Origin of the sequence: Streptomyces daghestanicus, from assembly GCF_020521275.1 — a bacterium.
Taxonomy (GTDB): Bacteria; Actinomycetota; Actinomycetes; order Streptomycetales; family Streptomycetaceae; genus Streptomyces; species Streptomyces griseoviridis.
Genome location: NZ_BNDX01000016.1, coordinates 230,686 through 692,058 on the forward strand (window position 1 = coordinate 230,686; position 461,373 = coordinate 692,058).

Annotated in this window: 380 protein-coding genes, 11 tRNA genes, 1 other RNA gene, 8 pseudogenes and 1 riboswitch (2 of these 401 cut by a window edge); of the genes and pseudogenes, 235 read left to right on the forward strand and 165 right to left on the reverse strand. The window is 73.2% G+C overall.

All coding sequences use genetic code 11. From position 1 onward, the window contains the following. A protein-coding gene (locus tag Sdagh_RS27820) for an FHA domain-containing protein (RefSeq protein WP_190078461.1) crosses the window boundary here: on the reverse strand, positions 1-3,655 show its 5' portion. Its footprint begins 143 nt before the window's first position; 3,655 of the gene's 3,798 nt are visible here — the first part of the coding sequence; it begins with the start codon at positions 3,653-3,655; its stop codon lies off the left edge, out of view. A gap of 444 nt (positions 3,656-4,099) precedes the next feature. Here Sdagh_RS27820 and Sdagh_RS27825 point away from each other — a divergent pair, with 444 nt between their 5' ends. From Sdagh_RS27825 to Sdagh_RS27840, 4 genes are all read left to right on the forward strand, one after another. Continuing rightward, positions 4,100-5,770: a serine/threonine-protein kinase gene (locus Sdagh_RS27825; protein WP_189423306.1), complete on the forward strand. Its 1,671-nt coding sequence runs from the start codon at positions 4,100-4,102 to the stop codon at positions 5,768-5,770. Positions 5,771-5,902: 132 nt separating this feature from the next. Beyond that, a complete protein-coding gene (locus tag Sdagh_RS27830) occupies positions 5,903-7,195 on the forward strand; it encodes a serine/threonine-protein kinase (RefSeq protein ID WP_190078438.1) in 1,293 nt (430 codons plus the stop codon). A 58-nt stretch (positions 7,196-7,253) separates the two neighbouring features. Then, the gene (gene prfB, locus Sdagh_RS27835) at positions 7,254-8,360 is read left to right on the forward strand and encodes a peptide chain release factor 2 (RefSeq protein ID WP_189423312.1); all 1,107 of its coding nucleotides are present in this window, start codon (positions 7,254-7,256) and stop codon (positions 8,358-8,360) included. Positions 8,361-8,743: 383 nt separating this feature from the next. Further along, positions 8,744-9,493, forward strand: coding sequence for a hypothetical protein (locus Sdagh_RS27840; RefSeq protein WP_308288769.1), 750 nt, complete (start codon positions 8,744-8,746; stop codon positions 9,491-9,493). Positions 9,494-9,595: 102 nt separating this feature from the next. Here Sdagh_RS27840 and Sdagh_RS27845 read toward each other — a convergent pair whose 3' ends face one another. Next, a complete protein-coding gene (locus Sdagh_RS27845; RefSeq protein WP_189423317.1) occupies positions 9,596-9,796 on the reverse strand; it encodes a hypothetical protein in 201 nt (66 codons plus the stop codon). Between the two features lie 224 nt (positions 9,797-10,020). On the opposite strand from Sdagh_RS27845, the gene ftsE reads away from it, so the two are divergent. The 5 genes from ftsE (at position 10,021) to ssrA (ending at position 14,051) form a co-directional block, all read left to right on the forward strand. Further along, positions 10,021-10,710 carry a cell division ATP-binding protein FtsE gene (ftsE, locus tag Sdagh_RS27850; protein ID WP_189423319.1) on the forward strand — a complete coding sequence of 230 codons (690 nt, stop codon included), beginning with the start codon at positions 10,021-10,023 and terminating at the stop codon, positions 10,708-10,710. Between the two features lie 46 nt (positions 10,711-10,756). After that, positions 10,757-11,674, forward strand: a complete 918-nt coding sequence (gene ftsX / locus Sdagh_RS27855) for a permease-like cell division protein FtsX (protein WP_190078631.1) — start codon at positions 10,757-10,759, stop codon at positions 11,672-11,674. A gap of 68 nt (positions 11,675-11,742) precedes the next feature. Further along, entirely contained in the window at positions 11,743-12,921 is a 1,179-nt protein-coding gene (locus Sdagh_RS27860; protein WP_189423323.1) for a S41 family peptidase, read from the forward strand. An 88-nt stretch (positions 12,922-13,009) separates the two neighbouring features. Then, positions 13,010-13,549, forward strand: a complete 540-nt coding sequence (gene smpB, locus Sdagh_RS27865; RefSeq protein WP_226536017.1) for an SsrA-binding protein SmpB — start codon at positions 13,010-13,012, stop codon at positions 13,547-13,549. Positions 13,550-13,651: 102 nt separating this feature from the next. After that, positions 13,652-14,051: a transfer-messenger RNA gene (gene ssrA / locus Sdagh_RS27870) on the forward strand. A 151-nt stretch (positions 14,052-14,202) separates the two neighbouring features. On the opposite strand, the gene Sdagh_RS27875 is transcribed toward ssrA, so the two are convergent. After that, positions 14,203-15,174, reverse strand: a complete 972-nt coding sequence (locus Sdagh_RS27875) for a LacI family DNA-binding transcriptional regulator (RefSeq protein WP_190078630.1) — start codon at positions 15,172-15,174, stop codon at positions 14,203-14,205. Positions 15,175-15,298: 124 nt separating this feature from the next. Beyond that, complete coding sequence (locus tag Sdagh_RS27880; RefSeq protein WP_190078629.1) at positions 15,299-16,606, reverse strand: MFS transporter; 1,308 nt, start codon at positions 16,604-16,606, stop codon at positions 15,299-15,301. An 83-nt stretch (positions 16,607-16,689) separates the two neighbouring features. On the opposite strand from Sdagh_RS27880, the gene Sdagh_RS27885 reads away from it, so the two are divergent. The 14 genes from Sdagh_RS27885 (at position 16,690) to Sdagh_RS27950 (ending at position 35,339) form a co-directional block, all read left to right on the forward strand. After that, entirely contained in the window at positions 16,690-17,655 is a 966-nt protein-coding gene (locus Sdagh_RS27885; RefSeq protein ID WP_189423328.1) for a LysR family transcriptional regulator, read from the forward strand. Positions 17,656-18,468: 813 nt separating this feature from the next. Further along, a complete protein-coding gene (locus tag Sdagh_RS27890) occupies positions 18,469-19,404 on the forward strand; it encodes a hypothetical protein (protein WP_190078628.1) in 936 nt (311 codons plus the stop codon). Continuing rightward, entirely contained in the window at positions 19,404-21,602 is a 2,199-nt protein-coding gene (locus Sdagh_RS27895) for a bifunctional polysaccharide deacetylase/glycosyltransferase family 2 protein (RefSeq protein ID WP_190012026.1), read from the forward strand. Before Sdagh_RS27890 ends, Sdagh_RS27895 begins: the two co-directional genes overlap by 1 nt. Further along, positions 21,599-22,843 carry an acyltransferase family protein gene (locus tag Sdagh_RS27900; protein ID WP_190078627.1) on the forward strand — a complete coding sequence of 415 codons (1,245 nt, stop codon included), beginning with the start codon at positions 21,599-21,601 and terminating at the stop codon, positions 22,841-22,843. Before Sdagh_RS27895 ends, Sdagh_RS27900 begins: the two co-directional genes overlap by 4 nt. Before the next feature lie 297 nt (positions 22,844-23,140). Continuing rightward, the gene (locus Sdagh_RS27905) at positions 23,141-24,496 is read left to right on the forward strand and encodes a nitrate/nitrite transporter (protein ID WP_190012028.1); all 1,356 of its coding nucleotides are present in this window, start codon (positions 23,141-23,143) and stop codon (positions 24,494-24,496) included. 98 nt (positions 24,497-24,594) lie between these two features. Then, a complete protein-coding gene (locus tag Sdagh_RS27910) occupies positions 24,595-25,746 on the forward strand; it encodes a uroporphyrinogen-III synthase (RefSeq protein ID WP_190078626.1) in 1,152 nt (383 codons plus the stop codon). 236 nt (positions 25,747-25,982) lie between these two features. Next, on the forward strand, positions 25,983-27,119 hold the full coding sequence (gene efeO / locus Sdagh_RS27915) for an iron uptake system protein EfeO (RefSeq protein ID WP_189423343.1): 1,137 nt from the start codon (positions 25,983-25,985) through the stop codon (positions 27,117-27,119). A 22-nt stretch (positions 27,120-27,141) separates the two neighbouring features. Further along, complete coding sequence (efeB, locus tag Sdagh_RS27920; RefSeq protein ID WP_190078625.1) at positions 27,142-28,467, forward strand: iron uptake transporter deferrochelatase/peroxidase subunit; 1,326 nt, start codon at positions 27,142-27,144, stop codon at positions 28,465-28,467. A 4-nt stretch (positions 28,468-28,471) separates the two neighbouring features. Continuing rightward, positions 28,472-29,323 (forward strand): iron uptake transporter permease EfeU, encoded by an 852-nt coding sequence (efeU, locus tag Sdagh_RS27925; protein WP_189423349.1) that lies wholly within the window; start codon positions 28,472-28,474, stop codon positions 29,321-29,323. Positions 29,324-29,413: 90 nt separating this feature from the next. Continuing rightward, positions 29,414-29,992 carry a CGNR zinc finger domain-containing protein gene (locus Sdagh_RS27930; RefSeq protein WP_190078624.1) on the forward strand — a complete coding sequence of 193 codons (579 nt, stop codon included), beginning with the start codon at positions 29,414-29,416 and terminating at the stop codon, positions 29,990-29,992. Positions 29,993-30,046: 54 nt separating this feature from the next. Further along, the gene (locus Sdagh_RS27935; RefSeq protein WP_308288770.1) at positions 30,047-30,508 is read left to right on the forward strand and encodes a hypothetical protein; all 462 of its coding nucleotides are present in this window, start codon (positions 30,047-30,049) and stop codon (positions 30,506-30,508) included. A 59-nt stretch (positions 30,509-30,567) separates the two neighbouring features. Then, positions 30,568-32,940 carry a HelD family protein gene (locus Sdagh_RS27940; RefSeq protein WP_226535898.1) on the forward strand — a complete coding sequence of 791 codons (2,373 nt, stop codon included), beginning with the start codon at positions 30,568-30,570 and terminating at the stop codon, positions 32,938-32,940. A 358-nt stretch (positions 32,941-33,298) separates the two neighbouring features. Further along, complete coding sequence (locus Sdagh_RS27945) at positions 33,299-34,714, forward strand: NAD-dependent malic enzyme (RefSeq protein ID WP_226535899.1); 1,416 nt, start codon at positions 33,299-33,301, stop codon at positions 34,712-34,714. A 343-nt stretch (positions 34,715-35,057) separates the two neighbouring features. Continuing rightward, positions 35,058-35,339 (forward strand): HU family DNA-binding protein, encoded by a 282-nt coding sequence (locus Sdagh_RS27950; RefSeq protein WP_003990598.1) that lies wholly within the window; start codon positions 35,058-35,060, stop codon positions 35,337-35,339. A 148-nt stretch (positions 35,340-35,487) separates the two neighbouring features. Here Sdagh_RS27950 and murA read toward each other — a convergent pair whose 3' ends face one another. After that, complete coding sequence (gene murA, locus Sdagh_RS27955) at positions 35,488-36,834, reverse strand: UDP-N-acetylglucosamine 1-carboxyvinyltransferase (RefSeq protein ID WP_189419966.1); 1,347 nt, start codon at positions 36,832-36,834, stop codon at positions 35,488-35,490. 275 nt (positions 36,835-37,109) lie between these two features. Between murA and Sdagh_RS27960 the strand changes: the two genes are divergently transcribed. The 11 genes from Sdagh_RS27960 to Sdagh_RS28010 all read left to right on the forward strand — a co-directional run bounded on the left by Sdagh_RS27960 (position 37,110) and on the right by Sdagh_RS28010 (position 49,900). Continuing rightward, a complete protein-coding gene (locus tag Sdagh_RS27960) occupies positions 37,110-37,679 on the forward strand; it encodes a YqgE/AlgH family protein (RefSeq protein WP_189419967.1) in 570 nt (189 codons plus the stop codon). A 30-nt stretch (positions 37,680-37,709) separates the two neighbouring features. Beyond that, entirely contained in the window at positions 37,710-37,994 is a 285-nt protein-coding gene (locus Sdagh_RS27965; RefSeq protein WP_189419969.1) for a DUF3039 domain-containing protein, read from the forward strand. A 202-nt stretch (positions 37,995-38,196) separates the two neighbouring features. Beyond that, the gene (locus Sdagh_RS27970; RefSeq protein ID WP_189419972.1) at positions 38,197-39,471 is read left to right on the forward strand and encodes an extracellular solute-binding protein; all 1,275 of its coding nucleotides are present in this window, start codon (positions 38,197-38,199) and stop codon (positions 39,469-39,471) included. Continuing rightward, a complete protein-coding gene (locus tag Sdagh_RS27975; protein ID WP_370594892.1) occupies positions 39,468-40,415 on the forward strand; it encodes a carbohydrate ABC transporter permease in 948 nt (315 codons plus the stop codon). The genes Sdagh_RS27970 and Sdagh_RS27975 overlap by 4 nt, the downstream gene beginning before the upstream one ends. Beyond that, positions 40,412-41,236, forward strand: coding sequence for a carbohydrate ABC transporter permease (locus Sdagh_RS27980; protein WP_189419974.1), 825 nt, complete (start codon positions 40,412-40,414; stop codon positions 41,234-41,236). The genes Sdagh_RS27975 and Sdagh_RS27980 overlap by 4 nt, the downstream gene beginning before the upstream one ends. Position 41,237: 1 nt before the next feature. After that, positions 41,238-42,860 (forward strand): beta-N-acetylhexosaminidase, encoded by a 1,623-nt coding sequence (locus Sdagh_RS27985; protein ID WP_190077275.1) that lies wholly within the window; start codon positions 41,238-41,240, stop codon positions 42,858-42,860. 289 nt (positions 42,861-43,149) lie between these two features. Next, complete coding sequence (locus Sdagh_RS27990) at positions 43,150-44,043, forward strand: FAD binding domain-containing protein (protein WP_189419979.1); 894 nt, start codon at positions 43,150-43,152, stop codon at positions 44,041-44,043. Beyond that, positions 44,040-46,388, forward strand: coding sequence for a 2Fe-2S iron-sulfur cluster-binding protein (locus Sdagh_RS36545; protein WP_190077276.1), 2,349 nt, complete (start codon positions 44,040-44,042; stop codon positions 46,386-46,388). Before Sdagh_RS27990 ends, Sdagh_RS36545 begins: the two co-directional genes overlap by 4 nt. Then, positions 46,385-48,694, forward strand: a complete 2,310-nt coding sequence (locus tag Sdagh_RS28000; protein WP_189419983.1) for a xanthine dehydrogenase family protein molybdopterin-binding subunit — start codon at positions 46,385-46,387, stop codon at positions 48,692-48,694. Before Sdagh_RS36545 ends, Sdagh_RS28000 begins: the two co-directional genes overlap by 4 nt. 170 nt (positions 48,695-48,864) lie before the next feature. Beyond that, positions 48,865-49,530, forward strand: a complete 666-nt coding sequence (locus Sdagh_RS28005) for an SUKH-4 family immunity protein (protein ID WP_190077277.1) — start codon at positions 48,865-48,867, stop codon at positions 49,528-49,530. Positions 49,531-49,678: 148 nt separating this feature from the next. After that, positions 49,679-49,900, forward strand: coding sequence for a hypothetical protein (locus Sdagh_RS28010; protein ID WP_190077278.1), 222 nt, complete (start codon positions 49,679-49,681; stop codon positions 49,898-49,900). A gap of 38 nt (positions 49,901-49,938) precedes the next feature. Here Sdagh_RS28010 and Sdagh_RS28015 read toward each other — a convergent pair. After that, positions 49,939-50,013, reverse strand: a tRNA-Cys gene (locus Sdagh_RS28015). Positions 50,014-50,210: 197 nt separating this feature from the next. Between Sdagh_RS28015 and Sdagh_RS28020 the strand changes: the two genes are divergently transcribed. The 4 genes from Sdagh_RS28020 to Sdagh_RS28035 all read left to right on the forward strand — a co-directional run bounded on the left by Sdagh_RS28020 (position 50,211) and on the right by Sdagh_RS28035 (position 55,471). Next, positions 50,211-51,668 (forward strand): MFS transporter, encoded by a 1,458-nt coding sequence (locus tag Sdagh_RS28020; RefSeq protein WP_189419989.1) that lies wholly within the window; start codon positions 50,211-50,213, stop codon positions 51,666-51,668. Positions 51,669-51,850: 182 nt separating this feature from the next. Beyond that, entirely contained in the window at positions 51,851-53,647 is a 1,797-nt protein-coding gene (locus tag Sdagh_RS28025) for a DEAD/DEAH box helicase (protein WP_189419991.1), read from the forward strand. 328 nt (positions 53,648-53,975) lie between these two features. Further along, positions 53,976-54,617 carry an IclR family transcriptional regulator gene (locus Sdagh_RS28030; protein WP_189419993.1) on the forward strand — a complete coding sequence of 214 codons (642 nt, stop codon included), beginning with the start codon at positions 53,976-53,978 and terminating at the stop codon, positions 54,615-54,617. A 74-nt stretch (positions 54,618-54,691) separates the two neighbouring features. After that, positions 54,692-55,471: a S16 family serine protease gene (locus Sdagh_RS28035; protein WP_189420389.1), complete on the forward strand. Its 780-nt coding sequence runs from the start codon at positions 54,692-54,694 to the stop codon at positions 55,469-55,471. Positions 55,472-55,477: 6 nt separating this feature from the next. Here Sdagh_RS28035 and Sdagh_RS28040 read toward each other — a convergent pair whose 3' ends face one another. Genes Sdagh_RS28040 through Sdagh_RS28060 form a run of 5 tightly spaced genes read right to left on the reverse strand, consistent with a single transcriptional unit; the run spans position 55,478 to position 59,700 of the window. Beyond that, complete coding sequence (locus tag Sdagh_RS28040) at positions 55,478-56,437, reverse strand: glycine betaine ABC transporter substrate-binding protein (protein ID WP_190007451.1); 960 nt, start codon at positions 56,435-56,437, stop codon at positions 55,478-55,480. Further along, positions 56,434-57,294 carry an ABC transporter permease gene (locus Sdagh_RS28045; protein ID WP_190077279.1) on the reverse strand — a complete coding sequence of 287 codons (861 nt, stop codon included), beginning with the start codon at positions 57,292-57,294 and terminating at the stop codon, positions 56,434-56,436. Before Sdagh_RS28045 ends, Sdagh_RS28040 begins: the two co-directional genes overlap by 4 nt. Further along, positions 57,294-58,550, reverse strand: coding sequence for a betaine/proline/choline family ABC transporter ATP-binding protein (locus tag Sdagh_RS28050; RefSeq protein ID WP_189419999.1), 1,257 nt, complete (start codon positions 58,548-58,550; stop codon positions 57,294-57,296). Before Sdagh_RS28050 ends, Sdagh_RS28045 begins: the two co-directional genes overlap by 1 nt. Continuing rightward, positions 58,543-59,190, reverse strand: a complete 648-nt coding sequence (locus Sdagh_RS28055; RefSeq protein WP_189420002.1) for an ABC transporter permease — start codon at positions 59,188-59,190, stop codon at positions 58,543-58,545. Before Sdagh_RS28055 ends, Sdagh_RS28050 begins: the two co-directional genes overlap by 8 nt. 27 nt (positions 59,191-59,217) lie before the next feature. Further along, positions 59,218-59,700: an Lrp/AsnC family transcriptional regulator gene (locus tag Sdagh_RS28060; protein WP_189420003.1), complete on the reverse strand. Its 483-nt coding sequence runs from the start codon at positions 59,698-59,700 to the stop codon at positions 59,218-59,220. A 123-nt stretch (positions 59,701-59,823) separates the two neighbouring features. Here Sdagh_RS28060 and hppD point away from each other — a divergent pair, with 123 nt between their 5' ends. Then, complete coding sequence (gene hppD / locus Sdagh_RS28065) at positions 59,824-60,969, forward strand: 4-hydroxyphenylpyruvate dioxygenase (protein ID WP_189420005.1); 1,146 nt, start codon at positions 59,824-59,826, stop codon at positions 60,967-60,969. Positions 60,970-61,053: 84 nt separating this feature from the next. Here hppD and Sdagh_RS28070 read toward each other — a convergent pair whose 3' ends face one another. Continuing rightward, positions 61,054-62,463 carry a tetratricopeptide repeat protein gene (locus tag Sdagh_RS28070; protein ID WP_190077280.1) on the reverse strand — a complete coding sequence of 470 codons (1,410 nt, stop codon included), beginning with the start codon at positions 62,461-62,463 and terminating at the stop codon, positions 61,054-61,056. 98 nt (positions 62,464-62,561) lie between these two features. Here Sdagh_RS28070 and Sdagh_RS28075 point away from each other — a divergent pair, with 98 nt between their 5' ends. Beyond that, positions 62,562-63,971: an FAD-binding oxidoreductase gene (locus Sdagh_RS28075; protein WP_190077281.1), complete on the forward strand. Its 1,410-nt coding sequence runs from the start codon at positions 62,562-62,564 to the stop codon at positions 63,969-63,971. 20 nt (positions 63,972-63,991) lie between these two features. Here the strand turns inward: Sdagh_RS28075 and Sdagh_RS28080 are convergent, their stop codons facing one another. Beyond that, positions 63,992-64,405 carry an SsgA family sporulation/cell division regulator gene (locus Sdagh_RS28080; protein ID WP_189420011.1) on the reverse strand — a complete coding sequence of 138 codons (414 nt, stop codon included), beginning with the start codon at positions 64,403-64,405 and terminating at the stop codon, positions 63,992-63,994. A 249-nt stretch (positions 64,406-64,654) separates the two neighbouring features. On the opposite strand from Sdagh_RS28080, the gene Sdagh_RS28085 reads away from it, so the two are divergent. Beyond that, positions 64,655-66,109, forward strand: coding sequence for an RDD family protein (locus Sdagh_RS28085; RefSeq protein WP_190077282.1), 1,455 nt, complete (start codon positions 64,655-64,657; stop codon positions 66,107-66,109). A gap of 202 nt (positions 66,110-66,311) precedes the next feature. Then, positions 66,312-67,013, forward strand: a complete 702-nt coding sequence (locus Sdagh_RS28090) for an RDD family protein (RefSeq protein WP_189420015.1) — start codon at positions 66,312-66,314, stop codon at positions 67,011-67,013. An 85-nt stretch (positions 67,014-67,098) separates the two neighbouring features. On the opposite strand, the gene Sdagh_RS28095 is transcribed toward Sdagh_RS28090, so the two are convergent. Further along, on the reverse strand, positions 67,099-67,392 hold the full coding sequence (locus tag Sdagh_RS28095) for a hypothetical protein (protein WP_226535904.1): 294 nt from the start codon (positions 67,390-67,392) through the stop codon (positions 67,099-67,101). 395 nt (positions 67,393-67,787) lie between these two features. Here Sdagh_RS28095 and Sdagh_RS28100 point away from each other — a divergent pair, with 395 nt between their 5' ends. Next, positions 67,788-70,133, forward strand: a complete 2,346-nt coding sequence (locus Sdagh_RS28100) for an immune inhibitor A domain-containing protein (protein ID WP_190077284.1) — start codon at positions 67,788-67,790, stop codon at positions 70,131-70,133. 122 nt (positions 70,134-70,255) lie between these two features. After that, a complete protein-coding gene (locus Sdagh_RS28105) occupies positions 70,256-70,600 on the forward strand; it encodes a hypothetical protein (RefSeq protein WP_189420020.1) in 345 nt (114 codons plus the stop codon). Between the two features lie 12 nt (positions 70,601-70,612). Here the strand turns inward: Sdagh_RS28105 and Sdagh_RS28110 are convergent, their stop codons facing one another. Both Sdagh_RS28110 and Sdagh_RS28115 read right to left on the reverse strand, forming a co-directional pair. After that, complete coding sequence (locus tag Sdagh_RS28110) at positions 70,613-71,200, reverse strand: nicotinamidase (RefSeq protein ID WP_189420022.1); 588 nt, start codon at positions 71,198-71,200, stop codon at positions 70,613-70,615. A 79-nt stretch (positions 71,201-71,279) separates the two neighbouring features. Next, a complete protein-coding gene (locus Sdagh_RS28115; protein WP_189420024.1) occupies positions 71,280-72,626 on the reverse strand; it encodes a nicotinate phosphoribosyltransferase in 1,347 nt (448 codons plus the stop codon). Between the two features lie 128 nt (positions 72,627-72,754). Here Sdagh_RS28115 and clpS point away from each other — a divergent pair, with 128 nt between their 5' ends. The 7 genes from clpS to Sdagh_RS28145 all read left to right on the forward strand — a co-directional run bounded on the left by clpS (position 72,755) and on the right by Sdagh_RS28145 (position 77,479). Further along, positions 72,755-73,072: an ATP-dependent Clp protease adapter ClpS gene (gene clpS, locus Sdagh_RS28120; RefSeq protein ID WP_189420026.1), complete on the forward strand. Its 318-nt coding sequence runs from the start codon at positions 72,755-72,757 to the stop codon at positions 73,070-73,072. A gap of 13 nt (positions 73,073-73,085) precedes the next feature. Further along, entirely contained in the window at positions 73,086-73,694 is a 609-nt protein-coding gene (locus Sdagh_RS28125) for a DUF2017 domain-containing protein (RefSeq protein WP_190007464.1), read from the forward strand. A gap of 349 nt (positions 73,695-74,043) precedes the next feature. Then, positions 74,044-75,486 carry an amino acid permease gene (locus tag Sdagh_RS28130; RefSeq protein WP_190077285.1) on the forward strand — a complete coding sequence of 481 codons (1,443 nt, stop codon included), beginning with the start codon at positions 74,044-74,046 and terminating at the stop codon, positions 75,484-75,486. Positions 75,487-75,566: 80 nt separating this feature from the next. Continuing rightward, complete coding sequence (locus Sdagh_RS28135; protein ID WP_189420032.1) at positions 75,567-75,992, forward strand: M67 family metallopeptidase; 426 nt, start codon at positions 75,567-75,569, stop codon at positions 75,990-75,992. 62 nt (positions 75,993-76,054) lie between these two features. Continuing rightward, entirely contained in the window at positions 76,055-76,150 is a 96-nt protein-coding gene (locus Sdagh_RS37080) for a putative leader peptide (protein WP_360019411.1), read from the forward strand. A gap of 94 nt (positions 76,151-76,244) precedes the next feature. Continuing rightward, on the forward strand, positions 76,245-76,523 hold the full coding sequence (locus tag Sdagh_RS28140) for a MoaD/ThiS family protein (protein WP_190007468.1): 279 nt from the start codon (positions 76,245-76,247) through the stop codon (positions 76,521-76,523). A gap of 5 nt (positions 76,524-76,528) precedes the next feature. Beyond that, a complete protein-coding gene (locus Sdagh_RS28145) occupies positions 76,529-77,479 on the forward strand; it encodes a PLP-dependent cysteine synthase family protein (RefSeq protein ID WP_189420049.1) in 951 nt (316 codons plus the stop codon). A gap of 1 nt (position 77,480) precedes the next feature. Here the strand turns inward: Sdagh_RS28145 and Sdagh_RS28150 are convergent, their stop codons facing one another. Then, positions 77,481-77,897, reverse strand: a complete 417-nt coding sequence (locus tag Sdagh_RS28150; protein ID WP_190077286.1) for a type II toxin-antitoxin system PemK/MazF family toxin — start codon at positions 77,895-77,897, stop codon at positions 77,481-77,483. Positions 77,898-78,103: 206 nt separating this feature from the next. Here Sdagh_RS28150 and Sdagh_RS28155 point away from each other — a divergent pair, with 206 nt between their 5' ends. Then, entirely contained in the window at positions 78,104-78,856 is a 753-nt protein-coding gene (locus tag Sdagh_RS28155; protein ID WP_189420053.1) for an MBL fold metallo-hydrolase, read from the forward strand. 69 nt (positions 78,857-78,925) lie between these two features. Here the strand turns inward: Sdagh_RS28155 and Sdagh_RS28160 are convergent, their stop codons facing one another. Next, on the reverse strand, positions 78,926-80,191 hold the full coding sequence (locus tag Sdagh_RS28160) for a PTS transporter subunit EIIC (protein ID WP_189420055.1): 1,266 nt from the start codon (positions 80,189-80,191) through the stop codon (positions 78,926-78,928). Between the two features lie 161 nt (positions 80,192-80,352). After that, positions 80,353-81,648 carry a PTS transporter subunit EIIC gene (locus Sdagh_RS28165; RefSeq protein ID WP_189420057.1) on the reverse strand — a complete coding sequence of 432 codons (1,296 nt, stop codon included), beginning with the start codon at positions 81,646-81,648 and terminating at the stop codon, positions 80,353-80,355. A gap of 182 nt (positions 81,649-81,830) precedes the next feature. On the opposite strand from Sdagh_RS28165, the gene Sdagh_RS28170 reads away from it, so the two are divergent. From Sdagh_RS28170 to rdgB, 4 genes are all read left to right on the forward strand, one after another. Next, positions 81,831-82,064, forward strand: coding sequence for a PTS sugar transporter subunit IIB (locus tag Sdagh_RS28170; protein WP_189420059.1), 234 nt, complete (start codon positions 81,831-81,833; stop codon positions 82,062-82,064). Between the two features lie 77 nt (positions 82,065-82,141). Next, positions 82,142-82,879: a ribonuclease PH gene (rph, locus tag Sdagh_RS28175; protein WP_189420061.1), complete on the forward strand. Its 738-nt coding sequence runs from the start codon at positions 82,142-82,144 to the stop codon at positions 82,877-82,879. Between the two features lie 153 nt (positions 82,880-83,032). Beyond that, a complete protein-coding gene (locus tag Sdagh_RS28180) occupies positions 83,033-83,437 on the forward strand; it encodes a hypothetical protein (RefSeq protein ID WP_189420063.1) in 405 nt (134 codons plus the stop codon). A gap of 44 nt (positions 83,438-83,481) precedes the next feature. Continuing rightward, positions 83,482-84,084 carry an RdgB/HAM1 family non-canonical purine NTP pyrophosphatase gene (rdgB, locus tag Sdagh_RS28185; RefSeq protein ID WP_189420074.1) on the forward strand — a complete coding sequence of 201 codons (603 nt, stop codon included), beginning with the start codon at positions 83,482-83,484 and terminating at the stop codon, positions 84,082-84,084. Positions 84,085-84,139: 55 nt separating this feature from the next. Here rdgB and Sdagh_RS28190 read toward each other — a convergent pair. Together Sdagh_RS28190 and bcp are read right to left on the reverse strand one after the other, a co-directional pair. Beyond that, a tRNA-Leu gene (locus Sdagh_RS28190) sits at positions 84,140-84,223 on the reverse strand. 75 nt (positions 84,224-84,298) lie between these two features. After that, positions 84,299-84,766 carry a thioredoxin-dependent thiol peroxidase gene (gene bcp, locus Sdagh_RS28195; protein ID WP_189420077.1) on the reverse strand — a complete coding sequence of 156 codons (468 nt, stop codon included), beginning with the start codon at positions 84,764-84,766 and terminating at the stop codon, positions 84,299-84,301. A 94-nt stretch (positions 84,767-84,860) separates the two neighbouring features. On the opposite strand from bcp, the gene Sdagh_RS28200 reads away from it, so the two are divergent. The 3 genes from Sdagh_RS28200 to Sdagh_RS28210 all read left to right on the forward strand — a co-directional run bounded on the left by Sdagh_RS28200 (position 84,861) and on the right by Sdagh_RS28210 (position 86,110). Then, positions 84,861-85,190 (forward strand): DUF3618 domain-containing protein, encoded by a 330-nt coding sequence (locus tag Sdagh_RS28200; RefSeq protein WP_189420079.1) that lies wholly within the window; start codon positions 84,861-84,863, stop codon positions 85,188-85,190. A 24-nt stretch (positions 85,191-85,214) separates the two neighbouring features. Continuing rightward, positions 85,215-85,571: a GroES family chaperonin gene (locus tag Sdagh_RS28205; RefSeq protein ID WP_502362245.1), complete on the forward strand. Its 357-nt coding sequence runs from the start codon at positions 85,215-85,217 to the stop codon at positions 85,569-85,571. Between the two features lie 118 nt (positions 85,572-85,689). After that, positions 85,690-85,759: riboswitch (guanidine-III (ykkC-III) riboswitch) on the forward strand. Between the two features lie 30 nt (positions 85,760-85,789). Then, positions 85,790-86,110 carry a DMT family transporter gene (locus Sdagh_RS28210; RefSeq protein WP_189420081.1) on the forward strand — a complete coding sequence of 107 codons (321 nt, stop codon included), beginning with the start codon at positions 85,790-85,792 and terminating at the stop codon, positions 86,108-86,110. A gap of 10 nt (positions 86,111-86,120) precedes the next feature. Here Sdagh_RS28210 and Sdagh_RS28215 read toward each other — a convergent pair whose 3' ends face one another. Further along, entirely contained in the window at positions 86,121-88,505 is a 2,385-nt protein-coding gene (locus tag Sdagh_RS28215) for a transglycosylase domain-containing protein (protein WP_189420083.1), read from the reverse strand. Between the two features lie 213 nt (positions 88,506-88,718). Here Sdagh_RS28215 and Sdagh_RS28220 point away from each other — a divergent pair, with 213 nt between their 5' ends. The 4 genes from Sdagh_RS28220 to Sdagh_RS28235 all read left to right on the forward strand — a co-directional run bounded on the left by Sdagh_RS28220 (position 88,719) and on the right by Sdagh_RS28235 (position 92,288). After that, a complete protein-coding gene (locus tag Sdagh_RS28220; protein ID WP_226535906.1) occupies positions 88,719-89,519 on the forward strand; it encodes an ABC transporter permease in 801 nt (266 codons plus the stop codon). Continuing rightward, positions 89,512-90,417 carry an ABC transporter permease gene (locus Sdagh_RS28225; RefSeq protein ID WP_372478478.1) on the forward strand — a complete coding sequence of 302 codons (906 nt, stop codon included), beginning with the start codon at positions 89,512-89,514 and terminating at the stop codon, positions 90,415-90,417. The genes Sdagh_RS28220 and Sdagh_RS28225 overlap by 8 nt, the downstream gene beginning before the upstream one ends. Beyond that, positions 90,414-91,406, forward strand: a complete 993-nt coding sequence (locus Sdagh_RS28230) for an ABC transporter ATP-binding protein (protein ID WP_370594889.1) — start codon at positions 90,414-90,416, stop codon at positions 91,404-91,406. Before Sdagh_RS28225 ends, Sdagh_RS28230 begins: the two co-directional genes overlap by 4 nt. A 63-nt stretch (positions 91,407-91,469) precedes the next feature. Then, positions 91,470-92,288 carry a DUF1707 SHOCT-like domain-containing protein gene (locus Sdagh_RS28235; RefSeq protein WP_190077287.1) on the forward strand — a complete coding sequence of 273 codons (819 nt, stop codon included), beginning with the start codon at positions 91,470-91,472 and terminating at the stop codon, positions 92,286-92,288. A gap of 35 nt (positions 92,289-92,323) precedes the next feature. On the opposite strand, the gene Sdagh_RS28240 is transcribed toward Sdagh_RS28235, so the two are convergent. Further along, a complete protein-coding gene (locus tag Sdagh_RS28240; RefSeq protein WP_190077288.1) occupies positions 92,324-93,766 on the reverse strand; it encodes an SGNH/GDSL hydrolase family protein in 1,443 nt (480 codons plus the stop codon). 193 nt (positions 93,767-93,959) lie between these two features. Here Sdagh_RS28240 and Sdagh_RS28245 point away from each other — a divergent pair, with 193 nt between their 5' ends. Continuing rightward, positions 93,960-95,351 carry a DUF445 domain-containing protein gene (locus Sdagh_RS28245; protein WP_190008228.1) on the forward strand — a complete coding sequence of 464 codons (1,392 nt, stop codon included), beginning with the start codon at positions 93,960-93,962 and terminating at the stop codon, positions 95,349-95,351. Positions 95,352-95,427: 76 nt separating this feature from the next. Further along, the gene (locus Sdagh_RS28250) at positions 95,428-96,957 is read left to right on the forward strand and encodes an MFS transporter (protein ID WP_190007479.1); all 1,530 of its coding nucleotides are present in this window, start codon (positions 95,428-95,430) and stop codon (positions 96,955-96,957) included. 85 nt (positions 96,958-97,042) lie between these two features. Here Sdagh_RS28250 and Sdagh_RS28255 read toward each other — a convergent pair whose 3' ends face one another. Continuing rightward, entirely contained in the window at positions 97,043-97,345 is a 303-nt protein-coding gene (locus tag Sdagh_RS28255; protein WP_190007481.1) for a hypothetical protein, read from the reverse strand. Between the two features lie 189 nt (positions 97,346-97,534). Between Sdagh_RS28255 and Sdagh_RS28260 the strand changes: the two genes are divergently transcribed. The 6 genes from Sdagh_RS28260 to Sdagh_RS28285 all read left to right on the forward strand — a co-directional run bounded on the left by Sdagh_RS28260 (position 97,535) and on the right by Sdagh_RS28285 (position 103,016). Next, positions 97,535-97,960: an Hsp20/alpha crystallin family protein gene (locus Sdagh_RS28260; RefSeq protein WP_189420096.1), complete on the forward strand. Its 426-nt coding sequence runs from the start codon at positions 97,535-97,537 to the stop codon at positions 97,958-97,960. A gap of 588 nt (positions 97,961-98,548) precedes the next feature. Further along, entirely contained in the window at positions 98,549-98,998 is a 450-nt protein-coding gene (locus Sdagh_RS28265) for a DUF2267 domain-containing protein (protein WP_190077347.1), read from the forward strand. Between the two features lie 301 nt (positions 98,999-99,299). Next, on the forward strand, positions 99,300-100,991 hold the full coding sequence (locus tag Sdagh_RS28270) for a glycosyltransferase family A protein (RefSeq protein ID WP_190077289.1): 1,692 nt from the start codon (positions 99,300-99,302) through the stop codon (positions 100,989-100,991). 46 nt (positions 100,992-101,037) lie between these two features. After that, positions 101,038-101,940, forward strand: coding sequence for an alpha/beta fold hydrolase (locus Sdagh_RS28275; RefSeq protein WP_189420100.1), 903 nt, complete (start codon positions 101,038-101,040; stop codon positions 101,938-101,940). A 103-nt stretch (positions 101,941-102,043) separates the two neighbouring features. Continuing rightward, positions 102,044-102,553: a carboxymuconolactone decarboxylase family protein gene (locus Sdagh_RS28280; protein ID WP_190077290.1), complete on the forward strand. Its 510-nt coding sequence runs from the start codon at positions 102,044-102,046 to the stop codon at positions 102,551-102,553. An 88-nt stretch (positions 102,554-102,641) separates the two neighbouring features. Next, positions 102,642-103,016 (forward strand): DUF4259 domain-containing protein, encoded by a 375-nt coding sequence (locus Sdagh_RS28285; protein WP_189420104.1) that lies wholly within the window; start codon positions 102,642-102,644, stop codon positions 103,014-103,016. 62 nt (positions 103,017-103,078) lie between these two features. Here the strand turns inward: Sdagh_RS28285 and Sdagh_RS28290 are convergent, their stop codons facing one another. The 3 genes from Sdagh_RS28290 to Sdagh_RS28300 form a co-directional block, all read right to left on the reverse strand. Further along, positions 103,079-103,246 (reverse strand): hypothetical protein, encoded by a 168-nt coding sequence (locus Sdagh_RS28290; protein WP_190007489.1) that lies wholly within the window; start codon positions 103,244-103,246, stop codon positions 103,079-103,081. Positions 103,247-103,374: 128 nt separating this feature from the next. After that, a complete protein-coding gene (locus tag Sdagh_RS28295; RefSeq protein ID WP_226535917.1) occupies positions 103,375-103,608 on the reverse strand; it encodes a DUF397 domain-containing protein in 234 nt (77 codons plus the stop codon). Further along, positions 103,605-104,453, reverse strand: a complete 849-nt coding sequence (locus tag Sdagh_RS28300; protein ID WP_190007491.1) for a helix-turn-helix domain-containing protein — start codon at positions 104,451-104,453, stop codon at positions 103,605-103,607. Before Sdagh_RS28300 ends, Sdagh_RS28295 begins: the two co-directional genes overlap by 4 nt. A 154-nt stretch (positions 104,454-104,607) precedes the next feature. On the opposite strand from Sdagh_RS28300, the gene Sdagh_RS28305 reads away from it, so the two are divergent. Further along, positions 104,608-105,264 carry an ATP-binding protein gene (locus Sdagh_RS28305; RefSeq protein WP_226535919.1) on the forward strand — a complete coding sequence of 219 codons (657 nt, stop codon included), beginning with the start codon at positions 104,608-104,610 and terminating at the stop codon, positions 105,262-105,264. A gap of 15 nt (positions 105,265-105,279) precedes the next feature. Here Sdagh_RS28305 and drmB read toward each other — a convergent pair whose 3' ends face one another. The 4 genes from drmB to Sdagh_RS28325 are packed head-to-tail and all read right to left on the reverse strand — an operon-like array spanning position 105,280 to position 117,024. Beyond that, positions 105,280-107,154: an MrfA Zn-binding domain-containing protein gene (drmB, locus tag Sdagh_RS28310; protein WP_190077291.1), complete on the reverse strand. Its 1,875-nt coding sequence runs from the start codon at positions 107,152-107,154 to the stop codon at positions 105,280-105,282. Then, the gene (locus Sdagh_RS28315) at positions 107,151-110,396 is read right to left on the reverse strand and encodes a helicase-related protein (protein WP_190077292.1); all 3,246 of its coding nucleotides are present in this window, start codon (positions 110,394-110,396) and stop codon (positions 107,151-107,153) included. The genes drmB and Sdagh_RS28315 overlap by 4 nt, the downstream gene beginning before the upstream one ends. Next, positions 110,393-112,297 carry a UvrD-helicase domain-containing protein gene (locus tag Sdagh_RS28320; RefSeq protein WP_190077293.1) on the reverse strand — a complete coding sequence of 635 codons (1,905 nt, stop codon included), beginning with the start codon at positions 112,295-112,297 and terminating at the stop codon, positions 110,393-110,395. The genes Sdagh_RS28315 and Sdagh_RS28320 overlap by 4 nt, the downstream gene beginning before the upstream one ends. Continuing rightward, positions 112,294-117,024, reverse strand: coding sequence for a DEAD/DEAH box helicase (locus tag Sdagh_RS28325; protein WP_190007500.1), 4,731 nt, complete (start codon positions 117,022-117,024; stop codon positions 112,294-112,296). Before Sdagh_RS28325 ends, Sdagh_RS28320 begins: the two co-directional genes overlap by 4 nt. A 771-nt stretch (positions 117,025-117,795) precedes the next feature. Here Sdagh_RS28325 and Sdagh_RS28330 point away from each other — a divergent pair. Genes Sdagh_RS28330 through Sdagh_RS28340 form a run of 3 tightly spaced genes read left to right on the forward strand, consistent with a single transcriptional unit; the run spans position 117,796 to position 121,814 of the window. Continuing rightward, positions 117,796-119,943, forward strand: coding sequence for a helix-turn-helix transcriptional regulator (locus tag Sdagh_RS28330; protein WP_190077294.1), 2,148 nt, complete (start codon positions 117,796-117,798; stop codon positions 119,941-119,943). A gap of 3 nt (positions 119,944-119,946) precedes the next feature. Beyond that, positions 119,947-120,942 carry a hypothetical protein gene (locus Sdagh_RS28335; protein WP_190007504.1) on the forward strand — a complete coding sequence of 332 codons (996 nt, stop codon included), beginning with the start codon at positions 119,947-119,949 and terminating at the stop codon, positions 120,940-120,942. Then, positions 120,939-121,814, forward strand: coding sequence for a DUF6339 family protein (locus Sdagh_RS28340; RefSeq protein ID WP_190007505.1), 876 nt, complete (start codon positions 120,939-120,941; stop codon positions 121,812-121,814). Before Sdagh_RS28335 ends, Sdagh_RS28340 begins: the two co-directional genes overlap by 4 nt. Before the next feature lie 8 nt (positions 121,815-121,822). Here Sdagh_RS28340 and Sdagh_RS28345 read toward each other — a convergent pair whose 3' ends face one another. The 4 genes from Sdagh_RS28345 to Sdagh_RS28360 all read right to left on the reverse strand — a co-directional run bounded on the left by Sdagh_RS28345 (position 121,823) and on the right by Sdagh_RS28360 (position 125,961). Next, positions 121,823-123,352 carry a DNA cytosine methyltransferase gene (locus Sdagh_RS28345; RefSeq protein WP_190077295.1) on the reverse strand — a complete coding sequence of 510 codons (1,530 nt, stop codon included), beginning with the start codon at positions 123,350-123,352 and terminating at the stop codon, positions 121,823-121,825. 45 nt (positions 123,353-123,397) lie between these two features. Next, complete coding sequence (locus Sdagh_RS28350; RefSeq protein WP_190007509.1) at positions 123,398-124,384, reverse strand: DNA cytosine methyltransferase; 987 nt, start codon at positions 124,382-124,384, stop codon at positions 123,398-123,400. Positions 124,385-124,404: 20 nt separating this feature from the next. Next, positions 124,405-124,827 (reverse strand): very short patch repair endonuclease, encoded by a 423-nt coding sequence (locus tag Sdagh_RS28355; RefSeq protein WP_190008236.1) that lies wholly within the window; start codon positions 124,825-124,827, stop codon positions 124,405-124,407. A gap of 114 nt (positions 124,828-124,941) precedes the next feature. Further along, entirely contained in the window at positions 124,942-125,961 is a 1,020-nt protein-coding gene (locus tag Sdagh_RS28360; protein WP_190077296.1) for an SEC-C domain-containing protein, read from the reverse strand. Positions 125,962-126,080: 119 nt separating this feature from the next. On the opposite strand from Sdagh_RS28360, the gene Sdagh_RS28365 reads away from it, so the two are divergent. The 3 genes from Sdagh_RS28365 (at position 126,081) to Sdagh_RS28375 (ending at position 128,257) form a co-directional block, all read left to right on the forward strand. Next, positions 126,081-126,398: a DUF6412 domain-containing protein gene (locus Sdagh_RS28365; protein WP_190007514.1), complete on the forward strand. Its 318-nt coding sequence runs from the start codon at positions 126,081-126,083 to the stop codon at positions 126,396-126,398. A 153-nt stretch (positions 126,399-126,551) separates the two neighbouring features. Then, a complete protein-coding gene (locus Sdagh_RS28370) occupies positions 126,552-127,247 on the forward strand; it encodes a YidC/Oxa1 family membrane protein insertase (protein WP_189420121.1) in 696 nt (231 codons plus the stop codon). 152 nt (positions 127,248-127,399) lie between these two features. Beyond that, positions 127,400-128,257, forward strand: coding sequence for a fumarylacetoacetate hydrolase family protein (locus tag Sdagh_RS28375; protein ID WP_190007516.1), 858 nt, complete (start codon positions 127,400-127,402; stop codon positions 128,255-128,257). A gap of 20 nt (positions 128,258-128,277) precedes the next feature. On the opposite strand, the gene Sdagh_RS28380 is transcribed toward Sdagh_RS28375, so the two are convergent. From Sdagh_RS28380 to Sdagh_RS28390, 3 genes are all read right to left on the reverse strand, one after another. Beyond that, positions 128,278-129,156 carry an LLM class F420-dependent oxidoreductase gene (locus tag Sdagh_RS28380; protein ID WP_190007517.1) on the reverse strand — a complete coding sequence of 293 codons (879 nt, stop codon included), beginning with the start codon at positions 129,154-129,156 and terminating at the stop codon, positions 128,278-128,280. Between the two features lie 85 nt (positions 129,157-129,241). After that, positions 129,242-129,715 carry a heme-degrading domain-containing protein gene (locus Sdagh_RS28385; protein ID WP_189420128.1) on the reverse strand — a complete coding sequence of 158 codons (474 nt, stop codon included), beginning with the start codon at positions 129,713-129,715 and terminating at the stop codon, positions 129,242-129,244. Further along, positions 129,712-130,791: a Gfo/Idh/MocA family oxidoreductase gene (locus Sdagh_RS28390; RefSeq protein ID WP_190077297.1), complete on the reverse strand. Its 1,080-nt coding sequence runs from the start codon at positions 130,789-130,791 to the stop codon at positions 129,712-129,714. The genes Sdagh_RS28385 and Sdagh_RS28390 overlap by 4 nt, the downstream gene beginning before the upstream one ends. A gap of 47 nt (positions 130,792-130,838) precedes the next feature. Here Sdagh_RS28390 and Sdagh_RS28395 point away from each other — a divergent pair, with 47 nt between their 5' ends. The 3 genes from Sdagh_RS28395 to Sdagh_RS28405 all read left to right on the forward strand — a co-directional run bounded on the left by Sdagh_RS28395 (position 130,839) and on the right by Sdagh_RS28405 (position 133,758). Beyond that, the gene (locus tag Sdagh_RS28395) at positions 130,839-132,146 is read left to right on the forward strand and encodes an ROK family transcriptional regulator (protein WP_190077298.1); all 1,308 of its coding nucleotides are present in this window, start codon (positions 130,839-130,841) and stop codon (positions 132,144-132,146) included. A gap of 176 nt (positions 132,147-132,322) precedes the next feature. After that, on the forward strand, positions 132,323-133,138 hold the full coding sequence (locus Sdagh_RS28400; RefSeq protein ID WP_190077299.1) for a hypothetical protein: 816 nt from the start codon (positions 132,323-132,325) through the stop codon (positions 133,136-133,138). A gap of 185 nt (positions 133,139-133,323) precedes the next feature. After that, on the forward strand, positions 133,324-133,758 hold the full coding sequence (locus Sdagh_RS28405; protein ID WP_190077300.1) for a type 2 periplasmic-binding domain-containing protein: 435 nt from the start codon (positions 133,324-133,326) through the stop codon (positions 133,756-133,758). Positions 133,759-133,776: 18 nt separating this feature from the next. Here Sdagh_RS28405 and Sdagh_RS28410 read toward each other — a convergent pair whose 3' ends face one another. Next, positions 133,777-134,556: an HAD-IIA family hydrolase gene (locus Sdagh_RS28410; RefSeq protein WP_189420139.1), complete on the reverse strand. Its 780-nt coding sequence runs from the start codon at positions 134,554-134,556 to the stop codon at positions 133,777-133,779. A 202-nt stretch (positions 134,557-134,758) separates the two neighbouring features. Here Sdagh_RS28410 and Sdagh_RS28415 point away from each other — a divergent pair, with 202 nt between their 5' ends. Beyond that, positions 134,759-135,346 (forward strand): hypothetical protein, encoded by a 588-nt coding sequence (locus Sdagh_RS28415; protein WP_189420141.1) that lies wholly within the window; start codon positions 134,759-134,761, stop codon positions 135,344-135,346. Positions 135,347-135,348: 2 nt separating this feature from the next. Then, positions 135,349-136,026, forward strand: coding sequence for a class F sortase (locus Sdagh_RS28420; RefSeq protein ID WP_189420143.1), 678 nt, complete (start codon positions 135,349-135,351; stop codon positions 136,024-136,026). Between the two features lie 93 nt (positions 136,027-136,119). On the opposite strand, the gene Sdagh_RS28425 is transcribed toward Sdagh_RS28420, so the two are convergent. Beyond that, positions 136,120-138,228: a hypothetical protein gene (locus tag Sdagh_RS28425; RefSeq protein ID WP_226535920.1), complete on the reverse strand. Its 2,109-nt coding sequence runs from the start codon at positions 138,226-138,228 to the stop codon at positions 136,120-136,122. 225 nt (positions 138,229-138,453) lie between these two features. Here Sdagh_RS28425 and Sdagh_RS28430 point away from each other — a divergent pair, with 225 nt between their 5' ends. Further along, positions 138,454-139,470 carry a glycoside hydrolase family 6 protein gene (locus Sdagh_RS28430; RefSeq protein WP_189420145.1) on the forward strand — a complete coding sequence of 339 codons (1,017 nt, stop codon included), beginning with the start codon at positions 138,454-138,456 and terminating at the stop codon, positions 139,468-139,470. Between the two features lie 111 nt (positions 139,471-139,581). Here the strand turns inward: Sdagh_RS28430 and glxA are convergent, their stop codons facing one another. The 3 genes from glxA to Sdagh_RS28445 form a co-directional block, all read right to left on the reverse strand. After that, positions 139,582-141,519, reverse strand: a complete 1,938-nt coding sequence (glxA, locus tag Sdagh_RS28435) for a radical copper oxidase GlxA (RefSeq protein WP_189420148.1) — start codon at positions 141,517-141,519, stop codon at positions 139,582-139,584. After that, on the reverse strand, positions 141,516-143,537 hold the full coding sequence (locus Sdagh_RS28440) for a glycosyltransferase family 2 protein (protein WP_189420150.1): 2,022 nt from the start codon (positions 143,535-143,537) through the stop codon (positions 141,516-141,518). Before Sdagh_RS28440 ends, glxA begins: the two co-directional genes overlap by 4 nt. 244 nt (positions 143,538-143,781) lie before the next feature. Then, positions 143,782-143,855, reverse strand: a tRNA-Lys gene (locus Sdagh_RS28445). 175 nt (positions 143,856-144,030) lie between these two features. Here Sdagh_RS28445 and Sdagh_RS28450 point away from each other — a divergent pair. The 3 genes from Sdagh_RS28450 (at position 144,031) to Sdagh_RS28460 (ending at position 147,098) form a co-directional block, all read left to right on the forward strand. Then, positions 144,031-145,041, forward strand: a complete 1,011-nt coding sequence (locus Sdagh_RS28450; protein ID WP_189420152.1) for a peptidoglycan-binding protein — start codon at positions 144,031-144,033, stop codon at positions 145,039-145,041. Positions 145,042-145,264: 223 nt separating this feature from the next. Further along, entirely contained in the window at positions 145,265-146,413 is a 1,149-nt protein-coding gene (locus Sdagh_RS28455; protein WP_189420155.1) for an SPFH domain-containing protein, read from the forward strand. 76 nt (positions 146,414-146,489) lie between these two features. Beyond that, positions 146,490-147,098 (forward strand): lytic polysaccharide monooxygenase auxiliary activity family 9 protein, encoded by a 609-nt coding sequence (locus Sdagh_RS28460; protein WP_190077302.1) that lies wholly within the window; start codon positions 146,490-146,492, stop codon positions 147,096-147,098. A 47-nt stretch (positions 147,099-147,145) separates the two neighbouring features. Here Sdagh_RS28460 and Sdagh_RS28465 read toward each other — a convergent pair. From Sdagh_RS28465 to Sdagh_RS28495, 7 genes are all read right to left on the reverse strand, one after another. Continuing rightward, positions 147,146-147,219: transfer RNA gene (locus Sdagh_RS28465), tRNA-Lys, on the reverse strand. Positions 147,220-147,315: 96 nt separating this feature from the next. Beyond that, positions 147,316-148,074 carry an IclR family transcriptional regulator domain-containing protein gene (locus Sdagh_RS28470; RefSeq protein WP_190007532.1) on the reverse strand — a complete coding sequence of 253 codons (759 nt, stop codon included), beginning with the start codon at positions 148,072-148,074 and terminating at the stop codon, positions 147,316-147,318. A gap of 130 nt (positions 148,075-148,204) precedes the next feature. Further along, a complete protein-coding gene (ehuA, locus tag Sdagh_RS28475; RefSeq protein ID WP_189420162.1) occupies positions 148,205-148,990 on the reverse strand; it encodes an ectoine/hydroxyectoine ABC transporter ATP-binding protein EhuA in 786 nt (261 codons plus the stop codon). Beyond that, positions 148,980-149,630: an ectoine/hydroxyectoine ABC transporter permease subunit EhuD gene (ehuD, locus tag Sdagh_RS28480; RefSeq protein ID WP_190077303.1), complete on the reverse strand. Its 651-nt coding sequence runs from the start codon at positions 149,628-149,630 to the stop codon at positions 148,980-148,982. The genes ehuA and ehuD overlap by 11 nt, the downstream gene beginning before the upstream one ends. Then, positions 149,627-150,331, reverse strand: a complete 705-nt coding sequence (ehuC, locus tag Sdagh_RS28485; protein ID WP_190077304.1) for an ectoine/hydroxyectoine ABC transporter permease subunit EhuC — start codon at positions 150,329-150,331, stop codon at positions 149,627-149,629. Before ehuC ends, ehuD begins: the two co-directional genes overlap by 4 nt. After that, the gene (gene ehuB / locus Sdagh_RS28490) at positions 150,328-151,257 is read right to left on the reverse strand and encodes an ectoine/hydroxyectoine ABC transporter substrate-binding protein EhuB (RefSeq protein WP_189420168.1); all 930 of its coding nucleotides are present in this window, start codon (positions 151,255-151,257) and stop codon (positions 150,328-150,330) included. The genes ehuC and ehuB overlap by 4 nt, the downstream gene beginning before the upstream one ends. A 287-nt stretch (positions 151,258-151,544) precedes the next feature. Beyond that, positions 151,545-152,033 (reverse strand): DUF8453 domain-containing protein, encoded by a 489-nt coding sequence (locus Sdagh_RS28495; RefSeq protein ID WP_189420170.1) that lies wholly within the window; start codon positions 152,031-152,033, stop codon positions 151,545-151,547. 415 nt (positions 152,034-152,448) lie between these two features. Here Sdagh_RS28495 and Sdagh_RS28500 point away from each other — a divergent pair, with 415 nt between their 5' ends. Both Sdagh_RS28500 and Sdagh_RS28505 read left to right on the forward strand, forming a co-directional pair. Further along, complete coding sequence (locus tag Sdagh_RS28500; protein ID WP_189420172.1) at positions 152,449-153,180, forward strand: maleate cis-trans isomerase family protein; 732 nt, start codon at positions 152,449-152,451, stop codon at positions 153,178-153,180. A 280-nt stretch (positions 153,181-153,460) separates the two neighbouring features. Beyond that, entirely contained in the window at positions 153,461-155,821 is a 2,361-nt protein-coding gene (locus tag Sdagh_RS28505; RefSeq protein WP_190077305.1) for an ATP-binding protein, read from the forward strand. 10 nt (positions 155,822-155,831) lie between these two features. On the opposite strand, the gene Sdagh_RS28510 is transcribed toward Sdagh_RS28505, so the two are convergent. The 4 genes from Sdagh_RS28510 to Sdagh_RS28525 form a co-directional block, all read right to left on the reverse strand. Then, positions 155,832-156,275, reverse strand: coding sequence for a response regulator (locus tag Sdagh_RS28510; RefSeq protein WP_189420185.1), 444 nt, complete (start codon positions 156,273-156,275; stop codon positions 155,832-155,834). Then, positions 156,272-158,044: a PP2C family protein-serine/threonine phosphatase gene (locus Sdagh_RS28515; protein ID WP_226535922.1), complete on the reverse strand. Its 1,773-nt coding sequence runs from the start codon at positions 158,042-158,044 to the stop codon at positions 156,272-156,274. The genes Sdagh_RS28510 and Sdagh_RS28515 overlap by 4 nt, the downstream gene beginning before the upstream one ends. Before the next feature lie 316 nt (positions 158,045-158,360). After that, a complete protein-coding gene (locus Sdagh_RS28520) occupies positions 158,361-158,579 on the reverse strand; it encodes a hypothetical protein (protein WP_189420189.1) in 219 nt (72 codons plus the stop codon). 394 nt (positions 158,580-158,973) lie between these two features. Continuing rightward, complete coding sequence (locus tag Sdagh_RS28525) at positions 158,974-159,387, reverse strand: ATP-binding protein (protein WP_189420191.1); 414 nt, start codon at positions 159,385-159,387, stop codon at positions 158,974-158,976. Between the two features lie 203 nt (positions 159,388-159,590). Here Sdagh_RS28525 and Sdagh_RS28530 point away from each other — a divergent pair, with 203 nt between their 5' ends. Then, positions 159,591-160,442 carry a helix-turn-helix domain-containing protein gene (locus tag Sdagh_RS28530; RefSeq protein ID WP_189420193.1) on the forward strand — a complete coding sequence of 284 codons (852 nt, stop codon included), beginning with the start codon at positions 159,591-159,593 and terminating at the stop codon, positions 160,440-160,442. Positions 160,443-160,450: 8 nt separating this feature from the next. After that, positions 160,451-160,645, forward strand: a complete 195-nt coding sequence (locus Sdagh_RS28535; protein WP_189420196.1) for a DUF397 domain-containing protein — start codon at positions 160,451-160,453, stop codon at positions 160,643-160,645. Here Sdagh_RS28535 and Sdagh_RS28540 read toward each other — a convergent pair. Next, positions 160,623-161,897: a cation:proton antiporter domain-containing protein gene (locus Sdagh_RS28540; RefSeq protein ID WP_190077306.1), complete on the reverse strand. Its 1,275-nt coding sequence runs from the start codon at positions 161,895-161,897 to the stop codon at positions 160,623-160,625. The genes Sdagh_RS28535 and Sdagh_RS28540 overlap by 23 nt on opposite strands. A 373-nt stretch (positions 161,898-162,270) precedes the next feature. On the opposite strand from Sdagh_RS28540, the gene Sdagh_RS28545 reads away from it, so the two are divergent. Continuing rightward, entirely contained in the window at positions 162,271-163,371 is a 1,101-nt protein-coding gene (locus tag Sdagh_RS28545) for an LLM class flavin-dependent oxidoreductase (RefSeq protein WP_189420199.1), read from the forward strand. On the opposite strand, the gene Sdagh_RS28550 is transcribed toward Sdagh_RS28545, so the two are convergent. Next, complete coding sequence (locus tag Sdagh_RS28550; RefSeq protein ID WP_190077307.1) at positions 163,347-165,194, reverse strand: putative bifunctional diguanylate cyclase/phosphodiesterase; 1,848 nt, start codon at positions 165,192-165,194, stop codon at positions 163,347-163,349. The genes Sdagh_RS28545 and Sdagh_RS28550 overlap by 25 nt on opposite strands. 321 nt (positions 165,195-165,515) lie before the next feature. Here Sdagh_RS28550 and Sdagh_RS28555 point away from each other — a divergent pair, with 321 nt between their 5' ends. Next, positions 165,516-166,865: a M6 family metalloprotease domain-containing protein gene (locus Sdagh_RS28555; protein WP_189420201.1), complete on the forward strand. Its 1,350-nt coding sequence runs from the start codon at positions 165,516-165,518 to the stop codon at positions 166,863-166,865. Between the two features lie 119 nt (positions 166,866-166,984). Here the strand turns inward: Sdagh_RS28555 and Sdagh_RS28560 are convergent. The 7 genes from Sdagh_RS28560 to Sdagh_RS28590 form a co-directional block, all read right to left on the reverse strand. Then, positions 166,985-167,058, reverse strand: a tRNA-Lys gene (locus tag Sdagh_RS28560). Beyond that, entirely contained in the window at positions 167,049-167,630 is a 582-nt protein-coding gene (locus tag Sdagh_RS28565; RefSeq protein WP_189420202.1) for a bifunctional DNA primase/polymerase, read from the reverse strand. The genes Sdagh_RS28560 and Sdagh_RS28565 overlap by 10 nt, the downstream gene beginning before the upstream one ends. Positions 167,631-167,760: 130 nt before the next feature. After that, a complete protein-coding gene (locus tag Sdagh_RS28570) occupies positions 167,761-168,129 on the reverse strand; it encodes a DUF8844 domain-containing protein (RefSeq protein ID WP_189420203.1) in 369 nt (122 codons plus the stop codon). A 525-nt stretch (positions 168,130-168,654) separates the two neighbouring features. Continuing rightward, positions 168,655-170,019 (reverse strand): AAA family ATPase, encoded by a 1,365-nt coding sequence (locus Sdagh_RS28575; protein ID WP_190077309.1) that lies wholly within the window; start codon positions 170,017-170,019, stop codon positions 168,655-168,657. Continuing rightward, a complete protein-coding gene (locus Sdagh_RS28580) occupies positions 170,016-171,611 on the reverse strand; it encodes a hypothetical protein (RefSeq protein WP_189420205.1) in 1,596 nt (531 codons plus the stop codon). Before Sdagh_RS28580 ends, Sdagh_RS28575 begins: the two co-directional genes overlap by 4 nt. Continuing rightward, on the reverse strand, positions 171,602-172,813 hold the full coding sequence (locus Sdagh_RS28585; RefSeq protein WP_372478479.1) for a hypothetical protein: 1,212 nt from the start codon (positions 172,811-172,813) through the stop codon (positions 171,602-171,604). The genes Sdagh_RS28580 and Sdagh_RS28585 overlap by 10 nt, the downstream gene beginning before the upstream one ends. Continuing rightward, complete coding sequence (locus Sdagh_RS28590) at positions 172,710-173,684, reverse strand: phosphatase PAP2 family protein (RefSeq protein ID WP_190077310.1); 975 nt, start codon at positions 173,682-173,684, stop codon at positions 172,710-172,712. The genes Sdagh_RS28585 and Sdagh_RS28590 overlap by 104 nt, the downstream gene beginning before the upstream one ends. A 209-nt stretch (positions 173,685-173,893) precedes the next feature. On the opposite strand from Sdagh_RS28590, the gene Sdagh_RS28595 reads away from it, so the two are divergent. Next, entirely contained in the window at positions 173,894-174,490 is a 597-nt protein-coding gene (locus Sdagh_RS28595; RefSeq protein WP_189420209.1) for a histidine phosphatase family protein, read from the forward strand. Positions 174,491-174,517: 27 nt separating this feature from the next. Here Sdagh_RS28595 and Sdagh_RS28600 read toward each other — a convergent pair whose 3' ends face one another. Further along, positions 174,518-175,981 (reverse strand): NsdA family TPR-like regulatory protein, encoded by a 1,464-nt coding sequence (locus Sdagh_RS28600; protein ID WP_190007559.1) that lies wholly within the window; start codon positions 175,979-175,981, stop codon positions 174,518-174,520. A 282-nt stretch (positions 175,982-176,263) separates the two neighbouring features. Here Sdagh_RS28600 and Sdagh_RS28605 point away from each other — a divergent pair, with 282 nt between their 5' ends. After that, on the forward strand, positions 176,264-176,662 hold the full coding sequence (locus Sdagh_RS28605; RefSeq protein ID WP_190077311.1) for a hypothetical protein: 399 nt from the start codon (positions 176,264-176,266) through the stop codon (positions 176,660-176,662). A 230-nt stretch (positions 176,663-176,892) separates the two neighbouring features. After that, complete coding sequence (locus tag Sdagh_RS28610; RefSeq protein ID WP_190007563.1) at positions 176,893-177,762, forward strand: spermidine synthase; 870 nt, start codon at positions 176,893-176,895, stop codon at positions 177,760-177,762. A 25-nt stretch (positions 177,763-177,787) separates the two neighbouring features. Here Sdagh_RS28610 and Sdagh_RS28615 read toward each other — a convergent pair whose 3' ends face one another. Next, positions 177,788-178,342: a hypothetical protein gene (locus Sdagh_RS28615; protein WP_190077312.1), complete on the reverse strand. Its 555-nt coding sequence runs from the start codon at positions 178,340-178,342 to the stop codon at positions 177,788-177,790. A gap of 97 nt (positions 178,343-178,439) precedes the next feature. Here Sdagh_RS28615 and Sdagh_RS28620 point away from each other — a divergent pair, with 97 nt between their 5' ends. From Sdagh_RS28620 to Sdagh_RS28655, 8 genes are all read left to right on the forward strand, one after another. Next, entirely contained in the window at positions 178,440-179,144 is a 705-nt protein-coding gene (locus tag Sdagh_RS28620) for a response regulator transcription factor (RefSeq protein ID WP_189420220.1), read from the forward strand. Then, complete coding sequence (locus tag Sdagh_RS28625; protein WP_190077313.1) at positions 179,141-180,553, forward strand: sensor histidine kinase; 1,413 nt, start codon at positions 179,141-179,143, stop codon at positions 180,551-180,553. Before Sdagh_RS28620 ends, Sdagh_RS28625 begins: the two co-directional genes overlap by 4 nt. A 141-nt stretch (positions 180,554-180,694) precedes the next feature. Beyond that, positions 180,695-182,143, forward strand: coding sequence for a glycoside hydrolase family 18 protein (locus Sdagh_RS28630; protein WP_190077314.1), 1,449 nt, complete (start codon positions 180,695-180,697; stop codon positions 182,141-182,143). Positions 182,144-182,438: 295 nt separating this feature from the next. Then, entirely contained in the window at positions 182,439-183,587 is a 1,149-nt protein-coding gene (locus tag Sdagh_RS28635; RefSeq protein WP_189420226.1) for a radical SAM protein, read from the forward strand. A 119-nt stretch (positions 183,588-183,706) separates the two neighbouring features. Further along, on the forward strand, positions 183,707-185,272 hold the full coding sequence (locus Sdagh_RS28640) for a flavin-containing monooxygenase (RefSeq protein WP_190077315.1): 1,566 nt from the start codon (positions 183,707-183,709) through the stop codon (positions 185,270-185,272). Further along, positions 185,269-186,618, forward strand: a complete 1,350-nt coding sequence (locus tag Sdagh_RS28645) for a sugar efflux transporter (protein WP_190077316.1) — start codon at positions 185,269-185,271, stop codon at positions 186,616-186,618. Before Sdagh_RS28640 ends, Sdagh_RS28645 begins: the two co-directional genes overlap by 4 nt. A 67-nt stretch (positions 186,619-186,685) precedes the next feature. After that, positions 186,686-188,515 carry a PIG-L family deacetylase gene (locus Sdagh_RS28650; protein ID WP_190077317.1) on the forward strand — a complete coding sequence of 610 codons (1,830 nt, stop codon included), beginning with the start codon at positions 186,686-186,688 and terminating at the stop codon, positions 188,513-188,515. A gap of 8 nt (positions 188,516-188,523) precedes the next feature. Beyond that, on the forward strand, positions 188,524-191,160 hold the full coding sequence (locus Sdagh_RS28655; protein WP_226535924.1) for a glycoside hydrolase family 3 protein: 2,637 nt from the start codon (positions 188,524-188,526) through the stop codon (positions 191,158-191,160). Positions 191,161-191,229: 69 nt separating this feature from the next. On the opposite strand, the gene Sdagh_RS28660 is transcribed toward Sdagh_RS28655, so the two are convergent. From Sdagh_RS28660 to Sdagh_RS28700, 8 genes are all read right to left on the reverse strand, one after another. Beyond that, positions 191,230-192,183, reverse strand: a complete 954-nt coding sequence (locus Sdagh_RS28660) for an aldo/keto reductase (protein WP_189420235.1) — start codon at positions 192,181-192,183, stop codon at positions 191,230-191,232. 173 nt (positions 192,184-192,356) lie between these two features. Further along, positions 192,357-193,517, reverse strand: a complete 1,161-nt coding sequence (locus Sdagh_RS28665) for an endonuclease/exonuclease/phosphatase family protein (RefSeq protein ID WP_189420237.1) — start codon at positions 193,515-193,517, stop codon at positions 192,357-192,359. Continuing rightward, a complete protein-coding gene (locus Sdagh_RS28675; RefSeq protein WP_189420239.1) occupies positions 193,514-194,572 on the reverse strand; it encodes a glycosyltransferase family 2 protein in 1,059 nt (352 codons plus the stop codon). The genes Sdagh_RS28665 and Sdagh_RS28675 overlap by 4 nt, the downstream gene beginning before the upstream one ends. A 21-nt stretch (positions 194,573-194,593) precedes the next feature. Next, positions 194,594-195,535 (reverse strand): UbiA prenyltransferase family protein, encoded by a 942-nt coding sequence (locus Sdagh_RS28680; RefSeq protein WP_226535926.1) that lies wholly within the window; start codon positions 195,533-195,535, stop codon positions 194,594-194,596. 13 nt (positions 195,536-195,548) lie between these two features. Further along, positions 195,549-196,592, reverse strand: a complete 1,044-nt coding sequence (locus Sdagh_RS28685; RefSeq protein WP_189420241.1) for an NAD-dependent epimerase/dehydratase family protein — start codon at positions 196,590-196,592, stop codon at positions 195,549-195,551. Beyond that, complete coding sequence (locus tag Sdagh_RS28690) at positions 196,586-198,013, reverse strand: aspartate aminotransferase family protein (RefSeq protein ID WP_189420243.1); 1,428 nt, start codon at positions 198,011-198,013, stop codon at positions 196,586-196,588. Before Sdagh_RS28690 ends, Sdagh_RS28685 begins: the two co-directional genes overlap by 7 nt. Then, a complete protein-coding gene (locus Sdagh_RS28695; RefSeq protein WP_190077318.1) occupies positions 198,010-198,957 on the reverse strand; it encodes a lysylphosphatidylglycerol synthase domain-containing protein in 948 nt (315 codons plus the stop codon). The genes Sdagh_RS28690 and Sdagh_RS28695 overlap by 4 nt, the downstream gene beginning before the upstream one ends. Continuing rightward, the gene (locus tag Sdagh_RS28700) at positions 198,957-200,171 is read right to left on the reverse strand and encodes a glycosyltransferase (RefSeq protein WP_504967640.1); all 1,215 of its coding nucleotides are present in this window, start codon (positions 200,169-200,171) and stop codon (positions 198,957-198,959) included. Before Sdagh_RS28700 ends, Sdagh_RS28695 begins: the two co-directional genes overlap by 1 nt. Positions 200,172-200,471: 300 nt before the next feature. Between Sdagh_RS28700 and Sdagh_RS28705 the strand changes: the two genes are divergently transcribed. Beyond that, positions 200,472-201,560, forward strand: coding sequence for a sensor histidine kinase (locus tag Sdagh_RS28705; RefSeq protein WP_189420250.1), 1,089 nt, complete (start codon positions 200,472-200,474; stop codon positions 201,558-201,560). Further along, positions 201,557-202,267 carry a response regulator gene (locus tag Sdagh_RS28710; RefSeq protein WP_226535928.1) on the forward strand — a complete coding sequence of 237 codons (711 nt, stop codon included), beginning with the start codon at positions 201,557-201,559 and terminating at the stop codon, positions 202,265-202,267. The genes Sdagh_RS28705 and Sdagh_RS28710 overlap by 4 nt, the downstream gene beginning before the upstream one ends. Positions 202,268-202,337: 70 nt before the next feature. Here Sdagh_RS28710 and Sdagh_RS28715 read toward each other — a convergent pair whose 3' ends face one another. The 4 genes from Sdagh_RS28715 to Sdagh_RS28730 all read right to left on the reverse strand — a co-directional run bounded on the left by Sdagh_RS28715 (position 202,338) and on the right by Sdagh_RS28730 (position 207,224). Then, positions 202,338-203,774: a GH1 family beta-glucosidase gene (locus Sdagh_RS28715; protein ID WP_190007583.1), complete on the reverse strand. Its 1,437-nt coding sequence runs from the start codon at positions 203,772-203,774 to the stop codon at positions 202,338-202,340. A gap of 187 nt (positions 203,775-203,961) precedes the next feature. Beyond that, a complete protein-coding gene (locus Sdagh_RS28720) occupies positions 203,962-204,873 on the reverse strand; it encodes a carbohydrate ABC transporter permease (protein ID WP_189420254.1) in 912 nt (303 codons plus the stop codon). 12 nt (positions 204,874-204,885) lie between these two features. Next, a complete protein-coding gene (locus Sdagh_RS28725; RefSeq protein WP_189420413.1) occupies positions 204,886-205,893 on the reverse strand; it encodes a carbohydrate ABC transporter permease in 1,008 nt (335 codons plus the stop codon). A gap of 5 nt (positions 205,894-205,898) precedes the next feature. Then, a complete protein-coding gene (locus Sdagh_RS28730; RefSeq protein WP_190077319.1) occupies positions 205,899-207,224 on the reverse strand; it encodes an ABC transporter substrate-binding protein in 1,326 nt (441 codons plus the stop codon). Between the two features lie 648 nt (positions 207,225-207,872). On the opposite strand from Sdagh_RS28730, the gene Sdagh_RS28735 reads away from it, so the two are divergent. Beyond that, complete coding sequence (locus tag Sdagh_RS28735) at positions 207,873-208,928, forward strand: LacI family DNA-binding transcriptional regulator (protein ID WP_189420257.1); 1,056 nt, start codon at positions 207,873-207,875, stop codon at positions 208,926-208,928. A gap of 49 nt (positions 208,929-208,977) precedes the next feature. Here the strand turns inward: Sdagh_RS28735 and Sdagh_RS28740 are convergent, their stop codons facing one another. The 3 genes from Sdagh_RS28740 to Sdagh_RS28750 all read right to left on the reverse strand — a co-directional run bounded on the left by Sdagh_RS28740 (position 208,978) and on the right by Sdagh_RS28750 (position 213,547). Next, positions 208,978-210,258, reverse strand: a complete 1,281-nt coding sequence (locus tag Sdagh_RS28740) for an RICIN domain-containing protein (RefSeq protein ID WP_190077320.1) — start codon at positions 210,256-210,258, stop codon at positions 208,978-208,980. A gap of 36 nt (positions 210,259-210,294) precedes the next feature. Continuing rightward, positions 210,295-212,598, reverse strand: coding sequence for a hypothetical protein (locus tag Sdagh_RS28745; protein WP_190077321.1), 2,304 nt, complete (start codon positions 212,596-212,598; stop codon positions 210,295-210,297). A gap of 316 nt (positions 212,599-212,914) precedes the next feature. Further along, a complete protein-coding gene (locus Sdagh_RS28750) occupies positions 212,915-213,547 on the reverse strand; it encodes a hypothetical protein (protein ID WP_190077322.1) in 633 nt (210 codons plus the stop codon). Positions 213,548-213,672: 125 nt separating this feature from the next. Here Sdagh_RS28750 and Sdagh_RS28755 point away from each other — a divergent pair, with 125 nt between their 5' ends. After that, a complete protein-coding gene (locus tag Sdagh_RS28755; protein ID WP_190077323.1) occupies positions 213,673-214,791 on the forward strand; it encodes a helix-turn-helix domain-containing protein in 1,119 nt (372 codons plus the stop codon). Positions 214,792-214,803: 12 nt separating this feature from the next. Further along, a complete protein-coding gene (locus Sdagh_RS28760) occupies positions 214,804-215,385 on the forward strand; it encodes an HD domain-containing protein (protein ID WP_189420262.1) in 582 nt (193 codons plus the stop codon). A gap of 224 nt (positions 215,386-215,609) precedes the next feature. Here the strand turns inward: Sdagh_RS28760 and Sdagh_RS28765 are convergent. The 3 genes from Sdagh_RS28765 to Sdagh_RS28775 form a co-directional block, all read right to left on the reverse strand. Next, positions 215,610-215,682: transfer RNA gene (locus tag Sdagh_RS28765), tRNA-His, on the reverse strand. A gap of 129 nt (positions 215,683-215,811) precedes the next feature. Further along, on the reverse strand, positions 215,812-216,414 hold the full coding sequence (gene orn / locus Sdagh_RS28770; protein ID WP_189420263.1) for an oligoribonuclease: 603 nt from the start codon (positions 216,412-216,414) through the stop codon (positions 215,812-215,814). A gap of 82 nt (positions 216,415-216,496) precedes the next feature. After that, positions 216,497-217,750 (reverse strand): helix-turn-helix domain-containing protein, encoded by a 1,254-nt coding sequence (locus tag Sdagh_RS28775; RefSeq protein ID WP_190077324.1) that lies wholly within the window; start codon positions 217,748-217,750, stop codon positions 216,497-216,499. A gap of 852 nt (positions 217,751-218,602) precedes the next feature. Here Sdagh_RS28775 and Sdagh_RS28780 point away from each other — a divergent pair. Next, the gene (locus tag Sdagh_RS28780) at positions 218,603-219,130 is read left to right on the forward strand and encodes a universal stress protein (RefSeq protein ID WP_189420267.1); all 528 of its coding nucleotides are present in this window, start codon (positions 218,603-218,605) and stop codon (positions 219,128-219,130) included. Positions 219,131-219,194: 64 nt separating this feature from the next. On the opposite strand, the gene glmS is transcribed toward Sdagh_RS28780, so the two are convergent. After that, the gene (glmS, locus tag Sdagh_RS28785) at positions 219,195-221,012 is read right to left on the reverse strand and encodes a glutamine--fructose-6-phosphate transaminase (isomerizing) (RefSeq protein ID WP_190007598.1); all 1,818 of its coding nucleotides are present in this window, start codon (positions 221,010-221,012) and stop codon (positions 219,195-219,197) included. 14 nt (positions 221,013-221,026) lie between these two features. Then, the gene (locus tag Sdagh_RS28790) at positions 221,027-221,284 is read right to left on the reverse strand and encodes a hypothetical protein (protein ID WP_189420271.1); all 258 of its coding nucleotides are present in this window, start codon (positions 221,282-221,284) and stop codon (positions 221,027-221,029) included. Between the two features lie 165 nt (positions 221,285-221,449). Between Sdagh_RS28790 and Sdagh_RS28795 the strand changes: the two genes are divergently transcribed. Continuing rightward, positions 221,450-223,012, forward strand: coding sequence for a purple acid phosphatase family protein (locus Sdagh_RS28795; RefSeq protein ID WP_189420273.1), 1,563 nt, complete (start codon positions 221,450-221,452; stop codon positions 223,010-223,012). Positions 223,013-223,127: 115 nt separating this feature from the next. Here the strand turns inward: Sdagh_RS28795 and Sdagh_RS28800 are convergent, their stop codons facing one another. From Sdagh_RS28800 to Sdagh_RS28820, 5 genes are all read right to left on the reverse strand, one after another. After that, a complete protein-coding gene (locus tag Sdagh_RS28800; protein ID WP_189420275.1) occupies positions 223,128-224,168 on the reverse strand; it encodes an ABC transporter substrate-binding protein in 1,041 nt (346 codons plus the stop codon). Between the two features lie 106 nt (positions 224,169-224,274). Further along, positions 224,275-225,435 carry an acyl-CoA dehydrogenase family protein gene (locus Sdagh_RS28805; RefSeq protein ID WP_189420415.1) on the reverse strand — a complete coding sequence of 387 codons (1,161 nt, stop codon included), beginning with the start codon at positions 225,433-225,435 and terminating at the stop codon, positions 224,275-224,277. A 5-nt stretch (positions 225,436-225,440) separates the two neighbouring features. Beyond that, positions 225,441-226,382 carry a hydroxymethylglutaryl-CoA lyase gene (locus Sdagh_RS28810; protein ID WP_190077325.1) on the reverse strand — a complete coding sequence of 314 codons (942 nt, stop codon included), beginning with the start codon at positions 226,380-226,382 and terminating at the stop codon, positions 225,441-225,443. Beyond that, complete coding sequence (locus Sdagh_RS28815) at positions 226,379-228,292, reverse strand: acetyl/propionyl/methylcrotonyl-CoA carboxylase subunit alpha (RefSeq protein ID WP_190077326.1); 1,914 nt, start codon at positions 228,290-228,292, stop codon at positions 226,379-226,381. The genes Sdagh_RS28810 and Sdagh_RS28815 overlap by 4 nt, the downstream gene beginning before the upstream one ends. A 14-nt stretch (positions 228,293-228,306) precedes the next feature. Beyond that, the gene (locus Sdagh_RS28820; protein WP_189420281.1) at positions 228,307-229,926 is read right to left on the reverse strand and encodes a carboxyl transferase domain-containing protein; all 1,620 of its coding nucleotides are present in this window, start codon (positions 229,924-229,926) and stop codon (positions 228,307-228,309) included. Between the two features lie 82 nt (positions 229,927-230,008). Between Sdagh_RS28820 and Sdagh_RS28825 the strand changes: the two genes are divergently transcribed. The 4 genes from Sdagh_RS28825 to Sdagh_RS28840 all read left to right on the forward strand — a co-directional run bounded on the left by Sdagh_RS28825 (position 230,009) and on the right by Sdagh_RS28840 (position 233,922). Beyond that, on the forward strand, positions 230,009-230,590 hold the full coding sequence (locus Sdagh_RS28825; RefSeq protein ID WP_189420284.1) for an SACE_7040 family transcriptional regulator: 582 nt from the start codon (positions 230,009-230,011) through the stop codon (positions 230,588-230,590). A gap of 309 nt (positions 230,591-230,899) precedes the next feature. Next, on the forward strand, positions 230,900-232,057 hold the full coding sequence (locus Sdagh_RS28830) for an acyl-CoA dehydrogenase family protein (protein WP_189420285.1): 1,158 nt from the start codon (positions 230,900-230,902) through the stop codon (positions 232,055-232,057). Between the two features lie 12 nt (positions 232,058-232,069). Further along, on the forward strand, positions 232,070-232,942 hold the full coding sequence (locus tag Sdagh_RS28835; protein WP_189420287.1) for an acyl-CoA thioesterase: 873 nt from the start codon (positions 232,070-232,072) through the stop codon (positions 232,940-232,942). 5 nt (positions 232,943-232,947) lie between these two features. Next, positions 232,948-233,922, forward strand: coding sequence for a cation diffusion facilitator family transporter (locus tag Sdagh_RS28840; protein WP_189420289.1), 975 nt, complete (start codon positions 232,948-232,950; stop codon positions 233,920-233,922). A 39-nt stretch (positions 233,923-233,961) separates the two neighbouring features. Here the strand turns inward: Sdagh_RS28840 and Sdagh_RS28845 are convergent, their stop codons facing one another. Both Sdagh_RS28845 and Sdagh_RS28850 read right to left on the reverse strand, forming a co-directional pair. Beyond that, a complete protein-coding gene (locus Sdagh_RS28845; protein ID WP_189420291.1) occupies positions 233,962-234,750 on the reverse strand; it encodes a phosphatase in 789 nt (262 codons plus the stop codon). Between the two features lie 62 nt (positions 234,751-234,812). Beyond that, the gene (locus Sdagh_RS28850; protein WP_190077327.1) at positions 234,813-236,504 is read right to left on the reverse strand and encodes a PucR family transcriptional regulator; all 1,692 of its coding nucleotides are present in this window, start codon (positions 236,502-236,504) and stop codon (positions 234,813-234,815) included. A gap of 70 nt (positions 236,505-236,574) precedes the next feature. Between Sdagh_RS28850 and speB the strand changes: the two genes are divergently transcribed. Beyond that, positions 236,575-237,543, forward strand: coding sequence for an agmatinase (speB, locus tag Sdagh_RS28855; RefSeq protein ID WP_189420296.1), 969 nt, complete (start codon positions 236,575-236,577; stop codon positions 237,541-237,543). Next, positions 237,540-239,093 (forward strand): thiamine pyrophosphate-binding protein, encoded by a 1,554-nt coding sequence (locus Sdagh_RS28860; protein ID WP_190077328.1) that lies wholly within the window; start codon positions 237,540-237,542, stop codon positions 239,091-239,093. Before speB ends, Sdagh_RS28860 begins: the two co-directional genes overlap by 4 nt. Before the next feature lie 16 nt (positions 239,094-239,109). Here Sdagh_RS28860 and Sdagh_RS28865 read toward each other — a convergent pair whose 3' ends face one another. The 4 genes from Sdagh_RS28865 to Sdagh_RS28880 form a co-directional block, all read right to left on the reverse strand. After that, a complete protein-coding gene (locus tag Sdagh_RS28865; RefSeq protein ID WP_189420300.1) occupies positions 239,110-239,919 on the reverse strand; it encodes an endonuclease I family protein in 810 nt (269 codons plus the stop codon). A gap of 155 nt (positions 239,920-240,074) precedes the next feature. Further along, entirely contained in the window at positions 240,075-242,231 is a 2,157-nt protein-coding gene (locus tag Sdagh_RS28870; RefSeq protein ID WP_190077329.1) for an ArnT family glycosyltransferase, read from the reverse strand. 105 nt (positions 242,232-242,336) lie between these two features. Continuing rightward, complete coding sequence (locus tag Sdagh_RS28875) at positions 242,337-243,833, reverse strand: sensor histidine kinase (RefSeq protein ID WP_190077330.1); 1,497 nt, start codon at positions 243,831-243,833, stop codon at positions 242,337-242,339. Further along, on the reverse strand, positions 243,820-244,500 hold the full coding sequence (locus Sdagh_RS28880; protein ID WP_190077331.1) for a response regulator transcription factor: 681 nt from the start codon (positions 244,498-244,500) through the stop codon (positions 243,820-243,822). The genes Sdagh_RS28875 and Sdagh_RS28880 overlap by 14 nt, the downstream gene beginning before the upstream one ends. Positions 244,501-244,628: 128 nt before the next feature. Here Sdagh_RS28880 and Sdagh_RS28885 point away from each other — a divergent pair, with 128 nt between their 5' ends. Continuing rightward, a complete protein-coding gene (locus Sdagh_RS28885) occupies positions 244,629-246,140 on the forward strand; it encodes a glycosyltransferase family 39 protein (protein ID WP_190077332.1) in 1,512 nt (503 codons plus the stop codon). Between the two features lie 118 nt (positions 246,141-246,258). Here Sdagh_RS28885 and Sdagh_RS28890 read toward each other — a convergent pair whose 3' ends face one another. Next, on the reverse strand, positions 246,259-246,903 hold the full coding sequence (locus Sdagh_RS28890; RefSeq protein ID WP_190007620.1) for a dihydrofolate reductase family protein: 645 nt from the start codon (positions 246,901-246,903) through the stop codon (positions 246,259-246,261). Between the two features lie 292 nt (positions 246,904-247,195). Here Sdagh_RS28890 and Sdagh_RS28895 point away from each other — a divergent pair, with 292 nt between their 5' ends. The 4 genes from Sdagh_RS28895 (at position 247,196) to Sdagh_RS28910 (ending at position 254,000) form a co-directional block, all read left to right on the forward strand. Further along, complete coding sequence (locus Sdagh_RS28895; RefSeq protein WP_190077333.1) at positions 247,196-248,245, forward strand: esterase-like activity of phytase family protein; 1,050 nt, start codon at positions 247,196-247,198, stop codon at positions 248,243-248,245. Positions 248,246-248,366: 121 nt separating this feature from the next. Continuing rightward, the gene (locus Sdagh_RS28900; RefSeq protein ID WP_189420314.1) at positions 248,367-252,086 is read left to right on the forward strand and encodes an ABC transporter ATP-binding protein; all 3,720 of its coding nucleotides are present in this window, start codon (positions 248,367-248,369) and stop codon (positions 252,084-252,086) included. Positions 252,087-252,123: 37 nt separating this feature from the next. After that, positions 252,124-252,522, forward strand: a complete 399-nt coding sequence (locus Sdagh_RS28905) for a hypothetical protein (RefSeq protein ID WP_190077334.1) — start codon at positions 252,124-252,126, stop codon at positions 252,520-252,522. A gap of 53 nt (positions 252,523-252,575) precedes the next feature. Then, a complete protein-coding gene (locus Sdagh_RS28910; protein WP_189420319.1) occupies positions 252,576-254,000 on the forward strand; it encodes a S28 family serine protease in 1,425 nt (474 codons plus the stop codon). A gap of 78 nt (positions 254,001-254,078) precedes the next feature. On the opposite strand, the gene Sdagh_RS28915 is transcribed toward Sdagh_RS28910, so the two are convergent. The 3 genes from Sdagh_RS28915 to Sdagh_RS28925 form a co-directional block, all read right to left on the reverse strand. Then, the gene (locus Sdagh_RS28915; protein WP_189420321.1) at positions 254,079-254,693 is read right to left on the reverse strand and encodes a hypothetical protein; all 615 of its coding nucleotides are present in this window, start codon (positions 254,691-254,693) and stop codon (positions 254,079-254,081) included. A 147-nt stretch (positions 254,694-254,840) separates the two neighbouring features. Then, a complete protein-coding gene (locus tag Sdagh_RS28920; RefSeq protein ID WP_190077335.1) occupies positions 254,841-256,682 on the reverse strand; it encodes a glycoside hydrolase family 3 protein in 1,842 nt (613 codons plus the stop codon). A gap of 109 nt (positions 256,683-256,791) precedes the next feature. Continuing rightward, positions 256,792-257,709, reverse strand: coding sequence for a LysR family transcriptional regulator (locus Sdagh_RS28925; RefSeq protein WP_189420325.1), 918 nt, complete (start codon positions 257,707-257,709; stop codon positions 256,792-256,794). 99 nt (positions 257,710-257,808) lie between these two features. Here Sdagh_RS28925 and Sdagh_RS28930 point away from each other — a divergent pair, with 99 nt between their 5' ends. Further along, positions 257,809-258,762, forward strand: a complete 954-nt coding sequence (locus Sdagh_RS28930) for an EamA family transporter (protein ID WP_226535929.1) — start codon at positions 257,809-257,811, stop codon at positions 258,760-258,762. Between the two features lie 340 nt (positions 258,763-259,102). After that, a complete protein-coding gene (locus Sdagh_RS37085) occupies positions 259,103-260,269 on the forward strand; it encodes a DUF2637 domain-containing protein (protein WP_372478480.1) in 1,167 nt (388 codons plus the stop codon). Between the two features lie 9 nt (positions 260,270-260,278). Here the strand turns inward: Sdagh_RS37085 and Sdagh_RS28940 are convergent, their stop codons facing one another. Further along, on the reverse strand, positions 260,279-261,079 hold the full coding sequence (locus Sdagh_RS28940) for a sugar phosphate isomerase/epimerase family protein (RefSeq protein WP_189420329.1): 801 nt from the start codon (positions 261,077-261,079) through the stop codon (positions 260,279-260,281). 1,131 nt (positions 261,080-262,210) lie between these two features. After that, positions 262,211-263,257 (reverse strand): LacI family DNA-binding transcriptional regulator, encoded by a 1,047-nt coding sequence (locus Sdagh_RS28945; RefSeq protein WP_189420330.1) that lies wholly within the window; start codon positions 263,255-263,257, stop codon positions 262,211-262,213. 205 nt (positions 263,258-263,462) lie between these two features. On the opposite strand from Sdagh_RS28945, the gene Sdagh_RS28950 reads away from it, so the two are divergent. The 3 genes from Sdagh_RS28950 to Sdagh_RS28960 are packed head-to-tail and all read left to right on the forward strand — an operon-like array spanning position 263,463 to position 266,604. Beyond that, entirely contained in the window at positions 263,463-264,614 is a 1,152-nt protein-coding gene (locus Sdagh_RS28950) for a Gfo/Idh/MocA family protein (protein WP_190077337.1), read from the forward strand. Next, positions 264,611-265,774 (forward strand): dihydrodipicolinate synthase family protein, encoded by a 1,164-nt coding sequence (locus tag Sdagh_RS28955; RefSeq protein WP_190007638.1) that lies wholly within the window; start codon positions 264,611-264,613, stop codon positions 265,772-265,774. The genes Sdagh_RS28950 and Sdagh_RS28955 overlap by 4 nt, the downstream gene beginning before the upstream one ends. Positions 265,775-265,806: 32 nt before the next feature. Next, positions 265,807-266,604, forward strand: coding sequence for a sugar phosphate isomerase/epimerase family protein (locus Sdagh_RS28960; protein ID WP_190077350.1), 798 nt, complete (start codon positions 265,807-265,809; stop codon positions 266,602-266,604). Between the two features lie 201 nt (positions 266,605-266,805). On the opposite strand, the gene rbsD is transcribed toward Sdagh_RS28960, so the two are convergent. From rbsD to Sdagh_RS28990, 6 genes are all read right to left on the reverse strand, one after another. Then, the gene (rbsD, locus tag Sdagh_RS28965; RefSeq protein ID WP_189420343.1) at positions 266,806-267,192 is read right to left on the reverse strand and encodes a D-ribose pyranase; all 387 of its coding nucleotides are present in this window, start codon (positions 267,190-267,192) and stop codon (positions 266,806-266,808) included. Further along, positions 267,189-268,091 (reverse strand): ribokinase, encoded by a 903-nt coding sequence (locus Sdagh_RS28970; protein WP_189420345.1) that lies wholly within the window; start codon positions 268,089-268,091, stop codon positions 267,189-267,191. Before Sdagh_RS28970 ends, rbsD begins: the two co-directional genes overlap by 4 nt. Before the next feature lie 55 nt (positions 268,092-268,146). Beyond that, on the reverse strand, positions 268,147-270,087 hold the full coding sequence (locus tag Sdagh_RS28975; protein WP_189420347.1) for an ABC transporter permease/substrate-binding protein: 1,941 nt from the start codon (positions 270,085-270,087) through the stop codon (positions 268,147-268,149). Then, positions 270,077-271,612, reverse strand: a complete 1,536-nt coding sequence (locus Sdagh_RS28980; protein ID WP_189420349.1) for a sugar ABC transporter ATP-binding protein — start codon at positions 271,610-271,612, stop codon at positions 270,077-270,079. The genes Sdagh_RS28975 and Sdagh_RS28980 overlap by 11 nt, the downstream gene beginning before the upstream one ends. After that, on the reverse strand, positions 271,609-272,661 hold the full coding sequence (locus Sdagh_RS28985; RefSeq protein WP_190077338.1) for a LacI family DNA-binding transcriptional regulator: 1,053 nt from the start codon (positions 272,659-272,661) through the stop codon (positions 271,609-271,611). The genes Sdagh_RS28980 and Sdagh_RS28985 overlap by 4 nt, the downstream gene beginning before the upstream one ends. A 136-nt stretch (positions 272,662-272,797) precedes the next feature. Continuing rightward, on the reverse strand, positions 272,798-273,547 hold the full coding sequence (locus Sdagh_RS28990) for an SDR family NAD(P)-dependent oxidoreductase (protein WP_189420353.1): 750 nt from the start codon (positions 273,545-273,547) through the stop codon (positions 272,798-272,800). 104 nt (positions 273,548-273,651) lie between these two features. On the opposite strand from Sdagh_RS28990, the gene Sdagh_RS28995 reads away from it, so the two are divergent. Next, entirely contained in the window at positions 273,652-274,275 is a 624-nt protein-coding gene (locus tag Sdagh_RS28995) for a TetR/AcrR family transcriptional regulator (protein WP_189420355.1), read from the forward strand. A 234-nt stretch (positions 274,276-274,509) separates the two neighbouring features. On the opposite strand, the gene Sdagh_RS29000 is transcribed toward Sdagh_RS28995, so the two are convergent. Then, positions 274,510-274,695, reverse strand: a complete 186-nt coding sequence (locus tag Sdagh_RS29000; protein ID WP_226535931.1) for a hypothetical protein — start codon at positions 274,693-274,695, stop codon at positions 274,510-274,512. A gap of 223 nt (positions 274,696-274,918) precedes the next feature. On the opposite strand from Sdagh_RS29000, the gene Sdagh_RS29005 reads away from it, so the two are divergent. Continuing rightward, positions 274,919-275,344, forward strand: a complete 426-nt coding sequence (locus Sdagh_RS29005; RefSeq protein ID WP_190077339.1) for a VOC family protein — start codon at positions 274,919-274,921, stop codon at positions 275,342-275,344. An 8-nt stretch (positions 275,345-275,352) separates the two neighbouring features. On the opposite strand, the pseudogene Sdagh_RS29010 reads toward Sdagh_RS29005, so the two are convergent. Then, positions 275,353-276,043, reverse strand: a pseudogene (locus Sdagh_RS29010) (NADPH-dependent F420 reductase). A 74-nt stretch (positions 276,044-276,117) separates the two neighbouring features. Between Sdagh_RS29010 and Sdagh_RS29015 the strand changes: the two are divergent. Both Sdagh_RS29015 and Sdagh_RS29020 read left to right on the forward strand, forming a co-directional pair. Then, complete coding sequence (locus Sdagh_RS29015; RefSeq protein ID WP_226535933.1) at positions 276,118-276,489, forward strand: winged helix-turn-helix transcriptional regulator; 372 nt, start codon at positions 276,118-276,120, stop codon at positions 276,487-276,489. Between the two features lie 47 nt (positions 276,490-276,536). Beyond that, positions 276,537-277,700 (forward strand): pentapeptide repeat-containing protein, encoded by a 1,164-nt coding sequence (locus tag Sdagh_RS29020; RefSeq protein WP_190077340.1) that lies wholly within the window; start codon positions 276,537-276,539, stop codon positions 277,698-277,700. Here Sdagh_RS29020 and Sdagh_RS29025 read toward each other — a convergent pair. Further along, a complete protein-coding gene (locus Sdagh_RS29025) occupies positions 277,681-278,118 on the reverse strand; it encodes an ATP-binding protein (protein WP_190077341.1) in 438 nt (145 codons plus the stop codon). The two genes, Sdagh_RS29020 and Sdagh_RS29025, sit on opposite strands and share 20 nt — an antisense overlap. Before the next feature lie 257 nt (positions 278,119-278,375). Between Sdagh_RS29025 and Sdagh_RS29030 the strand changes: the two genes are divergently transcribed. Together Sdagh_RS29030 and Sdagh_RS29035 are read left to right on the forward strand one after the other, a co-directional pair. Continuing rightward, positions 278,376-279,194, forward strand: a complete 819-nt coding sequence (locus Sdagh_RS29030) for a helix-turn-helix domain-containing protein (RefSeq protein ID WP_190007642.1) — start codon at positions 278,376-278,378, stop codon at positions 279,192-279,194. Between the two features lie 8 nt (positions 279,195-279,202). Further along, complete coding sequence (locus tag Sdagh_RS29035; RefSeq protein ID WP_190077342.1) at positions 279,203-279,403, forward strand: DUF397 domain-containing protein; 201 nt, start codon at positions 279,203-279,205, stop codon at positions 279,401-279,403. On the opposite strand, the gene sigJ is transcribed toward Sdagh_RS29035, so the two are convergent. Next, positions 279,380-280,273 (reverse strand): RNA polymerase sigma factor SigJ, encoded by an 894-nt coding sequence (sigJ, locus tag Sdagh_RS29040; RefSeq protein WP_190077343.1) that lies wholly within the window; start codon positions 280,271-280,273, stop codon positions 279,380-279,382. The two genes, Sdagh_RS29035 and sigJ, sit on opposite strands and share 24 nt — an antisense overlap. A gap of 107 nt (positions 280,274-280,380) precedes the next feature. On the opposite strand from sigJ, the gene Sdagh_RS29045 reads away from it, so the two are divergent. Beyond that, on the forward strand, positions 280,381-280,749 hold the full coding sequence (locus tag Sdagh_RS29045) for a hypothetical protein (RefSeq protein WP_190077344.1): 369 nt from the start codon (positions 280,381-280,383) through the stop codon (positions 280,747-280,749). 6 nt (positions 280,750-280,755) lie between these two features. Here the strand turns inward: Sdagh_RS29045 and Sdagh_RS29050 are convergent, their stop codons facing one another. After that, entirely contained in the window at positions 280,756-281,445 is a 690-nt protein-coding gene (locus Sdagh_RS29050; protein WP_190077345.1) for a hypothetical protein, read from the reverse strand. A gap of 281 nt (positions 281,446-281,726) precedes the next feature. Here Sdagh_RS29050 and recD2 point away from each other — a divergent pair, with 281 nt between their 5' ends. Beyond that, the gene (recD2, locus tag Sdagh_RS29055; protein WP_190077346.1) at positions 281,727-283,997 is read left to right on the forward strand and encodes an SF1B family DNA helicase RecD2; all 2,271 of its coding nucleotides are present in this window, start codon (positions 281,727-281,729) and stop codon (positions 283,995-283,997) included. A 217-nt stretch (positions 283,998-284,214) separates the two neighbouring features. Next, positions 284,215-285,504 (forward strand): citrate synthase, encoded by a 1,290-nt coding sequence (locus Sdagh_RS29060; RefSeq protein WP_190007647.1) that lies wholly within the window; start codon positions 284,215-284,217, stop codon positions 285,502-285,504. A gap of 597 nt (positions 285,505-286,101) precedes the next feature. On the opposite strand, the gene Sdagh_RS29065 is transcribed toward Sdagh_RS29060, so the two are convergent. Beyond that, positions 286,102-288,384, reverse strand: coding sequence for a heavy metal translocating P-type ATPase (locus Sdagh_RS29065; protein ID WP_226535935.1), 2,283 nt, complete (start codon positions 288,382-288,384; stop codon positions 286,102-286,104). A gap of 43 nt (positions 288,385-288,427) precedes the next feature. Next, a complete protein-coding gene (locus Sdagh_RS29070; protein WP_189412424.1) occupies positions 288,428-288,667 on the reverse strand; it encodes a heavy-metal-associated domain-containing protein in 240 nt (79 codons plus the stop codon). 203 nt (positions 288,668-288,870) lie between these two features. Between Sdagh_RS29070 and Sdagh_RS29075 the strand changes: the two are divergent. Further along, positions 288,871-289,310, forward strand: a pseudogene (locus Sdagh_RS29075) (VOC family protein). Between the two features lie 15 nt (positions 289,311-289,325). On the opposite strand, the gene Sdagh_RS29080 reads toward Sdagh_RS29075, so the two are convergent. Then, complete coding sequence (locus tag Sdagh_RS29080) at positions 289,326-289,544, reverse strand: helix-turn-helix transcriptional regulator (protein ID WP_189412426.1); 219 nt, start codon at positions 289,542-289,544, stop codon at positions 289,326-289,328. Positions 289,545-289,785: 241 nt separating this feature from the next. Here Sdagh_RS29080 and iolC point away from each other — a divergent pair, with 241 nt between their 5' ends. From iolC to Sdagh_RS29105, 5 genes are all read left to right on the forward strand, one after another. Beyond that, a complete protein-coding gene (gene iolC, locus Sdagh_RS29085; RefSeq protein ID WP_190077204.1) occupies positions 289,786-290,736 on the forward strand; it encodes a 5-dehydro-2-deoxygluconokinase in 951 nt (316 codons plus the stop codon). Positions 290,737-291,546: 810 nt separating this feature from the next. Then, positions 291,547-293,049 (forward strand): CoA-acylating methylmalonate-semialdehyde dehydrogenase, encoded by a 1,503-nt coding sequence (gene mmsA, locus Sdagh_RS29090; protein ID WP_189412436.1) that lies wholly within the window; start codon positions 291,547-291,549, stop codon positions 293,047-293,049. Between the two features lie 305 nt (positions 293,050-293,354). After that, positions 293,355-294,764, forward strand: a complete 1,410-nt coding sequence (locus tag Sdagh_RS29095) for an APC family permease (protein WP_189412438.1) — start codon at positions 293,355-293,357, stop codon at positions 294,762-294,764. A 178-nt stretch (positions 294,765-294,942) separates the two neighbouring features. Further along, positions 294,943-297,579, forward strand: coding sequence for an alpha/beta fold hydrolase (locus tag Sdagh_RS29100; RefSeq protein ID WP_189412446.1), 2,637 nt, complete (start codon positions 294,943-294,945; stop codon positions 297,577-297,579). A gap of 3 nt (positions 297,580-297,582) precedes the next feature. Next, positions 297,583-298,467 carry an ABC transporter permease gene (locus Sdagh_RS29105; RefSeq protein WP_189412448.1) on the forward strand — a complete coding sequence of 295 codons (885 nt, stop codon included), beginning with the start codon at positions 297,583-297,585 and terminating at the stop codon, positions 298,465-298,467. A 15-nt stretch (positions 298,468-298,482) separates the two neighbouring features. Here Sdagh_RS29105 and Sdagh_RS29110 read toward each other — a convergent pair whose 3' ends face one another. Beyond that, entirely contained in the window at positions 298,483-299,217 is a 735-nt protein-coding gene (locus Sdagh_RS29110) for an SDR family oxidoreductase (protein WP_190077205.1), read from the reverse strand. 128 nt (positions 299,218-299,345) lie between these two features. On the opposite strand from Sdagh_RS29110, the gene Sdagh_RS29115 reads away from it, so the two are divergent. Both Sdagh_RS29115 and Sdagh_RS29120 read left to right on the forward strand, forming a co-directional pair. After that, complete coding sequence (locus tag Sdagh_RS29115; protein WP_226535938.1) at positions 299,346-299,963, forward strand: TetR-like C-terminal domain-containing protein; 618 nt, start codon at positions 299,346-299,348, stop codon at positions 299,961-299,963. Between the two features lie 101 nt (positions 299,964-300,064). Further along, complete coding sequence (locus tag Sdagh_RS29120; RefSeq protein ID WP_190077206.1) at positions 300,065-301,990, forward strand: AMP-dependent synthetase/ligase; 1,926 nt, start codon at positions 300,065-300,067, stop codon at positions 301,988-301,990. Positions 301,991-302,054: 64 nt separating this feature from the next. Here the strand turns inward: Sdagh_RS29120 and Sdagh_RS29125 are convergent, their stop codons facing one another. Next, positions 302,055-302,447 carry a rodlin gene (locus tag Sdagh_RS29125; protein ID WP_189412454.1) on the reverse strand — a complete coding sequence of 131 codons (393 nt, stop codon included), beginning with the start codon at positions 302,445-302,447 and terminating at the stop codon, positions 302,055-302,057. Between the two features lie 249 nt (positions 302,448-302,696). Between Sdagh_RS29125 and rdlA the strand changes: the two genes are divergently transcribed. From rdlA to Sdagh_RS36770, 3 genes are all read left to right on the forward strand, one after another. Further along, the gene (gene rdlA, locus Sdagh_RS29130; RefSeq protein WP_189412456.1) at positions 302,697-303,092 is read left to right on the forward strand and encodes a rodlin RdlA; all 396 of its coding nucleotides are present in this window, start codon (positions 302,697-302,699) and stop codon (positions 303,090-303,092) included. A 289-nt stretch (positions 303,093-303,381) separates the two neighbouring features. Beyond that, on the forward strand, positions 303,382-303,609 hold the full coding sequence (chpD, locus tag Sdagh_RS29135; protein WP_189413756.1) for a chaplin ChpD: 228 nt from the start codon (positions 303,382-303,384) through the stop codon (positions 303,607-303,609). A 133-nt stretch (positions 303,610-303,742) separates the two neighbouring features. Beyond that, positions 303,743-304,522: a chaplin gene (locus Sdagh_RS36770; RefSeq protein ID WP_190077267.1), complete on the forward strand. Its 780-nt coding sequence runs from the start codon at positions 303,743-303,745 to the stop codon at positions 304,520-304,522. Between the two features lie 37 nt (positions 304,523-304,559). Here the strand turns inward: Sdagh_RS36770 and Sdagh_RS29145 are convergent, their stop codons facing one another. Next, on the reverse strand, positions 304,560-305,888 hold the full coding sequence (locus Sdagh_RS29145; RefSeq protein WP_226535940.1) for a carboxylate--amine ligase: 1,329 nt from the start codon (positions 305,886-305,888) through the stop codon (positions 304,560-304,562). 143 nt (positions 305,889-306,031) lie between these two features. Between Sdagh_RS29145 and Sdagh_RS29150 the strand changes: the two genes are divergently transcribed. Further along, positions 306,032-307,366, forward strand: a complete 1,335-nt coding sequence (locus Sdagh_RS29150) for a glycoside hydrolase family 26 protein (RefSeq protein ID WP_190077207.1) — start codon at positions 306,032-306,034, stop codon at positions 307,364-307,366. Positions 307,367-307,382: 16 nt separating this feature from the next. Here Sdagh_RS29150 and Sdagh_RS29155 read toward each other — a convergent pair whose 3' ends face one another. The 8 genes and pseudogenes from Sdagh_RS29155 to Sdagh_RS29190 all read right to left on the reverse strand — a co-directional run. Then, the gene (locus Sdagh_RS29155; protein WP_190077208.1) at positions 307,383-308,486 is read right to left on the reverse strand and encodes a GNAT family N-acetyltransferase; all 1,104 of its coding nucleotides are present in this window, start codon (positions 308,484-308,486) and stop codon (positions 307,383-307,385) included. Beyond that, positions 308,483-309,190 (reverse strand): YveK family protein, encoded by a 708-nt coding sequence (locus Sdagh_RS29160; RefSeq protein ID WP_189412463.1) that lies wholly within the window; start codon positions 309,188-309,190, stop codon positions 308,483-308,485. Before Sdagh_RS29160 ends, Sdagh_RS29155 begins: the two co-directional genes overlap by 4 nt. After that, positions 309,187-310,350: a glycosyltransferase gene (locus Sdagh_RS29165; protein WP_370594962.1), complete on the reverse strand. Its 1,164-nt coding sequence runs from the start codon at positions 310,348-310,350 to the stop codon at positions 309,187-309,189. The genes Sdagh_RS29160 and Sdagh_RS29165 overlap by 4 nt, the downstream gene beginning before the upstream one ends. A 13-nt stretch (positions 310,351-310,363) precedes the next feature. Next, complete coding sequence (locus Sdagh_RS29170) at positions 310,364-311,053, reverse strand: polysaccharide deacetylase family protein (RefSeq protein WP_190008251.1); 690 nt, start codon at positions 311,051-311,053, stop codon at positions 310,364-310,366. A 49-nt stretch (positions 311,054-311,102) separates the two neighbouring features. Further along, positions 311,103-312,773, reverse strand: a complete 1,671-nt coding sequence (locus Sdagh_RS29175) for a lipid II flippase MurJ (RefSeq protein ID WP_190077209.1) — start codon at positions 312,771-312,773, stop codon at positions 311,103-311,105. Continuing rightward, on the reverse strand, positions 312,770-314,101 hold the full coding sequence (locus tag Sdagh_RS29180) for an O-antigen ligase family protein (RefSeq protein WP_226535942.1): 1,332 nt from the start codon (positions 314,099-314,101) through the stop codon (positions 312,770-312,772). The genes Sdagh_RS29175 and Sdagh_RS29180 overlap by 4 nt, the downstream gene beginning before the upstream one ends. 4 nt (positions 314,102-314,105) lie before the next feature. Next, the gene (locus Sdagh_RS29185) at positions 314,106-315,554 is read right to left on the reverse strand and encodes an exopolysaccharide biosynthesis polyprenyl glycosylphosphotransferase (RefSeq protein ID WP_190077210.1); all 1,449 of its coding nucleotides are present in this window, start codon (positions 315,552-315,554) and stop codon (positions 314,106-314,108) included. Positions 315,555-315,832: 278 nt separating this feature from the next. Then, positions 315,833-317,050, reverse strand: a pseudogene (locus Sdagh_RS29190) (glycosyltransferase); the annotation flags it as partial. 253 nt (positions 317,051-317,303) lie between these two features. On the opposite strand from Sdagh_RS29190, the gene chpG reads away from it, so the two are divergent. The 5 genes from chpG (at position 317,304) to Sdagh_RS29220 (ending at position 320,809) form a co-directional block, all read left to right on the forward strand. Beyond that, a complete protein-coding gene (chpG, locus tag Sdagh_RS29195; protein WP_189412473.1) occupies positions 317,304-317,543 on the forward strand; it encodes a chaplin ChpG in 240 nt (79 codons plus the stop codon). Positions 317,544-317,825: 282 nt separating this feature from the next. Further along, on the forward strand, positions 317,826-318,467 hold the full coding sequence (locus tag Sdagh_RS29200) for a hypothetical protein (RefSeq protein WP_189412475.1): 642 nt from the start codon (positions 317,826-317,828) through the stop codon (positions 318,465-318,467). A gap of 195 nt (positions 318,468-318,662) precedes the next feature. Then, a complete protein-coding gene (locus Sdagh_RS29205; RefSeq protein WP_189412477.1) occupies positions 318,663-318,965 on the forward strand; it encodes a hypothetical protein in 303 nt (100 codons plus the stop codon). Positions 318,966-319,488: 523 nt separating this feature from the next. After that, positions 319,489-319,959, forward strand: coding sequence for a tyrosinase family oxidase copper chaperone (locus Sdagh_RS29215; protein WP_189412479.1), 471 nt, complete (start codon positions 319,489-319,491; stop codon positions 319,957-319,959). Next, entirely contained in the window at positions 319,943-320,809 is an 867-nt protein-coding gene (locus tag Sdagh_RS29220) for a tyrosinase family protein (protein WP_189412481.1), read from the forward strand. Before Sdagh_RS29215 ends, Sdagh_RS29220 begins: the two co-directional genes overlap by 17 nt. Positions 320,810-320,876: 67 nt before the next feature. Here the strand turns inward: Sdagh_RS29220 and Sdagh_RS29225 are convergent, their stop codons facing one another. Beyond that, positions 320,877-321,149, reverse strand: coding sequence for a chaplin (locus Sdagh_RS29225; RefSeq protein ID WP_189412483.1), 273 nt, complete (start codon positions 321,147-321,149; stop codon positions 320,877-320,879). A gap of 170 nt (positions 321,150-321,319) precedes the next feature. Between Sdagh_RS29225 and Sdagh_RS29230 the strand changes: the two genes are divergently transcribed. Then, positions 321,320-321,922 carry a DUF2087 domain-containing protein gene (locus tag Sdagh_RS29230; protein WP_189412485.1) on the forward strand — a complete coding sequence of 201 codons (603 nt, stop codon included), beginning with the start codon at positions 321,320-321,322 and terminating at the stop codon, positions 321,920-321,922. A 36-nt stretch (positions 321,923-321,958) separates the two neighbouring features. On the opposite strand, the gene Sdagh_RS29235 is transcribed toward Sdagh_RS29230, so the two are convergent. Continuing rightward, positions 321,959-322,918, reverse strand: coding sequence for a D-2-hydroxyacid dehydrogenase family protein (locus tag Sdagh_RS29235; RefSeq protein WP_189412487.1), 960 nt, complete (start codon positions 322,916-322,918; stop codon positions 321,959-321,961). A 437-nt stretch (positions 322,919-323,355) separates the two neighbouring features. Here Sdagh_RS29235 and Sdagh_RS29240 point away from each other — a divergent pair. Both Sdagh_RS29240 and Sdagh_RS29245 read left to right on the forward strand, forming a co-directional pair. Beyond that, a pseudogene (locus tag Sdagh_RS29240) lies at positions 323,356-323,699 on the forward strand (VOC family protein); the annotation flags it as partial. Positions 323,700-324,654: 955 nt separating this feature from the next. Then, positions 324,655-325,029, forward strand: coding sequence for an alpha/beta fold hydrolase (locus Sdagh_RS29245; RefSeq protein ID WP_226535944.1), 375 nt, complete (start codon positions 324,655-324,657; stop codon positions 325,027-325,029). Between the two features lie 1,381 nt (positions 325,030-326,410). On the opposite strand, the gene Sdagh_RS29250 is transcribed toward Sdagh_RS29245, so the two are convergent. Continuing rightward, on the reverse strand, positions 326,411-326,878 hold the full coding sequence (locus tag Sdagh_RS29250; protein ID WP_189412493.1) for a hypothetical protein: 468 nt from the start codon (positions 326,876-326,878) through the stop codon (positions 326,411-326,413). Between the two features lie 230 nt (positions 326,879-327,108). On the opposite strand from Sdagh_RS29250, the gene Sdagh_RS29255 reads away from it, so the two are divergent. Continuing rightward, positions 327,109-327,888 (forward strand): NAD(P)H-dependent oxidoreductase, encoded by a 780-nt coding sequence (locus Sdagh_RS29255; protein ID WP_189412494.1) that lies wholly within the window; start codon positions 327,109-327,111, stop codon positions 327,886-327,888. Positions 327,889-328,304: 416 nt separating this feature from the next. Here Sdagh_RS29255 and Sdagh_RS29260 read toward each other — a convergent pair whose 3' ends face one another. After that, entirely contained in the window at positions 328,305-328,556 is a 252-nt protein-coding gene (locus tag Sdagh_RS29260) for a hypothetical protein (protein WP_189412496.1), read from the reverse strand. Between the two features lie 388 nt (positions 328,557-328,944). Between Sdagh_RS29260 and Sdagh_RS29265 the strand changes: the two are divergent. Together Sdagh_RS29265 and Sdagh_RS29270 are read left to right on the forward strand one after the other, a co-directional pair. Further along, positions 328,945-329,562 (forward strand): annotated as a pseudogene (locus tag Sdagh_RS29265) (HNH endonuclease family protein). Between the two features lie 69 nt (positions 329,563-329,631). Next, positions 329,632-329,877: pseudogene (locus tag Sdagh_RS29270) on the forward strand (haloacid dehalogenase); the annotation flags it as partial. Between the two features lie 27 nt (positions 329,878-329,904). Here Sdagh_RS29270 and Sdagh_RS29275 read toward each other — a convergent pair. Further along, positions 329,905-329,980 (reverse strand) — tRNA-Arg (locus Sdagh_RS29275). 323 nt (positions 329,981-330,303) lie between these two features. Here Sdagh_RS29275 and Sdagh_RS29280 point away from each other — a divergent pair. From Sdagh_RS29280 to Sdagh_RS29310, 7 genes are all read left to right on the forward strand, one after another. After that, complete coding sequence (locus Sdagh_RS29280) at positions 330,304-331,911, forward strand: dynamin family protein (protein ID WP_190077212.1); 1,608 nt, start codon at positions 330,304-330,306, stop codon at positions 331,909-331,911. A gap of 3 nt (positions 331,912-331,914) precedes the next feature. Continuing rightward, positions 331,915-334,005, forward strand: a complete 2,091-nt coding sequence (locus tag Sdagh_RS29285; protein WP_190077213.1) for a YfjP family GTPase — start codon at positions 331,915-331,917, stop codon at positions 334,003-334,005. Positions 334,006-334,178: 173 nt separating this feature from the next. Then, a complete protein-coding gene (locus tag Sdagh_RS29290; RefSeq protein ID WP_190008255.1) occupies positions 334,179-334,646 on the forward strand; it encodes a single-stranded DNA-binding protein in 468 nt (155 codons plus the stop codon). A gap of 293 nt (positions 334,647-334,939) precedes the next feature. After that, positions 334,940-336,385, forward strand: a complete 1,446-nt coding sequence (locus tag Sdagh_RS29295; RefSeq protein WP_190077214.1) for a Cys-Gln thioester bond-forming surface protein — start codon at positions 334,940-334,942, stop codon at positions 336,383-336,385. Between the two features lie 412 nt (positions 336,386-336,797). Then, positions 336,798-337,481 carry an ATP synthase subunit B family protein gene (locus Sdagh_RS29300; RefSeq protein ID WP_190077215.1) on the forward strand — a complete coding sequence of 228 codons (684 nt, stop codon included), beginning with the start codon at positions 336,798-336,800 and terminating at the stop codon, positions 337,479-337,481. Between the two features lie 64 nt (positions 337,482-337,545). Then, complete coding sequence (locus Sdagh_RS29305; protein WP_226535946.1) at positions 337,546-337,911, forward strand: phage holin family protein; 366 nt, start codon at positions 337,546-337,548, stop codon at positions 337,909-337,911. Then, a complete protein-coding gene (locus tag Sdagh_RS29310) occupies positions 337,887-338,591 on the forward strand; it encodes a DUF3618 domain-containing protein (RefSeq protein ID WP_189412530.1) in 705 nt (234 codons plus the stop codon). Before Sdagh_RS29305 ends, Sdagh_RS29310 begins: the two co-directional genes overlap by 25 nt. A 325-nt stretch (positions 338,592-338,916) precedes the next feature. Here the strand turns inward: Sdagh_RS29310 and Sdagh_RS29315 are convergent, their stop codons facing one another. Further along, on the reverse strand, positions 338,917-340,524 hold the full coding sequence (locus Sdagh_RS29315) for an alpha/beta hydrolase (protein ID WP_190007710.1): 1,608 nt from the start codon (positions 340,522-340,524) through the stop codon (positions 338,917-338,919). Positions 340,525-340,862: 338 nt separating this feature from the next. Here Sdagh_RS29315 and ettA point away from each other — a divergent pair, with 338 nt between their 5' ends. Genes ettA through Sdagh_RS29330 form a run of 3 tightly spaced genes read left to right on the forward strand, consistent with a single transcriptional unit; the run spans position 340,863 to position 343,633 of the window. Further along, positions 340,863-342,527 (forward strand): energy-dependent translational throttle protein EttA, encoded by a 1,665-nt coding sequence (gene ettA, locus Sdagh_RS29320; RefSeq protein ID WP_189412548.1) that lies wholly within the window; start codon positions 340,863-340,865, stop codon positions 342,525-342,527. Between the two features lie 6 nt (positions 342,528-342,533). Beyond that, positions 342,534-342,959 carry an acyl-CoA thioesterase gene (locus Sdagh_RS29325; protein ID WP_189412550.1) on the forward strand — a complete coding sequence of 142 codons (426 nt, stop codon included), beginning with the start codon at positions 342,534-342,536 and terminating at the stop codon, positions 342,957-342,959. Beyond that, on the forward strand, positions 342,956-343,633 hold the full coding sequence (locus Sdagh_RS29330; RefSeq protein WP_189412552.1) for a DUF8010 domain-containing protein: 678 nt from the start codon (positions 342,956-342,958) through the stop codon (positions 343,631-343,633). Before Sdagh_RS29325 ends, Sdagh_RS29330 begins: the two co-directional genes overlap by 4 nt. On the opposite strand, the gene Sdagh_RS29335 is transcribed toward Sdagh_RS29330, so the two are convergent. Beyond that, positions 343,617-344,021, reverse strand: coding sequence for a globin (locus Sdagh_RS29335; RefSeq protein WP_189412554.1), 405 nt, complete (start codon positions 344,019-344,021; stop codon positions 343,617-343,619). The genes Sdagh_RS29330 and Sdagh_RS29335 overlap by 17 nt on opposite strands. Before the next feature lie 83 nt (positions 344,022-344,104). Here Sdagh_RS29335 and Sdagh_RS29340 point away from each other — a divergent pair, with 83 nt between their 5' ends. Continuing rightward, a complete protein-coding gene (locus tag Sdagh_RS29340; RefSeq protein WP_190077216.1) occupies positions 344,105-345,100 on the forward strand; it encodes a methyltransferase domain-containing protein in 996 nt (331 codons plus the stop codon). A gap of 29 nt (positions 345,101-345,129) precedes the next feature. On the opposite strand, the gene Sdagh_RS29345 is transcribed toward Sdagh_RS29340, so the two are convergent. From Sdagh_RS29345 to Sdagh_RS29380, 8 genes are all read right to left on the reverse strand, one after another. Continuing rightward, on the reverse strand, positions 345,130-346,533 hold the full coding sequence (locus Sdagh_RS29345) for an FHA domain-containing protein (RefSeq protein WP_190077217.1): 1,404 nt from the start codon (positions 346,531-346,533) through the stop codon (positions 345,130-345,132). Positions 346,534-346,605: 72 nt separating this feature from the next. Continuing rightward, positions 346,606-347,961, reverse strand: a complete 1,356-nt coding sequence (locus tag Sdagh_RS29350; protein WP_190077218.1) for a vWA domain-containing protein — start codon at positions 347,959-347,961, stop codon at positions 346,606-346,608. 130 nt (positions 347,962-348,091) lie between these two features. Continuing rightward, complete coding sequence (locus Sdagh_RS29355; RefSeq protein ID WP_189412562.1) at positions 348,092-349,501, reverse strand: PP2C family protein-serine/threonine phosphatase; 1,410 nt, start codon at positions 349,499-349,501, stop codon at positions 348,092-348,094. Between the two features lie 3 nt (positions 349,502-349,504). Further along, positions 349,505-352,237 carry a serine/threonine-protein kinase gene (locus Sdagh_RS29360; RefSeq protein WP_226535948.1) on the reverse strand — a complete coding sequence of 911 codons (2,733 nt, stop codon included), beginning with the start codon at positions 352,235-352,237 and terminating at the stop codon, positions 349,505-349,507. Positions 352,238-352,286: 49 nt separating this feature from the next. After that, entirely contained in the window at positions 352,287-353,597 is a 1,311-nt protein-coding gene (locus tag Sdagh_RS29365; protein WP_190077220.1) for a hypothetical protein, read from the reverse strand. 73 nt (positions 353,598-353,670) lie between these two features. Next, entirely contained in the window at positions 353,671-354,729 is a 1,059-nt protein-coding gene (locus Sdagh_RS29370; RefSeq protein WP_190077221.1) for a glutamate ABC transporter substrate-binding protein, read from the reverse strand. Between the two features lie 35 nt (positions 354,730-354,764). Next, positions 354,765-356,285, reverse strand: a complete 1,521-nt coding sequence (locus Sdagh_RS29375) for a GlnX family signal transduction membrane protein (RefSeq protein WP_226535950.1) — start codon at positions 356,283-356,285, stop codon at positions 354,765-354,767. Positions 356,286-356,443: 158 nt separating this feature from the next. Then, on the reverse strand, positions 356,444-357,574 hold the full coding sequence (locus Sdagh_RS29380) for a mechanosensitive ion channel family protein (RefSeq protein WP_226536042.1): 1,131 nt from the start codon (positions 357,572-357,574) through the stop codon (positions 356,444-356,446). A gap of 392 nt (positions 357,575-357,966) precedes the next feature. On the opposite strand from Sdagh_RS29380, the gene Sdagh_RS29385 reads away from it, so the two are divergent. Continuing rightward, positions 357,967-358,503, forward strand: coding sequence for an HNH endonuclease (locus tag Sdagh_RS29385; protein ID WP_189412569.1), 537 nt, complete (start codon positions 357,967-357,969; stop codon positions 358,501-358,503). Positions 358,504-358,735: 232 nt separating this feature from the next. On the opposite strand, the pseudogene Sdagh_RS36560 reads toward Sdagh_RS29385, so the two are convergent. Beyond that, positions 358,736-358,834: pseudogene (locus tag Sdagh_RS36560) on the reverse strand (Uma2 family endonuclease); the annotation flags it as partial. Positions 358,835-359,366: 532 nt separating this feature from the next. Between Sdagh_RS36560 and Sdagh_RS29395 the strand changes: the two are divergent. From Sdagh_RS29395 to Sdagh_RS29405, 3 genes are all read left to right on the forward strand, one after another. Continuing rightward, positions 359,367-359,633 (forward strand): hypothetical protein, encoded by a 267-nt coding sequence (locus Sdagh_RS29395; RefSeq protein WP_189412576.1) that lies wholly within the window; start codon positions 359,367-359,369, stop codon positions 359,631-359,633. Then, the gene (malQ, locus tag Sdagh_RS29400) at positions 359,634-361,736 is read left to right on the forward strand and encodes a 4-alpha-glucanotransferase (protein WP_190077223.1); all 2,103 of its coding nucleotides are present in this window, start codon (positions 359,634-359,636) and stop codon (positions 361,734-361,736) included. It begins immediately after the preceding gene. 71 nt (positions 361,737-361,807) lie between these two features. Next, a complete protein-coding gene (locus Sdagh_RS29405; RefSeq protein WP_189412580.1) occupies positions 361,808-362,098 on the forward strand; it encodes a hypothetical protein in 291 nt (96 codons plus the stop codon). Positions 362,099-362,212: 114 nt separating this feature from the next. On the opposite strand, the gene Sdagh_RS29410 is transcribed toward Sdagh_RS29405, so the two are convergent. Then, positions 362,213-362,800 carry a TetR/AcrR family transcriptional regulator gene (locus Sdagh_RS29410; protein WP_189412582.1) on the reverse strand — a complete coding sequence of 196 codons (588 nt, stop codon included), beginning with the start codon at positions 362,798-362,800 and terminating at the stop codon, positions 362,213-362,215. 173 nt (positions 362,801-362,973) lie between these two features. On the opposite strand from Sdagh_RS29410, the gene Sdagh_RS29415 reads away from it, so the two are divergent. Then, the gene (locus Sdagh_RS29415) at positions 362,974-364,455 is read left to right on the forward strand and encodes an FAD-dependent monooxygenase (RefSeq protein ID WP_372478481.1); all 1,482 of its coding nucleotides are present in this window, start codon (positions 362,974-362,976) and stop codon (positions 364,453-364,455) included. A gap of 68 nt (positions 364,456-364,523) precedes the next feature. On the opposite strand, the gene pepN (Sdagh_RS29420) is transcribed toward Sdagh_RS29415, so the two are convergent. After that, a complete protein-coding gene (pepN, locus tag Sdagh_RS29420; RefSeq protein WP_189412584.1) occupies positions 364,524-367,094 on the reverse strand; it encodes an aminopeptidase N in 2,571 nt (856 codons plus the stop codon). A 112-nt stretch (positions 367,095-367,206) separates the two neighbouring features. Between pepN (Sdagh_RS29420) and Sdagh_RS29425 the strand changes: the two genes are divergently transcribed. Then, on the forward strand, positions 367,207-367,695 hold the full coding sequence (locus Sdagh_RS29425) for a DUF1203 domain-containing protein (protein WP_190007734.1): 489 nt from the start codon (positions 367,207-367,209) through the stop codon (positions 367,693-367,695). Here Sdagh_RS29425 and Sdagh_RS29430 read toward each other — a convergent pair. Beyond that, entirely contained in the window at positions 367,685-368,701 is a 1,017-nt protein-coding gene (locus Sdagh_RS29430; RefSeq protein ID WP_189412596.1) for an aspartate-semialdehyde dehydrogenase, read from the reverse strand. The two genes, Sdagh_RS29425 and Sdagh_RS29430, sit on opposite strands and share 11 nt — an antisense overlap. 355 nt (positions 368,702-369,056) lie before the next feature. Here Sdagh_RS29430 and Sdagh_RS29435 point away from each other — a divergent pair, with 355 nt between their 5' ends. Both Sdagh_RS29435 and Sdagh_RS29440 read left to right on the forward strand, forming a co-directional pair. Continuing rightward, positions 369,057-369,587, forward strand: a complete 531-nt coding sequence (locus Sdagh_RS29435; RefSeq protein WP_189412598.1) for an RNA polymerase sigma factor — start codon at positions 369,057-369,059, stop codon at positions 369,585-369,587. A 1-nt stretch (position 369,588) separates the two neighbouring features. Next, entirely contained in the window at positions 369,589-370,266 is a 678-nt protein-coding gene (locus Sdagh_RS29440; RefSeq protein ID WP_190077224.1) for a hypothetical protein, read from the forward strand. A 54-nt stretch (positions 370,267-370,320) separates the two neighbouring features. Here Sdagh_RS29440 and Sdagh_RS29445 read toward each other — a convergent pair whose 3' ends face one another. Beyond that, positions 370,321-373,635, reverse strand: a complete 3,315-nt coding sequence (locus Sdagh_RS29445) for a S8 family serine peptidase (RefSeq protein WP_190077225.1) — start codon at positions 373,633-373,635, stop codon at positions 370,321-370,323. Positions 373,636-373,913: 278 nt separating this feature from the next. Between Sdagh_RS29445 and Sdagh_RS29450 the strand changes: the two genes are divergently transcribed. From Sdagh_RS29450 to Sdagh_RS29465, 4 genes are all read left to right on the forward strand, one after another. After that, positions 373,914-374,411 (forward strand): NUDIX hydrolase, encoded by a 498-nt coding sequence (locus Sdagh_RS29450; RefSeq protein WP_189412604.1) that lies wholly within the window; start codon positions 373,914-373,916, stop codon positions 374,409-374,411. Between the two features lie 207 nt (positions 374,412-374,618). After that, positions 374,619-376,382, forward strand: coding sequence for a TIGR03767 family metallophosphoesterase (locus Sdagh_RS29455; RefSeq protein WP_190077226.1), 1,764 nt, complete (start codon positions 374,619-374,621; stop codon positions 376,380-376,382). A gap of 114 nt (positions 376,383-376,496) precedes the next feature. Beyond that, positions 376,497-378,638 (forward strand): hypothetical protein, encoded by a 2,142-nt coding sequence (locus Sdagh_RS29460; RefSeq protein ID WP_190077227.1) that lies wholly within the window; start codon positions 376,497-376,499, stop codon positions 378,636-378,638. Positions 378,639-378,642: 4 nt separating this feature from the next. Then, positions 378,643-380,268, forward strand: a complete 1,626-nt coding sequence (locus Sdagh_RS29465) for a type 1 periplasmic-binding domain-containing protein (protein ID WP_190007744.1) — start codon at positions 378,643-378,645, stop codon at positions 380,266-380,268. Here Sdagh_RS29465 and Sdagh_RS29470 read toward each other — a convergent pair whose 3' ends face one another. After that, positions 380,269-380,472: a DUF397 domain-containing protein gene (locus tag Sdagh_RS29470; RefSeq protein WP_190077228.1), complete on the reverse strand. Its 204-nt coding sequence runs from the start codon at positions 380,470-380,472 to the stop codon at positions 380,269-380,271. Between the two features lie 3 nt (positions 380,473-380,475). Next, positions 380,476-381,357 carry a helix-turn-helix domain-containing protein gene (locus Sdagh_RS29475; protein WP_189412615.1) on the reverse strand — a complete coding sequence of 294 codons (882 nt, stop codon included), beginning with the start codon at positions 381,355-381,357 and terminating at the stop codon, positions 380,476-380,478. 203 nt (positions 381,358-381,560) lie between these two features. On the opposite strand from Sdagh_RS29475, the gene Sdagh_RS29480 reads away from it, so the two are divergent. Beyond that, entirely contained in the window at positions 381,561-381,983 is a 423-nt protein-coding gene (locus tag Sdagh_RS29480; protein ID WP_190077229.1) for an ATP-binding protein, read from the forward strand. 15 nt (positions 381,984-381,998) lie between these two features. On the opposite strand, the gene Sdagh_RS29485 is transcribed toward Sdagh_RS29480, so the two are convergent. The 5 genes from Sdagh_RS29485 to pepN (Sdagh_RS29505) form a co-directional block, all read right to left on the reverse strand. Next, entirely contained in the window at positions 381,999-384,320 is a 2,322-nt protein-coding gene (locus tag Sdagh_RS29485) for a lanthionine synthetase LanC family protein (protein WP_189412618.1), read from the reverse strand. Further along, a complete protein-coding gene (locus tag Sdagh_RS29490; protein ID WP_190077230.1) occupies positions 384,317-385,264 on the reverse strand; it encodes a hypothetical protein in 948 nt (315 codons plus the stop codon). The genes Sdagh_RS29485 and Sdagh_RS29490 overlap by 4 nt, the downstream gene beginning before the upstream one ends. Positions 385,265-385,777: 513 nt before the next feature. After that, positions 385,778-386,107, reverse strand: coding sequence for a streptolysin S family bacteriocin (locus Sdagh_RS29495; protein ID WP_189412622.1), 330 nt, complete (start codon positions 386,105-386,107; stop codon positions 385,778-385,780). Between the two features lie 293 nt (positions 386,108-386,400). Further along, on the reverse strand, positions 386,401-387,441 hold the full coding sequence (locus tag Sdagh_RS29500; RefSeq protein ID WP_189412624.1) for a hypothetical protein: 1,041 nt from the start codon (positions 387,439-387,441) through the stop codon (positions 386,401-386,403). 193 nt (positions 387,442-387,634) lie between these two features. Continuing rightward, positions 387,635-390,214, reverse strand: a complete 2,580-nt coding sequence (pepN, locus tag Sdagh_RS29505) for an aminopeptidase N (RefSeq protein ID WP_190077231.1) — start codon at positions 390,212-390,214, stop codon at positions 387,635-387,637. A 159-nt stretch (positions 390,215-390,373) separates the two neighbouring features. On the opposite strand from pepN (Sdagh_RS29505), the gene Sdagh_RS29510 reads away from it, so the two are divergent. Further along, entirely contained in the window at positions 390,374-391,012 is a 639-nt protein-coding gene (locus Sdagh_RS29510) for a mycothiol-dependent nitroreductase Rv2466c family protein (protein ID WP_189412640.1), read from the forward strand. 233 nt (positions 391,013-391,245) lie between these two features. On the opposite strand, the gene Sdagh_RS29515 is transcribed toward Sdagh_RS29510, so the two are convergent. The 3 genes from Sdagh_RS29515 to Sdagh_RS29525 form a co-directional block, all read right to left on the reverse strand. After that, the gene (locus Sdagh_RS29515) at positions 391,246-392,214 is read right to left on the reverse strand and encodes an NAD(P)-dependent oxidoreductase (protein WP_189412642.1); all 969 of its coding nucleotides are present in this window, start codon (positions 392,212-392,214) and stop codon (positions 391,246-391,248) included. A gap of 179 nt (positions 392,215-392,393) precedes the next feature. Next, a complete protein-coding gene (locus Sdagh_RS29520; RefSeq protein WP_189412644.1) occupies positions 392,394-393,041 on the reverse strand; it encodes a superoxide dismutase in 648 nt (215 codons plus the stop codon). 141 nt (positions 393,042-393,182) lie between these two features. Continuing rightward, complete coding sequence (locus tag Sdagh_RS29525) at positions 393,183-394,559, reverse strand: amino acid permease (RefSeq protein WP_189412646.1); 1,377 nt, start codon at positions 394,557-394,559, stop codon at positions 393,183-393,185. A 342-nt stretch (positions 394,560-394,901) separates the two neighbouring features. Between Sdagh_RS29525 and Sdagh_RS29530 the strand changes: the two genes are divergently transcribed. Continuing rightward, a complete protein-coding gene (locus Sdagh_RS29530) occupies positions 394,902-395,483 on the forward strand; it encodes a biotin transporter BioY (protein ID WP_189412647.1) in 582 nt (193 codons plus the stop codon). Between the two features lie 81 nt (positions 395,484-395,564). Here Sdagh_RS29530 and Sdagh_RS29535 read toward each other — a convergent pair whose 3' ends face one another. After that, positions 395,565-396,980 (reverse strand): amino acid permease, encoded by a 1,416-nt coding sequence (locus Sdagh_RS29535; RefSeq protein WP_189412648.1) that lies wholly within the window; start codon positions 396,978-396,980, stop codon positions 395,565-395,567. Positions 396,981-397,134: 154 nt separating this feature from the next. Between Sdagh_RS29535 and Sdagh_RS29540 the strand changes: the two genes are divergently transcribed. Together Sdagh_RS29540 and Sdagh_RS29545 are read left to right on the forward strand one after the other, a co-directional pair. Next, on the forward strand, positions 397,135-397,620 hold the full coding sequence (locus tag Sdagh_RS29540) for a ribose-5-phosphate isomerase (protein WP_189412649.1): 486 nt from the start codon (positions 397,135-397,137) through the stop codon (positions 397,618-397,620). Between the two features lie 71 nt (positions 397,621-397,691). Next, complete coding sequence (locus tag Sdagh_RS29545; protein WP_189412650.1) at positions 397,692-398,501, forward strand: Fpg/Nei family DNA glycosylase; 810 nt, start codon at positions 397,692-397,694, stop codon at positions 398,499-398,501. 22 nt (positions 398,502-398,523) lie between these two features. On the opposite strand, the gene Sdagh_RS29550 is transcribed toward Sdagh_RS29545, so the two are convergent. Next, complete coding sequence (locus tag Sdagh_RS29550) at positions 398,524-399,795, reverse strand: GNAT family N-acetyltransferase (RefSeq protein ID WP_189412652.1); 1,272 nt, start codon at positions 399,793-399,795, stop codon at positions 398,524-398,526. A 163-nt stretch (positions 399,796-399,958) separates the two neighbouring features. Here Sdagh_RS29550 and Sdagh_RS29555 point away from each other — a divergent pair, with 163 nt between their 5' ends. Together Sdagh_RS29555 and Sdagh_RS29560 are read left to right on the forward strand one after the other, a co-directional pair. Further along, on the forward strand, positions 399,959-401,149 hold the full coding sequence (locus tag Sdagh_RS29555; RefSeq protein WP_189412654.1) for a PP2C family protein-serine/threonine phosphatase: 1,191 nt from the start codon (positions 399,959-399,961) through the stop codon (positions 401,147-401,149). Between the two features lie 26 nt (positions 401,150-401,175). Then, positions 401,176-401,643 (forward strand): HD domain-containing protein, encoded by a 468-nt coding sequence (locus tag Sdagh_RS29560; RefSeq protein WP_190007760.1) that lies wholly within the window; start codon positions 401,176-401,178, stop codon positions 401,641-401,643. Positions 401,644-401,676: 33 nt separating this feature from the next. Here Sdagh_RS29560 and Sdagh_RS29565 read toward each other — a convergent pair whose 3' ends face one another. Then, positions 401,677-402,867 (reverse strand): acyltransferase family protein, encoded by a 1,191-nt coding sequence (locus Sdagh_RS29565; protein WP_189412659.1) that lies wholly within the window; start codon positions 402,865-402,867, stop codon positions 401,677-401,679. Positions 402,868-403,365: 498 nt separating this feature from the next. Between Sdagh_RS29565 and Sdagh_RS29570 the strand changes: the two genes are divergently transcribed. Further along, complete coding sequence (locus tag Sdagh_RS29570; RefSeq protein ID WP_189412661.1) at positions 403,366-403,560, forward strand: hypothetical protein; 195 nt, start codon at positions 403,366-403,368, stop codon at positions 403,558-403,560. A gap of 46 nt (positions 403,561-403,606) precedes the next feature. Here the strand turns inward: Sdagh_RS29570 and Sdagh_RS29575 are convergent. Continuing rightward, positions 403,607-403,680 (reverse strand) — tRNA-Gly (locus Sdagh_RS29575). Between the two features lie 163 nt (positions 403,681-403,843). Between Sdagh_RS29575 and Sdagh_RS29580 the strand changes: the two genes are divergently transcribed. The 5 genes from Sdagh_RS29580 to clpX all read left to right on the forward strand — a co-directional run bounded on the left by Sdagh_RS29580 (position 403,844) and on the right by clpX (position 408,664). Continuing rightward, positions 403,844-403,920, forward strand: a tRNA-Pro gene (locus Sdagh_RS29580). 216 nt (positions 403,921-404,136) lie between these two features. After that, positions 404,137-405,513: a trigger factor gene (gene tig, locus Sdagh_RS29585; protein WP_189412663.1), complete on the forward strand. Its 1,377-nt coding sequence runs from the start codon at positions 404,137-404,139 to the stop codon at positions 405,511-405,513. A gap of 332 nt (positions 405,514-405,845) precedes the next feature. Next, positions 405,846-406,451 carry an ATP-dependent Clp protease proteolytic subunit gene (locus Sdagh_RS29590; protein ID WP_051858342.1) on the forward strand — a complete coding sequence of 202 codons (606 nt, stop codon included), beginning with the start codon at positions 405,846-405,848 and terminating at the stop codon, positions 406,449-406,451. Between the two features lie 50 nt (positions 406,452-406,501). Then, entirely contained in the window at positions 406,502-407,182 is a 681-nt protein-coding gene (locus Sdagh_RS29595; protein WP_308288771.1) for an ATP-dependent Clp protease proteolytic subunit, read from the forward strand. 195 nt (positions 407,183-407,377) lie between these two features. Next, a complete protein-coding gene (clpX, locus tag Sdagh_RS29600; protein WP_189412665.1) occupies positions 407,378-408,664 on the forward strand; it encodes an ATP-dependent Clp protease ATP-binding subunit ClpX in 1,287 nt (428 codons plus the stop codon). Between the two features lie 78 nt (positions 408,665-408,742). Here the strand turns inward: clpX and Sdagh_RS29605 are convergent, their stop codons facing one another. Then, the gene (locus Sdagh_RS29605) at positions 408,743-409,858 is read right to left on the reverse strand and encodes a hypothetical protein (RefSeq protein WP_190077232.1); all 1,116 of its coding nucleotides are present in this window, start codon (positions 409,856-409,858) and stop codon (positions 408,743-408,745) included. Positions 409,859-409,994: 136 nt separating this feature from the next. Between Sdagh_RS29605 and Sdagh_RS29610 the strand changes: the two genes are divergently transcribed. The 26 genes from Sdagh_RS29610 to Sdagh_RS29735 all read left to right on the forward strand — a co-directional run bounded on the left by Sdagh_RS29610 (position 409,995) and on the right by Sdagh_RS29735 (position 447,114). Continuing rightward, positions 409,995-412,619 (forward strand): valine--tRNA ligase, encoded by a 2,625-nt coding sequence (locus tag Sdagh_RS29610; protein ID WP_189412674.1) that lies wholly within the window; start codon positions 409,995-409,997, stop codon positions 412,617-412,619. A 162-nt stretch (positions 412,620-412,781) separates the two neighbouring features. Further along, positions 412,782-414,296, forward strand: coding sequence for a bifunctional tetrahydrofolate synthase/dihydrofolate synthase (folC, locus tag Sdagh_RS29615; RefSeq protein WP_190007769.1), 1,515 nt, complete (start codon positions 412,782-412,784; stop codon positions 414,294-414,296). 6 nt (positions 414,297-414,302) lie between these two features. Further along, complete coding sequence (locus Sdagh_RS29620; protein ID WP_189412678.1) at positions 414,303-414,644, forward strand: DUF4233 domain-containing protein; 342 nt, start codon at positions 414,303-414,305, stop codon at positions 414,642-414,644. A gap of 105 nt (positions 414,645-414,749) precedes the next feature. Continuing rightward, positions 414,750-415,163: a nucleoside-diphosphate kinase gene (ndk, locus tag Sdagh_RS29625; RefSeq protein WP_189412680.1), complete on the forward strand. Its 414-nt coding sequence runs from the start codon at positions 414,750-414,752 to the stop codon at positions 415,161-415,163. 298 nt (positions 415,164-415,461) lie between these two features. Continuing rightward, the gene (locus Sdagh_RS29630; protein WP_030569938.1) at positions 415,462-416,481 is read left to right on the forward strand and encodes a rod shape-determining protein; all 1,020 of its coding nucleotides are present in this window, start codon (positions 415,462-415,464) and stop codon (positions 416,479-416,481) included. 159 nt (positions 416,482-416,640) lie between these two features. Further along, on the forward strand, positions 416,641-417,588 hold the full coding sequence (mreC, locus tag Sdagh_RS29635; RefSeq protein WP_189412682.1) for a rod shape-determining protein MreC: 948 nt from the start codon (positions 416,641-416,643) through the stop codon (positions 417,586-417,588). Between the two features lie 15 nt (positions 417,589-417,603). After that, entirely contained in the window at positions 417,604-418,275 is a 672-nt protein-coding gene (gene mreD, locus Sdagh_RS29640; RefSeq protein WP_189412685.1) for a rod shape-determining protein MreD, read from the forward strand. Positions 418,276-418,390: 115 nt separating this feature from the next. Next, positions 418,391-420,658: a penicillin-binding protein 2 gene (gene mrdA / locus Sdagh_RS29645; RefSeq protein WP_189412687.1), complete on the forward strand. Its 2,268-nt coding sequence runs from the start codon at positions 418,391-418,393 to the stop codon at positions 420,656-420,658. Beyond that, positions 420,655-421,854 (forward strand): rod shape-determining protein RodA, encoded by a 1,200-nt coding sequence (gene rodA / locus Sdagh_RS29650; protein ID WP_190077233.1) that lies wholly within the window; start codon positions 420,655-420,657, stop codon positions 421,852-421,854. Before mrdA ends, rodA begins: the two co-directional genes overlap by 4 nt. A gap of 130 nt (positions 421,855-421,984) precedes the next feature. Continuing rightward, entirely contained in the window at positions 421,985-423,490 is a 1,506-nt protein-coding gene (locus Sdagh_RS29655) for a CYTH and CHAD domain-containing protein (RefSeq protein WP_189412691.1), read from the forward strand. Positions 423,491-423,579: 89 nt separating this feature from the next. Continuing rightward, the gene (locus Sdagh_RS29660; RefSeq protein ID WP_190077234.1) at positions 423,580-425,547 is read left to right on the forward strand and encodes a TIGR03960 family B12-binding radical SAM protein; all 1,968 of its coding nucleotides are present in this window, start codon (positions 423,580-423,582) and stop codon (positions 425,545-425,547) included. Positions 425,548-425,630: 83 nt separating this feature from the next. Further along, positions 425,631-426,695, forward strand: coding sequence for a hypothetical protein (locus tag Sdagh_RS29665; RefSeq protein WP_226535953.1), 1,065 nt, complete (start codon positions 425,631-425,633; stop codon positions 426,693-426,695). A gap of 48 nt (positions 426,696-426,743) precedes the next feature. Next, positions 426,744-427,520, forward strand: coding sequence for a TIGR03936 family radical SAM-associated protein (locus Sdagh_RS29670; protein WP_189412693.1), 777 nt, complete (start codon positions 426,744-426,746; stop codon positions 427,518-427,520). Between the two features lie 277 nt (positions 427,521-427,797). Continuing rightward, positions 427,798-432,012: an Rne/Rng family ribonuclease gene (locus tag Sdagh_RS29675; RefSeq protein ID WP_190077235.1), complete on the forward strand. Its 4,215-nt coding sequence runs from the start codon at positions 427,798-427,800 to the stop codon at positions 432,010-432,012. A 237-nt stretch (positions 432,013-432,249) separates the two neighbouring features. After that, the gene (locus Sdagh_RS29680) at positions 432,250-433,317 is read left to right on the forward strand and encodes a glucose-1-phosphate thymidylyltransferase (RefSeq protein WP_190077236.1); all 1,068 of its coding nucleotides are present in this window, start codon (positions 432,250-432,252) and stop codon (positions 433,315-433,317) included. Beyond that, entirely contained in the window at positions 433,314-434,300 is a 987-nt protein-coding gene (rfbB, locus tag Sdagh_RS29685) for a dTDP-glucose 4,6-dehydratase (protein WP_190007781.1), read from the forward strand. The genes Sdagh_RS29680 and rfbB overlap by 4 nt, the downstream gene beginning before the upstream one ends. Before the next feature lie 77 nt (positions 434,301-434,377). Further along, the gene (gene rfbD, locus Sdagh_RS29690; RefSeq protein ID WP_189412700.1) at positions 434,378-435,289 is read left to right on the forward strand and encodes a dTDP-4-dehydrorhamnose reductase; all 912 of its coding nucleotides are present in this window, start codon (positions 434,378-434,380) and stop codon (positions 435,287-435,289) included. Then, positions 435,286-437,283 carry a glycosyltransferase family 2 protein gene (locus Sdagh_RS29695; RefSeq protein ID WP_190077237.1) on the forward strand — a complete coding sequence of 666 codons (1,998 nt, stop codon included), beginning with the start codon at positions 435,286-435,288 and terminating at the stop codon, positions 437,281-437,283. Before rfbD ends, Sdagh_RS29695 begins: the two co-directional genes overlap by 4 nt. A 10-nt stretch (positions 437,284-437,293) precedes the next feature. Then, complete coding sequence (gene rfbC / locus Sdagh_RS29700) at positions 437,294-437,887, forward strand: dTDP-4-dehydrorhamnose 3,5-epimerase (protein ID WP_190077238.1); 594 nt, start codon at positions 437,294-437,296, stop codon at positions 437,885-437,887. A gap of 192 nt (positions 437,888-438,079) precedes the next feature. After that, entirely contained in the window at positions 438,080-438,400 is a 321-nt protein-coding gene (gene rplU / locus Sdagh_RS29705; RefSeq protein WP_004931419.1) for a 50S ribosomal protein L21, read from the forward strand. 14 nt (positions 438,401-438,414) lie between these two features. Further along, the gene (gene rpmA, locus Sdagh_RS29710) at positions 438,415-438,669 is read left to right on the forward strand and encodes a 50S ribosomal protein L27 (protein ID WP_003976205.1); all 255 of its coding nucleotides are present in this window, start codon (positions 438,415-438,417) and stop codon (positions 438,667-438,669) included. A gap of 104 nt (positions 438,670-438,773) precedes the next feature. Further along, positions 438,774-440,210, forward strand: coding sequence for a GTPase ObgE (gene obgE / locus Sdagh_RS29715; protein WP_189412707.1), 1,437 nt, complete (start codon positions 438,774-438,776; stop codon positions 440,208-440,210). A gap of 296 nt (positions 440,211-440,506) precedes the next feature. After that, positions 440,507-442,084: an alkaline phosphatase D family protein gene (locus Sdagh_RS29720; RefSeq protein WP_226535955.1), complete on the forward strand. Its 1,578-nt coding sequence runs from the start codon at positions 440,507-440,509 to the stop codon at positions 442,082-442,084. 385 nt (positions 442,085-442,469) lie between these two features. After that, complete coding sequence (locus Sdagh_RS29725; RefSeq protein ID WP_226535957.1) at positions 442,470-443,132, forward strand: hypothetical protein; 663 nt, start codon at positions 442,470-442,472, stop codon at positions 443,130-443,132. A gap of 244 nt (positions 443,133-443,376) precedes the next feature. Further along, entirely contained in the window at positions 443,377-444,873 is a 1,497-nt protein-coding gene (locus Sdagh_RS29730) for a bifunctional cytidylyltransferase/SDR family oxidoreductase (RefSeq protein ID WP_189412709.1), read from the forward strand. Between the two features lie 165 nt (positions 444,874-445,038). Further along, complete coding sequence (locus Sdagh_RS29735) at positions 445,039-447,114, forward strand: CDP-glycerol glycerophosphotransferase family protein (protein WP_190077272.1); 2,076 nt, start codon at positions 445,039-445,041, stop codon at positions 447,112-447,114. Between the two features lie 76 nt (positions 447,115-447,190). Here Sdagh_RS29735 and Sdagh_RS29740 read toward each other — a convergent pair whose 3' ends face one another. Next, positions 447,191-449,296 (reverse strand): hypothetical protein, encoded by a 2,106-nt coding sequence (locus Sdagh_RS29740; protein ID WP_372478482.1) that lies wholly within the window; start codon positions 449,294-449,296, stop codon positions 447,191-447,193. Between the two features lie 222 nt (positions 449,297-449,518). Here Sdagh_RS29740 and proB point away from each other — a divergent pair, with 222 nt between their 5' ends. The 5 genes from proB to Sdagh_RS29765 all read left to right on the forward strand — a co-directional run bounded on the left by proB (position 449,519) and on the right by Sdagh_RS29765 (position 454,651). Then, positions 449,519-450,649 (forward strand): glutamate 5-kinase, encoded by a 1,131-nt coding sequence (gene proB, locus Sdagh_RS29745; RefSeq protein ID WP_189412710.1) that lies wholly within the window; start codon positions 449,519-449,521, stop codon positions 450,647-450,649. 178 nt (positions 450,650-450,827) lie between these two features. Next, positions 450,828-451,295, forward strand: coding sequence for a DUF8830 family protein (locus Sdagh_RS29750; protein ID WP_189412712.1), 468 nt, complete (start codon positions 450,828-450,830; stop codon positions 451,293-451,295). A 185-nt stretch (positions 451,296-451,480) separates the two neighbouring features. Next, positions 451,481-452,767 (forward strand): glutamate-5-semialdehyde dehydrogenase, encoded by a 1,287-nt coding sequence (locus Sdagh_RS29755; RefSeq protein WP_190077239.1) that lies wholly within the window; start codon positions 451,481-451,483, stop codon positions 452,765-452,767. A 152-nt stretch (positions 452,768-452,919) separates the two neighbouring features. Next, positions 452,920-453,492, forward strand: coding sequence for an SCO2584 family spore wall biosynthesis protein (locus Sdagh_RS29760; RefSeq protein ID WP_443732407.1), 573 nt, complete (start codon positions 452,920-452,922; stop codon positions 453,490-453,492). An 88-nt stretch (positions 453,493-453,580) separates the two neighbouring features. After that, positions 453,581-454,651, forward strand: coding sequence for an SCO2583 family membrane protein (locus tag Sdagh_RS29765; RefSeq protein WP_190007793.1), 1,071 nt, complete (start codon positions 453,581-453,583; stop codon positions 454,649-454,651). 57 nt (positions 454,652-454,708) lie between these two features. Here Sdagh_RS29765 and Sdagh_RS29770 read toward each other — a convergent pair whose 3' ends face one another. Continuing rightward, complete coding sequence (locus Sdagh_RS29770) at positions 454,709-455,845, reverse strand: M48 family metallopeptidase (protein WP_189412720.1); 1,137 nt, start codon at positions 455,843-455,845, stop codon at positions 454,709-454,711. A 126-nt stretch (positions 455,846-455,971) separates the two neighbouring features. On the opposite strand from Sdagh_RS29770, the gene Sdagh_RS29775 reads away from it, so the two are divergent. From Sdagh_RS29775 to Sdagh_RS29815, 9 genes are all read left to right on the forward strand, one after another. Then, positions 455,972-456,133 carry a hypothetical protein gene (locus Sdagh_RS29775; protein ID WP_189412722.1) on the forward strand — a complete coding sequence of 54 codons (162 nt, stop codon included), beginning with the start codon at positions 455,972-455,974 and terminating at the stop codon, positions 456,131-456,133. A 129-nt stretch (positions 456,134-456,262) separates the two neighbouring features. Then, complete coding sequence (locus Sdagh_RS29780; RefSeq protein WP_189412724.1) at positions 456,263-456,427, forward strand: hypothetical protein; 165 nt, start codon at positions 456,263-456,265, stop codon at positions 456,425-456,427. Between the two features lie 82 nt (positions 456,428-456,509). Further along, positions 456,510-457,190: a nicotinate-nucleotide adenylyltransferase gene (nadD, locus tag Sdagh_RS29785; protein WP_190077241.1), complete on the forward strand. Its 681-nt coding sequence runs from the start codon at positions 456,510-456,512 to the stop codon at positions 457,188-457,190. A 16-nt stretch (positions 457,191-457,206) separates the two neighbouring features. Beyond that, on the forward strand, positions 457,207-458,979 hold the full coding sequence (locus Sdagh_RS29790) for a LytR C-terminal domain-containing protein (RefSeq protein ID WP_190077242.1): 1,773 nt from the start codon (positions 457,207-457,209) through the stop codon (positions 458,977-458,979). Between the two features lie 79 nt (positions 458,980-459,058). Continuing rightward, the gene (gene rsfS / locus Sdagh_RS29795) at positions 459,059-459,502 is read left to right on the forward strand and encodes a ribosome silencing factor (RefSeq protein WP_189412737.1); all 444 of its coding nucleotides are present in this window, start codon (positions 459,059-459,061) and stop codon (positions 459,500-459,502) included. After that, positions 459,502-460,173, forward strand: coding sequence for a histidine phosphatase family protein (locus Sdagh_RS29800; RefSeq protein ID WP_189412738.1), 672 nt, complete (start codon positions 459,502-459,504; stop codon positions 460,171-460,173). Before rsfS ends, Sdagh_RS29800 begins: the two co-directional genes overlap by 1 nt. A gap of 88 nt (positions 460,174-460,261) precedes the next feature. After that, positions 460,262-460,334, forward strand: a tRNA-Ala gene (locus Sdagh_RS29805). Positions 460,335-460,623: 289 nt separating this feature from the next. Further along, the gene (locus tag Sdagh_RS29810; protein ID WP_053750770.1) at positions 460,624-460,857 is read left to right on the forward strand and encodes a hypothetical protein; all 234 of its coding nucleotides are present in this window, start codon (positions 460,624-460,626) and stop codon (positions 460,855-460,857) included. Between the two features lie 165 nt (positions 460,858-461,022). Next, positions 461,023-461,095, forward strand: a tRNA-Ala gene (locus Sdagh_RS29815). A gap of 77 nt (positions 461,096-461,172) precedes the next feature. Here Sdagh_RS29815 and Sdagh_RS29820 read toward each other — a convergent pair. Then, positions 461,173-461,373, reverse strand: a pseudogene (locus Sdagh_RS29820) (ferredoxin); its annotated part runs 922 nt beyond the window's last position; the annotation flags it as partial.

The following is a 461,373-nucleotide window of genomic DNA, read 5'->3' on the forward strand; positions in this document are numbered from 1 at the left end:
CCAGGGGGACGACCGTCGGGCGCAGCGTCGCCGTGCGCGGGATGCGGCCGGTGACCCGGCCGCCCTGGAAGGTGACCGTACGGCCGTCCGGGCCGGTCAGCCGGCCGCGCCCGGGGGCCGGTTCGTCCGGGCCGGGGACGGGCGGGTCGAGGGTGACGCGCAGCTCCGCCCGGCGGGCCGGCTCCGTCTGGGCCGTACGGCTGTCCGGGCCGGTGGCGGCCACCAGGTGCACGCCGAGCCGCTCCCCGTCGCGGGCGACGGCCTCCAGGGCCCGCATCACCGACCCGGCGGCGGGCCGGCCCGGCGACCCCAGCGGCGGCGTGACCAGCGCGTCCAGGTCGTCGACGACCACGACCAGCCGGGGCAGCGGCGGCGCCGCCTCCGCCTGCCGCCGGGCCGCTCCCGGCCGCAGCCGGATCGTCGCGGTGGGCGGCGTGTCCAGATCGGCGGCGCCCGCGCCCGGCGTCCCCCGGGACCCGGCCGTGCGCTGGGCGACCATCCGGCCCGACACCTCGCGCCCGGTGTGCCACTCGGCGAAGTCGGACCGGCCGAGCAGCTCGGCCCGCCGCTTCAGCTCGGCGCTGAGCGCCTGGGCGAACTCCCGCATCCGCAGCGGGTCGTTGGCGGTCAGGTGGGTGGTCACGTGCGGCACGTCCGTGCAGACCCCCAGGCCGTCGCCGGGGCCGCCGTCCGCGCCCCGGCCCGCGCTGTCCCGGCCGTCCACCAGCACGATGCCCAGGCGGTCGGGGCGCTCGGCCGAGGCCAGCGACGCGACCAGCGCCCGCAGCAGCTCCGTACGGCCGCTGCCCGGCGGGCCCTCGACCAGCAGGTGCGGGCCCTCGGCGACGAGGTCCACGCCGACCGGGCCGCGCGGCCCGGCGCCGAGCACGCCGTGCGCCCGGCCGCCGAGGGCCCCGGCGTCGTCGGCGGCGTCGGCCCAGCGGGCCATCAGGGACGCCGGGGTGGCGCGGGCCAGGCCCAGCTCGTCCAGGAGGCGGGCCGCCTGCGGCAGCGGCGCCGACACGCGCGCGTGCCGCTCCCCGGAGCAGCCCTCCGGGCGCAGCGGGGCCAGCGCCCGCGCGAACCGCTCCGCCCAGAAGAGGGAGACGGCGTCCACGGTGGCCAGTGTGCCGTGGCCGACCGGACCGGCCGGGGCCGCGCCCGCCGGCGCCACCCGCAGCAGCCGCAGGGCCGTCGCCACGTCCCCGCTGAGCAGCGCGACCGCGCCGCAGTGCCGGAACACCGGCGACGCCGCGCAGGCCGCCTCGTACGTCCGGGTCACCGGTGAGGCCGGGGAGGCGGCGGAAGTCTCGGCCAGGCACACCACGTGGATGCCGGCCCGCGGGCCCTCCAGGGCCAGCCGCGCCAGGTCGGCGCGCGCGTCGGCGCCGGGGACGTCGCCGTCCACGACGACCACGGTGTACGGGCCGGGGGAGCCGGCCGAGGACTCCTCGGTGTCACCGGCGCCGTCCGGGCGGGCCCAGGAGGGCCGGGGGCCGGGGGGTGCCACCGGGCGGACGCCGGTCCTGGCCTCCGCCAGGTGGTCCTCCAGGCGGCGCAGCAGTTCCTGGGCGCGGGCGGTGGCCTGGTCGTGGTCGTGGGCGAGCAGCAGCCGGCAGTCCTGGCCGTGGCCCGGCCGCAGATGGGGCAGCCAGCCCAGCCAGGACCACTCCGCGGTCCGCTCGGGCAGCGGCCGGGCAGGGTCCGCGCTGATCAGGACGATCTCCAGCGCGTCGGGCGAGTGCAGCGCGGCGAGCTGGGCCAGCACCGCGCGGGCCAGTCCGGCCAGCCGCTCGCGCGGACCGGCGAGGCCGAGCGCCCCCGCCTCGCGCAGCCCGGCGGTCACCGGGACCGCGGGCAGCGGGGCGGTGCCGCCCGGGGCCACCCGGTCGGCCGTGCCGAGCCGCACCGTGAGCGCCTCCGGGTGTCCCGGCGCGCGCTCCCACAGCCGGGGGCCGGGACCCAGCGCCGTCAGCAGCAGCGCGGCGGGGTCCGGCCAGGTCTCCGGCGCGGGGGCGGGCCGGCCGGGCGCCGGCGCGGCGGAGAGGTCCGCGGCCGGCGTGTCGTACGGCGTCCCCGCGGGGGCCGGCTGCTCGCCGCGCCCGCCGGTCAGCCGCCGCGCCCAGGCCGTGAGCCCGCCCCGCCGCCGCACACCCTGCGGTACGTCGGTGCCGCGCAGCGGCGTCCCCTTGCGTCCGCCGCCGCCCCGGCCCTGTGGATGTCCGCTGCCGTCCGGAGCGGCGTCGGGGAGGTCCGACCGGCCGCCGTGGGTGGGGCCGGCCCCGCCGCCCGCCGCTCCGGTGTGCGGGGGAGCGGCCGGGTGCGGCGCCGGGGCGTCGGCGGGGTGTCGCTCGATCCGCGGGGCACCGCCCTGCTCCGGCACGGCCCGCCCGGCGGCGCGCGGCGCCGGGCGGGCCTCCGGCGTCCGACGGGCGGCGGGCTCCGGGTGCCGGCCGTCACCGGGGGCCGCCGCGCGGTGACCGTGCCCGGGGGGCCGCGGCGCGCCGCCCGCTCCTTCCGCCGGCCCGTCGGCGTCGCGCCGGGAGGAACCCTCCCGGACCGGGGAGCCGTCCCGCCCGGAGGTGCCGTCGCGGAACGAGGTGCCGTCCCGCAGGGAGGTGCCCTCGCGCCGGGGGGAGCCGTCCCGCGCGGGTGAGCCGTCCCGCACCGCGAGGCCGTCCCGCACCTCGGCGTCGGGCACGCGCGCGTGTGCCGTACGGCCGTGCTCCTCCCCGGCCGTGTCACCCGCCCGCCCCGGCCCCGTGGCGCCGGCCTCCGGTGAGGAGCCGCGGGCCCCCGGCACGAAGGCGCCGCCGCCCGACGCGGAGGCCGCGTGTGCGGAGACCGCGCGCGGCGAGGCGGGGCCACCCGGGCCGGCCCCGGTGTCACCCGACGCGGCCCCGGTGCCCTCCGGCCCGCCCCCGGCCCCCGCCGCTCCCCGCAGCCCGTACGCCTCGCCGTACCCCGTGGTCGTCCCGGCGGCCGGGCGCATCGGCACCCGTACACACCCCTCGCCGTCCGGGGTCGTCTCCACCCGGGCCGCCGCGCCCCGCGCCGGCACCAGCCGCAGGGCCGACTCGCCGATCCGCAGCAGCGCCCCCGCCGGGAACCGCACCGGGCGCTCGCCCACGGGCGTGCCGTCCAGCGTGGTGCCGTTGGTGGAGCCGAGGTCGGCCACCGAGACGCGGCCGTCGGCCGCGACGGTCACCGCGCAGTGCGCCCGGGAGACGTCCGGGTCGTCGAGGGCGACGTCGGCGTCGGCGGCGCGGCCGATGTGGATCTGCCCGCCGTGCAGCAGGTGGACGCCGCCCGCGTCGGGGCCCGCGACGACGTGGAGCAGGGTCGGGGCGTCGGCGGACTCCGGATGCGGCTCCGGATCGCCGGGAGCGCCGACGCACAGCACCGCCCCGTCGACCAGCGGGGGCTCGCCCAGGGTGCAGCGCTGGGCGTCGAGGCGCCGCTCGCCCGCGTACAGCACCACCGAACCGGAGCCCGTGGCGTCGGCGCCCGGGACCGCCGAGGCGAGCGCCGGCGCGACCGTGGCGAGGGCGGTGCCGGCGGGTGCCGTGACCAGCACGTCACGGCGGACGGGGAGGCCGGGCGCCGCGGGGGAGGTCGGTCCCAGCGGGTCTACGACGGTCAGCCGGATCTGCATCGCCGTCAGCGGTCCCTTCTGCGCGGGCGCCCGCGCAGAAGGGGACGAAGCCGCCCCGCGGTCCCCCACCGCGGACTTCCCCCGCCGCCGCACGCGCACGTCGGCCAGTACTGCACGCATCCTCGCACCTGCCACTGACAGCGCGCCCGCCTTCGACCGTCAAATGATCTTGATTGGTCGGCTCTGCCCTCAAAAATGCCTGACGAGTGCCCTCAAGGTGATCGTTCGAAGCCCTCCTGGGATCGGTCCCGTCCGGGTCCGGCAACCAGGAGACCGCCTCGCGCGTCTTTCCCCCGAACACGTGCCGGAAGCGGAGCGCGGCCACGGCCGGGCGGGCGGGGCACGGGGACGCACGGCGGGAGCGCGGCCGGACGACAGCCCGGTGCCGTACTCCTCGGCACTACAGTGGGTCGGAACAGCCAGCAAGCGACAGGGAGCCATCACGTGCGGCCGGTAGGCAGCAAGTACCTCCTGGAGGAGCCGCTCGGACGCGGTGCCACCGGCACCGTCTGGCGAGCCCGTCAGAGGGAGACCGCGGGCGCCGAGGCGGCCGTGCCCGGACAGCCCGGCGAGACCGTCGCGATCAAGGTCCTCAAGGAGGAGCTGGCGAGCGACCCCGACATCGTGATGCGCTTCCTGCGGGAGCGCTCCGTCCTGCTCCGGCTCACCCACCCGAACATCGTCCGGGTCCGCGACCTGGTCGTCGAGGGCGAGCTGCTGGCGCTGGTCATGGACCTCGTCGACGGCCCCGACCTGCACCGCTACCTGCGCGAGAACGGCCCCTTCAGCCCGGTCGCCGCCGCCCTGCTGACCGCCCAGATCGCCGACGCGCTCGCCGCCAGCCACGCCGACGGCGTCGTCCACCGCGACCTCAAGCCGGCCAACGTGCTGCTCAGGCAGACCGGCGGCGAGATGCACCCGATGCTCACCGACTTCGGCATCGCCCGCCTCGCCGACTCGCCCGGCCTCACCCGCACCCACGAGTTCGTCGGCACGCCCGCGTACGTCGCGCCGGAGTCCGCCGAGGGCCGCCCGCAGACCTCCGCCGTCGACATCTACGGCGCGGGCATCCTGCTGTACGAGCTGGTCACCGGCCGCCCGCCGTTCGCCGGCGGCTCCGCGCTGGAAGTCCTGCACCAGCACCTCAGCGCCGAGCCCCGCCGCCCGTCGACCGTCCCCGACCCGCTCTGGACGGTCATCGAGCGCTGCCTGCGCAAGAACCCCGACGAGCGCCCCAGCGCCGAGAACCTCGCCCGCGCCCTGCGCGTCGTCGCCGAGGGCATCGGCGTGCACGCGAACTCCGCGCAGATCGGCGCCGCCGAGGGCGTCGGCGCGCTGCTCGCCCCCGACCCGGCGCCCGCGCCCGTCCCCGACACCCCCGGCGCCGCCGACCCGACCCAGGTCCTCCCGCAGGGCCAGGCCGGCGCCTACGACCCCAACGCCGCGACCAGCGTCCTGCCGCACACCGGCACCCCGGCCGGCGCCGCCGACCCCACCGCCGTGCTCCCGCACACCGGCGGCCCGGCCGGCGCGCCCGATCCGACGGCCGTCATGCCGCCGGTTCCCCCGGGGGAGCCCGGCCAGGGAGCCGGACCGGACGACCCGCACCCCTGGCAGAGCCAGCTCCGCGCCGCCCGCGACCGCAACGAGCAGACGCAGGTGCAGTACCTCGACCCGAACGAGGACCCGCTGCGCCGCCGCCCCCAGCGCCAGGTCGCCCGCCCCCAGGAGCCGCCCCGCCGGCAGCGGCCCCCGCAGGGCCACGCGGGGCAGCAGCCCCGGCAACCGCAGCAGCAGCCCCGGTACGCCACCCCGCAGCCGCCGCCCCCGCCGCAGCGGTACGCCCCGCCGCCGGCGCCCGAGCCGCAGCCGCCCCGGCGCGAGCCCCGGCCGCCCCGGCAGCGCAGCGCCAACCCGGTGCGCATCCCCGGTCTCGGCTGCCTCAAGGGCTGCCTGGTCACGATCGTCGTCCTGTTCGTGGCCGGCTGGCTGGTCTGGGAGCTGAGCCCGCTCCAGGAGTGGATCGGCACGGGCAAGGGTTACTGGGACCAGCTCACCACCTGGATCGGCGACGCCACCGACTGGGTCCAGGACCTCGGCGGCGGCTCCGCCTGACCCGTCGCCCGCCCCGCCGGACGGCGGGGCGGGCGATTTGTCGACTTCCCGTGGGTGATTTCCGCCTCGGAGGTGAAGGCCGGCTCCCCGGACGCGTAGCTTTGTCGGCAACACGCGTCGGTAGGAGCAGTCTTGGCACGGAAGATCGGCAGCCGGTACACCGCCCACCAGATCCTCGGTCGGGGCAGCGCCGGCACGGTGTGGCTGGGCGAGGGCCCCGAGGGACCCGTCGCGATCAAGCTGCTGCGCGAGGACCTCGCCTCCGACCAGGAGCTGGTGGGCCGCTTCGTCCAGGAGCGCACCGCCCTGCTCGGCCTGGAGCACCCGCACATCGTCACCGTCCGCGACCTGGTGGTCGACGGCAACGACCTCGCCCTCGTCATGGACCTGGTCCGCGGCACCGACCTGCGCACCCGCCTGGACCGGGAGCGGCGGCTGCCGCCCGAGGCGGCGGTGGCGATCACCGCCGACGTCGCCGACGGACTGGCCGCCGCGCACGCCGCCGGGGTCGTCCACCGCGACGTCAAACCGGAGAACATCCTCCTCGACATGCGGGGCCCGCTCGGCCCCGGCGGCTCGCACCGCGCGCTGCTCACCGACTTCGGTGTGGCCAAGCTCATCGACACCCCGCGCCGCACCCGCGCCACGAAGATCATCGGCACCCCGGACTACCTCGCCCCGGAGATCGTCGAGGGCCTGCCGCCGCGCGCCTCGGTCGACATCTACGCCCTCGCCACCGTCCTGTACGAGCTGCTGGCCGGGTTCACCCCGTTCGGCGGCGGCCACCCCGGTGCCGTACTGCGCCGCCATGTCACCGAGACCGTCGTCCCGCTGCCCGGCATCCCGGACGAGCTGTGGCAGCTCCTCGTGCAGTGCCTGGCCAAGGCACCGGCCTCCCGGCTGCGTGCCTCCGAGCTGGGCGCCCGGCTGCGCGAGCTGCTGCCGCTGCTGGCCGGGATGCCGCCGCTCGACGTGGACGAGTCCGGCGGGGACCATCCCGATGACGAGAGCGCCGAAACCGCCGACGCCGCTTCCGGGGACGCCGCCGACCGCGGCGGCCGGGAGCCGTCCGCCGGGCCCGCCCGGGACGGGGCGGCGGGCCGGCGGCGCGGCGCGGTCCCGCTGGTGCCGGGGGCCAGGCCCACCGGCTCCCACCGCGACACCCACACCTCCATGCGCGTCCCCGCCCCCGACGAGCTGGCCGGTCCCGCCCACGGCACCGCCCGCGCCCCCCGCGCCAGCGGCGCGCCCCGCCCCGGCTCGGCCCGCAACCGGGCCACCGCCCGGCGCCGCCGGATCGCGGTCGGCGCCGGCGCGGTCGCGCTGCTGGCGGCGATCGGCGTCGGTACCTGGCTGGCCACGGACGGTGACGACACCGGCATGGGCCCCCAGGACACGCGGAACTCGGCGCCGGACACCCCCTGAGGCCGCCGCCCGCACGGTCCGGCGTGGGTCGCCCGGCGGAGCCGTTACGCTGGAGGGCGTGGCAGTCGTCGATGTATCCGAAGAGCTCAAGTCCCTCTCCTCGACCATGGAGTCGATCGAGGCCGTTCTGGACCTCGACAAGCTGAGGGCAGACATCGCCGTGCTCGAGGAGCAGGCGGCCGCGCCCTCCCTGTGGGACGACCCCGAGGCGGCGCAGAAGATCACCAGCAAGCTCTCCCACCTCCAGGCCGAGGTGCGGAAGGCGGAGGCGCTGCGCGGCCGGATCGACGACCTCGCCGTGCTCTTCGAGATGGCCGAGGAGGAGGACGACCCGGACACCCGCGCCGAGGCCGAGTCCGAGCTGACGGCCGTGAAGAAGGCGCTGGACGAGATGGAGGTCCGCACCCTCCTGTCCGGTGAGTACGACTCCCGGGAGGCGCTGGTCAACATCCGCGCCGAGGCCGGTGGCGTGGACGCCGCCGACTTCGCCGAGAAGCTTCAGCGGATGTACCTGCGCTGGGCAGAGCAGCGCGGCTACAAGACGGAGATCTACGAGACGTCGTACGCGGAGGAGGCCGGCATCAAGTCGACCACCTTCGCCGTGCAGGTGCCGTACGCCTACGGCACGCTCTCCGTCGAGCAGGGCACGCACCGGCTGGTCCGCATCTCGCCCTTCGACAACCAGGGGCGCCGGCAGACCTCCTTCGCGGGCGTCGAGGTGCTGCCCGTGGTCGAGCAGACCGACCACATCGAGATCGACGAGTCCGAGCTGCGGGTGGACGTCTACCGGTCCTCCGGACCCGGCGGCCAGGGCGTCAACACCACGGACTCCGCGGTGCGCCTCACCCACCTCCCCACCGGCATCGTCGTCTCCTGCCAGAACGAGCGGTCGCAGATCCAGAACAAGGCGACCGCGATGAACGTCCTCCAGGCCAAGCTGCTGGAGCGGCGCCGCCAGGAGGAGCAGGCCAAGATGGACGCGCTCAAGGGCGACGGCGGCAACTCCTGGGGCAACCAGATGCGTTCGTACGTCCTGCACCCGTACCAGATGGTCAAGGACCTGCGCACCGAGTACGAGGTGGGCAACCCGGAGGCCGTGTTCAACGGCGAGATCCAGGGCTTCCTGGAGGCCGGGATTCGCTGGCGCAAGCAGCAGGAGAAGTAGCCGCAGCGCATTCACGCCGCTTTGTCGACAAGGCAACTGACGCTTTCACGGCGTCAGTTGCCTTTTCCCTGTGGGTGATGTCCGGGTTTTACATCACACTCACAGTCTTTGTATCCGGCATACGCCCCGTACCTGGACATCGCGTACGCAATGGCCTTGACGTTGCCTTTAAAAATGGGAAAGGTGATGCGCGGCATGCGTGTTTCCGGGGCGCATGTGAACCGGGGGAACTTCACAGTGCAGCTACCTCCGTCGATCACGGCCCCGAACGCCGCCACCTTGACGATTCAGCTACTGGGGGTAGCAAACATATGACCAAGAAGACACGGGTTCGTGTCGCGCGCATCGCAGCCGGCGCAGTGATCGCCGCGGGTGCTTCTCTGATGGTGGCGGGTGTCGCTTCGGCTGGCACCGAGCCTAACCCCGGCTGCACGGTCGGCGTCGACCCGCTCTGCCCCGATCCAGGTGACGGTGGCGGCACGGGTGGTGACACCGGTGGCGGCACGGGTGGTGACACGGGCGGCGGCACGGGTGGTGACACGGGCGGCGGCACGGGTGGTGACACCGGTGGCGGCACGGGTGGTGACACCGGTGGCGGCACGGGTGGTGACACGGGCGGCGGCACGGGTGGTGACACGGGCGGCGGCACGGGTGGTGACACCGGTGGCGGCACGGGTGGTGACACGGGCGGCGGCACGGGTGGTGACACGGGCGGCGGCACGGGTGGTGACACCGGTGGCGGCACGGGTGGTGACACCGGTGGGGGCACGGGCGGCGGCACGGGTGGTGACACCGGGCAGCCGGGTGGCGGCAACACCACTAACCCGGTTGAGCCCAGCGAGAACCCGACCGGCGGCACCGGCGACAGCGGCCACACCGGTGGCGGCAACAACGCCAACCCCGACGGCGGCAGCAACAACAACGCCCCGCAGAACCAGGGCACCTCCGCGCTGACCGACACCGGCACGGACACCGCCGCCCGGACCTCGGCGCAGGGCAACGGCGACGAGCTCGCCGAGACCGGTGCCGCCGAGACCACCTTCCTGGTCATCGGCGCCGCCACCATGATCGCCGGTGGCGTCGGCTTCCGCGTGCTGCCGCGCCTGATGGCCGGCCGGGGCGCCGCTGCCTGAGTGTGACCGTTCGCGTACGGGACGCCGTACGCGCACCGCATGACGGCCGAGGGGCCCGGAGCGTACGTACGGCGCTCCGGGCCCCTCGGCCGTCTGTCGTCTCTAGGCGGTCTGGTGGGCCAGCAGGGCCACCGCCGCGATCAGCACCGCCAGCAGCGCGACGAGCGCCGCGGGGCTCAGGCCGTTCAGCCCGCCGAAGAAGCTGTCCTGCTGCATCCGCTCGCGGTTCGCCCGGCACACCGGGCACCGGCCCTCGCTCACGGGCGCCGCGCAGTTCGCGCACACCAGCCGGTCGTACGTCATGCGCTCGCCCTCCTCGCACCGGTCTCCATGGGAACAACGCCCGCGCGACCGCGAACGTTCCCCTTCCACTGTGCCAGGTTCCGCGCGTCGCTGCGCGCGCTCCCGGGGAGGCCGGCGCGGGACATACCGCGCAACCCTGACGCAACCCCGACCGGTGCCTGCGGTCCCCTACCCACTTCGCGTATGGTCACGCTCATCTACCCCCGGCGACCCGTGGTGCATCCGTGATCCGACTCGACAACGTCACCAAGACCTACCCCAAGCAGAACCGCCCCGCCCTCAGAGATGTCTCCCTGGAGATCGAGAAGGGCGAGTTCGTGTTCCTCGTGGGGTCCTCAGGCTCCGGAAAGTCCACCTTCCTGCGGCTGGTCCTCCGCGAGGAGCGGGCCAGCCACGGACAGGTGCACGTGCTCGGCAAGGACCTCGCCCGGCTGTCCAACTGGAAGGTGCCGCACATGCGCCGCCAGCTCGGCACGGTCTTCCAGGACTTCCGCCTGCTCCCGAACAAGACGGTCGGCGAGAACGTGGCCTTCGCCCAGGAGGTCATCGGCAAGTCCCGCGGCGAGATCCGCAAGTCCGTGCCCCAGGTACTGGACCTCGTCGGGCTCGGCGGCAAGGAGGACCGCATGCCGGGCGAGCTGTCCGGTGGTGAGCAGCAGCGCGTCGCCATCGCGCGGGCCTTCGTCAACCGGCCCAAGCTGCTCATCGCCGACGAGCCCACGGGCAACCTCGACCCGCAGACCTCCGTCGGCATCATGAAGCTGCTCGACCGGATCAACCGGACGGGCACCACCGTGATCATGGCGACGCACGACCAGAACATCGTGGACCAGATGCGCAAGCGCGTCATCGAGCTGGAGAAGGGCCGCCTCGTCCGCGACCAGGCACGCGGTGTCTACGGCTACCAGCACTGAGACACGCCGCTCGCCCGGTATCCACGGAAAGGCTTAACCAGACGCCATGCGCGCCCAGTTCGTCCTCTCGGAGATCGGTGTCGGTCTCCGCCGCAACCTGACGATGACCTTCGCGGTCATCGTCTCCGTCGCCCTCTCCCTGGCCCTGTTCGGCGGTTCGCTGCTGATGGGCGACCAGGTCAACACCATGAAGGGCTACTGGTACGACAAGGTCAACGTCTCGGTCTTCCTCTGCAACAAGAGCGACGCCGAGTCCGACCCCAACTGCGCCAAGGGCGCGGTCACCGAGGACCAGAAGAAGCAGATCCTCGCCGACCTCGACGAGATGTCGGTCGTCCAGGACGTGACGTACGAGTCGCAGGACGAGGCGTACAAGCACTACAAGGAGCAGTTCGGCGACTCGCCGCTGGCCGCGTCCCTGACGCCGGACCAGATGCAGGAGTCGTACCGCATCAAGCTCAAGGACCCGGAGAAGTACCAGGTCATCGCGACCGCCTTCGACGGGCGGGACGGCGTGCAGTCGGTGCAGGACCAGAAGGGCATCCTGGACAACCTCTTCGAGCTGCTGAACCTGATGAACCGGGCCGCGCTCGGTGTGATGGTGCTGATGCTGGTCGTGGCGCTGCTGCTGATCGTCAACACGGTGCGCGTGTCCGCCTTCAGCCGCCGCCGGGAGACCGGCATCATGCGGCTCGTCGGCGCCTCCGGCTTCTACATCCAGGCGCCGTTCATCATGGAGGCAGCCGTCGCGGGCCTCATCGGCGGTGGCCTCGCGTGCGTCTTCCTCGTCGTCGGCCGGTACTTCACGATCGACCACGGCATGGCCCTGTCCGACAAGCTGACCCTCATCAACTTCGTGGGCTGGGACGCCGTCCTGACCAAGCTGCCGCTGATCCTCGCCGCCAGTGTCCTGATGCCCGCGCTGGCCGCGTTCTTCGCGCTGCGCAAGTACCTGAAGGTGTGACACACGCCAAGAGGGCCGTACGGGCAAGCCGCCCTGCGGCCCTCTCGCCGTGTCCTACACTCACCCGCATGTCAGGTCGTGACCTGTTCTGTCAGCCCCGCCGCTTCCGCCACGGGGCCGCCCTGACGTTGGTGTTCGCCGGTGTCCTGGCGGCCGGCGCGGCCACCGGCACGCTCCCCGAGGCCGACCGGAACACGGCCTCCGACGCCGCCCGCGCCGCCGCGCCCGCCACCGGCCGGGCCGGCCGCGAGGTGGCCCGCGCCGCGGCCGAGGCGATGGCCGACGGAAAGTCCCCCGTGGAGGCCGCCGAACGCGCGGTCAGCCGCAGCGGCGACCGCTGGGCCGCCGTCTACTCCGAGGACGAGTACGCCGACCTGGAGGACGCCCTCGACGGCCGGTACACCGGCATCGGGCTCTCCGCCCGGCGCGAGCGCGGCGGCGCCATCGAGGTGACGAAGGTGCGCTCCGGCTCGCCCGCCGCCGAGGCCGGCATCCGCGCGGGCGACCGGCTGCGCAGCGTCGACGGCGAGCGGGTCGACGGGCGGCCCGTCACCGAGGTCGTCGCCCTGCTGCGCGGCGACGCCACCGACGCGCCCGCCGGCACCACCGTCCGGCTGGGCCTGGAACGCGGCACGCACGCGTGGAGCGAGACGGTGCGCCGGGCCCGGCTGTCCACCCAGCCGGTGACCGTCCGCCGGCTCGCCGACGGCGCCGACGTCGTCAAGGTCACCTCCTTCACCAAGGGCGTCGGCGACCAGGTCCGCGCCGCCGTCCGCGACACGCCGTCCGCCGCCGGTGTCGTCCTCGACCTGCGCGGCAACTCCGGCGGACTGGTCACCGAGGCGGTCATCGCCGCCTCGGCCTTCCTCGACGGCGGCCTGGTCGCCACGTACGACGTCGACGGCGAGCAGCGCGCCCTGCAAGCGGACCGGGGCGGGGACACCACCACGCCCCTGGTCGCGCTCGTCGACGGCGGCACCATGAGCGCGGCCGAACTGCTCACCGGGGCGCTCCAGGACCGCGGCCGGGCGGTCGTCGTCGGCTCCCGCACCTTCGGCAAGGGCTCGGTCCAGATGCCGAGCCGGCTGCCCGGCGGCTCGGTGGCCGAGCTGACCGTCGGCCACTACCGCACGCCCTCGGGCCGGGGCGTCGACGGGACTGGCATCACCCCGGACCTGGAGATCGACCCGGACCGGCCGGCGGCCGTGGAGCGGGCCGCGGCGGTCCTCGACGGCCTGGGACGCTGACCGCCGCCCGCGCGGCCGGCGCGCGCGGTAATCGGCTTCCCCCCGACCCCTGTCGTAGTGCGAAAATGGCGGGACTATGAGCAAGGGAATGTACGTACCGAAGGAGTCCCAGCCCAAGCAGGGCGGCGGGGGCGGCAGGGCCCGGGACGGCGAGAAGGGCGGCAAACGGAAGATCGTCGCCCAGAACAAGAAGGCCCGGCACGACTACGCGATCATCGACACCTACGAGGCCGGCATGGTGCTCACCGGCACCGAGGTCAAGTCGCTGCGCGAGGGGCGGACCTCGCTGACCGACGGGTTCGTCCAGATCGACGGGGGCGAGGCGTGGCTGTACAACGCGCACATCCCCGAGTACCACCAGGGCAGCTGGACCAACCACTCCGCGCGCCGCAAGCGCAAGCTGCTCCTGCACCGGGAGGAGATCGACAAGCTGGCGTCGAAGTCCCAGGAGACCGGGCACACCATCGTGCCGCTCGCCCTGTACTTCAAGGACGGCCGGGCCAAGGCGGAGATCGCCCTCGCCCGCGGCAAGAAGGAGTACGACAAGCGTCAGACCCTGCGCGAGAAGCAGGACCGGCGGGAGGCGGAGCGGACCATCTCGGCGATCAAGCGCCGGGAGCGCGGCTGACCTCGGCGGGGCGCCGGGAATGGGCTGGCACGGTCGTGCGTTGGTCACGTACGATGGCACTCGCACCCCTTGCAGGTGCGACGTGGATTGAAAAATCAACATGGGGATGATCGGTTTCGACAGCGGCTGTCGAAGCAGGGGAAGCGTGTCGAGGAAGCGGCCATGATCTCGTAAACCACAGGCCGAAAAAAATAATCGCCAACACCAAGCGCGATTCCTCCCAGCAGGCCTTCGCCCTCGCTGCCTGATCTCAGGTAGCGAAGCGAGCCTCCTACTAAGGGAGTGTCAGCCCGGGGCTGTTCCCGACCCGGATCCTGGCATCAGCTAGGGGACTAAACCTTGATCCCGGTCACGGGGTGAAAAGGGAAACCACACAGTGACTGGGCCCGTCGGCGACTTGTTCGCGTGATCGCCGGGGCCGAGAAAAGCGAAGCGAACTGCACACGGAGAAGCCCTGGTTCCGCACCGTTGGACGCGGGTTCGATTCCCGCCATCTCCACGAAGACGACAGGCGACGTGGCCCGCGACAGCGCGGGCCACGTCGCCTTCGTCATGTCCGCGCGGCTCGCCGCGCGAGGCGGGGGCTCCGCCATCCGCACCCCCTTGCCCCCTGTGGGCCGAAGCCCCCGTCGCGTGAGCGGCGGGGGCTTCCGTCATGCCCGGGGTGCCGTGGTCGCACGATCGGTCAGGCGGGGCGGCAGCAGGGTCACGCCGGGCGCGGCGGTGCCCGCGAGGGCCCGTACGGCCAGGTCCACGGCCCGGGTGCCCAGCTCCGCGGCGGGGACCGTGACCGAGGTGACCGGGGTGCGGGGCGTCAGCGCCACGTCGTCCGCGCAGATCGCGACGACCGACAGCTCCTGCGGCACCCGGCGGCCGAGGCGGGCGAGGGCGTCGAGCAGGGGGAGCAGCAGCGGCTCGTTGTGGACGACGACCGCGGTCGGCGCGGGGCTCAGCCGCAGCAGCCGCCCGGCCGTCTCCAGGGCGGCGTCCGGGCCGGTCGGATGGCCGCTCGGGTGCACGGACGAGAGCAGCCCCGCGCGGTCGGCGGCGGCCGTGAAGCCACGCAGCACGCGGTGGGCCGCGGCGCCGTGCCGGGCGTACTCCTCCGGCGGGGCGCCGACCAGCGCCACCACCCGGTGCCCCAGCTCCGCCAGCCGGGCGACGCACCGCTCGGCGGCCACCCGGAAGTCGAGGTCCACGCAGGTCAGCCCCGCCGGCTCGGCGGGCACGCCGATCAGCACGGACGGCCGGTCGCGCAGCGACGGCAGCCGGGGGTCGCGCAGCCGCACGTCCATCACGATCAGCGCGTCCGCCACCCGGCGCAGGGCCCGCTCGCCGTCCTCCCCGGTGATCAGGAGGACGTCGCGTTCGTGCGCCCGGGCGGCGGTGACCACCGCCATCGCACAGCACAGCTCCGGCGGCGGACGCAGGCCCGTGCGCAGGGGCAGCAGCAGGCCCAGCACCCCGGTCGGGCCGCCGGTGTGCGGCCGGTATCCCAGTTCGCGGACGGCCGCCTCCACCCGGCGCCGGGTCTCGGCGGAGATCGGCCGCTTGCCGCTCAGGGCGTACGAGACGGTGCTGGGGGAGACCCCGGCCCGCCGGGCCACGTCGGTGATCCTGGCCATCAGGCTGCTGCCGGCATGGTCGGTGCCTCCGGGGCGAGGGGCGGGAAGGCGTACGGAGGGGCGGGACGGTCGAAGCGCTTCGACGGGCTGTGACGGAGGAACGTAGACCCGGCGGGCGGGGCCGTCAATGGGTCGCGCGCGCCGGACGGGACGCGCGGGGCCGGCCCGTCGCCGCCCCGGCCAGCAGCAGCGCCACCGCCGCCGCCGTGACCGGGACCCCGTACCCGGCCGCGGGGGAGAGGTGCTCCGCCACCCAGCCGCCCGTCGCGCTGCCGCAGGCGATGCCGCCGAGCAGGCCGGTCACCGCCAGGGTCATGCCCTCGTTGAGGCGGCCCTCGGGGGTGCGCTCCTGGACCAGCGTCATCGTGGTGACCATCGTCGGGGCGGTCGCCGTCCCGGCCAGCAGCAGCGCCCCCGCGAGCAGCGGCAGCGAACCGGTGCCGGCCGCCGCGAGCAGCGGCAGGGACATCAGGGCGGTCATCGCCGCCACGCACCAGGGCAGCCGGGACCGGGCGGACCCGGACAGCCGCAGCGTCCCGAAGAGCAGGCCGGCCGCGCACGAGCCGCCCGCCTGGAGCGCCAGCACCGCGCCGGCCGCCGGACGGTGCCCCTGCGCGTCCGCGAACGCGATCGTGACCACCTCCATCGAGCCGAACACCGCACCCGTCGCCAGGCACACCGCGAGCAGCGGGGGGATGCCGGGGGCGCGCAGCGGGGCCTTCCCGGCGGACGCGCCGGGCCGGGCGGGCGGCTCGGTGGCGCGCTGGGCGGTGAACAGCAGGATGCCGCCCAGCAGCAGCGCCGCCGCGACGAGCGTGCCCGCCTCCGGGAAGAACGACGTGCACAGGAAGGCCGCCAGCACCGGGCCGAGCATGTAGCACAGCTCGTCGGCGGCTTGCTCGAAGGAGTTGGCGGTGTGCAGGGCGGCGGGGTCGCCGCGCAGCAGGTGGTTCCAGCGGGCACGGGCCATGCCGCCGGTGTTGGGAGTGGTGGCGGTGGCGGCCTGCGCGGCGAACAGCGCCCAGCCGGGGGCGCCCTGGCGGACGCAGAGCACCAGTGCGAGGGAGCCGAGGACGGCGATCACGGTGGCGGGCACGGCCACCCGGGCCTGCCCGTGCCGGTCGACGAGCCGGGCGATCAGCGGGGCGACCACCGTGGACACGGCCAGCCCGGCCGCGACGACCGCGCCGGCCAGGGCGTACGACCCCCGGGTCCCGGCGATCATCACGACCGCGCTCACGCTGAACATGCCCTGCGGCAGGCGCGCGACGAGGTTGCCCGCCGTGAACGCCCGCGCACCGGGCACGGAGAGCAGCCGGCGGTACGGCCCCCGCGGGCGCTCCCGGGCGCGGGGGCGGAAGTCGGCGGCGACGAGGCTGTCGGCGGTGACGGTCATGGTGACGGGCGGGCGGGTCGGAGTGCGAGGCGGCATGGCGGCACCGTCCCCCGGAGCGGGCGGCGGGGTCCAACACCTGCCGGGCCCCGATTCACGCACCCCCGTTGTAAATTGCCCGGATGCCCGTGCCGAGCCACCTCGACCCCCGTCTCCTGCGCGCCTTCGTCACCGTCGCCGAGGAACTCCACTTCACCCGCGCCGCGGCCCGGCTCTACGTCGCCCAGCAGGCGCTCAGCCGGGACGTGCGCCGCCTCGAACGGGAGCTGGGCGCCGAGCTGTTCGTCCGCTCCACCCGGCAGGTGACGCTGACCGCCGACGGCGAGCGGCTGCTGCCGTACGCGCGGCGCGTCCTCCAGGCGCAGGACGAGCTGCTCGCCGCCTTCGGGCAGGCCCGCCCCCTGCTGGTCGACCTCAACTCCCCGGGCCTCGGCACCGGACGGCGGGTGCTGCACCGGGCCCGTGGCCTCGCCCCCGAGCTGGAGCTGATGGCCCGTTACGAGAGCGGGCTGACCTGGGCGGCGGCGGAGATCCTCGCCGGGCGGCTGGACGTCTCCTTCGGCCGGTACGCCGGGCTGGCGCCGGCGCTGCGCGCGGGGCTGGAGCAGCAGCCCGTCCGCTACGAGCCCATGGCGCTGGTGCTGCCCGAGGACCACCCGCTGGCGCCGCTGCCCGAGGTGCCGTTGGACGCGCTCGCGGGCGAGACCGTGTACGCCGGTGCGGGCAACCCCCGGACGCCGGAGTGGACCGACCTCGCCCGCCGGCTGTTCGCGGGGCGCGGCATCGAGGTGGCGCCGCCCGCGCCGCTGGCGGTGGGCGAGGAGGAATTCGAACGTCTGATGGCCAAGACCCGGAACCCGGTCCTCGTCGTGGTGGGGTTTCCGGCCATGCCCGCGACGGTGGTGCGTCCCCTGGTCGATCCGGTGCCCCTGTCGCCGGTCTCCCTGGTGTGGCGGAAAGGGCTGGTGCACCCGGGACTGCGGGCGCTGCGCCGGGCCGCGGGCCTCGTCGCGGCGGAGGAAGGGTGGCTGCGTCGGCCGGTGAGGGGATGGATTCCGGACAGTGACGCGGAGGTGATGGCGTCCTAACAAATGGGCACCAGGCCGACACGCCGTCTCCCTGTGCGCTACATTCGTCGCCTGAGCACTGTGTGGTAACGGGGGCGCTCGAACCTGGTGAGGGCCATGTTCGCCCGACAGGTGCTCGGAGTCGAAGCGCACCCGTACCTGCTCGTTGGGGGGAAGTGCACGCGCGTGGAGAACTGGCAGAAAGACGCCCAACCGAAGTGGCCCGAGGCCGCGTCGGGGACGGGGGCGTCCGGGGAAGGCCGGGATGCCGGGAGCCCGGGAAGCGCGAGCTCCTGGTTCGTGAGAGGCCCGGCCGGCGCCGGTGACGGCCGCACGGGTTCCGGTTCCGGAGCCGGTGGTGCGGGCGCGACGGAGGTCCTGCCGTCGGTGTCCGGTGCCGATGTGACCGAGGTGCTGTCGTCCCTGCCCGACACGGACGCGGGCGCCACCGCCGTCATACCTCCGGCGCCGGACGCGGGCGCCACGGCTGTGCTGCCTCCGGTCTCCGACGCCGGGGCCACGGCCGTCATGTCCCCGGTACCCGGCGTGGATGCCACGGCTGTCATATCTCCGGTGTCCGGCGTGGACGCCACGGGTGTCATATCTCCGGTGTCCGATGCGGATGCCACGGGTGTCATATCTCCGGGGCGCGGTGCCGGCGTCACGGGCGTACTGCCCGGCGCACCCGCATCCGCCCCCATATCCGCACCCGCACCCGCATCCGCCCCCATATCCGCACCCGCATCCGCATCCGCCCCCATATCCGCACCCGCACCGGCATCCGCCCCCGCACGCGGCCCCGTTCCCGCCCCCGCGACCGGCGGATGGCCCAAGATGCCGCGTCCGACCGCCACCAGCGGCGCCATCGCCGGCACCGCCGCCACCGACCGTTTCACCAAGGTCCCCGGCCGCCCGGCCGCCACCCCGGCCACCGCCACCCCGGCCACCGCCGCCACGGACGTCCGGCCGGCCACCCCCGCGGCCTCCGTCCGCGACCCCTGGCGGGAACCCGGCGGCGCGGACGGCCAGGAGCACGACCCGCACGAGGTGACCGTCCAGCTCGACGCCGTACAACTCGGTGACGGGGCGCTGCTGCGGAAGGCGGCGGGCGGGACCTTGTCCGCCGACCCCGCCGACCGGCCGGTCTTCGTCGACGAGTCGGGCCGGCGCATCCGCCTGTACCGCCGGATAGGCATAGCCGTCGGCCTCGCTTGCGCCGTCTACGCCGTCGTCATGGTCGTGACCCTCCTGTCGGGCAACTCCGACGCCCCCTGGCTGCCCGTACCGGGCGAGAAGGCGGGCAAGCCCGCCGGCCAGGTCGACACCACCCCGCTGCCCACCGGAGCGGCGAGCCCGTCCGCCACCGGCGGCACCGCACCACGGCCCACGCCCCCCGCCACCGGTGTGGCGGAGCAGCTCCCGGACACCGGCGCCGGCACGACCGGCACCGCCCCCGCGACCGAGGGGCCGGCGACCCCGGCCGACCCGGCGCCCACCGTCACCGAGTCCGCGCCCGCCCAGAGCGGCGGCGCGAGCGCGCCCGGCCCGGCCGAGACCACCGGGGACGAGGTCACCGCCTCCCCGGACCCGACCGCGACCGACGGCGGTACGGCCGACCCGACCGAGTCCGCGCCCGGCGGCGGCGACAGCGCCGGCACCGGCGTCGACCCCGGCAACCTGGCCCAGGCCCCGGGCACCCCCACCCCCCTCGCGGCGGGCGCGCCCGCCGGCCCCGCCTCCGACTCACCGCTCGTGGAGTACACCCTCTGATGGCCCCCCGCACCCGTCGTCACGGAGCCGCACCCGGAGCCCGTGGCGGCTCCCGGCGGCGCCGTCTGCCGCTGCGCCTGCTCCTGCCGGTGCTCGTCCTCGTCGCCCTGATGGCGATGCTCATGCTCCGCGGCTACGTGCACAGCGAGATCCTCGCCGACCACCGCGTCCAGCCGCCCGCCGCCACCGACCAGGTGCCGCAGAAGATCCTGGAGGGCGGCCCGGTCATCGACACCCGGGCCGGCCGGACCGAGTCGATGAGCGTGCCCGACCACAAGCTGGTCCTCACCTTCGACGACGGCCCCGACCCGGTCTGGACCCCGAAAGTCCTGGACGTGCTCAAGGAGCACCACGCGCACGCCGTCTTCTTCGTCACCGGCACCATGGCGTCCCGCTACCCGGACCTGGTCCAGCGGATGGTCGACGAGGGCCACGAGGTGGGCCTGCACACCTTCAACCACCCCGACCTCTCCTACCAGTCGACGTCCCGCATCGACTGGGAGCTGTCGCAGAACCAGCTCGCCCTGACCGGCGCGGCCGGCATCCGCACCTCGCTCTTCCGGCCGCCGTACTCCTCCTTCGCCGACGCCATGGACAACAAGTCCTGGCCGGTCACCGAGTACATCGGCTCCCGCGGCTACCTCACCGTCGTCAACAACACCGACAGCGAGGACTGGAAGAGGCCCGGCGCCGACGAGATCATCCGCCGGGCCACCCCGCACGGCGGCAAGGGCGCGATCGTGCTGATGCACGACTCCGGCGGCGACCGCCACCAGACGGTCCAGGCGCTGGACCGGTTCCTGCCCGGACTCCAGGAGCAGGGCTACGAGTTCGACAACCTCTCCGAGGCGCTCGACCTGCCGAGCGCGCACTCCGAGGTCACCGGGGCCGGCCTGTGGAAGGCCAAGGCGTGGGTCTTCCTCGTCCAGGCGTCGGAGAAGGTCACGGACGCCCTCGTCGTCGGCCTCGCGGTCATCGGCACGCTGGTCATCGGCCGGTTCGCCCTGATGCTCCTGCTGTCGTTCGCGCACGCCCGCAAGGTGCGCCGCCGTAACTTCGCCTGGGGACCGCCGGTCACCCGGCCGGTGTCGGTGCTGGTGCCGGCGTACAACGAGGCCAAGTGCATCGAGAACACCGTCCGTTCGCTGATGGCGAGCGACCACCCGGTCGAGATCATCGTCGTCGACGACGGTTCCACCGACGGCACCGCGCGCATCGTCGAGGCGATGGGCCTGCCAGGCGTCCGCGTCATCCGCCAGCTCAACGCGGGCAAGCCCGCCGCCCTCAACCGGGGCCTGGCCAACGCGAGCCACGACATCGTCGTGATGATGGACGGCGACACGGTCTTCGAACCGTCCACCGTCCGCGAACTCGTCCAGCCCTTCGGCGACCCGAAGGTCGGCGCGGTGGCCGGCAACGCCAAGGTCGGCAACAAGGACAGCCTCATCGGCGCCTGGCAGCACATCGAGTACGTGATGGGCTTCAACCTCGACCGGCGCATGTACGACGTGCTGGGCTGCATGCCGACCATCCCGGGCGCGGTCGGCGCGTTCCGCCGCTCCGCGCTGGCCCGGATCGGCGGCATGAGCGACGACACCCTCGCCGAGGACACCGACGTCACGATGGCGCTGCACCGCGACGGCTGGAAGGTCGTCTACGCGGAGGACGCCCGCGCCTGGACCGAGGCGCCCGAGACCGTCCAGCAGCTCTGGTCCCAGCGCTACCGCTGGTCCTACGGCACGATGCAGGCCATCTGGAAGCACCGCCGCGCGGTCGTCGACCGGGGCCCCTCGGGCCGCTTCGGCCGCGTCGGCCTGCCCTTCGTCTCCCTGTTCATGGTCGTGGCCCCGCTGCTCGCCCCGCTGATCGACATCTTCCTGCTCTACGGCATCGTCTTCGGCCCGACCGAGAAGACGATCGGCGCGTGGCTGGGCGTGCTGGTGCTGCAGGCGGTCTGCGCGGCGTACGCCTTCCGCCTGGACCGCGAACGCATGACCCACCTGATCTCGCTGCCCCTCCAGCAGATCCTCTACCGCCAGCTCATGTACGTCGTGCTCCTCCAGTCCTGGATCACCGCCCTCACCGGCGGGCGTCTGCGCTGGCAGAAACTGCGGCGGACGGGGGCCGTGGAGGCGCCCGGTGGGATACCGACGCAGCGGCAGCGCGTCATGAACGAGCAGCAGGAGCCCGTCCGATGAGCACCGTCCCGCCGCCGTCGGACGCGCTGTCCTCCCCGCCTCCCGGCACCGACGACACGACCCCGCCCGCGCCCCCGGTGACGGCCGAGCCGCGCAAGCCGGTCCGCGACCGCTACTTCGACCTGCTGCGCGCGATCGCCCTCTTCCGGGTCGTCCTCTACCACCTGATGGGCTGGGCCTGGCTCCCGGTGGTGTTCCCCTCCATGGGCGTGATGTTCGCGCTCGCGGGCAACCTGATGGCCCGCTCGCTCAAGCGCCCGGCGGTCCAGGTCGTCCGCAGCCGCACGCGCCGCCTGCTGCCCCCGCTGTGGCTGCTCGGCGCCGTCGGGGTCACGGGCATGGTGGCCCAGGGCTGGGGGCCGGACTCGGAGGGGCACCCGGGCTGGTGGTGGTTCCACCTCCTGTACTGGATCGTGCCGCTCAGCGACCCGCCGTTCGCCGAGGGCCTGCCCGGCGTGCACCACATCCTCGGCGAGGACTGGGCCGCCGAACTCGGCGGTCCCCTCTGGTACATCCGCGCCTACCTCTGGTACGTCCTCCTCTCCCCGTTCCTCCTCAAGGCCCTCAAGGCGCTCCCCTGGCCGACGATCCTGTCGCCCGTCGCCCTGGCCGCCGCTTTGGAGTTCGGCTGGCTGCACATCCCCGTCGCGCGGATCGACTCGGCCGTCACCGACTTCAGCACCTTCGGGGCCTGCTGGATCCTCGGCATGGCCCACCAGCAGGGCGTCCTCAGGCGACTCCCGCGCTATGCCGTGCCGTCGCTGGCCCCGTTCGTCGCCGCGTTCGGCCTGTGGTACGCCCTCACGCACGGCTTCGAGGAGGGCCACGACCTCGACGACATCCCGTTCGCGCAGTCCCTGTGGTCCCTGGCCACGGTCGCGCTGCTGCTGCACATCAGCCCCTCGTGGACCGAGTGGCCGCGCCGGCTGCGGCGCTGGGACCGGCTCGTCACCCTGCTCAACTCCCGGGCCGTGACGATCTACCTGTGGCACAACCTCTGCATCCTCGTCGCCGCCACCGTGTGGGACGACCTGTGGAGCATCGACACCCTCGCCGATCACGAGGCATGGCTCCTGGAGAGTCCCTGGCCCGTCCTCGCCCTCGCCTGGGCCCTCATCGCGGTCTGCATCGTGGCGTTCGGGTGGGCGGAGGACCTGGCCGCGAAGCGGAAGCCGCGGCTGTGGCCGGACGGGTCGGTCGCGGCGCGGGGCGGAACCGGGGGCCGGCGGCGCCAGGGCTGACGGGTGCGGGGCCGGCCCCCGGGCGGGGCGGGCCCCGGTGCGCCTGCCGGTGGCGGCACGGGTCTTCCAGCGGCTGCTGGGACGGATCACTTCCGTGCCGGAGCCGGACAGAGCGGTCCGGGTGCGCGGGGAAGCCGCCGTGGTCCGAGGTGGGGGGAGCGGGAGACGCGGCGACCTCTCACCCCGCCCGCCCCCGGGGTGAGAGCAACGTTCCTTACCGGTCACCCACAGCCACAACCCCGAAACGCGGCCTCCCTACCTTCGGACATCCGAAGCCCGGAGGAGCGTGGAGGCGTCATGGCAGCAGGAGGTCGCTGGATCGAGCACTGGGATCCCGAGGACGAGACGTTCTGGAAGGAGGGCGGGGAGCGGACGGCCAACCGGAACCTGTTCTTCTCCGTGCTCTCCGAGCACATCGGCTTCTCGGTGTGGACCCTGTGGTCCGTGCTCGTGCTCTTCATGGGCCCCGAGTACGGGCTCACCCCCGCCGACAAGTTCCTGCTGACGTCGGTGGTGACCCTGGTCGGGGCCGTCGTGCGGGTGCCGTACACCTTCGCCGTCGCCCTCTTCGGCGGGCGGAACTGGACGATCATCTCCGCCAGCCTGCTGCTCGTGCCGACCACCGCCGCGTTCGTGGTGATGGAACCGGGGACGTCGTTCTCCACGTTCCTGCTGGTCGGGCTGCTGGCCGGCATCGGCGGCGGCAACTTCGCCTCCTCCATGACCAACATCAACGCCTTCTTCCCGCTGCGGAAGAAGGGCTGGGCGCTCGGCATGAACGCCGGCGGCGGCAACATCGGCGTACCGGTCATCCAGCTCGTCGCGCTCGCCATCATCGGGGCGAGCGGCGGGCCGCGGGTGCTGCTCGGCATCTACATCCCGCTCATCGTCGTCGCCGCCGTCCTCTCCGCGCTGTTCATGGACAACATCGCCTCCGTGAAGAACGACACCGGCGCCGCCAAGGACGCCGCCCGCGACGGACACACCTGGATCATGGCCTTCCTGTACGTGGGGACCTTCGGATCGTTCATCGGGTACTCGTTCGCCTTCGGGCAGGTGCTGCAGAACGGGTTCGGGCGGACACCGCTGGAGGCCGCGTACGTCACCTTCATCGGACCGCTGCTCGGCTCCCTCATCCGGCCCGTGGGCGGGAAGCTCGCCGACCGGTACGGCGGCGCGCGGATCACGCTCTGGAACTACGTCGCGATGGGCGCCGCCACCGCCGTGCTGATCGCCGCGAGCATGCGGGAGTCGCTGGGGCTGTTCGTCACCGCGTTCGTCGTGCTGTTCGTGCTCAGCGGGCTCGGCAACGGGTCGACGTTCAAGATGATCCCCGGCATCTTCCAGGCCAAGGCCGAGGCCAAGGGGCTGACGGGCGAGGCCGCGGCCTCCTACGGGCGGCGGCTGTCCGGTGCCTCGATGGGGCTGATCGGCGCGGTCGGCGCCCTCGGCGGCGTCGGGATCAACCTCGCCTTCCGGCAGTCCTTCCTCTCCTACGGCTCCGGCACCGGCGCCTTCGTCGCCTTCCTCGTCTTCTACGCCGCCTGCTTCCTGCTGACCTGGGCGGTATACCTTCGGCGTACGGCCGCGCCGGCCGCCGGACCGGCGGCCCCCACCGAGGAGAAGGCGCAGCTCAGCTACGCCAAGGTGTGACGTAACACCGGCGACATACAGCCGAACCGAGCCTGTCACGCGCCGTTGACAGGCTCGGTCGCCACGATGGGCGCAAGTGATCCGAGCGGGACGAGGCCATGGACGACGTACAGCAGCGAACCGACGACCACGGACCCCTGGCAGGCTTCACCGTCGGCGTGACCGCCGCCCGCCGGGCCGACGAACTGGGGGCCCTGCTCACCCGGCGCGGAGCTGCGGTGCTGCACGCCCCGGCGCTCAGGATCGTGCCGCTCGCCGACGACAGCGAACTGCTGGCGGCGACGGAACAGCTGATCGACCAGGCGCCGGACGTCGTGGTGGCCACGACCGCCATCGGGTTCCGGGGCTGGATCGAGGCCGCCGAGGGATGGGGGCTCGGCGAGGCCCTGCTGAAGCGGCTGCGCACGGTGGAACTGCTGGCCCGCGGCCCCAAGGTCAAGGGCTCGGTGCGGGCCGCCGGGCTGACGGAGGAGTGGTCGCCGTCGTCGGAGTCCATGGCGGAGGTGCTCGACCGGCTCCTGGAGGAGGGCGTCGACGGGCGCCGGATCGCCGTCCAGTTGCACGGGGAGCCGCTGCCGGGGTTCGTGGAGTCGCTGCGGGCCGGGGGCGCCGAGGTGGTCGGGGTGCCGGTGTACCGGTGGATGCCGCCGGAGGACATCGGGCCCGTGGACCGGCTCCTGGACGCCGCCGTCTCCCGCGGCCTGGACGCCGTCACCTTCACCAGCGCGCCCGCCGCCGCGTCCCTGCTCTCCCGCGCCGACGAGCGCGGGCTGCTGCCCGAACTGCTCACCGCCTTCGGCCACGACGTGGTCCCGGCCTGCGTCGGCCCGGTCACCGCCCTGCCGTTGCAGGCCCGCGGCGTCGACACCGTGCAGCCGGAGCGGTTCCGGCTCGGCCCCCTCGTCCAGCTGCTCTGCCGGGAACTTCCCGCGCGCGCCCGGTCGTTGCCGGTCGCCGGGCACCTGGTGGAGATCCGCGGGCACGCCGTGCTGGTGGACGGCGAGCTGAAACCCGTACCGCCCGCCGGGATGTCCCTGCTGCGGACGCTCGCGCGCCGTCCCGGCTGGGTGGTGCCCCGCGCCGAACTGCTGCGCGCGCTGCCCGGCACCGGCCGCGACGAGCACGCCGTGGAGACCGCCATGGCCCGGCTGCGCACCGCCCTGGGCACGCCGAAGCTGATCCAGACCGTCGTCAAGCGGGGCTACCGGCTCGCCCTGGAACCGGCTGCCGGGACCAAGTACGACGCCTGAGGGCAGGGGCCTGCCACACGCGTCCCCCCGGCGGCTTGAGGCTGCCTTGACCCCGCCTTGAAGGCGATTTTCCGCCGTCGATATCAAGCCGTTGCGGGGGCCGCAATCTGAGAGGTGCGTCACGGCTCAGGGGGGTATGACCGAGGTGAAGCTCGGTTAAGTTAGGGCAGCCTCACCAAGCCGGACGCCGCGCGTCGTGGGGCGATCCCCGTGTGCCCCGCTGCCCAGGAGCCCTGATGCGCGCTGCCCGACTCCCCGCCGTCCTCGCCGCCGCCACCGCGCTGGCCTCGGCCGCCGTCACCGGCTGCACCGCCAAGAGCGACGCGAAGGGCGACGACGCGATCCAGGTCACCGCCGCCGACGCCACCTGCACCACCTCCACCGCGTCCGTCCCGGCCGGCCAGGTCACCCTGAAGATCCGGAACAAGGGGACCAAGGCCACCGAGGTCGAGATCCTCTTCCCGGACGACCGGATCGTCTCGGAGAAGGAGAACATCGGCCCGGGCACCTCGTACACGCTGACCGCCGAGGTCAAGGCCGGTTCGTACGAGATCGCCTGCCGCCCCGGGATGAAGGGCCACGGCGTACGGCAGAAGCTGACCGTCACCGGCGGGAAGGCCGCCGCGCGCGACCCCGAGCTGGACAAGGCCGTCGCCGCCTACCGCGACTACGCGCAGGAGCAGGCCGACGACACCCTCGTGAAGGCCGGGACCTTCGTGAAGGCGGTCCGGGCGGGCGACCTGGCCGCGGCGAAGCGGGCGTACGCCCCCTCCCGGATCGGCTGGGAGCGCACCGAGCCGGTCGCCGAGTCCTTCGGCGACATCGACCCCAAGGTCGACACCCGCGCCGACGGCCTGGAGGAGGGCCAGGAGTGGACCGGCTGGCACCGGCTGGAGAAGGCGCTCTGGCAGGGCGGGAAGATCGGCGCGGCCGAGAAGACCCTCGCCGGCCGGCTGGAGACCGATCTGAAGGACTGGCAGAAGCGGGTCGGCACCGCGCAGATCACCCCCACCTCCATGGCCAACGGCGCCAAGGAACTCCTCGACGAGGTCGCCACCGGCAAGGTCACCGGCGAGGAGGACCGCTACGCGCACACCGACCTGGTCGACTTCAAGGCCAACGTCGAGGGCGCGCAGAAGGCGTACGAGCTGCTGAAGCCGGTCGCCGCGAAGAAGGACGCCGCGCTGACCGGCGAACTGGACCGGCAGTTCACGGCGCTGAACACGCTGCTCGACACGTACCGGACGGACCCGGACGGGTACGAGTTCACCTCGTACGACAAGGTCGGCACCGCCGGCCGCAAGAAGCTGTCGGACGCGGTCAACGCGCTCGCCGAACCGCTGTCCCGGCTCGCCGCCACCGTGGTGAAGTGACGGAGCGGAGGCGACGACGATCATGACGCGGAGCACGGCCGGGCAGGAGCCCGGGCAGTCCGGGGAGTCCGGGGAGTCCGGGGAGTCCGGGGAGCCGGGGGCGTCCGAGCGGTCCGAGCGGCTCAGGAGCGCGCCCGGGCGGCGCGCGCTGCTCGGCTGGGGCGGCGCCGGGCTGGTCCTCGGCGCCGCCGCGGCCGGCGGCGCGGTGGCCGTGGCCCGTGCCGGTGACGACGACCCGGCCGGCACCGGCGGCGCCGTCCCCTTCCACGGCCCCCACCAGGCGGGCATCGCCACCCCGGTCCAGGACCGGCTGCACTTCGCCGCGTTCGACGTGACCACTGACGACCGGGCCGCGTTCGTCCGGTTGCTCAAGGACTGGACGGCGGCGGCGCGGCGGATGACGGCCGGGCGGGCCGTCGGGGAGGGCGCCTACGGCGGCCTGGCCGAGGCACCCCCGGACGACACCGGCGAGGCACTCGGCCTCCCGCCCTCCCGGCTCACCCTGACCCTGGGCTTCGGACCCTCCCTCTTCGACCGGTTCGGCCTCGCCGGCCGGCGGCCCGCGGCCCTGGTCGACCTGCCCCGCTTCCCCGGCGACAACCTGGAGGAGTCCCGCACGGGCGGCGACCTGTGCGTCCAGGCCTGCGCCGACGACCCGCAGGTCGCCGTGCACGCGATCCGCAACCTGGCCCGCATCGGCTTCGGCAAGGTCGCCGTCCGCTGGTCCCAGCTCGGCTTCGGCAAGACCTCGTCGACGACGCCCGGCGCGCAGACCCCGCGCAACCTCTTCGGGTTCAAGGACGGCACCCGGAACATCGCGGGCACCGAGACGGACCGGCTGGAGAAGTACGTCTGGGCCGGCGCGGGCGACGAGCGCTGGATGACCGGCGGCTCGTACCTGGTCGCCCGGCGCATCCGGATGAACATCGAGGTCTGGGACCGTACGCCGCTGCGGGAGCAGGAGGACGTCTTCGGCCGGGACAAGGGCGAGGGCGCGCCGGCCGGCCGGGCGAAGGAGCATGACGCGCCGTTCCTGAAGGCGATGAAGCCCGACGCGCACGTCCGGCTCGCGCACCCCGACTCCAACGGCGGCGTCACCATCCTGCGCCGGGGCTACTCCTTCACCGACGGCACGGACGGCCTCGGCCGGCTGGACGCCGGTCTGTTCTTCCTGGCCTACCAGCGCGATCCGCGAACCGGGTTCATTCCGCTGCAACGCCGGCTCGCGGCGTCGGACGCGCTCAACGAGTACATCCAGCACGTGGGTTCCGCGGTCTTCGCGATCCCGCCCGGCGTTCGTGACGCGAGCGACTGGTGGGGGCGGACGCTGTTCTCCGAGGAGGCGTAGATCGGTGTTCTCCAATTACCTGATCGGACTGCGCGAGGGGCTGGAGGCCAGCCTCGTCGTCTGCATCCTGATCGCCTACCTGGTCAAGACCGGCCGCCGGGACGCCCTGCGGCCGGTCTGGACGGGCATCGGCATCGCGATCGCCCTCGCGCTCGGCTTCGGCTGCGTCCTGGAGTTCGGGTCGCAGGAGCTGACGTTCCAGGCGCAGGAAGCGCTCGGCGGCTCCCTGTCGATCGTCGCCGTGGTCCTGGTGACGTGGATGGTCTTCTGGATGCGGCGTACCGCCCGCCATCTGAGGACCGAACTGCACGGCCGGCTCGACGCGGCCCTGGCGATGGGCACCGGGGCGCTGGTCGCCACCGCGCTCCTCGCGGTGGGCCGGGAAGGGCTGGAGACCGCGCTGTTCGTGTGGGCGTCGGTGCACGCGGCCGGCGACGGCACCCCGCGCCCGCTGATCGGCGTCGCCCTCGGCCTGGCCACCGCCGTCCTGCTGGGCTGGCTGTTCTACCGCGGCGCGCTGCGGATCGACCTCGCCAGGTTCTTCACCTGGACCGGCGGCATGCTGGTGGTCGTCGCGGCCGGTGTGCTCGCGTACGGCGTCCACGACCTCCAGGAGGCCGACCTGCTGCCCGGCCTGACCAGCCTCGCCTTCGACATCAGCGGCACGGTGCCGCCGGACAGCTGGTACGGCACCCTGCTCAAGGGCGTGTTCAACTTCCAGCCCGACCCCACGGTCCTCCAGGCCGCCGTGTGGCTGCTGTACCTGCTCCCGGCCCTCGCGCTGTTCCTGGCCCCGGCGGGGTTCGCGGCCGGCCGGGGTGAGGCCGGGACGGAACCGGCCCCGCCCGCGTCATAGCGGCCGGTACGAGGGGTTCCGGCGGCCCCGGCGGGCGGGCACTGTGGGAGGACGGTCCCCCGCAGTCGTAGAGCAGGCGGTGACAGGAACATGGCACGCTTCGCCACCGGACGGCCCTGCCTGGACCTCCTCGCCACCGCCCACCCCGCCGAACGCCTCGATTCCGTCGAGGCCCTGCGCGCCTGGATCACCGGTTCCGGGCTGGTGCCGCCGGGCACCCCCCTCGACCACGCCGACACCGGCTGGCTCGCCGGGTTCCGGGAACTGCGGGCGCACACGGGGCGGCTGGTGCGGGACCGGCTCTCCGCCGGGACGGGTCCGCCCGCCGCGGCCGTGGCCGGCGCCCTCGACCGCGTCAACGACCTCGCCCGCGACGCGCCTCCGGCGCCCCGGGTGGTCGTCGGCGAGGAGGGGCTGCTCGTACGGGAGCTGGCGGGGCCGCCGGCGTGCTCCGCGCTGCTGGGGGCTCTCGCCCGGGACGCGGTGGAGCTGCTCACCGATCCCGTCGCCCGTGGCTGTCTGCGGCAGTGCGAGGGGGATCACTGCACCGTCGTCTACCTCGACACCTCCCGTGGCCGGCGGCGGCGGTGGTGCTCCAGCGAGGTCTGCGGCAATCGGGAGCGGGTCGCTCGCCACCGGCGGCGGGTCGCTGCGGTGGCCCGGGCGTGACGGGTTTCGGTCGCCGAGCGCCGCGCCCGCAGGAAGCGCCGCAACCTCTACCTGGTGGGCACCGCCGCCGCGCTGATCGTCGGCGGCCCGTTCGCCGCCGTGGCCACCACCGGCGGCGGTGACGACGGCCGGACCACCGAGGCGCGGGGCTCCGGCACCGCCCGGGAGGCCTTCGGCGGCCTGACCGACCGGGTCAGCGCCACCGACCCCGGCACCCAGGTCAGCGCGACCGTCGCCCTGGAGGAGAAGGCCTGGGGGACGCGCGCGGTCCTGGAGCTGAAGAACGTCAAGGGTCCCGAGAAGCGCGCGCTGATCGCCGTGGGCAAGAACGGCGAGCGCGAGACGCTCACCTCCTGGTCGGTCCCCGCACGGGGCTGCGGCATCCCGGACGCCACCACCGCCAAAGCCAGGGAACCGCTGTACGTCGACGGCGGCGCCGCCCTCACGCCGAACCAGATCGACCACTTCGAGGTCATGACCTTCGACGGGAAGCGTCTGGTGGAGACCGACGCGTAGCTTCACGCGCCCCCTTCGCGTACGGTTGACGGCTGCCCAGCACGTCAGAAGGGGGCCCGGTGGCCGCACAGGCGCAACAGGATTCGGCCGTCGACTCGGACCGGGACGCCGTACGCGACGCACCCGTACGCGACGATTCCGTACGCGACGAACCCGTGAGCGACGCACCCGTACGCGACGATTCCGTACGCGACCGAGAGATCAGCCGGGAGCAGGCACACCTGGACCGGGTGTACCGCCGACTGGAGGAGAAGATCCACGAGGCGGAGTTCCTCATGGACGACGCGGCCCGGCGCGGCCAGGTGGGCACGCCCGGCGCGCTGGCCGAGCGCGACGCCCAGGTCTTCCGGGCGGGGGTCCACCTCAACCGGCTGAACAGCGAGTTCGAGGACTTCCTCTTCGGCCGGATCGACCTGCTGCGGGGGAAGGACGGCAAGAGGGGCCCGGACGGCGCGTACACCGCCGTGGAGCCCGCCGAGGGGGCCGTACGGCCGGACAGCACCGCGGACATCGCCGAGACCCTGCACATCGGCCGGATCGGCGTCCTGGACGCCGAGTACGCCCCGCTGGTCATCGACTGGCGGGCGCCCGCCGCCGCGCCGTTCTACCGGTCCACGCCGGTCGACCCCGGGCGGGTCGTGCGCCGGCGCGTGATCCGCTCCAAGGGGCGGCGCGTCCTCGGCGTCGAGGACGACCTGATGCGCCCCGAGATCACCGCGTACCTCGACGGCGAGGAGCTGCCCGTCATCGGCGACGGCGCCCTGATGGCCGCCCTCGGCCAGGCCCGCACCCACTCCATGCGGGACATCGTCGCCTCCATCCAGGCCGAGCAGGACCTGGTCATCCGCGCCCCCGCCGCCTCCGTCGCCCAGGTCGAGGGCGGCCCCGGCACCGGCAAGACCGCCGTCGCCCTGCACCGGGCGGCGTACCTGCTCTACCAGGACCGGCGCCGCTACTCCGGCGGCATCCTGATCGTCTCCCCGACCCCGCTGCTCGTGGCGTACACCGAGGGCGTCCTGCCCTCCCTCGGCGAGGAGGGCCAGGTGGCGATCCGCGCCATCGGCTCCCTGGTCGACGAGGCCGAGGCGACGCTCTACGACACCCCCTCGACCGCCCGCGCCAAGGGCTCGGCCCGGATGCTGAAGGTGCTGCGCCGGGCCGCGCGCGGTGCCCTGGAGCACCCCGGCGCTCCGGCCCGGCTCCGCGTCGTCGCCTTCGGCCGGCGTCTCGAACTGGAGGCCGAGGAACTGGCGGAGATCCGCCGCAACGTCCTCACCGGCACCGCCCCGGTCAACCTGCTGCGCCCGCGCGCCCGCAAGCTGCTCCTGGACGCCCTGTGGGCGAAGTCCGGCGGCGCCACCCGGCACACCGACCCGGAGCTGGCCGCCGAGCTGCGCTCCTCCTTCGACGAGGACGTCACCTCCGAGGACCCGTTCGTCGCCTTCCTGGACGCCTGGTGGCCCGAGCTGACCCCGCGCTCGGTGCTCGCCGCGATGGCCGACGAGAAGCGGCTGGGCCGCTGGTCGCGCCGGGTGCTCAACCCCGGCGAGGTGCGCCGGGTGGCCCGCTCGCTGAGACGGGACGGGTACTCCGTCCACGACATCGCCCTGCTCGACGAACTGCACGCGGTGCTCGGCGCCCCGGCCCGGCCCCGCAAGCGCCGGGAACTGGACCCGCTGGACCAGCTCACCGGCCTGGAGGAGCTGATGCCGCAGCGCGAGGAGACCCGCCGCGAGCGCGCCGAGCGGCTGGCCCAGGAGCGGGTGGAGTACGCGCACGTCATCGTGGACGAGGCGCAGGACCTCACGCCGATGCAGTGGCGGATGGTCGGCCGCCGCGGCCGGCACGCCACCTGGACGGTGGTCGGCGACCCGGCCCAGTCCTCCTGGTCGGACCCGGACGAGGCGGCGGCGGCCCGCGACGAGGCCCTGGGCTCCCGCCCGCGCCGCCGCTTCGAGCTGACCGTGAACTACCGCAACCCGGCCGAGATCGCCGATCTGGCGGCCAGGGTCCTGGCCCTCGCCATGCCCGGCGCCGCCGCGCCGCGGGCGGTCCGCTCCACGGGCGTCGAGCCGCGCTTCGCCGTCGTCCGGGACACCCTGGCCGCCACCGTCCGCGAGGAGGCGGCGCGGCTGCTGGAGCGGGTCGACGGCACGGTCGGCGTCGTCGTCGCCATGGACCGGCGCGAGGAGGCCCGCCGCTGGCTCGCCGGGCTGGGGGACCGGGTGGTGGCGCTGGGCAGCCTGGAGGCCAAGGGCCTGGAGTACGACGCGACGGTGGTGGTCTCGCCCGCTGAGATCGCCGACGAGTCCCCGGCCGGGCTGCGGGTCCTCTACGTCGCCCTGACCCGGGCCACCCAGCAGCTCACGGTGGTCTCGGGGGAGCGGGACGAGCCGGACGCGGCCGGGGTGCCGGACCTGCTGCGCGACTGACCCCGACGGCACGGGAGCGGGGCCCGCACCGTCCGGTGCGGGCCCCGCTCTCCTGTGACGTAGGTGACACCGACCCGCCATGCTCGCCTCGCGGCAAGTGGTCGCTCGTAGCGACGATGGTTGGGCCCGGGGGCTTGGATCGGGCCGGTGCCATGTCCAAGGTAACAAACGATCCCCGCAAGACAATTCCCGTCCCGGGGTTCTCTTCCCCCGAGTTCTCAGTTCTCGTATGGTGGAAGTCATTTTCCGCTTTGTCGTCGCGGTCGGGGGCGGCTACCACGTACTCAGGGGTAGGTGCGACCATCGGACGGCACAACGGCACAACCAAGCGACACGGTAAAAGCAGAGGAAGTCGGCCATGGCTACGGCGCCCAGCGTCTCCTACTCGATGACCATCAGGCTGGAGGTGCCCGCGAGCGGAACCGCCGTCTCGCAGCTCACCACCGCCGTGGAGTCCTCCGGAGGCTCGGTGACCGGCCTCGACGTCACGGCGTCGGGCCACGACAAGCTCCGGATCGACGTCACCATCGCCGCCGGCTCCACCTCCCACGCCGACGAGATCGTGCAGGAACTGCGCGGCATCGAGGGCGTCACGCTCGGCAAGGTCTCCGACCGTACGTTCCTGATGCACCTCGGCGGCAAGATCGAGATGCAGTCCAAGCACCCCATCCGCAACCGTGACGACCTCTCCATGATCTACACCCCGGGCGTCGCCCGCGTGTGCATGGCGATCGCGGAGAACCCCGAGGACGCCCGCCGCCTGACCATCAAGCGCAACTCCGTCGCGGTCGTGACGGACGGCTCGGCGGTGCTGGGCCTGGGCAACATCGGCCCGAAGGCCGCGCTCCCCGTCATGGAGGGCAAGGCGGCCCTGTTCAAGCGGTTCGCCGGGATCGACGCCTGGCCGATCTGCCTGGACACCCAGGACACCGACGCGATCGTGGAGATCGTCAAGGCGATCGCCCCGGGCTTCGCCGGCATCAACCTGGAGGACATCTCCGCGCCCCGCTGCTTCGAGATCGAGGCCCGGCTGCGCGAGGCCCTGGACATCCCCGTCTTCCACGACGACCAGCACGGCACCGCCATCGTCGTCCTCGCCGCCCTCACCAACGCCCTGCGCGTGGTCGACAAGGGCATCGAGAGCGTGCGGGTGGTCATGTCCGGCGCGGGCGCGGCCGGTACGGCGATCCTGAAGCTGCTGCTGGCCGCCGGGGTGAAGAACGCCGTCGTCGCCGACATCCACGGTGTGGTCCACGCCGGCCGCGAGGACCTCGTCGACGCCGCCCCCGGGTCGGCGCTGCGCTGGATCGCGGACAACACCAACCCCGAGGGCCTCACCGGCACCCTCAAGGAGGCCGTGCGCGGCGCCGACGTCTTCATCGGCGTCTCCGCCCCGAACGTGCTGGACGGCGACGACGTGGCCGCCATGGCGGACGGCGCGATCGTCTTCGCCCTCGCCAACCCCGACCCCGAGGTCGACCCCGCCGTCGCCCGCCGGACGGCCGCCGTGGTCGCCACCGGCCGCAGCGACTTCCCGAACCAGATCAACAACGTGCTGGTCTTCCCGGGCGTCTTCCGCGGCCTGCTGGACGCCCAGTCCCGCACCGTCAACACCGAGATGATGCTCGCCGCCGCGCAGGCCCTGGCGGGCGTCGTCACCGAGGACGAGCTGAACCCCAACTACATCGTGCCCTCGGTCTTCAACGACAAGGTCGCCGGCGCCGTCGCCGGCGCGGTGCGCGACGCGGCGAAGGCGGCGGGCGTCACCGTCTGACCGGCGCCGCGGGGCGCCGGCTGTGAGGATCACCACGGACCGCGGGGTCCTCACCCGGCGCGTCGCGCGCCCGGCGCCGCGCGACGGCCCCCTAAGGTGGGCGGCCGGGCCCCGGCCGTCTCTACGTGTGACTCCCAAGGGCGTTCTCACGACTCCTGCGGGTGCCGGATTGGCTTTACCGCCGCAGGTAGAGGCAGGATGCCTCCCTGGGCGCGTGGGTCCGGCACCGGACCCGGGTCCGGGGACTGTCCGAGGACCCTGGCAGCATCGGCTTCGCTGTGCCCAACATGCGGCCTGGCCGCGTGGCACGCCTCAACGGCAAGAAAGACACGGGAGTAACAACATGAACCGCAGTGAGCTGGTGGCCGCGCTGGCCGACCGCGCCGAGGTGACCCGCAAGGACGCCGACGCCGTGCTGGCCGCGTTCGCCGACGTCGTCGGCGACATCGTCTCCAAGGGCGACGAGAAGGTCACCATCCCCGGCTTCCTGACCTTCGAGCGCACCCACCGTGCCGCTCGCACCGCCCGCAACCCGCAGACCGGCGAGCCGATCCAGATCCCGGCCGGCTACAGCGTGAAGGTCTCCGCGGGCTCGAAGCTCAAGGAAGCCGCCAAGGGCAAGTGAGCGTTCACGTGTGAGCGCCGCGGGGATCTGCGGGCCCGTCGTGGCTGGTCGCGCAGTTCCCCGCGCCCCTTTCGGGGCGCCGTACGCAACGCCGATGGGGCGGTCACCCGGACTCGGGTGACCGCCCCATCGGCGTTGCGGCGGGGGTCTAGCCGAGTGCCTTGCCCGGCAGTTCCACCTTCGCGCCCAGTTCCACGAGCTTCTCCATGAAGTTCTCGTAGCCGCGGTTGATCAGGTCGATGCCGTGCACCCGGGAGGTGCCCTGGGCGGCCAGCGCCGCGATCAGGTACGAGAAGCCGCCGCGCAGGTCGGGGATGACCAGGTCGGCGCCCTCCAGCTCGGTGGGCCCGGAGACGACGGCCGAGTGCAGGAAGTTGCGCTGGCCGAAGCGGCAGTCGGAGCCGCCCAGGCACTCGCGGTAGAGCTGGATGTGGGCGCCCATCTGGTTCAGCGCCGAGGTGAAGCCGAGCCGGGACTCGTAGACCGTCTCGTGGACGATGGACAGGCCCGTGGCCTGGGTGAGCGCCACCACCAGCGGCTGCTGCCAGTCGGTCTGGAAGCCGGGGTGCACGTCCGTCTCCAGGGCGATGGACTTGAGCCGGCCGCCCGGGTGCCAGAAGCGGATGCCCTCGTCGTCGATCTCGAAGGCGCCGCCCACCTTGCGGTAGGTGTTCAGGAACGTCATCATCGACCGCTGCTGGGCGCCGCGGACGTAGATGTTCCCCTGGGTCGCCAGCGCCGCCGACGCCCAGGAGGCGGCCTCCAGGCGGTCGGACAGGGCGTGGTGGTTGTAGCCGCCGAGCCGGTCCACGCCCGTGACGCGGATGGTCCGGTCGGTGTCCATGGCGATGATCGCGCCCATCTTCTGCAGGACGCAGATGAGGTCCTCGATCTCGGGCTCCACGGCCGCGTTGGACAGCTCCGTGACGCCCTCCGCGAGCACCGCCGTCAGCAGCACCTGCTCGGTCGCGCCGACCGACGGGTACGGCAGCCGGATCTTGGTGCCGCGCAGCCGCTGCGGGGCCTCCAGGTACTGTCCGTCGGCGCGCTTCTCGATGGTCGCGCCGAACTGCCGCAGCACGTCGAAGTGGAAGTCGATGGGCCGGCCGCCGATGTCGCAGCCGCCCAGGCCGGGGATGAAGGCGTGCCCGAGGCGGTGCAGCAGCGGGCCGCAGAAGAGGATCGGGATGCGGCTCGACCCCGCGTGGGCGTCGATGTCGGCGACGTTGGCGCTCTCCACGTGCGTGGGGTCGAGCACCAGTTCGCCCGGCTCGTCGCCCGGACGGACCGTCACCCCGTGCAGTTGCAGCAGTCCGCGTACGACCCGCACGTCGCGGATGTCCGGAACATTGCGCAGCCGGCTCGGCGCGCTGCCGAGGAGTGCGGCCACCATGGCCTTCGGTACGAGGTTCTTCGCACCGCGGACACGGATCTCGCCCTCCAGCGGGGTTCCGCCGTGGACAAGCAGTACGTCATCAGCGCCGTTGACGGTCATGAATCTCGCGTTCCGTGGAGTGGGGCAGGGGCCAGAAGGGAAAGGGTAATCGTCTCGCGGGCCGCGGCCGTAAGCCCGGCACCGCACAGCCGTTTCATGGTTCTGTCACAACACGAACGGTCCCTTGTCGGGCACGCACGGTAACCGCCGCGGGCACGCGCGGTCACCGCCGCGGGCGCGTACCGGGGCGTACCGGGGCGTCCCGGGGGTCGCGTTCACTCCGGTGCCTCCGGCCGCCTCCCCATCGCGGGGCGGGATGCGGGATCATGTCAGGCATGACCGAGGTGTCCTCGCTCACAGGGCGGCTGCTCGTGGCCACTCCCGCCCTGGCGGACCCGAACTTCGAGCGTGCGGTGGTGCTGCTCCTCGACCACGACGAGGAGGGCTCCCTCGGTGTCGTCCTGAACCGCCCGACCCCGGTCGGGGTGGGCGACATCCTGGACGGCTGGGCGGAGCTGGCCGGCGACCCCGGCGTCGTCTTCCAGGGCGGCCCGGTCTCCCTGGACTCGGCGCTCGGCGTGGCCGTCGTCCCCGGTGACGGCGACGGCGGCGCCCCGCTGGGCTGGCGCCGGGTGCACGGCGCGATCGGCCTGGTCGACCTGGAGGCGCCGCCGGAGCTGCTCGCGCCGGCCGTGGGCAGCCTGCGGATCTTCGCCGGGTACGCCGGCTGGGGACCGGGCCAGCTGGAGGACGAACTCGCCGAGGGCGCCTGGTACGTGGTGGAGTCCGAGCCCGGTGACGTCTCCTCGCCGCTGCCCGGCCGGCTCTGGCGGGAGGTGCTGCGCCGCCAGCGCAGCGAGCTGGCGATGGTGGCGACCTACCCGGACGACCCGTCGCTCAACTGAAGCGGGTGCGCTTCAGTACCCTTGGCGGTTATGAGCACTCTTGAGCCCGAGCGCGGGACTGGTACGGGGACCCTCGTCGAGCCGACACCGCAGGTGTCCCACGGTGACGGCGACCACGAGCGCTTCGCCCACTACGTCCAGAAGGACAAGATCATGGCGAGCGCGCTCGACGGCACGCCCGTCGTGGCGCTGTGCGGCAAGGTCTGGGTGCCGGGCCGCGACCCGAAGAAGTACCCGGTGTGCCCCATGTGCAAGGAGATCTACGAGTCCATGAGCGGCGGCGGCGACGAGGGCAAGGGCGACGGCAAGAAGTAGCCCGCCCGGGTCCCCCGGCTCACCCGGCTTTTCCGCAGGCCCCCGGAGCGCGTGCCGACGCGCTCCGGGGGCCTGCGCGTTGCCGCGGAAATGGTTCAGACCTCTTGTGGACACGTTCCTGTAGTCCTTAGCCTCCATGGTGTTGTGCAGAGCGAAATCGCCATTGCGTATGTTGCAACGCCTGCTTGCGGAGGACCGCTGTATGAAGCTCCCCGTCCGACTTGCCCTGCTGCTCACCGCCCTCACCGCCACCGCCGTCTCCGCCTGCGCGCCCCAGACGTCCGGCGGCTCGCCCTCCGGCGCGGACGAGACCTCCGGCACCCTGCGGGTCTGGCTCTTCCAGGAGGTCGGCAACCAGCCGAAGGAACAGGTCGTCGACGCCGTCCTGGCCGGCTTCGAGAAGGACCACGAGGGCACCGACGTCACCGTCGAGTACATCCCCGTCGAGACCCGCGCGCAGCGCGTCAAGGCCGCCTTCAACGACCCCGCCTCGGCACCCGACGTCATCGAGTACGGCAACACCGACACCGCCGGCTATGTCGCGGACGGCGGACTGGCGGACGTCACCGCCGAGTTCGGCGCCTGGAGCGAGGCGAAGGACACCGACCCGACCGCCCGCCGGTCGGTCACCGTCGACGGCAAGGTTTACGGAGCGCCCTTCTTCGTCGGTGTGCGCGCCCTGTACTACCGCACCGACCTGTTCCGGAGACTGGGCCTGGAACCGCCCCGCTCGCTCGCGGAACTGACCACCGCCGCACGTGAGATCCGGGCCGCCGAGCCCGGCCTGTACGGACTCGCTGTCGGCGGCGCCTACACCTACGGCGCGCTGCCCTTCCTGTGGGCCCACGGCGGTGACGTGACCGACCTGGACAGCGCCGCGTCCCGCGCCGGCGTCGAGGCGTACACCGGTCTCTTCGGCGACGACAACTGCCCCGCCGCGAAGTGCGCCGGGATGGGCGGCAACGACACGGTGACCGCGTTCGCCGCCGGCAAGGCGGGCATGGCCATCGGCGGCGACTTCAGCCACCAGGCCGTCGAGGCGGGCAAGGTGAAGGGGAAGTACGCCGTCGTCCCGCTGCCCGGGGTCAGGCCCGGCTCGGTCGCACCGGCCTTCGCGGGCGGCAACAACATCGGGGTGCTGAAGTCCACCTCCCACCGGACCCTCGCCGTCGACCTGATGAAGCGGCTCGCCTCCAAGGAGACGCAAGGCAAGCTGTTCGAGGCGATGGGATTCCTGCCGACCTTCGAGGACGTACGGGACGACGCGGCGGCGAAGGAGCCGTTCGTGCGGCCGTTCGTGAAGACGCTGGAGGCGGGGACGGAGTTCGTGCCGGTCTCACCGGGGTGGGCCGCCGTCGATTCCGGCGCGGTGCTGCCGACGATGTACCAGCGGGTCGTGAGCGGCCGCGAGACGGTCGCCGCCGCGACCGGGGACGCCGCCCGCGAGGTGGACGAGGCGCTGGGCGACGCCCGGTGACGGTGGCCTCCCGGACGCCGGCGGGCCGCGCCGCCCCGCGCCCGCGGCCGGCCGCGACCCCGCGCCGCACAGGGCGGGCCGGCACCCCCTGGATCTATCTCGCCCCCGCGCTCGTCGTCCTCGGCGGCCTGCTCGTCTACCCCGTCTACCAGCTCGGGCTGATCTCCTTCCTGGAGTACACGCAGGCCCAGGTCAGCGGCGGGCAGCCGACCTCCTTCCGGGGGCTCGGGAACTACGCCGAGCTGTTCGGGGACCCCGAGTTCTGGCGGGTGCTGCTCGCCACCGTCCTCTTCGCCGCCGCCTGCGTGGTGTCGACCCTGGCCGTCGGCTGCGCGCTCGCCGTCCTGCTGACCCGGGTCCGGGCCGTGCCGCGCCTGGTGCTGATGCTGGCCGCGCTCGGGGCGTGGGCGACGCCCGCGGTGACCGGGTCCACGGTGTGGCTGCTGCTGTTCGACCCCGACTTCGGCCCGGTCAACCGGGTCCTCGGTCTCGGCGACCACTCCTGGACGTACGGGCGGTACAGCGCCTTCGCGCTGGTCCTGCTCGAAGTGGTCTGGTGCTCCTTCCCGTTCGTCATGGTCACCGTCTACGCCGGTATCCGCGCCGTCCCCGCGGAGGTGCTGGAGGCCGCCGCCCTGGACGGCGCCTCCCAGTGGCGGATCTGGCGGTCGGTGCTCGCGCCGATGCTCCGCCCGATCCTGGTCGTCGTCACCGTCCAGTCGGTCATCTGGGACTTCAAGGTCTTCACGCAGATCTACGTCATGACCAACGGCGGCGGCATCGCCGGCCAGAACCTCGTCCTCAACGTCTACGCCTACCAGAAGGCGTTCGCGTCCTCGCAGTACGGCCTCGGCTCCGCGATCGGCGTCGTGATGCTGCTGATCCTGCTCGCCGTGACCCTCGGGTACCTGCGGCTGCTGCGCCGGCAAGGGGAGGAACTGTGAGGCGTCCGTGGAGATTCGCGGCGGAGGCGAGCGCGCTGCTGATCGCGGCGGTGGTCGCGTTCCCGCTGTACTGGATGGTGCTGAGCGCTTTCCGGCCGGCCGGGGAGATCGAGTCGGACACGCCCCGGCCCTGGACCCTGGCGCCGTCCCTCGACTCCTTCCGGCGGGTCTTCGGGCAGCAGGAATTCGGCCGCTACTTCCTCAACAGCCTTCTCGTCGCCGGGGTCGTCGTGGTCGCCTCCGCGCTGATCGCGTTTCTCGCGGCGACCGCCGTGACGCGATTCCGGTTCCGTTTCCGCACCACCCTGCTGATCATGTTCCTGGTGGCCCAGATGGTGCCCGTGGAAGCGCTCACCATCCCCTTGTTCTTCCTCATGCGCGACCTCGGCCAGTTGAACACACTGGGGTCGCTGATCCTGCCCCACATCGCGTTCTCGCTGCCGTTCGCGATCTGGATGCTGCGCGGTTTCGTGAAAGCCGTACCGGAGGCCCTGGAGGAGGCCGCCTACCTGGACGGGGCGAGCCGGTCGCGATTCCTCTGGCAGGTCCTTTTCCCGCTCGTCTTCCCCGGCCTCGTGGCCACCAGCGTCTTTTCCTTCATCTCCACCTGGAACGACTTCCTGTTCGCCAAGTCGTTCCTCATCAGCGACACCTCGCAGTCGACCCTGCCGATGGCGCTGCTGGTCTTCTACAACCCGGACGACCCCGACTGGGGCGGCGTCATGGCCGCGTCCACGGTGATGACGATCCCGGTGCTGGTCTTCTTCGTACTCGTGCAACGACGACTCGTCTCCGGCCTGGGCGGAGCGGTGAAGGACTGATATGACCATGAGCACCGACCTCGTACCGGCCCCCCGGGAACTGCGCACGGGCCCGGCCGGACCGGTCCGCCTCGGTCCCGGGACCCGGCTGGCGGCCGGCCCCGGCACCGAGGGCGTGGCCCGCCGGCTGCGGGAGACGCTCGGCGCGGCGACCGGGCTGCCGCTGGCGGACGGTGACGGCCCCGAGCGGATCGAGCTGGCCGTCGACCCGGGACTGCCGGCCGAGGGGTACCGGCTGGCCACCGGGGAACGGCACGTGCGGATCGGGGGCGGCAGCCCCGCCGGCGTCTTCTGGGGCACGCAGACCCTGCGCCAGCTCCTCGGCCCCGACGCCTTCCGCCGCGCGCCCGTACGGCCCGACCGGGTCTGGGAACTGCCCCGCGTCACCGTCGAGGACGCCCCCCGTTTCCGCTGGCGGGGCCTGATGCTGGACGTCGCCCGGCACTTCCTGCCCAAGGACGGCGTCCTGCGTTATCTCGACCTGATGGCCGCCCACAAACTCAACGTCTTCCACTTCCATCTGACGGACGATCAGGGATGGCGGATCGAGATCGAGCGCTACCCGGAGCTGACCGCGACCGGCGCCTGGCGCCCCCGCACCAAATGGGGCCATCGCGCCTCACCGCTCTGGGACGACAAGCCGCACGGCGGTTTCTACACCCAGGACGACATCCGCGAGATCGTCGCCTACGCCGCCGAACGGCACATCACCGTCGTCCCCGAAATCGACGTGCCCGGACACTCCCAGGCGGCCATCGCCGCCTATCCGGAACTCGGCAACACCGACGTCGTCGACACCTCCGCACTCGGCGTCTGGGACACCTGGGGCATCTCCCCGAACGTCCTCGCGCCCACCGAACACACCCTGCGCTTCTACGAAGGCGTCTTCGAGGAACTCCTCGCCCTCTTCCCCGGCGAGTTCATTCACGTCGGCGGCGACGAATGCCCCAAGGACCAATGGCGCCGCTCGGCCGTCGCCAAGGCCCGCACGGAGGACCTGAAACTGCCGAACGAGGACGCGCTGCAGTCCTGGTTCATCGGGCACTTCGCGTCCTGGCTCGCCGCGCGCGGACGCCGGCTCATCGGCTGGGACGAGATCCTGGAGGGCGGCCTCACGCCGGGCGCCGCGGTCTCCTCCTGGCGCGGCTACCAGGGCGGCGTCGCCGCCGCGCGCGCCGGGCACGACGTCGTCATGTGCCCCGAGCAGTACGTGTACCTGGACCACCGGCAGGACGGCGGCGCCGACGAGCCGGTGCCCATCGGGTACGTGCGCACCCTGGAGGACGTCTACCGGTTCGAGCCCGTCCCGGCGGAGCTGACCGAGGAGGAGGCCGGACGGGTCCTCGGCACCCAGGCCAACGTCTGGACCGAGGTGATGGAGAGCCCGGCCCGCGTCGACTACCAGACCTTCCCGAGGCTCGCCGCCTTCGCCGAGGTCGCCTGGAGCCCCCTGCCCGCCCCGGCCCGGCGGGACTTCGCGGCCTTCGAGCGCCGGATGACCGGCCACTACCGGCGCCTCGACGCCCTCGGCGTCTCCTACCGGCCGCCCGCCGGACCCCGGCCGTGGCAGCGTCGCCCCGGCGTTCTCGGCCGCCCCCTCGACGGCCCGCCCCCGAACAGGTGACGGACGAAGGGGGAGGAGAACTCACGTAACCCCACCTTCTCCCCCTTCTCCCCCTTCTTCGTCTTCGGTCTCTTTTTCACCGGAGAGTTGCATTTCCCGCACAACGGTGATCGGTGGCGATGCCGTGCCGAACCCGCCCATCTCCCCGGTGAGGTGGGCGAACACCCCTTAGCGGACCCGCGCGTCCGGGTGCTGCGATGATGTGCCAGAGTTGCCACGTCCGCCCTGTCAGCACGTACGGTACGGCGCACGGGCGGGACCAGTGGGACAGCGGGAAGGGGCAGCCGGTTTGAGCACGCACGCACCGCAGGCGGCGCAGGCCGTCACGCTGCCCACAACACTGGACGAGGCCGTGACCGCCCTCGCCGAGCGGCCCGCCGCCGTGCCGGTCGCCGGCGGCACCGACCTCATGGCCGCCGTCAACTCCGGCCAGCTCAGGCCCGCCGCGCTGGTCGGCCTCGGCCGCATCAGCGAGATCCGCGGCTGGCAGTACCAGGACGGCCACGCGCTGCTCGGCGCCGGACTCACCCACGCCCGCATGGGCCGCCCGGACTTCGCCGCGCTCATCCCGGCGCTGGCCGCCGCCGCGCGCGCCGCCGGCCCGCCGCAGATCCGCAACGCGGGCACCCTGGGCGGCAACGTCGCCTCGGCCGCCCCCACCGGCGACGCGCTGCCCGTGCTGGCCGCGCTGGAGGCGACCCTGATCATCGCGGGCCAGGGCGGCGCCCGCCGCGAGATCCCGGTCTCCCACCTGCTGGCCGGGGTGGAGATGCTCCGCGCCGGCGAACTCATCGGCTACGTCCGCGTCCCGCTGCTGCACGCCCCGCAGGTCTTCCTCAAGGCCACCGGGCGCACCGGCCCGGGGCGCGCGGTCGCCTCCGTGGCGCTGGTCCTGGACCCGGCCCGGCGGGGGGTGCGGTGCGCGGTCGGCGCCATAGCGCCGATGCCGCTGCGCCCGCTGGAGGCCGAACACTGGGTGGCCCAGCTCATCGACTGGGACAACAACCGGGCGATCGTCCCGGAGGCGCTGGCCGCCTTCGGCGAGTACGTCGCCGCGGCCTGCATCCCGGACCCCGCCCCCGCCGAGGACGGGTCCGTGCCGCAGCTTCCGCCCGCCGTACTGCATCTGCGGCGCACCGTCGCCGCGCTGGCCCGACGAGCACTGGGGAGGGCGCTGTCGTGACCGACGACCAGCAGCGAGAGGGCACCGAGGGCACCCCCCGGGGCGGCGGCCGCTGGGACCCGCTGCCCCAGGGCGACTACGACGACGGCGCCACCGCCTTCGTCCAGCTCCCCGAGGGCGGCATCGACGCCCTCCTGGACGCCGCCGGCAGCCCCCTCGCCGCCCCCGGCCACGGCTTCGTGCCGCCGCAGATAACGGTCGCCCCCGCCACGGGCACCGACCCCGCGGCCACCGGCACCTGGGCCGTCCCGCACACCCCCGCGCACGGCACGCAGTGGCAGGCGCCGGGGACCGGGCAGACGGCGTACGGCGACGCCCCGCAGGACCCCTACGGGGCGGCCGGACAGCACGGGAGCGGCGCGGAGTACGGCGCGGAGCGCACGGAGTACGCGGGCCACGGGGAGTACCCGGAGTACGCGGAGCCGGAGTACGAGGGGCACGCGGGGCACGCGCACGACCCGTACGCCGGACAGGCCCCGTACGCCGGGCACGGGCAGCAGCCCTACGCCGGGCACCAGCAGCAGCACGCCGGGCCGGACGACCGGTTCGCCTACCACCCGGACGCCACCGGCCACTGGGACTTCGGCGACGCCGCGCCCCCGCAGGAGGCGGCGCCCGGACCCGGCCACGACGTGACCGGACAGTGGTCCATCCCGGTCGCCGGGGGCGAACTGCCGGACGAGTCGGGCGAGTTCACCACGTCGTCCCTGGTCGAGCAGTGGGGCGGCACGCCGCCGGCCACCCTGCCGGGCGGCGCGCCCGCCCCCTGGGCGACGCAGGCGGCGGGACAGCCGTGGGGCGAGCAGGCGGAGCGGCTCGAACACCCGGGCGCCGACGAGAGTCAGGGCATGGAGCCGGCCCAGGGCGGCGGCAGGGAGCCCTTCCCGGACGTACGGCCGTATCTGGACCCGGCGGGCGGGGCGACGGCCGACGGGACGGTGACCGGCGGGGTGACGGCCGACCCGGCCGCCGATGCGGTGCACGCGGCTCAGGCGGCCGTGCACGCGGCGCAGGTGGCGCACGAGGCACAGGTGGCCCATGAGGCCCGAGAGGCTTACGAAGCCCATGAGGCTCAGGTGGTCCAGGCGGCCCACGAGGCTCGGGTGGTCCAAGCGGCCCATGAGGCGCGGATGGTCCATGAGGCTCATGAGGCTCAGGCGGTCCAGGAGGGCTTCGAGAGCGCCGCCGAGGCTCCCGAGGCTCCCGAGGCGCCCGCCCCGTCCGCCGAGGCCATCGAGACCGCAGAGACCGCCGAGACCGCCGAGACCGCAGAGACCGTCGAGACCGGGAGCGTGCCGGAGGCCACCGAGGAACCGGCGGCGACCGCCGAGGCGTCGGAGCCGGAGCCGGAGCCGACCTCCGGACCGGAGCCGGCGCGGGCGCCCGAGGCCGAGGACGTGACCGGCGACGCGGCGGAATCCGGGACCGAGGCCGCGACCGAGGGTGAGGCTGCGGGCGCCCCTGCCCCTGCCCCCGCCCCCGCCCCCGAGCCTGAGCCCGATCGCGCGCCGGACCCGGCGCCGGACACCGAGCCCGGCCCGGACCCCGAGCCCGCCGCCCAAGGCCCCGCTCCCGAGGACGGCGCCCTGGAGGAGCCCGAGGCGGACCAGGCCGCCGACCCCGGGACCCCGGGGACCCCCGAGGAGCCCGCCGCGTCCCCGGCGGCCACGGCCCCGGAGACCCCCGCGGGCGGCCCCGCCGGCCCCCACGAGGAGCACCCCCTCGCCTCGTACGCGCTGCGCGTCAACGGCACCGACCGGCCCGTCAGCGACGCCTGGATCGGTGAGTCGCTGCTCTACGTGCTGCGTGAGCGGCTCGGCCTCGCGGGCGCCAAGGACGGCTGCTCGCAGGGCGAGTGCGGGGCGTGCAACGTGCAGGTCGACGGCCGGCTCGTCGCCTCCTGCCTGGTCCCGGCCGTGACCGCGGCGGGCAGCGAGGTCCGTACCGTCGAGGGCCTGGCCACCGACGGGCAGCCCTCCGACGTCCAGCGGGCGCTGGCCCGGTGCGGCGCGGTGCAGTGCGGTTTCTGCGTGCCCGGCATGGCGATGACCGTGCACGACCTGCTGGAGGGCAACCCGGCGCCGACCGAGCTGGAGACCCGGCAGGCGCTCTGCGGCAACCTGTGCCGCTGCTCCGGCTACCGGGGCGTCCTGCGCGCCGTCGAGGAGGTCGTCGCCGAGCGCGAGGCGCACGCCGACGCCGAGGCGGACGCGGCGCCCGTGGCCACCGGCGCGGAGGGTGACACGCCCCGCATCCCGCACCAGGCGGCCCCGCCCCCGGAGGACACCTCCTCCTACGACCCCTCCCACGATCCCTCCCACGGCCAGGACGGAGGCCACGCGTGAGCAACGAGGCAGCGACCGCCCCGGCCGCGGGCACCGCGCCGGCGCCCCCCGCCCCCGAACCGATCCCGCACGGCCTCGGCGCCTCCCTCCCGCCGGCCGACGCCCGCGCCAAGACCGAGGGCACCTTCCCCTACGCCGCCGACCTGTGGGCCGAGGGCCTGCTCTGGGCGGCCGTCCTGCGCTCCCCGCACCCGCACGCCCGCATCGTCTCCGTGGACACCACGCACGCCCGGGAGATGCCCGGCGTACGGGCGGTCGTCACGCACGAGGACGTGCCCGGCACCGCGCTGCACGGCCGGGGCAGAGCCGACCGGCCGGTCTTCGCCTCCGAGGTCGTGCGCCACCACGGCGAGCCCATCGCCGCCGTCGCCGCCGACCACCCGGACACCGCGCGGATGGCCGCGGCGGCCGTCATCGTCGAGTACGAGGTGCTGGACCCGGTCACCGACCCCGAGCAGGCGTTCGAGGCGGAGCCGCTGCACCCCGACGGCAACCTGATCCGGCACATCCCGCTGCGCCACGGCGACCCGGAGGCGGTCGGCGAGATCGTCGCCGAGGGCCTGTACCGCATCGGCCGCCAGGACCCGGCGCCCATCGGCGCGGAGGCCGGTCTGGCCGTGCCCCGCCCGGACGGCGGCGTCGAGCTGTACCTGGCCTCCACCGACCCGCACACCGACCGCGACACGGCCGCCGCCGCCTTCGGGCTCGCCCCCGAGCAGGTGAAGATCGTGGTCACCGGGGTGCCCGGCGCCACCGCCGACCGCGAGGACCAGGGCTTCCAGCTCCCGCTCGGCCTGCTGGCGCTGAAGACCGGCTGCCCGGTGAAGCTGACCGCCACGCGCGAGGAGTCCTTCCTCGGCCACGCCCACCGCCACCCCACGCTGCTGCGCTACCGCCACCACGCCGACGCCGAGGGCCGCCTGGTGAAGGTCGAGGCGCAGATCCTGCTCGACGCGGGCGCGTACGCCGACACCTCCTCCGAGGCCCTGGCCGCCGCCGTCGCCTTCGCCTGCGGCCCGTACGTCGTGCCGAACGCCTTCATCGAGGGCTGGGCGGTGCGCACCAACAACCCGCCGTCCGGACATGTGCGCGGCGAGGGCGCGATGCAGGTCTGCGCCGCGTACGAGGCGCAGATGGACAAGATCGCGAAGAAGCTGGGCCTGGACCCGGCCGAGGTGCGGATGCGCAACGTCCTGGCCACCGGCGACGTCCTGCCGACCGGCCAGACGGTCACCTGCCCGGCCCCCGTCGCCGAACTGCTGCAGGCCGTGCGCGACTTCCCCCTGCCCGCCCTGCCCAAGGACACCCCCGAGGACGAGTGGCTGCTGCCCGGCGGCCCCGAGGGCGCGGGCGAACCGGGCGCGGTGCGCCGGGGCGTGGGCTACGGCATCGGCATGGTGCACATGCTCGGCGCCGAGGGCGCGGACGAGGTGTCGACGGCGACGGTGAAGGTCCAGGACGGCGTGGCGACGGTGCTGTGCGCCGCCGTGGAGACCGGCCAGGGCTTCACGACCCTCGCCCGGCAGATCGTGCAGGAGACCCTCGGCATCGACGAGGTGCGCGTGGCGCCCGTCGACACCGACCAGCCGCCGGCCGGCGCGGGCTGCCGGGGCCGGCACACCTGGGTGTCGGGCGGCGCGGTGGAGCGGGCCGCGAAGATGGTCCGCACCCAGCTCCTCCAGCCGCTCGCCCACCAGTTCGGCATGTCGACCGAGCTGCTCCAGATCGCCGACGGCAAGATCACCTCGTACGACGGTGTCCTGTCGACCACGGTCACCGAGGCGCTGGACGGCAAGGAACTGTGGGCCACCGCCCAGTGCCGCCCGCACCCCACCGAGCCGCTGGACGAGTCCGGGCAGGGCGACGCCTTCGTCGGCATGGCGTTCTGTGCGATCCGCGCGGTGGTCGACGTCGACATCGAACTCGGCTCGGTACGGGTCGTGGAGCTGGCGGTCGCGCAGGACGTGGGCCGGGTCCTCAACCCCGCCCAGCTCGCCACCCGGATCGAGGCAGGCGTCACCCAGGGCGTGGGCATCGCGCTGACGGAGAACCTCCGCACGCCGCGCGGCCTGATCCGCCACCCCGACCTCACCGGGTACGCCCTCCCCACCTCCCTGGACACCCCCGACATCCGCATCGTCAAGCTCGTCGAGGAACGGGACGTGGTCGCGCCGTTCGGCGCCAAGGCGGTCAGCGCGGTGCCGGTGGTGGCGTCCCCGGCGGCGGTCGCCTCGGCGGTGCGCGCGGCGACGGGCCGCTCGGTCAACCGCCTGCCGATCCGCCCGCAGGCGGCCGTGGTCACCTGAGTTTCTCCGCGCCGGCGGGGCAACGCGCGGGGCGCGCGGTGCGTCCTCAGAGACGTACGAGTGCCGCGCACCCGGGCGTTGTCAGTGGTGGCGCGTAGTGTGCGAAGCGATGGGAACGGCGCCGCCGGGCCCGTCCACGGGCACGCACGACTCTCGGGGGAGACACGACCATGCAGGTGACGACTGTGACGACTGTGACGACGAGCGCACCGACGGAAGCCGCCTGCCGCCCGGCTCCGTCCCTCCTCACCCTGGTCCGCGCCGCGACCTCGGTGGACGACCCGTCCTGGACCCGTGCCGCGGTCCGGCGCGCGCCGGCGGGCCCCGAGACGCCGCTGCTGTGGCGGACGTCGACGCTGATCGGCTGCCTCGCCCTGGCCACGGGCCGCCGCACGGTGCCCGCGCCGGACCTGCCGTACCGCTTCCTGGACCGGGAGTTCGGCCGCGGCCGGGTGACCCGCTTCGAGGACGTGGACATCCCGCCGTGCCTCACCCACGAGCCCACCCGCCGCTTCCTGCGCGAGACGGGCCTGCCGGACCGGGCGTTCCCCTTCCACCGGGACCGCGACGAGGACATCCCCCTGCCCACCCTGGCCGAGTTCCACGAGGCAGGCCCCGCCCTCCCCGCCGAGGCGTCCCGCCACGTCCGCCTCGGCCGGCTGGCCGACGGCGGCACGGTGACGGTGGACGGCACGACGGGCGCGGTCCTCACCTGGCGGGAACCGACCGCCACCTTCCACCCCCTCGCCCCGGACCTCCCGGCGTTCACCCTGGCTCTCTGGGCCCGCCACCGGGCGACCCGCCTGGAGACGACGGCGACGGAGGAGCGCGCGTGACCCTGTCGACGGCAGGCGGCCGGACCGACGCGTCCCCCTCCTGTCCCCTGTCGGGCCAGGCGAGGACGCGTCCCCCTTTCACCACCCGCCGTCATCGTGAAGTGAGCCGACGCGTCAGGCGGTTGGCTTCGGCGACCGGGGGACGGAGATGGTGACGCTGGGTGTGTTCTTCGGGCTGCTCCTGTGCGTGATCGCGGCCATCGTCTGGAAGGTGGGCCGGCGCGGAAGCGGGCCCACGGAGAACATCGAGGGGCTCCGCATCGAGCAGGAGCGGCGCTCGGCGGCCGACAGCGCCCGGCACTCCTTCAACGCGATCGCCCAGCACGACACGCTGCCCACGAGGGGCGACAGCCACCGCGACAAGCGGTGAGGCGAGACCCCCGCCCGCATCCCACCCGGTCCGGGTCCTGGAGGCCGTGGCGGGAATCGAACCCGCGTAACTCGCTTTGCAGGCGAGTCCCTCAACCACTCGGGCACACGGCCGTGTGCGTCGTTCCGATACGACCGTAGGGGCGGGTGCCGGGCGGGCTCAAGGGCGGGGCGGGGGCCGCAACGGGACTGCCATACGCCGTTCATGAACGGGACGTTCCCGCCGCGGGGCGGTCGTACGACCAAGGTCCCGGCCGGGGCCCGTCTCGGGACAGGGGCCAACCCCGGGTTGGCGCCTTACCCTGACGGTCATGACCGTCTCCGAACCGCGCGACACCGGTGTCGCCGCCGTCCCGCCCGCCGCACCGCCGGGCAAGCCCGAGACCGTGCTCAGCCGGGCCCACCGGGCCCTGAGCATCGGCATCGTCTCCGTCATCGTGCTGATCGCCTTCGAGGCGACCGCGGTGGGGACGGCCATGCCCGTGGCGGCGCGGGAGCTGGACGGGGTGTCGCTGTACGCCTTCGCGTTCTCGGGGTACTTCACGACCAGCCTGTTCGGGATGGTGCTCTCCGGTCAGTGGTCCGACCGGCGCGGCCCGCTGGCGCCGCTGACCTGGGGGATCGGCAGCTTCGCGGCGGGTCTGCTGGTGTCGGGGACGGCCGGGACGATGTGGCTGTTCATCCTGGGGCGGGCCGTCCAGGGGTTCGGCGGCGGACTGGTGATCGTCGCCCTGTACGTCGTCGTCGGCCGCGCCTACCCGGAGCGGCTCCGCCCGGCGATCATGGCGGGGTTCGCCGCCGGGTGGATCGTGCCGTCCATCGTCGGCCCGCTGGCCTCGGGCGCGGTGACCGAGCACCTCGGGTGGCGCTGGGTCTTCGTCGGCATCCCGGTCCTGGTGGTGCTGCCGCTGGCGCTCGCCCTGCCGCAGATCCGCGACCGCGCGTCCGGCCCGGTGCGCGGCCCCGGCGCCCCCGGGGAGCCGGCCTCCTTCGACCGCCGCCGCATCCGCCTCGCCCTCGCCATCTCGCTCGGCGCCGGACTCCTCCAGTACGCCGCCCAGGACCTGCGCTGGACATCGCTCCTCCCCGGCGCCGCGGGCGCCGCCCTGCTCGTCCCGGCCGTCCTCGGACTGCTCCCGCGCGGCACCTGCCGGGCGGCCCGCGGCCTGCCCTCCGTCGTCCTGCTGCGCGGCGTCGCCGCGGGCTCCTTCATCGCCGCGGAGTCCTTCGTCCCGCTGATGCTGGTCACCCAGCGCGGGCTCAGCCCGACGCTCGCCGGGTTCTCGCTGGCGGCGGGCGGGCTGACCTGGGCCGGCGGCTCCTGGGTGCAGTCCCGGGCGCGGCTGGAACCGTACCGGGAGCGTCTGATGACCCTCGGCATGGTCCTGGTCGCCGCGGCCGTCGCCACCGCGCCCAGCGTCCTCATCGACGCCGTACCCGCCTGGACGGTCGCCGTCGCCTGGGCCTTCGGCTGCTTCGGCATGGGCCTGGTGATCTCCTCCACCAGCGTCCTCCTGCTCAAGCTCTCCGCCCCCGAGGAGGCCGGCACCAACTCCGCCGCCCTCCAGATCTCCGACGGCCTCTGCAACGTCCTGCTGCTGGCGGCCGGCGGGGCGGCCTTCGCCGCGCTCGGCGGCGGCACGGTCACGCACACGGCGACCGGGACGACCGGTTCGCACCCGGCGGCCTTCGCGGCGGTCTTCCTGCCGATGGCCGCGGTGGCCCTGCTCGGCGCCTGGGTGGCGACCCGCCTGCGGGACCCCCGCTGACCAGCGGCGCCACCGCCCGGCACCCGGGACCGGGACCGCGCCGGAACGGCCCGCACGGCCACTGTGACGTCGGTCCCACCGGAGCCGGCCCCGGCCTGGTCCCGGCGTCGCGGGGTCCCGGGCGCCGGTAGGGTGGCCCGGTTGTCATACGTGGCCGAGCCGACCGACCCCCTTCGGAGACCGTGACTACCACCGCCAGTTCCAGCTCGTCGCACCACCTGTCGCCGGCCTTCCCCGGCCGTGCCCCCTGGGGCACCGCCGGCAAGCTGCGCGCCTGGCAGCAGGGGGCGATGGAGAAGTACATCCAGGAACAGCCCCGCGATTTCCTGGCGGTCGCCACCCCCGGCGCCGGCAAGACGACCTTCGCGCTCACCCTGGCGTCCTGGCTGCTGCACCACCACGTCGTGCAGCAGGTCACCGTCGTCGCGCCGACCGAGCACCTGAAGAAGCAGTGGGCGGAGGCGGCGGCCCGGATAGGGATCAAGCTCGACCCCGAGTACAGCGCGGGCCCGCTCGGCAAGGACTACCAGGGCGTCGCCGTGACCTACGCGGGCGTCGGCGTCCGGCCCATGCTGCACCGCAACCGCGTCGAGCAGCGCAAGACCCTCGTCATCCTCGACGAGATCCACCACGCCGGCGACTCCAAGTCGTGGGGCGAGGCGTGCCTGGAGGCGTTCGAACCGGCGACCCGGCGGCTGGCGCTGACCGGTACGCCGTTCCGGTCGGACACCAACCCCATCCCCTTCGTCACGTACGAGGAGGGGAACGACGGCATCCGGCGGTCCGCCGCCGACTACACCTACGGGTACGGCTCCGCGCTCGCCGACGGCGTCGTGCGTCCCGTCATCTTCCTCAACTACAGCGGCACCATGCGCTGGCGCACCAAGGCCGGCGACGAGATCGCGGCCCGGCTCGGCGAGCCGATGACCAAGGACGCGATCAGCCAGGCCTGGCGCACCGCCCTCGACCCGCGCGGCGAGTGGATGCCGTCCGTGCTGCGCGCCGCCGACCAGCGGCTGACCGAAGTACGCAAGGCCATCCCGGACGCGGGCGCCCTCGTCATCGCCGCCGACCAGGACTCCGCCCGCGCCTACGCCAAGCTGATCCGGGAGATCACCGGCTGCAAGGCCACCCTCGTGCTCTCCGACGACGCCGGCGCGTCCAAGAACATCGACACCTTCAGCAACAGCGACGACCGGTGGATGGTCGCCGTCCGCATGGTGTCCGAGGGCGTCGACGTGCCGCGCCTCGCGGTCGGGGTGTACGCCACCACCATCTCCACTCCACTGTTCTTCGCGCAGGCCGTCGGGCGTTTCGTGCGGTCCAGGCGGCGCGGCGAGACCGCGTCCGTGTTCCTGCCGACCGTGCCGGACCTGCTCTCCTTCGCGGGCGAGATGGAGCGCGAACGCGACCACGTCCTCGACAGGCCCAAGAAGGCGGGCGAGGAGGACCCCTACGCCGAGTCCGAGAAGGAGATGGACGAGGCGAACAAGGAGCAGGACGAGGACACCGGCGAGCAGGAGCAGTTCTCCTTCGAGGCGCTGGAGTCCGACGCCGTCTTCGACCGGGTGATGTACAACGGCGCCGAGTTCGGCATGCAGGCCCACCCCGGCAGCGAGGAGGAGCAGGACTACCTCGGCATCCCCGGACTCCTCGAACCCGACCAGGTGCAGCTCCTCCTCCAGAAGCGGCAGGCCCGGCAGATCGCGCACAGCCGCAAGAAGCCCGACGAGGAGGCGGACCTCCTCGAACTGCCCGCCGAGCGGCGCCCGGTGGTCTCCCACAAGGAGATGATGGAGCTGCGCAAGAAGCTCAACACCATGGTCGGCGCGTACGTCCACCAGAGCGGCAAACCGCACGGCGTCATCCACACCGAACTGCGCCGGGTCTGCGGCGGCCCGCCGAGCGCCGAGGCCAGCGCGGGACAGCTCCGCCAGCGCATCGCCAAGGTCCAGGAGTGGGCGACCCGGATGAAGTGACCCGCGGCGGCCCGCGGATCGGCCCGAGGACCCGCGCGGCCGTGTCCGGCCGTGTGCGGTACGTATACGGACAAACACAGGTAGTCCATACCGGCCGGTGACCGGATTCTGGACGGAACCTTCCGCTGAGCGGACCGGCTCGCTACTGTCACGCTATGCACACGCCCCGTGGCAGCGCCGCCGCGGAGCGCAGCCGTGAAGCGACTCGGGCCCGGACACGCCGGGCCGCCGGCCGATCGGCGGCCTCTGACGCGCGTCGCCGACGGGACTCGGCGGCGCTGACGCCGCGGAGGAGGCCGCGGACCTCACCACAAAAGGAGTGGGCGTCGTGACCGCGGAGACCTCTCAGACGCTCGACAGGGGACTGCGTGTCCTCAAGCTGCTCGCCGAAACGGACCACGGGCTGACCGTCACCGAGCTGTCCCTCCGGCTGGGCGTGAACCGTACCGTCGTGTACCGGTTGCTGGCCACACTGGAACAGCACGCCCTCGTCCGCCGCGACCTGGGCGGCCGGGCCCGGGTCGGGCTCGGCGTGCTGGGCCTCGGCCGCCAGGTGCACCCCCTGGTGCGGGAGGCCGCGATGCCGGCGCTGCGCTCGCTGGCCGAGGACATCGGGGCCACCGCCCACCTGACGCTGGTGGACGGCGCGGAGGCGCTGGCCGTGGCCGTCGTGGAGCCGACCTGGACCGACTACCACGTCGCCTACCGGGCCGGCTTCCGGCACCCGCTGGACCGGGGCGCCGCCGGCAAGGCGATCCTCGCCGCCCGGCAGCAGCCGGCCACCGAGCCCGGCTACACCCTGACCGAGGGCGAGCTGGAGACCGGGGCGTGCGGGGCGGCGGCGCCGCTGGTCGGGGTCTCGGGCGTCGAGGGCAGCGTCGGCGTGGTGATGCTCTCCGACGTGATACCGGAGCGGGTCGGCCCGCGGGTCATGGACGCGGCCCGGGAGGTCGCGGAGGCCCTGCGCTGAGCCCGCGGTGGCCCCGCTTCGGCACCCGTGCCGGGTGCCGCGGCCCGCCGCGTTAGATTGACCCCGTGCTCTCCGTGCTCTCCCGCCTCACCCGCCCCCGGGCCCTGGCCGTCTGCGCCGTGCCCGTCGTGGCGCTGTTCGCCGCCGCCGTCCTCGCGCCGCTGCCGTTCTCCGTGGCGCAGCCCGGCATGACGGCGGACGTGCTCGGCGAGAACCGCGGCACCCCGGTGATCACCGTCTCCGGCGCCCCCGTGCACCGGACGACCGGGCAGCTCCGGATGACGACCATCGAGGCGACCGGCCCGGACACCGGCGTCTCGCTCGGTGACGTGATCGACAACTGGTTCGCCACCGACCGGGCGGTCATGCCCCGCGACGCCGTCTACCCCAGCGGGGACGACGAGCGGGAGATCGAGCAGTACAACGCGGAGCAGATGAAGGAGTCCCAGAACTCCGCCACCGCCGCGGCCCTGGACTACCTGGACCTCGACCCCGACGACGTCGACGTGAAGCTGGAGCTGGCCGATGTCGGCGGGCCCAGCGCCGGCCTGCTGTTCTCCCTCGGCATCGTCGACAAGCTGGACGGCGGCGACCTCACCGGCGGCCGGACCGTCGCCGGCACCGGCACCATCACCGCCGGCGGCGAGGTCGGCGCCGTCGGCGGCGTACCGCTGAAGACGAAGGCCGCCCGGCGGGACGGCGCGACCGTCTTCCTGGTGCCCGAGGACGAGTGCGCGGACGCGCGGGCCGAACTGCCGAAGGGGCTGCGGCTGATCCCGGTGACGACGCTCAAGGGCGCGGTCGCCGCCCTGCGCGACCTGACCGCCGGCAAGGGCGGCGTGCCCTCCTGCTGAGCGGCCTCACCCTTCCGTCACGAAGCCCTTCGCCACCATCCAGTCCAGCGCCACCTGGTGCGGGTCCTCCCCGTCGACGTCGACCCTGGCGTTCAGTTCCCGCGCCACGTCGTCGGTCAGCGCCCGGGTCACCGGGTCCAGTACGCCGGCGATGGCCGGCCACTTCCGCATCGTCTCGGTGCGGACCATGGGCGCCGCGTTGTAGTTGGGGAAGAACCGCTTGTCGTCCTCCATCACCACCAGGTTCATCGACGTGATCCGCCCGTCGGTGGTGAACACCTCGCCGTAGGTGCAGGCGCCCACGGCGGTCTGGGTGTAGATGATCCCGGTGTCCATCTGCGTGATGTTCCGGGCCGGCAGGCTCATCCCGTACGTCTTCTCCAGCCCCGGCAGCCCGTCCGCCCGGTTGGCGAACTCGCCCTCCACGCACAGCGTCACCGCACCGGGGTCCCGCTTCGCGAGCGCGGCGACCTGGGACATCGTCCGCGTCCGGTACTTCTTGAAGTGCGCCTGGTTCATCGCCAGCGCGTACGTGTTGTTCATCGGGGCGGGCGGCAGCCAGGTCAGGCCCTTCTTCGCGTCGGCCGCCTTCACCGCCTCCCACTGCCGCTCCGGGTCCGGGACCGGCCTGCTGTTGCCGAGGTACGTGATCCAGGCGGTGCCGGTGTACTCGTAGGTGGCGTCGGCGTCGCCGTTCTCCACGGCCGCGCGGGTGCCGACCGAGCCCTGGATGCCGGTGCGGTCCAGCACCTCGGCGCCGGCCGCCTCGAAGGCGATGCCCATGATCGCGCCGAGGATCAGCTGCTCGGTGAACTCCTTCGACACGACGGTGAGGTCGGCGCCCTCCAGGGGCCGGCCCCGGCCGATGGTGCCCGGCCCGACGTCGTCCACCATGGGGGAGCCGCTGGTCAGCCCGCAGCCGGTGAGCAGCACGCCGGCGAGCGCCAGGCACAGGGGCCGTCTCATCCGCCCGCCTCCAGTCCCCGCGGCCGCAGCAGCAGCTCCGCCAGCGAGGCCAGCCAGTCCACCAGCAGGGCGAGGGCGACGGTGAGCACCGAGCCCAGCACCAGTACCGGCATCCGCTGGCTGGTGATGCCCGTGGTGATCAGCACGCCCAGGCCGCCGCCCCCGCCGAAGGTCGCCAGGGTGGCCGTACCGACGTTGAGGACGAGGGCGGTGCGCACCCCGGCCAGGATCAGCGGGACGGCGAGGGGGAGTTCGACGCGGGTGAGCACGCCGAACGGGGACATGCCGATGCCGCGCGCCGCCTCCAGCAGGGTGGGGTCGTTGGCCTTCAGGCCGGCGATGGTGTTCGACAGCACCGGCAGGATCGCGTAGACGATGATGCCGATCAGCGCGGACCGGCGGCCGATGCCGAGCCAGATCACCAGCAGCGCCAGCAGTCCGATCGCCGGGGTGGCCTGGCCCATGTTGGCGAAGGCGAGGGCGAGGGGGGTGGCCCGGCGGAATATCCGGCGGGTGAGCAGCACCCCCAGCGGGATGGCGATGACCAGCACGAAGAAGGTGGAGATCACCGTGAGCTGCACGTGCTGCCACAGCGCCTTGGTGACCTGCCCGCCGGCCAGCGCGTTCTCGCTCAGCGCGTCCAGCTCGGCCTGCTGGAACCACAGCCAGGTCGCCAGCAGCACACCGGCCAGCACCACGGGCAGGAAGGTCAGCTTCCGCCAGCCGATCCGGCGCCGGGTGGCGGCCGGGGACGGCGGGGGAGCGACGGTGGCGGTCTCCGTCGCGTCGTCGTCCGTGACCGGGTCCGGGTCCGGGGGAGCGCCGCCCGGCTGCGGGAAGCGGGAGGAAGGGGACATCACGCCGGCGCCTCCCCGGTGGGCCGCCCGAAGCCCTCCTGCTCGGAGTGGGTGCGCTCGGCCCGCTGCTCCTCCAGGTCGTGCTGGTGTTCCAGCGCGTCCAGCCGGTCCGCCTCCAGCAGCTCGTGAACGGAGTTCATCAGCGTCTCCATGTCGACGACGCCCTCGTACTGGCCGCGCCGCCCGGTGACCGCGACCCGGCCCGCGTTGTCGGTGAGCACCGCCTCCAGCGCGTCCCGCAGCGTGGCGTCCCGGGTCACCGTGTCGTGCACCAGCGCCCCGGCGCGGGCGAGCGAGCCCTTGGCCCGCATCAGGTCGCCGCGGCGCAGCCACTTGTAGGGGCGGCGCCGCTTGTCCAGCAGCAGGATCTCGTTGCTGCCGCTGTCCCGCAGCCGGTCGAAGATGTGCTGGAGCGGGTCGTCGATGGTGACCGTCGGGTAGTCGGTGATGCCGACGTCCCGGACCCGGGTGAGGTTGAGCCGCTTCAGCGCCGCCCCGGCGCCGACGAAACCCGAGACGAAGTCGTCGGCCGGGTTGGTGAGGATCGCCTCCGGGGTGTCGAACTGGGCGATGTGCGACTGCTCCCGCAGCACCGCGATCCGGTCGCCCACCTTGATCGCCTCGTCGAAGTCGTGGGTGACGAAGACGATCGTCTTGTGCAGCTCGTGCTGGAGCCGGATCAGCTCGTCCTGGAGGTGGTCCCGGGTGATCGGGTCGACCGCGCCGAACGGCTCGTCCATCAGCAGCACCGGCGGATCGGCGGCCAGCGCCCGCGCCACGCCGACCCGCTGCTGCTGGCCGCCGGAGAGCTGGCGTGGATAGCGGCCGTGGAACTCGCCCGGGTCCAGGCCCACCAGGTCGAGCATCTCCTCCACCCGGCCCCTGATCCGCGCCTTGGACCAGCCGATCATCCTGGGCACCAGGGCGATGTTCTGCGCGACCGTCATGTGCGGGAACAGGCCGGAGGACTGGATGGCGTACCCGACCTTGCGGCGCAGCTTGACCGGGTCGATGTCGGTGACGTCCTCACCGCCGATCCGGATGCGCCCGCCGGTCGGCTCGATCAGCCGGTTGATCATCTTGAGCGTGGTGGACTTCCCGCACCCCGAGGGGCCGACGAAGACGACCGTCTCGCCCGCCCCGATCTCCATGGACACGTTGTCCACGGCCGGCTGCGGACTGCCCGGATAGCGCTTGCTGAGGCTCTCCAGCTCGATGGTGGCACCCGTGGCGGCGGCCGGGGCTGTCTCAGGCACGGATCCCCCTGGAAATGGTCAGCCGTCCGAGCAGGACGTACGCGGCGTCGAACAGCAGCGCGAGAACGATGATGCCGAGCGTGCCCGCGAGGACCTGGTTCAGCGCGTTCTTGCTGCCCAGCGAGGCGATCCCGCGGAAGATCTCGTTGCCGAGCCCCGGCCCGGAGGCGTAGGCGGCGATGGCGGCGATGCCCATCAGCATCTGGGTGGAGACCCGGATGCCGGTCAGGATCGGCGGCCAGGCCAGCGGCAGCTCCACCCGCAGCAGCCGCGTCACGCGGGACATGCCGATCCCCTTGGCCGCGTCCACCAGCGCCGGGTCGACGCCGCGCAGCCCGACGATCGCGTTGCGCACGATCGGCAGCAGCCCGTACAGGGTCAGCGCGGTCACCGTCGGCGGCACCCCGAGTCCGACGACCGGGATGAGCAGACCGATCATCGCCAGGGACGGAATGGTCAGGATGGTCGAGGTCGTCAAGGTGGCCAGGTTCCCGGCCCACTCGCTGCGGTAGGTGACCACACCGATCAGCACGCCCAGGACGGTCGCCACGACCATGCACTGGAACACGGCGCTGGCGTGCTGCCCGGCGTCCGCGAGCAACTGCTGGTGGCGGCTGGTCAGGAACTCCCAGAAGTTCACGTCCGCTCACCCCCGTCGCCAGGTCGGTCACCGGTCCCGGGCCGCCTGTTCCACCAGCGGGATGATCCGCAGCGGTACGGGATTCTCCATGACGATCGCCGTGGCGGCCCGGACGATGCCATCAAAACCGACGACGCGGTCGATCACCCGCTGGAGGTCGGCGTTGGAGCGGGCCACCAGCCGGCACAGCATGTCCCCGGTGCCGGTGGTGGTGTGCAGCTCCAGCACCTCCGGCACGGACGCCAAGTGCCGCCGCACCTGAGGGCCTTGGCCCTGCCGGATCTCCAGCGTGGCGAAGGCGGTGACGGGGTAGCCGAGCGCCGCCGGGTCCACCTCGGGGCCGAAACCGCGGATGACTCCGTTCGACTGAAGCCGCTCCAGCCGCGCCTGCGCCGTGCCCCGCGCGACCCCCAGCCGCCGGGACATCTCCAGCACCCCGATCCGCGGCTCCCGCGCCAGCAGCACGATGATCCGCCCGTCCAGCCCGTCGATCCCCGACCCCGCGCCCATCCCGGCCCCCTCGGCTGGTCATCCTGTACAGATCGCCCGGCGTATCCCGTGCGCCACTGGGCAGGATGCCCAGCCGAAACGCGAACTATTGCGCACCTTGCGGGCCAGGGGGACCCTGCGGCTATGACGCAGACCACACACCACGTTCCCGACACCGCCCGGCAGGCCGACCCCTTCCCGGTCAAGGGAATGGACGCGGTCGTGTTCGCCGTGGGCAACGCCAAGCAGGCCGCGCACTACTACTCCACCGCCTTCGGCATGCGCCTGGTCGCCTACTCCGGACCGGAGAACGGCAACCGCGAGACCGCCGCGTACGTCCTGGAGAACGGCTCCGCCCGCTTCGTGTTCACCTCGGTCATCAAGCCGTCCACCGACCACGGCCGCTTCCTCGCCGCGCACGTGGCCGAGCACGGCGACGGCGTGGTCGACCTCGCCATCGAGGTCCCCGACGCCCGCGCCGCCCACGCCTACGCCGTCGAGCACGGCGCCCGCTCGCTCGCCGAGCCGTACGAGGTCGAGGACGAGCACGGCACGGTCGTCCTCGCCGCGATCGCCACCTACGGCGAGACCCGCCACACCCTGGTCGAACGCACCGGCTACGACGGTCCCTACCTCCCGGGCTACGTCGCCGCCGACCCGATCGTCGAGCCCCCCGCCCAGCGCACCTTCCAGGCCATCGACCACTGCGTCGGCAACGTCGAGCTGGGCCGCATGAACGAGTGGGTCGGCTTCTACCACCAGGTCATGGGCTTCACGAACATGAAGGAGTTCGTCGGCGACGACATCGCCACCGAGTACAGCGCCCTGATGTCCAAGGTGGTCGCCGACGGCACCCTCAAGGTCAAGTTCCCGATCAACGAGCCCGCCGTCGCCAAGAAGAAGTCCCAGATCGACGAGTACCTGGAGTTCTACGGCGGCGCCGGCGTCCAGCACATCGCGCTCAACACCAACGACATCGTCCGCACCGTGCGCACCATGAAGGCGAACGGCGTCCAGTTCCTCGACACCCCGGACTCCTACTACGACACCCTCGGCGAGTGGGCCGGCGAGACCCGCGTCCCCGTCGACGTGCTCCGGGAGCTGAAGATCCTGGTCGACCGCGACGAGGACGGCTACCTGCTCCAGATCTTCACCAAGCCGGTCCAGGACCGCCCGACCGTCTTCTTCGAGATCATCGAACGCCACGGCTCGATGGGCTTCGGCAAGGGCAACTTCAAGGCGCTCTTCGAGGCCATCGAGCGGGAGCAGGAGAAGCGCGGGAACCTCTGAAACACCGCTGACGGGCAGCACCCCCGGGGACGCGGGGGACCTGCGCGACCAGCACGACGCGGCGGCAGACCACCGACCACCGCGCTACCGCGGGGGCGGGCCCTCCACCGAGGGCTCGCCCAGCTCCGCCAGGGTCTCCCGCGCCCGCGGCGCGTCCAGGGGCGAGAACCACGGATTGATCCGCAGCGCCTCCTGGAGATGCCGCCGCGCGGCCCCGTACCGCCCCAGCTCCCGCTCGATCATCCCCCGGTGGTACACGTACGCCGCGCTGCGCACTCCGCCCCCGCGCTCCCCGTCGGTCGCCCGGACCGCGTACCCCAGTGCCTCCCGTGCCCGCCCGGCCCGGTGCAGCGCCCACCCCAGCGCGTCCGCCACGGCCGTGGCCGGCTGCCGCCGCCACTCGGCGCGCAGCCTCCGCACCGCCGCCGCCGCGTCCCCGTGCTCCGCCTCGAACCGCCCCAGCACCAGCTCCTCGTCCGCCCCGCCGGCCGCCGCCACCCGCACCCGCTCGCGCAGCAGGCCGTACGGGACCCGCGCGGCCCGTCCCAGCCCCAGCGACTCGTACAGCTCGCCCAGCTCCAGCGCGTCCTCGGGACGCGGCTGCCGCTCCAGCGCCGCCTGGTACGCCGTGAGCGCCTCCGACGTACGTCCCAGCGCCGCCAGCGCACGCCCCTGCCCGGCCTGCGCCGCCCGCTGGTCGGGGTCGGTGCGCAGCGCCTCCTGGAAGTACCGCAGCGCCTCCTCGCGCTCCCCGCGCTCGAAGGCCAGCCGCCCCGCCTGCTCCAGGTACGCCGCCCGCTCGGCCGGCGCGGTCGCCGTCGCCACCGCGTCCGTGATCTGCGCCACCGCGTCCTCCCGCCAGCCCCGGTCCCGGTACACCGCCGCCTTGCGCGCCCGCACCGCCGCCGTCCCCGGCCGCAGCTCCACCAGCCGCTCCAGCGCCCGGCCCACCGCCTCGTGGTCGCCGAGCCCGGTGTACGCGTCGACCAGCACCGCCTGCGTGGTCCACCGCCCCGGCGCCAGCCGCCGCGCCCGCTCGCCCCACCGCGCAGCCCCGGCGAAGTCCCGGCGGGCCACCGCCAACGCCGCGAGGCCCTCCAGGGCCGCCGGGGACTCCGCCAGCCGCAGGGCGGTGCGCAGCGCCCTCTCGGCCTGCGGGAAGCGCGCCGGGTCGGCCGTCCGCCGGCCCTGTTCGACGTAGGCGGCCCCGAGCACCGCCCAGCTCCGCGCGTCCAGCGGGCGGGCCCGCACCCGCGCCTCCCGGTCGCCGATCAGCACCGCCAGATCGGGCAGCGCGGCCGGCACCCCGGCGGCCACCGCGTCGTGCGCCAGTGCCGCGGGACCCGGCGCGGGCGCCGCCGGGCCGCGCGCCCACAGCTCCCCGGGGCTCCCGGGCAGCAGCGCCAGGACACCGCCGAGGACGGCACACCCCGCCGCCGAGGCGACCAGCCACCGCCGCCACCCGACCGGACGCCGCTGAAGTCGGATCGTCATACCGCTCACTGTGCGCCCGTACGCCCTGCCACCCCGGCAGCCCAACGGCGGTGCCGACGGGGTTCACACCGATGGCCCCCGGTGCCACCCTGAGGATCATGAGCCGTATCGAAGCGCCCCGCGACGACGCCACCGCGGCGACCGGCGACCTCGCCGGCCGGCTGCTCGGCGCGCTGCCCGCCGACGCCGTCCTCACCGACCCCGACGTCACGGCCTCCTACGCCCACGACATGGCGAGCTTCTGCCCGGCCGGCACCCCGGCCGTCGTGGTGCTGCCGCGCACCGTCGAGGAGGTCCAGCACGTGCTGCGCGTCGCCACCGAGCTGCGCGTGCCCGTCGTCCCGCAGGGCGCCCGCACCGGCCTGTCCGGCGGCGCCAACGCCCACGACGGCTGGATCGTGCTCTCCCTCACCAGGATGGACCGCATCCTGGAGATCAGCCCGGTCGACCGCGTCGCCGTCGTCGAACCCGGCGTCGTCAACGCCACGCTCTCCCGCGCGGTGCGGGAGCACGGCCTGTACTACCCGCCGGACCCCTCCAGCTGGGAGACGTGCACCATCGGCGGCAACATCGGCACCGCGTCCGGCGGCCTGTGCTGCGTCAAGTACGGGGTGACCGCCGAGTACGTCCTCGGCCTCGACGTCGTCCTCGCCGACGGCCGCCTGATGTCGACCGGCCGGCGCACCGCCAAGGGCGTCGCCGGGTACGACCTCACCCGCCTCTTCGTCGGCTCCGAGGGCTCCCTCGGCATCGTCGTCCGCGCGGTGCTGGGCCTGCGTCCCGCGCCGCCCTCGCAGCTCGTGCTGGCCGCCGAGTTCCCCTCGGCCCGCGCCGCCTGCGACGCCGTCTGCGCGATCATGGCCGGCGGCCACGTCCCGTCCCTGCTGGAGCTGATGGACCGTACGACCGTCAGGGCGGTCAACGACCTGGCCCGCATGGGGCTGCCGGAGACCACCGAGGCGCTGTTGCTCGCCGCCTTCGACACCCCCGACCCGGCCGCCGACCTCGCCGCCGTCGGAGCGCTGTGCGAGGCCGCCGGGGCGACCCGGGTGGTCCCCGCCGACGACCCCGCCGAGTCCGAACTGCTCCTCCAGGCCCGCCGGCTCTCCCTCACCGCGCTCGAAGCGGTCAAGGGCACCACGATGATCGACGACGTGTGCGTGCCCCGCTCCCGGCTCGCCGACCTCCTCGACGGCGTCGAGCGCGTCGCGGAGCGGCACCGCCTGACCATCGGCGTCTGCGCCCACGCCGGTGACGGCAACACCCACCCCACGGTCTGCTTCGACGCCGCCGACCCCGACGAGTCCCGGCGGGCCCGCGCCTCCTTCGACGAGATCATGGCCCTCGGCCTGGAACTCGGCGGCACCATCACCGGCGAACACGGCGTCGGCGTCCTGAAGAAGGACTGGCTCGCCCGCGAACTCGGCCCGGTGGGGCTGGAGATGCAGCGGGCGGTCAAGCAGACCTTCGACCCGCTCGGCATCCTCAACCCCGGCAAGCTGTTCTGACTCGCCCGCCCGCGCCGGCCTCACTGGGCGAGCAGCCCGGACAGCCCCTCGTCCAGGCCGAGCTGGTCGCCCTCGCTCCCCGGCGGGCAGGCCCGCAGGGTCCGCTCCAGCCAGGCCGACACCTGCGCGGCCGGCGCCTCCAGCAGGGCCTCGCCGTCCGGGCTGCTCAGCCCCATCAGCACCACGGCACGCCCCTCCGACCTCGCCGGCCACACCCGCACGTCCCCGTGCCCGCACGGCCGGAACACCCCCTCCACGAGCAACTCCCGGGCGAAGGCCCAGTGCACGGGGTGGGCGGAGTCGATGTGGAAGCAGACGTGGACGGCGTAGGGGTCGGCGGTGCGGTAGGTGAGCCGGGCGGCGACCGGGATGCTGTACTCGGGCGCCAGGACGAGCCTCAGTTCCAGCTCCCGTTCGACGACGGTGTGACGCATCGGTGCGTGTCCTCTCTCTCGCAAGGGGCCGCGGGGCCACGGCCCGTACCGTCGGAAGAGCGGCCGGCGGCACGGGCATTACGCGGGTTCGCGGAAATTTCTCGCGAGACGGTGGCACGGGGGGTGAAGTCCGTGTGCGGGGTCGCCCGTAAAGGGGCGGGTCCGGCGGGAGAGCCGGGTGCGGAGTGCGCCCGTCTGATAGATGTGGACACCTCCATCACTCCACCGAGCAGATACGGGACGACGGACATGAGCGCCCCAACCCCGGCCCCCGGCGACGACAGGCCCCGCGAAGGGTATTACCCGGACCCGTCCATTCCTGGATATGTCCGGTACTGGAACGGTGCCGCCTGGGTGCCGGGCACCAGCCGCCCGGCGCCCGTGGACGGCGAACCGCTCGCCCCGCCGTCCGGCGCGGACCGGGCCGCCCCCTCGGTGGAGGAGACCGGCCCGCACTTCTTCGACGAGGACCCGGCCGGACCCGAGCCCGCTCCCGTGGCGTCCACCCGGACCCCGCACGGCAGCCGCCCCGAGCCCGCCTCGGGCTGGGGCGCCGACCCCGCCCGCCAGACGGGCCTGCCCGCCGGCCAGGGCGCACCCGCCTGGCCCGCGCCCCAGGGCGCCGACCCCCGGGTGCCCCGGCCGGCCGCCCCCGCCGAGGCGCCGGCCGACGCCGCGGCGGAGGCGGAGTCCGACGGTACGGTCCTCTTCCGGCGCCCGGGGCCGGGGGACGGGCCGAGTCCCGTGGCGCCCGCGTCGGGCGACGACGACCCCGGCACGATGAAGTTCCGGGCGGTCGCCCCGCGCCCGGCGACCCCGCGCCCCGCCCCGGCCGCCCCCCGCGAGATCCCCGGCGCGCCCGCCCCCGCCCCGGCCGCCCCCCGCGAGATCCCCCGCGAGATCCCCGGCGCGCCCGCCCCCGCCCCGCAGCCCCCCGCCGCCCCGGGCCCGGCCCCCGCCCCCTCCGGCCCCCAGCTCACCCCCGGCGCCCTGCCCCCGCGGACCCCGGGCCCGGCCCCCGTCCCGGCCGCACCCCCGGCCCGGACGGTCCCCGCCCCCGCCCCGCAACCGCCCCTCACCACCGGCCCCGGCGGCGGGCAGTCCTCCTGGGCGCAGCAGGTGCACCACCTCGCGAGTGGCGGGGGCGAGTCGCAGCAGCCGGTCGCCCCCTGGCGCCCGCCCGTCGACGACGTCTTCCAGGCCGCCGCCCGGCGGCAGGCCGCGGCCCGCCCCGCCGGGCTCGGCAAGCGGCTGGCCGCCCGGCTCCTGGACACCCTCGTGCTGGCCGCCGTCACCGCGGTCCCGGCCGTCCCGCTCGGCATGAAGGCCGCCGACCACATCAGCGCCAAGATCGACGAGGCGAGGCTCTCCGGCGAGACGGTCACCGTCTGGCTGCTCGACGGCACGACCTCCGTCTACCTGGGCGTCGTCCTGGCCGTCCTGCTCCTGTTCGGCGTCGTCTACGAGGCGCTGCCCACCGCCAAGTGGGGCCGCACCCTCGGCAAGAAGCTGTGCGGTCTGGAGGTGCGGGACATCGAGGCGCACGAGCCGCCGACGTTCGGCGCGTCCCTGCGCCGCTGGCTGGTCTACAGCGTGCCGGGCCTGCTGGCCATCGGGGTGGTCGGCGTCCTGTGGTGCCTGTTCGACCGTCCGTGGCACCAGTGCTGGCACGACAAGGCGGCCCGCACGTTCGTCGCGGGCTGACCGCCTCCGTCGTTCCGTACGTCCGCCGCGGGGCCGGCTGTCTCCGCCGTTCCGTAGGTCCGCGGTCGCGGGCCGGCCGTCTCCGTCGATCCCTGCGTCCGTCGCGGGCGGGCCGTCTCCGTCGGGCGGCGCAGGGGATTTCCGTACTCCGGACGGCCGCTCGCCGGATGCGTCGCCGGGGCGTTCACGGTCGACTCGGGCCATGAGCAGTGAACCGCCCCCCGGCCCCGGCCGGCAGCCGCCGGAAGACGACCCGTTCAGGAAGCAGCCCCCGCCCTCCGGAACGGGTCCGGGCGCGGGCGGCGCCGGCTCCCCCTACGACACCCCGCCTCCCTACGGCGGTGACCGGCCCCCGCCCCCCGGGGGCGGCGGCCCCTACGGCGGTGGCGGCGGGCCGTACGGCGGTGACCCCTACGGCGGCCACGGGGGCGGCCCGCCCACCGACCCCGTGGCCGGGATGCCGCCGCTCGCCGACAGCGCCCGGCGCACGCTGGCCCGCATCATCGACATGATCCTCGTCGGTCTCGTGGTCTGGCTGCTCAGCTGGGCGTTCCACGTCCAGGAGTACGAGGTGGACGGCGACCAGGTCAACGTCGGCAAGTCGTTCTGGCAGTCGCTGATCGCCGCCGTGCTCTACATCGCGTACGACACCTTCATGATCAGCCGCACCGGGCAGACGCTCGGCAAGAAGTGGCTCGGGATGCGGGTGGCTGACCTGAGCGACGGGTCGACGCCCGCCCCGCAGACCGCGCTGGTGCGCGCGGTGGTGCTGTGGGTCCCGTTCGCGTTCTGCTGCGCCTGCGTGTGGACGATCATCTGCGGCGGCTGGAGCTTCTTCGACCGGCCCTACAAGCAGGGCCTGCACGACAAGGCGGCCAAGACGGTGGTGGTCAGCACGAGTTGACCCGGACCTGATCCACAGGTCCGGGTCAACGGGCCGACGGCCGACGGGACAACCGCCAAGGGGGCATCGGGTCCGCGCGGCCGGCTCAGGCCGCGTGCCGGCGTACCTCGTCGGCGCGGCCGGAGGCGCCGGCGCCCACGGACACCGGTGCCGGCCCGGCACCAGCGCCGGTGGACGGCCGGTGGACGGCGACGGTGCGCGGCCTGCCCGCCGGCACGGTCATCGCCACCAGCAGCCCGAGGGCGAGCGCCACGACGGCGACGACGGCGATCCACCCGGCGGAGGTCGTCCGCGACAGCAGCAGCATGGCGAAGGCCGAGAGGATCACGGTGAGGGAACCGTAGGCGAGCTGTGCGACAGTCGGACGGGGCATGGCCATCGTGTCCTCGGAAGGGGGGAGTGATCTCGGGGGGTGAGACGGGCTGTCGGCCTGGCTTTCCGCCGACTCCCAGGCGTTCCGCCAAGCGACTCTAATCGGTCGCATGCCCGAGTGGAACGAGGAGTAAGCGTGGCCTGACCCATGGTGTCCCCGGGGTCGCAGCACGGGGGGCGCACGGAGTCATGCCACGCACGGACTGGACGCTCGCATGCGCCCGTTGAATATGACGGCGGATGTCGGCCGTGTTGCCGCCATGTGTCCGTTACCCGGACGTCGGCTCCGCATAACGCTCTTGATCTGTTCAAGTCAAGGTCTGTCTTTTCTCGCGAACGTCTAGTCGAATGTCGTCACTTGACTACGCGCGTTGATCTCACGTGCTCAGGGGAGGACAACAAGTGACCAGCAGACCCTGGACGTTCCGGGTGGCGGCGACCGCCGTGGCACTCGCCGCCGCGACCGCCACCGCGGCGCTGCCCGCCTCCGCGACGACCGGGGCGGACCCGTCCGCCCGGCCCGTCACCGTCGACCGGCACGACCCGCAGCCCGAGAACCAGCGGGAACACGACCTCGACGGCCCCCTGAGCAAGACCCAGGAGGCCCAGCGCCAGGAGGCCCTCAACCAGGTGCTCTCCGGCAAGGCCACCGCCAAGGAGCGCGACGGTTCCAAGGTCGTCGGCCTCAAGGGCAGGAAGGGCGACACCAAGTACGTCGAGCTGGGCCGGGAGAAGACCGACAAGATCTTCACCATCCTGGTCGAGTTCGGCGACCAGGTCGACAGCCGCTACGGCGGCACCCCCGGCCCGCTGCACAACCAGATCGCCGAGCCGGACCGCTCCGTGGACAACAGCACGGACTGGCTGGCCGACTACGACCAGCAGCACTACCAGGACCTCTACTTCGGCACCGGCAAGGGAACCGAGTCGCTGAAGAAGTACTACGAGAAGCAGTCCTCGGGCCGCTACTCGGTGGACGGCGAGGTCACCGACTGGGTCAAGGTCCCCTACAACGAGGCCCGTTACGGCTCCAACGACTGCGACACCTGCGCCTGGAACGCGGTCGAGGACGGTGTCACCGCCTGGGTCGCCGACCAGGAGGCGGCCGGCCGCTCCCTCGCCGACATCAAGGCGGACCTGGCCGAGTACGACCAGTGGGACCGCTACGACCACGACGGCGACGGCGACTTCAACGAAGCCGACGGCTACATCGACCACTTCCAGCTCGTGCACGCCGGAGAGGACGAGTCGGCCGGCGGCGGCGCGCAGGGCGAGGACGCCATCTGGGCCCACCGCTGGTACGCCTTCGGCACCGACGCCGGCGCGACCGGCCCGGCCGGCAACAAGCTCGGCGGCACCCAGGTCGGCGACACCGGCATCTGGGTCGGCGACTACACCATCCAGCCGGAGAACGGCGGACTCGGTGTCTTCGCCCACGAGTACGGCCACGACCTCGGCCTGCCGGACGAGTACGACACCGACGGCGGCGAGAACTCCACCGGCTTCTGGACGCTGATGTCCTCCGGCTCCTGGCTCGGCCGGGGCGAGGACGCCATCGGCGACCTGCCCGGCGACATGAACGCCTGGGACAAGCTCCAGCTCGGCTGGCTCGACTACACCACCGCCGCGGCCGGGACCAGGTCCAGGCACAAGCTGGGCGTCGCCGAGTACAACACCGAGAACGACCAGGCGCTGATCGTCACCCTCCCCGACAAGGAGGTCACCACCGAGGTCGCCCCGCCCGCCGAGGGCGCCACCCAGTGGTGGAGCGGCAGCGGCGACGACCTGAAGAACACCCTGCGCCGCACGGTCGACCTCACCGGAAAGACCTCCGCCGCGCTGACCCTCGACGGCTGGTGGGACATCGAGTCCGGCTACGACTACCTCTACACCGAGGTTTCCACCGACGGCGGCGCCGCCTGGACGCCCCTGGACGGCACCGCGGACGGTCAGCCGATCCCGCGCGACGCCAGTGACAAACCCGCCCTCACCGGCTCGGTCGACGCCCACCGGACGCTGACGTACCCGCTGGACGCCTACGCGGGCCAGAGGATCGACATCCGCTTCCGCTACCAGACCGACGGCGGCGTCGCCCAGAAGGGCTTCACCGCGGACGAGATCACCGTGACGGCCGACGGCGCCGCGCTCTTCTCCGACAACGCCGAGACCGCGGACGCGGCCTGGACCGCCGCCGGCTTCTCCCGCGTCGGCGCCTCCTTCACCAAGGAGTACGCGCAGTACTACATCGCGGAGAACCGCCAGTACGTCTCCTACGACACGACGCTGAGGACCGGCCCGTACAACTTCGGCTTCTCCACCACCCGCCCCGACTGGGTCGAGCACTTCCCGTACCAGAACGGTCTGCTGATCTGGAAGTGGGACACCTCCCAGGCGGACAACAACACCAGCGCCCACCCGGGCACCGGCCTGATCCTCCCGGTCGACTCCCACCCGACGGCCACGAAGTGGTCCGACGGCACCCTGATGCGCAACCGCTTCCAGGCGTACGACTCGCCGTTCAGCACCTACCGCACCGACGGCATCACCCTGCACAAGGCGGACGTCGCCGTCCGCATCCCGTCCTCGCCGGGCGTCCCCGTCTTCAACGATCACACCGGTGACTACTACGACGAGACCAACCCGGCCGGGGGTGTCGAGATAACTGACACCAACACCAAGATCAAGATCACCAAGGAGGCCAAGGACGGCTCGACCATCGAGCTGGAGGTCGGCCCCGCGGTGAAGTAGACCGCTAAAGCCCAGGTCAGAGCGTGATCGGCGGTGACCCCCTGGCGGGGCACCGCCGATCCGTGTTTAGGTGCGGGGTGTGGTTCTCTTATTGACACCGGCTGACACGGGGGTATGACCGCATGGCCGCAGGAGGCTTCAGCAAACTGCCGAACGGCACCGTGGTGGTGGCGCTGAACCTGCCCAGCCCCGCCGCCGCCGGACCCGCCGCCGTCCGCGTCCTGGTCCACGCCCGCAACCGGGCGCGCGCCCTGACCCGGCTGCGCAACCTCGGTCTGCGCGCGGTCTACCTGCGGGGCAACGCCGCACCGCCCACCCCGGACGAGATCACCGCCGTCCTGCACCACCCGGACGGCCTGCTGTGGCGCACCGCCCCGACCGGCACCGCCGCCCCCGGACCCGAGCGGGCCCAGGAGCTGTGGCACCCGATCCGGGCGCTGCTCGGCCGCCCCGCCGCCCAGACCTGACCGGGCGGCGGCTCACCGCACGACGGGCTTCCCGGTCAGCTCCACGCCCGCCGCCCGCAGCTCCTCCAGGGCCCGCTCGGTGGTCGCGGCGGCCACCCCGGCGGTCAGGCCGAGCAGCACCTGCGTACGGAACCCCTCCCGTACGGCGTCCAGCGCGGTGGCCCGGACGCAGTGGTCGGTGGCGATGCCGACCACGTCGACCTCGTCGATCCGCCGCTGCCGCAGCCAGTCGGCGAGCGGGACGCCGTTCTCGTCGGCGCCCTCGAAGCCGCTGTAGGCCGCCGCGTACGCCCCCTTGTCGAAGACGGCGTCGACCGCGCCGGAGGCGACGGCGGGGGCGAAGTTCGGGTGGAAGCCCACGCCCTCCGTGCCGGCGACGCAGTGCGCCGGCCAGGAGTGCTCGTAGTCGGGGTGGTCGGCGAAGTGACCGCCGGGCGCGATGTGGTGGTCGCGGGTGGCGACGACGTGGCGGTAGCCGGCCGGCGCCTGCCCGATCAGCTCGGTGACGGCGGCGGCCACGTCGGCGCCGCCGGAGACGGCGAGACTGCCTCCCTCGCAGAAGTCGTTCTGCACGTCTACGACGATCAGGGCGCGGCGCATGGTCGGTGTCCTTCGGCTGTCGGAACTGCGGTGACTGGGGTGGGGCCGGGGCCCGCCGGGGTGTCGCTGCGCACTCGCTCTAGCTACCCGAGCCCTCGGGCGCGTACTCCGTCGGAATGACGGGTTCCCCCCGGGAGAGCTGGGTCGCGGACAGCGGCAGGTTGGCGCGGGCCGCCGCGTGCCGGTCGCGGGCCGCCTCCAGCGGCTCCCGGGCGACGACCGCACCGCCCTTGACCAGCTCGACCAGGAGCTGCCGGCCGGCCAGCGCGGCGGGCACCGGACCGGTGCCGACCACCTCCGCCTCGGCGTGCCCGTCGGCGTCCAGGCGCCGCGCGGCCCACTTCCGTCCGCCCATCGACGTCTTCCCGCCGCTGGACTTCTTCGCCACCGGCTTCAGCGGGGCCTTCGGGTCGTCGGACTCGGCCCGGGCGACCAGCTTGTAGACCATGGACGCGGTCGGGTGCCCGGAACCGGTCACCAGCTGGGTGCCGACCCCGTAGGCGTCCACCGGCGCCGCCGCCAGCGAGGCGATGGCGTACTCGTCGAGGTCCGAGGTCACGACGATCCGGGTGCCCGTCGCGCCCATCTCGTCGAGCTGCTGGCGCACCCGGTGCGCGACCAGCAGCAGGTCACCGGAGTCGATGCGGACCGCGCCCAGCTCCGGGCCGGCGACCTCCACCGCCGTACGGACCGCCTCGGCGACGTCGTACGTGTCCACCAGCAGGGTTGTGCCCGACCCGAGGGCGTCCACCTGGGCGCGGAAGGCGTCCCGCTCGGTGTCGTGCAGCAGGGTGAAGGCGTGCGCCGAGGTGCCGACGGTCGGGATGCCGTAGCGGAAACCGGCGGCCAGGTCGGAGGTGGTGGCGAACCCGCCGACGTAGGCGGCGCGGGCGGCGGCGACGGCGGCCAGCTCGTGGGTGCGGCGGGCGCCCATCTCGATCAGCGGCCGGTCCCCGGCCGCGGAGGCCATCCGGGAGGCGGCGGCGGCGATCGCCGAGTCGTGGTTGAGGATGGACAGGATCACCGTCTCCAGCAGCACGCACTCGGCGAAGCTGCCCTCCACCCGCATGATCGGCGAGCCCGGGAAGTACACCTCGCCCTCCGGGTAGCCCCAGATGTCGCCGCTGAAGCGGTAGTCCGCCAGCCAGGCGAGGGTCTCCTCGTCGACGATGTCCCGCTCGCGCAGGAAGTCGAGGACGCCGGCGTCGAAGCGGAAGTTCTCGACGGCGTCGAGGACCCGCCCGGTTCCGGCCACCACGCCGTACCGCCGCCCGTCGGGCAGCCGCCGGGTGAAGACCTCGAACACGCTGCGCCGTCCGGCCGTGCCCGCCGCCAGGGCGGCCCGCAGCATCGTCAGCTCGTACTGGTCCGTGAAGAGCGCCGTCGAGGGAACGTCGACCGGCAGCCCGAGGTCCGCTGTGTTCATGACGGGAATCGTACCCCCATTTCGTCAGTCTGACGATTTTGATCCGCGTCACAGGGCGCGGCGCGGGCCGCGGTGTGGACCACGGCCGCCGGACCCCGTTTGTGCGACCGCCCCCTCGCGGTGGCAGCATGGGTGATGTGACGTCACCCGCTCCCGTAGAGACCGAACGCACCGAGCCGGCGGAGGAAGCCTTCGCCGTGCCCGAGCCCGACGTCCCCTGGGTCACCCTCGTCCACAACGACCCGGTCAACCTCATGAGCTACGTGACCTACGTCTTCCAGACGTACTTCGGCTACTCCAAGGAGAAGGCCACCAAGCTCATGCTCGACGTCCACCACAAGGGCCGGGCGGTCGTCTCCAGCGGCAGTCGCGAGGAGATGGAACGCGATGTGCAGGCCATGCACGGCTACGGTCTGTGGGCCACCCTCCAGCAGGACCGGAAGTAGCTGAAACGCCTCGATGCCAGGACAATTCGAACCGCTCCCCGGCGGCGGCGCGGCCGTCGCCCTCGACGACGTCGAGATCTCCATCATCCGGTCGCTGGCCGTGCAGCTCCTGGAGCTGATCGGCCCCGGTCCGGGCGAGGACGCGTCCGGTGACCCGCTCGCCGACCTCTTCGCCGAGGGCCCCAGCGAGCCCCCCTCCGACCCGGTGCTCAAGCGCCTCTTCCCGGACGCCTACACCGACCCCGGGGGCACCCCGGAGGCCGCCGAGGCGGAGGAGCGGCGGGCGCACTCGGCCGAGTTCCGCCGGTTCACCGAGAACGACCTGCGGGCCGGCAAGCGGGAGAACGCGCTGGCGGTGGTGCGCTCCCTGGACGCCCTCGCCTCCGCCTCCGCCGGGGAGGGCGGCGCGGTCCTGAAGCTGGCGCCGGACGAGTCCCGGCAGTGGCTCGGCACCCTCAACGACCTGCGGCTGGCCCTCGGCTCCCGGCTGGACATCGCCGCCGAGGACGACACCGACCTGCTCTACCGCCTCCCCGACCAGGACCCGCGCAAGCCGATGGTGATGGCGTACCTGTGGCTGGGCGGGCTCCAGGAGACCCTGGTGTCGACGCTGATGCCCTGACGCCCTGACGCCACCCGTTCACGGTTCGCTCAGCGGGGCCTCAATTCCGGATAACGATCGCGTCACCATGGCGCCCTGCTGTGCACCTTTCGGCACCCTTTTGTTCACTTCTGTCCGTGAAGTGTGCCACAGTGCGCCTCTGTGATCTCCGCCGCGACCGTGGTAAATCTTCACGACCGCCCGGGGGACACCACCCGCATGTCCGCCGGGTGCGCCACCGAGCCGGCGGACCGCCGGCCAGGCACGAGCGGGACGTGAGGCCCGCTCAGCTCCAGTATCCGGGGGGATCGCGATCCGGTCCGCGGCCGACGAGAGGCCCGGGTCGGTTATGGAGAAAGGCGCACCACACATGACCTCAGCGCAGGTCGACACGGACAAGGCCCCCGAGGAGGGCTACCAGCGAGGACTCGGCAGCCGCCAGGTCCAGATGATCGCGATCGGCGGCGCGATCGGCGTCGGACTCTTCCTGGGCGCCGGGGCGAACATCGCCAAGGCGGGTCCCAGTCTCATCCTGATGTACGCCCTCGCGGGCCTGATCATCTTCTTCATCATGCGCGCCCTGGGCGAGCTGCTGCTCTACCGGCCGGTCTCGGGCTCCTTCGCCGAGTACTCGCGCGAGTTCCTCGGCCCCTTCTTCGGCTACTTCACCGGCTGGACGTACTGGCTGATGTGGGTGGTCACCGGCATGGCGGAGCTGACCGCCGCGGCGATCTACATCAACTACTGGTTCCCGGGCATCCCGCAATGGGTGACGGCCCTGGTCTTCCTGATCGTGCTGTTCGTCGCCAACCTGATCTCGGTGAAGCTGTTCGGCGAGATCGAGTTCTGGTTCTCGATGGTCAAGGTCACCGCCATCATCGGCATGATCGTCATCGGTCTCGGCGTGCTCACCTTCGGCTTCAGCCAGGCAGGTGACACCGCCGCCGTCTCCAACCTCTGGGAGTTCGACGGCTTCTTCCCCAAGGGCATCGGCTCCTCCCTGATGACCCTCCAGGGCGTGATGTTCGCCTACCTCGCCGTCGAGCTGGTCGGCGTCACCGCCGGCGAGTCCGAGAACCCGGAGAAGACCCTCCCCAAGGCGATCAACACCCTGCCCTGGCGGATCGCCCTGTTCTACGTCGGCGCCCTCACCGTCATCCTCTGCGTGGTGAAGTGGACCGAGTTCGCGCCCGGCGTGAGCCCCTTCGTCGCCGCGTTCGCGAAGATCGGCATCCCGGCCGGCGCCGGCATCGTCAACTTCGTCGTGCTCACCGCGGCCCTGTCCTCCTGCAACTCCGGCATGTACTCCACCGGCCGGATGCTGCGCACCCTCGCGGACAACGGCGAGGCCCCCGGCTTCTTCAGCCGCCTCTCCGCCACCAGGACCCCGGCGCTCGGCATCAGCGTCTCCGTGGTCTTCATGGGCATCGGCGTCGTCCTGAACTACGTCGTCCCGGAGAAGGCCTTCGGCTACGTCACCTCGGTGGCCACCGCCGCCGGCATCTGGACCTGGCTGATGATCCTGATCAGCCACGTCGTGTACCGCCGCAAGGTCGTCGCGGGCCGCCTGCCCGCCTCCTCCTTCCCGGCGCCGGGCGGCTCGGTCTGCTCGTACGTCGCCATCGCCTTCCTGCTCTTCGTCACCGGCCTGATCGCCTACGACGCCGACGCCCGCGTCTGCCTGTACGTGATGGCCGGCTGGGCCGTCGCCCTCGGCATCGGCTGGGCGGTCCTCAAGAGCCGGAACCCGCAGGTCACCCGGCGTGGCGACGGCGAGCGGGGCGGCGAGCCGGAGTTCGAGAAGGTCGGCTGACCACCCGCCCCTGTCCAGCATTCGGGCCGTTCCGTACCACCCATCGGTACGGGACGGCCCGTCTGCTTATCCTGCTTCCCATGCTGACCATCACCCAGGCCCTGTACGACCAGATCGTGGCCCACGCCCGCGAGGACCACCCCGACGAGGCGTGCGGCGTGCTCGCCGGCCCCGTGGGCCAGGGCCGCCCCGAGCGGTTCATCCCCATGCTGAACGCGGCCCGCTCGCCCACCTTCTACGAGTTCGACTCCCAGGACCTGCTCAAGCTCTACCGCGAGATGGACGACCGCGACGAGGAGCCGGTGGTGATCTACCACTCCCACACGGCCACCGAGGCATACCCCTCGCGCACCGACATCTCCTACGCCAACGAGCCCGGCGCCCACTACGTCCTCGTCTCCACGGCCGACACCGACGGCGCCGGCGACTTCCAGTTCCGCTCCTTCCGCATCGTCGAAGGCGAGGTCACGGAGGAGGAGGTACGGGTGGTCTCGCACTACGGATGAACATCGTCCGAAGGGTGAGATCACCTTCCAGAACCCGGACCGGGAATCGATACGATGACCGCATGGTTTCTCACGACGTGAGCACGAGGACGCCGGGCGCACTGCTCGTGGCGCGGCTGCACGTCGACCTGTGCAGGCTCGCCAGCGCCATCTGTTGACGTGACCCCTGCCGCCGTACGGCCGTGAGCCGCGGCGTGCGCCACCAGCGCGCCCGTACCACCCCACGACACCTTCCGACAGGAGCCCTGAGCCATGGCCATCGAGGTCCGCATCCCCACCATCCTCCGCACCTACACCGACGGCCAGAAGGCGGTGGAAGGCACCGGGGAGACCCTCGCCGACCTGTTCGCCGACCTCGACACCCGGCACGCGGGCATCCGGGCCCGGATCGTCGACGACGGCAAGCTGCGCCGCTTCGTCAACGTCTACCTCAACGACGAGGACGTCCGCTTCCTCGACGGCATCGACACCAAGCTCACCGACGGCGACAACGTCACGATCCTGCCGGCCGTCGCCGGCGGCATGGCCTGATCTCCATGCGCTACGACTCCCCGCTGGCCGCGGTGGGCAACACCCCCCTGGTGCGCCTGCCGCGGCTGTCGCCCGCCGCCGACGTCTCGGTCTGGGCCAAGCTGGAGGACCGCAACCCCACCGGCTCGGTCAAGGACCGCCCCGCCCTGCACATGATCGAGCAGGCGGAGAAGGACGGCCGGCTCACCCCGGGCTGCACCATCCTGGAGCCGACCAGCGGCAACACCGGCATCTCGCTCGCCATGGCGGCCAAGCTCAAGGGCTACCGCATGGTCTGCGTCATGCCGGAGAACACCTCGCAGGAACGCCGGGACCTGCTCGGCATGTGGGGCGCGGAGATCATCCCCTCCCCGGCCGCCGGCGGCTCCAACACCGCCGTACGGGTCGCCAAGGAACTCGCCGCCGAGCACCCCGACTGGGTCATGCTCTACCAGTACGGCAACCCCGACAACGCCGGCGCCCACTACGCGACGACCGGCCCGGAGATCCTCGCCGACCTCCCCACGATCACCCACTTCGTCGCCGGCCTCGGCACCACCGGCACCCTCATGGGCGTCGGCCGCTACCTGCGCGAGCACAAGCCCGACGTGCGGATCGTCGCCGCCGAGCCCCGTTACGACGACCTCGTCTACGGCCTGCGCAACCTCGACGAGGGATTCGTCCCCGAGCTGTACGACGCCTCGGTCCTCACCACCCGCTACTCCGTGGGCTCCGCCGACGCCGTCACCCGCACCCGCGAACTCCTCGCCCAGGAGGGCATCTTCGCGGGCGTCTCCACCGGCGCCGCCCTGCACGCCGCGCTCGGCGTCGCCGCCAAGGCGCACAAGGCCGGCGAGAGCGCGGACGTCGTCTTCGTCGTCGCCGACGGCGGCTGGAAGTACCTCTCGACCGGCGTCTACACCGCGGCCACCACCGAAGAGGCCATCGAGACCCTCCACGGCCAGCTCTGGGCGTGAGCTACCTGCCCAGGTGACGGACCTGGTCCCACAGGGCCGGGTCCACCACCCCCACCCGCCGCCGGAAGTCGCCGACCCGGACCTTGCGCAGCTCGTCCGTCTCCAGGAAGCTCGCCCGGCCCCGCGCGTCCCCCACCGCGCCCGGCGGCAGCGCGATCACCCCGCCGTGCCCCTCCCGGTGCCGGGTGGTGATCTTCGCGACGACCGCGCGCCGCCCCCGCACCGACAGCACCAGACACGGCCGGTCCTTCGCGCCGCGGTGCTCCTCGTAGGGCACGTTCGCCCACCAGATCTCCGCCGGCCGCGGCCGGACGCGCGCGCCCGGCGGCCGGTGTCCCCGCCCCCAGCCGTCGACGAGGGCCGCGACGAGCCCCAGCAGGGCCACCGCCGCGATCACAAGCCACCAGGACGTGTTCATACCGGCCGACGTTACCGGCGCGCGCGACATCTGCGCGCCCCCTCGGCGGCCCCGGCCGCCCCCTCTTCCAGCCGAACCGGTGACACCACAGGTGAGTTCGCCCACAACGGCCCCTGGCGGAGGAGCGACCGCAGGTTTTGCGCCTTACGCTCGACAAACCGCACGACCCCCGTCTCTCCACACCCGCCAGCGGAGGTTTCTGCTCCATGAAGCTCACCGTCGTCGGCTGCTCGGGGTCGTTCCCGTCCGCGGAATCGGCCTGTTCGAGCTACCTCGTCGAGGCCGACGGCTTCCGGCTGCTCCTCGACATGGGCAACGGCGCCCTGGGCGAGCTGCAGCGCCACTGCGGTCTCTACGACCTCGACGCGATCTTCCTCAGCCATCTGCACGCCGACCACTGCATCGACATGTGCGCCTACTTCGTGGCGCGCTACTACCGGCACGACGGCGGCCGCTGCGACCCCCTCCCGGTCTACGGACCCGAGGGCACCGAGCACCGGCTCACCACCGCCTACGCCGACACCCCCTCCGCCTCCTCCATGAGCGAGGTCTTCGACTTCCACACGGTCAAGCCGTCCACCTTCGAGGTCGGCCCCTTCACCGTGCACACCGAGCGCGTCGCCCACCCCGTGGAGGCGTACGCCGTCCGCGTCGAGCACGGCGGCCGCTCCCTGACGTACTCCGGGGACACGGGCGTCACCCCCGTACTGGACGAACTCGCCCGCGGAACCGACCTGTTCCTGTGCGAGGCCGCGTTCACCCACGGCAAGGAGGACATCCCCGACCTCCACCTCAACGGCCGCCAGGCCGGCGAGAGCGCCGCCCGCGCCGGCGCCCGCCGCCTGGTCCTCACCCACATCCCCCCGTGGACCGACCCCCGCCTCAACCTCGCCGACGCCCGCACCGTCTACGGCGGCCCGTCGGAGGTGGCGGTGCCGGGGGCGACGTACGAGATCTGACGCAGACAGCGGCGGGCCCCGAGCCGTTCCCGGCCGGGGCCCGCCGCTGTCACGGGTGCGGACCGCGGACTACTTGGCCTCCGCCTTCCGCAGCTCCGCCAGTTCCTCGTCCGACTCCCGGCCGGGCGTCGGCAGGTTGAACTTCGTGATCGCGAACCGGAAGACCACGTAGTAGACGGCCGCGAAGCACAGTCCCACGAGCACCAGGCCCCACGGGTTGTGGGCGATGCCCAGGTTCAGGGCGAAGTCCACCGCGCCCGCCGAGAAGCCGAAGCCGTCCTTCATCCCCAGCGCCCAGGTCAGCGCCATCGAGACACCGGTGAGCACCGCGTGGATCGCGTACAGCACCGGCGCGATGAACATGAACGTGAACTCGATGGGCTCGGTCACGCCGGTGACGAACGAGGTCAGGGCCAGCGAGAACATCATGCCGCCGACGACCTTGCGCCGCTCGGGACGCGCGCAGTGGACGATCGCCAGGCAGGCCGCGGGCAGCGCGAACATCATGATCGGGAAGAAACCGGTCATGAACTGGCCCGCGGTCGGGTCGCCGGCCAGGAAGCGGCCGATGTCGCCGCTCTTGCCCTCGTACTCGCCCGCCTGGAACCAGGGGAAGGAGTTCAGCAGGTGGTGCATGCCGATCGGGATCAGCGCCCGGTTGGCGACACCGAAGATGCCCGCGCCGACGGCACCCGAGCCGACCAGCCACTCACCGAAGTTGTGCAGACCCGTGCCGAGCACCGGCCAGATGTAACCGAAGACGATGCCCAGCAGCAGACCGGCGAAGGCGGAGAGGATCGGCACCAGCCGGCGACCGCCGAAGAAGCCGGCCCAGTCGGGCAGCTTCGTCCGGTAGAACCGCTGGTACAGCAGGGCCACCACGATGCCCATGACCACGCCCCCGAGGACCTTGGCGTCCACCGGGGCGTCCACCATGACGACCTTGCCGTCCACGGCCGTAGCGACCTTCGGCAGGTTCTTGTCGGTGAACGTGCCCAGCACGTTCTTGAAGACGAGGTAGCCCACGACCGCCGCGAGCGCCGTCGAGCCGTCCGACTTCTTCGCGAAGCCGATCGCGATGCCCACGGCGAACAGCAGCGCCATGTTGTCGAGGATGGCGTTGCCGCCGGCCGTCATGAACCCGGCTATCTTCGTCAGGAACCCGGGGAACTCGGGACGGCCCAGCATGTCGTTGTTGCCGAGGCGTACCAGCAGCGCGGCGGCGGGCAGCACCGCGACCGGGAGCATCAGGCTGCGGCCGATGCGCTGCAGCACAGCCATCACGCCGGCGCCCCTCTTCTTCTCGGCCGCCGGCGCGGCACTGGGCGTGGTCACAGCTTCCTCCATAGGGCAGGGCGCGCCGCCCTGTCGTAAGGAAGGAAGGGGAGGACGGCGTCGTCGCAGGTCTACACCACTCAGTGGTGTAGACCTGTTGTAGCACGATGAAGGCAGCGTAAGGAACCCACGATTCCGCTTCGTGACGCCCGTCGCCCCGGCTATCCCTTGGTGACGTCCTCCACCTCGTCCTCCGGCTCCCGCCCCGGCGTCTTCAGGTCGAACTTCGTGATCGCGAACCGGAAGAGAACGTAGTAGACGACCGCGAAGGCCAGCCCGATCGGAATGATCAGCCACGGCCTCGTCGCCAGATTCCAGTTGATGACGTAGTCGATCAGCCCCGCGGAGAAGCTGAAGCCGTCCTTCACCCCCAGCGCCCACGTCACCGCCATCGACACCCCCGTCAGCACCGCGTGCGCCGCGTACAGCAGCGGCGCGATGAAGAGGAACGAGTACTCCAGCGGCTCGGTGATCCCCGTGACGAACGACGTCAGCGCCACCGACAGCATCAGCCCGCCCACCTCCTTGCGGCGGTGCGGCTTCGCGCAGTGCGTGATGGCCAGCGCCGCGGCCGGCAGCGCGAACATCATGATCGGGAAGAACCCCGTCGTGAACTGCCCCGCGTCCGGGTCCCCCGCCAGGAACATGTTGATGTCACCGTGCACCACCGTCCCGTCCGGCTTCGTGTAACTGCCGAACTGGAACCACATCGGCACGTTCAGGAACTGGTGCAGCCCGATCACCAGCAGCGCCCGGTTCGCCAGCCCGAACACCCCCGCGCCCCACGCCCCGATCCCGGTCAGCCAGTCGCTGAAGCTCTCCAGCGCGTCCCCGATCGGCGGCCACACCCACAGGCACAGCGCCGCGAACACGATCGCCGCGAACGCCATGATGATCGGCACCAGCCGCCGCCCGTTGAAGAACCCCAGCCAGTCCACCAGCCGCGTCCGGTGGAACCGCTGCCAGAAGTACGCCGCCGCCAGCCCCACCACGATCCCGCCGAACACCCCGGGATTCTGGTAGGTGAAGGACGTGACCGTCCCCGAACCGTCCGTCAGCTCGCAGCCGATCTGCGGAACCGCCTTCGACCCCTGCGGACAGTCCTCCGGGAACTGCCGCAGCACGTTGTAGTAGACGAGGAACCCCGCCACCGCCGCCAGCGCCGTCGACCCGTCCGCCTTCTTCGCCATCCCGATGGCCACACCCACGCAGAACAGCAGCGGCAGCCCCAGCGAACCGTCCAGCAGCGCGCCGCCCGCGCCCGACATCACCTTGGAGACGTTCGTCCAGCCCAGGCCGTCGGCCCCGAACACGTCCGGCTGCCCCAGCCGGTTGAGGATGCCCGCGGCCGGCAGCACCGCGATCGGCAGCTGAAGACTGCGCCCCATCTTCTGCAAGCCCTGGAACAGCGCATTCCAGCGGGCGCGTACGGGACTGACCGCGGCGTCGGCACTCATCCGGTCTGGCCTCCTTGGCCGGGGAGGGCGGTTTGGCGGCCGTCTGTACGGTGGTGTAGACCAGTTGGCGGACGGTTCCGCTGTCGTGACGCCATCATTCGGTACGTACCGCATGAACGCTCGCGAAGATGGGCCGACTGTGGGTTACTGCGACAAAGCGGTTCGGATCAGGGAGAAGGAACATGGCCACCAAGGCTGAGAAGATCGTCGCCGGGCTCGGCGGCATCGACAACATCGACGAGATCGAAGGCTGCATCACCCGCCTCCGCACCGAGGTCAACGACCCCTCCCTCGTCGACGAAGCCGCCCTCAAGGCCGCCGGCGCCCACGGTGTCGTGAAGATGGGCAGCGCCATCCAGGTCGTCATCGGCACCGACGCCGACCCGATCGCCGCGGAGATCGAAGACATGATGTGAGTCCCGCGCCCACGCGCGCCAGGGGGTCCTTCCCGCCCCGGGAAGGACCCCCTCCGCATGCCGATAGGCTCACCGGCATGTCACGCATCGACGGCCGCACCCCCGAACAGCTCCGCCCGGTCACCATCGAACGCGGCTGGAGCAAGCACGCCGAGGGCTCCGTCCTCGTCTCCTTCGGCGACACCAAGGTCCTGTGCACCGCATCCGTCACCGAAGGCGTCCCGCGCTGGCGCAAGGGCAGCGGCGAAGGGTGGGTCACCGCCGAGTACGCCATGCTGCCCCGTGCCACCAACACCCGCGGCGACCGCGAGTCCGTCAAGGGCCGCATCGGCGGACGCACCCACGAGATCAGCCGCCTCATCGGCCGCTCGCTGCGCGCGGTCATCGACTTCAAGGCCCTCGGCGAGACCACCGTCGTCCTCGACTGCGACGTCCTCCAGGCCGACGGCGGCACCCGCACCGCCGCCATCACCGGCGCCTACGTCGCCCTGGCCGACGCCATCACCTGGGGTCAGGCCAACAAGCTCATCCGCCCCAGCCGCAAGCCCCTCGTGGGCACCGTCTCCGCCGTCTCCGTCGGCATCGTCGCCGGCACCCCCATGCTCGACCTCCGCTACGAGGAGGACGTCCGCGCCGACACCGACATGAACGTCGTCTGCACCGGCGACGGCCGCTTCGTCGAGGTCCAGGGCACCGCCGAGGCCGAACCCTTCGCCCGTGAGGAACTCGACACCCTCCTCGACCTCGCCACCACCGGCTGCGCCGAACTCACCCGCATCCAGCGCGCGGCGCTTGATACGGTCCTCGAAAGGTAAAGACCGGGGAAAGAACGGCGGTCCCGGAGAGCAACTGGACCGCCCGCCCCCGCGTCTTGGGAAGTACGGGCGTACGGCCTCACCGCCGTACGCCCGGCGCAGCACCGAAACAGGGGGGCCGCACGGCCCTGTCCGAAGGGGAGGACCGTACCCATGGCCGCGACCCGACGCCGAAGTCGTCGCACCGCCCTCGCCGCAGCCGCCGTCGCGGCCGTCGCGCTGACCACCGGCCTGACCACCGGCTGCGACGCCGTGGACAAGGCACTGGACTGCGTCCGGACCGCCGACGCCATCGCCGACAGCGTCACCGAGCTCCAGCAGGCCGTGGAAGCCGCGGGCGACGACCCGACACAGCTCCAGGAGTCCCTCGACGCCATCGAGAAGAACCTCGACGACATCGGCGACAAGACCGACGACGCCGACGTCAACCAGGCCGTCGACGACCTCGGCGCGGCCGTCGACAACGTCCGCACCGCCGTGCGGGACGGTGACGCGACCCCCGACATCAGCCCCGTCACCGACGCCGCCGGCGAACTGACGAAGGTCTGCACACCGTAGGGGCGCCGCGCGGGGCGAGAGGCGGGTCCCGGAATACTGACCCCATGACCCGCCTGATCCTCGCCACCCGCAACGCCGGGAAGATCACCGAACTCCGCGCCATCCTCGCCGAGGCCGGCCTGCCCCACGACCTGGTCGGCGCCGACGCCTACCCCGACGTCCCGGACGTGGTCGAAACGGGTGTCACCTTCGCGGAGAACGCCCTGCTCAAGGCCCACGCCCTGGCCCGGGCCACCGGCCTGCCCGCCGTCGCCGACGACTCCGGCCTCTGCGTCGACGTCATGAACGGCGCGCCCGGCATCTTCTCCGCCCGCTGGTCCGGCCGCCACGGCGACGACCGGGCCAACCTCGACCTGCTCCTCGCCCAGCTCTCCGACATCGCCGACGAACACCGCGGCGCGTACTTCGCCTGCGCCGCCGCCCTCGCCCTCCCCGACGGCACGGAACGCGTCGTGGAGGGCAAGCTGATGGGCGTCCTGCGCCGCGAACCCGCCGGCACGGGCGGCTTCGGCTACGACCCGGTCCTCCAGCCCGAGGGCGAGACCCGTACCTGCGCGGAACTGACCCCTGACGAGAAGAACGCCATCAGCCACCGGGGCAAGGCGTTCCGCGAACTGGTGCCGGTGGTGCGGGAGCTGCTGGGCTGAGTACGCGCACAAAGACGGCCTGCGAATCAACCTTCGATTCGCAGGCCGTAGCCCGTGCGGCGGAAGGGATTCGAACCCTCAAGCCCGATCAAGGGCCACAGATCCTAAGTCTGCTGCGTCGCCATTGCGCCACCGCCGCCAGTGCCTGTCATGGTACCGGGAGCAGGGTGCCTGCCCGGTGCCCCCTCGCGTCGGCGGGCGGTCACGAGACGGCTCAGATGCCCAGGTCCTTGATGATCTTGGCTACGTGGCCCGTCGCCTTGACGTTGTACAGGGCGCGTTCGACCTTGCCCTCCTCGTCCACGACGACCGTGGAGCGGATGACGCCGACGACCGTCTTGCCGTAGAGCTTCTTCTCGCCGTACGCGCCGTACGCCTCCAGGACGGACTTGTCCGGGTCGGCGAGGAGGGTGACCTTCAGGGATTCCGTCTCGCGGAACCTGGCCAGCTTCTCGGGCTTGTCGGGGGAGATGCCGATGACGTCGTACCCGGCGCCGGCCAGCAGGTCGAGGTTGTCGGTGAAGTCGCAGGCCTGCTTCGTGCAGCCGGGGGTAAGGGCAGCGGGGTAGAAGTAGACGATGACCTTGCGGCCCTTGTGGTCGGCCAGGGACACCTCGGTGCCGTCGGCGTCCTGGAGGGTGAAGGCGGGGGCCACGTCCCCGGGCTGGAGTCGCTCGCTCATCGGAACAGCGTAACCGGGGGTCCTGACAGTGCGGCGAGGCCCGGAGCTGACAGACTGTCCGGAACAGCAACAGCATCACATCGGAGGCCGTACGGTGGCGGACACGTCGGACACGAGAACCCCGGCGCAGATCGAGGCGGACATCAAGCGCCGCCGCGAGGTGCTGGCCGAGACGCTCGACGAGATCGGGGTGCGGGTGCACCCGAAAACGATCATGGGAGACGCGAAGGCCAAGGTCGCGTCGGAGATCGATCACACGCTCGGACGCGCGTACGTCGGCGTCAACCGTGCCGTGAGCGAGGTGAAGGGCCGCTTCGTGGACGAGCAGGGCTCGCCCCGGCTGGAGCGGATCGTCCCGGCCGCGCTCGTGGTCGTCGGAGTGGTGGGGCTGGTCGTCCTCGGGACCCGGCGGCGCGGGCGCTGAGGCGGAGCAGGTAGGTTCGGGGCCGTGAGCGCCAAGAGAAACGACCACAGCAACCAGGACGACAAGCTGCCCATCCGCATGCTGCACGACCGAGTGCTCGTGCGGCAGGACACCAGCGAGGGCGAGCGGCGTTCCGGGGGCGGCATCCTGATCCCCGCCACGGCGGCGGTCGGCAAGCGGCTGGCCTGGGCCGAGGTCGTCGCGGTCGGGCAGAACGTGCGGACCGTGGAGCCCGGTGACCGGGTCCTGTTCGACCCGGAGGACCGGGCCGAGGTCGAGGTGCGGGGCGTGGGGTACGTGCTGATGCGCGAGCGTGATCTGCACGCCGTGGCGGCGGACCGGTTCGAGGGGTCGGAGGACTCCACGGGCCTGTATCTCTGAGACGCCTGTGTCTCCGAGACGCCTGTATCTCTGAGACGCCTGTGTCTCCGAGACGCCCGTATCTCTGAGGGGCCGTCGTACGGCGAAGGGGCTGGTGGCCCTTGTCACCAGCCCCTTCGCCGTCCCCTTTGCTAGCGTGGAGACCCCGACGAGACGCGCCGTACCGGGTCACGCAAAGACGACGCACCACCGTTCAGTTCGCTTTCGGAGGTGCCGTCATGGCCTGGGTCCTGCTGATCGTCGCCGGTCTGCTGGAGGTCGGCTGGTCGATCGGGATGAAGTTCACCGACGGGTTCACCCGTCTCGTCCCGTCCCTGTTCACGGGCGCGGGGATCGTCGCCAGCATGCTGCTGCTGTCGTACGCGTCGCGGACGCTGCCGATCGGTACGGCCTACGGCGTGTGGGTCGGGATCGGCGCGGCCGGCGCGGCGGTGCTCGGCATGGTGGTGCTGGGTGAGCCGGCGACCGCCGCCCGGATCTTCTTCGTCTGTCTGCTGCTGGTGGCCGTGGTCGGTCTGAAGGCCACCTCCGGTCACTGACCGGCGGGCCTCATGGCCCGGTGCTGGAGGCGTCCGGGAACGGCCAGGTCACACCGCCGTCGTCGTCCTCGTCCCCGGTGCCGTCCCCCGGGTCGGTGCCGCCGCCGTCGGGCGGGGTGACGCCCCCGCCGGTCCCCGTGTCGCCGCCGCCGGCGCCGTCGTCGCCGGGGTCGGTCCCGGTGCCGGCCGAGCTGTCGCCGGGGATGCCGGTGTCGCCGGTGCCGGGCGGGGTGGCGCCCTGGGTGGTGCCGGGGGTCCGGTCGCCGCCGGTCTCCGGGGCGCCGGGGGTGGCGGGGGCGTCGCCGGTGGGGGAGCCGGTGGCCGACGGGTCGCCGGCGGGGGCCTCGCTCTCGGCGGCACCGCGCTGGAGGCGCAGGTCGAAGGTGCCGACCGGTTCGCCTTCGAGGGCCTGACGCGTGTACTGGCCCCAGATCTCGGCGGGCGCGCCGCCGCCGTTGATGCGGGCGAGGCCGGTGGCGCCGTAGAGCGGCATGTGGGCGGCGGTCTCGGGGTCCTGGCCCATCACGGCGACCACGGTGGCCAGCTCGGGGGTGTACCCGGCGAACCAGGCGGCGGTGTCCTCCTCGGCGGTGCCGGTCTTGCCGGCGGCGGGGCGGCCCGCGGCCTGGGCGGCGGTGGCGGTGCCCTTCTCGACCACACTGCGCAGCACGGAGGTGGTGGTGTCGGCGGCCTGCCGGCTGATCGCCTGCGTCTCCTTGCGCTCGGGCAGCTCGACCTCGTGGTCGCCGTCCTTCACGACCTTCTCGATCAGCGTGTACGTGCCGTGCCTGCCGTGGTTGGCGAGGGTGGCGTACGCCTCGGCCATGTCCAGGACGCTGGCCTGGGCGACACCGAGGGCGATGGACGGGCTCTCGACGAGGTCGGGGGTGTCGGCGGGCAGCCCCAGGTCGACGGCGGTCTCCTTGACCTTGTCGGAGCCGACGTCGACGGCCATCTGCGCGTACACGGCGTTGACGGACTTGTCGGTGGCCTCGCGGACGGTGATCTGCCCGTAGGAGTGCTGGTCCTCGTTCTCGGGGGCGTAGTGGCCACCGTCCCAGCCCTGCACGGGGCGCTTGTTGGTGCCGTCGTAGAGGGTGTTGGGGGTGATGGCGCGCCCGCCCTGGGTGAGGGAGCCGTTCTCGACGGCGGAGGCGAGGACGAACGGCTTGAAGGTGGAGCCGACCTGGAAGTCCCGGCGGGTGGCGTTGGGGGTGTACTGCTTGACGTAGTCGATGCCGTTGTACATCGCCACGACCTTGCCGGTCCTCGGGTCGACGGAGGCGCCGCCGGCCCGGACGTAGGTGTCGACCTTGCGGTTCTTCCTGTCGAGCCGGGACATCAGCTTGTCGTCGACGGCCTCGACGAAGGCGTCCTGCTTGTCCTTCTCCAGGGTGGTGGTGATGCGGTAGCCGCCCCGGTCGAGTTCCTCCTCGCCGACGAGGCCGTGGCCGGTGAGGTACTCGTTGACGATGCCGACGATGTAGCCGCGCTGTCCGGACATGCCGGTGGAGGTGGTGGTCTCCTTCGGCATGGGGAAGGTCTGCCCGGCCCGTTCGGAGGCGGGGAGCCAGCCCTTGTCGACCATGCCGTTCAGGACGTAGTTCCAGCGGGCCTCGGCGGCGCCCTTGTTCTCGGGGTGGGCGACGACGTCGTACTCGCTGGGCGCGTTGAGGAGCGAGGCGAGGTAGGCGCCCTGGGCGGCGGTGAGGTCGGTGGCGTCGATGCCGTAGTACGCCTGGGCGGCGGCCTGGATGCCGTAGGCGCCGCGGCCGAAGAAGCTGGTGTTGAGGTAGCCCTCCAGGATCTCGGCCTTGGACTTCTCCCGGTCGAGCTTGATGGAGATGAAGAACTCCTTCAGCTTGCGGGTGACGGTCTGCTCCTGGGCCAGGTAGTAGTTCTTGACGTACTGCTGGGTGATGGTGGAGCCGGACTGCTTGCCCTTGCCGGTGGCGGTGTTCCAGGCGGCGCGGATCATGGCCTGCGGGTCGATGGCGGACTCGGTGTAGAAGTCGCGGTCCTCGGCGGCGAGGACGGCGTGCTGGGCCTCCTCGGAGATGCCGGAGAGGTCGACGTTCTCCCGGTTGACCTTGCCGTCGCGGGCGAGGACGCTGCCGTCGGCGTACAGGTAGACGTTGCTCTGCTTGGTCGCCAGCGCGTTGGCCGCCGGGATCTTGACCAGCGAGTAGCCGAGGAAGAACCCGCCGACCAGCAGCACGGCGGCGACCAGGAGGGTGCCGAGCGTGAGGCGCCAGGTCGGGACCAGCCGGCGCCAGCCGGTGCGCCTCTGGCGCTTCGGGCGCTTGTCCTCGCCGTCGGGTGCGGCGTTGATGGACCGGCTGCTGCGGGCGGCCCAGCCCGGGGCCGGCTGGTTCGGCTGCGGCTCGTCGCTCATGGTGTGCGTAAGGCTCCTGTGGTGCAGTGCGTCGTACGTCGTGCCCGTACGTCTTCGGCGCGGTTCGCGCGGTTCGGGTGCGCCCCGAGAAGAAGACTGTCGCATCCGCCGTTCAGTTCCCTCCGCACCGGCCTGCGGAAAACCCGTGGCATGCCTCCATCGGCCGGTACTAGTGTCCTGCGCTTCGGTGCCGGGCGGCGGAGGGGGTGGGGTGTGGGCGCGGGGCGGCTGTACGCGGCGGTCGTCGCGGGCGGGTTCCGGCGGTACGCGACGTACCGGGCGGCCACCGCGGCCGGGGTGTTCACCAACACGGTGTTCGGGCTGATCCTGGTGTACACGTACCTGGCGCTGTGGGCCGAGCGGCCGTCGCTGGGCGGCTACGACCAGGCGCAGGCCGTCACCTACGTGTGGGTGGGGCAGGCGCTGCTGTCGACGCTGGCCATCGGGGGCGGGGGCGCCGAGACCGAGCTGATGGAACGCATTCGTACGGGCGACATCGCCATCGACCTGTACCGGCCGGCCGACCTCCAGCTGTGGTGGCTGGCGGCGGATCTGGGGCGGGCGCTGTTCCAGGCGGTGGGGCGGGGCGTGGTGCCGTTCGCGTTCGGGTGCGTGTTCTTCCCGGTGAGCCTGCCCGGGGACGTGGGCACCTGGCTGGCGTTCCTGGTGGCGCTGGGACTGGCGATGGTGGTCGGCTTCGGCATCCGGTTCCTGGTGGCGCTGTCGGCGTTCTGGCTGCTCGACGGGGTGGGAGTGACGCATCTGGCGCTGCTGGTCGGCATGTTCTGCTCGGGGATGATCCTGCCGCTGAACGTCTTCCCGGGTGCCCTCGGCGAGGTGGTGCGGCTGCTGCCGTGGTCCGCGCTGCTCCAGGCCCCGGCGGACGTGCTGCTGGGGGAGGCCGATCCGGCGGGGGTCTTCGTCTTCCAGGCGGGCTGGGCGGTGGTGCTGCTGGCGGCGGGGCGGCTGGTGCAGGCGGCGGCGACGCGACGGGTGGTGGTGCAGGGTGGCTGAGGGCGGGGCCGGGGCCGGGGCGCGGGCCGCGGGGGAGCGGGGTGCGGCGGCCCCGGCGGGCGAGGCGTTCCCGGCGGGCGGCGGGGACGGCCGGGTGCGGGCGGGGCTGCGGACGTACGGGCTGATCGCCGGGATGTGGATCAGGTCGACGATGGCCTACCGGGCGTCCTTCGCGATGACGGTGGGCGCGAGTTTCGCGGTGACCGGGCTGGACTTCGTCGCGATCTGGCTGATGTTCTCCCGGGTGGACGCGCTGGGCGGCTGGTCGCTGCCCGAGATCGCGTTCCTCTACGGGCTGTGCGGGGTCTCCTTCGGGCTGGCCGACCTGGCGATCGGGTCGATGGAGCGGCTGGGGCGCCGGGTGCGGGACGGCACCCTGGACACCCTGCTGGTGCGCCCGGCGCCGGTGCTGGCGCAGCTGGCCGCCGACCGGTTCGCGCTGCGCCGGGTGGGCCGGGTGGCGCAGGGCGGGCTGGTGCTCGGCTACGCGCTGGCGGCGCTGGACGTCGGCTGGACGCCGCTGAAGGTGCTGCTGATGCCGGTGACGGTGGTGAGCGGCGCGGCGATCTTCGCCGCGGTGTTCGTGGCGGGGGCGGCGTTCCAGTTCGTGGCGCAGGACGCGTCGGAGGTGCAGAACGCGTTCACCTACGGCGGGGCGACGCTGTTGCAGTACCCGCCGGTGGTGTTCGGGCAGGAGATGGTCCGCGGGGTGACGTTCGTGCTGCCGCTGGCCTTCGTCAACTGGGTGCCCGCGTCGTACGTGCTGGACCGGCCGTACCCGCTGGACCTGCCCGGCTGGACGGCGTTCGCGGCACCGCCGGTGGCGGCGGGGTGCTGCGCGCTGGCGGGGCTGGCGTGGCGGGCGGGCCTGCGTTCCTACCGGAGTACGGGGAGTTGAGGGGAGTGGACAGCGGCGTGGACGACGAGGGCTTCATCCGGCTGGACGGCGTCGAGAAGGTCTTCGACGTACGGAAGCGGACCGGGTTCCTGCGGCGGGAGCGGCGCGAGGTGCGGGCCGTGGACGGGCTGTCGTTCACCGTGGCGCGCGGCGAGATGGTGGGGTACATCGGCCCGAACGGCGCCGGCAAGTCGACCACCGTCAAGATGCTCACCGGCATCCTCACGCCCAGCGGCGGGACGCTGCGGGTGGCGGGCATCGACCCGGCCCGCGAGCGGACCCGGCTGGCCCGCCGGATCGGCGTCGTCTTCGGGCAGCGCACGACGCTCTGGTGGGACCTGCCGCTGATCGACTCCTACCGGCTGGCGCACCGCATGTACCGCATCCCCGACGCCCGTTACCGGGAGAACCTCGACCGCTGCGTCGCACTCCTCGACCTGGGCGCCCTGCTCGACGTGCCGGTGCGGCAGCTCTCCCTGGGGCAGCGGATGCGCGGCGACATCGCGGCGGCGCTGCTGCACGACCCGGAGGTGCTCTACCTCGACGAGCCGACCATCGGCCTGGACGTGGTGTCGAAGGCGAGGGTACGCGGCTTCCTGCGGGACCTGAACGCGGAGCGCGGCACCACGGTCCTGCTCACCACGCACGACCTGACGGACATCGAGCAGCTCTGCTCCCGGGTGATGGTGATCGACCACGGACGCCTGATGTACGACGGTCCGCTCGCCGGGCTGCACGAGGCGGGCGAGTCCGAGCGGACCCTGGTGGTGGACCTGGAGCGGGAGCTGCCGCCGATCGACGCGCCCGCCCCGGCCCGGGTGGTCCGGGTGGAGGGGCCCCGGCAGTGGCTGGCCTTCCCGGCGTCGGCGTCGGCGGCGGACCTGGTCGCGCGGGTCGCCGCGGCCTACCCGCTGGTCGACCTGTCGGTGCGGGAGCCGGACATCGAGGCGGTGATCGGCCGGATGTACGCGGAGCGGGCGGGCGCGTGAGCCGCGCCGGCCGGGCCCCGCGGGGCGTAGTGCCGGGCGCGCCGGAATCGTAGGCTGTCGTCCGTGACCGACGACACCCCGGACCTCCGCGCCTCCGACGCCGACCGCGACCGGGTCGCCGAGGTCCTGCGGGACGCCCTCGCCGAGGGGCGGCTGGACATGGCCGAGTTCGAGGAGCGGCTGGACGCGGCCTACGCGGCCCGCACCTACGGCGAACTGGCGCCGCTCATCAGGGACCTGCCGGCCGGGGCGGCGGCGACCGAGGTGCCGACGGCCGGGGCGCCGGCCGGGACGGGGGGCCGGGCGGGGCGGATCACCGGCGGCGAGGGCTCCTCCGCGTGGGCCGTGGCCGTGCTCTCCGGGTTCCAGCGCAAGGGGCGCTGGCGGGTGCCGAAGCGGTTCAACTGCTTCGTGTTCTGCGGCGGCGGGGAGATCGACCTGCGCGAGGCGGACTTCGCCGGCCGGGAGGTCGTCGTCAACTGCGTGGCGATCATGGGCGGGGTGAACGTGGTCGTGCCGCCCGGCGTCGAGGTGCACGTCCGCGGCCTCGGCGTGATGGGCGGCTTCGACCAGGGCGAGGAGGGCGTGCCGGGCGACCCGGGCGCCCCGCGCGTGATCGTGACCGGGTTCGCCTTCTGGGGCGGGGTCGGGGTGGAGCGCAAGGTGACCCGGGCGGAGCGGCGGCGACTCAAGGAGGAGCGGCGCCGGGAGCGGCTGGAGCGCGGGGAGGCGCGCAGGGGACTGGACGCCTCGGCGCGCGACGACGTGCGGGACGTCCACCGGTGGATGCCGGACGGCCACCGCGCGATGCCGGACGGCCACCGGGACGGTCGCGGTGACCACGGCGACCGCCAAGAGCGCCGCCCGCGCGGGGAGGACTGAGCGCGCGGCGGGGAGCCCGAGCGTGCCGCCGGGGCTCAGAGCCGGGCCGGTGCCGCCCCCTTCAGGTCGTCCAGGTCGACGGCCTGTGCCATCCGCGCGTACCCCTGGTCACTGGGGTGCAGATGGTCCCCGCAGTCGTAGTCGGCGCGCAGCCGGCGCGGGTCGTACGGGTCGCGCAGCGCCTTGTCGAGGTCGGCGACCGCGTCGAAGACCCGGCCGGCGCGGATCTCCGCGTTGATCCGCTGCCGTACCGCCTCGCGGGCGTCGCTGTAGCCGCGGTGGCCGCCGAACGGCATCAGGGTCGCGCCGGTCACCTTCAGGCCGCGGGCGTGCGCGCGGGCGACGAGGGCGCGCAGCCCGTCCAGGATCGCGTCGGGGTCGGCGAGGGCGGAGGAGCGCAGGATGTCGTTGACACCGAGGTCGATCACGACGGCCCGGACATTGGTGCGGCCGAGGACGTCCCGGTCGAACCGGTCCAGGCCGCTGGGGTTGTCGGCGGGACCGCCCCGGCCGCCGGCCTGTCCGCCGGTCAGCACCCGGTTGCCGCTGATCCCCTGGTTGACGACGCTGTAGCGCGGCACGTCCCGGCCCTGCTCGACCGCCGTGCGCAGCCGCGCCGCCAGGACGTCGGTCCAGCGCCGGTTGGTGTCGGGCGTGGAGGTGGCGCCGTCGGTGATCGAGTCGCCGAGGACCACGACGGTCCCCTCGGCCTCGTTGCTGAACAGGTCCAGCGCGCTCAGGTAACGCCAGTAGGGGGTCGGGGTGTAGCCGGCGCCGGTGGTGTCCTCGGTACGGTCCCCGGTGGCCAGGTAGCTGGTCTGCCGGGCGTGCGGGTGGTAGGTGACCGGCCCGGAGGGGCTGGGGGAGTACGTGGTGACCAGGACGTCGGACCCGTAGGGGACCCGGAGCCGTACGGCGTCGCTCAGCACCTGGCCGCCGGCCGGGACGACGACCCGGGCCGCACCGGAGAAGGTGAGCCGGCGCAGGGTGCCGTCGGCGACCGCGGCGCCGCCGCCGCTGTCGGCCAGGGCGAGGGTGGCGTGCGTGATGGTCAGCGGGGTGGTGCCGTAGAGGTTGGAGAGGGTGACGCGGGCACTCGTGCCGCCGACGCCGGCGTGCACGACGTTGCGGACCGAGCGGCCGGCCAGGCCCTTGGCGGCGGTGCCCGGTTCGGCGGCGGCCGGGGAGGCGGACCAGGCGCCGACCCAGGCGCCGGTGGAGGCGGGCGCGGCGGCGCCGGGCGGGGCCTGCCCGGCCGGCCCGGACGCACGGCCACGGGTGCCGTCGTCGGCCGCGACACCGACGTATATGGCGACGGACAGGGCGACGACCGCCGCGAGGACGGCGGCGAGCAGCGCGCGCTGCCGGCCGGGCCGCGGCTCGGACCGCTGGGTGGGTGGGATGGGGGGTACCGGTGGTACCGGGGGTACCGGGGGTACACGGGTCGCCCCCGCGCCCGCGTCATGACCGTGGGTCATGTCGTGCTGGTCTCCTCGGGAGATGGGAGCCCGAGGCTCCGATCTGACGATCCCATGATGCGTCATGGGCTGGGGGACGCGAGCGGGCCCCGCCCGTGCTCCCCCTCCGGACAGACGCCGGGAACTTGTGTTCCGTTCCAGGAGTCGGTCAGGAAGGGACAATGTGTGAGGGATCACCGGACGGGTGGAGCGGATGGTACGGACGAGAAATGACAGCCCCGGCGATACGGGAGGTGCCGGTGGGCAGCAGGCCCCGCCCGGCGCCACGGCGAACGGCGCGGCGGCGGCGGTGAACCGCACGGCGGCGACGGTGAACCGCGCGATGAACACCTTCAGCCCCGCCGACGAGGAGAAGCGGCGCGGCGTGCGCCGCATGAAGCTCACCGCCACCGGCCTGCTGCTCCTCGTCGCCCTGGTCTACGTCCTCGCCGAGCTGGCCGCCCACCACGGCGCCGGCGCCTGGGCGGGCTATGTCTCCGCCGCCGCCGAGGCCGGCATGGTCGGCGCGCTCGCCGACTGGTTCGCGGTGACCGCCCTCTTCCGCCACCCCCTGGGCCTGCCCATCCCGCACACCGCGATCATCCCGAAGAAGAAGGACCAGCTCGGCGTCTCGCTGGGCGAGTTCGTCGGGGAGAACTTCCTCTCCGAGGACGTCGTACGGCAACGGCTGCGGGCCGTCGGCATCGGTTCCCGGCTCGGCGCCTGGCTCGCCGTCCCCGAGCACGCCGACCGGGTGACGGCCGAGCTGTCCGCCGCGCTGCGCGGCGCGCTGACCGTGCTGCGGGACTCCGACGTCCAGGCCGTGGTGGGGGAGGCGATCACCCGCCGGGCCGGCGCCCAGGAGATCGCGCCCGGCGTCGGCAAGATGCTGGAGCGGATCGTCACCGACGGCGGCCACCGCCGGGCCGTCGACCTGGTCGTCACCCGCGCCCACGACTGGCTGGTGCTGCACGCCGACTCGGTGATGGACGCGGTGCAGGGCGGGGCGCCCGGCTGGACGCCCCGGTTCGTCGACAAGCGGGTCGGCGAGCGCGTCTACAAGGAGCTGCTGCGCTTCGTCACCGAGATGCGGGACATGCCCGCCCACCCCGCGCGCGGCGCCCTGGACCGGTTCCTGGCCGACTTCGCCGCCGACCTCCAGTCCGACACCGAGACCCGGGCCCGGGTGGAGCGGCTGAAGACGGAGGTGCTGGGCCGCGGCGAGGTCCAGGACCTGATCGCGTCCGCCTGGACGGCCGTACGGTCCATGATCGTCTCGGCGGCCGAGGACGAGCGCAGCGAACTGCGCCTCAGGGTCCGCGCCTCGCTGCTGTCGCTGGGTGCCCGGATGGCCTCCGACACCAAGGTGCAGGGCAAGGTCGACCAGTGGCTGGAGGGCGCGGCCGTCTACGTCGTGACCACCTACCGGCGTGAGATCACCTCGCTGATCACGGACACCGTGGCGAGCTGGGACCCCGAGCACACCACGAAGAAGATCGAGGCCAACATCGGCCGCGACCTCCAGTTCATCCGGATCAACGGCACGGTGGTCGGCTCGCTCGCCGGGCTGCTGATCTACACGGTCTCCCGCATGCTGGGGGCGTAGCGTCCCTCGCGGCGGCGGGCGTGTTCCCTCCGGTGCCGGGCAGACGGGGGGACGTCGCTCGACGGAGAGGGAGCCCATGACAGCAGATTCGTCGCCGGCCCCGGTGCCCGCCGCCACCGGAACCGTCACCACGGCCGTGCCCGCCCGCCTGGACCGGCTGCCCTGGTCACGCTGGCACTGGATGATCGTGATCGGCCTCGGCACCGTCTGGATCCTGGACGGCCTGGAAGTCACCATCGTCGGCAACGTGGCCGGCCGCATCGCCGAGGACGGCAGCGGCCTGGACATCAGCGCCGCGCAGGTCACCGGTCTGGCCGCCGCCCTGTACGTGGCGGGCGCCTGCGCCGGTGCCCTGTTCTTCGGCTGGCTGACCGACCGCCACGGCCGCAAGAAGCTCTTCATGGCGACCCTGGTGGTCTACCTCGCGGCGACCGCGCTGACCGCCCTGTCCTTCGAGTCCTGGTGGTTCTTCCTCTTCCGGTTCCTCACCGGATTCGGCATCGGCGGCGAGTACGCGGCGATCAACTCCGCGATCGACGAGCTGATCCCGTCGAAGTTCCGCGGCCGGGTCGACCTCATCATCAACGGCAGCTACTGGCTCGGCGCGATCGGCGGCTCGCTGCTGTCCATCGTCATGCTGAACACCGACATCTTCCCCATGGAGTGGGGCTGGCGGCTCAGCTTCGCCCTCGGCGTCGTCCTGGGCCTGGTGATCCTGCTGGTCAGGCGGCACGTCCCGGAGAGCCCGCGCTGGCAGTTCATCCACGGGTACGGCGATGAGGCCGAGGGCCTGGTCTCCTCCGTCGAGCGGGAGATCGAGCGGGAGAAGGGCGGGAAGCTGCCGCCGCCGGCCGGTGAGATCACCATCCACCAGCGCAAGAGCATCGGCTTCGGCCTGATCGCGAAGACCGTCTTCGGCAAGTACCCGCGCCGCGCGGTCCTGGGCCTCTCCCTCTTCATCGGGCAGGCGTTCCTCTACAACGCCATCACCTTCGGCTTCGGCACGATCCTCATCACGTTCTTCGACGTGCCGACCGGCCACACCGGCTACTACTTCGCCGTCATCGCCGCGGGCAACTTCCTCGGCCCGCTGCTCCTCGGCAAGCTGTTCGACACGGTCGGCCGGCGGATCATGATCTCGTCGACGTACCTGCTGTCGGGTGTGCTGCTGTTCGGCACGGCCTGGCTCTTCGACCGGGGTTCGCTGACGGCGACGACGATGACGGCGTGCTGGTGCGTGGTCCTCTTCTTCGCCTCGGCCGGCGCGTCCAGCGCGTACCTGACCGTCTCCGAGGTCTTCCCGATGGAGACCCGCGCGATGGCCATCGCCTTCTTCTACGCCCTCGGCACCGCCGCGGGCGGCATCAGCGGCCCGCTGCTCTTCGCCGACCTCACGGAGTCCGGCGTGGTCGGCGACACGGTGTTCGCCTTCCAGATCGGCGCCGGGCTGATGTGCGCGGCGGGCATCGTCGCGGCGTTCCTCGCGGTCAAGGCGGAGCGGCGCTCGCTGGAGGACATCGCGGAGCCGCTGTCGGCGGCGGGGGCGGGGACGTCGGGCGGGGCGCCCGGCGGGACGCCGAAGACGCCGGGGGCGGCTCCGGCGTAGGGCGTGCGGAGGGCCGGCCCGGCGCGGAGCGCCACAGAGCCGGTCCCCGGTGGGTGGAGCCGGTCCCCGGTGAGCGGGGGCCGGCTCAGCCGCGTCGGTCGGCGACCGCCCAGGACGCCAGCGCGACCGCGCCCGCGACCCCGAGGACGGACGGCCAGGCGCCGACCTTCCTGGCCAGCGGGTGCGACCCGGCGAACGCCGCGACGTACGCCGCGCCGAGCGCCCCCGCGGCCTTCCCGCCGGCCCGCCGCCGCCACTGCGCCGCCGCGACCGTGCCGGCGGCGGCCAGCACCACGCCGCCGAGCTGCCGCTTCCTGGTCCAGCGGGCCACGCCGTACCCGCCGACGAGCCCGCCGGCGGCCACCAGCGCGCTGGGAACCTTCGCCATCGTTGCCTCCTGGGGCAGTAGCCGTGCGTTCGGTGTGCGTCCTGTGGCTGTATCTGTCCTGCCGAGGCTAGTCCCCACCTGCGGCCTTCCCCTTACCTGAGCCCAGGCTTGTCAACTTTCCTCCGGCGAGCTATATAAGAAGGCGTACCGAGGGCATCGCACAGACCCTGTGGAGAGGAGAGACCTGTGATGCTCATGCGCACCGACCCCTTCCGCGAGTTCGACCGGCTCGCCCAGCAGGTCTTCGGCACCAGCACCGCCCGCCCGTCGGCCATGCCGATGGACGCCTACCGGTCCGGGGACGACTTCGTCGTCCACTTCGACCTCCCCGGCATCGACCCCGAGACGATCGAGCTGGACGTGGAGCGCAACGTCCTCAACGTCCGGGCCGAGCGCAGGTCCCCCGCCCCCGAGGGCGCCGAGACCGTCGTCGCCGAGCGCCCGACCGGCACGTTCACCCGGCAGCTCTTCCTCGGCGACACCCTCGACACGGACCGCATCGACGCCTCGTACGACGCGGGTGTCCTCACCCTGCGCATCCCGGTCGCCGAGCAGGCCAAGCCGCGTCGCATCCAGATCACCGGCGGCGGCGACCGCAAGCAGATCCGCGGCTGAGCGGTCCGCCGCAGCGTCCCGCGGGTGCCGGGTGCCGGGTGCCGGGTGCCGGGTGCCGGGTGCCGGGTGCCGGGTGACGGGTGACGGGGGCGGGGTGTGGGGTTGCCGGGTTCCGGGGTCCGCTCCGGTGGCGGGCACCGGGCGCCACCACCGGTCACCGGTACCGGGTGCCGACGCCCGGTGCCACACACCCGCACCGGCGCCCGCCCCGCCCCGCCCTCGCCCCGCCCCCGCACCGGCCCCCGCCCGTTCCGGCCCGCACACCGGCACCCCATTTCCCGGCGCCGCGTGTCAACCGGCACCGGGTGTCAAGCACCGAATACCGGGTATCGGGACCCGGAATCCGAACCCGGATACCGAACGCCAGGCACCGGACCGCGGGACGCGCCCCTCGCCGCCCGTACCCGTCCGAAACGGAGGAGCAGCCCACAGATGACCGTGACGACGATGCCGAGCACGACCGCGACCCCGCGCCCGGCGGCGACCACGACCCCCAAGGCCACCGCGACCGCGGCCCCCAAGGCCACCGCGACCGGGACCCCCACCGCGACCGCGGCCCCGAAGGCGACCACGGCCGCGACCCCCAAGGTGACCGCCCCCCGGACCCCCGCCCCGGCCGAGGCCCCCGCGGGGACCCGCCCCGCCTGGGCCGCCCTGGTCGAGGAGGTCCGCGAGGCCGGCCGCTACCCCACCCGCGCGGAGGCCGAACGCGTCACCCGCATCGTCCTCTCCGCCCTCGGCGGCCACGTCATCGGCGACGAACGCGTCGATCTGGCCCAGGCCCTGCCGGAAGAGGCCGCCCGGGTGGTCGCCTCGCAGATCCCGGCCACCCGTCCGCTGACCGCCGCCGAGTTCGTCGACTCGGTCGCCGCCCGTATCGAGGGCGCGACCCCGGCGACCGCCCGCTGGGACGTCAGCTCCGTGCTCAGCGTCCTGCCGTCCCTGGTCGGCGACGACCTGATCACCCGCGTCCTGGACCGCCTCCCCTCCGGCTACGCCCTCCTCTTCGGCCGCGCCGACCTGACCCCGGCCGCCTGAGCCACCCCGCACCCCGCCCCTCCCGTACGGGACCCCGTACGTCTCCCGTACGGGACCGACCCCCGCGCGGGCCCCGCCTCCCCGTACGGGACCCCCGTACATCCCGCAGGGCACCCCCGTACACCGACGGCATCCCCCTCCCCTCGTCCGTCTGCCGCCCACCGGCAGGGCGTCCGAAAACCGGCCACCGTCACCCCGTCGTTCGCCGAAGCGCTGGCGGTGGCCGCCGCCCCGGGGCGATGCTGGGCCCGGCGCCCGCCCGTCGCCGGGCGGCGGGCGAAGCCGCCGAGGGGGACGTACCGTGACCGAGGTCAGCATCGTGGTGCCCGTCTACAACGCCGGCCCCTACATCGAACGCTGCGCCCCCTCACTCCTCGGCCAGACCCTCGGCCGCGACGCCTACGAGATCGTCTACGTCGACGACGGCTCCACCGACGACTCGCCCGCCCGCCTCGACGCCCTGGCGGCCCGCCACCCCGGCCACGTACGCGTCGTCCACCAGGAGAACTCCGGCTGGCCCGGCAAGCCCCGCAACGTCGGCGTCCGCCTCGCCCGCGGCGCGTACGTGCAGTTCGTCGACCAGGACGACGAACTCGCCCCGGACGCCCTCGAACGCCTCCACCGCCTCGCCGTCCGCAACGGCTCCGACATCGTCCTCGGCCGGGTCACCGGCACGATGGCCGGCCCCAGCAACGTCTTCAAACGCACCGTCGAGCGCTGCACGGCCGCCGACGCGCCGCTCTTCGAGAGCCTGACCCCGCACAAGATGTTCCGCCGCGCGTTCCTGCTGGAGCACGGCATCGAGTTCCCCGAGGGCCGGGTCCGCCTGGAGGACCAGGTCTTCATGGCCCGCGCCTACGTCCGCGCCGGCACCGTCTCCATCCTCGGCGGACGCCCCTGCTACCTCTGGAACCGCCGCGAGGACGGCGGCAACACCAGTTCCCGCCCCACACCCCCGGAGACGTACTACGGCCATCTGCGCACCGTCGTCGAGGAGATCAGGGCGGGCACCGAGCCGGGCCCCCTCCAGGACCACCTCCTGCGCCGCTCCTACCGCGTCGAACTCCTCCGCCCGGTCACCGAACCCCGCGTCCTGCAACGCACCGGACCCGCCCTGGAGCGCTACTTCACCACCGTCCGCGACCTGGCCCGGACCGCCTACCCGCCGGGCGTCCGCGACGGCTTCCCGGCCCTCACCCGCCTGCGCGCCACCCTCCTGGAGGAGGGCCGCCTCGACTCCCTGGTCGAACTCGCCCGCCGCACCCGCCACATCCGGCCGCACGTCACCCTGGACGCCGTCCGCCGCGACCGCTCCGGCCGGCTGCTCCTCACCACCACGACCACCCTCCTGCGCCCCGACGGCGAGCCCCTCACCCTCCACGAACGCTACGGCCGCCTCCTCCTCGACCCCGACCTCCTCACCGGCATCGAGGGCGCCGAACACTGGGACGTCCCCCACCCCCTCGCGTACGCCACCGGCGAACTCCTCGTCCACGACCGCGCCCACGACCGCTGGTGGTTCCCCGACGCCGACCTCACCGCCGGCCTCCGCGCCCTGGGCCCCGGCCGCCACCAGGTCGTCGTCTCCGGTACGACGGCCATCGACCCGGCGACCCTCGCCGACGGCGACCCCGTCCCGCCGGGCACCCACCTGGTCTGGGCCTCGGCCCAGCTCCTCGGCATCGGCCGCCGGGCCCGCCTCCCCGCCGGGTCCCGCCCCCGCCCGCCCGCCGTCCGCACCGGCACCCCGCCCCGCCTGGTCCTGGCCACCCGCACGGCACCCCACGACCAACTGGCCCTCACCGCCGGCGCCCCGCACCGCACCTCCCTCCCCGACCACCTCCTGCTGCGCACCACCGCCTCCCCCCGGGCCCGCCGCACGGCCCGCACCGTCCTGGACCGCCTGCCGCCCCCCGTACGGGCCCGCGCACTGCCATTGGCCCGCCGGATCACCCGAACGAGTGCATCACCTGGTACACAACGCACCCCTTGATCGTTGGGACCTCCGGCGAACCCGCGTACGACGACAAGGAGAACGCATGCACGCGCAGGAGACCGACCTGGGCACGCACGAGGAACGCGACGGGCGGGCAGGTGAGGGCGCGCCCCGCACGGCCGTGGTGGACGGCGCCCGCGTGGCCTACTGGCAGGCGGGACCGCCCGATGGCGAACCGATCCTGCTGCTGCACGGCTACCCGGCCAACCACCTCTGCTGGCGTCACCAGATCCCGGCCCTCGCCCGCACCCACCGGGTCATCGCCCCCGACCTCCTCGGCTGGGGCGCCTCCGACCACCCCTTCCACCTGTCCTTCGACTACGACACGGAGGTCGCCCGCGTCGGCCGCCTCCTGGACGCCCTCGGCATCGACTCGGTCAACCTCTTCGGCCACGACTACGGCGGATTCCTCGCGCTCGGCTTCACCCAGACCCACCCCGGCCGGGTCCGCCGCCTGGCCCTCCTCAACAGCCGGGCGCACGCCTCCTTCACCACCCCCTGGTACACCGTCTTCACCCTCCTCACCCTGACCGGCCGCGCCCCCGCCCTGCGCGTCGCCGCCCGCCGGCTCCCCTTCACGGCCCTGCACCGCAGCGCCTTCAAGCCCCTGCTGCGGGACGGCCACCTGGACGAGGCGACGCTGGCCAGCTACACCGACTGGATGAGGACGACGGAGGGCAGCCACCGGCTCCTGCACTTCTTCTCCCACTACCGCACGGCCCCCCGCCCCGAACTCCGCCACCGCGCGGCCGGCATCACCTGTCCGACCGCGATCGTCTGGGGCCGCCAGGACACCTACCTCAGCCCCCGGATCGCCACGGACCTCGCCGCCCGCATCCCCACCGCCGAGCTGACCATGCTCGACGACGCGGGCCACTGGCTCCTGGACTCCCATCCCGACACCACGACGGCGGCCCTGTCCCATCTCCTCACCCGCCCGACGTGACCCGGGCCACACCCGCCCCCGTCACACTCCCGTCCGCCCCTCCGTCATGTCTGCGTACGGACCGACGGCGCACGCCGCGCCACCCAGCAGACCGGAGCCAGCCATGACCACGACGACCGAGACCACGACGACGCCTCACCCGGAAGCCCGCCTGAACCTCTTCGCGAACCCCCTCACCCGGAAGTTCTTCGGCCACCTCACCACGGCGGTCCGGGCTCTGGGCGACTCCACCCTCCCCGCCGCCACCGCCGAGCTGGTCAAGATCCGCGCCAGCCAGATCAACGGCTGCGGCATGTGCCTCGACATGCACACCAAGGAAGCCATGGCGGCCGGCGAGACCCCGCTCCGCCTCAACCTGGTCGCCACCTGGCGCGAGGCCACGGTCTTCACGGAAGCCGAGCGCGCGGCCCTCGCCCTCACCGAGGAGGGCACCCGCCTCGCCGACGCGTCCCCCGGCGTGACCGACACGACCTGGTCCAGGGCGGCCGAGCACTACGACGAGGACGAACTGGCGGCCCTGATCACCCTGATAGCGGTGATCAACATGTACAACCGCTTCAACGTCATCGTCCGCCAGCCGGCGGGCGGCTACGAACCGGGCATGTTCGGCTGACCGGCAGTGGCCGCCCCGTCCCGCACCGGGCGGCCACTGTCAGTCCCCCTTGCTTTGATGGGCCCACCGACACGGCGGAGGGGACTTCATGGGCACCTGGGGCAGCGGCAACTTCGAGAGCGACACGGCACTGGACCACCTGTCACTGGTCACCGACCGGCTCGTCACCGACATCACCGACGCGATGACCGGCGACCCCGTCGCTCTCGAACCCGACGAGTACTGGGGCGTCGCCGTCCCCTGCAATGTGGAACTCCTCCACACCCTCGCCCAGGCAGGCCGCACCACGGGCCTCCCGGCCCCGGAGACGATCGAGTCCTGGAAGCGGACCTTCATGGCCATCTGGGAACGCGCCATCGACGAACTGGAACCCTCCCCGGCCCACAAGGAGCAACGCCGCGCGGTCCTCCACCGCACCTTCGACGACCTGACGGAGGACGCCCGCCGGGAAGCGGCCCACTGAGACCGGCGTCCACCCGGACGCCGAAGGGCCGCGTCGCGACGGGGGAGCGCGACGCGGCCCGATCAGGGCCGTTTCGAACGCCGCACCTCGTCCTTGACGGCGCGGATCGCCCGTACGGCCTTGATCATCTTGGCCGACAGTCCCGGGACCTGATCGGCGAGGTAACCGAGGACGGTCACACCTCCCGCGATCGAGCCGACAGCGACTGCCGCCCAGCCGGCAACTTCCATGAACCCCTCCGAGAGCACCAACGATGGGAGCGGCCCGAGAGCTCTCACTCTCCGGCTCCCCCGAGGGCCCCGCGTCGATCAATGGGGTCAGGAGGATGTTGCAGGCCTATCCACCATAGCCACGGACCTCATCGGGAGGGAGAGGTTTCGCGCAGCCCGTCACCGCGCACCGCACGCACGAAGACCCCCCAGGCCGACGCCCCCACCCCTGTCACCAACGCGTCACCGACCTTGGTGTCCCGCAGGAGCACCCGGTCACCGGCGTACGCGCATTCCACGCACTCCCCACCCGCGCCGTTGCTGTACGACGACCTGACCCACCGCGCCGGCGCCACGGCACCGTCCACACCTTCGTTCCTCACCGCGCGTACTCCTTCACGACGTTCTTGACGAACTCGGTCGTTCGTCGGGGACTCAGAGCCGCTGCCCTCAACTCGTCGAAGGCGCGCGTGTACTCCCGCACATGCGGCTCGCCCTCCAAGTACATCGCATCGGTGATGCCGTCCCGGTACACGATGTCGGGGTCCTCGGGGTCGGGAAAGCCGAGCATGGTGAACGGACCCGTGGTCGGGCAGGTACCGGCGTCGAAGGGGAGCACCTGCATGGTCACACCGGGCCGCTCCGCGACCTCCAGTACGTGCTCCAACTGCTCTCGCATCACCTGTCGGTCGCCCATGATCCGGCGCACCACGGCCTCGCTCATCACGAACCAGGAATCCGGCCCGTCGGCGCCCGTGAGCATGGCCTGCCGCTCCAGCCGCACGCGTACGGCACGGTCGATGTTCTCGGGGGACATGTACGACCCGCAGGTGTGCAGTTCACGCGCGTACGCCTCGGTCTGCATGAGTCCCGGCACCACTTCACACTGGTATTGGCGGATGGTCGAGGCGTCCTGCTCCAGACCGATGTAGATGGAGAACCATTCCGGCACCCCCGACCCGTGCACCTGCCACCAGCCACGCGTCTTCGCCTGCCGAGCCAGCGACTTGAGGAACTCACGCAACTCGTCGCTCGTGCCGTAGAACCGGCACAACGCGTCGATGTCGGAGGGCTGCACCCGCCCGCTGCCGGTCTCCATGCGGTTGACCTTCGAACCGCTCCAGTCGAGCGCGGCTCCGACCTGTGCGCAGGTCAACCCGTTCTTCTCCCTGAGCTTCTTCAGCTCGATGGAGAGACGACGACGGCGTGCCGTCGGTGATCCGGCCATCGGAACTCCCTTGTGCGGTAAGGGTCCCAGTCTCCGACTCCCGCCCGGTGATCTCCAGTCACTCGATGGTGGGAATCCCCCGGTGCACATTGCATCACGGGATTGGCTCACGTCATTCTGGCGAGGACGGACCGGCTAGCGACGGAGGTCGCACGTGATTCCCAGTACATGCGTGGTGCGGATGCCGTGGATCGTGGATTTCCTGGCCACGGAGAAGGAGGTGCGAGTCCTACGACGCGGGGTGCGGGCGCAGCTCGATCGCTGGGGCCTGCCGCACCTGGCGGACGACGCACAGCTCTGCGTGAGCGAACTGGTGGCCAACGTCATCGGTCACGTCGGCCCGGGAACGCCGACGACCCTGATCCTGCTGCCGGACGACGAGTTCCTGCGCATCGAGGTCCACGACCCGGATCCCCGCGCACTTCCCACGCTCATGACGGCGGACGCGGAGTCGGAATCGGGCCGCGGCCTGGCCCTCGTCACAGCCGTCACCGACCGTTGGGGCGTGCACCTCCTCGCCGGGAGCAAGGTGACGTGGTGCGAGCTGGTCAAGGCGCCCGACCCCACGGTGACGGACCGGGACCGACCCCCGTCCCCGTGGTCGGCGAGGGCCGAGGCGGTCATCGACCTCTACCGCCCGACACCCCGGCACCCCGTCGGCCGACTGGGCGCCGCCCACGCGGAGGAGACGGCGATCTCGGTCATCACCGACCTCCTCCACTGGCTCCGCGCTCACGGACGCGACGCGGACGACGTGCTGGACCGCGCTCTGATGCGCTTCGAGAGCCGGGCGCCCGGCGCCGGCGGGTGACGCCGCATGCGTGTCTCAGCGGGCGAGAACGGATGCGAAGTAGCCGATGCCGGGGTCGTCAGGCGTCCCCACCAGCAGCGCGCGGTCCAACAGAATGTTGCTGTGTTCACAGCTCGTCTCGGGGAGCATCACGCAGGCGTGGCAGGCGGCGAGGTTCGTGCCGGCGGTGCCGCCGGACCCCTCGGTCTCCATGCAGAGGGGGTCGGAGGAGCACCACTCGGCGCGCCGGACGGCCGAACGCACCGCGCGGTCCAGAACCTTCGGTTCCCCCTGCGCGACCAGACCACCGAGACTCCCCGCGGAGTCGCTGGTCGCCGTGTAGACGAGCACTCCCGCCATGTTGTCGGCGGCATACAGCCGCTCGCGCAAGGAAGCGGCCGGGTAGCCCGCATCCAGGCTCCACTCGTTGATCAGGACGTGGGCCAAGGTGTGCAGCAGCACCATGCGAGGGGTGGCCGGGGAGGGCACGGCGCGACTGGGATCGTCGGCCCGTTCCTCCAGAAGCCGTTGGTGAGCGGTGAGTATCCGCTCGGCGCGGGCCGCCACCGCCGGCGCCTTCTCCCAGGCACCCAGCCTTTCTTCATCCAGCCGGAGGAAGACTCCCTCGCCACGGACCTCCATGGCGGGGAGCCAGCGCAAAGTGTGTTCGGAGAGCGGCATCTCTTTCGCGTCGGTCGTCACCTCGGCGTCGACGAGCCGGGTGAACGCCTTCAGGGCGCGAACCTCGCGGAGCTTCTTGACCAGCATCGGGCCGGTGATTCCGAGCGGACCGAGCACACTCTGGTCACTCAGCGGGGTTTCGCAGACGAACTGCTCGTCGCGGGAGTGCTCACTCTTGTCGTTCCCGGAGCGCAGTCGCTCGTACTCCTTGTTGCGCAGGGCGCGGTAACGGTGGTCGAAGGTGGGAGCCTTGTCGCCTTCGGCGTCTTCCTGCTGTTCCGCGGCGAGCAGCTCCATGACCTCGTCCAGGGAGACGGGCCAGTTTCCTTCATCGAAGATGGCGTCCAGATAATCCGAGACGCGTGCGCGGTCGTTCTCACGCTTCCTGAGCTTCTCCCAGTGACCGGCGAGCGGATCGGCGCGCCCATTGCTCCACGGGGGGATGGAGAGCGCGGATTTCAGTACCGGCTGCCAGACCGAGGAGGAACCGCGCTGCAGCGTACGCAAGGGGAGCCCGCACTCCTGCTGTGGAGCGGAGGTACCCACCCACGGACGGTGTCCTCGACACCTCAGACCCAGTTCCCTGAGCGCGTTCCTGCGGAAGGAACCCTCCATCGAAACCTCCGGCACCCGACCACAGGTGCAGGAGACGAGGACCGAGCGGAGCGAGGACGTACGCCCGGACGTGCGCAGCCTGAGCCTCCCCCCGCATGCGCCGAGCGTCGGCGAGTCGCGATCGCTCGAGCGGTGCACCCATTGCCGGTACGGGAACTCGCCGAGGTGCCCGGCCTCACAGGCGACGACGAAACGGGAGGGTACGAGGTCCACCTCGCACGTGCCGCAGACACTGCGACCGGCGGGCGGGTTGAAGTCACGGTGGGACTGCAGCTCCATGCATTCGGGGCAGGAGTGCGTCAGAGGGAAGCGACGGACCCGCATGCCGTCCTTGCTGGTGTCGTCGGACGCCGGCGGCAGTCGGAACCAGTCGACGCCGAGCAACCGGGCCAGACGACGCTCGTAGATCCGTGGGGACTCGTCCTCGCTCCAGCTCCGGTCGGCCTCGTCCAAGCCGGAGACGATGAACGACTCGTGGTCGACGGCCACGAGCGATCCGACGCCGTACGTGGTGATGGCCTGGGCGCGGCGGACCGTACCGCGGCGCGGCAGGTTGTGGGCGGGTGCGGTGCCGTTCGCTCCGGTCCGACGACGGCGGGCGGGGGGTGGAGTCATCGGTTTCCCTCCATGAACAGGGCGGACTCGGCGTCGACGTCACGCAGGCTCCACAGCGTGGGCCACGCCTCGGCGGCCTCGGCCTCGTCGTCGTACGCCTTCAGGAGTGAGGGGGTGCGGTTGCCCCGTTCGGGCTCGAAGAGCAGACCGTTGTGGATGTCGGCCTCGTCGAGCCACCACTCGACGAACTCGTCGAAATCGGCGGACACGGCGTCGGCCTCCTCGGGAGTGACCGCACGGACACGGTCCAACAGCAGGTCCTTGACAGTCCCCCGGAGCGTGTCCTCGTACGACGCGACCTTGCCCGCGTCCTCGTTGTTCCGCGCGGCCGGGATCAGGATGCGCGCGAGGGCGACGACCACCGCGTGCAGGCCCCGCTCGCGGGCACGGGCCGAGAACGGTGTCACGGACGTCGACTCGACCTCGCGGTAGAGGGCCGAGTGGAAGTGCTGGAAGTTCTCGTAATGGGAGCGGTCCCTGGCCCTTCCCGAATTGAGCATGACCGCCACCAGACCGGGGTGCGCGCGACCGACCCGGCTGGTCGCCTGGATGTACTCGGCGGTCGTCTGTGGTTGTCCCATCACGGCCATCAGGCCGAGGCGGTCCACGTCCACACCCACCGCGATCATGTTGGTGGCGAGGAGAACGTCCACGGTGTCCTCGTCGGGGAGCCGCTTCTCGATGCCCTTGAGCCGGGTCGGGATCTCGCTCGCGTCGATGCGACTGGTCAGTTCCGAGTAGTTGGCCACCGAACGGACTGCGACACCCTCGCGCTCCGCGAGCAGCTCCAGGTAGGCCACCACATCGTCGTGCACCTGGAGTTCGGCGGCGGAGAGCAGCCGCAGGCTGTTGAAGTAACCGACCAGACTCCAGTACGCGTCCCGCACCTCGTCCTTGGTCTGCGCCTGCTTGGCCCGGTGCAGCAACGTGGCGTACGTCCGGATCAACAGGGTGGACTGGCTGGTGCCGGGGGCGAACAGACCGACGTAGCGACGGCTCGCCTTCTCCTCCGGTGGGGTCTCCACAGCGAACCACGAGTCGCGCGCGTCCAGCCCGGCGGGCGGGAACTGGCGCACCTCGCGGGCGAAGAGGTGACGGCCCTGGTCGGCGGCGCGTCGGATGGTCGCGGTCGAGGCGATCACCTTGGGACGGCCGGCCAGTGCGTCCACGGCTGTCTCGTAGAGACCGGTGAGCGTCCCCAACGGGCCGGAGATCAGGTGCAGCTCGTCCTGGACGATCAGCTCCGGAGGCGGAGTGCCGTCGTTCGGGTCGTCGCGGTTGAAGAGGGTGGAGGTAGCCGGACGCCACGGCATCGAGGCGAATTTGTCGACGGTGGCGATCACCAGTGTCGGTCGCGCGGCGTACACCGCCTCGTCGATCAGATGGACGGGAAGACCGTCTGCGAAGTCGCAGTCCGGACCGGGGCAGCGGACGTACATCCGCTTGGTGTCCTCGTCGGCTTCATAGTTCCGGGCATCGAGGCGGGTCCCGCACCAGGGGCAGGCGTGCAGCTGCACCGGGTTCTCGGTGGCGAGCCGCTTGTCCAGGTTTGCACGTAGTTCTTCGAGCTTCTCGCCCGCTTCGGCCAGGGTATTGGGAGTGGCCGAGCGCCCGACCCACATGCCGACGGAGAACTCTTCGGCGCCCAGCTCGGGCGTCCCGCGTCGCAAATGCTCCATGGCACACAGCAGGATCGCCGCGCGCTCGAACTGCTGGAGGGTGAGCAGTCGCAGTGTGTAACGCATCAAAACCGTCACGCCGCCGCCGTCAGAGCCCTTGCGGATACGACGAAGGAAGGACGTGAGCGCGATCAGCCCGAGGTACGCCTCGGTCTTGCCGCCACCGGTGGGGAACCAGAGCAGGTCGGAGATCCTCCGGTCACCGTGCTCGGGGTCGTCGATACCGGCCGTGCACAGCAGCACGAAGGCGATCTGGAAGGGACGCCAACGGCCCGCGGCGGGGTCGGGGACTCCGACACGTCCCCCCTTCACCCAGGCGCTGCGCGCGCGTTGATCGGCCATGGCACGGTTGGCGAGCCGGAACGCCCTCATCAGATCCGGCTTGGTCCGCAGCAGTGTGATGCCCTCACGGATCCGTCCGAGAGCCTCACGACACGCTTCCACCTGGTCCCGCGCCGGCTGCTCGTGCTGGGTGCCCGCCAGAGCGTCCGATTCGGTCGACTTGCGGTCGATCCAGAGTTCGTACCCGGCGGCGAGTCCTTCCAGCACGGCCAGGACCTCGGCGTCGGGCCGCTCGGCCAGTGCCAGCATCGACAGCGACGAACTGTCGATCTCCGGGTTGGAATCGCTGAGCAGTACCTCCATGCTGGGCACGAACTCGCTGCGGACCTCGGTGACGGCGGCCTTCTCCGTGTCGGTCACGCCTATCGGCGAAGGAGTCCAGTCCCAGACGGCGGCGCACCCGTGTCCGACCGCGAAGGTGGGGGCGTGGCGGTGCAGCAGCCGGCTGGTGGCGATCTCCGGATCGTGGGCGGCGGACGGCGCGGGGCGTTCGACGAAGGCCGTGGAGCCGTCGGCGGCCCGGACCGTCAGACCGCACTGGAACAGGGAGAAGGCGTCCTGCAGGTCCCACTCGCCGACCTTCTGGGTGTTGATCAGCGTGACGGTGACCGTGACCGTCCCGGTGGTCGGATCGGGGCGCCGCACGATGACGTGCAACGCGACCTTTCCGGCGAGGAGATCGATCGGCTTCTTCGGCGCGGGCTCGGTCACGGAAACGGGCAGGTCGGGAAGGTCCAGTTCCCTGCGCTGCCAGTGCTCCCGCTGGTCCGCGGTGGTCCGGGCCTCGGCGCGGCGCGCCTCTACCGGGTTGCCCTCGGCGTCGGTGGGTTCGTAGACCGCCGCGCGTGCCGAGACCACGATCGTGTCGCTTATGGCCGGGTCGACGGCGAAGGTCAGTCCCATGGACGAGGGACGTCTGCCCCCCGAGACGCCGGTCTCCTGAGGGACGCCGGCCTCCTCGATGTCCTCGTGGGCGAGAACCGGCGGCATGTCCAGGCCGTCCTGTTCTGCCGCGTTCTCCACCTGCCGTTCCTTCGAGGCGCGTGGGTAGAGCACACCGGTCAGGTAGCGATCGATCGGCGCGTCCTGCGTCAGGACCTCGTCCCGGTCGTCAGGCGCGGCCTCCTCGGCGGGACCGAAGAGTTCACGACGGAGGCCCACGAGGATCTCCTCGTCCCGCACCCGATAGTGCTCGGAGTGTCGGCCTGCTCGCTGCGTCATGCGCACTGCTCCTCATCGTTCACGGCCCTGCGGTAGCGCCCGATGCCGGTGATCCGTGGGGCGATCCAGACCCCGCGCTCGCCCAGGCCGGCGTTGGCGCCGGCGGCGGCGCTGCCCGTCACGGTCTCCAGAGTGTCGATCCGCAGACCGTGGATCTCATCAGGCCACCGAGGGTCCCAGGTGCGGTTCACCTTCTGTACTCGGAAAAGGTCGTCGCGGAATCGTTGCGACGCTTCACCGATCTCCCGCCCGTCGTGCAGCAGGGCGTACGGCGGGCTCTGCGTCTCGCCCATAGGCAGGTCGTGGCGTCGACGCAGGACCACCTCGTGGCCGGGGCGGACCCGAGCGAGGAGGTACGCCTGAGTGGCGCCGGCTTCACCCTCGGGACCAGGTGGGTCGTCCTGGCACACGTCACCTGCCTCGGCGACGATCCCGAGTCTGTCGTAGGACCGCCACGACCCGATGTAGCGGCGACCGTCGCGCCGGCGTCCGGCCCTCCTGAACAGGGGCAGTTCCGGAGAGGGCACGTGGTACAGGTCGTGGCGGACCCGTGTCATCGCCACGTACAGCGCCCGCGCCTCCGCGGGGAGATCGAGTTCGTCTTCGTATCGCTTGTGAAGTTCGGCAACGGTGGGCGGGGTCAGGACGATCACCCGGTCGAACTCCAGGCCCTTGGCCCGGTGCACGGTCGACACGACGATCCGGGAGTCCTCCGGGTCGGCGGCCTCGTCGGGGAACCTGCCGTCGGCGACCGTGCGCCGCAACCGGTCCAGATCGATCACACCGTGTCCCGGGCCGCGCGCGACCCGGCGCAGCACCGTCCACAGGGCGTCCACGTTCGGTTCGTGCGGCAGAGGTATGCGAGTGAGAAGGGAGCGGAACCGTTCCTCGGTGAGGCCGGTCGCCTCGGTGCCGCGTAGCAGTTCGGCCACCCAGTACGGCACCGGACGCTCCTCGAGCGGACGTCGCAGCCGGTGCTCGATGCCGTGCGCGTGCAAAAGGTCCGAGACGACGAGCGCCTGCTGGTTGTCACGGGTGAGGATCGCGCATGTGTCCGCCACGTCCCGCAGTCCGGCCAGGGTGAACTCGTCGCCCAGGTCGCCCATCGCGTTCGCCGGTTCCAAAAGGAGGTCGCGCAGTTCGTCATAGAGCGTTCCCGCCTCGTCCGGATCGGCGAGGTGCTGCAGGCGGGGCCCGTGCGCCAGTGCTACCCGGGCCTCCTTCGTCGCGGCCCGGAAATTCTCGGTGAGACACAGTTCCACCAGGTCGTCCGGGAACGAGCAGCGCAACCAGTCGAAGAACCTGCCGGTCTCGTCGGCTCGCTCGCTGGGGTCGGCGATCTGGAAGCCGTAGACAGACTGAGCGGCGTCCCCGACGACGGTGAAGCCACAGGTCTCCTGGTACCGATCGAGCAGCGTCTCCACCAACTCCCGACGCCGGCCCAACAGGTCCTGCACCTCGTCGATCACGACATGCGCGGGCGGGACCGCATCTCCGACCTCGAGCGCTCCCTTCTCGATCGCACGGGTGGCGGCGGCGATCCGCTCGTCGAAGCCGACCGCGCCCCACTCACCGTCCGGATACGCCTGGCGAAGGACCTCGTAGGCCCAGGCGTCGAAGGTCCGGGCCCGCACCCGGCGCGCGCGTTCCCCCTCGCGCGAGATTCGGTCACGCAGCTCGCGTGCAGCGGCCCGGGAGAACGTGAGCACCAGGATCTCTGCGGCCTCCAGCGCCTCCTCAGGGTCCTCGTGCCCGCACAGCGCGTCGAGGCGACGCACCAGTGTGTGTGTCTTGCCCGCCCCGGCCCCCGCGGTGACCAGGACGCGTGCGTCCCAGGGCTGCTCGACCACGGCCCGCTGCTCCTCGGTGAGCGAGGGACTGTCGAGGTAGGCGTCGGTCACTTTCTGCTCCAGAGATGCTCGAACTGGGTGAAGGCGAGGCGGGTGTCGAAGTTGGCGATGTTGTCGTCGACGTTGAGGATCAGGCAGGTGGGCTTGCCTCCGTTCTTCGGGCCGCGCAGGCCACGCCCGATCATCTGCTGGTACACGTTGGTGCTGTAGACCGGGCGGGCCACTACCACGACACGGGTGGCGGGAGCGTCGAATCCCTGCGTCAGGACACCGTAGTTGGTGAGAACACGGATACGTCCTGTGCGGAAGTCCTCGATCCGTCGGCGACGGTCCTGGGCACTGGTGGTCGAGTCCACGGAGGTGGCCGGGACACCGCGGTCGTTGAGCATCGCTGCCAGGTACTTGGCGTGATCGACGGAGGTGGCGAACAGCAGCGTCGGCCAGTCCTCCGGGAGACCTGCGACCTCGTCGACGATGCGGCGGCTGCGCGCGTGGTCGTCGGCGAGGCGCTGTTCCGCGGCGCGGGAGAGCATCGCCATGCGTTCGGCGTGCGTCCTCTCGTCCCGGGTCAGTTCGATCCGGCCGCCTGTGAGGGTGCGGTGCTCCACCTGCGCGAGCATCCCCCACTCCTGGAGGTCCCGATACGGATCGCCGGACGGGAATACACCCTCATCGAGCCGTCGGTTGCCGAAACGGGCGACCAGGCGACGTGTTTCGTCCTCGTTGGTGTTTCGGAACGGGGTGGCGGTCAGGCCGAGCAGGTGCCGACCGGTCTCGTACTGGGTGAGCCCCAGGTGGCTCAGGATCTCGGTGTACCGCTTGGAGATGGCGGTGTGTGCCTCGTCCACGATCACCAGTGTGGCCTGGCGCAACCAGGCGTACTGGTCGGTACCGAGACACCGCTCCAACTTGGCGTCCGTGGCGACCACCAGGTGAGGATTCTCGACGACGTTCCCCACTTCGTGACTGCTCCACAACCGGCTGATGGTGAGCGGCCGCTCGGCGCCGACCTTGTTCCATACGAACTTCCAGCTCTGCACCGCCTGTTCGCACAGTTCCTCGGTCTGGGCGATCCACAGCAGCGGGCCCCCGAGATCACCGACGCGCTTCACCCAGCGGATCACGGCCTCGGAAGTCACCCGTGTCTTGCCCGCGCCGGTGGGGAGCGACAGCATGGCGCGCTGTGGGGCCAGCCGGTCGAGAAGGGTGGTGACGTTGCGGACCAGGTCCTCCTGGTAGTCGTGCAGCCGCGGGAAGTCACGAGGTCCGTCGATCGTCTCGAAGACCGGGGGCGCCGGGGTCCTGGAGCCGGCGAAGGCCACCGGCAACCTCAGGTCCGACACGAAGGCCACGGCAGCTGATGAACCACCGTACGAAACAGGCGCGTTGGGGAACCGGGCCTGGATGTCGCGAGTGTGATGCTGGAGGATGCCGTCACCGTGCGCATTGAAGGCCATCTGCGCGATCCGGCGTCCAGGGGGCTCCTCACCGCCGGTCTCCTGCAATTCGGCTTCCATCAGTCCGTCGGGCAGCCCGGCTCGCAGGGCCTCCGCACCGATCAGCAGCTCGATCTTGGAGACGACGTCATCGGCGTCACGAACGGCCTCCAGCGCGGCCTTGGTCCGGCTGTCCCGGGCCATGCGGTCCTGGTGTTCCAGGACCGCACGGCAACCGGCCGCGCCGAGGCCGAGCCCGAGTTCTCGGTCGATCAATCGCAGCATCGGCTCGGCGTCCAGAGGGACACGCACCTTGATCGTGCCGTCCTGACGCACCGCGTCGAGCGGCCGGAGTTTCACTCCGTTCGGGGTCCGGGTCACCTCTTCCAGCTCGGTGCACCGCAGTACGGCGGTGTTCCGGTTGCTGCTGTTCAGCCGCTGGCGCAGGGCGGGGAACAGCTCCGTGAGCGGGACCGGGTCACCGTCCGAGACCTCGCGGGTCTCCTTCGTGATGGCGTCGGCGTAGCGTTTCATGCCCCACTTCTCGACCATCAGGTCGGCGTCCTCGGGGGTCGTCACCAGGAGAGCGGGAACCTGCTCCGCGCGCAGCGCACGGTATTCGGTCGTGCCGACCGCGACGGTGATCTCCTCATCGGGACGGGTGTCCCAGGTGTTGCCGACACGGCAGCGGGTCAGTGAGTCCTCGGGGAACGCCGCTCCGAATCGGGTCAGCATCACGTACGTGTTGCCGACGAAGGTGTCGTCCTCGCTGCGAGTCACTTCGAGGAGAAGCGCCTCCCAGCGCTCCGCCGGTACGTCCTCGATCGTGGTGGGGAGGCGCAGCTTGCGCGCCTTCTCCGGCGAGATGTCAGCGACCGCCAACACATCCCGGTAGGCCGCGAGCTGGGGGCCGACGGCCTCGACGAGCGGCTTGACGCCTTGCGAGGTGGAGACCGTCCCGTGCTTCCTGAGCATCCAGCGGATCGGCGACATGACAGCCCGGCGTGTACCGGCCTGGGCTCCGATCTGTCTCGTCCAGTTGTCCACCACCGCCTCCTCCGGCAGCGCCTTCAGGAAGGCGGCCCGGGACTCCTCCGACAGGGCGGGATAGAAGTGCAGCGGACCGCCGATCGGAGAGCCCTCGATCTTCAGCCGGTTGAGGCCGGGGCGTGGGGTGCCGGGAGCAAGAGTACGCAGGTACGCGGCGTGGACGGCTTCCCGGTATTCCTCGAACCAGTCCTCGCCCTCGGGACGTGTGGAGGTGGACGGCCGTTCGCGCAGGCCGATGTCCCGGAAGAACGCGAGGTCGTCGGAGTGGAAGGTCGTGTCCACGGCGATGCACGGATCGCGGCGGGGGTCGACGACGACACCCGGCAGCATGCAGTCGCGGACCGGGCGGAACGTGCCGTCCGCCGTCCGGACGCGCAGCGTCTCACGGGCATCCGGCACGTGCTGAAGCACGGTATGGGTCAGACGGCGGCCACCGGCCTGGCGGAAAAGGTCCCAGAAGCGCTCCCACTCGGCGTCCGTGTATCCCGCGAACCCTCGGTCGAGGACACTGACGAACCGACCTTCGGCGTCCGCCTCGCGGATGCCGAGGAGGTTGAGGGCGGAAGCGAGACCGGGATCGCGGGCGATCTCGTCGACCACGTACCTCAGGGACTCGCGCAGTCCGTCCTCGTCCGAGCGCCGGTACACCTGACCGGGCACCGGTGCCACGAGACCGTGCTCCTCGGTGAGGACGATCTTCGCCTTCCGGGCTTCGTCGACGTACGAGGACCCGGCCTCGACCATGTCGGCGAGAATGCGGATCGCCGTCGCCGAAGCCTCGGCGGTACCCGACTCGACCAGGGCCTCCAGCCAGGTACGGACATCGGACCGCCGGTGCTCGGCCGCCCCGAGGATGTGCTCGACCTTGCCGGCGCGCAAGGTGTCGACCTCGGCGTTCGGATGCAACCAGTTCGACGGCCGGCCGGGGGACTCGTGCCACATCCGCAGCCAGCCGACGCTCCGCTCCTTGTCGAGGCGTGGAGGGACACGCAACTCGGTCGGGACCCGCAGTATTCCCTCCTGATCGGGCAGTGACGGACGGACCGCCGTCCGCTTCCAGACCTCCTCGGTGAGGCACGCGTCGGCCCAACTGATCGCCTCCTTCACACGGCCCGGCAGCAACGGCAGGTAGGCGGCGGGGTCCTCGGCGGGAGCCAGGCGGGGAAGGGAGTCGACCACGAGCGTCGCCGAGACTCTGATCATCTCCTCGTTGAAAGCGGAGGAGTCGAGCAGGTTCTGCCGGTCCTCGTTGGTCTTCCAGGCACCGTTGAGGATGCCGCTCAGGGACATCTCGTACTTGGTCGGGAAGAAGGACCAGAAACGTCCTCGCCCTCGCGCCTGGGGGCTCACCCAGAGGCCGCTCTTCGCGTCCTTCTCCAGAGCCGGCACCGCCCAGGCGAGGTCGAGACTCAACCGGTCGTGCAGTTCACCGGCGTCGGCGCGTGCAGCCGGACCTGGTTCGTGTGTGGTGGAGAAGACCCGCCACCGAGCGCTCACGGTCGTGCGCCCCGTCCGCTCCTCGGTCACCGTGTGCAGGTCTCCGGACTGCTCGGCGGTCAACACGCGCAGGACGGGCGGTTGGGTTCGGCGGTCCTCGAGCACGACCTTCGCCACGTGCGGTGACAGGAGCTGGAACCCGAGCGGGAATTCTTCGCGGGTCGATCCACTGGTGGTCCGTCCGCCGTGCATGTCCAACGCCAACCTGCCGGCCGCTTCCCGGAGCAACGGCAGGCGGACGACGGTGGTGGCCCACCTCAGCAGTTCGTCGAGAACGGGGTCCTCGGCACGCTCGGCCGCCTCGTCCAGTGGACGGGCCATGCGGAGCACCGGCGCCTCGAACGCCTCACCCAGACGCTCCCGCACGCCGGGGACCGACCGGATCTGTTCCATGGCCCATTCGCGATCGAAACCAAAGGAGCCCGAGCGGCTGAAGAACTGGGGAGCATCCGTGACGACCAGAACCGATTTGACGCCTACTCCGAAACGGCCGATCTGCCCGCCCCGTTTGCGCGACATACTCATCCGAAGAATGGTTTCCGCCCCCTCGGGGGTGACCGGGGTGCCTTCGTTCGCGCAGTACAGATGAGTTTTGGTGAGAACGACCTGAACAGAACCGCCGGGCTCTGCGGCGATCTCGTCGGCCGCGTTCTGTACAAGTTCGAAGAGCTGGCGATCCCCGTATCCGCCCTGGGTGATCCGACGTTCGCCGTTGGCATGTTCCGGAATGAGACCCGGGTCGACCTCGTAAGTCTGCAGGACGCGTGAGGACTGTTCGAGAACGGTCGTGATCACCTGTGGATCGGGAGCGGACACTTCTTCCTCACTTCTCGTACGGATCGGCTGTCTGGAGAGCGGGGGAGCAGAGAGACGCAGACTGCGGCAAGAGGAGTTGACCTGGTGGTGAGAGAGAGTCTGAAGCGTCGCCTCAGGTGGAGGAGCCCTCGCTGTGGGGCGGATCGGTATAGCCGGGGTAACCCCGGAAGTACTCCTGAGCTTCATCGACCGTCAGGCCGTACGAAGTGAGAATCTGCTTCTTCTCCATGTCGGAATCAGCCGTGTGAAGAGCACCGTAGAGGGTGTTGAGTTCCCGCTCCGAGTACGGGGGGAAATGGTACGAGGATTGTGTCTCCCCGGGAGGGTCTTCCATGAGTGTGTCGATGCCTCCGGTTCCTGTTGAGGTTCCCCGTACCACGAACTCGTCCGGGGTGCGGAAATGGAAAAGGGTATAAGGCACCCCTTTTCACGCGGCAGTTCCGAGTGAAGCGGTCGAGTCCGCCAACGGCAACCCTAGGGCAATCACTCGTTCGTGTCATCCCCAATTCGACCACGGAGTAATGGAGTTGACGGTTCCACTTACCTGTTCGTTCGCTATTGCAACTAGGTGGATGCTCGGCGATCGGGGTCGCGAGTGGGTGAGTCGGTTGGTATCTGGCGAAACGGACAACAGGTGGTGGTCGGAGGGTGGGTTGCCGAGTCAAGTTGCAGTTGACGCTTGCTCATGTGTCAAATTAACCTGTCCGAGGCCAGGAACACAACGACGAACAGCGAAGAGCGGGAGGCCCGATGGAGGCCGGTGAGGAGTTCGGGCCCTGGTTGGCCCGTCAGCTCAAGATCGCGGGCAAGACGCAGGCGGAGCTGGCGGAGGAACTGGGGCTCACCCGAGCCGCTGTCTCAGCATGGATCACCAGGCGCTCCGTTCCGCGTCCGACCGTCATGGTCGAGATCGCCAAGGCGCTCGGCACGGATCTGGGAACCGTCCACACGCGCACCACCGACACCCAGGCGGGTCTCCCGGTCACCTGGTACCACCGACCCGGTTACCGGGACGGTGGACGCGATGGCGGCAACGCCGCTGCCTTCGCCTTCGACGCGGACGTCCAGGTGCTCGCGCGGGAGACGTGCCAGAACAGCCTCGACGAGCGGCTCGTCGAGAACGGGCGTCCGGTCCGCGTGCGGTACACGATCCATGAACTGACCGGCGAGAAACTGGAAGCGTTCCGCGCCGCCGTTCTCTGGGACGAACTACAGCCCCATTACCTTGCCGTCTCGGAGTCCGCGGCGGACCAGAAGGTCGGTCGGGTCGTGGACGCCGGTGTACGCGACATGTTCGAGAAGGGGCGCCTGATCCTTCTCCGTGTCGACGACTACAACGCCTCCGGCCTCACGGGGGACGATTACGACGACGGCAAGTTCGCGGCCGTCGTCCGCCGGCAGTTGGAGAGCCTCAAGTCGGGCAGTGGTGCCGGCGGTTCGTACGGACTCGGTAAGGCGACGTTGTGGGCGACCAGCGCGCTGGGCATGGTGCTGATCAACTCGACGCTCTCCGTTCCGCACGAGGGGCGCACGGAGCGTCGTGTCATCGGGCGGCTGGAACTGCCCTGGCGTGTCGTCGACGGTGATCAGTTCGCGGGCCCCGCTTGGTTGGGACGCCCGGATCCGGAGAAGCCCAACGCGGAAGTGGTCCGCTCCTGGTGGGCGGACGAGGAGACGGTCGACAGGCTTCACCTCACCCGGGACAGCGACGAGCCGGGTACGTCCTTTCTGATCGTCGGTGCGCACGACGTGGCGAGCCTGGCCCCCGAGAAGGCCGACGCCGCAGCGGACGAGGACGGCGACGGCAGCGTCGACGACGGCACCCGTGACATCAAGGTCATGCACAAACGGCTCGTCGAGGCGTTGGGCCGGGACTTCTGGGCGGCCATGACCGGAGGCGGCAGCAAGCTCCCACTGCTGGAGACCTCGGTCCGGACACTCCGCAACGGAGAGGTCGTCGTCGAGGAGGAGACGGTCGACCCCGGCGACAAGCAGCCGTCGCGTACTCGGGCGCTTCGGGCGTTCTTCGAAGGAACGACCGTCGACCGGCTCACCCAGGCCGGTCAAGTGGCACTGCGCACGGTCCCTCTCCGTCTGCCGCTGAGCGGCGGGCGGAGAGGGACGCTCGGGACACACCAAGGCGTGCTCCTCGTCACGGACGCGGAGGACAAGGACGGCGCTCCGAACCAGGTGCACTCGTTGCGCGGCAACCGGATGACCATCAGGAAGGCGGGCGTCAGCGGCCTGCCACTGGGCGTCAACCAGTTCCAGGCCGTGCTCCTGGTGGGTCACGCCGCCGGGGATTCGGCGCCGTTCGCGGAAGAGGCGGAGGAGTTCCTGCGCGCCGCCGAACCCCCGGAGCACGACCGCTGGGGACAGACCGAGGAACTGACCCTCCGGTGGTCACACAGCGCGCACCACCGGATCACCAGGTTGACCACCGAGGTCAATGCCGCGGTGAAGGATCTCGTGGTGCGGCCGAAGAGTGCCGGTTCCCAGGAGAGCGCCAAGGTGCGAAAGAAACTCACCGTGCAACGCAAAGCCGCTCCTGCCAAGCGAGCCGCCGGACCGACCCTGCCGGAACTGGACGGGTTGGAGGCCGAGATCGGAGCCGACGGCGAGTGGAAGATCACCGCTGAGGTGAAGCTGCCGAGGGCCGAGGAGCTACCCGTCATGAGCCCGGTGGTGCTGTTGGACGTCCGGTCCGGCAGCCGACCGAGGCTGGACTGGGCTGAGCTGAGCGCCGTGGAAGGGTGCGAGATCGAGAACGGAACGCTTCGCTTCACGCCGCGTGCCCGCCGAGCTGTCTTCCAGGGCTCCACCGACGTCACCAGTCATCCGGTCCGGAGCGAGTACACGCGACTCGTTCTCGAACTCCGTGCCGGCACGGGGGAGTGAGGCATGAAGTTCTACCCGTACAAGCGACTCAACCGCGCCATCGTCCTGCGGGTGACCTCGGCGTCCCTCAAGCTGCCTGACGGCACACGCGATCATCTGGACACCTCGGCCTACTCCGTTCCGCAACGGACCGTGGCTCTGGGCGTCGCACAGCATGAGGACTGGGTCTCGGCCAGGATCGGGCTGTCGGCCACGTTGCCTCCTGGCGCCACCGACCCCGACGCCCCATGGGACGACCTGCGCGTGCTCGCGGTGCTCACGGACGGAGACACCAATCTCCGGACGACCGTGGATCTGCGGCAGGACGCCCCGGACAGCAAGGAGTGGTCCGGCCAGATCGAAGTGCTCCGCGACGACCACGCCGGACGGGCCGCTCTCGCGGCGTACGCCGTGGCCACGATCGACGGTGTCCCGGGCCGATCGGTCACCGAGACGGACACGGACTGGACCGTCGACGTGCTCGCTGAGGAGCCGCTCGGTGGTCTCCGTCTCGACGTCAAGCAGGCCAGCTTCTCCAAGAGCGCACGGGAGTGGTTGCGTTCCTATGCCGACGCGCCATGGGTGATCGACGCTTCCGGCCGACTGCCCCTGGTGATGATCAACACCGATGTCGAGGGCTTCTCCGACCTTTTGGACGGCAGCAGCGGAGGCATCGAGAACAGGGTCCAAGAACTGCTGTTGTCCCAGATGGCCACGGACGTGTGGACAGCGGTGTTCCACAGTGCCGTGGGTGACCTGGAGGCGGAACCGGACGGTTCACCCGTCTTCCCCACCGACTGGAGGGGAGAGGTGTTGCGGGAGATGTTGCCGGATGTGCTGCCCGGATTCCGCGTCGAGGAAGCGCTTCATCAGGTTCATCGTCGGCGCACGGATGACGCCGGGTGGGTGGAGCTGCAGACCCGAGTCCACTACGCCGCCGTGCGACGCGCCGGCGCGAGCAAGGCGGTCGCCAACGCACTGCGCGCGTTGCAGCAGATGAACCGGGAGGACAGCGCGTGATCGAGAAGCCCTATCACATCCCAGCGAGGCTCGGCCTGCTTTCCGCCGCCGCCGCCGATCCCTTCCTCACCGAGGACCTCCTCAAAGGAGTGCGGGGACACGGCGGCGTCGACCTGGCCAAGGTCGTCGAGCCTCTGCCGGAGGACGACGCCCGATGGGAGGTGGAGCCCCTCAGGGACCTCGTGGATGATGCGATGTTCCAGTTCAAGGGGAGCCGGACGGACGCCGACGGATGGCTGGCGCCCCGGCTGCACGCGACACTGCGCCTCACACGACGGGAGGCCGCGGACAAGAGGCTCTGGAATCACTTCGCGTTGGCGGTGGCACCGGACTATGTGGCCTGGAGGCACCCTCCGACCGCCTCGCAGGGGAAGGTTCCCCGCATCAACACCGCCCGTTTCAAGGGTGCTCCCGACCGTCAGTGTTTCTCCCGTCTGTGGTGGGCGGCGGAGATGTTCCGTAACGGCGCGGACTATCGGCCCGTGGTGACGGCCTGCTCCAACCAGGACCTCATCCACAACGCGCTGCGTCTTGACCTGGTCGACCACCGGCCCACGGCGTTGGCGTTGGTGCGCGTTCTGGAGCGAGGGGTCGCCAGTACGGGCCGGGAAATCAATGGGCTCATGACGGCGATCAACACCGCGGGCGCCACCCTGGTCTACGACGCGTTGGCCGAGGACGTGCCCCGGGACCCCGGGGCGCTCCGGCGCTGGATCGCCGAGGCTGAGACCGCGCCTCCGGTGCCGCGGCACGACCTGCCCACGGGACCTGACGAGGAGCCCGTCCCCGAGGAGTCGTTGCTTGTCCTCACCGACTACCTCGCCAAGCTCTTCGAGACGGCACCGGTCCGGGGACGAACCGTCGAAGCATGACCGGAGGGTCATCGGCCGGTGAGCGGATGACCCTCCCACTGTCCGTGTTCGCGTACCTCCACCGGCTCGCCGGGCTCCCATGCCTCCAGGTCCGCGACGGCCTGCTCCAGCCTGGCGCGGGCCTCTTCGCGGGTCAGTTCCGGTTCGAGGACGTGCCTCAGGACATGCAGGGCCAGTCGGGGCGGTACCGCGTTGCCGATCTGCTGCGACTGGTCCTTGCCTCTCCAGGGATAGGCCACGGGGAACGTCTGGAGTACTCCGGCCTCGGCGAGGGTGAAGCGATCGAACTTGTCGGGGAGGTCCGTGTCCGTGCCTTTGTGGACCAGGCGGTTCCGGGAAACCTTCCCGGTGACTGTCGCGGCCGGCGCGTCGTGGTCGCGCCGGCCACGCGCGCCGGGGTCACCGCCGGTTCCGTAGTTGGAGACGACGGTGAAAGCAGGCCGGTCCGGGAGATCAGGCGCGATGCTCCGCGCCTTCTTGAGGGCCGACTCCATGGACACCCAGGCTTCCTTCGGGTCGGAATTCTCCTCCTCAGGGTCCCAGGGGAGCGTATCTCTGGGCGTCGTCGAGACCCTGGTGCTCACGGTCCGCTGTCGGTAACGCTCATGAGTCTCGACCACCTCGGGAATGTCGGTGCCGCCGAGTCGGGCCATCAGTACCGCGCGTTTGCGGGTCTGCGGAACCCCGAACGCTTCGGTGAACATCAGCTGCGTCCTCGTCCGGTAGCCGAGAACGGCGAGTACTTCGGTGTACTTCTCCCATACCGGCATCACGGCGGGCACCTGCTCCAGGATGACGGCCTCGTAGGGCTCCAGCCCTGGGCGTCGGCTCCGCTCGATCACCCACCACAGCGGCTGGAGGACCAACCCGGTCCGCTCGTCCCCCAACGCCTCCAATCGGGCTTTCAGCCCGTTGAGTACGGTCCCCAAGGCGTTGTACGTCTCGACCAAGGGCGCGAGGCCCGCATCCTCGGGGGGGAGGTCCCTTGAGGCTCTGAGCGTTTTCAGTATCTGCTTGATCTTCTCGGGAGGACTGCCCTGCTGTTGCAGGCTCTTCTTGATCGTCCTGCGTTCGGCGGCGCGAAGGGCTTCCACCCTGCCCTTCTCGACCTTGACCTCTTCCGCTTGGGCAGCTTTCTCCGCCAGTTCTTCGGAGATCTCGCGCCAGGTGCGGTGGATGTCCTCCCACTCCGCTCCGTCACTGCTCACTGCAGTGCGCAGACGCTCGATGTATCCCAGTACGTCATCCAGGGCTCTGCGGCCGGCACCGTGCCCGGCCACGGTGAAAGTCTGGCAAGGAGGCCCGCCCGTCAATACTTGGGCGCGGGGGAAGTGCGCAGCGTCGAACTCCCTCACGTCGCCGCGGAAGGTGTCCATTCCCGCAGCGGCGCGGGTGGCGCACGCGTCCTCGTCCCACTCGATGCCGGTGATCCGGTACCCCAGGACATCGGCTGCCACATCCAGCCCCCCGGGCCCCGCAAAAAGATCAAGGATACGGATATCCGCAGGTGAGGGGGTTGCGTTCTTGACGTGGCTCATGTGCCTGAAGTGTAGCCGGCGATCTGACGTGCCACGGTCGGCTTGTCACGGTCGGGCGGGCGATCGGAGCGCGGCGCCGATCGCCTCGCCGAGTGCCCTGCCCACCGGCGGAGGGGTCGCGTGGCCGATCTGCCGGTACCGCGCCGTCTTCAGGCCAGTGATCCGCCACTCCGGCGGGAACGACTGGAGTACGGCCGCCTGGTCCACCGTGATCTTCAGCATCTCGGTGACATCGGCCGAGCGGGGCCACTTGTAGTCCGGCCCAGGGACTTCATCGGCGAACACGTTGCCGTTCACGCCCATGCGGGCGAAAGCCTTCTTGGTACCTGTCGGACCGACGTCCGGCCCGCCCCGGTTGTCCGAGCCGCCGACGAGGGTCGGTGCGACGGCTTGAGCCTGGTCGGCCCAGTCGTCGGCCTCCGACCAGCCACGCGCACGCATCGAGCGGCGCAGTGCCCTCCCGAGCGACACGTGCTCGCTCACCGTCGGCGCGGGCGGGACGAAGGCGTCGAACCAAGGCTTCTTGATCGCCACGAGGATGCCCTGCGCCCGGTCCTGTGGGACCCCGAAGTCGGCCGCGTTCATCACGAACCAACGGAGCCTGTAGCCGAGGTGGACGAGTTCGTCCTCGACGAACGACCGGACCTCCGCGTACACAGGCGATTCCACGAGGGCGGGGAGATTTTCGATGAGCAGAGCGCGAGGCTGGATACCGTGAGCGAGGTACACCGCAGCCTTGAGCAGTCGCAGTTCCGGCTCGCTGTCCATCCGTGCCACCGCGGCCGATGATTTGACGCGAGGCAGTCCGGCGGACAGCAGATCGGCGTCGAGCGTTTCCGGATGCTCTGTGGGCACGAAGTCGATCAGGTCCTCGCACAGGACGTTCCAGTGCGGCCGGTTGGCCAGCAACGTCTGGCAAGCCTGGGGCTTGTTGTCGAGCAGCAGGGACGGGGAGAACCCGGCACTCTCCAAACCCGAAGCCAAGCCACCCGCCCCCGCGCAGACGTCCACGAAAACCAATCGGTCAGTCATTGACCCCCCTCTTTTTCATGTCATGCGCGATCCGACGGTCGCGCACTCCCCCCGCGGCGCCCCCTGCGCCGCTTCTCCTCGTCCACCGCTGCCCGGACCGCTGCCGCCACTTCTTCAGGTGGGAGGTGCTCCCAGAACCGCAGCACCTTCCAACCCGCTGCGATCAGATGCTCCGTGGTCTCGCGGTCCCGGGCCATGTTCCGGTCCAGCTTCTGACGCCACCAGTCGGCGTTCGCCTTCGGTTGTGTGGCGTGCTCGGGACAGCCGTGCCAGAAGCAGCCGTCGATCAGAACCGCCACCTTGGCTCCGGGAAACGCCACGTCGAGTCGCCGTCGAGGCATGCCGGGGACGGGGTACTCGATCCGATAGCGCAACCCCGCCGCGTGCAACAGCTTGCGCACGGCCAGCTCCACACCGGTGTCCTTGCTCGCCTGCCTGCTCATGCGGGCGGAGACACCGGGAGAGGAGGGCGTCACGCTGTTCATGGCTGGAGCCTCGCGTACTCAGGTGGACTCGATCGATGATCGTCTCTGCGATGGAATCTACCGCTTCGAGCCTCAGATGTTCGAGGTCCCGTGACACTCCCCATAAACCCGCCCCGACCCGCACCAACAAGCCGCCCCCCGCTCCGGCGGCCAGGAAACGGCCCTTCCCCGTGCCCCCAGTGTCGTCGCGTACTGCGGCAGGAGGGAGGGGTCTTCCGGGGGCGTGTTCTCGGACGCGGCGAAGGCCTCGTAGGAGGGGACCGTGCCGCGGACGATGCCGAGGTTGCGCGTGCCGGAGGACTCCAGTTCGCGCAGGGCCTCCTCTATCGAGGTCAGGTGCTCCTCGTAGGAGGGGTACTCCGCGGCCAGGGCCGGGTACGCGGTGAGGAGTTCGGTCAGTTCCTCGGCGGGCCAGTGCAGCATGGCGACCGGGAAGGGGCGGGAGAGGGCCTCGCGGTAGGCGCCCAGTTCGGCGCGGAGGCGGGAGATCTCGGCCGCCAGCTCGGCCGGGTTGTCGGAGCCCAGGGACCAGACGCGCTTGGGGTCGTGGAGTTCGTCCAGGGTGACCGGCATCGAGTGCAGGGTGTCGGCGCGGGTGTCCCAGTCGTCGTGGGGGAGGCCCAGCATGCGGCGGACGCGGTGGCGGCCGTAGAGGACGGGGTGGGTGGCGTACGGGGGTTCCTGTCCGGCCGGCAGGAGGAGGCGGGCGGCCTCCGTGAACGTCTCGTGGGCCGCTTCCAGCTCGTCGTGGGCCTCCAGGGACTCCGCGACGATGATCCAGGGCGCCGGGTCCCGCGGGGACGCCGCTCGGACGCCGTCGATGATGGCCCTGGCCTCCGCCTCGTGGCCGTACTCCCAGAGGTTGGACGCCTTCAGGGCGCGGACCAGGGAGGGGTTCTCCAGGGCGCCGGGGGAGGAGAGGAGGCGGTCGTAGAGGGCCGTCGCGGCGGGGCGCTCACCGGCCAGTTCCAGGTGGGCTGCGGCCCGCAGCAGCAGGGCCTCGGCGTCCTCGGGGTACAGGCCGGCGGTCCGCTCCAGGCGTGCCGCTTCGGCGGTGTGGTCGACGTTCTCGGCAGGCGTGTCGGGGCGCATGGGGGACACCGTACTGCCGCCCTGTGACAAAAGGTGAGGAGATCCTTCTCGCGGAGGACCCGGGCGGGCGGGCGGGTCGTGTAGAAGTGAGGGGTCGGCGGGAGTACGGGAGGGGCGTCGTGCGGAGCGGGAGCAGCGGTGGGGGCGGCGGGTGGCCGCGGGCCCTCGTCGTGCTGCTCGTCGTCCTCCTGGTGCAGGCCGCCCTGTTCGCCTCCGCCGACGCCGGCGGGCTCTCCGTCGTGGTGGCGGGCGCCGCGCTCGCCGTCTGCCTCCTCGTCGCCGCGCGGTGCGCGCCCGCCGTGCCGCCCACCCGGGTCCGTACGGCCCTCCGCGACCGTGAACGGCGTACGGCCTTCCTGCCGCAGCGCGATCCCGACGCCGCGGGCCGCCGGCGGCCCCGAGCGCCCGGACGGGCCCTCCCGGCGTCCGTCGCGTAGGCACTTCGCCCCCTCCTGTTCGCACCGCGCTCGTTCGAGCGGGACGAGAACAGCCGAGGTGCGTCCGTTCACCTTCCCGTGCCCACCGCCCGGTCCGCCGGTCCCGCCGTTCACCTCACCCGGTACGCCGAGACCCCCGGAGGGCTCCTTCTCATGTCCGTCTTCGCCGGCCTGGTCCACGACCTCGCCGATCTGCTCCGGCCGTTGTTCGGCGCGGGCGCCGCTGCCGCCGCCGTCGTCCTGTTCACCGCGCTCGTACGGCTCCTGCTGCACCCGCTGTCCCGGGCCGCCGCCCGCGGACAGAAGGCGCGGGCCGCGCTGCGGCCGAGGATCGACGAACTGCGCCGCCGGCACGCCCGCGACCCCGAGAAGCTCCGGCGGGCCGTGCTCGCGCTGCACACCGAGGCCAAGGTGTCGCCGCTGTCGGGAATCCTGCCGAGCCTGGCGCAGGTGCCCGCGTTCTTCCTGCTGTACCGCCTCTTCACCGACGGCTCGGACGACGGGCTGATGAGCCACCGGCTGTTCGCCGCGCCGCTGGGCGGGACCTGGGGCGACGCGCTCGGCAGCGGCGGGCCGCTGGGCGGGGCGGGGCTCGTGTACGCCGGGCTGTTCGCCGTCGTCGGCGTCGTGGCCGCGGCCGGGTACCGGCTCACCCGGCGGGCCATGGCCGATCAGCCGGCCGCCCTGCCGGACGGGGCGCCGGGGGCCGTCGCCGCGCTCGGCAGGGTCACGCCGTTCCTCTCCTTCTTCACCCTCGTCACCGTGGCCGTCGTCCCGCTGGCCGCCGCGCTCTACGTCGTCACCAGCACGGCCTGGGGCGTGGCCGAGCGGGCCGTGCTGTACCGGTGAACCGGTTAACCGGTGAACCGGCGCCAGGGTGTGGACAGGGTCTTGCGGAGCGGAACGCGAGCTTGGAGGATCGACCAGTCCTCCGATGGGTGGGTCCCGCCGCAACCGGGCCCGTCCCGCCGGCGGACGCCCGCGAGTGAGGGAGACGGAACATGAAGCTGCTGCGAGTCGGTACGGCCGGGGCGGAGCGGCCCGCGCTGCTCGACGCCGACGGCACCCTGCGCGACCTGTCGGGCCTGGTGCCGGACATCGACGGCTCGCTGCTCGCCGACGACGCGGCCCTCGGCCGGGTGCGGGCCGCCGCCGACGCCGGTGACCTGCCCGTACTGGACGCGACCGGGCTGCGGGTCGGGCCGCCGCTCGGCCGGATCGGCAAGGTCGTGTGCATCGGCCTCAACTACTACGACCACGCCCGCGAGATCGCGGCCGAGCCGCCCGCCGAACCGGTCGTCTTCCTCAAGGCGGCGGACACGGTGGTCGGGCCGTACGACACCGTGCTCGTGCCGCGCGGGTCCGCCAAGACCGACTGGGAGGTGGAGCTGGCGGTCGTGATCGGGCGGACGGCCCGCTACCTGGAGTCGGCGGCGGACGGGCTCGCCTGTGTCGCCGGGTACGCGGTCGCGCACGACGTCTCCGAGCGGGAGTTCCAGATCGAGCGCGGCGGCACCTGGGACAAGGGCAAGAACTGCGAGACGTTCAACCCGCTGGGGCCGTGGCTGGTGACCGCCGACGAGGTGCCCGACCCGCAGGACCTGCGGCTGCGGCTCTGGGTCAACGGGGAGCCGAAGCAGGACGGCACGACGGCCGAGCAGATCTTCCCGGTCGGGGAGGCCGTGCGGTACGTCAGCCGGTTCATGACCCTGTACCCCGGCGACGTCATCAACACCGGGACGCCGGCCGGGGTGGCCATGGGCCGGCCCGAGCCGAAGCCGTACCTGCGGGCCGGGGACGTGGTCGAGCTGGAGATCGACGGACTGGGGCGGCAGCGCCAGGAGCTGAAGGACGCGTAGGGCACCACCGCCCCGACCGGTCACGCCAGGAGAGAGGCCAGGCGGCGCCAGCCGTCCCTCGGCAGGGGGGCGTCCAGGCCGCCGTCCTGGACCACCTGGAGGGCGACGTGGTCGGCGCCCGCCGCGTGGAACTCGTCGATACGGCGGCGGATCGTGCCCTCGTCGCCCCAGGCGAACACCGCGTCGATCAGCCGGTCGCTGCCGCCGTCCGCGACATCGGCGTCGGTGAAGCCGAGGCGGAGGAAGTTCTGGGTGTAGTTGGGGAGCTGGAGGTACAGGGCGAGGTAGGCGCGGGCCGTCGCGCGGGCGCTGGACGGGTCGTCGTCCAGCACCACCTTGAACTCCGGCGCGAGCAGCGGGCCGGCGCCGAGGATCTCGCGGGCCTTCGCGGTGTGCTCGGGCGTGACCAGGTACGGGATCGCGCCCGCCGCCCGGTCCCGGGACAGCTCCAGCATCTTCGGGCCGAGCGCGGCCAGGAGCCGGCGGTGGGCCGGCATCCCGGCGCGGTCCAGCTCGTCGACGTAGCCGGCCATCTTCGAGTACGGGCGGCTGTACCCCTTCACCGCGGGGCCGTGGCTGACGCCCAGGCCGAGCACGAACCGGCCGGGGTGGGCCACCTCCAGCTCGGCGAAGTCGGCGGCGGTCGCGGACGCCTCGTGCTCCCAGACGCTCTGGATGCTGGTGGCGACGACGAGCCGCGAGGTCGCCTCGATGAGCGGGGTGGCGTCCGCGGCGGAGGTGTTGCCGCCCAGCCACAGGGCGCCGAAGCCGAGCCGCTCGGCCTCCGCGGCGGCCTCGGTGCGCGCGCCGTGGTCGTGGGGGCCGTCGACGCGCAGTCCTCCGGCCCAGACGCCGTACCGTCCGACGGATTCCTTCAAGGCGGCCGTGGTGTCGTTCATCGAGGTGTGATCCCTCCAGTAGATGGCTGATCATTCCTGCCGTACCGCGTGCCAACGACAGCCATCATCACCCGCATTCCCGCGCTCAGCCCCGCAGGAACCGCTCCAGCGCCTCCACCACCAGCCGGTGGTCCTGGAGCTGCGGCAGCCCGGAGACGGTCACCGCGCCGATCACCCCGGCGCCCTCGACGGTGACCGGGAAGGAGCCGCCGTGCGCCGCGTAGGTGTCGGGGTCGAGGCGCGAGGACTCCTCGAACGTCGTGCCCTTGGCCCGGAACCGGGCGCCCACCAGGTACGACGCCGAGCCGTACCGCTCCACCACCCGGCGCTTGCGGGTGATCCAGGCGTCGTTGTCGGGGGTGGAGCCGGGCAGGGCGGCGTGGAAGAGCTGCTGCCCGGCCCGGTGGATGTCGATCGCGACGGGGGCCTCGCGCTCCCGGGCCAGTTCGACCAGGAGCGAACCCAGCGCCCACGCGTCCTCGTGGGTGAAGGTACGGAAGACCAGGCGGCGTTCCTGCGCCTCCAGCTCTTCCAGAGACGGGGGCGGCTCCGGCGTCACAGGGTCACCACCACTCCGTCGCGGGCCGAACGGCGGGCCGCCTCCAGGACGTCCAGGGAGGCCGCCGCCTCCCGGGCGCCCACCGGGTTCGGACCGCCCCGCAGCAGGGCCTCGGCCACCGCCGCGTAGTAGGCGGGGTAGTCGCCCGGCACGCTCGGCTCGATCCGGCCGCCGCCGGTCGACGGGGACTCACCGGAGCCCACCCGGCCCCACAGCGCCTCGTCCTCCTCGCCCCAGCCGCGCCCCGGGCGCTTGCCCTCGCGCAGGGCCGCCTCCTGCGGATCGAGGCCGTACTTGACGTACCCGGCCTTCGAGCCGAGCACCCGGAAGCGGGGGCCGAGCTGGGCGGTGGTGGAGGAGACGTACAGGTGGGAGCGGACGCCGCCCGCGTGGGTCAGCGCGAGGAACGTGTCGTCGTCGGCCTCCGCGCCCGCGCGCCGGACGAGCGACTCGGCGTACACCTGGGTGACCGGGCCGAAGAGGACCAGGGCCTGGTCGACGACATGGCTGCCGAGGTCGTACAGCAGACCTCCGATCTCTGCCGGGTCCCCGGACTCCCGCCAGCCGCCCTTGGGGGTCGGCCGCCAGCGTTCGAAGCGGGACTCGAACCGCCATACGTCGCCCAGGGCGCCCTCGGCGAGCAGCTTGCGCAGGGTGAGGAAGTCGTTGTCCCAGCGGCGGTTCTGGAACACCGAGAGCAGCAGGCCGCGCTCCCCGGCCAGCGCCGCCAGGTCGCGGGCCTCGGCCGCCGTGCCGGCGATCGGCTTGTCCACCACGACCGGCAGGCCCGCCTTCAGGGCCTCGGTGGCGAGCGGGACATGGGTCTTGTTGGGGGAGGCGAGGACGACCAGGTCCAGGTCGGCGGCGCGCGCGAACAGCTCGTCCGGGCGCGCGAGGAGCGTCACGCCGGGGAACTCGGCGCGGGCCTGCTCCTGCCGCTCCGGGCTGGAGGTGACCACCGTGTCCAGGGTGAGCCCCTCGGTGGCGGCGATCAGCGGGGCGTGGAAGACGGAACCCGCGAGGCCGTAGCCGACGAGGCCGACGCGCAACGGCGTGCCGGAGGAGGTATCAGTCATGCGTCCACTTTGGCAACGGTGTTGCGAAAGTGCAAGCAGGGGCGACAATGGTGGGCGTGAACAGGACGAACGGCCCCGGGGCGCGGACCCCGCGCAGCCCCAGCGCCGCCCGGGTGCTCGACCTGCTGCGCGCGGCCGGGACGGAGGGCATCAGCCGGCTTGAGCTGGCGGAGCGGACCGGGCTCACCCCGCAGGCGGTCAGCAAGATCACCGCCCGGCTGCGGGCGGACGGCCTCGCCGCCGAGGCCGGGCACCGGGCGTCCACGGGCGGCAAACCGCGCACGGTGCTGCGGCTGGTGCCGGAGGCCGGGCACGCGGTCGGCGTCCACCTCGATCGCGACGAACTCCGGGCCGTCCTGGTCGACCTCACCGGCACGGTGGCGGGGGAGCGGCGGGCCCCGCTCGACCTCGGTGCTGGCGCGGAGGCGGTGGTGACGGGCGTGGTCCGGGAGGTGGAGGCGCTGGTCGCGAGCGCCTTCGGGGAGGGCCGGGGTGCGAGTGCCTTCGGGGAGGCCCGGGGTGCGAGTGCCCTCGGGGAGGGCCGGGGCGCGAGTGCTCTTCGGGAAGCCCGGGGTGCGAGTGCTCTTGGGGAAGCCCGGGGCGCGGGTGCTCCCGAAGAAGTGCAAGGCGCGGGGGTCCTTGAGGAGGGGCAGGGCGCGGGGGCGGTGGCGCGGGGCGTCGCGGGCGCCCCCGCCCTCCTCGGTGTCGGCGTCGCCCTGCCCGGCCCCCTCGACCACGCCCGGGGGGTGCTGCACCGGGTCACCGGGTTCCCGGAGTGGGACGGGTTCCCGCTGCGGGACGCGCTCGCCCGGCGCCTAGGCGTGCCGGTCGTCGTCGACAAGGACACCAACGCGGCGGCGCTCGGCCTCGCGGTCGGCGGCGAGCGCGGCTCCTTCGCCTACCTGCACCTCGGTACGGGACTGGGGGCGGGGCTGGTGTTCGGCGGGAGCGTGTACCGGGGGGCGCGGACGGGCGCCGGCGAGTTCGGGCACCAGGTGATCCAGCTCGACGGCCCGCCCTGCCCGTGCGGCGCCCGCGGCTGCGTGGAGGCCCTGTGCCTGGCCGCCGTCGCGCGCGGCGACCTCGCCGAGGCGGCCAGGGTGCTGGGCGCCGGCGCCGCCAACCTCGCCGGACTGCTCGACATCGACCTGGTGCTGCTCGGCGGCCGGACCGTCGCCGGGGCGCCCGGCGCGTTCGTCCGGGGCGTCGGCGCGGTGCTGGACGCACGGGCACGGCGCGAGGGCGGGCACGGGGGCGGCGTACCGGTGCGGGTGGCGCCCGGCGGGGCGCGGGCGATCGCTCAGGGCGCGGGGCAGCTGGTGCTGGCACCGCTGTTCGGGCGGGGGGACGCGTAAGGGCCCTGGTCCGGTCGGCGGCAGACGGTACGCCCGTTCGGGGGCGGCGCGCGGAGTGGTGCCGTGGGGGAGCGGCCGTACGGGCAGCTCATATGGTCATGCGACTGTGTGCACCCCCTGTGTCCCCCCGCCCGGCGCACGTGCCCCGCTTCCCGGCGGCGGCCCCCTGCCTGGCGGTGGCAGCCGCCCTCCTGACCGGACCGGCGTCCGCCCCGGCCCACGCGGCCCACGCGGCCCCGGTGTCCGCGCCCCTCCCCGACTGCACCGCCCCCGAGGACCACACCTTCCCGCTGACCACCCGCCTGCGCGGCGGTCCGGGCGGGTACGAGGCCGGCGGCGCGCCCGGCACCTGGTACCTCGACCTGACCAACACCACCGACCGCACCTGCTCGGACCTCCACCCCGTGATCGTCCTCGCCGGCGAGCGCCGCGCCCCCGAGCCCGGCCGGCTCACGCTGGAGTTCTACGCGGGGCAGCGGGCGCATCCGGTCCGGTTCGCGCCGGCCGGGGCGGGCGAACTGGCCGGTGTCCTCGCCACCGAGGACACCGGCTTCACCGTGGCGGCCGGGCGGACGCTCACCGTCAGGCTCCGGCTCACGGCCGCCCCCGGCGCCGCGCCCGGCCGGATCACCGCCCACGCCGCCGTCGTACCGCGCCGCGAGGGCGACGGCGGCGACGCGTGGCTCGGCCGCTCGAACGACTACCGGTTCCGGATCACGTCCGGCGGCCCGGCCGCCACCCTCACCGGCGGACCCGCCACCCCCACCGGCGGACCCGCCACCCCCACCGCCGCGACCGCCACCCCCACCGCCGCGCCCGCCATCCCCGCGTCGAGCCCGCCGCCCTCCACCCCGCCCGGCCGCCTCCCCTTCGCCGACGAACTCGCCGGCACCGGCCTGGCCCGCACCCCCGCCGCCGTGGCGCTCATGGCCGCCGCGCTGCTGGCCGCCGCCGGCACCACCACCGTCCTGCTGGCCCGCCGGCGCCGCTGACCGGGCACCCGCGCCTCGGCCCCGCGGGCCCTGCCTTCCCCGGCAGCTCCGCCACCCCCGTCCGCGGCCGTCCCTGCGCGGTCCACCCGAACGGCCGGGCCCCCGGCGCCCCCGTCCGCTCCGGCAGCCCGGAGCACGGCCGCGTACCGGAGTGCCACGCCGTCGAGGCACGCACGGACCGGCTGGTGGACGAACCGGGGGAGGGCACCCCATCCCGACCGAACGCGACCTCGCCGAGCGGGACGAGGTCGCCCGCGAGACCGTCCGGCAGGCCCCGCGCGAACGGGTGCCGGAGGGCTGGGGCGGCAAGCCGCGCCGGCCGGGCCGGACGGCACGCCCGCCACCTTCGCGCTGCCCCACGCCACCGGCCTGCTACCGAGGCCCCGCACACCGGGAACGGCGGGAGGCTCCTCGCCCACCGGCTCGGCGAGCGGGCCCAGTGCCGGGTCAGCGCGATCGGCGGCGGCTCCGCGGCCCGCGAGGACATCGGGGCCGCCGCCGACGCCGTCGCCCTGGCCGAGCTGAAGGCCGGCGTGGAGGTCCTTGAACCGGACCGGGCCGGCACCGAGGAGAACCTGACCTTCTGCGCCGGCGCCTGGAAGTCCGCCACCGGCGGCTGACGGCCCCCGCCCGGCGCGTCAGACCAGGTCGACCAGATCCGCGATCGAGTCCACGACCTGCGTGGGCCGGTACGGGTACTGGTGGAGGTCGGCGGTGGTGGTCAGCCCCGTCAGCACCAGGAAGGTCTCCATCCCGGCCTCCAGACCGGCCAGCACGTCGGTGTCCATCCGGTCCCCGATCATGGCGCTGGTCTCGGAGTGCGCGCCGATCTGGTTCAGCCCGGTGCGCATCATCAGCGGGTTCGGCTTGCCGACGAAGTACGGGTCCTTCCCCGTCGCCTTGGTGATCAGCGCGGCCACCGACCCCGTCGCGGGCAGCGCGCCCTCCGGGGACGGCCCGGTGTTGTCGGGGTTGGTCGCGATGAACCGGGCACCGGCGTTGATCAGCCGGATCGCCTTGGTCAGCGCCTCGAAGGAGTACGTCCGGGTCTCACCCAGCACCACGAAGTCCGGGTCGGTGTCGGTCATGACGTACCCGGCCTCGTGCAGGGCAGTGGTCAGACCCGCCTCGCCGATGACGTAGGCGGTGCCGCCGGGGTGCTGGGCGTCCAGGAACTTGGCGGTGGCCAGGGCGGAGGTCCAGATGTTCTCCACCGGCACCTCCAGACCGATCCGGTTCAGCCGGGCGTGCAGGTCCCGGGCGGTGTAGATCGAGTTGTTGGTCAGCACCAGGAACGGCCGCCCGGAGTCCCGCAGCTTCTTGATGAAGGCGTCGGCGCCGGGCACCGGCACCCCCTCGTGCATCAGCACGCCGTCCATGTCGGTGAGCCACGATTCGATGGGCTTGCGCTCTGTCATACGGGCGGACTCCTGCCGTGCGGGGACCGGGGGGACGGACCGGGGAACGGATGTGCGGGCGGGGAACGGGACCTGCGGACGACCATGCTAGACACCAAACCCGTCCCCGCCCCCCGTCCCCCGTTCGGAGCAGCGCCGGGCCCGCAGCGGATGCGGGTGCCACGCCGCCGGGGGAGTCTCCAGAGGTGACTGGAGGTACACGATGGGCCCACTGAAAGCCACTCTCTGCGCCGGGAGCGCGCTGTGCGCGGCGCTCGCCCCGGCGACGGCGTACCCGGCGTACGCGGGCGACACCGACCAGGTCGCCGTGACCCCGGCGACGCCCGCCCCCGGCTCCGACGTCACCCTCCGCGTGCCCGGCTGCGCCGGGAAGACCGCGGTGGCCGTCTCGGCGGCCTTCGAATCCGACACCCGGCTCACCCTGACCAGCAGCGACGGCGCCCTCGTCGGCGCCGGCCGGATCCGCGCCTCGGTCGAGGCGGGCGCCTACGCGGTGAAGGTCCGCTGCGGCTCCGAGCGGCACACCGGCCGCCTCACGGTCGGCGACGGCAGTGCCCGCCCGCCCGCCGGTCGGCCCCCCGCCTCCCCGGTCGCCCCCGTCGACGCGGGCGGCGGCGGTGCCGCGCGGCAGCTCGCCGCCCGTGACGCCGGCACCGCCCACGCCCCCCAGGACGAGGCCCGCCCCGCCGGACCCGGCACCGCGCACGCGGTGACCGGCCTGGTCCTCGCCGGGGTCGCCGCCGTCGCCGTGGCGCTGCGCAGCGCCCGCCGGAGCCGCGGGACGGACTGACCATGCCCGACCGGGAACCCCAGCGCTCCGCCTCCCCCGGCCGCCTGGTGACCGGCATCGCCTGGACGGTGCTGTTCCTCGGGCTGTGGCTGTGGGGCCGCGGCACCACCGACGGCATATCCGGGCCGGCCACCGGCGACATGACGGCGGCCGGCCGCCCCCCGCACCTCTCCCTTCCCCCCGCCCACGCGCCGCTCGACGGCGACGCCGCGCCCCGGCGCCTGGACATACCGGAGCTGGGCGTGAGCGCCCCGGTGACGGGCCGCGGCCTCGACGCGAAGGGCGCCCTCGAACCGCCGCCCTTCGCCCGCCCCGACACGGTCGGCTGGTGGACGTCCGGCGCCACGCCCGGCGCGGCCGGCACCGCCCTGATGGTGGGCCACGTCGACACCGACACCCGCCCCGCCGTCTTCTACCGGCTCAGCACCGTCGAACCCGGCGGGACCATCCGGGTGCTGCGCGCCGACGGCCGCACCGCCGAGTTCACCGTGGACGACGTACGGGTCCTCACCCGCGCGGACTTCGACGCCCGGCAGGCGTACGGCCAGCACCGCTCCGGCCGCGCCGAACTGCGGCTCATCACCTGCGGCGGCACCTACGACCGGGTCAGCGACAGCTACACGGCGAACGTGGTCGTCTCCGCCTACCTCACCGGGACGCCCGGCCGGGACCACGCGTGACCGGGGCCCGTCCGCACCCCCTTCCCAGGTGGTGCGGACGGGCCCCGGTCAGCTTCCGTCATCGAGCGTCCGTGGCCCGTACGGGCCGTGAGGTCACCGCCCGGCGGTGTCCGCCGCCCCGGCGAGGCCCGGCGCGTCGACCCGCTGCGCCGGGATGACCAGGCCGTGGCGTCCCTCGGCGGCGTCCTCGGCCAGCTCCGCCGCGGACCGCTCGGCCAGCGCGATCGCCGCCGCGTTGAACCGCTCCATGGAGGTGGGGTGGTCCGGACCGAGCACGTACTCCTTGAGCGTGCGGCGGTGCGGGGCCATCGGGTCGTGCGCCGGCTCGCGCACCGACCGCAGGATCTCCGGCAGCCGGGTGCAGTCCCGGTCCAACAGGTAGGCGCCGCCCGCGGTGGTGTAGGCGGCCCGGAACTCCTCGTCGGGCAGGTCGTGCGCGTTGGTCAGGACGTACGGCTTGAGGCTGGCGACGAAGTCGGCGACCACGGAGGAGACGTCACTGATGAGGATGTCGGCCTGGTTGAAGCACTCGTACAGGCTCGGCAGCCGCTTGCGGATGATGTGGTGCCGGACCGGGCCGTGGCTCTCCCAGAAGAGCCGGTGCCACTCGTCGGTCAGCTCCTGCCACTCGGTCCCGCCGTCCCGGTCGGGCACGCGCGCGTCCCGGGTCTGCTGGGCGTCGTCACCGGTGAGCTTGCCGGTCAGCTCGGCCAGCCGCTCCTCGATCTCCCGCAGCCGCGGCTGCACCGCGGCGACCGCGCTGTCCGTCCGCGCGCCCTCGCGCCGCTCGTTGTCGGCGCGCAGCAGTTCCCGCACGGCCGCGTCCGCCGCGGCGGCCTCGGGCGAGCGCTTGCCGGTGAGCGGGTGCGGCTTGTAGATGATCCGTACGTTCTCCTGGAGGAGCTTCTCGATCATCGTCACGCCCATCGGGATCAGCGAGGTGTGACAGTCGTCGTCGCTCCAGCCCTCCCAGGTCGGCGCGTACAGCACCGTGGGCTGCGGGCCCGGGACGTGATCGGCGTGCAGCCGGATCGGCGCGAGCTGCGGACGGCCCACCTCGACGATGGCGCGGTCGCTGATGGCGTGCCGCACCCGCTGGTAGCGGTCGCGGCCGGCCCGGCCGGCCACCCAGATCTCGTCGTAGACCTTGCTGACCCGGTTGCTGCTGGCGAGCTTGTCGCTGTCGCCGTGCCCGATGAAGACGTGCTTGGCCTCGGCGACGCGCAGCATGTGCACGTTCTTGCCGGCGTTGCCGGGGTAGAGGACGACCCGCACCTCGGACAGGTCCAGCTTGGCGACGTCGTCCGCCTTGGGCGTGCAGACCACGGGGACCCAGGTACGGCTCAGGTACCGGAACGAGGGGCGCTCACGCAGCACGATCAGCGGCCGCAGGTCCATCTGCTCCAGCGTCTCGATCCACATGTTCACCTGGTACATGAAGTCCCGGGAGACCGCGGCGAAGCTGAAGTACAGGGCCACCTGGGGCCGGTAGTCGGCCAGTTGGGCGTTGAGGGTGGCGATCACGTCGTCCGGGGACGGCATCCGGCGCGTCCTGACGAGCTGCCAGAGCAGCGCGGCGAGCGCCAGCGTGGTGAGCCCGGCCGTCAGCGCGAAGCCCGCGTACGCCGCGTTCCAGAGGTCGGCCGACGGCTTCCGGGCCGACAGCTCCACGGTGATCAGGACGGCCAGCAGGCCCACGTGGCCCGGCAGGTCGAGGTGGAGCAGCTTGCGCAGGAACCGCCGGTACAGCAGGGCGGGCGGCTGCTGGGGGATGCCCGCGGCGCTCATGTCGAGGTTGCGCACGATCACCGGCAGGTTCCGCCGCGCGCGGATACCCCGGTGCACAGCCGAGTAGAGCATGGTGAACGCGAGGTGGACGCAGAACGCGACCAGCCCGGTGATCAGGACCGTCCAGGGGACCTCGGTGCGCCCGGCCAGCACGAGCAGCGAGACCGTGCGGATGGCGAACCGCATGGTCCGGGTGAACTGCAGTGACGACAGCCGGCGGATGAAGCCGGGGGCGCGGGAGTGCAGCACCTCGTCCGCGACATAACTCACGGCCCAGGCCGCGGCGAACCCCCAGACCGACGGCAGCAGGGCGAACACGGGAAGTGCCGCGAAGCCGGCGCCGAACAGGAGCACCAGTAGGAGGTCGGCCTTCCCGCGCACGCGCAGGACGGAGCACAACCGGCGGATCAACATGGGCAGGATTCCTCTTGACGGATTGCGTGCGGCAGCGCGGACGCCGCGGTACTCCCGTTCGACAGGCGACACACATGAATGGTTGTACACCATCGGTTAAGAAGAATTTAATCCTTCATTTGTCACTACTCGGCCACAGCCGCCCGCGCACCCGTGGAGGCCGCGTGGGTGTCACTCCCGTATGTCAGGATTGAGCCCTGGATCGGCGCACCCAGGGGGGGACGGATGGACCGCAGCAGGGGGGGCCGGGCGTGCGCCCTGGCGCTGGGGGCGGCTCTGCTGATCGCGGGCTGTTCCTCCTCCGGTGACGGGGCGGGCGGCGACCGGGAGAAGGGCGCCGGCGCCGGCATCACCCAGCGGCCCGCGGAGACCACCCCGTTCTGGGTCAATCCGGACAGTACGGCGGCCCGGCGGGTCGCCGCGCTGGAGCAGGCCGGCGAGGACGCCGACGCGGCCCGCATCCGCCGGATCGCCGAGCAGCCGGTCGCCGAGTGGATCGGCCCGGACAACCCCGAGGAGCAGGCCCGCGGTTTCACCGAGGCCGCCGGCCGGGCCGACCGCACCGCGCTGCTCGTGCTGTACAACATCCCGCACCGCGACTGCGGCCAGTACTCCCAGGGCGGCGCCGCCGACGGCGACGCCTACCGCGCCTTCGTGGACGCCGTCGCCCGGGGCATCGGCGACCGCCCCGCCACGGTGATACTCGAACCGGACGCGGTCCTCCACCTGGTCGACGGCTGCACGCCCCAGGAGTTCCACGAGGAGCGCTACGACCTCCTGGGCGGCGCCGTGGACACCCTCGGGGCACTGGAGAACACCAAGGTCTACCTGGACGCGGGCAACGCGGGCTGGGGCGACCCCGGCCAGATCCACGACCCCCTGAGGCGCGCGGGCGTCGACCGCGCCGACGGTTTCGCGGTCAACGTCTCCAACTTCTACTCCACCGAGGACTCCCTCGCCTACGGCAAGCGGCTCTCCGCCGAGGTCGGCGGCAAGCACTTCGTCATCGACACCAGCCGCAACGGCAACGGGCCCTACACCGAGGGCGACCCGGCCGAACGCTGGTGCAACCCCCCGGGCCGCACCCTCGGCGAGACCCCCACCACCCGCACGGCCGACCCCCTGGCCGACGCCTACCTGTGGGTCAAACGCCCCGGCGAATCCGACGGCGAGTGCAAGGGCGGCCCCAAGGCGGGCCAGTGGTGGCAGTCCTACGCCCTGCAGCTGACCTCGGGACCGTAGGCCGCGCCCCCTGGTGATCCGAGTCGGAGATTCGTCGGCAGTAGGCGGATCACGCCGCAGACGCGGGGAAGACGCAGCCGATTCCCCGCGACCTGATCCGGACGACAGGCCCTAGGGAACCCGCACCCACTGCGCCTTGCTCGGCACGCCGTCCCCGTCCGTCACGAACAGCATGTACCAACCCGACTGCACCAGGTTCTTGTTCTCCGGCACCGTCACCGTGACCTGATCCCCGGACACCTCGAAGTCCACCGCGATCGACCGCTGGTCCACGTCGGTGACGTGCGTCGCCGCACTCGGCCGGATCAGCCGCGCCTTCTCGATCGACGCCGCCGCCTTCGACGTGAACGTTCCCGACCCGCCCCGCGCGATCCGCTGCGGCCCCCCGGAGAGGTCGGGCCGCTCCCCGCCGTACAGATACGGCGGCGTGTAGATCTCGATCCGCTGTTCGAACGTGCCCGGCTTGGTGTTGGCCTTGTCGCCGTACAGCGAGTCCGACCCGAAGAACATCACCCGCCCGTCGGGCAGCAGGACCGACCCGGAGTGGTAGTTCCGCCCCACCAGCGGATCGGCGACCCGCCGGAAGGAGTTCGTCTCCGTGTCGTACAGCCGCGCCTGCAGGATGTTCGAGTCGCCGCGCCCCCGGTAGTCCTCCGAGCCGCCGGAGACCAGCACGCTGTCGTCGGGCAGCACGGACGCCTGCGGGTACCGCGTCCCCTTCTCCAGCGACGGCCCGTCCACGAACCTCGGACTGTCGGCCTTCAGGTCGACGATCCGCGTCTTCTCGCTGGACAGCCGGGACTCGCCGACCCCGCCCCCGCCGATCACCATGTACGTCTCGTCCTGGGCCGGCGGCAGCAGCACCGTGCCGGACGTCTCCATCATGTTCGCGTCGCTCAGCCCGGGGACCTCGTCGAACTCATTGGTCTCCACGTCCCAGACCCCCGGCTCCCGGCCGACGTCGTCCGGCCCGTACCCGGCGTTCGAACCCGAGTAGAAGATCTTCCCGTTCTGCATCAGGAACAGCGCCGGATACGTCGGGAACTGCCGGGTGGTGTCGGTGTAGGCCCACTCCTTGGTCTCCGGGTCGAACACCTCGTTCTTGCCCGGCACCAACTGCCCGATGTCGTCCAGGCCGGAGACGCTGAGGACCTTGCCGTCGCTGAGCGTGGTGAGCGTCGGGTACCAGCGGGCCTCGTGCATCGGGTCGACCTTGACGTACTTCTCGGCGACCGGGTCGAACTCGTAGGCGTCCCGGATGCCCTGGAAGTCCTTCTTGTCCAGGGCGAGCTTCTCGGCGATGCCGTACGTGTTCCGCGCGTCGGCCCCGGACAGGCCCCGCACCGTGTAGTTGTCCTGGGTGCCGGTCTCGTACTCCGCGCCGCTCTTCTGCGCCTCGACGTAGATCCGGCCGAGCCCCGGGTCGTTGCGCAGGTACTCGCCGGTGGTCTCGTCGTAGACCTTCTTCGCGCGCGGCACCAGCACCGGGTCCTTGGAGACGAACGTCCTGCCGTTCTCCTTGCCGGTGAACTCCGTGCCGGCGGGGAGCGTGATCGGCTTGTCCGGGTTCTCGTTGTGCACCACCATCAGCCCGCCGGCCTTGGTGACGTCGCCCTTGAGCTTCTCGTACCGCTTGGTGCCGCCGGCGATCAGCAGATTGCCGTCGGCGAGCTGGGTGTGCCCGGTGCAGAACAGGTCGGTCGGGGTCGGCACCTTCTTGACCGTGCCCTTGACCGGGTCCCAGATCCGGGTGTCGAACCTCTTCGCGTCGAAGTTGTCCTGGTTGTTGCCCGACCCCGCGACGAGCAGCACCTTGCCGGTGCGCAGCAGCGCCGCGTGAATGGTGTTCTGCTTGTACTCGTCGGGGAAGTCGATGATCTCCCAGCGGCCGTTCTCGGCCTTGTACTCCGGCTGGTCGATCTTGTACTGGTGGTATTTCCCGGTGCCGAAACGGTAGAGCCACGGACCGTTCATCCCGGCCAGCGCGAGGACCACCACGGTCCCTATCGCGAGGCGGCGGGCGCGCCGGCGGCCGGCCTGCTGCTTCATTCCTCACGTCCCCCAAGTCCGCCCAGGGCGATCTGCATGGTCTGGTCGTCCGCCACCGCCCCGGACGCGGCCCAGGTGGGGCGCTGCTGGGCGTGCGCCCCCTGCTGCGGGACCGGCGCCCGCTGCGGGACCGCCCCCTGCTCGGGGACCGGCGCCCGCTGCGGGACCGCCCCCTGCTGGGGGACCGGCGCCTGCGCGGTGACGGGCGGCTCCTCGGGTGCGGCGCCCTTCGCCTTCCGCAGCTGGTACCGCCACGCGAACATCGGCGAGGCCGTGATCAGCAGCGCGAACGTCGCCCAGACGATCATCGCGGGGTGGGCGTGGCCGTACACCACCCCGGCGGCGATCGAGGCGCCGAAGACGGCGATGAAGTACCAGTGGTAGCGGAACGTGCCGAACCAGGTGTCCGGGCTGGTCGAGTCGCCCTTGGGGGTCACCACGAACGTGCTCTTGCGGCGCAGCACCGAGTCGATCAGCGCCTTGGCGTACAGCGGCGCCGACAGCGCCGACATCACCATGCCCGCGACACCGCCGGAGCCCTCCGGCTCGTGCGGGGAGATGTTGTGCCGGCGGTTCCAGACGTACAGGCCGATCTGGAGCGCGGAGGCGTTGCCGTAGAGCATCAGCCAGACCGCCGGGTCGATGTCGACGCCGGAGGCGCCGAGGCCGAGGAACAGGGCGCAGCTGAGCGCGGCCAGTATCCAGTTCAGGGCCGACATCGGATAGAAGATGATCATCATGGTGTAGTTGAAGAGCTTGCTCGGCGGCAGCGAGTACCAGCCCTTCCAGTACTGCTTGAGGATCGTCTCGTACGTCCCGCGCGACCAGCGCATCTGCTGGGTGAAGAAGTCCGTCCAGGCGTTCGGGCCCTCGCCGACCGCGAGGACGTCCGGGGTGTAGACCGAGCGCCACTTCCGCCCCGTGGCGGGGTTGCGGTGCCGGTGGATCTCGAACCCGGTCGCCATGTCCTCGGTGATCGAGTCGTACAGGCCGCCGATCTGCTTCAGCGCGCTGATCCGCACCGCGTTGGAGGTGCCCACGAACATGGGGGAGCCGTACCGGTTGCCGGCCCGCTGGATCAGGGCGTGGAAGAGGAACTGCTGGGACTCGGCGGCCTTGGTGACGGGGTTGTCGTAGTTGCCGTAGACCTGCGGGCCGATGACGAAGGCGACGTCCGGGTCGCGGAAGTAGCCGAGCATCCGCTCCAGGTAGTTGGGGAGCGGGACGTGGTCGGTGTCGACGGAGGCGAAGTAGTCGTAGTCGCCGCCGTGCGCCTCCAGCCAGGCGTTGTAGTTGCCGTGCTTGGTCCTGGCGCGGTGCGGGCCCTTGGGCCGGTTCCAGCGGGCGACGCCCTTGCGGGAGAAGTGGTGCACGCCGAGCCGGGCGCAGACGGCCTTGACCTCCGGGTCGTCACCCTCGTCGAGGAGCCAGACGTGCAGGACGCCCCGGTGGCGGATCTTCATGGCCGCCTCCAGGGTCTTCGTCACCATCTCCAGTGGTTCCTTGCCGGGCACGAAGGAGGTGAGGAAGGCGACCCGGGTTCCGTTTTCGGGCACCACCGGCACCGGGTCGCGGGCGACGAGGGTGGCGTGCGCGTTCGACAGTACGTTCGCACACCGGAACAGCTCGATCAGGCCGATCGCGACGAGCATGACGACGTCGAGCGCGGGCAGCCAGTCGAAGGCCGGGTAGTCGCGCTCGGTCCAGTGCCCGGGCTGGAGCAGCCAGACCAGCAGCACCACCGAGAGCAGCGGCGCCGCGGCCAGCATCAGCGCGGCCCGGACGCGGTGCGGTTCCTGCGAGAGCAGCGAGCGGTAGCGGACTTTGTAGGGCCGGCCGGGGTCGGGCTGGGTCAGCGGACCGGCCAGCCGGCTGTAGTGCTCGTAGTCGTATCTCGGCAGGGTCTTCTTGATCCGGCGGAACGTGCCCGTGGTGGACATCCGCAGCGAGTCCACCCTCAGCCGGGTGGTCTCGGACGGATCGAAGTCAGGTCCGGCGCCCGGCGGCGTCGACGTCATGAGTCATCCCCCCACACGCGGGTCAGGCGTGTTTCGTCGCGTACAGCGCCCGTCGACGGGGTTCCCCCGCACCGTCACAGACGCAACTGTGGTGGATCGCCGTCACCACATCACCCACACCTTATAGACACGGAGCGACGCCCTTCCGGTTGCATGATGCCTCCCGGCGCCCGGCCGGGACCGCCGTTCGGTGTGATCGCACGTCGAAGGCCCCCCGCGTGAGCGAGGGGCCTTCGACCGTCGGTGCGCCGCCAGGGACTCGAACCCCGGACCCGCTGATTAAGAGTCAGCTGCTCTAACCAACTGAGCTAGCGGCGCCTGCTGACCTGGCCAACCTTACCCGACCCCGCGGGGTGCTCCGGACCGCCGCCCGCCCGCCGGGAGCCGCCCGTACATCATTCGGACCGTCAACATGCGCGCCTCGCTGACCGTTGCGAAACTGACGCACGTGTACCGCAGCGGACAGGTCCGGCCGGAGTGTGAGGGAGATCGCATGGAGACGCCGGTATTCGAGGAGATCGCCCCGGCGAGCGACTGCGACTGCCCCGGCTGCCGGCACGGGCGCCGGGCACCGTCGCCCGCCCCCGCCCGCCCGGCCGCCCGGCGCGCCCTGGTCGTCGCGGTCGGCACCGCCACCGCGTGCGCCGCCGGCGTGGCCGCCGCCCTGCCGGCCGCCGCGCACGCCCCCGCGCGGCCGGGCGACCCGGCCGACGAGACCCCCGCCCCCGCCCCTGTCCAGGACACCCCCCAGGGCGAGCGGGCCCCGCTGCACGGCCCCGCCGGGGCGCCCGCCTCCCCGGAGGCCGGCGCCCCGCTGCCCGAGACCACCCGGGCCCAGATCATCGAGCGGGCGAAGAGATGGGTCGCCGCGAAGGTCCCGTACAGCATGACTTCCTACTGGTCGGACGGGTACCGGCAGGACTGCTCGGGCTATGTGTCGATGGCCTGGGGGCTGCCCGCCAACGAGTGGACCGGGAGCCTCGGGACCTTCTCCGACCGCATCACCAAGGACGAGCTCCAGCCCGGCGACATCCTGCTCTTCCACAACGAGGCCGACCCCGAGAAGGGCTCCCACGTGGTGATCTTCGGCGGCTGGACGGACACCGCGCGCACCCAGTACACGGCCTACGAGCAGACCCCGCCGCACACCCGCCAGCAGACCACGCCCTACGCCTACTGGAACAACTCCTCCCGTTACCTCCCCTACCGCTACAAGGGCGTGGTCACCGGTACGGCCGGCGGGGCACCGGCACCGGCCGCCACCGGCGCCGGCTACCCCGGCCGGGCCGCGTTCCGTCCGGGCGTGCGCGGCGACCACGTCACCCGCCTCGGCGAGCAGCTCGTGAAGAAGGGCTTCGGCGGGTTCTACCCGGCCGGTCCCGGGCCGCGCTGGGGCGAGGCGGACCGGCGGGCCGTCGAGGCGTTCCAGCGGGCCCAGGGCTGGCGCGGCGGGGCGGCCGACGGCTTCCCCGGCCCGGAGACCTGGCGGCGGCTGTTCGCCTGAGCCCCGGATTCCCCCGGATTCCCCGGCCCTTCCCCCCTTCCCCCGGATTCCCCCGGCCCTTCCCCCCTTCCCCCGGATTCCCCCGGCCCTTCCCCCCTTCCCCTCTTCCCCCGGATTCCCCCGGCCCTTCCCCCCTTCCCCTCTTCCCCCGGATTCCCCCGGCCCTTCCCCCCTTCCCCCTTCATCCCTTCATGACGCGTCTGGCGCGGAGGCTGGAGCACGCATGAGTACGACGTCCTCGACCACCTCACCCCCCGGCCCCGAGCCGGGCGGCCTGCCGGAGGGCCTGACCCGGCCGGTGCGGCTGATCCAGAACGAGGCCACCACCGAGATCCCCGTCCACCTCCTCTTCCGGGACGACCCCGAACCGGCGCCGGTGCCGTTGCGGCCCGCGGTGGTCGGCCGCCGGCACGGCACCGGGGAGCAGCCCCGGCTGCGCCGCCCGGTCTCCCGGCCGCGTCCGGCGCCCGAGATCGATCCCGGCCTCAGGGAGCGCCCGGCCCGGGTGCTGCCCGGCGCGGCGGGCGTGCTGGCCGGCGTCTGCGGCGCGGCCGGCTGCGCGGTGACGTCGTGGTGGGCGGGGGTGCTGCCGCCGCTGCTGCTGGAGGCGCTGCGGCTGCCGGCCGCCGGGGCCGGGCTCGGGCCCGCGCAGTGGGCGGCGTACGCGGGGGCCGGGGCGCTGGGCATGGCCGGCTTCGGCGGGCTGGCCCGCGGGCGGACCGGGCGGGCGTGGGTGCTGGGTCTGTTCGGACGCTACCGGGGCACGGTCCGCCGTACCGGCCTGATGTGGGTGAACCCGCTGCTGCTGCGCCGCCGGGTCGACGTCCGGCTGCGGCACTGGCGCAGCGAGCCGATGCCCGCGGCCGACGGCAACGGGGTCGCGCTCAAGGCGGTGACGCTGGTGGTGTGGCGGGTACGGGACACCGCGCGGGCCGTGCTGGGCGTCGAGGACCACGAGGCGTACCTGCGCGAGTGCGTGGAGGCGGCCCTGGCCCGGGTGCCGGTGGAGCCGCCGGGCAGCCCGCGCGCCGCGGCCGACCCGGGCGGCGAGGCACTGACCCGGCTGGTGGCGGCGGACGCGGCGGTGGTCGGCCTGGAGGTGTTCTCGGTGCGGCCGGTGCGGGCGGAGTACGCGCCCGAGGTGGCCGCCGCGATGCACCGCCGCCGGATCGCCGCGCTGGACGCGGCCCAGCGGGCCAGTCTGCTGACCTCGGTGGTGGACTCCGTGGAGGACACGGTGACCCGGCTCACCACGCGCGGGCTGGTCGAGCTGGACGACTACGAGCGAAAGGCCCTGGTGAAGGACCTCACGGTGGCGTTCTGCGCGGCGCCGGGAGCGGGTTCCGCTATTGGTATGGACATGTTCAACTAGCGGTCATAATCTGAGACTTGGTCTAGACCTGCACGGCTCACTGATCGTCCCCCACGTCCTTCCAGGGAGCGGCAGCATGCGCAAGAAGACCAAGCTCTGCACCGGAGCGGTGGGCCTGGCGGCCACCGGTGCCCTCGTGCTCACCTCCGGCGGCGCGGCCAGCGGCCACGGCTACACCGACCTGCCCGTCAGCCGGCAGAAGGTGTGCCAGAACGGCACGGTCGTCAACTGCGGTTCCATCCAGTGGGAGCCGCAGAGCGTCGAGGGTCCGAAGGGCTTCCCGGCCTCCGGTCCGGCCGACGGGCAGATCTGTTCCGCGAACAACACGCGGTTCGCCCAGCTCGACGCCCCGAAGACGCCCGGCGGCGGCGCCTGGCCGACCACCAAGGTCACCGGCGGGCAGAACTACACGTTCCGCTGGCAGTTCACCGCCATGCACGCCACCAGCGACTTCTCGTACTACGTCACCAAGCCGGGCTGGAACCAGAACCACAACCTGGCCCGGTCCGACCTCAACCTGACGCCGTTCCTGAAGGTGCCCTACGGCGGCAAGCAGCCGCCGGCCACGCTCTCCCACAGCGGGGCGCTGCCGACCGGGCTGAGCGGTCACCACGTGATCGTCGCGGTGTGGACGGTCGCGGACACGGCCAACGCGTTCTACGCGTGCTCCGACGTCACGTTCTGAGCATGCCGGAAGGGCCTCCCGCGACTGCGGGAGGCCCTTCCACGGTGTGCGCCGCCAGGGACTCGAACCCCGGACCCGCTGATTAAGAGTCAGCTGCTCTAACCAACTGAGCTAGCGGCGCATGACCCCCGCCGACCGCGCTTTTTCCGTCTCGCGGGCGGCGACGAAGTAAATAATACCTGGCCCCCGGGGGTGCTCCGCACCACCGGCCGGGAACCTAGATCGCCAGGGACAGCAGCACCGGCGCCGCCCCCCGGTTCAGCGCGTCCGCCGCCCGGCGCAGCCGGTGTGCGTGGGCCACCGGCAGGGACAGCGCCAGACAGCCCACCGCGGCACCCGCGGTGACCGGCACGGCCGCGCAGACCGTGCCGACCGCGTACTCCTGGAGGTCGAGCACGGGCACGGTCGGCGGCTGGGCCGCCAGCCGGGACAGCAGCAGCCGGTCACTGGTGATGGTGCGCGAGGTGAGCCGGGCCGTCCGGTGCCGGGCCAGATGGTCGCGGCGGCCGGCGTGGTCGAGCTGGGTCAGCAGGCTCTTGCCGATCGCGGTGGCGTGCGCCGAGCAGCGGAAGTCCACCCACTCGTTGACCCTGGGGGTGCCGGGACCGTCCGCGTACTGGGTGACGCTGACCTCCCCGTCGACGTACCGGCTCAGGTAGACGGCGGCGCCGACCGCGTCGCGCAGCCGGCCCAGGGTGCGCTGGAGCTGCTCGCGCAGCGCCTCCTCACGGCCGCGCGCCGCGCCCAGCCGGGCGAGCGCCCGCCCGGTGACGTACGGGCCGTCGGCGCTCCGCTCGACGTATCCCTCCCGGCGGAGCATCCGCAGCAGCGGGGTCAGCCGCTCCCGGGTCAGACGCGTGCGGCGGGACAGCTCGGTGTCGGTGACTCCGGCGGGGTGCCGCGCCACCGTCTCCAGGACGCGCAGGGCGTCCTGGGCCCAGTGGTGCGGCGTGGCCGGCTCGTGCTGAAGCGCCACGGTGGTCTCCCCCTGCGCTCGCGCGGAACTGCCTCCACGATAGGGGCGGGAGTTCCGCGGCGGGCGGTGCTCGGCGAGATCCGCCGCCCGCCGCGGACGACGGGGCCCTGGAGTCGACGGGGCCCTGGAGTCACAGGACCGCGCTGAGGAACTCCCGGGTCCGGGCCTGCTCCGGCTCGTTGAAGATCTTCTCCGGGGAGCCGGCCTCGATGACCCGGCCGGAGTCGAACATCAGGACCTGGTCGGAGATGTCCCGGGCGAAACCCATCTCATGGGTCACGCAGAGCATCGTGATGTCCGTGGAGCGCGCGATGTCCCGCAGGACGTCGAGGACGCCCGCGACCAGCTCCGGGTCGAGCGCGGAGGTGACCTCGTCGAGGAGCAGCACCTGCGGGCGCATGGCCAGCGCCCGCGCGATCGCCACGCGCTGCTGCTGCCCGCCGGAGAGCTGGGTCGGCCGGGCGTCCCGCTTGTCGGCGAGGCCCACCAGGTCGAGCAGGTCCCGGGCCCGTTCCCCGGCCTCGTCCCGGGACATGCCGAGCACGGTCACCGGGGCCTCGGTGATGTTGCGCAGCACGGTCATGTTCGGGAACAGGTTGAACTGCTGGAAGACCATGCCGATCTTCTTGCGTATCTCCCGGACCTGCTTGTCGGAGGCCGGGAAGAGCTGCTGCCCGTCCACGGTGATGGTGCCCTCGTCGGGCTTGAGCAGCGTCATCAGCAGCCGCAGGATCGTGGTCTTGCCCGACCCGGACGGGCCGATCAGCGTGACGTGCTTGCCGGCGTCGACGGAGAAGTCGAGGTGGTCCAGGACGGTGTTGGTGCCGAACCGCTTGGTGACCCGCTCCAGGCGGATCAGCTCGCCGGCCGGCTTCCCGGGGGTCTTCCCGGGCTGGGGGAGGGTGTCAGTGGGCAAGGCGTCGCTCCAGGGCTCGCAGGGCAAGGGAGGCCAGGTAGGAGATGACGATGAAGGCCACGCCGATCACCGTCAGGGGTTCGGTGAACCGGAAGGTCTCCTGGGAGAACAGGCGGGCCTCCCCGAGCATCTCCAGCACGGTGATCGCCATCAGCATCGGGGTGTCCTTCAGCATGGAGATCACGTAGTTGCCGAGGGCGGGCACCACCCGGCGTACGGCCTGCGGCAGGATCACCGCGGTCCAGGTCCGGCGCAGCGGCAGGTTCAGCGCCGTCGCGGCCTCCCACTGGCCGGTGGGGACCGCCTCGATGCCGGCCCGGTAGACCTGCATCGTGTACGTCGAGTAGTGCAGGCCGATGCCGATGACACCGGTGGTCATCGCGGAGGCGGTGACGCCCCACTCGGGCAGCACGTAGAAGAGGAAGAACAGCTGCACCAGCAGCGGGGTGTTGCGCACGAACTCCGTGACGATCCCGACCGGCCAGGTCACCCAGCGCGACGGCACCCGCGTCAGCAGCGCCCACACCAGGCCCAGCACGAACGAGATCACCGAGCCGAGGACCAGGATCTGCAGGGTGACCAGCAGCCCGTCCCAGAAGTGCGGCATGAAGTCGGACACCGCGGTCCAGTCCCAGTTCATCGCGCACCCGCCTCGATCCCGGCCGGCTCCGGCCGGGTCGTCTTCGTGACCGGCCCCTTGCCGACGCCCGCCTTCAGCTTCTTCTCCAGTCCGCGCATCATCCGCGTGAGCAGGAAGGCGATCACGAAGTAGATGAGGAGGACGTACGTGTAGATCTCCGCGCTCTCCTGGAGCGCGAGGCGGACCAGGTTGCCGCTGAACGCCAGGTCGCCCATGCCCATGATCGACACCAGGGCGGTGCCCTTGAGCAGTTCGATCAGCAGGTTGCAGAAGGGCGGGATCATCTCCGGCACCGCCTGCGGCAGCAGGATCAGCCGCAGCCGCTGCCACGGCGTGAAGCTGAGCGCGATGCCGCCCTCCTGCTGCGCCGGGTCGACGGCGAGCAGCCCGCCGCGCACGATCTCCGCGCCGTACGCCCCGTAGGTCAGGCCGAGCGCCAGCGTGCCCGCCCACAGCGGGACGAGCTGCCAGCCGAAGGCCGGGGGCAGCACGAAGAACACCCAGAAGATCATCACCAGCGCGGAGGTGCCGCGGAACACCTCGGTGTAGAGGCCCGCGAGGAAGCGGACGATCCACAGCCGGTGGGTGCGCGCCACGCCGGCCGCGAAGGCGACGGCCGTCGCGAGGAGTGCCGAGCAGACGAGCAGCTGGACCGTGACCCAGACGCCCTTGAGCACGAGTTCCCACAGTCCCGGGGTCATCCGCCGCACAGCTCCTTCGCGGTCAGATCCGTCATCTCGTCCTCGGTGAACCCGAACGGCCGGAGGATGCGGAGCAGTTCACCGCTGTCCTTGAGCTTGTGGAGTTCCTCGTTGAAGGCGTCCCGGAGGTTGGTCTCGGTGGGCCGGAAGGCGAACCCGCCGCCGTCGACGTGCGGTTCGCCGTCGACGACCGGCCGGAAGGCCTCGGTCACCTCGGCCTTGCCGGACTTCTTCACCACCTCGCGGGTGGTCAGCGCGGTCCCCGCGAACACGTCCACCCGCCCGGCCTCGACGGCGTTCAGCCCGGCCACCTGGTCGGGGACGATGAGGATGTCGCTCTCCTCGTACCCGGCCTCCACCGCGTAGGCGATCTCCGCGTATCCGGTGCCGGTGGCGAACCTGGCCTTCTTCGCGACGACGTCCTGATAGTTCCTCAGCCCCAGGGGGTTGCCCTTGCGGACGATGAAGGAGTCGAGCATCTGGTAGTCGGGGTCGGAGAAGATGACCTGTTCGCAGCGGTCGGGATTGATGTACATCCCGGCCGCGACGACGTCGAACTGCTGGGACGCCAGGCCCGGGATGAGCGAGCCGAACTCGGTCGGCACCGGCTGCACCCGGTCCACGCCGAGCCGCTTGAAGATGACCTTGGCCAGTTCCGGCGCCTCGCCGGTCAGTTCACCGTCCTTGTCGATGTACCCGAAGGGGATCTCCCCGGCGATGCCGAGCCGGGCCACACCCTGCGCCCGGAGCCGGTCGAGCAGATCACCCCCGTCGCCGTCCGACGCCGTGGCCACCCGCGAGCATCCGGCGGCCCCGAGTGCGCCGAGCGCCGCGACCCCCGCGAGCAGCGACCGGCGAGTGGGCCCGGATATCCCGGACGTACGGTCCGTTCGTCCCCGTGGCGGGGTTCTGTGTGGTGGAGCCATGGGCGCGCGCCTTCCCGACTCCCCGGAAGTCATGCGGCCTTTTTCGAGCCGAGTCGGGACGCCGGGGGTGCGGCCCGCGCCGGGGCGCCGTGCCGGGCTGCCGGGGCCGAGGCGCCGTGCCGGGACGCCGTGCTGGGGTGCCGAGGTCAGGGCGCCGGGCCGGGACGCCGTGCCGGGGTGCCGAGGTCAGGGCGCCGGGCCGGGGCGTCGTGCCGGGGTGCCGAGGTCAGGGCGCCGGGCCGGGGCGTCGTGCCGGGACGCCGTGCCGGGCGTCGCGTCGCGGAGGCTCAGCCTCCGTCGGGCCGGGCCGACGTCACGGAGAAGCCCTCGCCGCCGTACAGCGATTCGTACACGACCTCCACGGCGAGCCGGCGGTCGATCAGGTCCCACATCTCCCGGAACCGGCCGGGATCGCCGCCCTCCAGGCTCACCAGGAAGACCGCCTGCCCGGCGAGCAGGACGGAACCCGGCCGCAGCGAGTACGTCCTCGGCCACGCCTCCGGCGGGAACAGCCGGGGTTTCACCTCCCGGTCCCACGCCCCGACCACCACGCCGTCCAGCGACACCGTGCTGCGGGTGACGACCGCCGGCCCCAGTCCGGCGTTGACGATCTTCAGCCCCACCAGGTCGTCCTGCCGTATCCGCCGGAACCGCAGCAGGGGTCTGACCGACTGCCGGTTGTGCAGCCGGGTCGCCCGGGTCTGCGACCAGCTCACCCAGAGCGACCCCAGGGCGATGACGGTGGCGGCGACCGCGATGACCGTCTCCGCGCTCATCCGGCACTTCCCCCGGACACCCGGGGACCGCGAGGCCACCGGTCCGCCGGCCCCCGCACCCGCGCGAGGTCGGGATCGCTCATGCACCCTCCCGGGGCGTCGGTGTCCGGATACCCACCCTCGGCCCTCGCCGGCCGCGTTCGGCCCGCCGCCCACGGGCCGGCTCACGGCGGCGGTGCTCCGGGGGCGGGCGCGCGGCGTGTCCGGGGCGCGGGCGGACCGGCCGTCCACGCTCGCACCGCGACCCGCCGTCGTCAACGGGCCCGGCCCCTCGCGCCTCTCTCGGCCGACCCGGTGACGATGTGGGCGGCAGCGCGTCGACGGGGTACCCGTGCCGTGGGCCGTACCGGGCGCGGGCCGATCCGGCGGCGCGCGGCCCCGGCCCCGTGGCGGAGCGACAGCAGGAAGGGCGGACATGACAGCACTGGGATTCCTGTACCCGGGCCACTCCGGCGAGGACGACTACCCACGCATCGAGCAACTGCTGGGCAGCGACATCCGGGTGGACCTGGTGCACACCGACCCCGGCGAGGGCGCGCACCGCGTGGACACCCTGCGGGACATGGGCTCGCCGGCGCGGCTGGCCGCCGGAGTGGAGGAGCTGCGGCTCTCCGGCGCCGAGGCCGTGGTGTGGGCCAGCACCAGCGGCGGCTTCACCCATGGCTGGGACGGCGCCCGGGAGCAGATCCGCTCGCTCGCGGCGACGGCCGGGATGCCGGCCTCCTCGACCTCCCTCGGCTTCACCCACGCGGTACGGGAGCTGGGGGCGCGCCGGGTCGCGGTCGGCGCGGCCTACCCGCAGGACGTCGCCGGGCTCTTCGCGGAGTTCCTGCGCGCGGCCGGCCTGGAGGTCACCGGCGTGCACGGCGCGGGGCTCGGCACGGCGGCCGAGGCCGCCGCGTGGGGCGAGGCCGAGCTGCTGGCGCTGGTCCGGGCGGCCGACCGCCCCGGGGCGGAGGCCGTCCTGCTGCCCGGCACGGCCCTGCGCACGGCCGCGCACCTCCCGGCCCTGGAGAAGGAGGCGGGCAAGCCGGTCCTCACCGCCAACCAGGTCACCGTCTGGGAGGGCCTGCGGCTCGCGGACCGCCGGGTGAACGCGCCGGAGCTGGGCGCGCTGTTCACCCGGGAGCCGCTGGTGCAGGTCTGAGGACACGCGAAGGGCCCCCGTACCAGCTGGTACGGGGGCCCTTCTGCGGAGCGCCGGGCAGGCCTTGCACCTGCATCTCCCCGCAGGAAGCGGGACGTCTTTCCTTGGACCACCAACGCGTGTCCGTCCGGCCAGGGTTGCCCCCGCCGTTCGGTGCATGATGATCATACCGCAGTTGAGCGGGACACGCACACCGGGCGTCGCCCGGGTGAGCGCGGCCCGGCGGGTAGGTTCGCCGGGTACCCCGGTGATCGTCCGGGGCGGAGGCGAGGACGGTGGCATGGCGGACGACCGGTGGCTGTCGGAGCGGGCCTGGGCGGCGGAGGCCGCCGTCTCCGACGGCTTCGACCTCTCGCAGTGCGTACGCGAACCGATCCACCTCCTGGGTGGCATCCAGTCCTACGGCTCCCTGCTGGCGGTGGACCCGGCCACCGGCCGGGTGGAGGTCGCCGCCGAGAACACCGGCACGTTCTTCGGCGTGCCGGCCGAGGCCCTCGTGGGCGAGCCGGTCACCCGCGTCCTGTCCGCCGACTACTACGCGGAGGCCCTGGCCGGCACGGCCGGGGACGAGGAGGTGCCCGTGGCCTTCCCCGTCGTCGCCGGACACGGCTGGGCGACCGGCGGCCCGGTCGACGTCTCGGCCCACCGCCGGGACGGCCTGCTGGTCCTGGAGTTCGAGCCCAGATCCGTCGACGCCCCCGCCTTCTCCGCCTTCTACCAGGGCGTACGGCGGGCCCTGGCGCGGCTGCGGGCCGCCACGACCGTCGAGGACTGCTGCGCCGTCGCCGCCCGCGAGGTGCGCGCGCTGACCGGCTTCGACCGGGTGGTGGTCTACCGCTTCGACGGCGACGACGGGCCCGGCGAGGTGATCGCCGAGGAGGTCACCGACGGGTGGGAGCCGTGGCTGGGCCTGTGGTTCCCGGCGACCGACATCCCGCCGCAGGCCCGGCGGCTGTACCGGGAGAACTGGATCAGGGTGATCAGCGACGTCGACGACGCGACCGTAGGGCTGCGGCCCGGGGTGCGGCCGTCCACCGGGGCGCCGCTGGACCTGTCGCAGGCCGCGCTGCGGACCGTGTCCGGCTTCCACCTGGAGTACCTGCGCAACATCGGGGTGCGCTCCTCGATGTCGGTGTCCGTGCTGCGGGAGGGACGCCTGTGGGGGCTGGTCGCCTGCCACGGCGCCGGCCCCGTGCGGCCGGCCCCGGAGGTGCGGTCGGCCTGCGAGATGTTCGGCACCGCCTTCTCCCTGCACCTGGCCGTGATCGAGGAGCGGGAGCGGGCGGACGCGCTGGCCGAGTCCGGGCGGCGCGCGGCGTCGGTGGCGCGGCTCCTGGAGGAGGGTCTGGAGGACCGCTTCACCGAGCACGCCGGGGCCGTCGCCGACCTGCTGCGGGCCGACGGGGTCCTGCTCCGCCGCGACGGCCGTACGGCGGGCGGCGGCGACGCCTTCCCCGAGGACCTGGTCCGGGCACTGGGCCGGCGGGCCGCCGGACTCACCCCGGGCGAGGTCTGGGCGACCGACCGGCTGGCCGAGCTGCCGGCCGGCGAACCGGCCGACGACCTGACCGACGCACCGGCCGGCGGTTCAGCCGGCGATCCGGAGGGGGAACCGTCCGACGGGCCGGCAGGCGACCCGCAGCCCTGGCCGGCGGGCGTGCTGATGGTGCCGGTCAGCCGTCGCGGCGACTTCCTCGCCTGGTCCCGGCGGGAGCGTCCGGCGCCCCGGCAGTGGGCCGCCGACCCGGCCACCCCGCTCAGGGTCGGCCCGCGCGGCGAGCGGCTCACCCCGCGCGGCTCCTCGGCGGTGTTCCGGGCGACGATGCGCGGCCGGAGCCTGCCGTGGTCCGCCCGGGACGAGGCCGCCGCCCGGGAGCTGTGGCGGCTGCTGACCGAGCTGGTGCTGCGGCACGCCGACGCCGTGACCCGCCTCAACGAGGAGCTGCGCACGACCAACGAGGACCTGGCCTCCTTCGCCCACGCCGCCGCGCACGACCTCAAGGAGCCCCTGCGCGGCATCTCCAACGCGGCCACCTTCGCCCTGGAGGACGCCACCGGGCTGGACGCGGTGACCCTGCGCCGGCTGCGGACGACGCGGCGGCTCGCCGACCACATGGACGCCCTGCTCAACTCGCTGCTGCACTACTCCCGGCTGGGCCGGGCCGGCCTGCGGGTGACGGAGACCGACCTGGGCGCGGCGCTGGACGCGGCCGTCGAGGTGGCCGGGCCGCGCCTGGCGGAGCAGCGGGTCACCCTGCGCCGCGGGGCGCTCCCCCGGCTGCGGGCCGATCCCGACCGCCTGCACGAGGTGCTGGTCAACCTGCTGGTCAACGCGGCCAAGTACGCCCGTGACGGCGTCGACCGCTGGGTGGAGGTGTCGGCCCGGCGCGGCCCGGCGGGGGAGACGGTCGTCGTGGTGCGGGACAACGGCATCGGCATCCCCGCCGAGCAGCAGGACGAGGTGTTCGGCCTGTTCCGCCGGCTGCACGCGGCGTCCGAGCGGGGCGGCGGCACGGGGGTGGGCCTCGCCGTGGTCAAGCGGATCGTCGAGCGGCACGGCGGCCGGATGTGGCTGGAGAGCGAGCCGGGGGTGGGCACGGCGTTCTTCTTCACGCTGGGCGCCCCGCCCGCGTCCGGGTGAGCGGGGCGGATCAGAGGCCGGTGCCCGGCCCGGACTGCTGCCGCCAGTAGTCGACCGCACCCTTGAGGACCGTACGGAACAGCCTGAAGTTGACCGGTTTGTAGATGTAGCTGTCGGCGCCGGCCGCGTAGCTGGCCTCCACCTCGTGGGGTGAGGTGGAGGAGGTGAAGACCACCACGGTGACGTCCCGCAGTTCCGGCCGGGCCCGGATCGCGGCCAGCAGGGCGTGCCCGCCGACCCCCGGCATGTTCAGGTCGAGCAGGATCAGCCCCGGCAGCTCCTCGCGGGCCAGCAGCGCCTCCACCAGGCCGTCACCGCGGGCGACGAACTCGGTCCGCAGGTCGGGGTGGGTCTGGCGCAGGGCGCGTTCGATCGCCTCGGTGTCCTCGGGGCTGTCCTCCACGACGAGGACGCTGCCGGGGTCGAGGCGCCCGGTGCCGGTCCCGGCGGTCACGGCCGTCCCTCCAGCCGCGCGACGAGCACGGCGGTGTCGTCGTTGCCCGTGGTCCGGAACTTCGACGCCCGGGCGATCAGCTCGGCCGCCGGGTCGGGCCGCTCGGCGCACTCCGCCACGGCCGCCGGCAGCAACTCCTCGAACATGGTGCCCTCCGCCGAGCGCGCTTCGGTCAGACCGTCGGTGAACATCACCAGGGTGTCACCCGGCGACATCGTCAGCCGCGCGGGTTCGACGCCGATGTCGGGCACCACCCCCAGGAACACCCCGGCGCCCGGTATCTCCTCCACCTGTCCGCCGGCCCGCCGGACGAGCGGCCTGGGGTGGCCGGCGGTGACGACCTCCACCGCGTACTCCGCTCCGCCGGTGGGCGTGAGGAGGGCGACCAGCGCGGTGACGAAGCGGTTCGCCGACTGGTCGAGGAGGGTCGCGTTCAGCCGTTCCAGGGCGTTGGCGGGGGAGGTGCCGTCCTCCAGCAGGGTGCGCAGGGTGTTCCGCGCCAGCCCGGTCATCGCCGCGGCCTCGGCGCCGCGTCCGCACACGTCCCCGATGACCAGGGCGAGCCGTCCGTCCCGGTCGACGACGGCGTCGTAGAAGTCGCCGCCGACGTCCAGGGAGTCGTCGGCGACCTCGTAGGCGGAGTGCAGGGCGACGCCGGGCCAGGTCGGCAGGGCGCGCGGCAGGAGCTGGAACTGGAGCAGCTCGACGTGGCGGCGGCGCTGCTCGTAGGCGGTGGTGGTGTCGATGGCCAGGGCGGCGCGCAGCGCGAGGTCGCGCAGCATGCGGGGGGTGGCCACGTCCTCCAGGTCGCGCTGGTAGGTGAAGGTGAGGGTGCCGATCGCCTTGCCCCGGGCACGCAGCGCGTTCACCGTGACCGCCCGGACGGCTGTGCCGGGTCCCGCGGCGCCGGGGCCGAACGGTCCGCCGTCCAGCCCGGCACCGCTGAGCCGCACGTCCTCGCCCTGGTCGACGGCGCGGCCGAGCAGCGCCGCGAGCCACCGGTCGTCCCGGGCGAGGCCGTCCAGCCAGGGCTGCGCGACGGCGGCGACGTGCGCGGACGCCACGGGGGTCAGCCGTCCGCTGCGCTGGAACAGGTGGACGACGCACCCCTCGGCCACGGCGGGCACCGCCAGCCGGGCCACCCGTCCGAGGGTCTCCTGCACGTCCAGGCTGGAGTCCATCTGGAGCGACGCCTCGGCGAGGAAGGCGTCCTCGGTCTGCCGGCGCTCGTGCTCGCGCGACTGCGTGACGCGCCGGTGGCTGGCGACGAGCACCTCGCTCAGCTGGACCAGCCTCGGCACGAGGTCGGCGTCGGGCTCCGGCCGCCCCGCGAGACCGACGCAGATGGCCGCCCAGTCGCCGTCGCCGTCACCGAGCCCGAACCGGGCCTCCAGCGCCCAGCGCGCCCCCGCGTCCCGGAGGACGTCTCCCTCCGGGGCGAGCGCGCCGTGCCCCGCCCCCAGATCGTGCAGGTGTACGACCGGACGGCTGTCGGGACCGGGGGCCGGCCGGGGCGGGAAGGCGGCCGTCGCGCGCGGCGGGCCGGCGGTCGTCGTCAGGGGCTCCCCGGCCGTCGCCCGCCGCAGGTAGCGCAGCTCGCCGTGGCGCCAGCGCGTCCCCGTGACGGCCAGGACGCCGGGCTCGGTGAGGATCAGCGTGTACACGTGCCGGGACATCTCGGTGACGTCGGCCACGTCCTGGGACGCCTGCCACAGTCCGTGCAGCCGTGCCGGCCACTGTCTGTCACCCGGTGCCGTGGGCTCGTTCACACCGCTCAAGGGCCTACCGCCTGTCCGTCTGCGCGTCATGCCCCCGGCTCGGGGCTGGGCCGCCACTGGCCGGACAGCTGCTTCCACGGTACTGCCGGACGCGGACCGGCCACCAACGCGGCGACCGGCACGACGAAGGCCCGGTCCGCTCACCGAGCGGACCGGGCCTCTCCTCTGGAGCGCTGGGCAGGCCTTGCACCTGCATTTCCCCGCAGGAAGCGGGGCGTCTTTCCTTGGACCACCAACGCACTGCCGTCCGGCGGGAGTTGCCTCCGCCCTTCAGCGCACGATGATCATACCGCAGAGTTCCGGGTGATCAACTCTTGCGGAGGAGGGGCAGCCGCTCCATGCGCGTACGCAGGTGAGTGGCGAGGAAGTCCGGGGCGTCGACGCCTTCGATGACCGCACCGAGCGTGTCGTGCAGCGCGGTGACCGTCTCCCGGACGACGTCGCGTACCTGCTCGGGGTCCGCGCCGAGGGCCAGGGCGAACCATGTATCCGTCCGGGTGGCGCAGTGACCAGTCTCGACGATCACCCGGCCGATTGCCTCACGCGTTCCCCGGTCCCTGTCGGCGGGAAGCACGTCGAAAACCTGAGCGAAGTCTTCTTGGTGGACACGGGCCCCGGCGGGCGTTCTGTCGAAGCGACGGATGGCGAACGCGGTACGGACAGCGGGACGATCTCATGGTCGGGGGTGTCGATTCCGGCGGCCTTCGCCCAGCTCGTCACGGCAGGAGGTTGGCGAACCGGCTGGGCACACCGGTGAGCTCATCCGCCGCCGGCCCGGGATCGTATGCGAAGGCCAGGCCGGGCACAGGGTGGTCGATGCCGATGTCCCACATCGACGCGCTGCGCCACCACGGCCTCCTCTCCTGTCGGACCTGCGCTTGCGTGGATAGCGGAACGGGCTGCGACAGTCACGGCCGGTGTCACGCCGTGCGCCCCAGTTCGCACCACACGACCTTCCCCCGGTCGCCCCCGCCGGCCAGCGGTTGCCAGCCCCACGCGTCGGCGCAGGACCGCACCAGCGTCAGCCCTCGTCCGCCTTCGTCGTACGGCGCCGGAGCGAGGCCCTCCGGGGGTTCCGGGGGTGAGGGGTCCGCGTCCCACGCGCCGATCCGGAGGACACCGGCCGCCGACCAGTGGACCCGCAGGGCGGCCGGGCCCTTGGTGTGCAGTACGGCGTTGGCGACCAGTTCGGCGGCGAGCAGCTCCGCGAGGTCGGCCAGCCGGATCAGCCCGTGGAGGGTGAGGACCAGCCGGACGGTACGGCGGGAGACGGTGACGGCGCGGGGGTCGTTCGGGATGTGGAGGGAGTATTCCCAGGGGACGATCTCGGGCATGGGGGGTCCTCGGCATTCTCCGGGGAGGGTCGATGGGCGCGGTGTCATTGCCGGGCCGCTGAGCATGGCGGACCGGTGCGCTTCCGGCGCCCCTTAGTGTCACTGGGTACGCGGTGCGTCACTCAAGGTAGACATTAAAATTAACCTGGAGCAAGCCGGTTGCGTACTCTGACACCCGAACGAGTTGAGCGAAAGGCCCGCGAATGGGAACGAGGCGTGAACCGACAGCGCGGCAGTTGCGCCTGGCGACCGAACTGCGCCGGCTGCGTGACGCGGCGGGGCTCAGTGCTCGCGAGGCGGCAGCTCTGCTCGGCGTCAACTCGGTCCAGATCAGCCAGATCGAAGCGGGTACCACCGGGGTCAGTGAGCAGCGCCTGCGGCGTCTGGCGGCCCATTACGCCTGCACCGACACCGAGTTGGTGGACGGGCTGGCGGCCATGGCCGCCGACCGGACGCGAGGCTGGTGGGAGGAGTACAGAGGGCTGCTTCCCACGTCTTTCCTCGATCTGTCCGAGCTGGAGTGGCACGCCACCTTCCGCTGGGACGTCGACTTCCTGCATGTGCCCGGCCTCCTCCAGACCGAGGACTACGCACGCGCCCTCTTCTCCCGAAGGGTTCCGGAACTCCCGGCTGACGAACGGGAGACGCGGGTGCGGCACAGGATGGAACGGCGGGTCGTGATCGACGGCGAACGCCCCATCCCCTACGTGGCGCTCGTCCATGAGGCGGCACTGCGCATCAGAGTCGGGGGCCGAGCCGCCATGCGGGCCCAGCTCGGCCGTCTGCTGGAACTCTCCGACGCCGACCATGTGACCGTGCGGGTGATCCCTTTCGACCTGGACGACTTCGCCGATGTCACCGCCGCCATGGTGTACGCCGGTGGTCCGGTGCCCAAGTTGGACACCGTCGTACGCGACGGCCCGCACGGTGTCCTGTACATCCACTCCGAGGCGCAACTCGCCGTGTTCCGGACGCTGTTCCGTAGAGTGGAAGCCGTGTCACTTGAGCCCGACCGCTCACGTGATCTCGTCCGGCGACTGGCGGAAGAACTGTGAGGTGCACCGTGCTCGCTCCTGGCGACTGGCGTAAGTCTTCGTACTCGGGCAGCGGGGACGGCAACGCCTGCGTCGAAGTCGCTCCCCTCGGCCTCGCAATAGCCGTCCGCGACTCCAAGGACCCCGGGCGCGGTCACCTCGCCCTCGGTGAGGCCGCCTTCGGCGCGTTCCTCGCCGCGCTCAAGGCTTCTCGCCAGGGCTGACCGCCGCCCCTGCGCCGACGTCGGGGACGGGGTCGGGGAGGTCGTCCGGGGCCGGCCGGCCCAGGAGCCAGGTCAGCAGGGGACCCGCCATCGCGGTGGTCACCACGGCCATGACGACCATGAGCGAGTACAACCCCTGCCGCAGGAAGCCCAGTTGCAGACCGACGTTCAGGACGATCAGCTCGGTCAGCCCCCGGGTGTTCATCAGCGTGGCCAGCGCGGCCGACTGCCGTACCGGCATCCGGTTGGCGCGGGCCGCCGCGAACGCGCCGAGGAACTTGCCGCCCACCGCCACCAGCAGGATCAGCGCCAGGTCCCCGAGGCCGCCCGCGTCGAGGCCGGACAGATCGACCTGGAGGCCGGCGACCAGGAAGAACACCGGCAGCAGCAGGGTGCTGCTCATGTGCCCCAGCCGGTCGTGCACCTCGCGCCGGAGCGGGCCGGTGCCGGAGCGCGGCAGCACGGCGCCGAGCAGGAACGCGCCGAAGATGTAGTGCAGCCCCACCCACTCGGTGGCCGCCGCCGACAGCAGCAGCCCCACCAGCAGCCCGGCGAAGACGGCAGGGGTGAGCCGCAGCGGCGCCTGCCGGTCCGCCCACCGGCGCAGCAGCGGACGCACCACGAACAGCATGCCGAGCAGATAGGGCACCGCCAGCAGGATGCGCCACTGGTCGGGACCGGCCGCCCCGCTCAGGGCGACGACCCCGGCCAGCAGCGACCAGGCGAGGACGTCGTCGATGGAGGCGCAGGCCAGCGCCACCACGCCCAGCGGCGTACGGGTCATGCCCCGGTCGGTGAGGATGCGGGCCAGCACCGGGAACGCGGTGATCGACATGGCGATGCCGATGAACAGCATGAACGCCGTACGGTCGTCCGTGCCGTGCCGGTCCATGAGGACGAGGGCGAGCGCCGCGCCGAGGCCGAACGGCAGGACGATCGAGCTGACCGAGACGGCCGGGGCGATGCCCCCGCTGCCCCGGATCAGGCCGGTGTCCCACTCCAGCCCGACGATGAACATGAAGACCGCGACCCCGACCGCGGCCAGGGCGCTGAGCAGCGGCCGGGTGCTGCCGGGGAAGAGGGCGTCCGACACGGCCCCGTGGAACAGGGTCGGGCCCAGCGCGATACCGGCGAGGACCTCCCCGATCACGGCGGGCTGGCCCAGCCGCCGGGCCAGCGCGCCGAGCAGGCGGGCGAGGAGCACCAGCACGGCCAGGCCGACGAGGAGGGAGGTGGTCTGGTGAGTGGTCATGTGGTCCGACTCCGTCCTTGGCCGCCTACCGGCCGCGGGCTCGTTGCCGAGTCGGGCCGGGCGGAAGGCCAGGTGAGCGACGTGGAGCGCGGGGCGGGCGGGGAGGTCCGCAAGGGGGATGCCGAACACGGAGACGAGTCGATTTGTCGATGCCGGAGGCCGGCCTGCCCAGCGTAGGAGCACCTCGCGCCCGGCCTCGGAACCGCCGGGCGAAGGTCCGGAACCGGCCCCTCTTTGTCCGGCCGTGCCACGTTGACAAGGTGCCGTTGCGTCCACGGCCGGAAGGCCCCCGCCCGGCCGGAACCGGAATAAGCCCACCGCCCCGCCGGTTGTCCCTTGGGCGAAACGTCACCCCGAGCCAGGAGGCCCCACCATGTCCGCAGACGCCGCAGAGGAAATCCGGGGCACCGCCCAGGGCACCGCCCCCGTCCCCCTCTCCGTCCTGGACCTGGTCACCGTGGGGGCCGGCCGGACCGCCTCCGACGCGCTGCGCACCGGCGTCGAGATCGCCAGGCTCGCCGAGAGCCGCGGCTACCACCGGTACTGGGTCGCCGAGCACCACTCCATGCCCGGCGTGGCCTCCTCGTCGCCCGCCGTGATCCTCGCCCACCTCGCCGCGTACACCGAGCGCATCCGCCTCGGCTCCGGCGGTGTCATGCTCCCGAACCACGCCCCGCTGGTCATCGCCGAGCAGTTCGGCACGCTGGAGGCCATGGCCCCCGGCCGCGTCGACCTCGGCCTCGGCCGGGCCCCCGGCACCGACGGCGCCACCGCCGCCGCCCTGCGCCGCAGCGACCGGCTGCACGAGGGCGCCGACGACTTCCCGCAGCAGCTCGTCGAGCTGACCCGGTTCCTGGACGACGACTTCCCCGACGGGCACCCCTACGGCCGCATCCACGCCGTGCCCGGCCCGGTGCAGGCGACCTCCCCCGGCGGCGTGCAGTCCCCGCACCGCCCCCCGGTCTGGCTGCTGGGCTCCTCCGGCTTCAGCGCCCGCCTGGCCGCCACCCTCGGCCTGCCCTTCGCCTTCGCCCACCACTTCTCCGCGCAGAACACCATCCCCGCGCTCGACCTGTACCGGGAGAACTTCCGCCCGAGCGAGGTCCTCGCCGAGCCCTACGCCCTCATCGGCGTCGCCGCCCTCGCCACCGACGACGAGAAGGAGGCCCGGCGCCAGGTGCTCGCCGCCGCGCTGAACATGGTCCGGCTGCGCACCGGCCGGCCCGGACTCGTCCCGACGCCCGAGGAGGCTGAGGCGTACGACTTCAGCCCGCTGGAGGAGGAGTTCGTCGCCTCCTGGAACGCCAACGTCATCCACGGCACCCCGGACGCCGTCCGGGCCGGCCTCGACGACCTCCAGAAGCGCACCGGCGCCGACGAGCTGATGATCACGGCCAACGCGCACGGCGGCGACGTACGCCTGCGCTCCTACGAGCTGATCGCCGACGCCTACGGCTTGCCCGCGACCGCCTGAAGCAGCAGCTCGGAGATCCGCTCGGGCGGCACGGGACGGGAGTACAGCCAGCCCTGCCCCGTGTCGCAGCCGATCCGGCGCAGCCGCCTGGCCTGGTCGGAGGTCTCCACGCACTCCGCGGTGACCGTCAGCCCCAGCCGGTGGGCGAGCTGCACCATCGCCTCCACGATGACCTCGTCCGCCGGACTGGTGTCGTCCCCGTCCCGCTCGGCGCCGCGCGCCTCGTACTGGAAGCCGCGGACGAAGGACCCGTCCAGTTTCAGCACCGAGACCGGCAGCCGGCTGAGGTAGGCCAGGTTCGAGTAGCCCGTGCCGAAGTCGTCGATGGCGATGTGCACACCCATGTCGCTGAGCGCCTTCAGGGCCTGCAGCGGACGGCCCGCCGAGCCCATCACCGCGGACTCCGTCAGCTCCAGTTGCAGCAGCTCCGGGGCGAGGCCGGTCTCGGCGAGGGTGCGGGCCACGTCCGCCACCAGGTCGGAGTCCCACACCTGGCGCACCGCCACGTTGACGCTGACGAAGATCGGCGGCTCACCGGGGCGGTCGAGCTGCCAGCGGCGGGCCTGCTCGCACGCCGTGCGCAGCACCCAGCGGCCCAGGGGAACGATCGAGCCGTCCTCCTCCGCCAGTGCGATGAACCGATTCGGCGCCAGTACGCCGAACTGAGGATGATTCCAGCGGATGAGCGCCTCGACCCCGCGCAGCCGGCCGTCCTCCATGCCGACCAGCGGCTGGTACTCCAGCGCGAACTCGCCGCGCTCGATCGCCGGGCGGAGCGTGGCGGCGAGGGCCTGACGGGTCATCCGGTGCGCGTTGCGCTCCGGGTCGAAGAGGGTCCAGCGGGCCTTGCCGTCGGCCTTGGCCCAGTACAGCGTGGTGTCGGCGGCCTGCATCAGGGCGGTCGGGGTGGTGCCGGCGGCGTGCCGCTCCACCACGCCGACCGAGGCGGTGACCGAGAGGCGGCGGCCGGAGAGGTCGACGGGTTCGCGCAGCGCGGTCAGCGCCGACTCGGCGAGGTCGGCGAGCTGGTCGGTACCGGTGGACCCCTCCACCAGCAGCGCGAACTCGTCCCCGCCGAGCCGGGCCACCAGCGGCGTGCCGGCCCTCGGCTGGGCGGCCTCCTCGGCGCAGCGCGTCAGCCGCTCGGCCACGGCCGCCAGCAGCCGGTCCCCGGCACGGTGCCCGAGGGTGTCGTTGACGGCCTTGAACCCGTCCAGGTCGAGGTAGCACAGGCCGATCCGCCCGGTGCCGGCCTCATAGGACTCCGGCTCCAGCGCGGCCGTGAGCCGCTCGAAGAACAGCGCCCGGTTGGGCAGCCGGGTCACCGGGTCGTGCATCTGCAAGTGCCGCAGCCGGGCCTGGAGTTCGTGCCGCGCGCTGATGTCGGCCACCGACAGCAGCAGTCCGGCCTGCTCGCCGCCCAGCGGCTCCACGGTGATCTGCGCCCACAGGAACTCGCCGTCGGGGCGCTTCAGCCGCCGGGTGCAGCGCAGCCGGGACCGCCGGCCCGAGAGCACCTCCCGGTAGGCCCGCCAGGCCCGCGGGTCGCCCGCGAGGTCCGCCAGGTCCGCCGCCGCGCGCCCGGTCAGCGCCCCGGGCGGGGTGCCGAACAGCGCGCCGAGGGTGTCGTTGGCGCTGACGACCGTCCCCTCGGGGTCGACCACGGCCATGGCGAGGGGGGCCGCGGTGAAGGCCGAACGGTAGGCGGGGGGTTCCGCACGACCCGTACGGGAAGCACTGCGCGCCATCTCGACGTCACCCTGTGTGACGGCCGACCCGTCGAGGTCTGCCGCGGGCGCCGGCCCTTCGGACGTTCCGCTCACCGCTAGCTCCCGCAGTGCCTCGATCTCTGTCCGTGCAGGAAAGTGTGCCGATCATAGAGGGTGACTCCCGGCCCTTCCAGCCGTGCGACGGCCACCGGTTTCCGACGACCTACCTGACAGATCGTTTCTGCTCGCACCTGGCCGGGTCCTAAACACTGCCGACCAGTTGTGACGTTCTGTACAGGGGCGCAGGGAAGCACTTGCGCCATTCGGCTCGCTCCGCGAGCGACTCACCCGTCCGGCCCAGACGAACAGGGCGCGATACGACAAATCTGCACAAGCTGGGTGCGGTGTTCCCTGGAACCGCATCCGGAGGTCGATGTGCCGCGCCAGCTCCCCCTGAGGCGACTTCCCCGCGAGGCCCTCAAGGGCCCCGGCGCGGGCGGCCGGCCGGGCGGCGGGGCCCGTTCGCGGCTGCGCAGTACGGCGGCGGTGGCGACCACCCTGTCCGCGCTGGCGGCGACCTCCCTGATCACCGCCCCCTCGGTGGCCGAACCCTTCTCGCCCGCCCCCTGCGCCCTGGAGCGCACCACGGCGCACCACTCCGAGGGCCTGGACTCCTGGAACGCCGCCTATCCGCGCCCCACCCGCGCGCTGGACGCGGTGATGGTGTTCCTGTCCTTCCCGGACTCCCGCCCCCGGTCCACGCCGCGCGACCTCACCGCCGACCACTTCCCGGCCACCACCCGCTTCTTCCAGCGGGCCTCCTACGGCAGGTTCACCCTCCGCCCGCACCCGCTGCGGCACTGGACCGCCATGCCCCGGCCCTCGACGTCGTACGCCATACAGCGGGACTGGGGCGCCGGGCACCGCGCCGCCTATCTGCGCGACGCGCTCGCCGCCGCCGACCGGCACGTCGACTTCTCCCGCTACGACGTCGTCTACTTCGTCGCCGACCCGGACGCGCCCGGGGTGGACTCCGACGCCACGAAGGTCGTCAATCTGAAGACCCCGCTGCGGGCGGACGGCGCCGACATCCGGCGGGTCGTGACGGTGTTCGAGAACCATCCGCCGGACCGGCTGGTCCTCGCCCACGAGACTGGTCATGTCTTCGACCTGCCCGACCTGTACCACCGGCCGGCCGACGGCAAGGGCGACTGGGACACGCATGTCGGCGACTGGGACCTGATGGGCAGTCAGTTCGCGCTGGCGCCGGACCTGTTCGGCTGGCACAAGTGGAAGCTGGGCTGGCTGGACCCCCGGCAGGTGGCCTGCGTACGGGGCGCCGGGCCGGTCCGGCTCACCCTGGAGCCGCTGGGCGCGGGGCCGGGGGTGCCGGTGACGGGCGCGGCCGGGGCGCCGGCCTTCGGTCTCGGCCGGGGCACCAAGCTGGCGGTCGTACGCACCGGGGCCGACGAGATCCTCGCCTTCGAGGCGCGCGGCCCGGTCGGCAACGACCTCGCCGCCTGCCGGGCGGGCATCCTCGTCTACCGGGTGCGCGGCGGCACCGAGTCCGGCGGCGGCCCGGTCGAGGTGATCGACGCGCACCCGCGGACGGAGGCGTGCTGGGAGGACTCGGTCTACCCGCCCCTGGCCGACGCCCCGGTCGCCCTCGGCGAGAGCTTCACGGTGCCGGGAGAGGGCGTGCGGGTGGAGGTGGAGGGGCGGACGGCGTCGGGGGCGTGGACGGTGAAGATCACGACCGGTCACTTCTCGCGGGCGCCGGGGTGACCCACGGAAGAGGGGGTGCGGGTGGCGGGGCTCCCGCCACGTGCGGCGGGACCGCGCAGAAAAGGACGACGGCGGGGCCGGTTCGCGCTATCCGCGAACCGGCCCCGCCGTCGGTGTCGTGCGCCGCCAGGGACTCGAACCCCGGACCCGCTGATTAAGAGTCAGCTGCTCTAACCAACTGAGCTAGCGGCGCCTGCTGACGTCGTAGACATTAGCAGGCGTTCCGGCGGGAGGAAAAATCGATATCCGCACGGCCGCGCGGGCCGCCCGCACCGCCGCCCAGAGCAGGATCTCCGGGCCGGGCAGCCAGGGCCGGCGGGTGTCCGGGGCGACCAGCCAGCGGGCGGCCGATCCGGCGGGCCCGGCGGGCGCCGGGACGGTCACGGCGTCGCCGGTGCCGTGGCAGAGCAGCGGCGGGACCGCGCCCGCACGGCCGTCCGGGCGGCCCCGGGTGCCCCACTCCTCCCACTCCAGCAGCGACGGCAGCCGCTGGGCCGTGCCCGGCGCGCTGAACAGCAGCATCCGGCCGCGGAACTCCGCCACCGGGCCGGACCCCGGGCCCTCGTCCCACATCCGGTCCAGCATCCGGCGTCCGAACATCGCCGGGGCGCTGACGACGTCGAACGCCGAGCCGCACGGCAGGACCACCGGGGCCTCCGGCCGCTCCTCCCAGAGGGCGAGCGTGCTGCGCGGGTAGCTGCCGGCGGAGGCCAGCCAGGCGGCGCCGGCCGAGGTGACGTGGGAGGCGTGCGGAGTGCTGCTCATGGGAGTGATGTCTACCCGCTGTGAGGGGGCGGTCTCACTGGGTTGCCGGAATCCGGGACAGGGGGGCGGGCGGAGGGGTATCGTGCCCACCCTCTTGGCATATGCCGGACGCCGGATGCCGTCGCGGGACTCAGCGCGGTTCCGGTCCGCCGCCGCCGCTCTCGCCGCCGCGCATCAGGTCCCGGCCGAACTCGACCATCTTCTTGGCGTAGTCCTCGGTCCACTCGGCGCGCTCCGCGATGTCCGCGGCGGTCAGCCGGTCGAACCGCCGCGGGTCGGCGAGCTGGGCCGCCGCCATCGCCTGGAACTCCACCGCCCGGTCGGTCGCCGCGCGGAACGCCAGCGTCAGCTCCGTGGCCCGGTCCAGCAGGGCCCGCGGGTCGTCGATCGACTCCAGGTCGAAGAAGTGCTCGGGGTCCGCGGCCGCCGCCGCGGGCTCGAAGAGCAGGGGCGCGGGGCGTAGCCGCGGTTCATGGTGACGCGGCGTGGGCTCCGCCATGTCTTTCCTCCTCGTACGTCGCACTGACCCGCCGGAACATGGGCCACCGTCCATTGTCCCGCGCCCCCGCAAGAGGGCCTCCGGCCGACCGGCGGGGACATCCGACGCCGGGCGGGATGGACGACGGCCGGTGCGCATCGACGCCGCCCCGGCACCCGGTGCCGCGCGTCACGGGCGCCGGGGCACCCACTGCCGGGGTGGGCCGGTGGTCCGGGTGGGTTGCGGTCGTCAGGGGGTGCCGGCCGGGGGGGCCGGTGTCACGGGCGCCAGGGGACCCGGTGCTGGGTGAGGTGGGCCAGGACCGCGTGGTTCGCCTCCCAGCCGTCCGGGCTGTGTCTGTCGGCCGCCTCCGGCGGCGTGCCGGACTCCGTCCGGCGGTCGGGGCGGTCCGGCGGGCGGTGTGCGCCGGGGCCGGGGCGCGGTCGGGGGTGCCGGGGCACCCGCTGCCGGGGTGGGCCGGTGGCCCGGGTGGGCTCTGGTCGTCAGGGGGTGCCGGTGGATCGGGTGCCGGCCGGGGGGCCGGTGTCACGGGCGCCAGGGGACCCGGTGTCGGGTGAGGTGGGCCAGGACCGCGTGGTTCGCCTCCCAGCCGTCCGGGAATTTGACCGTCGTGCCCAGTTGGACCGGTTCCGTGGACGGATAGGCGTCCAGCAGGTCGTCGACGCCCTCGCGGCAGACGACGACGCAGGCGTGCCGGTGGCGGGAGGCCAGGACGCACAGGCGGCCCGTCTCCAGGTGGAACGCCGTGGCGTCGGGGCGGCCGGAGAGGGGATGCAGGACCACCGTCACGTCGTACTCCCGGCCCTGGAGCCGGTTGGCCGTGTCCACGGTGACGCCGGTGACGCCGAGGGCGGCCAGCGCGGCGCGGACCGCGGCCGCCTGGTCGCGGTGGGCGGTGCCGACCGCGATCCGGGCGGGCGTCAGCGGGGACGCGTCGGGGGAGCGCTCGGAGCGCGCCGCGCCCTCGCGGTCCAGGAGCCGGCGCACGACCGCCGCGACCGCCCGCACCGCCTCCGGGTCCGTGCGCGGCGTGCGCCGGGCGGGCAGCTCCAGCAGGCCCCAGCCGGAGGCCGCCGCCTCGTCGATCACCCGGTCGGGGCCCGAGCCGTCCGAGGGGACGGCGAAGGTGAGGCTGCGGTCACCGGGGCCGGTGCCGCTGCGGAACGGCGTGAACGGGTAGAACGCGTCCGACACCAGGGGCGCCGCCGAGGCCGGGAGGCGCCAGGAGACGGGCAGGCGGTGCTGGGGGAGCCGCGGGTTGTGCGCGAGCAGGGTGGTGACGGCGGAGGCGGACGGGTCGTACGACAGGCCCGCCCACTGCTCACCGCCCACGACGGAGAACGGGTCGAGCTGCCCGGGGTCGCCCACGAACAGCGCCCGCTCGAACAGCCCCGCGACGGCGAGCAGCGCGTCCGACCGCATCTGGTACGCCTCGTCGACGATGGCGTGCCGCCACGGCTCGTCCACCTTCACATGCGCCCACTTCGCGGCCGTCGACACCACCACCGCGAGACCGGCCAGGTCGGCGGCCTTCGCGGACTTCCGTACGCCGGGCAGCCCGTCGAGCGCCTTGTCGTACGGGTCGGCGTCGCTGCTGTGCAGGCGGCCCACCGGCAGCTCGGGGTTCTTCTCGGCGAGGCGGAGGACCAGGTCGTCGACCTGGGCGTTGGTCTGGGCGACCACCATCAGCGGGCGGCCCGCCTCGGCCAGCTCCAGCGCGGCCCGGACGACCAGCGTGGACTTGCCCGCGCCCGGCGGGGAGTCGACGACCACTCCGCGCTCGGTGCCGTGCAGGGTGTCGTGGAGGATCGCGGCGGTCGCGCGGGCCGCCTCCGCGCCCGGGTCGAAGGCGGCGTCCGCACCGGTGCGGACAAGGGCCTCGGCGGTCACAGCACGTCCTCCTCGGTGAGCGGGTCGGGGGCCTCCGGCACGGCGGCCGTCTCGCCGGGCGGCCCGCCGTGCGTCCACGGCGTCGCCTCCGGGTCGGGCAGCTTCGCGCCGCCGCGCTGCTCGTGCTCGAAGAGGGTGAAGCAGACCAGGTCGCCCTTCTCGGGCACCGAACCGGGCTCCGGCTCCCGGCCCCGGCCCATCTTGTCGACGATCCGCAGCACCAGGAGACCCTCGCCGGCCTCCTCGACGAACTCAGCCGCCTGCGGTTTCCCGCCCAGCGACCGGTACACCTTCCCCCGCTCGGCCAGCTGCGGCCGGTCGTCGGTGCGGACCGTGACCAGCGGGCGCGGGCTCGGCCGCCTGCCCTCGCCGTACGCCATGACCACGTCGGTGACCTCCCCGGCGAACGCCTCCCCGGCCAGCCGCCGCCCCGCCATCACCAGCGGATCGTCCAGCGCCTCCTGCGCCTCCAGCCGGGCCTGCTCGCGCTCCCGGGTCGCCAGCTTGTTCGCCGCCGTCACCGCGTCGTCGCGGCGCGGCTGCGGGGGCTCACCGGAGACGATCCGGTCCCGGTGCCCGGTGAACGACCAGCGGTCGCGGGTCCACCGGTCCGCCACGTGCGCCCCGGCGGGCAGCCGCCGCAGCAGGTCGAGACCGTGCCACACCGCGTCCCAGGTGGGCCGCGTACGGCTGAGCACCAGGGCGCGGATCTCCCGCTCGGCCGCGCTCACCGCGCCGTACCGCTCGTCGGCCTCCAGGCCGTCCTCGGCGGCGGCGAGCGCGGTGCGGGCCCGGTCGTAGCGCTCGATGGCGGGCCCGAGCAGATGGTTGTCGAACGCCGGGTCGGTGGCCGGGCCCGCGGGCGGGCACAGCAGCTGGCCCTCCGCGTCCCGGGCCAGCTCCGCCCGCAGCGCCGCCTCGGCGCCCGAGGCGCCCTCCGGCGGGTCGATCCACGCCAGCAGCGCGCCCAGGTGCTGGTCCTCCAGCGTGGACTGCCCCGTCGCCCAGTGCCGGCCCAGCAGATCGGTCATGGCGAGCAGCAGGGAGGAGCCGGGGACCCGGGCCCGCTCGCCGTAGTGGGTCAGCCAGCGGCCCAGCAGCGGCACACGCGGCGGCGCCGGGAACGGTGCCTCCGGGTCCTGCTCCGCCGTACGCCGGAACCGCGTCGAGCGGCCCAGCAGCCGGATCAGGTCGACACCCGCGCGGCTCGGCACGATCACTTGCGCCGCGTCCGCGCACAGCTCGACCTCCACCTTGACCCGCTTGCCCGTCTCCGGGTCGGCCTCGGTGCGCTCGGCGGCCTCGACCACCTCGGCGCAGGCGTCGATGTGCGGCAGGACCGCGTCCGCCAGCTCGGCGAGGAACGCGAACCTGAGGTCCCGGTCGCGCGGCTGGGGGACGGCCAGCAGACGCGGGGCGTCGCGGTCGGTGCCGACCAGCGCGCCCAGCGGCGCGCCGATCTCACCGGCGGTGACGAGCGGGACGAGGACCAGGGGCCGGTCGGACAGGTGCCGGTGCCGGACGGTGGTGGCCGGCTGGGCGCGGCCGGTGCGTACCGCCTCCAGCCGGGCCAGGGTGCTGATCAGGGACACGCCGCCTCCAGAGCCGGAGCCGCCGCAGCCGTACGGCATTCCGCCAGCGCCTCGGTCCGCAGGGCCGCCGCGCGGCGCAGCGCCGCGACCGCCGGGTCGTCCGGGTCGCCCGCCTCGCCGCCGGCCGCGGCCAGCACCTCCGGGACCGTCGCCAGGCCGCCCAGCTCCGCGCGGGCCGCCCGGCCGAGGGCGGTCACGTCCCCGGCCGCCCGGGCCCGGGCACGGCAGTGGAAGGCCAGCTCACAGGCGGACAGGCACTCGGGCGCGTACGCCGCCGGGACGGACTCGACCGCGGCCGTCAGCTCCTCGGCCGGAAGGTCCGGGGCGAAGCGGGCGCCCTCCGGCAGCGCGTCGGCGATCTCCTCGATCCGGGTGAGCCGGGCCAGCTGCCGCGCGGTCACCGCGCGCTGCTTGCGCACGTCGACCGCGGCGGCGGTGGGCAGGTTGGAGAAGTCCTTCGGGCAGACCAGCAGCACCCGGTGGCGCACCCGCGGGGCCGGCGACAGCCGGGCGGCGGCGGCCTCCAGCGCCAGCACGTACACCGCGGCCTGCCGGGCGGCGGCGCCGACCTTCGCCGGGTCCGCCGCGCCGTCCAGCATCGGGAACGACTTGATCTCCACGACCGTCCAGGCGCCGTCCGGGTGCACCACCACCGCGTCCGGCTCCAGGAAGGCGGGGGAGCCCGCCACGTCCAGGGCGAGCATCGGGTGGTCCAGGAGCGTCCACGCCCCGGCGCCGGCCGCCTCCCGCAGCGCCAGCTCGGTGCGCGCCACGCGCGCCCGCTGACCGGTCGCGGCCAGGTCGGGCACCCGCCCCTCGCGCGGCGGCTCGGCACCCGGGTCCAGCCTCTCGTGCACCAGCCGCAGCAGCTCCGCGCCGCCGTCCGCCTTGACCCTGGCCTCGAACGCGTTGCCCCGGACGAACGCGAACTGCGACTGGCCGAAGGCCGACGGGGAGCCCAGCGCGCTCGCCAGGCGGGTCTTGTCCACCCCTGCGCCGTCCAGGAGCGCGCGGCGTCTGCATCCCGGGTTGGCCGCGAGGGCGGCCAGGGCACGGGCGTCCAGGGCCTTCGGGAGGACGTCGGGGCCGCCCCGCAGCTCAGCGAGCCGGTGCCGGAGCGCCGTCTCCCGTGTCCGCGGGGGAGGTGTCCGGCCCGGCTCCGTGCCGGGGCCGCTCGTCGCGCTGGCGTGGAAATCGCTCACCCGCCGAAGTCTCGCATCCCCCACTGACAACAGGGGAGTCCGAGCCGCCGGGGCGCCGCTCGGCCGCCGTGAACGGGGCGAGGGCGGTGACGAGCCGGGCCGTGACCGCGGGCCGCGCCCGGTCCGCCACCCGCAGCAGGTGCGGGGCCAGCAGGAACCCGGCGCCCATCACGACCGCGCCCGCGACCGCGTCGAGGAGGTAGTGGTTGGCCGTGCCCATCACCACGACCGTGGTCACCAGCGGGTAGACCACACCGGCGATCCGCGTCACGCGCGTGCCGCCGAACCGCCACAGCACCACCCCGCACCACAGCGCCCAGCCCACGTGCAGGCTCGGCATCGCGGCGTACTGGTTGGTCATCCCGCCCAGCCCGCGCGGGGCACTGGCCTCGCCGCCCCACCAGCCGTACGCGCTGTAGTGGGCCATCGTGTCCACGAAGCCGTGCGCCGGGGTGAGCAGCCGGGGCGGGCAGGTCGGCAGCAGGGTGAAGCCGATCAGCCCGATGAACGTGGACGTCATCAGCCAGGTCCGGGCCGCCCGGTAGCGCACCGCGCGGGAGCGGAACAGCCACACCAGCACCAGGGGCGTGACCAGGTAGTGCAGCGACGCGTACCAGAAGTCGGCCGGCACGCCGAGCCAGGGCTCGCGGGTGAAGAGGCGGTTCAGGGGGTGCTCGGCGTTCAGGTGGAGCACCCGCTCGACGCGCAGGATCGCCAGGCCGTGGCCGACGGCGTCGGTGACGTCCCCGCGGACCAGGAGGCGGCCCGCGGAGTAGCAGGCGTAGACGAGGAGGATCAGCGGCAGCTCCGTCCACCAGCGCAACCGGGCCACGGGGGCCGCCTCGGTGCCCGGTGTGTCGGCGCGCGGCATCCGATCGACCTCCCCTTCTCCTGCTGTTCGTCCCCGGGTACCCCGGCGGTGCCGGGCGTGTCACTTTACGGCGCGGGCCCCCTCGCACGGGGGGCGCCCCGGCCCTGCAAGACGCCGCTCCCGCCCCCCGGGTTGCCCGTGCGCGCCGTACGCGATGATGGAAGGACCGCACCTCACCGCGACCGTCATCGTCCCGAAAGGCCCGATCCATGGCACCGCGCATCCTGCTCGCCCGGCACGGACAGACCGAGTGGTCGCTGTCCGGCAGACACACGGGCAGGACCGATGTGCCGCTCCTGGAGGAGGGCCGGCGTGGCGCCAAGCTGCTCGGCGAGCGCCTGCACCGGGCGCCGCTCGACGGCCTGCCCGCGGCCGAGGTGCGCACCAGCCCGCTGGTCCGCGCGCGCGAGACGTGCGACCTGGCCGGGTTCGGTGACCGCGCCGCGACCTGGGACGCGCTGATGGAGTGGGACTACGGGGCGTACGAGGGGATGACCCCGGCCGAGATCCAGGCGGTCCGGCCGGGCTGGCTGATCTGGCGCGACGGCGTCCCGGAGGGCGAGAGCACCGCGGACGTCACCGCGCGCGCCGACGAGGTGGTCGCCTGGGCCCGGGAGGCCGACCGCGACGTGCTGGTCTTCGCCCACGGCCACATCCTGCGGTCGATCGGCGCCCGCTGGCTCGGCCTGCCGCTGGACTTCGGGGCCCGCGTCCGCCTCAACCCGACGTCCCTGTCCGTGCTGGGCTGGGCGTACGGGGAGCCGGCCGTCGAGCAGTGGAACGACATCGGCCACCTGGCGGCGTGACGGGGGCGCCGGGCGGGGCCGGGCGGCTCACGCGGGGCGCGACAGCGCCGCCTGATGTGCCGCGTGGCGGTCCAGGAACGCCGACACCCCGCGCGCCCCGCGATGCGGCAGCAGGACCCGGGCGGTGCCCGCCAGTATCGTCTGCACCCGGGTCGACTGGACCTTCCCGAGCAGGTCCAGGACGCGCAGGCCGGCCGCGGCCGCCGCGTCCGGCCGGCCGCCGCGCGCGAGGTCGTCGGCGAGTTCCGCCGTGTACAGGGCGATGTTCCGGGTGAAGTGCGGGTCCTGCAGCTCCACCGCCCGGCGCGCGTGCCGGGCCGCCCGGGGCCAGTCGCCCAGTGCCGACCAGCACTGCGCCTCCAGCCCCGCCAGCTCGGCCTCGCCGTAGAAGCTCATCCAGTCCGGGTCGGCGCCGGCGGGCCCCCGGTCGAACAGGGCCCGCGCACGGGCCAGCGCCCGCTCGCAGCCCACCCGGTCGGCCAGTCCCGCCCAGCCGCCCGCCTCCCGCAGGGCCAGCAGGGACAGCAGCCGCGCCGAGCCCAGCTCCCGCGCGGCGCGCTGCGCGGCCTGGGCGGCCCGGACCGCCTCCCGGGGCCGGCCGGCGTCCCGCGCGAGGAACGCCGTGTTGCAGAAGGCGTGCGCCTCCAGCGCCGGGTCCCCGGTCATCCGGGCTGTCGCCAGCGCCTCGGCGTAGTGGGAGCGGGCGTCGTCGAAGCGGCCGGAGTCATGGGCCAGCCAGCCCACCGACAGGGCCAGCTCACCGGCGCCCGCGTAGAGCCGGTCCGCCGTCGCCCGGCGCATCGCGCCGGCGTCCAGCAGCGCGTACGCGGCGCGCAGCGGGGCCGCCGCGCGCCGGTAGAGTCCGTCGGCGCCGTGCCGGTCGTCGAGCAGCCGGATCCGGCGGACGGCTTCCTCCAGGGCGCCGGCGTCGCTCGCCCCGCAGCGCCGTACCGGGCGTTCGGCCGCCGCGGCGTCCAGGGCGAGCCCCAGCGGGCCCAGCGAGGCGGCGGCCGTGGCGGTCCCGCCCCTCATGAATGCGCGACGCAGCACGTCGCTCTCCTCGTGGTCGTCGTGCGTGTACGGGTTCCCCCGGTCGTACGGCCGGGCGGCCCCCGGCGTCCCACCGTCCGGGGCCAGCGGTTCCGCCGAAGCCGCCGGGACCGCCGCGGTCGGGCCGGTACGGGCCCGCCGGCCGCGGACCGACGAGCGGGGCGCGAACCCCAGGTCGGTGAGGGTGCGGCCGGGGAACATGTGCAGGAACACCCGTTCGTACGCGTAGTTGGGGCAGCGGATCTCGCCCGTCTCCACCCGGCCCACGTACCGCGCGTCGCAGCTGACCCGCTCGCCGATCTCCCGCGCGGCCCGCCGGACCGCCGCCGCGAACTCGGCCGGTGAACGCCGGCCGCGCAACTGCCGGAAGACCAGGTTCGGCCGCGGTGGCCGGTCGGGCTGGGATGGTGGCTGGGCCGAGGTCACCGTCGACGACGCCATGGCCGGGTCCTCTCGTGCGAACCGAACCGTCGAACCGTGCCGGACGCGGCACGGCGTACCGGGTGTGCTCCTTCCGCCGCCCGTGTTCCGGCGGGCAAGAACGTACCGGCTGTGACGGCCCCGCCACGCGGAGTTTCCGCACAAAAGCGGATAACTCCTGTGCGATCCGCCATGAAGTGCCATCCTTTGCGGCGGCGTCACGCCGTAGCCATTGACGCGGTGGGGCGTTGAACACCGTGGACCCGGGGCCCGTCCCCGGTCCGTGTGTCCAGGGAGTGTTCCGTGGTGGAGGCCGGGATGGAGAGCAGCCGGATCAGCGACCCCCTCGGTGCGGGCGGCGCCTGCGACGTCGTGACCGTGCCGACACGGCAAGGACTGGAAGCCGTCGACATCCTCCTGCGCGGAGCCGCCGAGGCGGTGGGCCCGGTGCTCCACGACGACGGCCACGACACCCTCGGCTTCCTGGTGCCGCCCGGCACCGCGGCGGCCTGGGACGTACCGGGCAGCACCTGTACGGGGACCGGCGGCCGGGGCGCGGAACCGGCCCCGCACCCGCCGGTGACCGACCCCGGCTGGCTGCTGCCGCCGGAGCGGGCGGACCCCGCGACCGACCCGGCCGAACTGCGCGCGGCGCTCGGCGAGGCGGCCCGGCTGATCGAGGCGGCGGACAACTGCCGCTGAGCGCGTGCGCGCGGCCCGGCTCGCGACGTGCCTCGCGTCGACGGGGCCGGCCGGAGCCCCCGGCGCCGTCGCCGCTCCCGTGGTTCCGGCGCGCGTTCGGGCCGGCGCTGTCCCGCCCGCGCGTGCCGGCCGGCGCGGTGCTCGTCGCCGTATTCGCGCCTGACGGCCGGCGCCGTCGTCACCGCACCCGGCCCCGGCGGGCGGCACGGTTCGCCCCCGATAATGGCCGGATGGGAAAGTCCAGGAACACCCGGCGGACGCGGGCCGTCGTCGAGGGCGTCGTGGAGGAGGTCGACGGCGGGCGGGCCGAGCTGGTGCCCGACCGGGACCGGCCCCGGGCCTGGACGCTGCTGATCGACGGCGCCCCGCAGTCGCACGTGGACCTCGACGACCCGGCGCGGCTGGCCTTCGAGTACCAGCGCCGCCTCGGGCACGTGGTCGACCTCCTCGCCCCGCCGGGCCGGCCGATCGAGGCCGTGCACCTCGGCGGCGGCGCCCTCACCCTCGCCCGGTACGTCGCCGCCACCCGTCCCCGCTCCACCCAGCAGGTCGTCGAGCGGGACGCCGCCCTGGTCCAGCTGGTCCGCCGGGAACTGCCGCTCGACCCCGGCGCCCGCATCCGCGTCCGGTCCGCCGACGCCCGCGCCGCGCTCGCCAGGCTGCCGCACGGCCGGGCCGACGTGATCATCGCCGATGTCTTCGCCGGCGCCCGCACCCCGGCCCACCTGACCTCGACGGAGTTCCTCGACGAGGTCCGCCTGGCCCTCGCGCCCGGCGGGATCTACACCGCCAACCTCGCCGACGGCCCCCCGCTCGCCCACCTGCGCGGCCAGATCGCCACCGCCGCCGCCCGCTTCGCCGAACTCGCCCTCATCGCCGACCCGGCCGTACTGCGCGGGCGGCGCTTCGGCAACGCCGTCCTCGTCGCCTCCGACCGGCCGCTGCCGCTGGCCGAGCTGACCCGCCGCGCCGCCTCCGACCCCCAGCCCGCCCGGGTCGAACACGGCCGCGCGCTCACCGACTTCACCGGCGGCGCCGCCCCGGTCACGGACGCGACCGCCACCGCCTCGCCCGCGCCGCCGCCCTCCGTCTTCCGCTGAGGCGCCGGCCGCGGCACCGGCGGGTTCAGTAGGTGCCGATCTCCACCCGGGGCGGGCCGTCGTGCCAGGTGCAGAAGACCGACACCCGGTCCGCGCCCGCGCTGAACTCCACCCTGATCCACGACTCCGTCTTCCACACCTGCATCGACCAGCCCGCGCCCGGCGTGGCCGACACCAGCGACGCCGACACCGGCCCGAGGTCGAAGACGGCCCGGCCGCCCTTGGTGTCGTAGCCCCTGACCTGCCCGGAAGAGGGGGAGGGGGAGCGGGAGGAGGAGGGGGGCGTGGTGGCGGGGGAGGGGCGCGGGGCGGACGGCCGGGCGCTCGGTGCCGGGGAGGTGCGGGGGGAACGGGTGGGCGCCGGGTCCGGTGACGGGCTCCCGGAGGGCGCCGGCCGGCTGGTCGAGGCGGCCTGCGTCCGCGCCGCCGGCCCGGTCTCCCCGGCGGCGCGGACGGGGAGCGCGCGGGGCGGGTCGTACGCGGTGCCCGACATGACCGTGTGCACGCCCCACCAGGACAGCGTGACCGCCGCGCCCGTGGCGAGCAGCCAGGCCAGTACGTGTGCGAGTCCTCTGCGCATCGCGGCCATCCTGCCTCACCCGTCCCACCGGTGTCGCGTGCGGTGAGTTGTCCACAGGCCCGAACCCGCCTCGCCCGTATGGCGTACGGTGCCGCCCATGGCAAGTGTGCTCGTGGTCGAGGACGACCAGTTCGTACGCTCCGCGCTCATCCGGCACCTGACCGACGCCGCGCACACCGTGCGCAGTGTCGGCACCGCTCTCGAAGCGCTGCGCGAGGTCGCCCACCTCCGTTTCGACGTGGTGATACTGGACCTCGGACTCCCCGATCTCGACGGGTCCGAGGCCCTGAAGATGCTGCGCGGCATCACGGACGTGCCGGTGATCGTCGCCACCGCCCGGGACGACGAGACGGAGATCGTCCGGCTGCTCAACGCGGGCGCCGACGACTACCTCACCAAGCCGTTCTCCGTCGAACACCTCTCGGCCCGGATGGCCGCCGTGCTGCGCCGCGCCCGCGCCGGCACCGGCGAGGCCCCGCCGCCCGCCGTGCTCCGGGTCGGCGGCCTCACCGTCGACCCGCTGCGCCGCCAGGCCGAACTGGACGGCGTACGCCTCGACCTGACCCGCCGCGAGTTCGACCTGCTCGCCTTCCTCGCCGGCCGGCCCGGCGTGGTCGTCCCCCGCAAGGAACTCCTCGCCGAGGTCTGGCAGCAGTCCTACGGCGACGACCAGACCATCGACGTCCACCTCTCCTGGCTGCGCCGGAAACTGGGGGAGACCGCCGCCCGGCCGCGCTACCTGCACACCCTGCGCGGGGTCGGGGTGAAGCTGGAGCCGCCCGGGGCGGAGCCGCCGCGGTGAGGTGGGCCCTGGTCAAGGTGTCGCTGGCGGTGACCGCGATGGTGGTGGTGGCCTTCGCCGTCCCGCTGGGCCTGGTCATCCGGGAGATGGCCCGCGACCGGGCGTTCTCGAACGCCGAGCGGGAGGCCGCGGCGATCGCCCCCGCGCTCTCCATCACCACCGACCGCGAGCAGTTGGAGCGGGTCGTCGCCTCCGCCGGCTCCGACGACGCCGCGGTGGCCGTGCACATACCGGCGACCGGTGACGCGAAGGACGGCACCGACATCGGCCGGGAGCGCGCCGCCGCGCTGGACATAGCGGCCGTACGGAAGCTGGGCCGTGCCTCCACCACGCCGGTGACCGGTGGTTCCGTACTGCTCCAGCCGGTCGCGATCGGGTCCGGCGGCATCGCCGTCGTCGAGGTGTTCGTGCCGGAGGCCGAGGTCAGCAACGGCGTGGGCACGGCCTGGGCGGTGCTCGCCGCGGTCGGGGCCGCGCTGATCGTCGGCTCGGTCGCGGTCGCCGACCGGCTCGGTGTGCGCATGGTGCGGCCCGCCCAGCGCCTCGCCCAGGGCGCGCACGAACTGGGCGAGGGCAAGCTGGGCGTCCGGGTCCCGGAGGAGGGCCCGCCCGAACTGCGGTCGGCCGCCGTGGCGTTCAACTCCATGGCCGACCAGGTCGTCCAGCTCCTCGCCGGCGAACGGGAGCTGGCCGCCGACCTCTCCCACCGGCTGCGCACCCCGCTGACCGTGCTGCGGCTCAACGCGGCCTCGCTCGGCGAGGGACCGGCCGCCGAGCAGACCCGGGCCGCCGTCGAGCAGTTGGAGCGCGAGGTCGACACCATCATCCGGACCGCCCGGGACGCCCGGCCGCAGACCTCGGCGGCCGGACCCGGCGCCGGGTGCGACGCCGCCGAAGTGGTGCGCGAGCGGATGAGGTTCTGGTCGGCGCTGGCCGAGGACGAGGGCCGCACCTGGCGGGTGGCCGGCGCCGACCGGCCGGTGCGCATCCCCGTGGCCCGCGCCGACCTGGCCGCCGCCCTCGACGCCCTGCTCGGCAACGTCTTCCGGCACACCCCGGAGGGCACCGCCTTCGCGGTGGACGTGCACAACGGCGAGGACGCGGTGATCGTGCTCGTCTCGGACGCGGGCCCCGGCATACCCGACCCCGACGCGGCGATGGCGCGCGGCCGGGGCTCGGGCAGCGACGGATCGACCGGTCTCGGCCTGGACATCGTGCGCCGGCTCGCCGAGTCGACCGGCGGTGACGTGCGGATCGGCTCCTCCGTGCTCGGCGGGACGGAGGTGCGGATCCGGCTCCAGGCCGACGGCCGGACGGCGCCCGAGCGGCGCGGCCACCGCGGTGCCGTGCGCAGGCGCCGGCCGCGCGGTGCCGCCCGCACCTTTAATCGGTCCCGATCCCTTCCTTAAGCGCACCCTAAGATCGCCGGCCACCGTCCGGATCAGGGCCTTTGCCCGGTTCGCTGTCGCTAGCGTGCTGCCGCACCCCACCCCCACGTGAACCCCGCGGGGTCCCGCGCGGACCCCGTGAACAGTGAAGGCAGGCACGCGATGAGCACCCACCGGCGCAGGATCAGCGGCAGGAACAAGGCGATCGGCGCGGTCGTGGCGGCGGCCGTCGCGGGCGGCGGCGCGCTGCTGTTCACCGGCAGCGCCCAGGCGGCCGGGGTCGGCGCCGCCTACACCAGGACCGCGTCGTGGGAGACGGGCTACACCGCCCAGTACGTCGTCACCAACGACAGCGGGACGGCGAAGGCCGGCTGGACCCTGGAGTTCGACCTGCCCGCGGGCGCGAAGCTCGGGTCCCTGTGGAACGGCGAGAAGAACGTCTCCGGGCAGCACGTCACCGTCACCGCCCCGAAGTGGGACACCGACGGCCTCGCGGCCGGCGAGTCGGTCACCGTCGGCTTCGTCGTCGACGGCACCGGCGACCCGGACGGCTGCCGCGTCGACGGCACCGCCTGTGCCACGGACACCGGCGCCACCCCCGAGCCCAGCGGCCGGCCCACCGGCACCCCGACCACCGCCCCGACCTCCACGCCCACCACCACCGCACCGCCCACCGCCACGCCCACGGCCACCGAGGACACCGGCGAGGGGACGACCGGCGGCGCCGGGTTCGCCCCGTACGTCGACACCTCGCTCCACCCCTCCTACGACCTGCTCGCCGCCGCCGGGACGACGGGCGTGAAGGAGTACACCCTCGCCTTCGTCACCGACGGCGGCGGCTGCGTCCCCAAGTGGGGCGGCGTCACCGACCTGGCGGGCGACGCCGTCGCCGCGCAGATCGGCGACCTGCGCGCGGCGGGCGGCGACGTCCGGGTCTCCTTCGGCGGCGCGGCCGGCTCCGAGCTGGCCACCACCTGCTCCTCGGCGGACGCGCTGGCGGCGGCGTACGAGAAGGTCGTGGACGCCTACCACCTCACCAAGGTCGACTTCGACGTGGAGGGCGGCGCGCTGCCCGACACGGCCGCCAACACCCGCCGCGCCCAGGCCGTCGCCCGGCTCCAGCGGGACCACCCCGGTCTGGACGTCTCCTTCACCCTCCCGGTGATGCCGGAGGGACTGACCCAGCCCGGCGTCGACCTGCTCGCGAACGCAAAGGAGAACGGCGTCGCGGTCGGCACCGTCAACATCATGGCGATGGACTACGGCGCCTCGTACAGCGGCGACATGGGCACCTACGCCGAGCAGGCCGCCACCGCCACCCAGGCCCAGATCAAGGGCGTCCTCGGCCTCGGCGACGCCGCCGCGTGGAAGGCGGTCGGGGTCACGCCGATGATCGGCGTCAACGATGTCGCCTCGGAGGTCTTCACGGTCGGGGACGCCGCCCAGCTCGTGGAGTTCGCCGAGGCCAAGGGGGTGGGCCGGCTGTCGATGTGGTCCGCCACCCGGGACAGGCAGTGCGCCGGGGGAGCGAAGCCCACGGCGGACGCGACGTGCAGCTCGGTCGTGCAGGACCCGTTCGCGTTCTCGAAGGCGTTCGCGGCCTTCGGCTGACGCCGCCGCCGGGTTCCCCCGGCCGACCGGCACCTCCGCACCGACCGGGCCCCGACGGCTGTCACGCCGCCGGGGCCCGGCTCTTTCGCTGTCAACCGTATCTGACGGAATCCGGCCAATGGGCATGTGCTTCTGACCGGTTCTCGTTGGCTGATTGACATGTGTCAGTCAGTTCGGCACTGTCACGGGAGCGCTCCCACACCACCCCGAAACCGGCCCTCTCCTGCCCCCTGCGCAGTCCTCCGTCATTCGTCCGCCGAACCTTCGTTCCGCCGAACCGGAAAGTGACCGCACCATGTCCGACAGCACTGTCGCTCAGCCCAGCACCTCACTCGGCACCGCGTTCGTGGAGCGCAATCTCGACCTGGTGGGCAAGCTCTACCAGCGTTCCGTGTACCCGTCCGTCCTCGACGTCGCCCACGGCAAGCGCCTCTCCGCGCCACTCGTGGTCGACCTGGATCCCACCACCGTCTGCGACCTCGCCTGCCCGGAGTGCATCAGCTCCCAGGTCCTGCACCACGGCCAGATAGGCCAGGACCGCATCGTCCGCCTGGCCCACGAACTGGCCGACTCCGCCGTCCGCGCGGTGATCCTCATCGGCGGCGGGGAACCGCTGCTGCACCGCTCCGTCGGGGAGATCATCGAAGTGCTGCACGGGGCCGGCATCAAACTCGGCCTGGTCACCAACGGCACCCAGATCCACCGGCACATCGACCGGCTCGCCGGGATGCTCTCCTGGGTGCGGGTCTCGCTCGACGCGGGCAGCGCCGACACCTACCAGGCCTTCCGGCCCAGCCGGGGCAAGCGCAGCGCCTTCCCCCAGGTCATCGAGAACATGCGGCTGCTCGCCTCGCGCAAGCAGGGCCGGCTCGGCTACTCGTTCCTGCTGATGCAGCGCTTCGACGAGGCCGGGAACGTCACCGACTCCAACTACCACGAGGTGTACCAGGCCGGCGTGCTGGCCAAGGAGATCGGCTGCGACTACTTCGAGGTCAAGGCGATGCTGGACCAGGACCACTACACGGTCAACCAGCGCGCCGAGGACATCGCCTCCGTCGAGGAGCAGATCGCCCGCCTGCGCGAGCTGGAGGACGGCTCCTTCCACATCCTGTACTCCTCCAACTGGCAGGCCGTGCGCGCCCACGCCGACGCCGTGCAGCCGAAGGACTACCACTCCTGCGCGGTCGCCGAACTGCGCACCACCATCACCCCCACGGGCGTCTTCGTCTGCCCGTACCACCGGGGCAACCCCAAGGGCCGGATCGGCGACATCCAGCAGTCGAGCTTCGCCGAGCTGTGGTCGTCGGCCGACACCACGGTGATCGACCCCAGTGAGGACTGCCGCTTCGTGTGCGCCCGGCACGACACCAACCAGGTGATCCCGCTGCTCGCCGAGCGCCCCGAACCGGCGGATCTGACCGAGGACTTCGACCCCTTCATCTGACGGCCGGCCACCGGCGTCCGGGCGTCTCGGCGCCCGGACGTCCGCCGTCCGGGCCGGGCGGCCCCGCCGGGGTGCCGCCCGCGCGTCCGCCCTCTCCCCACCAAGGCCAGGAGCCATACATGCGCTTAGCGGTGATCGGAGCCGGTCCCGCGGGACTGACCTGCGTCAAGCAGGCCCTCGCGGACGGCCACGACGTGGTCTGCTTCGAGAAGCACCGGGATCTCGGCGGCATCTGGAACCCCGCCGCGGGCGGCGCGTACACCGGAGTCCGGATGCAGAGCTCACGCATGAGCATGCCCTTCTCCGACCACGCGCCCGCCTTCACCACCGACTTCCCCACCCAGGCCGAGGTGCAGGAGTACCTCACCTCGTACGCCGAGACCTTCGGCCTGCTCGGCTCGGTCCGTTTCGGCCGGGAGGTCGTCGGCGTGGCGAAGGACGGCGCGGGCTGGCGGGTGACGGCCCGCGACACCGCGACCGGCACCTCCGGCGACGAGCACGTCGACGCCGTCCTCGTCGCCAACGGCGAACTGTGGCGGCCCCGGCTGCCGGCCGGCGGCCTCCCGGCGCCGGACAGCGGTGTGCGGGTGCTCACCTCCGCCGAGTACCGGGGCCCGGCCGCCTTCACCGGCGAGCGCGTGCTCGTCATCGGCGGCGGGGTCAGCGGCGCCGACATCGCCGCCGACCTCGCGCCGCACGCCGCCCGGGTCGACTGGTCCGTCCGCCGCAAGGCGCTGTTCCTGCCCCGCAGCATCGGCGACGCGTACAACGACGCCCTGTTCTCGTACGCGGGCCGGGTCGCCGTCGAGGAACTGCCGTACGCCGAGTACCTCGACCGGCTGACCGCGTGGCTGCCGGAGTACATGGCGATGTACCGGGCCACCGGGCTGCTGCCCGAGGACGGCTTCCACGGCGCGGTGCACATCAACGAGAAGATCGTCCCGGCGGTCCACGGCGGCGGGGTGCACCCGGTCGCGGCCTTCACCCGGTTCGACGGGGTCGGCGCGGCCGTCCTCGCGGACGGCACGGCCGAACGGTACGACGCCGTGGTGCTGTGCCTGGGCTACGAGCCGCCGGACTACGGGTTCATCGACGGCCTGCGCCGCGAGGACCTGTACGAGCACCACTTCTGGCGGCACGACCCGACGCTGGCCGTGGTCAACACCCCCGTGGACACCGAGGCGTTCGGCACCGCCTGCCCGTACTTCGAGGCCATCGGGGGCTGGGTGCTGAGCGTGCTCGGCGGCAAGACCGCGCTGCCGGGCCCCGACGAGCGCGCCGCCTGGTGCGCCCGCCACATGACCGCGCTGCACGACCGGCGCTACCTCGACTGCTGGCTGGAGACGATCCGCCTCGGCCTGCTCAGCGGCGCGCTGCCCGACCCGGCGACGCACTTCCGCGCCTACTGGACCCTCGTCTCCAGCCAGGTCGACCCCGCCAACCTGCGCCCCGGACACGTCCGCCCGCTGCCCGCCGTCCACGACGGGGGCCTCGACCTGGCCGGGGTGCGCCACCGCGTCCTGGCCTCGCTGCCGGCCGCCACCCGGGAGGACCTGCTCGCCCGCGGCGAGATCGACGAGGCCGACCTGGCCGCCGCCGGGCGGATACCCGGCGACCGGGTCCTCGCGGCGTGGCTGCCCTACCGGCAGCGCGCGGCCGCACCGGTGCCGGGCGGGAGCGCGTGAGCGCCCGGACGGCGGCGGGGCCGAAGACCGGCGGCCGGTGGCGGATGCTCACCGACCCCGCCGTGCTCAACCTGATCGCCGCCACCGCGGCGGTCGGGGTGGCCGGCGCGTTCGTGGTGCCCACCACCAGCCTGTTCCTCAGCGAGGCCGTCACCGCCACCCCGCTCATGGTCGGCCTGTTCTTCGCCGTCCGGTCGGTCGCGGAGATCGGCACGGACATCGTGGTGGGCGCCGTCTCCGACCGGCTGCGCAACCGCCGCACGATCCTGGTCCTGACCGCGCTCTTCAACGCCTGCGGAGCGCTCTGCTACACGTTCCTGCGCGACTACTACCTGCTGCTGCTGTCGGGCATGGTCTGCTTCGGGCTCGGCGGCGCCTGCTTCGGGCAGCTCTTCGCCTACACCCGGGAACTCGCCGACGCGCGCGGGGTGGACGCCCCGTTCTTCAACGGCTTCCTGCGGTCCGTCACCTCGCTGGCCTGGGTGGTGGGCCCCCCGCTCGCCTTCTGGACGATCGCCACGTGGTCCTTCACCGCCCTGTACGCGTCGACCGCCGCCCTGTCCCTGCTGGCGGCGGCGCTGTGCGGCTGGGGGCTGCCCGATCCCAAGGCGTCCGGGGCCGCGAAGGCCCTCCCCGCGAAGGCCCTCCCCGAGAAGGCCCTCCCCGAGAAGGCCGGCCCGGAGGGGTCCGCGGCCGTCGCCACCCCGGAGCCCGCCGAGGACCGGCCCCCGGGGATGCTCGGCATGTTCCGCGGGCTCGGCCGGCGGACGGCGCTGGTGCTGGGCGCGGTGGTGCTGCTCCTCGGAGCCAACGCGATGTACCAGATCAACCTGCCCCTCTACGTCACCGAAGACCTGGGCATGAGCCCGCAGTTCGCCGGACTGCTGCTCGGCGTGAGCGCCTTCGTGGAGATCCCGCTGATGGTGCTCGCCGGGGTCTGGGCGGAGCGCGTCGGCAAGCAGTGGCTGATGTTCGCGGCCACCGTCTGCGCCACCCTGTTCTTCGTCCTGCTCCCGCTCGCGGACACCCGGCCGTTCCTGCTCGCGCTCCAGCCGCTCAACGCGGCCTGGGCCGCGGTGGCCCTGAACATCCCCGTCGTCATGCTCCAGGACAGCCTGCCCGGCCGGATCGGCACCGCCTCCGCCCTGTACTCCAGCGCCTTCAAGGCCGGCATGTTCCTGGGCGGCCTGGTCGTCGGCACGGTGGCCACCTGGACCGGCTACGGCCAGGTCTTCTGGGTGTGCGCCGGGCTGACCGCCGTCGCCGGGGTGCTCGCGCTCCTGCTGCGCACCGCCCCCGAGGTGCCGTCCCCCGTGCCCGCCTCGACCCCCACGCCCACCCCGTGATCCCGGCGATCCCCGTGATCCCCGCGGCCCCAGTGACCTACGTGATCCCCGTGAAGGGAGCAACCGCGTGACCGACCCGTCCTGCACCGTTGTCGTACCCACCTACAACCGGTCAGCCCTGCTCGCCCACACCCTCGACTCGCTGTGCCGTCAGCGGCTCGACGGCTCCGACCGCTTCGAGGTGATCGTCGCGGACGACGGTTCCGCCGACGACACCGAGCGGGTCGTCGCCGGCTACCGCGACCGGCTCGACGTGCGGTACTTCTTCCAGGAGGACGAGGGCTACCGCGTCGCCGCGGCCCGCAACCTCGGCATCGAGCACGCCCGCGCCGACGTCTGCGTGTTCGTGGACTCCGGGGTGATCCTGCACTCGGGCGCGCTCGCCGCCCACCTGGCCGCGCACCGGGAGAGCCCCCTGCCCACGGCCGTCGTCGGCTACGTGCGCTGCTTCAACGAGGGCAACGAGGACGGCGCGGAGATCACCGCCGCACTCGACTTCGCGGACCCCGACCGGTCGTTCGCCGAGTTCGCCGGGCAGGGCCGCTGGCCGGACATCCGCGAGGACTACTACGAGCGCTACGGCGAGGACCTCACCGTCCTCACGGCGCCCTGGCTGATGTGGTGGACGTGCGACGCGTCGGCGAGCACCGCCCTGCTGCGCGAGGTCGGCGGCTTCGACGAGGCGTACCGCTCCTGGGGCGCCGAGGACGTCGACCTCGGCTACCGGCTGCACACGGCCGGCGCCCGCTTCGTGCTGCGCCGCGACGCCACCGCGATCCACGTGCCGCACGCCAAGAGCTACGAGGAGAACATGCGGTCGGCCGCGGGCAACTACGCCTACTTCGCGGCGAAGTACGACACCCCGGTCGCCCGGCTGGTGGTCGACAACCACTTCCACGAGATCGAGGACATCCTGCGCTCCCGCGGCCTGGCCGCCGGCGAGGTCACCGACCGGGTCGGCACCGAGCGGCGCGCCATCGACGTACACGACACGGTGCGGGAGGCCGGGGAGCCGGCCGGGACCGGACCGGGAGGGGACGACCCGACGATGACTCCGCCCGTGCTCGGCGTGTGGACCTGGAAGGACCGCGAGGCGCGGCGCGACGCGCCCCGGGTGCTGGTCTTCTCGCCGCATCCCGACGACGAGGTGATCGCCTGCGGCGGCACCGTGGCGCGCTGGGCCGCGGAAGGCGCCCGGGTCCGGGTGGTGTTCGCCACCGACGGCGCGATGTCCCACTCGGCGGTGCTGGGCATCCACACCGACCCGACCCCCGCCGAACTCCGCGAGATCCGCCGCGAGGAGGCACGCTCGGCGGCCAAGGCCATGGGCCTGGACAAGGACGCGGCCCGGTTCCTCGACTACCCCGACACCCGGCTCGCCGACCACCTGCCCGCCTTCCGCGCGGACGTGCTGGAGGTGCTGCGCGAGGAGTCCGGGGTCACCCACGTGTACCTCCCGCACGAGGTGCGCGAACTCAACGCCGACCACCGGCTGACCGGCGAGACGGTGGTGTCCTGCCTGGCCGAGCTGGGACTCACCCCTGAGGTCTTCCGGTACGTGGTGTGGGACGAGCGCACCGAGGAGGAGTTCGGCTTCGTCAACCGCAACCCGGCGGACGGCGCGGGCGAGGCCACCGAACGGCTCGTCTCCTTCGACATCTCGCCCTACGTGGAGCGCAAGCACGCGGCGTTCCGCGAGCACCGCACCCAGGTCGAGCTGTACGCGCCGGGCCAGACCCGGGCGGTGGTGCCGCCGCCGTTCCAGGAACGGGTGTTCGCGGCCCGCACCGAGGAGTTCTGGGTCACCGAACCGGCCGCGCGGCCGGCCGGCGGAGCGGCCGGCGGAACCGGCGAGGCACCGGCCGCCGTCGCGGCCGGCACCGGCGAGGGAGAGTGACCGGCACCGTGACGACGACCCCGACGAGCCCGGCGGACCCGACCGCCCCCGCGGCCCCGGCGGCCGACGCCGGCCGCCCCGCGCCGGACACCGCTCCCGCCGCCCTGCGCCCGCTGACCGAGTGGCCCCGCCTCACCTCCGCGATCCCGCGCGATCCGGAGGTGGAGGCCCGGGTGGCCGAGATCCTCGGGCAGCTCACGCTGGAGGAGAAGGTCGGCCAGATGATCCAGCCCGAGCTGGCCGAGCTGACCCCGGAGGACGTGCGCGAGTACCGCATCGGCTCCGCGCTCAACGGCGCCGGCATCTGGCCCGGCGGCAAGCGCCACGCGAGCGTCGCGGACTGGGTGGACACCGTGGACGGCTTCTGGTCGGCCGCGGAGGAGGCGTGGCGGGACCGGCCGTTCCGCATCCCCTTCATGTGGGCCACCGACGCCGTGCACGGCCACAACAACGTCCACGGCGCCACCGTCTTCCCGCACAACATCGGCCTCGGCGCGACCGGCGACCCGGACCTGGTGCGCCGGATCGGCGTCGCCACCGGCCGCGAGGTCGCCGCGACCGGCATGGACTGGATCTTCGCCCCCACCGTCACCACCCCCCGCGACCGCCGCTGGGGCCGCTACTACGAGGGCTACGGCGAGGACCCGACCGTGGTGCACGCCTACGGACGGGCCATGGTCGAGGGCCTCCAGGGCGACGTGGAGTCGCTGCGGGCCGACGGCAAGGTGCTGGCCACCCTCAAGCACTGGATCGCGGACGGCGGCACCGAGCACGGCGCCGACCGGGGCACCGCCCGCGCCTCCGAGGACGTGCTCAGGAACATCCACGCCCAGGGCTTCCTGGCCGGCATCGAGGCCGGCGCGCAGAGCGTGATGGTCTCCTTCAGCAGCTGGGAGAACCCGGCCAACTACGACCACACGCCGGGCCGCGCGGAGCCTTACAACGACAAGGTGCACGGCAGCCGCTACCTGATCACCGACGTGCTCAAGGACGCCCTCGGCTTCGACGGCATCGTGATCAGCGACTGGGACGCGCACGCCGAGGTCGCCGGCTGCTCCGCCGGTGACGCCGGGTACGCCGTCAACGCCGGCCTGGACGTGCTGATGGTCGCCGGGCGCGAGGCGTGGCAGAGCGTGCACCGCAGCACCGTCCGCTACGTGCGCGAGGGCGTCATCCCGATGGCGCGGATCGACGACGCGGTCACCCGCGTGCTGCGCGTGAAGATGCGCGCCGGCCTCTGGGACAAGCCCCGCCCCCGCGAGCGGGCGCTGACCCGCTCCGGGGCCGGCGTCGTCGGCAGCGCCGAGCACCGGGCGCTCTCCCGCGAGGCCGCCCGCAAGTCGCTGGTGCTGCTCAAGAACGACTCCGGGCTGCTGCCCCTGTCCCGCACCGCGCGGGTCCTGGTGACCGGCAGCGCGGCCGACGACCTGAGCAAGCAGTGCGGCGGCTGGACCCTGACCTGGCAGGGCGACGACGTGGACCACGCGGACCTGCCGGAGGGCGCCACGGTGGCGGACGCGGTCCGCGCGGTCGTCGGCGCCGACCGGTGCGTGGTCGACCCGGCGCTGGAGCACGCCGACCCGGCCGGCTTCGACGTGGCCCTGGTCGTCCTCGGCGAGGACGCGTACGCGGAGATGCGCGGCACCCTCAAGCCCTGGCGCTCGCTCGGCTACGCCGACCTGAAGCAGTCCTACGCCCGGGACCTGGAGGTGCTGCGCCGGCTGGACACGGCCGGGCTCCCGGCCGTCTCGGTCTTCCTCACCGGCCGTCCGCTCTACTGCACGGAGGAGATCAACCTCTCCGCCGCCTTCGTCGTCGCCTGGCTGCCGGGCCCGTACGGGCAGGGCGTCACCGACGTCCTGTTCGCCCCCGAGCCGGGCGCGCCCGCCCACGACTTCCAGGGCCGGCTGCCCTCGTCCTGGCCGCGGACCCGGGACTCCGCCGCCGTCAACCGGGTCCCCCCGCACCTGCCGGACTACCGGGTGCCCCCCGAGGAGACGGCACCCGAGGGCCGGTACACCCCGCTCTTCCCGGTGGGCCACGGCCTGTCGCTGCGGGACACCGCCCCGGCCACCGGGACCCTGCCGGTCGACCTGCCCCCCGAGGCACCGCCCGCGCCCCCGGTGGACGGACCGCTGCGGGTGCTGGACGCGGCGGGCACCCCGTACCGGCTCAAGGTGGGCGGCCACAACACCTGGTCGCGGGTGGACGTCCCGCTGACCGGGCCGATGCGCTGCACCATCGTCCGCTCCGACCCGGCGCCGGCGCCCGAGGGCACCGGGCTGAGCCTGCGCTTCCTCGGCAACCCGGCCTTCTTCTACGCGGAGTCGCCCACCGGCGCCCCCGCCGACCTGCGCGGCCACCTGGCGGCCGGGGGACACGTGCGGTTCCTCGCGCGGGTGATCGAGCCGCCGACGCACGCGCTGTTCCTGGCCTGCCACGACGACTACCCCGCCCAGCCCGGCGTGGACCTGGCGCCCCTGCTGCGGCAGGCTCCGCCCGGGGAGTGGACGCGGGTGTCGGTGCCGCTGACCGAGCTGGCGGCGGCCGGGATGGACCTGCGCCACGTCGACGTGCCGTTCATGCTCTACACGGAGGGCACGGCCCTGCTGGAGATCGCCGACATCGGCTGGCGCACTCCCTGACCCACCAGGCGCACGACAAGGCCCGGCGTCCGGGGGGACGCCGGGCCTTCTCGCGGCTCCGTACGCCGGTCAGGCGGCCTCGTCCAGCTCCTTGCGGAGTTCCTCGGGCAGCTCCAGGTCGGCGGCGGCGAGGCACTCGTCGAGCTGGGCCACCGAGCTGACGCCGATGATCGGCACCACGGCGGGCTCCCCGCCGGTCAGCCAGGCCAGGACGGCCTGGATGGGGGTGACGCCCAGCTCGGCGGAGACCTTCGCGAGGGCCCGGAGCCGGCGGTCGGTGCCGGGGTGCGCGTAGTGCTCCGGCAGCGGCTTGTCCGAGCGGCCGTAGATGCCGAACAGCAGGCTGGTGTAGGCGAACAGGGTCAGGCCCCGGCTGCCGACGTAGTCCAGCAGTTCGTCACTGGCGTGGACGTGACCGCCCTCGGGCAGCACGGTGTTCGGCCGGGGCCGCAGGTAGGAGTAGCGCTGCTGCACCGCGGTGTACGGCGTCCAGCCTCGGGCCTCGGCGAGGGAGCGGGTCTCCGCCAGCCGCCAGGCGGTGTGGTTGCTGGCGCCGAGCACCCGGACCTTGCCGTCGGTCACCGTGCGGTGGAAGGCGGCGAGGGTCTCCTCGTCGGGGGTGTTCCGGTCCTCGCGGTGCGCGTAGTACAGGTCGAGGTGGTCGGTGCCGAGCCGGCGCAGGCTGCCCTCCAGCTCCGTGCGGATCACCTCCGCCCCGAGCCCCTCCGCCGCCCCGTCCGGGCCGGGCCCCGAGCCGACCTTGGAGGCCAGGGTCAGGGTGTCCCGGTTGCCCCGGTCCTTCAGCCAGCGGCCCAGCACGGTCTCGCTCTCGCCGCCGGTGCCGCCGGGCACCCAGAACGAGTAGCAGTTGGCCGTGTCGATCGTGGTGCCGCCGGCCTCCACGAACCGGTCCAGGACGGCGAACGCGGTCTTCTCGTCCACCGTGGTGCCGAACGGCATGGCACCCAGGCAGAACCTGCTCACCTTGGTTCCGGTACCGGCGTCGAGAGTGCGCTGCTGCATCGTTCCTCCGAGCTTCTTGCGTCGTGGGGCATGAGAGAACGCGCGCCCCGGCTCCCGCGGGTGGGCTCTCCGCAGAGTGACCCTAGGCGAACGGGGGCGCGCGGTACGGGACTTCACCGGGATCTGTCCTGTTCGGACAGGGCGTCGTACGACGAAGGTCGTACGGGCCGGGCTCAGTCGCCGGGCAGGGACAGGGTCAGGGTCTGGGCCCGGTGGTCGGACATCCCCCCGCTGTCCACCATCCGGTAGGTGTGCACCTTCACCGCGTCGCTGGTGAACGCCCAGTCCAGCCGCCACAGCGACGGCCCGCCGGCCGGCCAGGAGACCGGGTAGAGCCGGTCGGAGGCCGGCAGCGCGTCCCGCAGCCGGTCGCCGAGCCCGCGCAGCTCCCCCATGGCCGAGGTGGCGTTCATGTCACCGGCCAGCACCACCGGCAGCCGGTTGCGGTCCAGGTCGGCCTCCAGGACCCGGTAGGCGGCCTGCCGGCGTTCCTCCTGCGCCCGCATGAACGCGGTGAACTCGTCCGAGGCGGGGTCCATGGAGATGTCGAGCTGCACCGGGACGTGCACGTTGTAGAACGTGGTCAGGCGGCCGTCGATCCGCAGGTCGGTGCGGAGCACCTTGTACCGGTAGTAGTCGGGGAAGGTCCCGTCGGGCGGCATGCCGGTGCCGTCCTCGGGCAGGTAGGGCCAGCTGTCCAGGCCGTGCCAGTCCTCGATGGGGTAGCGGGACATGGTGAGGATCTCGCCGACGGCCACCACGTGGTACCCCGGGAAGCGGGCCCGGAGTTCGGCCACGTGGTCCGAGCGGATCGGGCGGTGCCCGGGGACGTCCCAGGAGACCTGTTCCTGGAGCAGGTAGACGTCGGCGCGCTGCTCCTCCAGGAAGCGGTAGAAGGTCTCCGGGTCGTCGCTGTCGCTCCAGTACTCGGTGTTCCACGAGAACACCCGGACCGCGCCCGGCGGGGTGGCCGATCCGCCGCCCAGCCCCGGCAGGGCGTAGAGGTTCAGCCCGACCAGGGGCAGCGCCAGCAGGACGCAGCCCAGGGCCGCCGCGGCCAGCCGCACGCGGGCGCCGCGGGCCAGCGGGGTGAGCAGCAGCAGGAGCAGCGGCACCGCGACGAACGTCAGCGGGGGCATCAGCTCCAGCGGCCGCCACCACCAGTGCTCGCCGGTGAGGGCGTAGAACAGGGCGAGGAACGCCGTCCACAGGACCAGGCAGCCGGTGAGCAGCCGGGCCGCCCGGCGGCCGGTCCGCCGCCGGGGACGCGGCGGACCGGGCGGTTCCCCCGAGGACCCGGTGGCCCGGGTGCCCTCGTCGAGGGAGGTGCTCATGCCGTCATCCCCGGCCGGTGCCGCGACGCGCCGACGACCCGCTGCTCACCGGTCTCCTCCCACTGCGGCTCGTACAGCCGGCGGAAGCGGCCGGACACCAGCCAGTGGACGGTGCCCACCGCTATGCCGGTGGAGATGGCCACGTTGGTGGCGAACGCCACCGAGGCGAAGACCGGCAGGAACCGCCAGCCGCGGCGCTTGAGGACATAGCGGTACATCGCCAGGTCACCGGTGAACGAGGCGCCGGCCAGCACCACCGGCACCGCCAGCCACGCCGGGCCGAGCAGGGCCAGCGGCAGGGTGGCCACCGCGCCGAACGCGGCCACCGCCGCCATCGACCGGGACGCGGTCTCGAACCCCTTGGCGAAGCGCCGCCGCTGGACGAACAGCGGGATGCGCAGGTGCGCCCGGCGGTACAGCTTGCGCAGCAGGGGCAGCAGCTTGTCGTCGTCGTCATGGCGGCCCAGCACGTGCGGGGTGACCCGGATCTGGTACCGCGCGGACATCCGCTGCCCGTAGTCGACCTCCTCGGTCTGCCGGAGCCGGGGGTTGAAGGGGCCGACCTCCTGGAAGACCTTGCGGGGGATCGCGGTCAGCGAGGAGAACAGGAAGCTGACCGTGCCGAGGGAGTCCATCCGCCAGCAGTACGCCTGGAGGATGCGGCACTCCTCGACGACGCTGTCCCGGATCAGCGGCTCGTCCTCGTAGATGCCGCACACGGCACCGTACTCGGGGTGGGCGAGCAGTTCGTCCACGGCCTTCTCGACCGCGTCGGGGCGCAGCGCCACGTCCGAGTCGACGAAGAAGAGAATCTCCCCGCGGGCCGCGGCGGCTCCGGTGTTGCGGGCCACGGCGACGCCGCTGTTGCGGGGCGTCGTGAGGACGGTCACGTCCCGGCGGCGGGCGATCCGCAAGGAGTCGTCGGTGCTGTGGTCGTCCACCACGATCACTTCGAGCGGGCTGTACGTCTGCTGGAGCGCCGCGTCGATGCACAGGCCGATCGAGTTCTCGTAGTTGTAGTTCGGGATGACGACCGACACGAGGGGTCGGGACACTGGGTTCCTCCTGAGGGGGTGTTACCGGTAGTGGGTGGCGAGGAGCGTGCCGCCGAGCAGCACCGCCCAGAGCAGGGTGTTGACGACCATGGCGAGGTCGCGCACGAGGATGCGGGTCGGCTCGCCGCCCTTGCCCTGGACGTGCAGCAGTTGCAGGTAGCGGGCCATGGCGAAGAGCGCGAACGGCGCCGAGCCGAGCACGGCCAGGTCCGAGTAGTGGCTGCCGGCCGACTGCTGGAGGTTGAGCAGGAAGGCGACCACGGTCACACAGGCGCACAGCCCGATCAGATGGTCGAGGTAGGGCACCGAGTAGCCGCGCAGGGCCGGGCGGTGGGCGACACCGCCCGTCACCATCTCGTGCCGGCGCTTGCCGAGGACGAGCATCAGGCAGAGGCAGAACACCGAGACCAGCAGCCAGCTGCGGATCTCCGTGCCGGCCGCCAGGTGCCCCTGGATGACCCGGAGGCCGAACCCGGCGCTCACCACGAACACGTCGAGCAGCGGTACGTGCTTGAGGCCGCGGCTGTAGACGAGGTTGAGGGCGAGGTAGACGGCGACCGGCCACCAGGCGTCGACCGGCCCGAGCAGGGCCGCGCCCGCCAGCAGCAGCGCGAGTGCGGTCCCGAAGGCGGTGGCCGTGCCCACCCCCACCCGGCCCGAGGCGATCGGCCGGTCCCGCTTGGTCGGGTGGGCCCGGTCGCGATGACGGTCGTACAGGTCGTTCCAGACGTACACCAGGCTGGACGCCAGGGTGAACAGCACGATGGCCCAGGCGACGCGGCCCAGCAGTCCCGGCGGCGCCGTCTGCGCGTCGAGCAGCGCGAGCGGCACCACCAGCAGGTTCTTCGGGAACTGGCCCGGCCGGACCAGCGTCAGCAGATCACGCGGCAGGCTCCGGGACGTCCGGGCCGGCGGCGGTGCCGGCAGGGCGGTGTCCAGGGGCCGGTTGGCACTCGTCGTCACGATCTCTCCCCGTTCAGAAGAACGCTTTGGCCAGGCCGAGGGCGCCCTGTTTCCACGGCTCCCGGCTGGTCCGGCCGGCGGACCGGGGCGCCGCGCCGGCGGCCCGGTTCTCACGCCACCAGCGGTAGGTGCCGAGGATGGCGTCCTGGTTGGACAGGCGGGGCTTCCAGCCGAGCACCTCGCGGGCCTTGTCGATGCTCACGTAGGAGTCGGCCCGCAGCTTGTGGACGAGCCGCCCGTACACCGGCGACAGCCGCAGCCGGCTCAGCGTGTCCAGCGCCAGCACGGCGGGCCCGGCGGGTATGGAGACCAGCCGCTTGCCGTGCCCGGCGGCGTCCAGCACCGCCTGGAAGTCCTCGCGCAGGGTGCCGAACTCGGCCGCCGCCAGGTTGAAGGTGTCGCCGGCGACGTCCGCCGGGGCGTGCAGCGTGGTGGCCACCGCGTCGACCAGGTCCTCGATGGCGAACATCTGGATGCGGACGTCCCCCCGGCCGAGCACCGGGAAGTTGCGGCCCTCCTCCGCCCATTCGAAGAGCATCGCGAACAGGCCCATCCGGCCCGGCCCCACGAACGTCTTGGGGCGCAGGATCGGTACGCACATCCCGCGGGCCCGGAACTCCTCGGCGACCACCTCCGCGCCGGCCTTGGCGCGGCTGTAGGCGTCCACCGGGCGGCGCGGGTAGTCCTCCGTGGTGGGCACGGTGTCGGGCAGGCCGTACACCGCGGTGGAGGAGACGTGGACCGCGCGTTCCAGCCCGGCGGCCTCGGCGGCCCGCAGCACGGTCCGGGTGCCCTCGACGATGATGGAGCGGATCTCGTCCTCGGGGTAGCTGGGCAGCGCCGCGGCGGTGTGCACCACGGCGTCCGCGCCGTTGAGCGCGGTCCGTACCCGGGCCCCGTCCCGTATGTCCGCGGTCAGGTACTCCACGCCGGGCACCGCTTCCACCGGCGGGCGCAGGTCGAGGCTGCGCACCTGGAGGCCGGCCGCGGCGAGCGACCGGGTCAGGTTGCCGCCGAGCATGCCGCTGCCGCCGGTCACGACCACCTTGTTCACCACAGCGACGACACCTTCTCCTTGACGAAACGGGTGACGAGCCGGGACATCCCCGAGGCGAGGGTGCGGTCGAGCCGCTCCAGGAAGTGCTCCACCTCAGCCGGGGTGGCCACCAGCGGCGGGCCGGCGACCAGGGGGTTCTGGCCGTTCAGCGTGTAGTAGGCGTAGATGTCGTGGTCCTGGTACAGCGCGTTGATCACGGCGCAGGTGACCACCTTGGTGCCGAACTGCGGGTCCTTCGCCAGCCCGCCCGGGGCCAGCTTCCCGACCAGGTCGAACAGCGCGGGGCTGCCGAGGAAGACACCCCACAGGGCGCCCGCCCCCCGGACGTCGGTGACGATGTCGGAGTGCTCCTTGGCGATCCGCTCCAGACCGGGGCCGAGGACCTTCTCTATCGCGCGGGCGCGGGCGGGGAAGTCCTCCTCCACGGCCACGTTGATGGCCTCGATGGCGGTGGCGCACTCCTCGCCGAAGCCGTAGTAGGTGGTGCTGGTGCTCTGCAGCAGGGCGTCGTGCAGGCTGTCGTACGCCTTGCGGAAGACCGGGCGGCGGGCGACGAACGCGGAGATGGAGGACTTGCCGCCGCCGAAGGACTTCGACGTCGTCACCACGTCGGGCACCAGGCCCGGGTAGCGCATGAAGTAGAACATCGTCCCGGTCTTGCCCCAGCCGGTGTAGATCTCGTCGAAGATCAGGACGATGTCCTCCTGGGTGCACAGCTCCCGCAGGCCGCGCAGGAACTCCTCCGAGCACCAGCGGATGGTGGAGGCGCTGAACGGCTCGATGAGCAGGGCGTACACGTCGGAGCGGCCCTTGCCGTCGCGGGTCGCCTCGACGGCCGCCCGCACCGAGTCCAGGTCGCCGTAGGTGAAGGTGGACACGCCGGGGATGCCGGGGAAGGCGAAGTGGTTCTGCGAACTGCCGGTGAGGCTGCCGGAGCCGAGCAGCTTGCCGTGGAAGCTGATGTCGCTGCGCAGCACGGTGTTGCGCCGGCCGTTGTGGTACTTGTACGCCAGCTTCACCGCGCCCTCGACCGCCTCCGCGCCCGAGTTGGGCAGGAAGGACATGTCGAGGTCGCCGGGGAGGACGGCGGCGAGGTTGTGCGAGAGCGCCGCCAGGTAGGGCGAGAAGTAGGTCTTGTGGACCTCCATCCGCTGCTGCTCGGCGAACTTCCGGCGGGCCTCGATGATCCGCGGGTGGTTGTGCCCGTGGCTCAGGACGCCGACCCCGCCGGTGAAGTCCAGGACGCGGCGGCCGTCCCGGGTGTGAACGTAAGCGCCCTCGGCCCGGTCGATCAGTTCGCGGCCGAACCCGAACGAGGTCATCAGGGCGACCTGGCTCTTGCTGACGTACTGGCGGTAGAGGTCGTGCACCTTGTCGACGGACAGCGCTTCGGCGTCCTCGATGCTCATCAAGCCGGTCATGCGGTGGTCTCCTTCCGGAGGGACGGGGAGGGGGCGGGGGAACAGTGGCCGCCCAGGCCGGTCACGCCCAGGGCGGCGCCGGCGGTGGCGAGTTCGGCCACCAGGGTCAGCACCCGGCTGACCAGGGCGGTGGCGACGGCGGCGGACAGCGGCAGGACCGTGGCCAGGGCGGGTACGAGGATCAGCTCGCGGACGCCGGCCCCGTCCGGCGCGAACACCGCGAGGGTGCCGCCCACGGCGGCGAGGGCGAAGCCGCCGACCGCGGCCGGCAGCGCGGGCAGCGGGTCGGCGCCCAGCAGCAGCGCCGTCACCCACACGTGCAGGCCCGACAGCACCCAGGAGCCGGTCTGGTAGGCGAGGGAGCGGCGCAGGTCCCGGGGCCGGCCCGGGGACGGGGGAGGGTTCCGCCGGGCGACCCGGGCGGCCAGCACCGCGGACCGGTGGACCAGGTCCGGCCGGACCAGCAGCGCCGCCAGCGGCACCAGGGGCACCAGCATCCACCAGACCCCCTCGTCGAAGAGGGCCGGCGCGACCAGCATGCCGACCGCGCCGCCGGTGAGCAGCACGACCACCAGGTTGACCACGTAGGTCCCGGCCATCTGCGCCTTGCTGGCACCGGCCTGCTCGCCCATGCGCAGCTGCGCGATCAGGCCCCACACCCGGCCCGGTACGAACTTGCCGAGGAAGCCGACGAAGAACATCCGGACCCCGGCGCGGGCGGGCACCGGACCCGCGATCGCGGACAGCGTCAGCAGCCAGGACCGGGTCCCGCACAGCAGCCCGGCCGACGTGACCACGACGGCGCCCAGCAGGGCCGGGACCGAACCGGGGTGCAGCAACTGCGCGAGCACCGACCAGTCCTGGTCGCGCAGGGCGAGGCCGACCCCGGCCAGCACCGCGACCGCGAACAGGACGACCAGGACGCGGCGCCACACCACGCTCATCAGGAACTCGCCCCCGGCGCGGCGGGCAGCGCCCGGCGTCCGCCCAGCCGGCGCACGGCGCCGACGACGAGCCCGGCGGTGATGGCCCACTGCGCGAGCAGGTGGACGCCGAGGAAGTACAGCAGGAACCGGGTGCCGCGTTCCCGGCGGACGAACCCCGCGAGCCCCGGGTCGGAGACCAGGAAGAGGGCGAGGAACAGCAGCGGCACGGCGGCCAGCAGCGGCGCCGCGAACACCGCGAACAGCAGGGGCAGCGTGGCGGCGAACAGCGTGGCGCCGACCACCCCGGGCAGCGGGTTGACCACCACCCCGCCGGAGCGCATGCGGTGCGCGCCGGCGAACCCGGCCAGCGGCAGCGAGCGCCGGAACTGCTCCCGCAGCATGTCCGCGAGCCCGGCGCAGTCGTCGTGCCGGCCGACCACGGTGTCGGTGAGCCGGATGCCCGCCACCCGGGCCAGGCGGTCGCTGTACTCGACGTCCTCCGCGTCGCGCAGGCCCTCGTGGAACGGGCCGGCCGCGGCGAACACCTCGCGGCGCACCGCCGCCAGCGCGAAGACGGCCGTGCCGACCCGGCCCACACTGCGCCTGCGCCACCAGTGCGCGTGCAGCACGCGGTAGTGCTCGACGGGGCCGTCGTCGAAGAGCGGGCGGGTGTCGTAGGTGCCGTGCACCAGCCCGCAGTCGGGGTCCTCGCGCAGCACCCGCAGGGCGTTCTCGATGGCGTCGGGGCGCAGGGCCACGTCGGAGTCGACGAAGAAGAGGATGTCGCCGCGCGCCTCGCGGGCGCCCCGGTTGCGTACCGCGGAGACGCCCTTGTTGCCGCCGCCCTCGACGAGCCGGCACGGGTAGGACGCGGCGATCTCACGGGAGCGGTCGGTGGACGCGTCGTCCACCACGATCACTTCGAGGGGCCGGTGGGTCTGCGCGAACACCCCGTCCAGGCAGGCGGGGAGGGTCTTCTCGTAGTTGTAGTTGGGGACAATCACCGACACTGTCGGTCGATCCGGGTTCATGTGCGGTCCGTTTCGGCGAGTGAGGCGCTGAGGACGGTGGGGCGTGTGCCGCCTCGGGTGAAAGGTAGGGACGGCCGGGGAACCCGCGACAGTGGCAACCGACGTACGCCCCTCCTTGGCGCGGAAAGTGCAGGGCGGGCCTACGACCTTGGGCGTACGGTGGGTGCACGAAGGCGGGGGCGCGTGACCGAAAGGTGGCAGGCGGGCCGCGGGGGCGGGGCAGGGGCGTGTGGCGCGTTCGTCACGCCCGCGACACCGAAACGCTGTGTGACGTTCGCATGGCCGCGCGCGAGACGGTGTGGCGGAAGTCGAACAGAGGGCCTAACGTAACGATCCGAATTTGGCTCATCACGCGCTGGTGGGTGTGAGCCGCGGAGATCGGTCAAGGGCGGGAGTCGGCCGACGGCCTGTGGGGGCGAGCCGTGCCGGCCCGCTCGCACGGGGTGGTCTGGGAGCGCTCCCAGCAAGGAACGTCTCGGAGTTTAGGGGGATTTACCGTTGTTGATACGCGCGGCAGACGCCGACTCGTACCGTGGTCTTCCCACCGTCCACCCCGTCCACGAGGAGATCTGCAGGGCGATCCGCCACGCCCTGCGCGAGGACGGCAACGATCTGGCCGCCCGGCCCGACGCCATCGACGAACTGACCGCCCAGGCATGCGCCGTCTTCGACGAGGTCGTCGCCGTGGTGACGCGCGACGCGACGTCCGGCGCGTCCCCCGGCGCGGCGGCCGTCGGCGACCCGGCCGTACCGCCGGGCGCCGGGGACCAGCTCCGGCGCGGCCTGGACTGGGCGCACTCGCTGCGGGCCGGGACCGCCCTGTTCGAGGTGATGCTGCCCATCGCCCTGCGGGAGCTGTCCCCGGCCGACGAGACCGCCGCCGCCCGCGTCAGCGTCCTCCTCCACCAGGCGGTCCTCGCCCGGGTGGTCCGCGGGTCCCTGGCCCGCATGACCTCCCTGCCGGACCGGGCCCTGGCCCTGCGGCAGGACGAACGGCGGCACATCGCCCGGGAGTTGCACGACCGCGTCCTGCACGAGATCGGCCTCGCCCTCCAGGGCATCGACATGCACCAGTACCACGCGGAGTCGTCCCCCGCGCTGGCGCGTGCCAAGCTCAACCGGGCGGCCGGCCTGCTCCGCCAGGCCGTGTACACGCTCCAGCACTTCACCACCGAGTTACGAAGATCGGTCGGCGAGGGCGGCCTGGAACGCGCCCTGCGCTCCTATCTGGACACGCACGCCGACCCGGCCGTGGACATCACGGTCCGCACCAGCGGCGACCTCCTCGCGCTGCCCCCGTACGTCAGCGAGGAGGCCTATCTGATCCTGCGCGAGGCCGCGCGCAACGCCCTGCGGCACGCCGCGCCGTCCCGGCTCGACCTGACCGTCGAGGTGACGGACGGCACCCTGTACGCGGCGGTGACCGACGACGGCTGCGGCTTCCTGGTCGGCGCCACCCCGGGCGGCAACGGCCTGTCGTCGATGCGGGAGCGGGCGAAGGTCCTGGGCGGGGAGCTGACGCTCTCCAGCGCGCCCGAGGTCGGCACCGTCGTCGAGGTGCGGGCGCCGCTGTGGGAGCGGGACCTGTGAGTGCCCCGGCGGTGCCCGTGGTGCGGATCTGCCTCGCCGACGACCACACGCTGATGCGCGACGGGCTCAAGGAGATGCTGCACACGGCGCCGGGTTTCACCGTGGTGGGCGAGGCGTCGACCGGCACCGAGGCGGTGGCCCTGGCGACGGGGCTGCGCCCGGACGTGGTCCTGCTGGACGTGGAGATGCCCGGGCCCGGCGCCGCGGAGGTCATCCGGCGGATCACCCGGGCCGTGCCGAAGACCCAGGTGCTGGTCCTGACGATGCACGACGACCCCGACATGGTCCGCGAACTGCTGGAGACGGGAGCCGCCGGCTACCTGCTCAAGACCGTCCCGCGCGAGGAACTGATCGGCGCGGTGCGCTCGGCGGTGCGCCGGGACTCGGACAGCGTGGTCCTGGTCGTCTCCCGCCAGACGGTGGAACAGCTCGACCGGCAGCGCTCCCGGGAGCGGGCGGTCCAGCTCACCGCCCGCGAGCTGGAGGTCCTGCGGCTGGTCGCGGAGGCGCTGAGCAACGCCCAGGTGGCGGAGCGGCTGTTCATCACGGAGGCCACGGTGAAGCGGCACCTCACCAACATCTACGGCAAGCTCGACGCGGTGTCGCGGGTGGACGCCCTGCGCAAGGCCGCCGCCGCCCGGCTGATCGACGCGGGGCGGGACGGCGGCCCCTGGAGCCGGCCCGGCGACCCGGCCGGCGTGCGCTGACCCGGGGCCGCCGGGGCGCGGCGCTCACCGCGAGCGCCGCGCCCCGGGCCGCGGCCCGGACGGCGGTCCGTCAGACCGCCGGGACGTCCGGGAGCGTGCCGGACCGCGCCGCCCGCCCGTACCAGTGGCCGCTCGCCTTCGGCGTCCGCTCCAGGGACGCGTAGTCGACGTAGACCGCGCCGAACCGCTTGGCGTAGCCGTACGCCCACTCGAAGTTGTCCATCAGCGACCACAGGTAGTAGCCGCGGACGTCCACGCCGTCCGCGATGGCCCGGTGCACCGCCGACAGGTGGGCGTGCAGGTAGGCGATGCGCTCGGGGTCGTACACCTGGCCGTCGGAGTCGACCTTGTCGTCGTAGGCCGCGCCGTTCTCGGTGATGTACAGCGGCACGCCGGGTGCCTCCCGGGAGTAACGCGTGATCAGCTCGTGCAGGCCGCTCGGGTCGATGGTCCAGCCCATCTCGGTGCGGTCGCCCGGCGTCTGGTGGAAGGCCACGTCGTCCGCGCCCGGCCACGGCGAGTGGGTGCTCGTCCCGTGGCCGTCGGCGCGCGGGCCCGGCGCCGCGGCGTCCCCGGCCGACACCAGCGTCGGCGTGTAGTAGTTGAGGCCGAGCCCGTCCAGCGGCTGGTGGATGGCCTGGAGGTCGCCGTCCTGGACGAACGACCAGTCGGTGATGGACGAGGTCGCCCGCAGCAGCGTCGCCGGGTACGCCCCGTGCAGCATCGGGCCGTGGAAGACGCCGTTGGCCAGGTCGTCGATCTTCTGGGCCGCCGCGAGGTCCGCCGGGTCCTGGGACAGGGTGCGGATCACGGAGGAGTTGAGGCTCACCGCGACCGAGGCGCGGGCCGGGAGCACCGACCGCAGCGCCTGGGTGCCCAGGCCGTGCGCCAGGTTGAGGTGGTGCGCGGCGCGCAGCGGCGCGAGGGTCCCGGTGCGGCCGGGGGCGTGCACGCCGGAGCCGTAGCCCAGGAAGGCGCTGCACCAGGGCTCGTTGAGGGTGATCCACTGCTCCACCCGGTCGCCGAGCGCCTCGCCCACGATCCGGGCGTACTCGGCGAACCGCGCCGCGGTGTCCCGGGCCGGCCAGCCGCCCGCGTCCTCCAGCTCCTGCGGCAGGTCCCAGTGGTACAGGGTGATCGCCGGCTTGATCCCGTGGGAGAGCAGCTCGTCGACGAGCCGGCGGTAGAAGTCCAGGCCGACCTGGACGGCGGGGCCCCGGCCGGTCGGCTGCACACGCGACCAGGAGACCGAGAAGCGGTAGGCGTTCAGGCCCAGGTCCGCCATGAGCGCCACGTCGTCGCGGTAGCGGTGGTAGTGGTCGACGGCGATGTCACCGGTGTCGCCGTCGGCCGTCTTGCCGGGGGTATGGCTGAAGGTGTCCCAGATCGAGGGGGTACGGCCGTCCTCCCGCACCGCGCCCTCGATCTGGTACGCGGAGGTGGCGGCGCCCCAGAGGAAGGCGGGCGGGAAGGTCACCGGGGTTTCCGGAGTCGTGTGGTCAGGCATGGAAGCGCTCCCATGGGGGGTAGGAAGACCGGCGGATGGCAGAGGAAACGGGGGGAGGGCCGGGGCGGCGGTGACCCGGCCCTCCTGCGAACGCGGACCCGCACGCGGAGGTGACGGCGTACGCGAAGGCGAACACGAAGGCGACGGCGGGGGCGGCGGACGGCCGGCGGGGTGCGGGAGCCGGGCGTCAGCCCTTGACCGCACCCTGCATGATGCCGCCCACGATCTGCTTGCCGAAGATCGCGAACACGATCAGCAAAGGCAGCGTACCGAGCAGCGCGCCCGCCATGATCAGTGCCTGGTCGGGGGTGAAGCCGCGGCCCAGGCCCGCCACCGCGACCTGCACGGTCGGGCTGCCGTTCTGGGTGAGCACCAGGAACGGCCAGAGGAAGTCGTTCCAGGTCTGTACGAACATCAGCATGCCCAGCACCGCCATCGCGGGCCGGGCCGCCGGGAACACCACGTGCCACACCACGCGCCAGCTGCTCGCGCCGTCCACCCGCGCCGCCTCGATGATCTCGTCGGGCAGCGCCTGGATCAGGTACTGCCGCATGAAGAACACACCGAAGGCGCTCACCAGCGACGGCAGGATCACCGCCTGGAGCTGGTCGGTCCAGCCCAGCTCGGCGACCATCATGTACAGCGGGATGATGCTGAGCTGCGGCGGCACCATCATCGTGCCGATCACGACCAGCATCAGCGCGTTGCGGCCCTTGAAGCGCAGCTTGGCGAAGGCGAACCCGGCGATCGTCGACAGGAAGACGATGGTGACCGCCGAGATCCCCGCCACGATGGTGGTGTTGAGGAACGCCTCACCGAGGTTGGCGTCGGTCCAGGCCATCTCCAGCTTGTCGAAGAGATTGGCGCCGAACCACAGGGGCGGCGGGGTCTGCGCCAGCCGCTGGTTGTCCCGGGAGGCGGCGATCGCCGTCCACACCAGCGGCGCCAGCGAGCCGAAGGTGAACAGCGCCAGGATGAGGTACGCGATCGGACCGGCGTGCAGGTGGCCGCCGGCGCGGGACGCCTTGGAACGCGGGGTCCGCCGGGGCGGCGGGGGCGGTGCCGGTTCGGCCGGGGGTTTGGTCAGGGTCGTCGTCACGGCCGGTTCTCCTTAACTACTGGCGCGCAGCCGGCGCGAGATGACGGAGTTGACGATCCCGATCACGATGAGGATCAGGAACATCGTCCAGGCGATCGCGGAGGCGCGGCCCAGGTGCTGGTTGACCCAGCCCTGCTCGTACAGGTAGAGCCCGAGCGTCTGGAACTGGTGCTGGGAGCCGCCCGAGGCGCCCTTGGTGGCGTCGAACAGCAGCGGCTCGCCGAACACCTGCGAGGCGCCGATGGTCGACACGATCACCGTGAACAGGATCGTCGGGCGCAGCGAGGGCAGCGTCACGTGGACGAACTGCCGCCACCGGCTGGCACCGTCCAGCGCCGCCGACTCGTACAGGTCCTGCGGGATCGCCTGCATCGCGGCCAGGTAGATCAGCGCGTTGTAGCCGGTCCAGCGCCAGATGACGATCGAGGAGACGGCGAGCTGGGAGGCCCAGTGGTCGTTCTGCCAGTCGATGTTGTCGATGCCGACGAAACCCAGCACCCAGTTGATCATGCCGTAGTCACGGCCGAACAGCAGGACGAAGACCAGCGACGCGGCGGCGATCGACGTCGCGTACGGGGCGAGCATGACGACCCGCCAGAAGGTGGACGCCCGCAGCTTGTAGTTGAGGATGTGGGCCAGGCCCATCGCCATCAGCAGCTGCGGCACCGTCGAGATGATGCCGATGGTCAGCGTGTTCTTCGCCGCGTTCCAGAAGAAGTCGTCGTCGAAGATCCGGGTGTAGTTCTTCAGGCCGACCCAGCTCATGTCGGTCGGCGCGGTCAGTTCCACCTGGTGCAGCGAGGCCCAGCCCGTGTAGATCAGCGGGAACAGGCCGAACGCGATGAACAGCAGGAAGAACGGCGAGACGAAGGCGTACGGGCTCCAGCGCATGTCCCGTTGCCAGCGCCGGGAGAGCCGGGCCCGCTTCTTCGCCGCCTCGGCGGGGGCCCCGGCCGGGGGACGGCCCGGGGCCGCGCCCCCCTTCACGGGGGACGCGGCGGTGTCGTGCTCGGTTGCCATTCCGGTCACTGGTCCAGGTTGTTGTCGATGGTCTTGGTGGCCGTCTCCCAGGCCTCCTTGGGCGACTTGCCCTGCGTGACGAGGATGACGCCGTTGTCCGTCAGACCCTGCTGGATGATCTGGTCCTTCGGGCCGATGATCTGCGCCGGGATGTCCGCGGCGGCCTTGGCGAAGATCTCACCGATCGGCGAGTCGCCGGTCATGGTGTTCTTCGCGCCGGTCACCTGCGGCAGCTCGTACGCGGCGGGGGCGCTGGGGAAGCTGCCCATCACGGAGAACAGCTTGGCCTGCTGTTCCGGCGCGGTCAGCCAGGTGACCAGCTTCTGCGCCTCCTCGACGTTCTTGCCGCTCTTGGGCACGGTCAGGAAGGTGCCGCCCCAGTTGCCGGCCTTCGGCGCCGCGGCCACGTCCCACTTGCCGGCCGAGTCGTCGCTGGACTTGGCCTTGATGGTGCCGAGCATCCACGGCGGGCAGACCACGGCGGCGAACTTGCTGTTGGCGATGTTCTGTTCCCAGGCCGGCTGGAACTGGGTCTGCGGCTGGACCAGGCCCTCCGCGGCGGCCTTCGCGGTCAGGTCGAAGGCGTTCTTGACCGCCGGGTTCTCCTTGTAGACGACCTTGCCCTCGGCGTTGTAGAACTTCCCGGACTCACTGCTGAGGATGGCGTTGATCAGGCCACCGGGGGAGTCCATGAAGGTCGTGCCGCTGGGGGCCTTCTCCTTGTAGTCCTCGCCGACGGCGACGAGCTTGCTCCAGTCACCCGCCCACAGCTTGCCGACCGCCTCGCGGTCGCTCGGCAGGCCCGCCTTCTCGAAGAGGTCCTTGCGGTAGCAGATGGCCATCGGGCCGATGTCGGTGCCCAGGCCGACCGTCTGGCCGCTCTTGGTGGTGGCCTGCTTCCACTTCCAGTCCAGCCAGTTGCTGCTCTTGACGCCCTCGGCCTTGGACAGGTCGACCAGCTTGTCGGCCTGGGTGTTGACGATCTCGGCGATGTTGCCGACCTCGACGGCCTGGATGTCCTGGAGGCCGCTGTTGGTGGTCAGGTGGTTCAGCAGCGGGGGGTAGTAGTTCTCGTTCCGCTCGATGACGGTCTCTTCGATGTGGACATCGGGGTTGAGCTTCTCGTACTCCTTGTAGAGCCCGGCTTCCTTGAAGCCCTGGGTTCCGAAGAGGCCGAGGGAGATCGTGGTCTTGCCGTTGCCACCGCCGGACGACGTGCTGTCCTCGTCGCCGCCGTCGTCGGCACAGCCGGCCAGCAGCCCGGCGCCCAGCGCGGTCACGGCCGCGATGGCCAGCGCCCGGCGGGCGGTTGTCGTGCGTGCTGCTCGCATTGCTCCTCCTGTTGCCCTGACGTGCCGACCCCCCGGCCAACTGCTCTGTTGGGCCCGTGTGTTACTCGTCGATCTACGCTGCGGCTCGGGCGGGGAACGTGCGGGATATGTAAGTGCCAGGTACTGTGGGAGCGCTCCCACATGTGATGAGTTGAAGAGTCGTCGGTTCGCGCAAGGGTGTCAAGGGAGCGGACACCGAGAAGTGCGTTCAGTTATCGGCCTGTTAACTGGACGGTGACGCGGACGGAGACGGACTGTGCCGGGTCGGTTGCGGGGGGTCCGGAAGCGGGGGCGGGGGCGGGGGTGCGGGGCGGTCGTGGACGGGGCGGTGCGCGATCGAGGACGGGCGGGTGGCCGGAGTGGCACCGGTCGGTGCCAGTCCGGTCCCCGGCCCGGTGACCGCCCGGCGCCCGGCCCGGGACCGACGCGACCCAGGACGGGGGCCGACGCGGCCCCGACCGGGGACCGGCGTGCCCCGGCCGCAGACCGATGCGGCCCCCTGGCCGGGTACCGGCGTGTGCCCGTCCGGGGACCGGTGTGCCCCCGGACGGGAGCCGTGTCGGTCCCCGGGCCGGTCATCAAACCGGACGAGCCTGTTAAATTCCAGGCCAGCCGCGAAATGCGGGGTGTCGACGGGAGGCAGTGCCGATGGCAAGCCACGGAACGCGTGGGCGAAGCGGTGGCCGGCCCACCCTCGAAGAGGTGGCGGCCCGCGCCGGGGTGGGCCGCGGCACCGTCTCGCGGGTGATCAACGGCTCGCCCCGGGTCAGCGACGCCACCCGCGCGGCCGTCGAGGCGGCGGTCGCCGAACTCGGCTACGTCCCGAACACCGCCGCCCGCGCCCTGGCCGCCAACCGCACCGACGCCATCGCCCTGGTCGTGCCCGAACCGGAGACCCGTTTCTTCTCCGAACCGTACTTCTCCAGCATCCTGCGCGGCGTCGGCGCCGAACTGGCCGACACCGAGATGCAGCTCCTGCTGATCTTCGCGGGCAGCGACCGGGAGCGGCAGCGGCTCGCCCAGTACCTCGCCGCGCACCGGGTGGACGGCGTCCTGCTGGTCTCCGTGCACGCCGACGACCCGCTGCCCGACCTGCTCACCCAGCTGGAGATCCCCGCGGTGATCAGCGGCCCGCGCTCGGCCGCCGAGTCGCTCGCCTCCGTCGACTCCGACAACTACGGCGGTGCCCGCTCCGCCGTCGAGCACCTGCTCTCCCGGGGCCGCAGCCGCGTCGCCCACATCACCGGCCGCCTGGACGTCTACGGTGCCCAGCGGCGCGTCGACGGCTACCGCGACGCCCTGCGCGGCGCGGCCCTGGAAGTGGACGAACGCCTCATCGAACCGGGCGACTTCACCGAGGAGGGCGGGCGCCGCGCCATGACCGAGCTGCTGCGCCGCCGCCCCGACCTGGACGCCGTCTTCTGCGGCTCCGACGTGACCGCGGCCGGCGCCCGCCAGGTCCTGCGCGAGGCGGGCCGCACCATCCCCGGCGACGTGGCGCTGGTCGGTTACGACGACTCGGCCATCGCCCGCCACATGGACCCGCCGCTGACCAGCGTCCGCCAGCCCATCGTGGAGATGGGCCGGGCCATGATCGACCTGCTGTTCACCGAGATCGCCGACCGGCGCACGGCCGCCGCCCGGGGCCTCCAGCGGCACCAGGCGGTGCTCGCCACCCAGTTGGTGGAACGCAAGTCGTCCTGACCCCGGCGCGCCACGGCCCGCCGGGTCCAGGAGGACGCGCGCGGCACGGTCAGGCGAAGACCCAGCGCTGCGCGGTGTACTCGTTCTCCCCACAGGTCATCACCTGAAGATCGGCGTCGTCGCCGGCGGACGCGCCGCCGTTCACCCCCAGGCACAGGTTGCTGACGAGATTGCGCAGCGCGTACGTGCCGCCCGCGCGCGGTTCCAGGTACCAGAGGTGGTTGTCGGAGCGGGTGGTGTTGCAGGGGTACTCGGTGACCTTGGTGCCCTTGCCGACACTGCCGTAGTTCGGCAGGTCGAAGCAGAGCCCGTCCTTGACGTTCTTGATGACGAACAGGCTCGCCCCGCCGGGGCCGCCCCCGGCGTCCACCACGTTCAGGTTCCACTGCTGGTTGTCGGAGCCGCCGTCCCGGCAGATGTACTGCCGTACGGGACCGTCGACCGTGCCCTTCCCGTAGGCGGGGACGTCGGCGCACTTGCCGGTCGCGGTGTTCTTCAGCAGGACCGCCGACTGGCCGGAGGCGGCGTTGGCCAGGTCCCGGGCGGAGGGCCCGGTGTCCTTCACCGCCGGCTTCTCCTCCGTCGACGAGTTCCTGCCGCTCTCCTCCTTCTCCTGCTTCTTCCCGCTCCGCGCGGTCTTCCCGGCGGCCGGCGCGTCCTGGACCCGCTCCGGCTCCGCTCCCTGCACGGCGGCCTGCGCCCCGGCGGGCGAGGGGGACACCGAGGGCGACGCGGACGCCGACGCGCTCGGCGAGGGAGAGGCGGACCCGGCCGGGGCGGCGGGCAGCTCGGGAGCGGACGGCCTCGGGTCCACGGCCGCCGCGCTGACCGTGCGCTCCTCGTCGCCGTCCCCGCCCAGCGCCGACACCAGGAACGGTACGGCGATCAGCAGCGCCCCCGCGACACCGGCCGCGGCGAGCAGCGGGCCACGGGGGCGCCCCACGACCCTCCCGGCGGACGCGGACGCGGACGCGGGCACGGGGGCGCCGGGGGTGTCCGCGGCCTGGGGCGACGCCTTCTCGGGCTTCGCCGCCTCCGGTGCCGTCACCTCCTTGGCGCGTACGGGTTCCTCCGCGTGTACGGGTTCCTCCGTGTGTGCGGGTTCTTCCGTGTGTGCGGGTTCTTCCGCGCGTATCGGCTCCGGGGCAGCCGGTTCCGGCGCGGGCACCGGCACTGCGGGAGTGGGAGCGGGCGGGGCGGCCGGAGCGGAGGCGGCGGCGCGCGGGCCGAGGCGGGGGCCGGGGTCCTGCGCCGGCGCCGGGACGGCCACCGCCCGCCGGACGGCGACGGGGGACGCCGGCCCGGAGGGCGGTTCGTTCTGACCTGGCATGAACACTGCTCCTTGTCGAGGGTGGGGCGGTGCGTGTCAGGGGGCGCCGACGGACCCGGCGCAGCGGTCCGGCCAGTCGCCCTCGCCGGGCGGCACCCGGTCCGTGAGGGCGTGGTCCAGCCGGGCCAGCGCGGTCTCGTCGGCGTCCTCCAGCACGGTGGAATCGGTGGGAAGGTCGGGGAGCTGGCGCAGCAGCACCAGGGGCCCGGCGGCGCCGGACCGCACGCCGAGCACCTTGAAGGCCGTACCGGGGGCGAAGACGACCTCGTCCCCGTCGTCCAGCAGGGGCCCGGCCCGGCGGCCGGTGAGGGACCAGATCGCGAAGCCGGACGACCCGGCGCGCCCGCCGGTTCCCGGCCCGAGCGGCAGCCCGCTCACCGGCGCGGGGTCGCGCAGCACCTGCCCCGGCCGCAGCGCGTCGAGCCCGTCCGCGTCGCCGGGGCCGCGCAGGACGGCACCGCGGTACGCCGGCAGCCGCGCGAGCCCGGACGCCAGGCAGGCGGCGTACGGGAGGAGTCGTTCCTCGCCGGCCCGCAGGGACGCCGTCAACTCCCGGTGGCTCAGCGGCCCGTCGCCGCCCTGGAGGTACAGCCGCAGCGCGACCAGGTCGGCCCGTTCCGCCTCCCCCTCGGCGCCGCGCGCCCCCGCCGGCGGACGGTCCAGCCGCTCCCACACCGGCGCCGCGAGGGCCCGGAAGGCGGCGCGCTCGGGATCGCTCACACGATGCCGGGGCGAGACGGGCGTACCGGGGAGGGAACGCCGTACGGGCTCGGCGGCGGCCGGGGAACCGGCCCCCGCTCCCGCCGGCGCCGCCGGCGCCGCCTTCGGTGCCGGGACCGCTTCCGCCTTCGGTACCGGGCGCGCTGCGGGCGCCGAAGGCATACCCCGGGCCGGTGCGGGCGCCGGTGCCGGCGGGGGCGAGAAGCGGATGACGCGCAGGGCGTGGTCCGCCGCGAGCGTGCGCAGGGCGAGGCCGCCGTCGGGCGGGGTGGCGTGGACGTGCAGGGTGGTGCGGGCGCGCAGGTCGGCCGGGAGGCGGCCGAGGAGGCGGGACAGGACCGGCCAGAGGGAGGGGTCGAGCCGGTCGCCGCTGAGGCCGACCTCGACGACCGGGCCCTCGATGCTCACCGGCCGGGCGCTCCACGGCGGCGGGGGCCCTTCCCGGCGGTCCACCCAGAGCCCGGCCCGGGTGATCGTCGCCCGCCAGGTGTCGGACAGGTGGAGGACGCCGTTCTCGGTGCCGCGCGGGTCGGGCAGCGGCGACACCCAGCGCAGCAGCCGGGGTGCCGGGGCGGGCCGGGGCGCGGCGGTGGCCGCACCGTCCGGCCCCGGTTCGGGCCGGGACTCCGGCGGGGGCGGGCACAGCACGGCGTCGACGAAGGGCAGCCAGCGCGGCACCCCGTCCGGGCCGACCAGCACGGACCGGACGCCGTACGTGCCGAGCGGGCTGTCGGCGGCGAAGAGCGGGAGCCCGGTGGTGACCTCCACCTCGGTGTCCAGCAGCGCGGCGACCTCGCGGCCCAGCGGCAGCAGGTCCCGTCGCCCGCCGGGGGAGAGCCGGACCCCGGAGCGGACGCCGGCCGGCAGCGCGCCGAGCACGTCGGCCACCTCGCGTGCGAGGACGTCCTCGCCCCACGGCACGCCGACGATCACGGCGGGACGCCTGGGGTCGACGGGGACGGCGTGGAACAGGTCACCGGGAGCGGGCGCGGTCGCCTCGGCGGGCCGGATCAGCAGGCCGGCCGGTATCTGGTGCACCACACAGCCGTCCGCCGTCCGCTCGGGCGCTTCGCGCAGGGCGGCCTGCCAGTGCGGTTCGGGGGTGCGGGGCCCGAGCGGCTCGGGGCGTGCGCCGGGCGCGAAGCGCCACCAACCGCCGTCCCCGGGCGGTACGAACACCGAACCCCCGGGCACCACGAGCACCGGCCCGTCGGGGGCCTGCACGGTCAGTTCCCAGGCGTCGGCGATCCGCCGGGCCAGGGCGGGCCGCTCCGGCCGGTCGAGTCCGGCGCCGGACATCACCAGCCGTACGGACTCGGTGCCGGCCTCCCGCAGCGAGTCGAGCGACTCGCTCAGCCGGGGCCAGAGCCCCGCCGTCGCGTCCTCCCCGGCGACGGCGACGATCGTGACGGTGTCCCGGTCGGCGGCGCGCAGCGCGCGGGCCAGGTCGGTGACGTCGGCGGCGAGCAGGGTGTCGTCGGTGGGCAGGCGGAGCAGCAGCAGACCGCCGTGGTCCTCGACGAGCACCCGCGGCCCGGCACCGCCGGACCGCCCGTCCCGGTCGTCCGGCACCGGCCCGGTGGCGGCCCGCCGGGCCCGGCGCCCGCTCCAGAGGCTCACGTCGCCCCTCCCCACAGCTGCATCCGGCGCACCCGAACCTCGTTCCCGTCCCACCAGCATGGTCAGCCAACTCGACCACCTGTGGACACTAATGGTTGCGCACGCACTTCGAACTGATGAACTGCTGTTCTTGCCCGAGGGGTTGGCCGAAAGGGAAAGTTCGCCCGTCGCCGGGACGGAGGCCGCCGGATCGGTGGTGATCTGCTCGTGCTGCTCGGCTCGGTCGCCGGCTGACCCGGACGGGCAGGACCCCGAACGGAGTTCGCCCCCTGCCCGCGGTCGCCCTGGGGTCCGTGACACCGAGGCGGGCGGTGGGTCAGTGACCCTCGGGGTTGCCGGGGCGCGGGGTGAGCGGGGCGTCCGCCGGCCAGGGGTCGCGTTCGTCGCCCAGCAGATGCACGCCGGCGGCGATCAGACGGGCCACGGCGAGGGGCCGGCACAGGGTGCCCGGACGCGGCGGGACCGACCAGTACGAGGTCGCGCCCGAGCGCGGGTGGGCCACGGCCGTCGGCGCCGGCACCCCCAGGTACGACGCGCGGCCGAGGCAGGCGACGTCGTCGTCGCGCCAGTCCTCGACTGCGTCCCGCCATGTCTGCGGCATGCTCGGGGGCACGAGCGCGTAGTAGCGGGGGCCGCGCACGGCACAGACGACGGGGCCGCCGTCGAGCACGTCGGCCAGTACGGCGTCGATGACGGCCGGATCGGTGCTCGCCGCGAGCGCCTGGACGATCCGGCCCGGAACACGCACCGCCGAGAACAGACCACCGAGGGGCAGCAGTACCACGCCGTGCTCCCGCAGCTCGGCGCGGGCCCGCCCCGGCAGCGGGCTCGCGGAGAGCAGCCACTCCTCGGCGGACAAGCGCTGGTCGCTGGTGGGGCGGACCGGGATGCCGGGCTGGGCCTCGACCGGCTGAGGGAGTCGTCCGTTGTTCTGGCCATAGGCGGTCATGGCGATATCACTCCTACTATGCTGACTTGCCGGGTTGTCACCCTTGACAGTAGGTAGGCGTGATTACCGCTCGTAGTGACCGTGAGTACGGGTAAGCACCCGTCTGGGACGGGCAAGGGAACGCCATGGGGCAGCAGGCGAACGGAACCCTGACCGGTGGTCGGGGAACGCCCCCGAGAGGGCGCGTGGGCATCATCTCGGGCTACGTCTTCCGGGTCATACGCGAGCAGCTGGGGCACACACAGGACGCCTTCGCCGAGCAGTTCGGGGTGGCACCGGACACGGTCGCCGGCTGGGAGACAGGGCGTCGCCCGCTGACCTCCCTCTCGCTGGGGCAGATGCTGATGCATCGCCACCGGCTCATGCGGATGGGCGCGGCGCCCGCCCTGCTCTCTGCCCTGGAGCGCGCGCTGGAGGCCGACACCCTGCTGGCCGGCGCGCTGGAGGAGGAGGCCCCTGCCGGGCCCGATCCGCTGGGCGCCTGGGTGATGCAACGCCAGCTCGTGGAGATTCTGACGTGGCCGCTGAACGGGGTCCCGCCCACCTCTGTGCGCGAACTCCCGCCGCCCCCTCGACCACGCCGCGGTCCGGTGCCACCGGCGCCGGACCTGCCCCCGGCCGACCGGCGGCGCTTCTTCAGCCGTATGCGGGAGACGGCCGAGCAGGCCCGCGGCGGTCACGAGTTCCTCTTGCGGCGTCAGGCCCTTTACCTGGCCGGCTTCGATCAGGACGCCGGCACCTCCGAGTGGCTGGCGCACCAGCAGCGGACCGAGCGGCCGGACGACTGGCTGACGCGGTGGCTCAACGCGCGCTCCGCGGCCGCCGTGGCCGCGCGCCAGGGCGACCGGGACCGCATGGGCCACTTCATCGGCCGCACCCTGGGCGCCGACGACCGGGCGGAGGCGGCGAACCTGAACTACTGGGCCTACTGGGTCGGGGAGTCCGCGCACGTCCAGCTGTCGGACGACTTCATCGGCGAGACGGCGCCCGGGCCATGGCACGGCGACCGGCTCATGGCCCATCTGGTCCGCGGCCTCACCCCGCGGCACGGCTTCTTCGATCTCAACGTCCATACGCTGTGGACGCTGCTCGCCGCCCGCCCGAACCTGCTGCGCGCACGGTCGGCCGCCGAGCGGACCCTGCGCGAACGCCTGCCGGTGCTGTTGGATGACTCCGGGCTGTCGCCGCAGGCTCGGCGGGAGCTGGAGGGCATCCGGTACGCGATCCGCCTCGCCGAGGCGTGAAAGGGGACATCCGTGGGTGACCAGGACCTGACCGACGTGGCCCACTTCCTGTGGGAGGCCGGCACATTGAAGGCGGCCCGGCGAACGGGCTGGTGGATGGCGGGTGTCCGGGACCCCGAGAGCGTCGCCGAACACGCGTGGCGGACGTCCGTCATCGCCTCGGTCATCGCCACCCTGGAGGGCGCCGACGCCGCGAGGGCCGCGCACTTGGCGGTCTGGCACGACTCGCAGGAGACACGTACGGGAGACGTGAACCACCTGGGAAAGAAGTACGCGGAACCCGGTGACCCGGTGGCGGTCACGGCGGACCAGACGGCCGGCATGCCCGAGGTACTGCGCTCCGCGGTCCGTGCGGTCGTCGCCGAGTACGAGGCCCGGGAGACGCCGGAGGCCATCTGCGCGCGTGACGCCGACAAGCTGGAGTGCATGTTGCAGGGGCTGGAGTACAAGGCCCAGGGGTACGAGGCCGCCCGGCGCTGGGTCGACAACAGCCGGGCGCGGATCGTCACCGAGTCCGGCCGGCTGCTCGCCGACCAACTGCTGGCCCAGGCACCGCTCGACTGGCTGCGCGCGGCCATGGGTGAGCGCGGCTGACCTGGCTGCCGCCGGTGGGCGCGGCGTCCTGGCGGCACACGGGCGCGTCCGGATCATCGGGCGGGGCCTGGGACTGTACCCGGAGGGGCAGGTCTGCCCGCTGCGGCTGTCTGCCCCGTCCCGTTCGTCCTTCCCGGCAGAGCCGGTAGGCCCGACCTCTTCGACGGCCCCTGAACGCGATCAAGGTCTGACCCGTTTCCACAGGCCAGACCTTGATCGATCAGGGTGAGTGACGGGACTTGAACCCGCGACTTCCTGGACCACAACCAGGTGCTCTACCAGCTGAGCTACACCCACCATGACCGGCGCTGGGATTCCGTTGGTTTCCCTGACCGGCCGAGAAAAAGTGTACAGGGTCCGAAGGGGTGCTCGCGCCCGCGTTCCGCGGCGCCCCTTCCGGAGGTGGCCCGAGGGGCTCCGGCCCGCCTACTGAGCAGGCAGGACGTGCTTGGCGGCGATCGCCTTCGCGGTGTCGGAGTCGGGGCCCGGCTGGGGGACGAAGACCGCCTCCCGGTAGTAGCGCAGCTCGGCGATGGACTCGCGGATGTCGGCGAGCGCGCGGTGGTTGCCGTTCTTCTCGGGGCTGTTGAAGTACGCCCGGGGGTACCAGCGGCGAGCCAGTTCCTTGATCGAGGACACGTCGACGATGCGGTAGTGGAGGTAGTCCTCCAGGGTCGGCATGTCGCGGAGCAGGAAGCCGCGGTCGGTGCCGACGGAGTTCCCGCACAGCGGGGCCTTGCCGGGCTCCTTGACGTGCTCCTTCACATAAGCCAGGACCCGCTCCTCGGCGTCGGCGAGCGTCGTGCCGTGCTCCAGTTCGGCGAGCAGGCCGGAGGCGGTGTGCATCTGCCGCACCACCTCCGGCATGGTCTCCAGCGCCCGGTCCGGCGGACGGATGACGATGTCCACGCCGTCACCGAGGATGTTCAGCTCCGAGTCGGTGACGAGGGCGGCCACCTCGATGAGCGCGTCGTCGGACAGCGAGAGGCCGGTCATCTCGCAGTCGATCCACACCATGCGATCGTTCATGCGAACACCCTACGGCCGGTGCCCGCCGTGCAGGCCCCCGGTGCCGGTGCGGCCCGCACGCCGGCACCGGGGGCGACGGCGCTCAGGGCGCGCTGCGCTGGCCCGGCAGGCTCGGGCGGGGCCCCGCGTACGCCTCGCGGCCGGTCTCGCGGCCCGGCTCGGCGGGCGACACGGTGGCGGCCGGCAGGGCGGGAGCGGTCCGGCGGTGCTGGTACGGGACCGGGCTCTCCGGGTGCAGCGCGGCGGGCTGCGGCTGGCCGCCCGGGTCGGACGGGACCGGGGGCCGCGCCTCGGCGCTCTCCGCCGGGCGGTCGCCCTGCGGACGGCGGGCCCGGTAGGCGGCGCGGTACGCGGCCGGCGAGGAGCCGAGCTGGCGGCGGAAGTGCCCGCGCAGCGCCACCGGCGAGCGGAAGCCGCAGCGGCCGGCGACCTCGTCCACCGAGTAGTCCGACGTCTCCAGCAGGCGCTGGGCCTGCAGGACGCGCTGGGTGATCAGCCACTGGAGCGGGGCCGAGCCCGTCAGTGAGCGGAAGCGGCGGTCGAACGTACGGCGGCTCATGTACGCGCGGGCGGCCAGCGTCTCCACGTCGAACTGCTCGTGGAGGTGCTCCAGCGCCCAGGCGACGACCTCGGCGAGCGGGTCGGCGCCGATCTCCTCGGGTAAAGACCGGTCCAGGTACCGTTCCTGGCCGCCGCTGCGGCGCGGGGGCACCACCAGCCGGCGGGCCAGCGCGCCGGCCGCCTCGTTGCCGTGGTCGGTGCGCACGATGTGCAGACACAGGTCGATGCCGGCCGCGGTGCCCGCCGAGGTCAGCACGTCACCGTCGTCGACGAACAGCTCGCGCGGGTCGACGTGCACCGACGGGTAGCGCTTGGCGAGCGTCGGCGCGTACATCCAGTGCGTGGTGGCGGGGCGGCCGTCCAGCAGCCCCGCCGCGGCCAGCACGAACGCGCCCGTGCACAGGCCGACGATGCGCGCCCCCTCCTCATGGGCCCGCCGCAGCGCGTCCAGCGCCTCGGCGGGCGGTGGTGAGGTGATCGACCGCCAGGCGGGCACCACCACGGTGCCGGCCCGCGAGATCGCCTCCAGCCCTTGCGGCGCGATCAGTTCCAGGCCCCCCGTGGTCCGCAGCGGGCCCTCCTCACCGGCGCAGACCAGCAGCCGGTAGCGCGGCACCCCGGCGTCCTGCCGGTCGATGCCGAACACCGACAGCGGTATGGAACTTTCGAAGATGGGGCCGCCGCTGAACAGCAGCACCGCGACGATCTCCTTGCGGCGTCGCCCGGACAGCTTCCGGGTCGCGGCTTCCGGCGCGGCAGTGGAGTCGTGGCTCATACTGCTAAGCCCCCCTCGGTGGTCGCGGCGCCCTGGTCCCTTCGGGTCTGTCGCTCCAACACGTTTCCCCTCGGTCCTGCACGAGTCCCCCGCCGTAGACAGTCAAGATCGAATCTACTGTGTCCCGTCGCGCCTCAGTGGCCGGTTCGGCACTCGGGACATTGTCGACATGGCAACTTGGCGTGAAGCATTCGATCACGAAGCGTTGCACTCCCGGGCGTCGCAGGGAAGTGCGCCTCGTCGCGGTGGCCAATCCCCGTAGGGTGCGCACGGCCGCCGAGACCCTTTCCGTGCAGGTGGAACGGCTATCGGGGGGTGGTGTGGGGCGAGGATGCGCCATAGGCAGAAGTTGGCCGAAAAGAGGTGGGCGGGTGCATGAAAACCGGTCAGCCAACCGGTGTATTTCTCCCGCCGCCCCGCCCGCCCCCGCGCGCCCCCGACCCGTCACTGTCCTCCGTACGGGGGAACGGCGGGCCGGCCGCCGGCCGGCGCGGCGGCGGCCGGCGGACCCCGGTGGAGGACAGGCGTGCTTCCCGGGGATGGTCCACCGGAGTCCACCGCGTGCCGGGCGGGGCGGTCGCGTCGGGTCAGGTACCCGCCCCGGCCATGTGTACGGGGGGCGTACGCGCGCGTGAATCCCGTGCGAACCGCCTGTACAGCGCAGCAACCATTGCGTAACGGGCGCCCCCTCGTGCATGCTCCGGGGAACCCCGGCGGGGGAGCCCGCCGGAAATGGCGAAGGAGGCGTGCCGCCGTACCCTTGGGGGTATGGCCTTGGGAAGATGATTCCCGGACACAGCTCCGCCGCACACTGTCGGCCCACCTAAAAAGGATCACGACGCCGAGACAGCCATGGCCGGTCACGAATTCTTCGAACCAGCGGACCGCAAGCGGCCGGTCGCCGAACCGACGGCGGCCGATCCCCTGGCGGAGCCCGAGCCGCGCCACGCGTGCGACCCCGCCTTCAAGCACGGCGTCGTCGTGGGCTTCGACGGCTCCACGTCCAGTGAACGCGCCCTCGCGTACGCCATCGGTATGGCACGACGGCTGGCGCAGGGCCTGATCATCGTCCACGTGGCCAACCGGCTGCCCACCACCGTCTGGGCGGGCTGCGAGCCGCCCGTCTTCGTGGACGTGCCGGACCACCGCACCGAGGTGCTGGGCCTGGAGCTGGCCTGCGCGGACTACCTCGCCGAGGTGCCGTGGATCCTCGTCGAGCGCGGCGGCGACATCTGCCACGAACTCGAGGAAGTGGGACGGGAGTACGAGGCCGACGCGATCGTCGTGGGCTCCACCCACGGGCTCGTCGGACGCATCTTCGGCTCCGTCGCCGGGCGGCTCGCCAAGCGGGCCCAGCGGCCCGTGGTGGTCATCCCCTAGGCGGGACGGACGACGGCCCCCGGCCTGTGCCGACGCACACGCGGGGGGCCGTTTCGTACGGGTCCTACTCCACCGTCACCGACTTGGCCAGGTTGCGGGGCTTGTCGATGTCCCGGCCCAGCGCCAACGCCGTGTGGTAGGCGAGGAGTTGGAGGGGGATGCCCATGAGGATGGGGTCCAGCTCGTCCTCGTTCTTCGGGACGACGACGGTGTGGTCGGCCTTCTCCTGCCGCTGGTGGGCGACGGCGAGGATGCGGCCGCTGCGGGCCTTGATCTCCTCCATCGCGGCGCGGTTCTTCTCCAGCAGGTCGTCGTCCGGCACGATCGCGACCGTGGGCAGGGCCGGCTCGATCAGGGCGAGCGGGCCGTGCTTCAGCTCGGAGGCCGGGTACGCCTCGGCGTGGATGTAGGAGACCTCCTTGAGCTTCAGGGACGCCTCGCGGGCCACCGGGTAGCCCCGGACGCGGCCGATGAAGAGCATCGAGCGGGCCTCGGCGTACTCGGCGGCCAGCTTCTTGATCTCCTCCTCCTGCTCCAGCATCTCGGAGATCTGCGCGGGCAGCTTGCGCAGGCCCTCGATGATCCGCTTGCCGTCCCGGACGGAGAGGTCGCGGGTGCGGCCGAGGTGCAGGGCGAGCAGCGCGAAGGCCACCGTGGTGTTGGTGAAGCACTTGGTGGAGACCACGCACACCTCGGGCCCGGCGTGCACGTACATGCCGCCGTCCGCCTCGCGGGCGATGGCCGAGCCGACCACGTTGACGATGCCGAGGACCCGGGCGCCCTTGCGCTTCAGCTCCTGCACGGCGGCGAGCACGTCGTACGTCTCACCGGACTGGGAGACGGCGACGTACAGCGTGTCGGGGTCGACGACGGCGTTGCGGTAGCGGAACTCGGAGGCCGGCTCGGCGTCCGCGGGGATGCGGGCCAGCTCCTCGATCATCTGGGCGCCGATCATGCCCGCGTGGTACGAGGTGCCGCAGCCCAGGATCTTGACGCGGCGGATCAGCCGGGCCTCGCGGGCGTCCAGGTTCAGCCCGCCCAGGTGCACCGTGGAGAAGCGGTCGTCGATCCGGCCGCGCAGGACGCGGTCCACGGCCTCGGCCTGCTCGTGGATCTCCTTGTGCATGTAGGTGTCGTGGCCGCCCATGTCGTAGGAGGCCGCCTCCCACTCCACGGTGGTCGGCTCGGCGGTGGTGCGGGTGCCCTCGGTGGTGTACGTGCGGAAGTCGTCCGCCTTGAGGGTGGCCATCTCGCCGTCGTCGAGGGTGACTATCTGCCGGGTGTGGGTGACCAGCGCGGCGATGTCGGAGGCGACGAACATCTCCTTCTCGCCGATGCCGAGGACGACCGGGGAGCCGTTGCGGGCCACCACGATGCGGTCGGGGAAGTCGGCGTGCATCACGGCGATGCCGTAGGTGCCCTCGATGACGCGGAGCGTCTCGCGGACCTTGTCCTCCAGCTTCTCGGCGGCCGAGCGCGCGATGAGGTGGACGAGGACCTCGGTGTCGGTCTCGGAGAGGAACTCGACGCCGTCCGCCTCCAGCTTGCGGCGCAGCTCGGCGGCGTTGTCGATGATGCCGTTGTGCACGACCGCGACCTTCTGGTCGGCGGACATGTGGGGGTGGGCGTTGAGGTCGGAGGGGGCGCCATGGGTGGCCCAGCGGGTGTGGGCGATGCCGGTGGTGCCCTTGAACCGCGCCGGGACCCTGGCCTCCAGGTCACGGACCCGGCCCTTGGCCTTGACCATCCTCAGGCCGGCCGACTTCGGGGACGTCACGACGATGCCCGCCGAGTCGTAGCCCCGGTACTCCAGGCGCTGGAGGCCCTCCAGCAGCAGGGGCGCCACGTCGCGCTTCCCGATGTATCCGACGATTCCGCACATGTAGGTGGTGTTCCTCAGCCGTAGACGATGCGGCGCAGCTGGCGGAGGCTCAGCTCCGGTGGCGCGACCGCGCGGTAGGTGAGCTCCGCCCTGATCCGTTCGAAGATCGACGCGTTCACCAGGCCCTGGGCCTGGAGTTCGCGGTGGCGGCGACGGACGTACTCCTCGGTCGTCTCGTCGAAGTAGGCGAGCACGTCCTGGACCACGCGCAGCGCCTCGCCCCGGCTCAGGGGCGTGGACCGCGTCAGATGATCAACAAGTTCGTCGTGCACTCGCTAGATCCTGGGGGACGGCGGACGCTCACGCAACAAACCTGCCCGAAATCGGGCAAGAGCCTGTTGAAACTCTCATGGGAGGCTGTTCGCCGCCTGTCCATGCGGTGGCCGGAAACCCGTTGCCTCGGGAGACGAGTTTCAGACGCCATGGACATTCCTCGTATGGGCGTTCCGGAGAAGCTGGCCGACCGGATGAGCATGGCCGAGCAGCACGAGTACCTGCGCGCCAGGTTCTCGCGCCGCACGGTGATGCGGGGCGGCGCGGTCACGCTCGGTGCCGTCACGGGCGGCGCGTTCGTGGCCGGCGGCACCGCGCGGGCGGCCGTGCCGACGCAGAAGACCGGACACACCGACACGGTCGACGGCGCCCTGGTCGCCCCCTTCGGCCGCCACCTCGCCTACGGCAACGACCCGCGCACCGAGATGACCGTCTCCTGGCAGGTGCCCGTCGCCGTCAGGAAGCCGTTCATCCGGATCGGCGCCCACCCCTGGGACCTCTCCCGCAAGATCGACGCCGAGGTGCGCGCCCTGCACACCCCGGCCGGTGTCGGCGCGAGCGGCGACCACACCCAGTACTACCTGCACGCCAGGCTCACCCGCCTCAAGCCAGGCCGCACCTACTACTACGGGGTCGGCCACGCCGGCTTCGACCCGGCCGCGGCCCACCTCGCGGGCACCCTCGGCACCTTCACCACCGCCCCCGCCAAGGCCGAGCCGTTCACCTTCACCGCCTTCGGCGACCAGGGCGTCAGCTACCACGGCCTCGCCAACGACGCCCTGATCCTCGCCCAGAACCCGGCCTTCCACCTGCACGCCGGCGACATCGCCTACGGCGACCCGGCCGGCCAGGGCAAGGCCACCGACACCGGCTTCGACTCCCGCGTCTGGGACCAGTTCCTGCACCAGACCGAGTCCGTCGCCAAGCAGGTCCCGTGGATGGTGGCGTACGGCAACCACGACATGGAGGCCTGGTACTCGCCCAACGGCTACGGCGGTGAGGAGGCCCGCTGGGAACTGCCCACCGACGGCCCCGACAGGACGAACCTCCCCGGCGTCTACTCCTTCGTGCACGGCAACACGGCCGTCATCTCGCTCGACGCCAACGACATCTCCTTCGAGATCCCCGCCAACCTCGGTATCTCCGGCGGCACCCAGACGACCTGGCTGGAGCGGAAGCTGAAGGCGTACCGGGCGGACCGGGACATCGACTTCATCGTCGTCTTCTTCCACCACTGCGCCTACTGCACCTCCACCGCCCACGCCTCCGAGGGCGGCGTACGGAACGAATGGGTGCCGCTGTTCGAGAAGTACACCGTCGACCTGGTCATCAACGGCCACAACCACGTCTACGAGCGCACCGACGTCATCAAGGGCGGCGAGGTGTCCAGGGAACTGCCGATCGGCGGCACCGCCCACCCCGAGACCGACGGCGTCGTCTACGTCACCGCGGGCGCGGCGGGCAAGAGCCTGTACGCGTTCAGCGCCGGCCAGTCCTACGAGGGCCACGAGAAGGAGAACGACGCGGTGTCGTCGTTCGTCTGCGTCGAGGGCGGCAAGCAGAGCGAGACCGTCGCCTGGTCGCGGGTGCGCTACCTCGACTACTCCTTCCTGCGGGTGGACGTCACCCCGGCCGCCAAGGGCCGCACGGCCACCCTCACGGTCCGGGGCATCGCCGAGACCGGCGAGCAGGTCGACCACTTCACGCTGGCCCGCCGGGCGCAGTAGCCCGCCCGCGCGGACGACGCGTGTTCACCCCGCCCCCCACGGGTCCTCGAAGAGGCGGCCCGGGAGGGCGGCGAGGCCCCCCGGCCGCCCCCTCGATCGGTGGTGCGGGCCGGGGTCAGCCGACCTTCTTCGCCTTCTCGATGGCCTCGGCGAGGTTCGTCAGCAGCGGCGTGCACTTGGCGTAGGACAGGATCGGCTCGGGGGAGCGGGGGATGACCTGGCCGGCCTTGACCGCGGGCAGCTTCTTCCAGGTGCCCTCGGTGATGTCGGCGGGCTGGATGGTCGAGGAACGGTCGTCCATGATGATCACGTCGGCCGGGTACTTGTCGACGTTCTCCCAGCTCAGCGACTCGAACCAGCCGCCGGTCGCCTTCTTGGCGGCCTCCGGGGGCTCCACGAAGTTCACACCGAGGGCCTTGAAGTACTCCAGGTCCACGGAGAGGTCGGTGCCGGAGACGTAGAACAGGTCGGCGCTCGCGGAACCGGCCAGCACCCTGATCTCGGGGCGGGCCTTGGCGGCCGCGCGGAGCCGCTCGGCGGCGGCCTCGAAGTCCTTCTTCGCCTGGACGGTCTTCGCGGCCTTCATGTCGGCGCCCAGCGACCCGGCCAGCTCCCACATGCGCTGCAGGGGCTGGGTGAGCTGCCGGTCGAAGACGGAGACCGCGACGCTCGGCGCCAGCTTGGCGATCTTGTCCTTGGACTCCTCGGGGACCGACCACAGGGTGCCCGCGTCGTCGAACGTCGTGGTGATCAGCACCTCGGGGGCGAGGGCGGCGTACTTCTCGACGTTGAGCTGCCCCCAGGCGTTGCCGAGGACGGTGACCGCGCTGACGTCCATGTCGCCGGCCTGGACGTCGGGCTTGCCGTCCTTGGTCGTCGTCGGGCCGAAGACGCCCTTGACCCGCACGCCGTAGTCGTAGAGGGCGGCGGCGACGCCGGTGAAGGCGACGATGCTCGTGGGCACCTCGTCGAGCTTCACCGTCGTACCGCGGTCGTCCTTGAACGACCACGGGCCGGACCCCCCGGCGGACCCGCCGTCCGAGGAGCCGCCGCTCTTGTCGTCGCCGCAGGCCGCGAGGGCGGCACCGAGGCCGAGGGCGCCGCCGGCCGCGAGGAGGCCGCGACGGGTCGGGTGGGTGGCTCTGGCGTTGGACATGCGTGGCTGCCTTCGAACGGGGCGGAACGTCCGCCGGACAATTCGAAGGTAGGTTAGCCTAACCTCAGATCACGTCCGGGTTCCGGGGTTTTCCGGCCTCCGTGCCTCAGCTCACCAGGCCCAGTTCCCGGGCGATCAGCATCCGCTGGACCTCGCTGGTGCCCTCGCCGATCTCCAGGATCTTGGAGTCCCGCCACATGCGGGCGACCGGGTACTCGTTCATGAAACCGTACCCGCCGTGGATCTGGGTGGCGTCCCGCGCGTTGTCCACCGCGACGGTCGAGGAGTACAGCTTCGCCAGCGCCGCCTCCTTCTTGAACGGCTCGCCCGCCACCAGCCGGGAGGCCGCGTCCCGCCAGGCGAGGCGGGCGGTGTGCGCCTTCATCTCCATGTCCGCGATCTTGAACTGGACCGCCTGGTTGGCGCCGATGGGCCGGCCGAAGGCGTGCCGCTCCTTGGCGTAGCGCACCGACTCGTCCACACAGCCCTGGGCCAGCCCGGTGGCCAGCGCCGCGATCGCGATCCGGCCCTCGTCCAGGATGCGCAGGAACTGGGCGTAGCCGCGGCCCTCTTCGCCCAGCAGGTTGGCGGCCGGCACCCGGACGTCGTCGAAGGACAGCTCCCGGGTGTCGGAGGCGTTCCAGCCGACCTTGGAGTACGGCGGGGCGACGGTGAAGCCGGGCGTGCCCGACGGCACGATGATCGCGGAGATGCGGGGGGAGCCGTCCGGCTTGCGCCCGGTGACGGCGGTGACGGTGACCAGGCCGGTGATGTCGGTACCGGAGTTGGTGATGAAGCACTTGGTCCCGTTGATCACCCACTCGCCGCGCGTCTCGTCGAGGCGGGCCGTCGTCCGGGTCGCGCCCGCGTCCGAGCCGCCGTCCGGCTCGGTCAGCCCGAAGGCGCCGAGGACCTCCCCGGAGCAGAGCTTCGGCAGCCAGGTCCGCTTCTGCTCCTCGGTGCCGAAGAGGTGGACCGGCATGGCGCCCAGCGAGACGCCCGCCTCCAGGGTGATGGCCACCGAGGAGTCGACCCGGGCCAGCTCCTCCAGGGCGACGCCGAGGGCGAGGTAGTCGCCGCCCATCCCGCCGTACTCCTCGGGGAAGGGCAGCCCGAACAGGCCCATGCGGCCCATCTCGCGGACGATCTCGTAGGGGAACTCGTGCCGCTCGTAGAGGTCGCCGATCGTCGGGGCGACGACGTCGTGGGCGAACGCGGCGACGGTGCGGCGCAGTTCGTCCAGTTCGGGGGAGAGCCGGTGGTCCATGGCGGTCACTGCTCCTGGTGGTGCGTCGGGGAGAGGGCGCGGACGGTGCGGGAGGGGCTCGGCCGGTTCAGGTGCGCGGCCATCCAGACGCTGGTGGCGACGAGGCGGCCGAGGTCGACGCCGGTCTCGACGCCGAGGCCGCGCAGCATCCACACCAGGTCCTCGGTGGCGAGGTTGCCGGTGGCGGACTTGGCGAACGGGCAGCCGCCGAGGCCGCCGGCGGAGGCGTCGACGGTGGTGACCCCGCGCTGGAGGGCGGCGAGGGTGTTGGCCAGGGCCTGCCCGTAGGTGTCGTGGAAGTGGACGCCGACCGCGTCCACCGGGACGCCCTGGCCGGTCAGTTCGTCCAGCAGGGCGGTGACGTGGCCGGGCGTGGCCACCCCGATGGTGTCGCCGAGGCTCAGCTCGTCGCAGCCGAGGTCCAGCAGGGCCCGGCAGACCCTGACCACCCGGGGGACGGGGACGGCGCCCTCCCAGGGGTCGCCGAAGCACATCGACAGATAGCCGCGCACGTGCACCCCGGCGGCCTTCGCGCGGGCCACCACCGGCGCGAACATGGCCAGCGACTCGTCCACCGTGCGGTTCAGGTTGGCCTTGGCGAAGGACTCGGTGGCGCTGGCGAACACGGCGACGCGGCGGGCGCCGAGGGCGAGCGCGCGGTCCAGGCCGCGCTCGTTGGGCACGAGGACCGGGAGCGCCACCGGGAGGGCGGCCACCTGCGGGAACAGCTCCTCGGCGTCGGCGAGCTGGGGCACCCACTCCGGGTGGACGAAGCTGGTCGCCTCGACGGTGGTGAGCCCCGCTTCGGCCAGGCGGCGCACGAAGTCGGCCTTGACGGCCGTGGGCACGGTCGCCTTCTCGTTCTGGAGGCCGTCGCGGGGGCCGACCTCGTGGATGCGGACCCGGGCGGGCAGCCCGGGGATCGGGACCTGCATGGGCAGGGTCATGGGGTGTCCTCCGCGGGGGCGATGACGGCCAGCACCTGGTCCATGGCGACGGCGGTGCCGGGGGTGACGTCGAGGGCGGTGACCGTGCCGGCGTGCGGGGCGGAGATGACGTGCTCCATCTTCATCGCCTCGACGACCAGCAGGCTCTGCCCGGCGGTCACCTCGTCGCCGACGGCGGCCTTCACCACCGTCACCGTCCCCGGCATCGGCGCGGTGAGCGAGTCGGCGCCCGCCTGCGCCGCGCGGGTCAGGGAGGCGGCCACGGGATCGTGGTCGCGGACCTGCCAGGCGTCGCCGTCCCGGCCGAGCCAGTCGCCGGCCCGGTGGAAGGTGTGCCGGACGCCGTCCAGGGTGACGGTGACGGTGTCGGCGGTGACGGTGTGGGTGCCGCGCGGGGTGTACTCGACCGGTTCGGTCACCTTCAGGTGGAAGGAGGCGGGTGCCGGTTCGCCGCCCAGCCGCCACCCGCTCGGCACCGCGAACGGGTCCGTCCAGCCGCCGCCCTTCGGGGTCAGCGCGTCCAGCCGTACGGCCGCCGCCGCCTCGTACACCTCCTCGGGGACGCCGTCCGCGACCAGGCCGGCCACCTCCCGCTCCACCAGCCCGGTGTCCAGCTCGCCCGCCACGACCGCAGGATGGGCCAGCAGCCGCCGCAGGAACCCGGCGTTGGTGGGCACGCCCAGTGTCACCGTCTCCGCGAGCGCCGCGCGCAGCTTGCGCAGGGCCGTCTCCCGGTCCGGGCCGTACGCGATCACCTTGGCGAGCATCGGGTCGTAGCGGCTGCCGACCTCGGTGCCCTCGCTCAGCCCGGAGTCGGTGCGCACGCCCTCGCCCTCCGGCTCGCGCAGCCGCAGCACCGTGCCGCCGGTCGGCAGGAAGCCCCGCGCGGGGTCCTCGGCGCTCAGCCGGGCCTCCACCGCGTGCCCGGTGAGCCGGACGTCGGCCTGGCCGAAGCCGAGCTTCTCCCCGGCCGCGACCCTCAGCTGCCACTCCACCAGGTCCAGGCCGGTGACGAACTCGGTGACCGGGTGCTCCACCTGGAGCCGGGTGTTCATCTCCATGAAGTAGTACGACGACGGATCGGTGCCCGGCACGATGAACTCCACCGTGCCCGCGCCCCGGTAGCCGCAGGAACGGGCCGCCTGCACGGCCGCCTCGCCCATCGCCGCGCGGGTCGCCTCGTCCAGGAGCACGCTGGGCGCCTCCTCGACGACCTTCTGGTGCCGGCGCTGCAGGGAGCACTCGCGCTCCCCGAGGTGGACGACGTGGCCGTGGGCGTCGGCGAGCACCTGGATCTCGATGTGCCGGGGCCGGTCGACCCACCGCTCCACCAGCAGCGTGTCGTCGCCGAAGGAGGCGCGGGCCTCGCGGCGGGCCGCGGCGATCTCCTCGTCCAGCACGGCCAGGTCCCGCACCAGCCGCATGCCCTTGCCGCCGCCGCCCGCCGACGGCTTGAGCAGCACGGGAGCGCCCAGCGCGCGGGCCGCCCGCGCGAGATCGGGGTCCCGTCCGCCGGGGACCACGGGGACGCCGGCCGCCGCGACCGTCTCCTTGGCCCGGATCTTGTCGCCCATCAGGGCGATCGCGTCGGCGGGCGGCCCGATGAAGACGAGGCCCGCCTCCGCGCACGCACGCGCGAAGGCCGCGTTCTCCGCGAGGAAGCCGTACCCCGGGTGCACGGCCTGCGCGCCGGTCCGCTCGGCCGCCGCCAGCAGCCGCTCGGCGGACAGATAGCTCTCGGCGGCCGGCGCCGGGCCGATCCGTACGGCCTCGTCGGCCTCCCGGACGTGCCGGGCGCCGGCGTCCGCGTCGGAGAAGACGGCCACCGACCGCACGCCCAGCGCGCGGAGCGTACGGATCACCCGGACGGCGATCTCGCCCCGGTTGGCCACGAGCACGGTGTCGAACATCGCTGAACTCCCCCTCACATCCGGAAGACGCCGAACCGCGGCTCGCCGAGGGGCGCGCCCGCGCAGGCGGTCAGGGCCAGGCCCAGCACCTGCCGGGTCTCCAGGGGGTCGATGACCCCGTCGTCCCACAGGCGGGCGGTCGCGTAGTAGGCGTTGCCCTGCCGCTCGTACTGCGCGCGGACCGGCGCCTTGAACGCCTCTTCCTCCTCGGCCGGCCACTCCTCGCCGCGCGCCTCCGACTGGTCCCGCTTGACGGTCGCCAGCACCGAGGCGGCCTGCTCGCCGCCCATCACGGAGATCTTGGCGCCGGGCCACATCCACAGGAAGCGGGGCGAGTAGGCCCGGCCGCACATCGAGTAGTTCCCGGCGCCGTACGAGCCGCCGATGACCACGGTCAGCTTCGGTACGCGGGTGCAGGCCACCGCCGTGACCATCTTGGCGCCGTGCTTGGCGATGCCGCCCGCCTCGTAGTCCCGGCCGACCATGAACCCGGAGATGTTCTGGAGGAAGACCAGGGGGATGCCGCGCTGGTCGCACAGCTCGATGAAGTGGGCGCCCTTCTGGGCGGACTCGGAGAACAGGATGCCGTTGTTCGCGACGATGCCGACCGGGTGGCCGTGCAGGTGGGCGAAGCCCGTCACCAGGGTCTGCCCGAACTCCGCCTTGAACTCCGCGAACCGCGAGCCGTCCACCAGCCGCGCGATGACCTCCCGCACGTCGTAGGGCGTGCGCGAGTCGGCGGGCACCACCCCGTACAGCCCGTACGGGTCCGCCTTCGGCTCGACGACCGGGCGCACCCGCCACGGCGGCGCCCCGCGCGCGGGCAGCGTCTCCACGATGGTCCGCACGATCCGCAGCGCGTGCGCGTCGTCCTCCGCGAGGTGGTCGGCGACGCCGGACACGCGCGCGTGGACCTCGCCGCCGCCCAGCTCCTCCGCCGTCACCACCTCGCCGGTGGCGGCCTTCACCAGCGGCGGCCCGCCCAGGAAGATCGTGCCCTGGCCGCGCACGATCACCGCCTCGTCGCTCATCGCCGGGACGTAGGCCCCGCCGGCCGTGCAGGAGCCGAGGACGGCGGCGATCTGCGGGACGCCCGCGGCGGACATCCGCGCCTGGTTGTAGAAGATCCGGCCGAAGTGGTCCCGGTCCGGGAAGACCTCGTCCTGCATCGGCAGGAAGGCGCCGCCCGAGTCGACCAGGTACAGGCACGGCAGCCGGTTCTCCAGGGCGACCTCCTGGGCGCGCAGGTGCTTCTTCACCGTCATCGGGTAGTACGTGCCGCCCTTGACCGTGGCGTCGTTGGCCACGATCACGCACTCCCGGCCGCTGACCCGCCCGATCCCGGCGATCACCCCGGCGGCCGGGGCCTGCCCGTCGTACATCCCCTCCGCGGCGAGCGGCGCCAGCTCCAGGAACGGCGAGCCCGGGTCCAGGAGCCGGTCCACGCGCTCGCGCGGCAGCAGCTTGCCGCGCGCGGTGTGCCGGGCGCGGGCCCGCTCGCCGCCGCCGAGCCGGGCCGCCGCGAGCCTGCCGCGCAGCTCCTCGACGAGGGCGCGCTGCGCCTGCTCGTTGGCCCGGAAGGACTCCGACGCGGGGTCGGCCGCGGTGGTCAGCTCCGGCGCCTCTTCGTGCATCTCGCGCTCCCTTGTTAATGAGCGTTAACACGTATGTCCCACAGGTTAACGACCGCTAACCCCCCTGTCTAGAATCGTCTCCATGGCCACCAGAACCGACGCCCCCACCCGCCGTGAGCAGATCCTCAAGGAGGCCGCCCGGCTCTTCGCCGAGCGCGGGTTCCACGGGGTGGGGGTCGACGAGATAGGGGCTGCGGTCGGCATCAGCGGGCCGGGGCTGTACCGGCACTTCGCCGGCAAGGACGCGATGCTCGCCGAGCTGCTGGTCGGCATCAGCGGTCAGCTCCTCACGGGGGCGAGGCGGCGCGTGGCGGAGGCCGGTGACGCGGCCCCCGATGCGCTCCTCGACTCGCTCATCGAGGGCCATATCGACTTCGCGCTCGACGACCGCCCGCTCATCACCCTGCACGACCGCGAGCTGGACCGCCTCCCGGGCGGCGACCGCAAGCTGGTGCGCCAGCTCCAGCGGCAGTACGTCGAGCTGTGGGTCGAGGTGGTCCGCCGGCTCTACCCCGCCCTCGCCGAGCCGGCCGCCCGCGCGACGGTCCACGCGGTCTTCGGCCTCCTGAACTCCACCCCCCACCTGGGCCGCCCCGGCCGCACGGCGACGGCGGAACTGCTGCACCGGATGGCCCGGGGGGCGTTCGCGGCGGCGGTCGGGTAAGGCGGCCCCGGGGCGAAGGGGGGCGGCTGGTGGACGCCCGTGCGGTGGCGGGCGGGCCGGTCGCCGGACGGTGGCCCGGCCGAGCCGCCGGGGCCGGGCGGGTGCTGGACCGTCCCGGCCCGGTGAAGACGGTGAACGCGGTGGCGGACGCGCTCGCGGGTCCGGGGGCCGGTCCGGTCCGCGGTGAGCTTTCCGCCGGAAGCGCGTGACGAGCGTTACCCGTGACCGTGTCTGGACGGGTGTCCCTACTCGCCGGTACCGTGAGGTCTGAGCAAGCGCTTAGATACGTACCCGTGGAGGTGGGCGCCCGTGCGCCGTACGGTGTTCAACGAGGATCACGAGGCGTTCCGGGAGACCCTGCGCGCCTTCATCGAGGCCGAGGTCGTGCCGGAGTACGACAAGTGGTTCACCGAGGGCATCGTGCCCCGTGAGTTCTACTACAAGCTCGCCGAGCTGGGCCTCTTCGGCATCAACGTGCCGGAGGAGTTCGGCGGCGCCGGGCTGGAGAGCCACAAGTTCGAGGCGGTCCAGTACGAGGAGACCGCCCGCGCGGGCGTCACCTTCGGCGGGTCCGGCGTGCACGTGCTGCTCGCCCTGCCGTACATCAAGATGCTCGCCACCGAGGAGCAGAAGAAGCGGTTCCTGCCCAAGTTCGTCTCCGCCGAGGAGATGTGGGCGATCGCGATGACCGAGCCGGGCACCGGCTCCGACCTCGCGGGCATGAAGTCCACCGCCAGGCTCAGCGAGGACGGCACGCACTACGTCCTCAACGGCGCCAAGACCTTCATCACCGGCGGCGTCCACGCCGACCGGGTCATCGTCTGCGCCCGCACCGCCGCGCCGACGGCCGAGGACCGCCGCTACGGCATCTCCCTCTTCGCCGTCGACACCAAGTCCGAGGGCTACTCCGTCGGCCGCAAGCTCGACAAGCTCGGCCTGAAGACCTCCGACACCGCCGAACTGGCCTTCGTCGACGTCAAGGTGCCGGCCGAGGACCTCCTCGGCGAGGAGAACAAGGGCTTCTACTACCTCGGCGCCAACCTGCCCTCCGAGCGCTGGGGCATCGCCTTCGGCGCCTACGCGCAGGCCAAGGCCGCCGTGCGGTTCGCCCAGCAGTACGTCACCGACCGGACCGTCTTCGGCAAGACCGTCGCCAGCTTCCAGAACACCAAGTTCGAACTGGCCGCCTGCCAGGCCGAGGTGGACGCCGCCGAGGCGGTCGCCGACCGCGCCCTGGAGGCCCTGGACGCCGGCGAGCTGACCGCCGCCGAGGCCGCCAGCGCCAAGCTGTTCTGCACCGAGGTCGCCCACCGCGTCATCGACCGCTGCCTCCAGCTGCACGGCGGCTACGGCTACATGAACGAGTACCCGATCGCCCGCCTGTACGCCGACAACCGCGTCAACCGCATCTACGGCGGCACCAGCGAGGTCATGAAGATGATCATCGCGAAGAACATGGGTCTGTAGAACACCCGGGACATGAGCGAGGCACTCGACTCCCTGCTCGATCTGCTCGACCTGGAGCGGATCGAGCAGGACATGTTCCGCGGCCGGTCCCGGTCCGCCGTCGTCCCGCGCGTCTTCGGCGGGCAGGTGGCGGCCCAGGCGATGGTCGCCGCCGGGCGCACGGTCCCCGAGGACCGGCACGCCCACTCCCTGCACGCCTACTTCCTGCGCCCCGGCGACCCCGGCGCCCCCATCGTCTACGCCGTCGAACGGCTCCGCGACGGGCGTTCCTTCACCGCCCGCCGGGTCGTCGCCGTCCAGCACGGCGAGCCGATCTTCACCCTGTCGGCGTCCTTCCAGACGTACGAGGAGGGCCTCGACCACCAGGCGCCGATGCCCGCCGCGCCCGACCCGGAGACGCTGCCCACCAACGACGAGCGGCTGCGCGGCTACGCCCACCTGCCCGCCACCACCGTCGACCGGTTCCTGGAGGCACGGGCCGCCGTCGACCTGCGCTACGCCGACGACCCGCCCTACGGCGCCTTCGGCACCCCGCGCGAGGCGCACTCCCAGGTCTGGTTCCGCACCGCCGGCAAACTCGCCGACGACCCCCTCCTGCACGTCGTCCTCGCCACGTACGTCTCCGACATGACCCTGCTCGACTCCGTGCTCCTCGCACACGGCCGGGGCGGCTGGGCCGTCGGCGACGTGGTCGGCGCCTCGCTGGACCACGCGATGTGGTTCCACCGCCCCTTCCGCGCCGACGAGTGGCTCCTCTACGACCAGCAGTCGCCGTCCGCGTCCGGCGGCCGGGGCCTGGGCCAGGCCCGGATCTACACGCAGGACGGCCGGCTCGCGATCTCGGTGATCCAGGAGGGCGTCGTCCGCGTCCCCCGGGAACACTGAGGGGCATGGACCAGCCCGTACAGGAAGCACCCACGGGCGGCGGCGAATCCACCTCCACGGTGATCGTCGCCGCCCTCGCCAATCTGGGCATCGCCCTCGCCAAGGCGGTCGCCGGCGTGATCAGCGGCTCCAGCGCGATGCTGTCGGAGGCCGCGCACTCGGTCGCCGACACCGTCACCGAGGTGCTGCTGCTGACCTCCCTCAAACGCAGCGTCCGCCCCGCCGACGAGGACCACCCCCTCGGCCACGGCCCCGAGCGGTACATCTGGGCGCTGCTCGCCGCCGTCGCCACCTTCGTCGGCGGCGCCGTCTTCTCCTTCTACGACGGCCTGCACACCCTCGTCCACGGCGAGGAACCCGGCGACCCGCTGGTGGCGTACATCGTCCTGGCCCTCGCCTTCCTGCTGGAGGGCTACTCCCTGCGCACCGGCCTGAAGCAGGCGCGCGGCGAGGCGGCCCGCGCCCGGGTGCCGTTCGGCCGGTACCTGCGCCGCACCCCCGACACCGCTGTCAAGGCCGTGGTCCTGGAGGACTCCGCCGCCCTGATCGGCCTCGTCCTCGCGGCCGGCGGGCTGCTCGGCGGGCAGCTCACCGGCTCCGGGGTGTGGGACGGCGTCGCCTCCCTGTGCATCGGCGCGCTGCTGCTCCACGTCGCCTGGGTGCTGGGCCGGTCCAACGCCGAGTTCCTCATCGGACGCCCGCTGCCCCGCGCCGTACGGGACCGCATCCGGGCCGAACTGCTGGACGAGGAGCACATCGAGGCCGTACTGGAGCTGACCACGCTGGTGCAGGGGCCCCGGGAGGCGCTGGTCGCCGCCAAGGTCGACTTCCGCGACGGGGCGACGGCGACCGAGATCGAGCGGACCTGCGACCGCGCCGAACGGCGGCTTCGGGCCGGGCTGCCGATGGTGCGCCGGGTCTACCTGGACCCGACGCCCGGCCCGTCGGCACGGCGGGAGCACGCACCGGACGCCGCGTGAGCCGCCCCCGGGCGGACGGAGGGACGGCGCGGACACGACCTAGAAGAGCCCCGCCTCCGCCAGCAGATACGCCGTCATCGGATCGTAGAAGCGGGGGCTGAGGACGTGGTCGTCCAGGGGGACCGTGACCTGCACGGTGCCCTCGGCCTCGGCGAGGAACAGCGCCGGGTCGTTGCAGTCGGCGTAGCCGCAGGAGTCGACGCCGTGCTGCCCGGCGTACCCGGCCCAGCCGTGGTCGGCGACGACCAGGTCGGGCAGCGGGCGGCCCTCGCGCTCCAGACCGGTCAGGATCGCCTTCATCGGCTCGCCGGAGTGGGTGTGCCACAGCGTGGCGCCGTGTTCGAGCACCGCCACGTCCGCGAACTGCACCACGTACCCCTCGTCCGTCTGCAACCCCTCCGGGATCACCACGATCTCGCAGCCGGCGGCGCGCAGCGCGGCGGCCGTCGCCCGGTGCACGTCCAGCAGCCCGCCGGGATGCCCGGTGGCGAACAGCACCCGCTGCGCGCTGTCCGCGGCCTTGCGCAGCCGCCCGGCCAGCCGTTCCAGTCCGGCGACGGTCAGCTCCGGGTCGATGGTGTCCTGCCCGTACCGGTACGCGGCGTCGTCGACGACGCCGACCCGCTCCGCCATCACCGCGAGCACGTCCTGCTCGTCGGTCCAGCGGTCGCCCAGCTCCAGGCCGAGCCAGTAGTTGCGGTCGCCGTTCGCCAGCTTGCGGTAGTGCGAGAGGTTGTTCTCGCGGGGCGTGGCGACGTCGCCCGCGATACGGGTGCGGGCGAGGTGTTCGAGGAGTTCGGCGCGGCTGGGTGTCCCGGGTATCGGCATGCCCCCCATTGTGGGGCAGCCCGCCGCCCGCGTCCCCGCCGTACCGCCCTGCGGGACGCGGTTCACCGCTGCCGCAGCGCGAACCACAGCTCCATCCGCACGTCCGGGTCGTCCAGGTCGGCCCCCAGCAGGGCCGCGCAGCGGGCGATGCGCTGCCGGACGGTGTTGCGGTGCACGCCCAGGGCGACGGCCGTGCGGTCCCAGCCGCCGTGCAGGGACAGCCAGGTCCGCAGGGTCTCGGGCAGCGCCGGGACGGCGGCGACCGGGGCGAGCAGCGCGCGGGCGTACGCGGCGGCCTCGCCGGCCGGGACCAGCGCGGACAGGGCGGGCCGGCCGGTGTGCCGCAGCAGGGGGACGCGGGTGGCGCGGGCGCGGGCCAGCGCGCGGGCCGCCTCGGCGTCGGCGGCCGGCCATCCGGCGGGTTCGGCGGGGGCGCTGACGCCCAGCGTCCAGCCGGGCTGCGGGGCGGGTTCCCGGGTGGCCGGGAGCAGCACGCGGACGACGTCCCCGGCGGGGTCGACCAGCGGTGAGCCGAGGGCGGCGCCCAGCGCGGCGGCCGTCACGGGGTCGGGGGCCGCCGGTCCGGTGGGCCGGGCGTGGACCACGTACCAGAGGGCGGCGGCGCCCCCGTCCGTGCGGTCACCCGCCCCGTCCGTGCGGTCACTCGCACCGTCCGTGCGGTCACTCGCACCGTCCGTGCGGTCACTCGCACCGTCCGTGCGGTCACCCGCACCGTCCGTGCGGTCACTCGCACCGTCCGTGCGGTCACTCGCACCGTCCGTGCGGTCACCCGCACCGTCGGCGCGGCCACCCGTACCGCCCGTGCCGTCGCCCGTGCCGCCGTCGCCGAGCAGGTGCGCGACCTCGGCCGGGGACGCGCCCAGCAGCAGCCGGACCAGGGCGGTGGTGCGCGGCTCGCCGGGCCGGGAGCCGGGCCGGCCGGTCAGCAGGGTGAGCAGGACGGCGGCGACCGAGGCGATGGTGTGGTCGCCGGACCGGCGCCCCGGCGTGGCGACGCCCAGCACGAGGCCGTCCCGGCCGCCGCCGAGGGCGTACGCGGCCAGGTGCTCGTCCCCGGTCACGGCGGTCGCCGTGGCGGACGGGCTCCGCGCGACCCGGCGGGCCAGCTCCGCCAGCGCCGGGTCCGGGGCCTCGGCGGTGCCGGCGGCCTCCGCGCCGTCCGGCCCGTACAGCACCGCCCGGCCGCCGAGCCGGGCCGCCAGCCGGTGCAGTACCGCCGGCACCGCGTCCGGACGGCCGGCCGCCGCCGTCAGGCTCTGCTGGGCCTCGGCGATCCTGCGCAGCTCGGCCAGCCGCTCCCGTGCCATCAGCTGCCACACCGCGCGGGCCACCGCGGCGAACGCCGTGCCCGGCCCCACCTCGATCAGCGGCAGCCCGCGCGCCGCGCAGGCCGCGACCAGCTCCGGCGGCACCCCCGGGTGCACCGGCGCGACCCCGAAGCCGAGCGCCGCGCCGCCCGCCGCGGTGATCCGGGCGGCGTAACCGTCCCAGTACGCCGCCGGGTCCGCCGCCCCCGGACCGTGCGCGCCCGCCGTCAGCAGCAGCTCACCGCCCAGCAGGTACGGGACCGGGTCGGCCATCTCGGACGCGTGCGCGCCGTGGACCACGGTGTCCCCGGCGGCGACCAGCTCGCGCAGGTCCAGGTCCTCGCGGGCGAGCAGCGTGGCGAGGGGCACCGGGGGTGTCGGCGGGACGGCCGGTTCCTGCGGGACGGACACGGATGGCCTTTTCATCTCGTCGGGCGGTCGGGAGTGGAGGAAACGTACACTTCGCAGCCGCGGTCCGGCCACCTACTGTCGAGGCATGAGCAGCCCTGAGACGCCCCGCGGTCCCGTCGACTCCTCCCGTGTCCCGCGCTTCGCGGGCCCCGCGACCTTCGCCCGGCTGCCCCGCCTCGACGAGGTCGGCCGCGCCGACGTCGCCGTGGTGGGCGTGCCCTTCGACGCCGGGGTCTCCTACCGGCCCGGAGCCCGGTTCGGCGGCAACGCCATCCGGGAGGCGTCCCGGCTGCTGCGCCCCTACAACCCGGCGCAGGACGCCTCGCCGTTCGCCCTCGCCCAGGTCGCGGACGGCGGCGACATCGCCGTCAACCCGTTCGACATCCACGAGGCCGTGGAGACGGTCGAGGCGGCGGCCGACGAGCTGCTCGCCACCGGCGCCCGCCTGATGACCCTCGGCGGCGACCACACCATCGCGCTGCCGCTGCTGCGCTCGGTCGCCAAGCGGCACGGCCCGGTCGCCCTGCTCCACTTCGACGCCCACCTGGACACCTGGGACACCTACTTCGGCGCCGAGTACACCCACGGCACCCCGTTCCGCCGCGCCGTCGAGGAGGGCATCCTCGACACCTCCGCCCTCTCCCACGTCGGCACCCGCGGCCCGCTCTACGGCAAGAAGGACCTCGACGACGACGCCAAGATGGGCTTCGGCATCGTCACCTCGGCGGACGTGATGCGGCGCGGCGTGGACGAGGTCGCCGACCAGCTCCGCCAGCGCATCGGCGACCGTCCGCTGTACGTCTCCGTCGACATCGACTGCCTCGACCCGGCGCACGCCCCCGGCACCGGCACCCCCGAGGCCGGCGGCATGACCTCCCGGGAGCTGCTGGAGATCCTGCGCGGTCTGGCATCGTGCAACCTGGTGTCGGCGGACGTCGTCGAGGTGGCCCCCGCGTACGACCACGCGGAGATCACGTCGGTGGCGGCCTCCCACACCGCCTACGAACTGACCACGCTCATGTCCCGCCGGATCGCGGAGGATCGCCCCAAGTGACGCACGACCACGACCTGGTACTCAGCCCGACCGCCGCCCAGACGGAGGCCGCGCTGAACCCGCCCGCCGGCCGCACCGGCACGGACCTGGTCGTGGAGACCCTCGCCGGGCTCGGCGCGGCCACCGTCTTCGGCGTGCCCGGCCGGCCCGCGCCCGGCACCTCCGCCGCCCTCGACCGCTCCGGCCTGAGGTACACCGGCCTGCGGACGGAGCACAACGCCGCCTGCGCCGCCGACGCCTACGGCCGGATCACCGGCGAGGCCGCCCCGCTGCTGCTGCCCGCCGGGCCGGGCGCGCTCGGCGCGCTGACCGCGCTCCAGGAGGCGCGGGCGGCGTCCGCGCCCGTCCTGGCGATCGGCTCGGGGGCGCATGCGGACTCCTTCCGGGGCGTGGTGAAGTCCGTCCACACCGTGCGCGCCGCGTCGGGCGTCCCGTCCGCTGTCGCGGAGGCGTGGCGGTCCGCGCTGACCGCCCCGCACGGCCCCGTGTGGGTGGACATCCCGCAGGACGTGCTGGCCGGCCCGGCCCCGCTGCCGGTGGTCACCGGGGTGGACGCCACCCCTGAGGAACTCGTCCCCCGGGTGGAGCTGACCGCCGTCGCCGCCGACCTGCTGACCCGTGCCGCACGGCCGGCGATCGTCGCGGGCGGGGGAGTGGTCCGCGCCGACGCCGCCCGCAAGCTGCGCCAGCTCGCCGAGCGCCTCGACGCCCCCGTCGCCACCACCTCCGGCGGCGCGGGCGCCTTCCCCCGGGCCCACCCGCTCTCCCTGCGGTCCTGGCCGGCCGACCGGGCCGCCACCGGCCTCCTGGAGGACGCCGACGTCCTCCTCGTCGTCGGCGCCGGGCTCGACGGGCTCCCCGTCCCGTTCCGTCCCCGGGGCCGGCTGATCCAGATCGAGGCCGACCCCGCCGAGCTGGAGGCCCGCCACCCCGCCCTCGGCATCCACGCCGACGCCCGCCTCGCCCTCCAGGCCCTGCTGGAGACGGCCGGCGAACGCACCGACCCGGCCGCCGGCGAGCGCGTACGGGCCGTACGGGACGCCGTACGGGACCAGGACAGCGGGGAGGACGGCCTTGAGCTGCGGGTCCTGGCCGCCGTCCGCCGCGCCCTGCCGTCCGCCGCGCCCTCCTTCTGGGACCCGACACCCCTCACCCACCGGGCCTGGGCCGCCTTCGACGCGAAGGCCCCGGGCCTCCTGCACTCGGCCCGCGGCGGCGGCCCCGGCTACGCCTTCCCCGCCGCCCTCGGCGCGGCGACGGCCGACCCGACCCGCCCGGTCCTCGCGGTGTCGGGCACCGGCGCCGTGCCCCGCTCCGTCGCCGAACTCGCGACGGCCCGTCAGTACGCCCTGGACGTCACCTGGCTGATCGTGGACGACGACGACCAGCCCGGCCCCGATCTCGTGGCCCTCGCCGTCTCCTTCGGTGTCCTGGGCGTACGGACCTCGCCCGAGGCCCTGGCGGCCGACCTCGCCGAGGCCCTGGCGGCGCCCGGCCCCGCGGTGGTCCACCTCCCGGTGACCCCGCGGACGCCGGCGCCCGCCGGCTGAGCCGGACCGGCGGTCCCTACCAGATCGCCTCGACCCATTCCGGGTGGTCGATGAACGGGTTGCGGTTGTGCTGGTAGCTGTCGTAGATGACCTGGTTGCGGTTCTCCTCGAAGGCGCTGGGCGGGTCCTCGTCGTTCCACGCCTTGAGGACGGCGAGCTTGCCGATGTACGGGTTGCTGCCGTTGCCGACCTTCTCGTTGGGCTCCAGGTCGGCCCAGCCGTCGTCGCCCTCGTAGCGCACGGCCATGTAGAGGATCATGCGCGCCACATCGCCCTTGTCGGCGTCGCGCGGCTCGAAGGAGTCGGCGTCGACGAGGCTGCCGCCGCCGTTGGCGACGGCGGAGCCGCCGTTGTCGAAGTCCAGGTTGCCGCGGATGCTGTTGACCTGGACGTCCGCCGGGCGCAGGTGGTGCAGGTCGGTGCCCGGACCGGTCGCCTCGCCGAAACCGCCGTGGGACTTGGCCCAGGTGTGCTCGCGGTTCCAGTCGCCGGCGTCGCCGCCGTTGAGGGACTTGCTGCGGGAGACGCCGCTGTACAGCAGGATCACCTTGCCGCTGTCGGCCGGGTCCTCGTCGGTCTCCTTGAGGGCGTTCCAGACCGCAGAGTAGGAGATCTTCGTCTGGGAGCTGATGATCGTGTGCAGCGAGGACTTGAGGGAGGTCCCCGTCTTGCCGATCGCGTTCTTGTAGTACGTCGTGTCGTAGTCGGCCGTCGCGGCCGTGGCCCCGGTGGCGGTCAGGGACGGCGCGGCGAGGGCGGTGAGGACGGCTGCCGTGGCGAGGGCGACGGCCCTCCGGCGGCGTTCGGGAATGCGTATCGCGAGCATGTGGGGTGTCCGATCTACGCGTGTTGCACGAAGGGATACCCCGAGACTGGCATGAACATGTAGAGCATGCGGTGTACATGACGTGTCGATCGCGTGACGACGGCCCCCGACCTGGGGGATCGGGGGCCGTACGGTCATCCGCGGTGCGCCCGCGCTCAGTTCACGTCGGAGGCGTCCAGCCGGTAGAGGCCCGAGGTGTCCTCGACGTCGGTGACCTCGGTGCCGTGCTCCCGCACCCACTCGGTGACCTCGGTGCTGAGCGCGGAGCCGCCGCCCATGCCCCCGCCCGTGCCGCCGCCGGACACCTGGATGTAGTGCAACTGGCCGTTCTTCACCAGGTCCTTGAGCTTGGCGAGGGTCATGGCCCGGTCGCTGCCGGACCAGCCCCACATGGAGATGACCGGCTCGCCGCTGCTGAGGATGAGCTGCGCGGCGCTCTGCGAACCGGACACGGCGAGCAGCCACTCGGCGCCGTCCTGGTGCTTCTTCAGATAAGCGACCAGTTCGGTGCTGGCACCGCCGCCCATGCCGCCGCCCGTGCCGCCGCCCGTGCCGCCGCCGGGCCCGCCGGCCGCCTCGCCGGACTGCCCGTCCGCCTGGCCGTCCGCCTGACCACCGGTCCGCCCGCCCGAGCCGCTCGGCGGTGTGCCGCCGGCCTCGGTGCCCGAACCGCCCGGTGACGTGGTCCCGCCCTGCGGGCCGCCCTCGGGCGGTTCGCCCCCGCCGGGGAAGCCGCCCGCCTGGTTCCGTCCGGAGCCGCCCGGCTGCTCACCGCCTCCCGGGAAGCCGGCTCCGCCCCCGCCGCCGGGGCCGCCCGTGCCGCTGCCGGTGGTCGGCCCGGCGGTCGGGTTGGTTCCGCCCATGCCGCCGCCCGAACCGGACGGCACCGACCAGGCGTACGCCGCCGGACCCGCCACCGACGCGATCACGGCCGCCGCGACGGAGACCGCCAGCAGCCTCGCCCGCCGCCCCGACCGGAACACCAGCAGCCCCACGATCGCCAGCGCCGTCACCACCGCGATCGCCGGCCACAGCCAGGTGTTCCAGCCGGCGGCCCGGCGCAGCAGCACGACCGCCCAGATCCCGGTGACGCCGAGGGCCGCCGGCAGCACCCACGCCCAGCGCCGGTCGGCCCGCAACGCGCGCAGCAACAGGTCGCCGCCGCCCCCGCACAGCGCCGCGATGCCCGGGGCGAGCGCGGTCGTGTAGTACGGGTGCATGGTGCCCTCGGCCATGCTGAACGTCAGGAAGTGCAGGACGGTCCAGCCGCCCCACAGCACCAGGGCGGCCCGGGTGAGGTCGGTGCGCGGGGCCCGCCCGCACCGCACCAGGCCCGCGACGAGCGCGATGCCCGCGAACGGCAGCAGCCAGGAGATCTGGCCGCCGAGCACGTCGTTGAACATCCGGCCGATCCCGGCGGTCCCGGCGAAACTGCCGCCGCCCCCGCCGCCCCCGCCGTTGCCCTCGCCGCCGAAGACGCGGCCGAGCCCGTTGTAGCCCGTGATCAGGTCCCAGGCCGTGCCGTCCGTCGAACCCCCGATGTACGGCCGTTCGTCGGCGGGCACCAGCGAGACGGCCGCCGCCCACCAGAAGGACGACACCGCCAGCGCGACGGCGGCCAGCGCCAGGTCGCGGACCTTGGCCACCCAGCCGGGCCGGGAGGCGTACACGTAGACCAGGAACACGGCGGGCAGCGCGATGTAGCCCTGGAGCATCTTGGTGTTGAAGGCGAGTCCGAAGCAGACCGCCGAGCCCAGCAGGGGGAGCAGCCGGCCGGTGCGGGTCGCCCGCAGGCCCAGCGCCGCGCCGCTCACCATCAGGAACACCAGCAGGGTGTCGGGGTTGTTGTCCCGGTTGATGGCGACGGTGATCGGGGTGAGGGCGAGCACCAGTGCGGCGACCGCCGCCGCGCCGTGGCCCCACACCCGCTTCACGGAGGCGTGCAGGACCCAGATCGTCGCCAGCGCGGCCGCGATCATCGGCGCCATCATCTGCCAGGTGCCGTAGCCGAGGACCCGGCACGACAGCCCCATGACCATCAGCGCCAGCGGCGGCTTGTCGACGGTGAGGAAGTTCCCCGCGTCCAGCGAGCCGAAGAACCACGCCTTCCAGCTCTCCGTGCCGCTGAGCACGGCGGCGCTGTAGAAGCTGTTCAGGCCCAAGGAGGAGAGGTTCCAGGAGTACAGCGCCGCCGCCAGGACGAGGATCGCCAGGAGCGCGGGCGACGACCAGCGCGGCGCGGCGGGCCTGTCGGCGGGCGGCGCCGCGGGCGCGGGAGCCGGGTGGTGGAGTGGATCGGTGGCTGAGGTCACCCGGCCACTGTCCACACCGGCGATGAGCGCGGACTGTCCCGCGCCTGGGAGCCGTCTGTGAATCGGGCGGCGCACCCGGCGGAGTGTGTCATTCCGCCGGGTACGTCATTCCGCGGGCGGAGCGGGGGCTCGGGGGAGACGCAGCCGGAAGCACGCTCCGAGGGTCCGGGGCGCGAGGGTGAGGGTGCCCCGGTGACGGTGGGCCAGGTCGCGGGCTATGGCGAGGCCCAGGCCGGTGCCGCCGCGGTCGCGGGAGCGGGCGTCGTCGAGCCGGACGAAGCGTTCGAAGATGCGCTCGGCGTCCTCGGGGGGCACGCCCGGTCCGTCGTCGTGCACCGTGAGGACGACCCAGGCGTCCTGGTTCCGGACGGTGATCTGGACGCGGTGCGCGGCGTGGCGGGCGGCGTTGTCGACGAGGTTGCGCAGCAGCCGTTCGTACGCGTCGGGGTCGCCGAGTACGTACGCGGGGGCGGTGTTCTCGCAGACGAGGGTCAACGGCCGGTCGAGCAGCGTGTGCTGCCCGGCGAGCCGGGCGGCGAGGGCTGTCAGGTCGACGGTCCCGGGGTCGGCCGCGGGGGCGCGGGTGTCGAGGCGGGCGAGGAGCAGCAGGTCCTCGGTGAGGGCCTGGAGGCGGCGGGTCTGCCGTGCGGCGGTGGTGGCCGTGGCGGGCCAGTCGGCGCGGTCCGGGTAAGCGAGCGCGACTTCCAGGCCGGCCAGCAGCGTGGTGAGGGGGCTGCGCAGTTCGTGCGCGGCGTCCGCGACGAAGCGGCGCTGCCGGGCGGCGGCGTGGTCGAGGCGCTGGAGGGTGCTGTTGAGGGTGGTGGCCAGGGCGGTGATCTCGTGTCCCGTGGCGGGCACGGTCACGCGTTCGCGGGGGTCGTTCGCGGTGACCGAGGCGGTGAGCACGCGGATGGCTTCGACCGGCCGCAGGGCGACGCGGACGGTGAAGTAGGCGACGGCGCCGATCAGTACGAGGCCGACGAGCCCGGACCGCAGCAGCAGGCGGTCGGTGGTCGCGGTGACCGCCTCAGCCGTGTCCGGAAGCTGCACCACGTAGACCCGCAGCGTGGCCTCGGCGCGGACGCCCAGCGCGGCGGCCTTGCCCCCGCTCAGCTCACCGGCCCAGATGTCGTCGTACAGGACCGGGTAGGTCCGGCCGGCCAAGCCGGCACCGCTCCTGGGGTCGTGGTCGCCGCGCGCCGGGATGCGCAGAGGGCGGATCGTGTAGCTCCACTCGGCACCGCCACGTGGTGGGGCGGAGAGCGCGGAAGGGCGGGGCAGCACATGGCGGGCGCCGGGACCGACGTCCTCCATGCCTCCGCCGGCGGCGACGGCGGTGCGTCGGCCGGTGGCGACGACCTCGTACGGCACGGCGCTTCTCCGGCTGGGAACCGAACCCTCCTTCAGCTGGTCGACGAGCGCGACAAGGTTCTTCCGGGCCTGTTCCTCGGCGATGTGCGTGCTCTGGCGGTAGACCTCGTGGTGCACCCACCAGCCGATGCCGGCCAGGACGGCGGCGGCGGCCGAGACGGCGGCCAGGGCCGCCCGGGCCCGTACCGAACGCGGCCACCAGCGGCGGCGTCGCCGCTCAGTCGCGCTCACGGTCGTCCACCAGCCGGTAACCGGTGCCCCGTACGGTCTGCAGGGACTGCCGCCGGAACGCGGTGTCCACCTTCCTGCGGAGGGAGCTGACGCGTGCCTCCACCAGGTTGGGGTCCTCGGCCTCGTCGGGCCACGCGTGGTAGAGCAGGTCCGCTTTGGAGACGGCCTGGCCCGCCCGGCGGGCCAGCAGTTCCAGTACGGCGAACTCCCTGGGGGTGAGGTCCACCCGGGTCCCGGCCCGGCGGCAGACCCGGCCGGCGACGTCCAACGAGAGGTCGCCCACGGCGAGGACGGGCGGGACGGCCGTGGTGGCTCGTCTGACCAGGGCCCGCAGCCGTGCGACGAGCACCAGGTAGGAGAAGGGTTTGGCCAGGTAGTCATCGGCCCCCGTGTCCAGGGCCTCCGCCTGGTCCCAGTCGCCGTCCTTGGCGGTGAGCACCAGGACGGGGGTCGCGTTGCCCTCCCTGCGCAGTTGCGCGCAGACCTTGTAGCCGTTGAGTCCGGGCAGCATCAGGTCCAGTACGACGACGGCGTACTCGCCGGTCCGGGCCATCCACAGCCCCTGGCGGCCGTCATGGGCGAGGTCGACGCTGTAGCCCTCGGCGGTCAGACCGGTGTGCAGGGTGTGGGCGAGGTCCACCTCGTCCTCGACGACCAGGATGCGCATGCGGTGCAGCATCGCACGGCGCCGGCCCGCCTTCCTGACCGTCCGGTCAGGTCGGGTCAGCGTCCGGTCAACGAGGTCCGGGCACGCTGGCGCGGTGTCGTCGCCCCTGCGGAAAGGCCCTGTCGCCGATGTCCCTCGATGCACGTGCCCCCCTCGCGCCCCGGACGGTCTCCCCGCCCGCGCCCGTCCGCCGGCGGTCACCGGTCCGGGCCGAAGCCCTGGTCGTCCTCGCGTCCTCGTCCCTCGCCCTCGCGCTGGGGCTCTGGGGCATCCGCAGGCAGAACACCATGTGGGGGGACGAGTCCGTCACCCACCAGCTCGCGCACCGCGATCTCTCGCAGATATGGCTCACCGCCCAGCACATCGATCTCGTCCACGCCCTCTACTACGCCGTGATGCATGAGATCTTCGGTCTCTTCGGCGACGGGCTGCTGACGTTGCGGCTGCCGTCCGTGCTGGCCACGTGCGTGGCCGCCGGCGGAGTCGGGCTCCTGGGGCTGCGCCTGGCGGGACCCCGCGCCGGGCTGCTGGCCGGGCTGGTGTTCCCGGTCCTCCCCCAGGTGCAGAAGTACGCGCAGGAAGGCCGCTCGTACGCCATGGTCTGCGCCCTGGTCACCTGGGCCACCTACGCGCTCGTCGTCAGCGTCCCGCACCGCGCCCGGTGGCGCTGGGCGGTCTACGGCTCCACCATGCTGCTGGCCTGCCTGCTCCACGAGTTCGCTGTCCTCGCCCTGATCGCGCACGGCGTCACCCTGGTCGTCTCCCGGGTTCCACGACCGGTGCTGAGAGCGTGGGGTGCGACCGCCGCGTGCGTGGTGGCCGGGCTGTCGCCGCTGGTGGTCCGCAGCGCGGGGCAGTCGGGGCAGGTGTCCTGGATCGACGGTCCGGTGCGGCTCCCCGAGTTCCTCGCCGTGACGGTCGTGGGGGTGGCGTGTGCCCGGACGCACCTGGGGGCGCGGGGGCCCGTGCGGCTCTCCGCGCTGGCCCTGCCGATCCTCGTGCTGCCGTGCCTTCTGCTGCTGGCCGCCTCGCTGGTCAAGCCCCTCTTCGTCGACCGGTACGTGCTCTACAGCAACATCGGAACCGCTCTGCTGCTGGGCGCCTGGGGGGACCGCTGCCGCCGGCCGGGCCGGTCCTCCCGCGTCACGTGGATCGCGGTGGTCGTCGTACTGGCCGCGCTCGTCCCGGTGAGCCCGTGGCTGCGGACGCCCCAGAGCCGGAGCAATGACGTCACCGCCATCAGCGCCGCCGTACGCGAGGAAGGCCGTCCCGGTGACGGGCTGCTCTACCTCCCCGGCCGGCACCGGATCTGGACCGGGGCACACCCCGAGGACACCCGGTCCCTGACGGACCTGGCCCTGGCACGGGACCCCGTCTCGTCGAACACGCTCGCGGGCGTCGAGCTGCCCGCCCGGGACATAGCGGCACGCATGCTGGACTTCGACCGGATCGTCGTGGTCCGCGGCCCGGCGGGCGCGTACACGCCGACCGACCCGCGGGAGGCAGCGAAGACCGGCACCCTGCGGCGCCACTTCCGCGAGCACGGGACCACCCGGGTCAACGGGGCGCGAGTCACCGTCTACGCCCGGGACCGAGGCCCGTCCCCGGAGGCCGGCCCACGATCCGGCAGCCCGAGGTGAGCCGCCGGTCCTCCCGTCCCTGCGGCCACGCCCCGGAGACGGTCCGACGGCCGACGGCACCCGGTCGGTCCGGCGACGCCGTGGACCGGCGCGGGGGGACCGGCGCGGCGCGCACCGCTCACCTCCGCCAGAACAGGTGGTGCGTGACGCCGCTCGGGCTCGGCACGACCTCCAGGTGGTAGCGGTCGGTCAGCTCACCGGGCGACTCCCACAGGCGCAGCCCCGAGCCGAACCGCACCGGCGAGACCGCCACGTGCAGGGTGTCGACCAGCCCGGCGGCGAGGAACTGCCGCACGGTGGTGACCCCGCCGCCCAGCCGGACGTCCTGGCCCCGCGCCGCCTCCCGCGCCCGCGCGAGCACCGCCGCCGGGTCACCGCCGACGAAGTGGAACGTGGTGTCGGAGAGGGTGACCGAGGGGCGTTGGTGGTGGGTGAGGACGAAGACCGGGGTGTGGAACGGCGGCTCCTCGCCCCACCAGCCCCGCCAGTCGTGGTCGGTCCACGGACCGCGCTGGGGGCCGAACTTGTTGCGGCCCATGATCTCGGCCCCGATGTTCCGCGCGAAGTCCCGGGTGAAGTAGTCGTCCAGGCCGCGGCTGCCGCCGGCATCGGTGCGCAGGGGCCAGCTCGCCGTGGCCCCGGCCCAGCCGAACAGCCGTTCCGCGCCGGGCAGCCCGAACGGGTTCTCCAGGCTCTGCCGCTCCCCGGCGGCCACCCCGTCGGCCGAGACGTTGAAGTTCATGACCCTCAGCAGCTGTCCCATGTCGCCTCCTCATGCCCGGTGCTCCACCGGTGCGTCGAAGCTCCACCGGTGCGTCGAAGCTCCACCGGTGCGTCGAAGCTCCACCGGTATGCCGAAGCTCCACCGGTGCGTCGAAGCTCCACCGGTATGCCGAAGCTCCACCGGTGCGTCGAAGCCCCACCGGTATGCCGAAGCTCCACCGGTACGCCGAAGCCCCACCCGTGCGTCGAACGGAAACGCCCCGGATCGACAACGGCCCGCGAGTTTCTTTCCGCGCCCACCCTCGGTCACCCGCTCGCCGTACCGTGCCGCCATGCACTCCCGAACCCCGCGCACCGCGCTCGCCGCGCTCACCGCCGGCCTGGCGACCGCCGCCTGTCTCACCGCCACCGCCACCGTGCCCGCCACCGCCGTGCCCGCCGCCCCGCCCGCGGCCCGCCACGCCTGCTCGTCCTCCGTCGCGATCGACGGCTTCTCCGACGCCCTCGACAAGACGGTGTACGAGGGCACCTACGTCGGCAACTTCTCCGCGCTGGCGGCGGACCGGCACGGCACCGTCGCCGCCCTCTCCGACCGCTCCTCCCTCTTCCGGCTGGACGCGGAGACCCTGGAGCCGAGGTCGGTCCTCCCGCTCGCCGACGAGAGCGGAGCCGCGCTGGACAGCGAGGGCCTCGTCGCCGACCGGGACGGCACGTACCTCGTGTCCTCGGAGACCGAGCCGTCCGTGCGCCGCTACTCCCGCACCGGCAAGATCCTCGACCGCCTCCCCGTGCCGGCGGCGCTGCGCACCGCGCCCGACGGCCGCGCCCGGAGCAACGGCAGCTTCGAAGGGCTGACCCTGCTCCCGGACGGCCGGACCCTTGTCGCGTCGATGGAGTACGCCCTCTCCGGCGACGACGCGGGCCTCGTCCGCGTCCAGACCTGGCAGCGGACGAAGAACCACCGCTTCCGGCTCGGCGCGCAGTACGCCTACCCCGTGGACGCCGGTCTCGGCGTGCCCGAGATCACCGCGACGCCGGACGGGCGGCTGCTGGTCCTGGAGCGCGGCTTCACCTCCGGCGTCGGCAACACCGTCCGCCTCTACCTGGCCGACCCGCGCCGCGCCACGGACGTCGGCGGCACCGAGACCCTCACCGGCACCGGCATCCGCACGGTGCGCAAGACCCTCCTCACCGACCTCGCCGCCTGCCCCTCCCTCGGCGCCACCGCGAAGCAGCCCCAGCCCAACCCGCTCCTCGACAACATCGAGGGCATGGCGGTCACCGGCCGCACCAAGGGCCGCCTCGACGTCCTCCTGGTCAGCGACGACAACCAGGGCCCGACCCAGACCACCCGCTTCTACCGCCTCCGCGTCCGCCTCTAGGCACCGCGCGGCACGGAATTGTTACGGCGGGATGAAATCCCGCACGGCCCGCGTTGGTGCCTTCCGGTAGATCAGGCAGGTCAGGCAGGTATGGCTGACCAGGACGACCGGAAGGCACCGTGTGGACGCGCAACGGGGATGGGCACGACGACTGGCGGGCTATGCCTGGCGCTACCGCAAGGACGTCGTCCTCGCCCTCGGCTCCTCGCTCGGCGGCATGGCCGTCCTGGCGCTCGTCCCGCTGATCACGAAGGTGATCATCGACGACGTCATCGGGGACGGGACGAGGGACATGGCCACCTGGGCCGGGCTGCTGGTCGGCGCCGCGCTCGTCGTCTACGCCCTGACCTTCGTCCGCCGCTACTACGGCGGCCGGCTCGCCCTGGACGTCCAGCACGACCTGCGCACCGACATGTACGACGCGATCACCCGGCTGGACGGGCGGCGGCAGGACGAGCTGTCCACCGGGCAGGTCGTCGGCCGGGCCACCAGCGACCTCCAGCTCATCCAGGGCCTGCTCTTCATGCTGCCGATGACCATCGGCAACGTCCTGCTGTTCCTGATCTCGCTGGTCATCATGGCGTGGCTGTCACCGCCGCTCACCCTGGTGGCGCTCGCGGTCGCGCCGGCGCTGTGGTTCATCGCCCGCCGCAGCCGCACCCGGCTGCACCCGGCCACCTGGTACGCGCAGGCCCAGGCGGCGGCCGTCGCGGGCGTCGTCGACGGCGCGGTCAGCGGCGTCCGTGTGGTGAAGGGGTTCGGGCAGGAGGAGCAGGAGACCGGGAAGCTCAAGGAGGTCGGGCGGAAGCTGTTCGCGGGACGGCTGCGGGCCGTCCGGCTGAACGCCGCCTACACCCCGGCCCTCCAGGCGGTCCCCGCCCTCGGACAGGTCGCGATGCTCGCCCTCGGCGGCTGGCTCGCCGTGCACGGCCACATCACCCTGGGCACCTTCGTCGCCTTCTCCACCTATCTCGCCCAGCTCGTCGGCCCGGTCCGGATGCTCGCCGTGGTCCTCACCGTCGGCCAGCAGGCCCGCGCCGGCACCGAACGCGTCCTGGAGCTGATCGACACCCGGCCGGTGATCGAGGACGGCACCCGCGCCCTGCCCGCCGACGCCCCCGCGACGGTCGAGTTCGACGACGTGTCCTTCGGGTACGACCCCGGGCGCCCCGTGCTCGACGGCCTCTCCTTCGAGATCCGGGCCGGTGAGACCCTCGCCGTGGTCGGCGCCTCCGGCTCCGGCAAGTCCACCGTGTCGCTGCTGCTGCCGCGCTTCTACGACGTGACCCGGGGCGCCGTCCTCGTCGGCGGGCACGACGTCCGCGAGCTGACGCTGGAGTCCCTGCGGGCGGCGATCGCACCGGTCCCGGAGGACTCCTTCCTCTTCTCCGACACCGTCCGCGCCAACATCGCCTACGGCCGGCCCGGCGCCACCGACGAGGAGATCGAGGCCGCCGCCCGCACCGCGCAGGCCGACGGGTTCATCCGGGAGCTGCCCGACGGCTACGACACCACCGTCGGCGAGCACGGACTGACCCTCTCCGGCGGCCAGCGCCAGCGCGTCGCGCTCGCCCGCGCGGTCCTCGCCGACCCCCGGCTGCTGGTCCTGGACGACGCCACCTCCGCCGTCGACGCCCGCGTGGAGCACGAGATCCACGAGGCGCTGAAGGAGGTCATGCGGGGCCGGACCACGCTGCTGATCGCGCACCGCCGCTCCACCCTGAACCTCGCCGACCGCATCGCCGTCCTCGACGCCGGGCGGCTCGCCGACCTCGGCACCCACGAGGAACTCCAGGAGCGCTGCGCCCTGTACCGGCGGCTGCTCACCGACCCCGACGAGCTGGGCGCCGTGTCGCCCGGTCACACCCTGCCGTCCGCCGAGCCGGCCGAGGACACCTCGGTCCGGGACGAGCTGGACGCCGAGTTCGACGCCGAACGCGGCATCACCCCGCGCCTGTGGACGGGCGAGCGCCGGCCCCGCGACGCCGCCCTCGCCGGCACCCCGGCCACCCCCGAACTGCTCGCCCAGGTCGAGGCGCTGCCGCCCGCCACCGGCACCCCGGACGTCGACGAGGAACAGGCGGTCCGGCCCGAGGAGTCCTACGGACTGCGCCGCCTGCTGCGCGGCTTCGGCCGGCCCCTGCTGGTCAGCCTCGCCCTGGTCGCCGTCGACGCCGGCATGGGCCTGCTGCTGCCGGTGCTCATCCGGCACGGCATCGACGACGGCGTCACCCGCCTCGCCCTCGGCGCGGTCTGGGCGGCGTCCCTGCTCGGCCTGCTCGCCGTGCTGGTCCAGTGGTGCGCGCAGACCGGCGAGATCCGGATGACCGGCCGGACCGGCGAACGCGTCCTGTACGCGCTGCGGCTGAAGATCTTCGCCCAGCTCCAGCGGCTCGGCCTGGACTTCTACGAGCGCGAGCTGACCGGCCGGATCATGACCCGGATGACGACGGACGTCGACGCGCTGTCGACGTTCCTCCAGACCGGGCTGGTCACGGCGTTCGTCTCGGTCGTCACCTTCTTCGGCATCATGGTCGTGCTGCTGGTGCTCGACCTCCAGCTCGCCCTCGTCGTCTTCGCCACCCTGCCCCCGCTGATCATCGGCACGTACTTCTTCCGCCGGGCGAGCGTGAAGGCGTACGAACTGGCCCGGGAGCGGGTCTCCGCGGTCAACGCCGACCTCCAGGAGACGGTGGCCGGACTGCGGATCGTGCAGGCGTTCGGGCGGGAGCGGGACGGCGGGCGGCGGTTCGCCGAGCGCAGCCGCAGCTACCGGCAGGCCCGGGTCCGCGGCCAGCTGCTGATCTCGGTGTACTTCCCGTTCGTGCAGCTGCTGGCGTCGGTGGCCGCGGCGGCCGTGCTCGTCGTCGGCGGCGGCCGGATCGACGACGCGACGCTGACCACCGGCGCGCTGGTGGCGTACCTGCTCTACATCGACCTGTTCTTCGCCCCCGTCCAGCAGCTCTCCCAGGTCTTCGACGGTTACCAGCAGGCGTCCGTCTCGCTGGGCCGCATCCAGGAGCTGCTGCGCGTGCCGACCTCCACGCGGGCCGCCGAGAAGCCGCTCGACGTGCCGTCGCTGCGGGGCGAGATCGCCTTCGAGGACGTGCGGTTCGCCTACGGGGACGAGGAGGAGGCCCTCGTCGGCGTGGACCTGCGCATCCCCGCCGGGCAGACCGTCGCCTTCGTCGGCGAGACCGGCGCCGGCAAGTCGACGCTGGTGAAGCTGGTCGCCCGGTTCTACGACCCGACCGGTGGCCGGGTCACCGTCGACGGGCGGGACCTGCGCGACCTCGACCTGACCGCCTACCGGCACCGCCTCGGCGTCGTCCCGCAGGAGGCGTACCTGTTCCCCGGCACCGTCCGCGACGCCATCGCCTACGGCCGCCCCGACGCCACCGACGCCGAGGTGGAGGCCGCGGCCCGCGCGGTCGGCGCCCATGAGATGATCGCCACCCTCGACGGCGGCTACCTCCACGAGGTCGCCGAGCGCGGCCGGAACCTCTCCGCCGGGCAGCGCCAGCTCATCGCACTGGCCCGCGCCGAACTCGTCGACCCGGACATCCTGCTCCTGGACGAGGCGACCGCCGCCCTCGACCTGGCCACCGAGGCCCAGGTCGACCAGGCCGCCGACCGGCTCGCCGGGCGCCGCACCACCCTGGTCGTCGCCCACCGGCTGACCACGGCCGCCCGCGCCGACCGGGTCGTGGTGATGGACGGCGGCCGGGTCGCCGAGGACGGCACCCACGAGGAACTCCTCGCCCGCGGCGGCCGGTACGCGCGGCTCTGGCGGGCCTTCACGGGCGCCGCCGAACCGGAGGAACCGGTCGGGGTCGCCTGAACGTCGTACACCAGTACGGCCACATCGCTTACCTGACATGAAGGGATCAAGGAGAGTGGGCATACGCAGACGGCTGGCGCTCGGCACGGCCGTACTGACCGCCGCCGGACTGCTCGTCGTCACCGCACCGCCGCAGCAGGCGCAGGCCGCCGCGCCCTGCCCCGGCCGCAAGGCCCGCACGCTCCCGTTCTCCACCGGCTCCGTCGCCGTCTACAAGAGCGGCGGCTACGTCTGCGCGGTCACCCTTCCCAAGAAGCCCGGCACCAAGCGGAAGATGTCCGTCAGCCTGCGGGCGCGCGGCGGCCGGCCGGTCGTGGACGAGGGCCGGTACGCCTACCGCGCGGGCCCGGTGACCGTGCACGCCGGGCGGCGTTGCGTATGGGTGACGGGCGCCGTGGGCGCCGGGAAGGTCAGCTCCGGCTGGATCCTGTGCTGAGGCACAGGCTTCTGCTAGCTTCCGGCGGACGTCAGTTACCCAGGGGAGGGTAAATGCGCAAGGCGCTCAGATGGCTGCTGGCGCTGGCGGTGCTCATAGGCACCGTCGGTACGGCAGGGACCGCCACCGCGGCCGGGCCGGAAGCCACCGACATCAAGGACAGGCTGCTCGCCGTGCCGGGGATGAGCCTGATCGAGGAGAAGCCGTACCCCGGTTACCGCTTCTTCGTCCTGAACTACACCCAGCCGGTCGACCACCGGCACCCGTCCGAGGGCACCTTCCAGCAGCGGATCACCGTCCTGCACAAGGACACCGCCCGCCCGACGGTCTTCTACACCGGCGGCTACAACGTCTCCACCACGCCCGGCCGCCGCGAGCCGACCCAGATCGTGGACGGCAACCAGGTCTCCATGGAGTACCGCTACTTCACCCCGTCCCGGCCCCGGCCGGCCGACTGGTCCAAGCTGGACATCTGGCAGGCCGCCAGCGACCAGCACCGTATCTTCAAGGCCCTGAAGAAGATCTACTCCGAGAAGTGGATCTCCACGGGCGGCTCCAAGGGCGGCATGACCGCCACCTACTACGAGCGCTACTACCCGCGTGACATGGACGGCGTCGTCGCCTACGTCGCCCCCAACGACGTGGTGAACCAGGAGGACTCGGCGTACGACCGGTTCTTCGAGACCGTCGGCACGCCCGAGTGCCGCGCCCGGCTGAACGGCGTCCAGCGCGAGGCCCTGGTGCGCCGCGCGGCCCTGGAGGAGCGGTACACGGCGTACGCCGCGGAGAACGGCTACACCTTCGACACCATCGGCGGCCTCGACCGTGCCTACGAGGCCGTCGTCCTCGACTACGTCTGGGGCTTCTGGCAGTACAGCACCCTCGCGGACTGCGCGGACATCCCGGCGAACGCGGCGAACGCCACCGACGAGGAGATCTGGACCAGCGTCGACACGATCTCCGGCTTCTCCGCCTACACGGACCAGGGCCTTGAGCAGTACACGCCGTACTACTACCAGGCCGGCACCCAGCTGGGCGCCCCCACCATCCGCTTCCCGCACATCGAGCAGAAGTACATCCGCTACGGCTACCAGCCGCCGCGCAACTTCGTGCCCCGCTCGATCCCGATGCGGTTCCAGCCGTTCGTGATGGACGACGTGGACGCCTGGGTCAGGCACAACGCCCGGCAGATGCTCTTCGTCTACGGCGAGAACGACCCGTGGGGCGCCGAGCCGTTCCGCCTCGGCCGCGGCGCGCGCGACTCCTACGTGTACACCGCGCCCGGCATGAACCACGGCGCCAACGTCGCCGGACTGCCGGCCGGGCAGAAGGCCCTCGCCACCGCCCGCATCCTCGACTGGGCGGGCGTCGCCCCGGCCGCGGTCGAGGCCGACCCGTCGACGGCCAGGCCGCTGGCGGCGTACGACGCCCGCCTCGACCGCCGGGACGTCGAACGCGAGCCCGCACTGCGGCCGTGAGCCGGTAGGCCCGCGAGCCGGCGGGTGCGAGGACCGGCGGGTGCGAGGACCGGCCCGGGTGAGAGCCGGTGGCGGCTCTCACACCGGCCGGGCGCAGCCCACCGGACGCTCCCCGCCGAGCCGGACGTACAGTCCGGTCCCGGCGGGGCAGCGCGCCCGGTCGGTCACCGCGTCCGTCACCCGGTAGCCGGGCGCCCGGCCGCCCGTGCCGGCGCAGGCCGTCTCCCGGACCTCGCCGGGCCCGGCCTCGTACACGCAGTCCCCGACGACGGTGCGCGGGCCGCCGCCCTCACCGGGGTCGCCGGGGTGCGGCGGCCGGAGGTTGCGCATACAGGCGTAGCCGCCCGCCACCAGCCCGTCGCCGTCCTCGTCGGCGGACGGCCGCGACTCGCTGATGTGCAGCACGAAGTCGGTGGCCGCCGGGCACGGCGGTCCGTTCTCCGCCCGGTCGTCGTGCCGGGCCACCACCCGCGCCGCCGCGCGCTCACCGGCGCACGGCACCTCGGCGGCCCGGGTCGCGCCGGACGAGGAGCACTCGCCCACCGCGAGGAACACCGCCCCGTACCCGGACGGCCGGACCGCCGTCGCGGACGCGGACGGCGTCGTACCGGGCGTGTTCTGACAGCCCGTCAGCACCAAGGCGGCGCACAGCGCGGACGGCACCACCCGGGACCCGCTCCCGCTCCACCCCATCGCCGCCCTCCGGACGTTCCCCGAGGGCTTCCCGCACGCCCCCCGGCCACCGTCCAGCGTGACCCGCCGGGAGGGCCGCGCGCCAGACGCGCGGGGGCGCGTCCCGCCGGGGCGCGGGGCCCGCCCCCGGCGCGTGACGGACCCGCGCTACGCCCGGTACGACAACCCGTGTCCGACCGGCAGCAGCACCGCCGCCGGGTCGTCCGCGCGCGGCACCGGCACCGGCAGTTTGCCCCGCGGCCGGACCCGCCCGGCGATCACCCGGGCCGCCGCGCGCACCTCGACGTCGGTCCAGCCGTAGGCGGCCAGCACCGCCGGGGCCCCGGGCAGGTGGGCGACGTCGTACGGGTTGCGGACGGCGACCGCCACCACCGGCCGGCCCGTCGCCGCCAGCTCCCGCACCAGCGCCGCCTGCCGGCTGCCCGCGGTGACGTTGTACGTGGCGACGACCACCGCGTCCGCGTCCCCGGCCGCCGCGACCGCCCGCGCGACGACGGCCGCCGACGGGGAGGTCCCGGTGGACAGGGCGGTGGCGGTGAAGCCCAGCTCGGTCAGGGCCTCCGCGAGCACGCCGGTCGGCGGGCCGGTCGTCCCGGTCGGCGAGGCCGGGTCCGCGCCGGCGACCAGGAGCCTCGGCGTCCGGCGCCGGGACAGCGGCAGCAGCCCGCCCTCGTTGACCAGCAGCGTGGTGGTCCGCTCGGCGATCCGGTCGGCCGCCGCGAGGTGTGCCCGGCAGCCCACCGTGCGCGCCACCTCCCGCCGCGAGGTGTACGGGTCCCGGAACAGCCCCAGCCGCGCCTTCAGCCGCAGCACCCGCAGGACCGATTCTTCAAGCCGGGCCTCGGTGAGTTCGCCCTCGCGCACGGCGGTCAGCACCGCGTTCCAGGCCAGGCCCAGGTCGGGCGGGTTGAGGAGCTGGTCGACGCCCGCCTTCAGCGCCAGCACCGGCACCCGGTCGTCGCCGTACTTGGTGCGGACGCCCTCCATGGCGAGGGAGTCGGTGATCACGACCCCGTCGTAGCCCAGCTCGTCGCGGAGCAGGCCGGTGAGGATGGGGCGGGAGAGGGTCGCGGGGTCCCCGGAGTCGTCGAGCGCCGGGACCATCAGGTGCGCGGTCATGATCACGTCGACGCCGGCCTCGATCGCGGCCCGGAACGGCGGCGCGTCCAGCCGCGCCCACTCGGCGCGGCTGTGCGTGATGACGGGGAAGCCGGTGTGGCTGTCGACGGCGGTGTCCCCGTGGCCGGGGAAGTGCTTGGCGCAGGCGGCGACGCCCGACCCCTGGTAACCGGCGACCTGGGCGGCCACCAGCCCGGCCACCGCCGCCGGTTCGGAGCCGAAGGAGCGCACGCCGATCACGGGGTTGGCCGGGTCCACGTTGACGTCGGCGTCGGGGGCGTAGTCCTGGCGGATGCCCAGCGCGCGCAGCTCGGCCCCGGAGATCCGGCCGAGGGCGCGCGCGTCGGACCGGGAGCCGCCGGCCCCGACCGCCATCGCGCCGGGGAACAGCGTGGCCGGGGCGCCCACCCGGGCCACCGCGCCGTGCTCCTGGTCGGTGGAGATCAGCACCGGCAGCCCGCGCTCCGCCGCCAGGGAGGCGCGCTGGATGCCGTCCGACAGGGCGGCGATCTGGTGCGGATCGCGGGTGTTGTGCGCCCAGGCGAAGTAGATGACGCCGCCGACCCGGTACTTCGCGATCAGCTCGGCGGCCGTGCGGACGCCCAGCTCCTTCAGGTTGGCGTCGGCGTCGGCCGGGTCGGGGTCGGTGGCGGAGTGGCCGTAGACCCGCGTCACGAAGAGCTGGCCGACCTTCTCCTCCAGGGACATCCGGGAGACGAGGGAGCGGAGGGTGTCGTCGTCCGGGGCGCCGGAGGTCTCCCGCGCCGAGGCGGTGCCGGTGGCGAGGGCGGCCGCGGTGACGCCGGCACCGGCGGCGAGGAGGGTACGTCTGGAGGGCTGTGCGGCGCTGGACGTGCTGCTGTGGGGCACGTGCGCTCCTTCCGGACTGAAGGAAACTTCCGAGAGGCCAGCAATATCCGGGAAGTTTCCGCCGGTCAAGACAGTGGGCGCACGCGGCGTGGGGGAGCGGCGCGGCCCGTCAGCCCCGGGTGCGGGCCGCGACCTCCGGCCAGTGCGCGCGCAGCGTCCGCACCGTCTCCGCGATGGCCGGCCGCCCCGCCGCCCCCGTGCGCCACAGCGCGTACAGCCGCCGCACCGGCATCGGGTCGAGCGGCACCTCCACCACCCCCGGGGGCAGCGGCCCGCGTCCCAGGCGGGGGATGAGCGCGACGCCGAGCCCGGCGGCGACCAGCGCGACCAGCGTCGGGTTCTCGTCGGCCTGGTGCACGATGTCGGGCTCGTGCCCGGCGGCCCGCAGCGTGCGCACCAGCCAGTCGTGGCAGACCCGGCCCGGCGGCTGGCAGATCCACCGCTCGCCGCCGAGTTCCTCCCGCCGTACCGCCGCCCGCCCCGCCAAGGGGTGTCCCTCGGGGACCAGCAGATCGCACAGGTCGTCCCCGATGACCGCCTGTTCCACCCCGGCCGGGGCGGGCAGCGGCGCGATGTCCCAGTCGTGCGCCACCACCAGGTCGACCGCGCCCTGGGCCACCAGACCGACCGACAGATGCGGATCGACCTCGGTCAGCCGCGCGTCCAGCGCCGGGTGCTCCCGGGCGAGCCGGGCCAGTACGCCGGGCAGCAGCCCGCGCGCCGCCGAGGCGAACGCGGCGATGGTCAGCCGCCCGGCGGGCCGCCCCCGCCGCTCCTCCAGCTCCGTCTCGGCCCGCTCCACGATGGCCAGCAACTCCCGCGCGGTCTCGGCGAGTTGCCGGGCCTCGGCGGTGAGCCGCACCCCGCGCCCCTCCCGTTCGAGGAGCACGGTCCGGGTCTCCCGCTCCAGCTTGGCGATCTGCTGGGAGACGGCCGAGGGCGTGTAGCCCAGCGCGCCGGCGGCGGCGCCGACCGTGCCGTGCACCGAGACCGCGTGCAGCGCGCGCAACCGCTGAAGATCGAGCACGGAATCCTCCCGCGGACTGCCACCGATAAGCCGTGCTTCATCCAACCATGCAGCAATCATCGCTGGTGCTTCACGGTCGGTGGCGGCCATGCTCGGCGCATGCGACCGTCCCACCTCTTCCTCGCCGTCCTCGTCGCCGCCGTCTGGGGCGTCAACTTCACCGTCATCGAGATCGGCCTCGACCACTTCCCGCCGCTCCTCTTCTCCGCCCTGCGGTTCCTGGTCGCGGCGCTCCCCGCCGTGTTCTTCGTGGGCCGCCCCAAGGTGGCGTGGAAGTGGATCGTGGCGGTGGGGATGGTGCTGGGTGTCGCCAAGTTCGGCCTGGTGTTCGTCGGCATGGACGCGGGCATGCCCGCCGGGCTCTCCTCCCTGGTGCTCCAGATCCAGGCGGTGTTCACGGCCGTCATCGCCGCCGCGGTCCTGGGGGAGCGGCCCACGCGGGTCCGGGTGACCGGCATGGCGGTGGCCCTCGCCGGCATCGGCGTCGCCGCCTGGGACGAGGGCGCCTCGGGGCCGCTCGGCGCCTTCGCCCTGGTCGTCGCGGCGGCGGCCTGCTGGGGGGTGTCCAACGTCCTGACCCGCAAGGCGTCCCCGCCGGACGCGCTCAACTTCATGGTGTGGGTCAGCACCGTCCCGGTCCTGCCGCTGCTGGCCCTGTCCCTGCTGACCGAGGGCTCCTCCCGCGACCTGGCGGCACTGCGCGCCCTGGACTGGCAGGGCGCCGGCACGCTGGTCTTCGTCGCCTGGATCTCGACCGTCTTCGGCTTCGGCGCCTGGGGCTGGCTGCTGCGCCGCCACCCGGCCTCCGCGGTCGCCCCGTTCTCCCTCCTGGTCCCGGTCTTCGGCATGTCCTCGGCGGCGCTCTTCCTGGGCGAGTCCGTCTCCCCGGCCCGCTGGTGCGCTGCGGCCCTGCTGGTCGGCGGAGTGGCCCTGACCTCCCTCGCCCCCCGGCGTCGGCCCGCGTCCCCGCCCGACGCCGGCGAGACGGCGCCCGGGAAAGCGCCGATCCGTTCTTCCGACCATGCGGAGAGCCCTCTTACCGCCACTCGATAAGCCCTTTTTCCGGCTTATGGTTCACCCGTGTGCCGCGCATCCAGCGGAGTGACCCGGCGGTTAGTCGGAACATGAGCAAGGTGACTGGGTGCACGGCCGTGCCGAATGTGCTCCCGCTGGGTTCTTATACGTACATCCAGGCGCCGGCGCACTCGGCGACCGCGGTGAACGGAACTCTGACGAAAGGCGGACTCCCTGTGACACTCAGGGAGACGGAGCCGATTCTGCGGGAATTCCTGCGAACGCTGGGCGAGGTGCAGGACGACTTCACCAGACGATGGTGCGCGATCAGAGAACGGCCAGTCACCGTCACCAGCTGAATGATCGGGCCCTTTTGATCGTGTATGACGACGAACTCGTATACGGCCGGGGATTCCCGGGCCCGTACGCCGCTCACCCCTATCCCTATCCCTATCCTTACGCGGGCCCGTCCGACGAGACGGCCCACGGCCGGCACCGCGCCCCCGCCGACGACGACCCGGCGTTCGCGCCGGACATGTCCTGGGACGAGGAACTGGCCGTCATGCTCCAGGACGCGCTGGAGGAGCACCGCCCGGCGGAGCGGACGCCCCGGAGCCGGCGGGACGGTCCCGACGAGACACCGGCCGCCACTCCCGCGCCGGGCAGCCCGCTGGGGAACCTGCGGGACATCACGGAGGAACTGCCCCCGCTGAAGGACCCCGCCCCCGCCCGCAGCCACCGCCGTACCCGCCCGCCCCGCGCCCCCCGCGCGCCCCGGCCTCCGCGCACCCCCAGCGGTCCGCGCGGCCCGCGCGGGATCGAGGCCGTCAGTTACGTCACCGCCGTGCTCGCCACCGTCATCGCCTCCGGGGTGAGCCTGCTGAGCGGCATCGTCGCCTACGACCCGCTCCGCGTCGTCGCCGTGACCCGGCTGGAGCCCGGCGTGGTGTCCTGGTGGCCGCTGCTGGTCTTCGGCCCCTGGCTGGTGGCGTCGCTCTCCGTGCTGCGGGCGGCCCTGCACCAGCGGCGCGCCCTGCACGCCTGGTGCGTCGTCCTCGGCTTCTCGCTGATCGCGGTCTTCCTCTGCGTGCTCCAGGCGCCGGGCACGGTCGTCGACGTCGCCGCCGCCGCGCTGCCCGGCCTGGCCTCGCTGGCCTGCTTCCAGCAGCTCGTACGGCAGATCACCCTGACCCGGCCGCCCCGGCGGCGCGCTCCGCGGCACCGGGTGCGCCCCGAGCCCCGGCAGTCCGCCGGACCGGACCGCACGGCCGGTGCGGCACCGCACGCCGGCACCGAGGAGGCCCTCGGCACGGCACCGCTGCCGGACGCGGTCCCCGGCCCGGTGGCCGGCGGGGGCGCCCCGGACCCGGTGGTCGGCACGGCCCCGCCGTCCGCCGTCCCCGAGGCCCGGCACGACGGGACCGCGCGCCCCGCCAGGACCGCGCCGCCGCCCCGGGCGCCCAGGCCCGCCGTCAGGACGTACGTCATCAGCAACGGCCGGCCGCTGCGGACCCGCTCCTTCCCGGCGCCCCGCGACGGGCGGTGACCGGACGGCTCAGGCCGCCTCGTCGAGCAGCCGGTCCAGATGACGCCGTCCCGCGCCCAGCAGACCGGGCAGCGGGGCGGCGTTCTCGTACCACCGCTTCTCGTACTCCCAGCACAGCCAGCCGTCCCAGTCGTGCCGGGTCAGCAGGTCCACGCAGTCGGCCAGCGGCAGCACGCCCTCGCCGAGCGGCAGCGGCGTGGTGTCGTCGGCGGAGGCGATGTCCTTGACCTGGACGTAGCCGAGGTGCGGGGCGAGTGCCGCGTAGGACTCGGCGGGCTGCTCGCCGCCCAGCCAGGTGTGCATCACGTCCCACAGCGCGCCGGCCCGGCGGTGCCCGACCAGACCGAGGACGCGGATCGCGTCGGCGCCCGTGCGGTGCGAGTCGTGGGTCTCCAGCAGGACGCGGACGCCCGCCTCGGTGGCGTACTCGGCGGCCGTGCCCAGCCGTCGCGCGGCCGTCGCGTCCGCCTCCTCGGGGCTCTGCCCGGTGCCGCCGCCGGGGAAGACCCGCACATACGGGGCGCCCAGGTCGCGGGCGAGGTCGAGCAGGCCGCGGATCTCCTCCAGGACGGGGGCGTCGTCGCCCGGCGCGGCGACCCGCGCGTAGCCCGCGACGCTGAGGACGGCGACGCCCGCCGCCTCGAACCCGGCCCGCACGGCCGCCCGCTCGTCGGGCGACAGGCCCGGATGCACCGGCTCCTCGGGGTGGGCGCGGAGTTCGACACCGTGCCAGCCGTGTTCGGTCGCGAGCCGCAGCACGTCGCGCACGGGCATTCCGGGGACACCGAGGGTGGAGAACGCGAGCTTCATGGTTCCGGACAGTACCCGCCGCGCCGCCGCTCACTCCCTGCCCACCTGCTCCGCCTGTCCGCCGCGCGCTCGGCTGCCTGGCGGTCGCAGGCCCGCCGCTCTCGGCGGGCCGCCCGGCGGCTGCCCCGGTGCGCGGGCGGCGGACCGACGGGCACTCGACTGCCGGGCGGTCGCAGGCCCGCCGCTCCCGGCGGCCCTGTTCTCGGCGGGCCGCCCGGCGGCTGCCCCGGTGCGCGGGCGGCTGTCCGACGGCTCCCTGGCCGCCGGTCCGCCGGACAAGCACCGTCGTACGGGTCCCCCACCCCGGCGCTCCCACCCGACCGCCGAGCCCCCACCGGCGGCCCCTGCCGACCGCAGCCCCCACCGGCAGCCACCCCCGGGGGACATCCCTCACCCCCACGGCAGCCTCCCAAGGGCCCCGGGGATATCCCCGACCAGCAGCCCGCCGAGGGCGCCCCTCACCCCTGCCACCCCCCGAGGGCACCTCTCACCCCCCGGCGGCCCGTCCAGGGCCCCCATCCCCACGACAACCTCCCAAGGGCACCCGGGGGATATCCCCGACCGGCAGCCCTCCGAGGGCACCCCTCACCCCTGCCACCCCCCGAGGGCACCCCTCACCCCTGCCACCCCCCGAGGGCACCTCTCACCCCCGGCAGCCCGTCGAGGGCCCCCATCCCCACGGCAGCCTCCCAAGGGCCCCGGGGGATATCCCTGACCGGCAGCCCTCCGAGGGCGCCCCTCACCCCTGCCACCCCCCGAGGGCACCTCTCACCCCCGGCGGCCCGTCGAGGGCCCCCATCCCCACGGCAGCCTCCCAAGGGCCCCGGGGATATCCCCAACCGGCAGCCCGCCGGCGAACACCCTTCACCCCCGAGGGCACCCCTCCCCCTGGTGGCTCACCGAGGGCACCCCTCACCCCCGCCACCCCCGAAGGGGCACCCCATCCCCCCGGTGGCTCACCGAGGCCACCCCTTACCCCCACGGCAGCCCCACAAGGGCCCCGGAGATATCCCCAACCGGCAGCCCTCCGAGGGCACCCCTCACCCCCGCCACCCCCCCCGAGGGCACCCCTCACCCTTACGGCAGCCCCCCGGCCGACCCAACCCCCACCGCCCCCCCCGGGGCCGCCCCTCACCCCCGAGGCGGTCCGGAGGACCCCCGTACCATCAGCTCCCCCCGCACCGTCGCGATCCCCCCGGGCGGCGCCTCCTCCCGCCCCATCGCGATGCGCCCGGCGCGCGCCCCCGCCTCCGCCAGCGGCAGCCGGACCGTCGTCAGGGCCGGTACCGCGTCGACGCTGAACGGCAGGTCGTCGAAGCCGGCCACCGACACCTCGTGCGGAATCCGCAGCCCCGCCTCCCGCAGCGCCGCGCACGCCCCCAGCGCGACGGAGTCGTTCGCGGCGACCACGGCCGTCAGGGACGGGTCCCGGCGCAGCAGTTCCAGCGTGGCCTCGTACCCCGACCGGCGGTCATAGCGCCCGTGCACCGTCCAGCGCGGGTCCTCCTCGATGCCGTGCGCGGCCAGCCCGGCCCGGTGCCCCTCCAGCCGGTGCCGTGTGGTCGTCCGCTCCTCGGGACCCGCGATGTAGCCGATCCGCCGGTGCCCGAGGCCGATCAGATGCTCGGTCAGCTCCCGTCCGCCGCCCCGGTTGTCGAAGGTCAGCGCGATCGCCCCGGTCTCCGGCGCCGGCGGCCTTCCGCACAGCACCACCCGCGTCCCGGCCTCCGCCAGCCGGCGCAGCTTCCCCGCCACCGCCGCCTTGTGCGGGGCGTCCTCCACCGCCCCGCCGGTCAGCACCACCGCCGCCGCCCGCTGCCGCTGCAGCAGCGTGAGGTAGGTCAGCTCGCGCTCGGGAGAGCCGCCCGTGTTGCAGACCACCGCCAGCCGCTCGCCGCCCGCCCGGCCGCCCGGCCCGCCGATCTCGGACTGGATCGCGCTCGCCATGATCCCGAAGAACGGGTCGGCGATGTCGTTGACCAGGATGCCGACCAGGTCGGAGGTGGCGGCGGCCAGCGCGCTCGCCGGACCGTTGAGCACGTAGTCCAGCTCGTCGACCGCCTTCAGCACCCGCTCCCTGGTGGACGCGGCGACGGGGTAGTTCCCGTTCAGCACGCGCGACACCGTCGCGGGGGAGACCTGCGCGCGGGCCGCCACGTCCGCCAGGGTCACCGTCATGTCCTCGTCCTCCGCCTCATCGCACCCTCGCCACCGCCGGAAGGCGGCCCTCGCCGCACCCAGAAGGCGCGTCACCCCGGCCGCGCTCTTGTCCGGACCACCGTCCACAGGCTAGCTTCGTATCAGATAGAAAGCGCTTGCTATCACGCCCGTCCCGGCGGATGCGGCGCACGGACCGCGTAGAACCGCGTACGAAGGGAACGACGTGACACGCAAGACGGTGCGTATCGCCATGAACGGTGTGACGGGGCGCATGGGCTACCGCCAGCACCTCGTCCGCTCCATCCTGGCCCTGCGCGAGCAGGGCGGCCTCGACCTCGGCGGCGGCACGGTGCTGTGGCCGGAGCCGGTCCTGGTCGGCCGCCGCGCGTACGCGCTGGAGGAGCTGGCCGAGCGGCACGGCCTGGAGCACGTCTCGACGGACCTGGACGCGGTCCTCGCCGACGAGACGGTCGACATCTACTTCGACGCCCAGGTGACCTCCGCCCGCGAGGAGGCGATCAGGAAGGCCATTGCCGCCGGCAAGCACGTCTACACCGAGAAGCCGACGGCCACCGGTCTCGACGGCGCCCTCGCCCTCGCCCGGCTGGCCGAGGAGAAGGGCATCAAGCACGGCGTCGTCCAGGACAAGCTGTTCCTGCCGGGCCTGCTGAAGCTCAAGCGCCTGATCGACGGCGGCTTCTTCGGCCGGGTCCTGTCCGTGCGCGGGGAGTTCGGCTACTGGGTCTTCGAGGGCGACTGGCAGGAGGCCCAGCGCCCGTCCTGGAACTACCGCGCGGAGGACGGCGGGGGCATCGTCGTCGACATGTTCCCGCACTGGGAGTACGTCCTGCACGAGCTGTTCGGCCGGGTGACCTCCGTCCAGGCGCTCACCGCCACCCACGTCCCGCAGCGCTGGGACGAGAACGGCAAGCCCTACGACGCCACCGCCGACGACGCCGCGTACGGCGTCTTCGAGCTGGACGGCGGCGCGATCGCGCAGATCAACTCCTCCTGGGCGGTCCGCGTCAACCGCGACGAGCTGGTCGAGTTCCAGGTCGACGGCACCGAGGGGTCGGCCGTCGCCGGCCTGCGCAACTGCCGCGTCCAGCACCGCTCCGCCACCCCCAAGCCGGTCTGGAACCCGGACATCCCCGCCACCGAGGTCTTCCGCGACCAGTGGCAGGAGGTCCCGGACAACGGCGAGTTCGACAACGGCTTCAAGGCCCAGTGGGAGCTGTTCCTGCGCCACGTCTACGCCGACGCCCCCTACCACTGGGACCTGCTGGCCGGCGCCCGCGGCGTGCAGCTCGCCGAGCTGGGCCTGAGGTCCTCCGCCGAGGGCCGCCGCCTGGACGTGCCGGAGGTCGCGCTGTGACCCTCCGCCTCCCGAACCCCGACGGCACCCTGCGCGCCTACGAGCCCCGCGCCGAGCCCCGCGTCGAAGCGAACCCGGGAAGCGCTTTCACCTCCCGTACGGTCTTCTCGGCCGCGCACGTCGTCGCCGACCCGTACGCCGACACCACCCCGGACGGCCCCGCCGCCGTCGACTGGGACGCCACCCTCGCCTTCCGCCGCCACCTGTGGTCGCACGGACTGGGCGTCGCCGAGGCGATGGACACCGCCCAGCGCGGCATGGGCCTGGACTGGGCCGGCGCCGCCGAGCTGATCCGCCGCTCCGCCGCCGAGGCGAAGGCGTGCGGCGGCCGGATCGCCTGCGGCGTCGGCACCGACCAGCTCCCCGCCGCCGGCGCCCCCGCCCTCGCGGACATCCGCGCCGCCTACGAGGAGCAGCTCGCCGTCACAGAGGGGGCCGGCGCCCAGGCCATCCTGATGGCCTCCCGCGCCCTCGCCGCCACCGCGCAGGGCCCGGACGACTACCTCGACGTCTACGGCCACCTCCTCCGCCAGTCCGCCGAACCGGTGATCCTGCACTGGCTCGGCCCCATGTTCGACCCGGCCCTGGAGGGCTACTGGGGTTCCGCCGACCTGGACGCGGCCACCGGCACCTTCCTGGAGGTCATCGCCGCCCACCCCGACAAGGTCGACGGCATCAAGGTCTCCCTCCTCGACGCCCGGCGCGAGGTCGACCTGCGCCGCCGCCTCCCGCAGGGCGTGCGCTGCTACACCGGCGACGACTTCCACTACCCCGAGCTGATCGCCGGCGACGACCAGGGCTTCAGCCACGCCCTGCTCGGCGTCTTCGACCCGCTGGGCCCGCTGGCGGCCGAGGCGGTCCGGGTCCTGGACACCGGGGACACGGACGGCTTCCGCGCCCTCCTCGACCCGACCGTCGCCCTCTCCCGCCACCTCTTCCGGGCCCCGACCCGCTTCTACAAGACGGGGGTGGTGTTCCTGGCCTGGCTGGCCGGCCACCAGAGCCACTTCACCATGGTCGGCGGCCTCCAGTCGGCCCGCTCCCTGCCCCACCTCGCCCGCGCCTACGAACTCGCCGACGGCCTCGGCCTGTTCCCCGACCCGAAACTGGCCGAGGAACGCATGCGCACCCTGCTCTCCCTGCACGGAGTCACCCAGTGAGCGACGACCTCTCCCGCTTCTCCATCAACCAGATGACGGTCAGGCAGCTCACGCTGCCCGAACTGACCGCCGCCTGCCGCGACCTGGGCGTCGGCAGCGTCGGCCTGTGGCGCGCACCCGTCCAGGAGTACGGCGTCGAGGCCGCCGCCAAGCTGGTCCGGGACGCCGGCCTGCGCGTCACCACCCTGTGCCGGGGCGGCTTCCTCACCGCGACCGACCCGGACGCCCGCAGGGAGGCCCTGGCCGACAACCGCCGCGCCGTCGACGAGGCCGCCACCCTCGGCACCGACACCCTGGTCCTGGTCTCCGGCGGCCTCCCGCCCGGCGACAAGGACCTCCCCGCCGCCCGGGAACGCATCGCGGACGCCCTCGCCGAACTCGCCCCCTACGCCGAGGCGCACGGCGTCCGCCTGGCCATCGAGGCGCTGCATCCCATGTACGCCTCGGACCGCTGCGTGGTCTCCACCCTCGCCCAGGCCCTGGACCTGGCCGAGCGCTTCCCCGCCCACCAGGTCGGCGTCACCGTCGACACGTACCACATCTGGTGGGACGACCGGGCGCCCGAGCAGATCGCCCGGGCCGGCGCCGACGGCCGCATCCACACCTTCCAGCTCGCGGACTGGACCACCCCGCTGCCGGAGGGCGTCCTCAACGGCCGCGGCCAGCTCGGCGACGGCTCGATCGACATGCGCGAGTGGAGGGGGTACGTCGAGGCGGCCGGCTACACCGGCCCCATCGAGGTGGAACTCTTCAACGAGGCCCTGTGGGCCCGCGACGGCCGCGAGGTGCTGGCGGAAACCGCCCGGAGGTTCGTCGCGCACGCCTTCTGACGCCCTCTGACGGCCCGGTCCCGGCACCCGGAGAAAAATCTTCGAAAGCCGTGCAACCCTTCCCCGCCCCACCGTGTCGTACTTGTCATCAGGGCGCCCGAGGGGGGAGATCCGGGGGGATCACGGGTCGTTCTGGGTGGGGAGACGCACGGGGGCCCGGTCGGTGAACCGGGCCCCCGCGGTGTCGTCCGGGCGGGCGGGTCAGAAGAAGACCCCGCAGCGCAGCAGCACATTGGCGTACGGCCGGGCCTCCCCGGTGCGCACCACCAGCCGGGCCCCCGCCGACAGTTCCTTCAGCCGGGTGTGCGGGACCAGGTCCAGGCCGGGCAGCGCGTCCAGGAGCCGGGCCGCGTCCGGGTTGGCCGCGCGGACCTCCTCCGCGCCCGTCGCGCCCTCCACCACCAGCTCCGCCAGCAGCCCCTCCAGCACCTCCGCGAAGGACGGCACCCCGGCCCGGAACGCCAGGTCCACCACCCGGGGTCCCGCGGGGATCGGCATCCCCGCGTCGCACACCAGCACCCCGTCGCCGTGCCCCAGCTCCGCGAGCGCCCCGGCGAGATGCCGGTTGAGAATCCCGGCCTTCTTCACAGCGCCTCGACCTCCTCCGCCGTCGGGTACGACTCCTGCGCCCCCGCCTTCGTCACGGCCGCCGCCCCCACCCGGGCCGCGTACGCCGCCGCCTCGGCCAGGGAGGCGCCCGCGCCCAGCCGGTAGGCGAGCGCCGCGGTGAACGCGTCCCCGGCGCCCGTGGTGTCCACCGCGTCCACCGCCACCGACGGCACCCGCGCCACGCCGTCCTTCGACGCCACCAGCGCCCCATCGGCGCCCAGCGTCACCACCACCGAGCGAGGCCCCTTGGCGAGCAGGATGCCCGCCCAGTCCTCGGGGCGGTCACCGACGCGGGACGGGCCCAGCAGCACCTTCGCCTCGTGCTCGTTGACGATGAGCGGGTCGCAGGCGTCCAGCACCTCGCGGGGCAGCGCCCGCGGCGGCGAGGGGTTGAGGACGAGCCGGCTGCCCGGCGCCAGGCTCCGCACCACCTCCGCCACCGTCTCCAGCGGGATCTCCAGCATCACGGACACCACCCGCGAGGCGTGGAAGAGGCTGGTCGCGGCCCGGACGTCGGCCGGGGCCAGCCGGCCGTTGGCGCCCGGCGAGACGACGATGCTGTTGTCACCGGACGGGTCCACGGTGATCAGCGCGACACCGGTCGGCGCGTCGTCCACGAGGACGCCCACCGTGTCCACGCCGGCCGCACGCTGGGAGTCCAGCAGCAGCCGCCCGTGGTCGTCGTCGCCGACCTTGGCCAGCAGCGCCGTACGGGCGCCCAGCCGGGCCGCGGCCACCGCCTGGTTGGCGCCCTTGCCGCCCGGGTGGACGGCCAGGTCGGTGCCGAGCACCGTCTCCCCGGCGGCCGGCCGGCGGTCCACGCCGATCACCAGGTCGGCGTTGGCCGACCCGACGACCAGCAGGTCGTAGTCGTACATGGTCCCTCTCCCCGCATCCGCGTCCGTGTCCGTGAGCCCGTGCCGCCGGCGCCGGTCAGCCGTCGAAGCCGGCCACATTCCGCTCGGTGACCACCTTCACCGGCACCTTCACCGTCTCCTCGGTCTTCTTGCCCTCGGCCGCCCGCACCGCGTTGTCCACGGCGATCCGGCCGAGCTGCCTGGGCTGCTGCGCCACCGACGCGTACAGCGTGCCGTCCTGGACCGCCTTCAGCCCGTCCGGCGTGCCGTCGAACCCGACGACCTGCACCGACTTCCCGGCCTTGGCGCCCAGGGCCTTGATCGCGCCGAGCGCCATCTCGTCGTTCTCGGCGAAGACGCCCTTGATGCCGGGGTGCGCCTGGAGCAGGTTCGTCATCACGTCCAGGCCCTTGGTGCGGTCGAAGTCGGCGGGCTGCTTGGCGACGACCTTGATGCCCGGGTACTTCTTCAGCCCGGCCGCGAAGCCCGCGCCGCGCTCCCGGCTGGCGGAGGTGCCGGCCTGCCCCTGGAGGACGACGATCGTGCCCTTGCCGCCGAGCTTCTCGGCGAGGGCCTTCGCGCCCAGCTCGCCGCCCTCGACGTTGTCGGAGGCGACCAGCGCGGCGGTGTCGGCCTTGTTGACGCCGCGGTCCACGGCGACGACGGGGATGTCCGCCTTGTTGGCGGAGCGCACGGACGGCCCGGCCGCGTCGGAGTCGACGGGGTTGACGATGACCGACGACAGGCCCTCACTGGTGAAGTTCTGCACCTGGTTGGCCTGCTGGGAGGCGTCGTTCTGCGCGTCGGTGACGGTGAGGTCGACGCCGAGCTTCTCGGCCTCGGCCTCGGCGCCCGCGCGGATCTGCACGAAGAAGGGGTTGTTCAGCGTGGACAGCGACAGGCCGACCTTCTGCTTGGCGCCGGAGTCGGAGCCGCCGTGCAGCAGCGAGGTCGCGCCGGCCACGGCCACCGCGACGACCGCCGCGATCAGATAGGTGACGGCCTGCTTGCCCTTGCCCCCGCCGGAGGCTCCGGCCGGCGCCGGGGCCGCCCCCGCCTTGCGCCGGACCGTGTCCAGGAGCACCGCCAGCGCGATGACGACACCGATGACGACCTGCTGCCAGAACGCGGAGACGGAGAGCAGGTTGAGCCCGTTGCGCAGCACGGCGAGGATCAGCGCGCCGATGAGCGTGCCCGACGCCTTGCCGGTGCCGCCGGCCAGCGACGCGCCGCCGATCACGACGGCCGCGATGGCGTCCAGTTCGTACCCCTGCGCGGCCTGCGGCTGCGCGGAGGAGAGCCGGGAGGCCAGCACGATGCCGGCCGCGGCGGCGAACAGCCCGGAGAAGGCGTAGATGGCGAGCTTCTGCCGCTTCACCCGCAGCCCCGAGAGCCGCGCGGCCTCCTCGTTGCCGCCGATGGCGTACATGGACCGCCCGATGTACGTCCGTCCCAGTACGAAGGCGGTGATCAGCCCCATGACGACCATCACCAGCACGGGCACCGGCAGCCAGCCGCCGAGCGTGTCACCGAGGTGCGAGACCGAGTCGGGGAACGGGATCGGCGACCCCTGCGAGATCACCAGCGACAGGCCGCGCCCCACCGACAGCATGGCGAGCGTGGCGATGAACGGCGGCAGCTTCCCGTACGAGACGAGGAAGCCGTTGACCAGGCCGCAGGCGATGCCGGTGGCGACGGCGAGCAGCACCGCCACCGGCACCGGCACCCCGCCCTCGGCGGCCGTCCAGGCGAGCACGGTGGCCGACAGCGCGGCGACCGAGCCGACCGACAGGTCGATGCCCGCCGCGACGATCACGAAGGTGACGCCGAAGGCGAGGATGGCCGTCACGGCCGCCTGCACCCCGACGTTCAGCAGGTTGTCGGCGGTCAGGAAGTCCCCGGACAGCGCCGACATGGCGATGACGAGGACGATCAGCGCGGTCAGCGCGCCGTTGTCGAGCAGCAGCCGGCGCAGACCGCCGCCGCCGGACGTCTTCTTGAGGGTGTCAGTGGCCACCGTCGGCCTCCGTTCCGTCGTTCTGGGGGGTGCTGACGGCGAGCGCCATCACGGCGTCCTGGGTGGCCTCCGCGGCGGCGAGTTCACCGGCGATCCGGCCCTGCGCCATGACCAGCACGCGGTCGCTCATGCCGAGCACCTCGGGCAGGTCGCTGGAGATCATCAGGACGGCGGCGCCGGCGGCCGTCAGCTCGTTGATCAGCTGGTAGATCTCGACCTTGGCGCCGACGTCGATCCCGCGCGTCGGCTCGTCGAGGATGAGGACCTTGGTGTCCGCCAGCAGCCACTTGCCGATGACGACCTTCTGCTGGTTGCCGCCGGAGAGGGTGCGCACGTGCTGGCCGAGGCCGGCCATCCGCACGCCGAGCTGCCCGGCGATCCGGGCCGCGGCGGTGTGCTGGCCCCTGAGGTCGACGAGCCCCGCGCGGGAGGCCGACCGCAGGGTCACCAGGCCGAGGTTCTCCTCGACCGAGGCGTCCAGCACGAGGCCCTGCCCCTTGCGGTCCTCGGGCACCAGCCCGATCCCGGCGGCCATCGCCGCGCCCACGTCGTGCCCGCGCAGCGGCGTGCCGCCGACCCGCACGCTCCCGCGGTCGTAGGGGTCGGCCCCGAAGACCGCCCGGACGACCTCGGTCCGCCCGGCGCCGACCAGCCCCGCGATCCCGACGACCTCGCCGGCCCGCACCTCGAAGCCGATGTCGTGGAAGACGCCGTCCCGGGTGAGCCCCTCGACCGTCAGCAGCGCCTCGCCGGTGCCGTCCGGCCGTTCGCGCGGGTACTGCTGCTCGATCGACCGCCCGACCATCAGCCGGACCAGTTCCTCCTCGGGGGTGGACGCCGGGACCTGCCCGACGCTCGCCCCGTCCCGGATGACGGTCACCCGGTCGCCGAGGGCGGCGATCTCCTCCAGGTGGTGGGTGATGAAGACGATCCCCACCCCGTCGGCGCGCAGCCGCCGCACGATGGCGAAGAGCTTCTCCACCTCCTCGGAGGTGAGCACGGCGGTCGGCTCGTCCATGATGAGCACCCGGGCGTCCAGGCTGAGCGCCTTGGCGATCTCCACCATCTGGAGCCGGGCGATACCGAGTTCACGCACCCGGGTGCGGGGCGACACGTCCACCCCGACCCGCTCCAGGAGCACGGCCGCGTCGGCGTCCATCCGCTTCCGGTCGATCATCCCGAGCCGCCGCGGCTGCCGCCCGAGGAAGATGTTCTCGGCGACCGTCAGATCGGGGACCAGGTTGAACTCCTGGTAGATGGTGGCGATCCCGAGCCGCTCGGAGTCCTGCGCACCGTTGATGCGCACCTCCTCGCCGCCGACCAGGATGCGCCCGGCATCGGGCGTGTGCGCGCCGGAGAGCGTCTTGATGAGGGTGCTCTTGCCCGCGCCGTTCTCGCCGAGCAGCACATGCACCTCGCCCCGGCGCAGGTCGAAGTCGACGCCGTCGAGCGCGACCACCCCGGGGAAGGTCTTGCGGATGCCCTCGATGCGCAGCAACTCGTCGGATTCGACTCGGTCGCTCACGTCGTACTCCTTCGTACGGGGGAGGGGGAGGGGAAGGGGGACTGGGGGGAGGAGGCGGGCGGTTCACCGCACGAGCGCCGGACGACGAGCCGGGCGGGCAGCGTCACGGACGCGCCGCCGCGCCCCTCGATCCGGTCGACCAGCGCCCGTACGGCGGCCCGTCCCAGCTCACCGGTGGGCTGGGCGATCGCGGTGACCGGCGGATCGGTGTGCACGAACCAGCGGATGTCGTCGAACGCCGCGAGCGCGATGTCCCGCGGCACCCGCAGCCCGCGCGCCCGTACGGCGTCCAGGGCGCCCAGCGCCATCAGGTTGTCGGCGGCGAAGACCACCTCGGGCGGCTCGGGCAGGTCGAGGAAGCCCTCGGTGACGCGCCGCCCGCTGTCGGCCTGGAAGTCGCCCTGGCCGATGTAGGCGTCGGGCAGGGGGAGGCCGTGGGCGCCGAGCGCCTCCCGGAAGGCGTCCACCCGCTCCCGGCCGGTGGTGGTGGCGGCGGGCCCCGCGATGATCGCGAGCCGCCGGTGCCCGAGCCCGTGCAGATGCGCGACGAGGTCCCGTACGGCGGCCCGCCCGTCCGACCGGACGACGGGCACGTCGACGCCGGGGATCCACCGGTCGACGAAGACCATCGGCGTCCCGGCCCGCGCGGCCTCCAGCATCCGGGGCGAGCCGCCGTCCGTCGGGGACACCAGCAGCCCGTCGATCCGCCGGTCCAGCAGCGTGGTGACGTGGTGGTCCTGGAGGTCGGGCCGCTCGTCGGCGTTGCCGATGATGACGCTGTAGCCGAGCGCGCGGGCCTCCTCCTCGACGGAGCGGGCCAGCTCGGTGAAGTAGGGGTTCAGCACGTCGCTGATGACCAGCCCGAGCGTGCGGGTCTGGTCGGTGCGCAGCGACCGGGCGACGGCGTTGGGCCGGTAGCCCAGGGCCTCGACCGCGCCCAGTACCCGGGCCCGCGCCGCCGCGCTGACGGACGGGTGCCCGTTGAGCACCCGCGACACCGTGGCGACGGAGACGCCGGCCTCGGCGGCGACGTCCTTGATGCTCGCCATCGCGTTCCACCTCCTCGTGGAATCGATTACACGAGGAGGATTGGAATCGATTACACGGGGCGCTGGCAAGGGGGTCGGAGCCGCCGAGACCGGATCGTGACCCCAGGGCGGGGCGGGTCCGGTTCTCCGTCCCGGCTCAGATCTGGTTCTCGCCGCCGTCGACGTAGAGGTTGGCGCCGAAGACGAAGCTGCTCTGCGGGGAGGCGAGGAAGGCCACGGCCGCCGCGACCTCCTCCGGCCGTCCCATCCGTCCGATGGGCAGCTCCCGGGCGGACTTCTCGCGGAACGCCGGCGCGTTCTCCTCGCCGACCAGCTCCGTGATCCCGGTGGTGTCGATCGGTCCGGGCGAGATGGCGTTGACGCGGATGCCGCGGTGCCTCAGCTCGTTGGCCCAGGTGCGGGCGAAGGAGCGGACGGCGGCCTTGGAGGCGGCGTACACGCCGAACGCCTCGGTGCCGTTGTCGGCGGCGGTGGAGGCGTTGAGGATCACCGAGGCGCCGTCGTTGAGCAGCGGCAGCGCCTTCTGGACGGTGAACAGCGTGCCCCGCACGTTGACGGCGAGGGTCCGGTCGAGGTGCTCCTCGGTGACCTGCTCCAGTGTGGCGAAGGAGGCGGCCGCCGCGTTGGCGAAGACGACGTCCAGGCCCCGGCCCCGGGCGCGGACGGCGTCGTAGAGCCGGTCCAGGTCGGCGAGGTCGGTGATGTCGCCCGGCACGGCGGTGACCCGCTCGGCGCCGATGGTCTCCACGGCCTCGTCCAGCGCCGCCTTGCGCCGGCCGATGATGAACACGTGCGCGCCCTCGTCCGCCAGCCGCGCCGCGCTGGCGAGGCCGATCCCGGTGTGCCCGCCGGTGACGACGGCGGTCCTGCCTTCGAGCTGTCCCATGGCGATCTCCTCTGTTCTTCCGTTCGCACTTCTGTACCGATCGGTACTGAAGTGGACCGTAGCACTTCTGAATCGTTCGGTACAGAAGAGGTAGGCTGGGGGGCATGGAGACGCGGCGGAAGGCGACGGCGCAGGGGCAGCGGTCCGGCAGGCCGCGGGCCTTCGACGCGGACGAGGCGCTGGAGCGCGCCATGCGGGTCTTCTGGGAGCAGGGCTACGAGGGCGCCAGCCTCACCGACCTGACCGGCGCGATGGGCATCACCCGCACCAGCATGTACGCGGCCTTCGGCAACAAGGAGGACCTGTTCCGCAAGGCCCTGGAGCGCTACACCGAGGGCCCCGCCGCGTACGCCGCCCGCGCCCTGGCGGAGCCGACCGCCCGCGAGGTGGCCTCCGCGTTCCTGATCGGCTCGGTTCGCGCCACCACCCGCCCCGGCTGCCCCGCCGGCTGCCTGGGCGTCCAGGGGTCGCTGGCCGCCGGCGAGTCCGGACGCGCCGCGCGCGACGCCCTCGCCGCCTGGCGCGAGGAGGGGGTGGGGCTCCTCCGGGACCGTTTCCGGCGGGCCGTGGACGAGGGCGACCTGCCCCCCGACGCCGATCCCGGGGCGCTCGCCCGCTACGTCATGACCGTCGCCAACGGCATCGCCGTCCAGGCGGCGGGCGGCGCGGACGAGGAGGAACTCCGGGCGGTGGCGGCCCTGGCGCTGCGGGGGTGGCCGTCGGCCTGACGGGCGGGGTGGAGCCGGGATCGCGGCACACCCGGGCGAGGCCCCCGGCGTCCCCGGGGCCTCGGTGCCGGTGCCGGTCGCGGGCGTGGCCCTCACCGCGCGAGCACGACCGGGTCGACCGGCGTGAAGTCGTACGGCGCGCAGGCGCCCACGCCGCGCTGGACGGGGCGGCGGTCGGCCCGTCGCACCCCTCGCGGATGTGGGAACCGGCGCCTCCCGTCCGGTTGTTGACGATCACCCGGTCCCGGTCCCGGTCCCGGTTCCGCCGGACAGGTGGTGGGCGCCGTAGCGGTGGAGGATGTTCTTGCTCAGGGTCGACCCGTCGCCCTGGCGGATGCGGACCGCGCCGGACGGACGGGCCGTGGCCGCGGAAGCGCTCGGGGCCGAGGCCGGCCCGAGGGCTCCTGCGGCGAGAGCCACGCCCGCGGCGACCGGAGCGAACGGGCGCGTTGTTCCCCCTGTTCCGGGGTGTCCCGGTATGGGCGTCTCGTGCCCGGAGGGCAGCCGGGGCGCCGGAAGCCGTGCCAGGGCTGCCGGAGCGGACCGGGCACTTCGGTGCGGGCGGTGCGCGGGGGGCGGACGGGCCGTCGGGGTCGCGGCACAGGTGCGGACCGGCGGTGAAGTCCCTTGCTAAGGTGCGCCGGTGTCCACGATCAGGCGGTTCCAGGTCACCTTCGACTGCGCGGAACCCGAGCGCGTCGCCCGCTTCTGGTGCGAGGTCCTCGGGTACGTCGTGTCGCCCCCGAAGGGCTTCGCGACATGGGACGAGTACGACCGCACCCGGCCGCCGGAGGACCGGGGTTCGTGGTGCGCCTGCGTCGACCCCGCGGGCGAGGGTCCGCGCCTGTTCTTCCAGCGCGTCCCCGAGGGCAAGACCGTCAAGAACCGCGTCCACCTCGACGTACGGGTCGGCACCGGCCTGAGCGGCGCGGAGCGCCTGGCCGCGCTGGAGGCGGAGTGCGCCCGGCTGCTCCCGCTCGGCGCGACCCGGGTGGAGCTGCTGGCCGACGAGTACGACTCGTGCATCGTGATGCGGGACGTCGAGGGCAACGAGTTCTGCCTCGACTGAGCGCCGGCTCAGGTGGGGGTGCCGGGAGCCGAGGCCGGCGGGCGGGGCGGCACACCGCCCGGCCCGGCCGCCCAGGCGAGCGGAGGGGCGATCGAGCGCACGTCCGCTCCCCGGCCGACCCACAGGGAGATGAACAGCGCGGCGGTCGCCTCCAGCAGTCCCGCCTGTCCCAGCCCGCCCACTTCCAGCGGCTCGCAGCCCGCGTCCCGCACCAGCGCGCCCACGTCCGCCAGGGCCGGCTCGTCGTCCCCGCAGACCGGCACGGCCAGGGGCCGCCCGTCGAAGACCGGGCCGCATCCGCCACACGTCCTCGTGGCAGAGGTTGAACGCCTTGACCACGCGCGCCCCCGGGGCGGCCTCGGCCAGCCGCCGCGCGGCCGGGGGTCCCCCTTCGGTCAGCAGCCGGAAACCCGGGCCGACCGGGTTGGAGCAGTCGACGAGGACCTTGTCCGCCAGGGCCGTACGCAACTCCCGCACCACCTCCGCCCCCGCCCCGTACGGCAGCGCGGCCAGCACCACGTGACCGGCCGCCGCCGCCGCGCCCAGCCCCGCGGGCCGCGCGCCGCACCCGATCCGCGCCGCGAGCCGCTCCGCCCGGCGCGCGTCCCGGCCCCCGACGACCACCTCGTGCCCGGCCCGCGCCCAGTGCGTGGCGAGCGCGTCGGCCATGCGGCCCGTTCCCAGTACGCCGATCCTCATCGCACGTCCCCTTCCGTGTCCCGTTCCGACCGTTCCCCCCGAGGCTAGGGAGCCGTTCGGGCACCATTCGGTACGTGACGACGCCCGACGCCTTCCTCGCCGACTGCCGCGCCCGCCTCGCCTTCGACCTGCTCTCCCACACGTGGAACGCCGTGGTGCTGTGGGCACTGCGCGACGGCCCCCGGCGGCCGGTCGAACTCCGGGCCCGGATCGGCGGCATCAGTTCCAAGGTCCTCACCGAGACCCTGCGCCGGCTGCGCTTCAACGGCCTGGTCGTCCGCACGGCGGAACCGGGCCGCCCCTCCCGTGTCTCCTACGGACTCACCCCCCTGGGCCGCACGTTGCTGCCCGTGATCGACCTGGCCGGCGCCTGGGCCTTCGCCCACGGTGACGAGGTCATGGCGGCGCAGGAGGCGGCGTGCCCGGAGGACGGCCCGCGTCCGTGACGCACTCTTCTTGATCACCCAGGGCCCGGCGCCTACGCTCCCTGGTCATGGACATGGGGGGACCGGCGCGCCGCCGGCCGGCCGCGTGGCGGCGGGCGGTCGCGGTGCTGCTGGCCGGGGCGGTGGCGGTGGGCGCGGTCGGGGCGCTGCTGGTCGTCGTGCCCGGCATGGTGGTCGACCGCGACCTCGCCGGGGCGAGCGTCGCCGCGCAGGACCGGCTGACGGCGGTGAACGACGTCCGTACGACGCTTCTCCAGGCCGTGGGCGGCATGGTCCTCCTGTTCGGCGCGTACGCCACCTGGCGGCAACTGCGCGTCAGCCAGGACGGCCTGCGCGCGACGCAGGAGGGGCAGGTCACCGACCGGTTCAGTACGGCCGTGGACCAGCTCGGCAGCGAGAAGCTGGAGACGCGGATCGGCGGGCTGCACGCGTTGTGGCGGATCGCGGAGCACTCCGCCCGGGACCGCGACGCCGTCCTCTCCATCCAGGCGGCCTATCTGCGCACCCACCTGCCCTGGCCGCCCACCGAGGGGCCGGCTCCGGCGGCGGACGTGCCGATCAACGACATCGTGCCGCTGGAGGTCCGGGCCGCCGACGCCCAGGTGGCGCTGACCGGCCTCGGTGTGCTGCTGAGCCACCCCCGGGAGCAGACCTGGCTCAACCTCGGCGTCACCGACCTGCGCCGCGCCGACTGCGACGGGTTGTGGCTGACGGAGGTCAACCTCGACCGGGCCTGCATGGAGGCGGCCGGTTTCTACCACGCCAACCTGACGCAGGCGTCCCTCGTCTCCGTCAACCTGCGCCATGCCGATCTCACCACCGCGATCCTGCGCCGGGCCCGCTGCGTCCGGGCCGACCTGCGGGGCGCCAAGCTGGTCGAGGCGGATCTGCGGGACGCCGATCTCACGGAGGCCGACCTGCGGGAGGCGAACCTGCGGAAGGCCGACGCGGGCGGTGCCGTCTTCCACGACGCCGACCTGCGCCTGGCCGACCTGCGCGGCTGCGACCTGAGCACCGCCGGCCTGCGCGGGGCCCGGCTCTCCGGCGCGCTGGTCAGCGACCGCACGCGCCCGCCCGCAGGCTTCGACCTCGCCGCCGCCGGGACCGTCCTCACGGAGGATCCCGGTCCGGAACCCCCGCCCCTGCTCCAGCCCCCGGGCATCACCGCGCAGCACCCGCCGCTGAGGTCCCTCACGCCGGGCGACGGGTGACGGGCTGCCGGGCCACCCCCACCTCGCACCACACGTACTTCCCCCGGTCACCGTTCCTGGTCAGCGGATACCACCCCCACTCGTCGGAGCACGCCCGTACGAGGGTGAGCCCCCGGCCTTCCTCCCGCTCCTCCGCGCGCAGGGCCGGCGAGGCCGGTTCCGGGGGCTCCGGGTCCGTGTCCCACGCGCCGATCCGCAGCGTCCCCGGCGGCGACCAGCGCACCCGCAGCGCGGCGGGCCCCTTGGTGTGCCGCACGGCGTTGGACACCAACTCGGCGGCGAGCAGCTCCGCGACGTCCACGAGGCCGATCAGCCCGTGCAGGGTGAGGACGAGCCGGAGGGTGCGCCGGCTGACGGTGACGGCCCGGAGGTCGTTGGGGATGTGGAGGGAGTACTCCCAAGGGGTGGTGTCGGGCATGCCGGTCGACTCCGTCTGTCGATGGGGAAGGCGATGCGGGCGGTCGGTGTCAATGCCGCAGCCGTCATGGCAGGACGGGGCGGTGCGCTTCCGGTGGCCCGGTGCCGCACGGTGTGCGGTGCGTCACTGACGGTAAATCTAAATTTAGAGATGGGGCAAGCCGGTCGCGTAATCTGTCCCCGAACGAGTAATGCCCGCAGGCGGGTTGCACGGGGGAGTGGTCAGAAGCCTTGCGAAGCGAACCGACGGCACGGCAGATGCGTCTGGCGACCGAGCTGCGCAGGCTGCGCGAAGCGGCGGGCCTCAGCTCTCGGCAGGCGGCGGCGCTTCTTGGGGTCAGTCCCGCGCAGATCACCCACATCGAGTCCGGGCTGGCGGGCGTGAGCGAGAAGCGGCTCCGCCGCCTCACTGGCCACTATGGGTGCGCTGACGAGGAGTTCGTGGAGGCTTTGGTCGCCCTGGCGACGGATCGCACGCGTGGGTGGTGGGAGAGGTACCGGGGGCTGCTGCCCTCGTCCTTCCTGGACCTGGCGGAGTTGGATCACCATGCCTCGTTCTGGCACGAGGTGTCGATTCTGCACGTTCCCGGCCTCCTCCAGACCGAGGACTACAGCCGTGCAGTCTTCGCCAACCGTGTCCCCGAATTGGGGCATGAGGAGTTGGAGCTGCGGGTCCGCCACCGCATGGAGCGTCGGGTCGTCTTCGACGGCCCGGCTCCCCTGCGCTGCACGGCAGTGCTGCACGAGGTGGCACTACGTATCCGGGTGAGCGACCGAGCCTCCTCGCGCGCACAGCTCGACCGGCTGCTGGAGCTCTCGCAGGCCGATCACATCACGCTCCGAGTCATCCCTCTCGACCTCGATGGCTTCAACCGGGCCGGGAGCAGCATGACGTATGTCGGTGGACCGGTGAGCCGGTTGGACACGGTCATTCGCGACGCGCCGCACGGTTCCGTCTTCGTGGATTCGGAAGCCCAGTTGAGCGCCTACAGAACACGTTTCCGTAAAATGGAAGCTCTGTCGTTGGACCCCGGCCGGTCACGCGACTTGATCAGCAGACTGGCGAAAGAGCTGTGAGGCGTGACATGACCATCTCGGGCGGCTGGCGAAAGTCCTCATACTCGGACGGCGGCGACGGCAACAACTGCGTGGAGGTGGCGAGCTCACCGACGCACATATCCCTGCGCGACACCAAAGCCCTCCATCGAGGCGGCCTCACCTTCTCCGCCCCGGCCTTCCTGCCCTTCCTCGACCACCTCAAGTCACCCCGCCCCCGCACCCCCTGACACCCACCACCCCAGCTTCTCCGGATTCCGCACCACCCAGATCCGGCTGACCCGCCCCCCGGCGAGGTCGAACGACGCCACGGTCAGCACCACGCCGCCGAGGCTCGCCACCAGCCCCGGCGTGCCGTTGACCGGCCGTTCCGACAGGACCAGTCCCGGCGCCCGCTCCGCGAGGGCGACCATGTACCGGGCGATGTGCGCGCCGCCCTCGACCGGGTGGAGCGCGGCGCCCGCCACGCCGCCCCCGTCGGCGGTCATCACGGCCGTCGGGTCGAGGAGGTCGACCAGGGCGCCGATGTCCCGCGCCTCCCACGCCTCCTTGACCTGCCGCACCGCACCGGCCAGCCCGGCCGCGGGCGCCGCAGGCCCGGCGTCCCGCACCCGGCGCCGCGCGGACGCCGCGAGCTGCTTGCAGGCGGCCGGCGTCCGGCCGAGGGCACCGGCGATCTCGGCGAACGGGTAGCGGAAGACGTCGTGCAGCACGAACGCCACCCGCTCGGCCGGCGTCATCGTCTCCAGGACGACGAGGAACGCCATGCTCACCGACTCGTCCAGCACCAGCAGGTCCACCGGGTCCGCCCCGCCGCCGCCCCGCTCGGCCGCCCGGTCGGGCACCGGCTCCGGCAGCCACGCGCCGACGTACCGCTCCCGCCGGGCCCGCGCCGAGCCGAGCACGTCCAGGCAGATCCGCCCGGTCACCGTCGTCAGCCAGGCGCCCGGGGACCTGATCCCGTCCCGCCGGTCCTCCGGCAGCGCGTACCAGCGCGCGTACGCCTCCTGCACGGCGTCCTCCGCCTCCGCCAGCGAACCGAGCAACCGGTAGGCCACGTTGATCAGTTGGCGCCGCTCGTCCGCCACACCGTCGGTCATCACGCCAGGCCCCCCGACCCTCGCCTTACCTTTCGCGGGCCCGCGTCGTCGGGCTGGTGAGACCTTACCGATCACCGCCCGCACCGGGCGGAAAGGGGACCGAGACCATGGCCACCACCCGGGCGACGGCACCGCGGCACGGCACGTTCCTGCGGGCCGCGATCGCGCTGCAGACCCTGACCATCTTCGCGCAGGCGGTCTCCGCCGGGCTCCTGCTGACCGCGTCCTACGGGGAGACTCTGCACAGCGTCGGCGCCCGCGTGATGTACGCCGCGTCGATGCTGTACGTCCTCGCCGCGGTGCTGGCGTGGAAGCCGGGCGGCGGCTCGCCCCGGCCCGTCGCGTACGCGTCCGGCTTCCTCGTCCTCGCCTCCGTCCAGGTCGTCGTCGGCATCGCGCACCTGCCGGCGGTCCATCTCCCCCTGGGCGTCCTGATGTTCGGCCTCAGCCTGCTGGCGCTGGCCGGCCGGCGGTGACGCCGGTCAGGACTTCTTCGCCGACCGCAGGGCCGCGCTCACCGCCTCCTCGTTCCGGCCCCACACGTCCTCCTCCAGGCTGCTGTCGTCCTCGCGGGAGAACCGCTCGCCGAGCGCCACGTCCCCCTCGCCCAGCACCCGCCCGCACCACTCGCCCCGCCCGGCGACATGGTCGTCGAACGGTACGGCGGCGCCCTCCCCGAGCACCTTCCACGCCCCGTCCACCCAGCGCAGGGCCAGCAGATAGGTGTGACCGGTCTCCAGGCGGGGCGCCGCCGCGGCCGTCCGCTTGACGCGCGTACCGCTCTGGTAGACCCGCCAGCCGGGGGCGACCAGGTCGAAGCCGTCCCCCAGCGCGTGGCGCGGCGCGCCGGCGGACCAGAGGACCTTCTCCGCCCGGAAGGTCACGTCCCGGTCCGCGGCGTACTTCAGCGAGCCCTCGGTGAAGTCCTCACGCCCGGTCTCCTTCTCCCCGGTGGGCGTCGCCACCACCACGTGGTCGGCGTTGGTCACCCAGTCCGAGGCGGTCTGCGACGCGAACTCGTCCTGGGGGATGCCGCAGCCGACGACGGTGTCCAGCCCGCCCCGGCCGACCAGCACCGCGGCGAGGACACCGGCGGCGGCCAGCACCGCGGCGATGGGCCGGCCGGGCAGACGGTCGAAGAGTGCGGGACGTATGGCTCTCTGCGAGGTCATCGGGGGAGTGCACCGTTCTCGGACGGACGACCCGGGCGCCTCCGCGCCGGGCCGCCACTACTACATGACATCCGGAGAAGACGACCGAACGGCCCCCGCGGTTACCCCGAAGATCAACACCCGTGTAACAACCGCCCCGCGCCGGCCCGGAGGGCTCAGCCGTCCTTCCCGTACCCCCGGAACTCCGACGTCTCCACGACCCTCGGCCCGAACATGTCCCCAGAGCGGTGAGGAGCGCACCGCACGGCCGGCATGTCACACCCCCCCGGTACCGTCGGATCATGACCGACCAGCCCCCGGCGTCCCCGGCGGCGCCCGGTGCGCGGCGCCCCGCCGTGCTCGAAGGTGTCCTGGAGCGCATCACGTACGCCAACGAGGAGAACGGCTACACGGTCGCCCGCGTCGACACCGGCAGAGGCGGCGGCGATCTCCTCACGGTCGTCGGCGCGCTGCTCGGCGCGCAGGTGGGGGAGTCGCTGCGGATGGAGGGCCGCTGGGGCTCGCACCCGCAGTACGGCAAGCAGTTCCACGTCGAGAACTACACGACCGTGCTGCCCGCCACCGTCCAGGGCATCCGGCGCTACCTCGGCTCCGGCCTGGTCAAGGGCATCGGGCCGGTCTTCGCGGACCGGATCACCCAGCACTTCGGCACCGACACCCTCCGGATCATCGAGGAGGAGCCGAAGCGGCTGGTCGAGGTCCCCGGGCTCGGCCCGAAACGGACGAAGAAGATCGCCGACGCCTGGGAGGAGCAGAAGGCGATCAAGGAGGTCATGCTCTTCCTCCAGACCGTGGAGGTGTCCACGTCGATCGCCGTGCGGATCTACAAGAAGTACGGCGACGCCTCGATCTCCGTCGTCAGGAACCAGCCGTACCGGCTCGCCGCCGACGTCTGGGGCATCGGCTTCCTCACCGCCGACAAGATCGCGAGGTCGGTCGGCATCCCGCACGACAGCCCGGACCGGGTGAAGGCCGGCCTCCAGTACGCGCTGAGCCAGGCCACCGACCAGGGCCACTGCTACCTCCCGGAGGAGAAGCTGATCGCCGACACGGTCAAGCTGCTCCAGGTCGACACCGGGCTGGTCATCGAGTGCCTCGGCGAGCTGGCGGCGGAGCCCGGGGAGGGCGAGGACCCCGGCGTCGTACGGGAGAAGGTCCCCGGGCCCGACGGCGGCGGCGAGCCCGTCACCGCCATCTATCTCGTGCCCTTCCACCGGGCGGAGCTGTCCCTCGCCGGACAGCTGCGGCGGCTGCTGCGCGCGGACGAGGACCGGATGCCGTGCTTCCGGGACGTCGACTGGGACCGGGCACTGGGATGGCTGAAGGGGCGTACGGGCACCGAGCTGGCCCCCGAGCAGGAGGCCGCCGTGAAGCTGGCGCTCACCGAGAAGGTCGCCGTGCTGACCGGCGGGCCGGGCTGCGGCAAGTCGTTCACCGTGCGGTCGGTCGTGGAGCTGGCCCGCGCGAAGAAGGCCAAGGTGGTGCTCGCCGCGCCGACCGGACGGGCCGCCAAGCGGCTGGCGGAGCTGACCGGCGCCGAGGCGTCCACCGTCCACCGGCTCCTGGAGCTGAGGCCGGGCGGCGACGCGGCCTACGACCGGGACCGGCCGCTCGACGCCGACCTCGTCGTCGTGGACGAGGCGTCCATGCTGGACCTGCTGCTCGCCAACAAGCTGGTGAAGGCGGTCCCGCCGGGCGCCCACCTGCTCTTCGTCGGTGACGTCGACCAGCTCCCGTCCGTCGGCGCCGGCGAGGTGCTGCGGGACCTGCTCGCCGAGGGCGGCCCGGTGCCCGCCGTCCGTCTCACCCGCGTCTTCCGCCAGGCCCAGCAGTCGGGCGTGGTCACCAACGCCCACCGGATCAACGCGGGGCAGCAGCCGCTCACCGACGGCATGAAGGACTTCTTCCTCTTCGTCACCGACGACACCGAGGAGGCCGGCCGGCTCACCGTCGACGTGGCGGCGCGCCGCGTCCCGGCGAAGTTCGGCCTCGACCCGCGCCGGGACGTGCAGGTCCTCGCGCCCATGCACCGGGGCCCGGCCGGCGCGGGCGCGCTCAACGGCCTCCTCCAGCAGGCCATCACCCCCGGCCGCCCCGACCTCCCGGAGAAGCGGTTCGGCGGCCGCGTCTTCCGCGTCGGCGACAAGGTCACCCAGATCAGGAACAACTACGACAAGGGGGAGAACGGCGTCTTCAACGGCACGGTCGGCGTCGTCACCTCCCTCGACCCCGTCGACCAGCGGCTCACCGTCCGCACGGACGAGGACGAGGAGGTGCCCTACGACTTCGACGAACTCGACGAGCTGGCCCACGCCTACGCCGTGACCATCCACCGCTCCCAGGGCAGCGAGTACCCGGCGGTGGTGATCCCGGTGACCACCGGCGCCTGGATGATGCTCCAGCGCAACCTGCTGTACACGGCGGTCACCCGGGCCAAGCGGCTGGTCGTCCTCGTCGGCTCGCGCCGGGCGATCGCCCAGGCGGTGCGCACGGTCTCGGCGGGACGGCGGTGCACGGCGCTCGACTTCCGGCTCGCCACCCCGCTCACCTAGCGGAGGAACGTAACGAATGATCGATCAAATGAGTCGTGAAGGTCACAGACCACTACCGGGCGGGGAACTTAAGGGGCAGGATGAACAAGTTGACGGCACTCAGTGCCGCCGATAGGCCCGATGGTCGACCCCGAGTGCACTCTCCTGAGCCAAGTGGGGGATGGTAGAGACAGTCAGGGCACCTCGAAGATGAGGCACTACGTCGGTGAGGGAAGACGTGAGCGACAACTCTGTAGTACTGCGGTACGGCGACGGCGAGTACACCTACCCGGTGATCGACAGCACCGTCGGTGACAAGGGCTTCGACATCGGGAAGCTCCGCGCCCAGACCGGGCTGGTCACCCTGGACAGCGGTTACGGAAACACCGCCGCCTACAAATCCGCCATCACCTATCTGGACGGCGAGGCGGGCATCCTCCGCTACCGCGGCTACCCGATCGAGCAGCTGGCCGAGCGCTCCACCTTCCTGGAGGTCGCCTACCTGCTGATCAACGGCGAGCTGCCGACGGTCGACGAGCTGGCGTCGTTCAAGGACGAGATCACGCAGCACACCCTGCTGCACGAGGACGTCAAGAACTTCTACCGCGGCTTCCCGCGCGACGCCCACCCGATGGCCATGCTCTCGTCGGTGGTCTCCGCGCTGTCCACGTTCTACCAGGACAGCCACAACCCCTTCGACGAGCAGCAGCGCAACCTCTCCACGATCCGGCTGCTCGCCAAGCTCCCGACGATCGCCGCATACGCGTACAAGAAGTCGGTCGGCCACCCGTTCGTCTACCCGCGCAACGACCTCGGCTACGTCGAGAACTTCCTGCGCATGACGTTCTCGGTCCCGGCCCAGGAGTACGACCTGGACCCGGTCGTCGTCTCCGCGCTGGACAAGCTGCTGATCCTGCACGCGGACCACGAGCAGAACTGCTCGACCTCCACGGTCCGCCTGGTGGGCTCCTCCCAGGCCAACATGTTCGCGTCGATCTCGGCCGGCATCAACGCGCTGTGGGGCCCGCTGCACGGCGGCGCCAACCAGTCGGTGCTGGAGATGCTGGAAGGCATCCGCGACGCCGGCGGCGACGTCGACTCCTTCATCCGCAAGGTGAAGAACAAGGAGGACGGCGTCCGCCTGATGGGCTTCGGCCACCGGGTCTACAAGAACTTCGACCCCCGCGCCAAGATCATCAAGGCCGCCGCGCACGATGTCCTCTCCGCCCTCGGCAAGTCCGACGAGCTGCTGGACATCGCCCTCAAGCTGGAGGAGCACGCGCTCTCCGACGACTACTTCGTCTCGCGCAGCCTCTACCCGAACGTCGACTTCTACACCGGCCTGATCTACCGGGCCATGGGCTTCCCGACCGAGATGTTCACGGTCCTGTTCGCCCTCGGCCGGCTGCCGGGCTGGATCGCCCAGTGGCACGAGATGATCAAGGAGCCGGGTTCCCGCATCGGCCGCCCGCGCCAGATCTACACCGGCGTGGTCGAGCGCGACTTCGTCCCCGTCGAGGAGCGCTGAGCCGCACCGGCACCCCGGGAAGTCCCGTACCGCCTCGCGGTGCGGGACTTCTTTGTACGTGTGCGACGCGTGCCGGGACGGGGCGCGGGTCTGGGCAAGGCGTGTGCCCGAACAAGCGGAAGGCGCCCCGGCGCCGGTCCCCCCACGGGCCGGCGACCAGGGCGCCTTCCCATGTCCCGGTGCGGATTCCCCCCACGGGATCCGGGCCGGGCGTCTGTGAGAACAGCGCCTGAATCGCTGTACTGCGTAGTACGTACTGCTCTGCGGTCTGCCGGGACAGCGCACCTCCGGGAGGGCCGCTCAAAGCTTCCCGGTGTACGTGCCCCGGCAACGCATTTCCGAGGACGTCCCCCAAGACAACCCCGGATGTCAGTTCGCGCCCCCCAAGACGCTCACTGACATTGTCAACTTAGACCTTCGAACCCCTCCGATGGTTACGTTCGGGTCACTGTGATCCGAGTCTCTTGCTCCTGTCCGTTAGGTGGGCAAGAGACCGGTATGCCGAACGAGACCCCAGCGTAAGGAAGATGCGCGAGCCTTGTGAAGAGCTTATGTGAGGAGGGTTCCGGACTCCAGAGGCACCGGACGTTCGAGACCTCAGCGAAATGTGCGCAGCCGCAGGCTGTTGGTCACCACGAACACCGAGGAGAAGGCCATCGCCGCCCCGGCGATCATCGGGTTGAGCAGTCCGGCGGCGGCCAGCGGCAGCGCGGCCACGTTGTAGCCGAAGGCCCAGACCAGGTTGCCCTTGATCGTGGCGAGGGTGCGGCGGGAGAGCCGGATGGCGTCGGCGGCCACCCGCAGGTCGCCCCGGACCAGCGTCAGATCGCTCGCCTCGATCGCCGCGTCCGTGCCGGTGCCCATCGCCAGGCCCAGGTCGGCGGTGGCGAGCGCGGCGGCGTCGTTGACCCCGTCGCCGACCATCGCGACCGTACGGCCCTCGGCGCGCAAGCGCTCGATCTCGGCCACCTTGCCCTCGGGGAGCACCCCGGCGATGACGTCCTCGGCGGGGATGCCGACGCTCCGGGCGACGGACTCCGCGACCGGCCGGTTGTCGCCGGTGAGCAGCACCGGCCGCAGCCCGAGGCGGCGCAGCGCGGCCACTGCCTCGGCGCTGGTCTCCTTGACCGTGTCGGCCACCGCGAGGACGCCCCGTGCCGCTCCGTCCCAGCCGGCGACGACGGCGGTGAGGCCGGCCTGCTCGGCGTCCCGTACCGCCTGTGCCACGGGGGCCGGCAGATCGTCGTAGAGGCGTCCCACGGCCACCTGGTGGCCCTCCACGCGGGCGCGTGCGCCGCGTCCGGGTACGTTCTCGAAGTGCTCGGCGGGGGGCAGCGGGCCGGTCCGTTCCGCGGCGCCGGCCGCGACGGCGCGGGCGACCGGGTGTTCGGAGGCGTGCTCGACGGCGCCCGCGAGACGCAGCAGCTGTTCCTCGTCGGTGCCCTCGGCGGCGTACACGGTGCGCAGGGTCATCCGGCCGGTGGTGACGGTGCCGGTCTTGTCGAGGACGACGGTGTCGACGCGGCGGGTGGACTCCAGGACCTCGGGTCCCTTGATGAGGATGCCGAGCTGGGCGCCGCGTCCGGTGCCGACCAGCAGGGCGGTCGGCGTGGCCAGGCCCAGCGCGCACGGGCAGGCGATGATCAGGACGGCGACGGCGGCGGTGAACGCGGCGACGGTGTCCCCGGTCGCGCCCAGCCAGCCCCCGAACGTGCCAGCCGCGATCAGCAGCACCACCGGGACGAACACCCCGGAGATCCGGTCGGCGAGCCGCTGGACCCGGGCCTTGCCGTTCTGCGCGTCCTCCACCAGCCGGGCCATCCGGGCCAGCCGGGTGCCGGCGCCGACCCCGGTGGCCTCGACCACCAGCCGGCCGCCGGCGTTGACCGTGGCGCCGGTGACCGCGTCCCCGACGGTGACGTCCACCGGCACCGACTCCCCAGTCAGCAGGGAGGCGTCCACCGCGGAGGTGCCCTCGACCACCGTGCCGTCGGTGGCGATCTTCTCGCCGGGCCGTACGACGAACCGGTCGCCGACCGCCAGCCGGTCCGCGGGGACGCGCACCTCGCGGCCGTCGCGCAGCACGGTGACGTCCTTGGCGCCCAGTTCCATCAGGGCCTTGAGCGCGGCCCCGGCCCGCCGCTTGGAACGGGCCTCCAGCCAGCGACCGAGCAGGAGGAACACGGTGACCCCCGCGGCGACCTCCAGGTAGATCGCGGAGGTGCCGTCGGCGGGGGAGGCGGTCAGGTCGAAGGGGTGCCGCATGCCGGGCGCGCCGGCGTCCCCGAGGAACAGCGCCCACAGCGACCAGCCGAACGCCGCGAGGGTGCCCAGCGTGACCAGGGTGTCCATGGTGGCCGCGCCGTGCCGCAGATTGGTCCAGGTGGCGCGGTGGAAGGGGAGGCCGCCCCAGACGACGACCGGGGCGGCGAGGGTGAGCGAGAGCCACTGCCAGTTGTCGAACTGCGCGGCCGGGACCATCGCCAGCAGGACCACGGGGAGCGCGAGCAGCGCGGAGACGGCCAGCCGCCGGCCCAGCGCCGACAGCTCCGGGTCGTCGTCGGCCGCCGGCCCGGTCTCCTCGGGACGGACGGGCTCGGGCGGCGGCGGTCTCTCGGCGGTGTACCCGGTCCGCTCCACGGTGGCGATCAGGTCGGCGATCTCCGTGCCCGGCGGGTAGGAGATCCGGGCCTTCTCGGTCGCGTAGTTCACCGTGGCGGTGACGCCGTCCATGCGGTTGAGCTTCTTCTCGACCCGGGCCGCGCAGGAGGCGCAGGTCATCCCGCCGATGCGCAGCTCGGTCTCGGCCCGGCCGGGCCCGTCACCGGCGGGACGCGGCGCGGACGGGGCGGGGGAGGGGGACGGGACGGTGGTGGTCATGCTCCGGCTCCAGACGGGTACGGGGTGCGGCGCGGCCGCTCGCTCAGGCGCGGCCGGCCAGCTCGAAGCCGGCCTCGTCCACGGCGGCGCGCACGGCCTCCTCGTCCAGCGGGGCCGCGGAGGTGACGGTCACCTCGCCGGTGGCGGCGACGGCCTTCACCGCGCTGACGCCGGGGATCTCCCCGATCTCGGCGGAGACGGCGCCCTCGCAGTGCCCGCAGCTCATGCCGCTCACCTGGTAGACGGTGGTGACGGAGCCCGGGGTGCCGGTGGTGGTGGTCATGTCTGCTCCTCGTCGGGGCGTGGGGATGGATCACCGGTGGTCCCTGGGGGGCCACCTGCTTCCAGCATACCCCTAGGGGGTACGTGGGTGGCGTATCGGGGAGCGGTCAGGGAGCCGGTCCGTGATCCGCGAGGCGGCCGGGGGCAGGAAACGGAGGACCGTCACCCCTCCCTCCCCCGTCCCTCCTCCCGCCGGAGTCGTCGATGACTGTTCGCCGTGTCGTGCCCGCCATCCCGTCGGAAGCCGTGCGGGAGACCCGCGCGTTCTACGGCGCGCTGGGCCGTCAGGAGGCCATGGGCCCCGGCTGGATCGTGACGCCCGCCTCCCCCTCCCGCCCGACCGCGCGGCTCGCCGTCATGCCCGGCGACCGGACCGCCCCGGCCGCACCCGGCATGAGCGCCGAGGTCGACGACGCCGACGCGGCGTACGCGCCCCCGCGGGACCGGGGCGCGGAGATCGTGCACCCGCTGCGGGACGAGGAGTGGGGGTGCGGCGGTTCCTCGTCCGCGACCCCGGTGGCCGCGTGGCCGACGTGGTCGGCCACCGCTGGCGCCGTCCGGCTCCCGGCGGGCGGCGCCTGGGGCCGGTCGTTCGGATCAGGTCGCGGGGAATCGGCTGCGTCTTCCCCGCGTCTGCGACCTGATCCGAACGGCAGGCCCTACGTCTCCGGGTCCGGGCGGCGCCCCGTGCGCCTGCGGGTGCCCGGCCGGGACGCCACCCAGGCGCGGACGGTGTCCGCGTACCAGTAGGGGCGGCCCGCCTCCACGTGGTCGGGCGGGGGCAGCAGGCCGTGTTTGCGGTACGACCGCACGGTGTCCGGCTGCACCCGGATGTGGGCCGCGATGTCCTTGTAGGACCAGAGGCTGCGGTCGGTCATGCGGCCAGCCTGTGTCCATCCGGTGACCCGGCGTGAACACCGGCCGCGTGCCGTGCGGAGCTGTGACCGAACGCCCGTCTCGCCGTGACAGTCATGACACGGCCGAGGTGTTTGTGACAGGAGTGCGGCACGGGTCGTGGCACCGGCCATCCATCTGGTCAGAATGTCCGGACATACCGTTGACAGGGTCCGCGCACCCGGCTAGAAAGCCTGGGGGAGACCCGACCCGAAGGGGCCGCGTATGGCGTACGACGTGATCACCATGGGACGGACCGGCGTGGACCTCTACCCGTTGCAGACGGGCGTCCCGCTGCCTCAGGTCACGTCCTTCGGCAAGTTCCTCGGCGGCTCGGCCACCAATGTCGCCGTCGCCGCCGCCCGGCTCGGCCGCCGCACGGCGGTGATCACCCGTACCGGCGACGACCCCTTCGGCACCTACGTCCACCAGGCGCTGCGCGACTTCGGCGTCGACGACCGCTGGGTCACGCCGGTGCCCGGACTGCCCACCCCGGTCACCTTCTGCGAGGTCTTCCCGCCGGACGACTTCCCGCTCTACTTCTACCGCCGGCCCAAGGCCCCCGACCTGGAACTGGACGCCCGGGACCTCGACCTGGACGCCGTCCGCGAGGCCCGGATCTTCTGGATGACCGGCACCGGCCTGTGCGCCGAGCCCAGCCGGACGGCGACCCTCGCCGCCCTCGCCCACCGCGCCCGCTCCGCCACGACCGTCTTCGACCTGGACTGGCGCCCCATGTTCTGGCCGGACCCCGGCGAGGCGCGCCCCTTCTACCGGGAGGCCCTGCGCCACGCCACCGTCGCCGTCGGCAACCGGGACGAGGTGGAGATCGCCACCGGTCTGCGCGACCCGCACGCCGCCGCCCGCGCCCTCCTCGACGCGGGCGTCTCCCTCGCCGTCGTCAAACAGGGCCCCGAGGGCGTTCTCGCCATGGACGCGCGGGGCGGTACCGCCGAGGTCTCCCCGCTCCCCGTCCAGGTCCTCAACGGACTCGGCGCGGGCGACGCCTTCGGCGGCTCGCTCTGCCACGGCCTGCTGGCCGGCTGGGACCTGGCGCGGACCGTGCGGTACGCCAACGCCGCCGGCGCCATCGTCGCCTCCCGCCTGGAGTGCTCCTCCGCCATGCCGACCTCGGCCGAGGTGGAGGCGGCACTCGCGGCGGGGGCCGTACGGTGATCTTCTCGCCCCGTCCCGAGATCGCCTCCGGCGCGGCAGGCCGCTTCGCCCTGGCAGGAGCGAACGCGCGGGCGTCGACTCCCCGCCCGCCGCGGCCCCGCGCCGGAGGTTCCGCATCCGCGGCCGCACCGTCCTGCCGGGGGTCCTGCGCCCGCGCCGCACCGTCCTGCCAGGGGTTTTGCGCCCGCGCCGTGCTTCCGTTCCGGGGGTCGTGTTCCCGCGCCGTGCTTCCGTGCCGAGGGCCTGTGCCCGCGCCGTGCTTCCGTTCCGGGGGTCGTGTTCCCGCGCCGTGCTTCCGTGCCGGGGGTCGTGTGCCCGCGCCGTGCTTCCGTGCCGAGGGTTGGGTAGCGCGTTGTGGTCCTGCGCGGGAGGTTTCGTGTCCACGCCGGGTTCCGGCCAAAAGGCCCCGACCAGCCCCGCCACCCGGCGTCCGAGGCTCCGCGTCCACGCCGCGCTCTCGTATCCGCGCCGCACTCCGCATCCGCGCCGGCGGTTCCGTATCCGTGCCGCACCCTCGCGCTTCCACCTTGCCGTCCCGTGTCCGCGGCCCGGCACCTGCGCCGGCGGTTCCGTATCCGTGCCGTACCCCATGCTTCCGCCCGGCCGTCCCGCGCCGGCGGTCCGGCACCGTGCCGAGGGCCCCGCACACGAGGCCCCGCGCCGGCGGCCCCGTACCTGTCTACGCGAGTACCCGAACCGCAGACACTCTGTCGGGCGCGATCCGCCCCCCGGCCTGGTGGGATGGTTCCCGGACCGGCTCTGCGGGGCGGGTCCCGACCGGACGCCGCCATCTGAACAGGAGCTCTCGGCATGACGGACATCGTCAACCACTGGATCGGCGGCAGGACCGTCGAAGGCACCTCCGGCCGGACCGGCCCGGTGACGAACCCGGCGACCGGCGCGGTCACCCGGCACGTCGCCTTCGCCTCCGCCGCGGAGGTGGACGCCGCGGTCGCCGCCGCCCAGGAGGCGTACCTCGCCTGGGGGCAGTCGTCGCTGGCCAGGCGGACGGAGATCCTCTTCCGGTTCCGCGCCCTGCTCGACTCCCACCGGGACGAGATCGCCGCGCTGATCACCGCCGAGCACGGCAAGGTCCACTCCGACGCCCTCGGCGAGGTCGCCCGCGGCCTGGAGATCGTCGACCTGGCCTGCGGCATCACCGTGCAGCTGAAGGGCGAGCTGTCGACGCAGGTCGCCACCCGCGTCGACGTGGCCGCCATCCGGCAGCCGCTGGGCGTCGTCGCGGGCATCACGCCGTTCAACTTCCCGGCGATGGTGCCGATGTGGATGTTCCCGATCGCCATCGCCTGCGGCAACACCTTCGTGCTCAAGCCCAGCGAGAAGGACCCCTCGGCCTCCCTGCGGATCGCGGAACTGCTCGCCGAGGCCGGCCTGCCCGACGGCGTCTTCAACGTCGTCCACGGCGACCGCGAGGCCGTCGACCGGCTGCTGGAGCACCCCGACGTCAAGGCGGTGTCGTTCGTCGGCTCCACGCCCATCGCCCGGCACATCCACACCACCGCCTCCGCGCACGGCAAGCGCGTCCAGGCGCTCGGCGGCGCCAAGAACCACATGCTGGTCCTGCCCGACGCCGACCTCGACGCGGCGGCCGACGCGGCCGTCTCGGCGGCGTACGGCTCCGCCGGCGAGCGCTGCATGGCGGTCTCCGCGGTCGTCGCGGTCGGCGCCATCGGCGACGAACTCGTCCAGAAGATCCGCGAACGCGCCGAGAAGATCACCATCGGCCCCGGCGACGACCCGGCCTCCGAGATGGGCCCGCTCATCACCCGGGCGCACCGCGACAAGGTCGCGTCCTACGTGGCCGGCGCGGCGGCCGAGGGCTGCGAGGTCGTCCTCGACGGCACCGGCCTCACCGTCGCCGGGCACGAGGACGGCCACTGGATCGGCATCTCCCTGCTCGACAAGGTGCCCACGACGGCCAAGGCGTACCAGGACGAGATCTTCGGCCCGGTGCTGTGCGTCCTGCGCGCCGGCACCTACGAGGAGGGCCTCGCCCTCATCAACGCCTCCCCGTTCGGCAACGGCACCGCGATCTTCACCCGGGACGGCGGCGCCGCCCGCCGCTTCCAGCTGGAGGTCGAGGCCGGCATGGTCGGCGTCAACGTCCCGATCCCGGTCCCCGTCGGCTACCACTCCTTCGGCGGCTGGAAGGACTCCCTCTTCGGCGACCACCACGTCTACGGCAACGACGGCACGCACTTCTACACCCGCGGCAAGGTCGTCACCACCCGCTGGCCCGACCCCTCCGAGGCCCCGGCCGGCGTCGACCTGGGCTTCCCGCGCCACCACTGACGCACCCCCCGAAGCCGCCCCGAGGCCCGTCCGCCCACCGGACGGGCCCGTTTTTTTGCGCCCGTCCGCTGCGGTTCCCGTAGGACGGCAAGCCGCTCCGCCCGTGGCCCTGTTGTCTCCCGACGGTCTTCCGGCACCCCTCTGAGCTGCGGATTCCGTAGGAGGTCAGCCATTGACGACGCGCTTTTCGTCGGGGTTAATGCTGCGCAACCGGGAGCGGAGAACTACGAGTACGCACTGATCCGCCGGAGGCGATAGCGCTCCCGTCCGTCACCCTCTGCCGCACGAGTCGATCGGACCGCCGCATGACCGACACGCTCCGCCCCGCCGAACTCCACGTCCCCCCGGCACCGGACGGCAGCCACAGCAGTCCCCGGACCCTCAAGCGCTCCATCGGCGTCGTCGGTGGCACCCTGCTGACCCTCTCGTGCGTCACCCCCGCCTCCACCCTCTTCGTGGTCGTCCCCGACCTGTTCGGCTCGCTGGGCACGGCCACCGCCCTCACCGTCGCCATCGGCTCCCTGCTCTGTATCGCCGTGGCGTTCTGCTACTCCGAGCTGGGCACCCTCATCCCCAGCGCGGGCGGCGAGTACGCCATGGTGTCGACGATGGCCGGGCGGCTGGCGGGCTGGCTGGTCTTCGTCCTGTCCCTGCTGGTCGTGGTGATCGTCCCGCCGGTCATCGCGATGGGCACCGCCGACTACCTCGCCCCGATCGTCCACCTGGACCCGTCGGCCGCCGGTGCCGGAGTGATGGTGCTGGCCACCCTCGCCGGTCTGCTCGACCTGCGCGCCAACGCCTGGATCACCGGCGTCTTCCTGGTCCTGGAGGTCATCGCGGCGGCGCTGGTCGCGGTGCTGGGCTTCGCCCACTCCGAGCGCGGCCTCGGCAGCCTCGCCTCGATGCAGGTGGCCGGCGCGGACGGTCACGCGGACGTCGTCACCGGCATGCTGGTCGTCTCCGGTCTGGCCATCGCCCTCTTCGTCACCCAGGGCTTCTCCACGGCCGTCTACCTGTCCGAGGAACTGGAGAACCCGCGCCGCAACGTCGCCCGCACGGTCCTGGCCACCCTCGCCATCTCCACCGCGATCATCCTGGTCCCGGTCGTCGCCATCACCCTGGGCGCCGCCGACCTGTCCGAGCTGACCGGCGGCGACATCGGCGCCATGGTCACCGCCTGGTCCAACTCCGCCACCGGCACCTTCGTCAGCCTCTGCGTCGCCCTCGCCATCATCAACGCGGGCATCGTGATGGTCATCCAGAACTCCCGCGTCCTGTTCGCCTCCGCCCGTGACAAGGCGTGGCCCGGCCCGGTCAACACCGTCTTCGCCAAGCTCGGCCGCTTCGGCTCCCCCTGGGTCGCCACCCTCGCCGTCGGCGTGCCCGGCGCCGCCCTCTGCTTCGTCAACCTGGACACCCTGTACGGCGTCACCGGCGTCTCCGTCACCGGCATGTACCTGCTGGTCGCAGTCGCCGCCCTGCTGGGCCGCCGCGGCCACCACCACCACGCCGCGGCCTGGCGCATGCCCCTGTGGCCGGCGGTCCCCGTCCTCCTGATCGCGGTCCTCGCCTACATCCTGACCCAGCAGGAGACGGAGTACCTGCTCTGGACGGGCGGCATCGCGGCGGCGGCGACTCTCTACTGGGCCTTCTACCTCCGCCCCCGCAAGGACACCCGCTGGCTGGTCTCGATCCCCGAGGACACGGGGGCCTGAAGTCCCGAAGGGGCAAAGGCGTTTCAGGGCGCGGGGAACCGCACGACAAGCCACGACACACCCGCGCCCGCCTACCCCATCCGCAGTACCCGCCCCTCCCGCGTACGACCGGGGGAGGGCACCCGTCTCACCCCCCGGTCGACAACTCCCCGACAGCTGAACCCCGTACCGTTGCCGCATGGATCTTCGACTGCCCGGCACCCGCCGCCGGCTGGCCGCCACGGCCATCGTGCTGGCCGCCGGCCTCGGCATCGGCACGTACACCGCCGCGGCCGACGACGACCCACCCCCGGTGCGCCGCACCGACCACACCCTGACCACCGCCCCCGGCATCCGCGTCGACACCTCGTACTTCACCGCCGCCGGTGACGGCCGGCGCCCCGCCGTCCTCCTCGGCCACGGCTTCGGCGGCACCAAGGACGACGTACGCCAACAGGCCGAGGACCTGGCCGCGGACGGCTACGCCGTCCTCACCTGGTCCGCCCGCGGCTTCGGCGACTCCACCGGCGAGATCGCCCTGAACGCCCCCGACGCAGAGGTCGCCGACGTCTCGCACCTCATCGACTGGCTCGCGGAGCAACCCGAGGTCCGGCTCGACCAGGCCGGCGACCCCCGGGTCGGCATGGCCGGCGCCAGCTACGGCGGCGCCATCGCCCTGCTGACCGCCGGACACGACGACCGCGTCGACGCCCTCGCGCCCGCGATCACGTACTGGAACCTCGCGGACGCCCTCTTCCCGGACGGCGTCTTCAAGAAGCTCTGGGCCGGCATCTTCGTCAACTCCGGCGGCGGCTGCGCCCGGTTCGAGGACGACCTCTGCGCGATGTACCAGCGCGTCGCCGAGTCCGGGAAGCCCGACGCCGCCGCCGTGAAACTGCTGGAGGAACGCAGCCCGCAGGCCGTCGGTGACCGCATCGACGTGCCCACCCTCCTCATGCAGGGGCAGACCGACTCCCTCTTCCCGCTCGGCCAGGCCGACGCCGCCGCGAAGGCGATCGAGGCCAACGGCGCCCCCGTCGACGTCGACTGGATCTCCGGCGGGCACGACGGTGGCGACCTGGAGGCCGGCCGCGTCCAGGCCCGCACCGAGGCGTGGTTCGACCGCTACCTGAAGGGCGACGAGGGCGCCGCCACCGGCCCCGCCTTCCGCGTCACCCGCACCCTCGGCACCGGCAGCGGCGACGGCGAACCCCGCCTCGGCGGTGTCGACGCCGACCGCTACCCCGGCCTGGCGGCCGACCGGGAGACCGTCGGACTGACCGGCCGGGAACAGCGCTTCGAGAACCCGGCCGGCGCGAGCCCGCCCTCCGTCTCCGCCCTGCCGGGCCTCGGCGGCGCGGGCGGCCTCTCCCAGCTCTCCGCCCTCGGCCTCGGCGTCTCCCTGGACTTCCCCGGCCAGTACGCGGCGTTCGAGTCGGAGCCGCTCACCGGCGACCTCCAGATCACCGGCTCGCCCACCGTCACCGTCCGCGTGAGGTCCACCTCCGACGACGCGGTCCTCTTCGCCAAGCTGTACGACGTCGCCCCCGGCGGAACAGGCCGGCAGGTGCTCCCCGCCCAGCTCGTCACCCCCCTGCGCGTCACCGGCGCGCGGGCGGGCAAGGACGTCACCGTCACCCTCCCGGCCATCGACCACGAGGTCGCCGCCGGCCACCGCCTCCGCGTCGTCCTCTCCTCCACCGACCTCGGCTACGCCTCCCCGGCGGAGCCCGCGACGTACACGGTCTCCGTCCAGGGCGCCCTGGAGGTGCCGACCGGCCTCGGCGCGACCGGGCAGACGGCCGGGCTGCCCTCCTGGGTCTGGTGGGCGCCGCTCGCCGGCGCGGCCGTCGCCGCCGCGCTGCTGCTGACCGCCCGCCGCCGCACCACCGCCCCGCCCCCCGACCCGGCCCTCGCCGAGGTCCCCCTCCAGATCACCGGCCTGACCAAGAAGTACGCGAAGAACAGCGACCGGTACGCGGTCCGCGACCTCTCCTTCCGCGTCGAGCAGGGCCAGGTGCTGGGCCTGCTCGGCCCCAACGGCGCCGGCAAGACCACCACCCTGCGCATGCTGATGGGCCTGATCACCCCCGACGGCGGCGAGATCCGCGTCTTCGGGCACGCCATCGCCCCCGGCGCCCCCGTCCTCTCCCGCGTCGGCGCCTTCGTGGAGGGCGCCGGCTTCCTGCCGCACCTGTCCGGCCGGGAGAACCTGGAACTGTACTGGCGGGCCACCGGCCGCCCGGCCGAGGACGCCCACCTGGAGGAGGCCCTGGAGATCGCCGGCCTGGGCGACGCCCTGGCCCGCGCGGTACGGACGTACTCCCAGGGCATGCGCCAGCGGCTCGCCATCGCCCAGGCCATGCTGGGCCTGCCGGACCTGCTCATCCTCGACGAGCCGACCAACGGTCTCGATCCGCCGCAGATCCGCGAGATGCGCGAGGTGATGATCCGTTACGCGGCGGCCGGCCGCACGGTCATCGTCTCCAGCCACCTCCTCGCCGAGGTCGAGCGGTCCTGCACCCACCTGGTGGTCATGGACCACGGACGGCTGGTCCAGGCGGGCCCGGTCCGGGAGATCATCGGTTCCGGCGACACCCTGCTGGTGGGCACCGCCGAGCCGCTGCGGGAACCGGTCGTGGAGAAGGTCGCCGCGCTGGACGGGGTGGCCTCCGCCGTGCCCGCCGACGACGGCTGCGCCCTGCTGGTCCGCCTGGAACCCGGCACCACCGCCCGCCGGCTGGTCGCCGAACTGGTCCGGCTGGACGTCCCGGTGGAGTCGGTCGGCCCGCACCGCCGTCTCGAAGACGCCTTCCTCACCCTGATCGGAGACTGACCCATGCGCACGCTCACCGGGCGAGCCGGGCGGGCCGGGCCGCCCCGCGCGGTCGCCGAGGGCTACCGGGCGGGCCGCACCCTGCCGGTCCGGGTCGAGCTGATCCGCCAGCTCAAGCGCCGCCGCACCCTCGTCATGGGCGGCATCCTGTTCGCCCTGCCCTTCGTGCTGCTGATCGCGTTCGCGGTCGGCGGGGAACCGGAGGGCCGGGCGGGCCAGGTCTCCCTGATGGACTCGGCCACCGCCTCCGGCGCCAACTTCGCCGCCGTCACCCTGTTCGCCTCCGCCGGTTTCCTGCTGGTCGTCCCCGTCGCCCTGTTCTGCGGGGACACGGTCGCCTCGGAGGCCGGCTGGTCGTCCCTGCGCTACCTGCTGGCGGCACCCGTCCCGCGCGCCCGCCTGCTGCTGTCCAAGCTGGCCGTCGGCCTCGGCCTCAGCCTCGCCGCGATCGTCCTGCTGCCCCTGGTCGCCCTCGCCGTCGGCACCGCCGCCTACGGCTGGGGCCCGCTGGAGCTGCCCACCGGCGGCACCCTGCCCACGGACACCGCCGCCGCCCGGCTCGCGCTGACGGTGGCGTACGTCTTCGTCTCCCAGCTCGTCACCGCCGCGCTGGCGTTCTGGCTCTCTACCCGGACCGACGCCCCGCTCGGCGCGGTCGGCGGCGCGGTGGGCCTGACCATCATCGGCAACGTCCTGGACGAGGTGACCGCCCTGGGCGACTGGCGCTCCTTCCTGCCCGCGCACTGGCAGTACGCCTGGCTCGACGCCGTCCAGCCCCAGCTCGACCTGACCCGCATGATCCAGGGCACCTCCCTGTCGGTGACGTACGCCCTGGTCCTCCTCGCCCTGGCCTTCCGCGGCTTCGCCCGCAAGGACGTCGTGTCCTGAGGCGGCCACGGGCCGTCAGGCGATACCGCCGTTGGCGAAGAGCACCTGGCCGTTGACCCAGCGGCCGGGGCCGGCCAGGAAGGCGACGGTCTCGGCGATGTCCTCGGGGGTGCCGAGGCGCTCCAGCGGAGGCTGCGCCGCCAGCCGGGCCACCGTCTCCTCGTCCTTGCCGTCCAGGAAGAGCGGGGTGGCGGTCGGGCCGGGCGCGACCGCGTTGACCGTGATGTCCCGGCCCCGCAGCTCACGGGCGAGGACCAGGGTCATCGCCTCGACGGCGCCCTTGCTCGCGGCGTAGGCGGCGTAGCCGGGCGCGGCGAGCCGGGTGATGGACGTCGAGAAGGTGATGACGGCCCCGCCGGCGCGGACCCGGCGCGCGGCCTGCCGGGCGACCACGAAGGTGCCGCGGATGTTGGTGCGGTGCATCCGGTCCAGCGCGTCGAGGTCGAACTCGGCGACCGGCCCGAGCACCATCACCCCGGCGGTGTTGACCACCACGTCGATCCGGCCGAACTCCTCCTCCACCGTGTCGAACGCCGCGCTCATCGCGGTCTCGTCGGCGACGTCGCCCCGCACGGCGACGGCCCGGCCGCCGGCCCGCTGGACGGCGCCGACGACCTCCCGCGCGGCGGCGGCGTTGCCGGCGTAGTGCACGCCGACCGCCGTCCCGTCCGCCGCCAGCCGCTCGGCGACGGCGCGGCCGATGCCGCCGGACGCCCCGGTGACCAGTGCGGCACGAGTGATCTCGGACATGGGATACCACCTCACGCGGTAAGGGACCACAGCCCCATTAATGAACGCCGAGTCCATATAAGCAGATGGTGGACGCACCGTCCATATGTCACAGTGTGTGTCCGGGAACCATGGACAGGAGGCGCGGAGTGACGGCGGAACGGGAGGCGCGGCCGGCGGGGGCACCGGTGCGGCGCGGTCGGGGGCGGCGCCCGGCGGACGAGGTGCGCGCCGAGGTGCTCGCCGCCGCCGGGGCCCTGCTGCTCCGCGAGGGCATGGCGGCCTTCACGATCGAACGGGTCGCGCAGGAGGCCGCGGTCAGCAAGACCACGCTCTACAAGTGGTGGCCCTCCCGCGGCACCCTCGCCCTCGACGGCTACTTCCACGCCGTGGAGTCCACCCTCGCCTTCCCCGACACCGGTGACATCAGGGCCGATCTGACGGCCCAGGTGCGGGCCTTCGTCCGGCTGCTCGCCGGGACCTCGGCCGGCCGGGTCATCGCCGAACTGATCGGCCAGGCGCAGACCGACCCCGCCCTGTCCGCCGCGCTGCTGGAGCGCTACTCCGGCCCCCGGCGCGACCTCGCGGTCGCGCGCCTGCGGCGCGCCCAGGAGCAGGGCCGGCTCCGCGCCGACGCCGACCCGCGGATCCTGGTCGACCAGCTCTGGGGTGCCTGCTACCACCGGCTGCTGCTCCCCAACGAGCCCCTCACCGAGGAGTTCGCGGCCCGGCTCGTGGACAACCTCCTGCGCGGCGTCGCCGCCTGACCTCCCGCACCGGGTCACCGGGCGCGGCTCTTGACTTTCTTACGCGCGGGTAAGTTGACTCGTGAGTAAGAAAGCCGAGCCGCCTCGCACCGGGAGCCGCCATGGGCGTACGCAAGGATCTGAAACGGGCCGCACGCCGCACCGACCTGGCCGCCCGCGCCCGGGTCGAGCTGGTCAGGGACGGCTCCGGGGCGGTGCGCGAGGTCCGCACCGAGCCCCTGGTGCCGCCCCCGGCCACCGGCTCCACCGCCGACATCCCGTTCACCAACGCCGAGGAGGCCCCCGGCGCCGTCGTCCTGCGCCGCCCGGCCGGCGACGGCTGGCGGCCGGTGACCGCGGCGCAGTTCGCCCGCGAGGTCACCGCCGTCGCCAAGGGCCTGATCGCGGCCGGCCTGGAACCGGGCGGCCGGGTCGCCGTGATGTCCCGCACCCGCTACGAGTGGGCCGTCCTGGACTTCGCGATCTGGGCGGCCGGCGGCCAGACCGTCCCCGTCTACGCCACCTCCTCCGCCGACCAGGTCGAGTGGATCGTCCGCGACTCCGGCGCCCGGCACCTCGTCACCGAGACCGCCGCGCACACGGCCACGGCCGCCGCCGCCACCGCGGACCACCCCGACCGCCCCCGAGTCTGGGAACTGGACGCCGGCGCCCTCGCCGACCTCACCGCCCTCGGCGCCGGGGTCCCGGACGAGGAGGTCGCCAAACGCCGCGCCGCCCTCACCCCGGACACCGCGGCGACCCTCTGCTACACCTCCGGCACCACCGGCCGTCCCAAGGGCTGCGTCCTCACCCACGCCAACCTGCACGCCGAAGCCGCCAACACGGTCGAGCTGCTGCACCCCGTCTTCAAGGCCGTCACCGGCCAGACCGCCTCCACGCTCCTCTTCCTCCCCCTCGCCCACATCCTGGGCCGCACCCTCCAGATCGCCTGCCTGCTGGCCCGCATCGAGGTCGGCCACTTCCCCAGCATCAGACCGGCCGAGCTCCGCCCCGCCCTCAAGTCCTTCCGCCCGACCTTCCTGGTCGGCGTCCCGTACCTCTTCGAGAAGATCCACGACACCGGCCGGGCCACCGCCGAGAAGCTCGGCCGCGGCGCCTCCTTCGACCGCGCGCACCGTGTCGCCGTCCGCTTCGGCGAGGCCCATCTGAACCACTTCCTCGGCCGCGGCAAGGGCCCCGGCCCCGGCCTCCGGGCCGCCTGGGCCCTGTACGACCTGCTGGTCTACCGCCGTGTCCGCAAGGAACTGGGCGGCCGGCTGCGCTACGCCATCAGCGGCGGCTCCCCCCTGGCACGCGACCTCAACCTGTTCTTCTACGCCGCCGGCATCATGATCTACGAGGGCTACGGCCTCACCGAGACCACCGCCGCCGCCACCGTCGTCCCGCCCCTGGAGCCCCGCCCCGGCACCGTCGGCCGGCCCGTCCCCGGCACCCGCGTCCGCATCGCCGACGACGGCGAGGTGCAGGTCGCCGGCGGCATCGTCTTCGGCTCCTACCGGGGCGACCCGCGGGCCACCGCCGAGGCCCTGGCCGGCGGCTGGTTCGCCACCGGCGACCTCGGCGCCCTCGACCGGGACGGCTACCTGACCATCACCGGCCGCAAGAAGGACCTTCTGGTCACCTCCGGCGGCAAGAACGTCTCCCCGGCCGTCCTGGAGGACCGCCTGCGCAGCCGCCCGCCGATCGGCCAGTGCCTCGTCGTCGGCGACAACCGCCCCTACGTCGGCGCCCTGATCACCCTCGACCCGGACGCCGTCGCCCACTGGCTGGCGGTACGGAAGCTCCCCGCCGACACCCCACCGGCGGAGCTGGCCCGCGACGAACGGCTGCGCGCCGACGTCCAGCGCGCCGTCGACCACGCCAACGAGGCCGTCTCCCGTGCCGAGTCCATCCGCGCCTGGCGCCTGATCGACGGCGAGTTCACCGAGGAGAACGGGCTGCTCACCCCGTCGCTGAAGGTGAAACGGCAGGCGGCGACGGCGGCCTACGCCCATGAGATAGAGGCGCTGTACGCCCCCCGCCCCTGATCCCCCCATGCGAAAGGGGCGGGACCCCGGCCGCCGGCCGGTGTCCCGCCCCTCGGCGCGGTGCTCAGCCCTCGCCGTTGGCCGACAGGATCGACACGTCCTCCAGCAGGTGGGCCAGCGCGCCGTCGCGCTTGGTCTGCGTGGAGTTCTCGGCGCACTGCTGGTTCATGTCGTCCGACAGGATCGGGACGTCCTGGAGCGAGACGATGTTCACGATCGGGACGTTGATGTCCTCCAGCGCGAGGCAGGGCTTGTTGAAGGAGCCCTGGATGAGCGCCATCTGCGGGCTCATGTTGCCGTAGGTCGCCGAGTTGCCGAAGTACTGGGCGGCGCCGTTGCCGTTGGCGACGGCCGGACCGCTGTCGTCGCCGATCGCCATCGCCTGCGGAGCCGTGGCAGCGGAGGCACCGATGACGGAAGCGGCGATCGCTGCGGAGGCGAAAACCTTCTTGATCACTGACAGTCCTTTCTGAGGAAACCCCGACCACCGGAGCCCCCTGGTCAACTTCACGCCTACGGCGGGGTTTCTCCCGTTCACCCCTGTGGCCCACACCCGGCTGTTTATGCGATCTTCTCCCGCGGCGCCCCTGCCTTGGCCTTTCCGGAACCCGTGCGGGCCAACCGGGTGAACGCCCGAAACCATTCATCTCCCGCCGGGTTGATGAGGCCGTAGGACAGTGCGTCGCTACGAGGAAAGGAACGCGAAGTGCTCAAGAAGGCAATGGTCGCCGCGGCGGCCGCCGCTTCTGTCATCGGTATGTCGGTGGCGGCTGCTCCCCAGGCGCTTGCCATCGGGGACGACAACGGCCCGGCCGTCGCCAACGGCAACGGCTCCTCCAGCAAGTTCGGCAACTCCTCGACCAAGGGCGACATGAGCCCGCAGCTCTCGCTCGTCGACGGCTCGCTGAACAAGCCGTGCGCGGCCCTGGAGGACATCAACGTCGCCGTCATCAACCTCGTGCCGATCCAGGACGTGCCGATCCTCTCGGACGACCTGGCCCAGCAGTGCAGCGACAACTCCACGCAGGCCAAGCGCGACGGCGCCCTCTCGCACATCCTGGAGGACCTGTCGGTCCTCTCGGCCAACGGCGAGGGTCGCTGAGCCGTATCCCGCCCGGTCCGGGCGGCCCGCTGACTTCCCCGTGGGCCGCCCGGCCGTGCCCGGCCTGAATTCCGGGTGCGCGGAAACACGACGCCATCGCTCTGATGGACGTACGGCCGAACCGCGTTCCGGGGCATTCGAGTGAATACCCCCGGCGTACACGTTCCGCAGTTTCTCCGGCCGTCAATTCCTCGTTTGCAGGCTGCTGGTCATGGTGCGAGCCGTCAATGCTGTGCTCGCACGGCTTTCGAGCCGACACTCAGTCATGACCGCAGAGAAGGGAAAGTTCATGAAGAAGAGCGCTGCTGTCGTCGCAGGCGCCATCCTGGCCTTCGGCGGTGCCGCCCCGGCTTTCGCCGACGCGGGTGCCGAAGGTGCCGCGGTCAAGTCCCCGGGCGTCCTGTCCGGCAACGTGGTGCAGGTTCCCGTGCACGTTCCCGTCAACGTGTGCGGCAACACCATCAACGTCGTCGGTCTGCTGAACCCGGCGTTCGGCAACAAGTGCGTGAACGACTGACGTCGCTCGCGCACCAGCCGTCCGGCTGCGTCACGGCCGGCCCTGGCCAACTCGATTGGCTCCGGGGCCGGCCTTTTCCCACTTTCTCCAAGCAGGAAGACGAACGAGAGTGCGACAGACCCTGAGCAGGGGAATGGTCGTGGCAGCCGCCGCGACGAGTGTTCTGTCCCTGTGCGGCAGCCCCGCCCTTGCCGACTCGCAGGCGGACGGGGCCGCCAAGGACTCGCCGGGCGTGGTGTCCGGCAACGCCGTCCAGGTGCCGATCGACATCCCGGTCAACGCCTGCGGCAACACCGTCGACGTGATCGCGGCCCTGAACCCCGCGTTCGGCAACGCCTGCGCCAACACCGGCGCGGACGACCAGGGGCACGGACACGGCGGATACGGCCACGACGGGCCGTCCGCCGGCCACGGCGGTCACGGCGGTCACTCCGGCCCCGACGGCGCCGCCGCGCAGGGCCACGCCGTGGGCTCGCCCGGCGTCGGCTCCGGCAACAACGCCCAGGTCCCGGTCGACATCCCGGTCAACGCCTGCGGCAACACCGTCGACGTGATCGCGGCCCTGAACCCCGCGTTCGGCAACTCCTGCGAGAACGGCGGCGACGACAAGACCCCGCCACCGCCCGGCTACGGCCACGAGGAGCCGCCGCACACCCCACCGCCGACGCACCACACGCCGCCGCCGGAGCACCACACCCCGCCGCCGCAGCACCACACGCCGCCGCCCGCGCACCACACCCCGCCGCCCGCCGAGGAGGAGGCGCCGCCCGCCATTGACACCGAGCACCCGCCGGCGCTGGCCGAGACCGGCAGCCACGGCGACGCCCTCGCGGGCGCCGCGGCCGGCTCCGCCGCGCTGATCGCCGCGGGCGCCGTCCTGTACCGCCGCAGCCGGACCGCGTCCCGGCGCTGAGCCATCCAGGGCCGTCCACCCTGCGGGTGCCGGGCGCTCACGCGTCCGGCACCCGCGGTGCCGTGTCCGGGCTCAGCGGCGGCCCGCCCGCTCGTCGTCGCAGCGTCCCGTCGGTTCGGACGGCCCCGGCCTGGCCCGGCACCCGTGCCGTCCGCCGCCGCGCGGCCCGCCCGTCCGCCGCCTCCGTCGCCACCGGACGGGGCCGCCCGAGCAGCCGGCCCGCCGCGTGCCGGCCCCACAGCCCCCACAGCGCCCGTCCGGGCCCCGGGTCGTCCGCCGCGTGCCAGGCCAGCTCCCGCCCGCCGCGCACCGGCCGCAGCGCGGTCAGCGGCGCGTAGTTCTCCACCACGAACATCCGCCCCGGCCGCGGCGCCCCCGTCGGCACCGCCCGCCCGGTGAGGTCCAGGTGGAGGGCGCGTACGACGTCCAGCCCCGCGCTGTCCGTGAACAGGCGGAACTGGGCGCCGGGCCGGGGGTTGAAGTCCAGCAGGTGGTAGTCGCCGCTCGTGCCGCAGCACCGGAAGTCCAGGTCGAGGACGCCCCGGTAGCCCAGCTCGCCGACGAGCCGTTCGGCCAGCGCCCGCAGCCGCGGGTTCGGCGTCCACCGGCCGGCCGCGGTGAGCCCGGCGCCGCGCGGCCTGGCCCGCGTCTTGCGGCCCGCGCCGCCCGCTCGGAGCGCGCCGCCCCGATCGGCGTACCCGTGGAAGAACCAGTCCCGGTCCCGGCCCGACGGCAGGTACGCCTGGAGCAGCAGCCGGCTGCCCGCCTCGCCGGCCCGCAGACACAGCTCACGGGCCTGCCGTGCCGAGCCCACCAGCACCGTGCTGCGCAGCCCGCCGCCCGGCGGCAGCAGCCAGGGCCGGCTCCACTTCGCCACCGCCGGCAGCCCCAGCCGCGCCACCGCCCGCGCCGCCTCCGCCGGCCCGTCCGGGACCAGGGTGCGCGGATGCGGCACGCCCAGCGCGGCACAGAGCAGCGCCAGTTCGGCCTTGTCGGCGACCCGCTCGGGCAGCCCGGCGGGCGGCGCCGGCAGCAGGAAACCGGGCGTCAGCGCGGCCCGGACCCGGTCCACCGCGACGGCGCCGGCGTCGTCCAGCGGGATCAGCACGGCGGGCCGGCCGATCCGCGCCGCGACCCGGCCGAGGACGGCCGCGACCTCGGCCGGACCGGCGCCGGGCGCCGGCGGGGCGTGCAGCGCGGCGAGGTGGCGGGAGGCGGCCACCGGGCTGCCCGCGCAGTCGGCGACCACGTGCGCCTCCAGGCCCGCCCGGCCGAGCGAGCGCACGGCGCCCAGCGTGCCGTGGTGGAAGGGGTTGCGGTCGGTCCGCAGCAGGACGGCGGGGACGCGGACGTCGAACAGCGACACGGATGGTTGTCCTTCGGATCGGGTCACCGGTGCGGGCCGGCGGAACACTCGAACGCCGTAGCGGGGGTGGCGTGACGCACCTTCATATGACTGGCTGTCAGTAGCGGGAGCAGCCCCGGAACGCGCGGAGAGAGGGAGCCGGCATGTCTCCAGAGCAGTCACGGGTCCTCCGTGCCGGGCGGCGCCCGGCATGGCTCGCGGCGGCGGTGGCGGTCTCCGCCGTCCTCGCGGCGACGGCCCCCGGACAGGCCGCCGACGACCCGGCCGCGGCGTCCCCGGCCCCGGCGGCACCCCCGTCCTCGGCGGCACCTCCGTCCTCGACGGCGCCCCCGGCCCCGGCGGCGCCCTCGGTCCCTCCGGCGCCCGAGCCGTCCCCGGCACCGTCCTCCGCCCCCTCCGCGCAGCCGCCCGCCGCCCCCGCCTTCGGCGCCTACCTCGACTACGGGCCGCTCGGGGTGGCGCGGACGGCGGAGCTGAGCGACTGGCTCGGCGGCACCCGGCTGCGCGTCGGCCACACCTATCTGCCCGGCGACCGCTGGAGCAACATCGAGGGCGCCCCCGGCTTCCTCGACGTGTGGGCCGACTGGCGGAACGGGCAGGCCGACCGGATGCTCGTCCTCAACGTGCCCATGCTGGAGCGCAACGAGGAAGGGCTCGACGACGACGAGGTGCGCGAGCTGCTGCGCCGGGGCGCCACCGGCGACTTCGACCACCCCTTCCGGCGGCTGGCCGAACGGCTGGTCGCCCTCGGCGTCCCGGACACCGTGCTGGTCCTCGGCTGGGAGATGAACGGCACCACGTACACCCACCGCTGCGGGCCCGACCCCGAGGCGTGGAAGGCGTACTGGAACCGCATCGTCACGGCGATGCGCGCGGTGCCGGGCCAGCGGTTCCGCTTCGACTTCGCGCCGAGCCGGGGCCGGGACGCCGTGCCCTGGACCGACTGCTACCCCGGCGACGACACCGTCGACATCGTCGGCATGGACGCCTACGACCAGCCACACGGCATGCCCTTCGAGGAGCAGGTCAGCGAGCCGTACGGGCTCCAGGCGCACGTCGACTTCGCGCGCGCCCACGGCAAGCCCGTCTCGTACCCGGAGTGGGGGCTGTTCCGCAACGGCGACAACGCCGCGTACATGCGGCGGATGCTGGCCTGGATGGAGGAGCACGGGGCGTTGTACCACACGCTCACCGACTACTGCCCGCACGGCGTCTGGCAGTGCGACGAGAACCCCCGCGCCGCCGAGGTCTACCGGTCCGTGCTGTCCGGCCGCGCCGACGCGGAGACCCCCGGGCCGCAGCGGCCCGCGCCCACGCCCACGCCCACGCCCGTGCCCACCGCACCGTCGCCGGCCGAGCCGGACCCGCGGCGGGAGCCGCCGGGCGGGTGCCCGGCGCTCGGCCTCGACCACTGGATCGTGCAGTGGCTCGGCGGGAAGCGGTGCCCGGGCCCGGACCGGTGGGCGCGGACCCGGTAGCGCCCCGGCCCGGCGGTCACCGGCCGCCGGCACCGTGGCGCTCCCTCCACCGGCGGCGCAGCTCCTTGACCCGGCGCCGCGCCGCCAGGTCGGCCAGGGCCGCCGCCAGCAGGGGCGCGGTGCGCCGCCGGGCCAGCAGCAGCCGCCCGTTGACCACCGGCTCCGGGCGCCAGTGCCGCTTGTACGGCTCGTCGCCGCGCAGCAGGCTCAGCACCTCCCGCTCCCCGGCGCACACCTGCTCGGCACTCGCGGCCAGCAGCATCGCCGCGACATCGGCACGGCTCTCCCGCAGCCGGGGGTGGGCGCCGTAGAGGTAGCCGCCGGCCAGCCGCCGCGACAGCAGCGTCACGTCGACCGCCACCACCTCGTCGTCCAGCCGGAACTCGGTCACCACCGCGTCCCCCGACCGCACCATCGGCCCCACCGCCCGCACCAGGTGCTCCCGGAACCGGGGCCGCAGGTGCTCGGCCGTCACCTTCCGGCCCTGCCACTGGAGCCGGTGCAGCTCCAGCAGCCGGCACAGCGCCGCGTCCGTCTCCTCGGGCAGCACGGGCCGGCTCTTGACGCCGAGCGCGTCCAGCCGGCGCAGCTTGGCGCGCACCCGCTGCCGGGCCTTGCCGGAGGGCAGCCGGGCGGTCAGTTCGTCCAGGGGGACGGCGGGCAGCTCCAGGCAGAGGGAGTCGGCCACCCGGCGACGCGGACCGCGCCACCGCTCGTAGACCCGTTCGGCGGCGCCGCCGGGCCGCACCTCGCGCAGGTCGATCAGCGCGGTGCGCGCGGCCGAGGCCAGCCCGGCGGTGAGCGCCGCCGCCGCGCGCGGGCCCCGCTCGTCGTCCAGCAGGACGTCCCCGTAGTCCGAGACCGCGCCGCCCAGCGGCACCAGCGCGGGCACCGGCCGCGACACCAGGGTCAGCGGGGCCGCGCCCACGAGGTCCCGGCCGTCGTGGACGAGGACCAGCCGCAGCCGGCCGGGGCGGCCGTACGAGCGCCACCAGGCGTACAGCCAGGCGTGGCTCTGGAACGGGGTGGCCGCCGCGCACCGCCGGTACAGCCGCCCCCACTCGTCGGCCAGCCCGGCGAACACGCGCCCGTCGGTGACCAGCTCCGTCGTGTACGTCACCGCGGTGCGCGGACGCCGGCGGCGGCCGGGGCGGGGGAGGGCCCGGGGACGGCGGCCGGCTCCCGGCCCGGCGGGTCCCCGGCGGTCCGGCGCGGGCGGACCAGCAGCGCCAGGCCGCCCAGCAGGCCGCCCGCGCTCAGCCCGACCAGGCCGGTCACCGCGGGCGAGGCCGTCGACGGCTCGGCGGGCTCGGTGGCGCGGGCGAACCGGCGCAGGGTGACCCGGGTGCCGGCGGCGGAGTCCCTGGCGTGCCGGGTCAGGGCGCGGGTGACGGCGTCGGCCATGTCGGCGGCCAGGTCCGGGCGGGCGGAGGTGGCGCTGACGGAGACCATCGGGGCGTCCGGCGAGGTCTCGGCCCGTACGCTCGCCCGCAGTGTCGCCACCGGCACTCCCGCCCACACCTGGGCGTCCCCGAGCACGGCGAGCTGGGTGGCGACCCGGCCGTAGGCCTGGGCGAAACCCAGCGCGGCGGCCGGGTCGGAGCCCTTGCCGGGGACGGCGACGACATAGCTGGTGGCCGTGTACTGCGGGGTCCGGACCAGTCCGTACGCGCCGCCCGCGAGGCCGCCGGCGAGCGCGCCGGCGACCAGCAGCGACCAGGGGGGCAGGGCGCGGAGGCGGGACCGGACGGCGGCGGGCCGCCGGCGCCCGGCCCCGGCGGCGGCACCGGGCGCGGAACGGTCCTCGGACAGGTGCTCGGTCATACGGGGCTGACCTCCTGGGGCGCGGGGCGGGCGGCGGGGGACGAGGGGCGGGCGAGGAGGCCGGCGTAGAGGCCGGCCAGCCGGTCGGCGGCGCGCGTGACGCAGTAGTGCCGGGCGGCCGGCGGGGCGGTGCGCGGGCCGGGGCCGAGCGCCCGCAGCCCGGCCAGGGCCGCGGCGAACTCCGCCTCGCCGCCGCGCACCCGGCGGGCCAGCGGCGCCGCGCCCGGCGGCAGGTCCTCGACGGCCGGGCAGGAGGCGTACGCCACGGGCAGCCCCGCCGCCAGCCCCTCCACCACCGCGAGCCCGAACGCCTCCTCCGGGGACGGCGCGGCGAGCGCGTCCATCGCGCAGAGCAGGGCGGGCAGGTCCGGGCCGGGGGAGCCGTCGGGGACGTAAGGGCGTTCCCCGGCGAGCAGGACACGGTCGGCCACCCCGGCGGCGTGCGCGGCGCGGCGCAGCGCGTGCTCCTCGGGGCCGCCGCCGACCAGCAGCAGCCAGCAGTCCTCGGGGAGCAGGGCCAGGGCCCGGACGAGGACGCCGAACCGCTTGCCGCCGACCAGCCGGCCGACGCCGCCGACGACGTACGCGTCCTCCGGCAGCCCCAGCCGGCGGCGGGTGCGGTGCCGGGCGACCGGGTCGAAGCGGAACCGTTCCAGATCGATGCCGTTGGGGACGACGTGGACGCGGGAGGCGGGTACGCCCCAGCGGGCGAGCCGGGCGGCGACCGTGGGGGAGACCGCGACGGTGGCGCTGCCGAGCCGCTCCCCGGCCCGGTACAGCGCCCGGACGCCCGGGGACAGGCGGCGGCCCTCGATCCGGGTGTCGCCGAGGGAGTGCTCGGTGGCGACGACCGCGCGGACCCCGGCGAGGCGGGCGGCGAGCCGGCCGTAGAGGCAGGCCCGGTAGAGGTGGGTGTGGACCAGGTCGTAGCCGCCGGCCCGGATCAGCCGGGTCAGCCGGGGCAGCGCGGACAGGTCCCGGTTGCCGGCCATGCCGAGGTGGACCACGCGCACCCCGTCGGCGCGCAGCCCGTCGGCGACCGCGCCGGGGTTCTCCAGCGTCACGACGTCGCAGCGGACCGGCAGATGGCGCAGCAGCAGCCGCAGCTGCTGCTCGGCGCCGCCGGTGCCGAGGCCGGTGATGATGTGCAGCACCCTCACGTCGCCGCCCATGTCACACCCCCGCCGCGGGACGCCGCCGCAGCCGGTGCAGCCGGGTCTTCAGCAGCAGCCGCACGGCCGTGTCGCGCTGCCCGATGTGCACCCGCGGCAGGGCGTACGGGCCGGTCAGCGGGCCGGGGTCGACGGCGCAGGCGTACCCGTACCCGGCGGCCCGCACGGCGTCCACCGCGCGGGCGTCGACCCTGCCGTACGGGTAGCAGAAGCCGGTCACCGCGGTGCCGGTCAGCTCGGTCAGCCGGTTCCGGCTGGCGGCGGTCTCGGCGCGCAGGGCGCGGTCGCCGGCCCGGGTCAGGTCGGTGTGGGTGAGGCCGTGCGAGCCGATCTCCACGCCCTCGGCGGCGGCCCGGCGGACCCCGTCGGCGGTCAGCAGCGGCTTGCGCGGGCCGAGTTCGTCCCAGGCGTTGTCGCCGCCGAGCCGCCCGGCGAGGACGTACAGGGTGGCGCCGCAGCCCCAGCGGCGCAGCAGCGGCAGGGCGTGCTCGGTGAAGTCGGCGTAGCCGTCGTCGAAGGTCAGCCCGACCAGACCGCGGGCCGTGCCCCGGGCGCGGGCGGCCAGCAGCTCGGCCACGGACACGCCGCGCAGCCCGCGCCGGCGCAGCCAGCCGAGCTGCGCGTCCAGCCGGGCGGGCGTGACGGTGACGCCGTACGGGTCGTCCCGGCAGTCGTCGACGGAGTGGTACATCGCCACCCAGGGCACGGACGCGGTACGGGCGCCCGCGCCGGCGGGGGCGTCAGCGGCGGGGACGGAAGCGGCGGTTGCTGCGGATGCGGCCATGGCGGTGCCTCCGGGGAAGGGAGCGGACGGATGCGAGGACGGACGCGGGGGCGCCGGTCAGGCCCTGGACGCCCAGGGCCCGGCCGGACAGGACGAAGACGCCGGCGGAGACCGCCGCGCCGGCGGCGAGGGCGAGAGCGGGGGAGGAGGCCGGGACCCGGGCCGCGGCCCAGGCGCCCGCGCCCGCCGCCGCGCCGGCCGCCGGGACCGGACGGGCCAGGTCCAGCAGGACCCGCCGGACGCGGACGGGGACGCTGCGCGGGCCCAGCCCGGCCAGCAGCAGGGCGGCGGTCACGGTGATGCCGGCGGCGTTGGCGGCGGCGAGGCCCACCGCGCCCCACACGCCGGCCAGTGCCGCGCCGGCCCCGGCGGTGACGGCGAGGCCGGCGGCCATCGCGGCGAGCGGGTACCAGCTGGCCCGCCCGGCGCAGAAGTAGGACCGGGCCAGCGCGCCCACCACGGTCTGGCCGAGCAGCCCGAGGGCGTAGACGCGCATGACCGCGCTGGTCGCCGCCGTGTCCGCGGCCGTGAACGCGCCCCGCTCGAAGAGCAGCCCGAGGAGCCGCGGGGCGCAGGCGACGACCACGGCGGCGCCCAGCAGCACCAGGGCGGCGGCCACGGCCACGTCCCGTTCCACCCGGGCGCGGGCCCGCGCGGTGTCGCCGTCGGCCAGCGCCCGCGCCACCACCGGGTAGGTGACCGTGCACAGCATCAGCGACAGCGTCATCGGGATTTGCGCCACCTTCTGCGCGTAGTTCAGGTGGGAGATGGCACCCGCGGACAGCCCCGAGGCGAGGAAGCGCTCGACGACGACCTGCGCCTGCCGGCACAGCGCGAACAGCAGCACGGTCGCCACGAGGCCGAGGGCGGCGGCCCGGGCGCCATCGGCGACGGCACCGGCGGCCTCGCCGTCCTCGCCCCGGCGGCGCAGCCGGCCCACCAGCGAGGGCAGTTGGACGGCCACCATCAGACAGCCGCCCACCGCGACCCCGGCCGCCGCCGCGCGCACCCCCCACGCCCCGGCGCCCAGGACCATCGTCGCGATGATGCCGGTGTTGTACGCCACGTAGATCGCCGCCGGCACCGGGAAGAGCCGGTGCGCGCGCAGGGCCGCGCTGCAGTAGCCGGCCAGTCCGAAGCTCAGGACGCAGGTGGCGGTGAGGCGGGTGCAGTCCACCGCGAGGGCGTGCTCGGACAGGCCGGGAGCCAGGAGCCGGACCAGCGGCGACGCCACTGCGGCGATCAGCGCGCCGGCCGCCGCACAGGCCAGCGCCAGCCGGGGCAGGGTGGCGGCGACCAGCGAGCGCACCGGATCGCCGGGCGCGCCCGCCGCCCGCCGGGCCAGCGCCAGGCTGAACATCGGGACCAGCGCGAAGGCCAGCCCCTCCTCGATCAGCAGGGTGGCCGCGAACTCCGGGACGGTCCACGCCACCAGGAAGGCGTCCGTCCCGCTCCCGGCCCCGAACAGCCGCGCCAGCGCCTGGTCCCGGACCAGCCCCAGCACCGACCCGGCGACCGAGAGCACGGCGGTGACGACGGCGGCCCGCGCGAGGACGCGGCCGGCGGGGGGTGCCTCCGGCGGTGCGGGAGCGTCGGCGGGCGCGGCATCGGCCGCAGCGGCCGTCATCGGGCGTCCTCCCCGGCAGCCAGCGCCCAGTGGGCCGCGAGGCCGAGGGAGACGGCCGTCAGCACGGTCGAGGGGCCGCCGATGTCGGCGTAGGCGAAGTCCGTCAGCTGCCACACCAGCAGCCCGCAGGCGACCAGACCGGCGCACGGCGGGGACCCGGCGGCACCGGCACCCGCCCCGGTTCCGCGCCGCCGTGCCGGCCGCAGCCGGCGCAGCCCCAGCGCCAGCAGCGCCAGCCAGCTCCCGGCCAGGGCCGTCAGCCCCAGCAGGCCCTGCTCGGCGAGGACCAGCAGGTACATGTTGTGCGGGGAGAGCAGCGGCTGCCGTACGTACCCGGCGCCCGCGCCGTCCGTCTCACTGCCCGAGGACAGCGCCAGCGAGGCGTGCGAGTCCCGCTCGGCGGGGAAACCCTTGAGCCCCACCCCGGTCACCGGCCGCTCCCGCCACATGCCGGCCGCCGCCGACCACATCGTGTACCGGTCCGTCACCGACCGGTCGGGCGCGTCCGCGACCTGGGCGATGCTGCCGACCCGCTCCTGGAGCATCGCCGTCCCCACCCCGAACCCGCCGACCAGCACCACCCCCGCCGCGAGCAGCGCCGCCCCCACCGCCAGCGCCCGCCGCACGCCGGCGAGCAGCAACTGGGCCGCACAGGCCACCGCGGTGGCGATCCACGCGCCCCGGCTGAAGGAGAACGCGAGCGGCGCCAGCAGCGCCACCGCGCACCCGGCCGCGACCGCCCGTTCCCGCACCGGCCCCCGGCCCAGCGCCAGCCCCACCGCGCACACCAGTCCCAGCGACACCACGGTCGCCATCCCCATCACGTCCTGCGCCCCGAAGGTCCCCACCGCCCGCACCTGTTCCCCCTGGTACGAGGCGCCCGTCCCGGTGACGTACTGGTGCGTGCCGACCGCCCCCTGGTACAGCGCCAGCCCGGTGCACGCCCACGCCAGCAGCCGTACGTCACCCGGCCCCCGCGCCAGCAGCACCACCGCCGCCGGGACCAGCACGAAGACCTGGAGGTAGCGTCCGAGCCCGCCCAGCGCCGCCCCCGGCGACGCGGCGCCCGCCGCCGCGACCGCGAGCCCCAGGACCGGCAGCCCCAGCACCACGGTGGCGGTACGGGACAGCGGGCGCCGCCGCTCCCGTACCAGCCGGGCCGCGCAGTACAGCACCACCAGCGCCGACACCGCGTCGGCCGGATGCGCGCCGCTCCCGCCGGCGGCCGGCCCCGGCGGCACGGCCAGCAGCGCGACGACGGCCACCACGGCGGCCGCCGGCGGGACCTTCCACGGCGGGACGGCGGCGCGGGGCAGGGCGAGGCTCACCGGCTCAGCTCCCCGTGGGACGCACGAGCGCGACGGCCGTGCGCAGCAGGATGCACACGTCCCGCCAGAGCGACCAGTCGTCGATGTAGGCGTTGTCGTGCCGGGCCCGGTCCTCGATCGAGGTGTCCCCGCGCAGCCCCTTGACCTGGGCGAGCCCGGTCAGCCCCACGGGCATCCGGTGCCGGGCCGCGTACCCCGGGTGGCTCTGGCTGAACTGCGCCACGAAGTAGGGGCGTTCGGGGCGGGGGCCGACCAGGCTCATGTCGCCCCGGAAGACGTTCCAGAGCTGCGGCAGCTCGTCCAGCGAGGTCCGCCGCAGGAAGCGGCAGAAGCGCGGCATCCGCTGTTCGTCGGCCACGCTCCACCGGGTCGCCGCCTCGTGCGCGTCGGCCGGGCGGTGGGTGCGGAACTTCAGCAGCGTGAACGGCCGTCCGTGCCGGCCGACGCGCTCCTGCCGGAAGAGGACACCGGGACCGGCGCTGACCCGCAGCCCCGCCGCGCAGGCCAGCAGCAGCGGACCGGCCAGCAGCAACAGCGCCCCGGAGACGGTCACGTCCAGCGCCCGCTTCCGCGCGCCGCCGGTCCGCGTGCCGCCGTACGACAGCCGCCGGCACCGGAATCCGGCCAGCCGCTGCCACCCGTGCGGGGCCGGCGCCCCCGGCGGTTCCGCGTCCAGCTCCCACACCGCGCACCCCGACTCGGCCAGCGCCCGCAGCGACGGGCCCTGCCGCACGGGACGCACCACGAGGACGTCCCGTACGCCGTCCCGGACCACCGCCCGGAGGGCCTCGTCGCCCGGCGACAGCACCGGCGGCCCCTCGCCGCCGTCCGGCGCGTCGGTGACGATCCCGACCGGCCGCACCCCGCACGTCCGGTCGCGCAGCAGCGCGGCGGCCACCTGCCGCGCGGTCGCGGCCGGCCCCACGACCAGCGCCGCCCGCGGCCGCGCGCGCAGCGCCCGGCGCCGCCGGTGGCGCACCGCGCCGCGCGCCGCGCACCCCGCCGCCGTCTGCGCGGCGAACCCCAGCAGCAGCACTGGCGCGGCCAGCGCGTGCCGCGGGTCGTACGCCGCCGCCAGCGCCGCCAGCGCCAGCCAGGCCACCGCGGTCCGGGCGCCCAGGGCGGGCAGTTCGTCCAGCACGCCCGGCAGCTGCCCGGCGCCCGGCGCCGGCCCGCCCCCGGACGGCCGCAGCAGCAGGGAGAAGGCCACCAGCAGCGCCGCGGACAGCGGCGGCCGGGCCACGCCGACGAGGGCCAGGGCGCCGGTCAGCGCGCCGACCGTGTCCGCGAGGAGCAGCGGCAGCGGCGAGGGGGCCGGGGACGCCGGGGGCGCCGGGCGCCCGGCGGGGAAGGGGAGCGGGGCCGGGCTCGTCCGTGGCGGCAGGACCGACACGGGGGAGCCGCCGAGGTCCGGCTGTCCGGCGGGGCTGGGGACGGTGCTTTCCGCGGTCACGAGTGGACGGACTCCCTGCGCTCGCTGTGCCTGCCGTCCTCCGTGAACCCGGAGGAGGCCCCCGCGCCACCGGCCACCGGGGCGTGGCCGACGGGGGTGGGGGGTGGGGTGCGGGTGATCGGACGGTCGTCCGCGGGGGTGCGGGGCGGGGTGCCGACCGCGGGGCCGGGGGCGGGAACGGCGGGGGTGCCGGGTGTGCCGGGTGGTGGGGTGCCGGTCACCGAGGCGTCCCCGGCGGGCGGGCGCTCCGGAGCACCGGCCGCCGCCGGGCCGGTGCCGGGGGGCGCGTGGTGGGCGGGGCGGCGCGGTGCCGGGCCGGCGTCGAGGGGCGTGCGGGCAGCGGCGCGGCTCCGCGGCTCCGCGCCCCCGGTCAGCAGCGTGCGGTACAGCTCCGTGACGGCGGCGGCCGTGCGGCGTACGTCGTGGGCGGCGAGCACGTGCGCCCGCCCGCGCCGGCCCAGCGACGCCCCCAGGGGCGCGTCGAGCAGCAGCGCGCTCACCGCGTCCGCCAGCGCCGCCGGGTCCCCGGGCGGGATAAGGCAGTGCGGGACGAGCGCCGGGGGCAGGCACTCCCGCGCGCCGTCCACGTCCGTCACCACCACCGGCCGGCCGCAGGCCATCGCCTCCAGCGGTGCCAGCGCCATGCCCTCCCAGCGGGACGGCAGGACCACCAGACCGGCCGCCCGGTACCAGGGCACCGGGTCCTCGACCGCCCCCGCGAACCGCACCGACGCGGGCGCCGCGGCCGCCAGCCGCTCCCGGTCGGGACCGTCACCGACCAGCACCAGCCGGGCCCCGGGGACCTTCTCGGCGACCCGCGGCCACGCCGCCAGCAGCACGTCCTGCCCCTTCTGCCGGCACAGCCGTCCCACGCACACCACCAGCGGCCCGTCCGCCTCACCGTCCCCGGCCGGCAGCGGCGGACGTACGGCGGGGGCGGCCGGGCCGGGGGAGAAGCGGTCCGGGTCCACACCGTTCGGGATCACCGCCCACCGGGCGCGGACGCCCGCCAGCGCGCCCCGCAGCCGCTCCCCCTCGCTGACGCACACCACTCGCGCCGCCCACCGCGCCCCCCGGCGCTCCCAGCCGAGCGCCAGCCCGGCCGCCACGCCCCGGACCGCCTCGAACGACCAGGCGTGCGGCTGGAAGACCGTCGGAATCCGCCCCCGTACGGCGAGCCGCCCGGCGAGACCGGCCTTCGCGCTGTGCGCGTGCACCAGGTCGGGCCGGACGGCGCCGATCACCGCCGAGAGCCGCCGCACCTCCGTGACCGTCGCGGGACCGGGCGCGCGGACCGCCCCCCAGGGCCGTACGTCCGCGCCCAGCGACCGCAGCGCGGCGGCCGTCGCGCTCTCCGGACAGGCGACCACGACATCGAGACCGGCCGCGAGCTGAGCGCGGGTCAGGTCCGCCAGCACGCGGGCGACCCCGCCGTCCACCGGCTGGGTGATGTGCAGGACCCGCGGTCGAGGGCGGTCGGTCGGTGACTGGTGCATGCGCGACTTCCTCGGAACGGGCCGGAGACCGGCCGGTCACCACCCGGGTCCGTCCGCCGGTGCGTCGGACGGTGAGGACTGTAGCCGCTTTACGGACTAATCCGGAGAAACCGGAAAAGTGTGTCGGATCGGTGAAAGGGCACCCCCGGGGAGATCACTCCATTGGCGGCACAACTCGCGCGGGCGCCACGCGTTGACACTGCGCCGGGCATCCCGCCCGCATGTTTGTGTCAACCCCAAGGAGCACCTCTCCATGTCGCGTATCGCGAAGGGCCTGGCCCTGACCTCCGTCACCGCCGCCGCGGTGGCGGGCACCGCCGGTGTCGCCGCCGCCGATGCCGGCGCGCAGGCCGCCGCCGCCCACTCCCCGGGCGTGCTGTCGGGCAACGTTCTGCAGGTTCCGGTCCACATCCCGGTCAACGTCTGCGGCAACACCATCGACATCATCGGTCTGCTGAACCCGGCGTTCGGCAACGAGTGCGAGAACGACTGACGTCGGCTCGTTCGCACCGTACCGGCCGTCCGTGCCGCGGTTCCCCCGCGGCCGGGCGGCCGTCCGCGTCACCCCCTTCCCTCGTTTCCCCGTTCTCCCGCCTGCCTCGAATGGGGGGCGGCGCACCCGACCCGGCGGACGGGTCGTGACACGCCCCCGACCAGGCAGGAAGCGGCGGTCGCGGAAACCGGCCGGGCACACGGAGCAACCGCTCGGTTGCAGGGAGTGGACGGCGATTCCACGGTGGGCACACCATCCGACGCACCACCGAAAGGAACCCCCATGCGTCTGCCCGCACGGCGTATCGCCGCTTCCGCACTCTGCGCCGGCCTCGTGCTCGGCGTCACCGCACCGGTCGCCATGGCGGCCGACGGCGGCACGGTCCGGGAGCGCGCCACGTCCCAGGCGCCGTTGCCCGACACCGGCGAGCTGCGCGACCAGGCCAAGGACCTCGGCCTGATCGGCAGCGTGCTCAGCCCCGTCGCCGACCTGATCGAGGCCGTCATCGGGTCCGGCAGCGGCCGGCTCTCGCAGACCCAGGCGGACCAGCACGCCCAGGCCGTCCGCGAGGCGCTCGCCCAGGCGAACGCGTCGGGCACAGCCGCCAAGCCGAACGCGAACTCGCCGGCCCGTCCCCCGGCCGCCACCACCCCGAACGGCACGGCCCAGGGCGCCGACGCGCCGACCACGCTGCCGGCCCGCTCCGACGCCCCGGCCGCCGACCTCGCCGCCCGGGCGACGAGCGGGCTCCAGAAGCAGGTCGACGCCCTGATCCGGGCCAGTGTCGCCGGCGACACCGAGCAGGTCCGCCCGGCCGCCGACAAGGTCGTCACCAGCGCCGTCAACGTCATCGCCGCCACCCTGGCCGCCGGCCGGCTGCCCGCGCCCGACCTGGCCGGTCTGCCGCAGGCGTCGCGCGACTGACGGTTCGCGGAGAACAGCGGGGACGCGTTGTGCCGGCCTTCCCTTCCGGGCCGGCACAACGGCATGCGGGACCGCGGTCCGGCATCCGGACTCTCATATGAGAAAAAGAGGCGGGAGTTTCCGCACTGCGCGGGAGTCGTTGGGCACGGCGTCAGAATTCCCCCGGCGACACCGGTCGCCGAAGAAAGGAACACGATGAAGTCGCTGAAGGCCGCCGCTGTCCTCGCCGGAACCCTGGTCGCCGCCTCAGCCGCCGCGCCCGCCTTCGCCTACGACCCCGCCGACACCGCCGCCCTCACGCCGACCAGCCTCAACGGCGCGGTGAACGCGCTCACCGCGGGCCCCGCGCTCGACCCGATGCCGATCAAGCACCAGTCCCGCCAGTCGAACCTGCTGGACACCGAGAACAAGGACTCCGTGCTGCACGACGTCAAAGGCGCGACCTCGAAGCTGAACTCCAAGGGCGGGCTGCTCGGCGGTCTTCCGCTCGGCCGCTGAATCCCGGCCGTCCCCGTTCGTTCCGCGTACGCCGCGAAAGCGCGGGCCGCGGGGCTTTCGCCGTCGCGGCTCGCGGGCCCCTGCGCGGCCCTCCGCTTTCACGGTTTCCGCTTTCACGGTTTCCGCTTTCGCAGCCGGGCGCCCCGGAGGGACCGCGCCACGTCGAGGGCCGGCCCCGACTCCTGCCGCGCCTCGGCGGCGACGGCTTCGCCCACGCCGGCCTGGACGCCCCCGCCTCCGGCCTGCGGGTCCTGACGCCGGGACTGTCGGCGGACGTCCCGCTCAGCGCGCCGCGCGCCGGGGCGTTCGGCCTGCCGGCGGCCCGGCCCAGGCGGGCGGGCCGGCCCCCAGGGTGCGCACGGTGCCGACGGCCGGCCTGGGCGCCGGTCCGGGCCTGGAGGCCACCCCGCGCCCGGCCTCCTCGGCGGACCCCGCGTCCCCGTCCGGCCCACCGGCGGTGACCACGCGGGCCGCCGCCCGGTTACCGGTACGTACCCGACCGAACCGGACGAGGAGCCCGCACATGGCCGTCAGCGCGCCGAACGCACCCACCGAGACCCCTGTCCCCGCGGCACCGGAACCAGCGCTCCCCACCAGACGGGGCGTCATCCGGCGGCTGCTCCTCCCCGCCGCGCTCGCCACGGCCGCCGTCCCCGCGGCTTCGGCCGTCTCCCGTGCCACCCGGCCGGACACCGCCGCCCCGCACCTCGCCGACGGTCCGCAGGGCACCGTCTTCGAGGAGACCTACCGGGGCCGCCGTATCCGCGGCGTCCGGCCGGCCGCCGGCGCCGGGGCCTGGCACGTCACCGTGGACGACCGGCCCCTGCACCTCATGCGCCGCGCCGACGGCACCTGGCTGACGATGGTCGACCACTACCGCTCGTACGCCACCCCGCTCGACGCGGCCCGCGCCGCCGTGGACGAACTCGGCCCCGGCCGGCACCTGCGCGAGACGGGCCCCCACACGGGAGGCGGGCATGGCGTACACGCGTAAGGACGTCAGCACCCTGACGAAGGCCGAACGGCGGCGTTTCGTCGGGGCGCTGCTGGAGATCAAACGCCGCGGCGAGTACGACGAGTTCGTCCGCATCCACATCGAGTACTACGTCTCCGACGGCGAGGACGGCCTGCGCACGGCCCACATGGCGCCGTCCTTCCTCCCCTGGCACCGGCGGTTCCTGCTGGATCTGGAGCGGGCGCTGCGCCGCGTGGACTCCTCCGTGACGGTGCCGTACTGGGACTGGACGAAGAACCGCTCGGCCACGGCCGCGCCCTGGACGGCCGACCTCCTCGGCGGCACCGGCCGCCCCTCCGACCAGCGGGTGACGACCGGGCCGTTCGCCCACGCGGAGGGCAACTGGACGCTGACGGAGAACGTGACCGACACCGAGTTCCTCACCCGGGACCTCGGCCGCCGCCGCGACCCGATCCAGCTGCCCACCAGGAGCGACCTGGAGTGGGCCCTGAAGGACCCCGTCTACGACACCGCCCCCTGGGACTCCACCGCGGGCAAGGGGTTCCGCAACAAGCTGGAGGGATGGGGCAGCGGACGCGGCAGCGCCTCCTGGCGCAACCACAACCGGGTGCACCGCTGGGTCGGCGGCGCCATGCTCGGCGGCGCCTCCGTCAACGACCCCGTCTTCTGGCTGGTGCACGCCTTCGTCGACCTCCAGTGGTCCCGCTGGCAGCGGCGGCACGGCCGGCCCCGCTACCTCCCCGCCGAACCGCCCGGCCGGGGCAGCGCCCAGCACGGCCGGATCGTGGCCCGGCACGAGCGGCTCCCGCCGTGGGACACGACCCCCGACGAACTGGAGGACCACAGCCGGATCTACCGGTACGCCTGACCGCCCGGGGAACGCGGCAGGGCCCCGGCGCGCTACACGCCGGGGCCCTGCCGTGCGGGGTGCGGGGTCAGCGGCCGTAGCCGTGGCCGCCCTTGTGCTCGTCCTTCTCCTCGCAGGAGTTGCCGAACGCCGGGTTCAGCAGGCCGATCACGTTGATGGTGTTGCCGCAGATGTTGATCGGCACGTCGACCGGGATCTGGACGACGTTGCCGGACAGGACGCCCGGGGAGCCGATGGCGGCACCCTGCGCGCCAGCGTCCGCCATGGCCAGGCCGGCGCCGCTGATGACCACGGCACCGGTGCCGAGGACGACACCGGCGGCCTTCGCGATGCGAGACATCACGTTCTCCTTCTGACTCGGGGGAAGCGCGACGGCCGGGGTTGCCGCCGCACTTGTCGTTCAACGCCGCGACGCGGGGGCTGGTCACGGCGGAACCGCCCGGATCACCCTTCTCGAACAGCGCGGAAATTCGCTCCGTGTCCGGCGGGGGTCTTGGCTAGCCTCCCCGCATGACAACCGAGACCGGTGACCCGTCGTCCCCGCTGCCGCGCCTGGCGGCCCTCCTCGCCGACGAGGGCCGGGTGCGCGCCTTCGCGGCCGTGGCCCTCGGCGCGGGCAGCGCCGAGCGCGTCGCCGCGACGGCCGGACTGTCCCCGAAGGAGACGGCCGCCGCCCTGCGCCGGCTGCGGGACGGCGGCGTGGTGGCCTTCGACGGCGACGGGGCGCTCACCGTGGCCCACGACCGGCTCCGGGAGGCCGCCCGGACGGACCGCCCGGCCCCCGCGGCAGCCGTCGACGGCGACGCGCGGACGGACGGGGCGGCCAAGGCCGACCTGGTGGTGCGGACCTTCGTCCGGGACGGCCGGCTGCTCCGGCTGCCCGCCCGGTGGACGCGTAAGAAGCTGGTACTGCGCCACATCGCCGAACGCACCTTCGAGCCCGGCGTGGAGTACCCCGAGCGCGTCGTCGACGAGAAGCTGCGGGCCTGGTGCGAGGAGGGCGACGTCGACCATGTGACGCTCCGGCGGCACCTCGTGGACCTGGACCACCTGCGCCGCAGCGGCGGCGTCTACCGGCGTCCCCACCCCGCGCGGGACACCCGCACCGCCTGACCGGCGGGACACCCGCACCGCCTGACCGGCGGGGGCTCAGGGCAGCCGTCGTACGGGGGAGCCGGCGAGGAACGCCTCGATTGCCTCGACGGCCTGGCCGTAGTACGTCGCGTAGTTGCCGCGCGTCACGTACCCCAGGTGGGGTGTGGCGAGCAGCCGGGGCGCGGTCCGCATCGGATGGTCCGCCGGCAGCGGCTCGGTGTCGAAGACGTCGACGCCGGCGCCCGCGATGCGGCCCTCGCGCAGGGCCGCGAGCAGCGCGTCCTGGTCGACGATGGCCGCGCGCGAGGTGTTGACCAGATACGCGGTCGGCTTGAGGAGCGCGAGTTCGGCGGCGCCGAGCAGGCCGCGGGTGCGCTCGCCGAGGGCGAGGTGGACGGAGACGAAGTCGCTCTCCGCGAGCAGCGCCTCCTTGGACGGGGCGAGGTCGACACCGACCTCGTCGGCGTGCTCCCGGGTGAGGTTCTGGCTCCACGCGCCGACCCGCATCCCGAAGGCGAGGCCGACCCGCGCGACCCGGCTGCCGATCTTGCCGAGGCCCAGCAGTCCCAGCCGGCGGCCGTGCAGATCGGCGCCCACGGTGCGCTGCCAGGGCCCGCCGGCGCGCAGCCCGTTGCTCTCCTCGACGAGGCCGCGCGCCAGCCCGAGCAGCAGCGCCCAGGTCAGCTCGACGGGCGGGGCGGAGGAGGAGGCCGTCCCGCACACGGTGACGCCGTGCCGTTCGGCGGCGGCGTGGTCGATGACGCTGTTACGCATGCCGGAGGCGACGATCAGTTTCAGCCGGGGCAGCCGGGCGATCAGCGACCCGGGGAACGCGACCCGCTCGCGCAGGGTGACCACGATGTCGGCGTCGGCGAGTGCCGCGGCCAGCGCGTCCTCGTCGGGCAGGTGCGTGTCGAGGGGGACGACGTCCACCCGGTCCCGCAGCGGCGACCAGTCGGCCGCCTCGGTCGCCACCCGCTGGAAGTCGTCCAGGACGACACAACGCAACCGCACGCGGCGGCTCCCTCCCCGGTCTTCCCGGCACTCCGCATTTCCCGGACGAACGAGCGGTGGCGCCCCCCCCAATGGCAGGACCCGAACCTGTGAGAGCGTCGAGAAGGCGTCCGTCCCCTCGTGGTGCGCACCCCGCTCCGAGCCGCGCCGACCCGTTGAACTGGTGATGCCCCAGTGCGGCTGGGAGACATCTGGGGAGACCGCGCCCTTCCGGCAAGCCGGGGGGTGGCTCCCCATGGGGCGACATGGCATCGCCGATATCTTCACATGACTCAAGGCCGTAGGGGAAAGATCCATCCTCTCGCGGCGTAGGAACCGGCCTTCGGATCGCACCGGCCATCGTGGAGTACGAGCCGTCGGGCCGGGGGACGGGCGGTACCGCCACTGCGCCGCCACCTACGGAGTGGCCACCCGTGACCTCCCCACGTTCACGCGGCGTGAGCCACTCCTCCGTGTCGAACAACCACGATGTCCGAATCATCGCCGCCGAAGACCGCGAGGTGTCGGCTCAGTTCTTCCGCCGGCTGTCGGAAGCCCTGAAGCGCCGTCCTGGGGCCCGTTCGCCGGCATCCGGCTCCCCGACGGCGTGCTGCTTCAGCTCGCCGAGCCACCGGTGGAGATCCGGATGCGGCATCACGTGTTCCTGGTCGACGACGAGTTGTTCGACCGCGCGTATCAGCGGCTGTGTGAGCGCGGCATCGAGCACTGGGCCGATCCGTGGAAGCGGCGCCCGAGCGGCATCACCAGCGAGCACGCCGGTCGCGGGGCGTACTTCGCGGACCGTCAACGCCGCGGGCGGGGGCAACGTCGTCCTCGCGTCGGGCTGCACGTACACCGTCACCGCGGCCCCCCAGCGGTGACGGGAACGGCCCCGACGCCCTCCCGGTCATCGCCACCACCATCACCCCCACCGGTGACGACAGCACCGTCACCCGCTCGACGGCACCGCTCACCCCCGCCGTCCGTATCGCCAAGGGGCGCCGGCGGCGGCGACCTCACCTCCAAGGGCGATCCCCTCAGCAAGGACAGGGCCGCCACGGACGGCGGCGGCGTCCCCAACCTCGGTGCCGTCCCCCACGCCGGTCCGCTCACCGGCAACAGCCCACCGGGCAAGGGCGGCGGACTCGCCAGCAAGGACATCGTGTCCCCCATGGCGGGAGCGACGGCGACCTTCACGGGCGGCACCGTCTCGGACAACACCTGCACCGGCCGGGGCGGGGGCATCCACAACGGCCTCCCAGGGCGGTGGCATGGCAGCGCCGCCAAGACTCCACCGCAACCACTCTGTGCAGCACACCTGTCAGTGCCGACACTGCGCTGCCCCCGGCCGGCGGCGACTACCGCGAAACAGCACCATGACCCTCACCCCGGTCGGCCGCGTCCCCCGACAACTGCGTCGGCGGTTCCCCCGCGGTCCCCGGCCGCGTCGCCTGACGTACGGCCATGAGGGTCAAAGGGTGACTGGAGACCCTGACAGAGGAGTCCAAAGCGTGCTGTGACGGATAACGTCATGTGAATCAGTGTTTCCGTCCATATGGTAGGAGTGGTGATGGGACTGCCCGTCGTCGGTGGTTTGCTCGACAGCGTGATCGGCATCGCTCTCGGTGCGGTGAACGGCATCGCGCCTCAACTCGGAGCCCTTCTGGCCGGCCTGGGCCTAGGGCTCTGAGCGGTCCGACGCGAGGTTCGCTGTCCGCCCGCAGGGTGGAGGGCGCCGTCGGCGAGGAGAACGCGAGGTGCCGGCCGCGATCCGCTTCGCGGGCACCGCGGCCGCCGCGAGCAGAAGACCGCCGGCGGACTCCGGTCGACCCTGGGTGCCCAGTCCGTCCCGCGGACCGGGCACCGCCTCCGCCGAGCTGTACCGGGCCTTCGACCACGACGCCGAGGTCAACAAGGCGGCTCTCGCCCGTGACGGCAAGCTGACCATGCCGGTCCTGGCGACCGGCGGAGCGGGCCACGACTATGCGGCAATGGCCGGCGACATGATGCGCGAACACGCCGACGACGTCACCCACACCATCGTCCCCGATGCCGGGCACTGGGTCGCCGAGGAGAACCCCGGATTCTTCATCTCGATGCTCCTCGACTTCGACCGGGCAGCCCGGAACTGAACAGACGCCGCACCCATCCCTCATCACCTGCCGCGAAGCTGCCGGGATCACGCCGCCTTCGTCATCGATCTATAGCAACGGAGCACTGGCTCTGTTCGCGCACTTGTTGCAACGAACTCGCCGGCGTCTCCATGCTCCTGCCCGGCCACGGTCTGGTCTCTGCTATGCCGTCCGTTCCGATATCCGACTCCACCATTAGGGCCTGTCGTTTGGATCACGCCGCGGACGCGGGGCCTTGCACGCGCACCTGCCGCGTTGTCGTCACTCGCCGACGCTCCGCGTCGACTCCCTCCTCCGCCTTGCATCCGCACGCACCAGGCCCCGCTCACCGGCACGAGGAAGGCACAGCCGATTCCCCGCGACCTGATCCAAACGACAGGCCCTGGCCCGGCCCGGCGGCGCGCAAGCCGGATTCCACCAGGAATGGAAGCAGGCCGGGGCCAAGGAGAAGCTGGCCCGGACAGTCGAGGCTTTCCGCCAGTTCAAGCAGGGACTTCTGCCCGCCGGTCCCGGAGCCGACGCCCTCATGGCCACCTTCCGCACCATTGAGGAGGAGTTGGACCGGAACAGGCCCTCGAACGCGACATCCGTGGCTGGCTCGCGGACTGGAACGAACACCCCCGGCCCTTCGTCTGGACCAAGACCGCGACGAGATCCTGGACTAAGTCGCCGCCTACTGCCGACGAATCTCCGACTCAGATCACTAGGGAGGCTGACCTGCTCTTTCCGGGTGAAAAGGGTGGCCTGCTTGCAGGGTCCGTGTTTCGGCGTGTCTGGGGCAAAGCGCGCGAGGAGGTCCTTTCGGAACGGGTAATAGTGTCCAGGTGCTGCTCGCCACGTACGCGCGCTGCATCGATGGCGAGGTCGGCGGAATCTAGGCCCTCGAAGACGATGAAGATCATCAATCGGCGGGCGCACGACGAGCGGCCTCGGCCCCGTGGGAGCGGGGGCGGGGCCGCTTCGCTGTGCCCACTGGAGGGGGCCTCGGGCGCCTGATTCCTTGGGACGTATGTGGGACGAACACCCGTAGGGGCCCGGATTCGGTCGGTTCCAGCTGGACATCGACGCCTGCGGAGTGTGGGCGTGGGACTCTCGCTGGGGCGTCGCTCTAGGGGCTCTGACCTGCGTGTTAGTGCCCCGGATGGCGGCATGGTGGTGGCGCCCCCGGCAGGACTCGAACCTGCGGCCAAGCGCTGGAACGGCCGGGTGCAGGGGAAATGGAGTAGCCGAGAGGCGTGGTGGCCGGAGAGCACTGCGATCAACCAATGGGGCGCAGCGCTCGCCGCCGGTCCGCCTGCAGGGGCAGGCATCAGACGGTGCGGTGCGGTGCGTGGTCGGAGAACCGGTTGTCGGTGTCGATGCGGATCTCACGTACGCCTGGCTAGGAGCGGGGGAGGGGGTCGTTGGTGGCGGCGATGACCTGGCAGGCGTAGCCGTCGGGTGAGGCGTCGTCGGCTATGTCGATGAAGGTGTTGATCAGCCGCAGCCCGGTGGCGTGGTCCAGGCCCTGGGATCCGAGGCCGGCCAGGAGGGAGTCGATGATGAGCAGCGGGGGCACGCGGACGGCGGGGTCGACGCGGCCGAGGTCGCGCAGGGCCAGGAGCAGCGCGACGTTGGTGGCGGCCCTCGGGCTGCCGCCGACTGAACTGTGGGCGAAGGTCTTGTCGACGTCGTGGCGTTCCTTGACGCGGGTGGTGAAGTCACCGGGGTCGATGAAGGCGGTCTCGACGTCGGGGCTGATCTGCTGAAGCCGGGCGAGGAAGAACTCCGACCAGCGTCCGGTGAGCTTCTTGCGGCGTACCTCGTGGGCCGGCAGGCCACCTGGCTCGAAGAGCTTGCATCGCGCCACCCGCTACGACGTGGGTGAGACCTGGGTCGCCAAACACGATCAGCCGAACAGGCGCGGGGCCGAGGACCGCCTACCCGGGGGCGGGGGGAAATCGGCCTGTGCGGTAGACGGGCAGAGCACGAGGGCGTCCTGTCCGAACGATCACGAAACATGCCCAGCCCGCTGAGAGACAGCAGTGAGGCTCATATGGCGACCTAGGGTCAAGTCACACGATCGGAAGGAATAGCCGCATGAAGACGCTGGTTGTCCACGCCCACCCAGAGCCGAAGTCGCTCAACAGCTCGCTCAAGGACCTGACAGTGTCCACTTTGGAGAGCGCTGGCCATGAGGTACAGGTGAGCGATCTTTACGCGATGAACTGGAAGGCGGTACTGGACGCCGCAGACTACGGTCTGGATGCCTCGCAACGGCTCAAGGTCGCCCTCGACTCAGGCCGGGCCTTCGAAAGCGGTGCGCTCACTGCGGATGTCCTCGCCGAGCAGGAGAAGCTGCTGTGGGCGGACACGATCATCTTCCATTTTCCGCTGTGGTGGTACACGATGCCCGCGATCCTCAAGGGCTGGGTGGACCGGGTGTTCACCTACCGCTTCGCGTACGGCGTCGGCGAGCATAACGAAACGAAGTACGGCGAACGTTACGGTGAAGGAACCCTGGCGGGCAAGCGGGCCATGCTGTCGGTCACCACCGGCGGTCCGGAATCGCAGTACGACGCTCGCGGAATCAACGGCCCCATCGACGATCTGCTCTTCCCGATCCAGCACGGCATCCTCTACTACCCGGGCATCGAGGTGCTGCCGCCGTTCGTGCTCTACAGCGCCGACCGGATGACCGACGAGGAGTACCAGGACGTCGCCAAGGCCTGGGAGCAGCGCCTGCTGACCATGGGGTCGACCGAACCGATCGCGTTCCGGCGGCAGAACTTCGGGGACTACGAGATTCCCTCGCTGCGTCTGAAGGAAGGACTGGAGCCCGCAGGCCGCACGGGTTTCGGACTGCATGTGCGCAGCTGACGAACTTGGCCTGGGTGACGACCGGGTTGTTCACCCGGCAATGACCGGCAGGACTGCAGCCGAGGGGACCAAGGTGCTGTCACAGGACTCGCAGGGTCGGCCGAAACTCAGGGAGAGGGGCTGCTGGGCCACCTCTGCCGCCGCCGGACCTCGCCCGTCCGTTGAGGGGAAGCGCAGCGTGCCGGCCTTGACCTCCAGATAGCTGCGGAGCCGCCCGAGAACGGTCCGCGGTCGATGGCGAAGCCGGTGCCGACTGCGCGATGCGCCGGGTTCCCTCCCGTGCCGTCGACGCGCGGCGGCTTCCCTCTGCGCGTCCGACGCACGGCTGCCGGACGGTCAGGCGAACTCGGCCAGGATGTCGCGCACATCGCTGAACGCGGCGTCCATACCGTGGACGCGGGCGACGGCGAACGGGATCAGGACGACCTCATCGATGCCGGCCTCGTAGTGGGCGCGGAGCCGGCGGCCACGTCACCTGGTTTGCCGTACAGGGAGACGCGCTCTTCCACCAGTTCGCGGGCCGATCCCACCGGGTCGGACACGTGAACGTCCAGGCCGGCGCGGCGCAGCATGTCGCTGTAGTGGTGGCCCCGGAGGTGTTCACCGGTTTCGAGCTGGGCCAGGAGGAGGGCGTTGCGGCCGTCCCGGCCCAGGGCGGCGTGCACCACGGTCGCGACCCGGGCCGGGTCCGCCCGGCCGACGTGGCGCCGGCCGACAGGGCGGGCAGGAGGGTGTCGCGTACGTAGGGGGGCGGGGTGAGCCAGGTGACCGCGACGTCGGCCGAGGCGCCCGCCGCGCGGGCCATGCCCGGGCGCAGCCTGCCAGCGCCGATCTCAGCGTCCGGGGTGGTGAGGAGGGCGTCGGTGGCCAGCCGCGGCAGGCCCATCCGGCCGACGTGGAACAGGGGCCCCGGTGGTCCACGCGGTTCGCTTCGAGTAGCCGTCCCATGACACGGATGTGCTCGGCTACGGCGGAGTTCGGCGGCGCCGTAGGCGACGACGGGCGGGTGGCCGGTGAGGACGCCAGGGACCCGGCCTGGGCTGCGGCATCGTAGGGATGACGCAGTGCCATGAGGGCGACGGACAGTCCGACCGGGATGCGGTGGCCGGCTCCGGCGAGGTAGGCGAGGGTCAGCTCCCAGAGGGCGCCGAGGATCGGACGGGCTACGACCGGAACCTGTTCAAGCACTGGAACGCGGGGCTGAAGCGGGACGGCTGTGACACCCGCAAGGAGATCCTCATCTCCGAGGCGGTCGAGGCGCCGACGGTGGGAGCCCGGTGAAAGATCACGGGTGGTTCGTGGTGGTCGTACTACGACGAGCGGACACAGACGGACGTCGCGGACCTGGACATCGACCACATGGTGCCGCTCGCGGAGGCGTGGGACTCCGGGGCGTCGGACTGGACCGCCGCCCGGAGGGAGGCGTACGCCAACGACCAGGGTGCGGAGGAGTCGTTGATCGCGGTCACGGACCGGGTGAACCAGGCGAAGGGCGACCAGGACCCGGCGGAGTGGCTGCCACCGGCGGAAGGCACGCTGTGCCGGTACGTACCCGAGTGGGTGGGGACGAAGCTCCGCTGGGAGCTGACGGCGGACGAGGCGGAAACGGATACGCTGCGGGACCTGGTCGGCGAGTGCGCGGGGCAGACGGTGACGTACGAAGTCACGGAGTAGCGGACCGGGCTGACCCCCGTCGCCCGGGCGGCGGGGGCCGCCTCGTCGTGTCTGGGTACGCCCCCCCGCATGATTCGCGCAGTGATGTTCGATGTCGGCGAGTGCCTCGTGGACGAGACCCGGGAGTACGGCACCTGGGCCGACTGGCTCGGCGTCCCCCGCCACACCTTCGCCGCCATGTTCGGCGCCGTCATCGCCCAGGGCCGCGCCTACCGCGACGTCTTCCAGGAGTTCCGGCCCGGCTTCGACCTGTACGCCGAACGCGAGAAGCGGGCCGAGGCCGGACAGCCGGAAACCTTCGGCGAGGACGACCTCTTAGTGCCCCGGATGGCGGCATGGTGGTGGCGCCCCCGGCAGGACTCGAACCTGCGGCCAAGCGCTTAGAAGGCGCCTGCTCTATCCACTGAGCTACGGGGGCCTGGTGTGGTGGCCTGACGTCCTGGTGGCCGGAGTGCGGGCCGGTCCGTGACGGTGCCGGGGACAAGGATAGGGCTCCCGGCTCCTCGTCCCTGATGCTTCCCCTCCGTGGCTCGATGTGGAGGTTCAGTGAAGCAGCATCGATAATCGCAGGCAGGTGCGAATCGCGCATCGCTTTTGACGCCCCGCGCATCGGGTGTTGTGCACTCGTTATGCCTGGACTGCGTTCTCGCCCTACTCGCCCCTTCCGCCCCAAGTGTCGGGTCGGCGCGCAGACATACTCATATGCTTCAGAATTCCCCTAAAATTGGGCATTCTTCCCATGTGGTGACCTTGGACGTACGGCCTCAGCTGCTCGACGCACTCTCCGCCCTGCGCGACCGTGTCGCGGCCGCACGCTTCCCGCTGCCCCTGGCGGGGGCGCCACGCGCGCGTGCCAACCGCGACGAACTCCTCGCCCAGCTCGACGACTACTTGGTGCCCCGGCTCAGGGACCCCGACTCGCCGCTGCTCGCGGTCGTCGGCGGCTCCACCGGCGCCGGGAAGTCCACCCTGGTGAACTCCCTCGTGGGCCGCCGGGTCAGCGAGGCCGGCGTGCTGCGGCCGACGACACGCACCCCGGTCCTGGTCTGCCATCCGGAGGACCACCACTGGTTCAGCGGCATGCGGGTGCTGCCGCACCTCACGCGCGTGTGGGTGCCGCACCAGGACCCCGGCGACGACCTGCTGCTCCCCGGCGAGAACCCCGCGCGCGTGCTGCGCATCGAGACCGCCGACACCCTGCCGCCGGGCCTCGCCCTCCTCGACGCGCCCGACATCGACTCCCTGATCGCCGACAACCGCACGCTGGCCGCCGAGCTGATCTGCGCCGCCGACATCTGGGTGATGGTCACCACGGCCGCCCGCTACGCCGACGCCGTCCCCTGGCACCTGCTGCGCACCGCCAAGGAGTACGACGCCACCCTCGTCACCGTGCTGGACCGGGTGCCGCACCAGGTCGTCTCCGAGGTCTCCCGGCAGTACGCGGCCCTGCTCACCAAGGCCGGCCTCGGCGACGTACCCCGGTTCACCGTGCCCGAGCTGCCCGAGTCCGCGTGGGGCGGCGGACTGCTGCCGGCCACCGCCGTGGCCGCGCTGCGCGCCTGGCTCGTGCACCGGGCCCAGGACCCCGCCGCCCGGCACCACGTGATGGGCCGGACGGCGTACGGCCTGCTGGACTCCCTCAGGCGCCGGATGCCCGAGCTGGCCGGTGCCGCCGCCGCGCAGTACTCCGCCGCCCTGCGGCTCACCTCCGCCGTCGACGCCTCGTACGACAGCGAGCACGCGCGCGTGCGGGGCAGGTTGCAGTCGGGCGCCGTGCTCGCCGGGGACGCCCTGAAACGCTGGCGGGCTTTCCCGCTCGACTGCGCCCCCGGGGAGCTGCTGGACTCCCTGGTGGAGAGTCTGAGCGCGCTCCTGGTGTGCGCGGTCACCGCCGCCGACGAGCGCGTCGACCAGGCGTGGCGCCGCGAACCGGCCGCCGCCTGCCCCGACCTGACGGTCCGCGACCCCGCCCCGGACGGCCCCGAGCACCGGATCGGGCTGGCCGTACGGCGGTGGCGGCGCGAGCTGGAGGAGTACGCCGACGAGGAGGTCCGCGAGCTGGACCGGAGCCTCGCCCCGGACCCCGAGGTGGTCGCCGCCCTGGTCGCCACCGTGCTGCTCGGCGGGCGCCGGGCGCGGACCGCCGGGGAGTCGCTCGCGGAGCGGATCGGCGCCCATGGCGCGCTGCGGCTGCGGGACCGCGGCGGGAGCCTCCTCACCGAACACGTGGACCGGATCATGCACATCGAACGCGAACGCCGGCTCGCCCCGCTGGACGCCCTGGACGTCCATCCCGAACCGCAGGCCGAACTCATCGCCGCGCTGTCCCTGCTGCAGAAGGAGAGGTGACCGGTGACCGCCGTCACTGACCAGGACCCCACCGAGCACAGCGACCACACGGGGAACACCAGGGCCGCACCGGACGGTTCGCCGGGCGACGATGAGAGGCACGCCGAGGAACGCCCGCGAGGGCTCCGGGGTCTCCTGCGCCGCGGCGAACGGGGGGACGAACACGGGCAGGGAGAGGGGGAGGGACACGGGGAGCACGAGGAGGAGCGGGGCGGCGAGGACGGGAAGGGCGAGGCGCGCGGCAGGGCGCTCACCGGACGCGCGCGCCACGCGGAGGCGTCCCGCGCACCCGGCGGGAACGGCTCACCCGCGCGCGCGGGTGACGCGGAGGGCGACGAGGACGCCTGGGACGACGGCCTGATCGCGCGCCGGGTGAACGAGACCGACACCGCCGACCCCTTCTCCGCCGTCTCCCCCCTCACCGAGAGCCGTCCCTCCGGCGGCCTCTCCTCCGTGACCCCGCTCGCCTACGACGGCCCGCTCCGCTCCCGGCTCGACGCCCTGCGCGAACTGGTCGGCCTCTCCCGTACCCGGCTGGACAGCAGGACCCTCGCCGAGGCCGGGCGGGTCCTCGACGAGGCCGCCGCGCGGCGCCGCCTCTCCGGACAGCACACCGTCGTCGCCCTCGCGGGCGCGACCGGGAGCGGCAAGTCCCAGCTGTTCAACGCGCTCGCCGGGGTCAACATCTCGGAGACCGGGGTGCGCCGGCCGACCACCGCCGCGCCCATCGCGTGCAGCTGGAGCGACGGCGCGGCCACCCTCCTGGACCGTCTCGGCATCCCCGGCCGGCTGCGCCGCAGGCCCGTGCAGCAGCCCGGCGCCGACGAGCAACTGCGCGGACTCGTCCTCGTCGACCTGCCCGACCACGACTCCGCCGCCGTACAGCACCGGGAGCAGGTCGACCGGGTCCTGGGCCTGGTCGACGCCGTCATCTGGGTCGTCGACCCGGAGAAGTACGCCGACGCCATCCTCCACGAGCGGTATCTGCGCCCCCTGGCGGGCCACGCCGAGGTCACCTTCGTCGTCCTCAACCAGGTCGACCGGCTGCCCGGCGAGGCCGCCGAGCAGGTCCTCGACGACCTGCGGCGCCTGCTCGACGAGGACGGCATCGCGCTCGGCGAGCACGGCGAACCGGGGGCGACCGTGCTCGCCCTGTCCGCGCTCACCGGGGACGGCCTCGGGGAACTGCGCGAGGCGCTCGGCCAGTTCGTGGCGGCCCGGGAGGCGCCGGCCCGCCGGATCTCCGCCGACGTGGACGCCGCCGCGTGGCGGCTGCGGTCGGTGTACGTCACCGGGCGGCGGACCGGGCTGAGCGAGGAGGCGCGGGAGGAGTTCGCCGACCGGCTCGCGGACGCGGTGGGCGCGACCGCGGCGGGCGAGGCGGCCGAACGCGCCTGGCTGCGCAACGCGAGCCGGGCGTGCGGCACGCCCTGGCTGCGGCTGTGGCGCTGGCACCACGGGCGGCGCGAACCCGTCACCGGACGGCTGACGCCGCGCGCCCAGGCAGACGAGGAGGCCACGGCCCGGCAGCGCGTCGAGCAGGCGGTGCGCACGGTGGCCGACCGGGCGTCCGTCGGGCTGCCCGCGCCCTGGGCGCAGGCGGTGCGCGAGGCGGCGGTCCGGGGTGCCCAGGGGCTGCCCGAGGCGCTCGACGAACTGGCCGCCCGTTCCGGGCTGCCGCCGGGGCGCCCGCCGCGGCCGGGGTGGTGGCCGGTGGCCGTGCTGGCACAGGCGGCGATGACGCTGGTGCAGGTGGTGGGCGGGCTGTGGCTACTGGGGCAGATCGTCGGCGTCCTGTCGCCCAACCTGGGCGTGCCGGTGCTGCTCATGGTGTGCGGGATCGTCGGCGGCCCCCTCATCGAGTGGAGCTGCCGCATGGCGGCACGGGGCCCGGCCAGACGGTACGGCCAGGAGGCGGAACGCCGGCTGCGGGAGACCGCCGCCGGGTGCGGCCGGGCGAGGGTGCTGGACCCGGTGGCGGCGGAACTGCTGCGGTACCGGGAGGTGCGGGAGCAGTACGGGCGGGTGACGGGGGCGGGGATCCCGGGGCCGGGTGTCCCGGGCGTCCCGGGTTCGGGGGTCCGGGTGGGCTGAGGACGCCGGCCGTCACTCTTCCGGGTGGTGGAGTTGTCCACAGGCCGGCCGTCGTCCACAGGGCCCGGCGGCTCGGGACGGCGTCCCGCAGTCTGGCCGTGCGGCGATCGCGACGGACGCGACCGCCCCGGCCGTACGGGACAGCCCCGTCGGCGGCGGAGGGGTTGATGACGATGAACGAGACGATGATCTGCGTGGTGGGCAACGTGGCGACGCGGCCCGTCTTCCGGGAACTGGCGAACGGCCCGTCGGCCCGTTTCCGGCTGGCGGTCACCGCGCGGTACTGGGACCGCGAGAAGAGCGCGTGGGCGGACGGCCACACCAGCTTCTTCACGGTGTGGGCCAACCGCCAGCTCGCCGCCAACGCGGCGGGATCGCTGGACGTGGGGGAGCCGGTCATCGTGCAGGGCCGGCTGAAGGTGCGGACCGACGTGCGCGAGGGACAGAGCTGGACCTCGGCGGACATCGACGCGGTGGCCATCGGCCACGACATGGCGCGCGGCACGTCGGCCTTCCGGCGGGTGACCCGGCCCGAGGCGGCGGCCTCCGCCGCGCGCCCCGAACCCGACTGGGAGACACCCGCGGAGCGGCCCGGGGACCAGGAGCCCGCCCAGCGCCCGGAACCCGCCGCGGTGACCTGAGCGCCTGATCCGGGGGCGGGGTGTGTGCGGCGGAACCCACCGATTGACCGGAACCGCTCGCTCGGCGGCTTATCGACGGATGCATACCGGTCCCGCCGGGGGGATTTGTCGATAAGCCCAGCTCGTCCGCCGTGGTGCGATAACGATTCCGAGTCGGATCGGTGATCGGACGGCCTCACCGGGAGGCGCGGTGTGCCAGATCCTTAGGATGCCGAACAGGCCCTGTGGGGCCGCTGATTCTGCTGGTGGGACCGTGCCCCCACGCCAACCGGTCCTGCTCGAAGGGGAATTTGGTGCTTGCTTCGCTTACCGACCTGTCCGCGCACCGGCGAGGTGCGGCACGTCTGACCGCCTCCGCGCTGGTGTCCGCGCTCACCGCGGCCACCGCCGCGCTGGCGGGCGCCGGCCAAGCCGCCGCGCAGGAGACGGCACCGGGACAGGCGCGGGGCGGCGCGACGGCCACCATGGGCGGCCTGAAGATGTACGGCGCCGCCGTCCTGCACGAGGAGTCGGGCGACCAGGAGATCTCGGCCGGCCTGTTCGAGATGTCCGTCGAGGGTGGCGGCATGCTCCAGACCTACTGCGTCGACCTCCTCAACCCGACGCAGAAGGACGCCAAGTACCACGAGACGCCGTGGAGCGGCACGTCGCTGGGCAGCAACAAGGACGCGGGCCGCGTCCGCTGGATCGTGCAGAACTCCTATCCGCAGGTCAACGATCTCGCGGCGCTCGCGAAGAAGGCGGGCGTCCGGGGTGGTCTCACCGAGGCGGACGCGGCGGCCGGCACCCAGGTGGCCATCTGGCGGTACTCGGACCAGGCGGACGTCGACGCCGTCGACCCCGAGGCCGAGAAGCTCGCGGACTACCTGGAGAAGCACGCCCGCGACCTGGCCGAACCCGAGGCATCGCTCACCGTCGACCCGCCCGCCGTCTCCGGCCGGCCCGGGGAGCGGCTCGGACCGGTGACGGTGCGCACCAACGCGGGGAGCGCGGCCGTGGCGCCGCCCGCCGACGCCGCCACCAGCGGTGTGCGGATCGTCGACCGGAAGGGCGAGCCGGTCACCACCGTCGCCGACGGCGGCCAGGTCTGGTTCGACATACCCGACGACGCGGTGGCCGGCACGGCCGAGCTGGCCGTGCACGCCTCGACCAGCGTGCCGGTGGGTCGCGCCTTCGCCGCCGAGAGCCGCAGCCAGACCCAGGTCCTGGCCGGTTCCAGCGAGTCCACGGTCTCGGCGACCGCGACCGCCACCTGGGCGGACGGCGGCGCGATACCGGCCCTGTCCGCCGCGGAGAACTGCGCGGCCGACGGCACGGACGGGGCCGAGGACACCCCCGGCCTGGACATCACGGCGGTCAACGAGGGTGACGGGGCGTTCACCTTCGACCTGCTGGACACCGAGTACACCATCGCCCCCGGCGAGACCCGGACCGTCTCCGTGCCGCTCCAGGAAGACCAGCCGTACGACTTCACCATCAGCACGCCGGCCGGCCCGGAGCAGCGCTTCACCGGAGTTCTCGACTGCCGGACCCAGGGCAGCGCGGCCGGCGACACCACCCAGACCGTGGCCGAGCCCAGCCCCGCGACAGCGGGCGTCACCACCACGAACGCCAACCTCGCCGACACCGGCGGCTCCGAGGTCACCCCCCTGATCGGCGGCATGGCCCTGGCCCTCCTCGGCGTCGGCGGCGTCACCCTCTACGTCCTGCGGCGCAAGACGGAGACCCAGCGGAGCTGAGCGCCGGGCGTCAGCGGGGCCGAGCGACGGGTCCGGTGCGCGCCGGCCGCAGACGGGTCGCCGTCCGCGCCTGAGCGCACACCCGGTGTATCGGCGGTGGGGGCTGCCGGGGCCCGCGCCCCCGGCGCGCGGCATGCACCGGCGACCCGTCGAGGCCGACCGGCACCCTGGCACAGAGGCCGCTCCCGCAGGCCGCTCCCGGCGTCTTCCCTCGCGGTGCGGGCGAGGCCGGCGTCGTGGAGACAACGACTCGGCATTCTTATGTGAAGAACAGCCGGACGGAACGTGTCATAACCGCCTAAATGGCCACCCGAGACGGGACGGACGGCCACGTGTGACACCCGGCTCCGGCATTCACCGGACCACCTGGGGCACGGGCCGCGCGCTGAACATCGGATGAGGAGAGCTGCCGATGAGTGAGTCCGTACAGACCCAGACCGGAGCCACCAGGGAAAAGGTGAGGACAGAAACGTCCGCCACGGCCGACCGGACCAAGCAGGCCGCGAGTCAGGTCGCGGGAACCGCGGCGGACCAGGCTCGCTCCGTGGTGGACGAGGCACGACAGCAGGCAGGCACAGTCCTGGGGGACCTGCGCAGCCGCGCGATGGAAGAGGCCGAGGGGCAGACCAAGCGCGCGGCGGGCCAGCTCCGCCAGTGGGCGAGCGACCTCTCGGATCTGGCCGCGCACGCACGTGAGGACTCGCCGGCCCGCAGCCTGGTGACACAGGCGGCGGACAAGGGAGGCCAGGCCGCCGACTACCTGGAGGAGCAAGGCGTCGAGGGGCTCGTCGGCGACTTGCAGGACTTCGCCAGGCGGCGGCCCGGTGCCTTCCTGGGCGGCGCGCTGCTGGCCGGCCTGGCCTTCGGCCGTGTGGCCAAGGCGGCGGGTGCTGCCTCCCGGGCCGACGGAACAGGGGCAGGCCGGGATTCCGTGACGGCGGATCGCGGCGCGGCGGGGCCGCCGACCCGGCAGGCCGTGCCGACCGGCCCCCCGGCGATCGCCGCGGAGGACACGGTCGCGCCGCCGTCGTCCGGCGCACCCACCGTCGGTCCGTCGTCGGACGGCACGCCGGGCCGTGGGCGTCCGGGGGTGTGAGATGGCCTCGACCTCTCCCGTCCGCGGCACGGGAACACACCACGAGCAGGAGCAGGACCAGTCCGTGAGCAGGCTGCTGTCCGTGGTGACCGCAGACCTGCAGACCCTCTTCCGGCAGGAGGTCGAGCTGGCCAAGGCCGAAGTCAGGGAGGAGGCGAGCCGGGCGGGCAAGGCCGCCGGGATGCTCGGTGGTGCCGGCTTCGCGGGCTACATGGTCCTGCTGTTCCTCTCACTGGCCGCCGTGTTCGGCCTGGCCAACGTGATGGACGGCGGCTGGGCGGCACTCATTGTCGCCGCCGTCTGGGGTGTGGTCGCGGCGGTGCTCTACCGGAAGGGCCGCACGCGGATGAACACCGTCTCGCCGAAGCCGGAACAAACCGTCGCAACCATGAAGGAGAACGCGGAATGGGCACGTCACCCGACCAGATGAGGACCGAGATAGAGGCCACCCGAGGCCGACTGGCCACGGACGTGGACCGGCTCGCTGACCGGACCAGCCCCCGGCGCGTGGCACGGCGTCGCACCGCCCGGATGCGCGGCGCGGTGTCCGGCATGCGTGAGCGTGTGATGGGCACGGCTTCTCACACCGCGCACGGCGTGCGGGACACCGCTCAGTCGGCCGCCGGCTCGCTCCAGGAGGGCGCCGGGCAGGCGGCCGGATCGGCCCGCGACGCGGCAGGGCAGGCGGCCGGCACCGCGCGCGACGCGGCCGAACAGGCAGGACACGCCGTGCAGCAGGCACCCGACATGGCCCGCAGCCAGACCCAGGGCAACCCGCTGGCGGCCGGTCTGGTCGCCTTCGGGGCCGGAGTGCTGGCGTCCTCGTTGCTGCCCGCGTCCCGCACCGAGCGGGAGAAGGCTTCCGAGCTGATGCAGAGCGAGGCCCTGGAACCCGTCAAGGACGCCGCGACCGAGTCCGCGCAGCATCTGAAGGAAGGCACGAGGCAAGCGGCGCAGGAGGCGGCCGCCGAGGTGAAGGGCACGGCGGCCGAGGCCGCACACACCACGCAGGACGAGGCACGCGATCAGGGCGGCCGGGTCGCCGAGCAGACCCGGGACTCCGGCCGGCACCTCGCGGACGAGGCCCGGCATCGCGCCGGGCCTGGTTGAGCGGCCTGGACAGGAAGGACCCGCCAGGGGCCGCCTACGCGGCGACCCCTCGCCGGCCGGTCTCGCCGCCGGCGAACTCCAGAGCACGGGCCGTGGCCCGCCGGCCTCGTGCCGCCGGTGGCCGCAAGCGCATCCCGCCCACGAGGGGCACGCGGTCAGGAGCTATGGATATCGGCGCGGCGGTTCCCGGTCATCGCCGTGATGGGCCGTGACGGCCGGGCGGCATCCGTCGGCCCCGTCGGCCCCGTCGACGCGGCGTCGACCGGACGAAGGCCGGACAGCGGGCCGGACAGCGGGCCGGAGAGGGGGCACCGTGTTCCGGCGGTCACTTCGGGGAGACGTCGGTGCAGTGGACGTCCTCGCCCGGCAGGTGGCCGGTGGCCAGGAAGCCGACGGTGGCCTTGTCGGCGCAGGCGGAGCCTTCGCCGTAGACGGAGTGCCCGCCGTTGTCGACGCCGACGAGGACGGAGCCGCGACCGAGGGCCTTGTGCAGTCCGACGCCGCTTTCCCACGGCGTGGCGTGGTCCCGGCGGTTCTGCAGGATCAGGGTGTTGCGGGGCCCGCCCTTCATGACCCTGACCGTCGGCTCGGCCGGCTTGTCCCAGTAGGCGCATGCCCAGATGTTGGCGGGCATGCCCGCGGTGAGCGGCCACTTCGCGCGGTCGGCGGCGGTGCGGGCGGCGTAGCCGTCGACGTCGTGCGGCCACTCGGCGTCGCCGCAGGTGAGAGCCATGAACATGGTGGCCTGGTTGTCCGCGGGGATGCCCGGGGACGCCGGCGCCTCGGTGAACACCTCCTCGAGAACCTCGAGGTCGGCGGCCGTGGTGCTGCCGTGGGACAGGTCGTCGGCGGCCTTCCAGAACGCGGCGAGCAGGGGAAGGGTGTCGTTGCGCAGGAGCAGGGCGTAGGTCATGTTCCGCAGCAGCGCCCCGTCCAGCGACACCGGTGCGCCGGGAATCGCCGCGGGCGTGCGGTCGAGGCGGTCGGCGAGGGCGAGGTAGGTGCGGGTCACCTGCGCGACGTCCGTGCCCAGACCGAGGGTGCCGGCCTGCGCCGCGGCGACGCGGGCGGCGTCGGGGAACCGGTCGGCCATGCCCTTGCCCCAGGTGTCCGCCACCTGGCCGGCCCATACCTTGGTGGGGTCGACGTTGCCTTCCAGGACCATCCGGTCGGTGCGGTCCTTGAAGAGGGAGCGGTAGACGGCGCCGAGATAGGTGCCGTAGGACCGGCCCCAGTAGGAGATCTTCTTCTCACCGAGCGCCCGGCGGATGCGGTCCATGTCGCGGGCGGTGTTGGCGGTGTTGTAGTGCCGCAGGTTCCTGCCCGCCGTGTCGGCGCACTGCCTGGCGACGGTCTCTGCGAGGGCCACGTTCCTGGTGATCGAGCCGTCCGCGGCGGGGTAGGGGAAGAGACCGGGCACGCTGGGGTCCTGCAGACCGCAGCTCTGCGGGGTGCTGTGGTCGACGCCGCGCGGGTCGAAACCGATCAGGTCGTAGCGGTCCAGCACGGACGTCGGCAGGGTGGACGCCAGGGAGCCGGGCATGTCGAGACCGCCCAGGGCCGGCCCGCCGGGGTTCAGCAGCAGAACGCCCCGTCGCTTCCCGGGCTGTGCGGTGGACAGCCGGGAGACCGCCACGTCGATCTTCGGGCCGCCCGGGTCCCGGTAGTCGAGGGGCACCTCCAGCGTTCCGCACGTCAGGTCCGGGTCACGGGTCTGCCCCCCGGCCGGGGCCGGGCACTCGCCCCAGCTGATCCCGGCGCCCCCCGCGCTCCCGCCGGCGCTCTTGCCGGAGACCACGGCCGGTTGCGAGCCGCTGGCGTCGGGACCACTCGCGACCAGTGCGGTTCCCGCCAGTGCGGGAACCAGCAGGGCCGCGGCGAGCCGGCGGCCTCCGGGAGAACCGTGCCGTACTGAACTGGGCGTCGTCGCCATGGTGTTGTCCTTAGCTGCTGGGCTGGTCGGGCTTGTCCGGCCGTTGTGCCGACGATGCGAGTCAACCGGAGACCACCGGGGGCGCGCGTCACCCCGGAGAGGACAGAACAGGTAGCTCGCTCGGGGGACCCCGGCCCGGTCCCGGGAACGGAGCGGCCGCCGAGAGGACCGCCCGAGGCCCGCCGACGCCGAACCACAGTGACAGCCGGGGCTCAGGTGCCGTCCCGGAAAGGCCAGGTCACAGCGCCCGCCCGGAACGCGTTTCCGCCCAGGGCTGGCCGTGCGGCAAGATGGGGTGTATCTGCCCACTGCCTGATTTAGCTGCCGGACGGTTTCTCTTGGCTGAGTACATCTACACCATGCGCAAGGCGCGCAAGGCGCACGGCGACAAGGTGATCCTTGACGACGTCACGCTGAACTTCCTTCCCGGCGCGAAGATCGGTGTGGTCGGACCCAACGGTGCCGGTAAGTCGACCGTTCTGAAGATCATGGCGGGCCTGGAGCAGCCGTCGAACGGTGACGCGTTCCTCGCGCCGGGCTACACCGTCGGCATCCTGCTGCAGGAGCCCCCGCTCAACGAGGACAAGACCGTCCTGGAGAACGTGCAGGAGGGCGTCGCCGAGGTCAAGGGCAAGCTCGACCGGTTCAACGAGATCGCCGAGCAGATGGCGACCGACTACTCCGACGCGCTGCTGGAGGAGATGGGCAAGCTCCAGGAGGAGCTGGACCACGCCAACGCCTGGGACCTCGACGCCCAGCTGGAGCAGGCGATGGACGCGCTGGGCTGCCCGCCCGGCGACTGGCCGGTGAGCAACCTCTCCGGTGGTGAGAAGCGCCGAGTGGCCCTCTGCAAGCTGCTCCTGGAGGCCCCCGACCTGCTGCTCCTCGACGAGCCCACCAACCACCTCGACGCCGAGTCGGTGAACTGGCTGGAGCAGCACCTCGCCAAGTACGAGGGCACCGTCGTCGCCGTCACCCACGACCGGTACTTCCTGGACAACGTGGCCGGCTGGATCTGCGAGGTCGACCGCGGCCGGCTGCACGGCTACGAGGGCAACTACTCCAAGTACCTGGAGACCAAGCAGACCCGCCTCAAGGTCGAGGGCCAGAAGGACGCCAAGCGCGCCAAGCGGCTCAAGGAAGAACTGGAGTGGGTGCGCTCCAACGCCAAGGGGCGGCAGGCCAAGTCCAAGGCGCGGCTGGCCCGGTACGAGGAGATGGCCGCCGAGGCCGACAAGATGCGGAAGCTGGACTTCGAGGAGATCCAGATCCCGCCGGGCCCGCGCCTGGGCAACGTCGTCGTCGAGGTCGACAACCTAAGCAAGGCGTTCGGCGAGAAGGTCCTCATCGAGAACCTGAGCTTCACCCTGCCGCGCAACGGCATCGTCGGGGTCATCGGCCCCAACGGCGCCGGCAAGACGACGCTGTTCAAGATGATCCAGGGGCTGGAGGAGCCGGACTCCGGTTCCATCAGGGTCGGCGACACCGTCAAGATCTCCTACGTCGACCAGAGCCGCGAGAACATCGACCCGAAGAAGACCCTGTGGGCCGTCGTCTCCGACGAGCTGGACTACATCAACGTGGGCCAGGTCGAGATGCCGAGCCGGGCGTACGTCTCCGCCTTCGGCTTCAAGGGCCCGGACCAGCAGAAGCCCGCCGGCGTCCTCTCCGGCGGTGAGCGCAACCGCCTCAACCTGGCGCTCACCCTCAAGCAGGGCGGCAACCTGCTCCTCCTCGACGAGCCGACCAACGACCTCGACGTCGAGACGCTCAGCAGCCTGGAGAACGCGCTCCTGGAATTCCCCGGCTGCGCCGTGGTCGTCTCCCACGACCGGTGGTTCCTGGACCGGGTCGCCACCCACATCCTCGCCTACGAGGGTGACTCCAAGTGGTTCTGGTTCGAGGGCAACTTCGAGTCCTACGAGAAGAACAAGGTCGAGCGGCTCGGCCCGGACGCCGCCCGCCCGCACCGCGCCACCCACAAGAAGCTGACCCGGGGCTGATCGACCTTGCGGCACATCTACCGCTGCCCGCTGCGCTGGGCGGACATGGACGCGTACGGTCACGTCAACAACGTGGTCTTCCTGCGTTACCTGGAGGAAGCCCGGATCGACTTCCTGTTCCGCCCGGACAAGGATTTCCAGCAGGGGTCGGTGGTGGCCCGCCACGAGATCGACTACAAGCGGCAGCTCGTCCACCGGCACCGCCCGGTCGACATCGAGCTGTGGGTCACGGAGATAAAGGCCGCGTCCTTCACCCTCTCCTACGAGGTGAAGGACGACGACCTGGTCTACGTCAGGGCGTCGACGGTCATCGTGCCGTTCGACTTCGAGGCGCAGCGGCCCCGCCGGATCACCGCCGAGGAACGGGAGTTCCTGGAGGAGTACCGGGACGACACGAAGGACGACGAGAAGGCAGAGGCCGTCGCCGCATGACGGTGCTGCACCTCGCCGACGAGGGGGAGGCCGCGGACCTCGCGGCCTTCCTCTCCCGGCTGCTCCACTACGACCGTTCCGCCGCGGTGCGCCTCCAGGCGGCCGGCACCGCGCTCGCCGTCTTCGGACGCCCGCCGTCCTTCGAGGTGCTGGCGATCCGCGCGGTGCGGCTGGCGAAGCCGTACGAGGACGGCCTGGACGCCCTCCTCGACGTGACCGTCTCCGCCGGTGAGCTGCTGGAGGCGGTCGAGGAGAAGGCGGCCACGGCCGCCGTGCCGGCGGCGGTCACCGGGCCGCCGTGGGCGGGCGTGCTGCCCCCGCGCGGCGGCTGGCGGCCCGAGCCCGGGCCCGGACTGCCGTCCCTGGACGCGCTGCGCGCCCTGGTCGCCGCCGGGATCACCGAGTTCAAGGCGCGGACCCGGGAGCTGGAGGCCGAGCGGCGCACCCGCGCCGAGTACGACCGGATAGGGCGGGACATCTGGTCCCGTACCGTGGCCGGGACCCGGCTGCCGGTCCGGGCCGTGCACGCGGCCCAGTCGCTGGGCTTCCTGCGCGGTGAGGGCGGCCTCGCCCTGGTCGCCTCGGGGGCGTGGCTGCGGCTGCGCACGCCCTACGGTTCCGTCGCCGTACGCCGGGCGGGCACCGGGACGCTGGGGATCAGTCCGGCGCGTTGACCATCGACGCCGCCGCGTACGTCAGGTATTTCCACAGCGTCTGCTCGTGCTCCTCGGACAGGCCCAGCTCGTCGACCGCGTCCCGCATGTGCTTCAGCCAGGCGTCGTGCGCCGCCCGGTCGACGGTGAACGGGGCGTGGCGCATCCGCAGCCGGGGATGGCCCCGGTTGTCGCTGTACGTCGTCGGACCGCCCCAGTACTGCATCAGGAACAGCGCCAGGCGCTCCTCGGCCGGACCGAGGTCCTCCTCGGGGTACATCGGCCGCAGCAGCGGGTCGCCGGCCACTCCCTCGTAGAAACGGTGGACGAGCCGGCGGAAGGTCTCCTCCCCGCCGACCTGCTCGTAGAAGGTCTGCTCCTGCAGCGTGCCGCGCCGAATCTCATTCACGGTCCCATGGTCTCAGACCGGTGGGACCAGGACCCGGGTCCTACGACCCGTCCCGGACCCGGCCCCGCCCGTACTGTGGAGACATGGGCGGATTCGCTCCCGGACAGGACCGTGACCCGGACGGCCTCGCCGCCTCGGCGCGGGCCGCGCTGGTCCGGGAGATCGAGCTGAGCGGCGCCTGGGCCGGCGACCCGGTCTGGCGGGCCGCCTTCGAGGCGGTCCCGCGCCACCTCTTCGTGCCGTACTACTACGTCGGTGCCGTCGGCGGCTACGAGCGCCGGTGGAACGGCCACCCGGACCCGGCGGCGCGCGAGCGCTGGCTGCGCGGCGCCTACGCCGACACCCCGCTCGCCACCCGGCTGCGCGACGGCGAACTGCTCTCCTCCAGCAGCCAGCCCTCGCTGATGGCGATGATGCTGGTCGCGCTGGGGGTGGCGGACGGCGACCGGGTCCTGGAGATCGGTGCGGGGACCGGGTACAACGCGGCGCTGCTCTGCCACCGGCTCGGCGACGACCGCCTGGTCACCACCGTCGACCTCGACCCGGAGATCACCGAGTCCGCCCGCCGGCACCTGGCCGCCGCCGGATTCCACCCGGCCGTCGTCACCGGCGACGGGGCGCGCGGGGTACCCGAGCGCGCCCCCTTTGACCGGGTCATCGCGACCTGCGCGCTGTCCGCCGTACCGCCGGCCTGGGTCGCGCAGTGCCGGCCCGGCGGACGTGTCCTCACCCCGCTGGCCACCGGCCTGGTCACACTCGCGGTGCGGGACCCGCGGCACGCCGAGGGCCGTTTCCTGGAGACGCCCGCCTACTTCGTGCCGCTGCGCGGCGGCGAACCGGCGGCCGGGCTGCCCGCGCCGGGCCTGAGCGGCGTACCGCGGTGGGTGCGGGACGACGACCTGTTCCGCTTCCTGCTCGCGCTGAGCCGGGGCGGCCTCGACCCGCGGGAGGCGTACGCGCTCTGGGAGCGCGAGGGCGCGCCGCGCCGGGAGCGCTACGGCGTCACCGTGCGCGACGGGCGGGGGTGGGCCTGGCTGGACGACCCGGAGGGGCCGTACGTCTGGCCCCTCCCGGTCTGATGATCACCGGTCCGATCACCGGTCCGGCCTCAGTCCCGGCGGACGGTGATCGTCGTCCAGGCACCGACGTGCACCCGGTCGCCGTCCTGGAGCGGCACCGGCACGTACGGCTGGATGGGCTCCTCGCCGCCGTTGACCGTGGTGCCGTTGGTCGAGTTCTGGTCGACCACCGCCCAGCTGCCGTCCGGCTGGTGGACCAGGATGGCGTGCTGGTGCGAGACGCCCGGGTCCTCCGGCGGCACCGACAGGTCGATGTCGGGGGTGTCGCCGGTGGAGTGCCGGCGGCGGCCGATCGTGAGCTGGTTGCCGGTGAGCGGGCGCTGCTGCTCGGGCGAGTACGCGGGCAGGTTGAGGCCCGCGGCCTCGGGGCCGGAGCGCTGCATCATCGCCATGAAGTACTCGCGGTCCGGGCCGATGGTCGCCGTCCAGGTGCCCGGCCCCTGCGGCGGCGGGGGCGCCTGCGGCTGCCGCGCCTCCTGGTGCCCTTGGTGCCCGTGGGGCGGCTGGGGCTGCGGCGGCTGTTGCTGCTGCTGGGGCGGGTAGCCGTAGCCCGGAGGCGGCGGGGGCGGGGCCTGGTGGCCGGGTGCCTGGGGGCTGCCGGGCCCCGGGTAGCCGTAGCCGTTCGGCGGGCCGGGCGGCGCGGGGGCGGGCGGGGCGCCGGCCGCGCCGGGGCCGCTCCGGCCGCCGCCGGGCGGGGCGATCCGCCAGTCGTCGTCACCGCCGCCGAAGGCCGGCCCGCCCGGCCGGGGCGGGGTGCCCGGCTGCGGACGGTCGCCCTCCTGCGGGAACGCGGGCGCGGGCGGCGGCGGGCCGGGCTGCTGCTGCCACGCCGGCGGGGGGCCGCCGGCCGCCGGGCCTGGGCCGCCCGCCCGGCCGGGGTGCGTGCCACCGGGAGCGCCGGGGTGGCCGGGGCCGTTCGGTCCGCCGGGCGCGCCCGGACCGCCCGGCGCGGGGCCGGGCGGGGGCGGGACCGGGCGGGACGGGTCGCCGCCGAAGCCCGGGAAGTTCTGCGGGATCGGCTCGGCGGGCCGGTTCACCTGCGAGGGCCGGGAGCCCTGGTACTCCGGCGGACGCCCGCCGGGGTAGGAGTCACCGCCGCCGCCACCGCCGTAGGACGGACCCGGAGGGCCGGACGGCTGCTGGAAGTGGGGCGGCGGGCCGGAGGCCGGGCGCGGCGCGGCCGGGGTGTACGAGGTGGCCGTGTTGGTCAGGAAGTTCCACCGGCACTCCTCGCAGAACGGGGCGCCGCCCTCCCGGGGCGTGCGGCACTGCGGGCACAGTTCCGGGCCGGCTCCGGGGGCGGGCGGCGGATAGCCGTAACCGCCCGCCGGGGGCGGCGGGGGAGGCGGCGGCACGGCACCGGCCATGCGGTGACCGCAGACCTCGCACCAGTCGTCGGAACCCGACTGGTGTCCGTTCGGGCAGGTCGGCATGTCGGCGCTTCCCCCTTTCCTGCAGGGTCCTGCTGTGGGCTGCTACGGCGGTACGACGTCACTCTCGAGACGTCACTTCTTTACACGAACAGTCTTTGTGGAACGGGTTTCGAGTGTCATCTCGTCCGCCTCCTCGACCTTCGCCTTCAGTCGCACAGTACCTGCCGCGGCGTCGACCACGTCCACCACCTTCGCAAGCAGTTTCGCTGTATCGGCGTTCCCGGAGGAGCCGGCGAGCTGAACGGCCCGGCCCAGTCTGGCCGTTGCCCCGTCCCGGTCGCCCGCTTTGCGCAGTTCCAGCCCTTCCTGGACGGCCCGGGCCAGTTCCGCCTGGCCGGTGTAGTGCGCGACCTGCGCGTTCAGGGAGGTGGAGGCGGCCAGGTCGTCCGTCCACACGGCCCGTACGAGACCCTGGGCGCCCAGGGGGTGCGCCGTGCCGTCGGGCCGGGGGACGACCAGGGAGACGCGGGCGGCGAGCATCTCCTGGCCCAGGCCGGCGGGGGGCACGTCCACACAGACGTGGTAATCCCGGGACTCGTCGCCCCAGGACCCCGTGGGGTAGTCACCGGCGCGGGCCGTCGCCTCCGTGCGGCGGCCGGTCAACTCCTCGACCGTGGGCGCGACCTGCTTGACGAACTTCACGGTGGAGCCGGCCGGGGTCCACAGCCGCAGGGCGACGTCCGCGACCTCTTTGCCCATGGCCGTCTCCATCATGCGCGCGAAGTCGGCGGCGAGCCCGGCCGGATCGGCGACGATGTCGGCGGTGCCGAGCAGCGCGGAGGCGACCGCTGTGACTTCTTTCACTTCCCAGTCGGTGCCCACGCCCCGCGCGTCACAGGTGAACCGCCCGGCGCAGGCGTCCAGCGTCGCCCGGAGGTCCTCGGGCGACTCGTGCTCGTTGCGCCCGTCGGTGAGCAGGATGCCGTGCCGGATCTCGGCGTCCGCCGAGGCCAGCAGCCGGTCGGCCAGCCGCAGCCAGGTGCCGATGGCGGTGCCGCCGCCCGCGGTGAGCCGGCGCAGGGCCAGCTTGGCCTGCTCGCGCGTGGTGGCGTCGGCGACGGCGAGGCGCCCGCCGCCCGGATAGACCTCCTTGGCCACGTGCGTCCCGCCGATCACGCAGAAGCGCACCCCGTCGCGCAGGGTGTCGACCGCGGCGGCCGTGGCGTCCCGGGCGCCGCGCATCTTGGCCGGCGGGTGGTCCATCGAGCCCGAGCAGTCCACCATGACGGCCACGGCCGCGGCCGGGCCCCCGCCCGGCGCGTGGGGCGCGTACCGGTGGGGTGCCGTGACCGCGCCGCCGATGGTGCCGCCGCCGGTCGCGGTCACCGTCACGATCGCGTTGACCTCGCGCCCGCCCTCGGGCAGGTACTCGTTCTGGTACACGTCCACCGAGAAGCGCGGCGCGTTCGACTTCGAGAAATTGGCCATGCCCGTTCGCATCCCCCTCGACCGGGACCCCGCCGGGCGGGGCCGGTTGCGGTGAGCGGACCGCCCCCTGCGGTCCGCGAGGCCCGGTGCGCGTACGTGTGCGGGTGCTTGCGCGCCTTTTGTACCGGCCTCAGGCCGATCCTGCCCCCTGCGGCGGGGCGGGGAACGGCACCACGGCCACTGTTACGTTGTCGTGGCCCCCGCCGTCCAGGGCGTGACCGACCAGGACTCGGGCGGCGTGCAGGGGGCGCGCGGCGGCGTCCGCCGGGACGATCTCGGCCATCTCCCCGGCCGACTCCGCGTAGTTCCACAGGCCGTCGGTGCAGACCACGACCACGCCGGCCCGGTCCGGCCGGTAGGACGCGGTGTGCGGGTCCAGTTCGTAGGCGTCGGCGCCGAGCCAGCCGGTGATGGCGTGGGCGCGTTCGTCGGCGTACGCCTCGGCCTCGCTCATCAGGCCCGCGGCGACCATCTGGGCGGCCCAGGAGTCGTCCTCGGTGAGGCGCGCGGGCGGCGCGGAACGGTCGGCCGGCACCCAGTAGACCCGGCTGTCGCCGACCCAGCCGACGACCAGCAGCCCGGCCGTGACGACGGCGCCGACCAGGGTGCACGCCGGGGCGTTCTGGTGCGGGGCGTGCTCGCGGGCCTCGGCGGTCCCGGGGGCGGCGCCGGCCAGGGCGTCCACCGCGCGGGCGGCGGCGACGATCGCGTCGTGCATGGCCTGCTGGGGGTGGGTGCCGCGGGGCAGGGCGTCGAGCAGCGTCTCGCGGGCCGCGCGGGAGGCGGCGAGGGACGCCTCGTCGGGGCGGGTCGCGGAGGAGACGCCGTCGCAGACGATGGCCACGGCGGCCGGGGTGCCGTCGGGCAGCGCGGTCCGGCCGACGCCGAACGCGTCCTCGTTGCGGTGGTGGCGCAGGCCCCGGTCGCTGACCGCGGCGAGGGGGCCGCACTCCTGCTCCATGTGGTCGCGCTCGCGGGGCTGGGCGTGCCCGCAGTTCTCGCAGTAGCCGTCGCCGTCGACACGGCCGGTCCGGCAGGCGACGCACAGGGCGCCGTCCGGAGCAGCGCCGTCCGGGGCGCCGGCGGGCGCGGGGAGCGGGCCGGGTTCCGGGGCGGGGGTGCTCATGCGCGGGTCCGGTTCCTGGAGGAGGTACTCGTCGGGCTCCTGGCCCCGGGCCTGCGGCACACCGGACGAGGCCGGCGCGGGCGGCCCGGCGTAGGGCGGTCCGGCCTGCGGCGCGAGGGGCGGTCCGGCGGGGGGCGACGGGACCATGGGCGGTCCGGCCGGCGGGGGCGGGGCGCCGGGCGGCAGCGCGGCCCCGTACGGCGCGGGCGGACCGGGGGCGGCCGGCCCGCCACCGGGCGGCGCGCCGTTCATGACGATGGTCGGGCTGCCGGCCGCGTCCACCGGGTCCGCGGCCCGTTCCGGTACGGCGGACAGCTCCAGCCCGCACGCACCGCAGAAGCGGTCTCCCGCCTCAACGGGCTCCGCACAGCCGGGACACAGCGGCCGGGCGGCCTGCCGGGGCATCTGCGACATCAACTACACCCACGTCCGGGGGCGGTAACGATTGGCACGTTCCACCAGGTCGATCCTCTCCTCGCCGCCTCGGGCCAGCCGGGCGAGCGTGCGGTACGAACGCTCCAGCCCGAAGCGCAGGCCCCGTTCGTCCAGGCCGCTGCCGAGCAGCGTCCGGGCCCCGGCGGTCGCGGGGTCCCCCTCGCCCGGACCCCTGCCCCCGGAGAGTACCCAGTCCAGCGCGGCACCGAGGACTTCGGCGGACAACCGCTCGCGGCGCGCCGGGTCCAGACCGTACACGTCCAGCGCCTCGACCTGCCGGGCGGCGGCCGTCAGGTCCTCCAGGAACGATAGGTCGCCGGCGGTCGCCGCGCGTTGACGCAGCCGGGCCCGCACCGCCGCCATCCGGGCGGCCGTGCAGTGGACGGACGACTCCGGGACCGACTCCAGGGTGCGGACGGCGCCGCGCCGGTCGCCGGTGGCCAGCAGCACCCGGGCCAGCCCGAAGGCGGCGCTCACATGGCTGGGGTCGGTCGACCACACCAGCCGGTAGTACTCGGCGGCGTTGTCGAGCTGCCCGAGCACCTCCGCGCACAGGCCGAGGCCCAGCTTGGGCGCGGTCTCGCCGGGGAAGGCGTCGTAGATCGCGTCGAAGGAGAGCGCGGCCGTCCCGTGGTCGCCGGTGACCAGCGCGGCCACGCCCCGGTACCACACCACCCGCCAGTCGTCGGGCCGTTCCGCCTCCAGCAGGCGCAGCGTCTCCAGGGCGGGCGCGGGCTCGCCCTGCTCCAGCCGGGCCCGGATCTGCCGCAGCCGGGTCTCCACCGACGGCGCCGGTGCGGCGGCCAGCGCGCCGAGCAGCTCACCCGGCGCGGACGCCAGCAGCCCCGCCAGGAAACCGGCGTTGGGGTCGGCCGGGTCGACCCGGGGCACCGGCAGCGCGAGCGCCGCCCGCGGGCCGTCGACCGGCTTGACCAGGCCGGGCGCGCCCGCCGCGGGCAGGGCGGGGGAGGAAGCGGCCCGGCGCCGCGGGGGCCGGGCGCCCAGCCGGGAGACCTCGCCGTGCAGGGCCGGGAACAACTCGGTGTCCGGTACCCGCACTTCCGGCCCGAACAGGGTGGACAGCGCCGGCCGGGCCTGCCCCGACTGGAGGGAGACGACCTCGCGCAGCACGCCGGTCAGCTGCTCGGCCATCTCCTGCGCGGAGGCGAACCGGCGGTGCGGGTCGGGATCGGTGGCGCGCACCAGCAGCCGGTAGAAGGACTCGTACTGCCGGAAGACCTCGATGGTGTCGGGGTCGGGCAGGGAGTCGACGTAGACGCTGGTGCAGCCGTGGAAGTCGAACGTCAGCACCGCCAGCGTCCGGCCCACCGTGTACAGGTCGGAGGCGACCGACGGGCCGGTGTCCGCGACCTCCGGCGCCTGGTAGCCGACCGTGCCGTAGATCGCCGACTCGTCGTCGTCCATGCGGCGCACCGCGCCCATGTCGATCAGCTTGAGCTGGTCCTCGGTCTGTATGGCGTTGTCGACCTTGAAGTCGCAGTACAGCAGGTGGCGGCTGTGCAGATGGGCCAGCGCCTCCAGCGCCTCGATGCCGTACGCGCACGCCTGCCCGACCGGCAGCGGGTCGCGTCTGCCGTCCGGGGTGCGCCGGTCGTTGGCGATCTCCTTCAGCGACTTGCCGCCGACGTACTCCATGACGATGTAGCCGTCGAGGGAGCCGGTGCGCTGGTCGAGGTGCTCGACGAAGTTGTAGATCCGCACGATGTTGGCGTGCTCGATCTCGGCGAGGAAGCGCCGCTCCGAGATGGCGGCGGCCATCGCGTCCTGGTCGCCGGTGTCCAGCAGGCCCTTGAGCACCACCCAGCGGTCGGAGACGGCCCGGTCGACGGCGAGGTAGACCCAGCCGAGCCCGCCGTGCGCGAGGCAGCCCGCCACCTCGTACTGGCCGTGCACCACGTCCCCGGCGCGCAGCTTGGGGACGAAGGAGTACGGGTGGCCGCACTTGGTGCAGAAGCCCTCCGTGCGCCCGGGGCGTCCGGCCCGGCCCCGGCCCACCGGCGCGCCGCACTCGCCGCGCGAGCAGAACCGCTTGCGCTCGGGCACCTCCGGGTTGTCCAGGACCATCGAGCGGGGGTCCGGCCGGGGCACCGCCGGGACCTGCACCAGGCCCGCGCCCAGCCGGCCCCGCGCGGAGGCGCCGGAGGCCGAGCCGGAGCTGCGCACCGACACCGAGCGGCCGGTGGACCGGCCCGACCGGGTCCGGGAGAGCCGCCCCGACACCGACCGGCGGGACTTCGCGGACTGCGACGACGACCGCGAACCGCCGCCGCCGCGCGAGCCCTTGGCGCTGCCCCGGGACTCCGCCTCCTCGCCGGTGACGTGCGTGGGGGCCGAGCCGACCAGGCCGGACGGGGAGACCACCGGCGCCAGGCCGCAGGTGTCGCAGTACAGCTCGCCGCCGCCGACGTCCTCGTACGTCCCGTCGCAGCCGGGACGCTGGCAGGAACGGGGCACATCAGGCCGGTCCGGGGGCAACGGTGGGTCCGGGGGTTCCGGGGCCGGCGGGGATTCCCGCGCGCCCGGCGCCTCGGGTGCGCGCCGTGCGCCCGGTGCCTCCGGTGCTGGCCGTGCGCCCGGCGCTCGCGGCGCGGTGGCCGCCAGACCGCAGGTGTCGCAGTACAGCGCACCGCCGCCGACGTCCTCGTACGACCCGCCGCAGCCGGCACCGCGGCAGGCGTCGCCCGGTCCGCTCATCCGCTTCCCTCCCCCCGGCCGGCGCCCCGGCCCGTGCCGTCCCCGCCGCTCACGTGCCCGGCTCCGCGCCGCGCGCCCGGTCCGCCGGGCCGCCCTGGCCGGGCACCCGCGGCGGGGCGGAGCCGAGCAGCTCCGCCGCCGCGTGCTGGAAGCGCAGCACCGCCTGTTCGGCCACCCGCAGATCGCAGGGCGCGCTCCACAGCATCCGGCGGGCCCTCTCGTACTTCTCCACCAGCTCGGGGTCCTCCGCGAGACCGTGCCTCGCGACCTTGGCCTTGTAGGCGTCGAGCCGGCCGCGCAGCTCGGCGCGGACCGCGAGCGGCGCCGTCACCGCCGTCAACGACTCGCGGGCGCGCAGCAGTTCGTCCTCCGCCTTCTGCTCCAGGGACTCCAGGAGCGGGGAGAGCCGGTGCCACTGGGCGTGCCGCCGGTACTCGGCCGCCGCCGCGAGCTGCTCCTGGAGCGCGGTCGGCGGACCGCTGACCACCGGCACCTCCGTCGCGGCGATCTTCGCCAGCACCTCGCCGCGCGCGGTGCGGGCCTCGGCGAGGGTGCGGTCGGCGCGGGAGAGCACGTCGCGCAGCCGCACGATCCGCTGCTCGGCGTCCTGACGGACCGTCAGTACGGCGTCGATCTCCCGGCGTACGTCGTCCAGGGCGCGGGCCTCGCGGTCGTAGACCGTGGTGTCCGGCCGGCCGCCGCCGGGCGCCGAACTGCCCTCGGCGGGCACCCAGTACGCCAGCGGGTCGGAGATCACTTCCTCGCGCAGCCGGGTCAGCGTGCGGGTGATCCGCTCCAGGTCGTCGCCGGCCGGGTGCTCGCCGGGGCGGACGCCGACCGAGTGGGCGAGGCGGCGGGTGCGCTGGAGTTCGGCGGAGAGCAGGTCGATCCGGGCGGGCAGCGCGGACCACACCGCGTCGGCGGCGACCACCGTGTCCAGCGAGGACGCGTACAGCTCGTTCATCCGGTCGACGAGCGCGGCCAGCGTGAAGCGTTCGCTGAGCAGGCCGCCGCCGGAGCCGGGCAGGGTGACGCACTCGCCGCGCAGCAGCTCCGTCAGCTCCACCAGGTCCTCGCGGCTGGACCAGCGGCGGCGGGCGCGGATGTCCCGGGCGGTGCGCAGCGCGTCGGTGTAGGCGTCGAAGTACGTCCACAGCAGGGTGATCGACGCCTCCGTGCGCGCCCAGCGCTCCTCGGTGACGCCGGTCAGTCCGGCGCCTTCGAGGAGTCTGCGGCCCGCGTGGTCCTGGAGGGCGAGGAGGGAGGTCTCGATCGCCTCGTGCTCCGCGCCGAGCCGGCCCAGCGCACGGTCCACCTCGTCCCGGTCCAGTACCGGCCCGGTGGGTCCCGTGACGCCCATCGATCACCTCTCGCTGCGGTCGGTTGACGGCTGAAGACTGACAGTTGACGGTCCGGAGGAGGAAGGGCGGTCCCTAGCTCCCGCGCAGGTAACGCGGGCGCGGGGGCTCGGACTTGCGCATGTCCTCCTCGCCTCCGCCCAGTGTCGCCGACAGCCAGGTCCGGTACGACGTCCGCCAGCCGTCCGGGTCCGCGCGGAAGTCCACCAGGATCTTGTTCACCCGGCGTACCAGGTCGTCGGCGTCCTTGCGCATCGCCACGCCGTAGTACTCGGTGGTGAACGCGTCGCCCTTGAGCGCGACCGTCGGGTCCTGCGCGGCCTGGCTGGCGGCGAGCGCGCCGTCGGTGACGACCGCGTCGACCTCGCCGAGCTGCAGCCGTACCAGGCAGTCGAGCTGGCTGGGGACGGTGACGCTCAGGTCGGCGGAGGCGACGAGCTTCCCCGCGGCCCGGTCCGCCGTCAGCTGGCTGAGGGCGGTCGAACCCGCCGCCGTGCAGATCCGCTTGCCGGCGAGCGTGCCGTCGTACCCCGTGATCGTCGAGGACTTGGGGGCGAGCAGCTGCTGGCCCGTGCGGAAGTACGGGGCGGAGAAGGCGACGTCCCGCAGCCGGTCGCAGTTGATGGTCATCGTGCGGACCACCATGTCGACGCGGCCCTCCTGGATCGCCGGAATCCGCTGGTCGGTGGGGATCGCCTTGAACAGGACCGCGTTCCGGTCGCCGAGGATCTCCTCGGCGATGCGGTGCACGAGGTCGATGTCGAAGCCCTCCAGCTCGGCGGTGCCGCCGCTGTTGGGGTCGCGGTACCCCCAGCGGTAGCTGTTCTGGTCGACGCCGACGATCAGCTTGCGCTTCTCCTCCGGGCGGCTGCGGATCTCCTCGATGGCGGGGCCGTCGGCGCCGGACGGGGCCAGCGTCTGCCGCTCCGGGTCCGTGCACGCGGCCTCGGCGCGGGCGAGCTCGCCGTGGGTGACGCCCGTGCCGCCGTCGCCGGCGGCGCCGAGGCCGCGGGCCGCCGGGCGGAACGCGGGCAGCAGGCAGACGAGGAGCAGCAGCGCCAGGACGCAGCCGACCGCCATGGCCCCCACGCCGCCCCAGCCCCTCAGCCGGGCCCGCGGATCTCGTACGCGCATCCTCGTGCCTCCCTCCCGTGTCCCTTCGCCGGTGTTCATCGGTACTCCGAGAGCCTGCGGCCGATGCCGAGGACGGCGCCGGCCGCGCCGAGGGCGGCCAGCGTGCCGGCGCCCTGCGGCAGCCCCGCCAGCGCGTCCAGACCGGCGCCGGCCGCCCGCGCGAACTCCCGCTCCTCGTGCGCCAGGGCGGTGGCGAGCGCGGTGTCGACGCCGTCGAAGGACTCGGCGGTGGCACCCCGGCCGCCGATGACCTTCTCCAGCGCCTGCCGGTAGTTGCCGTTCTCGTCCTCGGCGCGGGCGGCACGGTGGCGTTCCCGCCACCGTGCCGCGTCGCCGGCCGCCGCCGCCACGGGGCGCTCGCCCGCCGCGTCGTCGGCGAGCCGCCGAGCCTCCGCCAGGTCCGCGCCGAGCGCCGCCATCTCCGTCCGGTACTCCGCGTCGTAGGCGTCCTCCCGTTCGCCGCCCACGGTCACGGTCTCGGCGCCCCGCGCCACCAGGGTGAGGTTCTCGTTGCCCCGGGCCTTCAGGGAGGCGAGGCGGGCCTCGTGCAGCACGGTGAGCGAGCGGACGCCGTGGTCGTGGGAGGCGCTCAGCTGGGAGCGGGCGACGCCGTGGCCGACGACCAGCCAGAGCAGGGCGGCGGCGGTGGCGGCGGTGGCCGCGACCAGGCCCCGGTTGAGGACGCGGTGGGTGCGCCGGTAGGTGCGGTACTGCGCCCAGGCCAGGGCGGCCAGGGCGAGCAGGCCGAGGACGAGCGCGGCCCACGGGGGGCGTTTCGCGTCGGCGTAGTCGTCGCTCAGCCGCCCGTTCTCCGAGGTGTAGAGGGCCTCGGCGGCCGGGAGCATGTCCTCCTGCATCAGGTCGTTGGCGTAGCGCAGGTAGGCACCGCCGACCGGGTAGCCCTGCCGGTTGTAGACGCGGGCGCGCTCGACCAGGCCCTTGTAGCGGGGGAGCAGCCGGTTGAGGTCGGCGACGGTGGCGGCGGAGGCGGAACCCGGCTCGGAGTTGGCGGCGGCCGTCACCAGGCTGTCGGCGGCGGTGCGGATGCCCTGCTCGTAGCGGTCGCGGGAGTCCTTCGTCTCCTGGCCGCCGGCGAGGAAGCCGGTGGAGGCCGCGGTGTTCGCCGCGGCCAGGGAGCGGTAGATGCCGGCCGCCTCGGAGCTGAGCGGCTGGCTGCGGTGCAGTACGTCGCCGGCCGCGGCGGTGCGCTCCGCGGCCTGCCAGGCGGTGACCGTGCCGAAGGCGACGACGAGCAGGGCGAGGAGGGCGCCGAGGGCGCGCAGCCGGCCCGGTTCGGTGACGGCGGCGGCCCGCAGCCGCTCCACGCCTTCGGCGAGGGCGGTCCGGCGCGGGGGGACGCCGCCGGGGTCCGGGCCGGAGCCGTGACTGGGGCCGGGGCCGGAGCCGTGACTGGGGCCGGGGAGCAGGGGCGCGGCGGGACGGGCCGGGGCCGTGGCCGGTCCGGGAGGCGCGGGCTGGGTCGGTACGGCGGACAGGGCGGCCGGCGCGGGCGTGTCCGGGTCCGGTGGCGCGCTGCCGTTCGGCGGTTGACTCACTCCGACCTCCCCCATGGCCACCCGTCGCCGCAAGTATCGCCGCCCCGGCGCGGATGCGCACCGGCCCGCACGGGCCCCCGCCCGGTTCCGTGCCCCCGCACCACCTTTGCCCATGAATACGTCGGGGGAACCGGCTCGGTTCCCCCGAGGGAGGCCGGCTATTTGTTGATGTTGGTGCCGGTGTTGGGCGGGGGCAGCGGGGAGGCCGCGGCCGACTGCGGGGAGGAGGAGTTGGCGTAGGCGGAGGGCGCGGCGACCCCGGCCGTCGGGTCGGGGGCGATCTGCTCGGACTCCTCCACCGGGGCGGTGGCGCCGCCCACGATGTCGATGTCGGCCGCGTCGAAGGCCCGCTTGATCCGCCAGCGCAGTTCGCGCTCCACCGCCAGGGACTTGCCCGGCATCGTCTTCGCCGAGACCCGGACCACCATGGAGTCCAGCAGCACCGACTCCAGGCCGAGCACCTCGATGGGGCCCCAGAGCAGCTCGTTCCAGGGCTCCTCCTTGCTCATCCGCTCGGCGACCGCGTCGATGGTCCGCTTCACCCGGTCCAGGTCCTCGTCGGCGCGGACGGTCACGTCCACCCCGGCCGTCGCCCAGCCCTGGGAGAGGTTGCCGATGCGCTTGACCTCGCCGTTGCGGACGTACCAGATCTCGCCGTTGTCGCCGCGGAGCTTGGTGACGCGCAGCCCGACCTCGATGACCTCGCCGGAGGCCACGCCCGCGTCGATGCTGTCGCCGACGCCGTACTGGTCCTCCAGGATCATGAAGACGCCGGAGAGGAAGTCGGTGACCAGGTTGCGGGCGCCGAAGCCGACCGCGACGCCGGCCACACCGGCCGACGCCAGCAGCGGCGCCAGGTTGATCTGGAAGGTGGAGAGCACCATCAGCGCGGCGGTGCCGAGGATGACGAAGCTCGCCACCGAGCGCAGCACGGAACCGATGGCCTCCGAGCGCTGCCGGCGCCGCTCGGCGTTGACCAGCAGACTGCTCAGCGGGTGGCCGCCGCCGCCCGAGCCGGTCCGGCGGTTCATCCGGTCTATCAGCTTGGTGATGCCCCGCCGTACGACCGCCCGCAGGACCGCCGCGATCACCACGATCAGCAGCACCCGCAGTCCGATGGCGAGCCAGGTCGACCAGTTCTCCTCGACCCAGCCGGCGGCGTTGGACGCGCTCTCCTGGGCGTCCTGGAACGACGGCACGGCGGGCGTCGACTCGGAGGGCGAGGGCGAGGGCGACGGGGAAGTGGACGCGGACGCGGACGAGGACGACGACGGATCGGCGGCCGACAGGACGGCGGCGTACGCGGTGGACGCGACGGACGCGACGGACGGGGACACGGCGGGACCTCCAGGAGCAGCGGTCCGCCCCTCCGGTGCGGGTCGCCGCGGCGCGCGGGGCCGGGGCGGTCCAAGGTCACGAAAAGGTCACCGGACGGGCGGAAACACCACACTAACGGGGCACCGTGCGCGGATCGGCAGTATGGGCGAAAGGGAGACGGTCCTCACCCGCCCGTGAGCAGGTGCTTGAACGGGCCGGGGTCCGGGGGATGTATCCGATGTGGTCGAAAACACTCCCAGCCCGTTACCGGGACATGGTGGCGCTTCCACCAGGCCTGAGGGGAGACTGACTACGGATCGTCCCGGCGCGAGCCACGCGCCGCCGGCGTACAAGGAGGCCATCCGTGCCGCATGTCCTGGTCCTCAACGCGTCGTACGAGCCCCTCGGCGTCGTACCGCTCCGCCGCGCGCTCGTCCTCGTCCTGGAGAACAAGGCCGTCTGCCTCGAGGAGTCCGGCGCCTTCCTGCACAGCGCGACCGTCACGGTCCCCGCGCCCAGCGTGGTCCGGCTCAAGCGTTTCGTGCGGGTCCCCTACCGGGGCCCCGTCCCCCTGACCCGCCGCGCGCTCTTCGCCCGCGACGGGGGCCGCTGCATGTACTGCGGTGGCGTGGCGACCAGCGTCGACCACGTCGTCCCGCGCAGCCGCGGGGGCAAGCACGCCTGGGACAACGTGGTGGCCTCCTGCCGCCGCTGCAACCACACCAAGGCGGACCGGCACCTCACCGAGATCGGCTGGCGGCTGCGCCACAAGCCGGCCCCGCCCACCGGTCTGGCCTGGCGCATCATCGGCACCGGCCACCGGGACCCGCGCTGGCTGCCCTACCTCCAGCCGTACGGCGCGGACGACGCCCTGGCCCGGATCGACGGCATCTCCGCCTGACCCGACGGGTGCCGGGCGGCCGGGAGCGGGTCAGCGCGCCCGGTTCCTCAGCGGCTCGGTGCCCAGGGTGACTTCCACCGGCTCGGGGAGCGCGACCTCCTTGCCGAAGGGCGGCGTCTGCACGGTCTCGTACCGCCCGCCGTCCGGCCGGCGGTACCCCTTGGCCTCGCAGGTGTGCCTCGCAGGTGTCCCTGTCGATCAGCAGATACACCGGACTCCCGCTCCCCGCGTACGCCCGCGGCTTGTCGACCCGGTCACGCCGCTCGGTGTCGGAGTCGTACGCGGTGACCTCCACGATCATGAGGACGGGGGTGGGGCCGGCCCCTTCGCCCTGCCCGACGAAGGCTTCCGCCGGGGCGAGGGAACCGTCGGGACGGGCGCGGCCCTCGCGGTAGGGCGTCGATCATCAGCCCCCGTGTGGCGTCGAGCCACAGGCCGGGCCGGTGCCGCGTGCAGACGCGTGTCAGCCACCGGATGACGCGTCCGCGATCGCCGTCCGGCACGGCCTTCCCCCCAGATGTCCGTTGATGAACTCCAGCCGCACGCCCTCCATGCTCCGGGCGGCATGGCGGGCGAGTTCCTCGAACTCGCTGACGAGATCCGGGGCCTGCCGGCGGCCACGGTCACAGGGCTTCTCCGGCATTGGGGTGGCACATGGCCGGAGCAGGGGAGATGGGACCGGTCGGGGCGGGATGTCCCACTCGGCGGGGACGGTCCCGCCGGGGACGCGTGACGCGGCCGACGCGGGCGAGCGGCGAGGGCGGATGTGACCAGGGTCACGTTGTCCGCGTCGGGGCGTCTGGTTACGGATCTGCTGGGTAGGGCTGCGATTACCCCTGGCCGTACCCGACAAGGAGGCCTTCGTGGCTGCACACCTCACCTTTCCCGCCCCTTCCAAACCCTCGGCGGAGCACTCCGCCGAGACCGAGGATGCGTTCGGCGGGCCGGACGCGTACGGGGAGCCGCCGCTGACCAGTGAGCCGCCGCTGCCCGATGCCGAGCCCCTCACCAGTGAGTCCCCCTTTCCCGACGTGGTGCCGCTGACCAGCGAGTCCTCGCCCGAGTTGACCGCGGTCGTCCCCGAACAGGGCACCGCCTCGTTCGCCGTCCCGGAACCCGCGAGGCCGTAAGTGGCGGCCGACCGGCCGGACGGGTCCCCTTCCGGGGAGCTGACCCGGCTCGCCGAGCTGCACGGCGTCGCCGCCTCCTACCGGCCCTCGCCCGACCGCACGGTCACGGCCTCCGCCACCGCCCTCACCCGCGCGCTGGCCGCCCTCGGCGTCGACGCCGAGGGGCCGGACGCCGTGCGCGCCGCGCTCGCCGCCCGCGAGGACGCCCGGCGCGCCGCCCTGCTGCCGCCGACCCTCGTGCGGTGGAGCGGCGGACCCGTGCCGGCGGCGCTGGCCGCGCTGCCCCCGGGGACCCGGGTGGGCGTGACGACCGAGCAGGGCGAGGAGCGGGCCGGCGTCGAGGACCTCCCGCCCGGCGTGCACCGGCTCACCGCCACCGCCCCCGACGGGCGCCTCGCCCGCTGTCACCTCGTCGTCGCGCCGCCCCGGCTGCCCGCGCCGCCCGGACGCTCCTACGGACTCCTCGTCCAGCTCTACTCCCTGCTCTCCCGGCGCTCCTGGGGCATGGGCGACCTCGGCGACCTCGGCGAACTGGCCGCCTGGGCCGGACGCGCGCTCGGGGCGGGATTCGTGCAGGTCAACCCGTTGCACGCCGCCGTGCCCGGGAGCGCGGGCACGCCCACCGACCCCTCGCCGTACCGGCCCTCCTCACGGCGCTTCCCCGACCCCGTGCACCTGCGGATCGAGAACATCCCCGAGTACGCGTACGCCGCCGACCGCACGCGCCTGGACGGCCTGCTGGAACGGGCCGGGCGGCTGCGCGCGGACGCGCTCGGCGGCCCGGACGCCCTGATCGACCGGGACACGGTGTGGCGGCTCAAGCGCGAGGCGCTGGAGGTGCTGCGCGAGGTGCCGCTCGGCCCCGGCCGGCGCGCCGCGTACTGCGATCACCTCGCCGCCCAGGGGCAGGCTCTGGAGGACCACGCCACCTGGTGCGCCCTCGCCGAGGTCCACGGACCCGACTGGCGGCGCTGGCCGGCCGCGCTGCGCGACCCCCGCTCCGCCGCGACCGCCCGCGCCCGCACCGAGCTGAGGGACCGCGTCGACTTCCACACCTGGCTCACCTGGCTGACCGAGACCCAGCTCGCCGACGCCCAGCGCACCGCCCGCGACTCCGGGATGCCGGTCGGGATCGTGCACGACCTGGCGGTGGGGGTGCACCCGGTGGGCGCGGACGCGTGGGCGCAGCGGGAGTACTTCGCCGAGGGCATGTCGGTGGGCGCCCCGCCGGACGCCTTCAACTCCCGCGGCCAGGACTGGGGCCTGCCGCCCTGGCGTCCCGACCGGCTCGCGGAGTCCGGCTACGCGCCCTTCCGCGACCTGCTGCGTGCCCTGTTCCGCTACGCCGGCGCCCTGCGCATCGACCACGTCATGGGGCTGTTCCGGCTCTGGTGGGTGCCCGAGGGCCTGCCGCCCACCGAGGGCGCCTACGTCCGCTACGACGCCGAGGCCATGCTCGCCGTCCTCGTCCTGGAGGCGTCCCGGGCCGGCGCCGTGGTGATCGGCGAGGACCTGGGCACCGTCGAACCCGGTGTGCGGGAGGCGCTGCGCGAGCGCGGCGTGCTCGGCACGTCCGTCCTGTGGTTCGAACGGGACTGGGAGGGCGACGGCCGTCCGCTGCCCGCCGACCGCTGGCGCGCCGACTGCCTGGCCACCGCCACCACCCACGACCTGCCGCCCACCGCCGCCCGCCTCACCGGCGACCACGTCGCCCTGCGCGACCGGCTGGGCCTGCTCACCCGCCCGGCCGAGGAGGAACGGGCCGAGGCCGCGGCGGACGCGGGGGAGTGGCTGGACCTGCTCGCCCGGCTGGGGCTGCTGCGCGGCCCCGGCGGCGGCGCCGATCCCGACTCCGAGGAGGCCGGCGTCCAGGCCGTGTACCGCTTCCTGCGGACCACCCCGGCGCGGATGGCCGGGATCTGGCTGCCGGACGCGATCGGCGACCGCCGCCCGCAGAACCTCCCCGGCACCTGGGACCAGTACCCGAACTGGAGGCTGCCGATCGCCGGCCCCGACGGCCGCCCGGTGACGCTGGAGGAGCTGGCGGCCTCCCCGCGGCTGCGCGCGCTGATCGAGGCGGTACGGGCCGGCGGCCCGCGCTGACGCCGTCCGCCCGGGGCCCCGTACGGCACCCCGGGCGCGCGGCGGTGATCGGCGTTCGCTAACTTGGGACCGTGGACAAGAAGAACGCCTTGCGCGCCGGCACCCTGGCGGCCGGTACGACGCTGATGATGCTGCTCATGTCGTCCCCCGCGCTCGCGCTGACCCGCGACGACGGCGACGACCCCGGCACGGGCCTGAGCGTCATCGAGACGCTGGGCCTCTACGTCTTCGCCCCGATCGTGCTCTTCGCGGTCATCGCGGGGCTGGTGATGGTCCTCGACCGCTCCAAGGAGGAGCACCGGGTGACCAGCCGCAACATCAAGACCCGGGAGACCATGAAGAAGGCCGAAGCCAAGGGCTGACGGCCGGCTCCCGAGGATTCGCCGAGGGCGCCTGCCCTGCCGCACGTACGCGCGTCACCGCCGTACGTGGGCGGGGCAGGCGCCCTCGACGTGTTCCCGGGAGCCGGCGGGTGCTCAGGGGTGCGGGGCGGTCAGGTACCGCTGCACGGAAGGGGCCAGCCACGCCACGATCTCGCCCTCGGACAGGTCCACGGCCGACGGGATGCGCAGCACGTACCGGGTGAGCGCCAGCCCGAGGAGGTGCGAGGCCACCAGGGCGGCGCGGGCCGGGGCCTGCTCGGGATCGGGGCAGACCCGCTGGGCGACCGGCAGCAACTGGTCGCGGAAGATGTCCCGGGTGCGCTCGGCCCCGGCGGCGCTCTGGGCGCCGACCCGGAGGACGGCCGTGAGCACCTCGTTCTCCTCCCACAGGGAGAGGAAGTGCCGCACCAGGGCCTCGCCGGCCCGGTCGCGGGGCAGGGCGGAGACGTCGGGCAGCGCCAGGTCCACCGAGACGGCGGCCGTGAACAGGCCCTCCTTGCTGCCGTAGTAGCGCATCACCATCGAAGGGTCGATCCGGGCGTCCCGCGCGATGGCGCGGATGGTGGCCCGGTCGTAGCCGTCGGCGGCGAAGCGCTCGCGGGCGGCTTCGAGGATCGCGGCGCGGGTGGCGTCGGAGCGGCGGGCGGCGGGAGCGGGCGGAGGGGCGGCAGGGGTGGGCATGCCGTCGAGTTTAGGCCAACAGTCGTAGGCCAACAAGCGAGGGCCAACAATCGTTGACTCTCTCGTGCGCCCGCTCGTACAGTGACAACAAGCGCTGGCAAACGAGCGTTGGCCAACTGTTGTTGGCCAACCCGTGTCGGCCAACCCGTGTCGGCAAACCTAGGAGGCCCCCCATGGAGTCCACCATGGTCAGCTCCACCACGGTCAGCTCCACCACGGACAGCACGCCCCGCCCCGTGATCGTCGTGGGCGCCGGTCCGACCGGTCTGCTCCTGGCCGGGGACCTGGCCGCCGCCGGTGTCCCCGTCACCCTCGTGGAGAAGCGCCCTCCGGAGATCAGCAACCTCTCCCGCGCCTTCGGCCTGCACGCCCGCAGCCTGGAACAGCTCGACGCGCGTGGTCTCGCCGAGCCGCTGGAGGCGATCGGCCGCCCGCTGGACCGCATCCGCTTCTTCGGCCTGGCCCTCGACTTCGCCACCCTCCCCTCCCGCTTCCGCCACGTCCTGGTCCTGCCGCAGTACGAGGTGGAGAAGGTGCTGCGGCGGCGCGCGGAGGAGGCGGGGGCCGTCCTCCGGTTCGGGACCGAGGTGACCGGGCTGCGCCAGGACGCGGAGGGGGTGACCGTCACCGTCCGCCGCGCGGACGGGACCCCCGAGGACCTCCGCGCGGCCTACGTCGTCGGCACCGACGGCGTGCACAGCGCCGTGCGGGACGCGGTCGGGCTGCCCTTCCCCGGCCGGGCCGTGATCCGCTCGGTGGTCATCGCTGACGTGCGGCTCGCCGAGGAACCGGAAGGGCAGCTCGTCGGGCGGTCCGCCGCCGGGGCGTTCGTCGTCATGGTGCCCTTCGGCGACGGGTACCACCGGGTCGTCGGCTGGCACCGGGAGCACAACGTCCCCGAGAGCGAGCCCGTCGGCCTGGCCGAGGTCGAGGAGCTGGTCCGGCTGGTCACGGGCCGGGACTTCGGCCTGCACGACCCCCGCTGGCTCTCCCGCTTCCACAGCGAGGAACGGCAGGTGCCCGCCTACCGCGTCGGCCGGGTCTTCCTCGCCGGTGACGCGGCGCACGTGCACAGCCCGGCCGGCGGACAGGGCATGAACACCGGGCTCCAGGACGCCGCCAACCTGAGCTGGAAACTGGCGGCCGTCCTGCACGGCCGGGCGCCCGAGACCCTGCTCGACACCTACCACGGCGAACGCCACCCCGTCGGCCGGGCGGTACTGCGCAGCAGCGGCGGCATGATCCGCCTCGCCATGGCCGGACGCCCCTGGTCACGGGCGCTGCGGTCGCTGGCCGTCGCCGCCCTGGACCACGCGGGACCCGTCCAGCGCCGGGCGGCCGGGCTGGTCACGGGCCTCGCGTACGCCTACGCCGCTCCGCGCGGCGCCCACCGCCTCACCGGGACCCGCGTCCCCGACGTGGCCCTCGCGGGCGGCGGCCGGCTCTACGAGGCACTGCGCGGCGGCCGGTTCGTCCTCATCACCGCCGACGGCCACAAGGGCGCGGAGGACCGCGCGGACCGCCTCGCGGCGGAGCGCTGGGCGAGCGGACGCCGTACGGCGGTGCTGGTACGGCCCGACGGATACGCGGCGTGGGCGGCCGAGGACCCGACCCCGGCGGCGACCGAGGCGGCCCTCGCCGCGCACGTCGGCTAGAAGGCTGCCCTGGCACAGCGCGGGGCGTCCGGGATCGAAACCCCGGACGCCCCGGAGGACAGGGACCGTCAGCCCGCCGCCGCGTCCGCCGCCTGGGCGCGCAGCGCGCGCTCCACGCCCGCGCGGGACTCGGACACCAGCCGCCGCAGGGCCGCGTTCGGACCGGCCGACTCCAGCCACGCGTCCGTCTTGCGCAGCGTCTCCTCGGAGACCTGCACCGCCGGGTACAGGCCCACGGCGATCTGCTGGGCCATCTCGTGCGACCGGGACTCCCAGACGCCCTGGACCACCTCGAAGTACCGGTCCGTGTACGGCGCGAGCAGCTCCCGCTGGTCGCTCTGGACGAAGCCGGCGATGACCGCCTCCTGCACGGCGTTCGGCAGCTTGTCGGAGTCGACCACCGACGCCCACGCCTCCGCCTTGGCCTCCTCGGTCGGCCGGGCCGCCCGCGCGGTCGCGGCGTGCCGCTCACCGGCGGCGGTGCGGTCCCGCTCGTACTCGGCGGCGATCTCCGCCTCGTCGTAGCGGCCGACCGCCGCGAGCCGCTGGACGAACGCCCAGCGCAGCTCGGTGTCGACGGCCAGGCCCTCCACCGTCCGGGAGCCCTCCAGCAGCGCCTCCAGCAGGTCGAGCTGCTCCGGCGTGCGCGCGGTCGCGGCGAAGGCGCGCGCCCACGCGAGCTGGTGGTCGCCGCCCGGCGTCGCGGCGCGCAGGTGCGCGAGCGTCGCCTCCGTCCAGCGGCTGAGCAGCGTCTCGCGGGCCGCCGGGTCGGCGTAGCTGTCGACGGCCAGCTTCACCTGGCGGTGCAGGGACTGCACGACGCCGATGTCGGACTCCTTGCCGATGCCGGACAGCACCAGCGAGAGGTAGTCGCGGGCGGCGAGTTCGGCGTCCCGGGTCATGTCCCAGGCCGACGCCCAGCACAGGGCGCGGGGCAGGGACTCGGTGAAGTCACCGAGGTGCTCGGTGACGAAGGCCAGCGACCGCTCGTCCAGACGGACCTTGGCGTACGACAGGTCGTCGTCGTTGAGCAGCACCACGGACGGGCGGCGCTCGCCGACGAGCTGCGGTACGTCGGTCAGCTCACCGTCGACGTCCAGCTCGACGCGCTCGCCGCGGACCAGCTTGCCGGCCGGGTCGAGGTCGTAGAAGCCGATCGCGATGCGGTGCGGGCGCAGCGTCGGCTCGCCCTTGGCGCCGGCCGGGAGCGCCGGGGCCTCCTGGCGGACGGCGAAGGAGGTGATGGTGCCGTCGGCGTCCGTGTCGATCACCGGCCGCAGCACGTTGATGCCGGCCGTCTCCAGCCACGCCTTCGACCAGGACCTCAGATCCCGCCCGGAGGTCTCCTCCAGCGCGCCCAGCAGGTCGGACAGGCGCGTGTTGCCGAACGCGTGCCGCTTGAAGTACGCCTGCACGCCCCGGAAGAACTCGTCCTCGCCGACGTACGCCACGAGCTGCTTGAGGACGCTGGCGCCCTTGGCGTAGGTGATGCCGTCGAAGTTGACGAGGACGTCGTCCAGGTCGCGGATGTCCGCCATGATCGGGTGCGTGGACGGGAGCTGGTCCTGCCGGTACGCCCAGGTCTTCATCTGGTTGGCGAACGTCGTCCACGAGTGCGGCCACTTCGAGCCCGGCGCGTACGCCTGGCAGGCGGCCTCGGCGTAGGTGGCGAACGACTCGTTCAGCCACAGGTCGTTCCACCAGCCCATGGTGACCAGGTCGCCGAACCACATGTGGGCCAGCTCGTGCAGGATCGTCGCGGCCCGGCCCTCGTACGCGGCGTCCGTCACCTTGGACCGGAAGACGTACTGGTCGCGGATGGTCACCGCGCCCGCGTTCTCCATCGCGCCCGCGTTGAACTCGGGCACGAACAGCTGGTCGTACTTCTTGAACGGGTACGGGTAGTCGAACTTCTCCTGGAACCAGTCGAAGCCCTGCCGGGTCACCTCGAAGATGGCGTCCGAGTCGAGGTGCTCGGCGAGCGAGGGACGGCAGTAGATGCCCAGCGGCACGGTCTGGCCGTCCTTCTCGTACACGCTGTGCACCGAGTGGTACGGGCCGACGATCAGCGCGGTGACGTACGTCGAGATCCGCGGCGTCGGCTCGAAGACCCAGACGTTGTCCTGCGGCTCGGGCGTCGGGGAGTTGGAGATGACCGTCCAGCCCTCGGGCGCCCGCACGGTGAACTGGAAGGTCGCCTTCAGGTCCGGCTGCTCGAAGGAGGCGAAGACCCGGCGGGCGTCCGGCACCTCGAACTGGGTGTACAGGTACGCCTGGTCGTCGACCGGGTCGACGAACCGGTGCAGGCCCTCACCGGTGTTGGTGTACGCGCAGTCCGCCACCACCCGCAGGACGTTCCGTCCCTCCAGCAGGCCGGGCAGGGCGATGCGGGAGTCCTGGAAGACCTCGTCCACCGGCAGCGGGTCACCGTTGAGGGTCACCTCGTGGACGGTGGGGGCGACCAGGTCGATGAAGGACTCCGCGCCGTTCTCCGTGACGTCGAAGCGGACCGTGGTCACGGACCGGTAGGTGCCGCCCTGCTGCGCTCCGCAGAGGTCGAGGTCGATCTCGTACGCGTCGACGGAGAGCAGCTTCGCCCGCTGCTGTGCCTCTTCGCGGGTCAGGTTTGTGCCAGGCACGCGGTCATCTCCTCGTATGTGTCGTTTCCGTCATCCTTCCACGCGGGCCGGGCCGAACGCGATGTCCGGATACCGCCGGTGCGCGGGCCCGGCGCGCCGCAGCCTGGACGGCATGACGACCTTCACCGCACACCCCGTCCCGGCCCGTGTCCTGGCGGAACTGAGGGACTCCGACGACGCCGGCCGCAAGCCGGTCCCCTTCACCGACGAGGAGGGCGGCGCGCCGCTGCGCTGCTGTCTGCGGCACAGCGTGCCCGGCGAGACGATCGCCCTCGTCTCGTACGCGCCGCTGCGCCGCTGGGCGGCGGCCACCGGCGCCGACCCGGGCGCCTACGACGAACAGGGCCCGGTCTTCATCCACGCCGGGGAGTGCGCGGGGCCCGCCTCACAGGAGCTGCCGTTCACCCGCGCCCACCGGGTGCTGCGCCGTTACTCGGACCAGGGGCACATCCTCGGCGGCCGGCTCGTGGAGCGGGGCTTCGCGGCGGCCCTCGCGGAAGCGTTCGACGACCCGGCCGTGGCGTTCGTCCACGTCCGGGCCGTCGAGTACGGCTGCTTCTACTACGAGGTCAGGCGGGGCCGGCCCCTGGTCAGCCCTTGAGCTCCGCCGCCACCAGCTCCGCGATCTGCACCGCGTTCAGCGCGGCGCCCTTGCGGAGGTTGTCGCTGGAGACGAACAGGGCGAGGCCGTTCTCCACGGTCTCGTCCCGGCGGATGCGGCCGACGTAGGAGGGGTCCTGGCCGGCGGCCTGGAGCGGGGTGGGGACCTCCGCGAGAGCCACGCCGGGGGCGCCGCCGAGCAGCTCGCGGGCGCGCTCGACGCCGATCGGGCGGGCGAAGCGGGCGTTGATCTGCAGGGAGTGGCCGGTGAAGACCGGGACCCGGACGCAGGTGCCGGAGACCTTCAGCTCCGGGATCTCCAGGATCTTGCGGGACTCGTGGCGGAGCTTCTGCTCCTCGTCGGTCTCGTGCAGCCCGTCGTCGACGATCGAACCGGCCAGCGGCAGCACGTTGTACGCGATCGGCGCCACGTACTTGTGCGGCTCGGGGAACTCGGCCGCCGTGCCGTCGTGGGTGAGCTTCGGCGCGTCCTCGCCGACCTTCTTGACCTGCTCGAACAGCTCGTCCACGCCGGCCAGGCCGGAGCCGGAGACCGCCTGGTAGGTGGCGACGACCAGCGCTTCGAGGCCCGCCTCGGCGTGCAGCGGACGCAGCACCGGCATCGCGGCCATGGTGGTGCAGTTCGGGTTGGCGATGATGCCCTTGGGGCGGGACGCGATCGCGTGCGGGTTGACCTCGGAGACCACCAGCGGCACCTCGGGGTCGCGGCGCCACGCCGAGGAGTTGTCGATCACGACGGCACCCTGGGAGGCGACCTTCCCGGCCAGCGCCTTGGAGGTGGCGCCACCCGCGGAGAACAGCACGATGTCCAGGCCGGAGTAGTCCGCGGTGGCCGCGTCCTCCACCGTCACCCCGTCCAGGTCCTTGCCCGCGCTGCGGGCGGAGGCGAACAGGCGCAGCTCGGTGACCGGAAAGTTCCGCTCCTCGAGGATCCTGCGCATGACCGTGCCGACCTGTCCGGTGGCTCCGACGATTCCGACCCTCACGGCGACTCCCTTTCGTACATGCGTGCGCCCGTCCGGTGCGACCGGGGCTTTTCCCTGCGTTTCCATCATGCGGGCATTCCCGGCCCGCCTGTCCACCGCATTGCCCGGTGTCCCGGCGCGGGGGACCGCCACAGCGCCGGAGGCGACCGCCGTCCCTGCGGCCGCACCCGCGCCGGGGCGCAGGAATTGACCCGCCACGGCCCCGGCGCCGCAAGCTGTGCTGCCCCGCCCCTGCCCTTCGCCGCCCGCCCCACACCCGGTGTGACGTACGCCTCGCCCCGTCCGGTCCGCCGCCGCCGAACGTTTCCGCTCCCTGGGGCGTCGTAGGGGAAACGCGGCGAGGGGAGGGGTGGTCGTGCTGCGCGGAAGACTCCGGCGAGGGCCGGCCGGCGCCCAGGGGGACGACCCGCTGGACGCGGCCCAGGAGCGCCGGGTGCGGGCGGTGCTCGCGCTCGGCGGGGTGCCGCAGGCGGACCTGGCGGACGGGGTGCAGCAGGTCCGGCTGCGGCTGCTGGAGCGGGCCGCCGGCGGGCAGGAGGCGCCCCGCGACGTCTCGGCGTGGGCGGCGGTGGTCGCCTCCCGCCTCGCCGTGGACTGGCACCGGGCCAGGCGCCGCCAGGAACGCGTCGGGGAACGCCTCGCCGCGCTGCGCCCCGCCGACCACCCCTCCGGTGAGGAGACCAGCCTGCTCTCCCTCGCCGTCGCCCGGGGGCTGGACGCGCTGCCCGACGCCCAGCGCCAGGTCGTGGTGCTGCGGTTCTACGCCGACCTGCCGGTGCGCGGCATCGCGGAGGCGCTGGGCGTCCCCGAGGGCACGGTCAAGAGCAGGCTGCACACGGCGGTCCGGGCGCTCCGCGCCCGTCTGCACGAGGACGAGGTGGTGTGACGTGGCCGCCGAGCACGACGCGTACGAGGGTGCCGTCCCGGACGACGCGCTGATGGCCGCGATCCTGGGGGAGCCGCTGCCGCCGGGGTCGGCCGAGGCGGCGGACGTGGCGGTGCTGCGGGAGCAGGTCGGGCTGATCGGGCGGGTGCTGAGCGCGCCCCCCGGCCCACCGGAGCGGGCCCCGGCGGCGGCAGGCCGCGGCCGGCGGCGCCGGAACCGGGTGGTCCTCGGCGCGCTCGCCGTGACCTGCGCGGGCGCCTTCCTGTCCGGCGCGGCGTGGCTGGTGACGCAGGGCGGGACCGCGGGCACCGGCGACTCCGCGGCGAGCGGCGTGGCGGACTCCGGCGGCAAGGCCGCCGCCCCCTTCGGCAGCCCCGGCTACCTGGCCTGCGCCCGGCTGGTCGCCGAGGGCACGGTCACCGAGGTCCGGCCGGCCTCCGGGGACGGGGGCCTGCGGATCACGGTGCGGATCACCCGGCCGTACGTGCCGCGGACGGCGTCCGGCGAGGTCACCTTCCTCACGGAGGAGGTCCCCGGCGCGGGCGACCGCGTGCTGTTCGGGCTCCCGGCGCACGGTGTCCGCCCGGACGCGCTCTTCCTCGGGGAGGCCGAGATCGCCCCGGAACGCGCCCGCGTCACCGCCGCCCTCCCGCAGGCCCGCACGCTCACCTGTGGGTAGCGAAGAGGGGGCGGACGCCGAAGCGCCCGCCCCCTGTTCACCTGCCGTACCGGACTACGGCACGACCTTCTCGATCGCCACGCTGCCGGTGCCCGCGACCGTGCCGCGCGCGTTGACGAGCTGGACCTGGCCGAAGAACTCCCGGCCCTCCGGCGCGGCGGCCAGCGCCGTCACACTGCCGGTGACGGTGGCCGACTCGCCCGTGCCGAGCGACACCGGGGAGGCGTCCACGGTGACCGCGCCGAGGGTGGCCGCGAAGTACACGTCCCGGTAGTCGTACGCGGTGGAACCGGCCGGGACCGCGTAGCCGTAGACCTCGACGGTGTACGTGCCGGCCGCCGGGTCGGGCACCGAGACGGACTCCTCGGAGTCGCCGTCGGCGCTCTGGGCGACGGCGGTGCCGTCCGCGTCGTAGACCGTGAGGTCCAGGTCGGCGGAGGCGTCGGAGACGCCGCCGATGGCCACGTCGAGCGAGGTCGCGCCCTCGGGCACCTCGACCGTGGTGGTCTGCGTGGCGCCCTGGGCGATGGTGGGACGGGTGGTGAGGGAGGAGCCCAGCGGGCCGCCCTTCAGCGAGCCGCCGACGATCGGGGCGTGCCCGTTGGTCACCGTCCAGGAGGCGGTGACCGGGGTGCCGGCCCGGGCCTCCGGCACGGTCACGACCTCCGGGTCGAAGGTCGCGCCGAGGACGGAGACGTCGAGCGTGTACGGGTTGTCGAGCAGCGGCGAGGTGCGGCGCGACTCGACCTCGATCTCCCAGACGCCGGGCTGCGGGTCGGCGTACGAGCGCATGTCGGGCCGGCAGCCGTTGCCGTCGAGGTAGTTGTTGTAGCAGTACGGCGTGGAGGTCTCGTCGACCGGGACGCCGTACGGGTGGATGGCGATGAACCGGGTCTGGCTCTTGCCCTTCAGGCCGCCGATGGCGACCTCCAGGGTGTCGGCGCCCTCCGGGACGGTCACGAAGTACGAGGTGGTGCTGTTGCGCTGCACCGAACCGGACGCCGAGTAGGTGTACTCCTGCGGCGCCGCGAGCGGGGCCGAGACCACGACCGTGGACATGACCTGCTGGTCGGTGCCCTCGGTGCGCGGGTCGTCGACCTCCAGGATGGCGCTCTTCAGCCCGGCCGACCGCGGCGCGGCCTGCACCTTGACGGTGACCGGCTGGTTCAGCGGCAGCCTCACCGAGTCGGAGCCGAGGAGGCGGAAGGTGTTCCCGGCGTTGTTGGCGAAGCCCAGCTCGTGCCGGATCGCCTTGTCGGCACCGGAGGTGCGGGTCAGGGTGATCTCGTACGTCTTCTTCTGCCCGGCCTTCAGGCCGCCCTCGCGGTCGTAGAGGCCGGTGCCGAAGCCCGGGGTCTCCAGGGCGTAGTCGATCGCGGTGTCGACCGGGGCCTTGACCGTGTAGGTGTGCGCGGTGGCGCCCTCGCGGATGGACTTCCAGGCGTCGACGACGTCGATCAGGCCCGCGCCCTCCTCGTACGCCTGCACACCCTTGATGTGCTGGGCGGTCGAGGTCAGCGCGGTGCGCAGGGTCGCCGGGGTGAGGTCGACGTGCTTCTGCTTCGCGGCGGACAGCAGCAGCGCCGAGGCGCCCGCGGCCTGCGGGGAGGCCATCGAGGTGCCCTGGAGCATGCCGTAGCCGGCGGGGAGCGAGTAGCCCGCCTCGGCGACCGGGGCGCCCGGCAGCCAGGTCTGGATGGAGTTGATCGCCGCGCCCGGCGCGGTCAGCGTCGGCGCGAAGCCGCCGTCCTCACGCGGGCCGCGCGAGGAGAACGGCATCATGGCGTACTTCTTCTCCACCGCCGAGCCGTAGTTGACCGCCCAGGTCTCCTTGGAGATGGACGCGCCCACCGCGATGACCTTGTCGGCCAGGCCGGGGTCGCCGATGGTGTTGGCGCCGGGGCCGTCGTTGCCGGCCGAGATGACGAGCTGGACGCCGTACTCGTCGATGAGGCGGGTGTACAGCTCCGCGCGGGCGTTGTTGCCGTCGTTGAGGGTCGGCAGGCCGCCGATCGACATGTTGACGATGTCGACGCCGCGGTTGACGACGAGGTCGATCATGCCCTCGGTGAGCGCGACGTTGGTGCAGCCGCCGGTCCAGGTGCAGGCGCGCGAGGAGACGATCTGCGCACCGGGGGCGGCGCCGTCCATCTGCCCGCCGAACAGGCCGTTGGCGGCGGTGATGCCCGCGACGTGGGTGCCGTGCTCGGACTCGATGACGCCGATGTTGACGAAGTCGGCCTTCGCGCCCGCGTTGTTGTAGACGACGTCCTTGCGGATCTCCACGACGAACGGCTGCCGCTCGGCGACGTCCGTCGCCGGGTCGTCGGTGCCGAAGTACCCGACCTGGTGGCCGTCCTTGTACGGCTTCAGCACGGTGTCGTCGGCGAAGTCGTGGTTGTTGTTCAGGTCGACGCGGACCGTGCCGGCCGTCGCGTCGTACAGGACGCCCCAGGAGTCGGTGGTGTCGCCGTCCCGGTTGGCGTCGCCGGCCGCGTCGCCGCCGGCGGTGTACGACTCCAGGAAGGTGCTGACCTTGTACGAGCCCGCCGGGGCGGTCCAGGTCTGCCCGCCGTAGGTGAACGCGGGGCCGGAGACCGAGGCCGTCATCGGCCGCCAGGTCCGGTCCCCGTCGACCACCGGGTCGGTCGCGGTGACCCAGTCGACGATCTTCCGCTGCCCGGTGGTGGTCTTCTGGAGCGCCGGGTGGGACAGGTCCACGCCCGAGTCCAGGATGCCGATGGTGATGCCGCGGCCGTCCGCCTTCGGGTTCTGCTTCACGAAGTCGACGGCGCCCGTCTCGAAGGACGGGTTGTACGGGTTCTTCGCCGGGGTGTTCTTCCCGGGGGCCTTGGCGGTGGCCGTCGCCGTCCTGCCGCCCGCCCCCTTCGCGGTGTCCGCGCTCGGCGTCGGGTCGTCCAGCGCGATCTCCTCGCGTAGATCGATGCCGTGGACGGAGGAGAGCTTCGCGGCGGCGGCGATGGCCGCGTCCGCCTTGGCGGTGGGGACGGTGGCGCGGACGTACCCGAGCTTGTCGTAGGTGCGGCCGACCGTGCCGCCCTCGACCGCGTCCAGCTTCTTCGCGACCTCGGCGGTGTCGCCGGGCGCGGTGGCGACCATCATCGTGACGGTCTTCTCGCCGTCGGCCCTGGCCTCGGTGAGCCGTTCGGCGTCGTCCGGGCCGAGCTTGTCGTCGGCGGACTTCACGGACGGGTCGGCGGCCGGCGCGGTGGCCGCCGGGCCGTCGGCGGCGAAGGCCAGCGGTATCGGCCCGGCCGCGGCGAGCGCGGCGACGAGACCGGCGGCCACGGCGACGCGGGCCGCGCGTCTGCCACCCGGTATCGGGTCGCGCTGGGGGGTGTGGGTCATCGGCATCCCTTGCAGGTATCGGCATCCCTCGTGGACGGGGGGCACTGCGGGCAGAGGTACGACCGGGGCCGCTCTGCCCTGATCGTCTTCGTCCGGAATGCGACCCCGGACGACCGCTCAGCTTTACGTAAGGGGTCGATGTTTGGGGAGAGTTGACCGGGGCGGTTCGGTGCCATGGCGTACTTCCGCCATGCGCCACCGGGGACAGAAGGGGCGGGACATGACAATTCCGTGAGTTCCCCTGCCGGCCGGGCGCCCGGCGGGCTAGCGTCGCGCCCGTGCGACGGACCCTGCGGGTGGCGGCCTACGCCCTGTGTGTGCGGGACGGCCGGGTGCTGCTGGCCCGGATGCCGGGGCGGCGCGGCGGGCCGCCCGAGTGGGTGCTGCCCGGCGGCGGCGTGGAGCACGGCGAGGACCCCTGCGACGCGGTCGTGCGGGAGCTGGCCGAGGAGACCGGCTACCGCGTCGAGGTGACGGCCCTGCTCGGCGTGGACTCGCTCCGCGCCACCCTGCCCCGGCGGTTCGGCCGCGCCGTCGACCACCACGCCGTACGGCTCCTCTACGCGGGCCGGGTCGTCGCCGGCGACCTGCGCCCCGAGACCGGCGGCTCCACCGACCTCGCCGCCTGGCACCCCCTCGACGCCGTCCCGTCCCTGGTGCGCGTCCCGCTCGTCGACACCGGGCTGCGGCTGTGGCGGGAGCGGCCGGCGACGGGCCGGGCGGGAGCGGAGCAGGGGCGGGACCCGGGGTCCGCGGCGCCCTGCCCCGAGAGGTGAACGCCCGGCGACGGACGGCCGGACGGGCGCCGAGGAGTTGCGAACGCGCAGGTGGGCGCGTGATCCACGTACCGCGATCTGCGTTGCGCGTTGCCGCCGCGTTCACGCACAGGCCATTCCCGGTGCCGAGCATCCGGTACGAGCGGACGTTCGCGGTTGCGACCGTCCGCGGACACCGCCGACGCGTTCGCACCCGGGGAGAAGCGCATGCCGCGCACACGCTCACGTACCGGCCAGACGCCGGGCGTCCACCGCCGCTCCGTCCTCGCCGCCGCCACGGCCGTGGCCGTCGCCGGGGGCACCGGATACGCCCTGCGGCCCGACGAGGCCGGGGCCGCCACCGACGCCGCCGCCACCGAACGGGCCGCGTCCCTCGCCTCCTCCCGGCCGGCCCCCGCCGCGCCCCTCGCCCCCTGCACCCGCGGCACCACCCTCGACTCCCTCGCCACCCCGCGCGGCACCGCCGGCTACCGGCGCCTCGCCGACGGCCCCGGCTGGCGGCGTGTGGTCCGCACCGCCCTCGCCCCGGCCAGGGCCGGCCGGGCCGGGCGCCGCACCGCCCTCGCCGCCTTCGTCCAGCTCACCGACCTGCACCTGATCGACACCCAGCACCCGCTGCGCCTGGAGTACCTGCGCGCCACCGACGCGCACGCCTGGCGACCCCAGGAGGCGCTGACCGTGCAGGGCGCGATCGCCATGGTGGAGCGGATCAACGCGCTGCGCGGTGCCCCCGTCACCGGCTCCCCGCTGCACTTCGCCATGACCACCGGCGACAACACCGACAACAACTCCCGCACCGAGCTGGAGTGGTTCCTGACGGTGATGAGCGGCGGCCGGGTCACCCCGAACTCCGGCGACCCCCGGCACTACGAGGGCGTCCAGAACAGCGGCCTCACCCAGTACTGGCAGCCCGACGCGGCCGTCCGCGACGCCGACAAGAGGCTCGGCTTCCCGCACCTGGACGGCTTCCTCGCCGCCGCCACCCGGGAGGCCCGCAGCCCCGGCCTCGACCTGCCCTGGTACTCCACCGTCGGCAACCACGACGCCATGCCGCTCGGCTGCTTCGCCGGCCACGGCGACTCCTACCTCACGGAACTCGCCGTCGGCGGACGCAAGCTGATGGAGCTGTCCGCCGCCGAGGCCAAGGCGCTCCAGACCGCGCTGCGGGCGGCCGACGACCCCGAGGGCGCCCAGTACCGCGAGTTCCTCAAGGCCCACACCCGTGCCATGCGCCCGGTCACCCCGGACGAGAAACGCGCCCCCTTCACCCCGGCCGACTACCTCAAGGCCCACCTCGACCCGGCCCACCTCGGCCCCGGCCCGGCCGGCCACGGCTACTCCGCGGCCAACGCCGACGCGGGCACCCAGTACTACGGCTTCCGTGTCTCCGACGACGTGATCGGCATCAGCCTGGACACCACCGACCCCGGCGGCCACTACCAGGGCTCGATCGGCGCGGCCCAGCTGCGCTGGCTGGAGCGGACGCTGACCCGGAACGCGGACTCCTGGGCCGTCCTCTTCAGCCACCACACCAGCACCAGCATGGACAACACCCGCCCCGACCCGGCCCGCCCCGACGACACCCGCCACACCGGCGCCGACCTCCTCGCCCTCCTCGGCCGCCACCGCAACGTCCTCGCCTGGGTCAACGGCCACGTCCACCGCAACGTCATCACCCCGCACACCGGTGCCGACGGCGGTTCCTTCTGGGAGATCTCCACCGCCTCCCACGTCGACCATCCCCAGCTCGCCCGGATCATCGAGCTGACCGACAACAAGGACGGCACGCTGTCCCTGTTCACCACCCTCGTGGAGTCCGCGGCCCCGGCCCGCACCGACTTCACCGACCTGTCCCAGACCGGCCTGGCGGCCCTCTACCGCGAGCTGTCCCTCAACGCCCCCGGCGCGAGCACGGTCCTCGGCGGCGGACCGGCGGACCGCAACACCGAGTTGCTGCTCAGGAAGGGCTGAACTTCCTGTCGCATAACAACCGTTGTCCTGTCAGAAGGCCACGTGTTCCACTAATCTCCATGCACCACATCGGTCACCCGCTTCCGGGCGGGCGGGCGTCCACGGGGGAGATGCGTGTATGAGGACCTGGGTTTCGAGAAACTCCTCGACGCGGACGGCTTCTTCGCGCGCCTGTTAGGGCGCTCGCCGTCGGGCGCCGACCGCAAGCCGCTGTACGGACCCGACCTGCCCGTGGTGCTGCTCACCGGCGGCCCGGGGATGGGCAAGGGGCGGCTGCTGCGGGCGGTGCGGGACCGGTTCGCCCGTCAGGTGCCGGTGATCGGCCTGGACTGCGCCTCGGCGGTGTACGCGGACCGGGCCGGTCCGGAACCCGGTGCCCGCTCGGCGGTGACCGAGGCCCTGGTCGAGGCCGCGCTGCTGCTGCACACCTGGCGGGGCACGGGCGGCGGATTCACCTTCCCCCGGCTCTTCGCGGGCCTGGCGGTGATCTCGACCGGCGTCGCGGGCGGCACCGGCGAGGCGATCAGGACCGAGGTCGAGCGGTACGAGGAACTGATCCAGCAGCCCCGTCTGCGCGGGCTGGGGGCACGCGACTTCTGGCGCGGCGCGCTCCTGGGGGCCGTACGGAAAATGCTGGAGGTCCTGGCCGGACAGACATTCGGCCCGTACGGGGCCGCCGCGCTCACCGCACTGCTCGACGCCCTCTTCGAGCGCGTGACGCCCCGGGCCGAGGCGGAACTGACCCGCATCTACGGCGACTACCCCGGCGCGGCCGGCCAGCCCAAGCACGGGCTGCGCAGGCTCGCCGCCGACTTCCGGGCCGGCGGCGAACGGCGGGCGGACGCGGAGCGCTTCCTGTTCCGGGCGCTGCGCGAGGACCTGGAGGCGGCGTACCGCGGGCTGGGCGGCTGGCTGGGCCGGGTCGGCCGCCCGGGACTGCTGCTGGACCACGCCGACCAGCCGCTGGGCGAGCGGCTGCTGCGCGCCGTCCTCGTCGACCGCCGGGCCGGGCAGCGCGACCGCGTGGTGATCGTGGGCACCGCGCGCCGGGCGGACGGCGGCGACTTCCTGCACGGAGGTCTGCCACCGAGACCGGTGGCGGCGTTCCGGCCCGTCGACGGGGTGCCGGCCACCTGGTCCCGCCGCGCCGACCCGGAGAAGGACCGGGGCCCGCTGTCCGCCGGGGTGCTCATGCTGCGGATGCCGTTCCTCACCGGTGACGGGCTCCGCCGGGCGACCGAGCGCATCCAGCTGGACGCCGAGAAGGAGGGCGGTGCGCACCGCCGCCGGATCACCGCCGCCGTGGCCCAGCTGAGCGGCGGACGGCCGCACACGGTGATCCGGCTGGCCACCGCCGCCGCCGACCACCCGATGGAGCCGGACGACAACGACCGGGCCATCCTGGACGCCAGGCTGCACCACCCGGACGGCGCCGCCGAGCGGCCGGTGGCGGACGTACTGCTCCAGGAACTCGTCCTCGACCAGTTGCCGGTGCGGCTCGCGGACGAGCACCACGACCAGTGGCTGGACCTCCTCACCCATCTGTCGGTGGCACACGATCCGGCGTGCGCGGACGTCCTGCTGCGCCACCACCAGGCGGGCCGCGTCCTGAGGCTGACCGCCCACGAGGTGGCCCGGCTGCTCCACGACACCGGGTGGCCCGCCTGCGAACGGCACTTCATCGGGGACTTCGGCCTGCGCCAACTGCTGGTGCACCGGCTGTACAACCTGGAGCGGGACGGCGGCGCCTGGTACGCCGACCATCATCTGCTGCGCGACCACTACGCCCTGAGCGAGCCGGGCGGCGGCGCGTTCCACTCGGCGGCCACCCACCGGATGAACCACCACCTCGTCTCCGGCGGCGTCGACGACGTGGTCCGCCACCTCGCCGCCACCCTCCCCGGCCGCCCCCGCCCGTGGTGCGAGGAGCTGCTGGAGACCGCCCAGGCGCCGTACCCGGGCGGGGCGGACGAGCGCCGCAGGCGCGCCCAGGGGCTGGTACCCGTCGCCGGACCGCCGCTGCGCCGCACCGTAGACCAACTGCTGCACGCCGTATGGCTCTGCGAAGAGCGCACCAGGCCGACCGGGAGTGACATGGCCCGCACACTGGAGCAGTTGCTGAGACAGCTGTCGATCATGGACTTCGACGGTGCCGGCGTGCTCGGCCCGATCGCCACCGAGTGGAGCCGGCTGGTCGCCAACGAACGGCCGCTGCTCCACTGCGCCTGCACCGATCAGCTCGGCCGGAGGGGGTGACGGGATGCCCAACTGGATACCCGGATGGCACAGACTGCCCAGGTGGGGAAAGATCCTCTACGCGCTGGCGGGCGTGGCGGTGCTCGTGGCCGCCGGCCTGTACGGCGTCCCGGCCCTCCAGAAGCCGGACACCTGCCACGACGGCGTCGAGAAGATCGGCGACGAGTGCGTCGGCGTCGACGGCGCGGGCTACGACTTCGGCACCTCGGAGATCAGCGCGGTGGCCGGGGCCATCGCCGAGGAGAACAACAGGATCGCGGACCAGCCCCACGTCACCGTGGCGATGATGCTGCCCCTCCAGTCGGACACGGCCGGACTGCGACAGCAGATGCGCAGCGACCTCCAGGGCGCGTACCTGGGACAGGTGCGGGCCAACTCGGTCGAGGGCCGGGACCCCAAGATCCGGCTGGTACTGGCCAACCCCGGGCGGAACTACGCCCACCAGGACAAGGTCGTGAGCACGCTGATCGGCATGGCCCGCTCCGGCGAGGACAGGCTGCGGGCCGTCACGGGCTTCAACCTCTCCCTCGACGCGACGAGGGACGCCGTGCAGCGCCTGACGCGGAACAAGATCCCGGTGCTCGCCTCCCGGATCAGCGGAGACGGCATCGCGAACGTCGACGGGAAGGAGAAGCGCTTCCCCGGACTCGCCCGGATCATCCCCACCAACGGTGACGCGGCCAGGGCCCTGGCCCACTTCAACGGCGGACGGGTCCGGGAGGACGCCCGGACGGTGCTGGTCTACGACGAGCGTACGGACGCCTATGTCGAGTCGCTGGCGCGCGCGTTCCGGGGGATCGAGGAGACGGGGCCGGCCGGGCCCGCGGACCTGGAGTTCACCTCGCAGGGGATCGACAAGCTGGCCGGGACCGGTGACGATTTCCTGACCATCGGCAACAACATCTGCGGCTCCGACGCCGACACCGTCTACTTCGCGGGACGCGCGGCGCACCTGAAGGCGTTCGCGCTCGCGCTCGCCGACCAGACCTGCCACGACCGGCACTTCACCCTGGTCAGCGGCTCCGACGCCGCGTCGCTGGCACAGAACATGTCCGAGAAGGACTGGGCGCGGCTGCGCGGCGAGGACGGCGAGGCCAAGGTGACGGTCCAGTACGCCGCCCCCGCGCACCCGGCCGCCTGGGAGACGGAACTGGCCGCCTGGACGAAGCGGTGGAAGGCGGCCCACCACCGTGAGCCCGCCCCGGCCGAACTCCCCCAGTACCTCGCGGAGCCCAAGGCGGCCCTGGACGCCCTCGACGACCTGATCCGGAGCACGGGCACCAAGCTCGGTTCCGTCCCGGAACTGGACAACTCCCGCACGATGCTCGTGTACGACGGCCTGGTCACCATCGGCACGGCCCTGCACACGGTGCTGATCGACGACGCCGGTCAGGTGCCCGGCCTCGACGACGTCCGCAACGAGTGGTCGAAACTCCAGTCGGTGCACCGGGTGGCGGGCACCAGTGGCCTGATCTGCCTGACCACCGGCGGCAACCCGTACGACAAACCCATCGCGGTCGTCGAACTGAACCCGGGCCGGAGCGGCGAGGGAACCCTGGACTTCGTCGGCCTGGGCTGGCCCACCGGTAAGCCACAGCCGAAGAACTGCGTGATCCCGAGCGCCCGGTGATCAGCGCGCGGCGGTTGCTGCTCCGCCGGTCCGGGCCCAGCCGAGGAAGGGCTGCCAGGCGCCGGGGGAGAGGAACAGGGCGGGACCGGAGGCGTGCTTGGAGTCGCGGAGGGCTATGGCGGAGGGGAGGAGCGCCGCCTCCACACAGTTCTGGCCCGGGTCACTGTGGGAGGACTTGAACCAGGCGAGTTCGAGTGCGGTCATCAGTCACAACTCTCGTTCTAGTCGGCGGAGGAACTCGGGGGTGTCCTCGGGAGGCAGTGCTGATGCTGCCATGGCGTCGAACCGGCGGTGGAACCGGTCGACTTCACGTGGCTTGTCCGAGGTGGACACCGAACCCCACGCGCTGTCCGCCTGCACGCGGGGCGGAAGGGCCGGGCCGAAGTCCAGGATCGCGAAGTCGTTGGTCGACCGGTAGCTCCGGCGGAACGGCAGCACCTGGACGGTGACGTGGTCCCAGCCCGCCAGTTCCTCGATGCGCGCGTACTGCTCGCGCATCACCTCGGCGCCCCCGACCGGATAGCGCAGCGCCGCTTCACCGAGGATGACGTGCAGCTTGACGGGATTCTCACGGGTGAGCACCTCCTGGCGCTTCATCCGCAGTTCCACGCTGCTCCGGATGAACTCCGACGTGTACTCCTCGATCGGTTTGTGCGACTCGTGGGTGGCGAGTGCGTAGGCCTCGGTCTGGAGGAGGCCGTAGACGACTGTCGGGTGGTACGCCTTCATGGACCGGGCCTCCGGTTCGAGTCCGACGAACCCCGGCAACCCGGCGGGCATGAGCCCCCGGTACTGGGTGAGCCAGTCCTGCTGGTTTGACTCCCGGTTGAGACTGATCAGCGACTCGACGACCTCCTCGTCGTCCACGCCGTACTTGTCCAGCAGCTTGCGCAGGTCGCCCACGTTGCGGAAGTTCAGAGAACCCGACTCGATCCGTTGCAGGGATGCCTCGGAGATCCGCAGTCCCACGACCGCCTGTCTGCGGGTGAGGCCTCCGCCCCGTTCGCCCCGGCCGCAGTTCTCACGCAACTGACGAAGCTGAAGACCCAGTTCGAGTCGCTGCGCCGTCCTCCCGCGTTTGGCTGCCATGCGCCACCTCTCCATACTCCGGCACGCTGGGTGCGTCGTCGTGTGCAGAGTGTGACACCCGGTCTGCGTTGCGCGCAGTCGATTGCGCAGAACTGGGCATAGTCCACTTCCTATGCGACTGATTAATCAGGCGGGATTCGATTGATGTCCAGTCACGAGGCCCGTCACCGTGGGGGAACAGCACAAGCCCGGAAGGGGACCCCATGTACGACCACCCTCAACCCCCCACCCTCCTCACCCACGAATGGTCCATGGGCTACCCCATGACCTCCCGCAGCGTCGGCCTGGCCCGCCTCCACGTCCGGCGTCGGCTGATGATGTGGGCGTGGGCCGGAGACGTGGACGACGCCGTGCTCGTCGTCTCGGAGCTGGTCGCCAACGCCGTCCGGCACGGGCGGCTGCCGGGGCACGAGGTGTGGCTGCGGCTGGCGGTGCCGGAGGGCGGCGCGCTGGTCGTCGACGTGTCGGACCCGGTGCGGGCGTTCCCCGAGGTACGGGAGGCCCCTGAGGGCGAGGGCGGGCGCGGTCTGCTGGTCGTGGCCGGGCTGGCCGCGGAGCTGGAGTGGTTCCTGCGGGCGGACGTCGGCAAGACGGTACGGGCGCGGCTGGGCGGCGGTCAGGAATGAGGCCCGACGGAGCGGTCAGCCGGAGGCAGGCGGCAACGGGGCGTCCACGAGGGGAAACGGGGGGAAGAGGTCGGACATGGTCGCCAGCGCGGCCAGAGCCCCGGGCCGGCCTTTCGTGAAGCCGTGGTCGGGCAGGGCCGGGAGCCGGTCACGGACTGCCCGCGCGTCCCGTTCCGTCTCGTCGCGCCAGATGTCCCGCCCGGTGGCCGCCGAGAGCCGGCGCAGGGCGTAGAGGCGGCCGGCGTATCCGCAGCACAGGTCCAAGCCGCGTGGTTCCGCGTCCAGGGCGACGCGCATGGCGTCATCGGCGGCTTGCAGGAAGTCCGGCCGCTCCAGCGTCTGGGCCGCGGCCAGGAACAGCAGGCACAGTCCGGACGCACCGTTGCACCAGCTCGCCTCCCAGCCCGGACGGCACCATCTGCCGAGCGGCCCGGGCCGGCCTTCCAGGCGTTCGCGCACCGCGTGCCGGACCGCTTGCAGAGGCTCGTCCAGGAGACCTGGGGCAGCGGTGGTCCGACCCGTCGCGGCCTGCCAGGCGAGGAGGGCCAGCAGCCATCCCGCGGCACCATGGGCCAGACCGGGACCGGCCGCCGAGTCGGCGTCGGCCACCGCCCGGCCCAGTCGTCCTGCCACACGGTCACCCGCCTCCCTGAGGGACGGGACCTCGTCATCGGGCATCGCGTCCAGTACGTGGGCGTCCATGAGGAGGCAGGAGGCCGCACCATGGGTGAGATCGAGCGGTGAGTGCGGCGTCAGGTGCCGGCCGTGCTCCGCCAGATAGGCCCGTGCGGCCGCGGCGCGGGCGACCCGGTCGTCGAACGCGCGGGAGACGTCGACCGCGCATCCCAGAACGCCCAGCGTGCCGTGCCAGGCGCCCCCGCTGCCCCGTGTCCCCGTCTCCCGGACGGGTGACGTCGGTGCGGTCCTCATCGTTCCGTCGCCGGCCAGGGCCTTGTCCGTCCACAGGACCGACGATGCCAGAAGCGTCGGGTCGTCCGTCAGGCAACTCATGTACCACAGCGTGCTCGCGGTTCCCGCGCAGCCCGACGCCATGGCGGGTGGGACGCTCTGCGAGGACGCGGAGGGGGAAAGGTAGGCCTGGAGATGTTCACGACCGCGGTGGCGCAGTCTCCCGGTCCGTTCTCCGATGCGTCTGCTCCCACGGTCCGTCGCTTCGGTCAGGGCCGCACTGAACTCCGCGAGGTCCGGCCACCGTTCGTCCGGTTGCCGACGCAGCCCGCGCTCCAGGACCAGGAGGGTCTCCCGCAGCGCGGGGTCGAATTCCTCGGCACTGTGTCTCCGGAGGGTCCCGTCGGCCAGGGACTCCAGCAGTTCCCGCTCCGTGTGCACGAAGGGATAGTGGTGGGTCCCCGTGATGAGGAAGTAGAGGAGGGCGGCCATGCTGTACTGCTCGCCGGCGGGCGAGTTCAGGACCTCTCCGGAGCCGGTGATCCGTGCCCGCGCCCACTGGGGGTCCATGAGGCGGGGTACGCCGTGGCGGACCGATGGAGCGTCGGCGGGGCAGGCGTAGGGGAAGTCGATCGCCCAGACGACGTCATCGGGTCCCAGGAGGTAGTTGCCTCCGTGCACATCTCCGTGCAACATCCCGGCTGCGTGGATGGCGGACAGGGCGCCGGCCGTCCGCGCACAGGTCTTGAGCAGACGGGGCATGTCGGCGCGGCGCATCGTTTGCGCCGCGTGATCCACTCGCCGGCCGCGAATGTGCTGCATGACGAGAAGCGGCCGCCGTTGCCGGTCACGGGTGAAGGCCACCAGTTCCGGTACGGTGACGCCCCGGCCGCGAAGGGTTCGGAGCACGGCCGCCTCATGCCGCAGAGGACAGCGCGCGCCAGTGTCACCGGGCGTCCGGCCGAGCTTGCAGACGACCAGCTCTCCGGAGGCGTCGCCGGCCGTGTACACGTCGCTGTCCTCGTAGGACTGAAGGCAGTCCACCACCTTCCATCGCCCGAGATCCTCCCCTGCCTGGTGGATGGGCCCGTGGTCCGGGTCGTCGGCGGATGTCAGGAGACCGAGATGGCGAAGGCGCACGAGTGCCGGGTAGCACTCGTCGAGGACGCGTTCGGGAGAGGTGCCGGTGTGCCGCGCGTGGCGGATCACCGCCGTGACGACGGGCGTGGGGTCGTGGAACTCGGCGATGAGCCGCAGCACGGCGCTGTTGACGAACGTGGCGTTGAGACGGCTGGACCGGCGGCCCAGCACGGCCCCGCCGGTATCGAAGTCACCGCCCAGGGAGTCGCGTACGGTGGCAGGGAGGTCACGAGCCGGAACGACGGACAGGTCCTCAGGGACGACGAGTGGCGTGTCTGTGATCATCATCGGCCCCTGTCCGTCCAGGTCCAGTCATCGGTGTTCAGGCCGGCGAGACGGAGCCGCTCCAGTACGGCGGCGACGCGCTCCTGCGGGGAGGCGTGACCTGTCGCGGCGAGCGTCTCCGCGGCGAGCCGGCACACATGAAGGCGCCAGCTGGCACGCTCGTGCCAGGCGGGCCGTCCTCTCCAGTCCGGAGGATCGGTGGCCCGCGTGACCAGAGGGCCGGCGGCGGTGGCGGCGGTGAACGGCAGGGGTTGCACCTCCACCGGCCCTGCCGCGGCGGCGACATCGGCCGCCACCTGGTCGGCGGCGCCGGTATCCGACAGGTACAGCACGAACTTGTCCGGTCGCAGGACGGAGGCGAGATCGAAGCCGAGCTTGAACCCGCTCACGGAGGGACGGGCCAGTACCGGCATGATCTGCCGCAGGACGGCCGGCAGTTCTTCCGGAACGCAGCACACGTACAGCTTCGTGCTCGGATGCGGCGAGGACTTCTTCCCCCACCGCCGCCACACCCAGGTGTCAGGGGTGCGCGGGAGGCGCCCGTACCCGGCTTCCTCAAGTCCCAGGAGACCCAACCCAAGCCACCCTTCCACCGCCTGTTCGTCGGGCAGCCGCGAGGACCAGCGAGCGGACACCGGGCGCCGTCCGTAGAAGTACAGGCGACGGGTCAGGTCCTCGGGGGTGGCGGGTGGGAAGGCCGCCGCCCACCAGAGAGCGGACAGGCTCACCGAGGAGTCGTCGGCGGCCTGACGCGTGCACACCTCGGGTGGACGACCGGGCGGGACCGCGCGGATCAGCCCTTCCAGTTCCAGAATCCGGAGCAGGCTCTCATCGAGTTCCACCTCGTCCGTGCGGACTTCGCCCCTGCGGGCCATGTCGCCCACGGCCTCGGCGACGCCGGCGGGCAGAATCCTGACGCGAGCCGGGGACTCATCGGAGATCAACACGCCGCCGTCGGCGGGAATCCGCAGGCCGGCACAGCCCGCGTGCTCCCTCGCCTCATCACCGGGGGCGTACGACCATGTCGGCGTCAGTCCGATTCGCTGCCGGGCACCCACGGAGCCGGGTCCTTCACCCTCGGCGTGACCGGACCACTTGGTCCACTTCGTTCAGAGCCGCTTTGAGCGACTCCTTGAGGACGCTCAACTCCACCTCCGGGATCGGGGCTTCCATCAGGGCCGAGGTGCAGCTACAGGTACAACTACAGGTACAACTGCACGTGCAGCCGCACCCGGGGCCACCGGAGCTGTCGTCGCTTCCGAGGACCTCGTCGAACGCCCCGGAAACGCGCCGGCCGCTCCGCACCACGCCGGGCGGGAGCAGCGTGTCCTCCACCCTCAGGGTCAGATTGTTGATCGTGTAGTCAGCCACAGCACTCATGCCTCCGTGACAGTGAGCACGGCGTGGCCCGAAAGCCCTACGGGCCGCGCCTCGTCCGAGCCGGGTGGGAGGGGGGACTGTCAGCGGGCACGCTTCTGTTGGGCGATCTGTTCGAGGTCCTCCAGCGCGGCCCTGAGCGACTCCCGCAGTACTGTCAGCTCCACATCCGGAATGTCCTGCCGTTGGAGTTCCTCCCCGTCGGTGAGGGAACCGCCGGAGGTGCTGGTGCATGTGCACGAACACGTACATGAGCACGTGCACCCACACCCTGCGGCGGCCTCCGCCACCACCCGGTTGTCGGCCGCCGCTCTCGCGTCCCCCAGGTACTTGCCCTGGCTGCGGACAACTCCTTGGGGAAGCGCCTGCTCCTCGACCCGGACCGTCAGATTGCTGATTCTGTAGTCGGCCATGACGATTGCATCTCTGTCTTCCACGCCGGCATGGCGTGCCTTCTCGATTGAGGTGGGTGCTCTTCGTCCGGGCGGAGCTCCTGGAACGTCCCGAAGACGTCCGCCGGCCGGTACACCCGGTACGTGACGGAGGCTTGCGCTCCCTGGTCACGCGGACGCGTGTGATGAGCTCATGCGGTGCGTCGTACAGCGGAGTGTCGGCTGTACGGCCGCTCGGGGCTCGTAATCCCCAGCCTAGTTGGGTGTTCCGGCGCTGTCCTGTCGAGCCGCTGCCCGGCGAGTGCCGTCCGTCGTCACCGCGGCAGCACGACGACGTACGAGGCCGGTTCCCGGTCGTTCGCCGCCATCAACGCCGTGCGGACGACCACCGCCTGGTGTTCCGGGCAGTCCCGGAGTTTGCGCGGCGTGAGGTGGACGACCGTGATGCCCAGCCCCTCCAGGCGTTCCCGCTGGGCCGCGTACCGGGCCCACAGCGCGTCGTCGTCCTGGCGGTGGGCGCGGGTGTCCAGCGCCACCGCCACCGCCTGCTCGGGCCAGTACGCGTCGAGGCCGCCGAGGGAGGGGCCGCCGGGCAGCCGCAGGTCGACGTTCCACACCGGCTCGGGCAGGCCGTACTCGCGCACCATCCGGTAGAGCCGCTCCTCCGCGAGGGCCCGCCCCTCGGCGACCAGCGACTCCACCGCGTCCACCACGTGCGGCCGGCTCAGCAGCCGCGCCCGCCGCAGCTCCCGTACCACCGCCGCCGGCTCGCAGTGCCCGCCGCGCACCGCCTCCGTCAGCAGCCGCCGCACCGGCCCGGGGTCGGTCAGGCCGGCCACGGCGTCGGCCAGGGCGCGGGCGACCGGGGCCACGGGCACGCCGGTGACGGTCCGGGCCCCCGGCAGCGCCGCCGTGCGGACGATCCGCGCGCAGCCGGCCGAGCGCAGCCGGCGCTGCCGGGGCACCAGGACGTCGATGACGTCCAGGGACGGCAGCGGGGGAGCGCCGGCGACGCCGTGCAGGGTCAGTGCGGCCAGACCCGTGATCATCGCCTCGGACCGGTCGGGCCCGGACCCGTCGCCCGGTCCGGGCTGGGCGGGGACGGCACCCGGGGCCCGCTCCCGCGCCGCGTACAGCAGCACGGCGTGCAGCCGCTCCTGGCTGGTCGGCGGGCCCGGCCGGAGCAGGACGACGCCGGGCAGGAGCTGCTGCCAGGGGCCGCCGGGCCGGCAGTGCTCGGCGGTCTCGGCGGCCGTCACGCCGTACGCGCGCAGCCGGGCCGAGGTGAGCAGCCGTTCCGGGCCGGTGACCAGGTCGTGCGGCGGGCGGGGGGAGAGCGGGGTGTCGTGCGTCATGACGGGGACGTTGCCCATGTCCGATCCGTCCGTTAACCACTGTTACAAGTCCGACACCAAACCTGGACAGAACAGCCCTGAAGGACGCGTGTTCGGATACCGGAAACCCCTGGCCCGCTCGGGTGGTGGCCAGGGGTCACGGGTTTGACCGTAACGATCACGGAACGCCAGACCGTTGGCCAGAGATAGGTGGCTACCCGGCCGCCGCGTCGCACGCCTGTCCGCGCAGCGCCCGCGCCAGGTCGTCCCGCGCCTCCAGCACCAGCCGCCGCAGCGCGGGCGCCGCCCCCTCGTGGGCGGCGAGCCAGGCGTCGGTCGCCGCCAGCGTGTCCGGCGAGTCCTGGAGCGCCGGGAACAGCCCCCGGACCACGTCCATGCCGATCTGGATGGACCGCTCGCCCCACACCCGCTCGATCGCGGCGAAGTACTTCTCCGCGTACGGCGCGATCAGCTCCCGCTGCGCGGGCTGCGCGAAGCCCGAGATCGTCGCCTCGACCAGGGCGTTGGACAGCGCGTCCGACTCCACCACCTGCGCCCACGCCTGCGCCTTGACCGCCGCCGACGGCCGGGCGGCCAGGCAGCGGACCTGGTGCCGCTTGCCGGAGGCGGTGTCGTCCCGGGCGAGTTCGGCGGCCAGCTCCTTCTCGCCGGCCACGCCGTGCACCGCGAGCGCCTCCAGGAAGGTCCAGCGCAGCTCCTGGTCGACGTCCAGCCCCGGTACGGCGTCGCCGTCGCCGTCCAGCAGCGCGGTCAGCAGCTCGAAGGCGGCCGGGCCGTCGGCCACGTGCGCGAAGAACCGCGCCCAGGCGAGCTGCCGCTCGCTGCCCGGCTCGGCGGCCGTCAGCCGCCGCCGGGCCCCCTCGGAGAGCCGCCGCCCGGCCTCGCCCCGCCGCTCGGGCGCGGTGTAGTGCACGGCCGCCGACTCCGCCCAGGCGTGCAGCATCTGGAGCACGCCGATGTCGGTCTCCCGCTCCCCGAACCGCAGCACCAGGTCGATGAAGTCCCGGGCCGGCAGCAGCGCGTCCCGGGTCATGTTCCACAGCGCCGACCAGCACAGCGCTCGGGCCAGCGGGTCGGTCATGTCACCGAGCGCGGCGCGCAGCGTGGCCAGCGAGGTCGCGTCGAAGCGGATCTTGCAGTACGTCAGGTCGTCGTCGTTGACCAGCACCAGCTCCGGCGCCTGCTCCCCGGCCAGCCCGGTGACGACCGTACGCGGCCCGTCCACGTCCGCCTCCGCCCGCGCGTACCGCTCCAGCGCGCCGCCCTCGCCACGGCGGTACAGCCCGATCGCCACCCGGTGCGGACGCAGTTCGGGGTGCGACTCGGCGGCCTCCTGCACCACCACCAGCTCGTCGATCCGCCCGTCGGTGGTGAGCAGCACCTGCGGGGTGAGGGAGTTGACCCCGGCCGTCTGGAGCCAGGACCGCGCCCAGGCGGACATGTCCCGCCCGCTGGTCTCCTCCAGCACCGCCAGCAGGTCGCCGAGGCGCGTGTTGCCGTACGCGTGGCGCTTGAAGTAGCGCCGGGCACCCTCCAGGAACGCGTCCTGGCCGACGTACGCCACGAGCTGCTTGAGGACGGAGGCGCCCTTGGCGTACGTGATGCCGTCGAAGTTGAGCTTGGCGTCCTCCAGGTCGCGGATGTCGGCCGTGATCGGATGCGTGGAGGGGAGCTGGTCGGCGCGGTACGCCCAGGCCTTGCGGCGGTTGGCGAAGGTGATCCAGGCGTCCTTGAACCGGGTCGCGCCGACGTTGGCGAAGGCGCCCATGAAGTCCGCGAAGGACTCCTTCAGCCACAGGTCGTCCCACCACTCCATGGTGACCAGGTCGCCGAACCACATGTGCGCCATCTCGTGCAGGATCGTGTTGGCGCGGCCCTCGTACGACGACCGGGTCACCTTCCCGCGGAAGATGTACTCCTCGCGGAAGGTCACCAGGCCCGGGTTCTCCATCGCGCCGAGGTTGTACTCGGGCACGAACGCCTGGTCGTACTTGCCGAACGGGTACGGGTAATCGAAGTGGTCGTGGAAGAAGTCCAGGCCCTGCTTGGTGATCAGGAAGACGTCGTCGGCGTCGAAGTGCGGCGCCAGCCCCTTGCGGCACAGCGCGCCGAGCGGGACGCGCAGCCGCGTCCCGTCCGCGAGGGTCCGCTCGTAGGTGTCGGTCACATAGTGGTACGGCCCCGCGACCACGCAGGTGATGTACGTCGAGATCGGCTTCGTCTCCGCGAACCGCCACACCCCGTCGGCGCGCTCCCCGGCGCCGCCCGACCACACCGTCCACTCCTCGGGCGCCCGCACCTCGAAGCGGAACGGTGCCTTCAGGTCGGGCTGCTCGAAGTTGGCGAAGACCCGGCGCGCGTCGGCCGGCTCGTACTGCGTGTACAGGTAGACCTCGCCGTCCTCCGGGTCGACGAACCGGTGCAGGCCCTCGCCGGTGCGGGAGTACGCGCACCGGGCGTCGACCACCAGCTCGTTGTCGGCGGCCAGGTCCTCCAGGACGATCCGGGAGCCGTCGAACACCTCGCTCGGGTCGAGGTCGCGGCCGTTGAGGGACACGGCGGTCACGGCCGGCGCGATCAGGTCGGCGAAGCTGGACGCGCCCGGCTCGTTGCAGCGGAAGCGGATCGTGGTGACGGACCGGAAGGTGCGCGGCCCGTTCCCGTGGTGCTCGCCCACCGCCGAGCGGACGTCGAGGGACACCTCGTAGCCGTCGACGGAGAGCAGGGCGGCCCGCTCCCGGGCCTCGTCACGGGACAGATTCTCACCGGGCACGGGCGGCACTCCCTCGGATCGCAGGACGTGTGTTCAGGATGTGGACAGCACCGATCCTGCCATGTGCCCCTGACGGCGCCCAGCCGGGGAATGGCCGGTGCGGGCGGTGGTGTTCCATGGGGGGACCACCTGCTACGACGCGCCGCCCCGAGGAGAGACATGCCGGAGAAGACCCCCGTCGATTTCTGGTTCGACCCGCTGTGCCCCTGGGCCTGGATGACCTCCCGCTGGGTGCTGGAGGTGGAGAAGGTCCGGGACATCCAGGTGCGCTGGCACGTGATGAGCCTGGCCGTCCTCAACGAGGACAAGCTCGACGACCTCCCCGAGGAGTACCGCGAGATGCTCGCGACCAAGGCATGGGGCCCGGTCCGCGTCGTCATCGCCGCCCAGGAGGAGCACGGTCCCGAGGTCCTCGGCGACCTGTACACCGCGCTCGGCACCCGCTTCCACAACCAGGGCGAGGGCCCCACCAAGGAGGCGACCGCCGCCGCGCTGGAGGACGCCGGGCTGCCCCAGTCCCTCCTGGACCACTGGGACGACACCCCCTACGAGCCGCAGCTGCGCGCCTCCCACAAGGAGGGCATCGACAAGGTCGGCCAGGAGGTCGGCACCCCCGTCATCGCCGTCCCCGGCGCCGACGGCGAGCAGCTCGCCTTCTTCGGCCCGGTCGTCACCCCCGCCCCCAAGGGCGAGGAGGCGGCCCGCCTCTGGGACGGCACCCTCGCGGTCGCCTCCGTCCCCGGCTTCTACGAGATCAAGCGCACCCGCACCAAGGGGCCGGACTTCTCCAACCTCTAGGGAGGGCCTGTCGTCCGGATGACGCCGCGGACGCGGGGCCTGGTACGCATACCTGCCGCGTTGTCGTCACTCGCCGACGCTCCGCGGCGGCTCCCTCTTCCGCCTCGCATCCGCACGCACCAGGGCCCGCTCACCGGCGCGGGGAAGGCGCAGCCGATTCCCCGCGACCTGATCCGACAGGCCCTGGGCACGCACGCCTCCAGGCACGCACAGCCCCCGCGGGCGGGCGCCGGTCAGGCCGGTGTCCGCCCGCGCACCCGCCGGCCGACCACCGCGGCGGCGGCCCGCGCCGCCTTCTCGGCCACCGCCCGCGAGGTGCCGCCCAGGTGCGGTGTGAGGATCACCCGGTCGGAGAGGCCCCGCAGCCGCGCCCCCGGCGGCAGCGGCTCCCGGGCGTGGCAGTCCAGCGCCGCCATCGCCACCCGCCCGCTCTCCAGCGCGTCGCCCAGCGCGTCCTCGTCCAGCAGCGTGCCCTGTGCCGTGTTCACGACCACCGCGCCGCGCGGCAGCAGGCCCAGCTCGCGGGCTCCGACCAGGACCGGTGCGCCGGGCGCCGGACGGGCGTGCAGGGTGAGGACCCGGGAGCGGGCCAGCAGGTCGTCCAGCCGGGACACCCGCAGCCCGTGGATCTCGCCGCGCGCCTCCGGGTCGTACACCATCACCTGCGCGCCGAACGCGCACAGCACCCGGGCCACCCGGCCGCCCACCGCCCCGTGCCCCACCACGCCGACGGGGAGGTCCTCCAGCTCCAGGCCGCCGTGTTCCCGGGCGTGCCGGGCCGCCGCCGTCCAGTCACCGGCGAGGAGCAGCTCGTGGGCGCGCGGGATGCGGCGCAGCGCCGACAGCATCAGGCCGAGCGTGTACTCGGCGGTGGCGGCGGCCTCGCTGCCGGGCGTACGGCGGACCGTGACCCCGCGCCGCCCGGCCGCGGCCAGGTCGACGCCGGGCGGGCCGCCCCGGCAGACCACGACCAGCCGCAGCGCCGGGCAGGACGCCAGCACCCGGGCGGTGACCGGGGTGGTGCGGGTGATCAGGACCTCGGTGTCCGTCCCCAGCGCCCCGGACAGCTCGTCCTCGCCGGCCGACGTCAGTTCCCGCAGTTCCAGCGGGCGCCCGCGCAGTTCCTCGCCGACCGCCCGGGCGATCAGCGCCGCCGGGACGACCTCGTCACCGGCGGCCACGACACGTAACGGATCGCTCATCCTACGGACGGTGCGCGCGCCGCGGTCCGCCGTCAATCCCCGGAACCGGCCAGAGCGGCACCGGGGAGCGCACGGGAGACCCCCGCGAGTCACGTCCTCGCGGGGGTCCCCCTTCTGCCGCCCGCCGTCGTGAAGGGTGAGAAGACGATCACGAGGCGGGACGCATCACGGCGGCCCGGTCAGGGCGCCAGCAGCAGGACGTCCGCGCGCGACTTCGCCGCCGCGTACCGCCGGGCCACGTCCTGCCAGTCGACGACGGCCCACATGGCCTCGATGAAGTCGACCTTCTGGTTCTTGTACTGCAGGTAGAAGGCGTGCTCCCAGGCGTCGAAGACCAGGATCGGCACCGAGCCCTGGCCGACGTTGCCCTGGTGGTCGTAGACCTGCTCGACGATCAGCCGGCCGCTGAGCGGCTCATAGGCGAGGACGCCCCAGCCGGAGCCCTGGGTGGTCGCGGCGGCCTTGGTGAGCTGTGCCTTGAATCCGGCGAAGGAGCCGAAGGACCCGGTGATGGCGTCCGCCAGGTCACCCACCCCGTCGGCGGCCAGCGGCTCGCCGCCGCCGTCCTTCGGACCGGTCATGTTCTGCCAGTAGATCGAGTGCAGGATGTGCCCGGAGAGGTGGAAACCGAGGTTCTTCTCCAGGCCGTTGATCGAGCCCCACTGCTCCTTGTCGCGGGCCTCGGCGAGCTGCTCCAGGGTGTCGTTGGCGCCCTTCACATAGGCCGCGTGGTGCTTGTCGTGGTGCAGCTCGATGATCTCGGGACTGATCACCGGGGCCAGCGCGGAGTAGTCGTACGGCAGTTCCGGAAGCGTGTAGACGGGCATGGCGGATCGATCCCCTCCGACCTCTTATTGCACAAAGCTTGCAGGTGCACGCTAGCAGCAGAAAGGTCTCGGGGAGGCCGGGCGCGCGAAAACGGCCCCCGCGCGGAGATGTCCTCCACGCGGGGGCCGTCCGTACGGTGGTCAGTCCCGGACCCGCCGCCGCTGCCGGGCGTACCCGGCCGCCGCCAGCGCCGCCGTCATCGCGCCCGTCGCGTACAGCTGCACCCGGGTCTCCGGCTCCCGGGCCATCAGGACGAAGACCGCCGCCATGCCCGCCAGCGCCACCCAGGTCAGCACCGGGTACGCCCACATCCGCACCACCAGCCGCTCCGGCGCGGCCCGCTCCAGCTCCCGGCGCAGCCTCAGCTGTGACACGGCGATGAAGGCCCAGACGACCAGGATGACCGCGCCGGTCATGTTCAGCAGCCAGGAGAAGACGTCGTCGGGGCGCCAGTAGCTGAGCAGCACGCAGAAGAAGCCGAAGACCGAGGAGACCAGGACGGCGGTGCGCGGCACCCCGCCCGGCGCCCGCCCCAGCGCCTCGGGGCCCTGCCCGCGCTCCACCAGGGAGTAGGCGATCCGGGAGGAGCCGTAGATGTTGGCGTTCATCGCGCTCAGCAGGGCGACCAGGACGACGACGTTCATCAGCTGCCCGGCGCCCGGGATGCCCAGCTCGTCGAGGGCGGCGACGTACGGGCCCTTCTCGACGACCTCCTCGGAGTCCCACGGGACGAGGGTGACGACGACCGCCATCGAGCCGATGTAGAACACCGCGATCCGCCACATCGCGGTGCGCACCGCGCTCGCCACGCCCTTGACCGGGTCCTCCGACTCGGCGGCGGCGATGGTGACCGTCTCCAGGCCGCCGTAGGCGAAGACCGAGGCCAGCAGGCCGATGATCAGGCCGTCGCCACCGTGCGGGAGGAAGGGGGTGAGGTGCGAGCCGCCCGGGGAGTCGGTGCCGGGCAGGACGCCCGCGATCGCCAGCACGCCCAGGACGAGGAACAGGGTGATCGCGCCCACCTTCAGCGCGGCGAACCAGAACTCGAACTCGCCGAAGTTCTTCACGGCGGCCAGGTTGGCGCCGCAGAACACCACCATGAACAGCGCCACCCACGCCCACTCGGGGGTGCCCGGCAGCCAGCCGCTCACGATCCGCGCGGCGCCGATGCCCTCCAGGCCCACGGCCGAGCAGAGCAGCACCCAGAACGCCCAGCCCGCGGTGAACCCGGCCCACGGGCCGATCGCCCGCTCGGCGTGCGCCGAGAAGGAACCCGACGAGGGATACGCGGCGGACATCTCGCCCAGCATCCGCATCACCAGCATCACCAGCACGCCGGAGAGGGCGTAGGCGACGACGATCGACGGTCCGGCGGCGGCGATGCCGGCCCCGGACCCGACGAACAGCCCCGCCCCGATCACCCCGCCGAGGGCGATCATCGACAGGTGGCGCTGCTTGAGGCCGTGGGAGAGGGCGGTGGCCGGGGCGGTGGCCGGGGTGGTGGTACTGCGGGGCATGGGCGCGGCTCGTCCCTTGCTGCGAGGGGGCAAAAACGTCCACAGTCTGGGCGGCCGGGCCACGCGGTGGCAGTGACCGCCCAGTATGCGGACGGGCGACTTCCGGAGGGTGATGTTCCGGTCACGCGGCGGCAGAGGGCGACGGCGTGGCGCCGTGCGACCCTCACCACGCGCCCCCCGTGACCGGCATCACGTCCCGGCCGGTGTACGCCGCCCCCGTTGTCCGAAGCCAACCAAGCCCCCGTTCCCGCCTTTGTCGGGCGCCGACGGTGATCCGTGTCAGCACCCCGGTATAGCGTCACGGTGTCCCGATCTGCCCACCCTCACCCGCGGAGGCCCCCCATGAGCACCGCCACCGTCCTCGCCCGTCCCGGCAGGGTCCTCGCCGACCTGCTCCCGGCCTCCCGCGTGAAGGACGCCGCGCTCGTGGCCGGCGGCGCCGCGCTGGTCGGCCTCGCCGCCCAGATAGCCGTGCCCGTGCCGGGCTCCCCGGTCCCGGTGACCGGCCAGACCTTCGCCGCGCTGCTCGTCGGCACCGCCCTCGGCGCCGGCCGCGGCGTCCTCTCGCTCGCGCTGTACGCGCTGGTCGGCATGGCGGGCGTGCCGTGGTTCGCGGGCGGCGTCTCCGGCACCGCCGCGCCGTCGCTCGGCTATGTCTTCGGCATGCTGATCGCCGCCTCCGTCATGGGCGCCCTCGCCCGGCGCGGCGCCGACCGCTCCGCCTGGCGCACGGCCGGCGCGATGCTGCTCGGCGAGGCGGTCATCTACGCCGTCGGCGTGCCGTACCTGGCCCTGGCCACCGGCATGTCCGCCGGCGCGGCGATCGCGGCGGGCCTCACCCCGTTCCTGATCGGCGACGCCCTGAAGGCCGCCCTGGCGATGGGCGTGCTGCCCGCCGCCTGGAAGCTGGCCGACCGGCGCTGACGCCGCCGCCCTCACGGCGAGGAAGGGCCCGCCGGGACGCAGGACGTCCCGGCGGGCCCTTCCGTCACCCCCAGGGGTCCGTCAGGACGGGCTCCGCTCCTCCGCGGCGCGCCCCGCGACCCGCTCCCGGACCAGCGCCACGACCAGCACGACCGCCGCCACCAGCAGCGACAGCAGCATCGTCGTACGCCCGTCGTGCTCGGTGTCGGTCAGCATGTACCCGAGGATGAAGACGATCAGCGCCGCCGTCGCCCAGGTCAGGTACGGGTACAGCCACATCCGCACCACCAGCTTCTCGGGCGCCTCCGCCTCGATGATCCGCCGCATCCGCAGCTGCGAGAAGCAGATCACCAGCCAGACGAACAGGGCGACCGCGCCGGAGGAGTTGACGAGGAAGAGGAAGACCGAGTCGGGCCACTCGTAGTTGAAGAAGACGGCGAGGAAGCCGAACGCCACCGACGTGAGGATCGCCGTACGCGGCACCCCGCGCCCGGTCGTCCGCGCGAACGCCGCCGGCGCGTCCCCGCGCTCCCCGAGCGAGAAGGCCATCCGGGAGGCCGTGTACAGACCGGAGTTGAGGCAGGACAGCACCGACGTCAGCACGACGACGTTCATGATCTGCCCGGCGTGCGCGATGCCCAGGGAGTCCAGCGCGGCCACGTACGACCCGTCCTCGGTGATGGCCTCGCTGTCCCAGGGCAGCAGACAGACCACGACGAAGATCGAGCCGAGGTAGAAGACGGCGATCCGCCAGATCACGCTGTTGGTCGACTTGGTCACCGCCCGCCGCGGGTCCTCCGACTCGCCCGCCGCCAGCGTCGCGATCTCACTGCCCATGAAGGAGAAGACGACCAGCAGGACGCCGGTGAGGACCGCGCCGGGCCCGTTCGGCAGGAAACCGCCGTGCTCCGTCAGGTTGGCCAGCCCCGCCTGCCCGGTGTCGGCGCCCGGCAGCACCCCGAAGACGGCGAGCAGCCCGACGACGACGAACACGCCGATCGCGACGACCTTGATCCCGGCGAACCAGAACTCGAACTCCCCGTAGGAACCGACCGAGACGAGGTTCGTCGCGGTCAGCACCAGCATGACGATCAGCGCCCATCCCCACTGGGGCACGGCCGGTACCCATCCTTCGAGGATCGTCGCGCCGGCGGTCGCCTCCACCGCCAGCACCACGACCCAGAAGAACCAGTACAGCCAGCCGATCGTGAACCCGGCCCAGCGTCCCAGCGCCCGGTCGGCGTGCGCGGAGAACGACCCCGACGCCGGGTCGGCCGCGGACATCTCGCCCAGCATCCGCATCACCAGCACGACGAGCGTGCCGACGAGCGCGTACGACAGCAGGATGCCGGGACCGGTGGTGGCGATGCCGGTGCCGGACCCCACGAACAGGCCGGCCCCGATGACACCGCCGATGGCGATCATCGAGAGGTGACGGTTCTTGAGACCGGGCTTCAGCCCGGCGTCGGACGTGCCGACAGTGTGCTGTGTGCTCATGGTCGGATCAGTGAAACCGAGGCCAACGCATTCGTGAACCTTTGATTCCGATACGTTATGCAAAGATTTCCTGTTGCTTCCGTGGCACCCCTCCCCTTTTCCGGACATGCCACCCGAGGCCGCCCTTCCGGGCCGCGCGTGTCACACTCGACCCATGCGCGTGTATCTCGGCTCCGACCATGCGGGCTACGAACTCAAGAACCACCTCGTCGAGTGGCTGAAGGCCGCGGGCCACGAGCCCGTCGACTGCGGCCCCCACATCTACGACGCCCAGGACGACTACCCGCCCTTCTGCCTGCGCGCCGCCGAGCGGACCGCCGCCGACCCCGGCGCCCTCGGCGTCGTCATCGGCGGCAGCGGCAACGGCGAGCAGATCGCCGCCAACAAGGTCAAGGGCGTCCGCGCCGCACTGGCCTGGAGCGAGGAGACCGCCGCCCTCGGCCGGCAGCACAACGACGCCAACGTCGTCGCGGTCGGCGCGCGCATGCACAGCCAGGAGGAGGCGACGAAGTTCGTCGAGATCTTCCTCGGCACCCCCTTCTCCGGTGACGAGCGCCACATCCGCCGGATCGACATGCTCGCCGCGTACGAGACCACCGGCGACCTCCCGCCGATCCCCGCCCACCACCCGCAGCAGTAGCCGCCGCGGTCCCGCCCGACGACGGACGGCCGGGCGGGACGTCCACCCCGACCAGGTAAGGAAGCCGCCAGGTGCCAGAAGGGCACACCATCCACCGGCTCGCGCGGGACTACGCCGCCGCCTTCGCCGGCCGCCCGGCCCGGGTCACCAGCCCCCAGGGAAAGTTCTCCGACGCCGCCGCCCTGCTCGACGGCGCCGAGCTGACCGGCACCGAGGCGCACGGCAAGCACCTCTTCCTCGCCTTCCGCGACAGCGACTGGGTCCACATCCACCTCGGCCTCTTCGGCAAGGTCGCCTTCGGCCCGGCCCCCGCGCCCCCGCCCACCGACACCGTCCGGCTGCGCCTGCTCAACGACACCGCCTACGTCGATCTGCGCGGCCCCACCGCCTGCGCCCTGATCACCCCGGACGAGAAGCGCGCGGTACACGACCGCCTCGGCCCCGACCCGCTCCGCGACGACGCCGACCCGGCCGCCGCCTGGGCCCGGATCTCCCGCAGCCGCAGCACGATCGCCGCCCTGCTCATGGACCAGAAGGTCATCGCCGGCGTCGGCAACGTCTACCGCGCCGAGGTCCTCTTCCGGCACGGCATCGACCCCTACCGCGCCGGCCGCGACCTCACCCCCGCCGAATGGGACGCGCTCTGGACCGACCTGGTCGCCCTGATGCGCGAGGGCGTGCGCCACAACCGCATCGACACCGTCCGCCCCGAGCACACCCCCGAGGCCATGGGCCGCCCGCCCCGCGTCGACGACCACGGCGGCGAGGTCTACGTCTACCGCCGGGCCAACCTGCCCTGCCATCTGTGCGGCGGCGAGATCCGCACCGCCGAGCTCGCCGCCCGCAACCTCTTCTGGTGCCCCACCTGCCAGCGCGCCTGACCCGCTCTCCGCAGGCCCCGCCTCAGAACCCGTGCGGCAGCCAGGGCGCCACGTCGGAGGAGAACGCCAGGGACGCCTCCGCCAGCGCCCCCGGCCGCAGCTCCCGGACCCGGCCCGCCGCGCCCAGCGCGGTCAGCGGCACCCCGCCCAGATAGGCCGCGCCCAGCTCCCGCACCGACAGGGCGAGATCCGGCTCCTCCGACGTCCGGGCGCAGGACGCGCCCTTCTCGTCACCGGACAGCCGCCAGCGCCCCGCGTTCCACGGACAGAAGGCGTCCTCGACCTCCAGGACCACGTCCACCGGCGTCCGGTACGTCCGCGCCCGGAGCGCCGCCTCCACGTCCACCAGCCGTATGTACAGCATGTCCCGCAGCCGGAGCAGGCACCGCCGGATGTCGGAGACCTGGTACTGCCACGCCTCGTCGGCCGGCCGGTTCCGCACGGTCAGCCGGTTCGTCAGGTCGATGTCGAACAGGAACCGCCACAGCGCCGCCCGGGTCGCCGGATCGAGCCCCTCCAGGTCCTGGAGGACCACCGTCCCCTCGGCCCCGCCCTCGCCCCACCCCGGCTTCACCCGGAACCGCGCGTACCCGGTGACCTCCCCGGCCCGGCCCCCGCCGTCCCCGCCCCGCGACGCGACCACGCACTGCAGCGCCGACGCCCCGTCCCGGCCGCTCTCCGGGTCCAGCAGCCCCAGCCGCTCCCAGCCCGGCCGCCGGGCCAGCATCCCCGGCCGCCCGGGAACCAGCCGGGCGTACACCGCCTCGCACGCGTCGAGCACGTCCGCCGGCGCCGCGTACCGCAGCCGTACGTCATCCGTACCGGCCGGGACGGACAGCCGGACCCGCGAGGTGTCGATCTCCGCGCCGAGCTGCCAGGTCGCCGCGCCGTAGCCGAACCGGCCGTAGATCGCCGGCTCGGACGCCGTCAGCGCCGCCAGCGGCTCACCCCAGCTCCGGACGTCGTCCAGCTGCCGCCGCATCATCGACGTCAGCACCCCGCGCCGCCGGTGGGTCGCCGCGACACCGACCATCGTCACCCCGGCGGTCGGCACCTCCGCCCCGCCCGGCACGGTCATCCGGAAGCCGAACGCCCCCGCCGTCCCGACGCACTCGTCCCCCTCCCAGACCCCGAGCGAACGGTCGACCTCGGTCAGGGAGCGGTACAGCTCCCGCTCCTCGGGCGCCTCCGCCACCCCGCCGAAAGCGCGCAGCAGAGTGTCGTACCACCGGTCCCACTCCTCGCGCCGCAGCCCCCGAAGGTCGTACGCCCGCTCAGCTCCGTAAGTGCCCATGGGCCCATGCCTACCAGGGCAATGCGGGGCGAGCCAGGGAATTTCCCGCGCTCGCCCCCGCGACGGGCCGGTGTGCAGTTCACTGTGAACTCCGGCCTCGGACGGGGGACAAGTGGCACCTCCCGTGCCAAGCGCCCGCTCCGATGGATAGGGTCCCGAACTGATGGCAGCAGGACGACAGCGGCGCGCGGAAGCCGACACGTTCACGGCCCGGTTGAAGAAGCAGTGGCACCGGGCCCGCGTCGCGCTGCGCAGATCCGCCGTCGACTACTTCCGCGGCGACGGCTCCGACTGGATCGCCCTGGCCGGACTCCTGCTCACGGTCCCGGTCATCGCGGTCACCACCATGGTCAACCCGGTCTGGGTCTCCCCGGCCGCGCTGGTCCTGCCGATCGTCGCGGGCGGACTGCTGCTCCGCCCGGCCAGCCTGCTCGGGCTGTACGCGGCGGCGGCCACCGCGCTGATCGTGGAGTCGGTCCGCCTCGGCCCGTACACCGAGGGCCCCTCCCGGGTCACCCCGGGCGTGGTCCTGACCGTCGCCGCCTGCGGCTTCGTCGGCCTGCTGATCGCCCAGTTCCGCAGCCGGGTCGGCGTGCCCTGGCGGCGCGGCGGCACCATGCTCTTCGACCTGCGCGAACGCATCCGGGTCCAGAGCAAGCTGCCCCAGCTGCCCCCGGGCTGGCACCGTGAGATGGCGCTGCGCCCGGCCGGCGGCCAGTCCTTCTCCGGCGACTTCGTGGTCGCGGCCCGCACCGGCGGCGGCCGGACCCTGGAGGTCGTCCTCACCGACGTCTCCGGCAAGGGCATGGACGCCGGCTCCCGCGCCCTGCTGCTCTCCGGCGCCTTCGGCGGCCTGCTGGGCAGCCTTCCCCCGCACGCCTTCCTGCCCGCCGCCAACGGCTATCTGCTCCGCCAGGACTGGGACGAGGGCTTCGCCACCTCCATCCACCTCGTCCTCGACCTCGACTCCGGCGACTACGAGCTGTACACCGCCGGGCACCCGCCGGGCCTCCAGCTCAGCGCCGGCACCGGCCGCTGGGAGGAGAAGGCCGCCGAGGGCCCGCTCCTCGGCGTGTACGACGGTGCCCAGTTCGACCCGGTGAAGGGCTCGCTGCGCCCCGGTGACGTCCTGATGCTGTTCACGGACGGCCTGGTGGAGACCTCCGACCGGGACATCTCCGAGGGCCTGGACCGGCTCACCGGCGAGGCCGACCGCTATGTCGCCGGCGGCTTCCACGGCGCAGCCTGGCACCTGATCGAGGCGGTCGCCAAGGACGTCAACGACGACCGGGCGCTCCTGCTGATCTGCCGCGAGGGCCCCACCACGGCCCAGACCCTGTCCGCCGACGACTGACCGGCCTCCTGGGAGAGACTCGGGGCATGACCGACCGCCCCGCGCCCCCGGCCCGCCTCTCCCTCGCCGACGTCGAGGCCCTCGCCCGCGCCGCCCACGCCGGGCAGACCGACAAGGCGGGCCGGCCGTACGCCGAGCACCTGGCCGCCGTGGCCGAGGGTGTCCGCCGCCGCGGCGGCGACGACGAGCAGATCGCGGCGGCCTGGCTGCACGACGCCGTCGAGGACGCGGCCCTCACGCGGGCCTGGCTGCTGGACGCCCCGCTGAGCCGCCGTACCCGGGACATCGTCCTGGCGGTCACCAAGCGGCCGGGGGAGCCGCCGGAGGCGTACGCGGAGCGCGTCCTGGCCACGGACGGCGCGCCGCTGGTGAAGGAGGCCGACCTGGCGCACAACGCCGATCCGGCCCGGCTCGCGCTCCTGGACGAGGCGACCCGTACGAGACTGGCCGAGAAGTACACGCGGATGCGGGCGCTTCTCGGCCTCCCGGAGTGACTTCCCGGCCTCGCGGAGTGGGCGGGACGCCCGTCAGACGGCGGCCTTCGCCCGGTCGCCGTCCGGCGTCCGGTCCGAGCCGCCCCGGGCGCGTTCCCGGGCCGACTCCGCGGCGTCCGGCCGGAACGCCCACGCCATCCGCGGCTCCATCACGCACCGGAAGACGCGCCGCACCGGCGCGGTGCACAGCAGCGTGACGACGGCCGCCGCCACCACGGTCACGGCCAGCTCGCCGAGCGGCGTGCGCTGCCAGTCGTGGTCGAACCAGCCGCCGTACTCACCGCCCTTGATCAGGAAGCCGTGCAGCAGGTAGCCGTAGAGCGTCCCCGCACCGAGCGCCGTGCACCACAGGCGACGGCCCGGCACCCAGGAGAAGAAGCAGGCGGTCAGCAGCAGCGAGCAGCCGAACAGCGCCAGCATCATCACCGGTCCGGTCCACCAGGGCGCGCCCATCTCCTGGGCGGCGTCACGGTGGTAGAACCAGCCGGTCTGCATCCGCGGCGAGGCCCACCAGCCGACCACCAGCGCCGCCGCGACCACCGGCACTGAGGCGATCCGCACCGACCGGCGGCGCACCAGACGGAAGTGCTCGGCCTTCATGGACAGGCCCAGCACGAAGAACGGCAGGAACTGAAGGACCCGCTGGAAGTCCAGGTCGTTGCCGATCTGCGGGGAGACGGACGCCAGCATGGAGATGACCAGCGCGACCGGCAGCGGGTACCGGATCAGCTTCCAGATCGGCGTGGTCAGCCGCCAGACGAAGAGCGCGGCCAGGAACCACGTCAGGTACCAGGGGTCGAGGAGGCTGATCGCGTGGTCCTCGTCCCCGCCGACGTAGCGGTCGAAGAGCGAGTACAGCGTCTCGAAGACGACGTACGGCACGACGACACCGGTCAGCAGCCGCCGCAGCCGGTCGGGACGCAGGTCGAACGAGCGGGAGAAGTAGCCGGAGATGATGATGAACGCCGGCATGTGGAACGTGTACACGACCGTGTACATGCTCTCCAGGATGCGGCTGTCGCCTTTGATCGGCTCCCATGCGTGGCCCATGGCCACCAGTACGATCGCCAGGTACTTGGCATTGTCGAAGAACGCGTCGCGCTGTGTGCCGGGCCGCCGGCCGGACGGCGCGGGCCGCGGACTCGGCACTCCCGGGGCCGGTGACTCCGCGGGAGGGAGCGGCGCCCTGCGGTTGCCGTGCGGGGACGAGGCAGCGTGGAACATTTGAGGCACCCTAGCGTCGCCCGTGGGAATCCGTAAAACCCCCGGTGCCCTTGCTGTGTACGGGACGTCACAAGGCCATGAACACCGAACGACCCCCGTGCCGGGGAGTGTCGGTGACGTCCGTGTTTTCGCCGCCCTTGTCGTGATTCATCGGTACCAAAAGGACGTAAGAACGGCGCGCTACGGCCCCCTTGGTGTGTCCGCCGCAACAATTCGCCCGGCCCGCGAACGCGTTGTGGCGACCCCGGGAAGACCCCGGGAAGGCCCCGAGAAGACCCTGGGGGGACCTCGGGAGAGGCCGGGAGGAAAACGCGGAGACGCCTTCGTCCGGGACGCCGGAGAGCGCACGCCGCCCGGTGTGCCGGTGAGGTTCGGGCCAGACGATGCGTCACGTGCCGCATGAGACGGCCTGGTTGGTGGCACGATGGTTCCTGGCGGGGGTGCGCGCGTCGGCGCCCCCGGGCCGGGAGAGCGGACCGACCTAGGGTGTGATCAGTTGTGGCCATTTCACTGTCTGTGGTGCTGCTGTTGGCGATCATCCTGGTGGTGCTCGTACGAGGAGGGAACCTCAAGGCCGGCCCCGCCGTCGTCGCGGTGCTCTTCGGCTTCTTCCTCGCGTCCACCGGCATGGCCCCGTCGATCAACCGCTTTATGAACTCGATAGCGGAGACGATCAACTCGATCAGCTTCTGACAACGCCCAGGGGCCCGGTTCCGCGGAACCGGGCCCCTGGGCCGTATGGAGCGGGCGACGGGAATCGAACCCGCGTAGCCAGTTTGGAAGACTGGGGCTCTACCATTGAGCTACGCCCGCACAGCGCGCGCCGCGAGTCGGTGACCGCGGCACTGAAGGCATCGTAGCGGGTCGTCCCCCCTCCCCGCACACCCCGTCACCGCCCCCGCCGGACCTTCACGGCCGCCCGGTGAATACGACGGACCGCGGGGCCGTCGGCATGTACCCTACGGATCGCACCAGACGGGGTGTGGCGCAGCTTGGTAGCGCGTCCGCTTTGGGAGCGGAAGGCCGTGGGTTCAAATCCCGCCACCCCGACCACCGATCACCGGCCTCCCGGGGCCGCCGGCCACCGGTCTCCGGCCACCCGGCCGATCACCTGGCTCGATCGCCTTTTGGGCCGTGTACCCGCTGCCGTTACTATGCAAGCTGCACGCCCGTGTGTCTCATCCTGTGCAGTCTCCCGGGCGGCGAACATCGGCCGGGCCGCTCTGGCTCCGGCAGAACCCAAGAAGTCAGCCACAAGGAGACCGAACCGTGAAGAGCGCCGTGGAGACCCTGAACCCGACTCGGGTTCGGCTCACTGTCGAGGTGCCCTTCGAGGAGCTCAAGGACAGCCTCGACGCGGCGTACAAGAAGATCAACCAGCAGGTCACGGTGAAGGGCTTCCGCAAGGGCAAGATCCCGGCCCGCGTCATCGACCAGCGGTTCGGCCGCGGTGCGGTGCTGGAGGAGGCCGTCAACGACGCCCTTCCGAAGTTCTACACCGAGGCGGTCACCGAGGCCGAGGTGGACCCGCTGGGCCAGCCCGAGGTCGACATCACGGAGCTGAAGGACGGCGAGACGCTGAACTTCACCGCCGAGGTCGACGTCCGCCCGACCATCGAGATCCCGGACTTCTCCGGCATCGAGGTCGAGGTCGACCCGATCGAGGTCACCGACGAGGACGTCGAGAAGTCGGTCGAGCAGCTCCGTGAGCGCTTCGCCTCCACCTCCCCGGTGGAGCGCGCCGCCCAGGACGGCGACGTCGTCACCATCGACCTGGAGGCCAAGGTCGACGGCGAGGTCCTGGAGGACGGCGTCGCCGACGGCGTCTCGTACACCATCGGCTCCGGCGAGCTGCTCGACGGCATCGACGAGGCCGTCAAGGGCCTGGAGGCCGGTGGCGAGGCCACCTTCACCTCCGAGCTGAAGGGCGGCTCGGCGGCCGGCAAGGAGGCCGAGGTCACCGTCAAGGTCACCCAGGTCGCCCAGCGCGAGCTGCCCGAGCTGGACGACGACTTCGCCCAGCTCGCGTCCGAGTTCGACACCCTGGACGAGCTGAAGGCCGACAGCCGCAAGCGCCTGGAGAACATGAAGCAGTACGACCAGGCCACCCAGGCCCAGGAGCGGGTCCTGGACGCGCTGCTCGGTCTCGTGGAGGTGCCCGTCCCCGAGAAGCTCCTCGAGGACGAGATCAACACCCGCAAGCACAACCTGGAGCACCACCAGCTCGGCCAGATGGGCCTCGACCTCGAGAAGTACCTGGAGATCCAGGGCAAGACCGCCGAGGAGTTCGAGACCGAGACCCGCGAGGCCGCGGTCAAGGGCATCAAGACCCAGTTCGTCCTGGACGAGCTGGTCAAGCGGGAGCAGCTCAACGTCAACCAGGAGGAGCTCACCGAGCACCTCATGCGGCGCGCGGCCTCCTCCGGCATGTCCCCCGACCAGTTCGCCCAGGCCGTCGTCGAGCAGGGCCAGGTCCCGCTGCTCGTCGGCGAGGTCGCCCGCGGCAAGGCCCTGGCCGTCGTGGTCGAGAAGGCCACGGTCAAGGACACCAACGGCGAGATCGTCGACCTGAGCGACGACGAGGACGAGGAGACGGAGGCCGCCACCGACGCCGCCGACGCCGCCGAGGAGAAGACCGAGGGCTGACCCTCGGCACCGGCACCTCGCAGGTCGCAGGGAGGGCCCTGGGGATCACCCCGGGGCCCTCTCGCCGTCCGGCAGGGCGGCGCCCCCCGGAGGGCGCGGGGAACCGCGCGAGCGACCACGACGCGCCCGCGGCGGCCGACGCGCCGCGGGAACCCCCTGCGCTACGCCCCCGGCGAACACCCCACTTCGCGGGATTCCCGGGAGGGACCCGCGCGTTAGGGTCCATGAATACGAGGGCAGTGGAGTCCCCGAATACGGCTCCAGCCCCGCAGGGAAACGTGAGACGGCCCGGCGCCGTCGTAAGACGAGCAGGTGGATACGTGACGAATCTGATGCCCTCAGCCGCCGGCGAGCCCTCCATCGGTGGTGGCCTCGGCGACCAGGTCTACAACCGGCTGCTCGGCGAGCGGATCATCTTCCTCGGCCAGCCGGTCGACGACGACATCGCGAACAAGATCACCGCACAGCTGCTGCTCCTTGCCGCCGACCCGGACAAGGACATCTACCTCTACATCAACAGCCCGGGCGGTTCGATCACGGCCGGTATGGCGATCTACGACACCATGCAGTTCATCAAGAACGACGTGGTGACCATCGCCATGGGCCTCGCGGCCTCGATGGGCCAGTTCCTGCTCAGCGCGGGCACGCCCGGCAAGCGCTTCGCGCTGCCGAACGCCGAGATCCTGATCCACCAGCCCTCCGCCGGCCTGGCCGGCTCCGCCTCGGACATCAAGATCCACGCCGAGCGGCTGCTGCACACCAAGAAGCGCATGGCCGAGCTGACCGCTCAGCACACCGGCCAGACGGTCGAGCAGATCACCCGCGACTCGGACCGGGACCGCTGGTTCGACGCCTTCGAGGCCAAGGAGTACGGCCTCATCGACGACGTCATCCCCACGGCCGCGGGCATGCCGGGCGGCGGCGGCACGGGCGCCTGAGCCCCTTCCCGCCCCTAGCCGACCGCCTCAGCCCCCTTCCAGGAGACACTGTGAACGACATCCCCGGCAGCGGCCTGTACGACCGCACCCGTGCCGAGTACACCGGCCCCACGGCCGAGTCCCGCTACGTCATCCCGCGCTTCGTCGAGCGCACCTCGCAGGGCGTGCGCGAGTACGACCCGTACGCGAAGCTCTTCGAGGAGCGCGTGATCTTCCTCGGTGTGCAGATCGACGACGCCTCCGCCAACGACGTCATGGCGCAGCTGCTGTGCCTGGAGTCGATGGACCCCGACCGGGACATCTCGATCTACATCAACAGCCCCGGCGGCTCCTTCACGGCGCTCACGGCCATCTACGACACGATGCAGTACGTGAAGCCGGACATCCAGACGGTCTGCATGGGCCAGGCGGCCTCCGCCGCGGCCGTCCTGCTCGCCGCCGGCACCCCCGGCAAGCGCATGGCGCTGCCCAACGCCCGTGTGCTGATCCACCAGCCCTACAGCGAGACCGGCCGCGGCCAGGTCTCCGACCTGGAGATCGCCGCCAACGAGATCCTGCGGATGCGTACGCAGCTGGAGGAGATGCTGGCCAAGCACTCCACCCAGGAGATCGACAAGATCCGCGAGGACATCGAGCGCGACAAGATCCTCACGGCCGAGGACGCGCTCTCCTACGGTCTGATCGACCAGATCATCACCACCCGGAAGATGGACAACTCCTCGCTCCGCTGAGACGAGCTGAGGCGAGAGGCTGTATCGTCTGCCGCCCCTTGGCACGGTTTGGCCCGGTTCACGTCAAAGCGAACCGTGCCAAGGGGGGCCCGGACGGGGGTCCAGGCAAGGTACCGTCGACATAAGGCAGCACCAGGAGTCCACTGGACGTCTCGACGTCGTCCAGGCGTCTCCCAGGCGAAGGGGAAGCACACCGTGGCACGCATCGGTGACGGCGGCGATCTGCTCAAGTGCTCGTTCTGCGGCAAGAGCCAGAAGCAGGTCAAGAAGCTCATCGCAGGGCCCGGTGTGTACATCTGCGACGAGTGCATCGACCTCTGCAACGAGATCATCGAGGAGGAGCTCGCCGAGACCAGCGAGGTCCGCTGGGAGGAGCTCCCGAAGCCCCGCGAGATCTACGAGTTCCTGGAGGGCTACGTGGTCGGCCAGGAGGCCGCCAAGAAGGCCCTCTCGGTCGCGGTGTACAACCACTACAAGCGGGTCCAGGCGGGGGAGAACGGCGGCGCCCAGAGCCGCGACGACGCCATCGAGCTGGCGAAGTCGAACATCCTCCTGCTGGGCCCCACCGGTTCCGGCAAGACCCTCCTCGCCCAGACCCTCGCGCGCATGCTGAACGTGCCGTTCGCGATCGCCGACGCCACCGCGCTCACCGAGGCGGGCTACGTCGGCGAGGACGTCGAGAACATCCTGCTCAAGCTGATCCAGGCCGCCGACTACGACGTCAAGAAGGCCGAGACCGGCATCATCTACATCGACGAGATCGACAAGGTCGCCCGCAAGAGCGAGAACCCGTCGATCACGCGCGACGTCAGCGGCGAGGGCGTCCAGCAGGCCCTGCTGAAGATCCTGGAGGGCACGACGGCCTCGGTGCCGCCGCAGGGGGGCCGCAAACACCCCCACCAGGAGTTCATCCAGATCGACACGACGAACGTGCTGTTCATCGTGGGCGGTGCCTTCGCGGGCCTGGAGAAGATCATCGAGGCCCGGGCCGGCGCCAAGGGCATCGGCTTCGGCGCGCAGATCCGCTCCAAGCGGGAGCGCGAGTCCCAGGACCACTTCCAGGAGGTCATGCCGGAGGACCTGGTCAAGTTCGGCATGATCCCCGAGTTCATCGGCCGGCTGCCGGTGCTCACCTCCGTGCACAACCTCGACCGTGAGGCCCTGCTCCAGATCCTCGTCGAGCCGCGCAACGCGCTGGTGAAGCAGTACCAGCGCCTGTTCGAACTCGACGGCGTGGAACTGGACTTCGAGCGCGAGGCGCTGGAGGCCATCGCCGACCAGGCGATCCTGCGCCAGACCGGCGCGCGCGGCCTGCGCGCCATCATGGAGGAGGTCCTCCAGGGCGTGATGTACGAGGTGCCGTCCCGCAAGGACGTCGCCCGGGTCGTCATCACCGCCGACGTGGTCCTCTCCAACGTCAACCCGACGCTGATCCCGCGGGACTCGCGAGGCCGCGGGCCCGGCGAGCAGAAGACGGCGTAGCACTCTGCGGAAGGGGCCCCGGTCGGCACACGACCGGGGCCCCTTCCGCTTGCGTACGGGTGATGCCTCGCGTACGGGCTATGCCTCGACGCGGATCTCCGCGCGCAGCTTCTTGGTGATGTCCACGGCCTTGTCCCTGGTCATGTCGGCCTCGACCTCGCCCGGCGACACCATCGCGATGGTGCTGTGGTCCGCCCAGGCGCAGAACCAGTCGGTCTTCTCCTTCTTGCTGACCGGGTTGGTGCCGGTGGCCTGCTGGCACTTCATGACGGCACCGTCGAGGTCGACGTCCTCGGGCTCGCCGACGAGTCGGGCCGTCGTGGTGCCGCTGCCGGAGGAGCCTTCGGCGGCCGACTTCTCCGCCTGCGAGAAGAAGGTGTCCAGGGCGCCCTCGGGGTCCGCGATCTCCCCGTACGCCCCGGCGAACGTGACCGTCGAGAAGTCGGTCGGCATCGAGTCGGGGTCGGTCGGGTCGTAGTCGTCCATGTTCATGGTGGTGTACACGCCGACCACGGAGGTGCCGTTCTCGACGCCGCTCCTCTCCAGCTCGTTCGCCGAGCCGGAGCTGCCGGCGCCGCTGTCGGACATCAGCCGGTACTCGCCGCCCAGCACGGTCTTGGGCGTCGCCAGCTTGTGCGCGCCGTCGTCCTCCACCGAGCCGGAGCCGCCGCCCGCGCCGAGGACGAGGTAGGCGCCCACACCGAGCGCGGCGACCACCGCGACCGCGCCGATGATCAGACCGGCCTTCTTCCTGCCGCCGCCGGCGGGGGGCGGGGGCAGGGGCATCCCGTAGGGGGCCTGCCCGTACGGCGGCTGCTGGCCGTACGGGGGCTGGCCGTACCCGGGCTGCTGGCCGTACGCCGGCGGCTGCTGGCCGTACGGGGGCTGGCCGTACCCGGGCTGCTGGCCGTACGCCGGCGGCTGCTGCCCGTAGGGGGCCTGCTGGCCGTAGGGGGCCTGCTGGCCGTACTGCTGCTGCGGGTAGCCGTAACCGGGCTGGGGCGGGCCGGGCGGGGTCTGCGGGGCGGCCGGCGGCGGGGTCTGCGGAGGGGTGCCCGGCTGCTGCGGGTAGCCGTGACCGGGCTGCGGTGCCTGGGGCGGCTGCGGCGGACCGCCGTACGGCCCCGGCTGCTGCCCGTACGGGCCGGGCTGCTGGGGCTGTCCGCCGTACGGGCCCGGCTGGTTCTGACTCATCTCTGGGTTCCCCTCCAGATGCTTACGCGTTCCCGACATCCTGGCCCAGCGGCCGCCCGCCCAGGCCATCGGGGGCCGCACCGTTACAAACCAAACGCGTTTCGGGACACGGCCGCGACACCTCTAAACTGGCCCGGTGACCGAGAACACTCAGCAGCCGCACGCAGCGCCCACGACCGATCTGCCGACCCAGTACACGCCGGCCGACGTAGAGGGGAAGCTGTACGAGCGCTGGGTGGAACGGGGTTACTTCACCGCCGACGCGACCAGCGACAAGCCCCCGTACACCATCGTCATCCCGCCGCCGAACGTCACCGGTTCGCTCCACCTGGGCCACGCCTTCCAGCACACGCTGATGGACGCCCTCACCCGCCGCAAGCGGATGCAGGGCTTCGAGGCGCTCTGGCTGCCCGGCATGGACCACGCCGGCATCGCCACCCAGAACAAGGTCGAGCAGCAGCTCGCCGAGGAGGGCAAGTCCCGGCACGACCTCGGCCGCGAGGAGTTCGTCCGGCGGGTGTGGCAGTGGAAGGAGGAGTACGGCGGCAGGATCCTCGGCCAGATGCGCCGCCTCGGTGACGGCGTCGACTGGTCCCGCGAGCGCTTCACCATGGACGAGGGCCTCTCCAAGGCCGTCGGCACCATCTTCAAGCGCCTCTACGACGACGGGCTGATCTACCGCGCCGAGCGCATCATCAACTGGTGCCCGCGCTGTCTGACCGCCATCTCCGACATCGAGGTCAACTACCAGGAGGACGACGGCGAGCTGGTCTCCATCCGGTACGGCGAGGGCGACGAGACGCTCGTCGTCGCCACCACCCGCGCGGAGACGATGCTCGGTGACACCGCCGTCGCCGTCCACCCCGACGACGAGCGGTACCGGCACCTCGTCGGCAAGAAGATCAAGCTGCCGCTGACCGACCGGTCCATCCCGGTCGTCGCCGACGCCCACGTCGACCCCGAGTTCGGCACCGGCGCGGTCAAGGTCACCCCGGCCCACGACCCGAACGACTTCGCCATCGGTCAGCGCCACGGCCTGGAGTCGATCACCGTCATGGACGAGCGGGCCGTCATCACCGCGCACGGCCCCTTCCAGGGCCTGGACCGCTACGAGGCGCGCTCCACGATCGTCGCCGCCCTGCGCGAGCAGGGCCGGATCGTCGCCGAGAAGCGCCCGTACGTCCACTCGGTCGGCCACTGCTCGCGCTGCCAGACCACCGTGGAGCCGCGGCTGTCCCTCCAGTGGTGGGTCAAGGTCGCCCCGCTGGCGAAGGCGGCCGGCGACGCCGTCCGCGACGGCCGCGTCGCGATCCACCCCGAGGACATGTCGAAGCGCTACTTCGACTGGGTCGACAACATGCACGACTGGTGCATCTCGCGCCAGCTCTGGTGGGGCCACCGCATCCCCGTCTGGTACGGCCCGGACGGCGAGACCGTCTGCGTCGGCCCCGACGAGGAGCCGCCCACCGGCGAGGGCTGGCACCAGGAGACCGACGTCCTGGACACCTGGTTCTCCTCGGGCCTGTGGCCGTTCTCCACGCTGGGCTGGCCGGAGGAGACCCCGGACCTCGCGAAGTTCTACCCGACCGACGTCCTGCTCACCGGCCACGACATCATCTTCTTCTGGGTCGCCCGGATGATGATGTTCGGCCTGTACGCCATGGACGGCGAGGTGCCCTTCAAGACCATCGCGCTGACCGGCCTGGTCCGCGACGAGCGCGGCAAGAAGATGTCGAAGTCGTTCGGCAACGTGGTCGACCCGCTGGACTGGATGGACACCTACGGCTCCGACGCCGTCCGCTTCACCCTGGCCCGCGGCGCCAACCCCGGCACCGACGTGCCGATCGGCGAGGACTGGGTCCAGGCGTCCCGCAACTTCGCCAACAAGATCTGGAACGCCACGCGCTTCGCGCTGATGAACGGCGCCACGGTCGAGGGCCCGCTGCCGGACGCGTCCGAGCTGTCCGCCACCGACCGCTGGATCCTCTCCCGGCTGAACCGCACGGTCGCCGCCGCGGACGGGTACTACGAGGACTTCCAGTTCGCCAAGCTCTCCGACGCCCTCTACCACTTCGCGTGGGACGAGGTCTTCGACTGGTACGTCGAGCTGTCCAAGACCACCTTCCAGGCGGGCGGCGCGGCGGCCGAGGCCAGCAAGCGCGTCCTCGGCGAGGTCCTCGACGTGACGCTGCGGCTGCTGCACCCGGTCGTCCCGTTCGTCACCGAGGAGCTGTGGACCACGCTGACCGGCGGCGAGTCGGTCGTCGTCGCCCCGTGGCCGTCCGACAGCGGCTTCCGCGACGAGGCCGCCGAGCGCGAGATCGAGCTGGTCCGGTCCGTCATCACCGAGGTCCGCCGCTTCCGCGCCGACCAGGGCCTCCAGCCCGGCCAGCGGGTCCCGGCCCGCCTCACCCTGGACGGCACGGCCCTCGCCCCGCACGAGCCGGCCATCCGCCAGCTCCTGCGCCTCCAGCCCGAGGGCGACGCCTTCACGGCCACGGCGACCCTGCCGGTGGCCGGCGCCGAGGTCGCGCTCGACCTCTCGGGGACGATCGACGTCGCCGCCGAGCGCAAGCGCCTCGCCAAGGATCTCGCCGCCGCCGAGAAGGAGAAGGCCCAGGCCACCGCCAAACTCGGCAACGAGGCGTTCCTGGCCAAGGCCCCGGACCACGTGGTCGACAAGATCCGCGGCCGTCTGGCCAAGGCGGAGGAGGACATCACCCGCCTCCAGGCCCAGCTGGACCGCCTGCCGCGGGCGTGAGGAGTCCCTGTCCGGATGAGTCCCCGGTGCCTGCCGGTGCCGGGGACTCATCCGTCCCTGAAACGGGGCGCGGGCAACCGCGCGAGCAGCCACCCACCCGGCCGCACCGGCCCGTGCCCACCAGCCACCCCGTCCTCAGGGCGCACTCCGTAGACTGACGTCGTGAGCGACAATCCCGGCGAGAACGACCAGCCCGACGCAGTCGACCCCTTCGACGAGATCATCGACGCGGAGACCACCCGCGACCCCGACCTCGCCGTCATCGAGGCCGGCAGCCGCACGCTGCGCACCCAGGGCGGCCCCCCGCAGGCCGACGTGCCCACCCGACCCGAGGACCCCGAGGTCGACAAGGCCCTGCGCGAGGTCGAGGCGGAGCTGGCCACCCGCTGGGGCGAGACCAAGCTGGAGCCGTCCGTCACCCGGATCGCCGCGCTCATGGACGTCCTGGGCGAGCCGCAGCGCTCGTACCCCTCGATCCACATCACCGGCACCAACGGCAAGACCTCCACCGCCCGCATGATCGAGGCCCTGCTCGGCGCCTTCGAGCTGCGCACCGGCCGGTACACCTCGCCGCACGTGCAGTCGATCACCGAGCGGATCAGCCTGGACGGCGCCCCGATCGGCGCCGAGCGGTTCATCGAGACGTACCAGGACATCAAGCCGTACGTCGAGATGGTGGACGGGCAGCAGGAGTACCGGCTGTCCTTCTTCGAGGTGCTCACCGGCATGGCGTACGCCGCCTTCGCGGACGCGCCCGTCGACGTCGCCGTCGTCGAGGTCGGCATGGGCGGCAGCTGGGACGCCACCAACGTCATCGACGGGGACGTCGCCGTCGTCACCCCGATCGACCTCGACCACACCGACCGGCTCGGGAACACCACGGCCGAGATCGCCGGGGAGAAGTCCGGGATCATCAAGCAGGACGCCACCGTGATCCTCGCCCAGCAGCCGGTGGACGCGGCACAGGTGCTGCTGAAGAAGGCCGTGGACGTGGACGCCACCGTGGCCCGCGAGGGCCTGGAGTTCGGTGTCGTCGCCCGGCAGGTCGCCGTCGGCGGACAGCTCCTCACCCTGCGCGGCCTCGGCGGCGAGTACCCCGAGGTCTACCTCCCGCTGCACGGCCCCTACCAGGCGCACAACGCGGCGGTCGCGCTCGCCGCCGTGGAGGCGTTCTTCGGCGTCGGCGCCCAGCGGCCCGACCCGCTGGACCTCGACACCGTGCGCAAGGCGTTCGCCTCCGTCGCCTCGCCGGGCCGCCTGGAGGTCGTCCGGCGCTCCCCGACCGTCGTCCTGGACGCCGCGCACAACCCGGCCGGCGCCCGCGCCACCGCCGAGGCGGTGGGGGAGGCGTTCGACTTCAGCCGGCTGATCGGCGTGGTCGGCGCGAGCGGCGACAAGAACGTGCGGGGGGTCCTGGAGGCATTCGAGCCGATCTTCGCCGAGGTCGTCGTCACCCAGAACTCCAGCCACCGCGCGATGGACGCCGACGCGCTCGCGGCGATCGCCGTCGAGGTCTTCGGCGACGACCGCGTCCAGGTCGAGCCGCGGCTGCCGGACGCGCTGGAGGCCGCGATCACCCTGGCCGAGGAGGAGGGCGAGTTCGCCGGCGGCGGTGTGCTCGTCACCGGTTCCGTCATTACCGTCGGCGAGGCCCGACTGCTTCTGGGAAGGGGCTGACATCCCGTGCGCACCCTCTGCTCCTCGACCCTGATCGGAGAGTTCTTCGTCATCGGCTTCGCCGGGCTGGTCGCCATGAAGGACGACTCCCTCACCATGGGCACGGTGTGGACCGTCAGCGGCATCGCGATGTTCCTGTGTGTGGCGCTGTGCGGCATGGTCACCCGGCCGGGCGGCGTCGCCCTCGGCTGGGTCCTCCAGATCGCCCTGATCGCCTCCGGGCTGGTCGTGCCGATGATGTACATCCTGGGGGTCGTCTTCGCCGCCCTGTGGTGGGCGTCCGTGCACTACGGCAGGAAGATCGACGAGGCGAGAGCGAGGTTCGCGGCCCAGGCGGACGCCGCCTGACGGCCGGAGCCCACCTGTGGAGCTGACGCTGCGTGACCGGGGCCACGACACGCCCGGTAGGGTCAGTCACCACATGGCCCGTCCTCACCTTCCAAGGAGCCCGCAGTGACCCAGCGCACCCTCGTCCTCCTCAAGCCCGACGCCGTCCGTCGTGGCCTGACCGGCGAGATCATCAGCCGTATCGAGCGCAAGGCCGGCTGGCAGATCACCGCGCTGGAACTGCGCACACTGGACCAGGAGACCCTGGAGCAGCACTACGGCGAGCACCGGGGCAAGCCGTTCTACGAGCCGCTGGTCGAGTTCATGGCCTCCGGCCCGGTCGTCGCGATGGTCGTCGAGGGCGAGCGTGTCATCGAGGGCGTGCGCGCCCTCGCCGGCCCCACCGACCCGGTCGCCGCCGCGCCCGGCTCCATCCGGGGCGACTACGGTGTGATCGTCCGGGAGAACCTGATCCACGCCTCCGACTCCGAGGAGTCCGCCGAGCGCGAGCTGAAGATCTTCTTTCCCGGCCGCGCCTGACCGCCCCACGCCTTTTTCTGACGTTCCGTCAGTCGAACGCACGGTCTGACCAGGGCGGCCGCCCGAAAAGCGGTCGCCCTGTGATGTATACGTGCCGATCGGGGGAACGTTTGACTCCGTTCGCCCGTCTCCACAAGCGAGGCGGGGCGGCTTCTGCTGACAATGGCGAAGACCCTCGCGCAGTGTTCGCGAAAGCGCGTCTACCATGGAAGCCTTCACGTCACTGCACCCACCTCGCCGACCTGAAAAGCCCTCAAAAGCTCGTGGGAAGGCCAGTCGAATCCTGATGGGGAACTCAATGTCGTTCATCGGCCGTGACATGGCTGTCGACCTCGGGACCGCCAACACGCTGGTGTACGTCAGGGGTCGCGGGATCGTACTCAACGAGCCGTCCGTCGTCGCCATCAACACCAACACCGGCGGCATTCTCGCGGTCGGCGCCGAAGCGAAGAAGATGATCGGGCGCACACCCGGCAACATCGTTGCCGTCCGTCCGCTGAAGGACGGTGTGATCGCCGACTTCGAGATCACCGAGCGGATGCTCCGCTACTTCATCCTGAAGATCCACAAGCGGCGGTATCTGGCTCGTCCGCGCGTCGTCGTCTGTGTGCCCTCGGGCATCACCGGCGTCGAGCGCCGTGCCGTCATCGAGGCGTCGTCCCAGGCCGGCGCCCGCCAGGTGCACATCATCGAGGAGCCCATGGCCGCGGCCATCGGCTCCGGCCTGCCGGTCCACGAGGCCACGGGCAACATGGTGGTCGACATCGGCGGCGGCACCACGGAGGTCGCGGTCATCTCCCTCGGCGGCATCGTCACCGCCCAGTCCATCCGCGTCGCGGGCGACGAACTGGACAACGCGATCATCCAGCACATCAAGAAGGAGTACTCCCTCCTGCTGGGTGAGCGGACGGCCGAACAGATCAAGATCACGATCGGTTCGGCGTACGACCTCGACACCGACGAGCACACCGAAATCCGCGGCCGGGACCTGGTGTCCGGACTGCCCAAGACCGTCGTCGTCTCGGCCGCCGAAGTACGCAAGGCGATCGAGGAACCGGTCAACGCCATCGTCGACGCCGTCAAGACCACCCTCGACAAGTGTCCGCCGGAGCTGTCCGGCGACATCATGGACCGGGGTATCGTCCTGACCGGCGGCGGCGCCCTGCTGCGCGGGCTCGACGAGCGGCTGCGCCGGGAGACCGGAATGCCGATCCACATCGCCGAGGACCCCCTCGACAGTGTGGCGCTCGGCTCCGGCAAGTGCGTCGAGGAGTTCGAGGCGCTCCAGCAGGTCCTGGACGCCCAGCCCCGCCGGTGACGTAACGCTTCGGTTCCGCCGTACGAGACGATCTCCTCTCGTGCGGCGGATCGTTGATATAGAGACAGCAGCGGGCTCGGAAGTTCTTTCCGATGGTTCCCGTTTCGCTGTTTTTCCCGAGTTTCCCGAATTCCGACGAGGAAGGCACGGCCGCCGCACGTGAGGGACACGAAAGAGAGCCGGCTGCTCCTGGTGCTGCTGATCGCCGTGGCGTTCGCGCTGATCACGGTGGACATCCGCGGCGGGGAGGACTCCCCGGTCGACGGTGCCCGGCAGGCCGCGTCCACCGTCTTCGGCCCGATCGAGAACGGGGTGTCGTCCGCCGTCGACCCCGTCGGCAACGCGATCTCCGCGATCCGCGCCTCCGGTGACCGGCACGACCGGCTCGCCGCCCTGGAGCAGGAGAACGCGGCGCTGAAGGCGAAGCTCGGCAGCGACGACCGCGGCCGCAGCCGGCTGGCGCAGCTCGACAAGATGCTGAAGCTCGCCGGAGAGGGCCAGTACGGCATCAAGGGCGCCCAGGTCATCGGCATAGGAGCGGCCCAGGGCTTCTCCTGGACCGTCACCCTGGACGTCGGCGCCGACGACGGCATCGAGCGGGACATGACCGTCCTCAACGGCGACGGCCTGGTCGGCCGCGTCACCACAGTCGGCCCCAGCTCCTCCACCGTGCTGCTCGCCAGCGACCCCGACTTCACCGTCGGCACCCGCATGGAGTCCGGCGACGAGCTGGGCTTCGCCTCCGGGCAGGGTGACCGCCCGCTCCGCGTCGAGCTGCTCAACGGCAAGGCCGAGGTGAAGAAGGGCGACCGCCTCGTCACCTTCGGCTCGCAGGCCGACAAGCCGTTCGTGCCCGGCGTGCCGGTCGGCGTCGTCTCCCGCGTCGACCCCTCCGGCGGCGACCTGACCCGCACCCTGTACGTCACGCCGTACGTCAGCTTCACCAAGCTCGACGTCGTCGGCGTCGTCGTGCAGGCCCCGAAGAAGGACCCCCGCGACACCGTGCTCCCGGACAAGCCGAAGCCGACCCCCACGCCCACCGTGACGGTGACCGTGACGCCGTCCGCCGGGGCGCCCGCCGACGGCCAGTTCCAGCCCGAGCAGTAGGAGCGAGGAAGCCCCATGCGCGTCAACCGAATCCTGCTGTCCACCGCCCTGGTCGTCGTCGCCCTGGTCATCCAGGTCAGCGTCCTGGCCCGGCTCCACCTGCCCGGCGCCGTCCCCGACCTGCTGCTGCTCACCGTCCTCGGCCTCGCCCTGGTCTACGGCCACACCGGCGGCGCTCTGATCGGCTTCGGCGCCGGCCTCCTCGCCGACCTCGCCCCGCCCGCCGACCACGCCGCCGGGCGCTACGCCCTGGTGCTCTGCGTCATCGGCTACCTGGCCGGCCTCGCCAGACCCGAGACCGGCCGGCTGAAGTCCGCCACCGGCCCGATGGCCGTGGTCGTGGTCGCCGCCCTCGGCTCCACCCTGCTCTACGCCGGGGTGGGCGCCCTGGTCGGCGACACCGCCGCCCGCCATGTGGGCCTCGGGGGCCTGCTGTTCACCTCGGCCCTGTACGACCTGCTGCTCGCGCCCTTCGTGGTCCCCGGGATCATGGCGCTGGCCCGGCGCGCGGAGAACGACCCGCTCGCCGAGACCGGCGCCGCCGCCCAGGCCACCGACATCTCCTCCGGCTGGCTCTCCGGCGGCACCGGCCTGCGCATCGGCGAGCAGAAGAACGGGCTGCGGGTGAAGGCGGCGCGGGCCCGGGTCGCCCGCGCCGGGCGCATCAAGGGGGTCAAGCGACTGTGAGAGCGGGCGAGTTCACCCGGACGGGTGGGCAGGGGCGGAACGCGGCCGCACAGCCCGACCGTTCATCATTCGTACGCGCGCACACGTCGGCGCACCGAGAGGGGGAGCGACCGCAGTGACCAACATTCCCGAGACCGGGCGGAACCCACGGGTCCAGATCCGGCTCGTCGTCATCCAGGTCCTCGTCCTCTCCCTCCTCGGCACCCTCGGCGGCCGGCTCTGGTACCTCCAGATCCGGGAGGGCGACGCCTACGCCAAGGAAGCCTCCGGCAACCACGTGCAGCAGGTCGTCCAGCCCGCCGTCCGAGGCTCCATCCTGGACGCCCGCGGCGTCGCCCTCGCGGACAACGAGACGCGGCTGGTCGTCTCCGCATCCCGCACCGACCTGCTGAAGATGAGGGACGACGGCAAGGCCGTCCTCACCAAGCTCGCCGGGGTCCTGGGCATGAAGCCCCAGGACGTCATGGAGAAGGTCCGCCTCTGCGACGCGCAGACCCCCCAGCCCTGCTGGAACGGCTCGCCGTACCAGCCCATCCCCATCACCGACGAGGCCACCGCCAAGCAGGCCCTGCAGATCCGCGAGCGCTCCGAGGAGTTCCCCGGCATCACCGCCGAACCCGAGGCGGTCCGCCGGTACGCGGCGCCGGGGCAGGCCAACACCGCCCAGGTCCTCGGCTACCTCTCCCCGGTCACCGACGACGAGATCCAGCAGGCCCAGGACACCGACTCGCCCTACCTCCGCTCCGACCAGGTCGGCCGCAGCGGCCTGGAACGGCAGTACGACAAGGCCCTGCGCGGCAAGGCCGGCGTCACCCGCTACGAGGTCGACAACCTCGGCCGGGTCATCGGCGAGGCCGAGTCCGACGCCGCCCAGCCCGGCGACAACCTGGTCACCAGCATCGACGCCCGCGTCCAGCGCATCGCCGAGTACGAGCTGAACGAGGCGATGAAGGCCGCCCGCAAGGAGTTCGACCGCAACACCGGCACCACCTACAAGGCCGACTCCGGCGCGGTCGTGGTGATGGAGGCCAAGACCGGCCGCGTCGTCGCCATGGCCTCCAACCCGACCTACGACCCGAACGCGTGGGTGGGCGGCATCTCCGCCGCCGACTACAGGAAGCTCACCGGGAAGAACTCCAACTACCCGCTGCTCAACCGCGCCATCCAGGGCCAGGCCGCCCCCGGCTCGATCTTCAAGGTGGTCTCCACCTCCGCCGCCGTCGAGGCCGGCTACGACTTCGACGGCGGGTACGACTGCTCCAGCTCGTACTCGGTCGGCGGCCAGGTCTTCAAGAACTTCGAGTCCGCCAACTACGGCTCGATCAACCTCGGCCGCGCCCTGGAGGTTTCCTGCGACACCGTCTTCTACCGCCTCGCCCACGAGGAGTGGAAGAAGGACGGCGGCATGAGCGGGAAGAACGCCAAGGACTACTTCTACAAGGCCGCCCACCAGTTCGGCCTCGGCAAGGAGACCGGCATCGACCTGCCGAACGAGGTCACCGGCCGCGTCCCCGACCGCCAGTGGAAGCAGGACTACTGGGAGGCCAACAAGGACGCCTGGTGCAAGACCGGCAAGAAGGACGGCAGTTACGTCGAGAAGATCGCGTACGAGAACTGCGTCGAGGGCAACAAGATGCGCGCCGGTGACGCCATCAACTACTCCATCGGCCAGGGCGACACCCTGGTGACCCCGATCCAGATGGCCACCATCTACTCGGCCATCTCCAACGGCGGCACGCTGTACACGCCGTCCGTCGGCAAGGCCGTCATCAGCGCCGACGGCAAGAGCGTCGACGAGATCGCGCCCCAGTCCCACGGCAAGCTGCCGATAAGCAGGGAGACGCGGGACAAGATGGACGCCGCCCTCGCCGGCGTCGCCACCAACGGAACGGCCGCCTGGCGGTTCCAGGGCTGGCCGCAGGACCAGATCCCGATGCACGCCAAGACCGGTACCGCTGAGGTCTACGGCAAGCAGACGACGTCCTGGTTCGCCACGTACACCAAGGACTACTCGATCGTCATGACGATCTCCCAGGGCGGTACCGGCTCCGGCGCCTCCGGACCGGCCGTCCGCAACATCTACGACGCCCTCTACGGCGTCTCCGACGACGGTGACATCGACCCGAAGAAGGCGCTGCTGCCCACGCCGCAGAAGACCCTGCCGAAGGTCAAGACGGACGGCACCATCGCCGCCCCGAAGATCTCCGACGACCCGGTCAAGGACCAGCAGGCCACCGACGAGGACGAGTACGCGCCGATCGACGGCCAGGAGCAGGGGGCGACCGTCGGCAACCAGGACACGGGCAACCGCCAGACCCGCCGCCGACGGCGCGGCGGCTGCCCCGGCGACCGCAGGCGCAGGACGCGGAGGATGCTCACATGACCGGGGCCAACAGTTTCCAGGTCTCCGGGTACGGACCCGAGCGCGCGGGCTGGACCCGGGTCTTCGCCCGCGACTCGGTGGCCCGCCGGATGGACTGGCCGATACTGCTGGCCGCCGGCGCCCTGTCGCTGCTCGGCACCCTGCTGGTCTACTCGGCCACCCGCAACCGCACCGAGCTGAACCAGGGCGACCCGTACTTCTTCCTCTTCCGCCACCTGCTCAACACCGGCATCGGCCTCGCCCTGATGGTCGCCATAGTGTGGATCGGCCACCGCGCGCTGCGCACGGCGGTGCCGCTCCTCTACGGCGCCTCCCTCCTCCTGATCCTGCTGGTCCTCACCCCGCTGGGCTCGACCATCAACGGCGCCCACTCCTGGATCAAGCTCCCCGGCGGCTTCTCCCTCCAGCCCTCGGAGTTCGTCAAGCTCACCATCATCCTGGGCATGGCGATGCTGCTGGCCACCCGCGTCGACGCGGGCGACAAGCAGTACCCCGACCACCGCACGGTCCTCCAGGCCCTCGGCCTGGCCGTCGTCCCCATGCTGATCGTGATGCTCATGCCCGACCTCGGGTCGGTCATGGTCATGGTCGTCATCGTGCTGGGCGTGCTGCTCGCCTCCGGCGCCTCCAACCGCTGGGTGTTCGGACTGATCGGCACCGGCACGGCCGGTGCCCTCGCGGTGTGGCAGCTCGGCATCCTGGACGACTACCAGATCAACCGCTTCGCCGCCTTCGCCAACCCGGAGCTGGACCCGGCGGGCGTCGGTTACAACACCAACCAGGCCCGGATCGCCATCGGCTCCGGCGGGCTCACCGGCTCCGGCCTGTTCCACGGTTCGCAGACCACCGGCCAGTTCGTCCCCGAGCAGCAGACCGACTTCGTCTTCACGGTCGCCGGTGAGGAACTGGGCTTCGTCGGCGCCGGACTGATCATCGTGCTGCTCGGCGTCATCCTCTGGCGAGCCTGCCGCATCGCCCGCGACACGCCCGACCTGTACGGCACGATCGTCGCCGCCGGGGTCGTCGCCTGGTTCGCCTTCCAGGCGTTCGAGAACATCGGGATGACCCTCGGCATCATGCCGGTGACCGGCCTGCCCCTGCCGTTCGTCTCCTACGGGGGATCATCGATGTTCTCCGTGTGGATGGCGGTCGGCCTGCTCCAGTCGATCACCGTGCAGCGGCCCATGTCGGCCTAGTGATCTGAGTCGGAGATTCGCCGCCTACTGCCGACGAATCTCCGACTCAGATCACTAGCGGGCAGCGGGCACCGGGGTGCGGTTCCCGCGCCGGGAGTGATCTCCGCCGCCCGCCGGGTACGTACGCCCCATGGCGGACATCAAGCGTGAGATCGAGCGCAAGTACGAGGCGGACGACGGCGGCCTCCCCGACCTGAGCGGGGTGGCCGGCGTCGCCACCGTCGCCGACCGGGGCGTCGTCCACCTCGACGCCACCTACTACGACACCGCCGACGAGCGCCTCGCCGCCTGCGGCATCACCCTGCGCCGCCGCACCGGCGGCTCCGACGCGGGCTGGCACCTGAAACTCCCCGTCGCCCCCGGCGAACGCGAGGAGATCCACGCCCCGCTCTCCGACACCGTCCCCGGCGAACTGGTCTCCCTGGTCCGCTCCCGTATCCGCGACGCCGAGCTGCTGCCGCTGGTCCGGCTGCGCTCCGACCGCGACCTGCGCCACCTCCTCGCCCCGGACGGCACGCTGCTCGCCGAGGCCAGCGCCGACACCGTGCACGCGGAACGGCTCGGCGGCGGGGTCGGCGCCGCCCACTGGACCGAGATCGAGGTGGAGCTGGCCGACGGCGGCGACCCGGCGTTCCTCGACACCGTGGACAAGCGGCTGCGCAAGGCCGGCGTCCGCCCCGCCGCCGCCCCGTCGAAGCTGGCCCGCGCCCTCGCGGAGACGGCCCCCGACAGGACCCGCGGGCCCGCTCCCGCCGGGGACCCGGTGAGCGCCGGCGACCATGTGCTGGCGTACGCGCGGGCCCAGCGGGACGCGCTCGTCGCCCTCGACCCGGCGGTGCGCCGGGACACGGCGGACGCCGTGCACGACATGCGGGTCGCCACCCGGAGGCTGCGCAGCACCTTCACGTCGTTCGGCGCCGTGCTGGACCGGTCGGTCACCGACCCGGTCGGGGACGAGCTGAAGTGGCTGGCGGGTGTGCTCGGCGCCGACCGGGACCGCGAGGTGCTGACCGAGCGGCTGACCGCGGCCCTCGGCGAGGTGCCGGACGACCTGGTCCACGGGCCGTTCGCCGAGCGGCTGCGGCACTGGTCGGGCGCCGAGCACGGCGGCGCCCGCGCCCGGCTCCTCGGCGTCCTGGACTCCCGCCGCCACCTCGCCCTCCTCGACGCCCTGGACGCCCTGCTCGCCGACCCGCCCCTGCGGAAAGCGGCCGGGAAGGAACCCGGCGAGGTGCTCGCCAAGGCCGTCCGCAAGGACTTCCGCAAGGTCTCCGCGCTGGTGGAGCGGGCGCTGGGCCTCGGCCCCGGCACCGAACGCGACATCGCGCTGCACGAGGCGCGCAAGAAGGCCAAGCGGACCCGGTACGCGGCGGAGGCGGCCGTACCCGTCCTCGGCAAGCCGGCGAAGTCCATGGTCAGGTCCATGAAGGAGCTCCAGTCCCTGCTCGGCGAGCACCAGGACGCCGTCATGGCCCGGCAGGCCCTGCGCGAGCTGGCCGCGGTCGCCCACGCGGCGGGCGAGGACACCTTCACCCACGGCCTGCTCCACGAACGCGAGCGGCGGCGCGCGGCGGACGTGGAAGCCGGGCTGCCCGCCTTCTGGAACGGCATCGAGGACGCGGCCACCGCCCTGTGAGCCGACGGGCGTGCGGGTGACCCTCCGGGGCCGCGTTAGGCTAGATGGTCACCCCTGTCAGTTCAGTCCAGCCCACGAAGGTGCGCGAGATGCCTGCCGAAGTCGCTGCGGCCGCGGAGTCCGTTTTCCCGCAGCTCGAAGCTCTCCTCCCGCATGTGCAGAAGCCGATCCAGTACGTCGGCGGAGAACTCAACTCCACCGTCAAGGACTGGGACTCCTGCGACGTCCGCTGGGCGCTGATGTACCCGGACGCCTACGAGGTCGGTCTGCCCAACCAGGGCGTCATGATCCTCTACGAGGTGCTCAACGAGCAGCAGGGCGTCCTCGCCGAGCGCACCTACAGCGTGTGGCCGGACCTGGAGGCCCTGATGCGGGAGCACCGGGTCCCGCAGTTCACGGTGGACAGCCACCGCCCGGTGAAGGCGTTCGACGTGTTCGGCCTGTCCTTCTCCACCGAGCTGGGCTACACCAACATGCTGGCCGCGCTCGACCTGGCCGGCATCCCCCTGGAGGCCAGGGACCGGGGCCTGGACGACCCGATCGTCATGGCCGGCGGGCACGCCGCGTTCAATCCGGAGCCGATCGCCGACTTCATCGACTGCGCCGTGATCGGCGACGGCGAGCAGGCCGTCCTGGAGGTCACCGCGATCGTCCGCGCCTGGAAGGCGGAGGGCCGTCCCGGCGGCCGTGAGGAACTCCTCTTCCGCCTCGCCCGCACCGGCGGCGTCTACGTCCCCGGCTTCTACGACGTCGAGTACCTGCCCGACGGCCGGATCGCCCGCGTCGTGCCGAACCGGTCGGGTGTCCCGTGGCGCGTGTCGAAGCACACCGTCATGGACCTCGACGAGTGGCCCTACCCCAAGCAGCCCCTCGTGCCGCTCGCGGAGACCGTGCACGAGCGCATGTCGGTGGAGATCTTCCGCGGCTGCACCCGCGGCTGCCGCTTCTGCCAGGCAGGCATGATCACCCGCCCGGTGCGCGAGCGGTCCATCACCGGCATCGGCGACATGGTCGACAAGGGCCTGAAGGCGACCGGCTTCGAAGAGGTCGGCCTGCTCTCCCTGTCCTCCGCCGACCACACGGAGATCGGCGACATCGCCAAGGGCCTCGCCGACCGCTACACCGAGGACAAGATCGGCCTCTCCCTGCCCTCCACCCGCGTCGACGCGTTCAACATCGACCTGGCCAACGAGCTGACCCGCAACGGGCGCCGCTCCGGCCTCACCTTCGCCCCCGAGGGCGGCTCGGAGCGCATCCGCAAGGTCATCAACAAGATGGTCTCCGAGGACGACCTGATCCGGACCGTCGCCACCGCCTACGGCAACGGCTGGCGCCAGGTGAAGCTGTACTTCATGTGCGGCCTGCCCACCGAGACCGACGAGGACGTCCTCCAGATCGCCGACATGGCGATGAACGTCATCCAGAAGGGCCGCGAGGTCTCCGGCTCCGGCGACATCCGCTGCACGGTCTCCATCGGCGGTTTCGTCCCCAAGCCGCACACCCCCTTCCAGTGGGCGCCGCAGCTCTCCGCCGAGGAGACCGACGCCCGGCTCCAGAAGCTCCGCGACAAGATCCGCGGCGACAAGAAGTACGGCCGCTCCATCGGCTTCCGCTACCACGACGGCAAGCCCGGCATCGTCGAGGGCCTCCTCTCCCGCGGCGACCGCCGCGTCGGCGCCGTCATCCGCGCCGTCTACGACGACGGCGGACGCTTCGACGGCTGGCGCGAGCACTTCTCCTACGACCGCTGGATGGCCTGCGCCGACAAGGCCCTCGCCCCCTACGGCGTGGACGTCGACTGGTACACCACCCGCGAGCGCTCCTACGAGGAGGTCCTGCCCTGGGACCACCTGGACTCGGGCCTCGACAAGGACTGGCTCTGGGAGGACTGGCAGGACGCCCTCGACGAGACCGAGGTCGACGACTGCCGCTGGACGCCGTGCTTCGACTGCGGGGTGTGCCCGCAGATGGACACCAGCATCCAGATCGGCCCGACCGGCAAGAAGCTGCTGCCGCTGACGGTGAAGCAGCCGGCGGGCAGCGGGCACACGCACTGACGGCCGGGAAGCGGGCCCCTCCTCCGGGGGCCCGCTTCCGTGTCCCGTGCATCCGAACGGGCCGGCCGTGCGTCTCTTCCGGTATGGATCTGGAGAAGCCGCCCACCGGGGACGTACGGCGCACGGCGTACACGGAGGAGCGGGGCGGGGAGGGGTGTCTCACCGTGGCGATCCGCCTTCCGGTGCGGATCGTGGCGCTCGTGCTGGTCGTGCCGGTGCGGATGGCGTGGGACGCGCTGGTGGCCGCCGGGGGGTTCCTGGGGCGCACGGTGTTCCGGCCGCTCGGGCGGGCGGTGGGGTGGCTGGCGCGGGCGGTCTTCGTGTGGCCGTTCGTGGGGCTGTGGCGGTACGTCGTCGTCCCCCTGGCGAAGGCGGCCGGGTGGCTCGGGCTGCTGCTGGTCGTCCGGCCGGTGCGATGGGTGTACCGGTGGGTGCTGTCCCCGGCCGGGCACGCGCTCGCGTGGTGCTGGGCGCGGCTGGTCGTACCGGTCGGGGACGCGCTGTGGGCCGCCGGGACGTGGCTCGCGCGGTATCTGCTCGTCCGGCCCCTCCAGTGGGCGTACCGGTGGGTGCTGACCCCGGTCGGGCACGCGCTCGCGTGGTGCGGCAGGGGAGTGGCGTGGTGCGTGCGGACGGTCGTCGCCGGGATCGCCTGGGCGGTCTCCTGGGTGGTACGGGTGCTGCTGGTGTGGCCCGCGCTCGCCCTGTGGCGGTGGGTGCTGGCGCCGGTCGGCCGGGTCCTCGCGGTCGTCGGCCGGGAGGCCGGGGACGCGCTCGGGCACGCCTGGCGGATCGCGGGGCGGATCTCGCTGGCGGTCGGCCGGTTCCTCGGGACCCTGTTGCGGTGGATCTTCGTGGAGCCGGTGCGGTGGGTGTACCGGACGGTGCTGACCCCCGTGGGGCACGTGGTGCGCGACGCCGTGCTGCGGCCCGCCGCAGCGGCGGCCCGGGGGACCGGGCGGGCCGTGCGGCAGGCGTTCGCCTCGGCCCGGGAATCGGTGCGGCAGGTACGCGCCGACGTGCGGCGGGCGCTGTTCGGCGCACCCCCGCCGGCCCGGCCGGTGCGGCGCCCGGTGGACCGGCGGGAACCTTCCGGCGCCGAGGCACGTACTCTTGGTAGGAGTACGACCGCTCTCACGAAGGACTGAACGACACTGGGCAAGCGACAGCCCGAAGGCCCGCCGCCGGTACCCGCGGTGCAGCGCATCCGACTGCGCTACACCAAGCGCGGCCGCCTCCGGTTCACCAGCCACCGTGACTTCCAGCGCGCCTTCGAGCGTGCGCTGCGCCGCGCCGAGGTGCCGATGGCGTACTCGGCGGGGTTCACACCGCACCCGAAGGTGTCGTACGCCAATGCCGCACCCACCGGCACGGGCAGTGAGGCGGAGTATCTGGAGATCGCGCTCACCTCGGCGCGCGACCCGGAGCAGCTGAGAACCCTCCTCGACGCGTCCCTGCCCGCCGGGCTGGACGTGATCGACGCGGTCGAGGCCCGGACCCCGGGACTCGCCGACCGGCTGACGGCCTCCGTGTGGGAGCTGCGGCTGGACGGCGTGGACCCGGCCGGCGCCCGCCGCGCCGTCGACGCCTTCAACGGGGCGCCGGCCGTGGAGGTCCAGCGCCGCACCAAGAACGGTGTGCGCACCTTCGACGCCCGCTCCGCCGTCGTCTCCCTGGAGAGCGTTCCGACGCAGGATGCACAGGCTGATAGGCCGAGTGACCGGCCCTGTGCGATACTGCGGCTGGTTGTTCGGCACGTGACGCCTGCCGTACGACCCGACGACGTCCTGTCCGGTCTCCGCGCCGTGGCCGACCTGGCGCCGCCGGTCCCCGTAGCGGTGACCAGGCTGGCGCAGGGGCTGCTCGATGAAGAGACCGGCACGGTGACCGACCCGCTCGCGCCCGACCGCGAGGCAGGAGCGAAGGAGCCGCAGACGGCTCCCGCGACTGCCGCCGCGACGGCGCCGGCGTAAGGAAGGTCCCGCGAAGGGACGGACGTCGTAAGCGCCGCCGTCGAACTCGGGAGCCACCTGGGTCGGGCAGCGCACCGACCAGAAGACTTTCGCCAGGCCGTGCGCGACAAGGTTGTACGGAACCGGCGAGACAGGACACAGCGAGCTCCCGAGCGGCGCCCGCGCCCCGGACGGCGGCATCCGCGCAGAGCGCGAGCCGCGGACGTCACCGGTGGTCGACGCGATCGACGCCGGACCCAGGCGCGGCGCCCGGGAGCCTGACGGGAGATACGCCCGCATGCTCGAACCGACCGAATCCACGGAGTCCGTGACCGGCTCCGCACCCGACACCACCCCCAGCGACACCCTGCCGCCGCGCCGCCGGCGCCGCGCCGCCTCCCGCCCGGCGGGTCCGCCGGCCGGGGCCTCCGGCACCACGGCGGAGACCGTCGAGCCGGCCGTCCCGGCCGCCGACAGCGAGACCGTCGCGGACGTCGTCGACGAGACGGAGGAGACTACGGAGGAGGCACTCCAGGCCGAGGCCGCGGCCAAGGCCGAGAGCGAGGCCAGGAGCGAGGCCGGGACCGAGGCCGAGGAGCCCGCTCCCGCCCGTCCGCGCCGCCGCGCCGTACGCCGTGCCTCCGCGCCCGCCGGGGCGCCCGCCGCCGAGGCGGACGCCGAGACCGTGGTCCCCGCGGCGCCCGCCGCAGCCGGCCGGCCCGAGCCGGAGTCCGCCGTAGCGTCCGACGAGAGCGCCGCGCCCAAGCGGACCCGCCGGCGTGCGACGCGGAACGTCTCGGCGCCGGTCGCCGCCGAGACCGCGGAGGCTCCCGAGACCGTGGAGGCGCCGGTCGCACCGGTCGCCGAGGCGCCTGCCGAGGAGGCCGCGCCCAAGGGCCGGACCCGTCGGCGTGCGACGCGTACCGCGGCGGCGCCGGTCGCCTCCGGCGCGTCCGAGGCGCCCGAGCCCGCCGTGGCTTCCGAGCCCGTCGAGCCCGCCGCGGCCCCGGCTGCCGGGACGCCCGCCGAGGTGCCCGCCGACGACGCCGCGCCCAAGGGCCGCACCCGGCGTCGCGCGACCCGGCGCGGCGCCGCCCCGGCCGAGGAGCCCGTGAGCACCGAGGCCGCGGAGGCGGACGCGGGTGACGAGAAGGCGGCCGAGAAGGCCGAGCCCGCCGCCACCCCCGTCGCCGGGACGCCCGCCGCCGGCACGCCTGCCGCGTCCGAGCCGTCCGCCGACGACGCCGCTCCGCGCCGTACCCGGCGCCGGGCCGTCCGCAAGGCCGCCACCGGCTTCGCCGAGCCCGCGCGGAAGGCCGGGACCGGCTCCGCCGACGCGGAGACCGCCGCCCGTCCGGCGCGGCCGGCCGTCGCGCTGTTCCAGCCGCCGGTGTTCGCCGAGCCCCAGTTCCAGACGCCCGAGCGGGCCGCGGCCGAGGCCGCCGCGGTGGCTTCCGGGGCGCGGGAGCCGCAGGAGGAGCCGGAGCGCACCCCCGCGGTGGAGCCCGCCGAGGCCGTCGAGGAGCAGCCCGCAGGGTCGCGCCGCCGCCGTCGCCGCCGGGGCGCCGCCGACGAGGCCGCCGAGGAGCGGCCCGCCGAGACCACCGCCCCCGTCGCCGAGGAGCCGGAGGCCGAGGCGGACGCCGACGCCGAGGAGCCCGACGAGGACGGCGACGCCGACGCCGAGGAGGGCGGTTCGCGCCGCCGCCGTCGCCGGGGCGGCCGTCGCCGTCGCCGGGGCGACCTGCCGGACGGCGAGTCCGACGGCGCGGAGACCGACGCCGAGCAGTACGCCGCCGAGCAGGCCGAGCAGGACGCCGAGGACACCGCCGAGCAGGCCGACGAGGACGCCGAGGAGGACGACGACGACACCGGCGCCCGCGAGGAGTCCGGCGGGTCCAGCAGCAGCCGTCGCCGCAGGCGCCGCCGCCGCCGCGCCGGGGACAGCTCCGCCGAGGGCGAGCCGTCCGCCGACGACCCGGAGCGGACCGTCGTCAAGGTCCGCGAGCCGCGCAAGGTGTCCGAGGCGTCGGACTTCCAGGACGCGGTGCAGTCCATCAAGGGCTCGACCCGGCTGGAAGCGAAGAAGCAGCGCCGCCGCGAGGGCCGCGAGCAGGGCCGCCGGCGCGTCCCGATCATCACCGAGGCCGAGTTCCTCGCCCGCCGCGAGGCCGTCGAGCGCGTGATGGTCGTCCGCCAGCACGGCGAACGCACGCAGATCGGCGTCCTGGAGGACGGCGTGCTCGTCGAGCACTACGTCAACAAGGAGCAGGCCACCTCGTACGTCGGCAACGTCTACCTCGGCAAGGTGCAGAACGTGCTGCCGTCGATGGAGGCCGCCTTCATCGACATCGGCAAGGGCCGCAACGCCGTGCTCTACGCCGGTGAGGTCAACTTCGAGGCGCTCGGCATGGCCAATGGGCCGCGCCGCATCGAATCGGCCCTGAAGTCCGGCCAGTCGGTCCTAGTCCAGGTGACGAAGGACCCGATCGGCCACAAGGGCGCCCGGCTCACCAGCCAGGTCTCCCTGCCGGGCCGCTACCTCGTGTACGTGCCCGAGGGCTCGATGACCGGCATCAGCCGCAAGCTGCCCGACACCGAGCGGGCCCGGCTGAAGACCATCCTCAAGAAGATCGTCCCCGAGGACGCGGGCGTCATCGTGCGCACCGCCGCCGAGGGCGCCAGCGAGGACGAGCTGCGCCGCGACGTCGAGCGGCTCCAGCAGCAGTGGGCGGAGATCCAGAAGAAGGCCAAGAACGGCGGCAACGCGCCGACCCTGCTGTACGGCGAGCCGGACATGACGGTCCGCGTCGTGCGCGACATCTTCAACGAGGACTTCACCAAGGTCGTCGTCAGCGGCGAGGACGCCTGGGAGACCGTGCACGGGTACGTCTCCCACGTCGCGCCGGACCTCGCCGACCGGCTGTCCAAGTGGACCAGCGAGGTCGACGTCTTCGCCACGTACCGGATCGACGAGCAGCTCGCCAAGGCGCTGGACCGCAAGGTCTGGCTGCCCAGCGGCGGTTCGCTGGTGATCGACCGGACCGAGGCGATGGTCGTCATCGACGTCAACACCGGCAAGTTCACCGGCCAGGGCGGCAACCTGGAGGAGACGGTCACCAGGAACAACCTGGAGGCGGCCGAGGAGATCGTGCGCCAGCTGCGGCTGCGCGACCTCGGCGGCATCATCGTGATCGACTTCATCGACATGGTGCTGGAGTCCAACCGGGACCTGGTGCTGCGGCGCCTCCTGGAGTGCCTGGGCCGGGACCGTACGAAGCACCAGGTCGCCGAGGTGACCTCGCTGGGCCTGGTGCAGATGACCCGCAAGCGGGTCGGCCAGGGGCTGCTGGAGTCGTTCTCCGAGACCTGTGTGCACTGCAACGGGCGCGGTGTCATCGTCCACCTCGACCAGCCGTCCGCCGGCGGGAACGGCGGCGGCAAGCGCCGCAAGCGGGCCCGCGCCGGTGCCGGTGAGCAGCACGAGCACGAGCACGAGGCCGCCGTCGAGACCGCCACCGCCGAGCAGGAGGCGGACGCCGAGATCGAGCGGGCCGCGGAGCGGGCGGACGAGCAGCGGGACGCCGAGCCCGTCGCCCTTCCGTCGGCCGACTTCGCGCCGGACGAGGAGCTGTACAGCAGCGTCGCCGAGGCGGAGGCCGCGGCCAAGCGCGGCCGTTCGCGGCGCCGGGCGAGCCGGCGCGCGTCGGCCCCGGCCGGCGCGCCGAGGGCGGAGACCACCCGGCCCGAGCAGCCCGAGCAGCCCGAGGCGCCCGAGGTGCCGACGGCGCAGGACGTGCCGGCGCGGGACGAGGCCGAGCGTCCGGTGCGGCCGGAACCGGCCGCCGAGGCGCTGGCCGAGCCCGCGGCCGTGGAGGACGCGGTCGTCGCCCCGCCGCAGGAGGCCGCCCCGGCCGCCGAGGCGCCCGTCGAGGAGGCCGCGCCCAAGGGCCGTACGCGCCGTCGGGCGACACGCAAGGTGTCCGCGCCCGCCGGTTCGCCGGCCGGTGCGGAGGCCGCCGTGGTGACGGTCCCCGAGTCCGCCCCGGCGGAGCGGCCCGCCGCCGAGGAGCCGGTGGAGCAGCCGGCCCCGGAGGAGCAGCCCGAGCCGGTGGCCGAGCCCGCGCCGCCGGCCCGCCCGCGGCGCCGCGCCGTGCGCAAGGCCGCCGCGCCCACCGCCGACGCGGAGGCGGCCGTCGTGGTCGTCCCCGCGGCGGAGACCCCGGCCGCCGCTCCGGAGGCGCCCGCCGAGGAGCCGGTCGCCGAGGAGGCCGCCCCGGCCAGGAAGACCGCCCGCAAGGCGGTCAAGAAGGCCCCGGCGAAGAAGGCCGCCGCCAAGAAGACGACGGCGACCAAGACGGCCGCGAAGAAGACGACGGCGGCGAAGAAGACGACGGCCAAGAAGGCGGCGAAGACCACCAAGTCGGCCGCCAAGAAGACGGCGTCGAAGAAGACCGCCGCGGCCGAACAGCAGTCGGCTCCGTCGGTCTCCAGCGTCACCGACGAGGTCTGACCGGCCCGACGTCCCGCCCGAGCGGTACCCGATCCGCCCCCGGCCTCCCGGCCGGGGGCGGATCGCGTCCATAAGGAATCCGTAAGCGATCACGAGTTGTCATGGGAAACACACAAGCGTGAATGCGAGATGAATCCGAGAAACGCAAACGGATATGATGTGGACTGCGATTAATAGCCAAAATGGACAAATCGGGATATTTATCCCCGTTTCGGAACGGTATTAGGGGCGCATTACGTGAAGGCTCTCGTGCTCTCCGGGGGGGCGGGCACCCGCCTTCGCCCGATCACCCACACCTCGGCCAAGCAGCTCGTGCCGGTCGCCAACAAGCCCGTGCTGTTCTACGGCCTGGAGGCGATCGCCGACGCGGGCATCCGGGAGGTCGGCATCGTCGTCGGGGACACCGCCGACGAGATCCGCGAGGCGGTGGGCGACGGTTCCCGGTTCGGGATCGAGGTCACCTACCTCCCGCAGGAGGCCCCGCTGGGCCTCGCCCACGCCGTCCTCATCGCGCGGGAATTCCTCGGCGACGACGACTTCGTCATGTACCTCGGTGACAACTTCATCGTCGGGGGCATCACCGGCCTGGTCGAGGAGTTCCGCGCCGACCGTCCCGACGCGCAGATCCTGCTGACCCAGGTCCCCAACCCCACCGCCTTCGGCGTCGCCGAACTCGACGCCGCCGGCCGGGTGGTGGCCCTGGAGGAGAAGCCGAAGCAGCCCAAGAGCGACCTGGCGCTGGTCGGCGTCTACCTCTTCACCCCCGCCATACACGAGGCCGTACGGTCCATCGAGCCCTCCTGGCGCGGCGAGCTGGAGATCACCCACGCCATCCAGTGGCTGATCGACCAGAAGCACGACGTCCGCTCCACCACCATCTCCGGCTACTGGAAGGACACCGGCAACGTCACCGACATGCTGGAGGTCAACCGGTCCGTCCTGGAGACCGTCGAGCCGCTGGTCGAGGGCACGGTGGACGACACCAGCGAGATCATCGGGCGGGTGCGGATCGAGGCCGGCGCCCGGGTCAGCGGCAGCCGGATCGTCGGCCCCGCGATCGTCGGCGCCGGGTCGGTGATCAACGACGCCTATGTCGGCCCGTTCACCTCGATATCCGAGGAGTGCCGGATCGAGGACAGCGAGATCGAGTACTCCATCGTGCTGCGCGGCTCCTCCGTCACCGGCGTGCGCCGGGTGGAGGCCTCGCTCATCGGGCGCGACGTCGAGGTCACGCCCGCTCCCCGTAACCCTTCGGCCCACCGGCTCGTGCTCGGTGATCACAGCAAGGTGCAGATCTCCTCATGACCACCCGCATCCTGGTGACCGGCGGTGCCGGTTTCATCGGCTCGCACTACGTCCGTACGCTGCTCGGCCCCGAGGGCCCCGGCGACGTCGCGATCACCGTCCTGGACAAGCTGACCTACGCGGGCAACCCGGCCAACCTCGACGAGGTCCGCGCACACCCCGCCTTCTCCTTCGTGCAGGGCGACATCTGCGACCCCGGCCTGGTCGGCAAGCTGATGGCCGAGCACGACCAGGTCGTGCACTTCGCCGCCGAGTCGCACGTCGACCGGTCCATCGACGGCGGCGCGGAGTTCGTCCGCACCAACGTCGTCGGCACCCACACCCTCATCGACGCCGCCCACCGGGCCGGGATCAAGACCTTCGTGCACATCTCCACCGACGAGGTCTACGGCTCCATCGACGAGGGCTCCTGGCCCGAGACCCACCCGCTCCAGCCGAACTCGCCGTACTCCTCGGCCAAGGCGTCCAGCGACCTGATCGCGCTGTCCTACCACCGCACCCACGGCCTGGACGTCCGCGTCACCCGCTGCTCCAACAACTACGGGCACCACCACTTCCCCGAGAAGGTCATCCCGCTCTTCGTGACCAACCTCCTCGACGGCAAGAAGGTCCCGCTCTACGGCGACGGCGGCAACGTCCGCGACTGGCTGCACATCGACGACCACGTCCAGGGCATCGAGCTGGTCCGCACCAAGGGCCGCGCCGGCGAGGTCTACAACATCGGCGGCGGCACCGAGCTGTCCAACAAGGAGCTGACCGGCCTGCTCCTCGAAGCCTGCGGCGCCGACTGGGAGACCAGCGTCGAGTACGTCGAGGACCGCAAGGGCCACGACCGCCGCTACTCCGTGGACTGCACCAAGATCCGCGAGGAACTGGGCTACGCGCCCCGCAAGAGCTTCGAGCAGGGCCTGGCCGAGACGGTCCAGTGGTACCGCGACAACCGCGCCTGGTGGGAGCCGCTGAAGGAGCGCGCCGCGCTCTGACCCGTCCCGCCCGGCCGAACGGGCCCGGAGAACCGGGCCCGTTCCCGTGTTCCGCCCCCACACACGTCAAGAGAGACATGAACCCGACACAGGAACAGGCACGCTGGCTCGTCACCGGAGCCGGCGGCATGCTCGGCCAGGACGTACTCGCCGCACTGGACGCCGAAGGGGAACGGGCCGTGGCGCTGGACCGCGCGGCCCTGGACCTCACCGACCCCGAGGCCGTCCGCCGGACGCTGGAGCACCACCGCCCCGCCGTGGTCGTCAACTGCGCGGCCTGGACGGCCGTGGACGACGCCGAGACCCGCGAGGCCGAGGCGCTGCGCGTCAACGGCGACGGCCCGGCCCACCTCGCCGACGCCTGCGCCCGCACCGGCGCCGTCCTGCTCCATGTCTCCACCGACTACGTCTTCGCCGGCGACGCCGCCGCCCCGTACGCCGAGGACGCCCCCACCGCCCCGCGCAGCGCCTACGGCCGTACCAAGCTGGCCGGCGAGCAGGCCGTCCTGAAGGCCCTCCCGGACCACGGCTACGTGGTGCGCACCGCCTGGCTGTACGGCACCGGCGGACCCAACTTCGTCCGCACCATGATCCGCCTGGCCGGCGAGCGCGACACCGTGGACGTCGTCGACGACCAGCGCGGCCAGCCCACCTGGAGCGCCGACCTGGCCGGACTGCTGCTCGCCCTGGGCCGCGGCGCCCTGGCCGGCACCGCCCCCGCCGGGATCTACCACGGCACCAGCTCCGGCGAGACCACCTGGTACGGCCTCACCCGGGAGATCTTCCGCCTCCTCGGCACCGACCCCGACCGGGTCCGCCCCACCACCAGCGCGGCCTTCACCCGCCCCGCGCCCCGGCCGGCCTACAGCGTCCTCGGCCACGACCGCTTCCGCGCGGCCGGCCTGGCGCCGCTGCGTGACTGGCGCGCCGCGCTCACCCAGGCATTCCCGGAGATCCACCGGGTCCAGACGAAGGAGAACCCGGCGTGACGGTCAAAGTCAGTGTCGTCATCGCGGTCTACAACCCCGGCAAGTACGTCGAGGACTGCGTCTCGTCCCTGCTGCGGCAGAGCCTGAGCCCCGAGGAGTTCGAGGTCTGGTTCGTCGACGACGGCTCCACCGACGAGACCCCCGCCCGGCTGGACCGGTTGGCCGCCGAGCACCCCCACATGCACGTGATCCACCAGGAGTCCTCCGGCTGGTCCGGCCGCCCCCGCAACACCGGCATCAAGGCCGCCCGGGGCGAGTACGTCATGTTCGTCGACCACGACGACTGGCTCGGCGGCGAGGCCCTGGAGCGGATGTACGCGTACGGCAAGGCCAACGACGCCGACGTCGTCATCGGCAAGATGGCCGGCATCGGCCGCCCCGTGCCGCAGGAGCTGTTCCGGGTCAACCGGCCGCGCGCCACGGTGGAGAACGCGCCGCTGATCGACAGCCTCACCCCGCACAAGATGTTCCGCCGGGAGTTCCTCAACGAGCACGGCATCCGCTTCAAGGAGGGCCGCCGCCGCCTTGAGGACCACGTCTTCGTGGTCGAGACCTACCTGCGGGCCAGGAGCGTCGCCGTCCTCAGCGACTACCTGTGCTACTACCACATCACCCGCGACGACGGCTCCAACGCCGGCTTCCAGCGCTTCGACCCGGTCGGCTACTTCAAGAACCTCCGCGAGGCCCTCGACGTGGTCGAGGAGCTGACCGAGCCCGGCCCGCTGCGCGACAAGCTGTTCAGCCGCTGGCTGCGCAACGAGATGGTCGAGCGGCTGCGCGGCAGCAGGCTGCTCAAGCTCCCGGAGGACTACGCCGAGGAGCTGTACCGCGAGATCCGCGGCGTCGTCACCGAGCGCTTCGGACCGGGCGTCATCGCCCGCGTCGCGCCCACCCAGCGGGTGGTGGCCGCGCTGATCGTCGCCGGCCTGTACCAGGACATCAGGGAGCTGGCCCGCTGGGAGGCCGGGATCAGACCCACTGGCCGCCTCACCTCCCTGGCCTGGGCGGAGGGCAGGCTGAACATCGGCTTCAGCGCCGAGTACCGGGCCGGGGACGCCCCCATGACCTTCCGCCGGGACGGTGAGCGCGACCTGCTCGGCCTGCCGCTGTCCGAGGCGGCGCTCGCCGCGCTGGCCGAGCAGGACGTCACCCTGGACGCCCCGGTCGGCAAGAGCGACGTCGACCTGGTGGTCCGCCACCGCGACGACGCCACCCAGTACTACCTGCCGCTGACCAGCGAGCGGCACCGCCTGCCCGCCGGCGACGGCTCCTTCCGCCAGGAGATCACCGCGACCGCCGTGCTCGACCCGGAGACCGCCGCCGCCGGCGAGCCCCTGGCCAAGGGCCTGTGGGACCTGCACCTGCGGATCAAGTCCTGCGGCTGGAGCAAGGAGACCCGGCTGGGCGCCGTACGCGGCGAGGACGTGGAGGCCGGGCGGCTGGCCGCGCTCACCGGCGAGCCGCGACGGCTGGTCCTGCCGTACTGGACCGACGGGCCCGGCAACCTCTCGCTCGACGTCGACCAGCACACCGGCAAGCTGGAGCGCGAGGCGGTGGCGTGGACGGACCCCGGCGCGTCGGCCGTGACCGGCGGCACCGCGGTCCGCCTCCCGCTGCCGCTGCACCTGCCGGCCGGGCCCGAACGCGGGGTGCTGCTCCGCTTCGAGCGCAAGAACGTGGGCAAGTACCCCGCCGACGCGGTGGTGGACGGCCGTACGGTGACCGCCGAGCTGCCGCTGGAGCAGCTCACCGGCAAGCGCTGGGCGGTCCGGATCGGCCTGCCCTCGGCGGCCCGCGGCGAGGTGCGCTGGACCCGGCTGCCGGTGGACGTCGTGGTGGACGCCAAGGGCGTCCCGCGGGTCATCGACCGGCACACCGCGCCGGCCCGGCCCGCCCCGAAGAAGAAGCCGCAGGCACCGTCGCGCCGCCCGCTGTGGCGACGGGTGGCCGGGCGCGTCAAGCGCGCGCTGATCAAGCAGCAGAAGAAGAACTGAGGACGTGGCGATGCGACCCCTTTCGATATCCGGTGCCTGGGTGTACGAACCGAAGGTCTTCCCCGACGGCCGGGGCAGCTTCCACGAGTGGTTCAAGGCGCCCCTCTTCGCCGAGGCGGCCGGCCACCCGCTCACCCTGGCCCAGGCCAACATGTCGGTCTCCAGCCGGGGCACCCTGCGCGGCATCCACTTCGCGGACGTGCCGCCCGGCCAGGCCAAGTACGTCAAGTGCGTGCGCGGCGCGGTCCTCGACGTGATCGTGGACATCCGGACCGGCTCGCCGACCTTCGGGAAGTGGGAGGCGGTCCGCCTCGACGACCGGGACCACCACGCCGTCTACCTCTCCGAGGGGCTCGGACACGGCTTCATGGCGCTCGACGACGACGCCACCGTGGTCTACCTCTGCTCCGAGGGGTACGCGCCCGAGCGGGAGCACGGCATCCACCCGCTCGACCCGGCCCTCGGCATCGACTGGCCCGCGGACCTGGCGCCGCTGCTCTCCGCCAAGGACGAGCAGGCGCCCACCCTGGCCGAGGCCCGGGAGCAGGGGCTGCTGCCCTCCTACGAGGAGTGCCTGGCGTACCGGGAGAGCCTCGGCCGCTGAGCCGCGGGCCCGCCCCGGTTTGACCCGTTCGGCCGGGGCCCCGTAATCTGGACCATCGGCATGTCCGCTGACGTGCCAACCCCCGTAAACCTCTTCCTCCGGAGCACACGGTGTTCCGGAGAGGCCGCTCGCGCCCGGCGCGGGCGGCTGGACTGCGGGGGTGCCGTTCCCGAGCGAGAGAGTGAGATCCGCGTGTACGCCATCGTGCGCAGCGGTGGTCGCCAGCACAAGGTTGCTGTCGGCGACATCGTTGAGGTTGACAAGATTTCCACTGCCAAGGTTGGCGACACGGTCGAGCTCTCGACCCTGCTCGTTGTCGACGGCGACGCTGTGACCAGCGACCCGTGGGTGCTGGCCGGCATCAAGGTCCAGGCCGAGGTCGTGGACCACCACAAGGGCCAGAAGATCGACATTCTGCGCTACAAGAACAAGACCGGCTACCGCCGTCGTCAGGGCCACCGCCAGCAGTACACGGCGATCAAGGTCACTGAGATCCCCGCGGCTGCGAAGTAAGGGACTGAGGAGACATGGCACACAAGAAGGGCGCATCGTCCACCCGGAACGGTCGCGACTCCAATGCCCAGCGGCTCGGCGTGAAGCGCTTCGGCGGTCAGGCCGTCAACGCGGGTGAGATCCTGGTCCGCCAGCGCGGCACGCACTTCCACCCGGGTGCGGGCGTCGGCCGTGGCGGCGACGACACGCTGTTCGCGCTGCAGGCCGGTGCGGTGCAGTTCGGCACCCACCGCGGCCGCAAGGTCGTGAACATCGTCCCGGTCGCCTGACCGGACCCTGTCGCGAGGCGGACCTCACTTCCCTCACGGGAAGCGGGTCCGCCTTTCGCGTGTTACGTAGACATCATCCCGTCAGTATCTGGAGGCACCCCACCATGACCACCTTCGTGGACCGCGTCGAGCTGCACGTCGCCGCGGGTAACGGAGGCCACGGCTGTGCCTCCGTACACCGGGAGAAGTTCAAGCCGCTCGGCGGCCCGGACGGCGGCAACGGCGGCCGGGGCGGCGATGTGATCCTCACCGTCGACCAGTCCGTGACCACCCTCCTGGACTACCACCACTCCCCGCACCGCAAGGCCACCAACGGCAAGCCCGGCGAGGGCGGCAACCGCTCCGGCAAGGACGGGCAGGACCTGGTGCTGCCGGTGCCGGACGGCACCGTCGTCCTCGACAAGGCGGGCAACGTCCTGGCCGACCTGGTCGGCCACGGCACGTCCTTCGTCGCCGCCCAGGGCGGCCGCGGCGGCCTCGGCAACGCGGCGCTGGCCAGCGCCCGCCGCAAGGCGCCCGGCTTCGCGCTGCTCGGCGAGCCCGGTGACCTCCAGGACGTCGTCCTGGAGCTGAAGACCGTCGCCGACGTCGCGCTGGTCGGTTACCCGAGCGCGGGCAAGTCCTCGCTGATCTCGGTGCTCTCCGCGGCCAAGCCGAAGATCGCGGACTACCCGTTCACCACGCTGGTCCCGAACCTGGGCGTGGTCACCGCCGGCTCCACCGTCTACACGATCGCGGACGTGCCGGGCCTCATCCCGGGCGCCAGCCAGGGCCGCGGCCTCGGTCTGGAGTTCCTGCGGCACGTCGAGCGGTGCAGCGTGCTGGTGCACGTCCTGGACACCGCCACCCTGGAGTCCGACCGCGACCCCGTCTCCGACCTCGACATCATCGAGGAGGAGCTGCGGCAGTACGGCGGCCTCGGCGACCGGCCCCGCGTGGTCGTGCTGAACAAGACCGACGTCCCCGACGGCCGGGAGCTGGCCGAGATGGTCCGGCCCGACCTGGAGGCGCGCGGCTACCGCGTCTTCGAGGTGTCGGCCGTCGCCCACCTCGGCCTGCGCGAGCTGTCGTTCGCCCTGGCGGAGCTGGTGGGCCGGGCGCGGGCCGCCCGGCCGAAGGAGGAGGCCACCCGGATCGTGATCCGGCCCAAGGCGGTCGACGACACCGGCTTCACGGTCTCCCGTGAGGAGGACGGCCTGTTCCGGGTGCGCGGCGAGAAGCCCGAGCGCTGGGTGCGGCAGACCGACTTCAACAACGACGAGGCCGTGGGCTACCTCGCCGACCGGCTGGGCCGGCTCGGCGTGGAGGAACAGCTGGTCAAGGCCGGCGCGCGGGCCGGCGACGGCGTCGCCATCGGCCCCGAGGACAACGCGGTCGTCTTCGACTGGGAGCCGTCGATGATGGCCGGCGCCGAGATGCTCGGCCGGCGCGGCGAGGACCACCGCTTCGAGGCGCCCCGGCCCGCGGCCCAGCGCCGCCGGGACCGGCAGGCCGAACGGGACGAGGCGGACCAGGCGTTCGAGGGCTTCGAGCCCTTCTAGGGCCGGTCGTTCGGATCAGGTCGCGGGGAATCGGCTGCGTCTTCCCCGCGTCCGCCGCGTGATCCGAACGGCAGGCCCTGGCCGCCGCAGGACGTGAACGGCGCCGGGTGAGGTGTTCGCCCGGCGCTCATCCGAGGGACCCGTCGTGGTCAGCGGGCGTTCCCGCACCGCGGCGGGTTTCGCGCTGTCCGCCTCCTTGTCATGCACTCGCCTTACTCGGTTCAGCGGGCGGTCCCGTGCCGCATGGGACGTTCCGGTGGTCGAAGAGGCCACCGTGGCAAGGGAGTCCCGCCTACATGAGTGCCGACATGACCGCCGACCCGACCGCGGTGCCCGCCCCCGGCAGGCGCCGCTTCCTGACCGGCGGCGCCGCCGTGCTCGGGGCCGTCGCCACCGCCCAGCTCTGGCTGCCCGCCAGCGCCCAGGCCGCCGAGGTCCCGCTGCCCGAGGACGTGTTCAGCCTGGGCGTCGCCTCCGGTGACCCGCTCCCGGACGGCGTCGTGCTGTGGACCCGGCTCGCCCCCGACCCGCCGGCCGGCGGCGGCATGCCCGCCCGGACGGTCCCGGTGGAGTGGGAGGTCGCCTCGGACGCCCGGTTCGGGGACGTGGTCCGCCGGGGCCACACCGTCGCCCGGCCCGCCCTCGGGCACAGCGTCCACGTCGACGTCCGGGGCCTGCGCCCGGGACGCACGTACTGGTTCCGCTTCCGGGCCGGCGGCCGGATCTCGCCCACCGGGCGCACCCGCACCGCCCCCGCCCCGACCGCCGCGGGCACCGGCGGCCTCCGTGTCGCGCTGGCCTCCTGCCAGAACTGGCAGCAGGGGTACTTCACCCCGTACGCCGACATGCTGGCGCAGGACCCGGACGTCGTGCTCTTCGTCGGCGACTACATCTACGAGTCCGCCCCGTCCGCCACCGCCGTACGCCGCCACGAGGGCAGCGGTGAGCCGTACTCGCTCACCCAGTACCGCAACCGCTACGCCCAGTACCGCAGCGACCCCGACCTCGCCGCGATGCACGCCCACGCGCCGTTCGTCGTCACCTTCGACGACCACGAGGTCGACAACGACTACGCCGGACAGGTCCCGCAGGACCCCGGCAAGCAGGCGCCCGACGCCTTCGCCGACCGCCTCACCGCCGCCTACCAGGCGTACTACGAGCACATGCCGGTGCGCGCCACCGCCGTCCCCAACGGCCCGCACATCAAGATGTTCCGCCGCCTGGAGTTCGGCCGGCTGGCCCGGCTCAACGTGCTCGACACCCGGCAGTACCGCAGCGACCAGGCCACCACCCAGGCCGGCGCCCAGGACCCGTCGATGACCATGCTGGGCGCCCGGCAGAAGAAGTGGCTGCTGGACGGGCTGCACGGCTCGGGGGCCCGGTGGAACCTGATCGCCTCCCAGATCATGATGGCCGAGACCGACCTGAAGGTCGGCGACGGCAAGCTCTGGTACTACGACGCCTGGGACGGCTACCAGGCCGAACGCAACGCGCTGCTCCAGGAGTTCCGGCAGGTCCGCAACCCGGTCGTGCTCACCGGCGACCGCCACCTCACCATGGTCAGCGACCTGAGGACCGACTACGCCGACCCCGGCTCCCCGGTCGTCGGCGCCGAGTTCGTCGGCACCTCCATCTCCAGCAACGGCGACCAGGACCAGGCCGCCTTCCACGCCCAGTTCGACCCGCTGAGGGGCGACAACCCGCACTGGAAGCTGGTCGACGCCCACCGCGGCTACCACCTCTTCGACATCCGTCCCGGCGGCATCGACGCCCAGGTGCGGACCGTGAGCACGGTGGTCAGGCCCACGGCCGAGGCCGCCACCCTGGCCCGGCTCCGGGTGGAGGCGGGCCGCCCCGGCGTCTCCCTGGCGTGAGGCACCGCACCGGCGGTCACGTCTCCTGACCGCCCCTCAGAAAGCCCTCTCACCCTCCTTCGACCATGGAGACGGACCGTACGAGAGGCGACGCCCCGGCCGGGGCCGGGGGACCGGTGACCCCCTGCCCGGCCGGGACACGGGCTGGTGTGCGTAGGCCCGCACACGACCGGGACCACCTCGGTCCAGGGCGCGCTGTCCGCCGCGAAGGACGCCCCGCGGGCGCACGGCGTGGAATTCCCGGCGGACACCCGGCAACCCGGCCCCCGTCTCCGCCGCCCTCGCGGTCCGCGCCCGCCCCGGGACGCCCGGCGACCGCCCGCCCGGCGAACGGCACGGGGAGACCCCGGTCGCCCCGGTCGCCGCCACCGGCGACCGCACCCCGGTGGCCAGCGGCGAGTTCTCCGCCGACGCCCCGACGCCCCGACGCCCCGACGCCCCGACGCCCCGACGCCCCGACGCCCCGACGCCCCGATGCCCCGACGCCCCGACCATCGGGCGGATCGTGCGCGAACTGGGCGGCGACCGGGTGGAGATCCTGGTCACCCTGCGCCCGCCGGCGAGGATCATGCCCTCGCAGCGGCGGCGGTACGTGCGGAACGGACCTCTGACGCTCGCCGAGACCGAGACGCTGCGCCGGCTGAACGTCGCGTTCCGCGCCCGCGGACTCCCCGACGAGCCGTACTCCTCCGTCGTCCGCGACGGTGCCGTCACGCACGTGAGGAACGTGTGCGCCCCCGGCCCGGACGACGCGCGCGTCCACACCCCGCGCTGGGCGGACGAGGCCGCGGCGGCGATCGGCGCGGAGATGGCCGGGCGGATCTCGGCGGCGGGCGTGCGCGTCCTGGGCGACCCGGCGCCGCCGCCCACCGGGCCCGCCGCCGCGGGCCCGGCCGGCACCGAGCCGCGCATCGCCCCCGAGGTGGCCGCCCGGGCCCTGTGCGCCGCCCTGGCCGCGCCCGGCGCGGCACCGCCCCGCCGAAGTCGCGTACCGTGCACCAGACGTCCTCCGAGGACCTCGTCGAGGTGCTCGGCCACCGCGCCCTGAAAAAGCTGCGGCGGCAGTGAACCGACGAGGCGTCACCCGGCGCGATCACCGCTCCTGTGGACTTACTCACAGCAATTCCACAACGGGAGTCGGGCGGGGTCCGGACACGTCGTGCCCCTCGCCGGGAGCGCAAGGTGAATGGCAGGTTGCGCGCACATATGCGTCAGAGGTCGCTCACCTTGCACTGCGGTAACCACAAGTGGGACCATTTCCAGGTTCCCTGTCGCCCCAAGGTAGGTCACCTGTGTCCCAGCACATAGCCAAGCCCCGTACCACCGCAGTGATCCTGGCCGGTGGCACCGGTCAGCGGGTGGGTCTGTCGATCCCCAAGCAGTTGCTGAAGATCGCCGGCAAGGCAGTCATCGAGCACACACTGACCACCTTCGAGAACGCCGACTCCATCGACGACATCATCGTGCTGATGGCGCCGGGCTACGTCCCCGACATCGAGAAGATCGTCGCCAAGGCCGGCTTCACCAAGGTCAAGAAGATCATCGAGGGCGGCGCCACCCGCAACGAGACCACCGAGCGCGCCATCGCCGCCCTCGGCGAGGGCCTGGCCGAGGGCGAGGACCGCCACGTCCTCTTCCACGACGCCGTCCGCCCCCTGCTGTCGCAGCGCGTCATCGACGACTGCGTGGCCGCGCTGGACCGTTACGACGCCGTCGACGTGGCGATCCCGTCCGCCGACACCATCATCGTCACCCGCACCCACGGCTCCGACGGCGAGTTCATCACCGACGTCCCGGACCGCTCCCGGCTGCGCCGCGGGCAGACCCCGCAGGCCTTCAAGCTGTCCACCATCCGCCGCGCCTACGAGGTCGCCGCCGGCGACCCGAACTTCCAGGCCACGGACGACTGCTCGGTCGTGCTCAAGTACCTGCCGGACGTGCCGATCCACGTCGTCGCGGGTGACGAGTACAACATGAAGGTCACCCAGCCCGTCGACGTCTTCATCGCCGACAAGCTCTTCCAGCTCGCCTCCAGCGCCGCCCCCGAGCAGGTCGGCGAGGAGTCCTACCGCGAGCTGCTCACCGGGAAGACCATGGTCGTCTTCGGCGGCTCCTACGGCATCGGCAAGGACATCGCCGAACTCGCCGAGTCCTACGGCGCCACCGTCTACGCGCTGGGCCGCTCCACCACAGGCACCCACGTGGAGAACCCGGAGGAGGTCGACGACGCCCTGTCCAAGGCGTACGCCGAGACCGGCCGGATCGACTACGTCGTCAACACCGCCGGGGTGCTCCGCATCGGCAAGCTCGCCGAGACCGACAACGCCACCATCGAGGAGGCGCTGAAGGTCAACTACCTGGCCCCGGTGCAGATCGCCCGCTCCTCGTACAAGTACCTGGCCGAGACCAAGGGCCAGCTGCTGCTGTACACCTCCAGCAGCTACACCCGCGGTCGCGCCGAGTACAGCCTGTACTCCTCCACCAAGGCCGCCATGGTCAATCTCACCCAGGCGCTCTCCGACGAGTGGGCCGGTGACGGTGTCCGCGTCAACTGCGTCAACCCCGAGCGGACCGCGACGCCGATGCGCACCAAGGCGTTCGGCCAGGAGCCCGCGGGCAGCCTGCTCTCCTCCGACGCCGTGGCCCGCGCCTCCCTCGACGTGCTGCTGTCGGAACTGACCGGTCACGTCATCGACGTACGGCAGCAGGACCCGACCGCCGGTGCCGCGAAGGCGTCCGGATTCGAGCAGGCACTGGCCGCGGTGCTTGACCGACAGGACGGCGTGTAATAATCCCCGGAATCCGCCTTGGGCAATTCAGGCCTCTGTGTCACTCGTAATGGAGTGCTCGCGGGGGCCTGAATCCGTAAGCGGCCGTGCCGCGGCACCGATCCGGAAATTCCCCCCTCAACGAGCAGGTTCTCCGTGATAACCACCGCTATTCGCGTCGCCAGGGTGGGCAGCGCGGCCGAGCTGGCCGCGGCTCTCCTCATGGTGGCGGGCTTCCCCTGCCTCATGCTGGCCGCGCTCGTCCCGAGCGTCCCCGGCTTCGCCGCCGCGGCCCTCGTGACGTACCTGGCGGACCACTATCTGCACCGCCGCAACAGCTACCTGATCAACCGGCTCAGCAAGGTCCGGGCCGGCCTGTCGATCCGGTTCCTGATCCGGCAACTGCTGCTCGTGCTGCTGCTGGCCCGGCTGTCCCTCGCGGACAACCTCATCTACTACGGCGCCATAGCCTGCTTCATCGCCTTCTACGGCCTCCAGGCCCCGCACGGCGCCCTGGTCACGCTGATCCGCAACCGCCGCCGGCTGCCGGTCGCCACCCGCAACGTCGATCTCGCCGCCCGCATCCGCATCCCCGACGCCCCACCGCAGGGACTGCTGCACCGCTCCGCCGAGAAGATCCTCCACCTCGACCTGTTCGCCGTCGCCGGCATCCTGGTCTCCGCCGCGTCCGACACCAACGCCCCCGGCTTCCTCGGTATCGCCCTCACCCTGGTCCTGGGCGCCCTGTACGTCGCCGCCCTGGTGCCCTACATACGCGGCCGGCGCATCCCGCCGAAGGCCGAGGAGGTGCTCGCCGCGGTCGACGACTGGCTGCGCGAGTACCGGCCCGAGACGGCGCTGTACTTCTCCGGCTCCAAGGACTCCGCCTACCAGGTCAACATGTGGCTGGAGACGATGGAGCAGCTCGACACCCGGCCGCTGATCATCCTGCGCGAGCGGGCCATCCTGCAGAACCTGGCGCCCACCACGGTCCCCGTGATCTGCGTCCCCGGCGGCGTCCACCTGATGAACATGGACCTTTCCACGGTCCGCGTCGCCCTGTACGCCGCCAACGTCGGCAAGAACATCCACCTGCTGCGCGTCCCCACCATGAAGCACGTCTTCATCGGCCACGGCGACAGCGACAAGCTGGCCAGCGTCAACCCCTTCAGCAAGGTCTACGACGAGGTGTGGACCGCCGGGCGCGCGGGCCGCGACCGCTACGCCATCGCCGACGTCGGCGTCCGCGACGAGGACATCGTCGAGGTCGGCCGCCCCCAGCTCGCCCCCATCCAGGGCCGGCGGGGCGTCCCCGAGGACCGCATGCCGACCGTGCTGTACGCCCCGACCTGGGAGGGCTGGGACGGCAACCCCGGCAACACCTCCCTCGTGCTGGCCGGTGTGAACATCGTGAAGAAGCTGGTCAAGGCCGACCCGCCGGTGCGCGTGCTGTACAAGCCGCACCCCTTCACCGGCACCGTCAGCAGGGAGGCCGCCGCCGCCCACCGCAAGATATCCGCGCTGATCGAGAGGGCCGCCGCCGCCCGCGCCGCCGACGCCCGCTTCCCCACCGACACCGCCGCGCGGACGGCGGCCGGGGCGGACCTGGCCCGCATCGAGGCGCGGCTCGCCGAACTGTCCGGCGGCGCCGAGAACGGCGACGAGGCCGAGGCCAGCCGCGACGGCCTGGTCGACGCCGGCCGGCACGCGGAGATCGCCCGGCTGCGCGCCGAGTGGAACGACGCCTACTGGCGGTCGGTCCCCGCCTGGGAGCACCGGGTCATCACCGGCGCCGAGCCCCGCCTCTACGACTGCTTCAACGTCTCCGACGCGATGGTCTCCGACATCTCCAGCGTCGTCTCCGACTTCATCGCCAGCGGCAAACCGTACGCGGTCACGGACTCCGCCGGGCTGGGCGCGGAGGAGTTCAAGCGGCAGAACACGGCCGTACGGGCCGCCGTCATCCTCACCAACAAGGCCACCGAGCTGGGCCGGCTGCTCGCCGCCGTCCGCGACCCGGCCGCCGACCCGCTGGCCGCCGACCGCAAGGAACTCAAGCGGTACCTGCTCGGCCCCGACGAGCCGACCTCCATCGAGCAGTTCAACACCGCCGTCGCCGACCTCGCCGTCAAGGCAGAGGCCCGCAACGTCGGCCAGGCGTCCCGGACCGTGGCCGGCGGTCCCGACGTGGAGCTGGCGGACGCCCTGCCCGGCCAGCGGACCACCACGTCCGGCGAACCGGACGGCCTGGGCGCCGGCTGACCCGCCCGCCCGCCCCGTACGACAGCGGCCCGGTCCCCCTCACCGCCAGGGGAACCGGGCCGCCGCGGTGTCCCGGTCAGCCGCGCCCGGCCGGCCCCGCCGGCGCCTGCTCCCGCCGCTGACCGGGCAGCCCCGCCGCCCGGCCCCGCGACTCCGCCCCGAGCCGCCCCGCCATCCGCGCCCGGTGCTCCCGGGCCGCCGCCCGCAGCCGCTCCACCGCCGCGCCGAACCGCTCCTGCGCGGGCGGCTCGGCCGGCCCCAGCAGCCGCAGCGCCAGCTCGGCCCGCGCCGCGGCGAACGCGTCCTTCTCCGGCTGCCGCACCGCCTCCAGCAGCCCCGGCACCCCGGCCGCGTCCGGCGTCAGCACGGTCGCCGCCGCCACGGTCGGGAACGCCACCCGGAACGCCTCCTCGGACAGCCCGCTGGTGTTGGCCACCGCGTACGGCTTGCCGCTGGCCAGGAAGTCGCTGATGACACTGGACACATCGCTGATCAGCAGGTCGGCCCGGTTGAAGCAGGAGTACAGCGCGGGCCGGGCCTCGGTGACGATCCGGTGCTCCCAGGCGGGCAGCGACGCCCAGTACGCCTCGTCCCAGCCCGCCGCCGCCCGCGCCACCGCCGCGGCCCGCCCCGGCTCCGGCGCCGGCTGCGCGAGCATCCGCTCCACCTGGTCGGCCCCGGCCCGCCCGGCCGTCGCGGTCAGCCGTTCCAGCTGCGCCGACCACGAGGCCAGCTCCGCCGGCGCCGGGGGCCGCGGTCCCGACCGCTCCCGGTTCGCCGCCCGGATCAGCTGCCGGATGCGCAGGTCGGCGGCGCGGGCCCGGGGATCGACCGACCCGGTCAGCGGGTGCGGCTTGTACAGCAGCCGGACCCCGGGGTCGGCGAGCAGCGCCCGGACCAGGTTCTCCCCGGCCGCGACCACCGAGGTGTTGCCGGGGTTGCCGTCCCAGCCCTCCCAGGTCGGGGCGTACAGCACGGTCGTGAACGCGCCCGCGGGCGGACCGGCGTACGGCAGCACCGCGTCCAGCTGCGGGCGGCCGATCTCCACCACGTCCTTGTCCTCGATGCCCACCTCGGCCAGCGCGTACCGCTCCCGCGCCGCCGGGCCGGCCACCCACACCTCGTCGTACGCCTTGGCGTAGGGGTTGCAGGAGGACAGCTTGTCGCTCTCGCCGTGGTTGACGAAGGCGTGCCGGATGGTGGGGATGCGCAGGACCTGGGAGGTCTTCCCCGAGTTCGACGGGTGGATCAGGACCTCCAGGGTGGAGTGCTCCAGGCGCATCAGCGTGGACACCTTCGGCAGGCACACGACCGGCACGTCGGTCGCCGCGAGCTTCTGCACCATGAACCGCTCGCGCAGCACCACCACCGGCCGGCCGCCCAGCTTCGCCAGCGGCTCCAGCCACATGTTCGCCTGGTACGCCGAGGAGGCGCCGCCGGAGAAGTACAGCCCGACCGTCGGCCGGTACGCGGCCAGCCACGCGTCGAACCAGTCCAGGACCTCCTGCTCACCGGCGGGCCGGCGGCCCGGCAGCAGCCGGACGAGCAGCACGCCGAGCCCCGCCAGCGACAGCAGCAGCGACACGGCCAGGCCCGCCGCCCCGCACACCGGCAGATCGGTCGCCACGGTGGCCAGCAGACCGCCCGTCGCCGGCAGCCCGAACACCAGCAGCCGGTGGCCGGGGCGGCGCAGCAGCGCGGGCGGCGCCGGGGACAGCCGCAGCGCGGAGACGTCGATGTTCCGCGTCACCACCGGCAGCGTCCGGGCGCGGCGCACCAGCACGGAGACGGCCTGGATCGCGCAGTGCAGGGCATAGCAGGCGAGCAGCCCGGCGACCAGCGGCGCGTACACCGTCTCGCGGTGCTGCTCGCCGAGCCGCAGCAGCCCCACCACGAGGAGCAGGTCCCGCAGGACGTGCCGGACGGTGACGTCCGCGTGGGACTTCGCGAACAGCGACAGCATCCCGCGCTGCCACCGGTACAGCGCGCCCTCCGCGGCCAGCGAGCCGGCCGTCGCGGCCAGCAGCAGCGGCACGTCCGGCAGCAGCGCGCCCAGCGCCTGCGCGGTGAACGCGGCCACCAGCAGGCCGCCGGCCAGCGCCTTGACGGCCGGGCCCGAGCGGACGGCGGGCCGACGCGGGTCTCTCGCCTGGGAGGGCCGGAGGAACAGGGGAACGGGCACAGCGGTCACTCCATGGTCGTCGCGGGCACGGGCACCGTGATTAACGCCCGGCGGCCACCCGACGACACGCGGGTGCACTGAGGGTGTTCGACCGGCCGGGCCCCGTCCGCCCCGCCCGCCGCGCCCGTCCCCCCGGTTGTCCGCGCAGTGAAACGGCGCGCGGCACCGGCCCCCCTTCCGTTAGGTTGCCAAGCAGTTCCGTCCCCGAGGGAAAGAGCACAGGTGACAGGCGCAAGGCAGGCCGTCGGCGCGGCCCGCAGGATCGTGGTCAAGGTCGGCTCCTCGTCGCTGACCACCGCCGCCGGCGGGCTGGACGCGGACCGGGTCGACGCGCTCGTCGACGTACTGGCCAAGGTGCGCGGCCCGGCGGGGGAGCGGGAGATCGTCCTCGTCTCCTCCGGCGCCATCGCCGCCGGACTCGCCCCGCTCGGCCTGCGCAGACGCCCCCGTGACCTGGCCCGCCAGCAGGCCGCCGCCAGCGTCGGCCAGGGCCTGCTCGTCGCCCGCTACACCGCCTCCCTCGCCCGCTACGGCGTCCGCGTCGGCCAGGTGCTGCTCACCTCCTACGACATGAGCCGCCGCTCCCACCACCGCAACGCCTCCCGCACCCTGGACGAACTCCTCGCGATGGGCGCCCTGCCGGTCGTCAACGAGAACGACACCGTCGCCACCGACGAGATCCGCTTCGGCGACAACGACCGCCTCGCCGCCCTCGTCGCCCACCTCGTCCACGCCGACCTGCTCGTCCTCCTCTCCGACGTCGACGGCGTCTACGACGGCGACCCGAGCCGTCCCGGCACCGCCCGGATCGCCGAGGTGCGCGGCCCCGCCGACCTCGCCGACGTCGAGATCGGCAGCGCCGGCAAGGCCGGGGTCGGCACCGGCGGCATGGTCACCAAGGTCGAGGCGGCCCGGATCGCCGCCGCCGCCGGCATCCCCGTGGTCCTCACCAGCGCCGTCCACGCCGCCGACGCGCTGACCGGCCAGGACACCGGCACCTACTTCCACCCCACCGGCAAGCGCTCCGCCGACCGGCTGCTCTGGCTCCAGCACGCCTCCACGCCGCGGGGCGCGCTCACCCTCGACGACGGGGCGGTACGGGCCGTGGTCGAGGGCCGCAAGTCACTGCTGCCCGCCGGGATCGCCGCCGTCGAGGGCGAGTTCGGCGCGGGCGACCCCGTCGAACTGCGGGACGCGGACGGCCGCGCGGTCGCCCGCGGACTGGTCTCCTTCGACGCCAAGGAGATCCCGCAGCTGATCGGCCGCTCCACCCGGGAACTCGCCCGCGAACTCGGACCCGCGTACGAACGCGAGGTCGTACACAGGGACGATCTGGTGATCCTGCACCCGTAATGGGTCGAAACGTCCCCGCACCGGTGGTGGACGTTCCGCGAAACCGCCCCCGCGATCCCGCGCGGCCTGCTCAACTTTGTCGCAGGGACGGACCTTGCCACAGGGGCAAGCCCCGTCCCGGGGACGACCGTCCGGGCCGACCGCGCCGGGGCGACGCGTGAGCGAGGAGGAGGCCGTCGTGAGACGAGTGCGCCCGGGGACGGGGGCGTCCCGCGGCGGTCCCGGGTCCCGCGCGGCCGGCGAGGAACGCGCCCTCACCAGCGTCGCGGCCGGCGACAGCTTCCCCGACCGGCCGCCCGAGGAGATCCCCCGGCTGTGGCACGTCACCCTCAGCGTCTCCGGGGAACGCACCCCGCTCACCGAGGTCCGCCGTGCCCTGGAACAGCTCGCCCACGACCACCCCTTCCTGCTGACCAGCCGCTACGCCGACGACCACGCCGAGATCCGGTACTGGGAGGAGGCCCGCGATCTGCACGACGCCGCCGCCGTCGCGCTGCGCCTGTGGGGCGAGCACCGCCAGACCGCCGGGCTGCCGCCCTGGGAGATCGTCGGCCTGGAGGTCATCGACCGCGCCACCTACCACCAGCGCATCGCCGCCGGCTACGGCCCGGCCCCGGCGACCCCGGTGGGCGTCCACCCGTTCTAGGACCTGTCGTTCGGAGCGGGTCGCGGGGAATCGGCTGCGCCTTCCCCGCGTCCGCGGCGTGATCCGAACGACAGACCCTAGGTGTGCTGTTCCGCACATACCTGGAGGTGTCAGGAATGGCGCGAGGTGTCTCGGGGTGTGAAACACCCGGCGGACGCCCTCGCCCCGCGCATTACCCTGCCCCCATGACCACGCTCTCGCCGTACGACTCGATGTCCCCGGTCACCCGCGCCGCCTACCGGGCCAAGGCCGCCGCCGCCGACCTCGCGCCGCTGCCGCGGGCCGTCAAGGACGACGCGCTGCTCGCCGTCGCCGACGCCCTGGAGGTCCGTACCAGCGAGATCGTCGAGGCCAACGCGGAGGACGTGGCCAAGGCCCGCGAGGCCGGCACCCCCGAGGCCATCGTCGACCGGCTCACCCTCACCCCCGAGCGGGTCCGGGCCGTCGCCTCCGACGTCCGCGACGTCGCCGCCCTGCCCGACCCGGTCGGCGAGGTCGTCCGCGGCAACACCCTCCCCAACGGCATCGATCTGCGCCAGGTCCGCGTCCCGCTCGGCGTGGTCGGCATCATCTACGAGGGCCGGCCCAACGTCACCGTCGACGCCGCCGCCCTCTGCCTGAAGTCCGGCAACGCGGTCCTGCTGCGCGGCTCCTCCTCCGCGTACCGGTCGAACGCCGCCCTGGTCCGGGTCGTCCGCGACGCGGTCGGCGGCGCCGGGCTGCCCGCCGACGCCGTCCAGCTCGTCCCCGGCGAGTCCCGCGACAGCGTCCGCGAGCTGATGCGCGCCCGCGGCCTGGTCGACGTCCTCATCCCGCGCGGCGGCGCATCCCTGATCAACACGGTCGTCCAGGAGTCCACCGTCCCCGTCATCGAGACCGGCACCGGCAACTGCCACGTCTACGTCGACGCCGCCGCCGACCTCGGCATGGCCGTCGACATCCTGGTCAACAGCAAGGCCCAGCGGGTCGGCGTCTGCAACGCCGCCGAGACCCTCCTCGTCCACCAGGACATCGCCGCCGACTTCCTGCCCCGCGCCCTCGACGCCCTCGCCGACGCCGGCGTCACCGTCCACGCCGACGAGCGGGTCATGGCGTACGCCAAGGACTCCAGGGCGACCGTCGTCGAGGCGACCCCGGAGGACTGGGAGACCGAGTACCTCTCCTACGACATCGCCGCCGCCGTCGTCGACTCCCTCGACAAGGCCGTCGAACATATCCGGCTGTGGACCTCCGGCCACACCGAGGCGATCGTCACCACCTCGCAGCAGGCCGCCCGCCGCTTCACCCAGCTGGTCGACTCCACCACCGTCGCCGTGAACGCCTCCACCCGCTTCACCGACGGCGGCCAGTTCGGGTTCGGCGCCGAGATCGGCATCTCCACCCAGAAGCTGCACGCCCGCGGCCCCATGGGCCTGCCCGAACTCACCAGCACCAAGTACATCGTCACCGGCGACGGGCACGTACGCCGCTGAACCCCCGCGGGCCGCACCGGGCGCGCGGTCAGGGCATATGCGTGCGGCAGTGGCGCCGCACGCCCCCGCGGGACGCCGTACGCCCGTCTCGGCCACCGGACGGATTTCCACACCGTCTGCCCAAAATGCCCCCCCAGGTCTACTCTGGAACCGTGCCGGAGGACGTGGGGGGCACGCCGTTCCCTGACGGCTGGGAGCCCGACGACGACCACGACCGCGGGGTGTCGGACGAAGAGTTCGCCTCCGTGGTCTTCGACGAGGACTTCGTGCGGGCGGCCCCGGTCCACGAGCCGACCGCCGTCGAGCGGCTGCTGGCCGCCGCCCAGGCCAGAGCGGAGGCCACCGAGGCCGAGGCCCGCCGCGCCCCCGCCCGCGGCGACCGCTACGACGACGGGTACGGCGACTACGGCCACGACCCCGCCGACTACGACGACCCGGACGAGGACACCGACCCCCTCGACCGCCCGTACGGCGCCCCCGCGAGCTACGGCAAGCCGGTCCGCTGGCACCGCCCCGTCGCCTGGATGCTCGCCCTCGTGATGGGCATCGGCATGGTGGCGCTCGCCTTCTCGGCCGTGTACCGGGGCGCCTCCTCCGACGCCGACCGGGAGCAGCAGCCGCCGACCGCCTCCACCGGCCCCGAGCAGAGCGGCGGCACCGCCGCCCCCTCGGTCTCCGCCGACTACTCCCAGCCGGCCGTCCCGGTCATCCCGCGCACCCCCTGAGCGGCCCCCGCGACCCGCGCCCGAACCTGTCCGAAGTTGTCGTGTACCAGGGCGTTTACCGAAGGTCCCGGAGACCTACCCTGAAGATATGGGAGGGCCTTCAGACCCGCCTGAGGGGACACCCGAGGGCACCCCCGGAGGCGGCGACGACGAGTACCGGTCCGTCGTCTTCGACGAATCGTTCGTCCGCGCTGCCCACCTCCAGGAGTTCTCCGCCCAGGAGCGCATCGCCGACCACACACCCGCCGTCCGCCGCCGGCCCCCGCTGCGCCGCGGACTCTCCCGGCGGGCCCTGATCCTGGTCGTCCTGATCGCCGTCGCCTTCGGCACCGCCGTCTACATGGGCGTCCGCCACCCCTACCAGAGCCCCTCGGCCCGCCCGCCCGCCGAACAGACCCGCACCACCGTCGTCCCGCTCGCCCCGCGCGGCAAGGTGCCCGGCGCCGCCGACGCCGGGCTGCTCTTCGAGCACAGCCCCGCCGCCCAGTTCCGGGCCGGGGCCGCGGGCCTCCCGCTGCCGGCCTTCCACGACACCGCCCACTTCGCGGCCGAACAGGTCAGGAACGCGCTGCTCATCGCCAAGGAGTACGTGGTCCGCTCGGCCCTCGACCCCGAGGTGCTGACCGGCGGGGAGACCCGCTCGGTGCGGCTGCTCCTCGACCCCGACCAGTTCGCCCAGTTCGACGAGAGCGTCGACCGGCCCGCCGCCGACGGCCGGCACGCGGCCACCGGATGGCTGGTCCGCCTCGACCCGGCCCGCGCCCGGCTGGCCGGCACCGAGATCCGCGTCCAGGGCTCCCTGCGCTTCGCCGAGAGCGACTCCTCCGCCCTGGAGGTCGTCGCCGCCCACACCCTCGTCTACCCGCTGCGGCCCGCCGGTGACCCCGACGCCCGGGTCTCCCTGTTCACCGTCCGGCGTGAGCTGCGCTTCCGCTTCGACCGGGACGACCTGCGGCTGCACCAGGCCCGCCTCACCCTCGCCACGCTCCAGGCCGGCCCGCTCTCCTGCGCCGAGGACACCGCCGACCGGCTGCGCCCGCTGCTCGCCGGCCAGACCGCCAAGGAGGGCGGCCCGGCCGGCACCGACCCGTACGCCACCGGGGACGCCATGGGCGCCCTGTGCGGGACGCTGGCCGAGAACGCGCAGCCCGACCTCTGAGCACACCGCGGCTCCGAGCACCCCGCCGGGACGCTCCCGCGCGGTGCGCCGCGCCCGTCAGACGCGCGGTTCCCGGGGGCCGTCGTCCCCGGGGCCGCCCGGGGCGTCCTCGGGCCCCTCCGGGCCGTTCCCCCCGTCCTTCGGGCCCGGCTGCGCGGAGGTGAAGCCGCCGAAGCCCCGCCGCACCCGCCCGCCGAGGTCCCCGGCGCCGCCCGCGATGTCGTTGACCAGCTTCATCAGCGGGTCCTTGGAGGTGCGGACGTGCGTGGCGTAGCTGGACGCCGACTCCCGCCAGGAGTCGCGGACCGAGGTGTCCTTGTCCTCCTCGCGCCGCGGATAGTGCCCGTCCATGATCCGCTGGAAGTCGCGGGACCCCGCCCACTTCTTCAGCTCCGCCGCCCGCACCGTGGTGAAGGGGTGCGAGCGCGGCAGCACGTTGAGGATCTTCAGCACGGAGTCGCGCAGGTCGCCGCCGGCCTCGTACTCGTCGGCCTGCTCCAGGAACGCGTCCACGTTCATCTCGTGCAGGTGGTTGCCGCCCGCGATCTTCATCAGGCCCCGCATGGACGCCTGGAGGTCCTGCCCGACCAGCAGCCCCGCACGGTCGGCGGACAGCTCCGACTTGCGGAACCACTCGCGCAGGCCGGTCACGATCGCCATGACCGCGAGATTGCCCAGCGGAATCCAGGCCACCCGCACGGCGAGCGAGGTCAGGAACAGCAGCACGGTCCGGTACACCGAGTGACCGGAGAGCGCGTGCCCGGCCTCGTGGCCGATCACCGCCCGCATCTCCTCCTCGTCGAGCAGCTCCACCAGGCCCGTGGTGACGACGATGATCGGCTCGTCCAGGCCGATGCACATCGCGTTCGGGTTCGGGTCCTGGTTGACGTACATCGGGGGGACCTTCTCCAGGTCCAGGATGTAGCAGGCGTCGCGCAGCATGTCGTTCAGGTGGCCGAACTGCCGGTCCGAGACGCGCACCGAGTCGGACAGGAACAGCAGCCTCAGGCTCCGCTCCGGCAGCAGCCCGCTGAGCGCCTTGAACACCGTGTCGAAACCGCTCAGCCTGCGCAGTGCCACCAGGGCACTGCGGTCCGCCGGATGCTCGTAGGCGCGCGAGGAGATCCCCGGGAAGCGCCTGCGGGACCTGCCCGGCACCCGCTCGTGCCCGTTGCCCCGCCGGTCGTCGGCCATGTCTTCCCCCAGGTGCGTCCTAGTGACCCTTTGCGAACCCTTGTGCGGTCCTTTGTGCCCCCCGAAGCAACACCCGGCCCGGGCGGAGATACCGTGGACCGGCAGTACAGCGAAGGAGTCCGTGTCATGGAGTACGTCCCCCATCCCCTCTGGCTCGCCGGGGCCACGAACGCCGCCGAGCAGCAGGGGTCGGGCAACCTGCTCCGGATCATCCTGATCGTGATGGTGCTGGGCTGCGCGCTGACCGCGTGGTTGCTGTTGCGGGGCTACAAGTCGAAGGACGACTGAGCCGTCCGGAAGGTTCCCCCGCGGCGCCGGCCGTCCCCAACGGCGGAGTCGGCGTGATCGGACGAGGGGTGCCCGCATACGATGAGCCCACGTCCTTATCCCGCCCACACGCGATAGGTCCTGCCGAAGATGAGCTTCCACAGCACCGCTGCCCAGTTGGTCACCCTTGCCGCCGAGGGCGAGGAGCACGGCGGCAACCACGAGAGCCTCAGCCCCCTCCTCACCGGCGGCGCCGCCTTCGTCATCCTGCTCCTGCTGCTGTGGATCACCACGCGCTTCAACCGCGACCGCTGAGCGGCGCGCTCCGGGGCGCCGCGGCGCCCTCGGGGGAACGGGCGGACGGGACGCCCCGGCCGGGCCGGTAGGGTCTGCACGCATGGGAGAGCAGGACATGCCCACCGGTCCGGTGAACGGCCCGGTCAGCGGCACACGGCACCGCCCCGGCCCCGGCAACGCCTCGTCACGGCCGGGCAGGCGCCGCCTCGGCGTCATGGGCGGCACCTTCGACCCGATCCACCACGGACACCTCGTCGCGGCCAGTGAGGTCGCCTCGCGGTTCCACCTGGACGAGGTGGTGTTCGTACCCACCGGGCAGCCCTGGCAGAAGAGCCACCGCGCGGTCTCCGCCGCCGAGGACCGCTATCTGATGACGGTCGTCGCCACCGTCGAGAACCCGCAGTTCTCCGTGAGCCGCATCGACATCGACCGCGGCGGCCCCACGTACACCGTGGACACCCTGCGCGACCTGGCCGCGCTCAACCCGGACACGGACCTCTTCTTCATCACCGGCGCCGACGCCCTCGCCCAGATCCTCACCTGGCGCGACAGCGAGGAACTCTTCTCCCTGGCACACTTCATCGGCGTCACCCGCCCCGGCCACCACCTGACGGACGCGGGACTTCCCGAGGGAGGCGTCTCCCTCATCGAGGTCCCCGCCCTCGCCATCTCCTCCACGGACTGCCGGGCGAGAGTCGCCAAGGGCGACCCCGTCTGGTACCTGGTGCCCGACGGCGTCGTGCGCTACATCGACAAGCGTCAGCTGTACCGCGGCGAGTGAGCCGAGAGGGGCACCGGTGAACGACCGATACGACGCGGCACAGGGCGGCGGCCAGGACGGCCCGTACGAACTCGTCGGTTACGACGACTACGGGCGGCCCGTCTACCGCCAGGCCCCGGCACAGAGCGCGCCGCAGCAGCCGTACGACCCGTACACGCAGGCGGCACCGCAGCAGGGCTACGGCTACGACCCCTACGGCACCGGCGGTCAGCAGCCCGCTGGCCCGTACGACCCCTACGGCGGCTACGACACCGCCGCACAGCCACCCGTCCCCCCGCAGGGCCCCTACGGCACCGGGACCCAGCCGCCCGTCCCCCCGCAGGGCGGCTACGACCCGTACACCGGCGGTCCGGGCGCGACGGCGTACCAGGAGCAGTCCCACGGCGGTGCCGCGGCCGGCGGCGGGCAGCACCGCGTCGCCGAGCAGACGGCCCGCGTCCCGCAGCAGCCCGGCCCGCCCGACGAACCGCCGTCCGGCGGCCCGGCGGGCGGCGGCCCGGCGGACGGGCCGGACTACCGCACCGAGCAGTTCGCCTTCGTCGAGGAGCCGGACGGCGACTCCGAGGACGTCATCGACTGGATGAAGTTCACGGAGAACCGCACCGAGCGCCGCGAGGAGGCCCGCCGCCGGGCACGCGCGCGTGCCGTCGCCCTCGTCGTCGTCCTCGCCCTGGTCGCCGTCGGCGGCATCGGCTACCTCTGGTACGCCGGAAAGCTCCCCGGCCTCTCCGGCACGGACTCGGGCACCGGCGGCACCGCGGCGGCGACCGCCCAGAAGCGCGACGTCATCGCCCTGCACCTGCACGACACCGACGGCGGCGGCACCTCCACGGCCCTCCTGGTGGACAACACCACCACCAAGCAGGCCACCACCGTGCTGCTGCCCAACTCCCTGGCGCTCAGCGGCGACGACGGCAGCGTCACCACCCTGGCCGAGTCGGTCGACGACGACGGGCCCGACGCCACCCAGGACGCGCTCGACTCCGTGCTCGGCACCGACATCGAGGGCACCTGGCGCCTGGACACCCCCTACCTCCAGAACCTCGTCGACCTGGTCGGCACCGTCGAGGTCACCACCGACACCGACGTCCCCGACCCGGAGGCGAAGGACGGCAAGGACGCCGCCGTCCTCGTCCACAAGGGCGAGAAGCAGAACCTCAGCGGCAAGATGGCCGTCGCCTATGCCACCTACCACGCCTCCGGCGAGGCGCAGAACGCCCAGCTGGAGCGGTTCGGGCAGGTCGTGCACGGGGTGCTGCGCAAGCTGTCCTCCGACGCGCAGGCGGCCACGACCACCGTCCAGACGCTGGGCATGATCCTCGACCCGCCGCTGACCGACGAGGACCTCGGTTCCTTCCTCGCCTCCCTCGCCGACCTCGCCAAGGGCGGCGCGCACAAGACCACGCTGCTGCCCGTGCAGAACGACGGCACGCTCAGCGCCGAGGACAGCTCGGGCGTCGTCAAGGACGTCCTCGGCGGCACCGCCAAGAGCCCCGACGAGGGCGCGGCGGTCAGCGTCTCCGTGCAGAACGCGAGCGGCACCAAGGAGAACACCGCCAAGGTCCGCGTCGCCCTGGTCAACGGCGGCTTCACCTTCCTCGAGGGCGGCACCACCGCCGCCACCGAGGCCGCCTCCGAGGTGCTGTACGCGGACGACGCCGACAAGGAGAACGCCACCGAGGTCGCCAAGACCCTGGGCCTGCCGACCGGCTCGGTCGCCAAGGGCGAGGTGACCGGCAACGCGCGCGTGTCGGTGATTCTCGGGCAGGACTACGAGCCCGCGTCCTGACCGGACGGTGACCGCTCGGGCCGAGGCCGGCGGTCGTGAGACCCTTGGTGTCAAACGACCGCCGACCGAAAGCCTGGTAGTGACCGCGACCGACCGCTCCCTGGAGCTCATCAACACCGCCGCCCAGGCGGCCGCCGACAAGCTGGCGCACGACGTCATCGCCTACGACGTCAGTGACGTCCTGTCGATCACGGACGCCTTCCTGCTGGCCTCCGCGCCCAACGACCGCCAGGTCAAGTCGATCGTCGACGAGATCGAGGAACGCCTCAGCAAGGAACTGGGCGCCAAGCCGGTCCGCCGCGAGGGCGACCGCGAGGCCCGCTGGGTCCTCCTCGACTACGTCGACATCGTCGTCCACGTCCAGCACAGCGAGGAGCGTGTCTTCTACGCCCTGGAGCGGCTGTGGAAGGACTGCCCCGAGCTGGAGCTGCCCGCCGACGCCAAGGCCACCCGCGGCAAGGGCGAGGAGCACGCGAGGACCCGGGCCGCCGAGGAGGGCGCCGAGCCGGACGGGGAGTGGTGATGAGCGCCACCGGTGAGGTGACGTCCGGCCCCTCCGGCCGGGGACGCCGCATCATCCTGTGGCGCCACGGCCAGACCTCCTGGAACGTGGAGCGTCGCTTCCAGGGCACCACCGACGTCGAGCTGACCGCGACGGGCGTCGCCCAGGCCCGTCGCGCGGCCCGGCTGCTGGCCGGCCTCAAGCCCGACGCGATCGTCGCCTCGGACCTGCGGCGGGCCGCGGACACGGCCGCCGAGCTGGCCGCGCTGACCGGCCTGGAGGTCGCCCACGACGAGGGCCTGCGGGAGACGTACGCGGGTGTCTGGCAGGGCCTGACCCACGAGGAGATCATCGCCCGGCACGGTGAGGAGTACGCGGCGTGGAAGCGCGGCGAGCCGGTCCGCCGGGGCGGTGGCGAACTGGAGACCGAGGTCGCCGACCGCGCCGCCCCCGTGGTGCTGCGGCACGCGGACAAGCTGGCCGACGGCGGCACGCTCGTCGTGGTCAGCCACGGCGGCACCATCCGCACCACCATCGGCCGTCTCCTCGGCCTGGAGGCGCGCAGCTGGGAGGCGCTGGGGGGCCTGACCAACTGCTGCTGGTCCGTCCTCGGCGAGGGTGCCCGCGGCTGGCGGCTCCTGGAGCACAACGCCGGCAGTCTGCCGGAGCCGGTGCTCGGCGACGACGACTGAGCCGGGCCGGACCCGGATTTCACTTTCCGGCAGGTCGCAGGCTAAAGTTCTTCTTGTTCGCCCCGCCGAGCGGGAAGAACACCGGCCAGGGGCTATAGCTCAGTTGGTAGAGCGCCTGCATGGCATGCAGGAGGTCAGGAGTTCAATTCTCCTTAGCTCCACTTGGTTGCACCGATGAATCCCGTCCCCACAGGGGGCGGGATTTTTCGTTCCCTCGCTTGAGCATCAAGAGCCCCCGGCTCGTACGGCTCGGTGAGATCCGCGCCGGTCACCGTGTCCGGACTGGTACTGAGGCGTCGCTGACCGTGTCGGCCGGGTCGTGGCAGAATCAAACGGCCGGAAGGGGGCGCGGCCCGACGGGAGGGAGTACCGATGCCTGCGAGCATCCTCGGGGACGGCGGCGGCGTCTCGGACGTGTGCACGGCCGGCGCTCGCAGCCGGAGCTGATCGATGGGTGCACACAGGCGGAAGTGCGACTGGTGCGGCAGCGGCACGCCCATCGTCCGCGACATGGAGCCGGTCAACCCCGAGTACCAGTACTGGTGCGAGGAGTGCGCGCGGGCGCTGATCATAAAAGGCGACCCCATCGAGACGTACCGCGAACTGGAGGGGGAGCCGATCTACGGCCGGCTCCTGGAGGAGCACTGCACGCTCAAGCGGTTCTACTCCTTCGTGACCGCCTGACGGACGGGCGCGGCAGGACGGGCCCGGCAGCGCGCCGGCGGGACATCGACGGGGCGCAACGGTACGAAACGGGCAGACCGGAAACGATTTGGTGTTGGGCCCGGGGGACCGTGTAATGTTGGCGTCGCCGCCAGGGAAACCGGGCGGAGCGAAGCGGTAAAGCGCGGGGCTATAGCTCAGTTGGTAGAGCGCCTGCATGGCATGCAGGAGGTCAGGAGTTCAATTCTCCTTAGCTCCACAGAGAAACCCCCGGGTCGAAGGATCATCGACCCGGGGGTTCTTTCCTGTTCGGCGTCTCTTGCTCAGCGTCCCAGCGCCCAGCGCCCGGCGTCCGCGGCCCGGCGCGAGCACCGGCAGCGCGGACCGGGACGGTGTCTGCGCGCGGGTGTCCTCCTCGGTCCGCAGGGCCGGCGCCGGGCAGCGGCGCACCGCGCGCAGCGCCTTCGCCTCCGCGTACCGCGGCACCTGCGCCCGCACCACGGTGGGGAAACCGTCCGAGCCGAGCTGGAACACCTC

Coding starts and splice junctions, on each gene's coding strand:
- Sdagh_RS27840 (WP_308288769.1), top strand. CDS start 8,744: ATGGTGGCGGGTGTCGCTTCGGCTGGCACCGAGCCTAACCCCGGCTGC.
- Sdagh_RS27845 (WP_189423317.1), bottom strand. CDS start 9,796: ATGACGTACGACCGGCTGGTGTGCGCGAACTGCGCGGCGCCCGTGAGC.
- ftsX (WP_190078631.1), top strand. CDS start 10,757: ATGCGCGCCCAGTTCGTCCTCTCGGAGATCGGTGTCGGTCTCCGCCGC.
- Sdagh_RS27860 (WP_189423323.1), top strand. CDS start 11,743: ATGTCAGGTCGTGACCTGTTCTGTCAGCCCCGCCGCTTCCGCCACGGG.
- smpB (WP_226536017.1), top strand. CDS start 13,010: ATGTACGTACCGAAGGAGTCCCAGCCCAAGCAGGGCGGCGGGGGCGGC.
- Sdagh_RS27875 (WP_190078630.1), bottom strand. CDS start 15,174: ATGGCCAGGATCACCGACGTGGCCCGGCGGGCCGGGGTCTCCCCCAGC.
- Sdagh_RS27880 (WP_190078629.1), bottom strand. CDS start 16,606: ATGCCGCCTCGCACTCCGACCCGCCCGCCCGTCACCATGACCGTCACC.
- Sdagh_RS27885 (WP_189423328.1), top strand. CDS start 16,690: ATGCCCGTGCCGAGCCACCTCGACCCCCGTCTCCTGCGCGCCTTCGTC.
- Sdagh_RS27890 (WP_190078628.1), top strand. CDS start 18,469: ATGCCGCGTCCGACCGCCACCAGCGGCGCCATCGCCGGCACCGCCGCC.
- Sdagh_RS27895 (WP_190012026.1), top strand. CDS start 19,404: ATGGCCCCCCGCACCCGTCGTCACGGAGCCGCACCCGGAGCCCGTGGC.
- Sdagh_RS27900 (WP_190078627.1), top strand. CDS start 21,599: ATGAGCACCGTCCCGCCGCCGTCGGACGCGCTGTCCTCCCCGCCTCCC.
- Sdagh_RS27905 (WP_190012028.1), top strand. CDS start 23,141: ATGGCAGCAGGAGGTCGCTGGATCGAGCACTGGGATCCCGAGGACGAG.
- Sdagh_RS27910 (WP_190078626.1), top strand. CDS start 24,595: ATGGACGACGTACAGCAGCGAACCGACGACCACGGACCCCTGGCAGGC.
- efeO (WP_189423343.1), top strand. CDS start 25,983: ATGCGCGCTGCCCGACTCCCCGCCGTCCTCGCCGCCGCCACCGCGCTG.
- efeB (WP_190078625.1), top strand. CDS start 27,142: ATGACGCGGAGCACGGCCGGGCAGGAGCCCGGGCAGTCCGGGGAGTCC.
- Sdagh_RS27930 (WP_190078624.1), top strand. CDS start 29,414: ATGGCACGCTTCGCCACCGGACGGCCCTGCCTGGACCTCCTCGCCACC.
- Sdagh_RS27945 (WP_226535899.1), top strand. CDS start 33,299: ATGGCTACGGCGCCCAGCGTCTCCTACTCGATGACCATCAGGCTGGAG.
- Sdagh_RS27950 (WP_003990598.1), top strand. CDS start 35,058: ATGAACCGCAGTGAGCTGGTGGCCGCGCTGGCCGACCGCGCCGAGGTG.
- murA (WP_189419966.1), bottom strand. CDS start 36,834: ATGACCGTCAACGGCGCTGATGACGTACTGCTTGTCCACGGCGGAACC.
- Sdagh_RS27960 (WP_189419967.1), top strand. CDS start 37,110: ATGACCGAGGTGTCCTCGCTCACAGGGCGGCTGCTCGTGGCCACTCCC.
- Sdagh_RS27965 (WP_189419969.1), top strand. CDS start 37,710: ATGAGCACTCTTGAGCCCGAGCGCGGGACTGGTACGGGGACCCTCGTC.
- Sdagh_RS27970 (WP_189419972.1), top strand. CDS start 38,197: ATGAAGCTCCCCGTCCGACTTGCCCTGCTGCTCACCGCCCTCACCGCC.
- Sdagh_RS27985 (WP_190077275.1), top strand. CDS start 41,238: ATGACCATGAGCACCGACCTCGTACCGGCCCCCCGGGAACTGCGCACG.
- Sdagh_RS28005 (WP_190077277.1), top strand. CDS start 48,865: ATGCAGGTGACGACTGTGACGACTGTGACGACGAGCGCACCGACGGAA.
- Sdagh_RS28010 (WP_190077278.1), top strand. CDS start 49,679: ATGGTGACGCTGGGTGTGTTCTTCGGGCTGCTCCTGTGCGTGATCGCG.
- Sdagh_RS28020 (WP_189419989.1), top strand. CDS start 50,211: ATGACCGTCTCCGAACCGCGCGACACCGGTGTCGCCGCCGTCCCGCCC.
- Sdagh_RS28040 (WP_190007451.1), bottom strand. CDS start 56,437: ATGAGACGGCCCCTGTGCCTGGCGCTCGCCGGCGTGCTGCTCACCGGC.
- Sdagh_RS28045 (WP_190077279.1), bottom strand. CDS start 57,294: ATGTCCCCTTCCTCCCGCTTCCCGCAGCCGGGCGGCGCTCCCCCGGAC.
- Sdagh_RS28060 (WP_189420003.1), bottom strand. CDS start 59,700: ATGGGCGCGGGGTCGGGGATCGACGGGCTGGACGGGCGGATCATCGTG.
- hppD (WP_189420005.1), top strand. CDS start 59,824: ATGACGCAGACCACACACCACGTTCCCGACACCGCCCGGCAGGCCGAC.
- Sdagh_RS28070 (WP_190077280.1), bottom strand. CDS start 62,463: ATGACGATCCGACTTCAGCGGCGTCCGGTCGGGTGGCGGCGGTGGCTG.
- Sdagh_RS28075 (WP_190077281.1), top strand. CDS start 62,562: ATGAGCCGTATCGAAGCGCCCCGCGACGACGCCACCGCGGCGACCGGC.
- Sdagh_RS28080 (WP_189420011.1), bottom strand. CDS start 64,405: ATGCGTCACACCGTCGTCGAACGGGAGCTGGAACTGAGGCTCGTCCTG.
- Sdagh_RS28085 (WP_190077282.1), top strand. CDS start 64,655: ATGAGCGCCCCAACCCCGGCCCCCGGCGACGACAGGCCCCGCGAAGGG.
- Sdagh_RS28090 (WP_189420015.1), top strand. CDS start 66,312: ATGAGCAGTGAACCGCCCCCCGGCCCCGGCCGGCAGCCGCCGGAAGAC.
- Sdagh_RS28095 (WP_226535904.1), bottom strand. CDS start 67,392: ATGGCCATGCCCCGTCCGACTGTCGCACAGCTCGCCTACGGTTCCCTC.
- Sdagh_RS28105 (WP_189420020.1), top strand. CDS start 70,256: ATGGCCGCAGGAGGCTTCAGCAAACTGCCGAACGGCACCGTGGTGGTG.
- Sdagh_RS28110 (WP_189420022.1), bottom strand. CDS start 71,200: ATGCGCCGCGCCCTGATCGTCGTAGACGTGCAGAACGACTTCTGCGAG.
- Sdagh_RS28115 (WP_189420024.1), bottom strand. CDS start 72,626: ATGAACACAGCGGACCTCGGGCTGCCGGTCGACGTTCCCTCGACGGCG.
- clpS (WP_189420026.1), top strand. CDS start 72,755: ATGGGTGATGTGACGTCACCCGCTCCCGTAGAGACCGAACGCACCGAG.
- Sdagh_RS28125 (WP_190007464.1), top strand. CDS start 73,086: ATGCCAGGACAATTCGAACCGCTCCCCGGCGGCGGCGCGGCCGTCGCC.
- Sdagh_RS28130 (WP_190077285.1), top strand. CDS start 74,044: ATGACCTCAGCGCAGGTCGACACGGACAAGGCCCCCGAGGAGGGCTAC.
- Sdagh_RS28135 (WP_189420032.1), top strand. CDS start 75,567: ATGCTGACCATCACCCAGGCCCTGTACGACCAGATCGTGGCCCACGCC.
- Sdagh_RS37080 (WP_360019411.1), top strand. CDS start 76,055: ATGGTTTCTCACGACGTGAGCACGAGGACGCCGGGCGCACTGCTCGTG.
- Sdagh_RS28140 (WP_190007468.1), top strand. CDS start 76,245: ATGGCCATCGAGGTCCGCATCCCCACCATCCTCCGCACCTACACCGAC.
- Sdagh_RS28145 (WP_189420049.1), top strand. CDS start 76,529: ATGCGCTACGACTCCCCGCTGGCCGCGGTGGGCAACACCCCCCTGGTG.
- Sdagh_RS28150 (WP_190077286.1), bottom strand. CDS start 77,897: ATGAACACGTCCTGGTGGCTTGTGATCGCGGCGGTGGCCCTGCTGGGG.
- Sdagh_RS28155 (WP_189420053.1), top strand. CDS start 78,104: ATGAAGCTCACCGTCGTCGGCTGCTCGGGGTCGTTCCCGTCCGCGGAA.
- Sdagh_RS28165 (WP_189420057.1), bottom strand. CDS start 81,648: ATGAGTGCCGACGCCGCGGTCAGTCCCGTACGCGCCCGCTGGAATGCG.
- Sdagh_RS28170 (WP_189420059.1), top strand. CDS start 81,831: ATGGCCACCAAGGCTGAGAAGATCGTCGCCGGGCTCGGCGGCATCGAC.
- rph (WP_189420061.1), top strand. CDS start 82,142: ATGTCACGCATCGACGGCCGCACCCCCGAACAGCTCCGCCCGGTCACC.
- Sdagh_RS28180 (WP_189420063.1), top strand. CDS start 83,033: ATGGCCGCGACCCGACGCCGAAGTCGTCGCACCGCCCTCGCCGCAGCC.
- rdgB (WP_189420074.1), top strand. CDS start 83,482: ATGACCCGCCTGATCCTCGCCACCCGCAACGCCGGGAAGATCACCGAA.
- bcp (WP_189420077.1), bottom strand. CDS start 84,766: ATGAGCGAGCGACTCCAGCCCGGGGACGTGGCCCCCGCCTTCACCCTC.
- Sdagh_RS28210 (WP_189420081.1), top strand. CDS start 85,790: ATGGCCTGGGTCCTGCTGATCGTCGCCGGTCTGCTGGAGGTCGGCTGG.
- Sdagh_RS28215 (WP_189420083.1), bottom strand. CDS start 88,505: ATGAGCGACGAGCCGCAGCCGAACCAGCCGGCCCCGGGCTGGGCCGCC.
- Sdagh_RS28240 (WP_190077288.1), bottom strand. CDS start 93,766: ATGACCCACGGTCATGACGCGGGCGCGGGGGCGACCCGTGTACCCCCG.
- Sdagh_RS28245 (WP_190008228.1), top strand. CDS start 93,960: ATGGTACGGACGAGAAATGACAGCCCCGGCGATACGGGAGGTGCCGGT.
- Sdagh_RS28250 (WP_190007479.1), top strand. CDS start 95,428: ATGACAGCAGATTCGTCGCCGGCCCCGGTGCCCGCCGCCACCGGAACC.
- Sdagh_RS28255 (WP_190007481.1), bottom strand. CDS start 97,345: ATGGCGAAGGTTCCCAGCGCGCTGGTGGCCGCCGGCGGGCTCGTCGGC.
- Sdagh_RS28260 (WP_189420096.1), top strand. CDS start 97,535: ATGCTCATGCGCACCGACCCCTTCCGCGAGTTCGACCGGCTCGCCCAG.
- Sdagh_RS28275 (WP_189420100.1), top strand. CDS start 101,038: ATGCACGCGCAGGAGACCGACCTGGGCACGCACGAGGAACGCGACGGG.
- Sdagh_RS28280 (WP_190077290.1), top strand. CDS start 102,044: ATGACCACGACGACCGAGACCACGACGACGCCTCACCCGGAAGCCCGC.
- Sdagh_RS28285 (WP_189420104.1), top strand. CDS start 102,642: ATGGGCACCTGGGGCAGCGGCAACTTCGAGAGCGACACGGCACTGGAC.
- Sdagh_RS28290 (WP_190007489.1), bottom strand. CDS start 103,246: ATGGAAGTTGCCGGCTGGGCGGCAGTCGCTGTCGGCTCGATCGCGGGA.
- Sdagh_RS28300 (WP_190007491.1), bottom strand. CDS start 104,453: ATGGCCGGATCACCGACGGCACGCCGTCGTCGTCTCTCCATCGAGCTG.
- drmB (WP_190077291.1), bottom strand. CDS start 107,154: ATGACTCCACCCCCCGCCCGCCGTCGTCGGACCGGAGCGAACGGCACC.
- Sdagh_RS28315 (WP_190077292.1), bottom strand. CDS start 110,396: ATGACGCAGCGAGCAGGCCGACACTCCGAGCACTATCGGGTGCGGGAC.
- Sdagh_RS28330 (WP_190077294.1), top strand. CDS start 117,796: ATGGAGGCCGGTGAGGAGTTCGGGCCCTGGTTGGCCCGTCAGCTCAAG.
- Sdagh_RS28335 (WP_190007504.1), top strand. CDS start 119,947: ATGAAGTTCTACCCGTACAAGCGACTCAACCGCGCCATCGTCCTGCGG.
- Sdagh_RS28345 (WP_190077295.1), bottom strand. CDS start 123,352: ATGAGCCACGTCAAGAACGCAACCCCCTCACCTGCGGATATCCGTATC.
- Sdagh_RS28350 (WP_190007509.1), bottom strand. CDS start 124,384: ATGACTGACCGATTGGTTTTCGTGGACGTCTGCGCGGGGGCGGGTGGC.
- Sdagh_RS28355 (WP_190008236.1), bottom strand. CDS start 124,827: ATGAGCAGGCAGGCGAGCAAGGACACCGGTGTGGAGCTGGCCGTGCGC.
- Sdagh_RS28360 (WP_190077296.1), bottom strand. CDS start 125,961: ATGCGCCCCGACACGCCTGCCGAGAACGTCGACCACACCGCCGAAGCG.
- Sdagh_RS28370 (WP_189420121.1), top strand. CDS start 126,552: ATGTCCGTCTTCGCCGGCCTGGTCCACGACCTCGCCGATCTGCTCCGG.
- Sdagh_RS28375 (WP_190007516.1), top strand. CDS start 127,400: ATGAAGCTGCTGCGAGTCGGTACGGCCGGGGCGGAGCGGCCCGCGCTG.
- Sdagh_RS28380 (WP_190007517.1), bottom strand. CDS start 129,156: ATGAACGACACCACGGCCGCCTTGAAGGAATCCGTCGGACGGTACGGC.
- Sdagh_RS28390 (WP_190077297.1), bottom strand. CDS start 130,791: ATGACTGATACCTCCTCCGGCACGCCGTTGCGCGTCGGCCTCGTCGGC.
- Sdagh_RS28395 (WP_190077298.1), top strand. CDS start 130,839: ATGGTGGGCGTGAACAGGACGAACGGCCCCGGGGCGCGGACCCCGCGC.
- Sdagh_RS28410 (WP_189420139.1), bottom strand. CDS start 134,556: ATGACAGAGCGCAAGCCCATCGAATCGTGGCTCACCGACATGGACGGC.
- Sdagh_RS28415 (WP_189420141.1), top strand. CDS start 134,759: ATGGGCCCACTGAAAGCCACTCTCTGCGCCGGGAGCGCGCTGTGCGCG.
- Sdagh_RS28420 (WP_189420143.1), top strand. CDS start 135,349: ATGCCCGACCGGGAACCCCAGCGCTCCGCCTCCCCCGGCCGCCTGGTG.
- Sdagh_RS28425 (WP_226535920.1), bottom strand. CDS start 138,228: ATGTTGATCCGCCGGTTGTGCTCCGTCCTGCGCGTGCGCGGGAAGGCC.
- Sdagh_RS28430 (WP_189420145.1), top strand. CDS start 138,454: ATGGACCGCAGCAGGGGGGGCCGGGCGTGCGCCCTGGCGCTGGGGGCG.
- glxA (WP_189420148.1), bottom strand. CDS start 141,519: ATGAAGCAGCAGGCCGGCCGCCGGCGCGCCCGCCGCCTCGCGATAGGG.
- Sdagh_RS28440 (WP_189420150.1), bottom strand. CDS start 143,537: ATGACGTCGACGCCGCCGGGCGCCGGACCTGACTTCGATCCGTCCGAG.
- Sdagh_RS28450 (WP_189420152.1), top strand. CDS start 144,031: ATGGAGACGCCGGTATTCGAGGAGATCGCCCCGGCGAGCGACTGCGAC.
- Sdagh_RS28455 (WP_189420155.1), top strand. CDS start 145,265: ATGAGTACGACGTCCTCGACCACCTCACCCCCCGGCCCCGAGCCGGGC.
- Sdagh_RS28460 (WP_190077302.1), top strand. CDS start 146,490: ATGCGCAAGAAGACCAAGCTCTGCACCGGAGCGGTGGGCCTGGCGGCC.
- ehuD (WP_190077303.1), bottom strand. CDS start 149,630: ATGAACTGGGACTGGACCGCGGTGTCCGACTTCATGCCGCACTTCTGG.
- ehuC (WP_190077304.1), bottom strand. CDS start 150,331: ATGACCCCGGGACTGTGGGAACTCGTGCTCAAGGGCGTCTGGGTCACG.
- ehuB (WP_189420168.1), bottom strand. CDS start 151,257: ATGGCTCCACCACACAGAACCCCGCCACGGGGACGAACGGACCGTACG.
- Sdagh_RS28495 (WP_189420170.1), bottom strand. CDS start 152,033: ATGAGCGCGGAGACGGTCATCGCGGTCGCCGCCACCGTCATCGCCCTG.
- Sdagh_RS28500 (WP_189420172.1), top strand. CDS start 152,449: ATGACAGCACTGGGATTCCTGTACCCGGGCCACTCCGGCGAGGACGAC.
- Sdagh_RS28505 (WP_190077305.1), top strand. CDS start 153,461: ATGGCGGACGACCGGTGGCTGTCGGAGCGGGCCTGGGCGGCGGAGGCC.
- Sdagh_RS28525 (WP_189420191.1), bottom strand. CDS start 159,387: ATGCCCGAGATCGTCCCCTGGGAATACTCCCTCCACATCCCGAACGAC.
- Sdagh_RS28530 (WP_189420193.1), top strand. CDS start 159,591: ATGGGAACGAGGCGTGAACCGACAGCGCGGCAGTTGCGCCTGGCGACC.
- Sdagh_RS28540 (WP_190077306.1), bottom strand. CDS start 161,897: ATGACCACTCACCAGACCACCTCCCTCCTCGTCGGCCTGGCCGTGCTG.
- Sdagh_RS28545 (WP_189420199.1), top strand. CDS start 162,271: ATGTCCGCAGACGCCGCAGAGGAAATCCGGGGCACCGCCCAGGGCACC.
- Sdagh_RS28565 (WP_189420202.1), bottom strand. CDS start 167,630: ATGAGCAGCACTCCGCACGCCTCCCACGTCACCTCGGCCGGCGCCGCC.
- Sdagh_RS28570 (WP_189420203.1), bottom strand. CDS start 168,129: ATGGCGGAGCCCACGCCGCGTCACCATGAACCGCGGCTACGCCCCGCG.
- Sdagh_RS28590 (WP_190077310.1), bottom strand. CDS start 173,684: ATGCCGCGCGCCGACACACCGGGCACCGAGGCGGCCCCCGTGGCCCGG.
- Sdagh_RS28595 (WP_189420209.1), top strand. CDS start 173,894: ATGGCACCGCGCATCCTGCTCGCCCGGCACGGACAGACCGAGTGGTCG.
- Sdagh_RS28600 (WP_190007559.1), bottom strand. CDS start 175,981: ATGGCGTCGTCGACGGTGACCTCGGCCCAGCCACCATCCCAGCCCGAC.
- Sdagh_RS28610 (WP_190007563.1), top strand. CDS start 176,893: ATGGGAAAGTCCAGGAACACCCGGCGGACGCGGGCCGTCGTCGAGGGC.
- Sdagh_RS28615 (WP_190077312.1), bottom strand. CDS start 178,342: ATGCGCAGAGGACTCGCACACGTACTGGCCTGGCTGCTCGCCACGGGC.
- Sdagh_RS28620 (WP_189420220.1), top strand. CDS start 178,440: ATGGCAAGTGTGCTCGTGGTCGAGGACGACCAGTTCGTACGCTCCGCG.
- Sdagh_RS28630 (WP_190077314.1), top strand. CDS start 180,695: ATGAGCACCCACCGGCGCAGGATCAGCGGCAGGAACAAGGCGATCGGC.
- Sdagh_RS28635 (WP_189420226.1), top strand. CDS start 182,439: ATGTCCGACAGCACTGTCGCTCAGCCCAGCACCTCACTCGGCACCGCG.
- Sdagh_RS28640 (WP_190077315.1), top strand. CDS start 183,707: ATGCGCTTAGCGGTGATCGGAGCCGGTCCCGCGGGACTGACCTGCGTC.
- Sdagh_RS28660 (WP_189420235.1), bottom strand. CDS start 192,183: ATGCAGCAGCGCACTCTCGACGCCGGTACCGGAACCAAGGTGAGCAGG.
- Sdagh_RS28665 (WP_189420237.1), bottom strand. CDS start 193,517: ATGAGCACCTCCCTCGACGAGGGCACCCGGGCCACCGGGTCCTCGGGG.
- Sdagh_RS28690 (WP_189420243.1), bottom strand. CDS start 198,013: ATGACCGGCTTGATGAGCATCGAGGACGCCGAAGCGCTGTCCGTCGAC.
- Sdagh_RS28695 (WP_190077318.1), bottom strand. CDS start 198,957: ATGAGCGTGGTGTGGCGCCGCGTCCTGGTCGTCCTGTTCGCGGTCGCG.
- Sdagh_RS28715 (WP_190007583.1), bottom strand. CDS start 203,774: ATGCCTGACCACACGACTCCGGAAACCCCGGTGACCTTCCCGCCCGCC.
- Sdagh_RS28725 (WP_189420413.1), bottom strand. CDS start 205,893: ATGGCAACCGAGCACGACACCGCCGCGTCCCCCGTGAAGGGGGGCGCG.
- Sdagh_RS28730 (WP_190077319.1), bottom strand. CDS start 207,224: ATGCGAGCAGCACGCACGACAACCGCCCGCCGGGCGCTGGCCATCGCG.
- Sdagh_RS28735 (WP_189420257.1), top strand. CDS start 207,873: ATGGCAAGCCACGGAACGCGTGGGCGAAGCGGTGGCCGGCCCACCCTC.
- Sdagh_RS28740 (WP_190077320.1), bottom strand. CDS start 210,258: ATGCCAGGTCAGAACGAACCGCCCTCCGGGCCGGCGTCCCCCGTCGCC.
- Sdagh_RS28750 (WP_190077322.1), bottom strand. CDS start 213,547: ATGACCGCCTATGGCCAGAACAACGGACGACTCCCTCAGCCGGTCGAG.
- Sdagh_RS28755 (WP_190077323.1), top strand. CDS start 213,673: ATGGGGCAGCAGGCGAACGGAACCCTGACCGGTGGTCGGGGAACGCCC.
- orn (WP_189420263.1), bottom strand. CDS start 216,414: ATGAACGATCGCATGGTGTGGATCGACTGCGAGATGACCGGCCTCTCG.
- Sdagh_RS28775 (WP_190077324.1), bottom strand. CDS start 217,750: ATGAGCCACGACTCCACTGCCGCGCCGGAAGCCGCGACCCGGAAGCTG.
- Sdagh_RS28780 (WP_189420267.1), top strand. CDS start 218,603: ATGGCCGGTCACGAATTCTTCGAACCAGCGGACCGCAAGCGGCCGGTC.
- glmS (WP_190007598.1), bottom strand. CDS start 221,012: ATGTGCGGAATCGTCGGATACATCGGGAAGCGCGACGTGGCGCCCCTG.
- Sdagh_RS28795 (WP_189420273.1), top strand. CDS start 221,450: ATGGGCGTTCCGGAGAAGCTGGCCGACCGGATGAGCATGGCCGAGCAG.
- Sdagh_RS28800 (WP_189420275.1), bottom strand. CDS start 224,168: ATGTCCAACGCCAGAGCCACCCACCCGACCCGTCGCGGCCTCCTCGCG.
- Sdagh_RS28805 (WP_189420415.1), bottom strand. CDS start 225,435: ATGGACCACCGGCTCTCCCCCGAACTGGACGAACTGCGCCGCACCGTC.
- Sdagh_RS28810 (WP_190077325.1), bottom strand. CDS start 226,382: ATGACCCTGCCCATGCAGGTCCCGATCCCCGGGCTGCCCGCCCGGGTC.
- Sdagh_RS28815 (WP_190077326.1), bottom strand. CDS start 228,292: ATGTTCGACACCGTGCTCGTGGCCAACCGGGGCGAGATCGCCGTCCGG.
- Sdagh_RS28820 (WP_189420281.1), bottom strand. CDS start 229,926: ATGCACGAAGAGGCGCCGGAGCTGACCACCGCGGCCGACCCCGCGTCG.
- Sdagh_RS28825 (WP_189420284.1), top strand. CDS start 230,009: ATGGCCACCAGAACCGACGCCCCCACCCGCCGTGAGCAGATCCTCAAG.
- Sdagh_RS28835 (WP_189420287.1), top strand. CDS start 232,070: ATGAGCGAGGCACTCGACTCCCTGCTCGATCTGCTCGACCTGGAGCGG.
- Sdagh_RS28840 (WP_189420289.1), top strand. CDS start 232,948: ATGGACCAGCCCGTACAGGAAGCACCCACGGGCGGCGGCGAATCCACC.
- Sdagh_RS28845 (WP_189420291.1), bottom strand. CDS start 234,750: ATGCCGATACCCGGGACACCCAGCCGCGCCGAACTCCTCGAACACCTC.
- Sdagh_RS28850 (WP_190077327.1), bottom strand. CDS start 236,504: ATGAAAAGGCCATCCGTGTCCGTCCCGCAGGAACCGGCCGTCCCGCCG.
- speB (WP_189420296.1), top strand. CDS start 236,575: ATGAGCAGCCCTGAGACGCCCCGCGGTCCCGTCGACTCCTCCCGTGTC.
- Sdagh_RS28865 (WP_189420300.1), bottom strand. CDS start 239,919: ATGCTCGCGATACGCATTCCCGAACGCCGCCGGAGGGCCGTCGCCCTC.
- Sdagh_RS28880 (WP_190077331.1), bottom strand. CDS start 244,500: ATGCGCATCCTGGTCGTCGAGGACGAGGTGGACCTCGCCCACACCCTG.
- Sdagh_RS28885 (WP_190077332.1), top strand. CDS start 244,629: ATGTCCCTCGATGCACGTGCCCCCCTCGCGCCCCGGACGGTCTCCCCG.
- Sdagh_RS28890 (WP_190007620.1), bottom strand. CDS start 246,903: ATGGGACAGCTGCTGAGGGTCATGAACTTCAACGTCTCGGCCGACGGG.
- Sdagh_RS28895 (WP_190077333.1), top strand. CDS start 247,196: ATGCACTCCCGAACCCCGCGCACCGCGCTCGCCGCGCTCACCGCCGGC.
- Sdagh_RS28905 (WP_190077334.1), top strand. CDS start 252,124: ATGAAGGGATCAAGGAGAGTGGGCATACGCAGACGGCTGGCGCTCGGC.
- Sdagh_RS28910 (WP_189420319.1), top strand. CDS start 252,576: ATGCGCAAGGCGCTCAGATGGCTGCTGGCGCTGGCGGTGCTCATAGGC.
- Sdagh_RS28915 (WP_189420321.1), bottom strand. CDS start 254,693: ATGGGGTGGAGCGGGAGCGGGTCCCGGGTGGTGCCGTCCGCGCTGTGC.
- Sdagh_RS28930 (WP_226535929.1), top strand. CDS start 257,809: ATGCGACCGTCCCACCTCTTCCTCGCCGTCCTCGTCGCCGCCGTCTGG.
- Sdagh_RS28940 (WP_189420329.1), bottom strand. CDS start 261,079: ATGAAGCTCGCGTTCTCCACCCTCGGTGTCCCCGGAATGCCCGTGCGC.
- Sdagh_RS28945 (WP_189420330.1), bottom strand. CDS start 263,257: ATGACGGTGACCCTGGCGGACGTGGCGGCCCGCGCGCAGGTCTCCCCC.
- Sdagh_RS28960 (WP_190077350.1), top strand. CDS start 265,807: ATGACGGTCAGGCAGCTCACGCTGCCCGAACTGACCGCCGCCTGCCGC.
- Sdagh_RS28970 (WP_189420345.1), bottom strand. CDS start 268,091: ATGTACGACTACGACCTGCTGGTCGTCGGGTCGGCCAACGCCGACCTG.
- Sdagh_RS28985 (WP_190077338.1), bottom strand. CDS start 272,661: ATGGCGAGCATCAAGGACGTCGCCGCCGAGGCCGGCGTCTCCGTCGCC.
- Sdagh_RS28990 (WP_189420353.1), bottom strand. CDS start 273,547: ATGGGACAGCTCGAAGGCAGGACCGCCGTCGTCACCGGCGGGCACACC.
- Sdagh_RS28995 (WP_189420355.1), top strand. CDS start 273,652: ATGGAGACGCGGCGGAAGGCGACGGCGCAGGGGCAGCGGTCCGGCAGG.
- Sdagh_RS29020 (WP_190077340.1), top strand. CDS start 276,537: ATGGACATGGGGGGACCGGCGCGCCGCCGGCCGGCCGCGTGGCGGCGG.
- Sdagh_RS29025 (WP_190077341.1), bottom strand. CDS start 278,118: ATGCCCGACACCACCCCTTGGGAGTACTCCCTCCACATCCCCAACGAC.
- Sdagh_RS29030 (WP_190007642.1), top strand. CDS start 278,376: ATGCGTCTGGCGACCGAGCTGCGCAGGCTGCGCGAAGCGGCGGGCCTC.
- Sdagh_RS29035 (WP_190077342.1), top strand. CDS start 279,203: ATGACCATCTCGGGCGGCTGGCGAAAGTCCTCATACTCGGACGGCGGC.
- sigJ (WP_190077343.1), bottom strand. CDS start 280,273: ATGACCGACGGTGTGGCGGACGAGCGGCGCCAACTGATCAACGTGGCC.
- Sdagh_RS29045 (WP_190077344.1), top strand. CDS start 280,381: ATGGCCACCACCCGGGCGACGGCACCGCGGCACGGCACGTTCCTGCGG.
- Sdagh_RS29050 (WP_190077345.1), bottom strand. CDS start 281,445: ATGACCTCGCAGAGAGCCATACGTCCCGCACTCTTCGACCGTCTGCCC.
- recD2 (WP_190077346.1), top strand. CDS start 281,727: ATGACCGACCAGCCCCCGGCGTCCCCGGCGGCGCCCGGTGCGCGGCGC.
- Sdagh_RS29065 (WP_226535935.1), bottom strand. CDS start 288,384: ATGACCACCACCGTCCCGTCCCCCTCCCCCGCCCCGTCCGCGCCGCGT.
- Sdagh_RS29070 (WP_189412424.1), bottom strand. CDS start 288,667: ATGACCACCACCACCGGCACCCCGGGCTCCGTCACCACCGTCTACCAG.
- Sdagh_RS29080 (WP_189412426.1), bottom strand. CDS start 289,544: ATGACCGACCGCAGCCTCTGGTCCTACAAGGACATCGCGGCCCACATC.
- iolC (WP_190077204.1), top strand. CDS start 289,786: ATGGCGTACGACGTGATCACCATGGGACGGACCGGCGTGGACCTCTAC.
- mmsA (WP_189412436.1), top strand. CDS start 291,547: ATGACGGACATCGTCAACCACTGGATCGGCGGCAGGACCGTCGAAGGC.
- Sdagh_RS29095 (WP_189412438.1), top strand. CDS start 293,355: ATGACCGACACGCTCCGCCCCGCCGAACTCCACGTCCCCCCGGCACCG.
- Sdagh_RS29100 (WP_189412446.1), top strand. CDS start 294,943: ATGGATCTTCGACTGCCCGGCACCCGCCGCCGGCTGGCCGCCACGGCC.
- Sdagh_RS29105 (WP_189412448.1), top strand. CDS start 297,583: ATGCGCACGCTCACCGGGCGAGCCGGGCGGGCCGGGCCGCCCCGCGCG.
- Sdagh_RS29110 (WP_190077205.1), bottom strand. CDS start 299,217: ATGTCCGAGATCACTCGTGCCGCACTGGTCACCGGGGCGTCCGGCGGC.
- Sdagh_RS29120 (WP_190077206.1), top strand. CDS start 300,065: ATGGGCGTACGCAAGGATCTGAAACGGGCCGCACGCCGCACCGACCTG.
- chpD (WP_189413756.1), top strand. CDS start 303,382: ATGAAGAAGAGCGCTGCTGTCGTCGCAGGCGCCATCCTGGCCTTCGGC.
- Sdagh_RS36770 (WP_190077267.1), top strand. CDS start 303,743: ATGGTCGTGGCAGCCGCCGCGACGAGTGTTCTGTCCCTGTGCGGCAGC.
- Sdagh_RS29150 (WP_190077207.1), top strand. CDS start 306,032: ATGTCTCCAGAGCAGTCACGGGTCCTCCGTGCCGGGCGGCGCCCGGCA.
- Sdagh_RS29160 (WP_189412463.1), bottom strand. CDS start 309,190: ATGACCGAGCACCTGTCCGAGGACCGTTCCGCGCCCGGTGCCGCCGCC.
- Sdagh_RS29170 (WP_190008251.1), bottom strand. CDS start 311,053: ATGTACCACTCCGTCGACGACTGCCGGGACGACCCGTACGGCGTCACC.
- Sdagh_RS29175 (WP_190077209.1), bottom strand. CDS start 312,773: ATGACGGCCGCTGCGGCCGATGCCGCGCCCGCCGACGCTCCCGCACCG.
- chpG (WP_189412473.1), top strand. CDS start 317,304: ATGTCGCGTATCGCGAAGGGCCTGGCCCTGACCTCCGTCACCGCCGCC.
- Sdagh_RS29200 (WP_189412475.1), top strand. CDS start 317,826: ATGCGTCTGCCCGCACGGCGTATCGCCGCTTCCGCACTCTGCGCCGGC.
- Sdagh_RS29205 (WP_189412477.1), top strand. CDS start 318,663: ATGAAGTCGCTGAAGGCCGCCGCTGTCCTCGCCGGAACCCTGGTCGCC.
- Sdagh_RS29215 (WP_189412479.1), top strand. CDS start 319,489: ATGGCCGTCAGCGCGCCGAACGCACCCACCGAGACCCCTGTCCCCGCG.
- Sdagh_RS29220 (WP_189412481.1), top strand. CDS start 319,943: ATGGCGTACACGCGTAAGGACGTCAGCACCCTGACGAAGGCCGAACGG.
- Sdagh_RS29225 (WP_189412483.1), bottom strand. CDS start 321,149: ATGTCTCGCATCGCGAAGGCCGCCGGTGTCGTCCTCGGCACCGGTGCC.
- Sdagh_RS29230 (WP_189412485.1), top strand. CDS start 321,320: ATGACAACCGAGACCGGTGACCCGTCGTCCCCGCTGCCGCGCCTGGCG.
- Sdagh_RS29255 (WP_189412494.1), top strand. CDS start 327,109: ATGAAGACGCTGGTTGTCCACGCCCACCCAGAGCCGAAGTCGCTCAAC.
- Sdagh_RS29290 (WP_190008255.1), top strand. CDS start 334,179: ATGAACGAGACGATGATCTGCGTGGTGGGCAACGTGGCGACGCGGCCC.
- Sdagh_RS29300 (WP_190077215.1), top strand. CDS start 336,798: ATGAGTGAGTCCGTACAGACCCAGACCGGAGCCACCAGGGAAAAGGTG.
- Sdagh_RS29310 (WP_189412530.1), top strand. CDS start 337,887: ATGGGCACGTCACCCGACCAGATGAGGACCGAGATAGAGGCCACCCGA.
- Sdagh_RS29315 (WP_190007710.1), bottom strand. CDS start 340,524: ATGGCGACGACGCCCAGTTCAGTACGGCACGGTTCTCCCGGAGGCCGC.
- Sdagh_RS29330 (WP_189412552.1), top strand. CDS start 342,956: ATGACGGTGCTGCACCTCGCCGACGAGGGGGAGGCCGCGGACCTCGCG.
- Sdagh_RS29340 (WP_190077216.1), top strand. CDS start 344,105: ATGGGCGGATTCGCTCCCGGACAGGACCGTGACCCGGACGGCCTCGCC.
- Sdagh_RS29345 (WP_190077217.1), bottom strand. CDS start 346,533: ATGCCGACCTGCCCGAACGGACACCAGTCGGGTTCCGACGACTGGTGC.
- Sdagh_RS29350 (WP_190077218.1), bottom strand. CDS start 347,961: ATGGCCAATTTCTCGAAGTCGAACGCGCCGCGCTTCTCGGTGGACGTG.
- Sdagh_RS29355 (WP_189412562.1), bottom strand. CDS start 349,501: ATGTCGCAGATGCCCCGGCAGGCCGCCCGGCCGCTGTGTCCCGGCTGT.
- Sdagh_RS29360 (WP_226535948.1), bottom strand. CDS start 352,237: ATGAGCGGACCGGGCGACGCCTGCCGCGGTGCCGGCTGCGGCGGGTCG.
- Sdagh_RS29365 (WP_190077220.1), bottom strand. CDS start 353,597: ATGGGCGTCACGGGACCCACCGGGCCGGTACTGGACCGGGACGAGGTG.
- Sdagh_RS29370 (WP_190077221.1), bottom strand. CDS start 354,729: ATGCGCGTACGAGATCCGCGGGCCCGGCTGAGGGGCTGGGGCGGCGTG.
- Sdagh_RS29410 (WP_189412582.1), bottom strand. CDS start 362,800: ATGCCCACCCCTGCCGCCCCTCCGCCCGCTCCCGCCGCCCGCCGCTCC.
- Sdagh_RS29415 (WP_372478481.1), top strand. CDS start 362,974: ATGGAGTCCACCATGGTCAGCTCCACCACGGTCAGCTCCACCACGGAC.
- Sdagh_RS29425 (WP_190007734.1), top strand. CDS start 367,207: ATGACGACCTTCACCGCACACCCCGTCCCGGCCCGTGTCCTGGCGGAA.
- Sdagh_RS29445 (WP_190077225.1), bottom strand. CDS start 373,635: ATGACCCACACCCCCCAGCGCGACCCGATACCGGGTGGCAGACGCGCG.
- Sdagh_RS29455 (WP_190077226.1), top strand. CDS start 374,619: ATGCCGCGCACACGCTCACGTACCGGCCAGACGCCGGGCGTCCACCGC.
- Sdagh_RS29465 (WP_190007744.1), top strand. CDS start 378,643: ATGCCCAACTGGATACCCGGATGGCACAGACTGCCCAGGTGGGGAAAG.
- Sdagh_RS29470 (WP_190077228.1), bottom strand. CDS start 380,472: ATGACCGCACTCGAACTCGCCTGGTTCAAGTCCTCCCACAGTGACCCG.
- Sdagh_RS29475 (WP_189412615.1), bottom strand. CDS start 381,357: ATGGCAGCCAAACGCGGGAGGACGGCGCAGCGACTCGAACTGGGTCTT.
- Sdagh_RS29480 (WP_190077229.1), top strand. CDS start 381,561: ATGTACGACCACCCTCAACCCCCCACCCTCCTCACCCACGAATGGTCC.
- Sdagh_RS29485 (WP_189412618.1), bottom strand. CDS start 384,320: ATGATGATCACAGACACGCCACTCGTCGTCCCTGAGGACCTGTCCGTC.
- Sdagh_RS29495 (WP_189412622.1), bottom strand. CDS start 386,107: ATGGCCGACTACAGAATCAGCAATCTGACGGTCCGGGTCGAGGAGCAG.
- Sdagh_RS29500 (WP_189412624.1), bottom strand. CDS start 387,441: ATGACGCACGACACCCCGCTCTCCCCCCGCCCGCCGCACGACCTGGTC.
- Sdagh_RS29510 (WP_189412640.1), top strand. CDS start 390,374: ATGCCGGAGAAGACCCCCGTCGATTTCTGGTTCGACCCGCTGTGCCCC.
- Sdagh_RS29515 (WP_189412642.1), bottom strand. CDS start 392,214: ATGAGCGATCCGTTACGTGTCGTGGCCGCCGGTGACGAGGTCGTCCCG.
- Sdagh_RS29520 (WP_189412644.1), bottom strand. CDS start 393,041: ATGCCCGTCTACACGCTTCCGGAACTGCCGTACGACTACTCCGCGCTG.
- Sdagh_RS29525 (WP_189412646.1), bottom strand. CDS start 394,559: ATGCCCCGCAGTACCACCACCCCGGCCACCGCCCCGGCCACCGCCCTC.
- Sdagh_RS29530 (WP_189412647.1), top strand. CDS start 394,902: ATGAGCACCGCCACCGTCCTCGCCCGTCCCGGCAGGGTCCTCGCCGAC.
- Sdagh_RS29535 (WP_189412648.1), bottom strand. CDS start 396,980: ATGAGCACACAGCACACTGTCGGCACGTCCGACGCCGGGCTGAAGCCC.
- Sdagh_RS29540 (WP_189412649.1), top strand. CDS start 397,135: ATGCGCGTGTATCTCGGCTCCGACCATGCGGGCTACGAACTCAAGAAC.
- Sdagh_RS29550 (WP_189412652.1), bottom strand. CDS start 399,795: ATGGGCACTTACGGAGCTGAGCGGGCGTACGACCTTCGGGGGCTGCGG.
- Sdagh_RS29555 (WP_189412654.1), top strand. CDS start 399,959: ATGGCAGCAGGACGACAGCGGCGCGCGGAAGCCGACACGTTCACGGCC.
- Sdagh_RS29560 (WP_190007760.1), top strand. CDS start 401,176: ATGACCGACCGCCCCGCGCCCCCGGCCCGCCTCTCCCTCGCCGACGTC.
- Sdagh_RS29565 (WP_189412659.1), bottom strand. CDS start 402,867: ATGTTCCACGCTGCCTCGTCCCCGCACGGCAACCGCAGGGCGCCGCTC.
- Sdagh_RS29590 (WP_051858342.1), top strand. CDS start 405,846: ATGCCCTCAGCCGCCGGCGAGCCCTCCATCGGTGGTGGCCTCGGCGAC.
- Sdagh_RS29605 (WP_190077232.1), bottom strand. CDS start 409,858: ATGAGTCAGAACCAGCCGGGCCCGTACGGCGGACAGCCCCAGCAGCCC.
- Sdagh_RS29630 (WP_030569938.1), top strand. CDS start 415,462: ATGTCGTTCATCGGCCGTGACATGGCTGTCGACCTCGGGACCGCCAAC.
- mreD (WP_189412685.1), top strand. CDS start 417,604: ATGCGCGTCAACCGAATCCTGCTGTCCACCGCCCTGGTCGTCGTCGCC.
- rodA (WP_190077233.1), top strand. CDS start 420,655: ATGACCGGGGCCAACAGTTTCCAGGTCTCCGGGTACGGACCCGAGCGC.
- Sdagh_RS29655 (WP_189412691.1), top strand. CDS start 421,985: ATGGCGGACATCAAGCGTGAGATCGAGCGCAAGTACGAGGCGGACGAC.
- Sdagh_RS29660 (WP_190077234.1), top strand. CDS start 423,580: ATGCCTGCCGAAGTCGCTGCGGCCGCGGAGTCCGTTTTCCCGCAGCTC.
- Sdagh_RS29665 (WP_226535953.1), top strand. CDS start 425,631: ATGGATCTGGAGAAGCCGCCCACCGGGGACGTACGGCGCACGGCGTAC.
- Sdagh_RS29675 (WP_190077235.1), top strand. CDS start 427,798: ATGCTCGAACCGACCGAATCCACGGAGTCCGTGACCGGCTCCGCACCC.
- rfbB (WP_190007781.1), top strand. CDS start 433,314: ATGACCACCCGCATCCTGGTGACCGGCGGTGCCGGTTTCATCGGCTCG.
- rfbD (WP_189412700.1), top strand. CDS start 434,378: ATGAACCCGACACAGGAACAGGCACGCTGGCTCGTCACCGGAGCCGGC.
- rfbC (WP_190077238.1), top strand. CDS start 437,294: ATGCGACCCCTTTCGATATCCGGTGCCTGGGTGTACGAACCGAAGGTC.
- rpmA (WP_003976205.1), top strand. CDS start 438,415: ATGGCACACAAGAAGGGCGCATCGTCCACCCGGAACGGTCGCGACTCC.
- obgE (WP_189412707.1), top strand. CDS start 438,774: ATGACCACCTTCGTGGACCGCGTCGAGCTGCACGTCGCCGCGGGTAAC.
- Sdagh_RS29720 (WP_226535955.1), top strand. CDS start 440,507: ATGAGTGCCGACATGACCGCCGACCCGACCGCGGTGCCCGCCCCCGGC.
- Sdagh_RS29755 (WP_190077239.1), top strand. CDS start 451,481: ATGACCACGCTCTCGCCGTACGACTCGATGTCCCCGGTCACCCGCGCC.
- Sdagh_RS29765 (WP_190007793.1), top strand. CDS start 453,581: ATGGGAGGGCCTTCAGACCCGCCTGAGGGGACACCCGAGGGCACCCCC.
- Sdagh_RS29770 (WP_189412720.1), bottom strand. CDS start 455,845: ATGGCCGACGACCGGCGGGGCAACGGGCACGAGCGGGTGCCGGGCAGG.
- Sdagh_RS29775 (WP_189412722.1), top strand. CDS start 455,972: ATGGAGTACGTCCCCCATCCCCTCTGGCTCGCCGGGGCCACGAACGCC.
- Sdagh_RS29780 (WP_189412724.1), top strand. CDS start 456,263: ATGAGCTTCCACAGCACCGCTGCCCAGTTGGTCACCCTTGCCGCCGAG.
- nadD (WP_190077241.1), top strand. CDS start 456,510: ATGGGAGAGCAGGACATGCCCACCGGTCCGGTGAACGGCCCGGTCAGC.
- Sdagh_RS29800 (WP_189412738.1), top strand. CDS start 459,502: ATGAGCGCCACCGGTGAGGTGACGTCCGGCCCCTCCGGCCGGGGACGC.
- Sdagh_RS29810 (WP_053750770.1), top strand. CDS start 460,624: ATGGGTGCACACAGGCGGAAGTGCGACTGGTGCGGCAGCGGCACGCCC.